The sequence below is a fragment of the Rhodococcus sp. AD45-ID genome, assembly GCF_003023755.1.
GTDB lineage: Bacteria > Actinomycetota > Actinomycetes > Mycobacteriales > Mycobacteriaceae > Rhodococcus_F > Rhodococcus_F globerula.
Genome location: NZ_PYHL01000003.1, coordinates 457,551 through 911,816 on the forward strand (window position 1 = coordinate 457,551; position 454,266 = coordinate 911,816).

The 454,266-nt window shown below is 61.9% G+C and carries 447 protein-coding genes, 6 tRNA genes, 2 pseudogenes and 3 riboswitches (2 of these 458 running past the window's edge); of the genes and pseudogenes, 239 read left to right on the top strand and 216 right to left on the bottom strand.

The window, feature by feature from the left end:
• From C7T36_RS26205 to C7T36_RS26215, 3 genes are all read left to right on the top strand, one after another.
• Positions 1 to 275 carry the 3' portion of a glutathione peroxidase gene (locus C7T36_RS26205; protein ID WP_033234327.1) on the top strand. The gene continues 223 nt to the left of window position 1, outside the view, so only the last 275 of its 498 coding nucleotides appear in the window; its start codon lies beyond the left edge, outside the window; it ends in the stop codon at positions 273 to 275.
• A gap of 70 nt (positions 276 to 345) precedes the next feature.
• Positions 346 to 1,050 carry a DUF2334 domain-containing protein gene (locus C7T36_RS26210; protein ID WP_033233929.1) on the top strand — a complete coding sequence of 235 codons (705 nt, stop codon included), beginning with the start codon at positions 346 to 348 and terminating at the stop codon, positions 1,048 to 1,050.
• A gap of 229 nt (positions 1,051 to 1,279) precedes the next feature.
• A complete protein-coding gene (locus tag C7T36_RS26215; RefSeq protein ID WP_045068775.1) occupies positions 1,280 to 2,647 on the top strand; it encodes an Ig-like domain-containing protein in 1,368 nt (455 codons plus the stop codon).
• Positions 2,648 to 2,673: 26 nt separating this feature from the next.
• Here C7T36_RS26215 and C7T36_RS26220 read toward each other — a convergent pair whose 3' ends face one another.
• Entirely contained in the window at positions 2,674 to 3,321 is a 648-nt protein-coding gene (locus tag C7T36_RS26220; RefSeq protein WP_033233931.1) for an MBL fold metallo-hydrolase, read from the bottom strand.
• A 139-nt stretch (positions 3,322 to 3,460) separates the two neighbouring features.
• On the opposite strand from C7T36_RS26220, the gene purS reads away from it, so the two are divergent.
• Together purS and purQ are read left to right on the top strand one after the other, a co-directional pair.
• Complete coding sequence (gene purS, locus C7T36_RS26225; RefSeq protein ID WP_003945817.1) at positions 3,461 to 3,700, top strand: phosphoribosylformylglycinamidine synthase subunit PurS; 240 nt, start codon at positions 3,461 to 3,463, stop codon at positions 3,698 to 3,700.
• The gene (gene purQ, locus C7T36_RS26230; RefSeq protein WP_033233932.1) at positions 3,697 to 4,374 is read left to right on the top strand and encodes a phosphoribosylformylglycinamidine synthase subunit PurQ; all 678 of its coding nucleotides are present in this window, start codon (positions 3,697 to 3,699) and stop codon (positions 4,372 to 4,374) included. Before purS ends, purQ begins: the two co-directional genes overlap by 4 nt.
• Before the next feature lie 56 nt (positions 4,375 to 4,430).
• Here the strand turns inward: purQ and C7T36_RS26235 are convergent, their stop codons facing one another.
• Positions 4,431 to 5,519 (bottom strand): cell wall metabolism sensor histidine kinase WalK, encoded by a 1,089-nt coding sequence (locus C7T36_RS26235; RefSeq protein WP_045068779.1) that lies wholly within the window; start codon positions 5,517 to 5,519, stop codon positions 4,431 to 4,433.
• Complete coding sequence (locus tag C7T36_RS26240; RefSeq protein ID WP_033233934.1) at positions 5,516 to 6,235, bottom strand: response regulator transcription factor; 720 nt, start codon at positions 6,233 to 6,235, stop codon at positions 5,516 to 5,518. The genes C7T36_RS26235 and C7T36_RS26240 overlap by 4 nt, the downstream gene beginning before the upstream one ends.
• A gap of 212 nt (positions 6,236 to 6,447) precedes the next feature.
• Between C7T36_RS26240 and C7T36_RS26245 the strand changes: the two genes are divergently transcribed.
• Positions 6,448 to 7,086 carry a DUF305 domain-containing protein gene (locus C7T36_RS26245; protein WP_045069717.1) on the top strand — a complete coding sequence of 213 codons (639 nt, stop codon included), beginning with the start codon at positions 6,448 to 6,450 and terminating at the stop codon, positions 7,084 to 7,086.
• Positions 7,087 to 7,450: 364 nt separating this feature from the next.
• A pseudogene (locus C7T36_RS26255) lies at positions 7,451 to 7,819 on the top strand (heavy metal translocating P-type ATPase); the annotation flags it as partial.
• Here C7T36_RS26255 and C7T36_RS26260 read toward each other — a convergent pair.
• Positions 7,803 to 8,093 carry a YiaA/YiaB family inner membrane protein gene (locus tag C7T36_RS26260; RefSeq protein WP_033233936.1) on the bottom strand — a complete coding sequence of 97 codons (291 nt, stop codon included), beginning with the start codon at positions 8,091 to 8,093 and terminating at the stop codon, positions 7,803 to 7,805. The pseudogene C7T36_RS26255 and the gene C7T36_RS26260 overlap by 17 nt on opposite strands.
• A gap of 320 nt (positions 8,094 to 8,413) precedes the next feature.
• Between C7T36_RS26260 and C7T36_RS26265 the strand changes: the two genes are divergently transcribed.
• A complete protein-coding gene (locus C7T36_RS26265; RefSeq protein ID WP_146153469.1) occupies positions 8,414 to 8,836 on the top strand; it encodes a hypothetical protein in 423 nt (140 codons plus the stop codon).
• 10 nt (positions 8,837 to 8,846) lie between these two features.
• Here C7T36_RS26265 and C7T36_RS26270 read toward each other — a convergent pair whose 3' ends face one another.
• From C7T36_RS26270 to C7T36_RS26285, 4 genes are all read right to left on the bottom strand, one after another.
• A complete protein-coding gene (locus C7T36_RS26270) occupies positions 8,847 to 9,257 on the bottom strand; it encodes an arsenate reductase ArsC (protein WP_033233938.1) in 411 nt (136 codons plus the stop codon).
• Between the two features lie 29 nt (positions 9,258 to 9,286).
• On the bottom strand, positions 9,287 to 10,396 hold the full coding sequence (arsB, locus tag C7T36_RS26275; RefSeq protein ID WP_033233939.1) for an ACR3 family arsenite efflux transporter: 1,110 nt from the start codon (positions 10,394 to 10,396) through the stop codon (positions 9,287 to 9,289).
• Positions 10,393 to 10,770, bottom strand: coding sequence for a helix-turn-helix transcriptional regulator (locus tag C7T36_RS26280; RefSeq protein ID WP_033233940.1), 378 nt, complete (start codon positions 10,768 to 10,770; stop codon positions 10,393 to 10,395). The genes arsB and C7T36_RS26280 overlap by 4 nt, the downstream gene beginning before the upstream one ends.
• 67 nt (positions 10,771 to 10,837) lie before the next feature.
• Entirely contained in the window at positions 10,838 to 11,722 is an 885-nt protein-coding gene (locus tag C7T36_RS26285) for a metalloregulator ArsR/SmtB family transcription factor (RefSeq protein ID WP_033234329.1), read from the bottom strand.
• A gap of 99 nt (positions 11,723 to 11,821) precedes the next feature.
• Between C7T36_RS26285 and C7T36_RS26290 the strand changes: the two genes are divergently transcribed.
• From C7T36_RS26290 to C7T36_RS26305, 4 genes are read left to right on the top strand one after another with little or no spacing between them, the layout of a single operon-like run.
• Complete coding sequence (locus C7T36_RS26290) at positions 11,822 to 13,168, top strand: NAD(P)-binding domain-containing protein (RefSeq protein WP_033234330.1); 1,347 nt, start codon at positions 11,822 to 11,824, stop codon at positions 13,166 to 13,168.
• A gap of 10 nt (positions 13,169 to 13,178) precedes the next feature.
• The gene (locus C7T36_RS26295) at positions 13,179 to 14,390 is read left to right on the top strand and encodes an MFS transporter (RefSeq protein ID WP_045068787.1); all 1,212 of its coding nucleotides are present in this window, start codon (positions 13,179 to 13,181) and stop codon (positions 14,388 to 14,390) included.
• A 44-nt stretch (positions 14,391 to 14,434) separates the two neighbouring features.
• A complete protein-coding gene (locus C7T36_RS26300; RefSeq protein WP_045068789.1) occupies positions 14,435 to 14,788 on the top strand; it encodes a VOC family protein in 354 nt (117 codons plus the stop codon).
• A 29-nt stretch (positions 14,789 to 14,817) separates the two neighbouring features.
• Positions 14,818 to 16,110 (top strand): M18 family aminopeptidase, encoded by a 1,293-nt coding sequence (locus C7T36_RS26305; RefSeq protein WP_033234332.1) that lies wholly within the window; start codon positions 14,818 to 14,820, stop codon positions 16,108 to 16,110.
• Here C7T36_RS26305 and C7T36_RS26310 read toward each other — a convergent pair.
• Complete coding sequence (locus C7T36_RS26310) at positions 16,094 to 17,083, bottom strand: Dyp-type peroxidase (protein ID WP_045069719.1); 990 nt, start codon at positions 17,081 to 17,083, stop codon at positions 16,094 to 16,096. The two genes, C7T36_RS26305 and C7T36_RS26310, sit on opposite strands and share 17 nt — an antisense overlap.
• A 252-nt stretch (positions 17,084 to 17,335) precedes the next feature.
• Here C7T36_RS26310 and purL point away from each other — a divergent pair, with 252 nt between their 5' ends.
• The 9 genes from purL (at position 17,336) to purM (ending at position 27,844) form a co-directional block, all read left to right on the top strand.
• Positions 17,336 to 19,615 (top strand): phosphoribosylformylglycinamidine synthase subunit PurL, encoded by a 2,280-nt coding sequence (purL, locus tag C7T36_RS26315; protein WP_033233942.1) that lies wholly within the window; start codon positions 17,336 to 17,338, stop codon positions 19,613 to 19,615.
• 3 nt (positions 19,616 to 19,618) lie between these two features.
• Complete coding sequence (locus C7T36_RS26320; protein ID WP_033233943.1) at positions 19,619 to 21,403, top strand: alpha/beta-hydrolase family protein; 1,785 nt, start codon at positions 19,619 to 19,621, stop codon at positions 21,401 to 21,403.
• Complete coding sequence (locus tag C7T36_RS26325) at positions 21,400 to 22,056, top strand: CPBP family intramembrane glutamic endopeptidase (protein WP_033233944.1); 657 nt, start codon at positions 21,400 to 21,402, stop codon at positions 22,054 to 22,056. Before C7T36_RS26320 ends, C7T36_RS26325 begins: the two co-directional genes overlap by 4 nt.
• Positions 22,056 to 22,442, top strand: a complete 387-nt coding sequence (locus C7T36_RS26330) for a sterol carrier family protein (RefSeq protein ID WP_045068792.1) — start codon at positions 22,056 to 22,058, stop codon at positions 22,440 to 22,442. Before C7T36_RS26325 ends, C7T36_RS26330 begins: the two co-directional genes overlap by 1 nt.
• Before the next feature lie 386 nt (positions 22,443 to 22,828).
• Positions 22,829 to 24,406 carry an amidophosphoribosyltransferase gene (gene purF / locus C7T36_RS26335; protein WP_033233946.1) on the top strand — a complete coding sequence of 526 codons (1,578 nt, stop codon included), beginning with the start codon at positions 22,829 to 22,831 and terminating at the stop codon, positions 24,404 to 24,406.
• Positions 24,407 to 24,522: 116 nt separating this feature from the next.
• A complete protein-coding gene (locus C7T36_RS26340) occupies positions 24,523 to 25,131 on the top strand; it encodes an AIM24 family protein (RefSeq protein ID WP_033234334.1) in 609 nt (202 codons plus the stop codon).
• 3 nt (positions 25,132 to 25,134) lie between these two features.
• Complete coding sequence (locus C7T36_RS26345; RefSeq protein ID WP_033233947.1) at positions 25,135 to 25,812, top strand: AIM24 family protein; 678 nt, start codon at positions 25,135 to 25,137, stop codon at positions 25,810 to 25,812.
• 12 nt (positions 25,813 to 25,824) lie between these two features.
• On the top strand, positions 25,825 to 26,571 hold the full coding sequence (locus tag C7T36_RS26350; RefSeq protein ID WP_033233948.1) for an AIM24 family protein: 747 nt from the start codon (positions 25,825 to 25,827) through the stop codon (positions 26,569 to 26,571).
• A gap of 193 nt (positions 26,572 to 26,764) precedes the next feature.
• Complete coding sequence (purM, locus tag C7T36_RS26355) at positions 26,765 to 27,844, top strand: phosphoribosylformylglycinamidine cyclo-ligase (protein WP_033233949.1); 1,080 nt, start codon at positions 26,765 to 26,767, stop codon at positions 27,842 to 27,844.
• 148 nt (positions 27,845 to 27,992) lie between these two features.
• On the opposite strand, the gene C7T36_RS26360 is transcribed toward purM, so the two are convergent.
• The 4 genes from C7T36_RS26360 to C7T36_RS26375 all read right to left on the bottom strand — a co-directional run bounded on the left by C7T36_RS26360 (position 27,993) and on the right by C7T36_RS26375 (position 31,121).
• Positions 27,993 to 28,196, bottom strand: coding sequence for a DUF3073 domain-containing protein (locus C7T36_RS26360; RefSeq protein WP_033233950.1), 204 nt, complete (start codon positions 28,194 to 28,196; stop codon positions 27,993 to 27,995).
• A 224-nt stretch (positions 28,197 to 28,420) separates the two neighbouring features.
• Positions 28,421 to 29,374 (bottom strand): asparaginase, encoded by a 954-nt coding sequence (locus C7T36_RS26365; protein WP_033233951.1) that lies wholly within the window; start codon positions 29,372 to 29,374, stop codon positions 28,421 to 28,423.
• Entirely contained in the window at positions 29,371 to 30,039 is a 669-nt protein-coding gene (locus tag C7T36_RS26370; protein ID WP_045068795.1) for an MOSC domain-containing protein, read from the bottom strand. Before C7T36_RS26370 ends, C7T36_RS26365 begins: the two co-directional genes overlap by 4 nt.
• Entirely contained in the window at positions 30,036 to 31,121 is a 1,086-nt protein-coding gene (locus C7T36_RS26375; RefSeq protein WP_092806874.1) for a folate-binding protein YgfZ, read from the bottom strand. The genes C7T36_RS26370 and C7T36_RS26375 overlap by 4 nt, the downstream gene beginning before the upstream one ends.
• A gap of 116 nt (positions 31,122 to 31,237) precedes the next feature.
• Here C7T36_RS26375 and C7T36_RS26380 point away from each other — a divergent pair, with 116 nt between their 5' ends.
• The 5 genes from C7T36_RS26380 to cydC all read left to right on the top strand — a co-directional run bounded on the left by C7T36_RS26380 (position 31,238) and on the right by cydC (position 38,217).
• On the top strand, positions 31,238 to 32,083 hold the full coding sequence (locus tag C7T36_RS26380) for an aminodeoxychorismate lyase (RefSeq protein WP_045068801.1): 846 nt from the start codon (positions 31,238 to 31,240) through the stop codon (positions 32,081 to 32,083).
• Between the two features lie 172 nt (positions 32,084 to 32,255).
• Positions 32,256 to 33,755 (top strand): cytochrome ubiquinol oxidase subunit I, encoded by a 1,500-nt coding sequence (locus C7T36_RS26385; RefSeq protein WP_033233955.1) that lies wholly within the window; start codon positions 32,256 to 32,258, stop codon positions 33,753 to 33,755.
• 9 nt (positions 33,756 to 33,764) lie between these two features.
• A complete protein-coding gene (gene cydB, locus C7T36_RS26390) occupies positions 33,765 to 34,808 on the top strand; it encodes a cytochrome d ubiquinol oxidase subunit II (protein WP_033233956.1) in 1,044 nt (347 codons plus the stop codon).
• Between the two features lie 42 nt (positions 34,809 to 34,850).
• Positions 34,851 to 36,539, top strand: coding sequence for a thiol reductant ABC exporter subunit CydD (gene cydD / locus C7T36_RS26395; protein WP_045068804.1), 1,689 nt, complete (start codon positions 34,851 to 34,853; stop codon positions 36,537 to 36,539).
• Entirely contained in the window at positions 36,529 to 38,217 is a 1,689-nt protein-coding gene (gene cydC / locus C7T36_RS26400) for a thiol reductant ABC exporter subunit CydC (protein WP_045068807.1), read from the top strand. Before cydD ends, cydC begins: the two co-directional genes overlap by 11 nt.
• A 233-nt stretch (positions 38,218 to 38,450) precedes the next feature.
• Here cydC and C7T36_RS26405 read toward each other — a convergent pair whose 3' ends face one another.
• From C7T36_RS26405 to C7T36_RS26430, 7 genes are all read right to left on the bottom strand, one after another.
• Positions 38,451 to 39,092, bottom strand: coding sequence for an FABP family protein (locus tag C7T36_RS26405; protein WP_181317518.1), 642 nt, complete (start codon positions 39,090 to 39,092; stop codon positions 38,451 to 38,453).
• Positions 39,093 to 39,369: 277 nt separating this feature from the next.
• Positions 39,370 to 39,675 carry a DUF1416 domain-containing protein gene (locus C7T36_RS26410; RefSeq protein ID WP_033233959.1) on the bottom strand — a complete coding sequence of 102 codons (306 nt, stop codon included), beginning with the start codon at positions 39,673 to 39,675 and terminating at the stop codon, positions 39,370 to 39,372.
• A gap of 3 nt (positions 39,676 to 39,678) precedes the next feature.
• Positions 39,679 to 40,512 (bottom strand): sulfurtransferase, encoded by an 834-nt coding sequence (locus C7T36_RS26415; protein WP_045068818.1) that lies wholly within the window; start codon positions 40,510 to 40,512, stop codon positions 39,679 to 39,681.
• Positions 40,513 to 40,590: 78 nt separating this feature from the next.
• Positions 40,591 to 41,061 (bottom strand): DUF4395 domain-containing protein, encoded by a 471-nt coding sequence (locus tag C7T36_RS26420; RefSeq protein ID WP_045068819.1) that lies wholly within the window; start codon positions 41,059 to 41,061, stop codon positions 40,591 to 40,593.
• Positions 41,062 to 41,215: 154 nt separating this feature from the next.
• Positions 41,216 to 41,302, bottom strand: coding sequence for a putative leader peptide (locus C7T36_RS30835; protein WP_353805918.1), 87 nt, complete (start codon positions 41,300 to 41,302; stop codon positions 41,216 to 41,218).
• Positions 41,303 to 41,312: 10 nt separating this feature from the next.
• Entirely contained in the window at positions 41,313 to 41,786 is a 474-nt protein-coding gene (locus tag C7T36_RS26425) for a thioredoxin family protein (protein ID WP_033233962.1), read from the bottom strand.
• Positions 41,783 to 42,562 carry an LmeA family phospholipid-binding protein gene (locus tag C7T36_RS26430; protein WP_045068822.1) on the bottom strand — a complete coding sequence of 260 codons (780 nt, stop codon included), beginning with the start codon at positions 42,560 to 42,562 and terminating at the stop codon, positions 41,783 to 41,785. Before C7T36_RS26430 ends, C7T36_RS26425 begins: the two co-directional genes overlap by 4 nt.
• Before the next feature lie 142 nt (positions 42,563 to 42,704).
• On the opposite strand from C7T36_RS26430, the gene C7T36_RS26435 reads away from it, so the two are divergent.
• From C7T36_RS26435 to C7T36_RS26495, 13 genes are all read left to right on the top strand, one after another.
• Positions 42,705 to 43,454, top strand: coding sequence for a response regulator transcription factor (locus tag C7T36_RS26435; protein WP_033233964.1), 750 nt, complete (start codon positions 42,705 to 42,707; stop codon positions 43,452 to 43,454).
• Position 43,455: 1 nt separating this feature from the next.
• Entirely contained in the window at positions 43,456 to 44,355 is a 900-nt protein-coding gene (mshD, locus tag C7T36_RS26440) for a mycothiol synthase (protein ID WP_033233965.1), read from the top strand.
• A 189-nt stretch (positions 44,356 to 44,544) separates the two neighbouring features.
• Positions 44,545 to 45,663 (top strand): phosphate ABC transporter substrate-binding protein PstS, encoded by a 1,119-nt coding sequence (gene pstS / locus C7T36_RS26445; RefSeq protein ID WP_033233966.1) that lies wholly within the window; start codon positions 44,545 to 44,547, stop codon positions 45,661 to 45,663.
• 67 nt (positions 45,664 to 45,730) lie between these two features.
• Positions 45,731 to 46,822, top strand: a complete 1,092-nt coding sequence (gene pstC, locus C7T36_RS26450; RefSeq protein ID WP_045068825.1) for a phosphate ABC transporter permease subunit PstC — start codon at positions 45,731 to 45,733, stop codon at positions 46,820 to 46,822.
• Between the two features lie 3 nt (positions 46,823 to 46,825).
• Positions 46,826 to 47,734, top strand: a complete 909-nt coding sequence (gene pstA, locus C7T36_RS26455) for a phosphate ABC transporter permease PstA (RefSeq protein WP_033233968.1) — start codon at positions 46,826 to 46,828, stop codon at positions 47,732 to 47,734.
• 58 nt (positions 47,735 to 47,792) lie between these two features.
• Positions 47,793 to 48,569 carry a phosphate ABC transporter ATP-binding protein PstB gene (gene pstB / locus C7T36_RS26460; protein ID WP_033233969.1) on the top strand — a complete coding sequence of 259 codons (777 nt, stop codon included), beginning with the start codon at positions 47,793 to 47,795 and terminating at the stop codon, positions 48,567 to 48,569.
• A 308-nt stretch (positions 48,570 to 48,877) separates the two neighbouring features.
• A complete protein-coding gene (locus tag C7T36_RS26465; protein WP_033233970.1) occupies positions 48,878 to 49,180 on the top strand; it encodes an urease subunit gamma in 303 nt (100 codons plus the stop codon).
• A complete protein-coding gene (ureB, locus tag C7T36_RS30725) occupies positions 49,177 to 49,659 on the top strand; it encodes an urease subunit beta (RefSeq protein ID WP_045068827.1) in 483 nt (160 codons plus the stop codon). Before C7T36_RS26465 ends, ureB begins: the two co-directional genes overlap by 4 nt.
• Positions 49,659 to 51,368, top strand: a complete 1,710-nt coding sequence (locus C7T36_RS26475) for an urease subunit alpha (protein WP_033233971.1) — start codon at positions 49,659 to 49,661, stop codon at positions 51,366 to 51,368. The genes ureB and C7T36_RS26475 overlap by 1 nt, the downstream gene beginning before the upstream one ends.
• A 6-nt stretch (positions 51,369 to 51,374) precedes the next feature.
• Entirely contained in the window at positions 51,375 to 52,064 is a 690-nt protein-coding gene (locus C7T36_RS26480) for an urease accessory protein UreF (RefSeq protein ID WP_084702919.1), read from the top strand.
• The gene (gene ureG, locus C7T36_RS26485) at positions 52,057 to 52,821 is read left to right on the top strand and encodes an urease accessory protein UreG (protein WP_045068829.1); all 765 of its coding nucleotides are present in this window, start codon (positions 52,057 to 52,059) and stop codon (positions 52,819 to 52,821) included. The genes C7T36_RS26480 and ureG overlap by 8 nt, the downstream gene beginning before the upstream one ends.
• A complete protein-coding gene (locus C7T36_RS26490) occupies positions 52,821 to 53,561 on the top strand; it encodes an urease accessory protein UreD (protein WP_045068830.1) in 741 nt (246 codons plus the stop codon). Before ureG ends, C7T36_RS26490 begins: the two co-directional genes overlap by 1 nt.
• A 93-nt stretch (positions 53,562 to 53,654) precedes the next feature.
• Positions 53,655 to 54,401, top strand: a complete 747-nt coding sequence (locus tag C7T36_RS26495) for an SDR family oxidoreductase (protein ID WP_045068832.1) — start codon at positions 53,655 to 53,657, stop codon at positions 54,399 to 54,401.
• A gap of 64 nt (positions 54,402 to 54,465) precedes the next feature.
• On the opposite strand, the gene phoU is transcribed toward C7T36_RS26495, so the two are convergent.
• The 5 genes from phoU to C7T36_RS26520 all read right to left on the bottom strand — a co-directional run bounded on the left by phoU (position 54,466) and on the right by C7T36_RS26520 (position 60,740).
• Positions 54,466 to 55,161 (bottom strand): phosphate signaling complex protein PhoU, encoded by a 696-nt coding sequence (gene phoU, locus C7T36_RS26500; RefSeq protein WP_033233978.1) that lies wholly within the window; start codon positions 55,159 to 55,161, stop codon positions 54,466 to 54,468.
• Between the two features lie 125 nt (positions 55,162 to 55,286).
• Entirely contained in the window at positions 55,287 to 57,308 is a 2,022-nt protein-coding gene (locus tag C7T36_RS26505; protein ID WP_045068833.1) for an LCP family protein, read from the bottom strand.
• 157 nt (positions 57,309 to 57,465) lie between these two features.
• Positions 57,466 to 58,608, bottom strand: coding sequence for a tRNA dihydrouridine synthase DusB (gene dusB, locus C7T36_RS26510; RefSeq protein WP_033233980.1), 1,143 nt, complete (start codon positions 58,606 to 58,608; stop codon positions 57,466 to 57,468).
• A gap of 81 nt (positions 58,609 to 58,689) precedes the next feature.
• Entirely contained in the window at positions 58,690 to 59,649 is a 960-nt protein-coding gene (locus C7T36_RS26515) for an acyl-ACP desaturase (protein ID WP_033233981.1), read from the bottom strand.
• A 215-nt stretch (positions 59,650 to 59,864) separates the two neighbouring features.
• Positions 59,865 to 60,740: a LysR family transcriptional regulator gene (locus C7T36_RS26520; RefSeq protein ID WP_045068835.1), complete on the bottom strand. Its 876-nt coding sequence runs from the start codon at positions 60,738 to 60,740 to the stop codon at positions 59,865 to 59,867.
• A 103-nt stretch (positions 60,741 to 60,843) separates the two neighbouring features.
• Between C7T36_RS26520 and C7T36_RS26525 the strand changes: the two genes are divergently transcribed.
• On the top strand, positions 60,844 to 62,079 hold the full coding sequence (locus tag C7T36_RS26525) for an MFS transporter (protein ID WP_162487756.1): 1,236 nt from the start codon (positions 60,844 to 60,846) through the stop codon (positions 62,077 to 62,079).
• Between the two features lie 45 nt (positions 62,080 to 62,124).
• Here the strand turns inward: C7T36_RS26525 and C7T36_RS26530 are convergent, their stop codons facing one another.
• On the bottom strand, positions 62,125 to 62,706 hold the full coding sequence (locus C7T36_RS26530; RefSeq protein WP_045068838.1) for a DUF937 domain-containing protein: 582 nt from the start codon (positions 62,704 to 62,706) through the stop codon (positions 62,125 to 62,127).
• A 100-nt stretch (positions 62,707 to 62,806) separates the two neighbouring features.
• Complete coding sequence (locus tag C7T36_RS26535) at positions 62,807 to 63,253, bottom strand: hypothetical protein (protein ID WP_045068840.1); 447 nt, start codon at positions 63,251 to 63,253, stop codon at positions 62,807 to 62,809.
• A 120-nt stretch (positions 63,254 to 63,373) separates the two neighbouring features.
• Between C7T36_RS26535 and C7T36_RS26540 the strand changes: the two genes are divergently transcribed.
• Complete coding sequence (locus C7T36_RS26540; protein ID WP_045069738.1) at positions 63,374 to 63,766, top strand: MmcQ/YjbR family DNA-binding protein; 393 nt, start codon at positions 63,374 to 63,376, stop codon at positions 63,764 to 63,766.
• A gap of 32 nt (positions 63,767 to 63,798) precedes the next feature.
• Positions 63,799 to 64,383 (top strand): hypothetical protein, encoded by a 585-nt coding sequence (locus tag C7T36_RS26545; protein ID WP_045068842.1) that lies wholly within the window; start codon positions 63,799 to 63,801, stop codon positions 64,381 to 64,383.
• 1 nt (position 64,384) lies between these two features.
• On the opposite strand, the gene C7T36_RS26550 is transcribed toward C7T36_RS26545, so the two are convergent.
• The gene (locus tag C7T36_RS26550) at positions 64,385 to 65,482 is read right to left on the bottom strand and encodes an NAD(P)-dependent alcohol dehydrogenase (RefSeq protein ID WP_045069740.1); all 1,098 of its coding nucleotides are present in this window, start codon (positions 65,480 to 65,482) and stop codon (positions 64,385 to 64,387) included.
• 20 nt (positions 65,483 to 65,502) lie between these two features.
• The gene (locus C7T36_RS26555) at positions 65,503 to 65,976 is read right to left on the bottom strand and encodes a DUF4334 domain-containing protein (RefSeq protein WP_045068844.1); all 474 of its coding nucleotides are present in this window, start codon (positions 65,974 to 65,976) and stop codon (positions 65,503 to 65,505) included.
• A gap of 117 nt (positions 65,977 to 66,093) precedes the next feature.
• Here C7T36_RS26555 and C7T36_RS26560 point away from each other — a divergent pair, with 117 nt between their 5' ends.
• The gene (locus tag C7T36_RS26560) at positions 66,094 to 66,666 is read left to right on the top strand and encodes a TetR/AcrR family transcriptional regulator (RefSeq protein WP_045068846.1); all 573 of its coding nucleotides are present in this window, start codon (positions 66,094 to 66,096) and stop codon (positions 66,664 to 66,666) included.
• Between the two features lie 11 nt (positions 66,667 to 66,677).
• Here the strand turns inward: C7T36_RS26560 and C7T36_RS26565 are convergent, their stop codons facing one another.
• From C7T36_RS26565 to C7T36_RS26580, 4 genes are all read right to left on the bottom strand, one after another.
• Positions 66,678 to 67,865 carry a PrsW family intramembrane metalloprotease gene (locus tag C7T36_RS26565; RefSeq protein ID WP_045069743.1) on the bottom strand — a complete coding sequence of 396 codons (1,188 nt, stop codon included), beginning with the start codon at positions 67,863 to 67,865 and terminating at the stop codon, positions 66,678 to 66,680.
• Positions 67,866 to 67,870: 5 nt separating this feature from the next.
• Positions 67,871 to 68,542: a hypothetical protein gene (locus C7T36_RS26570; protein WP_045068848.1), complete on the bottom strand. Its 672-nt coding sequence runs from the start codon at positions 68,540 to 68,542 to the stop codon at positions 67,871 to 67,873.
• A gap of 235 nt (positions 68,543 to 68,777) precedes the next feature.
• Positions 68,778 to 68,853 (bottom strand) — tRNA-Lys (locus tag C7T36_RS26575).
• Positions 68,854 to 69,003: 150 nt separating this feature from the next.
• Entirely contained in the window at positions 69,004 to 69,438 is a 435-nt protein-coding gene (locus tag C7T36_RS26580) for a MarR family winged helix-turn-helix transcriptional regulator (protein WP_045068850.1), read from the bottom strand.
• 432 nt (positions 69,439 to 69,870) lie between these two features.
• Here C7T36_RS26580 and C7T36_RS26585 point away from each other — a divergent pair, with 432 nt between their 5' ends.
• From C7T36_RS26585 to C7T36_RS26625, 9 genes are all read left to right on the top strand, one after another.
• Positions 69,871 to 70,524, top strand: coding sequence for a TetR/AcrR family transcriptional regulator (locus C7T36_RS26585; RefSeq protein ID WP_045068852.1), 654 nt, complete (start codon positions 69,871 to 69,873; stop codon positions 70,522 to 70,524).
• 113 nt (positions 70,525 to 70,637) lie between these two features.
• Positions 70,638 to 70,710: transfer RNA gene (locus C7T36_RS26590), tRNA-Glu, on the top strand.
• Between the two features lie 135 nt (positions 70,711 to 70,845).
• Positions 70,846 to 70,919 (top strand) — tRNA-Asp (locus C7T36_RS26595).
• Between the two features lie 70 nt (positions 70,920 to 70,989).
• Positions 70,990 to 71,066, top strand: a tRNA-Phe gene (locus C7T36_RS26600).
• 134 nt (positions 71,067 to 71,200) lie between these two features.
• Positions 71,201 to 72,955, top strand: a complete 1,755-nt coding sequence (locus C7T36_RS26605) for an ABC transporter substrate-binding protein (protein ID WP_239654766.1) — start codon at positions 71,201 to 71,203, stop codon at positions 72,953 to 72,955.
• Between the two features lie 321 nt (positions 72,956 to 73,276).
• Positions 73,277 to 74,641 carry an 8-oxoguanine deaminase gene (locus tag C7T36_RS26610; RefSeq protein ID WP_045068856.1) on the top strand — a complete coding sequence of 455 codons (1,365 nt, stop codon included), beginning with the start codon at positions 73,277 to 73,279 and terminating at the stop codon, positions 74,639 to 74,641.
• A 65-nt stretch (positions 74,642 to 74,706) separates the two neighbouring features.
• A complete protein-coding gene (locus C7T36_RS26615) occupies positions 74,707 to 76,077 on the top strand; it encodes a uracil-xanthine permease family protein (RefSeq protein WP_045068858.1) in 1,371 nt (456 codons plus the stop codon).
• Positions 76,078 to 76,235: 158 nt separating this feature from the next.
• Entirely contained in the window at positions 76,236 to 77,654 is a 1,419-nt protein-coding gene (ftsW, locus tag C7T36_RS26620; protein WP_033233995.1) for a putative lipid II flippase FtsW, read from the top strand.
• A gap of 75 nt (positions 77,655 to 77,729) precedes the next feature.
• Positions 77,730 to 78,362: a TetR family transcriptional regulator gene (locus C7T36_RS26625; RefSeq protein ID WP_033233996.1), complete on the top strand. Its 633-nt coding sequence runs from the start codon at positions 77,730 to 77,732 to the stop codon at positions 78,360 to 78,362.
• A 4-nt stretch (positions 78,363 to 78,366) separates the two neighbouring features.
• Here C7T36_RS26625 and C7T36_RS26630 read toward each other — a convergent pair whose 3' ends face one another.
• Positions 78,367 to 79,125 (bottom strand): SDR family NAD(P)-dependent oxidoreductase, encoded by a 759-nt coding sequence (locus C7T36_RS26630; protein WP_033233997.1) that lies wholly within the window; start codon positions 79,123 to 79,125, stop codon positions 78,367 to 78,369.
• A 123-nt stretch (positions 79,126 to 79,248) separates the two neighbouring features.
• Between C7T36_RS26630 and C7T36_RS26635 the strand changes: the two genes are divergently transcribed.
• The gene (locus tag C7T36_RS26635; protein WP_045068861.1) at positions 79,249 to 79,986 is read left to right on the top strand and encodes a VIT family protein; all 738 of its coding nucleotides are present in this window, start codon (positions 79,249 to 79,251) and stop codon (positions 79,984 to 79,986) included.
• A gap of 48 nt (positions 79,987 to 80,034) precedes the next feature.
• On the opposite strand, the gene C7T36_RS26640 is transcribed toward C7T36_RS26635, so the two are convergent.
• The 3 genes from C7T36_RS26640 to C7T36_RS26650 all read right to left on the bottom strand — a co-directional run bounded on the left by C7T36_RS26640 (position 80,035) and on the right by C7T36_RS26650 (position 83,486).
• Positions 80,035 to 80,925, bottom strand: coding sequence for a universal stress protein (locus C7T36_RS26640; RefSeq protein ID WP_045068863.1), 891 nt, complete (start codon positions 80,923 to 80,925; stop codon positions 80,035 to 80,037).
• A 49-nt stretch (positions 80,926 to 80,974) separates the two neighbouring features.
• A complete protein-coding gene (locus C7T36_RS26645; protein ID WP_045068866.1) occupies positions 80,975 to 82,510 on the bottom strand; it encodes a CYTH and CHAD domain-containing protein in 1,536 nt (511 codons plus the stop codon).
• A 76-nt stretch (positions 82,511 to 82,586) separates the two neighbouring features.
• Positions 82,587 to 83,486, bottom strand: coding sequence for a pseudouridine synthase (locus tag C7T36_RS26650; protein WP_106939840.1), 900 nt, complete (start codon positions 83,484 to 83,486; stop codon positions 82,587 to 82,589).
• 197 nt (positions 83,487 to 83,683) lie between these two features.
• Between C7T36_RS26650 and C7T36_RS26655 the strand changes: the two genes are divergently transcribed.
• Genes C7T36_RS26655 through puuE form a run of 3 tightly spaced genes read left to right on the top strand, consistent with a single transcriptional unit; the run spans position 83,684 to position 86,850 of the window.
• On the top strand, positions 83,684 to 84,928 hold the full coding sequence (locus C7T36_RS26655; protein WP_033234000.1) for a DUF6986 family protein: 1,245 nt from the start codon (positions 83,684 to 83,686) through the stop codon (positions 84,926 to 84,928).
• A 4-nt stretch (positions 84,929 to 84,932) separates the two neighbouring features.
• Positions 84,933 to 85,919 (top strand): allantoicase, encoded by a 987-nt coding sequence (gene alc / locus C7T36_RS26660; RefSeq protein WP_045068870.1) that lies wholly within the window; start codon positions 84,933 to 84,935, stop codon positions 85,917 to 85,919.
• Between the two features lie 16 nt (positions 85,920 to 85,935).
• Entirely contained in the window at positions 85,936 to 86,850 is a 915-nt protein-coding gene (gene puuE / locus C7T36_RS26665; protein WP_045068872.1) for an allantoinase PuuE, read from the top strand.
• Between the two features lie 18 nt (positions 86,851 to 86,868).
• Here the strand turns inward: puuE and C7T36_RS26670 are convergent, their stop codons facing one another.
• The 3 genes from C7T36_RS26670 to C7T36_RS26680 all read right to left on the bottom strand — a co-directional run bounded on the left by C7T36_RS26670 (position 86,869) and on the right by C7T36_RS26680 (position 90,005).
• The gene (locus C7T36_RS26670; RefSeq protein ID WP_045068874.1) at positions 86,869 to 87,597 is read right to left on the bottom strand and encodes an aspartate/glutamate racemase family protein; all 729 of its coding nucleotides are present in this window, start codon (positions 87,595 to 87,597) and stop codon (positions 86,869 to 86,871) included.
• A gap of 5 nt (positions 87,598 to 87,602) precedes the next feature.
• Positions 87,603 to 89,174, bottom strand: coding sequence for an NCS1 family nucleobase:cation symporter-1 (locus tag C7T36_RS26675; protein ID WP_033234004.1), 1,572 nt, complete (start codon positions 89,172 to 89,174; stop codon positions 87,603 to 87,605).
• A gap of 105 nt (positions 89,175 to 89,279) precedes the next feature.
• Positions 89,280 to 90,005, bottom strand: coding sequence for a GntR family transcriptional regulator (locus C7T36_RS26680; RefSeq protein ID WP_033234005.1), 726 nt, complete (start codon positions 90,003 to 90,005; stop codon positions 89,280 to 89,282).
• Between the two features lie 361 nt (positions 90,006 to 90,366).
• On the opposite strand from C7T36_RS26680, the gene C7T36_RS26685 reads away from it, so the two are divergent.
• The 5 genes from C7T36_RS26685 (at position 90,367) to C7T36_RS26705 (ending at position 95,847) form a co-directional block, all read left to right on the top strand.
• Complete coding sequence (locus C7T36_RS26685; RefSeq protein ID WP_239654768.1) at positions 90,367 to 92,529, top strand: LuxR C-terminal-related transcriptional regulator; 2,163 nt, start codon at positions 90,367 to 90,369, stop codon at positions 92,527 to 92,529.
• Positions 92,530 to 92,697: 168 nt separating this feature from the next.
• Complete coding sequence (locus tag C7T36_RS26690) at positions 92,698 to 93,546, top strand: alpha/beta fold hydrolase (protein ID WP_084702970.1); 849 nt, start codon at positions 92,698 to 92,700, stop codon at positions 93,544 to 93,546.
• A gap of 28 nt (positions 93,547 to 93,574) precedes the next feature.
• Positions 93,575 to 93,874: a DUF6412 domain-containing protein gene (locus C7T36_RS26695; protein ID WP_033234006.1), complete on the top strand. Its 300-nt coding sequence runs from the start codon at positions 93,575 to 93,577 to the stop codon at positions 93,872 to 93,874.
• A 115-nt stretch (positions 93,875 to 93,989) separates the two neighbouring features.
• Positions 93,990 to 94,922, top strand: a complete 933-nt coding sequence (gene yidC / locus C7T36_RS26700) for a membrane protein insertase YidC (protein ID WP_045068877.1) — start codon at positions 93,990 to 93,992, stop codon at positions 94,920 to 94,922.
• Positions 94,923 to 94,971: 49 nt separating this feature from the next.
• Positions 94,972 to 95,847 (top strand): oxidoreductase, encoded by an 876-nt coding sequence (locus tag C7T36_RS26705; protein WP_045068879.1) that lies wholly within the window; start codon positions 94,972 to 94,974, stop codon positions 95,845 to 95,847.
• Positions 95,848 to 95,918: 71 nt separating this feature from the next.
• On the opposite strand, the gene C7T36_RS26710 is transcribed toward C7T36_RS26705, so the two are convergent.
• Genes C7T36_RS26710 through C7T36_RS26720 form a run of 3 tightly spaced genes read right to left on the bottom strand, consistent with a single transcriptional unit; the run spans position 95,919 to position 97,809 of the window.
• The gene (locus C7T36_RS26710) at positions 95,919 to 96,929 is read right to left on the bottom strand and encodes an NADP-dependent oxidoreductase (protein WP_045068881.1); all 1,011 of its coding nucleotides are present in this window, start codon (positions 96,927 to 96,929) and stop codon (positions 95,919 to 95,921) included.
• A complete protein-coding gene (locus tag C7T36_RS26715) occupies positions 96,929 to 97,354 on the bottom strand; it encodes an organic hydroperoxide resistance protein (RefSeq protein ID WP_033234010.1) in 426 nt (141 codons plus the stop codon). The genes C7T36_RS26710 and C7T36_RS26715 overlap by 1 nt, the downstream gene beginning before the upstream one ends.
• Positions 97,351 to 97,809, bottom strand: coding sequence for a MarR family winged helix-turn-helix transcriptional regulator (locus C7T36_RS26720; RefSeq protein ID WP_045068883.1), 459 nt, complete (start codon positions 97,807 to 97,809; stop codon positions 97,351 to 97,353). The genes C7T36_RS26715 and C7T36_RS26720 overlap by 4 nt, the downstream gene beginning before the upstream one ends.
• A gap of 134 nt (positions 97,810 to 97,943) precedes the next feature.
• Here C7T36_RS26720 and sthA point away from each other — a divergent pair, with 134 nt between their 5' ends.
• Positions 97,944 to 99,356, top strand: a complete 1,413-nt coding sequence (gene sthA, locus C7T36_RS26725; RefSeq protein ID WP_045068884.1) for a Si-specific NAD(P)(+) transhydrogenase — start codon at positions 97,944 to 97,946, stop codon at positions 99,354 to 99,356.
• On the opposite strand, the gene C7T36_RS26730 is transcribed toward sthA, so the two are convergent.
• Positions 99,340 to 100,359, bottom strand: a complete 1,020-nt coding sequence (locus C7T36_RS26730; RefSeq protein WP_045068886.1) for a helix-turn-helix domain-containing protein — start codon at positions 100,357 to 100,359, stop codon at positions 99,340 to 99,342. The two genes, sthA and C7T36_RS26730, sit on opposite strands and share 17 nt — an antisense overlap.
• Before the next feature lie 242 nt (positions 100,360 to 100,601).
• Between C7T36_RS26730 and C7T36_RS26735 the strand changes: the two genes are divergently transcribed.
• Positions 100,602 to 103,247 (top strand): LuxR C-terminal-related transcriptional regulator, encoded by a 2,646-nt coding sequence (locus C7T36_RS26735; RefSeq protein ID WP_052683585.1) that lies wholly within the window; start codon positions 100,602 to 100,604, stop codon positions 103,245 to 103,247.
• Here the strand turns inward: C7T36_RS26735 and C7T36_RS26740 are convergent.
• Complete coding sequence (locus C7T36_RS26740; RefSeq protein ID WP_033234014.1) at positions 103,239 to 103,994, bottom strand: MerR family transcriptional regulator; 756 nt, start codon at positions 103,992 to 103,994, stop codon at positions 103,239 to 103,241. The genes C7T36_RS26735 and C7T36_RS26740 overlap by 9 nt on opposite strands.
• A gap of 267 nt (positions 103,995 to 104,261) precedes the next feature.
• Between C7T36_RS26740 and C7T36_RS26745 the strand changes: the two genes are divergently transcribed.
• The 3 genes from C7T36_RS26745 to C7T36_RS26755 all read left to right on the top strand — a co-directional run bounded on the left by C7T36_RS26745 (position 104,262) and on the right by C7T36_RS26755 (position 109,206).
• Positions 104,262 to 107,717 (top strand): indolepyruvate ferredoxin oxidoreductase family protein, encoded by a 3,456-nt coding sequence (locus tag C7T36_RS26745; RefSeq protein ID WP_045069751.1) that lies wholly within the window; start codon positions 104,262 to 104,264, stop codon positions 107,715 to 107,717.
• 116 nt (positions 107,718 to 107,833) lie between these two features.
• Entirely contained in the window at positions 107,834 to 108,637 is an 804-nt protein-coding gene (locus C7T36_RS26750) for a MerR family transcriptional regulator (RefSeq protein ID WP_239654769.1), read from the top strand.
• Entirely contained in the window at positions 108,634 to 109,206 is a 573-nt protein-coding gene (locus C7T36_RS26755; RefSeq protein ID WP_052683586.1) for a hypothetical protein, read from the top strand. Before C7T36_RS26750 ends, C7T36_RS26755 begins: the two co-directional genes overlap by 4 nt.
• A gap of 11 nt (positions 109,207 to 109,217) precedes the next feature.
• Here the strand turns inward: C7T36_RS26755 and C7T36_RS26760 are convergent, their stop codons facing one another.
• Positions 109,218 to 110,858: an amidohydrolase gene (locus C7T36_RS26760; RefSeq protein ID WP_045068891.1), complete on the bottom strand. Its 1,641-nt coding sequence runs from the start codon at positions 110,856 to 110,858 to the stop codon at positions 109,218 to 109,220.
• Between the two features lie 258 nt (positions 110,859 to 111,116).
• Here C7T36_RS26760 and C7T36_RS26765 point away from each other — a divergent pair, with 258 nt between their 5' ends.
• The 3 genes from C7T36_RS26765 (at position 111,117) to C7T36_RS26775 (ending at position 115,202) form a co-directional block, all read left to right on the top strand.
• Positions 111,117 to 111,728 carry a TMEM175 family protein gene (locus tag C7T36_RS26765; protein ID WP_033234016.1) on the top strand — a complete coding sequence of 204 codons (612 nt, stop codon included), beginning with the start codon at positions 111,117 to 111,119 and terminating at the stop codon, positions 111,726 to 111,728.
• A gap of 10 nt (positions 111,729 to 111,738) precedes the next feature.
• Positions 111,739 to 112,563, top strand: a complete 825-nt coding sequence (locus C7T36_RS26770; RefSeq protein ID WP_106939826.1) for a transglutaminase-like domain-containing protein — start codon at positions 111,739 to 111,741, stop codon at positions 112,561 to 112,563.
• Positions 112,564 to 112,775: 212 nt separating this feature from the next.
• Positions 112,776 to 115,202 carry an ATP-dependent Clp protease ATP-binding subunit gene (locus C7T36_RS26775; RefSeq protein WP_045068893.1) on the top strand — a complete coding sequence of 809 codons (2,427 nt, stop codon included), beginning with the start codon at positions 112,776 to 112,778 and terminating at the stop codon, positions 115,200 to 115,202.
• Here C7T36_RS26775 and C7T36_RS26780 read toward each other — a convergent pair.
• Both C7T36_RS26780 and C7T36_RS26785 read right to left on the bottom strand, forming a co-directional pair.
• Entirely contained in the window at positions 115,195 to 117,117 is a 1,923-nt protein-coding gene (locus C7T36_RS26780; RefSeq protein ID WP_045069756.1) for an FAD/NAD(P)-binding domain-containing protein, read from the bottom strand. The two genes, C7T36_RS26775 and C7T36_RS26780, sit on opposite strands and share 8 nt — an antisense overlap.
• Before the next feature lie 205 nt (positions 117,118 to 117,322).
• The gene (locus C7T36_RS26785; protein WP_045068895.1) at positions 117,323 to 118,744 is read right to left on the bottom strand and encodes a short-chain fatty acyl-CoA regulator family protein; all 1,422 of its coding nucleotides are present in this window, start codon (positions 118,742 to 118,744) and stop codon (positions 117,323 to 117,325) included.
• A 167-nt stretch (positions 118,745 to 118,911) separates the two neighbouring features.
• Between C7T36_RS26785 and prpD the strand changes: the two genes are divergently transcribed.
• The 4 genes from prpD to C7T36_RS26805 all read left to right on the top strand — a co-directional run bounded on the left by prpD (position 118,912) and on the right by C7T36_RS26805 (position 125,986).
• On the top strand, positions 118,912 to 120,414 hold the full coding sequence (gene prpD, locus C7T36_RS26790; protein ID WP_045068897.1) for a 2-methylcitrate dehydratase PrpD: 1,503 nt from the start codon (positions 118,912 to 118,914) through the stop codon (positions 120,412 to 120,414).
• Positions 120,414 to 121,331, top strand: a complete 918-nt coding sequence (gene prpB / locus C7T36_RS26795; protein ID WP_045068899.1) for a methylisocitrate lyase — start codon at positions 120,414 to 120,416, stop codon at positions 121,329 to 121,331. The genes prpD and prpB overlap by 1 nt, the downstream gene beginning before the upstream one ends.
• Entirely contained in the window at positions 121,328 to 122,449 is a 1,122-nt protein-coding gene (locus C7T36_RS26800; protein ID WP_033234020.1) for a bifunctional 2-methylcitrate synthase/citrate synthase, read from the top strand. Before prpB ends, C7T36_RS26800 begins: the two co-directional genes overlap by 4 nt.
• Positions 122,450 to 122,599: 150 nt before the next feature.
• Positions 122,600 to 125,986, top strand: coding sequence for a pyruvate carboxylase (locus C7T36_RS26805; RefSeq protein ID WP_045069758.1), 3,387 nt, complete (start codon positions 122,600 to 122,602; stop codon positions 125,984 to 125,986).
• 31 nt (positions 125,987 to 126,017) lie between these two features.
• Here the strand turns inward: C7T36_RS26805 and C7T36_RS26810 are convergent, their stop codons facing one another.
• The 13 genes from C7T36_RS26810 to C7T36_RS26870 form a co-directional block, all read right to left on the bottom strand.
• A complete protein-coding gene (locus C7T36_RS26810) occupies positions 126,018 to 127,052 on the bottom strand; it encodes a polysaccharide deacetylase family protein (RefSeq protein ID WP_239654770.1) in 1,035 nt (344 codons plus the stop codon).
• Positions 127,039 to 127,842, bottom strand: coding sequence for a methyltransferase domain-containing protein (locus C7T36_RS26815; RefSeq protein ID WP_239654771.1), 804 nt, complete (start codon positions 127,840 to 127,842; stop codon positions 127,039 to 127,041). Before C7T36_RS26815 ends, C7T36_RS26810 begins: the two co-directional genes overlap by 14 nt.
• Positions 127,843 to 128,063: 221 nt before the next feature.
• A complete protein-coding gene (gene fahA, locus C7T36_RS26820) occupies positions 128,064 to 129,248 on the bottom strand; it encodes a fumarylacetoacetase (RefSeq protein ID WP_045069765.1) in 1,185 nt (394 codons plus the stop codon).
• Positions 129,249 to 129,250: 2 nt separating this feature from the next.
• Entirely contained in the window at positions 129,251 to 130,111 is an 861-nt protein-coding gene (locus C7T36_RS26825; protein WP_045068901.1) for a hypothetical protein, read from the bottom strand.
• A complete protein-coding gene (locus C7T36_RS26830) occupies positions 130,108 to 131,307 on the bottom strand; it encodes a homogentisate 1,2-dioxygenase (protein ID WP_045068903.1) in 1,200 nt (399 codons plus the stop codon). The genes C7T36_RS26825 and C7T36_RS26830 overlap by 4 nt, the downstream gene beginning before the upstream one ends.
• A 111-nt stretch (positions 131,308 to 131,418) precedes the next feature.
• Entirely contained in the window at positions 131,419 to 131,970 is a 552-nt protein-coding gene (locus C7T36_RS26835) for a MarR family winged helix-turn-helix transcriptional regulator (protein ID WP_033234025.1), read from the bottom strand.
• A gap of 123 nt (positions 131,971 to 132,093) precedes the next feature.
• Positions 132,094 to 134,358 (bottom strand): 5-methyltetrahydropteroyltriglutamate--homocysteine S-methyltransferase, encoded by a 2,265-nt coding sequence (gene metE, locus C7T36_RS26840; protein WP_045069768.1) that lies wholly within the window; start codon positions 134,356 to 134,358, stop codon positions 132,094 to 132,096.
• Positions 134,359 to 134,493: 135 nt separating this feature from the next.
• A riboswitch (cobalamin riboswitch) is annotated at positions 134,494 to 134,695 on the bottom strand.
• Positions 134,696 to 134,811: 116 nt separating this feature from the next.
• Positions 134,812 to 135,243 carry a helix-turn-helix domain-containing protein gene (locus tag C7T36_RS26845; protein ID WP_045068905.1) on the bottom strand — a complete coding sequence of 144 codons (432 nt, stop codon included), beginning with the start codon at positions 135,241 to 135,243 and terminating at the stop codon, positions 134,812 to 134,814.
• A 216-nt stretch (positions 135,244 to 135,459) separates the two neighbouring features.
• Positions 135,460 to 136,068, bottom strand: a complete 609-nt coding sequence (locus tag C7T36_RS26850; protein WP_045068907.1) for a response regulator transcription factor — start codon at positions 136,066 to 136,068, stop codon at positions 135,460 to 135,462.
• Positions 136,065 to 137,153: a sensor histidine kinase gene (locus C7T36_RS26855; RefSeq protein ID WP_045069770.1), complete on the bottom strand. Its 1,089-nt coding sequence runs from the start codon at positions 137,151 to 137,153 to the stop codon at positions 136,065 to 136,067. The genes C7T36_RS26850 and C7T36_RS26855 overlap by 4 nt, the downstream gene beginning before the upstream one ends.
• Positions 137,154 to 137,189: 36 nt before the next feature.
• Positions 137,190 to 137,963 carry an ABC transporter permease gene (locus C7T36_RS26860; protein ID WP_045068908.1) on the bottom strand — a complete coding sequence of 258 codons (774 nt, stop codon included), beginning with the start codon at positions 137,961 to 137,963 and terminating at the stop codon, positions 137,190 to 137,192.
• Positions 137,963 to 138,901 carry an ABC transporter ATP-binding protein gene (locus C7T36_RS26865; protein WP_045068910.1) on the bottom strand — a complete coding sequence of 313 codons (939 nt, stop codon included), beginning with the start codon at positions 138,899 to 138,901 and terminating at the stop codon, positions 137,963 to 137,965. Before C7T36_RS26865 ends, C7T36_RS26860 begins: the two co-directional genes overlap by 1 nt.
• A 45-nt stretch (positions 138,902 to 138,946) precedes the next feature.
• The gene (locus C7T36_RS26870) at positions 138,947 to 139,894 is read right to left on the bottom strand and encodes a DMT family transporter (protein WP_033234031.1); all 948 of its coding nucleotides are present in this window, start codon (positions 139,892 to 139,894) and stop codon (positions 138,947 to 138,949) included.
• Between the two features lie 68 nt (positions 139,895 to 139,962).
• Between C7T36_RS26870 and C7T36_RS26875 the strand changes: the two genes are divergently transcribed.
• Positions 139,963 to 140,508 carry a CGNR zinc finger domain-containing protein gene (locus C7T36_RS26875; RefSeq protein ID WP_045068912.1) on the top strand — a complete coding sequence of 182 codons (546 nt, stop codon included), beginning with the start codon at positions 139,963 to 139,965 and terminating at the stop codon, positions 140,506 to 140,508.
• Positions 140,509 to 140,555: 47 nt separating this feature from the next.
• A complete protein-coding gene (locus tag C7T36_RS26880) occupies positions 140,556 to 141,644 on the top strand; it encodes an FAD-dependent oxidoreductase (RefSeq protein ID WP_045068914.1) in 1,089 nt (362 codons plus the stop codon).
• A gap of 190 nt (positions 141,645 to 141,834) precedes the next feature.
• On the opposite strand, the gene C7T36_RS26885 is transcribed toward C7T36_RS26880, so the two are convergent.
• A complete protein-coding gene (locus C7T36_RS26885) occupies positions 141,835 to 142,452 on the bottom strand; it encodes a helix-turn-helix domain-containing protein (RefSeq protein ID WP_033234034.1) in 618 nt (205 codons plus the stop codon).
• Positions 142,453 to 142,557: 105 nt separating this feature from the next.
• Here C7T36_RS26885 and C7T36_RS26890 point away from each other — a divergent pair, with 105 nt between their 5' ends.
• From C7T36_RS26890 to C7T36_RS26910, 5 genes are all read left to right on the top strand, one after another.
• Positions 142,558 to 144,000 carry a cytosine permease gene (locus C7T36_RS26890; protein WP_045068916.1) on the top strand — a complete coding sequence of 481 codons (1,443 nt, stop codon included), beginning with the start codon at positions 142,558 to 142,560 and terminating at the stop codon, positions 143,998 to 144,000.
• Entirely contained in the window at positions 143,997 to 144,959 is a 963-nt protein-coding gene (locus tag C7T36_RS26895) for an isopenicillin N synthase family oxygenase (protein ID WP_033234036.1), read from the top strand. Before C7T36_RS26890 ends, C7T36_RS26895 begins: the two co-directional genes overlap by 4 nt.
• Positions 144,960 to 145,000: 41 nt before the next feature.
• Positions 145,001 to 146,053, top strand: a complete 1,053-nt coding sequence (locus tag C7T36_RS26900; RefSeq protein ID WP_033234037.1) for an isopenicillin N synthase family oxygenase — start codon at positions 145,001 to 145,003, stop codon at positions 146,051 to 146,053.
• On the top strand, positions 146,050 to 147,033 hold the full coding sequence (locus tag C7T36_RS26905; protein ID WP_045068918.1) for a hypothetical protein: 984 nt from the start codon (positions 146,050 to 146,052) through the stop codon (positions 147,031 to 147,033). The genes C7T36_RS26900 and C7T36_RS26905 overlap by 4 nt, the downstream gene beginning before the upstream one ends.
• A 104-nt stretch (positions 147,034 to 147,137) precedes the next feature.
• Positions 147,138 to 148,253, top strand: a complete 1,116-nt coding sequence (locus tag C7T36_RS26910; protein WP_045068920.1) for a DNA alkylation repair protein — start codon at positions 147,138 to 147,140, stop codon at positions 148,251 to 148,253.
• Here the strand turns inward: C7T36_RS26910 and C7T36_RS26915 are convergent.
• From C7T36_RS26915 to C7T36_RS26925, 3 genes are read right to left on the bottom strand one after another with little or no spacing between them, the layout of a single operon-like run.
• On the bottom strand, positions 148,201 to 148,998 hold the full coding sequence (locus C7T36_RS26915) for an ABC transporter ATP-binding protein (RefSeq protein ID WP_033234040.1): 798 nt from the start codon (positions 148,996 to 148,998) through the stop codon (positions 148,201 to 148,203). The genes C7T36_RS26910 and C7T36_RS26915 overlap by 53 nt on opposite strands.
• Positions 148,995 to 150,035 carry an iron ABC transporter permease gene (locus C7T36_RS26920; RefSeq protein ID WP_033234041.1) on the bottom strand — a complete coding sequence of 347 codons (1,041 nt, stop codon included), beginning with the start codon at positions 150,033 to 150,035 and terminating at the stop codon, positions 148,995 to 148,997. Before C7T36_RS26920 ends, C7T36_RS26915 begins: the two co-directional genes overlap by 4 nt.
• Positions 150,032 to 151,078: an ABC transporter substrate-binding protein gene (locus tag C7T36_RS26925; protein ID WP_033234042.1), complete on the bottom strand. Its 1,047-nt coding sequence runs from the start codon at positions 151,076 to 151,078 to the stop codon at positions 150,032 to 150,034. The genes C7T36_RS26920 and C7T36_RS26925 overlap by 4 nt, the downstream gene beginning before the upstream one ends.
• Positions 151,079 to 151,120: 42 nt before the next feature.
• Positions 151,121 to 151,257, bottom strand: a riboswitch (cobalamin riboswitch).
• Between the two features lie 230 nt (positions 151,258 to 151,487).
• Between C7T36_RS26925 and C7T36_RS26930 the strand changes: the two genes are divergently transcribed.
• Positions 151,488 to 152,576 carry a 3-deoxy-7-phosphoheptulonate synthase gene (locus C7T36_RS26930; protein ID WP_033234043.1) on the top strand — a complete coding sequence of 363 codons (1,089 nt, stop codon included), beginning with the start codon at positions 151,488 to 151,490 and terminating at the stop codon, positions 152,574 to 152,576.
• Positions 152,577 to 152,630: 54 nt separating this feature from the next.
• On the opposite strand, the gene C7T36_RS26935 is transcribed toward C7T36_RS26930, so the two are convergent.
• The 8 genes from C7T36_RS26935 to C7T36_RS26970 all read right to left on the bottom strand — a co-directional run bounded on the left by C7T36_RS26935 (position 152,631) and on the right by C7T36_RS26970 (position 162,449).
• On the bottom strand, positions 152,631 to 153,434 hold the full coding sequence (locus C7T36_RS26935; protein ID WP_020970535.1) for a sugar phosphate isomerase/epimerase: 804 nt from the start codon (positions 153,432 to 153,434) through the stop codon (positions 152,631 to 152,633).
• A complete protein-coding gene (locus tag C7T36_RS26940; RefSeq protein WP_045068924.1) occupies positions 153,431 to 155,158 on the bottom strand; it encodes an FAD-dependent oxidoreductase in 1,728 nt (575 codons plus the stop codon). The genes C7T36_RS26935 and C7T36_RS26940 overlap by 4 nt, the downstream gene beginning before the upstream one ends.
• Positions 155,155 to 156,249, bottom strand: a complete 1,095-nt coding sequence (locus tag C7T36_RS26945; RefSeq protein ID WP_045068926.1) for a Gfo/Idh/MocA family protein — start codon at positions 156,247 to 156,249, stop codon at positions 155,155 to 155,157. Before C7T36_RS26945 ends, C7T36_RS26940 begins: the two co-directional genes overlap by 4 nt.
• Positions 156,249 to 157,073 carry an aldo/keto reductase gene (locus C7T36_RS26950; RefSeq protein ID WP_045068929.1) on the bottom strand — a complete coding sequence of 275 codons (825 nt, stop codon included), beginning with the start codon at positions 157,071 to 157,073 and terminating at the stop codon, positions 156,249 to 156,251. Before C7T36_RS26950 ends, C7T36_RS26945 begins: the two co-directional genes overlap by 1 nt.
• A complete protein-coding gene (locus tag C7T36_RS26955; protein ID WP_045069773.1) occupies positions 157,070 to 159,022 on the bottom strand; it encodes an FAD-dependent oxidoreductase in 1,953 nt (650 codons plus the stop codon). Before C7T36_RS26955 ends, C7T36_RS26950 begins: the two co-directional genes overlap by 4 nt.
• Positions 159,023 to 159,066: 44 nt before the next feature.
• Complete coding sequence (locus C7T36_RS26960) at positions 159,067 to 159,948, bottom strand: shikimate dehydrogenase (RefSeq protein WP_045068932.1); 882 nt, start codon at positions 159,946 to 159,948, stop codon at positions 159,067 to 159,069.
• Positions 159,949 to 160,015: 67 nt separating this feature from the next.
• Positions 160,016 to 161,392, bottom strand: coding sequence for an MFS transporter (locus tag C7T36_RS26965; protein WP_033234049.1), 1,377 nt, complete (start codon positions 161,390 to 161,392; stop codon positions 160,016 to 160,018).
• Between the two features lie 154 nt (positions 161,393 to 161,546).
• Complete coding sequence (locus C7T36_RS26970) at positions 161,547 to 162,449, bottom strand: LysR family transcriptional regulator (RefSeq protein ID WP_033234050.1); 903 nt, start codon at positions 162,447 to 162,449, stop codon at positions 161,547 to 161,549.
• A gap of 149 nt (positions 162,450 to 162,598) precedes the next feature.
• Here C7T36_RS26970 and C7T36_RS26975 point away from each other — a divergent pair, with 149 nt between their 5' ends.
• The 4 genes from C7T36_RS26975 (at position 162,599) to C7T36_RS26990 (ending at position 166,750) form a co-directional block, all read left to right on the top strand.
• Entirely contained in the window at positions 162,599 to 163,291 is a 693-nt protein-coding gene (locus tag C7T36_RS26975) for an SDR family NAD(P)-dependent oxidoreductase (RefSeq protein ID WP_033234051.1), read from the top strand.
• 44 nt (positions 163,292 to 163,335) lie between these two features.
• Positions 163,336 to 164,187, top strand: coding sequence for a hypothetical protein (locus C7T36_RS26980; protein ID WP_045068935.1), 852 nt, complete (start codon positions 163,336 to 163,338; stop codon positions 164,185 to 164,187).
• A 138-nt stretch (positions 164,188 to 164,325) separates the two neighbouring features.
• Positions 164,326 to 165,696 (top strand): HNH endonuclease signature motif containing protein, encoded by a 1,371-nt coding sequence (locus C7T36_RS26985; RefSeq protein WP_045068938.1) that lies wholly within the window; start codon positions 164,326 to 164,328, stop codon positions 165,694 to 165,696.
• Between the two features lie 229 nt (positions 165,697 to 165,925).
• On the top strand, positions 165,926 to 166,750 hold the full coding sequence (locus C7T36_RS26990; protein ID WP_045068940.1) for a crotonase/enoyl-CoA hydratase family protein: 825 nt from the start codon (positions 165,926 to 165,928) through the stop codon (positions 166,748 to 166,750).
• A 14-nt stretch (positions 166,751 to 166,764) separates the two neighbouring features.
• Here C7T36_RS26990 and C7T36_RS26995 read toward each other — a convergent pair whose 3' ends face one another.
• Genes C7T36_RS26995 through pcaH form a run of 6 tightly spaced genes read right to left on the bottom strand, consistent with a single transcriptional unit; the run spans position 166,765 to position 172,725 of the window.
• On the bottom strand, positions 166,765 to 167,976 hold the full coding sequence (locus C7T36_RS26995; protein WP_045068942.1) for an acetyl-CoA C-acetyltransferase: 1,212 nt from the start codon (positions 167,974 to 167,976) through the stop codon (positions 166,765 to 166,767).
• 25 nt (positions 167,977 to 168,001) lie between these two features.
• On the bottom strand, positions 168,002 to 168,826 hold the full coding sequence (locus tag C7T36_RS27000) for an IclR family transcriptional regulator C-terminal domain-containing protein (protein ID WP_045068945.1): 825 nt from the start codon (positions 168,824 to 168,826) through the stop codon (positions 168,002 to 168,004).
• On the bottom strand, positions 168,823 to 170,004 hold the full coding sequence (pcaD, locus tag C7T36_RS27005) for a 3-oxoadipate enol-lactonase (protein WP_045068948.1): 1,182 nt from the start codon (positions 170,002 to 170,004) through the stop codon (positions 168,823 to 168,825). The genes C7T36_RS27000 and pcaD overlap by 4 nt, the downstream gene beginning before the upstream one ends.
• A complete protein-coding gene (gene pcaB, locus C7T36_RS27010; protein ID WP_045068951.1) occupies positions 170,001 to 171,329 on the bottom strand; it encodes a 3-carboxy-cis,cis-muconate cycloisomerase in 1,329 nt (442 codons plus the stop codon). The genes pcaD and pcaB overlap by 4 nt, the downstream gene beginning before the upstream one ends.
• A 12-nt stretch (positions 171,330 to 171,341) precedes the next feature.
• Complete coding sequence (pcaG, locus tag C7T36_RS27015; protein WP_045068953.1) at positions 171,342 to 172,013, bottom strand: protocatechuate 3,4-dioxygenase subunit alpha; 672 nt, start codon at positions 172,011 to 172,013, stop codon at positions 171,342 to 171,344.
• A complete protein-coding gene (pcaH, locus tag C7T36_RS27020) occupies positions 172,006 to 172,725 on the bottom strand; it encodes a protocatechuate 3,4-dioxygenase subunit beta (RefSeq protein ID WP_045068955.1) in 720 nt (239 codons plus the stop codon). The genes pcaG and pcaH overlap by 8 nt, the downstream gene beginning before the upstream one ends.
• Before the next feature lie 165 nt (positions 172,726 to 172,890).
• On the opposite strand from pcaH, the gene C7T36_RS27025 reads away from it, so the two are divergent.
• Positions 172,891 to 173,637, top strand: coding sequence for a CoA transferase subunit A (locus C7T36_RS27025; protein ID WP_033234061.1), 747 nt, complete (start codon positions 172,891 to 172,893; stop codon positions 173,635 to 173,637).
• Positions 173,634 to 174,296 (top strand): CoA transferase subunit B, encoded by a 663-nt coding sequence (locus C7T36_RS27030; RefSeq protein WP_033234062.1) that lies wholly within the window; start codon positions 173,634 to 173,636, stop codon positions 174,294 to 174,296. Before C7T36_RS27025 ends, C7T36_RS27030 begins: the two co-directional genes overlap by 4 nt.
• A gap of 4 nt (positions 174,297 to 174,300) precedes the next feature.
• On the opposite strand, the gene C7T36_RS27035 is transcribed toward C7T36_RS27030, so the two are convergent.
• From C7T36_RS27035 to C7T36_RS27050, 4 genes are all read right to left on the bottom strand, one after another.
• Positions 174,301 to 174,933 carry an alpha-ketoglutarate-dependent dioxygenase AlkB gene (locus C7T36_RS27035; protein ID WP_045068958.1) on the bottom strand — a complete coding sequence of 211 codons (633 nt, stop codon included), beginning with the start codon at positions 174,931 to 174,933 and terminating at the stop codon, positions 174,301 to 174,303.
• 186 nt (positions 174,934 to 175,119) lie between these two features.
• Positions 175,120 to 176,250, bottom strand: a complete 1,131-nt coding sequence (locus tag C7T36_RS27040; protein WP_033234064.1) for a HoxN/HupN/NixA family nickel/cobalt transporter — start codon at positions 176,248 to 176,250, stop codon at positions 175,120 to 175,122.
• 153 nt (positions 176,251 to 176,403) lie between these two features.
• Positions 176,404 to 176,733 carry a branched-chain amino acid transporter permease gene (locus tag C7T36_RS27045; protein ID WP_045068960.1) on the bottom strand — a complete coding sequence of 110 codons (330 nt, stop codon included), beginning with the start codon at positions 176,731 to 176,733 and terminating at the stop codon, positions 176,404 to 176,406.
• On the bottom strand, positions 176,726 to 177,466 hold the full coding sequence (locus tag C7T36_RS27050) for an AzlC family ABC transporter permease (RefSeq protein WP_045068963.1): 741 nt from the start codon (positions 177,464 to 177,466) through the stop codon (positions 176,726 to 176,728). The genes C7T36_RS27045 and C7T36_RS27050 overlap by 8 nt, the downstream gene beginning before the upstream one ends.
• Before the next feature lie 76 nt (positions 177,467 to 177,542).
• On the opposite strand from C7T36_RS27050, the gene C7T36_RS27055 reads away from it, so the two are divergent.
• Positions 177,543 to 177,983, top strand: coding sequence for an Lrp/AsnC family transcriptional regulator (locus tag C7T36_RS27055; RefSeq protein ID WP_033234066.1), 441 nt, complete (start codon positions 177,543 to 177,545; stop codon positions 177,981 to 177,983).
• Between the two features lie 34 nt (positions 177,984 to 178,017).
• Positions 178,018 to 178,443 (top strand): VOC family protein, encoded by a 426-nt coding sequence (locus tag C7T36_RS27060; protein ID WP_033234067.1) that lies wholly within the window; start codon positions 178,018 to 178,020, stop codon positions 178,441 to 178,443.
• Here C7T36_RS27060 and C7T36_RS27065 read toward each other — a convergent pair.
• The gene (locus C7T36_RS27065) at positions 178,440 to 179,450 is read right to left on the bottom strand and encodes an AraC family transcriptional regulator (protein ID WP_045068965.1); all 1,011 of its coding nucleotides are present in this window, start codon (positions 179,448 to 179,450) and stop codon (positions 178,440 to 178,442) included. The genes C7T36_RS27060 and C7T36_RS27065 overlap by 4 nt on opposite strands.
• On the bottom strand, positions 179,447 to 180,637 hold the full coding sequence (locus tag C7T36_RS27070) for a pyridoxal phosphate-dependent aminotransferase (RefSeq protein WP_045068967.1): 1,191 nt from the start codon (positions 180,635 to 180,637) through the stop codon (positions 179,447 to 179,449). Before C7T36_RS27070 ends, C7T36_RS27065 begins: the two co-directional genes overlap by 4 nt.
• A 133-nt stretch (positions 180,638 to 180,770) precedes the next feature.
• Here C7T36_RS27070 and C7T36_RS27075 point away from each other — a divergent pair, with 133 nt between their 5' ends.
• From C7T36_RS27075 to C7T36_RS27100, 6 genes are all read left to right on the top strand, one after another.
• The gene (locus tag C7T36_RS27075; protein ID WP_045068969.1) at positions 180,771 to 181,349 is read left to right on the top strand and encodes a carboxymuconolactone decarboxylase family protein; all 579 of its coding nucleotides are present in this window, start codon (positions 180,771 to 180,773) and stop codon (positions 181,347 to 181,349) included.
• 92 nt (positions 181,350 to 181,441) lie between these two features.
• Complete coding sequence (locus tag C7T36_RS27080; RefSeq protein ID WP_045068972.1) at positions 181,442 to 181,855, top strand: molybdopterin-binding protein; 414 nt, start codon at positions 181,442 to 181,444, stop codon at positions 181,853 to 181,855.
• Complete coding sequence (modA, locus tag C7T36_RS27085; RefSeq protein WP_045068974.1) at positions 181,852 to 182,664, top strand: molybdate ABC transporter substrate-binding protein; 813 nt, start codon at positions 181,852 to 181,854, stop codon at positions 182,662 to 182,664. The genes C7T36_RS27080 and modA overlap by 4 nt, the downstream gene beginning before the upstream one ends.
• Positions 182,664 to 183,470 (top strand): ABC transporter permease, encoded by an 807-nt coding sequence (locus C7T36_RS27090; protein WP_045068977.1) that lies wholly within the window; start codon positions 182,664 to 182,666, stop codon positions 183,468 to 183,470. The genes modA and C7T36_RS27090 overlap by 1 nt, the downstream gene beginning before the upstream one ends.
• On the top strand, positions 183,467 to 184,540 hold the full coding sequence (locus C7T36_RS27095; RefSeq protein WP_045068979.1) for a sulfate/molybdate ABC transporter ATP-binding protein: 1,074 nt from the start codon (positions 183,467 to 183,469) through the stop codon (positions 184,538 to 184,540). Before C7T36_RS27090 ends, C7T36_RS27095 begins: the two co-directional genes overlap by 4 nt.
• A gap of 34 nt (positions 184,541 to 184,574) precedes the next feature.
• Complete coding sequence (locus tag C7T36_RS27100) at positions 184,575 to 186,254, top strand: FUSC family protein (RefSeq protein WP_045068982.1); 1,680 nt, start codon at positions 184,575 to 184,577, stop codon at positions 186,252 to 186,254.
• A gap of 18 nt (positions 186,255 to 186,272) precedes the next feature.
• On the opposite strand, the gene C7T36_RS27105 is transcribed toward C7T36_RS27100, so the two are convergent.
• The gene (locus tag C7T36_RS27105; RefSeq protein WP_045068985.1) at positions 186,273 to 186,761 is read right to left on the bottom strand and encodes a DUF1269 domain-containing protein; all 489 of its coding nucleotides are present in this window, start codon (positions 186,759 to 186,761) and stop codon (positions 186,273 to 186,275) included.
• On the bottom strand, positions 186,758 to 188,050 hold the full coding sequence (locus C7T36_RS27110) for an AI-2E family transporter (RefSeq protein WP_084702974.1): 1,293 nt from the start codon (positions 188,048 to 188,050) through the stop codon (positions 186,758 to 186,760). The genes C7T36_RS27105 and C7T36_RS27110 overlap by 4 nt, the downstream gene beginning before the upstream one ends.
• A gap of 906 nt (positions 188,051 to 188,956) precedes the next feature.
• Here C7T36_RS27110 and C7T36_RS27120 point away from each other — a divergent pair.
• Genes C7T36_RS27120 through C7T36_RS27145 form a run of 6 tightly spaced genes read left to right on the top strand, consistent with a single transcriptional unit; the run spans position 188,957 to position 195,332 of the window.
• Complete coding sequence (locus C7T36_RS27120) at positions 188,957 to 190,036, top strand: ABC transporter substrate-binding protein (protein ID WP_045068991.1); 1,080 nt, start codon at positions 188,957 to 188,959, stop codon at positions 190,034 to 190,036.
• Positions 190,033 to 190,854 carry an ABC transporter ATP-binding protein gene (locus tag C7T36_RS27125; RefSeq protein WP_045068993.1) on the top strand — a complete coding sequence of 274 codons (822 nt, stop codon included), beginning with the start codon at positions 190,033 to 190,035 and terminating at the stop codon, positions 190,852 to 190,854. The genes C7T36_RS27120 and C7T36_RS27125 overlap by 4 nt, the downstream gene beginning before the upstream one ends.
• On the top strand, positions 190,847 to 191,725 hold the full coding sequence (locus C7T36_RS27130; protein WP_045068996.1) for an ABC transporter permease: 879 nt from the start codon (positions 190,847 to 190,849) through the stop codon (positions 191,723 to 191,725). The genes C7T36_RS27125 and C7T36_RS27130 overlap by 8 nt, the downstream gene beginning before the upstream one ends.
• Before the next feature lie 32 nt (positions 191,726 to 191,757).
• A complete protein-coding gene (locus tag C7T36_RS27135; protein ID WP_045068998.1) occupies positions 191,758 to 193,104 on the top strand; it encodes an LLM class flavin-dependent oxidoreductase in 1,347 nt (448 codons plus the stop codon).
• Positions 193,101 to 194,336 carry an MFS transporter gene (locus tag C7T36_RS27140; RefSeq protein WP_045069002.1) on the top strand — a complete coding sequence of 412 codons (1,236 nt, stop codon included), beginning with the start codon at positions 193,101 to 193,103 and terminating at the stop codon, positions 194,334 to 194,336. The genes C7T36_RS27135 and C7T36_RS27140 overlap by 4 nt, the downstream gene beginning before the upstream one ends.
• A gap of 9 nt (positions 194,337 to 194,345) precedes the next feature.
• On the top strand, positions 194,346 to 195,332 hold the full coding sequence (locus C7T36_RS27145) for an LLM class F420-dependent oxidoreductase (protein WP_045069780.1): 987 nt from the start codon (positions 194,346 to 194,348) through the stop codon (positions 195,330 to 195,332).
• Between the two features lie 23 nt (positions 195,333 to 195,355).
• On the opposite strand, the gene C7T36_RS27150 is transcribed toward C7T36_RS27145, so the two are convergent.
• The 6 genes from C7T36_RS27150 to C7T36_RS27170 all read right to left on the bottom strand — a co-directional run bounded on the left by C7T36_RS27150 (position 195,356) and on the right by C7T36_RS27170 (position 203,100).
• Complete coding sequence (locus C7T36_RS27150) at positions 195,356 to 196,018, bottom strand: DUF3239 domain-containing protein (protein WP_033234082.1); 663 nt, start codon at positions 196,016 to 196,018, stop codon at positions 195,356 to 195,358.
• Between the two features lie 82 nt (positions 196,019 to 196,100).
• Complete coding sequence (locus C7T36_RS27155; RefSeq protein ID WP_045069782.1) at positions 196,101 to 198,188, bottom strand: peptidase; 2,088 nt, start codon at positions 198,186 to 198,188, stop codon at positions 196,101 to 196,103.
• 100 nt (positions 198,189 to 198,288) lie between these two features.
• On the bottom strand, positions 198,289 to 199,947 hold the full coding sequence (locus C7T36_RS27160; protein WP_033234083.1) for a DNA repair helicase XPB: 1,659 nt from the start codon (positions 199,945 to 199,947) through the stop codon (positions 198,289 to 198,291).
• A gap of 216 nt (positions 199,948 to 200,163) precedes the next feature.
• Positions 200,164 to 200,328, bottom strand: coding sequence for a hypothetical protein (locus tag C7T36_RS30305; RefSeq protein WP_165826323.1), 165 nt, complete (start codon positions 200,326 to 200,328; stop codon positions 200,164 to 200,166).
• A gap of 234 nt (positions 200,329 to 200,562) precedes the next feature.
• Positions 200,563 to 200,688 (bottom strand): hypothetical protein, encoded by a 126-nt coding sequence (locus tag C7T36_RS30680; RefSeq protein ID WP_254922770.1) that lies wholly within the window; start codon positions 200,686 to 200,688, stop codon positions 200,563 to 200,565.
• 87 nt (positions 200,689 to 200,775) lie between these two features.
• On the bottom strand, positions 200,776 to 203,100 hold the full coding sequence (locus C7T36_RS27170; protein WP_045069007.1) for a helicase-associated domain-containing protein: 2,325 nt from the start codon (positions 203,098 to 203,100) through the stop codon (positions 200,776 to 200,778).
• Between the two features lie 60 nt (positions 203,101 to 203,160).
• Between C7T36_RS27170 and C7T36_RS27175 the strand changes: the two genes are divergently transcribed.
• Positions 203,161 to 203,349 (top strand): hypothetical protein, encoded by a 189-nt coding sequence (locus C7T36_RS27175; protein ID WP_033234086.1) that lies wholly within the window; start codon positions 203,161 to 203,163, stop codon positions 203,347 to 203,349.
• Positions 203,350 to 203,437: 88 nt separating this feature from the next.
• Here the strand turns inward: C7T36_RS27175 and C7T36_RS27180 are convergent, their stop codons facing one another.
• The 3 genes from C7T36_RS27180 to C7T36_RS27195 form a co-directional block, all read right to left on the bottom strand.
• Positions 203,438 to 203,998, bottom strand: a complete 561-nt coding sequence (locus C7T36_RS27180; RefSeq protein WP_033234087.1) for a transglycosylase family protein — start codon at positions 203,996 to 203,998, stop codon at positions 203,438 to 203,440.
• A gap of 8 nt (positions 203,999 to 204,006) precedes the next feature.
• Positions 204,007 to 204,225, bottom strand: a riboswitch (cyclic di-AMP (ydaO/yuaA leader).
• A 255-nt stretch (positions 204,226 to 204,480) separates the two neighbouring features.
• Positions 204,481 to 204,870, bottom strand: coding sequence for a YccF domain-containing protein (locus tag C7T36_RS27190; protein WP_045069009.1), 390 nt, complete (start codon positions 204,868 to 204,870; stop codon positions 204,481 to 204,483).
• Positions 204,871 to 204,903: 33 nt separating this feature from the next.
• The gene (locus C7T36_RS27195) at positions 204,904 to 205,131 is read right to left on the bottom strand and encodes a membrane protein (protein ID WP_033234089.1); all 228 of its coding nucleotides are present in this window, start codon (positions 205,129 to 205,131) and stop codon (positions 204,904 to 204,906) included.
• A 234-nt stretch (positions 205,132 to 205,365) separates the two neighbouring features.
• Here C7T36_RS27195 and C7T36_RS27200 point away from each other — a divergent pair, with 234 nt between their 5' ends.
• Positions 205,366 to 205,779: a cold-shock protein gene (locus C7T36_RS27200; RefSeq protein WP_165826321.1), complete on the top strand. Its 414-nt coding sequence runs from the start codon at positions 205,366 to 205,368 to the stop codon at positions 205,777 to 205,779.
• Positions 205,780 to 205,846: 67 nt separating this feature from the next.
• Here the strand turns inward: C7T36_RS27200 and C7T36_RS27205 are convergent, their stop codons facing one another.
• The 3 genes from C7T36_RS27205 to C7T36_RS27215 form a co-directional block, all read right to left on the bottom strand.
• Positions 205,847 to 206,332, bottom strand: a complete 486-nt coding sequence (locus tag C7T36_RS27205) for a DUF2771 domain-containing protein (protein WP_033234362.1) — start codon at positions 206,330 to 206,332, stop codon at positions 205,847 to 205,849.
• A gap of 2 nt (positions 206,333 to 206,334) precedes the next feature.
• The gene (locus C7T36_RS27210; protein ID WP_179300846.1) at positions 206,335 to 208,011 is read right to left on the bottom strand and encodes an MFS transporter; all 1,677 of its coding nucleotides are present in this window, start codon (positions 208,009 to 208,011) and stop codon (positions 206,335 to 206,337) included.
• A 71-nt stretch (positions 208,012 to 208,082) separates the two neighbouring features.
• The gene (locus C7T36_RS27215) at positions 208,083 to 208,919 is read right to left on the bottom strand and encodes a glutaminyl-peptide cyclotransferase (RefSeq protein ID WP_052683589.1); all 837 of its coding nucleotides are present in this window, start codon (positions 208,917 to 208,919) and stop codon (positions 208,083 to 208,085) included.
• Between the two features lie 38 nt (positions 208,920 to 208,957).
• On the opposite strand from C7T36_RS27215, the gene C7T36_RS27220 reads away from it, so the two are divergent.
• The 3 genes from C7T36_RS27220 to C7T36_RS27230 all read left to right on the top strand — a co-directional run bounded on the left by C7T36_RS27220 (position 208,958) and on the right by C7T36_RS27230 (position 213,076).
• Positions 208,958 to 209,770 (top strand): DUF3027 domain-containing protein, encoded by an 813-nt coding sequence (locus C7T36_RS27220; protein WP_033234092.1) that lies wholly within the window; start codon positions 208,958 to 208,960, stop codon positions 209,768 to 209,770.
• A 68-nt stretch (positions 209,771 to 209,838) separates the two neighbouring features.
• Positions 209,839 to 212,511, top strand: coding sequence for a sacsin N-terminal ATP-binding-like domain-containing protein (locus tag C7T36_RS27225; RefSeq protein ID WP_052683590.1), 2,673 nt, complete (start codon positions 209,839 to 209,841; stop codon positions 212,509 to 212,511).
• Between the two features lie 10 nt (positions 212,512 to 212,521).
• Positions 212,522 to 213,076, top strand: a complete 555-nt coding sequence (locus tag C7T36_RS27230) for a phosphatase PAP2 family protein (RefSeq protein WP_033234094.1) — start codon at positions 212,522 to 212,524, stop codon at positions 213,074 to 213,076.
• 7 nt (positions 213,077 to 213,083) lie between these two features.
• Here C7T36_RS27230 and C7T36_RS27235 read toward each other — a convergent pair whose 3' ends face one another.
• Positions 213,084 to 213,338, bottom strand: a complete 255-nt coding sequence (locus C7T36_RS27235) for a DUF2530 domain-containing protein (RefSeq protein WP_045069014.1) — start codon at positions 213,336 to 213,338, stop codon at positions 213,084 to 213,086.
• A 115-nt stretch (positions 213,339 to 213,453) separates the two neighbouring features.
• Here C7T36_RS27235 and C7T36_RS27240 point away from each other — a divergent pair, with 115 nt between their 5' ends.
• The 3 genes from C7T36_RS27240 to C7T36_RS27250 all read left to right on the top strand — a co-directional run bounded on the left by C7T36_RS27240 (position 213,454) and on the right by C7T36_RS27250 (position 216,801).
• The gene (locus C7T36_RS27240; RefSeq protein WP_045069015.1) at positions 213,454 to 214,908 is read left to right on the top strand and encodes an NCS2 family permease; all 1,455 of its coding nucleotides are present in this window, start codon (positions 213,454 to 213,456) and stop codon (positions 214,906 to 214,908) included.
• Positions 214,909 to 214,971: 63 nt separating this feature from the next.
• Entirely contained in the window at positions 214,972 to 215,403 is a 432-nt protein-coding gene (locus C7T36_RS27245; protein WP_033234097.1) for a MarR family winged helix-turn-helix transcriptional regulator, read from the top strand.
• A gap of 90 nt (positions 215,404 to 215,493) precedes the next feature.
• Positions 215,494 to 216,801: an MFS transporter gene (locus C7T36_RS27250; protein ID WP_033234364.1), complete on the top strand. Its 1,308-nt coding sequence runs from the start codon at positions 215,494 to 215,496 to the stop codon at positions 216,799 to 216,801.
• Here C7T36_RS27250 and C7T36_RS27255 read toward each other — a convergent pair.
• The gene (locus C7T36_RS27255; RefSeq protein ID WP_033234098.1) at positions 216,785 to 217,333 is read right to left on the bottom strand and encodes a hypothetical protein; all 549 of its coding nucleotides are present in this window, start codon (positions 217,331 to 217,333) and stop codon (positions 216,785 to 216,787) included. The genes C7T36_RS27250 and C7T36_RS27255 overlap by 17 nt on opposite strands.
• A gap of 67 nt (positions 217,334 to 217,400) precedes the next feature.
• On the opposite strand from C7T36_RS27255, the gene C7T36_RS27260 reads away from it, so the two are divergent.
• The 3 genes from C7T36_RS27260 to C7T36_RS27270 are packed head-to-tail and all read left to right on the top strand — an operon-like array spanning position 217,401 to position 219,101.
• Positions 217,401 to 218,009, top strand: a complete 609-nt coding sequence (locus C7T36_RS27260) for a TetR/AcrR family transcriptional regulator (RefSeq protein ID WP_033234099.1) — start codon at positions 217,401 to 217,403, stop codon at positions 218,007 to 218,009.
• A 31-nt stretch (positions 218,010 to 218,040) separates the two neighbouring features.
• Positions 218,041 to 218,847 (top strand): RNA methyltransferase, encoded by an 807-nt coding sequence (locus tag C7T36_RS27265; protein WP_045069787.1) that lies wholly within the window; start codon positions 218,041 to 218,043, stop codon positions 218,845 to 218,847.
• Complete coding sequence (locus C7T36_RS27270) at positions 218,847 to 219,101, top strand: DUF2537 domain-containing protein (RefSeq protein ID WP_033234100.1); 255 nt, start codon at positions 218,847 to 218,849, stop codon at positions 219,099 to 219,101. Before C7T36_RS27265 ends, C7T36_RS27270 begins: the two co-directional genes overlap by 1 nt.
• Before the next feature lie 3 nt (positions 219,102 to 219,104).
• Here C7T36_RS27270 and C7T36_RS27275 read toward each other — a convergent pair whose 3' ends face one another.
• The 6 genes and pseudogenes from C7T36_RS27275 to C7T36_RS30685 all read right to left on the bottom strand — a co-directional run.
• Entirely contained in the window at positions 219,105 to 220,097 is a 993-nt protein-coding gene (locus C7T36_RS27275; RefSeq protein WP_072782607.1) for a DUF6928 family protein, read from the bottom strand.
• Between the two features lie 90 nt (positions 220,098 to 220,187).
• Positions 220,188 to 221,162, bottom strand: a complete 975-nt coding sequence (gene sepH, locus C7T36_RS27280; protein WP_045069018.1) for a septation protein SepH — start codon at positions 221,160 to 221,162, stop codon at positions 220,188 to 220,190.
• Between the two features lie 190 nt (positions 221,163 to 221,352).
• Positions 221,353 to 222,480 (bottom strand): phosphoserine transaminase, encoded by a 1,128-nt coding sequence (serC, locus tag C7T36_RS27285; protein ID WP_033234102.1) that lies wholly within the window; start codon positions 222,478 to 222,480, stop codon positions 221,353 to 221,355.
• A gap of 297 nt (positions 222,481 to 222,777) precedes the next feature.
• The gene (locus C7T36_RS27290; protein WP_045069020.1) at positions 222,778 to 223,290 is read right to left on the bottom strand and encodes a VOC family protein; all 513 of its coding nucleotides are present in this window, start codon (positions 223,288 to 223,290) and stop codon (positions 222,778 to 222,780) included.
• The gene (locus C7T36_RS27295; protein WP_045069022.1) at positions 223,287 to 223,757 is read right to left on the bottom strand and encodes a nuclear transport factor 2 family protein; all 471 of its coding nucleotides are present in this window, start codon (positions 223,755 to 223,757) and stop codon (positions 223,287 to 223,289) included. The genes C7T36_RS27290 and C7T36_RS27295 overlap by 4 nt, the downstream gene beginning before the upstream one ends.
• Positions 223,758 to 223,795: 38 nt before the next feature.
• Positions 223,796 to 223,962, bottom strand: a pseudogene (locus tag C7T36_RS30685) (SDR family mycofactocin-dependent oxidoreductase); the annotation flags it as partial.
• A gap of 312 nt (positions 223,963 to 224,274) precedes the next feature.
• Here C7T36_RS30685 and C7T36_RS27305 point away from each other — a divergent pair.
• Positions 224,275 to 225,051, top strand: a complete 777-nt coding sequence (locus C7T36_RS27305; RefSeq protein ID WP_045069028.1) for an SDR family NAD(P)-dependent oxidoreductase — start codon at positions 224,275 to 224,277, stop codon at positions 225,049 to 225,051.
• A gap of 47 nt (positions 225,052 to 225,098) precedes the next feature.
• Positions 225,099 to 225,851, top strand: a complete 753-nt coding sequence (locus C7T36_RS27310; RefSeq protein WP_052683591.1) for an amino acid ABC transporter ATP-binding protein — start codon at positions 225,099 to 225,101, stop codon at positions 225,849 to 225,851.
• Positions 225,852 to 226,029: 178 nt separating this feature from the next.
• Here C7T36_RS27310 and C7T36_RS27315 read toward each other — a convergent pair whose 3' ends face one another.
• Complete coding sequence (locus C7T36_RS27315) at positions 226,030 to 227,157, bottom strand: citrate synthase 2 (RefSeq protein ID WP_033234104.1); 1,128 nt, start codon at positions 227,155 to 227,157, stop codon at positions 226,030 to 226,032.
• Between the two features lie 245 nt (positions 227,158 to 227,402).
• On the opposite strand from C7T36_RS27315, the gene pdxH reads away from it, so the two are divergent.
• The 5 genes from pdxH to C7T36_RS27340 all read left to right on the top strand — a co-directional run bounded on the left by pdxH (position 227,403) and on the right by C7T36_RS27340 (position 232,470).
• Positions 227,403 to 228,116 (top strand): pyridoxamine 5'-phosphate oxidase, encoded by a 714-nt coding sequence (gene pdxH / locus C7T36_RS27320; protein WP_045069790.1) that lies wholly within the window; start codon positions 227,403 to 227,405, stop codon positions 228,114 to 228,116.
• Entirely contained in the window at positions 228,113 to 229,378 is a 1,266-nt protein-coding gene (locus C7T36_RS27325) for an MFS transporter (protein WP_045069031.1), read from the top strand. The genes pdxH and C7T36_RS27325 overlap by 4 nt, the downstream gene beginning before the upstream one ends.
• Positions 229,379 to 229,418: 40 nt before the next feature.
• Positions 229,419 to 230,366: an aldose 1-epimerase family protein gene (locus tag C7T36_RS27330; protein WP_045069034.1), complete on the top strand. Its 948-nt coding sequence runs from the start codon at positions 229,419 to 229,421 to the stop codon at positions 230,364 to 230,366.
• Between the two features lie 405 nt (positions 230,367 to 230,771).
• Positions 230,772 to 232,070: a citrate synthase gene (locus C7T36_RS27335; protein ID WP_033234107.1), complete on the top strand. Its 1,299-nt coding sequence runs from the start codon at positions 230,772 to 230,774 to the stop codon at positions 232,068 to 232,070.
• 37 nt (positions 232,071 to 232,107) lie between these two features.
• Positions 232,108 to 232,470: an FKBP-type peptidyl-prolyl cis-trans isomerase gene (locus C7T36_RS27340; RefSeq protein WP_003940440.1), complete on the top strand. Its 363-nt coding sequence runs from the start codon at positions 232,108 to 232,110 to the stop codon at positions 232,468 to 232,470.
• 91 nt (positions 232,471 to 232,561) lie between these two features.
• Here the strand turns inward: C7T36_RS27340 and C7T36_RS27345 are convergent, their stop codons facing one another.
• Both C7T36_RS27345 and C7T36_RS27350 read right to left on the bottom strand, forming a co-directional pair.
• Positions 232,562 to 233,323 (bottom strand): ABC transporter permease, encoded by a 762-nt coding sequence (locus C7T36_RS27345; protein WP_045069042.1) that lies wholly within the window; start codon positions 233,321 to 233,323, stop codon positions 232,562 to 232,564.
• On the bottom strand, positions 233,320 to 234,273 hold the full coding sequence (locus C7T36_RS27350; RefSeq protein WP_045069044.1) for an ATP-binding cassette domain-containing protein: 954 nt from the start codon (positions 234,271 to 234,273) through the stop codon (positions 233,320 to 233,322). Before C7T36_RS27350 ends, C7T36_RS27345 begins: the two co-directional genes overlap by 4 nt.
• Before the next feature lie 94 nt (positions 234,274 to 234,367).
• Between C7T36_RS27350 and C7T36_RS27355 the strand changes: the two genes are divergently transcribed.
• On the top strand, positions 234,368 to 235,171 hold the full coding sequence (locus C7T36_RS27355; RefSeq protein ID WP_045069048.1) for a TetR/AcrR family transcriptional regulator: 804 nt from the start codon (positions 234,368 to 234,370) through the stop codon (positions 235,169 to 235,171).
• Here the strand turns inward: C7T36_RS27355 and C7T36_RS27360 are convergent.
• Positions 235,106 to 236,089: a sugar-binding transcriptional regulator gene (locus C7T36_RS27360; protein ID WP_045069050.1), complete on the bottom strand. Its 984-nt coding sequence runs from the start codon at positions 236,087 to 236,089 to the stop codon at positions 235,106 to 235,108. The genes C7T36_RS27355 and C7T36_RS27360 overlap by 66 nt on opposite strands.
• Before the next feature lie 238 nt (positions 236,090 to 236,327).
• Here C7T36_RS27360 and C7T36_RS27365 point away from each other — a divergent pair, with 238 nt between their 5' ends.
• The 3 genes from C7T36_RS27365 to C7T36_RS27375 all read left to right on the top strand — a co-directional run bounded on the left by C7T36_RS27365 (position 236,328) and on the right by C7T36_RS27375 (position 240,488).
• Positions 236,328 to 237,158, top strand: a complete 831-nt coding sequence (locus tag C7T36_RS27365) for an MIP/aquaporin family protein (protein WP_045069052.1) — start codon at positions 236,328 to 236,330, stop codon at positions 237,156 to 237,158.
• 63 nt (positions 237,159 to 237,221) lie between these two features.
• Entirely contained in the window at positions 237,222 to 238,730 is a 1,509-nt protein-coding gene (gene glpK, locus C7T36_RS27370; RefSeq protein ID WP_033234112.1) for a glycerol kinase GlpK, read from the top strand.
• A 48-nt stretch (positions 238,731 to 238,778) separates the two neighbouring features.
• Positions 238,779 to 240,488, top strand: a complete 1,710-nt coding sequence (locus tag C7T36_RS27375) for a glycerol-3-phosphate dehydrogenase/oxidase (RefSeq protein ID WP_106939828.1) — start codon at positions 238,779 to 238,781, stop codon at positions 240,486 to 240,488.
• A 34-nt stretch (positions 240,489 to 240,522) separates the two neighbouring features.
• Here the strand turns inward: C7T36_RS27375 and C7T36_RS27380 are convergent, their stop codons facing one another.
• Positions 240,523 to 241,734 carry a low temperature requirement protein A gene (locus C7T36_RS27380; RefSeq protein ID WP_045069057.1) on the bottom strand — a complete coding sequence of 404 codons (1,212 nt, stop codon included), beginning with the start codon at positions 241,732 to 241,734 and terminating at the stop codon, positions 240,523 to 240,525.
• A 124-nt stretch (positions 241,735 to 241,858) separates the two neighbouring features.
• On the opposite strand from C7T36_RS27380, the gene C7T36_RS27385 reads away from it, so the two are divergent.
• From C7T36_RS27385 to C7T36_RS27395, 3 genes are all read left to right on the top strand, one after another.
• On the top strand, positions 241,859 to 242,629 hold the full coding sequence (locus tag C7T36_RS27385; RefSeq protein WP_230590122.1) for a response regulator transcription factor: 771 nt from the start codon (positions 241,859 to 241,861) through the stop codon (positions 242,627 to 242,629).
• Positions 242,630 to 242,723: 94 nt separating this feature from the next.
• The gene (locus tag C7T36_RS27390; protein WP_045069061.1) at positions 242,724 to 243,890 is read left to right on the top strand and encodes an LLM class flavin-dependent oxidoreductase; all 1,167 of its coding nucleotides are present in this window, start codon (positions 242,724 to 242,726) and stop codon (positions 243,888 to 243,890) included.
• 1 nt (position 243,891) lies between these two features.
• Positions 243,892 to 244,170 (top strand): hypothetical protein, encoded by a 279-nt coding sequence (locus tag C7T36_RS27395; protein WP_045069063.1) that lies wholly within the window; start codon positions 243,892 to 243,894, stop codon positions 244,168 to 244,170.
• A gap of 9 nt (positions 244,171 to 244,179) precedes the next feature.
• Here the strand turns inward: C7T36_RS27395 and C7T36_RS27400 are convergent, their stop codons facing one another.
• A complete protein-coding gene (locus C7T36_RS27400) occupies positions 244,180 to 246,612 on the bottom strand; it encodes a lysylphosphatidylglycerol synthase transmembrane domain-containing protein (RefSeq protein ID WP_033234118.1) in 2,433 nt (810 codons plus the stop codon).
• Between the two features lie 225 nt (positions 246,613 to 246,837).
• Between C7T36_RS27400 and ppk2 the strand changes: the two genes are divergently transcribed.
• Positions 246,838 to 247,806, top strand: a complete 969-nt coding sequence (ppk2, locus tag C7T36_RS27405; RefSeq protein WP_162487757.1) for a polyphosphate kinase 2 — start codon at positions 246,838 to 246,840, stop codon at positions 247,804 to 247,806.
• 10 nt (positions 247,807 to 247,816) lie between these two features.
• Here ppk2 and mgrA read toward each other — a convergent pair whose 3' ends face one another.
• The 4 genes from mgrA to C7T36_RS27425 are packed head-to-tail and all read right to left on the bottom strand — an operon-like array spanning position 247,817 to position 251,522.
• Entirely contained in the window at positions 247,817 to 248,848 is a 1,032-nt protein-coding gene (gene mgrA / locus C7T36_RS27410) for an L-glyceraldehyde 3-phosphate reductase (protein WP_045069067.1), read from the bottom strand.
• Positions 248,849 to 248,864: 16 nt separating this feature from the next.
• A complete protein-coding gene (locus C7T36_RS27415) occupies positions 248,865 to 250,208 on the bottom strand; it encodes a sensor histidine kinase KdpD (RefSeq protein ID WP_045069069.1) in 1,344 nt (447 codons plus the stop codon).
• Positions 250,205 to 250,909 (bottom strand): response regulator transcription factor, encoded by a 705-nt coding sequence (locus C7T36_RS27420; protein WP_033234120.1) that lies wholly within the window; start codon positions 250,907 to 250,909, stop codon positions 250,205 to 250,207. The genes C7T36_RS27415 and C7T36_RS27420 overlap by 4 nt, the downstream gene beginning before the upstream one ends.
• Positions 250,910 to 250,946: 37 nt before the next feature.
• Complete coding sequence (locus tag C7T36_RS27425; protein WP_033234121.1) at positions 250,947 to 251,522, bottom strand: TetR/AcrR family transcriptional regulator; 576 nt, start codon at positions 251,520 to 251,522, stop codon at positions 250,947 to 250,949.
• A gap of 89 nt (positions 251,523 to 251,611) precedes the next feature.
• Here C7T36_RS27425 and C7T36_RS27430 point away from each other — a divergent pair, with 89 nt between their 5' ends.
• Positions 251,612 to 252,607 carry a hypothetical protein gene (locus C7T36_RS27430; RefSeq protein WP_045069791.1) on the top strand — a complete coding sequence of 332 codons (996 nt, stop codon included), beginning with the start codon at positions 251,612 to 251,614 and terminating at the stop codon, positions 252,605 to 252,607.
• Here the strand turns inward: C7T36_RS27430 and C7T36_RS27435 are convergent.
• The gene (locus tag C7T36_RS27435; protein WP_033234122.1) at positions 252,604 to 252,981 is read right to left on the bottom strand and encodes a DUF952 domain-containing protein; all 378 of its coding nucleotides are present in this window, start codon (positions 252,979 to 252,981) and stop codon (positions 252,604 to 252,606) included. The genes C7T36_RS27430 and C7T36_RS27435 overlap by 4 nt on opposite strands.
• A gap of 76 nt (positions 252,982 to 253,057) precedes the next feature.
• Here C7T36_RS27435 and C7T36_RS27440 point away from each other — a divergent pair, with 76 nt between their 5' ends.
• Positions 253,058 to 253,645, top strand: coding sequence for a TetR/AcrR family transcriptional regulator (locus tag C7T36_RS27440; protein WP_045069792.1), 588 nt, complete (start codon positions 253,058 to 253,060; stop codon positions 253,643 to 253,645).
• A 10-nt stretch (positions 253,646 to 253,655) separates the two neighbouring features.
• Positions 253,656 to 255,005: a deoxyribodipyrimidine photo-lyase gene (locus C7T36_RS27445; protein WP_045069793.1), complete on the top strand. Its 1,350-nt coding sequence runs from the start codon at positions 253,656 to 253,658 to the stop codon at positions 255,003 to 255,005.
• Positions 255,006 to 255,049: 44 nt separating this feature from the next.
• Here the strand turns inward: C7T36_RS27445 and C7T36_RS27450 are convergent, their stop codons facing one another.
• Positions 255,050 to 256,288 (bottom strand): MFS transporter, encoded by a 1,239-nt coding sequence (locus C7T36_RS27450; protein ID WP_045069073.1) that lies wholly within the window; start codon positions 256,286 to 256,288, stop codon positions 255,050 to 255,052.
• Positions 256,289 to 256,399: 111 nt separating this feature from the next.
• Here C7T36_RS27450 and C7T36_RS27455 point away from each other — a divergent pair, with 111 nt between their 5' ends.
• Positions 256,400 to 256,987: a TetR/AcrR family transcriptional regulator gene (locus tag C7T36_RS27455; RefSeq protein WP_045069076.1), complete on the top strand. Its 588-nt coding sequence runs from the start codon at positions 256,400 to 256,402 to the stop codon at positions 256,985 to 256,987.
• Between the two features lie 28 nt (positions 256,988 to 257,015).
• On the opposite strand, the gene C7T36_RS27460 is transcribed toward C7T36_RS27455, so the two are convergent.
• Complete coding sequence (locus C7T36_RS27460; RefSeq protein ID WP_045069079.1) at positions 257,016 to 257,597, bottom strand: TetR/AcrR family transcriptional regulator; 582 nt, start codon at positions 257,595 to 257,597, stop codon at positions 257,016 to 257,018.
• An 85-nt stretch (positions 257,598 to 257,682) separates the two neighbouring features.
• On the opposite strand from C7T36_RS27460, the gene C7T36_RS27465 reads away from it, so the two are divergent.
• Positions 257,683 to 258,069 carry a DUF1304 domain-containing protein gene (locus C7T36_RS27465; RefSeq protein WP_033234126.1) on the top strand — a complete coding sequence of 129 codons (387 nt, stop codon included), beginning with the start codon at positions 257,683 to 257,685 and terminating at the stop codon, positions 258,067 to 258,069.
• Positions 258,070 to 258,392: 323 nt separating this feature from the next.
• Here C7T36_RS27465 and C7T36_RS27470 read toward each other — a convergent pair whose 3' ends face one another.
• The 8 genes from C7T36_RS27470 to C7T36_RS27505 all read right to left on the bottom strand — a co-directional run bounded on the left by C7T36_RS27470 (position 258,393) and on the right by C7T36_RS27505 (position 266,960).
• Positions 258,393 to 259,238, bottom strand: a complete 846-nt coding sequence (locus C7T36_RS27470; RefSeq protein WP_033234127.1) for a mycofactocin-coupled SDR family oxidoreductase — start codon at positions 259,236 to 259,238, stop codon at positions 258,393 to 258,395.
• Positions 259,239 to 259,330: 92 nt separating this feature from the next.
• Positions 259,331 to 261,247, bottom strand: coding sequence for a propionyl-CoA synthetase (locus C7T36_RS27475; RefSeq protein WP_045069082.1), 1,917 nt, complete (start codon positions 261,245 to 261,247; stop codon positions 259,331 to 259,333).
• Positions 261,248 to 261,373: 126 nt separating this feature from the next.
• Positions 261,374 to 262,438, bottom strand: coding sequence for a hypothetical protein (locus tag C7T36_RS27480; RefSeq protein ID WP_045069085.1), 1,065 nt, complete (start codon positions 262,436 to 262,438; stop codon positions 261,374 to 261,376).
• Positions 262,435 to 263,922: a carboxyl transferase domain-containing protein gene (locus tag C7T36_RS27485; RefSeq protein ID WP_033234129.1), complete on the bottom strand. Its 1,488-nt coding sequence runs from the start codon at positions 263,920 to 263,922 to the stop codon at positions 262,435 to 262,437. Before C7T36_RS27485 ends, C7T36_RS27480 begins: the two co-directional genes overlap by 4 nt.
• A gap of 75 nt (positions 263,923 to 263,997) precedes the next feature.
• On the bottom strand, positions 263,998 to 265,191 hold the full coding sequence (locus C7T36_RS27490; protein WP_045069088.1) for an ABC transporter permease: 1,194 nt from the start codon (positions 265,189 to 265,191) through the stop codon (positions 263,998 to 264,000).
• A complete protein-coding gene (locus C7T36_RS27495; protein ID WP_033234131.1) occupies positions 265,188 to 266,084 on the bottom strand; it encodes an ABC transporter ATP-binding protein in 897 nt (298 codons plus the stop codon). Before C7T36_RS27495 ends, C7T36_RS27490 begins: the two co-directional genes overlap by 4 nt.
• Before the next feature lie 35 nt (positions 266,085 to 266,119).
• Positions 266,120 to 266,656: a hypothetical protein gene (locus tag C7T36_RS27500; protein ID WP_033234373.1), complete on the bottom strand. Its 537-nt coding sequence runs from the start codon at positions 266,654 to 266,656 to the stop codon at positions 266,120 to 266,122.
• Positions 266,649 to 266,960 carry a helix-turn-helix transcriptional regulator gene (locus C7T36_RS27505; RefSeq protein ID WP_033234132.1) on the bottom strand — a complete coding sequence of 104 codons (312 nt, stop codon included), beginning with the start codon at positions 266,958 to 266,960 and terminating at the stop codon, positions 266,649 to 266,651. The genes C7T36_RS27500 and C7T36_RS27505 overlap by 8 nt, the downstream gene beginning before the upstream one ends.
• 92 nt (positions 266,961 to 267,052) lie before the next feature.
• Between C7T36_RS27505 and C7T36_RS27510 the strand changes: the two genes are divergently transcribed.
• Genes C7T36_RS27510 through C7T36_RS27520 form a run of 3 tightly spaced genes read left to right on the top strand, consistent with a single transcriptional unit; the run spans position 267,053 to position 268,496 of the window.
• On the top strand, positions 267,053 to 267,472 hold the full coding sequence (locus tag C7T36_RS27510) for a hypothetical protein (protein WP_045069090.1): 420 nt from the start codon (positions 267,053 to 267,055) through the stop codon (positions 267,470 to 267,472).
• A gap of 34 nt (positions 267,473 to 267,506) precedes the next feature.
• Entirely contained in the window at positions 267,507 to 267,920 is a 414-nt protein-coding gene (locus tag C7T36_RS27515) for a VOC family protein (protein WP_033234134.1), read from the top strand.
• Positions 267,921 to 268,496: a TetR/AcrR family transcriptional regulator gene (locus C7T36_RS27520; RefSeq protein ID WP_045069093.1), complete on the top strand. Its 576-nt coding sequence runs from the start codon at positions 267,921 to 267,923 to the stop codon at positions 268,494 to 268,496.
• Between the two features lie 13 nt (positions 268,497 to 268,509).
• Here C7T36_RS27520 and C7T36_RS27525 read toward each other — a convergent pair whose 3' ends face one another.
• The 3 genes from C7T36_RS27525 to C7T36_RS27535 form a co-directional block, all read right to left on the bottom strand.
• Positions 268,510 to 269,349 carry an aldo/keto reductase gene (locus C7T36_RS27525; RefSeq protein WP_045069096.1) on the bottom strand — a complete coding sequence of 280 codons (840 nt, stop codon included), beginning with the start codon at positions 269,347 to 269,349 and terminating at the stop codon, positions 268,510 to 268,512.
• Positions 269,350 to 269,481: 132 nt separating this feature from the next.
• Positions 269,482 to 271,113, bottom strand: a complete 1,632-nt coding sequence (locus C7T36_RS27530) for an ABC-F family ATP-binding cassette domain-containing protein (RefSeq protein WP_045069099.1) — start codon at positions 271,111 to 271,113, stop codon at positions 269,482 to 269,484.
• Positions 271,114 to 271,144: 31 nt separating this feature from the next.
• Positions 271,145 to 271,741 (bottom strand): class I SAM-dependent methyltransferase, encoded by a 597-nt coding sequence (locus tag C7T36_RS27535; RefSeq protein WP_045069101.1) that lies wholly within the window; start codon positions 271,739 to 271,741, stop codon positions 271,145 to 271,147.
• A 118-nt stretch (positions 271,742 to 271,859) separates the two neighbouring features.
• On the opposite strand from C7T36_RS27535, the gene C7T36_RS27540 reads away from it, so the two are divergent.
• Complete coding sequence (locus C7T36_RS27540) at positions 271,860 to 272,708, top strand: aldo/keto reductase (protein WP_033234139.1); 849 nt, start codon at positions 271,860 to 271,862, stop codon at positions 272,706 to 272,708.
• A 69-nt stretch (positions 272,709 to 272,777) separates the two neighbouring features.
• Here C7T36_RS27540 and C7T36_RS27545 read toward each other — a convergent pair whose 3' ends face one another.
• A complete protein-coding gene (locus tag C7T36_RS27545; protein WP_045069104.1) occupies positions 272,778 to 273,929 on the bottom strand; it encodes an NADH:flavin oxidoreductase in 1,152 nt (383 codons plus the stop codon).
• Between the two features lie 106 nt (positions 273,930 to 274,035).
• Between C7T36_RS27545 and C7T36_RS27550 the strand changes: the two genes are divergently transcribed.
• Positions 274,036 to 274,500 carry a MarR family winged helix-turn-helix transcriptional regulator gene (locus C7T36_RS27550; RefSeq protein ID WP_033234140.1) on the top strand — a complete coding sequence of 155 codons (465 nt, stop codon included), beginning with the start codon at positions 274,036 to 274,038 and terminating at the stop codon, positions 274,498 to 274,500.
• 20 nt (positions 274,501 to 274,520) lie between these two features.
• On the top strand, positions 274,521 to 274,910 hold the full coding sequence (locus tag C7T36_RS27555; RefSeq protein ID WP_371851324.1) for a DUF5313 family protein: 390 nt from the start codon (positions 274,521 to 274,523) through the stop codon (positions 274,908 to 274,910).
• A gap of 17 nt (positions 274,911 to 274,927) precedes the next feature.
• On the opposite strand, the gene C7T36_RS27560 is transcribed toward C7T36_RS27555, so the two are convergent.
• The 6 genes from C7T36_RS27560 to C7T36_RS27585 all read right to left on the bottom strand — a co-directional run bounded on the left by C7T36_RS27560 (position 274,928) and on the right by C7T36_RS27585 (position 281,280).
• The gene (locus tag C7T36_RS27560) at positions 274,928 to 275,722 is read right to left on the bottom strand and encodes an MHYT domain-containing protein (RefSeq protein WP_033234141.1); all 795 of its coding nucleotides are present in this window, start codon (positions 275,720 to 275,722) and stop codon (positions 274,928 to 274,930) included.
• 33 nt (positions 275,723 to 275,755) lie between these two features.
• The gene (locus tag C7T36_RS27565; RefSeq protein ID WP_033234142.1) at positions 275,756 to 276,343 is read right to left on the bottom strand and encodes an ATP/GTP-binding protein; all 588 of its coding nucleotides are present in this window, start codon (positions 276,341 to 276,343) and stop codon (positions 275,756 to 275,758) included.
• Positions 276,324 to 276,695, bottom strand: a complete 372-nt coding sequence (locus tag C7T36_RS27570; protein ID WP_033234143.1) for a DUF742 domain-containing protein — start codon at positions 276,693 to 276,695, stop codon at positions 276,324 to 276,326. Before C7T36_RS27570 ends, C7T36_RS27565 begins: the two co-directional genes overlap by 20 nt.
• Positions 276,696 to 276,700: 5 nt before the next feature.
• Positions 276,701 to 277,117, bottom strand: a complete 417-nt coding sequence (locus C7T36_RS27575) for a roadblock/LC7 domain-containing protein (RefSeq protein ID WP_033234144.1) — start codon at positions 277,115 to 277,117, stop codon at positions 276,701 to 276,703.
• Complete coding sequence (locus C7T36_RS27580; protein ID WP_045069108.1) at positions 277,114 to 279,951, bottom strand: ATP-binding protein; 2,838 nt, start codon at positions 279,949 to 279,951, stop codon at positions 277,114 to 277,116. Before C7T36_RS27580 ends, C7T36_RS27575 begins: the two co-directional genes overlap by 4 nt.
• 222 nt (positions 279,952 to 280,173) lie before the next feature.
• Positions 280,174 to 281,280 (bottom strand): NAD(P)-binding domain-containing protein, encoded by a 1,107-nt coding sequence (locus tag C7T36_RS27585; protein ID WP_045069796.1) that lies wholly within the window; start codon positions 281,278 to 281,280, stop codon positions 280,174 to 280,176.
• Between the two features lie 115 nt (positions 281,281 to 281,395).
• Here C7T36_RS27585 and C7T36_RS27590 point away from each other — a divergent pair, with 115 nt between their 5' ends.
• From C7T36_RS27590 to C7T36_RS27655, 14 genes are all read left to right on the top strand, one after another.
• Entirely contained in the window at positions 281,396 to 282,127 is a 732-nt protein-coding gene (locus tag C7T36_RS27590) for an enoyl-CoA hydratase (RefSeq protein ID WP_045069110.1), read from the top strand.
• A gap of 43 nt (positions 282,128 to 282,170) precedes the next feature.
• Entirely contained in the window at positions 282,171 to 283,286 is a 1,116-nt protein-coding gene (locus C7T36_RS27595; protein ID WP_045069113.1) for an MBL fold metallo-hydrolase, read from the top strand.
• A gap of 68 nt (positions 283,287 to 283,354) precedes the next feature.
• Complete coding sequence (locus tag C7T36_RS27600) at positions 283,355 to 285,853, top strand: HAD-IC family P-type ATPase (RefSeq protein WP_239654774.1); 2,499 nt, start codon at positions 283,355 to 283,357, stop codon at positions 285,851 to 285,853.
• 115 nt (positions 285,854 to 285,968) lie between these two features.
• A complete protein-coding gene (locus C7T36_RS27605; RefSeq protein ID WP_033234149.1) occupies positions 285,969 to 286,160 on the top strand; it encodes an antitoxin in 192 nt (63 codons plus the stop codon).
• A 94-nt stretch (positions 286,161 to 286,254) separates the two neighbouring features.
• Complete coding sequence (locus C7T36_RS27610; protein WP_033234150.1) at positions 286,255 to 287,916, top strand: Na+/H+ antiporter; 1,662 nt, start codon at positions 286,255 to 286,257, stop codon at positions 287,914 to 287,916.
• A complete protein-coding gene (locus C7T36_RS27615; protein WP_045069116.1) occupies positions 287,913 to 289,127 on the top strand; it encodes a lipase family protein in 1,215 nt (404 codons plus the stop codon). Before C7T36_RS27610 ends, C7T36_RS27615 begins: the two co-directional genes overlap by 4 nt.
• Positions 289,128 to 290,345, top strand: coding sequence for a histidine kinase (locus C7T36_RS27620; RefSeq protein WP_033234152.1), 1,218 nt, complete (start codon positions 289,128 to 289,130; stop codon positions 290,343 to 290,345).
• A gap of 51 nt (positions 290,346 to 290,396) precedes the next feature.
• Positions 290,397 to 291,188 (top strand): LytTR family DNA-binding domain-containing protein, encoded by a 792-nt coding sequence (locus tag C7T36_RS27625; protein WP_045069117.1) that lies wholly within the window; start codon positions 290,397 to 290,399, stop codon positions 291,186 to 291,188.
• A complete protein-coding gene (locus C7T36_RS27630) occupies positions 291,185 to 291,556 on the top strand; it encodes a hypothetical protein (RefSeq protein ID WP_033234377.1) in 372 nt (123 codons plus the stop codon). The genes C7T36_RS27625 and C7T36_RS27630 overlap by 4 nt, the downstream gene beginning before the upstream one ends.
• Before the next feature lie 11 nt (positions 291,557 to 291,567).
• Positions 291,568 to 293,319, top strand: a complete 1,752-nt coding sequence (locus C7T36_RS27635) for a cation acetate symporter (RefSeq protein WP_045069119.1) — start codon at positions 291,568 to 291,570, stop codon at positions 293,317 to 293,319.
• Positions 293,320 to 293,469: 150 nt separating this feature from the next.
• A complete protein-coding gene (locus tag C7T36_RS27640; RefSeq protein WP_033234155.1) occupies positions 293,470 to 293,832 on the top strand; it encodes a DUF485 domain-containing protein in 363 nt (120 codons plus the stop codon).
• Positions 293,829 to 295,466 carry a cation acetate symporter gene (locus C7T36_RS27645; RefSeq protein WP_033234156.1) on the top strand — a complete coding sequence of 546 codons (1,638 nt, stop codon included), beginning with the start codon at positions 293,829 to 293,831 and terminating at the stop codon, positions 295,464 to 295,466. The genes C7T36_RS27640 and C7T36_RS27645 overlap by 4 nt, the downstream gene beginning before the upstream one ends.
• Positions 295,467 to 295,536: 70 nt before the next feature.
• The gene (locus C7T36_RS27650) at positions 295,537 to 295,968 is read left to right on the top strand and encodes an SRPBCC family protein (RefSeq protein ID WP_033234157.1); all 432 of its coding nucleotides are present in this window, start codon (positions 295,537 to 295,539) and stop codon (positions 295,966 to 295,968) included.
• A 166-nt stretch (positions 295,969 to 296,134) separates the two neighbouring features.
• Positions 296,135 to 297,730: a substrate-binding domain-containing protein gene (locus C7T36_RS27655; RefSeq protein ID WP_239654775.1), complete on the top strand. Its 1,596-nt coding sequence runs from the start codon at positions 296,135 to 296,137 to the stop codon at positions 297,728 to 297,730.
• Between the two features lie 6 nt (positions 297,731 to 297,736).
• Here C7T36_RS27655 and C7T36_RS27660 read toward each other — a convergent pair whose 3' ends face one another.
• The gene (locus tag C7T36_RS27660; protein ID WP_045069124.1) at positions 297,737 to 298,645 is read right to left on the bottom strand and encodes a transporter substrate-binding domain-containing protein; all 909 of its coding nucleotides are present in this window, start codon (positions 298,643 to 298,645) and stop codon (positions 297,737 to 297,739) included.
• Positions 298,646 to 298,712: 67 nt separating this feature from the next.
• Positions 298,713 to 298,985, bottom strand: a complete 273-nt coding sequence (locus tag C7T36_RS27665; protein WP_045069126.1) for a WhiB family transcriptional regulator — start codon at positions 298,983 to 298,985, stop codon at positions 298,713 to 298,715.
• 116 nt (positions 298,986 to 299,101) lie between these two features.
• Between C7T36_RS27665 and C7T36_RS27670 the strand changes: the two genes are divergently transcribed.
• Positions 299,102 to 301,372, top strand: coding sequence for an ATP-dependent DNA ligase (locus C7T36_RS27670; protein WP_045069128.1), 2,271 nt, complete (start codon positions 299,102 to 299,104; stop codon positions 301,370 to 301,372).
• A 9-nt stretch (positions 301,373 to 301,381) separates the two neighbouring features.
• Here the strand turns inward: C7T36_RS27670 and C7T36_RS27675 are convergent, their stop codons facing one another.
• The 4 genes from C7T36_RS27675 to C7T36_RS27690 form a co-directional block, all read right to left on the bottom strand.
• On the bottom strand, positions 301,382 to 301,843 hold the full coding sequence (locus C7T36_RS27675; protein WP_345770112.1) for a flavin reductase family protein: 462 nt from the start codon (positions 301,841 to 301,843) through the stop codon (positions 301,382 to 301,384).
• A 74-nt stretch (positions 301,844 to 301,917) separates the two neighbouring features.
• Positions 301,918 to 302,211 (bottom strand): hypothetical protein, encoded by a 294-nt coding sequence (locus C7T36_RS27680; RefSeq protein WP_033234161.1) that lies wholly within the window; start codon positions 302,209 to 302,211, stop codon positions 301,918 to 301,920.
• 63 nt (positions 302,212 to 302,274) lie between these two features.
• Positions 302,275 to 302,457 (bottom strand): hypothetical protein, encoded by a 183-nt coding sequence (locus C7T36_RS27685; protein WP_033234380.1) that lies wholly within the window; start codon positions 302,455 to 302,457, stop codon positions 302,275 to 302,277.
• A gap of 131 nt (positions 302,458 to 302,588) precedes the next feature.
• A complete protein-coding gene (locus C7T36_RS27690; protein WP_045069130.1) occupies positions 302,589 to 303,671 on the bottom strand; it encodes an iron-containing redox enzyme family protein in 1,083 nt (360 codons plus the stop codon).
• On the opposite strand from C7T36_RS27690, the gene C7T36_RS27695 reads away from it, so the two are divergent.
• Positions 303,672 to 303,893, top strand: coding sequence for a CDGSH iron-sulfur domain-containing protein (locus C7T36_RS27695; RefSeq protein ID WP_033234163.1), 222 nt, complete (start codon positions 303,672 to 303,674; stop codon positions 303,891 to 303,893).
• Between the two features lie 95 nt (positions 303,894 to 303,988).
• Here C7T36_RS27695 and C7T36_RS30310 read toward each other — a convergent pair whose 3' ends face one another.
• From C7T36_RS30310 to C7T36_RS30315, 5 genes are all read right to left on the bottom strand, one after another.
• Positions 303,989 to 304,144, bottom strand: a complete 156-nt coding sequence (locus C7T36_RS30310; protein ID WP_092806704.1) for a DUF6131 family protein — start codon at positions 304,142 to 304,144, stop codon at positions 303,989 to 303,991.
• 89 nt (positions 304,145 to 304,233) lie between these two features.
• Positions 304,234 to 304,431, bottom strand: a complete 198-nt coding sequence (locus tag C7T36_RS27700) for a CsbD family protein (RefSeq protein ID WP_033234164.1) — start codon at positions 304,429 to 304,431, stop codon at positions 304,234 to 304,236.
• 57 nt (positions 304,432 to 304,488) lie between these two features.
• A complete protein-coding gene (locus C7T36_RS27705; RefSeq protein ID WP_045069132.1) occupies positions 304,489 to 304,752 on the bottom strand; it encodes a GlsB/YeaQ/YmgE family stress response membrane protein in 264 nt (87 codons plus the stop codon).
• Positions 304,753 to 304,960: 208 nt separating this feature from the next.
• Entirely contained in the window at positions 304,961 to 305,506 is a 546-nt protein-coding gene (locus tag C7T36_RS27710) for a Dps family protein (protein WP_045069134.1), read from the bottom strand.
• An 85-nt stretch (positions 305,507 to 305,591) separates the two neighbouring features.
• Positions 305,592 to 305,735 (bottom strand): hypothetical protein, encoded by a 144-nt coding sequence (locus tag C7T36_RS30315; RefSeq protein ID WP_165826319.1) that lies wholly within the window; start codon positions 305,733 to 305,735, stop codon positions 305,592 to 305,594.
• A gap of 367 nt (positions 305,736 to 306,102) precedes the next feature.
• Between C7T36_RS30315 and C7T36_RS27715 the strand changes: the two genes are divergently transcribed.
• A complete protein-coding gene (locus C7T36_RS27715; RefSeq protein ID WP_033234167.1) occupies positions 306,103 to 306,414 on the top strand; it encodes a MerR family transcriptional regulator in 312 nt (103 codons plus the stop codon).
• Here the strand turns inward: C7T36_RS27715 and C7T36_RS27720 are convergent.
• Positions 306,405 to 306,824, bottom strand: coding sequence for a hypothetical protein (locus C7T36_RS27720; RefSeq protein ID WP_230590124.1), 420 nt, complete (start codon positions 306,822 to 306,824; stop codon positions 306,405 to 306,407). The genes C7T36_RS27715 and C7T36_RS27720 overlap by 10 nt on opposite strands.
• 173 nt (positions 306,825 to 306,997) lie before the next feature.
• On the bottom strand, positions 306,998 to 308,077 hold the full coding sequence (locus C7T36_RS27725; protein ID WP_045069135.1) for a serine hydrolase: 1,080 nt from the start codon (positions 308,075 to 308,077) through the stop codon (positions 306,998 to 307,000).
• 265 nt (positions 308,078 to 308,342) lie between these two features.
• Here C7T36_RS27725 and C7T36_RS27730 point away from each other — a divergent pair, with 265 nt between their 5' ends.
• The 4 genes from C7T36_RS27730 (at position 308,343) to C7T36_RS27745 (ending at position 312,133) form a co-directional block, all read left to right on the top strand.
• On the top strand, positions 308,343 to 308,867 hold the full coding sequence (locus C7T36_RS27730) for an NlpC/P60 family protein (RefSeq protein WP_052683592.1): 525 nt from the start codon (positions 308,343 to 308,345) through the stop codon (positions 308,865 to 308,867).
• 63 nt (positions 308,868 to 308,930) lie between these two features.
• On the top strand, positions 308,931 to 309,608 hold the full coding sequence (locus C7T36_RS27735; protein WP_033234170.1) for a response regulator transcription factor: 678 nt from the start codon (positions 308,931 to 308,933) through the stop codon (positions 309,606 to 309,608).
• Positions 309,605 to 310,600, top strand: a complete 996-nt coding sequence (locus tag C7T36_RS27740) for a HAMP domain-containing sensor histidine kinase (RefSeq protein WP_045069805.1) — start codon at positions 309,605 to 309,607, stop codon at positions 310,598 to 310,600. Before C7T36_RS27735 ends, C7T36_RS27740 begins: the two co-directional genes overlap by 4 nt.
• A gap of 75 nt (positions 310,601 to 310,675) precedes the next feature.
• Positions 310,676 to 312,133: a DUF4153 domain-containing protein gene (locus tag C7T36_RS27745; protein ID WP_045069137.1), complete on the top strand. Its 1,458-nt coding sequence runs from the start codon at positions 310,676 to 310,678 to the stop codon at positions 312,131 to 312,133.
• A gap of 63 nt (positions 312,134 to 312,196) precedes the next feature.
• On the opposite strand, the gene C7T36_RS27750 is transcribed toward C7T36_RS27745, so the two are convergent.
• Entirely contained in the window at positions 312,197 to 314,533 is a 2,337-nt protein-coding gene (locus C7T36_RS27750) for an arylsulfatase (RefSeq protein ID WP_045069139.1), read from the bottom strand.
• 204 nt (positions 314,534 to 314,737) lie between these two features.
• Here C7T36_RS27750 and C7T36_RS27755 point away from each other — a divergent pair, with 204 nt between their 5' ends.
• Both C7T36_RS27755 and C7T36_RS27760 read left to right on the top strand, forming a co-directional pair.
• Positions 314,738 to 315,415 (top strand): TetR family transcriptional regulator, encoded by a 678-nt coding sequence (locus tag C7T36_RS27755; protein ID WP_033234383.1) that lies wholly within the window; start codon positions 314,738 to 314,740, stop codon positions 315,413 to 315,415.
• Between the two features lie 20 nt (positions 315,416 to 315,435).
• Entirely contained in the window at positions 315,436 to 316,353 is a 918-nt protein-coding gene (locus C7T36_RS27760) for a TauD/TfdA family dioxygenase (protein WP_033234173.1), read from the top strand.
• Position 316,354: 1 nt separating this feature from the next.
• Here the strand turns inward: C7T36_RS27760 and C7T36_RS27765 are convergent, their stop codons facing one another.
• The 4 genes from C7T36_RS27765 to C7T36_RS27780 all read right to left on the bottom strand — a co-directional run bounded on the left by C7T36_RS27765 (position 316,355) and on the right by C7T36_RS27780 (position 320,139).
• Positions 316,355 to 317,317 (bottom strand): formylglycine-generating enzyme family protein, encoded by a 963-nt coding sequence (locus C7T36_RS27765; RefSeq protein ID WP_045069808.1) that lies wholly within the window; start codon positions 317,315 to 317,317, stop codon positions 316,355 to 316,357.
• 197 nt (positions 317,318 to 317,514) lie between these two features.
• Complete coding sequence (locus tag C7T36_RS27770; RefSeq protein WP_233364313.1) at positions 317,515 to 318,330, bottom strand: CPBP family intramembrane glutamic endopeptidase; 816 nt, start codon at positions 318,328 to 318,330, stop codon at positions 317,515 to 317,517.
• 354 nt (positions 318,331 to 318,684) lie between these two features.
• Positions 318,685 to 318,757: transfer RNA gene (locus C7T36_RS27775), tRNA-Arg, on the bottom strand.
• Between the two features lie 197 nt (positions 318,758 to 318,954).
• Positions 318,955 to 320,139, bottom strand: a complete 1,185-nt coding sequence (locus tag C7T36_RS27780) for an ROK family protein (RefSeq protein ID WP_045069142.1) — start codon at positions 320,137 to 320,139, stop codon at positions 318,955 to 318,957.
• 194 nt (positions 320,140 to 320,333) lie between these two features.
• Here C7T36_RS27780 and C7T36_RS27785 point away from each other — a divergent pair, with 194 nt between their 5' ends.
• From C7T36_RS27785 to C7T36_RS27800, 4 genes are all read left to right on the top strand, one after another.
• Positions 320,334 to 320,576: a DUF3263 domain-containing protein gene (locus C7T36_RS27785; protein WP_045069145.1), complete on the top strand. Its 243-nt coding sequence runs from the start codon at positions 320,334 to 320,336 to the stop codon at positions 320,574 to 320,576.
• 63 nt (positions 320,577 to 320,639) lie between these two features.
• Positions 320,640 to 320,957: a WhiB family transcriptional regulator gene (locus C7T36_RS27790; protein WP_033234177.1), complete on the top strand. Its 318-nt coding sequence runs from the start codon at positions 320,640 to 320,642 to the stop codon at positions 320,955 to 320,957.
• A 23-nt stretch (positions 320,958 to 320,980) separates the two neighbouring features.
• Positions 320,981 to 322,378 (top strand): xylulokinase, encoded by a 1,398-nt coding sequence (gene xylB, locus C7T36_RS27795; protein ID WP_045069149.1) that lies wholly within the window; start codon positions 320,981 to 320,983, stop codon positions 322,376 to 322,378.
• A 25-nt stretch (positions 322,379 to 322,403) separates the two neighbouring features.
• Positions 322,404 to 323,885: an FGGY-family carbohydrate kinase gene (locus C7T36_RS27800; protein WP_045069151.1), complete on the top strand. Its 1,482-nt coding sequence runs from the start codon at positions 322,404 to 322,406 to the stop codon at positions 323,883 to 323,885.
• 4 nt (positions 323,886 to 323,889) lie between these two features.
• Here the strand turns inward: C7T36_RS27800 and C7T36_RS27805 are convergent, their stop codons facing one another.
• Positions 323,890 to 324,606 carry an HAD family hydrolase gene (locus tag C7T36_RS27805; protein ID WP_033234180.1) on the bottom strand — a complete coding sequence of 239 codons (717 nt, stop codon included), beginning with the start codon at positions 324,604 to 324,606 and terminating at the stop codon, positions 323,890 to 323,892.
• Positions 324,607 to 324,750: 144 nt separating this feature from the next.
• Here C7T36_RS27805 and cycA point away from each other — a divergent pair, with 144 nt between their 5' ends.
• The 7 genes from cycA (at position 324,751) to C7T36_RS27840 (ending at position 332,781) form a co-directional block, all read left to right on the top strand.
• A complete protein-coding gene (cycA, locus tag C7T36_RS27810; RefSeq protein ID WP_033234181.1) occupies positions 324,751 to 326,214 on the top strand; it encodes a D-serine/D-alanine/glycine transporter in 1,464 nt (487 codons plus the stop codon).
• A gap of 122 nt (positions 326,215 to 326,336) precedes the next feature.
• A complete protein-coding gene (locus C7T36_RS27815; protein WP_033234182.1) occupies positions 326,337 to 327,125 on the top strand; it encodes a M23 family metallopeptidase in 789 nt (262 codons plus the stop codon).
• A 151-nt stretch (positions 327,126 to 327,276) separates the two neighbouring features.
• Entirely contained in the window at positions 327,277 to 328,782 is a 1,506-nt protein-coding gene (locus tag C7T36_RS27820; protein WP_045069155.1) for a glutamate-cysteine ligase family protein, read from the top strand.
• 144 nt (positions 328,783 to 328,926) lie between these two features.
• On the top strand, positions 328,927 to 329,820 hold the full coding sequence (locus C7T36_RS27825; RefSeq protein WP_033234184.1) for a universal stress protein: 894 nt from the start codon (positions 328,927 to 328,929) through the stop codon (positions 329,818 to 329,820).
• 151 nt (positions 329,821 to 329,971) lie between these two features.
• Positions 329,972 to 331,012: an LLM class F420-dependent oxidoreductase gene (locus tag C7T36_RS27830; protein ID WP_033234185.1), complete on the top strand. Its 1,041-nt coding sequence runs from the start codon at positions 329,972 to 329,974 to the stop codon at positions 331,010 to 331,012.
• Between the two features lie 167 nt (positions 331,013 to 331,179).
• The gene (locus tag C7T36_RS27835) at positions 331,180 to 332,073 is read left to right on the top strand and encodes a universal stress protein (RefSeq protein WP_033234186.1); all 894 of its coding nucleotides are present in this window, start codon (positions 331,180 to 331,182) and stop codon (positions 332,071 to 332,073) included.
• A gap of 75 nt (positions 332,074 to 332,148) precedes the next feature.
• Positions 332,149 to 332,781 (top strand): response regulator transcription factor, encoded by a 633-nt coding sequence (locus C7T36_RS27840; protein WP_033234187.1) that lies wholly within the window; start codon positions 332,149 to 332,151, stop codon positions 332,779 to 332,781.
• Between the two features lies 1 nt (position 332,782).
• Here the strand turns inward: C7T36_RS27840 and C7T36_RS27845 are convergent, their stop codons facing one another.
• From C7T36_RS27845 to C7T36_RS27865, 5 genes are all read right to left on the bottom strand, one after another.
• Complete coding sequence (locus tag C7T36_RS27845) at positions 332,783 to 334,450, bottom strand: GAF domain-containing protein (protein WP_045069158.1); 1,668 nt, start codon at positions 334,448 to 334,450, stop codon at positions 332,783 to 332,785.
• A gap of 27 nt (positions 334,451 to 334,477) precedes the next feature.
• Positions 334,478 to 335,173, bottom strand: a complete 696-nt coding sequence (locus C7T36_RS27850) for an SRPBCC domain-containing protein (RefSeq protein ID WP_033234385.1) — start codon at positions 335,171 to 335,173, stop codon at positions 334,478 to 334,480.
• Between the two features lie 30 nt (positions 335,174 to 335,203).
• Complete coding sequence (locus C7T36_RS27855) at positions 335,204 to 335,536, bottom strand: cupin domain-containing protein (protein WP_033234188.1); 333 nt, start codon at positions 335,534 to 335,536, stop codon at positions 335,204 to 335,206.
• An 86-nt stretch (positions 335,537 to 335,622) separates the two neighbouring features.
• Positions 335,623 to 336,114, bottom strand: coding sequence for a dihydrofolate reductase (locus tag C7T36_RS27860; RefSeq protein ID WP_045069161.1), 492 nt, complete (start codon positions 336,112 to 336,114; stop codon positions 335,623 to 335,625).
• A gap of 2 nt (positions 336,115 to 336,116) precedes the next feature.
• On the bottom strand, positions 336,117 to 336,917 hold the full coding sequence (locus C7T36_RS27865) for a thymidylate synthase (protein WP_045069164.1): 801 nt from the start codon (positions 336,915 to 336,917) through the stop codon (positions 336,117 to 336,119).
• 37 nt (positions 336,918 to 336,954) lie between these two features.
• On the opposite strand from C7T36_RS27865, the gene cobF reads away from it, so the two are divergent.
• The 4 genes from cobF (at position 336,955) to C7T36_RS27885 (ending at position 341,057) form a co-directional block, all read left to right on the top strand.
• A complete protein-coding gene (gene cobF, locus C7T36_RS27870) occupies positions 336,955 to 337,695 on the top strand; it encodes a precorrin-6A synthase (deacetylating) (RefSeq protein ID WP_045069166.1) in 741 nt (246 codons plus the stop codon).
• Between the two features lie 77 nt (positions 337,696 to 337,772).
• Positions 337,773 to 338,939 (top strand): diguanylate cyclase, encoded by a 1,167-nt coding sequence (locus C7T36_RS27875; protein ID WP_052683593.1) that lies wholly within the window; start codon positions 337,773 to 337,775, stop codon positions 338,937 to 338,939.
• A 44-nt stretch (positions 338,940 to 338,983) separates the two neighbouring features.
• Complete coding sequence (locus tag C7T36_RS27880) at positions 338,984 to 340,159, top strand: diguanylate cyclase (RefSeq protein ID WP_033234193.1); 1,176 nt, start codon at positions 338,984 to 338,986, stop codon at positions 340,157 to 340,159.
• Positions 340,160 to 340,190: 31 nt separating this feature from the next.
• Complete coding sequence (locus C7T36_RS27885; protein ID WP_045069169.1) at positions 340,191 to 341,057, top strand: Fpg/Nei family DNA glycosylase; 867 nt, start codon at positions 340,191 to 340,193, stop codon at positions 341,055 to 341,057.
• On the opposite strand, the gene C7T36_RS27890 is transcribed toward C7T36_RS27885, so the two are convergent.
• Positions 341,050 to 341,925 carry a LysR family transcriptional regulator gene (locus C7T36_RS27890; protein ID WP_045069171.1) on the bottom strand — a complete coding sequence of 292 codons (876 nt, stop codon included), beginning with the start codon at positions 341,923 to 341,925 and terminating at the stop codon, positions 341,050 to 341,052. The genes C7T36_RS27885 and C7T36_RS27890 overlap by 8 nt on opposite strands.
• Before the next feature lie 82 nt (positions 341,926 to 342,007).
• On the opposite strand from C7T36_RS27890, the gene C7T36_RS27895 reads away from it, so the two are divergent.
• Entirely contained in the window at positions 342,008 to 343,246 is a 1,239-nt protein-coding gene (locus tag C7T36_RS27895; RefSeq protein WP_045069173.1) for an MFS transporter, read from the top strand.
• Here C7T36_RS27895 and C7T36_RS27900 read toward each other — a convergent pair.
• The 6 genes from C7T36_RS27900 to C7T36_RS27925 form a co-directional block, all read right to left on the bottom strand.
• Positions 343,243 to 343,581 carry a YciI family protein gene (locus C7T36_RS27900; protein ID WP_033234195.1) on the bottom strand — a complete coding sequence of 113 codons (339 nt, stop codon included), beginning with the start codon at positions 343,579 to 343,581 and terminating at the stop codon, positions 343,243 to 343,245. The two genes, C7T36_RS27895 and C7T36_RS27900, sit on opposite strands and share 4 nt — an antisense overlap.
• A 63-nt stretch (positions 343,582 to 343,644) precedes the next feature.
• Positions 343,645 to 345,390, bottom strand: coding sequence for a DEAD/DEAH box helicase family protein (locus C7T36_RS27905; protein WP_045069176.1), 1,746 nt, complete (start codon positions 345,388 to 345,390; stop codon positions 343,645 to 343,647).
• Positions 345,390 to 346,280, bottom strand: a complete 891-nt coding sequence (locus tag C7T36_RS27910) for an SDR family oxidoreductase (RefSeq protein WP_045069178.1) — start codon at positions 346,278 to 346,280, stop codon at positions 345,390 to 345,392. The genes C7T36_RS27905 and C7T36_RS27910 overlap by 1 nt, the downstream gene beginning before the upstream one ends.
• 44 nt (positions 346,281 to 346,324) lie before the next feature.
• Entirely contained in the window at positions 346,325 to 347,809 is a 1,485-nt protein-coding gene (locus C7T36_RS27915) for a carboxylesterase/lipase family protein (protein ID WP_045069181.1), read from the bottom strand.
• Entirely contained in the window at positions 347,806 to 349,350 is a 1,545-nt protein-coding gene (locus C7T36_RS27920; RefSeq protein ID WP_045069184.1) for a carboxylesterase/lipase family protein, read from the bottom strand. The genes C7T36_RS27915 and C7T36_RS27920 overlap by 4 nt, the downstream gene beginning before the upstream one ends.
• Before the next feature lie 31 nt (positions 349,351 to 349,381).
• Positions 349,382 to 350,791, bottom strand: coding sequence for an NAD(P)/FAD-dependent oxidoreductase (locus C7T36_RS27925; RefSeq protein ID WP_045069187.1), 1,410 nt, complete (start codon positions 350,789 to 350,791; stop codon positions 349,382 to 349,384).
• Between the two features lie 98 nt (positions 350,792 to 350,889).
• On the opposite strand from C7T36_RS27925, the gene C7T36_RS27930 reads away from it, so the two are divergent.
• Positions 350,890 to 351,642, top strand: a complete 753-nt coding sequence (locus C7T36_RS27930; RefSeq protein WP_045069189.1) for an SDR family oxidoreductase — start codon at positions 350,890 to 350,892, stop codon at positions 351,640 to 351,642.
• A complete protein-coding gene (locus tag C7T36_RS27935) occupies positions 351,642 to 352,964 on the top strand; it encodes an NAD(P)/FAD-dependent oxidoreductase (RefSeq protein WP_033234200.1) in 1,323 nt (440 codons plus the stop codon). The genes C7T36_RS27930 and C7T36_RS27935 overlap by 1 nt, the downstream gene beginning before the upstream one ends.
• Positions 352,965 to 352,985: 21 nt before the next feature.
• On the opposite strand, the gene C7T36_RS27940 is transcribed toward C7T36_RS27935, so the two are convergent.
• From C7T36_RS27940 to C7T36_RS27950, 3 genes are all read right to left on the bottom strand, one after another.
• Positions 352,986 to 353,489 carry a lipoprotein gene (locus C7T36_RS27940; RefSeq protein ID WP_033234201.1) on the bottom strand — a complete coding sequence of 168 codons (504 nt, stop codon included), beginning with the start codon at positions 353,487 to 353,489 and terminating at the stop codon, positions 352,986 to 352,988.
• Between the two features lie 190 nt (positions 353,490 to 353,679).
• The gene (locus C7T36_RS27945) at positions 353,680 to 354,123 is read right to left on the bottom strand and encodes a helix-turn-helix domain-containing protein (protein WP_033234389.1); all 444 of its coding nucleotides are present in this window, start codon (positions 354,121 to 354,123) and stop codon (positions 353,680 to 353,682) included.
• 381 nt (positions 354,124 to 354,504) lie between these two features.
• Positions 354,505 to 355,773, bottom strand: coding sequence for a hypothetical protein (locus tag C7T36_RS27950; protein ID WP_239654776.1), 1,269 nt, complete (start codon positions 355,771 to 355,773; stop codon positions 354,505 to 354,507).
• A gap of 107 nt (positions 355,774 to 355,880) precedes the next feature.
• Between C7T36_RS27950 and C7T36_RS27955 the strand changes: the two genes are divergently transcribed.
• The gene (locus C7T36_RS27955) at positions 355,881 to 356,693 is read left to right on the top strand and encodes an FAD:protein FMN transferase (protein ID WP_045069192.1); all 813 of its coding nucleotides are present in this window, start codon (positions 355,881 to 355,883) and stop codon (positions 356,691 to 356,693) included.
• Between the two features lie 17 nt (positions 356,694 to 356,710).
• Here C7T36_RS27955 and pgi read toward each other — a convergent pair whose 3' ends face one another.
• Together pgi and C7T36_RS27965 are read right to left on the bottom strand one after the other, a co-directional pair.
• The gene (gene pgi, locus C7T36_RS27960; protein ID WP_181317513.1) at positions 356,711 to 358,366 is read right to left on the bottom strand and encodes a glucose-6-phosphate isomerase; all 1,656 of its coding nucleotides are present in this window, start codon (positions 358,364 to 358,366) and stop codon (positions 356,711 to 356,713) included.
• Between the two features lie 109 nt (positions 358,367 to 358,475).
• Positions 358,476 to 358,784 (bottom strand): chorismate mutase, encoded by a 309-nt coding sequence (locus C7T36_RS27965; protein WP_033234204.1) that lies wholly within the window; start codon positions 358,782 to 358,784, stop codon positions 358,476 to 358,478.
• A gap of 315 nt (positions 358,785 to 359,099) precedes the next feature.
• Here C7T36_RS27965 and pcrA point away from each other — a divergent pair, with 315 nt between their 5' ends.
• Positions 359,100 to 361,703: a DNA helicase PcrA gene (gene pcrA, locus C7T36_RS27970; protein WP_239654777.1), complete on the top strand. Its 2,604-nt coding sequence runs from the start codon at positions 359,100 to 359,102 to the stop codon at positions 361,701 to 361,703.
• A gap of 76 nt (positions 361,704 to 361,779) precedes the next feature.
• On the opposite strand, the gene C7T36_RS27975 is transcribed toward pcrA, so the two are convergent.
• A complete protein-coding gene (locus C7T36_RS27975) occupies positions 361,780 to 362,817 on the bottom strand; it encodes a M23 family metallopeptidase (RefSeq protein WP_033234205.1) in 1,038 nt (345 codons plus the stop codon).
• A gap of 233 nt (positions 362,818 to 363,050) precedes the next feature.
• Between C7T36_RS27975 and C7T36_RS27980 the strand changes: the two genes are divergently transcribed.
• The 3 genes from C7T36_RS27980 (at position 363,051) to sucD (ending at position 367,216) form a co-directional block, all read left to right on the top strand.
• Entirely contained in the window at positions 363,051 to 364,937 is a 1,887-nt protein-coding gene (locus C7T36_RS27980) for a hypothetical protein (RefSeq protein ID WP_239654778.1), read from the top strand.
• Positions 364,938 to 365,128: 191 nt separating this feature from the next.
• Positions 365,129 to 366,298 (top strand): ADP-forming succinate--CoA ligase subunit beta, encoded by a 1,170-nt coding sequence (gene sucC, locus C7T36_RS27985; protein WP_045069199.1) that lies wholly within the window; start codon positions 365,129 to 365,131, stop codon positions 366,296 to 366,298.
• A 15-nt stretch (positions 366,299 to 366,313) separates the two neighbouring features.
• Positions 366,314 to 367,216, top strand: a complete 903-nt coding sequence (gene sucD / locus C7T36_RS27990) for a succinate--CoA ligase subunit alpha (protein ID WP_033234208.1) — start codon at positions 366,314 to 366,316, stop codon at positions 367,214 to 367,216.
• A gap of 139 nt (positions 367,217 to 367,355) precedes the next feature.
• On the opposite strand, the gene C7T36_RS27995 is transcribed toward sucD, so the two are convergent.
• Entirely contained in the window at positions 367,356 to 367,979 is a 624-nt protein-coding gene (locus tag C7T36_RS27995; RefSeq protein WP_045069201.1) for a YigZ family protein, read from the bottom strand.
• A gap of 86 nt (positions 367,980 to 368,065) precedes the next feature.
• Between C7T36_RS27995 and C7T36_RS28000 the strand changes: the two genes are divergently transcribed.
• From C7T36_RS28000 to purH, 4 genes are all read left to right on the top strand, one after another.
• The gene (locus tag C7T36_RS28000; RefSeq protein ID WP_045069202.1) at positions 368,066 to 369,043 is read left to right on the top strand and encodes a DUF5336 domain-containing protein; all 978 of its coding nucleotides are present in this window, start codon (positions 368,066 to 368,068) and stop codon (positions 369,041 to 369,043) included.
• 71 nt (positions 369,044 to 369,114) lie between these two features.
• The gene (locus tag C7T36_RS28005; protein WP_045069820.1) at positions 369,115 to 370,668 is read left to right on the top strand and encodes a DUF6350 family protein; all 1,554 of its coding nucleotides are present in this window, start codon (positions 369,115 to 369,117) and stop codon (positions 370,666 to 370,668) included.
• 57 nt (positions 370,669 to 370,725) lie between these two features.
• Complete coding sequence (gene purN / locus C7T36_RS28010; RefSeq protein ID WP_045069204.1) at positions 370,726 to 371,367, top strand: phosphoribosylglycinamide formyltransferase; 642 nt, start codon at positions 370,726 to 370,728, stop codon at positions 371,365 to 371,367.
• Positions 371,360 to 372,919 (top strand): bifunctional phosphoribosylaminoimidazolecarboxamide formyltransferase/IMP cyclohydrolase, encoded by a 1,560-nt coding sequence (gene purH, locus C7T36_RS28015; protein WP_033234212.1) that lies wholly within the window; start codon positions 371,360 to 371,362, stop codon positions 372,917 to 372,919. Before purN ends, purH begins: the two co-directional genes overlap by 8 nt.
• Positions 372,920 to 373,003: 84 nt before the next feature.
• Here purH and C7T36_RS28020 read toward each other — a convergent pair whose 3' ends face one another.
• Together C7T36_RS28020 and C7T36_RS28030 are read right to left on the bottom strand one after the other, a co-directional pair.
• Positions 373,004 to 373,225, bottom strand: coding sequence for a hypothetical protein (locus C7T36_RS28020; protein WP_045069206.1), 222 nt, complete (start codon positions 373,223 to 373,225; stop codon positions 373,004 to 373,006).
• 496 nt (positions 373,226 to 373,721) lie between these two features.
• Positions 373,722 to 374,531 carry an alpha/beta hydrolase gene (locus C7T36_RS28030; RefSeq protein ID WP_375129672.1) on the bottom strand — a complete coding sequence of 270 codons (810 nt, stop codon included), beginning with the start codon at positions 374,529 to 374,531 and terminating at the stop codon, positions 373,722 to 373,724.
• A 14-nt stretch (positions 374,532 to 374,545) separates the two neighbouring features.
• Here C7T36_RS28030 and C7T36_RS30840 point away from each other — a divergent pair, with 14 nt between their 5' ends.
• On the top strand, positions 374,546 to 374,593 hold the full coding sequence (locus C7T36_RS30840) for a hypothetical protein (protein WP_353805916.1): 48 nt from the start codon (positions 374,546 to 374,548) through the stop codon (positions 374,591 to 374,593).
• 124 nt (positions 374,594 to 374,717) lie between these two features.
• On the opposite strand, the gene C7T36_RS28035 is transcribed toward C7T36_RS30840, so the two are convergent.
• On the bottom strand, positions 374,718 to 375,290 hold the full coding sequence (locus C7T36_RS28035; protein ID WP_033234215.1) for a DUF4126 domain-containing protein: 573 nt from the start codon (positions 375,288 to 375,290) through the stop codon (positions 374,718 to 374,720).
• Between the two features lie 74 nt (positions 375,291 to 375,364).
• Here C7T36_RS28035 and C7T36_RS28040 point away from each other — a divergent pair, with 74 nt between their 5' ends.
• From C7T36_RS28040 to C7T36_RS28050, 3 genes are read left to right on the top strand one after another with little or no spacing between them, the layout of a single operon-like run.
• Complete coding sequence (locus tag C7T36_RS28040; protein WP_033234216.1) at positions 375,365 to 375,769, top strand: VOC family protein; 405 nt, start codon at positions 375,365 to 375,367, stop codon at positions 375,767 to 375,769.
• A 53-nt stretch (positions 375,770 to 375,822) separates the two neighbouring features.
• On the top strand, positions 375,823 to 377,199 hold the full coding sequence (locus C7T36_RS28045) for an ATP-binding protein (protein WP_106939832.1): 1,377 nt from the start codon (positions 375,823 to 375,825) through the stop codon (positions 377,197 to 377,199).
• A gap of 10 nt (positions 377,200 to 377,209) precedes the next feature.
• Complete coding sequence (locus C7T36_RS28050) at positions 377,210 to 379,147, top strand: VWA domain-containing protein (RefSeq protein WP_045069211.1); 1,938 nt, start codon at positions 377,210 to 377,212, stop codon at positions 379,145 to 379,147.
• Here the strand turns inward: C7T36_RS28050 and C7T36_RS28055 are convergent.
• Together C7T36_RS28055 and C7T36_RS28060 are read right to left on the bottom strand one after the other, a co-directional pair.
• Entirely contained in the window at positions 379,144 to 380,169 is a 1,026-nt protein-coding gene (locus C7T36_RS28055; RefSeq protein ID WP_045069214.1) for an agmatine/peptidylarginine deiminase, read from the bottom strand. The genes C7T36_RS28050 and C7T36_RS28055 overlap by 4 nt on opposite strands.
• Positions 380,169 to 381,113: a nitrilase-related carbon-nitrogen hydrolase gene (locus tag C7T36_RS28060; protein ID WP_045069216.1), complete on the bottom strand. Its 945-nt coding sequence runs from the start codon at positions 381,111 to 381,113 to the stop codon at positions 380,169 to 380,171. The genes C7T36_RS28055 and C7T36_RS28060 overlap by 1 nt, the downstream gene beginning before the upstream one ends.
• Positions 381,114 to 381,262: 149 nt before the next feature.
• Between C7T36_RS28060 and C7T36_RS28065 the strand changes: the two genes are divergently transcribed.
• Entirely contained in the window at positions 381,263 to 381,874 is a 612-nt protein-coding gene (locus tag C7T36_RS28065) for a TetR/AcrR family transcriptional regulator C-terminal domain-containing protein (protein ID WP_033234220.1), read from the top strand.
• Here the strand turns inward: C7T36_RS28065 and C7T36_RS28070 are convergent.
• The 3 genes from C7T36_RS28070 to C7T36_RS28080 form a co-directional block, all read right to left on the bottom strand.
• Positions 381,861 to 383,414 (bottom strand): APC family permease, encoded by a 1,554-nt coding sequence (locus tag C7T36_RS28070; RefSeq protein ID WP_033234221.1) that lies wholly within the window; start codon positions 383,412 to 383,414, stop codon positions 381,861 to 381,863. The genes C7T36_RS28065 and C7T36_RS28070 overlap by 14 nt on opposite strands.
• Positions 383,411 to 384,310, bottom strand: a complete 900-nt coding sequence (locus tag C7T36_RS28075; RefSeq protein WP_033234222.1) for a universal stress protein — start codon at positions 384,308 to 384,310, stop codon at positions 383,411 to 383,413. Before C7T36_RS28075 ends, C7T36_RS28070 begins: the two co-directional genes overlap by 4 nt.
• 91 nt (positions 384,311 to 384,401) lie before the next feature.
• Positions 384,402 to 385,832, bottom strand: coding sequence for a gamma-aminobutyraldehyde dehydrogenase (locus tag C7T36_RS28080; RefSeq protein WP_045069219.1), 1,431 nt, complete (start codon positions 385,830 to 385,832; stop codon positions 384,402 to 384,404).
• 169 nt (positions 385,833 to 386,001) lie between these two features.
• Here C7T36_RS28080 and C7T36_RS28085 point away from each other — a divergent pair, with 169 nt between their 5' ends.
• Positions 386,002 to 387,519, top strand: a complete 1,518-nt coding sequence (locus tag C7T36_RS28085) for a PucR family transcriptional regulator (protein WP_045069222.1) — start codon at positions 386,002 to 386,004, stop codon at positions 387,517 to 387,519.
• Between the two features lie 33 nt (positions 387,520 to 387,552).
• Here the strand turns inward: C7T36_RS28085 and C7T36_RS28090 are convergent, their stop codons facing one another.
• From C7T36_RS28090 to rpmB, 7 genes are all read right to left on the bottom strand, one after another.
• Positions 387,553 to 388,914 carry an NAD(P)/FAD-dependent oxidoreductase gene (locus C7T36_RS28090; protein ID WP_045069224.1) on the bottom strand — a complete coding sequence of 454 codons (1,362 nt, stop codon included), beginning with the start codon at positions 388,912 to 388,914 and terminating at the stop codon, positions 387,553 to 387,555.
• A 159-nt stretch (positions 388,915 to 389,073) separates the two neighbouring features.
• Positions 389,074 to 389,538, bottom strand: coding sequence for a hypothetical protein (locus tag C7T36_RS28095; protein ID WP_033234225.1), 465 nt, complete (start codon positions 389,536 to 389,538; stop codon positions 389,074 to 389,076).
• Between the two features lie 19 nt (positions 389,539 to 389,557).
• Positions 389,558 to 390,493, bottom strand: coding sequence for an AEC family transporter (locus tag C7T36_RS28100; RefSeq protein WP_045069227.1), 936 nt, complete (start codon positions 390,491 to 390,493; stop codon positions 389,558 to 389,560).
• A gap of 110 nt (positions 390,494 to 390,603) precedes the next feature.
• Positions 390,604 to 390,861: a 30S ribosomal protein S18 gene (gene rpsR, locus C7T36_RS28105; protein WP_003946414.1), complete on the bottom strand. Its 258-nt coding sequence runs from the start codon at positions 390,859 to 390,861 to the stop codon at positions 390,604 to 390,606.
• Positions 390,862 to 390,870: 9 nt separating this feature from the next.
• Positions 390,871 to 391,176, bottom strand: coding sequence for a 30S ribosomal protein S14 (gene rpsN / locus C7T36_RS28110; RefSeq protein ID WP_045069230.1), 306 nt, complete (start codon positions 391,174 to 391,176; stop codon positions 390,871 to 390,873).
• 2 nt (positions 391,177 to 391,178) lie between these two features.
• The gene (gene rpmG / locus C7T36_RS28115) at positions 391,179 to 391,343 is read right to left on the bottom strand and encodes a 50S ribosomal protein L33 (RefSeq protein ID WP_003946358.1); all 165 of its coding nucleotides are present in this window, start codon (positions 391,341 to 391,343) and stop codon (positions 391,179 to 391,181) included.
• 4 nt (positions 391,344 to 391,347) lie between these two features.
• On the bottom strand, positions 391,348 to 391,584 hold the full coding sequence (rpmB, locus tag C7T36_RS28120; RefSeq protein ID WP_033234228.1) for a 50S ribosomal protein L28: 237 nt from the start codon (positions 391,582 to 391,584) through the stop codon (positions 391,348 to 391,350).
• Positions 391,585 to 391,689: 105 nt separating this feature from the next.
• On the opposite strand from rpmB, the gene mrf reads away from it, so the two are divergent.
• The 9 genes from mrf to C7T36_RS30320 all read left to right on the top strand — a co-directional run bounded on the left by mrf (position 391,690) and on the right by C7T36_RS30320 (position 398,632).
• Positions 391,690 to 392,943 carry a ribosome hibernation factor-recruiting GTPase MRF gene (gene mrf / locus C7T36_RS28125; RefSeq protein ID WP_375129562.1) on the top strand — a complete coding sequence of 418 codons (1,254 nt, stop codon included), beginning with the start codon at positions 391,690 to 391,692 and terminating at the stop codon, positions 392,941 to 392,943.
• Entirely contained in the window at positions 392,940 to 393,194 is a 255-nt protein-coding gene (locus tag C7T36_RS28130; protein WP_045069232.1) for a type B 50S ribosomal protein L31, read from the top strand. Before mrf ends, C7T36_RS28130 begins: the two co-directional genes overlap by 4 nt.
• Complete coding sequence (gene rpmF / locus C7T36_RS28135) at positions 393,194 to 393,367, top strand: 50S ribosomal protein L32 (RefSeq protein WP_033234230.1); 174 nt, start codon at positions 393,194 to 393,196, stop codon at positions 393,365 to 393,367. The genes C7T36_RS28130 and rpmF overlap by 1 nt, the downstream gene beginning before the upstream one ends.
• Before the next feature lie 18 nt (positions 393,368 to 393,385).
• Positions 393,386 to 393,997: a trimeric intracellular cation channel family protein gene (locus tag C7T36_RS28140; protein WP_033234231.1), complete on the top strand. Its 612-nt coding sequence runs from the start codon at positions 393,386 to 393,388 to the stop codon at positions 393,995 to 393,997.
• A gap of 71 nt (positions 393,998 to 394,068) precedes the next feature.
• Positions 394,069 to 394,755: a response regulator transcription factor gene (locus C7T36_RS28145; RefSeq protein WP_033234232.1), complete on the top strand. Its 687-nt coding sequence runs from the start codon at positions 394,069 to 394,071 to the stop codon at positions 394,753 to 394,755.
• Between the two features lie 68 nt (positions 394,756 to 394,823).
• Positions 394,824 to 396,203 carry a HAMP domain-containing sensor histidine kinase gene (locus C7T36_RS28150; RefSeq protein WP_202025801.1) on the top strand — a complete coding sequence of 460 codons (1,380 nt, stop codon included), beginning with the start codon at positions 394,824 to 394,826 and terminating at the stop codon, positions 396,201 to 396,203.
• A gap of 191 nt (positions 396,204 to 396,394) precedes the next feature.
• Positions 396,395 to 397,873, top strand: a complete 1,479-nt coding sequence (locus C7T36_RS28155; RefSeq protein WP_084702939.1) for a S1C family serine protease — start codon at positions 396,395 to 396,397, stop codon at positions 397,871 to 397,873.
• Between the two features lie 80 nt (positions 397,874 to 397,953).
• Positions 397,954 to 398,451 (top strand): molybdenum cofactor biosynthesis protein B, encoded by a 498-nt coding sequence (locus C7T36_RS28160; protein WP_179300869.1) that lies wholly within the window; start codon positions 397,954 to 397,956, stop codon positions 398,449 to 398,451.
• Between the two features lie 7 nt (positions 398,452 to 398,458).
• The gene (locus C7T36_RS30320; protein ID WP_181317514.1) at positions 398,459 to 398,632 is read left to right on the top strand and encodes a hypothetical protein; all 174 of its coding nucleotides are present in this window, start codon (positions 398,459 to 398,461) and stop codon (positions 398,630 to 398,632) included.
• Positions 398,633 to 398,695: 63 nt separating this feature from the next.
• Here C7T36_RS30320 and mscL read toward each other — a convergent pair whose 3' ends face one another.
• From mscL to C7T36_RS28180, 4 genes are all read right to left on the bottom strand, one after another.
• Entirely contained in the window at positions 398,696 to 399,118 is a 423-nt protein-coding gene (gene mscL / locus C7T36_RS28165; RefSeq protein WP_033234234.1) for a large conductance mechanosensitive channel protein MscL, read from the bottom strand.
• A gap of 97 nt (positions 399,119 to 399,215) precedes the next feature.
• A complete protein-coding gene (locus tag C7T36_RS28170) occupies positions 399,216 to 399,959 on the bottom strand; it encodes an SAF domain-containing protein (RefSeq protein WP_045069233.1) in 744 nt (247 codons plus the stop codon).
• 91 nt (positions 399,960 to 400,050) lie between these two features.
• A complete protein-coding gene (locus C7T36_RS28175; protein WP_033234236.1) occupies positions 400,051 to 400,359 on the bottom strand; it encodes an FmdB family zinc ribbon protein in 309 nt (102 codons plus the stop codon).
• Positions 400,360 to 400,517: 158 nt separating this feature from the next.
• A complete protein-coding gene (locus C7T36_RS28180) occupies positions 400,518 to 401,093 on the bottom strand; it encodes a 5-formyltetrahydrofolate cyclo-ligase (RefSeq protein WP_045069234.1) in 576 nt (191 codons plus the stop codon).
• Between the two features lie 59 nt (positions 401,094 to 401,152).
• Here C7T36_RS28180 and C7T36_RS28185 point away from each other — a divergent pair, with 59 nt between their 5' ends.
• The 5 genes from C7T36_RS28185 (at position 401,153) to C7T36_RS28205 (ending at position 405,287) form a co-directional block, all read left to right on the top strand.
• A complete protein-coding gene (locus C7T36_RS28185; RefSeq protein WP_033234238.1) occupies positions 401,153 to 402,064 on the top strand; it encodes a UTP--glucose-1-phosphate uridylyltransferase in 912 nt (303 codons plus the stop codon).
• A gap of 125 nt (positions 402,065 to 402,189) precedes the next feature.
• A complete protein-coding gene (gene glp, locus C7T36_RS28190) occupies positions 402,190 to 403,449 on the top strand; it encodes a gephyrin-like molybdotransferase Glp (protein ID WP_033234239.1) in 1,260 nt (419 codons plus the stop codon).
• A gap of 57 nt (positions 403,450 to 403,506) precedes the next feature.
• Entirely contained in the window at positions 403,507 to 404,142 is a 636-nt protein-coding gene (locus C7T36_RS28195) for a GNAT family N-acetyltransferase (protein ID WP_033234240.1), read from the top strand.
• Positions 404,143 to 404,385: 243 nt separating this feature from the next.
• Positions 404,386 to 405,123 carry a gephyrin-like molybdotransferase receptor GlpR gene (gene glpR, locus C7T36_RS28200; protein WP_033234241.1) on the top strand — a complete coding sequence of 246 codons (738 nt, stop codon included), beginning with the start codon at positions 404,386 to 404,388 and terminating at the stop codon, positions 405,121 to 405,123.
• 88 nt (positions 405,124 to 405,211) lie between these two features.
• Positions 405,212 to 405,287: transfer RNA gene (locus tag C7T36_RS28205), tRNA-Ala, on the top strand.
• A 335-nt stretch (positions 405,288 to 405,622) separates the two neighbouring features.
• Here the strand turns inward: C7T36_RS28205 and C7T36_RS30325 are convergent.
• Positions 405,623 to 405,919 (bottom strand): hypothetical protein, encoded by a 297-nt coding sequence (locus C7T36_RS30325; protein WP_162487758.1) that lies wholly within the window; start codon positions 405,917 to 405,919, stop codon positions 405,623 to 405,625.
• A 156-nt stretch (positions 405,920 to 406,075) separates the two neighbouring features.
• On the opposite strand from C7T36_RS30325, the gene C7T36_RS30330 reads away from it, so the two are divergent.
• From C7T36_RS30330 to C7T36_RS28220, 3 genes are read left to right on the top strand one after another with little or no spacing between them, the layout of a single operon-like run.
• On the top strand, positions 406,076 to 406,762 hold the full coding sequence (locus tag C7T36_RS30330; protein ID WP_181317515.1) for a hypothetical protein: 687 nt from the start codon (positions 406,076 to 406,078) through the stop codon (positions 406,760 to 406,762).
• 46 nt (positions 406,763 to 406,808) lie between these two features.
• Positions 406,809 to 407,270 (top strand): ImmA/IrrE family metallo-endopeptidase, encoded by a 462-nt coding sequence (locus C7T36_RS28215; RefSeq protein WP_045069236.1) that lies wholly within the window; start codon positions 406,809 to 406,811, stop codon positions 407,268 to 407,270.
• Complete coding sequence (locus C7T36_RS28220) at positions 407,267 to 408,280, top strand: hypothetical protein (protein WP_033234243.1); 1,014 nt, start codon at positions 407,267 to 407,269, stop codon at positions 408,278 to 408,280. The genes C7T36_RS28215 and C7T36_RS28220 overlap by 4 nt, the downstream gene beginning before the upstream one ends.
• A gap of 49 nt (positions 408,281 to 408,329) precedes the next feature.
• Here C7T36_RS28220 and C7T36_RS28225 read toward each other — a convergent pair whose 3' ends face one another.
• Positions 408,330 to 408,746 carry a helix-turn-helix domain-containing protein gene (locus C7T36_RS28225; protein WP_033234244.1) on the bottom strand — a complete coding sequence of 139 codons (417 nt, stop codon included), beginning with the start codon at positions 408,744 to 408,746 and terminating at the stop codon, positions 408,330 to 408,332.
• A 501-nt stretch (positions 408,747 to 409,247) separates the two neighbouring features.
• On the opposite strand from C7T36_RS28225, the gene C7T36_RS30335 reads away from it, so the two are divergent.
• The 3 genes from C7T36_RS30335 to C7T36_RS28235 all read left to right on the top strand — a co-directional run bounded on the left by C7T36_RS30335 (position 409,248) and on the right by C7T36_RS28235 (position 410,913).
• Positions 409,248 to 409,403 (top strand): hypothetical protein, encoded by a 156-nt coding sequence (locus tag C7T36_RS30335; protein ID WP_165826315.1) that lies wholly within the window; start codon positions 409,248 to 409,250, stop codon positions 409,401 to 409,403.
• A gap of 117 nt (positions 409,404 to 409,520) precedes the next feature.
• Entirely contained in the window at positions 409,521 to 410,369 is an 849-nt protein-coding gene (locus C7T36_RS28230; RefSeq protein WP_033234245.1) for an SDR family oxidoreductase, read from the top strand.
• Positions 410,370 to 410,421: 52 nt separating this feature from the next.
• Complete coding sequence (locus tag C7T36_RS28235) at positions 410,422 to 410,913, top strand: DUF2505 domain-containing protein (protein ID WP_045069240.1); 492 nt, start codon at positions 410,422 to 410,424, stop codon at positions 410,911 to 410,913.
• A 7-nt stretch (positions 410,914 to 410,920) separates the two neighbouring features.
• Here C7T36_RS28235 and C7T36_RS28240 read toward each other — a convergent pair whose 3' ends face one another.
• Positions 410,921 to 411,406, bottom strand: coding sequence for an FABP family protein (locus tag C7T36_RS28240; protein WP_045069243.1), 486 nt, complete (start codon positions 411,404 to 411,406; stop codon positions 410,921 to 410,923).
• 61 nt (positions 411,407 to 411,467) lie between these two features.
• Here C7T36_RS28240 and arcA point away from each other — a divergent pair, with 61 nt between their 5' ends.
• Positions 411,468 to 412,685, top strand: a complete 1,218-nt coding sequence (arcA, locus tag C7T36_RS28245) for an arginine deiminase (protein ID WP_033234247.1) — start codon at positions 411,468 to 411,470, stop codon at positions 412,683 to 412,685.
• Between the two features lie 3 nt (positions 412,686 to 412,688).
• Here arcA and arsC read toward each other — a convergent pair whose 3' ends face one another.
• Positions 412,689 to 413,042 carry an arsenate reductase (glutaredoxin) gene (arsC, locus tag C7T36_RS28250; protein WP_033234248.1) on the bottom strand — a complete coding sequence of 118 codons (354 nt, stop codon included), beginning with the start codon at positions 413,040 to 413,042 and terminating at the stop codon, positions 412,689 to 412,691.
• A gap of 95 nt (positions 413,043 to 413,137) precedes the next feature.
• Between arsC and C7T36_RS28255 the strand changes: the two genes are divergently transcribed.
• The 4 genes from C7T36_RS28255 to C7T36_RS28270 all read left to right on the top strand — a co-directional run bounded on the left by C7T36_RS28255 (position 413,138) and on the right by C7T36_RS28270 (position 416,387).
• Complete coding sequence (locus tag C7T36_RS28255) at positions 413,138 to 413,821, top strand: SDR family oxidoreductase (RefSeq protein ID WP_045069827.1); 684 nt, start codon at positions 413,138 to 413,140, stop codon at positions 413,819 to 413,821.
• Positions 413,821 to 414,183 (top strand): GntR family transcriptional regulator, encoded by a 363-nt coding sequence (locus tag C7T36_RS28260; protein ID WP_033234249.1) that lies wholly within the window; start codon positions 413,821 to 413,823, stop codon positions 414,181 to 414,183. The genes C7T36_RS28255 and C7T36_RS28260 overlap by 1 nt, the downstream gene beginning before the upstream one ends.
• A gap of 47 nt (positions 414,184 to 414,230) precedes the next feature.
• Positions 414,231 to 414,662 carry a DoxX family protein gene (locus C7T36_RS28265; RefSeq protein WP_033234250.1) on the top strand — a complete coding sequence of 144 codons (432 nt, stop codon included), beginning with the start codon at positions 414,231 to 414,233 and terminating at the stop codon, positions 414,660 to 414,662.
• A gap of 84 nt (positions 414,663 to 414,746) precedes the next feature.
• Positions 414,747 to 416,387, top strand: coding sequence for a BCCT family transporter (locus C7T36_RS28270; protein WP_045069245.1), 1,641 nt, complete (start codon positions 414,747 to 414,749; stop codon positions 416,385 to 416,387).
• A 1-nt stretch (position 416,388) separates the two neighbouring features.
• Here the strand turns inward: C7T36_RS28270 and C7T36_RS28275 are convergent, their stop codons facing one another.
• Positions 416,389 to 417,948, bottom strand: coding sequence for a dolichyl-phosphate-mannose--protein mannosyltransferase (locus C7T36_RS28275; RefSeq protein ID WP_033234252.1), 1,560 nt, complete (start codon positions 417,946 to 417,948; stop codon positions 416,389 to 416,391).
• A gap of 23 nt (positions 417,949 to 417,971) precedes the next feature.
• On the opposite strand from C7T36_RS28275, the gene rsmI reads away from it, so the two are divergent.
• The gene (gene rsmI, locus C7T36_RS28280; RefSeq protein ID WP_033234253.1) at positions 417,972 to 418,802 is read left to right on the top strand and encodes a 16S rRNA (cytidine(1402)-2'-O)-methyltransferase; all 831 of its coding nucleotides are present in this window, start codon (positions 417,972 to 417,974) and stop codon (positions 418,800 to 418,802) included.
• A gap of 7 nt (positions 418,803 to 418,809) precedes the next feature.
• Here rsmI and C7T36_RS28285 read toward each other — a convergent pair whose 3' ends face one another.
• Complete coding sequence (locus C7T36_RS28285) at positions 418,810 to 419,979, bottom strand: DUF2786 domain-containing protein (RefSeq protein WP_106939841.1); 1,170 nt, start codon at positions 419,977 to 419,979, stop codon at positions 418,810 to 418,812.
• A gap of 151 nt (positions 419,980 to 420,130) precedes the next feature.
• Complete coding sequence (gene metG, locus C7T36_RS28290) at positions 420,131 to 421,729, bottom strand: methionine--tRNA ligase (protein WP_033234255.1); 1,599 nt, start codon at positions 421,727 to 421,729, stop codon at positions 420,131 to 420,133.
• A 21-nt stretch (positions 421,730 to 421,750) separates the two neighbouring features.
• Here metG and C7T36_RS28295 point away from each other — a divergent pair, with 21 nt between their 5' ends.
• The 3 genes from C7T36_RS28295 (at position 421,751) to C7T36_RS28305 (ending at position 423,500) form a co-directional block, all read left to right on the top strand.
• Entirely contained in the window at positions 421,751 to 422,578 is an 828-nt protein-coding gene (locus C7T36_RS28295) for a TatD family hydrolase (protein ID WP_033234256.1), read from the top strand.
• Positions 422,579 to 422,655: 77 nt separating this feature from the next.
• Positions 422,656 to 423,078 (top strand): DUF6578 domain-containing protein, encoded by a 423-nt coding sequence (locus tag C7T36_RS28300; RefSeq protein WP_045069247.1) that lies wholly within the window; start codon positions 422,656 to 422,658, stop codon positions 423,076 to 423,078.
• Complete coding sequence (locus C7T36_RS28305; protein ID WP_045069250.1) at positions 423,075 to 423,500, top strand: DUF6578 domain-containing protein; 426 nt, start codon at positions 423,075 to 423,077, stop codon at positions 423,498 to 423,500. The genes C7T36_RS28300 and C7T36_RS28305 overlap by 4 nt, the downstream gene beginning before the upstream one ends.
• A gap of 37 nt (positions 423,501 to 423,537) precedes the next feature.
• On the opposite strand, the gene C7T36_RS28310 is transcribed toward C7T36_RS28305, so the two are convergent.
• Both C7T36_RS28310 and C7T36_RS28315 read right to left on the bottom strand, forming a co-directional pair.
• Entirely contained in the window at positions 423,538 to 424,305 is a 768-nt protein-coding gene (locus C7T36_RS28310) for an amino acid ABC transporter ATP-binding protein (protein ID WP_080711718.1), read from the bottom strand.
• The gene (locus C7T36_RS28315) at positions 424,302 to 425,750 is read right to left on the bottom strand and encodes an amino acid ABC transporter substrate-binding protein/permease (protein WP_051730475.1); all 1,449 of its coding nucleotides are present in this window, start codon (positions 425,748 to 425,750) and stop codon (positions 424,302 to 424,304) included. The genes C7T36_RS28310 and C7T36_RS28315 overlap by 4 nt, the downstream gene beginning before the upstream one ends.
• A 236-nt stretch (positions 425,751 to 425,986) precedes the next feature.
• Between C7T36_RS28315 and C7T36_RS28320 the strand changes: the two genes are divergently transcribed.
• From C7T36_RS28320 to rsmA, 3 genes are read left to right on the top strand one after another with little or no spacing between them, the layout of a single operon-like run.
• Positions 425,987 to 427,111 (top strand): resuscitation-promoting factor, encoded by a 1,125-nt coding sequence (locus C7T36_RS28320; RefSeq protein WP_045069253.1) that lies wholly within the window; start codon positions 425,987 to 425,989, stop codon positions 427,109 to 427,111.
• Between the two features lie 35 nt (positions 427,112 to 427,146).
• Positions 427,147 to 428,274 carry a resuscitation-promoting factor gene (locus tag C7T36_RS28325; protein ID WP_033234260.1) on the top strand — a complete coding sequence of 376 codons (1,128 nt, stop codon included), beginning with the start codon at positions 427,147 to 427,149 and terminating at the stop codon, positions 428,272 to 428,274.
• A gap of 10 nt (positions 428,275 to 428,284) precedes the next feature.
• A complete protein-coding gene (rsmA, locus tag C7T36_RS28330; RefSeq protein ID WP_033234261.1) occupies positions 428,285 to 429,181 on the top strand; it encodes a 16S rRNA (adenine(1518)-N(6)/adenine(1519)-N(6))-dimethyltransferase RsmA in 897 nt (298 codons plus the stop codon).
• A gap of 60 nt (positions 429,182 to 429,241) precedes the next feature.
• On the opposite strand, the gene C7T36_RS28335 is transcribed toward rsmA, so the two are convergent.
• Genes C7T36_RS28335 through C7T36_RS28340 form a run of 3 tightly spaced genes read right to left on the bottom strand, consistent with a single transcriptional unit; the run spans position 429,242 to position 431,858 of the window.
• Complete coding sequence (locus C7T36_RS28335; RefSeq protein WP_045069257.1) at positions 429,242 to 431,479, bottom strand: cation-translocating P-type ATPase; 2,238 nt, start codon at positions 431,477 to 431,479, stop codon at positions 429,242 to 429,244.
• Complete coding sequence (locus tag C7T36_RS30340; RefSeq protein ID WP_155276682.1) at positions 431,476 to 431,643, bottom strand: hypothetical protein; 168 nt, start codon at positions 431,641 to 431,643, stop codon at positions 431,476 to 431,478. Before C7T36_RS30340 ends, C7T36_RS28335 begins: the two co-directional genes overlap by 4 nt.
• Before the next feature lie 5 nt (positions 431,644 to 431,648).
• Positions 431,649 to 431,858 (bottom strand): heavy-metal-associated domain-containing protein, encoded by a 210-nt coding sequence (locus tag C7T36_RS28340; RefSeq protein WP_033234263.1) that lies wholly within the window; start codon positions 431,856 to 431,858, stop codon positions 431,649 to 431,651.
• Between the two features lie 313 nt (positions 431,859 to 432,171).
• On the opposite strand from C7T36_RS28340, the gene C7T36_RS28345 reads away from it, so the two are divergent.
• Positions 432,172 to 432,375, top strand: a complete 204-nt coding sequence (locus C7T36_RS28345) for a cold-shock protein (RefSeq protein ID WP_033234264.1) — start codon at positions 432,172 to 432,174, stop codon at positions 432,373 to 432,375.
• 98 nt (positions 432,376 to 432,473) lie between these two features.
• Here the strand turns inward: C7T36_RS28345 and C7T36_RS28350 are convergent, their stop codons facing one another.
• Positions 432,474 to 433,442: a YafY family protein gene (locus C7T36_RS28350; RefSeq protein WP_045069260.1), complete on the bottom strand. Its 969-nt coding sequence runs from the start codon at positions 433,440 to 433,442 to the stop codon at positions 432,474 to 432,476.
• A 98-nt stretch (positions 433,443 to 433,540) separates the two neighbouring features.
• Between C7T36_RS28350 and C7T36_RS28355 the strand changes: the two genes are divergently transcribed.
• The 4 genes from C7T36_RS28355 to C7T36_RS28370 are packed head-to-tail and all read left to right on the top strand — an operon-like array spanning position 433,541 to position 438,132.
• On the top strand, positions 433,541 to 434,527 hold the full coding sequence (locus C7T36_RS28355) for an ABC transporter ATP-binding protein (protein ID WP_233363407.1): 987 nt from the start codon (positions 433,541 to 433,543) through the stop codon (positions 434,525 to 434,527).
• A gap of 26 nt (positions 434,528 to 434,553) precedes the next feature.
• Positions 434,554 to 435,330 (top strand): ABC transporter permease, encoded by a 777-nt coding sequence (locus C7T36_RS28360; protein WP_045069262.1) that lies wholly within the window; start codon positions 434,554 to 434,556, stop codon positions 435,328 to 435,330.
• Positions 435,331 to 435,388: 58 nt separating this feature from the next.
• Positions 435,389 to 436,324: a 4-(cytidine 5'-diphospho)-2-C-methyl-D-erythritol kinase gene (locus C7T36_RS28365; protein ID WP_033234267.1), complete on the top strand. Its 936-nt coding sequence runs from the start codon at positions 435,389 to 435,391 to the stop codon at positions 436,322 to 436,324.
• Complete coding sequence (locus tag C7T36_RS28370) at positions 436,324 to 438,132, top strand: ABC-F family ATP-binding cassette domain-containing protein (protein WP_045069263.1); 1,809 nt, start codon at positions 436,324 to 436,326, stop codon at positions 438,130 to 438,132. Before C7T36_RS28365 ends, C7T36_RS28370 begins: the two co-directional genes overlap by 1 nt.
• A gap of 193 nt (positions 438,133 to 438,325) precedes the next feature.
• On the opposite strand, the gene C7T36_RS28375 is transcribed toward C7T36_RS28370, so the two are convergent.
• Positions 438,326 to 439,714: an HNH endonuclease signature motif containing protein gene (locus C7T36_RS28375; RefSeq protein WP_045069265.1), complete on the bottom strand. Its 1,389-nt coding sequence runs from the start codon at positions 439,712 to 439,714 to the stop codon at positions 438,326 to 438,328.
• A 209-nt stretch (positions 439,715 to 439,923) separates the two neighbouring features.
• Positions 439,924 to 441,411 (bottom strand): acetyl-CoA acetyltransferase, encoded by a 1,488-nt coding sequence (locus C7T36_RS28380; protein ID WP_045069267.1) that lies wholly within the window; start codon positions 441,409 to 441,411, stop codon positions 439,924 to 439,926.
• A gap of 152 nt (positions 441,412 to 441,563) precedes the next feature.
• Here C7T36_RS28380 and C7T36_RS28385 point away from each other — a divergent pair, with 152 nt between their 5' ends.
• Positions 441,564 to 442,388: an AraC family transcriptional regulator gene (locus tag C7T36_RS28385; protein WP_033234271.1), complete on the top strand. Its 825-nt coding sequence runs from the start codon at positions 441,564 to 441,566 to the stop codon at positions 442,386 to 442,388.
• 24 nt (positions 442,389 to 442,412) lie between these two features.
• Here C7T36_RS28385 and C7T36_RS28390 read toward each other — a convergent pair whose 3' ends face one another.
• From C7T36_RS28390 to C7T36_RS28400, 3 genes are read right to left on the bottom strand one after another with little or no spacing between them, the layout of a single operon-like run.
• Positions 442,413 to 442,880: an SRPBCC family protein gene (locus tag C7T36_RS28390; protein ID WP_045069269.1), complete on the bottom strand. Its 468-nt coding sequence runs from the start codon at positions 442,878 to 442,880 to the stop codon at positions 442,413 to 442,415.
• Between the two features lie 25 nt (positions 442,881 to 442,905).
• On the bottom strand, positions 442,906 to 444,663 hold the full coding sequence (locus C7T36_RS28395; protein ID WP_045069272.1) for an ABC transporter ATP-binding protein: 1,758 nt from the start codon (positions 444,661 to 444,663) through the stop codon (positions 442,906 to 442,908).
• Entirely contained in the window at positions 444,660 to 446,321 is a 1,662-nt protein-coding gene (locus C7T36_RS28400) for an ABC transporter ATP-binding protein (RefSeq protein WP_239654779.1), read from the bottom strand. Before C7T36_RS28400 ends, C7T36_RS28395 begins: the two co-directional genes overlap by 4 nt.
• 224 nt (positions 446,322 to 446,545) lie before the next feature.
• Here C7T36_RS28400 and C7T36_RS28405 point away from each other — a divergent pair, with 224 nt between their 5' ends.
• From C7T36_RS28405 to C7T36_RS28425, 5 genes are read left to right on the top strand one after another with little or no spacing between them, the layout of a single operon-like run.
• Positions 446,546 to 447,433: a siderophore-interacting protein gene (locus tag C7T36_RS28405; protein ID WP_239654780.1), complete on the top strand. Its 888-nt coding sequence runs from the start codon at positions 446,546 to 446,548 to the stop codon at positions 447,431 to 447,433.
• Between the two features lie 2 nt (positions 447,434 to 447,435).
• Positions 447,436 to 448,518, top strand: a complete 1,083-nt coding sequence (locus C7T36_RS28410; protein WP_045069828.1) for a Fe(3+)-siderophore ABC transporter permease — start codon at positions 447,436 to 447,438, stop codon at positions 448,516 to 448,518.
• Positions 448,515 to 449,564 (top strand): iron-enterobactin ABC transporter permease, encoded by a 1,050-nt coding sequence (gene fepG, locus C7T36_RS28415; RefSeq protein WP_033234276.1) that lies wholly within the window; start codon positions 448,515 to 448,517, stop codon positions 449,562 to 449,564. Before C7T36_RS28410 ends, fepG begins: the two co-directional genes overlap by 4 nt.
• A gap of 42 nt (positions 449,565 to 449,606) precedes the next feature.
• On the top strand, positions 449,607 to 450,455 hold the full coding sequence (locus C7T36_RS28420) for an ABC transporter ATP-binding protein (RefSeq protein ID WP_045069280.1): 849 nt from the start codon (positions 449,607 to 449,609) through the stop codon (positions 450,453 to 450,455).
• Positions 450,452 to 451,480, top strand: a complete 1,029-nt coding sequence (locus C7T36_RS28425) for an ABC transporter substrate-binding protein (protein WP_045069283.1) — start codon at positions 450,452 to 450,454, stop codon at positions 451,478 to 451,480. The genes C7T36_RS28420 and C7T36_RS28425 overlap by 4 nt, the downstream gene beginning before the upstream one ends.
• 76 nt (positions 451,481 to 451,556) lie before the next feature.
• Here the strand turns inward: C7T36_RS28425 and C7T36_RS30345 are convergent, their stop codons facing one another.
• Positions 451,557 to 451,724: a hypothetical protein gene (locus tag C7T36_RS30345; RefSeq protein WP_162487760.1), complete on the bottom strand. Its 168-nt coding sequence runs from the start codon at positions 451,722 to 451,724 to the stop codon at positions 451,557 to 451,559.
• A gap of 313 nt (positions 451,725 to 452,037) precedes the next feature.
• Here C7T36_RS30345 and C7T36_RS28430 point away from each other — a divergent pair, with 313 nt between their 5' ends.
• Both C7T36_RS28430 and C7T36_RS28435 read left to right on the top strand, forming a co-directional pair.
• A complete protein-coding gene (locus C7T36_RS28430; protein ID WP_033234278.1) occupies positions 452,038 to 452,541 on the top strand; it encodes a nuclear transport factor 2 family protein in 504 nt (167 codons plus the stop codon).
• On the top strand, positions 452,538 to 453,197 hold the full coding sequence (locus tag C7T36_RS28435) for a pyridoxal 5'-phosphate synthase (protein WP_045069285.1): 660 nt from the start codon (positions 452,538 to 452,540) through the stop codon (positions 453,195 to 453,197). The genes C7T36_RS28430 and C7T36_RS28435 overlap by 4 nt, the downstream gene beginning before the upstream one ends.
• 9 nt (positions 453,198 to 453,206) lie before the next feature.
• On the opposite strand, the gene C7T36_RS28440 is transcribed toward C7T36_RS28435, so the two are convergent.
• Together C7T36_RS28440 and pnuC are read right to left on the bottom strand one after the other, a co-directional pair.
• Positions 453,207 to 453,797 (bottom strand): hypothetical protein, encoded by a 591-nt coding sequence (locus C7T36_RS28440; protein ID WP_045069288.1) that lies wholly within the window; start codon positions 453,795 to 453,797, stop codon positions 453,207 to 453,209.
• Between the two features lie 268 nt (positions 453,798 to 454,065).
• Positions 454,066 to 454,266, bottom strand: partial view of a nicotinamide riboside transporter PnuC gene (gene pnuC, locus C7T36_RS28445; protein ID WP_045069291.1) — the 3' portion only. 450 nt of this gene lie beyond the right edge of the window; only the last 201 of its 651 coding nucleotides appear in the window; the start codon falls outside the window, past its right edge — the gene reads right to left on this strand; the stop codon is at positions 454,066 to 454,068.

The window sequence follows — 454,266 nt, forward strand, 5'->3', positions numbered from 1 at the left end:
CCGCCGAAGAGATCGAATCCTTCTGCTCCACCACTTACGGAGTCACGTTCCCGATGATGGAGAAGATCGAGGTCAACGGCGAGAACCGTCACCCGCTGTACGCAGAACTCACCAAGACTCCCGATGCAGACGGCGAAGCCGGCGACATTCAGTGGAACTTCGAAAAGTTCCTCATCGCGCCGGACGGAACCGTCGTCAACCGTTTCCGTCCGCGCACCGAGCCGGACGCTCCCGAGGTCATTGCCGCAATCGAAGCGGTTCTGCCGCACAACTGACCACCACCTGCCGCCGGATGATCATCCGGCGGCAGTGTGTTGTTCACCCGGAGCTGCCACCATCAGAGGTATGTCTGCTGAACTGATCGTGTCAGTGTCCGGAATCAGAGACGAGACATGTTATCTCGCTGCGGGATTCGCAGACGAGATGGATGCAAGGGGAGTGCGGCTTTCCCTCCTCGTGGCACCCAGGCTCAAAGACAAATACCGACTCGCCGACGACGCCGTTACCGCGGCCTGGTTGCGTGAACGCCGCGAGCACGGGGATGCCGTCGTATTGCACGGCTACGATCAGGCGGCGACCAAGCGTCGACGCGCGGAGTTCGCGACGCTGTCCAGGCATGAGGCAAAACTCCGTCTGCTGGCAGCAGATCGAGTGTTGGAGCAGGCAGGATTGCGCACCAGAGTGTTCGCTCCGCCCCGCTGGGTGGCCTCCACCGGAGCGATGTCGGTGTTGCCGGAGGCCGGATTTCGCTCGATGGCCGGACTCGGCGCCGTGCACGACCTTGCGCGAGGAACATCGCAGCGTGGTCGTGTGCTCGGAATCGGTGAGGGTTTCAAAGTCGAACCGTGGTGGTGCCGGGCCCTGATCCTCGGGGCCGGCCGCAGCGCAAAGCGCGGCGGCCTTGTCCGACTGTCGATTTCGGCCAAGCAGTTGGGGAACGAAGGGCCGCGTCGGGCGATGCTCGACGCGATCGACCTTGCGCTCTTCCATGAAGCGACATCGAATGTGTACCGGTGGAACTCATCGGCGTCGGAACTGGGCGCAGCGTAGATTGCCTTCATGGCAACTATTGAGTAGCTGGATTGGTCAGTTGAGTTCTCGGCCGCGCGCCGGAATGTACGTTCAATACCTTTTATGTGATCAGCGACGGTATTTTCGGGCTCTCAACAATTTGCGGGCAAAGTGGACAATCATCCTCGGGGGTGTGGTCGACGCCTCGGTTCGGTGCTACGGTGCTTCCAGTTAATTTACCGCTAGTAGATCGGGCTGGGATACAACCATGCGCGCACGAGTGTTCTCGAAGTCGACTAATCGACGTATTGTCGCGGCAGTGGGCGCACTCGCCTGCGCGGCACTGGTACCCACTGTGGCAACTGCGGCACCGGTCGACCTGGGTTCGCTGTCCACTGGCAGCCTGGATGGCGGATCGAGCGAATCGGGCCAGGGCGCCCTCGTTGCAACCGTCGATGATCAGGGCTCGTCCTTGACGTTGCGGTTGGACAAGGTAGATCTGCGCGGCAAGGATTTTCGTATGGCCGTGCAGAAATCCGGTGGCGCCCTTGTTGATTCGGAGTTGCCTGCACCACGTTCGTATCTCGGAAGCGTCGACGGTCATCCAGACGCAGTTGTTGCCGCCATCGTCGACTCCACCGGAACCCTTCGTGGACAGGTGATCTTCGATCGAGGCGCCTCTATCGATTTTGTCGGCTCGTCGGTAGTGGGCCGTACCTCCGCGCCGACCGACGCGGCCCCCACATGGCCAACCGCTGCTATCGCGCCCGCGTCGGCTGCATCAGTGGGAAAAACCATGAAGCAGTTCGACATCGGATTGGATCTGAGCGGGGAGTGGTACTCCGCGCACGGCAACGGCAGTCCTGCAGTTGCATTGGATCGCGTCGAGGAATCCATCGCGCGAACTGCAGTGATCTGGATGAGGGACGTGGGAATTCGGCCGGTCGTCGGTCAAGTCGTGCTGCGGGCCGATGCAGCCAGTGATCCGTACAAGACCTCCTGCGAAAACTTCGATGCTCTCGAGAGCGAGTGGTCCGACAAAGTCGGCACCACCGTCGATCAGGCGACAGTCGTGTGCAAGTCCGGTGGCGGAAACGCCTACTACTCCAAGTTCCTCACCGATCACAGCTACGCGCACGTCGGCGCGGAAGGCGACGGTAACTTCTCCCGGGTACTCCGTCACGAACTGGGACACAATTTTTACGCCGATGACTACCACGGAGGTAGCGCGGAGGGCCGCACGATCATGAACGGCAATGATCTGGCCCGCTTCGACGGAACAGAATTTGCTGCCATCGTCGATGCCGCCGAGGTCGCGTCAGCTCGACTCGATGACCTGGGCCGGTACACCGCGACCGCGTTGCCGCCCTACGCAGCACTCGACACCGCAGAAGTTCGATCCGGTGCTACGGCCACGATCGACGCAGTCGCGAATGATCATGACAGCAACGGAGATTCGATCTCCGTGACCGGTGTCGAGGCAACGTCACTGCTCGGTGGCACCGTGAAGCTCGAAAACGGCAAGGTGGTGTTCAAAGCCGGAACGAAGACGGGCACCGACAAGATTCTCTACACCCTTACCGACGCGAATGGTGGGACAAGCACCGGCTGGATCATCGTCAAGGTGAAGGCATAGAAGAAACTCGCCTCGGAAAACTCCAGCTACGCAATCTCGACGTCGGACTCCTCGTCGAGCACCCGGAACTCGGTGCCGGCGGGGGCCATGTCGGAGTAACGACCGTAGAAGATGCCCGATGCCTCCTCGCGGAGTATGCCCTGATGAATAGGCACCGCGACACGAGGAGCTACCGCTCGGAGATAGTCGACGGCTTCCCAGATCTTCAACCACGGCGCAGCGGCAGGCAAAGCAAGAACATCAACGGACTGCTCGGGCACGACCAACGAGTCACCCGGGTGCATGAACTGTGCCGGATTGACGGCATCGCCGAGTAGGAAAGCAGTGTTGTCGATCATCGGCAGATCGGGATGAATGATCGCGTGCTCGCCGCCTGCGCCGGTCACCTGAACCTCACCGATGCTGAAGTGCTCACCCGCGCGAACGGCATTCCACCGGCCACCGAGCTTGGCCGCAGTTTGCGGATCGCTGTACAAAGCCGCGTCGGGATTCGCGTCGACGAGAGCGGGCAGACGCTCTGGATCCGCGTGATCCGGGTGCTGATGCGTTACGAGAATGGCGTCGAGGCCGGTCACGCCCTCGAAACCGTGCGAGAAATTGCCCGGATCGAAGAGGATTTTCGAACCGTTCAATTCGACAAGTACACAGGAATGGCCAAAATGTGTCAGTCGCATGATTTCGAGTATGCCTTTTACAGGTGGTGGGCGTCACCCCAGCTCTCACTCGATGCGAAGGTTCCAGACTGCGCCCGGTAAACTCGTCGATACCCGGTGTTTCACTCTGGGTTCGCGCACTAGTACCGAGGAGCAGCACGTGGCCCGTGTCGTCGTCGAAGTCATGCCCAAGGCCGAGATTCTCGACCCCCAGGGACAGGCCATTGTCGGGGCACTGTCTCGCCTGGGCTTTGCAGGAGTATCCGATGTCCGTCAGGGCAAGCGGTTCGAGTTGGAAATCGACGGCAGCGTCGAAGATGCCGAGCTCGAGAAGATCGCCGAAGGCCTACTGGCCAACACGGTGATCGAGGATTGGACCGTCAGGCGAGTCGAGGCATGAGCGCACGAATCGGAGTCATCACCTTCCCGGGCACACTCGACGACGTCGACGCAGCTCGCGCGGTGAACTTGGCCGGCGGTGAAGCTGTGGCACTGTGGCACGGCGACGCCGACCTCAAGGGCGTCGACGCAGTCATCGTCCCCGGTGGATTCTCCTACGGCGATTACCTTCGCTGTGGTGCGATCGCACGGTTCGCTCCGGCCATGGGCAAGGTTGTCGAAGCAGCCAAGGGCGGCATGCCCGTCCTCGGCATCTGCAACGGCTTCCAGATCCTCTGCGAAGCTGGTTTGCTCCCCGGAGCCCTCACCCGCAACCAGGGTCTGCACTTCATCTGCCGCGACGAGTGGCTGACCGTCGAAGCCACCAACACGGCCTGGTCTTCACGTTACGAGGCCGGCGCGCAGATCCTCATCCCCCTCAAGTCGGGTGAAGGTCGCTTCCAGGCATCCGAGAACGTTCTCGACGAACTCGAAGGCGAAGGCCGCGTCGTATTCCGTTACTCGGAAGAGAACCCCAACGGCTCACAGCGTCGTATTGCGGGTATTTCCTCCGCCAACGGTCGCGTCGTCGGACTCATGCCGCACCCCGAGCACGCCACCGAGGCTCTTACCGGCCCCAGCGACGACGGACTCGGCTTGTTCTACTCGGCATTGGATTCCATCGTCAACGCCTGATACATCTTTTCGGCAGCGCCCGCCCACCAGTTCACCTGGTTGGCGGGCGCTGTTTTTCATGTGTCTGATGCGAGTTGCCCGGGCAGTGCAAGTTCGAGGATGGTGCCGCCGAGCGGATTCGGCCGAGCCGTCAACGAGCCGCCGTGGGCGCGTGCGAGACTCCGCGCAATGGTAAGCCCCAATCCGGAACCGTCGGAACTCTCGCCGCGATGAAACCTGTCGAACACAGACTCGAGTTGATCCTCCGAGATGCCCTCACCGGTGTCGCTGACAGCTACCGAAACGTGGTCGGGCGATTCTGTGACGGCTACGGCGACGCTTCCCCCGCCTGGCGTGTGCCGCAATGCATTCTCGAGAAGGTTGGACAGAATTTGTTCGATCCGCTGGCGATCGACGCGAACTCTCACCGGGTGCGCAGGTGTTGCCGTAGACAGCGTCACGGCGCGTTCCTCGAACCGTGGTGCGACCGCAGTTGTTGTGCTGCAGACGATATCGCTGAGGTCGTCGGCTGCGAGAATGAGATCCAGGGCGTGCTCGTCGGCCGCCGAAACATCGGAGAGATCATGAGCGAGCCGTCGCAGTCGTTCCAGTTGATCGCGCATCACTGCCCATGACGTGCCATCGGCCTCGAGCACACCATCCTCGAGGCCGTCCACGTAAGCTGCCAAAGTTGATACCGGAGTGCGTAATTCGTGGGCCAGATCCGCCAACAGGCGCTTACGGACGCGATCGGAATGATCCAGTCGCTCGGCCATGTCGGAGAATGCGCCTTCCAGGCGCGTGAAATCCGAGTCGACATCCGATTGCTCGATGTGGACGTCGTACTTGCCTTCGGCGACGCTCTGCGCCGCGACCGCGAGTCGACTGATAGGTGCGGTAATCCGCCGAACGACGTACACCGCAGCGATACTCGCGCCGACGAGTGCAACCGCTATGCCACTCAACAGTGCCACGAATATTGTTTGGCTGAAGGCTTCTTCGGTGTGCAGGCGGACGTTGTCGTCTTCGATCCCGGCCATCGCGAGGTGATTGTGGAACAGAGGAGCCGCAATTGCGACAGCGACCGCAGCGATCGTCACGCAACACACCAGTAGAACGACAATCTGAGCGACCAGCAACCTGCCGCGCAGGCCGAGGCGGTTCATGACGACCTCAATGCATAACCCATACCGCGCACGGTCCGGATGAAACGGGGATCTGCTGCGTCGTCGCCGAGTTTGCGTCGGAGCGCGCGGATGTGGACGTCGACGATGTGCTGATCGCCGAACCACGAGGAACCCCAGACTGCCGTGATGATGTCGCTTCGGCTCAGGGCGGCGTCGGGTCTTGTCGCCAGGGCAGTGAGAAGTTCGAACTCGGTGGGGGTGAGTTCTACGGGCGCTCCGTCGACGCGCACGGTCCGCGCGATGAGGTCGATATCGAGGCCGTCCGGCGTCGGCAACGGTTCGGACATCAGGCTCGACGCCCGGGGTCTACGCAGAAGCGCTTTGACGCGCGCGACAAGTTCGCGCGGTCCGAAGGGTTTGACCACGTAGTCGTCCGCACCGGCTGCGAGTCCCGCGACCTTGTCGGACTCGTCGCCGCGGGCCGACAACATCAGAATGTAGGCATCGGAGAAACTGCGGATTCGTCGGCAGACTTCCATGCCGTCGAATCCGGGAAGCATCAGATCCAGAACGACAAGCGAAGGTTCGAAATCATGGGCAGCCGCGACGGCGGTCGGACCGTCATGCGCGATGCGAACGTGAAAACCTTCGCGTGCAAGGTAATTGGCTACCACCTTGGCGAGTGCCGGTTCGTCCTCGACCACCAGGACGCGGTCGGCTCCCTCGGCGCGTGAGTGTCCGGATTCGGAGTTCATGTTGTCAGGTTAGCCCAGCAGCGAGGCGATATCGGCGCCTTCCGGTGGACTGTGAAGATTCGATGAAGGTGCTCCGTTTCGATCGCTTATCACGGGCTTCGGCGCACTCTCGCCGGTAGGGTGGTGGACGCACGCTTCGAAGATTTCAATTTCGAAGCCGTTGCACAGTAATAAGTTTCGTGTGAAGTCGGATTTTCAGGAGTGTTGTCGTGGTGTTCTCTCTCAAGAGTGGTTATGTGAAGTTTGTTCCCGTCTTGGCAGCAGGTGCGTTGGTGATCGCCGGTTGTTCGGACGGCGGTGATTCGGCGCCCACAACTGCAGCGGAGACATCGATATCCGCCACCCAGACTGCGGTCCCGCAGGGAGTTAACGCAGCGGACATCGAGTTCTTGGAGGGGATGTACCCGCACCACGCCCAGGCGCTCGACATGGCAAAAATGGTTGAGGGGCGGACGGATAACGCTGAACTGATCGCGCTGGCAGCGCAGATCGAAGCTGCTCAGGACCCGGAAATGCAGCAAATGTCGGAAATGCTGACACAGTGGGGGCGCCCCGACCCGGCGTCCAACCCCACAGGCGGCATGGACCATTCCGGTCACGGAGTAGGAATGGCGGACATGCCGGGCATGATGTCGGATGACGACATGGCCGAGATGATGGATGCCCAGGGTGTCGAGTTCGACAAGATGTGGCTGACCATGATGATCGAACATCACACCGGCGCGATCACCATGTCGCAGACCGAACTCGACTCCGGGTTGGATCCAACTGCCGAGAAGCTGGCAGAAGAGATCATCGCTGCTCAGCAGGCCGAGATTGTGCAGATGCAAGCGATGCTGGCCGCCTTGTAGCGGTGCCCGCGATTGTCGAGGTGTTGATTCGGGCATTCGTTCAGGACATGGACGAGTCCATGATCACCGGTGAGTTGAAAACGGTGCGGCGCACAATCGGTGATCAGGTGGTTGCGGGCACTGTGGCCTGCGCATGTTCTCGAGCGCCATGCGGTCGGTAATCAGAATCCCCGCTCGCGCAGCATGTTCCGTGGCAATCGACCCTACCAACGGGATTGCCAGCCCCAGCGCGTGCGGACACGCAATCACCAGCACGGTGATGGTGCGGGTCGGAATCCGTGGCTGAGGTGATTTCAGGTAGCGATCACTGGTTGGGTGAAGGCTCGACGGTGCTGCATGTATTGAGGGACAACGTCGTGATGGGGCGTTGGCCCAGGCCGATGTCGGTATCGCCAGTGGCGCCGGCACTGACGTGGCGATCGCGTCGGCGGGAGTTGTTCTGGCCAGCGATGATCCGCGAGCGGTAGCCTCGGTTATCGAGCTGTCGCACGCAACCTACCGGAAAATGGTTCAGAACTTGTGGTGGGCAGCGGGTTACAACGCGATTTCGGTTCCCTTGGCTGCGGGTGTGCTGGCGCCTGCCGGGTTTGTGCTGCCCATGGAAGTGGGGGCAATCCTGATGTCGGTATCGACCGTGGTGGTTGCGGTCAACGCTCAATTGCTTCGACGGTTGGATCTGCGGCAACCACCCGTCCCCGCGGGGGAGTCGAAAGTCCTCACGCCGCAGCTTTGAATGGATCGTGTTCCGCGATCAGTTTGTCGAGCCTGGCTTCATCCATACGAACCCGGACGGTGGAGGCTTCCTGCTGATCGCGAATCACCTTTGCCAAGGTGAATGTGCTGGTCACCAGAAACAGTAGAGACATGCCGAGGAATCCGCGCTGCCAGGCGTCGATCGGTAGGTAGGCGATGCCCACGAGGGTGCCTACGAAGCTCACGGCAAACGCTATTCCGGCCTGTGCAAAAAATGCGGCGGTGCTCTTCGAGGGTGTTGTCGGTGTGCTCATGACAATAAGTCTGCAGGTCCGAGCGCCTTGGCTGGATGCGTAGTCCTACTCGAGTTCTCACGGTACTTACCCGGCAGGTACCGGGCATAGTTGTATACATACCAACCGGTACTTTGTTGTATGTAGATAGTTCACTACAAAAGAAGTTTTCGGGCGAATGTAACAAAACACTTGCCGTTTCTTTACAGATCTGGGTAACCTGTAACGGTAAGCCTGGTGGACAGGCTGAATGTCTACGGCATCCGATGGCGTATGGATGACCGTTGTGACAAGACCGTTATTGCGAAATCGGTGGAGGTAGCATCATGGAAGGCGTTCCCATGTCTCGTCAGGCAATCAGTCTCGGCAGCTTGAATGGGTTGTCCGACAATGACAATCGGCAATACGGCGGCGGGGGTTTAGCAGATCGCCTTGGTGTCCTGTTCCAATCGGCGGCCGAATCGGGGACGGTACTCACTCGTGGGCACCTTGCGGCAGTGTTGTCCTGCTCGGATGCTCAGTGGGAGATGGCTGGTGGAGTGCTGACCGATGGTCGCGAACTCCTGGGGCAAGACCCCCGGAAGATCGTCCTGGAATGGTTGGGCGAGATGGGTGGCAGCAACGAGGTCGAGGTATCGGACGTCTGGGCGCTGCGATTCATGCGTGTCGCGGAGGGGTTGTCCAGTGAGTCACTTGCACTGTTGGTGCAGGCGTGTGCTCACTTGGCGCAGTCGGAACGCAGCGAGAACCACACTGCAGTTTAGGTAGTAGCAGCTAGACCGGTTGGGCCGTGAGTTCGTCGACAAGTGCCTGTACATGGGCCTTGATCTTGTCCCGGATAGGTCGGACGGCGTCGATGCCCGCTCCAGCCGGATCATCGAGAACCCAGTCTCGGTAGCTTGTACCCGGGAAGACCGGGCAAGTATCACCGCAACCCATCGTGATGACAACGTCCGAATTCTGCACTGCATCGGCGGTGAGAATCTTCGGAGTTTGGTCGGAGATATCGATACCTAGCTCCGCCATCGCTTCGACCGCAGCGGAATTGACGCTCTCGGCCGGCGCGGATCCGGCTGAGCGAACCTCGATGGCATCGGCGGCGAAATGATTCAGGAATCCGGCCGCCATCTGTGACCGGCCGGCATTGTGGACGCACACGAACAGAACGCTGGGCTTGTCGGACATGAGTTTCGGGTTCCTTTCACGAAGCAACTCTAGGACGATGCGTTTGTAGAGTCGGCAGATTCGAGTGAAATATCCTGGGTGGCAAAGCGTTTACGTAGAGCGAGTGAGACGTAGACCAAGCCGACCAGCACCGGTACCTCGATCAGTGGGCCGACAACACCGGCGAGTGCTTGGCCGGACGTGGCGCCGTACGTGGCGATGGCAACGGCGATTGCCAATTCGAAGTTGTTGCCGGCTGCGGTGAACGCGAGTGTTGTGGTGCGTTTGTATCCCAATCCCATTGTGGCACCGAGGATGTAGCCTCCGCCCCACATCAGAGCGAAGTAAGCCAGCAGGGGAAGCGCTATGCGGACGACGTCCCACGGCTGCGAAGTGATCTGCTCGCCTTGCAGCGAAAACAGGACAACGATAGTGAACAGCAGACCGTAGAGCGCCCACGGGCTGATCTTGGGAATGAACGTGTTGTCGTACCAGTCTCGGCCTTTCGACCGCTCACCGAAAAAGCGGGACAGGAAGCCGGCGAGCAACGGGATGCCGAGAAAGATCAGCACGGATTTGGCGATCTGCCACGGTGACGTATCGATCGTTGTCTGCTCGAGGCCGAGCCACCCGGGCAGAACCGAGAGGTAGAACCAGCCGAGCACGGCGAACATGACTACCTGGAACACCGAGTTGATGGCTACCAATACCGCGGCGGCTTCGCGGTCTCCGCAGGCCAGGTCGTTCCAGATGATGACCATTGCGATACAGCGGGCCAGACCGACGATGATCAGACCCGTCCGGTATTCGGGGAGGTCGGGCAGGAAAAGCCAGGCAAGGGCGAACATCAGTGCCGGTCCGAGGATCCAGTTCAGGAACAGCGATCCGGCAAGGAGTTTCTTGTCGCCGGTGACGGTGTCGAGGCGGTCGTATCGGACTTTCGCGAGTACGGGATACATCATGATCAGCAAGCCCAGCGCGATCGGCAGCGAGATACCGTCGATCTGCACCTTTTCGATTGCTGTGTTCAAGCCTGGAACCCAACGGCCCAGGAGCAGTCCGGCAACCATCGCGACACCGATCCACGCCGGAAGAAATCGGTCGAGAGTGGAGAGTTTGCCGACAACGGCTGGATTCTTGGTTGTGGCAGCGTTGCTCATGCCGTGACCTCGGCGCATTCGTCTGCGGCGGATCCTTCGACCAGGAGAACCGCTGAAAGCTGTCGTAGTGCAGCAGGAACAACCCAGTAGTACACCCAGGTGCCACGTCGTTCGCAGTCGAGCAGTCCGGCCTGGCGCAGCACCTTGAGGTGATGCGAGATTGTCGGCTGAGACAGATCGAACGTGTCGGAAATGTCGCAGACGCAGGCTTCTCCACCCTTGTGGCTGGCCACCAGGCTCAACAGGCGCAGTCGCACGGGGTCGCCGAGTGCCTTGAACATCCGGGCCAAGTCACCGGCCCAGTCCTCGGTCAACGGTTCGCGGACAAGTGGGGTGCAGCACGCGTCGGATTCCGGCACGTCTTGATTCGACATTCGTCAATATTGACAGATGTCGAAATAGGGCGCAATTCGGCGATGGCCGAACCGTCGCTCGAAGACCTCAGGCGGACTCGGCCGCTGATCTCCGTTCGAGAAGAACGGTGTCGCGCCAGATGCCGTCGAGTTGGGCGATCTTCTCGCGGATGCCGACGGTGCGGAACCCGGCGGAGTGATGCAGTGAGATCGAAGCGCGGTTTTCGGGGAAGATCGAGGTCTGCAAGGTCCAGAAGCCGTCATCGTCGGCGGACATAACCTGCTTGCGTAGCAGTGCTTTTCCGACGCCTCGGCCACGCATCCCGTCGGCTACATAGACGGAATTCTCGGCAACCCCGCGGTAGCAGTCTCTCCCGGAGGCTTGGCTCAGAGTCGCCCATCCCACGACGAGATCGTCGATGGTCGCGACCCAGCGGTGTTTTGGCAGCCACTGCACATCGAGTTGCTCGCGGGTAGGAACCTCGACGGCGAAGGTGGCGTTGCGGGTGTCGATCCCTTCGCCGTAGATCCGTAGGACCGCGTCCCAGTCTTTGTCGGCCATCGCCCGCACGGTGACGTCGTCGGGCAGATCGGTCGGGCAGCAGGGCCGCGGCGCGAGAACTCCCATGACGATGTCGGCCGGCTGCGGCAAGGCAACGCAGCACGTCGGACTCATCGCAACAACGGTGCTGGTTCCATCCTTGCGCAGATCTACGAATCCCACGTCGGCGAGCTTGCGTAGATGGTGGGAAACGGTTGGTTGTCCGATTCCCAGAGCTTCTGCGAGTGCGCCGACGGTAATCCCGCCGGAAGCGCTCGCGACCCGGTGCAGGAGTCGGACCCGCATCGGCTCGGCCAGGCAAGCGAACCACTGTGCATACGTGTCGGCGTCACTCTGTTCGATCAGGTTCGAACCGATCTGGCCCTGAGCCGAATCGCCGATGCGAACGGCCGGAGTCTGCAGCGATGTCATATTCACACTATATCGATAACGGTCGATGGTTGCATTCATCGACGTTCGTCAATATAGTCGGATTAAATATTGATGACTGTCGATGAAGGAGTGTTGGTGATGGATGAACTACCTGTTGTGGTGATCGGAGCCGGACCGATCGGTCTCGCTGCCGCTGCGCAGTTGCGCGAGCGCGGCCTCGCGCCGCTGGTGTTCGAGCGCGGCGAGGTGGCGGGCGCAGCGATATCCGAATGGAATCACGTGCGGCTGTTTTCGCGTTGGTCCGAACTTGTCGACCCGGCGGCTCGGCGCCTGCTCGAGCAGAAGGGATGGAACTCGCCCGACGCCGATACTTACCCGACTGGGCAACAATGGCGACGGCTCTACCTCGAGCCGCTCGCCAAAGCCCTCGGCGATGTGGTCCAGTTTGGCACCGAGGTGGTCGGCGTTGCCCGGCGCGGCCGCGACCTGGTCGTTGACGACGGCCGGGACTCGGAACCCCTCTCGATTCATATTCGTCGTACCGACGGGACCGAGGATCGAGTCTTCGCTCAAGGTGTTGTCGATGCGTCAGGGACCTGGGGAGAACCCAATCCTCTTGGCGGGGAAGGTTTGCCGGCGCTCGGGGAGAATGCAGCCGGGGATGTGATCACGTACCGTGTCCCCGATCTCGACGACGAGGTCGTGCGCGCACGTTTCGCAGGAAAGCACACCGTCATCGCGGGCAGCGGTCATTCGGCGCTGACGGCGATGGTCGCCCTGGCAGCACTTGAAGCGGAGGGCACCCGAATCACCTGGGTGGTCCGGCGGGGGAATGTCGGTTCCGCGTTCGGCGGCGGCGAGTCTGACGAGCTGCCCGCTCGCGGTGCGCTCGGACTGCGCGCGAAGAAGGCCGTCGACGACGGGCTCCTCACTGTGGTCGCCGGATTCCGCACCGCAAGTGTCGAATCCGCGGGGGACGGCCAGGTGTCGCTGATCTCCGATGGCGGTCACCGGGTCGAGAACGTCGACAATGTCGTCGCATTGACCGGCTTCCGTCCTGATTTGTCCTGGCTCTCGGAAATCCGCCTCGGTCTCGACCCCGTATTGCAGGCACCGACACAGCTCGCGCCGCTGATCGACCCGAACGTCCACTCCTGCGGCACGGTGTATCCCCATGGCGCGAAGGAACTTCGACACCCCGAACCGGGTGTGTACCTGGCGGGGATGAAGAGCTACGGCCGCGCGCCGACGTTCTTGGCCATGACCGGATACGAGCAGGTTCGCAGCATCGCCGCCGAACTTGCCGGTGATCACGAAGCTGCTGCCCGGGTGGAGTTGATTCTCCCGGAAACCGGAGTCTGCGGTGGGGCAGGAGTTTTCGACGAACCCGATACAGCGGAAAGTGAAGGTGGTTGCTGCGCTACACCGGCTCCGCAACTGATTTCACTCTCCGGCCGCGCCGGTAGTGCCAACTCCTGCGGATAGAACCCAACCGATGACCACCGTCGAGGATCCGTCCGTTGCCCTCGCTCCTTCGGGTCTGCGGCGGGTCCTGGCGGCGTTGTGCCTGACAGAAATTACCAGTTGGGGAATCCTGTACTACGCGTTTCCTGTTCTGTCGGTGTCGATCTCACGCGACACCGGATGGTCGATCACGGTGATCGTGGCTGCGTTTTCCGTCAGTCAGCTGATTGCTGCCGCAGTCGGGATTCCGGTCGGGCGAGTCCTTGACCGACACGGGCCCCGCTGGGTCATGACCACGGGTTCGGTGCTTGCGGTCCCTGCGGTTGTCGCCATTGCGACAGCGCCTACGATCCCTGTCTTTTTTGCCGGGTGGGTACTCGCAGGAGTCGCAATGGGGGCGGTGCTGTATCCACCGGCATTCGCCGCGTTGACGCGTTGGTACGGTGACGGCCACGTCAAAGCGCTGATGATTCTCACACTTGCCGCCGGTTTGGCCAGCACGGTATTCGCGCCGATTTCCGCTGCTCTTGACGATCGATTCGATTGGCGCACAACGTACTTGGTTCTCGCGCTCATTTTGGCTGCAGTTACTATCCCCGGGCATATCTGGGGTTTGCGAGGTTCGTGGCCCGAACCGGTCCGCCTTGCCGGGGCGCACCCAGGCGATTTCCGAAACGCCGTCCGCAGTCCTGCCTTTCTGGCACTCGCCATTGCTCTCGCAGCCGGGGCGTTCGCCGCGTCGGCGGGAGTGTTCAATCTTGTGCTGCTGTTGATCGAGCGAGGTTTCAGTCCCGGTCTTGCCGCTCTGACGCTCGGGTTGGGCGGCGCCGGCCAGGTTGTCGGCCGACTCTTCTATCTGCCGTTTGCGGCACGAACGACCGTTCGTATGCGCACCGTATCCGTTATTGCAGTCGCCGGACTGAGCACCGCCGGGCTAGGTCTCACTGGCGTAGCCACCGTATTGATCGGTCTGGCAATCGGCGCGGGATTGGTCCGCGGAATCTTCACCCTCATCCAGGCCACTGCGATTACCGATCGATGGGGAAGAGAGCACTACGGCCGTCTGAGCGGAATCATGTCGGCGCCGATCGTCATTGCCATGGCGCTCGGGCCGTGGGCCGGCAGCGTGCTCTCGATGTGGTCCGGGAGTTATGCCCACGCCTACCTGATTCTCGGAGCGGTCGCCGTCGTTGCCGCCGCGATCGGTGCCGCAAGCATTCCCGCTGCGGTCTCTCCGAAGTGAGAGAATTTTCCTCAATTGTCGGTGCCTTCCTTTACCGTTGGCCCATGACACTGACTCTGGGAATGATCACATTCGACAGCCTTGATCCAGGTCCACTCGCGCGATGGTGGGCTGAGCAGTTGGGCGGCAGCGTCACACAGGAGAACGACGGATGGTTCTACGTCGTCGAGGTTCCCGGCGCCTCCGCCAATTTTGCCTTCCAGAAAGTCCCGGATCCCACGGCCGGAAAGAACCGAATCCACCTCGATCTGTCCAGCGAGGATCTCGACGCTGAAGTGTCGCGGCTGATCGAGGCCGGCGCCTCTGAGCATCACCGCGAGAACATGGACGGATTCCGCTGGGTGACACTGACAGACCCAGACGGCAATCAGTTCTGTGTGTCCGGCGCCCACAGCTGAGTGGTGGCTAGTCGGGCATGATGAAGGACATGACTTCCCACCCTTCTCTGACCGGGGCCGACGCTACTGGCCTGTGCAGTTTCGTTGATTCGTCGCCGTCACCGTTCCACGTGTGTGCAACAGTGGCGTCGCAGCTCACAGCCAGCGGATTTGTGGAACTGCAGGAGACCCAGCCGTGGCCGTCGGAGCCGGGACGGTATTTCCTGGTGCGGGGCGGTTCACTGATCGCGTGGAGTACCGACGGAGTCAGCGATTCCGCGCCGTTCCGCATCGTCGGCGGTCATACCGACAGCCCGAACTTGCGGGTGAAGCAGCATCCGGATCTGACGTCGGCGGGCTGGCAGATGGTAGGCCTCGAGCCGTATGGCGGAGCTTTGCTGAACTCGTGGCTTGACCGCGATCTCGGTATTTCCGGCCGTGTGAGTGTCCGGGTGGGAAACACGGTGGAGCAGAAGCTGGTTCGCATCGACGACCCGATTCTTCGTGTCCCGCAATTGGCGATCCATCTGTCCGAGGACCGCAAGGGCGTCACACTGGATCCGCAGCGGCATGTCAACGGAATCTGGGGTGTGGGCAACAAGCCCAAGTCCTTCATCGGATTTGTCGCCGGTCGGGCCGGAGTTGCCGAATCATCCGTTCTGGGTTGGGAGTTGATGACTCACGACCTGGCGCCGAGCGCTGTCGTTGGCCTGGGCAAAGAACTCGTCAGTGCGCCGCGGCTCGACAACCAGGGCACGTGTTATGCCGGGACACAAGCACTTCTAGCCGCCGCCGAATCCCCGGGGAACCATGTCCCGGTGCTTGCGCTCTTCGATCACGAAGAGGTAGGCAGCATGTCCGACCGCGGTGCGTTCTCGGATCTGCTCAACACGGTCCTCGAACGAATAGTGTTGGGCCGCGGCGGTGGCCGCGGTGAATTCCTTCAGGCAATGGCAGGTTCGGTGTGCGCGTCCGGCGACATGGCGCACGCGACGCATCCCAACTACCCAGAACGTCACGAACCCGCGCACCGCATCGAGATCAACGGTGGGCCGGTGCTCAAGGTCAACCAGAATCTGCGATACGCGACGGACGCTGCCGGTGCCGGTGAGTTCGCACTTGCCTGCGACCAAGCGGGAGTTCCGTTGCAGCGCTACGTGCATCGGGCTGATCTGCCGTGCGGTTCTACCATCGGACCGATCACCGCATCGCGTACCGGGCTGTCCACCGTGGACGTCGGGGCGCCTCAGCTCGCGATGCACTCGGCTCGCGAGCTGATGGGCGCCGCCGACATCACGATGTATGCGGACGCTCTCGGCGCGTTTCTTACACCAAGGAGTTAGAAGCCGAGGAGTTAGAGGCCATAGCGGGGAGTTTCTCGAAGAATTCCGTGGTCGGGGTGAAGAACATCGAACCCGTCACGGCTGTCGAGAAGTCGAGAAGGCGGTCGTAGTTACCGCGCGGTGAGCCGAGGAACATGTTCTCCAACATGCGCTCGGTGATGGCGGGAGTGGCGCAGTACCCGATGAAGAATGTGCCGATCTCGTCATCACCGAGGCGTCCGTAGGGCATGTTGGCGCGCAGAATTTCGAGGGAGTTGCCGTCGTCGTCCTTGATCGCGTTGAGCGCGACGTGTGAGTTGGCCGGCATGACGTCCTTGGACATCTCGATGTCCTCGAGTTTGGTGCGGCCGATGACGCGTTCCTGTTCGTCGACTGTGATCGCTTCCCACTCACGCATGTTGTGGATGTATCGCTGGATATGGACGTAACTGCCGCCCGAGAAATCGGGATCTTCGTCGCCGACGGTCACGGCAGCGATCGCGGCGCGGCCCGACGGGTTCTCGGTTCCGTCCACGAAGCCGATGAGGTCGCGGTTCTCGAAATACTGGAAACCGTGAATCTCGTCGACGACAGTTGCCGCGCCGTGCAGGCGCTTCGTGATCTGACGAGCTACCTCGAAGCACGCGTCCATGCTCATCGCACGAATGTGGAAGAGCAGATCTCCGGGCGTCGACGGCGCGTGATGGACGTCTCCCTGCAGAGCCGTGAACGGTCGTAGCAAGGCGGGCCGTGGACCGGCGAACAAACGATCCCAGACGTCCGAACCGATGCTGGTCACCACGTCCAAACCGGAACCGGGAACGCGCAGACCCACCGACCGCTGCAGGCCGGCCACATCGGCGAGCAATGCGCGCGTTGTGTCCTCGCCGCCAGGATTCACCGTCGCAACCAGGAAAATCGCCGCGGGAGTCAGCGGGGTCGTCACCGACTGGGATTGAGCCGTGACGTCCGACTGACGCACATCCTGTGGCATGGGGAAACCTTCCGTTCGAGTACCAAGCGACACCGGACCGAAAATAAAAACCGACCGGTTACCGAAACCGTAAACGAGTGTGACGGGGACGACTTCGAAGACCCACTGCTCGCGTCGGTGCCGCCGTCTGCGGAAGTCGTCGGCCCACCCCGATAGACTGTCTCCCGGCACGTTCTTTCGTTGGGCACATTTGTGGTGTCCCGCTCCGCGCCGGCTCGCTCTTGACTCCCGTAGGGAAGGGACCCCTCTCCAGTGTCTGCTCATCAGGTCGATACCGTCACGCACGCATCGGCTGATCCCGATGCCGCTCAGCCGTTCAAGGAGCTAGGTCTCAAGGACGACGAATATGCCCGCATCAAGGAGATCCTGGGTCGCCGTCCCACGGACGCCGAACTGGCGATGTACTCGGTGATGTGGAGCGAGCACTGCTCGTACAAGTCCTCCAAGGTCCACCTCGGCTACTTCGGCAAGACCACCACCGACGAGATGCGCGCCAACATGCTGGCCGGTATCGGTGAGAACGCCGGCGTCGTCGACATCGGCGACGGTTGGGCAGTCACGTTCAAGGTCGAGAGCCACAACCACCCGTCCTACGTCGAGCCATACCAGGGTGCGGCAACCGGCGTCGGCGGCATCGTCCGCGACATCATGGCAATGGGTGCCCGGCCGATCGCCGTCATGGATCAGCTGCGTTTCGGCGCTGCTGACGCCCCCGATACCCGTCGCGTCGTCGACGGTGTCGTGCGCGGTGTCGGTGGTTACGGAAACTCCCTCGGCCTCCCCAACATCGGCGGCGAGACCGTCTTCGACGAGTCCTATGCCGGTAACCCACTGGTCAACGCCCTCGCTGCCGGCGTCATGCGCGTCGAGGATCTGCACCTTGCCTTTGCTTCGGGTGCAGGCAACAAGATCATCCTGTTCGGCGCACGAACCGGTCTCGACGGCATCGGCGGCGTCTCGGTTCTCGCGTCGGCAACGTTCGACGGTGACGGTGGCGGTCGTAAGAAGCTCCCTGCGGTTCAGGTGGGCGACCCCTTCACCGAGAAGGTGCTCATCGAGTGCTGCCTCGACCTTTACAAGGCCGGACTCGTTGTCGGTATCCAGGACCTCGGCGGCGCCGGACTGTCCTGCGCCACCTCCGAGCTGGCTGCAGCAGGTGACGGCGGAATGCACATCAACCTCGAAAAGGTTCCGATGCGTGCCACCGGAATGACCCCGGCCGAGGTTCTCTCCAGCGAATCGCAGGAGCGCATGTGCGCCGTGGTGACGCCCGAGAACGTCGACGCGTTCATGGAGGTCTGCAAGAAGTGGGACGTCCTGGCCACCGACATCGGCGAGGTCACCGACGGTGAGCACCTCACCATCTCCTGGCACGGCGAGACCGTCGTCGACGTTCCCCCGCGCACCGTCGCTCACGAGGGCCCGGTCTACCACCGTCCCGTCGAGCGTCCGGCCACCCAGGACGCGTTGATCGCGAACACCACCGCAGGCCTCAAGCGTCCCGAGACGGATGAAGAACTCGAAGCCACCCTGCTGAAGATGATTGCTTCGCCTGCGCTATGCAGCCGCAAGTGGATCACCGAGCAGTACGACCGCTACGTCCGCGGAAACACCGTTCTGGCCGAGAACGCCGACGGCGGCGTCATCCGCATCGACGAGAAGACCGGCCGCGGAATCGCGCTGTCCACCGACGCCTCGGGCCGCTACACCGCGCTCGACCCGTACACCGGTGCGCAGCTCGCTCTCGCAGAGGCATTCCGCAACGTGGCAGTCACGGGCGCAACGCCCAAGGCCGTCTCCAACTGCCTCAACTTCGGTTCCCCCGAAGACCCGGGCGTCATGTGGCAGTTCCAGCAGGCCGTTCGCGGCCTCGCAGATGGTTGCGCCACACTCGGAATCCCGGTCACCGGCGGCAACGTCAGCTTCTACAACCAGACCGGCACCACGCCGATCCTGCCGACACCGGTGGTTGCCGTCCTCGGTGTGATCGACGACGTTCACCGCCGTATCCCGACGGGCCTCGGACTCGAGCCCGGCGAGACGCTGATCCTGCTCGGCGACACCCACGACGAGTTCGACGGTTCCATCTGGTCGCAGGTCGAGCACGGCCATCTCGGTGGCGTGCCGCCGAAGGTCGACCTCGCCCGTGAGCAGCTTCTCGCCGACATCCTGCTCGCGTCGTCGCGTGACGGCCTCGTCACCGCAGCCCACGACCTGTCCGAAGGTGGACTGGCGCAGGCAGTAATCGAAGCAGCACTGGCCGGCGAAACCGGCTGCCGCATCCTGCTTCCCGAAGATGCCGACCCGTTCGTGGCACTCTTCTCCGAGTCCTCGGGTCGCGTCCTGGTGGCGGTTCCGCGCACCGAGGAAACGCGCTTCACCGGAATGTGCACCGCTCGCGGCTTGCCGTGGACGCGTATCGGCGTCGTCGACGAGGGCAGCGACTCCGTGGAGATTCAGGGACACTTCTCCGTCACGATGGCCAAGCTCCGTGAGGCCTTCGAGGGAACGCTGCCTGCCCTGTTCGGGTGATAGATGGTCGATTCCGGAGAACTGACTTCTTCTGACAGCCAGCCGCAGGAACACCACCTGCGGCTGGCTGTTCCCGCATCTCTCGAGAAGCTCGACAATCCCTTCACCGAGTGGGCGTGGGGGCTCCTCAAACTCGACTTCACCGGCATTGCGTTTGCCGCGTTCTTCTTCTGCTGGTCGCTGACTCCTTCGCTGTTGCCGCGTGATTGGCTGTTCCAAGGTTTGATCGGCGGTATCAACTCGGCCATCGGTTACGGCGTCGGAACGGCAATCGGGTGGGCCGTGGAGCGGTATTTGCTCAGTGGCCGTCGCTGGTGGCCTCTTCCCGAACCGGTGCCGAGCGCGATCAAGATCTTTGTTCCGGTCGCGTCGATCGTTGCCTCGATCATCATGCTCGTCTACGCCGCGGGGTGGCAGCGCGAAATCGCCGCGCTGACCGACGCGGAAGGCACCACCACCAGCGGATACATTCGCACTCTCGGCCTGAGCGTGCTCATCGGTGGTTCACTGATCGCGTTGTGGCGGTTGCTTCACGATCTGGTGAAACTCATTGCGCGCGTGCTGATGCGACGCTTCCGCTGGTCGCGGTCGGTTGCCAACGGCGTCGGCGTTGTGGTTGTGACGGTTCTGTTCTTCATGTTGGTCGACGGCGTACTGGTGCGCGGAATCTACGCCGCGACCAACTCGATTTTCAGTCTGCAGAACTCCACCACGCGCGACGGCGTCGTAGAACCACAGGATCCGATGAAATCGGGCAGCCCCGAATCTGCCGCGCCCTGGGACACATTGGGGTTCGAGGGACGGAACTTCGTCTCACGCGGATTGAACGCACAGGAACTCGAAGCGGCCAACGGCAAGCCCGCGACGGACCCCATCCGCGTGTATGCGGGCTTGGAAAGTGCCGAAGATCCGGATGAGCGCATGGATCTGGTCATCAAGGAACTCGAGCGGACCGGCGCTTTCCAGCGCAAGGTGCTCGTTGTCATTCCGACGACCGGTACCGGTTGGGTGAATCCCACCGCTGCGCAAGCGATCGAGTTGGTCGGAAACGGCGATACGGCGCTGGTCGCCAGCCAGTACTCGTATCTGCCGAGCTGGATCTCTTTCCTCGCAGATCAGGAAAAGGCGCAAGCTGCCGGACGCCTCTTGATCGAGCGGGTTCACGAAAGATGGCTCCAGGAACCGGAAGCCACCAGACCCAAGTTCATGGTTTACGGCGAAAGCCTCGGCGTCATGGCCGGCGCTGGAGCTTTCGACACTCTTCAAGCCGCCCGCGAGACCGCTGACGGAATCTTGTGGGTGGGCCCGCCAAACGCCACGTCGCTGTGGCGTTCGATTGTGCAACGACGCGACCCCGGCACAACCGAAGTGGCTCCCGTCTACGCTGACGGTCTGGCCGGGGTCCGGTTTGCGGATCGAGCCGAAGACATTCCGACCGCAGCAATGGTGTGGCCGGACCCCCATGTGTTGTTCATCCAGCACCCATCGGATCCGGTGGTGTGGTGGTCGCCCGACCTCATGTTCAACCGGCCACCGTGGTTGAAGGAGATTCCTGGATTCGACCGGTCACCGTCGATGAAATGGTTCCCGATCGTCACGTTCTGGCAGGTCTCTGCAGATCTCGGTAATGCTGCGGGTGTTCCGGACGGGCACGGCCACAACTACGGAACCACCGTGCTCGACGGCTGGGTCAGCGTCGCTCAGCCCGAAGGCTGGACGGCGGCAGACACCGAGCGAGTGCGAGCGTCACTGGTTGCCGCGTTGCAGTCTCAAGGCCCGGAGAAATGAGGGGAGTAGCGTCGATTGCGCTCTCGGTAGCTGCGATCACGTGGAGCAATGCGGTGCTCCCGGCGTTCGGACTTTCACCCCGCGCGCGGGCAGTGGTCAACACCGTGGTGGGGTGCTCGGCCATCGGAGTCCTTCGGGCGCGCGGTTACAGCCGTGAGGAATTGGGTTTGGCCCACACCGGTATTCGTGGCGGTGCGCAGTTCGGGGGAGCTGCGGCCGGGGCAGTCCTTACCGGTTACAGCGTTGCCTTGGCCGTTCCGTCGTTGCGCGCGACCCTCGCTGCCGACGAGCGGGCGGACGGTCGCGAAGACTTCCTCGAATGGATCATCCTGCATATCCCGTTCGGTACGGTGTTGTCCGAAGAATTGTTGTTCCGCAGCGCTATGTCCGCAGTCTGGAATCGTGAACTGAACCGCCCAACAGCGCAGGCCGTGCATGCTCTCACCTTCGGGTTGTGGCACGTCGCGCCGGCGCGCGGCGCCGGCGACAATGTCCCTGCCGCAGTGGCCTTTACGGGCGCGTCGGCGTTGCTGTTCGAGTGGCTGCACCGCCGAGGTGGCAGCGTCCTCGCGCCGGCGTTACTGCACCTGGCGACCAATGCTGGTGGAGCACTTGCCGTTCGAATCGCCACCAATGGACAGGGAGTGAACTGATGCCACCGCGCCGCGCGGTCGACCCCGCAGAATTTCGTGCCGCGATTCTTGCTGTCGGACCTTGGCTTCGAGATCCGGAGCTTCCGAAGCCTTCTCGTGCTGAACTCGGTGCGGCAGTGAAGATGAGTGCGCGCACTCTCGAACAGATTGCTCCTGGATCGAGCGTTGAGGTGCGGGTCCCACCCTTTGTCGCGGTGCAATGCATCGAAGGTCCGCGTCACACTCGCGGAACCCCACCCAACGTCGTCGAAACAGATACTCGTACATGGTTGTTGATGGTGACCGGCCTGCTCGAGTTCGGTGAAGCTGCCGCTGACGGCCGGGTTGACGCATCCGGCAGTCGGGCTCCCGAAATTGCGCACTGGTTGCCGCTACTGCGATTGTGACATCAAGCTACGAACGGTTAGCTGACGAAACACTCAGTAGGGGGTTGACGTCGTAGTGGGGTCCGAATCTCTCGCGAGCGACTGATGCAGCCCTGACATGGTGCAGGTGGATCGACCGGGCGATCACGACGCTCAATTCGAGAATGAGAACGGTCGGCTCATCAGTGGAGGTCCTTCCAGGCGATATCTTTTTCGGCGAATACGGAGTAGTCGGTTGCGGGGCTCCGAACTGAGTGGCGCGCCGTGAGTCATCGCTGAAATTCGCCGCGGCGACTGCAGAGACTGATCGGTCCGATTCAAGGCAAGGTTGCCCTGGGCAAGGCAAGAGGAGAATTGGCCGTAGACTGTGTATGCCCCCCAACCCCTGCCCACAAAGGGAGCGCCACGTGACTCGTGCCGATCTGTCGGTCAACAGTCCAAATCTCCTCGCTACGAACCCGTCCGACGAGGACGAGAACGAGCCCCGCGAAGAATGCGGTGTATTCGGCGTCTGGGCGCCGGGAGAGGATGTGGCGAAGCTCACGTATTACGGACTGTATGCGCTACAACACCGTGGTCAGGAAGCTGCCGGCATTGCGGTGGCCGACGGCTCCCAGGTGCTGGTGTTCAAGGATCTCGGCCTGGTCAGCCAGGTGTTCGACGAGCAGACCCTCGCAGCGATGCCAGGTCACGTCGCCGTCGGACATTGCCGCTACTCCACGACCGGGTCCACGACGTGGGAGAACGCGCAGCCCATCTTCCGCACCACGACGGCGGGCACGGGCATCGCCCTCGGCCACAACGGCAACCTGGTGAACACCGCTGAACTCGCGAGCCGCACTCGCGCAGCCGGCCTGGTCAACGACAAGCGCCCAAACGCTGCGACTTCCGACTCCGACCTCATCGGTGGTCTGCTGGCACACGCTGCCGGCGACAGCACCATCGAGCAGGCCGCCATGGAACTGCTTCCCACTCTGGAAGGCGCGTTCTGCCTCACCTTCATGGACGAGCACACGCTCTACGCAGCGCGTGATCCACACGGAATTCGTCCGCTCTGCCTCGGTCGCCTGGATCGCGGTTGGGTGGTTGCCAGCGAGACCGCAGCCCTCGACATCGTGGGCGCGTCGTTCGTCCGCGACATCGAACCCGGTGAGCTGCTCGCGATCGACGCCGACGGCGTCCGCTCCTCCCGTTTCGCGAACCCGACGCCCAAGGGTTGCGTCTTCGAATACGTCTACCTCGCCCGTCCCGACAGCGTGATCGGTGGCCGTTCGGTCCACTCGACCCGCGTCGAAATCGGCCGCCTGCTCGCCAGCGAGCATCCTGCCGAGGGTGACTTGGTCATTCCGGTTCCCGAGTCCGGCACTCCCGCAGCAGTCGGGTACGCACAGGGTTCAGGCATCCCCTACGGCCAGGGACTGATGAAGAACGCCTACGTCGGCCGTACCTTCATCCAGCCGTCGCAGACCATTCGTCAGCTCGGCATCAGGCTCAAGCTCAACCCGCTCAAGGAAGTTATCCGCGGCAAACGGCTTGTTGTGGTGGATGATTCGATCGTCCGCGGAAACACGCAGCGTGCGCTCATCCGGATGCTCCGCGAAGCCGGCGCCCTCGAAATTCACGTCCGCATCGCCTCGCCGCCGGTCAAGTGGCCATGCTTCTACGGCATCGACTTCGCCTCACCGGCCGAACTGATCGCCAACGGAGCGGGCGGACAGGATGCCACGTTCGAGGAGATGCTCGACGGTGTGCGTCGTTCCATCGGAGCGGACAGCCTCGGCTACATCTCCACCGAAGGCATGATCGCGGCTACCGAGCAGCCCGCAAGCCGTCTCTGTGCTGCCTGCTTCGACGGCACCTACCCGATTGCGCTCCCGAAGGAGACGTCGATGGGTAAGAACGTCCTCGAAGGCATGCTCGAGAGTGCGGCCGGTTCGGCTGCCACGCGCGACAACGACAACGCGAGCGCACTCAGCCGCCCGTAATCCGTCGAAACGGATAATTTGCCGCCCCGCTTGTCGGGGCGGCAAATTTTTTTATGTTTCCGGTCACGTCAAGTGTCGCGGCTATCTGGCATAGTGCCCTCGTGGCGCAACTGAGAATGGATGGGCATCGAGTCCTGGTCGCGGACTTGATGGGGGACACCATCAAAGCGATCAGCGGATCTATGGTGGCGTACGAGGGTGCGGTCACCTTCAAGAACGCCGGAATGGGCGGAGGCGGCGGAATCCGCGCTGCGCTCAAACAGAAGGCAGCCGGAGAGTCGCTGTCCTTGATGGAAGTCAGTGGTCAAGGCACCGTCTACTTCGCCGTGGACGCCCAGGACATCACGATCATCGAACTCAACAACGACGCTCTCCACGTAGAAGCGTCACAGCTGTTGGCAATCGTGGGACAGCTACGCACCGACGTGAAATTTGCCGGCCTCCGCGGCGCCGGCTCCGGCCAGGGATTGTTCACGACAGTTGTCAGTGGCACCGGTCTGGTGGCCGTGCTGTCGAAGGGCGGGCCGATCATCGCCCTCGAAGTCAGCCCGCAGTACCCGCTTGTTGCCGACCCCGACGCCTTTGTCGCCCATCGCGGACAACTGAACCAGAGCTTCGTCACCGACGTCACCTGGCGATCCGCGATCGGCGGTGGCAGTGGTGAGGCGTTCTCGCTGCGCTTCGACGGATCCGGCGTCGTCTACATCCAGCCCGAGGAGCGCTGAACCATGCCGTTGGAAAAGGTGAACAGCAAGGTCGTCAAGTCGACTCTCGTTCCAGGGCAGAATGTGCTGGCCCGTACCGGATCGATGCTCTACTACACCGGCGACGTCAGATTCGTCCCGCACAGCATGGGCGGCGGTCCTGGTGCGATGCCGAATATGGGCGGCATCGCGGGCATGGCCGGCCGGATGATGTCGGGCGAACATGCACGCATGATGGCGGCAGAAGGACAGGGTGAGGTCCACTACGGTCACGCCGGACTGTACGTCGACGTCATCCATCTGGACGGCTCGTCCATGCTCACCGTGGAAGCAGATCGTCTTCTAGCGCATGACGCCTACCTGCAGAGTTCGATCGTGGCCTTGACGTCGCAAGGTGGTGTTCGCGGCGCCGTCCGCGGTGCGATGACAGGGCAAGGACTGTTCACGACACAACTGCACGGGCAGGGAAGCGTCGCGGTGCTCTCGCACGGTGGGGCAATTCCTCTGCAGGTCGGTCCGAACAATCCTCAAGTTGTGGTGGACCCACAGGCGTACGTGTGCCACCTCGGGCAGATCACCGTCGACATCTCCGCCAACGTCGGCTGGCGTGAAGCCGTCGGCAAGGGCTCGGGGGAGTCCATTCAGCTGAAGATGACCGGTATGGGCACCGTCTGGGTTCAGGCGTCCGAGCAGAAGTTCTGAGGGAGAAATCGAATGAGTATCGAAATTCACACTCCGGCATCTCTGCCTGCGAACGACAACGTCCCGGGGAATGACTACGCCTTCTGCATCGAGCTGACCGGGCAGCCCTGGTTCACGTCCAAAGGCGCAATGATCGCGTACTACGGCATGGTCAATTTCGAGCCGCTCGGACGCACGAGCATGTCGGCGATGGTGGCGGCCAGATTCTCGTCGCCGCTGTACGCGGACGACTGGGTAATCGCCCAGGGCCAAGGCAAGCTGATTCTGGGCGACCGGGGATTCAACATCAATTCCTACGATCTCGACGACGGCAACCTCACGATCCGCGCTGCCAACCTGCTTGCCTTCGAGAACGGGCTCGAACTCAAACAGTCAATCGTGCCAGGCTTTTTGACGTTGCTCGGTACCGGGAAGTTTCTGGCGTCGTCCAACGGTCCGGTCATGTTTGCCGAACCTCCGTTGCGGATCGATCCACAGGCTCTCGTCGGCTGGGCGGACTGCCCGTCGCCGTCCCACCACTTCGATGCCGACTGGATGCAGAGCTTCCTCGGTTCGGTGCGGGGAACCATGTTCGGTGCGAATACGGGTGAAGAGAAACAGTTCGATTTCACCGGCGCCGGAACGGTGCTGATCCAGTCGAGCGAGAAGGTTCTCAACGACGGACACCTCCTGCGGCACATCCAGTCGGAGACTGTTGCACTCGGGCAGAACAGTCTGCGGGCGCTGCACACCTCGATCGGTTCGCAGCTCCAGAACTGAGCGCGAACGGTACGCGAGGTCTCGTCAGCTGCCTGTGTCCGGTAGCGTAAGGGCGTAATCGTCGGTATTTGTGTGCGCTGAGGGTCTTGTTCGCTCGAGTCGACCGCCTCGGCACGTCGCGAGGATTACACAACACATACCTGTGCACGGAGAAAACGTGCGCGAGAAATACTAGGGCTGGAGTAGTAATCCGATGACCGAGGACAGTCACCGCACAGCAGGCGCCTCCTACGCAGCAGCAGGAGTCGATATCGCCGCCGGCGACCGGGCGGTGGAACTCTTCGCCCCCATGGCCAAGAAGGCCAGCCGCCCCGAGGTCATGGGCGGCCTCGGCGGATTCGCCGGATTGTTCTCGCTCAAGGGTGACTACAAGGAGCCTGTCCTCGCTGCTTCCACCGACGGCGTCGGAACCAAGCTGGCCGTCGCTCAGGCGATGGACAAGCACGACACCGTCGGCCTCGACCTCGTCGCGATGGTTGTCGACGACCTCGTCGTCTGTGGCGCCGAGCCGCTCTTCCTTCAGGACTACATCGCCGTCGGACGCGTGATCCCCGAGCGAGTTGCCGAGATCGTGGGCGGCATCGCCGAGGGCTGCATCCAGGCCGGCTGCGCGCTGCTGGGCGGCGAGACCGCCGAGCACCCCGGCATCATGGCCGATGGTGACTACGACCTCTCCGCCACCGGCGTAGGCGTCGTCGAAGCGGAGAAGCTGCTCGGACCGGACCGCGTCCGTCCCGGCGACGTTGTCATCGCCATGGGATCCTCGGGTCTGCACTCCAACGGTTACTCACTGGCCCGCAAGGTGCTTCTCGAGATCGACCGCATGAACCTGAACGCACACGTCGACGAGTTCGGCCGCACCCTCGGTGAGGAGCTCCTCGAGCCCACCAAGATCTACGCCAAGGACTGCCTGGCCCTCGCTGCCGAGACCGACGTCCGCACCTTCTGCCACGTCACCGGTGGCGGCCTCGCGAACAACCTCGGACGCGTCATGCCCAAGGGACTCGTTGCCGAACTCGATCGTGGAACGTGGAGCCCCGCGGCAGTCTTCGCGATGATCGCGCAGCGCGGACGCGTCGAGCGCGCCGAGATGGAGCAGACCTTCAACATGGGTGTCGGCATGGTTGCCGTCGTCGCTCCTGAGGACGTCGATCGTGCGCTGGCCGTGCTCACCGCACGCCACATCGACTGCTGGACGCTGGGAAGCATCAAGAAGGCCTCGGACGCCGCAGCAGAGCGTGCGTTCCTGGCTGGAGATCACCCGCGCTTCTAAGCCGGTAAGACCACAAAGCTGCCCCACCGATTCAGTTCGGTGGGGCAGCTTTTTTGTGCGGATCGAGCACCTGGAAGAAGCACGCAAAAATGAGGAAGAGCGATCAGCTCTTCCTCATTTCACAGTCTGCGCAGATGGCAGTGCGCGGTCAACGCCGCCAGTCGTCGTAGTCGTCCTCTCGCGAATGCCCTTCCCTATCGGAAGTCTGGTCCGATCGGACACTGCTCCGATGCGAGTTGGTCGATCCACCTGCGAGCTCTCGTTGCAGGCTATCGAAATCCGTGGTCGGTACGCTGTACTTCAATTCGCGTGCAACCTTGGTCTGCTTTGCCTTAGCCCGGCCGCGGCCCATGGCTGACCCCCTCGCGCTTTCGCGGGGCGGCCTGGGGAATTTGGCGGCCCCGTTTGAGTGTGTAAGTTTCCTGACACACACTCTAGCCTGGAAAAGTCGCTTCCGCTTCCACGTGGCCCTCGTCGCCGTGTCTGTTTGCTCTCACTATGGCCGCGAGCTGCCAGGATGCTGACAGAACTGCTCAGAACTTTGTTAGAACTGCGCAAAAGTTTTCCCGGAACTACTCAGAAGTTCCCCGGAATCGCTCGAATCGTGCCCACGCGGGCATCCCCGCCGAACACCGGAGCCGACGCCAGAGCGGCCAATTCTTCGGTCCATTCGGTATTCATCCGCTTGAGTAGTGCGGCGGCCAACGGAAGCAGCGCCCGCTCGTGTCCGTCGTCGATCTTGAGAGCAAACGCCGAACCGTCGGGGAGGGCTCCCGCGTAGATACCGTCGTATCCGGTCTTGGTGAACAGGCCGCGCACCGCGGACATCAGACGCTGATCGTTGCGCCCGGTTCCGGAGACGAGGAATGGGTTGGCTCGCACGGCGTCGGCGACAGCGCGTTCCGGGGAATCAGGCGTCGCCGACGGCAGTCGACCGAAAGCTCGAGCCAGATTCGAGAGCGAGAGTGGCACGATCGGCAGGCCGCAGCCGTCGATTCCCAACTCCTGCTCCTCCTCGCCGCTGAGATCGAAGATCGTCTCCGCGATGGCGAGTTGCAGGGGATGTGTCGGTTCCATGTACGTCTCGAGCGGCCAGTCGTTCACCACGCACGTGGCGAGCATCGCGGAGTGCTTGCCCGAACAGGTCATGTAGATCGGGCTGGGGAGCTGGCCTGCGGCAATCAGCTCGGCGCGGGCCAGTTCGTTGCCTGGCAGATCTGCAGGGCACTGCAATTGATCTACGCGGAGGTCGTAACGTTCGAGTAGGCCCTCGACGAGTTCGATGTGGTCGGCTTCACCGGCATGCGACGACGCCGCGACGGCCAGTTCCTCCGGGCTGCTTGGTTCGAAGCCGTTGCGGAGCGCTGCGACGGCCTGCAGCGGCTTGTTTGCCGAGCGGGGATAGATGGGTGTGTGGATTTCGCCCACCCCCACAACCAGGTCGCCGTTGGCGTCGAGGATGACGGCCGATCCGCGGTGTACACACTCGCGGAATCCGGAGCGGACAACTTCGACCAGTTCAATGCTCACGAATGCACCTGTGTTTCCGCTCGTTCGACGAATGTGCTGATCCGCTCGAGGACGTTCGGCGCAAGATCGTGGTGACCGTTCAACAGTTGCCGCAGATGTTCGGGATCTGCGCCTGTGAATACTTGTCGAACCGTGACGCCGTGATCGGGGACGTGCACTCGCGTGACCGTATCGCCGGCTGCGAGTGTGCCCGTTCGGTTCACTCGCAGATACGCGCCGACATCGGCTCGCTGGGTGAACCGCTTGACCCAGCCCTTCTCGCCCGACCAGAGTCCGAAGGTGCCACACGGCACGCGGGGCCCGGTGACTTCGAGTTCCACCACATCGGACGAGTCCGCTCCGGTGATGTGCCAACGTTCGCCGATGACCGCGTCGGTCACGGCGATACCGCTGAGGCGAAGGTTCTCACCGAACCAACCGGGATGGAGAGGTCGGCCCAACTCCGTCGACCAACGCTGCGCTTCGGCATGGTCGTACGCGTAGACGGCTTGATACGCGCCGCCGTGGAATTCGGTGTCGCAGACATAGTCGCCGCCGAGGCCGAGTCGGCCCAAGGGGACCCGGCCGTCGACGGATCGTTTGTCGATTGCGGTTCGAGTCACGCGTTTGACGCCGCTGTCGCGTTCGGCATGTACGACGCACACGGCGTCCACGATGCCGGTCACTTCCCGCGCAATCGGTTGACGGCTTCACGTCCGGCCTGAGGTGCGTTGTCGTCGACTATCGAGTCCGGATCGATCGACGCGGCGCTGGGACCGGCAACTAATTCGGTCCCAGCGGGGACGTTGCGCTTGACCAGTGCGAGCGCGATAGGCCCGAGCTCGTGATGATTGACGACGGTTCCGACGCGGCCCACTGCGCGGCCACCGGCTGTGACGGGGTCGCCCGGTTCGGGGAGGGCTTCGGCGCTTCCGTCGAGGTGCAGGAGAACGAGGTGACGCGGCGGCTTGCCGAGGTTGTGCACGCGCGCGACGGTTTCCTGACCGCGGTAGCAGCCCTTCTCGAGGTGGACCGCGCCGTGTTCGTCTGGGCCGCCGATCCACCGAACCTCATGCGGGATGGTCTTCTCGTCGGTGTCGAGCCCGATTCGGGGGCGGACGGCTTCCACACGAAGGGCCTCGAAGGCCCAGGTTCCGGCGGGTGTGGCGCCGGCGTCGGTGAGCTTGGTCCACCAGGCTGCCAAGTGCTCGCGGGGTACGAGGAGATCGAAGGAGTCTTCGGTCGGCCACGGCATCCGACGGACGAAGCCGCCGCCTGGCAGGGCATGCGCGTCGTACACGTCGACGGGCGCACTCGTGCCGACGGCGTCGAGGACCGAGGCGGCTTTCGGCCCGAGAATGCTGAGAACGGCAAGTTCGTTGCCGTCGCGGGGTTCGGCCTTGGACCAGAACACCATCTTCTTCAGGAAGGCGAGGAGTGCGGGGCCTCGATCGGCCTCGGTGTCGATCCAGGTGACGCCGCCGAGGTCCGTCTGGACAAAGTGGTGCTCGACGCGGCCGTTGATGTCGAGGCTGAGATTCTCGGCGCTCTTCCCGTCGGGGAGCGCGGCAACGTGCTGGCTCGAAATGGTGTGCAGCCAGGTGAGTCGCTCGTCGCCGGGAATGGCGATGACAAATCGGTGGCTGCGATCGACGACGATCGCGTCGCGCTGCGCAGTCCGTTGCTCACCGAGTGGATCGCCGTGATGCCACGCGACACCGATGTCGACCGATCCGTCCGGGGCTGCGACCGCACCGGGGGCAGTCATGAGTGGGCTGTTGGGCACAAGAGCGTTGTCGACCACGTCACCAGTCTAGGAGTGTGGTCCGCGCGTTGGTCGAGTGCGGGGCGTGAGCGGTGTTTTCCGTCGCTAGTGTTGAGGGTATGGCTGATCGCGTATTGGTAACTCTCGACCATGAGGTGCTCGATGCTGACGCACCCTTTCTCCATGCTGACGACTTGGCTGTCGTGCGGGGCGACGGAGTATTCGAGACGTTGTTGGTTCGGGGTGGCCGAGCGCGGGTAGTCGAAGCTCACCTGAGCCGACTGGTTCTCAGCGCCGAGGCATTGGGTTTGCCTGCCCCGATACTGGACGACTGGCGTCTGGCGATCGAGATGGCCGTCGAGGAGTGGGGCAGCGAGAAGGAAGGCGCGTTGCGTCTCGTCCTGACGCGCGGGCGCGAGAGTGGGGACAAGCCGACGGCTTTCGTGATGGTCGGACCGGTGGCGGATCGGGTGCGGCAGGTGCGAGAAGCGGGTTTGTCGGTGATCACGCTCGAACGCGGATTCTCGGTGGATTTGTCGGCACGCGCGCCGTGGCAGTTGCTGGGAGCGAAGACGTTGTCCTACGCAACCAACATGGCTGCACTGCGCTACGCCGGCACTTTGGGGGCCGATGATGTGATCTTCGTCAGTTCGGAGGGCAATGTGTTGGAAGGGCCGCGTTCGACGGTGGTGGTCGTGCGGGACAGGACTTTGATCACACCGCCGCCCGCTCAGGGCATTTTGATGGGCACAACACAGCGTGCTCTGTTCGACGTCGCCAAGGGAGCTGGCTTCGACAGTCGTTACGAAACCCTGCGACCTGCGGACTTGATCGCAGCGGACGGTGTGTGGATGGTTTCGAGCGTCACGCTGGCGGCGCGCGTCACTACACTGGATGGCTTTGCTTTACCAGAGCCTAAAGTCGCTGCCGAATTCACGAAGTTGGTCGAACGGGCCGTCGACTAGAGAGCGGGGCCGAAATGGGCGAATAGGAATCCTCGACGGTCTCTACTACCTTGAGTAGTAGCAAAGTCCTGCGGTCCAAACCGGACAGCAGTACCGTGTCCGCAGGGGCCGAGCGAACGCCCGCGTCTCGAACCCCGAAGCCTGTCCCAGGGCCCTACTCTCGGAGTAGCCAATGGATACTTTGGACGTCTCCAGGTGGCAGTTCGGTATAACTACCGTCTACCACTTCATCTTTGTTCCGCTGACCATCGGATTGGCTCCGATGATCGCGATCATGCAAACCATGTGGGTCGTGACCAAAAAAGATCATTGGTACCGACTCACCAAGTTCTTCGGCAAGCTGTTCCTCATTAACTTTGCCATCGGCGTAGCTACCGGCATCGTGCAGGAATTCCAGTTCGGTATGAACTGGAGTGAGTACTCACGATTTGTCGGCGACGTCTTCGGTGCACCGCTGGCTCTCGAAGGTCTTGTGGCCTTCTTCATGGAGTCCGTATTCATCGGGCTGTGGATTTTCGGTTGGGGCAGGCTACCCAAACTTGTTCACCTGGCATGTATTTGGCTCGTGGCGATCGGCGTCAACGCGTCGGCGTTCTTCATCATCGCAGCCAACTCGTTCATGCAGCACCCTGTCGGAGCGGTGTACAACCCGGAGACGGGTCGTGCTGAGCTCACCAGCATCTGGGAGTTGTTGACCAACAACACCGCTCTTGCCGCATTCCCGCACGCAGTAGCAGGTGCCTTCCTGACTGCGGGAACCTTCGTCGCCGGCATCTGTGGTTGGTGGATGGTGCGAAACATGCGCCGCACCAAGACCGTCGGCCCAGCGGAGGCGACAAAGCTCGAAACCGATGCCAGGACGATGTACCGTCCCGGTGCCCGATTCGCGTTGCTGGTGATCATCATTGCCGGTATCGGCGTCATCTACACCGGCGACGTCCAAGGCAAGCTCATGTTCCAACAACAACCCATGAAGATGGCGTCGGCAGAGTCGCTGTGTGAGACCGAGATGGATCCGGATTTCTCACTCCTGACCATTGGAACTCACAACAACTGCGATAGCGTGACTCACGTAATCAAGGTGCCGTTCGTTCTTCCGTGGCTGGCCGAGGGCAAGTTCACCGGTGTGGAGCTTCAAGGCGTCAACCAGCTGCAGGAGCAGGCCGAGCAGGACTTCGGCCCCGGCAACTACCGTCCGAATCTCTTTGTCACGTACTGGTCATTCCGCGCGATGATCGGCCTCGCCGCCGGTTCCGCAGCCTTGGCACTTGCCGGTCTGTGGGTAACCCGCAGGGGTAGGGTACCGGACCAGAAGTGGTTCGGAATCCTGAGTCTCGTCGCGATTCCCATGCCGTTCCTCGCCAACAGTGCGGGCTGGATCTTCACCGAGATGGGCCGCCAGCCCTGGGTGGTGCATCCCAACCCGACCGGCGTGGACATGATCAGACTCACTGTCGACCAAGGTGTTTCGGACCACGCGTCGGCAACGGTCTGGGTCTCGTTGATCACCTTCACCCTCCTGTACGGCGCTTTGGGTGTCGTCTGGTTCAAGCTGATCGTGCGATACGCGAAGGAAGGCCCGTTGGAACACGACATGCATCCGCCGGGAGATACCGACCACGAAGAGCCGGAAGATCCGGACAAGCCCAAACAACTGTCGTTCGCGTACTAGGAGGCGATCATGGGACTTCAAGAAGTATGGTTCGTGCTCGTCGCAGTACTGTTCGTCGGCTACTTCGTCCTCGAAGGCTTCGATTTCGGTGTCGGAATGCTCATGCCGATTGTCGGCAGAGGCAGTGGCCTACCGGCAGATACGCGTCGACGCGTTGCGCTCAACACCATCGGCCCGGTCTGGGACGGCAACGAAGTGTGGCTCATCACGGCCGGTGGTGCGCTGTTCGCCGCGTTCCCCGAGTGGTACGCGACGTTGTTCTCCGGCTTCTACCTACCGCTGCTGATCATCCTGGTGGCCTTGATCGTTCGCATCGTTGCCATCGAGTGGCGAAGCAAGATCGACGACGACAAATGGCGTCAGCGTTGCGACTGGGGCATCATTTTCGGCTCCTGGGTTCCCGCAGTTCTGTGGGGCGTGGCATTCGCGAACATCGTTCGGGGCGTGGAGATCAATGCCGACAAGCAGGTCGTTTCAGGATTCTTCGATCTGCTCAACCCGTACGCATTGCTCGGCGGCCTGACCACTGCTCTGGTGTTCGCGCTGCACGGCGCAGTGTTCCTGGCACTCAAGAGCGCCGATGAGGTTCGCGAAGATGCGGTGAAAATTGCTGCCCGACTCGCGATTCCGGCGGTTCCGGTGGCCGGCGCATTTGTACTGTGGACCCAGCTTGCATACGGCAAGGGATGGACGTGGATTCTGGTTGCCGCTGCGGCAGCAGCATTGATCGGCGTTATCTTCCTGACCCGCGCTGAAATGGAAGGGTGGGCGTTCGTGCTCACCACGGTGGCCGTCATCGCGACCGTCGTGCTGCTGTTCGGCTCCCTGTTCCCGAATGTCATGCCGTCGACGCTGGATCCGGCGTACAGCTTGACCATCGAGAACGCGTCGTCGAGTCCGTACACGCTTAAGGTGATGACATGGGCCGCGGCGTTCATGACGCCGATCGTGATCATCTACCAGGGCTGGACGTACTGGGTATTCCGTCAACGCATCTCCACCAAGCAGATTCCACCGTCGATCGGGCTGAAGTTCAAAGCCAAGACGTGGTAAATCCGGCATCAGTGCCTCGAAAGAAGTGACGGTCGAATTCAAGTGACAATCGAGGTAGGCGACGTTCCCACCACTCGGGAGCGTCGCCGCGGACCGATCGATCCGCGCCTGTGGCGGCATTCAGCCTCTGCGCGTGGATATCTGATTCTGACAGTCGCCCTGTCGATGATCAACGTCGTGATGGTCATAGTCTCGGCGCTCATGATCGGCCGGGTGCTGGCCGGAGTCATCACCACCCGAACCGTCGATATTTCTTCGTGGACAACCGAACTCGGTGTCCTCGCAGGCGCTGTCGGGATTCGGATACTGGGAACCTGGCTGCAAGCGCGGTTTGCTCACCGCGCGTCGACCCGTGTGGTGGCCGAGATCAAGGAGGGTGTGCTCACGTCGGCGACGGCGATGAGTCCCCGCGATCTCGACCCACGTCGAGATGAAATCGCTACGGTACTCACCCGTGGTGTCGACGGTCTGGCTCCGTATCTGACGGGTTATCTGCCGTCGTTGATCCTGTCGGTGACTCTGACCCCGATCACGCTGATAGTTATTGCCCTGCAAGATATGACGTCGGCAGTGATCATCTTGATCACGTTGCCTTTGATTCCGATCTTCATGATCCTGATCGGATTGCTGACAAAGGGTAAGTCCGAGAAGACCCTGGCTGCGATGACAACCTTGTCGTCGCAATTGCTCGATCTCCTCTCGGGTTTACCCACGTTGCGAGCGCTCGGTCGCCAAGACGGTCCGGCCGAGCGGGTTCGGGAACTGGGCGATTCGCATCGCCGCACCACGATGTCCGCGCTGCGGGTCGCCTTCCTGTCGTCGATGGTGTTGGAATTCCTTGCAACGCTGAGTGTTGCGTTGGTTGCAGTCAGTATCGGCTTGCGGCTCGTGTACGGGGACATGTCGCTGGAGCCGGGCGTCGTTGCGTTGATTCTTGCCCCGGAGGTGTATCTGCCGTTGCGGATGGTGGGAATGCAATTTCACGCGGCCGAGGACGGAATGGCGGCTGCGGACAAAGCTTTCAGTGTCATCGAAGCGGACACCTCTGCACCCGTCGGCGGCGCAGTCGTGGTTGATGCGCGCGGCACGGACATCGTTTTCGACACGCTGAGCGTGAATTCGCGTGGTGGTGTTGCGCCGTACGAGCTTTCGGGAGTGATGCGGCCCGGTGCGATCACGGTGCTCACCGGAGCAAATGGTTCCGGCAAGTCGAGCGCGGCGCAGGCCCTGCTCGGGTTGATCGAACCCAGCGGTGGTTTTGTGAGCGTCGGCGGAACCGACGTTCGACAACTCGACGAGAATACGTGGTGGGCGCAGATCGCTTGGCTGCCGCAACATCCGGTCATGTTGCCGGGAACCGTTCGGGAAAACCTCCATCTCACCGGACCCATCGACTCCGATGCGCTTGCAAATTCTTCTGCGGCCACAGGGTTCGACGGAGTTCTTGCCGAACTGTCGTCAGGTCTCGATACCGTGGTGGGGGCCGGGGGTGTCGGTCTCTCGCTCGGGCAGCGGCAGCGGCTGGCACTGACACGTGTGCTGTCGTCCGATCGGCCCGTCCTTGTGCTGGACGAACCCACCGCCCACCTGGATGCGGATTCGGAAACTACGGTACTGGATGCATTGCGAGCGCGAGCGAAGGGCGGCGACACCGTCATAGTCATCGGACATCGCCCCAGCGTGCTTGCCGTCGCAGATCAGATCATCGAGGTGCACGCACATGAGAACTGACCACCGCGATCCGTTGCTGCGCGCACTGGGTCTCCTCGAACTGCAACCACGACGCGTACTCATCGCTGTCGCGGCCGGAGTGGCGACGCTCGGCAGTGCTCTGGCGTTGGCGGCGCTGTCGGCCTGGTTGATCACCAGGGCCTGGGAAATGCCGCCGGTACTGGATCTCAGCGTTGCTGTTGTCGCCGTGCGTGCTCTGGGTATCTCCCGGGGTGTATTCCGCTACTTGGAGCGTCTCACGACGCACGATGTTGCGCTGCGCGGGACAACGTCCGCGCGGGCCCGGATATACGCGCGTCTTGCAGCGGGTAACCCGGCTGCGGCCGCCGGCCTGCGCCGTGGCGACTTGCTTGCGCGTACCGGAGCCGACGTCGATGCAGTTGGTGATGTGGTGGTGAAAGCACTTGTCCCCATAGCTGTATCGGCTGTTCTTGCCGTTTCCGCCGTGGGCATCTTGATGTTCATCTCCGTGCCGGCGGCAATGGTCTTGGCGATCGCGCTCGCGGTCTCCGGAATCCTGGCTCCCTGGCTATCGGCCCGCGCTGCTCGAATTGCTGAATCCGACAGCTCTTCTGCTGCTGTGCGATTCAGTGCATCAGCGGTCACCGCGCTCGATCATTCTGCCGAGCTTCGAGTGGCGGGACGTTTGGACGCTGCCGTGTCCGACGCGGTGTCGGCCGAAGGCGACGTAGTCGATGCTACCGACCGCGCTGCGGTGCCGAGCGCATTTGCCGCTGCCGCAACACCTCTCGCAGTGGGAGTCAGCGTCCTGGCGTCGCTGCTCATCGGCATCGTGCTCTACGGGAATGCCGACATGACACCGATGGCACTGGGCATCCTGGTATTGCTCCCGCTCTCGGCGTTCGAGGGAACTGCGGCTCTGCCCACTGCTGCAGTGGCATTGACCAAAGCCCGGTTGGCGTCGGCGCGAATCATGGCGGTACTCGACCGCGCAGACGAGGAGATCGCAGAGGGCGACAACGTGTGGCCCGAGTCGGATGTCCTGACAGTCGACGGACTCTGCGCTGGGTGGCCTGGAGGCAACGTCACCGCGCCACTCACGTTCGACGTGCGTCCCGGCGCGCGGATCGCGTTGATCGGCCAAAGCGGATCAGGAAAGACAACGGCCCTGATGACGATGGCGGGGCTCCTCCCACCGGTATCGGGGACAATTTCCGCTGGCGGCGTTCCGATTTCAGAGATCGAACCAGCAGAGCTTCGCCGACACATCGGGTTCTTCGCAGAAGACGCACATCTCTTCGAGACCTCCGTGCTCGAAAATCTGCGAGTAGCGCGCGGCGATCTCACGCCTACCGCCGCGGCGACAGTACTCGGTGACGTCGGCCTGGGGGAGTGGCTCGCTCACCTGCCCGACGGACTCGACACCGTTCTCGTCGGCGGCATGCGAGCAGTCTCAGGCGGCGAGCGTCGGCGTTTGCTGCTGGCCCGGGCAGTCGTCTCACCCGCGCAAATCCTGCTGCTCGACGAACCAACCGAACACATGGATGCCGAAGCCGGCGCGGAGGTGCTGCGTGAACTGCTCGGACGAGACGGCACTCTGCTGGCTCCGCATCGGACCGTCGTGGTCGTCACCCATCAACTTCCGGAACACACTGGAGCTGACCAGGTGATATGCGTCGGAAATATTTCGGCGGAAAATAGATTGCCGTCGCGGTGAAGTGGGCGTACTTTCTCCTGTACACAAGGAAGGAGGTGGTCTGAAATTGAAGTACAGACGGACGCGTGAGGTGGCTGCCAGCTAGCCGCAATCGCTGACGGAATTCACTTACCGCAGGAGCGGCCGGCGAATCCCGGGCAGCCACCCGACCCCCGAGCCCCCGATCAGTCCGACCGGGACCCACGCGAAAGCGTGGGTATGGCTCGGGGGTCGCTTCGTGCGGTGGGCAGCAGTTAGCCGATGTAGCGGGTGAGCCGCGCCGAGTAGCGCGGTTCGAGCGCGCCGTCCGCGAGGATTCGCTCCTCGACGTATGCGAGGTCGCCACCTTCGACGATGCCGTAAAGGCGCTTTGCGCCGCCGTACAGTGCACCGGACTGGCTGCGGATCACGACGTCGGTCGCGAGCTCCCACGAGGACTGGGTGAGCGCGGTTCCGTAGTACATTTCGACGACGCCTGAGCTGTGGGTGAGGAGTAGTTCGACTACTTCCTCGTTCACGCTGCCGGGGATGCCGTCGCCGCCCATGCGCCAGTAGCCGCTTTCGCGCGTGTCTGGCTTGGTGTAGTTGCCCTCGGCGTCGAGAACCCAGGATCGGGATTCCCAGCACAGGTAGGGGCCACCGTCGTGGGAGATGACGATTTGTTGTCCGAAGGGGTAGTCGCCCGTTCCCGGATCATGGCCCTCGCCTTCGCCGCGCCAGACGCCGACAAGCGGCAGCAGGGCCAGAAGGGCGGGATTGATGTCCGGGCCGAGTCGCAGATTTGCGGTGTCCTCGGGGACCGGGAGATCCGGGAGAGTGGGAATGTTGAGTGAAGCTGTCGACTTGGAACGTTCGACAGCTATTGCGACTGCCTCATCCCCGCTTCCGCGCCTGATGGCACCTGAAGCGGTGGAATCGTCAGCTGTCGCGTCAGACCCTGATCCCGGAGCTTGACTCACGATTCGTCGGTGACCAAACGGTAAACGACGTACACGGAGAACCAAGCGATCATGACGGATGCGAGTGCGAGAAGTACCTCGAAGAAGATGACCACGTGCCTATCTTAGACGGCCTCGACCTGCCGGAAAAATCGGGAGGCTGTGACAAATCAAACGACAAGAAAAGGTCCCGCATCCTCCTGGGATGCGGGACCTTTGCCGGTGAGTCCGGAACTTACTTGCTGACCGTGACATCCACGTTGTGGACGCCCGATGTTTCGGGGTTCACGGCGCTTGTGCCGTTGCCGGAGCTGGAGAGTGCGCGCACAGTCCAGGATCCGGGGGCGGCGAAGAAACGGAAGTCGCCGGTAGCGGACGCGACGACCTCGGCGGTGAATTCGTCGGAGCCGTCGAGCAAGCGCACGAATGCGCCGCCGATGGGCTGGCCGTCAGCCGCGAGGACACGGCCGGTGATGACGGTTTCCTTCTCGACGTCGACGCCGGCAGGCAGGGTCTGACCCTGAGTAGGTGCTCCGCACATGTTCTATGCTCCCAATTCGATCGGTGCGCCGACGAGTGAGCCGTATTCGACCCAGCTGCCGTCGTAGTTCTTGACGTTGCTCTTGCCGAGGATTTCCTGCAGTACGAACCAGGTGTGGCTCGAACGCTCACCGATGCGGCAGTAGGCAATGGTGTTCTTGGTGTCGTCGAAGCCCTTGTCCGCGTAGAGCTTTGCAAGGTCGTCGTCGGACTTGAAGGTGCCGTCTTCGTTAGCGGTGGTGCTCCACGGGATGTTGATCGCTGTGGGGACATGGCCACGCTGCTGAGCCTGCTCCTGCGGAAGGTGCGCGGGTGCGAGGATCTTGCCGGAGAACTCGTCGGGGCTGCGGACGTCGACGAGGTTGACGGAGCCGATGGAGGAGATGACCTCGTCGCGGAATGCGCGGATCGAGAAGTCGGGTGCCTCGGCCTTGTACTGCGTTGCGGGACGGGTTACTTCGTCCTTGGACAGCTCGCGCCCGTCGAGTTCCCACTTCTTGCGGCCACCGTCGATGAGCTTGATGTCCTTGTGGCCGTACAGCTTGAAGTACCAGTAGGCGTAAGCGGCGAACCAGTTGTTGTTGCCACCGTAGAGGACAACGGTGTCGTCGTTGGCGATTCCCTTGGCCGAGAGGAGGTCTGAGAACTGCTCCTGGTTCAGGAAGTCACGGCGGACGCTGTCCTGGAGGTCCTTGCGCCAGTCGAGCCGGACTGCACCTTCGATGTGGCCGCCGTCGTATGCACTGGTGTCCTCGTCCACCTCGACAAAAACGGTCTTGGGGGCGTTGAGGTTCTGCTGCGCCCAGTCGGCGGAGACTAGGACGTCGGAGCGAGCCATGGTGTTCCTTTCGATGTGGTCGTGCTCGATATGGTCTTGCGGGGGTATGTGTCCGGTGGGGTCACCGGTGATGCGCTTTCACGCGGTGGTTGCTCTTCCGATTGTGCGGAATCGCGTTACGAGTGGGTAGATCTGGCAGCCGAGGCAGATGCCGAAGGCTGCGTTCAGAAGAGCAGCGAACAGGGCAAATCCTGTGGCGACTGTGCCGACGACGGTGGATCCGGCAAGGAATCCGACGGTCCCGGCGAGCGCGAAGACAAAGCCGACGAACTGTGCGAAGCGCAACGGCGCAACAGGTTCACGTTCGCGCACGGGTGAGATGCGAGGGGCGACGAGTTTGCCGAAGATCAGTCCGTACGGGCTGCGCTTGGGTCCGGTGACGGCGCCGATCGCGAAGACTATTGCCTGCAGTGCCAACAGTGCGGTGGCGGCGGGCAGAGAGAATGTTGAAAGGATCAGTGTCAGAACAAGTATCGCGGTGGTGATCCACGCGGCGAACCGCGGACCGCGCACGTCGACCTGCTCGGATTGCGAAGTGGTGGTGGACATCGGGTGTGCTCCTGCGTTGGTTGCATGGTGCCTGCCTGGGCCGAGAATTTCAGGCTTCAGGCTCGGAGATATGTGGGCTGGAAGGCCCGTTATCGGCGAGAGTGATCACGTGAGCGAAAGGCTCGAATCTCAGCGAAGGCTGAGCGCTGGGTGATCAGCAACAAGAACAGCAACAACCACCGAGGCGGCACAGGTCTACTGCGCGGCGTCGGGTGAGCATGAGCTCGTGGCGGGTTTGCACGGTTGGGAGTTTACCCTGCAGACGGCGAATTTGGGGTACCGGGTGTTGAGAAGGGCGCGAGCGCGCTTGTGAGGTCCGCGGTGGACGGCACCCCGGACACTCGGAATCGTTCCACCAGGTCGCGGTCGAGGATAAAGGTGGTCGGCAACGACAGGACGCTCATCTCACGCGCAAGCGCCGGGTTCTTGTCGATGTCGAGTTCAACGTCGACGGGTGGATGAGGGGCGTTTGCCATTGTGGTCACCACCTGATCGACGACGCGGCGGACGGCGCTGCACGGACCACACCAGTCTGCGGAGAAATGCAGGACGACTGGTCCGGAGCCGGGCGCTATACCTGCTGCGGCGAGGAGTTCGATGCGGCTGCCGACGGCTTCGGAGGTACCCGAGCCGCTGGCTCGAACGGCTCCGCTGCGTGATTTGAGGAGCAGTCCGACCGCGACAACGGCGACGAGGGCGATGAGTAGAACTGTGATACCGGTCATTGGTTCTGCAGATCTGCGAGGTTGATGACTGTGTTTTCCGTGCTGCCTTCGATCACTATGCGACCGCCTTCTGCGTATACGAGGCTCGGCTTCAGATTGAAGGGAAGTGACTGTGGATCGATGGTGTAGCTGAACATGCCGAGGACGATCGGCTCGAGAACCGCCGGGATCGAGAAGTTCGCTTCGCCTTCGGGGCCGAAGTAGAGATTGCTTGCCACGATCTTGACCTGATCTCCCTCGAGCACGAGGTTGGCCTGAACGCTGACCGCGGTGTCGATGGGGCCGACGGGGACCGTTCCGCTCAGAACGATCGCGCCCGCGGTGCTCGCCCCGGTACCGCCGCTGCCGCCCGTACCGTCGGACTTGTCGGCAGGAGGAGAGGAAACCTGCAGGTCAGGTATATCGAGGAGCTTGCCGAGGTCCGTGGCGTTGATGCCCATTCTGCCGTCGAGCTTGTCGACGGGAAGTTCGGTCACCCTGCCGTTGACCAGGTCCGAGAACGGGACGGTGACGCCCCGCAGATCCGCTTCGACGGTGACTTCGCCGACGATGTTGCTCTGGACTCCGGTTGCCCGGATGTAGACGTCTTCGTACTTGCCGCCCAGCGCTTGCGTGAGGAACGGGAAGCCGTTGAACGTGACTTCGGGGTCGGCATCGAGTGATGCGCCGGCTCGTAGCTCGCGGGAAACTCGGTATTCCGCGTACGCGGCGGCACCGAAATCGGCGACCAGTCCGAGGCCGAGGAGGAAGACGATGCCGATGATCAGTTTGCGCACAGCACCATTGTGACGGACTCCGTCGTAGGTTCGGTGCGACGGTCCCAACGGCGCGCACGCTAATGTAGGGACCGACCAAAAGGGTCGAACTACCAGAGCGTCGCCCTGTCCGGGGTGCGCGGGCTACTAGATAGGAGGCCGTGTGGAGCTGCTTCTCCTCACCTCCGACCCCAACCCGGATGCAGTTCTTCCGGCGTTGGCGCTGCTGGCGCACTCGGTTAGGCCTGCTCCCACTGAGGTTTCGTCGCTGCTCGAGGCAAGTTCGGCCGACATCGCGTTGGTCGACGCACGCACCGATCTGGCTGCCGCACGAGGGTTGTGTCGATTGCTGGGAAGTACGGGATCTGCCGTGCCGGTCGTGGCTGTCCTGACCGAGGGCGGGCTTGTTGCCGTCAACGCGGACTGGGGGTTGGACGACATTCTCCTGCCCGGTACGGGACCCGCTGAGGTGGACGCCCGATTGCGGTTGTTGCTCGCCCGCAGTGGCGGCGTTGCCAGTCCCGAAGCGTCAGGAAAGATCACGCTGGGCGAATTGGTTATCGACGAGGGGACGTACACGGCACGACTGCGTGGACGGCCCCTTGATTTGACTTACAAGGAATTCGAACTGCTCAAGTACCTCGCGCAGCATGCGGGACGGGTGTTCACTCGTGCGCAGTTGTTGCAAGAGGTGTGGGGTTACGACTTCTTCGGTGGCACCCGGACCGTGGATGTTCACGTGCGTCGGTTGCGGGCCAAGCTCGGCACCGAATACGAATCCTTGATCGGTACAGTCCGAAATGTCGGATACAAGGCGGTTCGCCCGACGCGTTCCAAGAACGGGGCTGCGGCGCCGATTCGATTCGAGGACGACGATGTCGATTACGAGGCTGCAGACGGATCGGTGTTGTGACATGAGTTGGAGCGATGTGCTGACGCCGGATCAGGCTCGGCAGGTGTCGGGACTTGTCGACCGTGCAACGGAATTCGACGGCAAGGCGCCGGTTTCCGAGCAGGGTCGGCACGCGATTGCCGGCCGTGGTCAGGCTCGGCACCTCGTGATCCTCGACGACGGTGTCGTCGTCGGATACGCCCAACTGCAAGCCGGTTCGGACGAGCACCCGGACATGGCGGAACTCGTCGTGGATCCTGCTCACAGGCGGCAAGGTATCGGAACTGGCCTTGCCGCTTCGGTTTTCGACGAAGGCCGACCGGGAACGCGAGTCTGGGCGCACGGAAACATCGACGCGGCAGTGGAGTTCGCCAAGAGTCTGGATCTGGTCAGTGTTCGTGAACTCCTCCAGTTGCGCAGACCACTCGGTGCTCCGCAGCTTCCGGAAATTGTTGTTCCGGAAGGTGTTTCGCTGAGGACGTACCGCGGCCGCGAAGACGATTCCGAGATCTTGCGGGTCAACAACGCCGCATTCTCGTGGCATCCCGAGCAAGGTGGCTGGACGCAAGCGGAGATCGATGAGCGAACCGCCGAGGGGTGGTTCGATCCCGCCGGGTTGTTTCTGGCGTTTGCGGACACCGATCCGAACACGCTTCTGGGGTTTCACTGGACCAAGGTTCATCCGCCCGAGGGCGACGAACCGGAGCTCGGTGAGGTGTACGTCGTCGGTATCGATCCGGCGGCGCAGGGACGCGGGCTCGGTCGGGTTCTGACGCTCGCCGGCATGCACTACCTGCGTGAGCGGGGTCTCGATACGGTTCTCCTGTACGTCGAGGGAGACAACACGGCAGCCCTCAACACGTACGAGAAACTGGGCTTCGAAAAGTTCCACACCGACATGGCCTATGCCCGAAATTCCTGACTTTCTCGGACGACTCGAATAAATCTCCGGTCTGTTCATGCTCCGTTCACTTTGTGTGGTCCAGCCGGACACCGCGCCCCCCTACTTTTCTCTATGGGCAGCGCCGCGCTGCCTGATGCAGTAATGCGCTGCATCTCATGTCGCCGCCTGATCGTGGGCCCGGCGGTAGCTATTTCCGGAGGACCGAAGGTGAATTTCAAGCGCAGTGGTGCTCTGCTCGGCGTAGTGGCCGTGGGTGCTATGACCTTGGCAGCATGTGGCAGCGACAACAACGCATCGTCGAGTGGTGTGGACACATCCGCTTCGACTGCAACATGTGAAGGCAAGGAAAAGATCTCTGCGGCTGGTTCATCGGCGCAGAAGAACGCGATGGATCAGTTCGTCGCCACGTACATCGCTGTCTGCCAGGAAAAGGGCAAGACGGTCAACGTTGCTTACAACCCCAGTGGTTCGGGTGACGGCCGCACCCAGTTCATCGCCGGCCAGATCGACTTCGCCGGCTCCGACTCGGCGATCAAGGACGAGCAGGCGGACAAGGCCAAGGAGCGTTGCGTCGGCGGCGAAGCCTGGAACCTTCCCCTCGTTTTCGGTCCGATCGCGGTGGCCTTCAACCTCGACGGCGTCGACAACCTCGTGCTCAATGCCGAGGTTCTTGCCAAGATCTTCAACGGCGGCATCACCAACTGGAACGATCCGGCCATCGCTGCCCTCAATCCGGACGCGAAGCTTCCCGATCTGAAGGTCACGCCCGTGATCCGCTCCGATTCCTCGGGAACCACGGACAACTTCCAGAAGTACCTCGAGGCAGCATCGAACGGTGCATGGACCTCGGGTGCCGGTTCTGACTTCACCGGTGGCGTCGGTGAGGGCGCCAAGGGTTCGGCCGGAGTCGCTCAGGCAGTTTCGACGGCACCGGGCTCCATCACCTACGTCGAGAAGTCGTTTGCCGATCAGAACAAGCTGTCGATGGCCGAGATCAACACGGGCACCGAAGCTGTTGCACTGACCAATGACACTGCTGCCGCGTCGATCTCCGGCGCGAAGTTCAAGTCGGACGCTACCGGCGACCTTACGCTCGACCTCGCGTCGATCTTCAAGACCAACGAAGCCGGCGCCTACCCGCTGGTTCTCGCGACGTACTCCATCGTCTGCTCCAAGGGCTACGACGCCGATACGTCTGCCGCTGTGAAGTCGTTCCTGACGAGTGCCGCGAACGAGGGACAGGCCAACCTTGCCGAGCAGGGTTACGTCCCGCTGCCGGCAAACGTGCAGGACCGTCTGAACGCGTCGATCTCAGCCATCGGCTGATTCGACCGCGGACTCGTACGGACAAGCCCATGGATCTACATTCAAACGTGAAGGAATGTGAGCGCACATGAGCGACGCGCCCATCACATCAGCATCTCGTTCCTCCGGCTCCGCAACCAGCGGAGCCGGGGTGGGCGGTCCGAACGGCATCACGGAGGACACGATTACTTCCATCAAGGCTTCAGAAGTCGAGCAGCCACCGAAGGACGACGGTCCGGCCGGCGGTAGCAGCAAGACCGTGACCCGACCGGGTGACCGCATCTTCAGTTCGCTGGCTTCGGGTTCGGCCATCTTCATCACCGTTGTCATCGCGGCGATCGGTGCCTTCCTGATCTGGCGCGCCGTCCCTGCGTTGAGCCGCAACCAGGTCAACTTCCTGACCAGCCGTGAATGGGTCACGCAGGACATCAACGCGATGGCGTTCGGTGTTCTCGACCTCTTCCAGGTCACGGTCCTGGTGTCGCTGTTCGCTCTGGTGCTGGCGATGCCGATCGCGCTCGGTATCGCGATCTTCCTGACGTCGTACTCGCCTAAGTGGCTCACGCGTCCGCTGTCCTACACGATCGACCTGCTCGCGGCAGTCCCGTCCATCGTCTACGGACTCTGGGGCCTGCTCGTGTTCGCTCCGGCGATCACTCCGGTTGCCGTGTGGCTCAACGACACTCTCGGCTGGTTCCCCCTCTTCGCCGACGGCAGCGGTTCCATCACCGGCGGCGGCACCATCTTCACCGCCGGCATCGTGCTGGCCGTCATGATTCTTCCCGTCATCACCGCGGTGACCCGCGAGGTGTTCATCCAGACCCCGCGCTCGCAGATCGAAGCCGCACTCGCGCTCGGTGCGACCCGTTGGGAAGTTGTGCGCACCACCGTCATTCCGTTCGGTAGGTCCGGCTACATCAGCGGATCGATGCTCGGTCTCGGCCGCGCACTCGGTGAGACCATGGCCCTGTACCTGATCCTGCGCACCACCTCGCAGGCATTCGGCTGGTCTCTGTTCGACGGCGGATCGACCATCGCCTCCAAGATTGCCCTCGGTTACGCGGAGTTCAACAACGACATCCAAGCGGGTGCGTACATCGCAGCCGGTCTGGTGCTGTTCGTCCTGACCTTCGTGGTCAACGCTGCTGCCCGCGCCGTGATCGCCGGAAAGAAGGACTGACCCATGAGCACCACTCTGGACCGCCCGGTCAAGGCGCCCACCTTCCAAGGCGTCGGAGCAAAGCGTCGGGCCACGGACGTCACTGCGACGATCCTGGTCAGCCTCGCCGTTCTGGTTGCCCTCATTCCGTTGGTCTGGGTGCTCTACACGGTGATCGCAAAGGGCCTGCCCGCGTTGACGTCTGCGACCTGGTTCACGAACTCGATGAGCGGCCTGACAGCGTCGGCGTCCGGTGGCGGTGTCTATCACGCACTGGTCGGCACCTTGATGCAAGGCGTTGTGTGCGCGGTCTTCTCGATCCCGCTCGGAATCTTTGTTGCCATCTACCTGGTGGAGTACGCGGACCGTAAGTCCAAGCTCGGCAAGCTCACGACCTTCATGGTCGACATCCTCAGCGGTGTTCCGTCCATCGTGGCCGCGCTGTTCATCTACGCACTGTGGATCGCGACGTTCGGATTCCCCAAGTCGGCATTTGCCGTCTCGCTCGCGCTGGTGCTGCTGATGGTCCCGGTCGTCATCCGATCCACCGAGGAAATGCTTCGCATCGTCCCCATGGACCTGCGTGAGGCGTCGTACGCACTCGGTGTTCCCAAGTGGAAGACCATCTCGAAAATCGTTCTGCCGACGGCACTTCCCGGCATCATCACCGGCGTCATGCTGGCCCTGGCCCGCGTACTCGGTGAGACCGCGCCGCTGCTGATCCTCGTCGGCTATGCACCGTTCATCAACTTCGACCTGTTCAACGGCGAAATGGGCACGCTGCCTTCGCTTATGGTCGCCGAGATGAACAACCCGACCGACGCCGGCACCAACCGCATCTGGGGTGCCGCCCTGACTTTGATCCTGCTGATCGCGATTCTCAACATCGTCGCCAAGCTGATCGGTCACTTCTCACAGGTCCGCAGCAAGTGACGCGGCCACAGAACATGTTTGTACTCGACAGCATTAACAACTCAGTAGGGAGCCGGTAATGGCCAAGCGTCTGGATCTCAAGGACGTCAACATCTACTACGGCAAGTTCCACGCCGTTGCCGATGTCGGCCTCTCCGTCCCACCTCGGAGCGTCACCGCGTTCATCGGTCCTTCCGGTTGCGGTAAGTCGACCGTGCTCCGGTCCCTCAATCGCATGCACGAGGTCATTCCCGGTGCGCGCGTCGAAGGTTCCGTGTTGCTCGACGGTGAGGACATCTACGGCTCCAACGTCGATCCGGTCGGCGTTCGCAAGACCATCGGCATGGTGTTCCAGCGACCCAACCCGTTCCCGACCATGTCCATCAAGGACAACGTCGTCGCCGGGTTGAAGTTGCAGGGTGAGCGCAACAAGAAGCGCCTCGACGAGGTTGCCGAGCGGTCCCTGCGTGGAGCCAACCTGTGGAACGAGGTCAAGGATCGCCTCGACAAGCCCGGTGGAGGACTCTCAGGCGGCCAGCAGCAGCGTCTGTGCATCGCGCGGGCCATCGCGGTCTCGCCCGACGTCCTGCTCATGGACGAGCCGTGCTCGGCTCTCGACCCCATCTCGACTTTGGCGATCGAAGACTTGATCACCGAACTCAAGAAGGACTTCACCATCGTCATCGTCACGCACAACATGCAGCAAGCTGCTCGCGTGAGTGATCAGACCGCGTTCTTCAACCTAGAGGCAACCGGCAAGCCGGGTCAGCTCGTCGAGATCGACGACACCGAGAAGATCTTCTCCAACCCGACGCAGAAGGCAACTGAGGACTACATCTCGGGCCGCTTCGGATAAACCGCTTCGGATAGACACTGCACGACCATGTTTCACCCCCGTTTCCAACAGGAGACGGGGGTGAAACTTTTTGGTGGTGGTGATAGTTCCCACTTCGGCCCGCAGCGCTGAGCATCGTTGGGCGCGCGAATAATTCGATGAGCAGCGCAAGTGCGTCCATCGGGCGGCGGAGTGGCCGACAGTGTGAATCTCGTAGATACTGGCGACGCTTCGGGCAATGCTAATCTCGCCCAACAGTGTGCTGTCGAATCTGCGTCGTCAGCACAGTGCCAGATCATTTTTCGTTCCACAACCGGAAGGGCTAGTCAGTGCACCTCACCCCTTCAGATACCGAAAAGCTGCTGTTGAGCGTTGCGGGCATGGTCGCTCGCGATCGACGCGAGCGCGGGGTACTTCTGAATTACCCCGAAGCGATGGCGCTGATCTCGTGTTGGATTCTCGAGCGGGCGCGTGACGGTATGACGGTTGCGGAACTGATGAACGCCGGTCGCCAGGTGCTCACGCGCGACGACGTCATGGAAGGGGTACCCGAAATGATTGCAAATATCCAGGTGGAGGCCACTTTTCCGGATGGTCGCAAGCTGGTCACCGTGACGGAGCCCATCCGATGATTCCCGGCGAAGTGCGGGTGTCTTCCGAACCGCTCGAGTTCGGCGCAGATGCTCACAGGATCACGCTTGTTGTCGTCAACGACGGTGATCGACCTATCCAGATCGGATCGCATCTGCACCTTCCGGCGGCCAACCCGGCGCTGACATTCGATCGCAAAGCGGCCGACGGGTTTCGGCTCGATATTCCGTCCGGGACCTCGGTGCGTTTCGAGCCCGGAGTCTCTCGCACGGTGACGCTGATCGAACTCGGTGGACTCAAGCGAGTTCCCGGCCTGCAGATCGGATCCGGCGACCAACTGCCCACCCATGCGCGCGAACCCAAACCGGTGTTGCCGTTCGGGACACCGGGCGTCGAGGTGGAGGAACCGCTTCGGGCGTCGTCGGTGAATGTTCGCATCAGTGACATCGCGGCCACGGATGGCGCAGTAGCGACAGACGAAGCAGCGCAGAGTGACGACACAGACGAGGTGACCGCGTAGTGAGCACGATGGATCGGCGTGGATACGCGTCGCTGTTCGGCCCCACCGCGGGCGACCAGATCCGGTTGGCAGATACCGACATCTGGATCGAGATCGAACACGACTACACCGCAACCGGCGACGAAATGGTGTTCGGCGGTGGCAAGAGCATCCGTGAATCCATGGGGCAGGGCACAACCACCCGGGATCAGGGCGCACTCGACGTGGTCATCACCAATGCGGTGATTCTCGATCACTGGGGAATTGTCCGGGCAGACGTCGGAATTCGTGACGGCCGCATCGTGGCGATCGGGAAGTCGGGTAACCCCGACATCATGAACGGCGTGCATCCCAAGCTGCTCATCGGGCCCAGCACCGACGTGATCGCCGGGGAGGGAAGGATTCTCACCGCCGGGGCGATCGATACGCACGTTCATATTCTCAGTGAGATCGAGATGCTGGAAGCGCTCGCCACCGGCACGACAACAATTGCCGGCGGTGGCACCGGACCGACCGAGGCCACCAAGGCCACGACGGTCACGCCCGGCGCCTGGTCGCTCACGATGATGCACCGCGCGCTCGACCACATTCCGCTCAACGTGCTGCTCCTGGGCAAGGGCAGCACCGTCAGCCACGAGGCGCTTCGTCAGGAAGCGCTCGCCGGGGCCGGCGGATTCAAGGTGCACGAGGACTGGGGTTCCACCCCCGCCGCGATCGACGCAGCCTTGCGCGCTGCCGACGAATTCGGTCTCCAGGTGGCACTCCATGCCGACAGCCTCAACGAAACCGGCTACGTACAGCACACTTTGGACGCTATCGCCGGTCGAGGCATTCACGTATTCCACGCTGAAGGCGCAGGCGGTGGGCACGCTCCCGACATTATCGTGACGGCCGGTGAAGCGAATGTTCTTCCGGCATCGACCAATCCGACGTTGCCGCACACCGTCAACACGGTTGCCGAGCATCTCGACATGCTCATCGTGTGCCACGCGCTCAACCCCCGGGTGCCGGAGGATCTTGCGTTCGCAGAGTCTCGTATCCGCCCGACAACCATTGCGGCAGAGGATTTCCTGCACGATATCGGCGCAATCTCCATCACGTCGTCCGACGCTCAGGCCATGGGCCGGATCGGTGAGGTAACCCTGCGAACCTGGCAGGTAGCGCACGTGATGAAGGCGCAGCACGGCAAGCTGGGCTCGTCGATGCCCGCCGACAACGAGCGTGCCCGTCGATACGTCGCGAAATACACGATCTGCCCCGCAGTGGCGCACGGTATCGATCACGAAATCGGCTCGGTCGAGGCCGGAAAAATGGCCGACCTGGTCCTGTGGGATCCCGCATTCTTCGGGGTGCGTCCGGCCGCGGTCATCAAGGGTGGCGCGATAGTCGCTGCGCCGCTGGGAGATCCCAATGCCGCGATTCCGACGCCTCAGCCGGTGTTCGTGCGTCCCGCGATGGCGTCCGCACCGGGTTCGGCTCCACACCTGTCCACAACCTTCGTCTCGCCGATGGCAATCGAGGACGGGTTGGCAGGCCGACTCGGGCTCACTCGCACGCTCACCGCGATCCGCCCGACGCGTCATCTCACCAAAGCCGACATGCCGAACAACACGGCACTACCGTCCATCGACGTCGATCCGGAGACCTTTGCCATCAAGGTCGACGGTGATCTGATCCAACCCAATCCCGTCGATGTAGTGCCGATGGCTCAGCGCTACATGCTGTTCTGATGCCCGGTGCGAGTTGAGATGATGTCCGCCGAGATAGCGTCGATGCTCCTGGCCGACGGGCGTCTGCCTACCGGTGGGCACGCGCACTCGTCCGGGCTGGAACCGGCATTGGCGGCCGGGCTGCACCAAAGTCAGGTTCCGGATTTCATTCGAGGTCGACTCGAGACGGTCGGACTGGTCGAAGCCGCTGCAACGGTGATCACGCGGCGCTGGGCCGTAAGTGAGGGTAGTGCAGACGAACTCGAGGCCATCTCGAACGAATTGCTCGCTCGCACGCCCAGCGCGCCGCTGCGTGAGGCGTCCATCCAGCTCGGACGTGGGCTGGCCAGGTTGGCGTCGCGGTTGTGGCCGGGGCACCCCGCGGTGAAACTCCTCATGGCGCTACCGGGACATCCGATGCGGCCGTTGGCATTGGGAGTGTTCACCGCCGTCTCCGGCATGGACGATCTGGCGGCGGCGCGATCTTGCCTGTACGACGACGCGCAAACCGTCGCATCGGCGGCACTGAAACTACTGCCGGTGGATCCGGCAGAACCGGTCGAATGGCTGCTGCGGGCAGCCCCGACCATCGAGACCGTCGCCGCGGCAGCCGTCGCGGTCGAGAGTGCCTCGGCTATACCTGCAACAACAGGACCGTTGGTCGAACAATGGTCACTAGAACACCACGCTCGATCCAGGAGGATTTTCCGTGCTTGACAATCTGAACACAACCACCGATACCGCAACTGCTGCAAGAGGTTTGAGGCTCGGTGTTGCCGGCCCGGTCGGCACTGGCAAAAGCACCCTGATCGCCACCATCTGCCGCGAGCTCGCGTCGGAGTTCGAGATCGCGGTTGTCACCAACGACATCTACACCGATGAGGACGCGCGACTGTTGCGCGCCGCAAACGTCCTGCCGATCGAGCGCATCGTCGCAGTCGAGACCGGGGCGTGCCCGCACACGGCGATCCGTGACGACGTGACACCCAATCTGATTGCGGTGGAAGACCTCGAGCGCGAATTTCATCCCCTCGACATGGTGATCGTGGAGAGCGGCGGCGACAACCTCACTGCGACGTTCAGTCCCGCACTCGTCGATGCGCAGATTTTCTGCATCGATGTTGCCGGCGGCGGCGATGTCGCGCGTAAGGGTGGACCCGGAATCGAGCGCGCAGATCTGTTGGTGGTCAACAAGATCGACCTGGCTCCGTATGTCGACGTCGATGCCGTTCAAATGGTTGCCGATGCAACAGCAGCACGCGACGGACTGCCCGTCCTCGCGCTCAGCCAGAAGGACCACGCCACGATCGATCAGCTCAGCGCGTGGCTGCGCAAGGTCATCGCGGCTCACCGCGAGGGCAATCATGTGCCCCAGGACCCGGGACCGATGGCACCGCACTTCCACGCCGATGAAGAAGACCACGACCACGACCACGGACACGGTCACGGGCACAGTCACTCTCACGCTCACTGATGACTGCGGGAGCTACGCGGGTCGTCGTCGAGCGAGTGGGCGGCACCGCTGTTGCCAAAGAGTTGATCTCCGGGGATTTCCTGGCGCCACGCCTGGTGAGTGCTCACGGGTTGCACGTGCGCGTTGCCCTGGTAGGACACAGCGCGACACTGTTGGCCGGTGACAACCTACGCATCGAGTTCGACGTGGCGCCGGGAGCGTTCCTCGAGGTGCTCGAGCCGTCCGGCACCGTGGCGTACAACGCCCGCGGCGGTCACGCATCGTGGACGGCTTCGGCGACGGTGGGTGCCGGCGGCGCTTTGGTATGGCGAGCGGCGCCCTTCGTGGTAGCCGGCGGCGCGGATGTCGCTCGGCGAATTGACATTTCGCTGCAGCCGGACGCGGTTGCCCTGCTCGACGAGATGGTGGTGTTCGGCCGTACCGGTGAGATCGGTGGTGCACTGCGTTCGGATCAGCGCATCACCGTCGACGGGACACCGCTTCTGGTGGAAACCCTGGACTTGCGTAGTGTTCCCGATCGTTCCCGTCCCGGTGTTCTGGGAGGACATCGGGTTATCGGCACCACCATGTTGCTGGGGATGAAGACCTCGGACGCAGCCGAGGGGCATGTGAGCCCCCTGGCCGGTCCGGGCATGCTGGCCCGGGCTGTTGCAGACCAGGCGCATGAGGTGTCTGCGGCCTTGGACCACATCAGCTCGGATTGGCGTGCACGCGTGGCGAGTCGGTTCACGGAGAACTAGATTCCTGCCGTGACGTAAGACTCCCCGCGACACTCTCACACCTGGAGGCCGTTGTCGTCCAAGATGAGGAGAGGCGAACGTCGAGGAGACATCATGCGGATAGCAGTGCTCGGTGGGACAGGTTTGATGGGCAAGCTCGTAGTTGCGGAAGCCGAGGCGGCAGGCCACGACGTGGTGATCGCGGCCCGCTCGACCGGCGTCGATATCAGCACTGGTGCCGGGCTGGCCGGAGCTCTCGCGGGTGTCGACGCGGTTGTCGATGTCAGTGACCACGTCACCAACAGTGCAAAGAAGGCCGTCGCATTCTTCGAGGCCGCGGCGCAGAACATTGCCGCAGCAGAGAATGCGGCAGGAGTGAAGCACCATGTTGTGCTCTCGATCGTCAACTGTGACGATCCGCGATTGAAGGCATTCGGGTACTACCAGGGTAAGGCTGCGCAGGAACGCGCAGTCAGCGCGTCGGGCATCCCGTTCACGATTCTGCGATCCGCGCAGTGGTTCGAGTTCGGCGAGAAGACGGTGTCGCTCATGGGTTTCGGCCCGTTGGCCCTCGTACCGCGGATGAGATCGAAGCCCGTCGCTGCCAAGACCGTTGCGAAGGCGTTGGTGCAGGCAGCGGAGAAGGGGCCGTCGGGTCGCGCTGCTGATCTCGCCGGTCCGGAAGTCCTCGAGATCCCGGAGATGACGAGGAAAATACTGCGCCGTCGAGGCACGCGGAAGTTGCTGATCCCGGTATCCATGCCAGGAGCAGGCAAGGCAATGCGCAGCGGTGCTCTCCTGCCAGGAGCGGACTCGATCAGCGCCGGGCCGACGTTGGACGAATGGCTGGGTTCTCACTGAAGATGTACAACAGAAAGGCGGCCACGCACATGCGCGGCCGCCTTCTGCTCGTGACGAGGAGTGGTTACAGATCCGGGTAGGCGGTCAGTTTGTCGACCTTTTCGGTGGATTCAGGCTCTTCGGGCAGCTTGCCGGTAACGAGGAAGATCACTCGGCGTCCGACCTCGACAGCGTGGTCTGCAAAGCGCTCGTAGAAGCGGCCGAGCAAGGTGATGTCGACGGCGGCCGCAACCCCGTACTTCCAGTCGCGATCCATGAGGACCGTGAACAGGTGACGGTGCAGGTCGTCCATCGCCTCGTCCTCTTCGCGCAGACGGGCCGCACGCTCGGGATCACGGGTCTCGAGGACTTCCTTTGCCGCGGCACCGATACTGACGGCGATGCGGCCCATCTCGGCGAAGTAGCCGTTGACGACCTCGGGGAGGACGTGGTTGGGATGGCGACGACGCGCAATCTTGGCGACATGCAGGGCAAGGGCGCCCATGCGGTCGATATCGGCGACGATCTGGATTCCGCTGACGACGGAGCGGAGATCGCCGGCAACGGGAGCCTGCAAGGCGAGCAGCGCGAAGGCGCGCTCCTCGCAAAGGGTGCTGAGTTCGGTGATCCGGTCGTGTTCGCCGATCACCTGCTCGGCCAGGGTCAGGTCTGCTTGGAGCAGTGACTGGGTGGCTCGCTCCATGGCGGTGCCTGCCAGTCCTGCCATCTCGCCGAGCAAGTCTGCAAGCTCGGTCATCTGTTCGTTGTAAGCCACGCGCATGAGGTCAGAGCCTACGTGCAGTGAAAGACCAAGTCACAAGCGACAGGTGAACGCAAGGTGAATGATCACCGCAGCGTCGTGCGAAATGATTACCGCAGCGTCAGATGCAGATGATCACCGCAGCGTCAGATGCAGGCTGTGTCTCCGGCGTTGACTGAGGCAATGTCGGAGGGCAGTGACGTCGACACGCTGGTGTCCACCGATGACGGTTCTGCGGACAACGAGGTTCCTGGATCTGCCGGTGCGACCACTGTGCCGGAAAAATCGCTGCCGATGACAAGTTCGACCATGTCGCCCATGCTCGGAGTGAGGACGAGTACGGCTCCGGGAATTGCGGATGCGACGGTGGCGGCCTCGGCTTCGTAACCGGCCGCATACCGCACCACAGTCGCCGAGGCCTGGACATTGGCCAGTCCCGTCGCTGCGCTGAAATTACCGATTGTGGAGATCTGGAATCCGTACGCTGCAAGTTGGTCGGCGGCGGTGGCAGCCTGACCGGAAACGCCTGACGCGTTCGAAACATCGATGTAGATGTTGTACGGACTCATTGCCGACACGAGTGTTGCCTCGGGCACCGGCGTCGTGGCGGTGGATGGCGCTGAGCTGGTCGATGTCTTGTCGGTATCTGTGTCACGCTCTTCGCCCGGGAGCGGCTCGTCGTCGATGATTGCCTGGAACAGCGCTTTGATTTCGTCGGTCCGGGGGATTTCATTGCCCCAGTCGTTGGTGCCGTCGGTGGGCACGGTCAGGAAGGTGACGGCGCCCGCATCGACGTTCTGCAATGATCGACCCAGCGTGACCAGGGATTTTGTATCGATGTTCTCGACAAACGTGTCCTGCGTGAATGCGTTGATGAACCCGTTGAGCTTGCTGGGATTGAGCAGCACATTGTTGGACAGTGCCGAGCGCAGCAGCGCGGACAGGAACTTCTGTTGCCGCGTGATGCGCCCGTAGTCGCCGTTGCCCTCGGCTTCGACGTGCCTGGCGCGGACGTAGTTCAGCGCGGTCCGGCCGTCGAGTACCTGGTTTCCGCTGTTTGCGAGGACAGTGCCCAGAATGCCGTCTTCGATCGGAACCGGGGTGCAGATGTTGACCCCGCCAACTGTGTCGACCATGCTCTCGAATCCGGCGAAGTCCATGCCGACGAAGTGGCCGATCTTGAGTCCGGACATTTTCTGGATGACCTTGACCAGACACTTCGGGCCACCCAGGGCGTAGGTCGCGTTGAGTTTGTCGCCAGAGGCGGCGGGGAAGGACTCGCTGGTGTACGTCCCGGAACTGTTGTCCCAGCCCTGGCAGACCGGCCGGTCGACGTCGAGGTCGCGGGGAAACGAGACGGCGACGACGCGGCTGCGGTCGGCGGGGATGTTGACCAGCATCACGGTGTCGGCCCGGGCGCCTTCGGCGTCCTCGACGGTGCCGGCGCCGATCTCACCACTTGCGCCGGCCCTGGTATCGGTGCCGACGATCAGATAGGTTTCGTCGCCGAGCTGGCCGCCCGCGTCGACGATGTCGTCGGAGTTGGTGTCGAGCGCAGCGATCTGCTCGAACTTTCCTTCGGTGGTGCGAAGGTAGCCCCAGACGACACCGGTCATGGTCAGTGACATCACGGCAAGAAATGCGACCGCGGATCGGCTGATCGTCTTCATACGCTGGCGGCGTCGAATCTTGTTCAGCGCAAGCCGACTACCACCGGTTTCGCTGACGACACGCGGAGAAGCGGAGGATGGCGGGTCGCTGCTGATCCATTCGGCCGCGGCCGGTGCGATCGGTGGGGGAGGTAGCGGCTTTTCGGGGGGCAGCGGTTTGTCGGGGGGCCTGACGGGAGGCCTCGAGTCAACAGGTGGCGCTGCCGGGCTGCTCTTTTTCGGGGCCGGCGGTTCGACTACACGCTGGCCGGCTGTATCGCCGACTCGCTGGACGAGTTCTGCGACGGAGATGCTGTCGCTCGGTGGTGCGTCACGTCGACCGAATCGGCCGAAGCGTTCACTGCCCCGACGCTCTGACGGCGGGGCGTCGGACTGTGTCGCGCCAGTGGGTTCGGGTTTAGACGAACGACGATTGCGGTATCGCTGATCTGCGAGGGGGCGCTCCCACGGGGCGCGGCTTTCGGGCGAAGGCGGGCCCGAGTCGTGATCATCACCCACCGATGCAACCTGTCTCGTCGTTGACTGCCGATACGGACAGTGCGTCTCTTGTCGTGCGCCGTCCAACTGCTGTTGACGAAGCTGGAGCCATATTACTGGTGGATCCTGAGTTATTCACTCAGAAACTTGGCGAATTGCCCGAATTCACAGCAATGCGTTATCCGCCCGAATGCATGATGTCCGCTCCGACCGGCACCAGATCGTCCTCGGGATCGTCGAGCCAGCCCTCGGGCAGGGCAACCTGACCGGGGGAACCCTGCCGGCCGCGGGGACCTTCGGCGTCCTTCGGAAATGGAACGGAGCTGTCCAGCTGGGCCAGCAGTTCGTCGAGTTCGGTCAGGGTGCTGACCAGTGCCATCGACACGCGCAGGTCCGACCCGACCGGGAATCCGCGCAGATACCAGGACACGTGCTTGCGGAGTTCGCGTAAGCCCTTCATCTCACCGTGGTGTGCGGCGAGGAGCTGGGCGTGGCGGGCGATGATCGTGGTGACCTCGCCGAGCGTCGGAGGCGTCGCGATGGGCTGACCGTTGAGAGCCGCGCTGAGCTCTGCAAACAGCCACGGGCGGCCCAGGCATCCGCGCCCGACGACAACGCCGTCACAGCCGGTCTCGTCCATCATGCGGGCGGCGTCGGACGCGTCGAAGATGTCGCCGTTTCCGAGAATCGGAACGTCGGGAACGTGTTCCTTCAGGCGGGCGATCTCGTTCCAGTCCGCCGTTCCGGAGTAGCGCTGCGACGCGGTGCGCGCGTGCAAGGCAATTGCGGCGGCGCCCTCGGCAGCGGCGATGCGTCCGGCGTCGAGGTGCGTGTGATGGTCCGCGTCGATACCGACGCGCATCTTCACCGTGACAGGAATGTCGGTGCCCTCAGTGGCGCGAACGGCAGCTGCGACGATCTGTCCGAACAGTCGACGCTTGTAGGGGAGCGCGGAGCCGCCACCTTTTCGAGTGACTTTCGGCACTGGGCAGCCGAAGTTCATGTCGATGTGGTCGGCCATGTTCTCGTCGACGATCATTTTGGCCGCAGCGTAGGTCGTGTCCGGGTCGACGGTGTAGAGCTGCAGGGACCGTGGAGTCTCGGTGGGTCCGAAGGTGGTCATGTGCATGGTGGCCGGCTGGCGCTCTACGAGCGCGCGGGCAGTGACCATCTCGCACACGTAGAGCCCGGAGGTGCTGCCTGCACGTTCGAGTTCGAGTTCACGACAGAGCGTGCGGAAAGCGACATTGGTGACGCCGGCCATGGGCGCGAGGACCACGGGGCTGTGCAGCTCGAGTGAACCGATACGAAGGGAAGACATGACTACCTCTGAACAAATATTTCTGACAAGTGAAAGTGCCCGGTACCGAATCCGGTACCGGGCACAGAATAGCTGGTGAAACTAAGAGGCCTGCTGTTCACGCTTGGCGGCTTCGCGGGCGAGCATGCGATCCCGCTGCTCCTCGAACTTTGTCGCCTGGGCGGCAAGTGTCTCGAGGAAGGCAGCCAGTTCTTCGCGAGTGTTCTCGCCTTCGGCGCTGAAGTCGTTGCGCTCGAAGATGTTCCACTTGCGCAGAACGGGCCAGATGACCTCGTCGAGGTGCTGACGGAGATCGTAGATTCCGTGCTTGGCCATCAAAACGCCGTTGCGACGGAAGTTGGGCATCCCAGCACCGGGCATCTGGAAATTCTGCACGATGTTCGACACGGATTTCAGTGTCTGATCAGGTGCAAGATCGAGAGCGGCGGCACAGATGTTGCGGTAGAAGATCATGTGCAGGTTCTCGTCGGCGGCGATGCGCTGAAGCATCTTGTCGGCGATCGGCTCGTTGCAGGCCTTGCCGGTGTTGCGGTGGCTGACGCGAGTCGCGAGTTCCTGGAAGGTGACGTACGCGACAGAGTGGAGAACGCCGGCTCCGTCGTCCGGGATGGGCGGGTTGTAGCCGGTGATCATGTGTTCCATGCGGTAGCGCTCGAGCTCGACGGGATCGACGGCGCGCGTGACAACCAGGTAGTCGCGCATCACGATTCCGTGGCGATTCTCCTCGGCGGTCCAGCGGCCGACCCAGGTGCCCCAGGCTCCGTCCTGCGAGAAGTTCTCGGCGATCTCGCGGTGGTACGACGGCAGGTTGTCCTCGGTGAGGAGATTGGTGATCATCGCAGCTCGGGCGACCTCGCCGAGCCGGGATTGTTCGAGACTCCAGTCTTCGCCGCCCATGGCTGCGAAGTTGCGACCCTCGTCCCACGGGACGTAGTCGTGCGGGTGCCATTCCTTTGCCATGGAGATGTGCCGGTTGACGTTCTCTTCGGCAACCGGCTGCAGTTCTGTCAGCAGTTCGAGCTGCGTCAGAATCCTCGTCATTTATTTGCCTCCGTGTTGAGTGAATGCCCGACTTCGCTCCAGCCTACGGTACCGTAGGTTTGGCCTGATCGACATGAACTGATCCCCCTGCGCGAATGTTACCGAGTCGTAGCCAGCGTACGTGGACGGAAGATGGACGCAGTCTGAATTGTCCGATGCGTTCCATTCGCTTGTTGCCGAGATCATACCTGCCGGTTTGGCTGTACGTGTGAGTTTCAGGACCACATATTTTCGCGGACAAAATCACGGAAATCGCGCGCTGGCCTCGACAATTCCCGATTCTCGGTCCAGACAAGCCCGATCTTGCGTGTTGCGCCGGCAAGGGGAACGAACACGATTCCCTCTGCCCAGATGGGCGGATCCTGAATCGGCATGACGGCCACGCCCAGGGATGCGGACACCAACCCGCCCACAGTTGCCAGCTCACTGCTCTCGAAGACGAAATCCGGGGTGAATCCGGCCGCGGCACACATCTCGTCGAGAATTCGCCGCATGCCGAAGTCCAGCTGCATTCCGATGAATTGCTCGCCCGCAGCGTCGGCCAAATCGACCTCGGGCAGGTCCGCGAAACGATGTCCGAGCGGAACGGCGAGGGCAAGTTTTTGCTGCGCTATCTGAGTCCATGCGAGTCGAGGGTTGTCCGGCTGCGGCGACACAAGTGCCAAATCGGCGTCGCCGGTGATAACGCGATCACTCAGGAACTGCGCTCGATCCTGATGGAGTTCGAAGCGAACACCCGGATGTTCGGTTCGATATGCCCGAATCATGCGCGGAATCAACCAGGTTCCGAACGAATGGAGGAAGTCGAGTCGCACCGTTCCGGTGTCTGGCCCGGCCAGGGCGTCGATCTGGCGCAACGCGGAATGGAGTGTGTTCAGGGCGCTGGTTGCATGTTCGTAGAGGATGCGGCCGTACCGATTGAGTGTGAGCCGACGGCCGTGTCGGTCGAAGAGCGGCACACCAACGGATCGTTCGAGCCGTGCGAGTTTGCGAGAGAGCGTGGGCTGCGACAGGTGAGTGATATGCGCCGTCGCCGTGACCTGTTGGGTTTCAGCCAGCACGACAAACCACTCGAGATCGTCCGACAACATCACAGGTGGAAGCCTATATGTCTCGGAGGTATGTAGAACAGCAAATTAATGCATTTTCTTTTGTTGTCATGGGCGCGGAAGATTCTTGCCGGAGGTCGTGTCGATGAGCATGTCGGTAGAAATCAGCGCAGGAACAGAAGTCGGCGCAGGAATCGCGTCGTACCGCCGGGGATCCGCCGGATACCGCGCGGTGACGCTTGCATTGTTTGCAGCGGGATTGACGACGTTTGTGTCGATGTACTCGGCTCAGGCACTGCTGCCTGCGTTTTCGCACTCTTTCGGAGTCTCGCCCGCGGTTTCGGCCCTGTCCGTATCGGTGACGACGGGCATGGTGGCATTGGCGATCATTCCGGCGAGTGCATTGTCCGAACGCTTCGGCCGGACCCGCGTCATGATCTTCTCGGCAATCACGTCGTGCGTGATCGGTCTCCTGCTGCCGCTGAGTCCGACAATCGAGATTCTGCTGGTGGGTCGAGCGTTCCAAGGCGCTGCGCTGGCGGGAATTCCGGCGGTTGCCATGGCGTATCTCGCGGAGGAGATCGACCCGAAGGATTTAGGCGCAGCGATGGGGCGCTACGTTGCGGGCACAACCGTCGGCGGATTGATCGGACGGTTGATCCCGGCTGCAGTGGTTGACGTAAGTTCTTGGCACTGGGCGCTTTTTGCGGTCGCACTGCTCTCGACGGTCTTTGCGATCGTCATGACCAGGACCCTGCCGGAGTCGCAATTCTTCCAGCCACAACCGGTATCTGTGCGACGGCTAATGTCGAATCTGCGCGTTCACCTTGCGAACTCGGCGCTGCGGACGCTTTTCGCGCTGGGTTTCATTGTCATGGGCGCATTTGTTTCCGTCTACAACTTCCTCGGGTTTCGTCTCGCTGCAGCACCTTTCGGCCTATCCGAGGCGGTGGTGGGGCTGGTATTTCTGTTCTATCTCGCGGGAACCGTGACATCGACTGCGGCCGGCGCTGCCGCGGACAGAGTTGGGCAGCGGTGGGTGTTGCTTGGCTCCGTATCGGTGACAGCGCTAGGTCTCGCGTTGACCGTCCCCGACAACCTCGCGCTGACGTTGGTGGGGATGTTGCTCTTCACCGGAGGGTTCTTTGCCGCGCATTCCGTAGCCAGTGGGTGGGTCGGCCGACTTGCCCGAGTCCATCGGGCGGAAGCGTCGGCGCTCTACCTGTTTGCCTACTACGCCGGTTCATCCGTTGCCGGCGTTCTGGCAGGTTCAGCCTTTGCGGTGGGCGGCTGGAATGGCGTCAGCATCTTTGTCGCCTGTTTGCTTGTGGTGGCAATGGGATTGTCACTGAAGATGTTTCGGTCAACCCGGGTTGACTGATTCCAGTTGCGGCGGCACTTCGGCCGCCGCAACTGGCGTTATCGCCTACTTCTTGCCGCCGCCGAGGAGTCCGCCCAGCAGATCGCCGATGCCGCCGCCACCGGAGCCGCCGAGGAGACCGCCGAGTGCTCCGCCGATGCCGCCGCCGGAGTTTCCGCCGCCGAGGAGTCCGCCCAGTAGATCTCCGATGCCGCCACCGCCGGCAGTCTGCGTCTGCGCTGCCGCTCCGCCGCCCGTGAACTGCTTGGCGAGGTACGCCAGCACGATCGGCGCGAGAATCGGGAGTAGCTGCTTCACCAGATCGTTTCCGCCGCCGACGCTACCCAGCGTGCTGGCCACCTGATCGGTGTTGTTGCCGAAGATGTTTGCCACGATCTTCTGACCGTCAGCGGTGTCGACCTTGCTGATGTCGATGCCGTCGTCGAGGATCGTGGTGTTGGCGTGCGACTGCAACGCGCTTTCGAGCGACGCCGCGCCGGCCTCGCTGTCGGCATTGGCGCCGAGACCGCTGACCAGCGTGGGAAGTGCCGATTTCACAGCAGTTTCCGCGGTTGCCTGATCTACGCCGAGTTGCTGCGCGATCTGGTCGATCGGGATCTGTGAGAGAAGGTCGTCAAGCGAAGCCATTCGATGCCCTACTTTTCTGGGGTCCTACTTGTCAGCACCCGGTTGATGCAGACACTAGTGAATGTTCGAGACCGTCGGTAGCTCGGATGTTGCGGAGGTGTCATCGTTGGGTTTTTTCTCGGGGGACCAGACATGCGAGAAGCGCAAGTGCGAGGCCGCCGACGGTCAGAATGAATCCTGTCTGATTCGTCAGGATTGTGGAGTAGTTTTCCCTGATGATGTTGTCGAATTGCTCATTGACGCGGTAATAGAAGGTGCCAAGACTGGCGAGTCCGACAATCACTCCGATCCACGCCGCGAGGCGTGAACCGAACACTGCCGCAATCAAGATCGCAACGCCGGACCCGAGAAGAAGAATCATCATGGATCGGTAGAACGGTACGGACTGATCGGAGATCTGCTCGATAGCCCAGCCGGCCGGAAAGCCATCTCGTAAGTCTTCGAGACGGACATCTCCGGGTTTCACTCCGGCCAATATCGACATGAACGAGCCGACTGTCACGGCGATACCGCAGATCAGCAGAACCACATGTACAAACGTGCGCATATCACTCTCCCGAAGGATCGGTGAACGTCTAACGCGGTCGAGTTACGAGCCTAGCGACGACGCGCGTGCTTTCGACAGGCTTTTCCTGGACGGCCTGAGTTGACCATGCACAATGTCACCATGGCGGACAATATGCGTCGACTCGAAGAGATCTCGCTGAGCCTTCCCGAAGCGCAGCGCGTCGACATCGAAGCGTGGGACGGGCATCCCACCTTTCGAGTGCGTGGCAAGAACTTCGTGTTCTGCAACGCCGATGCCACGTCGCTGACGATCAAGCTGAGCAAACCGGAAGCCGAGGCGGTGGTCGCGACCGAATCACGAGCAACCGCGGCAGGGTACGGGTTGGGTCGGCACGGTTGGGTTGCTCTCGATCTCAGTGGCAAGATCGAGGGAGAGTACTGGGATCAGCTCGAGGAATGGATCTACACCTCGTACACCCTGGTTGCGCCGAAGAAGCTGGCCCGAATAGTGCTCGACGGGGATGCTGCGGGCGGCAACCCGATAGATTCGTGACGACACGTACGCCGATTAGACGAGGATTGGTCATGACGACACAGCAAGCACCATCGGCTACCACCACATCGGGCATGCCGCCATGGGCGAAAAAGGCCATCATGATCGGCGTGGCGGCCGTTGTTCTGGTCATCACCTACTTCATTCTCGCCGCGTACCTCCCACGCTGGTGGTCTCAGCGGATTGCGTCGCTCGCCGACGGCAGTTTCAGTGGCGGCATTGCGTGGGGCGTGATGTTCGGACTCGTGTGTACGTTGGTCCCACTGCTCTTCTTCCGCGCAATCTGGCAGGTGCGGAAACGGAAACATGCGCGGCCGATGCAGATCGGTGCTTTGGTGCTCGGTGTGATTTTTGCTTTGCCCAACTTGCTGACGCTGAGCATCGTTCTCGGAAACAGCAATGCTGCGCACGCCGGCGAACGCGTCCTCGACGTCGACGGTCCTGGATTCCGCGGCGCCTCGGTACTCGGCGCGATCATCGGTGTCGCGCTGTTCGCCGGCATCGTGTTCCTGGGCTACAGGTACAAGAAGCGTGGCAAAGAAATCGACAAGATGCGCGGCGACCTGAAGCAGCACGAACCGCAGAGCAAGGGCGAAGCTCCGGCTCCCGAAATGTGACCTACCAGAACAGAACAGGCTTGATTACTTTTCCAGCTGCCTGATCTGTGACGGCTCTGTTGATGTCTGCGAACGCATAGGGCGTCACCAGTCGGTCGATCGGAAATTGTCCGGCGGTGTAGAGATCGACAAGCCGGGGAATGAACGTAGCTATGTCGGAATCACCCTCGACGCATCCTCGAATAGTCTTCCCGTTCAACATGATGTCGGCCATGTTCACGGTGAGGTCGTGGGCTCCGAGCCCAACCACGACCAGTGTTCCGCGGCCGCGAAGTGATGTCACGCCCTGATTGACAACCGCACCGATTCCGGTGGTGTCGAGGGAATGAGTCGATCCGCCGTCGGTGGCGTCGCGCACCGCTGCCACAACGTCGTCGGAGCCGGGATCGACAACAACTGCGCCGAACTCTTCGGCCAGCTTCCTACGTTCGGGTACCGGGTCGACGGCAACCAGCGTGGAAACCCCCACTGCTCGCGCCGCGAGGAGAGCTGCGAATCCGACGCTGCCAGCTCCGAAGACCACAAACGTCGAGTCGGGTTCGGGGCGAAGAGTATTCAGAACTGCGCCGCCGCCGGTTTGAAACCCGCAGCCGAGCGGAGCTACGACGGTCAGATCAACCGCAGGATCAACGACGACGGTGTTGTCGGCTGTGGTGATGGCGTATTGCGCGAAACTCGACTGACCGAAGAACGCGGACCTGATCGGAGTGCCGTTCTGCGTGATCGGCGCCGAACCGTCGGTGCGCGCACCTGAGCTGTTGAGTCGATGTGAGCGTTCGCAATACGCCCGATACCCACTTCGGCATTGGCGGCACGCTCCGCAGCTTCGATAGCTCAGCAGCACGTGATCGCCTTCGAAGATATGGGTGATCGACGAGCCGACGGCCTCGACGATCCCCGCGCCCTCGTGGCCGAACACGCAGGGGCCGAGTTTTTTCGGTAGCGCTGACTTGGTGAACAGATCCGTGTGGCACAGACCTGTTGCGACTATCCGCACGAGGATCTCGTCGGCGCGGGGTTCCTCGATCTCGACGGTCTCGAGGGCAAAAGGGGAGTCGGGGCCGTGCGAGAGCGCGGCGCTCATTTTCCGAGTGGACATCGAATTCTTCTCCGGGCGAATCACACTCGCTCGAGGAGGAAGTAATAGTGCTGGCCGTTGTCGAGGACCAGCTTCGATTTTCCGTTCATGATTCCCATGAGCGTTGTGTCGTCGACCTTCTTGAAATGGTCGAAGATCGGTGCGCCGTCGTAGACCATCGTTGCGGTGACTTCGCCGCGGAACTCGATGTTCCAGAGGCTCGCTTCTCCGTTGCCGCCCTTGATGTCAGAGTAGAGGTTCCCGTTCTCGTCTCGGCAGATCAGTGGTTTTGCGTCCTCGACCGAGTTGAAGGTTTTTCCGAACCAGCGGCTTGCCACGAGTTTGTCGTGGAGACGGTGGCCGGTAGCGAAGTCGTCACCTTTCCATTCGCCGAGGATGTCCGCTGCGTCGACGGTCTCCAAAGCAGCCCACACTTCATCGAGTTCGGTGGGGGAGACATCGTTTTCCTGCTCGCGGAGCTTTGCGAAAGCGCTACGGGCGTCGTCGAGGTTCATGGTTCTCCTTGTGGAACGGCGTTGAGAGTTTTTTCCCGAACCAATTTGTTCGTGAACTCTGGACGCTACGCCGAACCGGGTGGTTCGGCAACGGTGGAATCGATCTAGGATGTGCGCATGCGTTCAGCCGGGGAAGCGACCAGGGACCGCATTCTTGCATCCGCCAAGGAAGAATTTGCCCGATACGGGTTTGCGGGCGCTCGTATCAACCGCATCGCCAAGGACGCGCGAGCGAGCAAAGACCGCCTGTACGCGTACTTCGCGAGCAAGGAAGATCTTTTCTCCGCGGTCATGGCGCAGTGGACCGTCGAGACCACGGCCGAGACCGCCTTACGTGGAGACGACTTACCTGCGTACACCGGTCGACTGTTCGACAACTACCTCGCGCACCCCGAGAATGCCCGGTTGCAGGAATGGGCGGATCTCGAAGCACCTGAAACTGTGAGTTACCACGACATTCGACGCAACACGTTGCGCCCGAAAATTGCGGAGATTCGCCAGGGCCAAGCCGACGGGCATATCGATCCCAGCTGGAACCCGACGGAGTTGCTGATCGTGATCACCGAAATTGCCAGAACCCTGGCGCTTCCGCATAGCGGCGGTGACGTGAGACCTGGATCGTCGCGAGCGGCGGCCCTGCGAAGGCAGACTGCCGTTGACGCAGTCCGGCGCTTGATTCGCAGTTCCTGACGGTGCGTAGGTCAGGCCTTGATCGACGGCCGACCGCTTCTGATCCGGGCTACTTCGGATCGTGCAAATTCGACCCGGTCAGTGTTGTTTCCGCGGGAATAGGCCAGAGCATCGGCGAGATCTGCCGTTGCTTCGAGCACATATCCATTTCGTTTGCGATCGGCGCGGGTTCCTGCGGATCTGCGGAAAGCCTTGCGAGCCTTGTGGTTGCCGCACACTGCTGTGAGCTCGTCACCGGTGATCACGCCGTGTTCGGCTTCCGGTGCCAGGATGTCGTGCAAGAACTGACGTTCACGCGGAACGGTCAACCGAAACACCCGCAACACCAAGACAAGTGCGACGACGATGAGTACGAAGAGCAGTGGGAACATGAGTGCGCTGCCCTGTGCAAGAGCGGCGGCAGAATCCCAGAGGCCGTGCAGAAGCATCGCCGTTGCCATCAGTGCGATGCCTCGGCCGAGTCGCCGCGGCTCGGCAGGTCGGCCGAGAAGGTAGACGAGCCCGGCGCAGAAGATTGCGCTGTACAACGTGTGTGCGGCAACTCCGACAACCATCCGCATCACAATGGTCGTCATCGCTGCGTCGATCTGGTTGGCACCGAATTGTGAACCTGCCGAATTCAAGGCGTAGACAACATCTTCGAAGAGCTGGAAACCGAGTCCGATGAACGCACCGAGAATGAACCCGTCAAACGCGGTGCGCACGAAGCGGGAGGCCAGGGCGATCAACAGCACGAGTCCCAGACCCTTGGCGGTCTCTTCGGTAAACGGCGCCGCCAGGCCTGCTCCCCAGTCTGCCGCCCAGGCTTGCCCGAAGATCTTGGCGTACAACGCGAGAATGGCGTCGTTTGCATGCGCGGCCATTCCCCAGGTAGCAGCAAAGCTTCCCCACAGAAAGGCCACGACAATCAGTTTTGCCGGTTGGCGTGCATACCGGTCGATGTGGTGCGTGAACCACCAGAACGCCGCACCGTACGCGCTGAACAGCACGACGGAGAGTCCGATGGCCTCGCCGTAGGCGCCGGCACTGGAGGCCAGCATCGAGAAGAACTGGAAGACTCCGGTGGTCACCAACAGCAGGTACACCCAGAACGCGGCATTGCGCGGTTGGTAGAAGGTGAACGATCGTCCCCATCCGGAGTTTTCGATTGCCGAGACACGGGTGGCGTTCGAATCGCCTGTCGACGGCACGGTGGACATGGTCATCATGAGCCCTCTCCGGGTCGTTGGCTGATGCTGACGATCATGCGAGCAATAGCTTCGGTGGTCGAGGGGTCGATGTTGCTCGGGCCGACGGCAATCGCGCTGACACCCACTCCGTCGATCACAAAGGCAGCGATGACGCCGTCAGCGGTGGAATTCGAGTACCCAGCCATGACGCCGCGATGGCCGCTTTCGGTGATGATCACGGTGGGTTCACCGTTGACTCTGAACGACTCCCCAGACGCAAGCGCATCGGTGGTCGTCTTGATCTGCTCGAGCAGTTCGCGCGCGTCGCCGGTGAACGGTGCTGTTTTGACGGTGAAGGAGACGGCCCCGTTGGTCACCCTCGCGGCATCCGGGTAGGTGCCGGTTATCGGGGTATCGGTGTCGCGAACTCCTGCGGTGATGCCCCAGCCGGGGACGGGAACGAAGGTTATTCCACCGTCGAGTTCCATGACATCTCCGGCCACGACTTCGTCGTCGTAGGACACCGAATCGTTGATTGTGGGTAGGACAAACGCCATGACGAGTGCAAACGCGATCACGACTGCGGCGGGAATCAGAGTGGCACGGTCGAGGCCCAACCATCGCCGGTCTACTGGAACCCATCGGTCGTCGGGTTCGTAGTGCAGAGGTTGTGGATCTACCCGATTTTTCGTATCGGTGTCAGACATCTGTGCGCCGGCTCCCTGCGGTGTTTGCGTCGAGTCATTCGCGCACAACAGTTTCCGCTGCGAGGGGCAGGGCTGCGGTGCTTGTCGAGAGCGAATCCGAGGGGTTGGACCTCACGAGGTAAAAGTATCAAACGGGATGTTTCCGAAAATCTCGAGCGAATGTAGTACCGCACTCCGTCGTGCGGGCAAACAAAAAACAGCCCGACATTCTCCGAAGAGGTGCCGGACTGTTGTTTGGTGCCCCCAGTAGGACTCGAACCTACGACCTGCGGATTAAAAGTCCGTAGCTCTACCAACTGAGCTATAGGGGCGCGGCGCAGAGTCTAACCAGACCGCGAAGCAGGTGAAAACACCGCCCCCGTCAAATGGGTGATTCCGGGATCCTGATGACAGATTCACAAACGTGTGATTGCCGCGGAGAGCTGCTGTGGCCGAGCCTGTCTGAGCGCTATTGAATCGTGTCAGGGCGGTGCGAGAGGTGAGTTTCCGACGCGTCGCAGGATTCTGCCGGCGATCCAAAGGAGATCACGTTCGGCGTCGGTGCACTCGGCGTGGATCGCTTCGGTAAGCCATCGATTCCTCAGACGTCGATCATCGTGGAGTGCGGACGCGCCGGCGTCGGTCAGATCGATGAGGTGCGCGCGGCCGTCGGATGGATCGGATCGCCGGGTTACCAGGCCCCGAGCTTGGAGCGTTGCAATCGCTTTGGCGACCGATTGAGGCGTGACGCGCTCGAGTTGCGCGAGGGATTTGGCCGTCATGGGTCCGTGGCGGTCGAGATGTCCGAGAGCATGGACGTGGGTGGCACTGAGGTGGGGCCCAATCCGTTCGCTATACAGGCGTCGTGCGAAAACGCCGAGGTCCTCCGCTAGAGCGTCGATCTCGTGCTGGGTCATTGCCGCTCCTCGGTCGCCAATGAATATTAGGCAACCTAACTGTGTAGTTGACCGGCCAATGTCCGATTTTAGTCCATATATTGTGAACAAATAGTAACTGTGGTTGTTTAATCTTCTTAGGCTTGACAGCGAAGTCTCGGTGTTGTGGGTGCTTCGGCATCGGTTCGAACATGGGCTCGAAACAGAGAAGCTCGGATGCGCACCCCCTGTGCCGCACCCGAGCGGCCAGAACGATACCACCCGGTGTGTTCCGGGGGTGTGCTTGCTTTTTCGGTGTCATCTGATCGAATGACACCACTAGTACTTTTGGTGGGTGTCGCGGTAAGGCTTACGTGGCGAATCCGGAGGGGATATTGTGAGCTTCCGGGGGATTGTGGGTGTCGCAGGCGGCACCTTTGGGATATCGACTCGGCGAGAGGCATAACACCGCATATGGCACGTCAACAAGAGCGTGCGCGGCGTACCCGCGCCGCCCTGGTCGAAGCGGCTGCAATCGAGTTCGCCAAGCGCGGTTACGCCGCAGCGTCGGTGAATACGATCCTTGAAGGCTCCCGTGCCACCAAAGGCGCGATGTACTTCCATTTTCAATCGAAAGAAGAGTTGGCAAGAGCGATCTTGACCGCTGCGATGGAGATGTTCACGGACGTCACCGATCAGTGGTTGAAACGGACGGACCTTGATCCGTTTCAGCTTCTTCATGGCCTCGTGCTCGACATTGCCACGCTGTTTCGAACCAACGTGATCGTGCAGGCGGAGTTCAGGCTGATTATCGAGCCGGAGTTCTATGCCGACGTGAAGTCGGGTGCCGGTCAGGTATGGGGACGCTCGGCATTCGAGTTCGCGACGCGAGCGAAGGCCGAAGGTTTGTTGCGTGAAGGCGTCGAGCCTGAGAAGTTCACGCGTGTCCTGGCCGCAAGCCTTGCCGGTCAGCGCTACATGGCGGATCTGACGTCGCAGAGTGGTGACCTTGCGCTCTGGTTCGAGGAAGCGCTCGAAGTAGTCCTCGAAGGGATGGCCAGCTCGGATTGGATCGAGAATTTTCATCGCGAAGGTTGGGTCACGGTCGAGTCCTACCTGCGGGAATAGGGTCATTTTTACTCGCTGACCTGGCGATTTGAGTTTTTCCCGTGGTGTGTCCTAAGCTATCCAAGCTCCCAACGGAATGCCGGAGGGGGTACTTGCTCGGAGTGATCCGGCGCGCCCCCTTCGTCTAGCGGCCTAGGACGCCGCCCTTTCAAGGCGGTAGCGCGGGTTCGAATCCCGTAGGGGGTACGTTTTGCGAAAGCGAAACGATGCAGTATGGTTTGACCCGCACGACACGCTTTGAGTTGCAGAAATACCCAGCTAGGACAGTGGTTTGGGAGCAGCGAGAAGATGTAGTACGGTTTCACAGCAAGGAAAAAGCAAGGCCCTGTGGCGCAGTTGGTTAGCGCGCCGCCCTGTCACGGCGGAGGTCGCGGGTTCGAGTCCCGTCAGGGTCGCAAAGCATTGTTCTCAGTCAATCGGTTGAGAACAATGCAGTGCGATAGGCATTCGGTTCGGGTGCCGTCCGGCCAGGTAGCTCAGTTGGTACGAGCGTCCGCCTGAAAAGCGGAAGGTCGCCGGTTCGATCCCGGCCCTGGCCACCACAACTCGATACATTAAGCTCCAGATTCTCGTTTCTCGAAACGATGAAGCTGGAGCTTTTTCTATTGCCCGTTCCGATTCTTCAACCGGTCGGTCGGATTACGTCGAATTTGGTACCGGTCAGCGGGAACGTGCCGTGCGTCACTACTTGTCGAGCATCACTATTAGCCGCAGCGCCCATTCCAGGGCCGCGGGCGGTCCGGCATTCTTCGCGAAGTCCGGACCTCCTTCTCTGCGCAAGAAGGAAGTGATGGTCGACGTGACTCACTCGAGGTCCCGACGCGTCGGGAAATTCAGCCGCACAGCGGTTGCATTGTTCGGAGCCGGCATTCTGCTCGCCGGCTGTGCAAGCAACAACGACGACGGCGGCACTACCGACGGTGACACCGGATCGGCGTCGATCGTCACCGGAATGATCAATGAACAAGGCGATGCGGGCACGCCGGTTGCAGGCGGCACACTGACGTACGGTGTCCAGGTCCTCGCATCGTCGCTGGACCCGACCAAGGTTGCAGCACGCGGCGGTTCCGGCGGCGAAGCCCTGGCGGCGGTGTACGACGTTCTGGTGAGCTACGACACGGCGACCGGCGAATTCGAACCGAAGTTGGCCAAGTCACTCGAAACCAACGACGACGGCAAGACCTGGACCTTGAAGCTGCGCGACGGCGTGAAGTTCAGCGACGGAACCGCACTCGACGCCAACGCTGTCATTGCGAGCATTGATCGGTACAACGCAGGTAAGGGCAACGGCGCAGAGCTGTGGGTCGCATCGGTCACCTCGATGGAAGCCTCAGACGCGGCTACCGTTGTATTCAACCTGAACACGCCGTGGATGCGTTTTCCCTCGATGCTGGCACTCGGCCATGGAATGATCGTCGCCCCCAGCTCACAACAGGGTGACAAGTTCACCGCCGTTGGCGCCGGACCGTTCACCGAAGGCGTGTTCAGCCCGAGCGTCGAACGAATCTTCAAGGCCAACCCCGCCTACTACGGTGGTGCTCCCAAGCTCGAGCAGCTTCGCATGGTTGCGCTGAACGGCCCGCAGGCCAATCTCGAATCGCTGAACAGTGGTCAGCTGGACGTTGCTTACATTCGCGGTCTGACGTCGGCGATCAACTCCGCCAAGTCCGCCGGCTACCCCGGTTACATCGATGTCCTCAATGCCGGCAGTGCTGAGATCATCAACAACCGCGAGGGCCGGCCGGGTTCGGATGTTCGCGTCCGCCAGGCTATCGGTTACGCACTGGATCCAGAGCTGATCGATCAGCGCGCGGAGAACGGTGAAGGGCTTCCGGGTTCGGAGCTGTTCGGAACGACGTCACAGTGGCACGTCGACACCCCGGGTATCGCGTACGACCCCGCAAAGGCCAAGGAACTTCTGAGCCAAGCCAAGGCCGACGGATACAACGGCACGCTCAACTACATCGTGCTCAGCGAGCCGAAGGACCATGCGATCGGTTTGGCTGTGCAGTCTCTGCTTCAGGCCGTCGGGTTCGAGGTGAACCTGATTCTTGCGAACAATGCCGGCGACATCGTTCAGAACGTCTACGTCAAGAACGATTTCGACCTCGCTCACGCCGGTATCGGTCTGTACGAGTCGATTCCCGATCTCGGTCTGTACTCGACTACCAACAGCACCTCGAAGTCCAACACTGCGGGTTACGCCAATCCCGCTATGGATCAGTTGATCGCGGATCTGCAGCAGGCGAAGGACAACGCGTCGGCGCTTGCCGTGATCAGCAAGATTCAGACCCTGTGGAACGAGACGGTTCCGTCGGCACCGGTCGGTGGATTGGCTTCTTTCTGGGCTTGGCAGAAGAACGTGCACGGTGTGGTTCCGACTGCAACCGGCATCATGCTGTTCGATCAGGCATGGATGGGCGCGAAGTAGCGTTCCAGCGCACACCGAGAGCCCCGTCCGACGTGAGTCGGGCGGGGCTCTTTTTGGGTCGCACCCCAAGTTTCGCATCAGGGTTTTCTGCGTAGGTGAAGGAGTAACGCCGGTTTTACACGAGAGCAATGCCGCCGACCAATTCGATCTGGAAACTGTGTGTAGTCGCAGACGCTGATCTGCGGCCGGCCCGCCCGCTCAGGTTCTGACGCGGTGACGATCCTGTGGTTCGCAGCCGCAGGAACAGGGTGACGCCCCGCGCAACTGTTGCGCGGTTCGTTGCGCCCTGTCTACGTCCCGAGAGAAGAGCGGTGCGAATCGATGTCGCCACACATTCATGTAGATCTTCTGATCACTCACGCGTATCTGTACATTGACCGCAATACCGAACTGGCAGACGGCTGGTTGGCGGTTGTGGATGGACGCGTTCATTCCTTCGGTCCTACTGGATCAGCCGAGCCCAGCGCAGATCGGAAGATAAATGCCGCAGGACGTTTGGTCACACCAGGCTTGGTCAACGCACACCACCACATGTATCAGAACCTCACGAGGTCCTTCGCGCCTGCGGTAAACGGCACTCTGTTCGAGTGGCTGACAACTCTGTATCCCATCTGGTCGAAACTCGAACCGGAAGCAGTACACGCGTCGACTTATGTGGCGATGGCGGAGCTTCTCCTGGGAGGCTGCACGACGTCGATGGATCACATGTATGTCCATCCGAGACCAGAGTTGATCGACGCACAAATTCAGGCGGCCACCCAACTCGGATTCAGGTTCCTTGCAACGCGAGGTTCGATGACACGCTCTACTGTGGACGGCGGACTTCCTCCGAAATCTGTTGTTCAGGACAAAGATACGATTCTCGCCGACAGTGTGAGACTGATCGAGAAGTATCACGATCCCAATCCAGGTGCGCTGACTCGCGTAGCTCTAGCTCCCTGCTCACCATTTTCGGTGACAGAAGAACTGATGCGTGAGAGCGCAGAACTGGCCGAGGCGTACGACGTCCGGCTGCACAGTCATCTCGCCGAGGACATGGACGAGCATGCGTATTGCCTTCAGACATACGGGTGTACTCCGGTCGAATATCTCGAACGAACAGGATGGGCCGGATCACGTACGTGGGTGGCGCATTTCATCTATCCGAGTTCATCCGAGCAGCTTCGTCTGGCTGCAGCCGGAGTCAGCGCGGTCCAGTGCCCCAGTTCCAACATGATGATCGGTGGTGGCAGTGCCGATGCGTCGTTGTTGCGCGGCATCGGTATGCCGGTCGGACTCGGATGTGATGGATCGGCATCCACTGATCACGGGTCGATGTGGCTCGAATCGCGAACTGCGTTGTTGCTCGGTCGGTTCAGGAATGGGCCGGCATCGATGACTGCGCGCGATGTCCTGGACATGGCAACCCGCGGTAGCGCCACCTGTCTGGGGTGGGATGACGAGATCGGCCACTTGCGCGTCGGCGCCTGTGCGGATCTTGTTGTGTGGGAAGCAGAGCCGTTGGCTTTGGCGGGCGCGCTGACAGATCCGGTCGAAGCCTGGCTTCGGTGTGGACCTGCGCGGGCCGGTACGACGGTCGTCGCAGGCAAGGTCCTGGTCGATGGTGGGCAATTGTGTGATTCCGCTGTGGCCGGTGTTCTACGAACGCACGACACTCATGCACGCCGGATGCAGTCGCTTCTCTGAAACGAGAGCTTTTCCTTCACTTTTCAGTCCTCCGCAACGAAACCTGACTCGAATCGAGATCACCCATGCCTTTGTCACATGAAAGTACGGACGGCAACCTGTCAGTCGAGGGTGCCGATCAGAATCTCACGATCGATACCGAACAATCGATTCCCTTGCCGAGGAAGGTCGCTTTAGGTGCGCAACAGTTGCTCGTCTCGAACGTGTGGCTTGATCCGCTGTTCATCGGTAGTGCAGCAGGTCTCGGAGCTGCCCTGTCCACCAATCTCCTGACGGCGACGCTCCTGGCGGCTGGAGTTGCAACGCTCCTGCAGACCACCAAGCTGGTCAAGCTACCTGTGGTGGAGGGCCCGTCGTCGGCTTTCTCTCCGTTGGCGATCGCATATGCGAAGGCGGGTTCCCTCGCCGCCGCGGGTACCGGTTTGTTGATCGGCGCCGCAATTGTTCTGTTGGCTGCTGCTACAGGCGTTCTCGGGAAGATTCGCAGAGTATTGAGTTCCGCTGTCACGGGGACAATCATTCTGCTGGTAGGGCTGTCGTTGGCCGGGTTCACTATCCAGGAATTCTTCGGTATGCCGGGCACCGAGAACTTTGCTACGCCCTCGACGATTCTCATCGCAACCGTGACTACCGCTGTTGTTGTTCTCGGCGGAATGTTTACCGGTAAATTTCGCTCATTCTGCTTTCTGATCGCACTTGTCGTGGGAAACCTCCTCGCGTTCGCGTTGGGGCGTCTCGACTTCTCCGGTGTGTCGGCGGCACCGTGGCTTCGATTCCCGACGCTACTCCCGTACGGATCGTTGACCTTTGATCTCGGCATCACCGTGACCATGTGCATCGTGTTCTTCGTGGCCGTAGTCGAGGCGATAGGGATCTACGAAGCAACAGCGCGTCTGACGCGACTCCCTCTGACGGAGCGACAGATCAACGCGGGTGTGGCGGGCGAGGCAGGAGGCTCGATGTTGTCGGCTCTGTTCGGCGGGTTCGGTACGACCGCGTACGCCCAGAATCTTGGTGTCGTTCGGATTACCGGCATCGGAAGCAGATTTGTGGTCCGTGTTGCCGCGTTGATGATGATCGCACTCGCGATGTTTCCCAAAGTCGCGGCAGTTCTGGTCACGACGCCGGCGCCGGTCATCGGTGGACTCTTCCTACCCGCGGCCGCGACGGTCGTCATTACCGGGGCGCAGGCAGCGTTTCGTGATCGTGGTAACTCGACGCACAATCTGATTGCCCCGCTCGCGCTGATGGCAGGACTCGGAGTGCCGGCGCTCACCGGGTCGCTTGTCGGGGTGTGGCCGGAACTCGTAGTGCAGTTAGCGACTCAGGGCATCGTTGTCGGCGCCGTCGTTGCAATCGTGCTCGAATGTCTCTTTGTCGTCATTCCGAATGCGCTAGCTCGACGAGGTAACCGGAAAAGTAAGAGCACACTGTGATAACGGTGTGGCCTGTGAGACCAGTGTTACCCACGAGTTAGAAGTCGTGGGACGATACTGGTGTGGTGACCGATCGGAGCGATGGCAAAGGGAAGCGTCGTGGGAGCAGCGAATCAGCTAACTCGCGCAGCTCCTCGGACAAAACTGGCCGCGAGTCCATGAAGTTCCGCGCCCGCGCCACGACGTGGACCAGTCGGCCGTTGTCCGACTTCCACATGATCGTCGGCTTGGTCGTCCTGATCGTGGCTTTCGGTTTGCTGATGGTGCTGTCGTCGTCGAGCGTCGAATCGTATGTCCTGTCCGGTACGTCGTACGCGCGGTTCTGGCCGCAGTGCATGTTCGCCGCCATCGGTCTGGTCCTGTTTGTGGCCGTCGTGCGAGTTCCGACCGAGCTGATGCGCAAATATTCGCCCTGGCTTCTGATCTTCTGCCTGATACTGCTTGTGCTGGTCCTTATTCCGGGAATCGGTTCGGAACAAATGGGTGCGCGTAGCTGGTTTGTTGTCGCTGGAATTTCATTCCAGCCGTCGGAACTTGCGAAGCTGGCCCTTGCAATTTGGTCGGCAGCGACGGTGGCGTCGTTCCTCAACGCACGTATCGACGTCAACCGGGCTCTGCCGGTCATCGGTGGCACGACGCTTCTCGTCCTGATTCTTGTCGTGTTGGAGAAGGACCTCGGCACCACGATCACCATCGGCATCATCTTCATGTCGGTGCTGTGGTTCGGGCTGTTCCGGTTGCGAACGTTTGTCATGTTGACCGTGGGGTCCGGGGTGGCGTTCCTTGTCCTAGCGCTTACTGCCGGCTACCGCTCGGATCGAATCAAGGCCTATCTCAATCCGGACTTGGATCCGCAGGGACTGAATTTTCAGAGCACTCAGGCAAAATATGCGTTGGCGAACGGCGGTATCTTCGGTCGTGGACTCGGGCAGTCCGACGCGAAGTGGAGTTATCTTCCGCAGGCACACAACGACTTCATCTTCGCGGTTATCGGGGAAGAACTCGGCCTGATCGGTGCGCTCATCGTGGTGGCGCTCTTTGCTGCTGTCCTCGTTGTCGGGCTGAGGATCGCCAAGCGGTCCACAGATCCCTTCCTCAAGGTCATGACGGCAACTGCGACGACGTTGATCGTGATGCAGGCCTTCATCAACATCGCGTACGTGGTCGGGCTCATTCCCGTCACCGGGTTGCAGCTGCCGCTCATTTCGGCCGGCGGTACGTCGATGATCACGACACTGCTGATGTTCGGGCTGATCGCGCACGCTGCGTTCCGTGAGCCGGAGGCGGTCGCGTCGCTCGAAAGCGCAAGCCGTGGCTGGGTGCCCTTCGTGTTCGGCAAACCTCGATTCGGTGAAGCCAAGAAGCCGAAGAAGGCGCCGCAGGGTCGAGTGCGCGAACGCCCGCAGCAGCAACGTCGAGGAGAGCAAGCGCGCCGATCCCCACAGCAAGAACGCAGGCGGCCGGCGCAGCCGGAACCACGCCGGAGCAGTCAACCCGATCGACGACGTTCCGTCCGACGTGACGGCGACGACGACCGTCAGTATCGCGGCGGCACCCGTCCCCGGCGCGCTTCCTGATTACCGTCGGGCGTCGAGATCCCCGGTAGGCGACTACATTGGAATCTGAAATCGGCGTCGGAGAAGGTTGTGGGCATGGCAGGTGGCGATAAGCTGGATCAGTCTGTGGTGGAACGAAGCTCGGTGATCGGGCGTCGTACGACGCCGTCGCAGCGAGCACGTTTCCATCGGATTGTCGACGCTGCAATGGAATCCGCGTCCGAGGGTGGGTATGACGCGGTCCAGATGAGGTCGGTTGCCGAGCGGGCCGGCGTGGCGATCGGGACGGTGTATCGGTACTTCCCGTCGAAGAATCACATGCTGGTCGTGGCGTTGGTATGGATGTTCGAGGGTCTGCGCGACAGGTTTCACGACTACGAAATCCCGGGGGAAACTCCGTCGGATCGAATTCTGTTCGTGTTGAGGAAGAACACGGAAATCCTCGAGACCGATCATCCTCGTTACGAGGCGCTGGTTCGCGCGTACATGTTTGCGGACGCGTCGGCGACCCCGGAACTCAACGCACTGGGTGACGTCGTGACGGAGATGTTCGCGAAGTCGATCGGTGTCGAGGAGATTTCCGAGCAACAGATGGATGCGGTGAAGGTCATCAACGACGTCTGGATGTCTTCTCTCGTGTCGTGGGTCGCCGGCCGGATGACCAGCGATCAGGTGATGGCGCACTTGGAACTTGCCGTGCGCTTGGTGTTTCGTAAGTTGGGCGGGTAGCCCGTCAGACGGAGTATCCGCCGTCGACGTTGAGTTTCTGGCCGCTGATGAAACCGGCGGCATCGCTCGCGAGGAAATGTACGGCTTCGGCGATGTCGGTCGCGGACCCGAATCGCTTCAGCGGAATTCGACTCATGGTGATGTCGAGAGCGGCTGGATCGAGATCGGCTGACGCGATGAGTCTTTCGGCCATGCCGTCGGTCAGCATGCCGGGGCCGACGGCGTTGAAGCGAACGCCGTAGCGCCCTTCTTCGGCGGCAAAGCCGCGGACCAGTTGTTCCACAGCGCCTTTGGTACCAGCCGAGAGCCCGTCGCGGACCGGGAAGCGGTCGGTTGCTGCTGTGGTGACTGCCACGACGGATCCCGACGATGCGCGCAGCGCCGGTAAGGCCGTGTGTACAAGGGTAAAGAATGCTGCGGCTTCTTGATTCAACTGCTCGGCGAACGTGGTGGGGGAGACTCGCGACAGGTGGGTCATCGGAACGTGTGGTCCCGCTGCGTGCACAAGAGTTGTCAATGATCCGAGATCGTCGATCGCGGACCGCGCCGCCGCGGCAATGGACGATTCGCTATCGAGATCCATCGGGTAGGAAAGTGCGCGGACTCCGAGTGATCGGATTTCTGTGCACAGCTGTTCGGCGGCATCCGCATTGCTGCGATAGGTGAAGGCGACGTCGTGTCCGCGGGCGGCGAGTGTGCGGGCGATTGCAGAGCCGATACCGCCGGTTCCGCCGCTGATCAAAACGGTGCGCACTGCATTCATGGTTGTCTCCCGGGTTCCGCGGTTGATGGTCTTCGCATTCAACCTAGCAAGTGCTTGGTTGGCGCGGGTAGGACAGGCTCAGATTGCTATCGCAGACGGGAGTGGAACCCTAATCTCAGTGTTATGTCCGATAGCGTGCAGGTGGCCGGAGAAGTGCCGAGTGACGGATCCGAACCGCAGATCCCCAGCCTCAACAACCGTTTGAACTGGCTTCGCGCCGGGGTTCTCGGAGCAAACGACGGCATCGTGTCCACTGCGGGATTGGTGATCGGTGTCGCAGCCGCGACAACCGAACGTTCCGCGATCTTCACCGCAGGCTTTGCGGGCTTGGTCGCCGGAGCGGTGTCGATGGCTCTCGGTGAATACGTCTCTGTCAGCGCGCAACGCGATACCGAGCGCGCGCTGCTGAAGAAAGAGAAACGAGAACTGCAGGAAATGCCCGAGCAGGAGTTCGCGGAACTTGTCTCGAACTACGAGGCAAAGGGTTTGAGCGCCGAGACCGCCACCAAGGTAGCCGAGGAACTCACCGCACACGACGCATTCGCGGCGCACGTCGAAGTCGAGTTGAAGATTGATCCGAACGACCTGACGAACCCCTGGCATGCAGCAATCTCGTCGGCGGTGTCCTTCACCATTGGTGCAGCCATTCCGTTGATCGCGATTCTCTTGCCGCCAACGGGAACCCGGGTTCCCATAGCGTTTTTCGCGGTGCTTGTCGCGCTGGCGTTGACCGGCACGATCAGCGCGACGCTCGGCGGCGCCCGTAAGACCCGAGCGATCTTGCGGGTGGTTCTCGGCGGCGCTCTGGCGATGGCCGTGACGTACGGCGTCGGCCAGTTGGTGGGTACCGGGCTCGATTGAGCTGTGCGCCTTTGTTAACCGCGGGCGGTTGACAAAGGCGCACAGCAGTCAGGCGCGAGCGACCATCACCGGGCACGGCGCATGGTGCAGCAGGTTCTGGCTCGTCGATCCCATTACTGCGCCGGCCATTGCGCTTCGGCCGTGGCTGCCGACCACCAGAAGTTGGGCGTCGTCGGCGTATTTCAGCATGACCGGGGCGGCTGCGCCGGGTTCGCTGATTCGAGTGACCGGCACGTCAGGGTACTGCTCGGCCATTCCGGCAAGGTTTTCGGCCAACAATGCGGACTCCTCTTGTTCGACGGCTTCCCAGTCGATGAGGATTCCGGCGCCACCTTCACGGAAGGTCGACGCACCTTGCCACGTGTGCACCGCAATGAGGGGTGCTTCGAACTCGTCGGCAAACCAGAAGGCATGCTCGACGGCCTTCTTGCTCAACGGACTTCCGTCGATACCGACCACGACGGGTCTCTGATCAGGCCCGGGGTTTTCGACGGTTCCCCGCCAGACGGTAACCGGGGAGGTTGCATGGTTGGCGACCTTGAGGGCGGTCGATCCGAGTAGACGTGAGCGCAGCGCGCCGGCTCCGGTGGAACCCATGACGATCAACCGAGCTGTGCCGGCCGATTCGAGGATATGTGTTGTCGGAGGACCTGGCGCGATGTTGGACTCGATATCCAGCGAAGGGAATTTCTCTGCCACAGCGCTGGACGCCGCCGCGATGATCGCTTCGCCGTCCTCGCGGATCTGATTGAGGAACTGCGACTGCAACATCACGGCGGCGGGGCTGTAGATCGGGCCTTCCTGAGGCAGCGCATGCGCCAGGATCAGCCGTGCATTGACCACCTGAGCAACGGCCGCGGCCCATTTCGCGGCACCGATCGATGCCTCGGAACCGTCGACGCCGACAACGATGTCCTGGTGTCCGGCAAGTGTGTCCATGCTTACTCCCTCAGGTGGTTCGAGATCCGTCAACTGTTCCGATGATGTCTCATCGCCACAGCGTTGCTGATGATTTTGCTGCTTCCTTCCATGTCTTCTCGAGTAGTGCGGCTTGCTCGTCGGCGATGTCGAGTTCGCGTCGGTACACCATTCCCAAGCTGAAACTGGTGAGTGAGGTGTGCTCGTGCTCCGACGCCATTTCCAGCAGATGGTGACCGGCGACAACGGAATCCTGGTGCTCGCCGAGAACATCCTGGAAGTGGTTGAAATGCTTGAGCGCTCGTTTGGCGCGATGCTTGTTCGACGGTTTCATCACTTCGATCGCGTACTTCATCCGCTTGGCGCCCTTGCGCGCTCGATGGATTTTCTCGTCGCGGTCCGCGCGTGACGTCGCTTCGGCGACTTTGTCGACTCGTTTGCCGACCTTGTGCGAGAGATGCTGCAGGGTGTTCGCCAGTTCCTTGGAGGAGATCTTCTTGTCGGTGCGTCGACCGATCGCGTCGAATTCCAGATCGACGACGTACGCGTCGAGGTTCTCGAGCAAGGTCAGATAACGTTCGGAATTCAGTGTGTCGAGTGCAATTCCCTGGGCGGTTTCTGCTCGGGCAGAGAAGTATTCGTCGATCCGGGCCCGTACGGCTTCCTGCTCGGGCATGTCGATTTCGCCGAGGCGGTCGACCAGTCGCTGCCACTGCACCTCGACGTCGCGGGCATCACCGAACTTGCCGCCCAACCACCGTAGGTCGTCGACAAGTGCATCGGTCCGCGGTGACTGTCCGGCGTACGACTGCAGTGCGCTGCGAATCCGACGCGCGGCGACGCGAAAGTCGTGAACGGCTTCCTCGCTGCGCCTACGGGTTCCGAGATCCGCGTCGGTGAGTGCGCGGATCTGTTCGATCAGGTAGTTGCGCAGCAGTATCCGAGGGGTGGGTGACTTCGTGGTGGTGGCTTCGGGTGCGGAGTGCGGTGTCACGGAGGTGCCAAGCGCACGTTTCAGCTTGGACGGGCTTTCCGAGCGCTCGAGGCCGGCGCCGAACAGCAGGGTTTCGATGGCATCGGCCAGTGGTTGCCCGCCCGCTCCTTGCTCGACCTCGACTTCTTGCCACGTGGACTCTCCGGATCCGTCTGCTTTGCAGGCAATTACGGTGTCCGAAACAACTTCGGCGAGAAGCGTGCCGTCGGCGTCGTTGAGCCTGGTGCGCTCGCGGTCGGTGATGATCAGGGCGACGGGTACCAGGTCGTTGCCACGAATGATCGCTCGGACCAGCGTTGACAATGCTTCGGGTACGACAGTTCCGTCGTCGGGCGGCAGTTGGATTTCGGTTCGGGCATCACCGGCGCCAGGAAGTTTCATATGCCAGCCGGCGTCGTCGCCACCCTCACGTTTGCGCAGTGTGATCTTCTCGGCGAGCAACCGATAGTCGGCGGTGTCGAAGTACGTTGCGGAGAGTTGGATCGAGTCGTGGACCGGTGCGCCGGCTACCCCGGGCAGGTTGTCCAGTGCCGGAACTTCCTGCTCTGCAGGTGCTTCGTACTTGCGCTCGACTTCCTGGACAGCTCCGGGTACTGCATCGGTCTTGCTCATCTGATCTCCTTGTGCGGTGCGATGTAACTGCGTCCATCCTTGTCGGTAACGATGGCGCAGGGAAGGGCGAGCGCTTTCAGGTTGGCCATGCGAGCGTCAGGCGGCTTTCGAATCGGCGGGTTTCGCCGCTGACGGGGTCGTCGAACTCGAGCACACGGGACAGCAGGCGGAGTGGGTTCGAATAGTCTTCTGCAGCAACGTCGTAAAAATCCGGGTAGAAGTTGTCGCCGTGGATGGGTAGTCCCACCGATGTCATGTGCAGACGGAGTTGGTGCGTCTTGCCGGTATGGGGAATCAGTCGATAGCGCGCAAACTCGCCGTGAGTTTCGATCAGTTCGATACGCGATTCGCTGTTGGGATCGCCGTCGATCTCGCGGGCTTTGAGTACTCCGCGTTCCTTCACGATGCGGCTTCGCACGACGGTAGGCGTCGCGACGTCGGCGTCGTAGCGTGCGATTGCTTCGTATTCCTTGGAGACGAGGCGATCGGCGAACATCGTCTGGTAGCCGCGCCTGGCCTGCTGGTGCACGGTGAAGAGGAGCAGCCCGGCAGTTACGCGATCGAGTCGATGCGCCGGACTGAGCTCGGGGAGGTCGAGGTCTCGGCGAAGTCGAACCAACGCGGATTCCGCGATGTAGCGTCCGCGCGGAGTGCTGGCCAGAAAATGAGGCTTGTCGACAACGAGGATGTTGTCGTCGCGGTACAGGATGTCGATCTCGAAAGGAACTCGTGCTTCGATTGGCGGGTCGCGGTACAGATAGACGAAGCGGCGGGGCGCAAACGCGGTTTTTTCGTCGATTCCGACGCCTTTCTCGTCAACAACCTCGCGGGCGGCCACTTTCTCCCGCAGTCGCACAGCGTCCTGCGGGAACCGCTCGAGTAGATAGTCGAGCGTGGTTTCCCACGTTCCCGTGTCGGGTTGACGGATGCGGCTGGGGTTGAGGCCGTCGCGGACGGGGAGCGGAGATCGAGACACATCTTCGACGGTAGCGCTCTGGCCGGGTATTCGAGCCATCCACGACAGATCGGGTGTGGGTAATCGAGAATCAAGCTTGTGACGTCGAACACCGCACAGTGCTGACCTGCGTATTCGGGCGTTGATGTTACGGATAAGCGTGCCGACGTAACCTGAACGAAACTGCGAGCTAACCCACAGTCTGCGACTATTGGTCGATGACCGAGCCTCGCCTTCCCACAGCTGTTCACGACAGATTGGCACAGTTGCTCGACCCCGTCGATTCGAGACTCGCAAGCCAGTACCCCGGCAACCGCGACGAGATTCAACCGGTGCACACCGTGTACGTCAGTGCTGCCGACGCAGGTGTCGATACTCCGCGGTCGTGGGGTGAGCAGGCAATCGAACTGCTTGATGCCCATGTTGATGTTTTTGCCGATCTCGACACCGAGAATGCACTCGACGATGTCCGTGTTCTGTTGGGTCGCACACCCGTCCAGGACTTACGGATCGATTTCGAAGACGGATACGGGCGACGCGAGGACCAGGAAGAGGATGCCGCCGCGCGGAACGCAGGTCGGACCCTGGCAGCGATCAGTGCGGACCCGTACGGTCCGAGTTGGTGCGGCATCAGGTTCAAAGGAATGCCGGCGAGTGAGCGTCGGCGATCCATTCGCACTCTCGAATTGGTTCTGGACGCCGCCGGTGGAGTGCCAGCTGGATTTGTATTCACCGTTCCCAAACTTCGTGCGGTAGAGCAGGTTACCGCGACGGTGCTGTTGTGCGAGGAGTTGGAGAAGGCCCACGGGTTGGCGACGGGATCCCTGCGATTCGAGCTGCAGATCGAAAGTCCGCAGGCTGTGATTGCTGCGGACGGAACCATTGCGGTTGCGCCGGCTATTCATCGCAGTGAGGGTCGACTGACCGGATTGCACTACGGTACTTACGATTACAGTGCCGCATGCGGAATCGCATCGCGCTTTCAATCGCTCGAGCATCCCGTTGCAGATCATGCCAAGGCGGTGATGCTCGCCGCAGCCGCTCAGACCGGGGTGTGGGTGTGCGACGGTTCCACGCAGATTGCCCCGGTGGGAACCCCCGAAATGATTCACGACGCCATTACACGGCATCATCGGCTTGTCATGCGATCGCTCGAGCGTGGCTACTACCAGGGCTGGGACATGCATCCCGGGCATCTGGTGACGCGATGGCTCGCCACGACAAACTTCTACCGCGGAGCCTTGACCGCCGCAGCGCCGCGAATTCAGGCCTACCTCGATCGTCAGGGTGGGAGTGTGATGGACGAGCCGGCAACAGCGCAGGCATTGGCTGCCGTTGTCCTGCGCGGGCTGGACGCGGGTGCCTTTGCCGAGGCCGGCGTTCTTGCTCTTGCGCCCTCTGCCGATACAGCCTCGCTACGAAGCTTGGTGGGACGAACCACTGTCAACACAGGAGTGAACTGAATCTATGACAACCACTGATTTCACCGCTTATCCGGACTTGGCGTTGCGGACGCTTGGCGGCGCTGTGATCTGGGCGAATGACGAGGCATTTGCCGAGCGTGAAGCGTTGATCCGACCGGGTAAGGCGGGATACCAACCCGCGACATTCGGCCATAAAGGGCAGGTCTACGACGGTTGGGAAACCCGTCGACGTCGCGTCGCCGGCCACGACGAAGCGATTGTTCGACTCGGTGTTCCGGGCGTCGTCCACGGCGTTGTGGTTGATACAGCGTGGTTCAAGGGCAATTACCCGCCCGAGATTTCGGTGGAAGCGATCAGTGTCGACGGGTATCCGGATCCGGCAGAGTTGGCGCTCTCGGCCGACTGGCAGACGATTGTCGAGCGCTCCGCGGTCGCCGGTGACTCGGAGAATCCGTTCGACGTGAGCTCGGATCAGCGCTGGACCCACGTCAAGCTCACCATCTACCCGGACGGCGGCGTTGCCCGCTTCCGCGTGCACGGTGAAGCACGCCCGGATCCACGGTTCCTCGATGCCGGGCCGCTCGATCTTGCAGCACTCGAGAACGGTGGACGAGTAACCGACTGTTCCAACATGTTCTACAGCTCACCGCAGAACATTCTGTTCCCCGGTCGAGCAGCATCGATGGGTGACGGCTGGGAGACTGCGCGCCGCCGCGACGACGGAAACGATTGGGTGCAAGTGCAACTTGCCGGCGAAGGTTCGTTGAGTTTTGTCGAGATCGACACGTCGTACTTCCTCGGCAACGCTCCAGGTGCCGGCGCGCTGACCGGACGCACGCCGAGCGGCGAATGGATCGAATTGTTGCCGCGCACCACGTTCCGGCCGGATACGCGTCATCGCTTCCTGATCGAGAGCGACGTCCCGGTGACCGATGTACGGTTGGATGTCTTCCCGGACGGTGGGCTCGCTCGACTGCGTGTTTTCGGAACTCTGACACCGGCAGCTCGAGCTGTGCTCGACAGGCAATGACGGTAAAGTTGTTGCCATGAACAACTATCCGCGTGACATGGTGGGGTACGGCAAGAATCCTCCCCACCCGCATTGGCCCGGCGACGCGCGGATTGCGGTCCAGTTCGTGCTCAACTACGAGGAGGGCGGCGAGCGTAACGTCCTCGACGGTGATGACGTCTCGGAGACGTTTCTGTCGGAAATGACTCCGGCAGAGGCGTTTCCGAACCGCCACATGAGCATGGAATCGCTGTACGAGTACGGATCTCGCGCCGGATTGTGGCGAGTTCTCGGGATCTTCGAGCGACGCAATCTCCCGCTGACAATTTTTGCGGTGGCGCGTGCCATGCAGCGTAACCCTGAGGCGGTCAGCGCTTTTGGTGAACTCGGTCACGAGATAGCGTGCCACGGACTGCGGTGGTTGTCATATCAGTCGGCGGACGTCGAGCGTGAGCGCGCGGATATGGCCGAAGCCGTCGATATCCTTCGGGATCTGACGGGGTCCGCCCCGCTCGGGTGGTACACCGGACGTGATTCACCGAACACCCGTGAGCTGGTTGTAGAGCATGGCGGATTTGTCTACGACTCGGATTCGTACGCCGACGACCTGCCGTACTGGGTCGACGTGCCTCGAGGCGAGGAGTCGGTGAAGCATCTGGTGGTTCCGTACACACTCGACACCAATGACATGCGATTCGCCTCTCCGGCAGGCTTTCCCAGTGGCGATCAGTTTTTTGCGCATCTGCGTGACGCCTTCGACGTGCTCTACGCCGAGGGGGCCGCCGGGGCACCGAAAATGCTGTCGGTCGGATTGCACTGCCGCATAGTCGGCCGCCCCGCCCGCGCTGCGGCCCTCGAGCGATTCCTCGACCACGTGCAGTCACATGAGAAGGTGTGGATTTCGCGTCGGATCGACATTGCTGAGCATTGGAAGGCTGTACATCCCGCCTAGGGAGGGCGTCCTGCGCAGCTAGAGTCCGTACGGCGCCAGTATGCCGGTGTACGGCTTCGGTATCGGGCGGGCAAATTCGTTCCGCGCACTTGTGGACAGGCCGAGGGTGACAAGAGACTGGACCATCGTCACCGCGGCTGTGACCCCGTCGACTACGGGCACCCCGAGTTCGTCGGACAGGGAGCGGCACAGATCTGCCATGCCCGCGCAGCCCAGAACTATCGCGTCCGAGCCATCACGATCCAGAGCGTCGAAACATGCTTCCAGGATGACCTTTCGGGAATCCGGATTGTAGTCCAAGTCGAGGACCGGGATTTCGCAAGAGTGAATGCCGAGACAATGCCGACCCATGCCATAGCGTTCCACCAGATCAGCTGCACGGCCACGGGTTCGGCCCAACGTGGTCACGACGGAGAATCCGCGGCCGAGGAAACTGGCGTAATGCATGGCGGCTTCGGCGATCGCAACAACTGGGCCGGTGGCTAATTCTCGGGCGGCGTCCAATCCCGGATCTCCGAAGCACGCGATGACGTAGCCGTCGACGCCGTCCATCTCGCCAGTTGCGATTTCGGTGAGAATTCCTGGAACGCTGAGTGCCTCGTCGTAGTGACTTTCGATGGACGCCGGACCCGTTGCGGGGCTGACCGCGTCGACGAACGTGCCCGGGCCTGCGACGGCCCGGGCACATTCCTCGATCTTGGCGGTCATCGCCCACGTGGTGTTGGGGTTGATCACCTTGATCTTCACGATGGTCAGCTGACCTCTGCAGGTTCGGGAGCGGGGACGTTCTTGACCGCGAGTGACGTGCGGGTGGCGAGTAAGTAGTAGACGGCAAATCCGAGCCCACAGCCGATGAACCAGCTGTACTGCGCTGCGGTGTACATCCCGGTGAGATCCTTGCCGAGCACCGGGGCCATCGCGACAACGGCACCCACCACGGTGGCAATGACGGCTGCCGGGTTGTAACCCTTGCTGTACCAGTAGGTTCCGGTGGGCGACATGCTGAACAGTTCGTCCACGATCACCTTCTGCTTGCGCACGAGGTAGTAGTCGGCGATTAGGATTCCGAACAGGGGTCCGATGAACGCTCCCAGGGTTTCCAGTGTGTAGTGGATGACGTCGGGGTTGTTGTACAGGTTCCACGGCGTGATGAGGATGGATCCGATTGCCGCGATCATTCCGCCGGCCCGCCAGCTGATCTTCTGTGGGCTGACGTTGGAGAAGTCGAATGCCGGTGAAATGAAGTTGGCGACGATGTTGATGCCGATGGTGGCGATGGTGAAGGTCAGGGCGCCGAGAACAATCGCAAACGTGCTGTCGATACGAGCGACTGTGGCAACGGGATCGGTGATCAGTTCGCCGTAAACCGGGAGGGTCAGCGAGGCGGTGACGACAACCAGCACGGAGAACACGAGGAAGTTAACCGGTAGGCCCAGAAAGTTGCCCTTCTTGACTGCCGCAAAGGACTTACCGTAACGGGAGAAGTCACCGAAGTTGAGCATCGGCCCGGAGAAGTACGAGACCACGAGAGCGATAGCGCCGAGCATGACCGGCACCGCGTCGAAGCCGTCGTACTTGACGTCACCGAGAGTGAGATCTATTGCGCTCCAACCGGCTTTGTAGATGAGATAGCCGCACAGCATGAACATGACGACGTACACGGCCGGTCCGCAGAAGTCGATGAACTTGCGGATCGACTCCATGCCTCGCCAGAACACGCATGCCTGCAGTACCCACAGGAGCATGAAACTGCCCCAGCCAAGGGCCGATAGGCCGGCAAATCCGTAGTCCTCGACCACGGCGTATGGCGCGAGGGAGGGAAAGAGCTTGATGAGCACGACATCGAGGGCCGCTGAGGCGAGAAACGTTTGAATTCCGTACCAGGCCACAGCAATCAGGCCGCGGATGATCGCCGGGATATTCGCTCCGAGGACGCCGAACACACTACGGCAGATCACGGGATACGGAACGCCGGTTGCCTGACTGGGTTTGGCGACAAGGTTGCAGAAGAAGTACACGATGGTGATGCCGACCAGTAGTGCAACCAGTACTTGCCAGCTGGCTAGCCCCAGCGCGAAAAGGCTTCCGGCCGTGACATACCCGCCTACGCTGTGCACGTCGGACATCCAGAACGCGAAGATGTTGTACGACGTCCACGTCTGCTTACGTAGCGGTGCCAGATCCTCGTTGGTCAATCGCGGGTCGTAGTCGGGTTTGATCAAGCCGCTACCGACAGGATGCCCGGCGGCCTCGACGAGGTCCCCGTGGCCGGGTCCGGTCGGCGGCGCGGCGCTTGCGGTTGTGGTCGGAAGGATATCGGTCATGACAGCTCCTGTGCATCGGGCAGAAGGCAGGGGAAGGTGCACACGCTCTCAGCGCCAGTGGTGAAAACTGTGTTGAGAGAAAGATATCCAGCTTGTGTTGCACAACTATTGCGAGATCGGTATATCTTTTTCGGCGAGCAGTCCGGTGTCGGTCGGCAGTGTTGCGATCACAGAGTTGAGTCGGTTGTGGTGAATCTCGGATGCGGCCAGCAGTGCTTCCGTATCGCGTCTCAAGAACGCATCGAGCATCGCGGTGTGATCGGAATGGAGGACGGTTCGATCGACGCCGGCAACGTGAACCATCGGCTGGACCGGTTCGGTGATGTTCCAGGCCGCCTCGAACATGTGTAGAAGGCGATGCATGTTCGACGGCCGTGTCAGCGCCAAGTGGAAGTTACGGCTTTCGCAGTGATACGAGTGTGAGTCGTCGTAGCGCAGAGCGATTTCGAGTCTCGAGTTCACCTCGACGGCGTGAGCGTGGTCCTCCTTGGTTGCTTGTTCGACGGCAACGCTGAGCGCAGCAGATTCCAAGGTCTCGCGGACTATGTACATTTCACGCAGTTCGGCGGGTGTCAGTTGCGCGACGGTGTATCCGAATTGGTGTCGGTGATCGACCAGCGATTCACCGACCAGCGTCTTGAGTGACTCCCGGACGGGTATTCGGCTGACCCCGAAGCGCTCGGCGACTTCGGCCAGCGGAATGGGTGTGCCCGGAGGCGCCGATCCGGAAAGAATGACTCGACGCAGTTCGTCGAGGATTGCTTGCTGGGGACTTCCGGGAGTATCGATCACCAATTGCGTCAGCAGCACTGATCTACGGCGCGGTGCCATGGCGAACTCCCTTCTCGTCTGTTATGCGTAGAAACAGAGTAGAAACTCGATGTTGCGTGTGCGTGACAACTACGTAGCTGCCACGAATCGAACGAGCCGATGATTCTCCCTGTGCGAACGGCGCAGACGTGGACGAACGGGGTAGCGTTGAAAAGGTTCGAGAAGGAAGTGAGACGGTCGATGGTACCCGCGGCGCGGGGCGCGACCGATCAGCGCGTGATCGGGAATCTGCCCCATGAGCTGAGCAGTTTTGTCGGACGTCGACGCGAGTTATCCGAGGCCAGAAGGTTGTTCGAGGAATCGCGTCTACTGACCTTGACTGGTAGGTAAGACACGACTTGCCATCCGTCTGGCGAGCACGGTGCAGCGAGCATTCCGCGACGGGGTCTGGTTGGTGGAACTGGGCGAGCAGACTGATCCGAAATTACTCGATGACTACGTCGCGGTGAGGCTCGGTGTGCGGCCGGTCTCGTCGGATCCGCTGCACGCGATCATCGACTACTGCGCCGATCGGAGTCTGCTGTTGGTGCTCGACAACTGTGAACACCTGGTGGATTCGGTTGCGCGGTTTGCCGGTGAGATTCTGCGTCGGTGCGCCGGGGTGAAGATTCTGGCGACGAGTCGAGAATCGCTGGGAATGGGCGGTGAGGTGACGATGCGAGTTCCCTCGCTCACGACGCCACAGCAACAGTCGCGCGAATTCGAGGGCCTTGCCCAGTACGAATCCGTGTCGCTGTTCACCGAGCGCGCGGCGTCCGTTGTTCCGGGCTTTGTGCTGACCGACGAGAACAAGGATGCTGTTGCTCGGATTTGCCAGGATCTGGACGGATTGCCGTTGCCGATCGAGTTGGCGGCCGCCCGTCTGCGGGGTATGTCTGTGGAGCAGATCATGAATCGGCTCTCGGATCGTTACCGTTTCCTCACCTTGGGTGGACGTGGCGCACCGAGTCGTCAGCAGACGCTTCGTTTGTCGATTGATTGGAGCTATGACCTGTGCTCGCCGCTGGAACAACGGTTGTGGGGAAGGCTGAGCGTGTTCTCGGGTGGGTTCGACCTCGATGCTGCCGAAGGTGTGTGCGGGCAGGACATGAGTTCGACGGAAGTGCTCGATATCGTCACCGGCTTGGTCGAGAAGTCCATCCTCATTCGTGAGGAATCCGACGGTGTCGTTCGCTACCGTCTTCTCGATCTTCTCCGGGAGTACGGGAGTGAAAAGTTGGAGGCCACCGGGGAGCAGTTCGACGTGCATCGCCGCCATCGCGATTGGTTCGAAGATCTTGCTGTCCGAGCGGATTCCGACTGGATCAGCAGCAGGCAGGCCGAATGGATCGCATGGTTGAGGCGTGAACAGCGCAATGTCGACGACGCGCTGGAGTTTTCGATTTCGACGCCAGGACAGGTGCGGTCTGCGACTCGAATAGTTGCCGCCTTGTACCAACTGTGGGTGGCTGACGGCCTGATCGGCCCGCTGCGGTACTGGGCTGATCGAACCCTTGACGCCACAGCCGCCGAGACGGACATGTATCGCGCGGACGTCTTGTGCGGAGGCGCAGCGGCGCATGCGATGCAGGGCGATTACTTGCGTGCACGCGAATTGGTCGACGAGGGTTGGCGCCTTGCCGAGGTCGTGGGAGACGTGCGTTCGCGAGCCCTGGCAGCGTGGGCGGACGGGTACGTCAATGCATCTGCGGGTGAATTCGACACTGCTACAGCGAAGTTGGAATCTGCTCTGGCGATGTCTCGCTTCGACGAAAATCTGCAGTACGTGGTGATCGGTTTGGGCGTCCTCGGTCTCGCATATATTCTTGCCGGTTCTCTGGAGCGCGCGGTGGAGTGTTTCGACGAGTGTCTCGAGATCACCGTGCCCCTGCACGAAGTGACGTATCAGGCCCAGACACTGGGGTTTCTCGGACTCGTTGCGTGGCTTCGGGGTGACTTCGCGCGTGCGAGTGACTATTCGACACGTAGTTTGCGAACTGACAATTCTTCGATGAACGCCGCATGGTGTGTTGAATCGTTGGCGTGGACTGCTGTAGCGCAACGTGATTGGAAGCATGCAGCGATTCTGCTCGGCGCCGCGGAGATGTGCTGGCAGAAGATCGGGCGGCCGCTCACCGGGCTCTCGAGGTTGTCGGGTTTCCGCGACAAGGCGATGAAGAGTGCTCGAAAGGCTCTGGGGGAGAGTGCTTTCGACAGGGAGTTTCACAGAGGGATTGTGATGTCCGAAATGGAAGCCGTTGCGTATGCACTCGACGAGCGTCGCAGTGCCCAGGCTGCATCGTCGAGCGAGGCAATTCGACTCACACGCCGCGAGCAGCAAGTTGCGGAACTCGTGGCTCAGGGCCTCACGAACCGCGCTATCGCAGAGCGCCTCTTCATCTCGGTGCGCACCGCTCAGGGGCACGTGGAGCATGTGCTGACAAAACTGGGATTCAATTCCCGGGCGCAGATCGCGGCGTGGGCAGTTTCTCACGCACACGAAGAGGAATCGCAAGGCGCTGCGCGATCCGTAGATCGGCCGTGAGGGCTTCTACTGCAAAACACCAGGTCGTCACCGCAGTGCCCGAAACGCAGGTACAAATCCAGGTACCGATCCAGGTAGTTCGGCCGTCGCTCAGAGGTCGGATGCACGGCAGTGTCGAGGTCGACCGAGTGCCAACCGCACTTTCCGACCGAGAAACTGGATCCGATCATGCCCGTCAACACCGCCGACCCCGATGCGTCCATCGAATGGGACACAGCCGTGGTCGACTCGCGAAGCGTGGACTTCGCGGCAGGCGGGGACGGCGAGTTGGTTGTTTTTCTGCATGGGTGGGGCTTGTCGCCGCGTGCGTATCGTTCGTCGCTTGCATCGCTGGTCAATAGGGGTTTTCGCGTGATCGCGCCCACACTTCCCGGACTCGGCGGCAGCGCAGAACTCGAGCCGAGCGATCGCACTTTTGACGGCTACGCGAAGTGGGTGGGTCGATTTCTCGACGCGATCGGGGTGAACAGTCCGGTAACCGTCGTGGGACATTCGTTCGGTGGTGGAGTGGCGGCAGCGGTGGCACATGATCGCCCGACCCTGGTTTCCCAGCTGGTGTTGGTGAACTCGGTCGGTGGTGGTGCGTGGTCACATTCGTCCGGGCGCGAGTACCCGATCCGTCAGCGACCGCTGTTGAATTGGTGCGGCTCGGCGATAGCTGAAGCCATTGCGACCTTCCCGGCCCGTGGACCTATGCAGTTGCTGTTGGACGAGGTAGTTCCCAATGCGGTCCGCAATGCCGGTTCGTTGTGGCGCACGGCGAACCTGGCCAGGAACGCCGATCTCATCGCACTGTTCGAAACGATGGCAGAACGTGCGATGCCGGTGTCGATGCTGTGGAGCGTCGGCGATCAGGTGATCCCACGCGCAAGCTTCGACGCGATTCGTGCCGCCCTCGTAGATCCTCGAGTTCACGAAGTTCGTGGCAACCACAACTGGCTGATCGACGACGCCGAACTGTTCGGGCAGTTATTGACGCACGTGCTTTCCGATTCGGCCACAGAACTCGTCGGTTGACCGCCAACTACCGTGTATCTTCGAATCCATGAACAGGCAGGGAACGGCGACGCGATCGTTGTTGCTGCTTCTGCTGCCGTTCATCGCGATGCTCGCTACTCCACCGCTCGGTTCATCAGGCAGTGCCGCGGTTCTGGGAACCGCGATTGCTGTGTTTGTTGTTGCCGCATTGGCGACGTCGCCCCGCAGCGAGCTTCTGCAACTGTTTGCGCGCTCGTCGAGTGGGCCGGCCCGTGACGAGCGTTGTCTGCGTGGGTCTTTCCGCAGGCAGAGCAGCCCGGACGCCCCAGGTCGTCCGCAGCCCCGAGCTCCGGGAATCGGTCTGTAGTCTGACGCTGCGCGGGTGAGAAACCCGTCGTAGGTCGGTCAGCGAAGCTCAGCCCACGACCATTCCCCGCGCTCGCATTCTGCTCGAGCGTGCCTCTTGGTGAGGTTCATTCATCATGCTTGATTTCATCTATTACCCGGTATCCGGAATCTTGTGGTTCTGGCACAAGGTTTTCTCCCTGGTTTCGGGAGCACCCGACAGCGGTGTCGTCTGGGCACTGTCCGTGGTGTTTCTCGTCTTCACGCTCCGAGCGATTCTTTTCAAACCGTTTGTCAAACAGGTCCGCACGCAGCTGGTGATGCAGAAACTACAACCGCAGATCAAGGCATTGCAGAAGAAGTACGCCGGCGACAATCAGAAGCTTGCCGCGGAGATGGCGAAGCTCCAGAAAGAACACGACTACAGCCCGCTGCTCGGATGTTTGCCGATGCTCATTCAGGCACCGGTCTTCATCGGCTTGTATCACGTTCTGCGGTCGTTCAATCGGACGGGAGCGGCTACCCACGTCCCGTTCCTCAGCCCTACCGAACCCATGTCCATCGCCGACAACGCGAACACTGCCAACTACTTTTTCAGTGCCTCGGATGTGCAGTCGTTTCTCGATGCGAAGCTGTTCGGGGCGCCGCTGTCGGCGATGATTTCGAGTCCGGCCGCGCAATTGGAGGCGTTTGGCGATGTGACCCGGCTGTCCATAGTTCTGGTCGCAGTTCCGCTGATGATCTTTGCCGCGGTGGCGACGCACTTCACGTCGCGGGCATCCATCGCGAGGCAGGTGGACACCGGGACCGTCAACCCGCAAACGGCGATCATGAACAAACTCGCGTTGTGGGTGTTTCCGGTCGGAGTGGTTGCCTTCGGTGCGTTTGTGCCAGTCGCGATCCTGATCTATTTTGTGAGCAACAACTGCTGGACATTCGCGCAACAGCATTTTGTGTACGGCCGGATTGCGGCGGAGCAGCGCGAGGCAGATGTGCAGATCCCGCCAGGCTCCGCGTCCACAGCGCCTCTTCCTGGTGCCAAGCAGACCAAGGCAAAACGGAAATCGTGACGAAAATCAGCACTCCCTACCGGCTGGTAACACACGTACGCTGGATTTCATGACCAAGTGGACTGCAGAAGACGTTGTCGATCAGACCGGCCGCACGTTTGTGGTGACCGGGGCCAACAGTGGGTTGGGGGAGGTAGTTGCACGAGCATTGGGCAAAGCGGGCGCAACCGTCGTACTTGCGTGCCGCGACACATCGAAGGCTGAACCCATTGCGGCGGAGATCGGTTCCAACGCAGTGGTACGGCAACTCGATCTTGCGGATCTGGCGTCGGTGCGGGCATTTGCCGACGCCACCGACGCCGTCGACGTTCTGGTAAACAACGCCGGTGTCATGGCGATACCCTTCCGCCGGACGGTCGACGGTTTCGAAATGCAGATCGGCACAAACCATCTGGGGCATTTTGCGCTCACCGGCTTGCTGAAGGACAAGCTGACGGATCGTGTCGTGACGATGTCGAGCGCACTGCACCAACTGGGAACCGTCGATCTCGATGATCTCAACTTCGAGCATCGCAAATACAACCGGTGGCTGGCGTACGGGCAGTCCAAACTCGCCAATCTGCTGTTCACGTACGAACTTCAACGCAAACTGGCTGCGTCGGGTTCGCCGCTCAAGGCATTGGCGTCGCATCCGGGGTATGCGTCGACAAACCTGCAGGGCCACACCGAGTCCGTCTTCGACAAGCTCATGGGCATCGGCAACCGGATCATCGCGCAGTCTGCGGAGATGGGCGCATTGCCGGAGCTGTATGCGGCAACCGTTCCTGATGCATTCGGCGGCAGCTATATCGGCCCGGACGGTCCGTTCGAGCAGCGTGGATACCCGAAAGTGGTTGGCTCGAACAAGAAATCGCACGATACCGAGACCGCAGCGGGCCTGTGGACGCTTTCCGAAAAGTTGACCGGAGTGTCGTTCGGACTGTGACGCCGATGGCCGCGAACCCCAGTGGGATTCGCGGCCATCGCAGCAGTTGCACTGTTACAGCAGTTCCGCTCTTACAGCGTGACAACCATCTTGCCGGTGTTCGCGCCGCGCATCAGATCGATGAACGCCTGCGGGGCATTGTCGAGACCTTCGACTATGGTCTCGTCCCACGCAATCTTGTTGTCGGCGAGCCACCCCGCCATGTGGGTGCGGAACTCGGGGCCGAGATGGCGGTATCCGCCAACCAGGAATCCGCGCAATGTGAGCTGCTTGCCGATCGCTGCCGCCAAGTTGCTGGGGGCGGTGGGCTTTTCGGTGGTGTTGTACTGAGCGATGGCTCCGCACATCGCGATTCGGCCGCCAGAATTCATGGCGTCGATAGCAGCCTCGAGATGTTCACCGCCGACATTGTCGAAGTAGACATCGATTCCGTCGGGTGCGGCAGCAGCGAGAAGTTCGGTGACCGGTCCGTCGTGGTAGTCGAACGCGGCATCGAAGCCGAGTTCGAGGAGACGAGCGACCTTCGCCGGAGAACCCGCGCTGCCGATCACACGCTTGGCACCCAGGAGCTTTGCGATCTGGCCGACCAGTGATCCGACGGCTCCTGCTGCGCCGGAGACGAATACGGTGTCACCTTCTTTGAACTCGGCAACAGCTGTCAGTCCCGCGTACGCGGTGAGGCCCGTCATGCCGAGCGCACCGAGGTAGGCCGTGGCCGGGGCAATGGACGTATCAGCGGGAGTGACGGCTGTCCCGTCGAGAATCGCGTACTCGCGCCACCCGAGGCCGTGGACAACAACGTCTCCGACAGTGCGATCGGCGGACTTCGAGGCGATAACCTCTCCGACTGCGCCACCGTCGAGAGCTGCGCCGATCTGGAAGGGCGGCAGGTACGACTTCACGTCGTTCATGCGTCCACGCATGTACGGATCGACCGAGATCGCGATGTTGCGCACCAGGATCTGGCCGTCTTCGAGTTCGGGAAGCTCGACCTCGACTGTGGAGAAGTTCTCGGGGGTCGGCCAACCGTTCGGCCGGGATGCAAGGTGGATCTCGCGGCTGATTGTGGGGGTGGAACTCATTAATCGTCCTTACTTACTTCGAGGGTGACCTCGATGTTGCCGCGAGTTGCGTTGGAGTACGGGCACACCTGGTGCGCCTTCTCCGTCAGCTCGACGGCCTGTTCATGGGGCAAATGGGGAAGTGAAACTTCAAGCGTCACAGCAAGTCCGAAACCGCCGGCGTCGTTCGGGCCGATGCCGACGCGAGCGCCTACCGCAGAGTCCGCAACATTGGCTTTCTCCGCTCGGGCGACCATCTGCAGTGCAGAGTGGAAGCACGCCGCATATCCGGCGGCAAAGAGCTGCTCGGGATTGGTGCCGTCGCCGCTGCCGCCCATTTCCTTCGGGATGGCCAGGCCGAGATCGAGGCGTCCGTCGGAGGTGCGGGCGTGGCCGTTGCGACCTTCGCCGGTGGCCAGTGCTTCTGCGGTGTACACGATGTTCATGGCTTCTTCTTTCCGTCGACAGCGTTGGATGTTTGAAGGTGCTTGCCTAGCCGGACCAGGACTTCCCGGAGTTTCACCAGTTCGTCGAGATCAAGTCCCGTTGCCTCGGCGAGCGTGCGGGGTATGTCTTCTGCCTTGCTGCGCAGTGCCAAACCGCTCTCGGTCAGGTGAATCTCGACGCGGCGCTCGTCACTGGTCAGGCGTCGGCGCTCGATGAGCTCTTGGCTTTCCAGTCGCTTGAGGAGCGGCGAGAGAGTGCCGGTGTCGAGATCAAGGGCGTCGCAGATATCCCGAACGCCGCGGCCGTCGCGTTCCCACAGTGTCAGCAGGACCAGATACTGGGGATACGTAATTCCCAGGTCCTCCAGCATGGTTCGGTAGGCGGCCGTGGTTGCTCGCGACGCCGAGTAGAGGGCGAAGCAGAGTTGGTGTTCGAGGGCGAGCGGGTTGGTCACAAAAAACACTGTAGCGCACAGTTTAGTTGTGCACAACCTAGCTGTGCAAAATCTATCTTGGACGCCTGCGGTCGTTCACGGAGTATTGACACGCCTGCCACCTGTCCGACGCGTGTGGACGGTACTTCTGAACGATGAGCGATTCGACGGAATATGACCTGGTTGTCATCGGCTCCGGCCCGGGCGGGCAGAAGGCGGCAATCGCGGCCGCCAAGCTGGGCAAACGAGTGGCCATGGTCGAGAAGGGCAACATGCTCGGGGGAGTGTGCGTCAATACCGGCACCATTCCGTCGAAAACGTTGAGGGAGGCGGTTCTCTATCTGACCGGCATGAATCAGCGCGAACTGTACGGCGCGAGCTACCGGGTGAAGGGGAACATCACACCGGCGGATCTGTTGGCTCGAACGCAGCATGTCATCACCAAGGAGATCGAGGTGGTGAGATCACAACTCTTGCGTAACCGCGTCGAACTGCTGGTCGGAGTCGGATCATTTGTCGACGCGCACACCATCCTCGTCGAGGATGCTTCGCGCGGCGACAAGATGACGATTACCGCGAAGTTCGTCGTGATCGCCACGGGCACACTGCCTGCGCGTCCGGCGGGCGTCTCGTTCGACAGCCACCGAGTTCTCGATTCCGACGGAATCCTGAATCTGACGTCCATTCCCGGCACCATGGTCGTGGTCGGCGCTGGTGTTATCGGAATCGAATACGCGTCGATGTTCGCAGCGCTCGGCACCAAGGTCACCGTCGTGGAGAAACGAACCTCGATGCTGGACTTCTGCGACCCTGAGATCATCGAATCGCTTCGGTATCACTTGCGGGATCTGGCGGTGACGTTTCGATTCGGTGAGGAGGTGACTGCCGTCGACGTCGGCGCCAACGGAACTCTCACCACGTTGGGTAGCGGCAAGCAGATTCCAGCCGAAACCGTCATGTATTCGGCTGGGCGTCAAGGTCTTACCGCGCCTCTGGCATTGGAGAATGCCGGACTCGAGGCCGACGACCGCGGCCGAATTTACGTGGACGAGAATTTCCGCACCAAGGTCGAGCACATTTACGCCGTCGGCGATGTCATCGGATTCCCGGCTCTTGCAGCCACTTCCATGGATCAGGGTCGACTGGCGGCGTATCACGCGTTCGAAGAACCTGGCGCGAAGTTGATGGATTTGCAGCCTATCGGCATCTACTCGATTCCCGAGGTGTCATACGTCGGCGCAACCGAGGTCGACTTGACCGAGGAATCGGTGCCGTACGAGGTCGGGGTGTCGCGCTACCGCGAACTTGCCCGCGGTCAGATCGCCGGCGACTCATACGGAATGCTGAAAATTCTGGTATCCACGGACGACCTCAAGTTACTCGGGGTTCACATCTTCGGTTCGGGAGCAACAGATCTCGTCCACATCGGACAGGCGGTCATGGGGTGCGGCGGTACCGTGGAATACCTTGTGGATGCGGTCTTCAACTACCCGACGCTGTCTGAGGCGTACAAGGTTGCTGCACTCGACGTGATGAACAAGATCAGGGCTCTCAAGCAGTTCCAGTAGACAATGATGTCAGGTGGCGGTGAAGGCGGTTGATCGACGGATTCCCGATCGTGCGCCGGCCTTCGAGCCGCACTCTGCTCGGAGTAGTGCCGTAGTAAGCCTCGAAGGCTCGTACGAAGTGCGGTTTTGACGTGAATCCCCAACGGCGAGAGATATCTTCCACGGACGCGTCGGCGGAATCCGGTGTCGTCAGTTCGCGGTACGCATGTTCTAGTCGCTTACGGCGGATCACCTGCGCAATCCCACCCTCGTCGTTGAACGCACGGTAGAGCTGCGCCCGGGAGACTGCCAGTGCAACGCAGATTGTCGTAGGGCTGAGCCAACTCTCGCCGAGATGATCGAGAATGTACACCAGGGCGCACGCTCGAAGACCCTCCGGAGGTGCTCGAAGTTGTTGCTCGGGTGCAACGTGCCCCACACTGGCTTTCAGCAGCGATTCGACAACGTTTTCGTACTGCGCCGCGCCAGCGAAGTCGAGGTGTGGGAGTGCGTCCGAGATCGACTGCAGGCACTGCGAGAAAACTACCGCGGGCATTCCCGTCAGGACGGTGCCGTGCAAGGAGCGACCGTGCGACGAGGCCTCGACGAGTGCACGCGGCACAACCAGACTGATCGTGCGGGCAGTGCGCTCCGAGTGTGTTCGGACGCTCGCGCGAAGCGGTTTGCCTAAATCGACAAACGAGACCTCGTTCGTCCGGACGAGGAAGTCGACACCGTCGGCGTCGCCGCTCATCGCGCCGGCTGTCCACGCCTGGACCACGTAGTGATCGTCCAGTTCGCTTTCCGTGATCAGTCGACGGTTTCGCACGTAGTTCTGACTGTTGACGGTGGTCTCGCCGATCAGTGACGTCCCGGTGGCAGTACCCGAGATCGTCCCGTGAAGTGGGACATCTCGGCCGGCGCGTTCGGTGACGTAGAAGGGCCGAGTCGCTGCTCGCCAGTAGTCGTCACGGTCCGCCGCGTCCACAAATCCCGTGGATATGTCAATCCGGGGCTCAATCATGGGCACGCGGGGGATGTTATGTGAAATAGGCCAGGTCAGGGGCGCTTTCCGGAAAATAGCAGAGATAAGTGATCGGCGCCACAATGTGAGACAAAACGGGCATGAAGTGGAGACGCTTCGCATTCACACTGCGGTGGACATGGGCCTATGGTCGATACTGTGCGCGGATCTGTGTGGAATTTCTGCTCGGGCCGGGGGTTTGCCTCCCGGTTTCGGGGCGTGCCCGCAGTAGGGCTCGCGTAGTGCCCGGATCGAAGTCGGATCCGATCGACCGCAAGCCCAGAAGTCGTGTCTCCGTGCGCCGCAGGCTGCTGGGGGCCGCGTCGTCGACGCCCCGTGCTCGACTCGTCAAGCTGATGCAATCGCCGTCGGGATTGACTGTTCTCGACGCTCCCCGCGGGTTTGGTAAAACCGCACTCGCCGGATTGTGGTTGTCGGCCCCGGCTCCATTGCCGAATCGGCCGGTGGTGTGGGTGCCTGCGCCTGATGCGCCCACAAATCACATCGACTACTGGGACAAGGCACTGACCGTCATTCAGGATTCCTGCGAGGCAGTTCCGAGGCTCGCGGATAATCACGCGCACCCCGAACGCGAGATGCGCGAGTATCTTGCGGCATCGACTGTGCCGTTCGTGGTGGTGTTCAACCGGGTGGATCTGATCGAGGGGCATGGCCTCGGTGAGCGGCTCACTGCCCTGATCGACGACGTGCCGGGATTGAAAATAATTGTCACACTGCAAGATCGAGCATCCGTGGAGGTCCTGGACAACGTCCGCATCGAGGAGAGCCTGACCGTAGACGATTTGCGATACACACCGGACGAAGCAGTGGCACTGTTTTCCGGAGCCGGTATTGCCGTGCCTGCCGATGTTGTTCACTCGATCTGCGGGCGGTTGGCGGGTGTACCCGCGCTGATGAAGGTGGCTGTGGATGTCGTGAACGGGCTTCCGGAGCGCTCCCGTAGCCGCGAGATAATTATGCAGCGCATCGATCTGGCGCTCTACGGCTACACAAAGCGCCAGGTGCCTCCGAAGGCTGCGCGTACCGAGTTGTCGAATTTTACGCTTCGAATCGCTGCGGCGCGGACTGTTACCGTGGCAACAGCGCAGTTGTTGGTCCCGGGGGTCGACGTTGTCCCGCTGATGAATCGGCTCGAATCGTCCGCCTTGTTGTTCCGCGACCGGCATCGGGAGAATTGGTATTTTCCTCCTGCCGTTCGTGAAGCGCTGATGAGGATCGACGACGAAACCGGCGGTGCTTCCAGGGAGCGGTTGCTCCTACTGTCGCGGTATTGCCTCGACCACGGTGATATCGCCGATGCGGTCCACTACGCAATCGACGCGCAGGACTGGTCGGAGGTTGCTGCCATTCTCAGCCGGCACTGGGCGGATCTCCTGGTAGCGCATTCCGGGTTGCTCCGAAAAGCTATGTGGTCCATGCCGGAAGAGATCATGTCGGCAAGTCGTTCCATGCAGGTCGGGCGCGACATGCTGGAGTTCCGGTTGCGTACACCCTCCATGGATCTCGACACCTACAACACGGAGTCCTCGGAACTTGCGGACGTCGCTGCGATGACCGACGTGCTCGCCCAACTGAACAGCGGAACGGTTCAAGTTATCGTGTTGCGCGCATCGGGAGAGCACGGACGATCAGCCGACGTCGCACGCACTCTCGTCGATATCGCGGACTATCTGGATGTCGGCCGGATCGACGAGTTCAGAAGTCAGCTACCAGCTCTGCGTCTGATCTGGGGTGTCGCATTTCAACTTGTCGGCAATGTCGACGACGCAGCCACACAATTGGCGATCGCATACCAGGATGCGCTTCACAGCGGTCCACGTTTTGTTGCGCGACATTCAGCCGGCAATGCGGCGCTCAATGAGGTTCTGCGCGGCAGACTTTCGGAGGCGTCGCAATGGCTTCTCGCGGAAGGGGTAGAACCCGACGTTCCCGGGTGGCTGGGACCGCCGTCCCATATCGGCGGCGCAATCGCCCGGCTCTTGATTGCGTTGGATACGTTGGATCTTTCCGCGGCTGCTGCGGCGATCGAGATTCTCGACGGTATCTCGCCGGCTGGCGACGTGTGGGCCTTCGAAGCGTATGCCCGGACGCGGTGGGCATTGGCTCGGCGCGATCCTTTCGCGGGGCTGGTCACTCTTCAACGCGCCGGCGCCGCAAACGAACCGCCCGTCAACTGTGGCGTCTCGAGCGGTGCTGCAATGCTGAGCGCCGCGCGCATCGATTTGCTCCTGGCCGCCGGTGAAGGCGCCAAGGCAATTGGCGAGGCTGCGGTTCTCGGGAACCACTTGCCGATAGTGCAGGTCTCGGCGGCGCGTGCCTACTTTCTGACGGGGAACCCTGAGCGAGCCCTGCAACTATGCCGGGCAATCGACTGGAGCGCAGATTTCTATCCCAGGGTGCATACCGAGGCGAAACTGGTAGAAACCGCGGCATATCACAGTTTGGACGAGTGGTCGGATGCCGGCGATTCCTGGTCCAGGGCTTGTGAATTGGTCGAGCGCACCGGTGCTCTTTCCGCGTTCTCGACAATTCCGCGACGAGTGATCGAGGATCTCGAAATGCGCGCACCATCACGTAGCAGCTCTGTTGTCGCTTTTCTCGAATCCGAAGCGGTAGAGATGTATCCCCCGACAATCGAACGTCTGGTCCTCAGCAGGCGTGAGGCAGAAGTGCTCCGCGGATTGTCGGACGGACTTCCCATCGCCGATATCGCCCGGAAGCTCTTTGTCACCCAGAACACGATGAAAAGTCACATTCGGCGGTTGTACCGAAAGCTCGGTGTCCATTCGCGTGACGAGGCGGTGGCCGCGGCACACCGGCTCTCCTTGCTCGGCGCAGATCCGGTGCGCCAACGGTTCTCACCGTAGGTTGGTCTCCGCGTACACGGTCATCGCGTCGCGGATCAGCTCTGCCGTACCCGGACCGTGGACGTCGTAGTTGGCGCGGAATCGTGGATCGTCGACGTACATCTGTCCCAGTCCGATAAATGCGTCGGCGCTGGGAGTCTTTCCCTGCCAACCGGTTTTGACCCAGGTGAACTGGCGGTGGGTGATGGCCTGGACGGTGTCGGATTCGGGTCCGAGCCCGTCTGCTGCGGCTTTGCCGAACGCCGCGGCGATGTCTTTGTGCGCGTTCAGGTGAGACGTCTTCTCCTGCTCGGACATCGAGCGCCACCACTTGTCGCTGCTGGTGTATACGTCGCTACCCCACCGTTCGATCACCTCGTCTTTGTATTGAGCGTGGTCGAAGCCGTCGAATACTTCTTCAGGCATGAGTGGTAGTCCTTTCTCGGTTTTTCTCAATGTTGTTGTCACCGAATCGATCTGGCGACAAATCCGGGCGCGTTCTTGTTCGAGCAGTTCGAGGTGAGTGTGCAGTGCGGTTGTTGTGTCTCGTTCGCCGCCCAGAATCTCCGCTATGACCGGCAGTCCTAGGCCGAGTTCACGCAGTAGCAGGATTCGCTGAAGCCGAACCAGTGCTGTGTCGTCGTAGAAGCGGTATCCACCTGCTCCCGTTCGATGGGGTTTCAGTAGTCCCAGGTCGCCGTAGTGGCGCAGGGTTCTGCTGGTGGTTCCCGCAGCTTTGGCAAGCTCTTGGATGGACCATTCGGTCACTGTTTTCCACTCCCTTCCTCTATCGGTGCGCTGTATCCATTGTGTAAGTTGACGTAACGTCAAGGTCAAGGGGAATTTTGCACCTGATTTCCGCGGTCGTCACGAACGCGTCTCCAGCTGACCGATTCGATGAACTAACCAGGGTGATCCAGCTCACTTGATGATCGTATTGAATAGTTCAAGCGCCCTCTGTTGACGCTTTCTCATACCTCGATAACGATCACCTGAACAGAACGAAATGTGCTGAAGACAGGAACGGTGGTCACGATGACTGAACTGGTGTCGGGCGTAGCCCAGGCCAAGCCCTATGACCTCGACGATCGGTACCGGTCGGGATCGGGTCCGGTGTTGCTGACCGGTGTTCAGGCAATCGCTCGCGGATTCGTCGAACAGCATGTCCGCGACATCCGCGCAGGCAAGCGGATTGCCACCTTTGTCTCCGGGTACCAGGGCAGTCCCCTCGGCGGAGTGGACAAGATGCTCCACGGGATGCCCAAGGTGCTCGCCGAGCACGACATCACCTTCATACCGGGCTTCAACGAGGAACTTGCGGCCACCGCGGTGTGGGGTAGCCAAACAGACCTTCCTGCAGGAACCGCGACCCACGACGGCGTGACCGGCATCTGGTACGGCAAGGGGCCCGGCGTCGACCGCGCTACCGATACCATCCGCCACGCGAACATGTACGGCGTCAACCCCAGGGGCGGCGTCGTCCTTCTGGTGGGCGACGATCCTGCATCCAAATCGTCGACCGTACCCGCAGTGAGTGAGCGCTCCCTCGCAGCGATGGGCGTACCGGTTCTGTTCCCCCGCAACGCCGAAGAAATCATCACGATGGGCATGCACGCTGTTGCGCTGTCCCGCGCATCCGGTTGTGTTGTGGCGCTGAAGATCGTTGCCGACGTGGCGGACGGCGCGTGGACGGTTGACGGCAGCATCGCCGACTTCGACATCGTGGTGCCCGAGGTGCAGTTCGAGGGCAAGCCGTTTGTCTACAAGCAGCGCCAGATGGCGGCGCCGCCGGACAGCGTCATCGCAGAAGCCGACCTGTACGGACCCCGGTGGGATCTGGTGCAGGCCTACGGCGCCGCGAACAATCTTGATGTGATCGAGGTTGATCCGTCAGGTGCCAAGATCGGAATTGCCGCTACCGGAACCACATTCGACTCCGTACGTCAGGCTCTGACAGACCTGGGTGTCGACGACGCAGCCCTGCATCGTGCGGGAATTCGGCTGCTCCGTATCGGTATGCCGTACCCGGTGGTGGGGGAGTCGGTGCGAGAGTTCGCAACCGGACTCGAGCAGATCATCGTGGTCGAGGACAAGACGGCATTCATCGAGGCTCAGATTCGAGAGATCCTCTACGGAATCGATGATGCGCCTCGCATCATCGGTAAGCGCGACGGCCAGGGCCGTCTGCTCATGCCCGCGAGTGGTGAGCTCACCGCAGGCCGGTTGCTCGCCCCGTTGCGCCGCGTACTCAAGCCGCACGTCGAGCTCAAGCGCACCCTCCCTGCTCCGCTGTCGCTGAACGTGCTCTCCGCCAAGCGCACCGCGTACTTCTGCAGTGGGTGCCCCCACAACCGTTCCACCGCAATCCCCGAGGGTTCCATCGGCGGCGGCGGAATCGGTTGCCACACACTCGTCACCATGTCCGGCCGTGAGGACAGCGCTGTCACCGGTTTGACGCAGATGGGCGGCGAGGGCAGCCAGTGGATCGGGCAGGCACCGTTCACCGACGTGCCTCACCTGTTCCAGAACATCGGCGACGGCACCTTCTTCCATTCCGGTCAATTGGCTGTTCAGGCGTGCATCGCTGCAGGCGTGAACATCACCTACAAGTTGCTCTACAACGAGGTAGTGGCGATGACCGGTGCGCAGGACGCAGAAGGTGCCCTCTCCGTTGCTCAACTCAGCCACAAGCTGACCACCGAGGGCGTCAAGCAGATCATCATCTGTGCGGACGATCCGGGCCGGCACAGCAAGCGTGCCCTGGCCAAGGGCACCAAACTCTGGCACCGCGATCGTCTCGACGAAGCTCAGAAGGAACTTCGCGAGATCAAGGGCGTCACGGTCCTGATCTACGACCAGCACTGTGCGGCCGACGCGCGGCGTCAGCGCAAGCGTGGCACGTTGCCCACCCGCAACACTCGCGTCGTCATCAACGAAGCGGTGTGCGAAGGCTGTGGCGACTGCGGAGTGAAGTCGAATTGCCTGTCTGTTCAGCCGGTGGACACCGAGTACGGTCGCAAGACGAAGATCGACCAGACCTCGTGCAACACCGACTACACCTGCATGGACGGCGATTGCCCTTCGTTCGTGACCGTCGAACTGGTTCCCGGAAAGAAGGCTCCCAAGGCCGCTCGTCCGGTCCCGCCAGTGGTCGCAGATCCTGATCTGGGCCCGCTCACCACAACCCAGAATGTTTTCCTCGCAGGTATCGGCGGCACCGGCATCGTCACCGTCAACCAGGTGCTGGCAACAGCAGCGCTGCGCGCCGGCCTCGAGGTCGAGAGCCTTGACCAGATCGGTCTCAGTCAGAAAGCCGGACCCGTTGTCTCCCACTTGCGTTTCAGTTCCGGAGCGCTCGAGCCGTCCAATCGGCTCACCCCGCGCAGTGCGGATTGCATCGTTGCCTTCGACCTGCTGACCGCGACCGACAACAAGAACCTCGACTACGGCAACCACGAGTCGACCATCTCCATCGCCTCGACGTCGCAGACGCCGACCGGAGACATGGTCTACGACAAGGATGTTCGCTACCCGGAGGAGTCCTCCCTCTTGGCTCGCCTTGACAAGGTCTCGCGGACGCTGCGTTCGTTCGATGCACTTGCCGCGGCCCAGGAGTTGTTCGGTAACACGGCAGCAGCCAACTTCCTGCTCATCGGTGCGGCTTACCAAAGCGGGGGACTTCGTCTTCCGGCTGAGGCCATCGAAGAGGCGATCGGCATCAACGGTGTTGCCGTGGAAGCAAATATCGCCGCATTCCGCTGGGGCCGCGCGGCAATTGCCGACACGATTGCGTTCGAGGCCGTCACGACGCCTGCCAAGTCCGTCCGCACACCGGTCGTCGCACCGGCACACATGTTCGCCGGGACAACCTTGGCTGGTGAAACCCTGCGACTGGTGGAACTGCGTGCGGCGCAGCTCATCGAGTTCCAGTCCGTCAAGGTCGCTGCGCGGTACATCGATCAGGTTCAGGCAGTCTGGACCGCCGAGCGGGCCGCAACCGAGCGCACCGACTTCAGTGAAGCGGTCGCCCGCGGCCTGTTCAAGTTCACCGCATACAAGGACGAGTACGAAGTTGCTCGCATGCTGGTCGATCCCGCCTTCATCGACGAGGTCAAGTCCCAGGTGCCTGCAGGGGAGAACCTGACATACAAACTGCACCCGCCGATTCTCAAGGTGATGGGTCGCAAGAAGAAGATCGGGTTCGGGCCGAAGTCGCATGTCGCGCTGAAGGTTCTGGCGAAGGGCAAGAAGCTCCGCGGCACCAAGCTCGATCCGTTCGGCTACATGCACGTTCGCAAGGTCGAGCGTGAACTGCTCGACCAGTACGAGACCATCGTCGCGGATCTGTCCCGCGCCTTGGGCGCCGAAGGTTACGACCGCGCCGTCGACATCGCGGCTCTCCCGGACATGGTTCGTGGTTACGAGGACGTCAAGCTCGGCAACGTCGAACTGTACAAGGCGCGCCTGCGTGAGTTGGGTGTCAACGGCTAACTCGGTACGAGGGATGACTGTGCCCCAGCGACATTGTCGCTGGGGCACAGTTGTGTTCCAGCGATATTGCCAATGAATCTTGACCTTGACGCTACGTCATGGTTGACACTGTGTTCATGCGAATAGGACAGCTAGCGGAGGCTGCTCAGACCACACCGAGGACTGTGCGGCACTACCATCGGCTCGGATTGCTCGCGGAACCCGTCCGGCGGGCAAACGGGTACCGCGAGTACACGATGGATGACGTCGTACGGTTGGTCCGCATTCGCTGGTTGGCCGAGCGGGGTGTTCCGTTGGGTTCGATAGCGGCGTTGTTCGCCGCAGACACCTCGGGAGAAGGGGTGAGCGATACCGTTGCCGATCTCCGAGCGTTGATCGGGGCAGTGGAAGTCGAACAGGCAAAACTGGCGCGTCGGCATGTCGGACTGACGTCGATGCTCGCGGACGCCGAGAGCGGCCGCACTGTGTCTGCCTTGCCTACGGACGTTGCGTCAGCTCTGACCGAGGCCGTCGATACCGCGTCGTCGCCGGGAGTGCAGCGCGCGCTCGAGCGTGAACGAGATCTTCTCGAGGTGCTGGCAATGACGGGAAGTGCTCCCGAGCAGTTTTTACACTCCTATGCGTCGGTGATCGCGGATGACGAGAAGCGTTCCCGTTACCTCGCGTCGCTGTCGGACTGGTCGAGTATCGAAGGGAAGGAGCCGGTTTCGATCGAGAGCGCGATTGGGCAGCTCGCATGCAGCATCCTGGCCCAATTCGACGAGCAGACAATTGCGGACCTGAGGGCCCAGTCAGACGTCGGGCTAGGCATGCCCGTCTCGCTCGACGATGTTGTTCCGGACCCGGCGCAACGTGAGGTAGTACTGCGGGTTCAGCGCGCGCTCGTGGCGCGAATAGTCGACGAAGGTGAGGGGCGATGACATTCTCGAACACAAAACTTGGGGCGTTGTGGCTCTGGATTCGTGGCCGTGACGCAGTTGTGGAGCAAGGCGCCGTCGTTGTTCGATCCAGCGGTGGATCATTGGTTCTTCCTGTCGCTTTCGGCGTTGCCACCGTCATCGAAATGGCGGTGCTGCACATTCTTGTGCCATGGATGTGGCTCAGTGTGATTCTTGCAGTGGCGTCCGTGTGGTCGTTGGTGGTGCTGTTCGGCTACCTGGCTCTGCATCGGGTTCATCCACATTTCGTGACGGACACACGGTTCGTGGTGCGACAATCCGGAACAGTTGTCGCTTCGATCGACCGAGAGTCTATGGCGTCGGCGGCGTGTGTGCGTCGATTCGACACAACAACACCGGAGTTAGAAGGCAGTCGGTTGACGTTGCCGAATCTCGACGGAACCAACGTCGATGTGGTTCTGCGACAACCGATCCACGTCGAACTTCCGGCGTTGATCCCGCGATACCGCCGGAGCGGATTTGTCGACAGGATCAGTCTGTACGTCGACGAACCCGCTGATCTGGTGGGCAATTTGTTGAAGGTGTCGTGAATGTAGTTGGGCTACTGCGGGTTTTGTACGCAGTTGGCGTACCGAACTGACCCGGCAACAACAGTCATCGCGATCTCGGTGGTGAGGAGTGAGTCGACACCTTCTGTGAACGGATCTTGTTTCAATACGACAAAATCGGCAGCTTTGCCCCGAACCAGTTGGCCGGTCACGTTTTCCCACCGACACGAGTAGGCCGCGTCCCGAGTGGCGTGTGCGAGAGCTTCCGCGAGAGGAAGTGCGTACTGCGGGAGGTTGGGTGGCAGTGACGGGTCGATGGCAGACATGCGAGTGGTGGCGATGAACATGTTAGGCAGCGGTGGGTGAGGCGCAGTCGGCGCGTCCGATCCCAAGGCGAGAACCGCACCGGCCTCGGTGAATTCGGGCCACGGGTAGGCACGATTCACACGGTAGTCGCCGAGCATTGCACGCCAGTTTTCTTGAATAGCAGGATCCGCATGAACTGGTTGCATGGAGGCGACCACACCGAGTCGGGCAAGGCGCTCGACGTTGTCTCGGGTGATCGACTCCAGGTGTTCCATCCGATGCCGCCGGGGAATATCCCCGTTGGTGGCTATCGCGTATTCGAGTGCAGTCAAACCGATCTCGGACGCCTCGTCGCCGATAGCATGCATGGCGATTTGCAGGCCTGCGGCGTCGGCGGCGGTCACGACAGGTATCAATGACTCCAGGTCCCAGATGGGCTCGGCGTTGGTGCCGTCCGAATACGGCTCTTTCATTGCAGCAGTGCAGCTGTCGATCACACCGTCGATGATGATCTTGATGCCCGCGACGGCGAGCCACGGACCTTGGACGCGATTGTGCAGCTCGATCACGTCATGAACTTGCCTGACATTATCGGCGTCGTTGTCCTCACGCGTCATCAGCCAATGTGCAGCGACCCGCAACGGCAGCGTTCCGTTCCCTGCGTCCAATGCTCTTTCCAGACAAGCTAATTCGTCCGGGCCAAGTGCCATGTCCACTGCGCCGGTTACGCCGTCTTCGAGATAACGGCGGAACGCGAGCGCCAGGGCAATGTCCCGGTCCTCGTCGGTTGCGAGTTCAGCCAGCTTCGGCCACACGTAGAGCATCACCGCGGTCTCGTACAGCATTCCGGTTGCTTCTCCGGTGCTCGGGTCTCGATCGATGCGACCACCGATCGGGTCGGGCGTGTCGGCATCGATGCCAAGTTCTCGTAGCGCCGCGCTGTTCACCCAGACAGAATGTAGATCGTTGGCATCGAGGTACACCGGACGGTCGGGCACGACGGCGTCGATCATTTCCCGCGTCGGGTGTTGCCCACCGAGTGCCGAGAACAGCCAACTGCGTCCAAGCAGACGAGGTGCATCGGGGTTCGATTCCGAGAAGGTGCGGATGCTGGTCTGGATATCGGCAATACTGGTGGCGTCGAGCAAATCGAGCTTCTGCAGTGAGAATCCCATCATGATCAAATGGGTATGCGCGTCGACAAAACCGGGAAGTACAACGGCGCCTTGGAGATCGACCACTTCGGCGTCAGGGGCAAGGATTTCCGCGAACTCGGACTCTCCCGAGAAAATGAGCTGCTGATCCTTGACGACCAGCGATTCGGCCCAGCCGCCCTCGGCGGCAGTGAAAATCTTCCCGTTGCGGTAGTGAGTGATGCGCTCATTCATGACTTTTCGTGATCCTTACGCGATGACGGCGGTGGTGACAGCGGCGCTGTGGTGACGATACGCACCCTCGGTGCGCGCGGACAGGCGAGATACCAAGGCGAGCGGGACCAGCAGAAGGAAGTTGATGGAGGCGATTCGTCGAGTATGGGGAGCGGCGCGTCGACCACTAAGTCTAGCGAATTTGATTCGTTAAATGTGTGTTTTGCGTGAATTTGGCGTCGCCGGTCTGTTTCTTGTTGTGAGGCATATGCTTCCGCAATGGCTGAGCTTGCCGAACGAACCCGCTACTTCGAGCGCTACGTCACTTTTATCGACGCGATCGTTGCCATCGCGATCACGCTGCTCGTTCTACCGTTGGTCGAACTAACCACCGACCACCATGGCACCACGTCCGAATTACTGCACGAGAACGCTGCACAGTTCTACTCCTTCGCGCTGAGCTTTCTGGTGATCTTCCGGCTGTGGTGGTCGCAGCATCGGCTGCTTCGTTTTGTGATCGACGCAGACAAGGTGGTTGTGCGCGGATTGGGGCTGTGGGTGCTGACCATCGTGTTCTTGCCCTTCCCGACGGCGTTGGTGGCGGCGCCGTCGCAGGATCTGGGAACCAGGGCTCTCTACATCGGGACGATGGCCGCCAGCGCTGCGTTCCTGGCAGTGGTCGCGTGGGGTCTGGTCCGCAAGCCGTCGTTGAGTGAGGAGGGTGCCAAACCGAATTTCACGGCCGAGATTGTCACTTTCCTGATACTGGTGGTGGCACTGCTCGTCAGTGTGCTCGTTCCGGCGACGTCGTATTTCCCGTTGTTCCTTCTCCTGCTCTCGTCGCCGATCGAGAAGCTGTGGGATCGAGTACAAACGAGAAACCCCGCTTAGGCTCGCCCTCGTGGAACCAGACCTTGACTACACGATGCCCGGACCGTTAACCGGACTCGACGGGGTGGATGTGCCGTCGCTCGAGCTGCTCGCCGTCGATCCCGTGGACATTTGCCGAGTAGTTCCCTACCTGGTCGTCCAACCCACCGATGCGCAGTCGCTGAATCTGTCCGCGGACAGATTCGACGAAAACCAGATCCGACCGGCAAACGTTCTGTTTCAACGGCTACTCGCACTGGATGCAGCTCCGTTGACCACTGCCCGGGAACCAGGCAAACGGGTCGTCGGAACCTGTCGGCACTTTGCTGTGATGAGTTGTGCGCTGCTGCGTCACCGCGGTATTGCCGCTCGTGTCCGCTGTGGCTTTGCCACTTACTTCCAGCCCGGGCAGGGCGTCGACCATTGGATCACCGAGTATCGGGACGATGACCGCGGACGTTGGATCCGCATCGACTCGGAGATCCTGGGGCAGAACATACTTCCTCACGCACATGACCTGCAGCCAGCAGAGTTCCTCAGCGGCGGCGAGGCATGGGTTGCGTATCGGCGCGGCGAGATCGACGCATCCCAATTCGGGGTGTACGGAACCGAGAACTGGGGGCCGGCCGAGATCCGTGGCAACGCTGTGAAGGATCTGGCCGCAGTGAACAAGGTCGAAACCCTGCCTTGGGACGAGTGGGGCCGCATGACCGACGCCTACGACGGAAAGACCGGTGCGGAGTACGACCTGCTGCTCGACGAGATCGCCGGAGTCTGCGCTTCCGACGATCCCATCGCCATGCGGGCACTTTACGACCACAAGGATTTGCGGGTACCGGACAGTCTGATTTGTTAATCATCTCGCTCGAGCGGTCCCGCGCGCCGAATGTGCGCCCGCGCGGATGATCGAGCGCGCGTCCGCACAATCGCCCTGCGGCGTCGTCGGTCCAGCGGGAATCTCGAGTTTGCTTCCGATGTTGAAAGAAATCCACGCCTTCGGGAATTGATCGGCCTCCGAGCACGTTACTTGAGTCAAGAACGCTCAACTTACTATTAGGAGGCTTCGGAATGCCAGCATTCTTCGGGCCCGAGGGTCCCGGTCGCATCGACCTTTCCCGGCTCATGAGCAGGGCCACCCAGCAACTCATGGCTGAGGCTGCTCGCGCAGCGTCTGCTCGCGGTGATTCGGATCTCGATGCACTGCACGTTCTCCGCGTCATGGCGGAGCAGGACCCGGTCCGCACGCTCATGCAGCGCGCCGGGGCCGACCCGAAAGCCGTGGTCGAGGCAATCGACCAGCGGCTCCCACAAGGTCGTGAGCAGGGTGGCTTCACTGCGCCCGTGCTCAGTAGCGCCGTAAAGACAGCACTACTCGAGGCACATCAGTTGGCTCGGGCACTGGGATCGACCTACATCGACCCCGAACACCTCTTCATCGCGTTGGCCGGCGACATGGATCACGTTACCGGTCGTCTGCTCGCTTCCGCCGGTGTGACGCCGGAGAAGTTGCAGAACGCCGTTCGGAATCCCAATGCGCCTGCCGAGGAAAGTGACTCCGACACTCCGATGCTCGACAAGTTCGGGGTGGACCTCACCGATCGCGCCCGAAACGGCGGCGTCGATCCGGTGATCGGCCGCGCCGACGAGATCGAACAGACCATCGAGATTCTCTCGCGTCGCACCAAGAACAACCCTGTTCTGGTGGGCGAAGCCGGTGTCGGTAAGACCGCCATCGTGGAGGGTCTGGCTCAGCGCATCGTCGACGGTGAAGTGCCGGACTCGTTGGTGGGCAAGAGAATTGTCCAGCTCGAACTGTCCAGCATGGTCTCGGGCACTCGGTACCGCGGTGACTTCGAGGAACGCCTCACCAAGGTCATCGACGAGATCACCGCCAACAAGGACGAGCTGATCGTGTTCATCGACGAGATGCACACCATTGCAGGTGCCGGCGGCGGCGCCGAAGGTGCGATGGATGCCGGAAACATCCTCAAGCCCAAGCTCGCTCGCGGTGAATTGCACATCGTCGGTGCCACCACGCTCGACGAATACCGCAAGCACATCGAGAAGGATCCGGCTCTCGAGCGTCGCTTCCAGCCTGTTCAGGTGGGGGAGCCGTCGATCGAGGACGCTATCGCGATCTTGAGTGGCTTGCGTAGTCGCTACGAGGATCACCACAAGGTGCACTACACCGACGAGGCGATCACGGCTGCGGTGGAACTGTCGGCTCGCTACATCGGCGACAGATTCTTGCCGGACAAGGCAATCGACTTGATCGACCAGGCCGGCGCCCGGCTTCGTTTGAAGACGGCCACCGTGGACACCGCTGCTCTGCAGCAACGTCTCGAGCAGCTCGAGAGCGACAAGGAGAAAGCCGTCGCCGACGAATTGTACGAGAAGGCGTCGCAGCTGCGTGACGAGATCAACAATGTCACACAGCGTCTCGAAAAGGCGGGGACCCAGGCTCCCGTTGCGGAGGAAACACCGGACGTGACTGCGGAGCAGATTGCCGAAGTTGTCGCTCGCGCAACGGGTATCCCGGCCAGCCAGATGACTCAGGCAGAGAAGGATCGCCTGCGTCGGCTGGAAGAGGAACTGCACAGCCGGGTGGTCGGTCAGGACGATGCTGTGCGCGCAATTGCACGCGCCGTACGTCGCAGCCGTACCGGTATGAGCGACCCGAATCGCCCCGTCGGTAGCTTCCTGTTCCTCGGACCCACCGGTGTCGGTAAGACAGAGCTCGCAAAAGCTTTGGCTGCCACACTCTTCGGTGACGAGAACAAGATGCTGCGCTTCGACATGAGTGAGTTCGGCGAGAGGCACACGGTCAGCAGGTTGGTCGGTGCACCTCCCGGATACGTCGGCTACGGCGAGGCCGGACAGCTCACGGAACAGGTGCGTCGTAACCCGTACTCGGTGATCCTGCTCGACGAGATCGAGAAGGCGCACCCGGACGTATTCAACACCTTGCTCCAAGTGCTCGACGACGGACGTCTGACCGACGGCCAGGGTCGCACGGTGGACTTCAAGAACACCGTCGTGATCATGACCAGCAACCTCGGCTCGGACATCATCTCGAGCAAGTCCGGTGGACTCGGCTTCATCACCGGTGACGCAGAGTCGGCTGAGAAGCCGCTGCGTGATCGTGTGATGGCTCGGCTGCGCGAGTCGATGCGACCTGAGTTCCTCAATCGTATCGACGAGATCGTGATCTTCCGCAAGCTCGACACCGAGCAATTGCACCGGATCACGGACCTGCTGCTCGAGGACAGTCGTAAGCGGTTGCAGTCCAAGGGTATCGAGATCGAGTTCACAGCTGACGCGGTGGACTGGATTGCCGAACACGGTCACCAGCCGGAGTTCGGGGCCCGGCCGCTTCGCCGCTCGATCCAGCGGGTTGTCGACGACAAGATCGCCGACATGCTGCTCGACGATCTTCTCGTAGAGGGCGGCAGCATCACCGTCGCGGTTGACGAGGGTGAGTTGGTGTTCAGCTAGGGGCTTCGCCCCCGTGCGCCTTTCTGGTAGTAGACGCTACCGGAAAGGCGCACAGGCGCGCTGCGCCCAAGATCTCCGCTGCCAGCGCGTCGTTGTGCCGGAAGAACCCCGCATTGGTGCGCGGACGGGGGAAGGCCGCAGACCAGTTGTGGCCGGCAACCCAAGGCCCGACAGCGAATCGACGGGGATGGACTGTGTTGTCGGCGCGGCAGATTCGCGACGTCCCGTCCACGGCCAGCTTTGCTGCGCTGTCAACGGTGGCCCGTAGTTCAACTGCCTCGCCGCGCCGGTGCAGGGAACGCAGCAGTGCGTCGCCGCTTGCACTGATGGAGGCAACGGGCAAGCGCGCTTCGATGAGGGTGCGCGTAGCCACGATGTCGGTATGGGACGCGCTGCGCGCGACGAACAATCCGTCTCCGGTCGACGGATCTATCTCGGTGGAGAAAACGGTATCGGGGCCCAGGAACTGCACTACGCCTGCTTCATTGAGCGCCAGCAGTTGCTCGAGTCGCTCCGGCGGCGGACCACTGGCGATGAAGCTGAAGAAGGAATGCAGCCAGCCCTCGACGTCCTTGGCGACAGATTCGGCCGGAATTCGGCCACGGCGCAACAACTCTCCGACGGTCATGTACGAGGACAGCAGTGCCGAGAAGACAGCGGCATCGGCGCTGAAATACGGATCCGATCTGCGCGAGATATCGGCGGCAATGTACTCACCGATCCGTTTCTGAACTGCGTCCAATCCGTCGTAACGTTCGCCGCCGAGCGGACGGTTGAGCTGCTCCAGGTCGATTCGGTCTTCCGCTTTCGGCACGGCGTTCTCGATCAATTCGTCCAGGCGCGGCGATCCCCAACTCAGTGAGGCAAATTCGGAGTCGAACTCTTCCCACGTGCCCACGGTCCGTTCCGGATGTGCAGCAAAAAGTTCGTAATAGTGCGCGCCCGCCAGTTCCTTCGAGGCCAACGGCCAGATATCTTCGTGGAAGTTCAGTGGGCCATCGCCAGGCACCAGATCTGCGGTGAAGAACCTCGGTAGCGGCGGTCGAGCGTCTTCAATCGAGTACGAGATCTTGGAGTGGTAGGGAACTCCTCGACGCGATCCCGCATACAGAAGTGGTTCCCTCCCTGACGGCGAGTACACGAGGTTGCCGTTGTCGGCTCGTTCGAAGACACCACCGCGACTCTCCGCGAGGAGCACCATCCAGTCGATGAACGCCAGTCCCAGGCCTGCGATCAGCACCGGCTCACCTTCGGCAATGACATCGGCGTCGAGGTCTGCGGTGTATCCGGGACCGACGTAGGTCAACCCGTGCTCGGCGGAGAAGTCGCTCAGTTGAATCTCCCTTGGGGCAGCTAAGGAGTCCGGATGTCCCTGGGCCAGGAGAACACTCGTTGCTTCTATCACGTCACCGTTGTCGAGACGGACGAATTGCGAACCGTGTACGTCGTCGATTTCGATCACCGATCGGCGATGAATTCGAACGACGACGTGCGGCGGTGCAGAGTCGACAGCCGACTGGAACACCCAATGCAAATAGCGGCTTTGCAAGGATCTCGACGCAAACGACGCCGGTGTGACGGTCGGAATCTCGTCGGCAATGTCGGGAAATGAACCAAGTTCTTCAGTGTTCTCGGCGACCCATTCGGCCAGAGTTGGACCCGGCACGATCGGACCGTCGACGATTGTGGTGCTGTCGGTGAACATCGTGACGTCGGCGGTGGTGGAGTTCATCCACAGCAGAGGGGCCTGGCTGCCACGCCAGATACGCCCGGCGCCAGGTGGATACGGGTCGACCACGTGAATCTCGAGTGGCGTCGGGTCTGCGTTTACCGCTTCTTGCGCGAGGATGCGTTCGAGAACGCCGGTACCGCGCGGGCCGCCGCCGACGATCACGATGACTGCAGCATCGCTCACAGACGTACGGGGTCGGTCGGCGTCCACAAATCCTCCATCGGACCTGGCAGAAAGCACCCACACCTCGGTAAAGGGGGTTGCTGCGACGTCAGGGAGCCAGGACTCTCGATCGCTCGAAGATGGTGAGCCCTATTTTTATCCGTTAAGGATGATGTGGCAAGGAATTTCGGACATCGGATCAGCGTGAATCAAACTGTTGTGACGATCATTCCTGCGGATAGGGTAGATGGCTACTGCTGTTCTGGCTCACCGATACCGGCCGGCCCAACTGAGGGAACGCGCGTTGAGCGCACGACGGTCGGTCGCACACCTTGCATCCTGCTCCGATCGGAACGATCGTGGCCGGGTCGTCCGTCTGAATGCCGCGTGAATAGACCATGCGGTCGGCGTAAGTGATGTCGCAACCAAGTCCGATGGCAAAATTACGTTCGGGGGCAAGATATCCCAACCCGCCGCTGTGAGTCGTGCGCGCAATCCACAGATACGTTCGCCCGTCCGGCATCGTTGCGACCTGAGTCAGGATGCGGCCCGGGCTGGCAAATGCTTCGTGTACCACCCACAGTGGGCAGCTACCGCCTACCCGTGAGAAGTGGAATGCTGTGGCGGACTGACGCTTCGATATATTTCCGGCGCGGTCGGTGCGGACGAAGAAGAACGGGATACCTCGCTGGCCGTGTCGCTGCAGAGTGGACAGGCGATGGCAGATCGTCTCGAACCCGACTTCGAACTTCAGGCTCAGAAGTTCGATATCGTATCGCAAGGTCTCGGCGGAGTTCAGGAATACGCTGTAGGGGAGTAGCAGCGCACCGGCAAAGTAGTGGGCCAGCCCGACGCGCGCGAGAGCAGCGGACTCCGCGGTTAGCGACTCATCTTCTGCCGCAATGGAATCAATGAGTTCTGCCTGTGTGAAGAAGGCCAACTGCATCGCGATCTGGAATGCGCGTTGCCCGGCGGAGAGGCGGCGGGCCAGGGTGAGAATTGATTTGTCGGCGTCGTAGAACCGTTTGGGCCCCAACTTGTCCGGCTCGTCAGTGCGGATGCGGACTGTGACGCCATGCTGATCGCGCAACAGTCGAGCCAGCTGAAGATCGAGTGCTCCGATGGTCAATTTGTTGTCGACAAACAGCTTTTCCGCGGCATCGTCGAGGGCTGCGATGTGATTGCGGCGATCGTAGAAGAAGTCGCGAACCTCTTCGTACGGCATGGGCATCAGGGCGGTCTCGGGTACTGCATCACCGGACAATTGTGTCGAGAATTGATCGAGTTGCTCCGTAGCGGCATGCAATCGTCTGTGCAGCATCACCAACGTACGTCCGACGGCCGGCATCCGGGCTACCAACTCGTCCACTTCGGCCAGGGATACCTCACCGGATTCCGATGTCTCGGCGAGAGCTTCGTGGACATCGGCAACCAGACGCGCATCGGAGTCCGACGCGAAGAACTGGACATCGAGGTCGAATTCGGAATTGAGTTTCAACAGAACCGGGACGGTCAGCGGGCGTTGATCGTTCTCGAGTTGATTGACGTAGCTCGGGGAGAGTTCGAGCACCTTGGCGAGTGCGGACTGTGACAGGTTGCGTTCGTCGCGCAGGCGTCGTAGACGGGCACCCGCATACATCTTTTTCATCGAATCTCCTCGGTACTGATGAAAGATCACACTACCGAGGCGAAGTTCGCAACGTTCGCAACTTTGCAAGGTCGCTGTTGCACAAATCGGCATATGCAAGCCCTTTTGTGGGGTCCTCCGCGCTGCGTAGCGTGCAAATAGATACCGAAACACGTGGAAAGAGGATCATGAAGACGCATCTCGTACGCACTCGCCGCTCGGCCGAAGAGTTCCCCAAGGATGAGCATCTGGCGTGGAAGATCGCGGAAGTTGCGACAGATTCCGTCGAGGTTGCCGATGCGACTGCCGACATGATCGTCAACAGAATCATCGACAATGCATCCGTCGCCGCGGCCTCCCTGGTGCGCCGTCCGGTCGTCAATGCCCGTGCGCAGGCACAGGCTCGTCCCTATACCCCCGGCGCTACGGTCTTCGGTGTCAGTGGCACCTTCTCACCGGAATGGGCAGCGTGGGCCAATGGCGTCGCAGTTCGTGAACTCGACTTCCACGACACCTTCCTCGCCGCTGAGTACTCGCATCCCGGTGACAACATTCCACCGATCCTCGCGGTGGCCCAGCACACGGGGCGCGACGGCAAGGACCTGATCCGCGGACTTGCAACGGGATACGAAATCCAGATCGACCTGGTTAAGGCAATCTGCCTGCACGAGCACAAGATCGACCATGTCGCTCACCTCGGCCCCTCGGCCGCCGCCGGTATCGGAACCCTGCTCGGCCTCGACACCGAGACGGTCTACCAGGCGATCGGTCAGGCACTGCACCTGACGACGGCCACCCGTCAGTCCCGCAAGGGCGAAATTTCCAGCTGGAAGGCATACGCCCCGGCGTTGGCCGGCAAGGTTGCCGTCGAAGCTGTTGACCGTGCGATGCGCGGGGAAGGTGCCCCCTCGCCGATCTGGGAAGGCGAAGACGGCGTCATTGCGTGGATGCTCGGCGGACCCGAGAAGGAATACCACGTTCCGCTGCCCGGTACCGGTGAGTCGAAGCGTGCGATCCTCGATTCCTACACCAAGGAACATTCCGCGGAGTACCAGAGCCAGGCTCCGATCGACCTCGCACGTCGGATGCGTTCCCGTGTAGGCGATCTCGATCAGATCGCGTCGATCGTCCTGCACACCAGTCACCACACGCACGTCGTGATCGGCACGGGTTCCGGTGATCCGCAGAAGTTCGATCCCACTGCTTCGCGTGAGACACTTGACCACTCGGTGATGTACATCTTCGCTGTGGCCTTGCAAGACGGTACATGGCATCACGAGCATTCCTATGCTCGCGAGCGTGCACAGCGCCCGGACACGATCGAGTTGTGGAACAAGATCTCCACGCGCGAAGACCCCGAATGGACCCGCCGCTACCACTCGATCGATCCGGACGAGAAGGCATTTGGTGCCCGCGCCGAGATCACTCTCGAGAGCGGTGAGGTCATCATCGACGAACTCGCCGTGGCCGACGCACATCCGTTGGGCGCGCGTCCGTTCGCTCGCGATCAGTACATCGCAAAGTTCCGCACCCTCGCCGAGGGCGTCATCGAGCCGGGCGAGCAGGACCGCTTCCTCGACGCTGCGCAGCGCACTGCAGAGCTGAAGGCGGGTGAGCTGAACCAGCTCACCTTCACTGTCTCCGACGACGTACTCGCTCGGGCACCCAAGGTCACCAAGGGGATCTTCTGATGACGGGCCTCATCGCAGCCTCGACGTCCGCCGCGGACAAGCGCATCGCTTTCCGGGCAGGCTTGACGTCCGGTAAGATTCAGCGACTACCTGGTGCCATCAATCCGTTGACGGCCAAGCTCATTCAGGAAATCGGGTTCGAAGGGGTCTACGTTTCCGGCGGGGCCTATTCTGCCGGACTGGCGCTTCCCGACATCGGGTTGACCACGCTCACCGAGGTGGCCGGCCACAGCAAGCAAATTGCCCGCGTCATCGATCTTCCGACGCTCATCGACGCGGACACCGGATTCGGTGAACCCATGAGTGCGGCCCGCACGGTCACGATCTTCGAGGATGACGGCATAGCCGGTTTGCACCTCGAAGACCAGATCAACCCCAAGCGCTGCGGGCACCTCGACGGCAAGGCAATTGTGTCTACCGAGGACATGGTGCGACGTATTCGGGCGGCCGTGTCTGCGCGCCGCGATCCGAACTTCGTGATCTGCGCCCGAACCGACGCCGCGGGAATCGACGGTATCGATGCCGCGATCGAGCGTGCCAAGGCCTACACCGATGCCGGCGCCGATCTGATCTTCACGGAGGCTCTCGCCACCGAGGCCGACTTCGAGAAGTTTCGCGCGGCAGTCGACGTTCCGCTGCTCGCCAACATGACCGAGTTCGGAAAGTCGAATCTCATCTCGGCAAAGACGTTGGAAGAGATCGGCTTCAACGCCGTCATCTACCCCGTGACCACCCTCCGGCTGGCGATGTTCGCCATCGAAAAGGGACTTCGCGAGATTCATGCAGAAGGCACTCAGGAAGGCCTGCTCGGTGAGATGCAGCACCGCAGCCGTCTCTACGAGCTTCTCGAGTACGAACGTTACAACGAATTCGACAGTGGCATTTTCAATTTCAGTTTGGAGGGGAGTAGGACATGACCGAACAGATTCCGACGATCTACAAGGGTTTGGCGGGAGTTGTCGTTGACACGACGGCGATCTCCAAGGTGGTGCCCGAGACGAATTCGTTGACGTATCGCGGTTATGCGGTGCAGGATCTTGCCGCCAACTGCAGCTTCGAAGAAGTTGCGTACCTGCTCTGGTATGGCGAACTGCCAACTCCGGAGCAACTCGAATTGCTGTGTCTACGTGAGCGTGCGGCCCGTCGCGCTGATCGGTCACTTCTGTCACTGCTGACGAAGATGCCGGACAACTGTCATCCGATGGACGTGGTCCGCACTGCCATCAGCTATCTCGGGGCCGAAGATCCAGCGGAGGACGACAATTCGGCGCCAGAGAATCTTGCGAAGGCACTTCGAATGACGGCAGTTCTGCCGACGATTGTCGCAGCCGACTTCCGTCGTCGTCGTGGCCAGGATCCCACCCCGCCGCAGTCCGAACTGGGTTTCGCCGAGAACTTCCTCAACATGTGCTTCGGCGCGGTACCGGACGAGGCAATCGTCAAGGCTTTCGAAGTATCCCTGATTCTGTACGCAGAGCACAGCTTTAACGCCTCGACGTTTGCGGCTCGTGTCGTGACCTCGACGCTGTCCGACATCTACAGCGCTGTCACGGCGGCCATCGGTGCTCTCAAGGGCTCGTTGCATGGCGGTGCAAACGAAGCCGTCATGCACGACATGCTCGAGATCGACGATCCCGATCGTGCGGAGGCATGGATGTCGGCCAAGTTGGCCGCCAAGGACAAGGTGATGGGCTTCGGACACCGTGTCTACAAGAACGGTGACTCGCGGGTTCCGACCATGAAGGACGCCCTCATCGAGGTCGCTGCGGTCACCGATGGCGAGAAGTGGGTGCAGATGTACGACATCCTCGAGAAGACGATGGTCAGCGCCACCGGAATCAAGCCGAACCTCGACTTCCCCACGGGTCCCGCTTATTACCTCATGGGCTTCGACGTCGAGATGTTCACTCCCATCTTCGTGATGAGTCGAATCACCGGGTGGACGGCGCACATTATCGAGCAGGGGCAGTCCAACGCCCTGATCAGGCCGCTGAGCCAGTACTCCGGCGTGCCGCAGCGAACGGTCGTGGCCTGACACCTTCAGACTGCGTCGGTGAGGTTCGGTTCTGGCATCACCGTCTCCTGGCCTCGTCGACGCTTCTCCACGCATGGCCCGCACATTTCCGTGCGGGCTATGCGCATTTCGCGGTACCGAACCACACTCGACAGCGAGGTTTTCTTCTTCATGTTCTCCAAAGTGCTTGTCGCCAACCGAGGCGAAATTGCCATTCGCGCGTTCCGCGCTGCCTACGAACTAGGTGCCGGAACGGTGGCTGTGTTCCCGTACGAGGATCGGAACTCGATCCACCGGTCCAAAGCCGATGAGAGCTATCAGATCGGGGAGAAGGGGCATCCTGTTCGTGCGTACCTGTCAGTGTCGGAAGTGGTTGCAGCAGCGAAGAAGGCGGGCGCCGACGCCGTCTATCCGGGTTATGGATTTCTTTCGGAGAACCCTGAACTCGCGGCAGCATGTGCCGAGGCGGGTCTTACGTTCGTGGGGCCGTCGGCCGAGGTGTTGGAGTTGACGGGAAACAAGGCCCGCGCAATCGCAGCAGCGCGAACAGCGGGACTGCCGGTTCTCGAGTCTTCCGAACCGTCCACCGACATCGACGCGCTGATGAAAGCTGCGGAGTCGATGGAGTTCCCGATTTTCGTGAAAGCAGTCGCTGGCGGCGGCGGGCGGGGGATGCGCCGCGTTGCCGAACGCTCACAGTTGCGGGAATCGATCGAAGCTGCTGCCCGAGAAGCTGAGTCGGCGTTTGGTGACGCTACGGTATTTCTCGAGCAGGCAGTGGTCGACCCTCGCCATATCGAGGTGCAGATCCTCGCTGACGGCGAGGGCAACGTTATCCACCTGTTCGAGCGCGACTGCAGTGTGCAACGACGCCATCAGAAGGTCGTGGAAATTGCGCCTGCTCCAAACCTTCCGGCCGGACTGCGCGAGAAGATCTGTGCCGATGCCGTGGCCTTTGCGAAAGCCATCAACTACTCGTGTGCCGGCACTGTCGAGTTCCTGCTCGACACTCGTGGCAACCACGTGTTCATCGAGATGAACCCGCGAATCCAGGTGGAGCACACTGTCACCGAAGAAGTCACGGACGTCGATCTGGTTCAGGCTCAGCTCCGAATCGCTTCGGGTGAGACCCTCGCCGATCTGGGACTTCGGCAGGAGTCGATCGTTCTGCGCGGCGCCGCACTTCAATTGCGCATCACTACCGAGGACCCGGCAAACGGCTTTCGGCCGGACACCGGGCGCATCACCGCTTACCGCACACCGGGTGGTGCCGGGGTCCGCCTCGACGGCGGCACGACACTCGGTGCGGAAGTCGGCGCTCATTTCGATTCCATGTTGGTGAAGCTGACCTGCCGCGGACGCGATCTCCCCACAGCCATCTCGCGGGCCAGGCGCGCAGTCACCGAATTCCGCATTCGTGGAGTTTCCACCAATATCCCCTTCCTGCAAGCAGTTCTAGACGACGCGGACTTCCGTGCGGGCGAGGTGACAACATCGTTCATCGAGGAACGTCCCCGGCTTCTCACGTCGCGGGTATCGGCAGACCGGGGAACGAAGATCCTCACCTATCTCGCCGACGTGACGGTGAACCAGCCGAACGGAAAGCGGCCGTCGCAGGGCTATCCGCACGACAAACTCCCGAAAATCGACCTGACCACGACACCGAAAGACGGTTCCAAGCAGCGACTTGTGGAGTTGGGTCCGGCCGGTTTTGCTGCTGCCTTGCGTCAGCAGAATGCCGTGGCCGTCACGGATACCACATTCCGTGACGCGCATCAGTCACTTCTCGCGACCAGGGTTCGTACCAGCGGTCTCCTCGCGGTGGCCGGCCATGTGTCTCGGATGACTCCGGAACTGTTGTCCATCGAGGCTTGGGGTGGTGCAACTTATGATGTGGCGCTCCGCTTCTTGAAGGAAGATCCATGGGAGAGGCTCGCGGCGTTGCGTGAAGCAGTTCCGAATATCTGCTTACAGATGTTGCTGCGTGGCCGTAACACCGTCGGGTACACGCCGTATCCGGAAAAGGTGACCACCGCGTTCGTGGAGGAAGCTGCCCGTACCGGCGTCGATATCTTCCGAATCTTCGACGCTCTCAACAACATAGATCAGATGCGACCGGCCATCGACGCAGTCCGCGAGACCGGCACGACAGTCGCGGAGGTGGCGCTCAGTTACACCGGTGACCTGTCGAATCCCGCGGAGAAGCTCTACACGCTCGACTACTACCTCCGCCTCGCGGAGGAGATCGTGGAAGCGGGAGCTCACGTTCTCGCGATCAAGGACATGGCAGGATTGCTTCGGGCACCTGCCGCCGCGACTCTCGTTTCCGCACTGCGGAGCAACTTCGACCTTCCGGTGCACGTCCACACCCACGACACTCCGGGCGGACAGCTCGCGACTTACCTGGCGGCGTGGCAGGCCGGCGCCGACGCGGTGGACGGCGCCTCTGCTCCGATGGCCGGAACCACCAGTCAGCCGGCGTTGTCGGCGATCGTGGCTGCCGCGGCTCACTCCGAGTACGACACTGGAATTGATCTTGCGGCCGTGTGCAACCTGGAACCCTACTGGGAGTCATTGCGAAAGGTGTACTCACCGTTCGAGTCCGGTGTTCCGGCGCCGACCGGCCGGGTCTACACACACGAGATTCCCGGTGGCCAGCTGTCCAATCTACGCACCCAGGCAACGGCATTGGGTCTAGGTGATCGTTTCGAGGATGTCGAGTCGAAGTATGCGGCGGCAGACCGGATGCTGGGGCGTCTCGTCAAGGTGACGCCGTCATCGAAGGTGGTCGGCGACTTGGCTCTTCACCTGGTGGGTGCGGGAGTGAGCGCCGATGAGTTTGCTGCAGATCCTGCGAAGTTCGATATCCCCGAATCGGTGATCGGCTTTCTGCGTGGCGAATTGGGTACTCCGCCGGCAGGTTGGCCGGAGCCGTTCCGTACCAGGGCATTGGAAGGCCGTGGTCCGGCAAAGCCCGAGGTGAAGCTGTCCGTCGAGGATACGAAAGCGCTTGACGGAGAATCCGGGGAAGTCCGGTCGACGTTGAATCGGTTGTTGTTCCCCGGTCCGACACGGGACTACCTGGAACACCTCGAGCATTACGGCGACACCTCGAGGCTTTCCGCAAATCAGTTCTTCTACGGTTTGCGCCGCGGCGAGGAACATCGCGTGAAACTCGAACCTGGCGTGGAACTGATCATCGGACTCGAAGCGATCTCCGAGCCGGACGAGCGCGGGTTCCGGACGGTGATGTGCATCCTCAACGGTCAACTGAGGCCGGTTTCGGTGCGAGACCGGAGCATCGCCGACACCGTTCCGGCTGCAGAGAAGGCTGACCGGAGCGTTCCTGGACACGTTCCCGCACCATTTGCCGGAGTGGTGACATTGACTGTCGAACCGGGGCAGAAGGTCTCGGCTGGTGACACGGTTGCCACGATCGAGGCGATGAAGATGGAGGCCTCGATCACCGTGCCATGCGCCGGTTTCGTGGGCAGGCTCGCCATTGCCCCGTTGGCACAGGTGGAGGGTGGTGACTTGCTGGTGGTGATCGAGCCGTAAGTACTTCCGATCGACGCCGGGCATCGTGTTACTAGAGCAGTTGCCCTCGGATAAGTCCGTAGTCTTCGCGCAGCCATCGGGTGAACTGGTCGCCGTCCATCTCGGTGGCCTGTACCCGCGGTAAGGCGCAGGGGTCGTCACTGCCGATCGCTGGCATGGGCACGCTGGTGCACGCGACGTCGATGCCGAGTTCGCGGACCGCAGCCCGGGCAGTGTCGTCGAAACGCCCGTACGGGTACGAGAATCGAGTGATCGGACGGCCGGACAGCTCCTCGATCTTGCGGTGTCCGGCGCTGATCTGCGTGCGCTGCCGCTCGGCCGGAAGGTCTGTCAACGAGACGTGGTCGAGCGTGTGACTGCCGAGGGTGATCAGCGGGTGATCTGCGAGTTGCGCGAACTGTTCCGCGTCGAGGGCCACTCGCGACGTTGGCGTCGTCGCCATTCGACCTCCCCAGGCCAGCACATGATCGATCGCGTCGTCCTGCTCGGTCGGCTCCAGCACGACGATTGCGTCCCAGAGCGCGCGAAACAACGCTTGACGGGAGGTTGTGATCTCGCCGCTGTCGGCACGCCAGCGCGCATTCGTCGCGCTGTCGCCGGGGCGCTCGTTCAGCGTGAAGGTCCGCCGGCCGTTCCCGAACGGAAAATCCAGCCGATCCGGTAGTGGTTCACCGCTCGGCACGGCGCGTTGCAAACCGTCCCACCAGAATTCGCGGGTGCGACCGACGGCGTTTCCGATGACAAAGATGGTCGCCGGAATCTCGTAACGCTCGAGTACCGGCAATGCGGCGACAAGATTGTCGACGTAACCGTCGTCGAATGTCACGGCCAACTGGGAACCGGTGCGCGTATAGGCATCGCTGCCCGCAAAGTTCGCGAGGTCGACGGCGGCACGCGCCTGGGCGAGTACTGCCATCTGGTCGTCGAATGCGTTCGGGGAGATGCAGATTGCCCAGGGGTCGTAGGTCTCCTCGCTGATGCAGTGGTACATCAGGATGCCGCCGCGGCGCCGTTGTTTCCGGGCGCGTAGTCGGAGCATCCGGGCGAGGGCGTCACGCCTCGACATCGTCGCCCTTGCGTGCCGCGACCGTCACGATGACGGGGTACTCGGGGTCGAAGACGTTCAGTTCCTGCCTCTTCAACTCGCGGTCGGCCATGCCGTGCAGGAACGCTGTAGCCGACAGCACATTGCCGAACGCCCGCACGTCGACGCTCTCGCGGGGGAAGGGGCCGCCGAACAGTCGATTCACGGCCAATTCCGTGAACGACCAGTACCAGGTCGAGTTCCACACCGGGTCGGCGATCTGACTGATGCCGGGCACGGTGCACAGCACCACTCCGCCGGGCTTGAGAATGCGATGGAGCGTCGCCACTGCGGCGTTCGTGTCGAAGATCATCTGCAGCGTCTGCGTCAGGATGATGCAGTCGTAGGTGTTGCTCGGCACGTTCGGTGCGTCGGTGAGATCGGCGACGTAGGTTGCGTCTTCCACGTCTGCGACGTGCAGCATGTCCGAACGGGTGACACCCTCGCCGAAAGCCTCGGTGTAGGTCCGCTCGCCGATCTCCAGCACGGATCCGGTGATCAGGTGGCTGTTCGTGTCGAGAAAGCCCTCGATGTAGAAGCGATCGATCGGACGTCCACGCTCGAAACCGTATTCACGGCAGATCGGCTCGATCCTTCGGAGGTCGCCGAAACGCACCTTGCCGACGCGCGGCTTCTGTCGCCGATCATTGATTACTCGGAGCACACGGCGGTAGTTGTCTTCACCCAGAACCGTGCGGGCAAGTGAAGTCCTACTGCGCTGGAGAAGCGTCATCGTCAATCCGTTCTCGGTGTCGGCCAACGGAGTCGGCACAGCAGGCGCAGTCGTCCGAGACCTGGGAACCAGCTGTGTACTCCCTGTGAGTTAGGCGAACCTTACCTAAGGTGGATGCGGCAGCTGTCAGGGGGTCCCGCTGGAATCTCCCAGGGGCGAACGAAGAGCTCGGTGCGACCGGAACGACGACGACGCCGCACAGGAGTCCCACCGAAATAGCGGGGACCTGTGCGGCGTCGAGTCGAGCTATGTGGTTGTGCTTATCGATCTGCCTGCGTGGCCGGGAGGATACGTGCGCTGACCTCACCGAACCCGATGCGTGAACCGCCGGCTGCTGGTGCGGTGGCCGAGATGGAGATGACATCTCCGTCTTCGAGGAAGGTGCGAGTCTCGTCGCCGACAGCGACGGGTTCTTTTCCGCCCCAGGTCAGTTCGATGAAGGCGCCGCGCTGGTTCTTCTCGGGGCCCGAGATGGTTCCGGACGCAAAGAGATCGCCGGTACTCGCGACCGCTCCGTTGATGGTGGTGTGGGCCAACATCTGCGCGGGTGACCAGTACATCTGCGCGTACGGCGGACGGGAGACGACGTGACCGTTCCATTCGACAGCGAGGTCGATGTCGAGTCCCCACTTTTCCTCGCCGCGCAGGTAGGGGAGGGGTTCGGGATCCTGGACGGGAGTGTCGATGCGGGCAGCTTCGAGAGCCAGAAGCGGGACGACCCACGGGGAGATGGACGTGGCAAAGCTCTTGCCCAGGTTGGGGCCGAGCGGGACGTATTCCCACGCCTGAATGTCGCGGGCAGACCAGTCGTTCACGACAACGGCGCCGAAGACGTGGTCGGCAAATTCGTCAGGCGTGATGGAATCGCCCATCTTCGAAGGGGTTCCGACGATGAATCCCATCTCGGCCTCGATGTCGAGGCGGCGCGACGGTCCGAAATCCGGGTTCGCCTGGTCAGGGCTCTTGCGCTGGCCACAGGGACGAATGATGTCTGTGCCGGATACGACGACGGTGCTCGAACGCCCGTGGTAGCCCACGGGAAGGTGCTTCCAGTTGGGCATCAGGGGAGCGGAATCCGGGCGGAAGAGACGGCCGAGGTTGGTGGCGTGATTCTCCGACGCGTAGAAGTCGACGTAGTCGGCCACTGTGATCGGCAGATGCATCTCGACGGAGTCGATGGAAAAGACTGCGTCGGAGGGGATTTCTCCGGTTGCAAGTTCGGTGATCTGGTTGCGCACGGATACCCAGCGATCGCGGCCTTGTGCCATGAACGCGTTCAACGTCGGTTCCGAGAAGACGGAATCGCTCAGTGCCACTGCAAGGTCGATGACAGAGTCACCCACTCGAACGCCGACACGCGGAGCGCCGCCTGCGGGGGAGAACACACCGTATGGCAGATTGTCGAGCCCGAAGAGCGAGTCGGCGGGAATGTTGATGGTCGTCATGGTCATGCGAGTGTTCCTTCTGTCTTCTCGGACCGGTTGATCAGTCCCAGGTCTTCGAGTTCGGTCAGTGGGTCCGAGATGCTGCAGGTGCCGAACGAGAGGAAGCGTCGACGCACGTCCTGGTCATCGAGTTCGGACACGCTGTGTGCGATAGTGGTTCCGTCACGTTCTGCCAGTGCGGCAACTACATCGGACCGATCTGCGCCGGTCGCCGCAGCGCCGACTGCCGACAGGATGTTGAGGAAGCCGTGCTGCTCGAAACCCGTGTCGGGATCTGTGTTCCGTACGGCATGATGCAGCCCTGCGGTGGCCTTGAACGGAATACCAGCGCGGACAACGGAAATGATGGCGTCAGCGAGTTCGTTCTCGTCGGGATACGCCTCGGCCTGAACGCCGCCGGTGCGGAACTTCGCGCTGTAACCGGCCTTTTCCAGCGCGGCAATGTAGCTGTCGCGTCGATCGTCGCGGGGAACCTCGACAAAGATGTCGATGTAGGGATACGCGGCGTGAATGCGCGCCAGCTCGTCGAAAGCATGATCGGCCGCTACGCCGGAAGGTGTTCCAACCTCCACCGCTACGACGTCGACGCCGGGGATGGCCAAGGCCTTTGCCACTGCGGCCGCGACGGCGTCCGGGCCGGCAGGAACCGTGAGACTCAGTGCCAGAGGATGATCGGTAGAAACGTGAGCGGAGAGTTCGTCCAATCGCGGCGCGGGGAAGACGAACGGGCCGACCAATGCTGAGTAGCCGGCTTCGAGGTAGGACTGATGCGATGGAACTGCTTCGGCGAGAGGAGCATTGCCGGGTGGGAACAGGGCGGCGTCGTCGCACAGACCGCGCAGAAGTGGGGAGATGACGGTCATTGTGCAGGCCCCCGTCCGGCCCAACTCCAGGCGTAGTTGTCATCTTCGCAGGCCAATGCGCCTTCGCCGAGTTCGAGCGGCCGGAACGTGTCGACCATGACGGCCAGCTCGTCGAAGAACTCTGCACCGATGCTGCGCTCGTACGCTCCTGGCTGCGGGCCGTGTGCGTGTCCGCCGGGATGAACCGAGATGGAACCCTGGCCGATGCCGGAACCCTTGCGTGCTTCGTAGTCGCCGCCGCAATAGAACATGATCTCGTCGGAGTCGACATTGGAGTGGTAGTACGGCACGGGAATCGACAGCGGGTGGTAGTCGACCTTGCGTGGCACGAAGTTACAGATCACGAAGTTGTTGCCCTCGAACGCCTGATGCGCCGGCGGCGGCTGGTGAACGCGGCCGGTGATGGGTTCGTAGTCGGAGATGTTGAACGTGTACGGGTACAGGCAACCGTCCCAGCCGACCACGTCGAAGGGATGCGTCGGGTAGACCATGCGGGTTCCCACGATGCCGGCCGACGTCCGGTGCTTGACCAAGACCTCCACATCGGTACCTTCGGCGATCAGGGGAGCCGTGGGTCCGTGTAGGTCGCGCTCGCAGAACGGTGCGTTCTCGAGCAACTGGCCGAATCGTGAGAGGTAACGCTTGGGCGGAACGATGTGGCTGTTCGCTTCGATCGCGTAGGCGCGTAGTGGCTTGTCGCCCTTGGGGATCCAGCGATGCGTCGTGGACATCGGGATGAGGACGTAGTCGCCTTCGCGTGCTTCGAGTGCGCCGAATACCGTTTCGACAGTGGCTTCACCGGATTCGATGTAGACCATCTCGTCGCCGATTGCGTTGCGGTACAGGGGCGATGCCGCGCCGGCAATGACGTAGGACAGGCGGACGTCGGCATTGCCGAGGATCAGGCGCCGTCCGGTCACCACATCCGTTTCGGCCCAGATGCTTTCCGGGAACAGGTCGTGCAGCTTCAGATGCCGCGGTTTGAGTGGGTGATTGGGCGTGGTGCTCTGGTCACGCAGTTCCCAGACCGTGGCGTCGACGATCGCCGACGGAATCTCGCGGTGGTACAGGAGTGACGAGTCGGAGGAGAATCCTTCTTCGCCCATCAACTCCTCGTAATAGAGGTTTCCTGCTTCGTCACGGTGCTGAGTGTGACGCTTCGGGGGGACATTGCCGAGTTGTCGGTAGAACGCCATGTCCGGCCTCCTTCTGTGCTGTTTCCGTCTGACTCACGTTGACCAGATAGTAAACACATTAACTAAAATGATGTGACAGGTGCAACCCTTCAGGGGGTGCGGGGTGTGTTGTTAGTTCCGTCCGCGCACGTCGAACTGGCTGCGATTGCTGATCAGTTTGTCCAGGAGCATCACAAGAATCCGCTGCTCAGCTTCGCTGAGGACGCTGACCCACGCGTGTTCGCGCTCGTTCTGCTCGCGAAACGCCTCGACCATCGCGTCTCTGCCCATCTCGGTCAGGTAGAGCTGCACCGAACGGCCGTCGTTCTCGGTAGGGCGACGATCGATCAGGCCGTCGGCCAGCAGTGATTTGGACAGGTTCGACACGGCCGCCCGACTCATTCCAGTGAGCTCGGCAGCGGCTTTCGGCTCGATCGGCCCGGCCAGCCAGGTCACGAACATCAGGCGGAAGGATGACCACGACCAGCCGCGTGGTCGGTGTATCGACGACTCGAGGTCATACGTGACCACGTTGGATGCGCGGTTGAGTGTCAGGAGAACCTCGGTGGCGAGGTGGTGGCGAAAGCCGTGCTCGTCGGACAGTCTTTTGTTCGCCAACTCGATGAACGACCAAAAATTGAGCTCTCCGGCCGTTCCCTGAGTTTCTTCTGCTGCGGCTTCCATGGCGTCACTCTAGCGCGATCAAGAGGCACGTTTGTATATGAATGTACTAAAAAGGCGCGAAGCGCCTGTGCGCCTTTCCGGTAGTGCCGACTACCAAAAAGGCGCACAGGGGGGCGGAGCCCCCTACAACTCCGCTCGCACCAGCTTTGCCGCCTCGACGAGGTTACGCAGCGACGCTTCTACCTCGACCGGACCTCGTGTCTTCAAGCCGCAGTCAGGATTGACCCACAACCGTTCCACCGGGACAGCCTCGAGTGCTTCACGCAGCGAGCCGGCAATCTCGTCGACGCTCGGCACCCGCGGAGAGTGAATGTCGTACACACCGGGGCCGACGCCAAGGTCGAACCCGACGGCGCTGAGGTCGTCCAAAACCTCCATGTGCGAGCGGGCCGCCTCGATCGAGGTGACATCGGCATCCAGTCCCGCGATCGCGCCGATCACGGCACCGAACTCCGAGTAGCAGAGATGGGTGTGGATCGCCGTGGAATCCGCGACGCCCGACGTTGCCAGTCGGAACGACCCGACCGACCAGTCCAGGTATGCCGACTGATCGGCGGCCCGCAACGGGAGCAGCTCACGAAGTGCGGGCTCGTCTACCTGGATGATGCCGATGCCGGCAGCCTGTAGGTCGACGGTTTCGTCCCGAATCGCCAGTGCAACCTGATTGGCGGAGTCGGCAAGTGGCTGATCGTCACGCACGAACGACCACGCCAGAATCGTGACCGGTCCCGTGAGCATCCCCTTGACCGGTTTGTCGGTCAGTGACTGCGCGTAGGTGATCCAGTCGACTGTCATCGGCTTCGGCCGGGAGACATCGCCGTAAAGGATCGGCGGACGTACACAGCGTGTTCCGTACGACTGCACCCAACCGTTCGCGGTCGCGAAGAATCCCTCGAGCTGTTCGGCGAAGTACTGGACCATGTCGTTGCGTTCGGGTTCTCCGTGCACGAGCACGTCCAGGTGCAACTTCTCTTGGAGCGCAACCACATCCGCGATCTCGGCGCGCATGCGCGAGATGTATTCGCCTCCGTCGATCTCGCCCTTGCGCAATGCCGCACGAGCCACCCGAATCTTGGATGTCTGCGGGTACGAACCGATAGTGGTGGTCGGAAGGGGAGGAAGCGACAGCAATTCGGCCTGAGCTTTACGGCGCTCTGCTGCCGGTGCGCGGTTGGTCGCCGAATTCAGCACGGCTTCAAGACGCCCACGCACGCGTGCGTCGTTGAGTCGCTTGTCGTCCCTGCGAGTCGACGCGGCGGCGCGAGCGAGGCCGAATTCGTCCTCGACGGATTCGCGACCCTGGGTCAGTGCGGTCGCAAGTGTTGCCACTTCCCGCACCTTTTCGGCGCCGAATGCAAGCCACGAGCGAAGGGCTTTGTCGAGATCAGGTTCCTGCGAGAGTGAGTACGGAACGTGCAGGAGTGAGCACGACGTGGAGACGGCAAGCCTCTCGACGCTGCCGAGCAGCCCGCCAAGCGTGGACAGCGCCGAATCCAGGTCCGTTCGCCAGATGTTACGGCCGTCGACAACTCCGGCGACTACCAATTTTCGGGCGAGGTCTGTGACGGAACCTATCGAATCATGTCCTGCGACAAGGTCGATCGCAAAACCGTCGACTGCGGTGGACGCCAGGGCGGGCAGTGCATCGCCCAACGAGCCGAAGTATGACGCCAGCAAAATTGCCGGTCGGTTCGACAACAACGAAAGCTGTTCGTAGAGCGACCGCGCGGCCTCGATCTCCTCGTCGGTGCGGTCGCCGACGAGCGCCGGTTCGTCGATCTGTACCCACGTGGCCCCGGCTTCGGCAAGCTTGCCGAGAAGGTCCGCGTACAGCGGAACCAGTTCATCGGTCCGCGTCAGAAGAGGTTCTTCGGTTCCGACAGCCTTCGAGAGGAGAAGGAACGTGACGGGTCCGATAACAACCGGGCGAGCGGGAATTCCGTCGGCGAGTGCTTCCGCCAGTTCGCCGAGCACCTTGGAGGCGTCGAGCGCGAAAGTCGTCGACGGTGAAATCTCGGGGACCAGATAGTGGTAATTGGTATCGAACCACTTCGTCATCTCGAGCGGTGCGATGGTGTCGGTGCCGCGTGCGGCCGCAAAATAGCGGTCCAACGGATCGGCGACGGAGGCGACCCGCTCGGGCAACGCCCCGAGAAGCACTGCCGTGTCGAGCATCTGGTCGTAGAAGGAAAAAGTGTTGACCGGGATGGAGTCGAGACCCTGGTCACGAAGGTCGGCCAAGCCCTGCCGACGGAGGTCACGAGCTACTCGCGCCAAGGCGTCGGCGTCGATACGCCCCGCCCAGTAGCTTTCGATGGCCCGCTTGAGTTCGCGATGAGGACCGATGCGCGGAGAGCCCAGCACGGTCGCGGTGAATGTTGTTGTCACGGAGTTTCTCCAGATTGCCATTGCACTGATGGCCACTGCCGGCAGACGGGTACACCTCATGAGGCCGCGATCAAACATGCGACCACTTCTCGAGATCTACGCGCCCATTCCACGAGGCGGTGGACCGTCGGGCACGGCGTGCCCGACACAGTCGGCAGGTCTTCGGACTCGCGGGCTCTCGATCGTGGTGATCGAACCTACTGGCCGTCGCTTCCCAGGCAAGATGCCCAGTGCATGTAGACGGCGGTCGTTCCTGCTTACCGCTGCGGGACAGTCCCGGATTTTCACCGGGTTCCCTCTCGCTCCGTCAGCCTGGGCTGACGGAGCTTCGACGCCAGGAACGGTCTTCGGGGCTCCTCATGACCGCGCCGGGCGAACCAGCTGCGTTGCCCAGCATAGGGCCACGAGCGTCGGAGCAGGAAAAGGAGTGCCTGTATGCCTTCTGTCGACGGGCTAGGCGCGCCACGAGTACGAGTTGGAGTCGGGAGGGACGCGGGGAAGATTTTCCGATGATCGGAGATTTTCTGCCATTTCGACAAGCAGGGCCTGTGATGCCGGAGAAAGGTCGACGACCCGGGACGTGAGATTGCGTAGGCGATCATTGTGAAGCTGTGCGAGCAGAATATGGTCGGAATCGCCGCTTGCAAGAAATGGCACTTCTTGGTCGGGGTTGAAAAAATAGTCCGGAGTCACTTCGAAGAATCGGGCGAGGGCGGAGACAACTTCGGGTGAGGGATTGGTTCGGACACCCGTGCGGAGTTGCGACAAGTAGGGAGTCGAGATGCGACAACCGTCTTCGGTCATGCTGCGCACAACCATGGCGTTGGTGACGTGATTGGGGGCGGACTCGAACAGCGCATTCAATCGTTGGCTGAATCTCGCCATGAGCCTTCCCCCTGTGTTGTCCGCTCAACCATCTGATAACTGGTAGGTAACCAAAGGTGGGTCGGTACTCCGCTACTTGGTTCCGCAACGTGTTGCTGTGGAACCAGGTAACAGGATACGTGAAGATTTGGGTCAGAACTGCAGGCGGGAGAGGGATTGGCATTAATTGCGACGGAATTGCCGGATACGGGACTCTATGTGGGGACCCTGCTCTTCTTATAACCAACCGTTGGATTCGGCGATTCGGGCAGATTCTCCGCGCGTTGCACCACCGGTCTTCCCCATCGCGGACGACAGGTGATTGCGAACGGTGCCGGCTGACAGGAATAGCTCGGCGGCGATAGCTGCAACGGGTGCGCCGGCCTTCGCGGCGCGCAGTACTTCGGTTTCGCGGTCGGTCAGCGGAGATTCGCCGCTGACAAGGCTGTCTGCCGCCAATGTGGGATCTACGACGCGCAACCCCGCATGAACGCGTCGCACCGCGTCGGCGAGTTGCCGCGCCGGGGTGTCCTTGACGACAAAACCGGTGGCCCCGGCGTGCATTGCCTTGCGAAGAAATCCTGGCCGCCCGAAGGTTGTCACGATCAGCACGCGTGTCTGTGGGAGCGCTTCCAGCAACGCCGACGTGGCAGCGATCCCGTCCATCCCCGGCATCTCCACGTCCAGTAGCGCAACGTCGGGGCGGTGTTCCATAGCTGTCGCAACAACCTCGTCGCCTCGACCAACTTCCGCGACCACGGTCAGATCGGTTTCGAGATCGAGGAGCGCCGCCAGGGCGCCGCGAACCAATGCCTGGTCGTCGGCGAGTAGTAGCCGAATGCTCACGTGTTCTCCTGTTCATGGACCTGCAGTGAAAAGCCCTGGTGCGCGGCGCTGTTGATGGTCAGTCGGGCTCCCGCCGCTGCGGCGCGTTCACGCAGTCCGGTCAACCCGTTGCCGATCGTCGTATTCTCACCGGAGATCCCGTCGTCGACAATTTCGACGCTCTTCTCGTCGATGGTGATGGTGCATTGTGTTGCGGCGCTGTGACGTACGACGTTGGTGACACCTTCCCGAACTGTCCAGGCAAACAACTCCCGCAAGTGTCGCGGGACCATTTCGGTACTGTTCGGGGAATGATCTTCGATGCCGGCGGCACGGAGAGCCTCCCGGGCACGGGCGATCTCGACGGGAAGTGAGATGGTTCGAAAGCCGTCCACGGCCGAGCGCACATCAGCCAAAGCGTCTCGGGAAAGCCGTTCGAGATCGTCGAGTTCACTGCGAGCTCGCTCGACGTCGACGTCCAACAATCGGTTGGCCAGTTCGGCTTTGACGGTGATGACGGTGAGCGAATGTCCGAGGATGTCATGGAGATCGCGCGCCATTCGAGCGCGTTCTTCCATGACGGCACGCAGTTCCTGTTCTTCTCGTTCGTGGACCATCGCAATATTGCGTCTGATGAGGGACATGACGCCCCACGTGGCAAACGCGGCGGCGCACACTCCGAGTGACAGGCCCGAATAGTTTCCCCATCCGGCGCTGACACTGACGATTTCCACCGAAGCGGCAATGGCCAAGGTGAGAATGCCGCCGGCCACGGTCGGAAGCATTGTGACGGCCGTGACCGCGAGGTAGGGCGCAGTTGCGAGACCGGTTGGCCCGACACTGACGATGATCACAGCAGCGAGTGCAGTCAGACCGGCCAACGTGAGTACCGCGCGGCGAACTGTCGGTTCCCCGCTGAGGGTGAGACGGCGCTGCTGTACCCGGGCAAAGGTGTAGAGGTAGAGAGCGCCGAAGGTAAGCGTCGCAAGAATCCCTGCCCAGCCGCGTAATTCGTCGCGAAGGTTCCATCCCTCGATGAGGGGACCACCGAGAAAAATCATCCACACGGCGGCAAACAGAATGCCGAAACGATTCCGTCGCGGCATCGCGGCGGAATCGATTGGGCGAGTGGTCTCCGACAACTACACACGCTCCGTATCTTGTTGGAACCGCCAGATCGCTCCGGCAGCGAAGACGGCGAACCACACCAGAATATTGACGATCCACGTCCAGTGGACGCTATTGCCGGTCAGCGGCGCGTGCGCCAGCGCGTTGATGCCGAACATCGGAGTGAATTGAGCGATGGTCGCCCACACCGAACCATCCTGGAGCGGAACAAACAGGCCGCCGCCGAATGCCAGCAGTGCGAGCCCGGGACCGAGCAGTTGCATGACGTTCTCACTCGGCAGCAGGTATCCCATGAACAGGCCGAAGGCCGCGAAGATCGACGATCCGAGCCAAGCGATCAATGCCGTTGTGAACCACAATGATCCGTCCATCTGAGCAGAGGTGAACGAGCCGACAACATAGACAACGAGGATCGACGCGAGACCGAGCAGCATGGCCATGATCAATTTGACGGCGATGTAGGCGACCGGAGTCAACGGTGTCAGCCGAAGTTGCCTGCTCCACCCGGATGCCCGCTCGATCGACACCATCGCGCCGCCGCTGGTGGTTGCGAGCATCGCGCCGTACAACGCCATGCTGATCATGATGTACGCCGCGACGTTGCCATGCCCGATGTCATGAGCGTCGTCGCTTTCCCCCAACCCGAAGACCAGGTAGAAGACCACCGGCATGACAAGTGTGAAGAGCATCGTGCGCCGATTACGGGTCAGGCGACGCAGTTCCAAACGCAGCAAGGTCGTGTTGAACCCGCCCAGTGGTACGACGGTTCGTTCTGTTGCAGTGGTCATCACTTCTGTCCTTCGGAGTTGTTCGACGTGAGTGCGATGAAGGCGTCTTCGAGTCCGCGCGAGACGATTTCGAGATCGCGGGCCGCTGTGTTGTTCAGGAGGAACCGTGCGACAGCATCGGTGTTGCCTGAGTGCACCGTCAGTGCCTCGCCGCGCAGTTCGACGGCATCCGAGTGCGGTATCGCGCGTAGAAGTTCGTCGGTCAGGCCAGGAACCCGCGCGTGCAGGGTTCGTCCGGACGCCATGGCTTTGACCTCGGCGGTGGTTCCGTCGGCCACGATAGTTCCTTGCCGGACCAGAATGATGCGGTCGGCGTAGACGTCTGCTTCTTCGAGGTAGTGCGTCGCAAACAGAACGGTGCGTCCTTGATCCGCGTCGGCTCGGATGGCCGACCAGAAGTCCCGGCGCCCTTCGACATCCATGCCGGTGGTCGGTTCGTCGAGGATGAGAAGTCTCGGGTCCGACAGGAGGGCCATCGCAAATCTCAGGCGCTGCTGTTGCCCGCCGGAGCACTTGCTGACGAGTCGGCCGGCGATGTCGAGGATTCCGGCGCGGCGCAGGACTTCGTCGACGGGGCGAGGGTGTGCGTACAGACTCGCCGTCAGTTGCACCGTCTCGGCAACTGTCAGTTCTTTGAGTAGTCCGCCGCTCTGCATGACCGCGGAGACCAGTCCGCGGGCTATCGCTGCGCGCGGCGCCATCCCGAAGACGCTCACGTCACCGGATGTCGGCTTCGACAGGCCGAGAATCAAGTCGATGGTGGTGGTTTTTCCGGCGCCGTTCGGGCCGAGAAACGCCACTATTTCACCGGGGCGAATACTCAGGTCGATGCCGTTGACTGCGCCCACATCGCCGAAGCGCTTGTGAAGTCCGGTCAATCGAATGGCGTCGTGTGCTCGTCCGTCAACGGGTGGATGCAGTGCCTGTGCTGAGGTCATACCTCGAATCTGCCGGTTTTCGGCAGGGGAGCCCTCGTCGATCCGTCATTCTTCGGCCATGACATTTGTCATTGGTTTGGCAGTCGCGGGTTTCGGTGGCTGCTGGCCGAGGCGGGCGAGTACCAGGCCGACGATAATCGCTGCGCCGCCGATGCCTTGGATGACGGTGATGGATTCGCCGACAAGTATCCAGGCTGCGATCACTGCGCACAGGACCTCGGTGAGGGCTACGAGCGACCCGATTGTGGGTCCCAACAACGTGATCGCGGCGATGCCGGTGAGATAGGCGATGACGGTACTGACGACGACCAGAATCACTATCGGCAGCCACACTCCCACAGAATGGCCTGCCACGACGGTGTTCGACGACGAGAATGCAAGGGGGAGTGCGCCGATCACTCCGAGTAGTCCGATGAGCACTGCGCTGACAGTCAGCCCGGACGCTGCGAGCACAACAGGGTGCAGATCGCCGTCGGCCCGTTCGGAAATTACGAAATACACTGCGAGACAGGCAGCTGCTGCCAGTCCCCAAGCGACGCCGACGGCACTGATCTCTGCCGAGCCGAAGACATCGATGACCACGGCCGCGCCTACCAGGGCGATCGCTGCTCCCAGAAGTGTCTGCACGCTCGGCCGTGCGCCCTTGGTGATCCACACCCATCCGATGACGATGATGGGGGCCAGGTACTCGAGAAGAAGCGCAACGCCGACCGAAAGATGTTGCACCGCATTGAAGAAACACAACTGCACTCCGGATATTGCGAACACTCCGTACAGTAATACCGTTCGCGTGTGGGCCGTCACTTGCCGCATACGACGCCACTGGGTTCCCAGTGCAATCACCATCATCACGAGTGCGCCGCCGGCAACGCGCGCGAACACCGCGCCTCCCGGCGACCAACCGGATTCGATGAGAGATTTGGCGAAGGGGCCGGAGACGCCGAAGGTCGCAGCGGACAGTAGAGCGAAGATCAAGCCGTTGCGAGAGTTCACGTCGTCACCCGTCAGGAGTAAAAGCGATTACGATGATGACACTAGGTTGACAATGCTCAGGAGTCAAAGTGAATTTTGCTGATGACACGGAATCGGCGCTCGTCTTCGCTGCGTCGTTGGTGAACACTGCTCGAGGAGGCGGCGAACTTCTGCCTGATCAGGAAGAACTGACTCGATTTCTCGATACGGACAAGTGGACCGGGCGACGCGACGGCACGCAGAGCGAACTCGATGCGGTGCGGACGCTACGTCCACGTCTGCGACAGTTCTGGGAAGTGACCGAAGTAGACGACGCCGTCGCGGTGGTGAACACGCTGCTGGCCGAATCGGGAGCGCAGCCGAGACTCGCCCGGCACGACGATCTCGGGTGGCATCTGCACGTCACGGCGGACGATGCGCCCCTCGTCGATCGGATGGCCGCCGAAGCGGCGATGGGTGTGCTCGATCTGATCCGCACTGGGGAGTTCTCGCGTCTGCAGTGGTGTACCGCTCCTGATTGTGACGCAGTATTCGTGGATCTGTCGCGCAATCGCTCGAAGCGATACTGCGACACCGGAAACTGTGGGAACAGGGCTAATGTCGCGGCATATCGTGCGCGAAAATCCGTTGGCTGACAGGTATATCCGGACAACCGTGCTAATCGAATCTGAAGGGATCGACGATGCATACAGCGGGAATTATCGGAGGCGGTATCGGAGGCTTGGCAACGGCGCTGGCGCTTGCGAATGCGGGCTGGTCGGTCACGGTGTTCGAGCAAACGCCGGTTCTTGCCGAGGTTGGCGCCGGAATCACGTTGTGGCCGAACGCACTTGCCGCACTCGATCACCTTGGAGTGGGCGATGAGATCCGGAGCAGAGCCGCCCCAGGTTGGGTGGGCGGAATACGCAATCGCCAGGGTCGGTGGTTGATGCGGACGAGTGAGGAGAGATTCCGTGCGCTGCACGGCAGTTTTGTCGCCATGCACCGCGGCGATCTGGTCGATGTTCTCCGCACAGCGCTTCCGGAACCGGTGACCTTACGGCTCGGCGGTGCAGTCACAGGGATCGATGTGGGTGGAGCGATTCGTTGTGGTGATCGCCTCGAAGAGTTCGATCTGATCGTCGGCGCCGACGGAATCGACAGCCTGACGCGGCGAACGATGTTCCCTGAGTATCCGGTGCCGCAGTCGCTGGGGGTTCGCGCGTGGAGGTGGATCGTTGATGACTTCGGCAGTGTTGACGTGGGTGGGATCCTCGGCGCAGGAGGAGAATTCGGCATCGTTCCGCTGGGGAACGGGCGGTTGTACGTCTTTGCTGCAGCACGGCTGTCCAAGGGCGCCCCGGACCCGTCGTTGGATGATTTTCTTCACTGGCCGTCACCTGTCCCCGAGCTCATCTCTGCAGTTGTGCCGGAGCGGATTCTTCGCCACGACATCAGAGATCTTCCAGCGCTACCGTCCTTTGTTCGAGACAGCGTTGTGCTCGTGGGTGATGCCGCGCACGCGATGGGGCCGCATCTCGGTCAGGGTGCATGCCAGGCTCTCGAGGATGCTGTCGCGCTCAGTGCTCATGCTCATGACTTGGCGACCTACGACTATCTGCGCACCAAGAGAACGCATCGCCTTCAAAAGCGTTCGCGTCAATCCGCCCGAACAATCCTCACTCGCGGCGTCGGCGCTACGCTCGCTCGCGACCTGGTACTGCGAGCTCTTCCCACCGAGGTGTTTCTTCGCGGTCTGGGATCGAACTTCAGCACTCGACACATGATGTAAAACACCATTGTCGGACCCCAGCTGTGCCCTTTGCTCATGCCGCAGCTGATGAACTGCCCGGATCCTGCGTGGTCGCAGACGGGGCTTTGTGCGGTGACGGATCGTCCCCGTAGGTGTACTCCGTGTTGGTTTGGCCGTTCGCCTTCTGGATGGTCAGTGGCTTGGCGAATTCTCGTGTCCGGACCGGCAATTAACCACCAAAGCGTTGTTGAGTGCCCGGCGCAACGGCGTGGTTGAGGATGAGAAGTGCATGTGCGGGCTTTTTGTCGACGAGTAACCAGCGATGCCGAAGGTCGGCGTCATGCCGTATGAAGTCGCCCGCCTCGAGCTGCCACGAACCTTCGCCTTCGACCTCCACTTCAAGGCTTCCGCTGATCAGGTAGACCGCCGCGAGCCCGCTCGACTGGAACCATTCAGAGATGTGAACCTCGGGTTCGAGTCTGTACTCGGTAACTTCCAAACTCGTGTTGCGGTCGAACAACAACGCGTGGCCGATGGCCGCATCGGGCCTGCTCGACACCGGCACGGGGCTACCGCTTCCGGCGCGGACGATCGCTACTCGGCTCGGTGAGCCCAAGGGGCTGGGCATGAGCTCTCCGGGGGCGACGTTAAGGACTGTGGCAAGACGGTAGATCGTGACCATCGAGGGCATGCTCAACCCGCGCTCCACATGGCTCAGGAACGGTTGGCTGATGCCGGCGCTAGAGGCCAGTGCCCTCATCGAGAGCCCCGCGGCCTCTCGCCGAGTCCGCACCGCGGCACCGATCGCCACAGCCAACTCGGTCTCATCGTCGGTGGTCTGCGTCATTAACAACTCCGTAACACCCAGTATAGCTGCAGGAAATACTCATGGCCCATTTTGATAGTTGTCAGCTATCGCTTCGTCACTTCCACTTCAGTATGGAGTCTAAAGATGTCCGTTCACTCCACCGATCAACCCGTTAGTAGTGAGTCTCCATCGGAAGCCGGATCTTCGCGATTCACGATCGAGCAACGAGGCATCGACCATGTGCCGGCGAGTGAACGCCATGGCTCGGTGCGATCGGTGGCGCTGATGTGGAGCGGCGCGATGATGAACGTCACCGGCATCGTCTTCGGCGCCCTCCTCGTATTACTCGGTCTGAACCTCTGGCAAGCAGTCGCAGCGGTTCTGATCGGTAACGCGACATGGATCATCACCGGTTTGTGTTCGCTGCCCGGGCCGGCTGCCGGCACCACCACGTTCGCCGCGAGCCGCGCTCCCTTCGGGCGCAACGGAAATCGACCGATTGCATTCTGCAACTGGATAATGCAGATCGGTTACGAGTCACTCGATCTGGTGTTGATGTTTCTGGCTACGTCGGTTCTCCTCGGTCAGGCCGGGATCGATTTGGGCACTCCGCTCGAGGTCGTCGTCATCTTGGGCTTGGCGGTTACGCAGAGCATTCTGCCTATCTTCGGCCTGTCGGTGATCATGAAGGCGATTCGAATCCTGTTGATCCCGTTCACTGTGCTGTTCGCGGTGCTGGTTGTGCTCGTGTTCGACTCCGTGGATGTCCAGACGGGCACGGCCTCCGGTGGCACCGCCTTGTTCTTCGCCGGTGTCGCGGTGGCGGCGTCAGGAAGCGGTCTGGGATGGACACCGAACGCCGCCGACTATGCCCGATATCTGCCCGAGTCAACCAGTCGCGTTCGCCTGGTGGTGGGCACCGCGATCGGAGGCGCTCTGCCGCAAACCCTGCTGATGCTGCTGGGTGCGGCCGTCGCCACTGCAGTCCCAGACGCCGTCGATCCCATCAGCGGACTACCGTCGGCTCTGCCGTCGTGGTTCCTGACTCCCTATCTTCTTGTGGTCCTGCTACAGCTCACCGCGCTCAATGCGATCAACCTCTATTCCTCGGGAATGACACTGCAGGCGATGGGTATTCGAATCAGTCGTTGGCAAGCCGTCGTCGTCGATGCCGTTGTCTGCGCGATCGTCGCGATCGTCGTGACGTTCTCCGGCGACTTCAACACATTGCTTGGGAACTTCCTGCTCTTCATGATCGTCTGGTTCGCACCGTGGGCGGCGATCATGGTCGTCGACTATTTCCTGCGCTCGGGCCGGTACGACATAGCGTCACTATCCGATGACGGCGGCCGGTATCGCCGGGTTCTCGGCTTCAATCCGGCCGGCGTCACTGCCCAGGTCGCCGGCATGATCGCGGCATTGCTCTGCATCAACACCACGGTCTTCACCGGCCCCATCTCCAAGGCATTCGACGGCGCCGACCTCAGTGTGCCAGCCGGCCTGGTGGTCGGGGCGCTGACCTACTGGGCGCTGGCACGCACATCAACCCGTAACGAGAGCACAGTCACCGAAAGGCTCAGCGCATGAACACCATTCCCCTCGTCGATCTCGAACAGTGGCGCACCGGATCCTCCTTGCAGCGTGCGAAGCTGAGCGAACGTGTCGACCAGGCCCTGCAAGGGTCCGGATTCCTGTTGATCTCGGGCCATGGAATCGATCCTGAACTCCGCGCGCAGATTCGGGCCGCCGGATCGGCGTTCTTCACCAGCGGCCCGGCGACCAAACATCGATACCGGACCCACGTCGGTGGGCGGGGGTGGATCCCCTCGGGTGCCGAAGCCAACGCTTTCGTCGAAGAGACTCCGGGTCCAGCCGACCTCAAGGAGACCTACACGAACGGCTGGGACGACTACTCCACCGGTGACCCCGTGGTCGATAACGAATGGTTCGCGCCCAATGTCTGGCCGACCGAAGTGCCGGAGTTCGAGCGGCTGTGTGCGACGTACACCGAGCAGATGCGTTCCCTGGCAGCAGAATTGCTGACCGTCTTCGCTTCGGCACTGAATCTCGATCCCGACTGGTTCACCTCTCGGACCGACCGCGCACCACATTCGTTCAACCTCAATCGATACCCGGCGATGGCCGAGACCGGGATTGCAATCGACGGCCAATACCGGATCGCGCCGCATACCGATTTCGGGGTCATCACCATACTCGACCGTCAAGCAGGCTACGGCGGGCTCCAGGTCGATACCGGTGACGGCAGCTGGGTGAATGCACCGTTCGTCGATGATGCCTTCACCATCAACATCGGTGATCTGATGGCTCGTTGGACGGGCGATCGGTGGCGCTCGACCAGGCACCGGGTATTGCCTCCGTCCGCGCACGACCCCAACGAGGAGTTGATCTCGTTGATCTTCTTCTTCGAAGCCAATCACGATGCGGTGATCGAGTCTTTCGGTCCGCCGATCGGACGAGCGCACGCCTACCAGCCCGTCACGACTGCGGACTACCTTCGCGCCCGGTATTCCGCGATCACCATCTGACGAACGCCCAGACCACCCAACACGCGAGGACGACATCCATCATGGCATTTGCCCGCAACGCCGGAACCGACTTCCAGGTCCCGATCATCGATATCTCGACGTTCACAGGCGGGGCGGATATCGATCGGCAATCAATCGCCCGCCAGGTCGATCTGGCTGCATCCACCGTCGGATTCATGCAGGTGGTCGGGCATGGCATCCAACCGAAAGTGCTCGATCGGTTCACCGCGGCCACCGACGAATTCTTCGCGTTGCCGGAGTCCACCAAACGCAAATACTCCACACCGCCGCACATCAACCGCGGGTACACCCCACCGAGAGCCGAGGCGTTGGCAAACTCTCTCGGGATCATCACCGCCGCAGATCTTTTCGAGGCGTTCAACATCGGCGTCGACCCTGCCGACCACGCCTCACCGGACCTCGATCCCGTCGACTACGCGCCCACCATCTTCCCCAGCGAGACAACCGACTTCGAATCTGCCGTTACCGCTTGGTTCGGCGAGGCCCGACGCGTGGCGCACACCATGGCCGACATCTTCGCCCTGGCTCTGCATCTACCGATCGACTACTTTCGGCAGTTCACCACGCACTCTCTGGATGTACTGCGTATCAACAACTATCAACTGCCCCACCCCGACGTCACCTTGGAGTCCGAGCAGATGGGCATGGGAGCGCACACCGACTACGGTATCGTGACGGTCTTGTGGGCAGATCAGGTGCCAGGACTGGAAATACTTGACAGTCAGCGGGTTTGGCACCCCGTACAGCCCGCCGACGGGGCACTGTTGGTCAACCTGGGCGATGCGCTGGCCCGCTGGACCAACGATCGCTGGATCTCCACCATGCACCGGGTAGCGCCGCCACGCGTCGACGGCCGGCTCGTGCCGCGACGCTCGGCGGCCTTCTTCCACGACGGCAACCCCGAGACGGTCATCGCGTGCCTGCCGGGTTGCACCGGTCCCGGCAATCCACCGCGATATGAGCCGGTGACGGTCAAAGAGCACATAACCGCCAAGCTCCGCGGGTCCCGGGGGCGGGAACCGAATCCCCATGCGATCCGGGAGGCCGCTCGCCTCACTGGCAGTACATCATGAGTAGCACATTCACCGTTGCCACCCTTCCGAAGATCGAATTGCACTGTCACCTCGAAGCCGCCCTGCCGATCAGCCTCGTCTACCTTCTTGCGCAGCGGAACTCACTGAACCACTTGCTTGCGCCGGCGCTGGGTGCCTACCAGAGCGTCGCCGACATCGACGACTACCTGAAGGGCTACGACGCCACCGCCCATCTCCTGCGCACAGCAGGCGACTTTGCCGAAGCCGTCGACACGTACTTGCATTCGGTGGCTCAGCAGGCCGTCCGATACGTCGAAATCTTCTGGAGCCCCATGGTCCATCTCGACGACGCGGTGCCCTACCGCACCCAACTCGCCGGCATCATCGACGGCATCGAACACTCCACCTCCGGCGTCAACTGTCGCCTGATCCCGGCCATCGACCGCTCCCGCTCACCCGCCGAAGCCGCCCAAGTGGTCGATTACATCATTGAGTGCAACAACGACCTCGTGGTCGGAGTCGGCCTGGACTACGATGAAACCCTGGGCCCCGCAGATACTTTCATCGAGCCATTCGCTCGCATACGACGCGCAGGACTACGCGCCACAAGTCATGCCGGCGAAACCGCCGGGTCCGACAGCATCCTGGACAGCATCGACCTGCTTGGCTGCAGCCGCATCGACCACGGATACGCAATACTGAGCAACGACGACGACCTACAGCGATGCCTCGATGCCGGTGTCACTTTCACCGTCAGCACTCGCGCGGCCGAACTCTTGAAGACCTGGGGTCTCGAGGTCGCGGGCGCTCCAGCAGACATGTGGCGCCGTGGACTCCGCATCTCACCGGCCACCGACGCGCCCGCACACTTCGGAACAACACTCACCTCCGAGCACTCCATGCTCGAGGCCGCCGGATTGACGGTCGCCGACCTTCACGACATCCAGTTGGCATCGGTCGCCGGTACCTTCCTTGACGAGACCGACCGCCGTACCCTGACTGCCGAACTCAGGACCTGATCCGAGTACGTCGACACGGGACCGTCTGTAACTGGACCGATGCGCACAGCACTAACCGGCGCCGACGCTACGGTCGTGTCGGACCCCGGTTGTACCCTTCGCGCATGCCCACCGCTGATGAACTGCTCGGAGCCTCCGTAGTCGCCGATCTTGCCCTGTGCCTTGAACAAGCGTCGGGACGCACGCGATTGGCCGCTGTTCGCGAGAGCTCATCCGGCTTTGACGGCCTCAGTCTCGGTGAGCGCACTCGTGTGGTGCGAGACGCGATGATGTCCGACCTAGCCGAGGAGTTTCCGCGCTTTGCCGAGGTAATCCGGCTGGCGTTGCGCGACGAGGCCTTTGCGGGCTGGATGATCTGGCCGGTCACGGAAGCTGTTGCAGTGATCGCCACGCGCAGTGGCCGAAATACAGATTTCGACGACGGTATGGCGCTACTCGCCGAACTGACCTCGCGTCTGACGAGCGAATTTGCGATCCGGACCTTTCTCGACGCGAATCCCGCGCGAGCGCTGGAGATCGCTCTCGGATGGACCGATCACCAGGACGAGCATGTTCGACGCCTCGCCAGTGAGGGCACCCGGATGCGTCTGCCCTGGGGTAGGCGGGTGAAGGCGTTGACGGAGCACCCGGAGTCCACGGTCTCGATTCTCGACGCGCTGTACCGCGACGACTCGGAATACGTGCGGAGATCTGTCGCCAATCATCTCAACGACCTCAGTCGCGCGGACGCTGCAATGGCGGTATCGATCGCCAAGCGTTGGCTCGGTGATCCCGACGCGGCTACGCCCAAAGTGGTTCGCCATGCACTGCGCAGCCTGGTGAAAGCCGGCGACGTCGATGCGTTGGCTCTGCTGGGCTTTGCGGCACCCACGGATATCGTGATCTCGGACTTTGTGATCGATCGCGACGCTGTCGATCTGGGCGGAGACATCGCATTCGGTTTTGCGGTGAGTAACAACGGCGGTGAGTCCGTGACTGTGGCAATCGACTACATAGTCCATCACGTCAAGGCCAACGGACTCACCAGTCCGAAGGTGTTCAAGCTGACCACGCGCTCTCTCGAGCCCGGTGCCAGCGCGAAGGTAGCCAAGCGGCATTCCTTCAAGCCGATCAGCACGCGGCGGTATTACGCCGGTACTCATTCCGTCGAGTTACAGATCAACGGAGTTACACAGGGTCTGAGATCTTTTCAGCTCCAAGTCGCTGCGGACGATAACTGACCGAGGGATAGCCGTCGTCGGGGTCGATCGTGACTTTTGCCCGGACTCGGTAGACCTGTTCGACCAGTTCCTCGGTCAGCACTTCGGTCGGTGTACCAGACGCAACCACCCGTCCGCGTTCGAGCACCACAAGACGGTCGCAGAACATCGCCGCCACGTTGAGGTCATGCAGCGCAATGTAACTGGTCACCGGAAGCGTCGACACCAGTGACAGGATGTCGAGTTGGTGTGAGATGTCGAGGTGGTTGGTCGGCTCGTCGAGCAGCAGCACGTCCGGTTGCTGAGCCAGTGCGCGGGCGATCTGCGCGCGTTGGCGTTCCCCGCCGGACAGCGTGTGCCACAAGCGTCGTCGCATCGACGTCATGCCGGTATCGGCGAGTGCCTGGTCTATTGCGTCGTCGTCGGCTTCCTCGCCGGAACCGAACAGTGTGCGGTGTGGAATGCGGCCGAGCCTCACGACGTCGAGCACGCTGATGTCGACCTCGGTGTGGGCGTGCTGATCGACCACCGCGATCTTCCGGGCAACGGTGCGTCGGCGAACGTTGCTGATGCTGGTGCCGCCCAGCGTGACATCGCCCGAGTCAGGAGACGTGACTCCAGCCAGGATGCTGATGAGTGAGGACTTCCCGGACCCGTTGGGGCCGAGGATCCCGATGGTGTCACCCGGTTGCGCGGCGACGCTCACCCGATCGAGGATCAGGTTCTTTCCGCGGTGCCACACGATGTCGTGTGCTGCGAGGCTCATGCGCTTCTCCTCATGCGGAACAGGATGACCGCAAATGCGGGGACGCCGATCAAGGCCGTCACAACACCGACCGGAATCTCCTGGGGCGCAAACGCAGTACGCGCGATGGCATCCACCCACACCATGAAAATCGCACCGATCAGCGCCGTGGCAGGGAGTAAACGGCTGTGTCTCGAACCGACCAGAAACCGGGCCGCATGCGGAAGCACCAGTCCCACAAAACCTATCGCCCCGGCAGCGCTGACCAATGCGGCCGTGATCAGCGCGGTGATGGTGAGAAGGAGCAGCCGAACGCGCTGCACCGGGATTCCGAGCGTCGCGGCGGCGTTGTTGCCGAAAGTGAAGGCGTCCAACGCCGGTGCCTGGGCGAGACACACAAGGATTCCGACGGCTACCACTGCGCCACACAGAACTACGTCCGTCCAGCCGGCACCGGCCAACGAACCGAGAAGCCAGAACAAGACGCCTCGGGTCTGCTCGGCGTCGGCGGAGGAAATGACGATGAACGACGTGAGTGCCGAGAACAATTGTGTGCCTGCAACACCTGCCAAGACCACGCGGGACGTGCCACCGCCTGCGCCCGCAGCAAGCAGCATCACCAGGCCGAACGAGACGACGGCCCCGGCAAATGCACCGGCGGACAGCGAGATAACGCCGCCGCCGATGCCGAGCACCGCGATCATCACCGCACCGGTCGAAGCCCCGGACGAAATTCCGAGAACAAAAGGATCGGCCAGTGGATTACGGAGCAGCGACTGCATGATGACGCCGCACAATGCGAGCCCAGCACCGCACACTGCAGCCAAGAGTGTTCGGGGAAGCCGCAATTCCCAGACTATGCCGTCCTTGATGCGGCTGACGCCGGACGATCCGACACCCCAATGCTCGAGCACTACGGCGTAGACGTCGCGAACCGACAGATTAGCCGGGCCGATCGTGATCGCCAGCGCGATCGAGAATCCGAGAACCACCAAACCGATCAGGAACAGCACTCCCAGAGTTGACCGGGATTCGAGACGCGCAGTGCGCGTGCTCAATTGGCCAAGCCCCAGTCACGCAGCGCGGTAGCGGTCTTCTCGACACCGTCGATCGTGCGGATCGAGGGGTTGAGATCGGCGCCGTTCACAACGATGTACTTCTTGTCCTGCACAGCTTGCAGACGCGAGGTGACAGGGTTGGATTCGAGGAAGGCGATCTTGCTGGCCAGAGCGTCACCGTCGATACTGCGCCGACTCAGGTCCGCGAGCACCAAGGCCGTTGGGTTGCGATCGAGGATGGTTTCCCAACTGACCTGGGGCCATTCGTCCGTCGTATCGGCGAAGATGTTCTCCGCGCCAACAGATTCCGTGATAATTCCGGACGAGCCACAGCAACCAGCCATGTACGGAGTCATGGTGTCGGCAAACCAGAATGCGAGTGAGACCCCGGACGCATCGACGGAATCGGACGCTTTCGCGAATCGATCCTGTAGTTCGGTGACAAACTGCTCACCTCGATCACGCACGTCGAAAATTGCTGCCAAGTCCCGGATTTCCTGGTAGACAGTCTCGATCTTCAACGGTTCGGTGCGAGCGCCGTCCGCATTCGACGCCGAGGACACCTTGCCGTCGCAGCCGTTGTCGGTGGGCGAGAGGTACGTCGGTACGCCGAGCGCGGCGAACTGATCTCGGCTCGCGACGCCGCCCTCGGCAATCGTGGAGGCAAACGAGGCCGATACGAAATCGGGTTCCGTGTCGAGGACAACCTCGAACGACGGTTTGTTGTCGGCAAGGCGCGGGACTCGATTGTTGTCGGCTGCGAGGTTCTCACGAACGGGATCGGTCCACGTCGCGGTGCCGACCATCCGGTCTGCGAGACCGAGGGACAGCAGAATCTCGGTGGAGCCTTGGTTGAGGGAGACCGCACGTGTCGGTGGTGCGTCGATCGTGACTTGTCGACCACAATTGTCGATGGTCAGGGGGTAGTTGGACGAGCTGGCGTCACTCGCGGTGACGGAGTCGTCGGAGGCGCCGCAGCCGGCCAGACCAAACGCGAGAGCCGAGGTGGCAACAACTGCTGATGTGAAGCGCATAAAACGCATGAAGAGGGAACTCCTTGCTCAGGGCTCGATCGCGGAGCCGAGAATTCGCCGTGCTCGATCAGCGAGTATCCGGACTTCGATCCCTCGAGAAGGTTCGTCACCGTTGCGCGTCAGCCCTGGACTTGCACCAGGTTCCCTCGCCGATCGTGGCCGCACGAACGGCCACGTCAACCATAACGAGGTGCTGGTTTCTCCTCGCAAACACAGGGGCGGAATTGACCTCGTCAGCACTCGAGGTATCGTGGCCGACATGCAGCGCGTCTATTTCTGGTTTAGCAGGCCGGCCCCGGGTGGGCCTGCCGGCGTAACCACGCGCTGACAACCTCCACCCAAGAGCCGGATTACAGACCGGCTCGCTGGAGTTCACTTCATCTCTGGGGTCGGCCTGAGAACAGGAAACCGAAACCCCATGACTGTCACCATCGACACCACAGCCACATCGGACAGCCTCGACGATCAGCGCACTGTCAGTATCAGTCCGCTGGTTTCGCCGGCGACCGTCCGAGCTCAGCACGCACCCGACGAGGTCGCGGCCGCAACCGTGCGGACCGGCCGTGCCGACACGATCAACATCCTCAACGGTGACGACGACCGTTTGATCGTTGTTGTCGGACCGTGCTCGGTACACGATCCGGAAGCTGCGATGGACTACGCCCGCCGGTTGGCTGCCAAGGCCGAAGAACTGCGGGACGACCTGCACATCGTCATGCGGGTCTACTTCGAAAAGCCGCGCACCACGCTGGGTTGGAAGGGCCTGCTCAACGATCCCCACCTCGACGGCACCTACGACGTGAACACCGGTCTTGGTATCGGCCGCAAGTTGCTGCTCGACGTGTCGAGCCTCGGTCTGCCCGTCGGCTGTGAGTTCCTCGACCCGATCATGCCGCAGTACATCGCGGACCTGGTCAGCTACGGCGCGATCGGTGCCCGGACCGCTGCGAGCCAGGTGCATCGCCAGCTGTGCAGCGCACTGTCCATGCCCGTCGGAATCAAGAACTCCACCGAAGGCGACGTGCAGGTAGCCGTCGACGGTACCCGCGCTGCGGCAGCGAGCCATGTGTTCCCCGGCACCGACCTCGACGGTCAGGCTGCCTTGATCCGTACGGCTGGTAACCCCGACTGCCACGTCATCCTGCGCGGTGGCAGCGATGGACCGAACTACGACGCTGAGACCGTCGCGGATACCCTTGCCCGCCTGCGCAAGTCGAACCTGCCCGAGCGTGTGGTCATCGACGCGAGCCACGGCAACAGCAGCAAGGATCACGAGCGTCAGGTCATCGTCCTCGACGACATCGCAGCTCGTCTCGCCGGCGGTGAGCAGGGAATCGCGGGTGTCATGTTGGAGAGCTTCATCGAGGCCGGTCGTCAGGACCTGACCTTGGGCAAGGCGGACGAACTCACCTACGGTCAGTCCATCACCGACGCGTGCATCGACTGGTCCACCACGGCAGCGCAGTTGGACCGTCTGGCGCAGGCCGTTGCCAGCCGTAGGGGCTGATGCCCCCGTGCGCCTTTCTGGTAGCGCCAACTACCAAAAAGGCGCACAGGGCCGCTAGGCCAAAACTTCTCGCGTGGCCGTGACCAGGCGTTCCAGCCAGGCGTCTGTGCCGACGGCCTGACGCAGTGGCTCGTTGGGCAGTTCGATGCTGACCGGCAGTCCGGCAGGCAATGTCGACCAGATGTCGGCCAGGGCGATGCCGCCGGTGCCGGGCACCAGACGCTCTTCGCGGGCGTGACGGATCAGTTCTGCGTCATCGGTGGGAGCGGGGGTCGAACCGTCGCACATCTGGGCGTAGTGCAGCCACTCGCGCGGGATGGACGCAAGATCCTCCAGCGTTGTCGCCGAGCGGTCGGTGTGCAATGCGTCGACGAGAACGCTCCGAGCCGGACCATCTGCCGCCGAGACGATCTCGATGGCAGCGCGCGCATCGGGCACCGCAGTCCACGGCATGAATTCGAGCGAGGCGACGATGCCGTAGTTCGCGCACAGTTCCGCGAGGCGGGCATAGGAGTCCGTGAGCCGAGCGCGGTCGCGGTCGTCGCCGCCCACCAGAACGGCCTTGGCTCCGAGCTGTGCACCCGCTTCGAGAAGCGGAACATAGTCGGCGGGGTCGAAGTCGGCTGCAAGGCGGATGATTTCGAGGTCGAATACCTCAACGGGTGAATCATCCAGTCGACGCACCAGTTCGTCCAACGACTGCTTGTCCTCGTGCAGCGGGTAGGCCGTCGTACCTGGTGCCGCGGGCATCAGGCGGATGCCGATGGTGTCGAAGCCGTGTTTTTCCGCCAAGTCGACGTGCTGCATCGGTGCGGTATCGAGCACTGTGAGGGCTGCCAGTCCGAGTGAGAGTGTCATGCGTGCGCTCCAACTGTCTTGGCTCCGGCCAGTTCCCGACCTGCCAGGTAACCGAACGTCATAGCCGGGCCGAGGTTGATGCCGCCGGACGGGTAGTGCCCGCCCATCACGCTGGCCTGATCGACGCCGACGGCGAGCAATCCCTCGATGCGGCGGTCGTTGTCGTCGAGCACCTGCGACGACGAGTCGGTGACAAGCCCGGCGAAGGTACCGAAACTGCCCGGCACCACCTTCACCGCGTAGTACGGACCCTTCTGTAAGGGTGCGAGCGACGGGTTCGGCCAGGGGTTGGCGGTATCGCCGGATCCCCGGTTGAACGGCGTTGTGCCGCGACCGAACTCGGGGTCTTCACCGGCCACGGCCCCGACATTGAATGCCTCGATTGTCTTTTCCAACTGCGTCGGATCAACGCCGATCTTCTCCGCCAGTTCGCGAACAGTGTGACCCCGTGTCAGGTATCCCGAGCGCAGGTACGGCTGGATCGGGATCGGCAGGGGCTTGGCCATGCCCAGCGGGAGGTAGCGCACGTACTGCTGATCCGCGATCAACCATGAGCACACCTCGTCTCCCTCGGGAACCTGCTCGACCATCGCGAGGGTGTAGTCGTGGTAGCCGAGTGCTTCGTTGACAAAACGCTTGCCGTTCGCGAGAACTCCGATGACACCGGGCTTTCCGCGGTCGAGGATGTGCGGGAACACACCTTCCTTGCCGTTGCGGTAGCGAACGATGGAGACGGGGCAGTACGCGACGGGGGAGGCAAGAGTGCGGTCTAGGCGACCACCCACGGATTCGCCGAGGGTGATGCCGTCGCCGGTGGTTGTCTTCGGAGTGAGTGACCAGTGCTCGTTTCCGGTGGGGGTACGGGGGAACATTTCACGTCTGCGGTCGATGTCCTGGGCGAAGCCGCCGGTGGCCAGTACGACGCCGCGCGTGGCAGTTACCGAGTACGCACCATCCGGGCCTTCGAGGCGGACGCCGACAACGCGACCGTCGTCGTCAGTCTGCAGCGATGTTGCCGACGTTTTCACCCGAATCTCGACGCCGAGATCGAGCGCTGAGCGAAGCATCATGCCGACAAGCGCAGTGCCGTTGACGAGTTGCTGGCCACGACGCTTGGTGGCGAGATCGAACATGTGCTTTGTCACGCGAACACCACAGTGCACAAATGCTTTCGGCGATCGAGTCGAGTGCAAGAATGCCTGCAGGTCGGGGCCGGCCATGATGCCCATACCGAGGAATGACGTCTCGTACAACTGTCGACGTAGCAGCGCCGCGACGTCGGGTCCGAGCTTTCGCAAGCTCACCGGTTTCGGTCCGACGGAACGATGACCCGTGCCGGCTCCCGGTGTGTCGCCGTGAATGTCGGCGATCTTGGCTCCGGGAACAAACTTCAGCGCAGTCTTGCGTTCGAAGAACTCGACCATCTCCGGTGCACCGTCGAGGAGTGCATCCACCTTGGCGGCGTCGAAGTTGTCGCCGAGTCGGTTCTCCAGATATGCCCGCGGCGCCGAACGATCCTCGACAACCCCGTCGGCGATGGCAAACATGTTGCGCGGGGTCCACATCCACCCGCCTGACCAGGCCGTTGCGCCGCCGCAGGTGTCGGCCTTCTCGACAACGAGTACCGACGCGCCGCCATGTGCTGCGGCAATTGCTGTGGAAAGCCCGCCTGCGCCGGAGCCCACGACAACCACGTCGTAGGTGAGGGGGGTACTGCTACTCATTTCTGCTCCTTGGCAGTTGTTGCGAGGGTCGGTGTCGATGTCAGCTCGACAACCTTGCCCGTTCGTGACGATTCGTAGATTGCGGCGATGATGGCAAGTGACGCGCGGGCGTCTCGTCCGGTGACGGCGGGTTCGCGCCCGGTCAGGACGGCGTCGGCGAAGTCCTGAACCTGCAAGGTGTGGAAGTCAGTGAGTGCCGCATTGACCGCTCCCACATCGAGATTGGCGTCGATATCGGCGGAGTACCGCGACTGGAACTCCACTTCGCCCGGCACGGTCCAGATTTCGTTGACACCCTCGTGCCCTTCAGGGAACTCGAGGACGCTGGCGATGGCACCGGTGCGCCCGATCACCGAGACGCGGTTGCCCAGGTTGTGATTGGCACCGGTAGTCGCGGTGACGGTGGCGGTGCCGCCCGAGGCAAAGGAGATCACAGCTGACGCACTGTCCTCGGTCTCGATGTGCTCACCGTGGGTGTGGGTGCGGATGAAGCCGCTGACCGAGACAGCCTCGCCCATGAACCAGGCCAGCATGTCGATCTGGTGCACGGCCTGCGTCATGAGCACGCCACCGCCGTCGGTGTCCCAGCGTCCGCGCCACGCGTCGGCCGAGTAGTAACTCGATGGGCGGTGCAGGATCACCGACGCCTCGCCGAGCGTGGGCAGTCCGATCCGGCCGTCGTCGATGGCGTCCCGGATACGACGCACGGCCGGCCAGAAGCGGCGTTGGAAGAGGACGCCGAAGGTGATACCGGCGCGGTCGGCGGCCTCGATCATGCGGTCGGCGGCAGCAACATCGACCGCGATGGGCTTCTCGCACAACACATGTACACCCGCTTCGGCAGCGGCCACGACTACCTCTTCATGTACCGGGTGCGGCGTGCAAACGGTGCAGGCGTCGAGTCCGAGGGCGAGAAGTTGCTCCACTGAACTCACGGCTGCGGGAATGCCGTGCGCTGCCGCGAACTCCTGGGCGCGTCCGAGATCGGGATCGCAGCAGCCGATTACCTCGACGCCGGGGACTTGTTGCAGGGCTCGGGCATGGTTGCCGGCGATCTTGCCGCAGCCGACGATTCCGACTTTCAACGTCATCAGAAATGTTCCTCTGCTTCGACGTCCCGCGCCGCAGACTCGCCGCGGTCGAGACTGTTCAGTGCTTCGATGTCCTCGCCGGAGAGGGTCACGTCGAGTGCTGCCAGGTTCTCGGCCTGACGCGTCGGGTTCGCTGATCGCGCGACCGGAACCACACCCTGCGCGACGTGCCAAGCGAGGACCACTTGAGCTGGTGTGCAACCGATTCGACCGGCGATCTCCCCGACCACGGCGTTGTCGAGCACATCGCCGCGGCCGAGCGGGCTCCACGACTGCGTGAAGATTCCGAGTTCGTCGTTGGCGCGGCGCACCGGAATTCGCGCGAGCGACGGGTCCATCTGAATCTGGTTGACTGCCGGTGCCTCGCCGGTTTCGGCGACGACGCGGCGCAGGTGGTGCTCGAGGAAGTTCGACACACCCACGTACCGAACCAGTCCGGCGTCGCGGCAGGCCAGCATCGCCTCGAATGACGCAACGTAACGATCGATTCGCGGGAGCGGCCAGTGGATCAGGAACAGATCGAGTTGATCCAGTCCCAGTCGTTCCAGGCTCTGCTCGAGCGCTCCGCGGATGTCACCGGAAACCTGTTCGTTTCCACGAAGTTTGGTGGTGACAAACAGTTCTTCTCGCGGTAGAGCAGACTCCGCCAACGCTACGCCGACGGCGTCCTCGTTGCCGTAGATCGCGGCGGTGTCGATGAGGCGGTACCCGGCCTCGATTCCGGAGAGTACCGACTTCGTGGCGTCGGCACCGACCAGTGGCCAGGTTCCGAGTCCGATGGGTGGCAACGCAGTTGCCACCGGTGCGGCTGTGTGTGCGCTCATGCGTGAACCTCCTGACGGGCCGCAGCGGCGGCGGTGATGGCGACGGCAACGTCGGCTGCGGTCACGAGTGCGGCATGGATGGATCCGCCGTCACCGCTCGCGTCGCCGACGGTATGGACCCCGAGTCGTGGTGCCAGTGAACGTAGTTCGGCCAGAAGCTCCGAGCGCGGCTCGACACCCTGTGAGATCAGCAGCTCGCCGGGGGCGTCGACTTCGCTCAGTGCACCGCCTGTCGAGATCGTGACCCGATCGGCGTCGACTTTGGTGACGATCGAGCTCAGGTAGGTCGTGAGGTTCTCACTTGCGGCCAGGCGCGGCAGCAGCACGATCTTGCCGCGTCGGCCGACGTCGTGCGCGATGGTTTCCTGCGGCCCGATCATGACGACCTGGGTGCCCTTCTGGAGCAGATCGTCTGCGACGGCAGCAGCCTCGCGGTCGGCGCCGAAAATGGTGATTGCCTCGGGGACCGGATCTCCGGAAACCAGGAACTCGCGAACGTCACGGACGGTTCGGGTCTGCGCGCCGGGGAGGTCAGTCACGGGACCGTGCCCACCGGCAGCAAGGACGATCGCGTCGAAGTCACTGTTTGCGAGCAATGCTGCGTCAGCTCTGGTCGAGGTGTGGCACTGCACCCCGAGTTCGGCCAGTTCCGCGAGGTACCAGTCCACGATCCGCCCGTATTCGGGATATTCGTGCAGCTTCGATGCCAGAGCGAAGTCGCCACCGAGGCTGGGGCGTTCGTCGTACAGGTCGACGCGATGACCGGCAAGTGCCAGGTCGCGGGCAGCGGCCATTCCGGACGGACCGGCACCGATGACGGCGACGCGTACGGTGGCATCAGCCGGCTTCGTGGGCTGATCCAGTTCACGTCCGACCCACGGGTTGACGGAACAGGGAATGGGGCCGGCGGCCAGGCTGTCGATGCAGTAGTTGCAGGCGATGCAGGGGCGGTACCGGCCACCGTCGATAGCGCGATTCGGAAAGTCCGGGTCGGCGTGCAACGTACGGGCCATGCTGACGAAGTTCGCCTGGCCGGATTCGATGATCTGCGCGGCGATCTCCGGCGACGTGATGCGTCCGGCTACACCCACCGGGATGTCGAAGTCGCGCTGGTACTGCTCGGAGTACGGTGCGAGGAGTCCGCGGGACCATTCACCGGGCTGGATGATCCACTGTCCCGCTTCGTAGTTGCCGGCCGAGACGTCGAGGAAATCGAGTCGGTCAGTGTCGATGGCGTCGATGCGCGCGCGGGTTGTCTCGGCGTCGAGCCCGCCGTCAATGCCTTCGAAGGCTGAGAATCGAAGTCCCAGAGTGATTCCCGGAGCATGCTCGTGGACGGAGGCGATGACCTTGTTGACGAACAAGGTGGGGTCGGCCCACTCGTCGTCGCGGTGATTGTAAGCAGGGGAGAGGAACTGGTGGATCAGATACCCGTGGCCACCGTGCAGGGAGATGACGTCGACGCCCGCCTGCTGGCAGCGCGCTGCGGCTTCACCGAAACATTCGATGATGTGCTCGATGTCGTCGGCGTCGAGTTGTTCTGGCATCTCGCCGCCGACCACCAAACACGGAATCGGTGTCGGGGCAACAGGAACAAACCCGCTGACAGAACCTTGCGCCGTACGTCCACCGTGGTTGAGTTCGACTCCGACGAGGGCGCCGTGAGCGTGGATCGCGTCGGCCATCTTCTTGATACCGGGAATCCGTTCGTCGACGTCGACGCCCATCTGCCGGATGCGGCCTTTGCCGTCGGCGCGCACGTAGCTCGCCTCGGTGAAGATCAGTGCCGCACCACCTTCGGCGCGGCGAGCGAGATATGCGATGTACTCGTCCGTCATGGTGCCGTCGACTTCGCAGTAATTGCGTTCCATCGGAGCAGATACGAATCGGTTCCGAAGGCGGACGCTGCCCATGTCGAGGGGTTCGGCAAATGGTTGGGTTGCGTTCATCGGTGCTCCTGGAGCATTTTGCGAGAGTGAGTGTTCGACTGTGCTCATGCGCTGGCCATCTCGGAGATCATGTCGCTCAGGTGGGTGCGCATCCGATCCGTGTCAGCTTCGATGCCCGTCAGAAGTGTGAAGGTGTCAGAGGCTTGAGCCACCAGCATCTGGCCGCCGTCGAGCACCTGGCACCCGAGAGCGATTGCAGCGTCGAGTAATTCGGTGCGCATCGGCCGATAGACGATGTCCGCGACCCACAAGCCGGAGTGGAGCGCAGCGGGGTCGAACGGAGTTCCGGGATGGCCGACCATACCGATCGGAGACGCATTGACGACGCCGTCGCTTGTCGCCAGGTTATCGGCGATCTCACCAATCGCCAAAGCCGTTGTGCGCGTGTCAGGGAAAGCCGAGGCAACGCGTGAACATACATCGGCAGCGCGTTCTGAGTCGACGTCGGCGATGCGGAGATCCGTCGTACCGGCTGCCGCCAGCGCGTAGGCAACTGCCGAACCTGCCCCGCCGGCGCCGGCGAGGACCACTCGATCCAAGGTGGCGTCAGGTAGCCCGCGTTGAAGTGCGGTGAGGAATCCACTGTGATCGGTGTTGTGGCCGATCAGACGGCCGTTGTCGACCACAACCGTGTTGACGGCGCCGAGCAGTCGGGCGTTGTCGGACAGTTCGTCGAGGGCGTCCACGACAACTTGCTTGCACGGGTGCGTGATGTTCAGCCCGGTGAAACCACCGGTGACGGCGGCGCGAACCAACTCGCCGGTCTTCTCGACCGAGACGTTCCTTGCCTCGAGGTCGATCAGTTCGTAGCTGTAGGCGGCGAGACCGAGTGCTGCCGCTTCGTGGGAGTGCAGCGCCGGCGAGAGTGAGGTGGTGATTCCCGCGCCGACAAGGCCGATCCGGTGACGGGTGGATTCGGTAGGCATGACATTTCTCCTGCATAAGTGGGGACGGCCCCTCGCGGCGCGAAGTCAGCGCGAGGGGCCGGTCCGGTCAAGCGTTGTTGCTGGTGAGCTCTGGGTCTTGCTTCGTGAGCGTGACTGATTTCGGTTCGCCGAGTTCTGCGGTCGGCGTCCGATAGGTTTCCGGACCGCACATCGCGGCGATGGCGGAGACGACCGCAAAGCCGAGGCACATCCACGCGACCGGTGTCCAGTTGCTCTTGTCGCCTGCGGAAATCGCCTGGGCGATTGCCGGTGTGAAGCCGGCGACGAGAAGTCCGAGCATGAGGCTCACGGCCATACCGGTGTAGCGAACCTTGGCGGGGAACTGCTCCGGGAAGTACGCCGGGTAGGTGCCATTGGGCATCGCGTAGAAGATGCCGATCATGACGATTCCCGAAGCGAAAACCATGGGAACGCTTTGGGTTCCGATCGAGTGGAAGAAAACGAAGACCATCAGGCCGGCGCCGATTGCGCCGATGACGAAGATGGGCTTGCGGCCGTAGCGATCGGACAGAATGCCGAACAGCGGCTGGGTAAGTACGGCAACGAAGTTGGCCGTGGCAATTGCCCAGAGCATCGTCGAGCGTTCGAAGCCGGATTCGACGGCGTAGGCCAGGGCAAAGACGTTGACGATGGTGTTGATCATCGCGAAGGTCGAACTCATGCTGATGCGAATCACGGTGCGCCAGTGCGAGCGGAACATCTCGACGACGGGAATTCCTGCCGTGTTGTCCTGTTCCTTGAGCTCTTCGAATACCTCAGGCTCGTCGAGTGCGCGTCGCAGCCAGAGTGCAACGACGGTCACGATGATGCTGAGCCAGAAGGGAACTCGCCAGCCCCAGGAGTAAAGGTCTTCGTCGGGCAGGCTTGCTACCGGGATGAATACCAGGCTCGAGATGACGATGCCGAACATGATGCCGCTCATGGTGAACGACGTGAAGAACGAACGGCGGTGATCCGGTGAGTGTTCGAGTGTCAGTGCCGAGGAGCCGGGTGATTCTCCACCCGCAGACAGGCCTTGGAGGAGGCGAAGTAAGACGAGGATGATCGGCGCTGCAATGCCGATCTGCTCGTACGTCGGCAGGCAGCCGACGACGACGGTCGCGACTCCCATGAGCAGAAGGCACGCGAGGAGTGCGTTCTTGCGACCGTAGCGGTCACCGAGGTGTCCCCACAGCACTGCGCCGAGCGGGCGGGCGACGTAGGCCACGCCCAGGGTGCTGATGGAGAGCAGCGTGGCGGTGGAGCCTCCGCCGGGAAAGAAGATCGTGGGAAACACCAGTGCGGCGGCGGAGCCGTAGATGAAGAAGTCGTAGTACTCGAGGGTGCTTCCGAGGAAGCCCGACACTGCGGCACGCCGAGCGTTGGAGTTCGGCTTTTCGTCGGTCCCGGTCGTGGAAACTGCGGGGGTAGGCGGAGGCGCCATGGGTAGTCCTTTCGTCCCGATTGGCCGACGGTGGTGGCACGTGTCGTGATGCGTCACGCTGCGGTGACGTCCCTCACCTTTCGGCGGCTGAGACGACCTTGCCATGAAGGACTATGGCGCGTCCAACACTAAATGAGTCTCAGATAATGTCGAATTACGTCTCAATCTCGGGAGTGGGGAGGATTTCCTCCGAGGTTGCGAGTGCAACTGCGAGCGCGTCGGTCATGTGACGCGGTGACCAGGCGATTCCGTGGTTCATGTACGTCGGTTCGCCGGTGAGGGGAACGAAGACGCTGCCGGGAGGGGTAATGCCGGCCATGCCAGACGGCATCAAGGCGACGCCGACTCCCGCCGCAACGAGCATCAGGATCATGTAGGGGTCGGTGATTTCCTGGACCACGCGCGGGCGGAAGTTCGCATTCATGCAGGCCCGCATTGCCGTCTCCTGCAGGGCGGAACCGGCCGACATGGGTGTGGTGACAAATCCGTCGTCGGCCAATTCGCGTAGGTCGATTTCGCTCTCGGCGGCCAACCGGTGATCGATCGGCAGTACGACGCCAAAGGCTTCGCGGCGAATCAGGCGGGTGGACAACGGCGCCGCCGCCACCGGCAACCCGACAAACGCCAGGTCCAATGCGCCGCTCTCGAGTTGTGTCACGGCGTCTCGGGTCATGATGCGGCCCAGGAGGGTCAATTCGACCTCGGGGTACCGCTGGCGCAATGCGCGCGTCAACGGCGGCAACGCCTGGTGGTTGAGCACGCCGGTGAATCCGATCGCGACACGGCCGTACACGCCGCCGGTGGACGCGCGGGTGGCTTGACGGGCGGTTTCCATGTTCTCGAGAACGCGATAGGCGTGTGGCAGAAAAGCGTGCCCACCGGAGGTGAGCGCGACGGTACGAGTACTGCGCTCGAACAGTTGCACGCCGATGTTCTTCTCGAGCTTGCGAATCATCTGGCTCAGAGGCGACTGAGCCATTTGCAGCCGTGACGCCGCGCGGCCGAAATGTAGCTCTTCCGCGACCGCGACAAACGCGTGCAACCAGCGAATTTCCATCGATGTGTCCTTCGTTGATGTCGACTGTTGATTTTGACGACTCTGCCCGACGTCATATATTCGAAATCGTACACAGTGTGACGCAGATTATATCTATTTGTATCTTAAATTAAGCGCTGAGCGCACATGATCTCCGGGAGATGAGACTGATGCAGAGCTATCCAGAAGGTGCAGTTGCGCTGATTACCGGCGGTGCCAGCGGAATTGGTGCCGCATGTTCGAAACTATTGTCCGACAACGGTGTTCGGACAATTACCGCTGACATCGCGGAGGGAGCCGACGAACGTCTCGACGTGACCGATCCGGCTGCAGTTGGCGAGTTGCGTGCGCGCATCGGCAAGGTCGACATCTTGATCAACAGTGCCGGCATCGTGGGTCCGTCGGCGCCGCTGGTCGATGTCTCGCTCGCCGACTGGCAGCGCACATTCCGAATCAACGTGGAAGGAACCTTCCTCATGTGCCGCGCCTTTGTGCCCGGCATGGCCGCATCAGGTTGGGGGCGCATTGTGAATCTGGCGAGCATTGCCGCAAAAGACGGTAATCCCAACCAGAGTGCGTACTCCGCGTCGAAAGCTGCCGTCATTGCTCTGACAAAGTCACTGGGCAAGGAGATCGCGACAACCGGAGTCCTGGTCAACGCCGTGGCTCCGGCCGCCGTCGAAAGTCCGATGAACGCGGGCACCGACCCCGCAATTCTCGCTCGGTCGCAGAGTCTGACGCCGATGTCGCGGATGGGGAAGTCGGACGAAATTGCCGAGCTGATCGGCTGGTTGTCCTCGACGGCGGTGAGTTACTCGACCGGTGCGGTGTACGACGCCAGCGGAGGTCGTGCAACGTACTAGTGTCCAGGTGGAGATGACCGGGCACCAAGGCGAGGGGGACGTCGATGGCGGGTGAACGTCTGTGGCCTGTTGCAGATCGCGCGACGCGTGTGTTCTGGCGTGTAGTCGGCCGCAAAATCGACCTGTCCGAAGATACGTGGTTGCAAGCGCCGACAGCGGTGCGCGGTCCGGTGGAAGACAGTTGGATTCACGCCGAAGCGTTGCGTATCGGTGGCACGGTTGGTGTGGGGGCAGCGGTCGAGGGTCTCCTACCACGCATGGATGCATTGGCGGGGCCGGATTTTGATCCGTCGCGGTTGACGCCGTCCATCCGTGATTTCTACGAGCGAACCTCGACGTGGCGAATGCAGGCGTGGACACAATGGGCGCCGGGATTTGCGCCGTGGGGGTCGCTGGTCGAGCGGTTCTACGGTCGGCGCGTGCAGCAACTTGCGCTGCCCGTAAACCCGATGTCAGTTGCGTATGGTGTCGACAGTTCGATTACACGCGTAGCGGATGCCGACGGCAGGCATGCGGGTTCGGCCTGGCTGCGGACACTGCGAAAGTCAGGTGACTATCTCTTCAGTGGGTACTACCGAATCACGTTTCTGCCGAACAGTTCTCAACCCTGTGTCCATGTCTCGTTCCCGCTGGAGTCTGGGAATGTTCAGGTGTTCCTGCACCCCGAAGTCTGCGACGACGGTTCCCTGCTACTCACCTCGGGGCAAGGAGAATTCGGGGACATAGGGGCATACGTCACTGTCGTGGAGAATGGAAAGGTCTATGCGGCAAGGATTCCGATCCATGAGCGATTCCACGTGTTCGAAGACTCGGAAGGTGTTCTGCGAACCGATCACGAATTGCGTCTGTGGCGCGCCCGGGCCATGGCGTTGCATTATCGGATGGATCCTCGATAGGCGGTGGGGGAGTAGGGTGCCATCTCTCGTTTGATCAATACTCCTGGCTACAAGCAATATTCGGCCGAATGTGCCCGAAATATCCCTTGAATCGAAAAGGTGTTCGAGTATACTTGAGTCAAGGGTGGGGAGGCTCTGATGACTACGGTGAACGATTTTGTTTCGGTGGGGGATGTTGTCGCTGGTTCCGCGACGGGGGTGCGGGGCAGGTTGTGGCGGTTGCGTCCGGCTGAGGTTCGGGACGTTGCCGTTAGTGTGTCTGCGGAAATTCTTCGGTTGGAAGCGATTCGGGTTGCCGCAGTAGATGCGTTGGCGCTCAATCCGGATGAGCAGGTGCTGTGTTATCGAGGTTTGGGTCGGTGGTTGGCGGCGAATACGATGTTGCAGAATGCGGCCGGTAACAAGATCGCCGCCCTCGGTGCCGCACTGCGGGCATTCCCGGACATTACTGCCCAATTCGAGGCCGGTGACCTTTCGCTCGACCATGCGGCAATGATCGCCGCGTTCTGCGAATCCCCACCAAAAGGAATGCCCGACAGGGCGTTACCGTCCTGTATGAAGACTCTTCTCGCTGCGGCATCCGGCGTGGAGGCGACCACCATCAAACTCCGCTATGCGATTGCAGTTCTGGAGCGGATATTCGAATCCGACGACACCCCGCCCGGTGAGGACGACGATCTCAACGTCTTGCGGATTTCGCCGACGTTGAACGGTCGGGTCGCGATCAAGGGCGATTTCGACGCGTTGACCGGTGAAATGTTGTTATCGGCTCTCTCGGGTTTGTCGATGCCGAAACCGGCTGCCGACGGAACCCCGGATCAGCGATCGGCAGCCAAACGCACCGCCGACGCCTTCACCGAACTGATCCGCCGCTACCTCGACAACGCCATGACCGGTATCGACGGCGGTCAGCGTCCGCACGTGAACGTGCACATCACTGCGAAAGATCTTGCCGAGCATCGCGAATGCGCGACCATGCGCAGCAATACCGCATCGGATGATGGCGAGTTCTACGGCAGTGCCTTCGATGACGATGAGCCTGATGTCGAGGATCTCGATGTGGGATACATGCCGTGGATGGGACCACTCAGTGTGAGCCTGACCCGGATGCTCGCCTGCGACTGCATGCTCTCGACCGTCCTGATGGACGGCAACGGGGCACCGCTCGATGCAACGCCGCACAAACGCCTCGTCACACCGGAACAACGCACCGCACTGATTGCCCGGGACAAAGGCTGCGCCTTCCCCAACTGTGATGCCGTACCCGCTTGGTGCGACGCCCACCATATAAAACCCTGGTCGGTCGGTGGTCTGACGGTGATGGACAATCTCACCCTCCTCTGCCGAAATCACCATCGGTTGATCCACAGCACCAGTGGGTTTCGCGGTATCTGGGAAGTCAAGATGGGCGATGATCATAAACCGTGGTTCATCCCACCAGCTGCGATCGACCCGAAACAACGACGCCGACGCTCCACCACCCGTCAGGGACCAGTTCACCGAGACTGAATCCGGTTCCACCGGAAGTGAATACCGTGTGAGAGCTTCGCATCACCAGCTAGCCGGTGCGAAGCCCACACGCATGCGCGGGTTCGGGTATCTGTTTCTTGGTTCTCGGGTTCTTGATCGCGCGAACGGCTGACGATTCATTTTCCTGCGTGGCAGTGTGGACAGTGGCAGTGTGGACAGTGGCAGTGTGGACATAGGGATACTGTCCGCCGATAGTGAGGAAAGCACAGTGACCGACTCGGATCGCCCACACGGCGATGTTTATGTAGCGCGCGAGGGTGGCGTCACCACCATCGTCATGAATCGTCCCGACCGAAAGAATGCCGTCGACGGGCCGATGGCCGCGCAGCTGCGTGACGCATTTCTGGACTTCGAAGCCGATGATACTGCGCACGTCGCAATACTCTGGGGTGCCGGTGGAACTTTCTGCGCCGGAGCAGATCTGACGGCAGTGAATGATCCGTCGCGCTTGCATGAACTCGACCCGGAGGGCGGCGGTACGGGGCCGATGGGTCCGAGTCGGCTGGCGCTGTCGAAACCGCTGATCGCCGCTGTCAGTGGGTATGCGGTAGCCGGTGGCCTGGAATTGTCCTTGCTGGCCGATCTGCGAGTCTGTGAGGAAAACTCGGTCTTCGGTGTTTTCTGTCGGCGCTGGGGAGTGCCCTTGATCGACGGCGGAACCGTTCGATTGCCACGCATAGTGGGACAGGGCCGCGCACTCGACATGATCCTGACAGGGCGGCCCGTCGACGCCCAGGAAGCACTTTCGTTCGGGCTGGTGAATCGTGTTGTTCCGGTAGGTGACTCCTTGGCGGCAGCGCAAGAACTGGCGCAGCAGCTCACTGCGTTTCCGCAGCTGTGTATGCTGGCGGACCGGGTGTCGGCGTACCGGTCATTCGACCTTCCGCTCGCGGAAGCGCTGCGAGCGGAAGGTGCTGCTGGTAGTCCGATTGTCGCTGCCGAAGGTGCGCGCGGAGCGGCGGCCTTTGCTGCCGGGGCGGGACGGCACGGACGGTTCGAGAACGACGCTCAGCAAAACGACGCTAAACAATAAGTGCCGCGCGATTCTCAGCTGAGGCGTTCGAACACGGCAGCCAGTCCCTGGCCGCCGCCGATGCACATGGTTTCGAGGCCGTAGCGGGCTTCCCGTCGATCCATTTCGCGCAGCAGCGTGGCGAGGATTCGTCCGCCGGTCGCACCTACGGGGTGACCGAGTGAGATGCCGGAGCCGTTGGGGTTGATGCGGGGGTCGTCGGCTTCGAGTTTCCAGGTGCGCAGAACTGCAAGTGCCTGTGCGGCAAAGGCTTCGTTGAGTTCGATGACGTCCATGTCTGCCAAGGTGAGGCCGAGGCGGCCGAGTGCCTTCTCGGACGCCGGAACGGGGCCGATGCCCATGGTGCGGGGTGGAACACCGGCAACACTCCAACTGGCAAGGCGGGCAAGGGGACGCAGACCGAGTGAGCGTGCCTTCTCGGCGGTGGTGACGATGGCGAGTGCCGCGCCGTCGTTCTGACCGCTCGCGTTGCCGGCCGTGACGGTGGAGTCAGGGTCGATCTTGCCGCGCATGGGGCGAAGGCGGGCAAGGGATTCCATCGAGGTGTCGGCGCGCGGATGCTCGTCGGTGTCGACGAGGAGCGCGTCGCCCTTGCGCTGGGGTACGGAGACCGGAACGATTTCCTGGGCGAAGATGCCATTCTTCTGGGCGGCGACTGCGCGCTGATGAGACTGCACGGCTAATGCGTCCTGATCCTTGCGACTGATGGAGAACTCTGCCCGCAAGTTCTCTGCGGTTTCGATCATGCCTCCGGGAACCGGGAAATCGCGGCCGCCGGCAGTGACACGGGCGCGGGCCAGACGATCACTGAGCGCCACGGCTTCACCCTTGACGCCCCAACGCATTCCGGTGGCGTAGAACTCGGCCGCACTCATAGACTCGGCGCCGCCGGCGAGAACCAGATCGCTGCCGCCGGACTGAACCTGCATGACTGCCGCGATGATCGCCTGCAAACCGGATCCGCAGCGCCGATCCACCTGCATACCGGGGACATCGATGCCGAGTCCGGCATTGAGCGCAGCAATGCGGCCGATGGCCGGAGCCTCACCGCTCGGGGACGCCTGCCCCAAGATCACGTCGTCCACATCGGAACCGGAAATTCCGGTGCGCGAGACGAGTTCGGTGATCAAGGTGGAAGCGAGGTCTTCCGGTGCGGTGTCGCGGAAGACACCGCCGAAGCGGCCTACCGGTGTGCGGAGCGGTTCACAGATGACAACGTCAGGCATGAGTTCTTCCTTGGAGTGGGCTCGATCAGCGCGTAGCAGCCGAGTGATTGTTCGAGGATTGAGTACGGCCGAGATCGGCGGAGATCGCGTCGGCGGTGGCTATCGCAGCCGGAACAAGTTCAGCGAGAACCGCTTCGGTGCTGTAGCGGGCAGCCTGGGTGGAAATATTCACCGCGGCAACCACGGCGCCGTTGGCATCGCGAATCGGTGCTGCGAGCGATCGCAACCCCTCTTCGAGCTCCTGATCGACCACTGAGAAACCGTCGGCGCGAATCTTGTCGAGTTCGGCCCGCAGTTCTTCGGGAGTCGAGATGGTCTTGCCCGTGAGACGTGTGAACGAGACTCGGGACAGGTACTGCTCGAGTGCATCGTCTGGCAGACCGGCGAGCAGCACTCGCCCCATGGACGTTGCGTACGCCGGAAAGCGAGTGCCGATGGTGATGGAAACCGTCATGATGCGGCTGACCGGTACGCGGGCGACGTACACGACGTCGTCGCCGTCGAGGATGGAGACCGAGGTGGATTCCCGGACCTTGGCGGACAGCGCCTCCAGATGCGGTCCCGCGAGCTCGGGCAGCGACAGGCTGGACAGGTAGCTGTACCCGAGTTCGAGAACGCGTGGAGTCAGCCAGAACACCGAACCATCCGTACGTACGTATTGGAGCTCCACCAGAGTGAGCAGAAACCGACGCGCTGTGGCACGCGTGAGATCGGTGGTCCGGGCGACTTCACTGAGCGTGCGCCGGGGGTGCTCGCCATCAAACGCCTTGATGACGGACAGTCCGCGGGCCAGCGACTGCACGTAGTCGGGTGACGGCCCCGGCGACTGGTCGCTGTTGGTTTCGCTCATGGTGTCGTGTTCTCCTCGGGCTTCGGCGTGAGGTCCGCGAGTGCCTGCTTACCCAGCGCAAAAGCCTGATTGCTGTTCGGCACACCCGCATAGACCGCGGTATGGAGAAATACTTCCACGAGTTGATCCGGATCCATTCCGCTGCGCAGTGCGGCGCGGATATGCATGTCTAGTTCGTGCTCGTTGCCGACTGCGGTGAGTATCGCGAGAGTCAGCAGCCTGCGTGTGTGGTGATCGAGTCCGGGACGCGACCAAACGTCGCCCCAGGCGGTGCGAGTGATGAAATCCTGGAACGGCGCGGTGAACTCGGTGGTGCCGGCGATGGACCGATCGACGTGGGCGTCACCGAGAACCTGGCGCCGGACGGTCATCCCGGCCGCGACCGCGGCGCTGCGTTGAGCAACCGCGGGTGTATGCGAGGAAATATGCGCCGCAAGGAGTTTGGTGACGCGTCCGGCCTGCTCGACATTGGCGAGGTGCGCTCCGGGATCGACGACGTGCATCACGGAGTCGGCAATACCGTCGGCAATCGCTGCCAGGGTGGCCGGGGGAGTCGACGGATCCTGCTCACCCGCGATGAGGAGGGTCGGAGCCACGATTCGGGCGAGGTCGCCGCGGCCGTCCCAGACGGAGAGTGCTTCGCAGCAGGCAGCGTATCCCTCGTCGGGTGTTGCCTCGACCATCGCCACATGCCGCGCGACAAGTTCCGGATCGCTTTCGGCAAGTCCGGGTGTGAACCAGCGGCCGACAACAGCTGCGGCAATGGACGCGATGCCGTCGGTGCGGACGGTCTGCGCTCGATCGATCCACGGCTGGGCCGGGGCAAACTGCGAGGACGTGCACAGCAATGTCAAGGTGTCGACGCGAGTGGGATGGTGCGCGGCGATCCACTGGCTGACTGCACCGCCGAGGGAGAGTCCGACCAGGTGAACCGACTCGAGTTCGAGCGAATCGATCAGTGCGATGACATCTCCGGCAAGGTCCGCGACGGTGTACGGGCCGGCGGGTACCGGGGACTTACCGTGACCACGATGATCGACGGCGATGACGCGGTAGCGGTTCGACAGCGCATGGATCTGCGGCGCCCACATGGAGAGATCGGATCCGAGCGAGCCGAGGAACACAACTGCGGGAGCGTCGGGATTGCCGGTCTGGTGAAAGTTGAGCGCGACGCTCATCGGGGTCCTCCTGTGGGGCGTGCGGCGAGGGCTCGGTCGACCAGGTCGGTGGCGTGGCCCAGATACTGTGCTGGATCAAGAAGTTCGGTAAGTTCGGCAGCGGTCAGGTGTTCCGTGATTGCCGGGTCGCGGTCCAAACGCGTGCCGGAAGCGGCTGCGGCGGTGACGATGTCACGAGCACGATCGGTATGCGCCGAGAGTGCCTTCGTGACCCGTTCGGCAAGAATCAAACCACCGGTGATGTCGAGGTTGCGTGCCATCGAATCGGTATGCACCTGCAAGCCGGCAAGACTGACGGACAGTTGATGTGCCGCTCCGCCGGTCAGACGCAGGAGATCTGTGACGGTTTCCCACTCCGCATGCCACGGACCGGCCGCCCGCGCGAACTCGTGATCCATGTTGGACAGCGCTGTGGCGACGAGTGCGGGAACACGCCGCGCCGCCGCACGGGCGGTAACGGCGGCAACCGGATTCTGCTTGTGCGGCATGGCGGATGAGCCGCCTGGAGTTTTCTCGGCAACTTCGGAAAGCTCCGTCGATGCCATGACTGTGATGTCTGTAGCCGGCTTGGACACGGCCCCAGCGACGATGCCGAGGGTGGTTGCCAGTTCGGCGATGGTCACGCGATCGGTATGCCACGGAACAAGCTGCCGAGCCAAGCCGAGTTCGTCGGCAAAAGCGTCGGCGAGTGCGAGACCGTTCGGATACGACGCGGCGAGTGTGCCTGCGGCACCGCCGAATTGAACGGGCAATGTCGACAGCACGGTCTCGAGTCGATTGGCAGCGGCGTCGAGTGCGGTGAACCAGCTTGTTGCCAGTAGCCCGAAGGTGGTCGGAAGTGCTTGTTGCCCCAGGGTTCTCGCCACCATCGGCGTCGAGCGATGGAGTCGGGCGAGGTGAGCTGCAGAGTCGGCAGCCCAGGTCAGATCTGCGAGTACAACAGAGCCTGCGCGGCGCGTCAGCAGCATGAGTGCGGAATCCATGATGTCCTGGCTGGTGGCGCCCGGGTGAACAACATTGCCAGGTATACCGTCCTGAGCAACACGTTCACGCAGAATCTTCACGAGCGGGATCACCGGATTACCACCCGAGGCAGAGGCGCGACCCAGTGCGACGATGTCGAGCCCACCGGGTTTGGACAGCTCTGCGGCAGCAGCCGCCACAGCGGCGCACTGGTTACCGTCGGCCAACCCGATCGTGGCCGCCGCACAGCTCAGTGCGGCTTCCACGTCGAGCAACGCGGTCACCCACGCCTGGTCTGACAGATGCTCGGATACCAGGGTGGCACCGAACACCGGATCGAACAGTGCGCCGCGAGTGGACATGTGTACTCCTCTTTACAGCTCGAAGAAGGGCGTCTCGACGCCGTCGGCGTTGTCGTCCTGAACATAGACCGTCCAGGAGTACCCACCGTCGACCTTTGTTGCAACCAACTTGGCGCGTTCGGTTTCGGTCAGCGAACTCAGCACCGGATCGGTCGCGTGCGCGTCTGCGTCTTCCGGGAAGTACAACCGAGTGACCAGGCGATCGAGCATGCCGCGGGCAAAAATCGAGACGTTGACGTGGGGAGCTTCGTCAACCTCGGTTTCGGTGGGCAGCGCGCCGGGCTTGACGGTGTGGACCAGGGCAGTTCCGGTGGGATCGGCTGCGCTGCGGGCGAACCCACGGAAGCCTGCCGGGGTGAGCTCGACTGCGCCGCGGGGATCGTCGGGATGGTTGAAGCGCCCGAGCGTATCTGCCTGCCACGTCTCGATCATCGCGTCAGCCACTGGTGTGCGGTTGCCGTCGATCACTGTGATGGCGAGCGTGATTCGGCCAGGAGCGTCGGAAGGGGCCGCGTCGGGTCCGTCCGTCCAGGGGAGGCCGATATGCCAGTACGGGCCGACAGTCTGCGACGGCGTGACTCCGAAAGGTGCCGTGGTGAAATCGCCGGGGACGACAGGGTATGTCGGGGCGAGCGAAGCGACGGGGAATGTGGCTGGTGCAGGCTTCGCAGTTTTGTCAGTCATCGTGGTCTTCCTCGTTCTCGAATACGGAAGCGTTACGTCCGCGCAGGACGATGTCGAAGCGGAACCCGAGAGCCCAGTTGGGTGCTGTGGCGGTGTAGTCGAAGACGCTGACCATGCGATGACGCGCTTCTTCAGGTACGGCGTTGTAGATCGGGTCCTGGAAGAACAACGGGTCGTCGGGGAAGTACATCTGCGTCACCAGGCGCTGCGTGAATGCCGTACCGAAGAGCGAGAAGTGAATGTGGGCCGGGCGCCACGCGTTGTCGTGGTTCATCCACGGGTAGGCGCCTGGCTTGATGGTGGTGAACGAATAGTGGCCGTCGGCGTCCGTCACACAACGGCCGAGACCGTTGAAGAACGGATCGAGTGGAGCCGGCCAGTTGTCACCCGTGTGGCGGTAGCGTCCGCCGGCGTTGGCCTGCCACACCTCCAGAAGGGTGTGGGGGACTGGCTTGCCGTCACCGTCGAGGACACGGCCGTGAACCACGATGCGCTGCCCTTGTGCTTCGCCTCCGTTGGCGATGGTCAGATCGTTTTCACCAGCGCTGACGCGGTCCTCACCGAAAACCGGCCCGGTCAATTCCGTGAGGCGCTGCGGGAGCAGCTTCAGCGGTTGCTTGGGGTGGCGGAGGGAGGTGGTCTTGTAGTCCGCGAAATCAGCCGGGGCGTTGACGCCGGTCGGCCGCTGGTACCTCGGCGGTAAATGCAGCATGGGGAACCTCGTCGTTCGATTACGTGTTCGCAATGTGTACAGGTGATGCGCTCTGCGAACAGACTAGTTCGTTGTTGTGACCCAGGCAATGCCGGGGGCGAGAAATGTTCGTGATCCGCACAGGGGTTCACAATACGTACGGCGCGCGCTACTGTGATCGACATGATGGACAAAGTCATTCCCACTGCAGCCGAGGCCGTCGCGGACGTGCCGGACGGCGTCACGATCGCTGTCGGAGGATTCGGGCTCGTCGGAGTGCCCGAGATCCTCATCAACGCTCTGCTCGAGCAAGGCGCAACGTCACTCGAGACCGTGAGTAACAACTGCGGCACTGATGGATTCGGCCTCGGGGTGCTCCTCGAGAAGGGGCGGATTCGCCGGACCGTCAGCTCGTACGTGGGCTCCAACAAGGAGTTCGCTCGCCAGTATCTCGCCGGTGAACTGGAAGTGGAGCTCACTCCGCAGGGCACCCTCGCTGAGCGCATGCGCGCCGGTGGCGCAGGTATCCCCGCGTTCTTCACGCCCGCTGGTGTCGGCACCCAGGTCGCCGACGGCGGCTTGCCGCTCCGCTACGACGGAAGCGGCGGCATCGCAGTTGCTAGCCCGCCCAAGGAAACTCGTGACTTCGACGGCGTCACCTATGTGATGGAACGAGGTATCGTCGCCGACTACGCCCTGGTTCACGCCTGGAAAGGTGACCGGCACGGCAATCTCGTCTACCGAGCAAGCACTCAGAACTTCAACCCGGCCGCGGCAACATCCGGTCGGATCACCATCGCTCAGGTGGAACACCTCGTGGAACCCGGCGAACTCGACCCCGCCGAGATCCACACACCAGGCATCCATGTCCAGCGAGTTGTCCACGTCGGCCCCGTGACGGTCGGCATCGAGAATCGGACGGTACGAGCATGACACTGACAAACGAGGCGGGCCAAGCTCCCACCAAACTCACCCGTGAAGAGATGGCTGCGCGGGTCGCTCGCGAACTCGAAGACGGCCAGTACGTGAACCTCGGCATCGGCATGCCGACGCTGGTTCCGAACTATCTGCCCACCGACATCACCGTTGTATTGCATTCGGAGAACGGCGTTTTGGGTGTCGGGCCGTATCCGACCGAGGATGAACTCGATCCCGAACTGATCAATGCCGGTAAGGAAACCATCACGGTGCTGCCAGGCGCGTCGTTCTTCGACTCGTCCGCGTCGTTCGGCATGATTCGCGGTGGCCAGGTGGACGTTGCTGTCCTCGGGGCCATGCAGGTCAGCGCCACCGGTGATCTCGCGAACTGGATGATTCCCGGTCACATGGTCAAGGGAATGGGCGGCGCGATGGACCTGGTCCACGGCGCCAAGCGCGTCATCGTGATGATGGAGCACGTGTCGAAGAAGGGTGAGCACAAGATTGTCGAAGAATGCTCCCTTCCACTCACGGGCAAGGGTTGTGTGCAGCGGATCATCACCGACATGGCGGTCATCGACGTGACCGCCGACGGTCTTCGCCTGGTCGAAACGGCGCCGGGAGTGAGCGTCGACGACGTTGTTGCCGCCACCGGAGCAAAACTGCTCGTCTGACGGTTCAGCGGACTCCGCGAGTGCGGAACTGCACGCTGATCCGCGGGCCGAGGGCGCGAGCGCTCTTGGGTACAGCGTGCTCCCACGTCCGTTGGCACGAACCTCCCATGACCAGCAGGTCGCCGTGCCCGAGGTTGAAGCGGATGGACTCACCGCCGCCGCGGGGACGAAGAAGTAGCGGGCGGGCAGCACCGAGCGACAGGATGGCTACCATCGTGTCCTCGGTGCGGCTTCGCCCGGTGTCGTCGCCGTGCCACGCGACGCTGTCGCTGCCGTCGCGGTAGAAGCACAGGCCGGACGTGGTGAACGGTTCGCCCAGTTCGCTGCGATAGTGGCTGCTCAGAGCGTCCTTCGCCTCGGTGAGCAGGGGATCCGGTAGTGGCTCGTTCTCGTTGTAGAAACACACCAGTCGCGGAACGTCGACCACGCGGTCGTACATCTGCCGCCGTTCGGCACGCCAGGGCACCGATCGTTCGAGGGTATCGAACACGGCCTCCGATCCAGTGAGCCAAGCCGGCCTGTGGTCGACCCACGCGCCCGCGGTGAGTGTCCGTCGTTGCAGGGTGTTGTCGAGGTCAGCCAAGGAAACACCCAGGTCGACATTGTCGAACAGTGACGGTTGCATGGCGCTGGACATGAAGATCAGACTACACCCAAAGCTAGAACATATGTTCGAATTCTCGAATGACGTGTGGCCATCAAATTAGGCGGCCCACCTCCCGGCGAGTGACAGCCGGGCGGCAGGCCTGTTGCGGCTGACCCCTCGCTCCGAAATCTCCGCCGCAATCGGTCAATACCCCGGAAGGCTGCTCGCGAAACACGCCTACGTCGCTTCTTGCCCCGCCGCCGCGGCAGATTGCGCCTGCCACCGCTCTTCGACGCGTCCCAGCTTCCATACGGCAATCGCAACAAGCCAGGTGATCGCAAACAGCCCCACGATGATGAAGCCCATCGCGCCCCAGTCCAGGCTGCCGATCGTGCCCAGGATTCCGGTGTGAATCTCGAGCTTCTCGGTGAAGATCGAGATGATCTCCTGCACTCCGATGATGAGGGCGACGGCAACAGACAAGCCGGTAATCACCATGTTGTAGTAGATCTTTCGGACCGGCTGCGCAAACGCCCAACCGTAGGCAAAATTCATGAACGAACCGTCGATGGAGTCGAAGAGGCACATCCCGGCGCAGAACAGAATCGGCAGAACGAGAATCGAATACCATGGTAATCCCGTCACAGCTGCGCCGCCGGCGATGACGAGCAAGCCGACCTCGGTTACGGTGTCGAACCCCAGGCCGAACAGTAATCCGACTGGATACATGTGCCATGGCTTGCGGACCGTTTTCATGACCGGCCCCAGAATCTTGTTCAACGCGCCGCGGCTGTCGAGTTCCTTCTCGAGTTGTTCTTCGTCGAACGTTCCGGCCTTGTATTTTGTATAGACCCGGTGAATTCCGATGAGGGACACAAGGTTCAGGAGGCCGATCAGGATCAGGAATGTGCCCGAGACAGTGGTTCCGAACAATCCGGCCCATTTCCCCAGGTCGGAATTCTCGTCAGAGAGGGTGGACGCTAGCCGTCGTACGCCCAGCGCGAGCAGTGCAACCATGACAAATACGATGGTCGAATGGCCGAGTGAGAACCAAAACCCCACGGACATGGGCTTTTTGCCATCGGCAACAAGCTTGCGTGTTGTGTTGTCGATGGCGGCGATGTGGTCGGCGTCGAAGGCATGTCGCATTCCGAGCGTGTAGGCGGTGACGCCCAGTCCGACGCCGAACGCGCTGCCCTCGACGGTGTAGTGCCCGGGAACGACCAGGCCGAGCAGCACTGCCCAGCCGACGACGTTGAGCGTGACGACCGTGGCCGTCATTCCGATGATGCTGCGTCGCTGGGAGCGGTCCAGGCTCGTCCACGCTGCGACGAGTTTGTTTCCGGTCGAGTGTGTATCCGTCGTCATCGAACGTCACCGATTTCGTGTGGAGGGTCGGCGGGCCTGACACGGAAAAATGTCATAGATAAATCGTATAAGTGTTCAACTGTTCAGATAAGGGCGTTCTTGTTACAGATTGCCCATCAGGGAGTAAAGGTGCTTTGCTGCCTGATGGGAAAGTCAGGCGAAGATCGTGTTCATCAATGCGACATACATCGCGGTCCCGACGACGATGCTCAGCACTGCGTTCTTTCGCCACAGATGGATTGCGGCGGTGGCCGAGACGGCGATCAGTTCGGGTAATCCGTGTGAGGGCCCGGTGACGGAGACGTTCTTCAGTGAGTACATCACCAGGATCAGCATCACTCCCGCCGGCATGTAGATGCCGAGGTACGCGACGAGGGCCGACGAGCGCAGTGGCTTCAGGACGGCAAAGGGTATGGCGCGCAACGCAAAAGTGACGACGGCCATGATGGCAACGGCGCTGAAGATGTACGTGGTGTCAGGCATCTACTGCTGCTTTTCGGGAGGTGGCGAAGTATCGGATGATCAGGAAGGTGACAAACCCGCCCATGGCGATCGGTAGGACATGTTCGGGTGCGATGAGGCGGGCCACCAGTGCGCAGGTGACCGCTGCCGCTGGGACGGTGTAGCCGCTTTGAGCTCGCATCGATTCGATCGACAGGACGACGAACAGGGCTGTGAGCGCAAAGTCCATTCCGACGATCGAATCGGGAATCCATTGTCCCGCAGTAGCTCCGAGAATTGCTCCGCCAACCCAGTAGCCGTGCAGGAACAGTTGCGAGAAGACGATGACCCGGCCGGAGAGGGCTTTGGGATCGGTTGTCACCGACATGGCATACGCCTCGTCGGTGAGAGCGAACATGCTGTAGAAGCGTGCAAACGGATTCTGCACCTTGTTCAGTGGGAAGCTCAGCGCATAAAAGACGTGCCGAAAGTTGACCAGCAACGCGGTGAGTGCGACGTAAGGCAGGGGAGTCATCGCGGCGACCATGCCGACGGCAATGAACTCGAGCGATCCGGCATAGATCAACGAAGTGAAAACCAGTGCCCACCAAGGGTTCAGGCCTTGCTGCACAACAAGCACCCCGAGGGCGATGCCGAGTGGCAGGAGTCCGATGCCGACCGGCAATGACAATGCAAAGGCGCGTCGCCACGCCGGGCTCTGGCGCGCGGCATCGACGGCAGTTGCATCCGCTGATGTTGAAGATTCGATCACCACAGAAATGTAGTACAAAGTCCGCGGTTGACGATTGCCCAGAATGCGCGGAATTCAGACTTTGCGCAATAATATCCGCATGGATGCCATGGATGACGCAATTTTATTCCACCTCCGTCAGGACTCCAGTCTGACCAACACCGAATTGGCTGATCTGGTGGGGCTGACGCCGTCGCCGTGCCTGCGCCGGGTCAAGAAACTCGAGGCCGACGGAGTCATCACCGGTTACCGGGCAATCGTCAGCCCCGAGGCGCTCGACCGCGGATTTCAGGTGATCGTGACCGCCGAGATCGGCGTCAACGACCAGGCGACCATCGAGGACTTCGAATCACGCGTCGCGGCTTTCGACGAAGTGATCGAATGTCGACGGCTCTTCGGGATCCCCGATTACTTCATTCGCGTCGCGGTGAAGGATCTCGCGACATACGAACAATTCATGGCCACCAAACTCAGTGGCCTCCCCGCTGTGTCACGGGTGACCTCGCTCATCACGATGAAAACCATCAAGAGTGTGGACTGAGATTTTTGTCGGTAGGTGGCGTTAACGTCGGAACATGGGATACGAATTTCAAGTCACCGTGGACTCCGCGCAACCACATGAACAGGCAAAATGGTGGGCGGCCGCACTCGGCTGGGCTGTCGAGCCGAGCGATGAGGATTTCATCAGAGGTCTCGTCGCAGCTGGGCACGCGCAAGAATCCGACACAACCACTTTTGAAGGCGTGCTCGTCTGGAGGGAAGGTGCAGCCATCAGCGACCCGGAACATCCGGAGCGTCCGCGAGTTCTGTTTCAGCTGGTACCCGAGAAGAAAACGGTGAAAAACCGACTTCACCTGGATATCAGAGTGGGAGACAACCGTGAGGACGTAGCCGCTCATCTCGAGGCGGTCGGCGCGACGATACTTCACCGAGGTCAGCAAGGCCCGAGCGTGTGGATCACGATGTCCGACCCGGAGGGCAACGAATTCTGTGTCAGTTAGCGGTACGAGCTGGGAGTATCTCCGGTCCAGCGTTTGAACGCGCGGCGGAACGCGCTGGGCTCGGAGAACCCGAGGCGAGCCGACAGGACGTCTACCGACTCGCCCCGGCCAAGGCCGGCGATCGCGACGTCGCGGAGCACCTCTTCGCGTAGCTGATTCAGTGACGTGCCCTCGCGGCGAAGCAACCGTCGCAAGTGCGGCACGCTGATCGAGAGCATTTCGGCAATCTCTTCCGCTGTCGAGGTGCGCCCCTTCACGCCTAACTCCACAACTCGGCGTACCTGGGCTGACGCGGTGCTGTCGTAATCGCGCTCGGACATCAGCTGGATAGGCGACGCGCGCAAGTACTCCTCGAGGGATTCCTCGGTCTGGATGATCGGCGCTCGCATCGCAGAATTGTCGAAATCCAAAGCGGCGCAGGGCGCATCGAACGTAACCGGGACGCCGAAGATGTAGTCGTAGTCTTGGGCCAACCGCGCATCCGGCGCCGAGTACGGGAACTCGACGGCCCGAAGCCGGACCCGCTTGCCGATCAACCACGCGGCAAATCGGTGTAGGAGGATCAGCATGAAGTCCGTTGTCACGCGTGCCGCGATATCGGGTTCGGAGATTCCTTCCCGCGGGTGACCCGAGAAACTGATGCGTGTGCTCTCCTCGCCCGCTTCAATCGTCAATGGGGCCAAACTCGGCAGTGCACGGATCACATCTGCCATCCGAGCGAAAGCGCTACCGAGGTCGGGGCAGTGAATCAACGTCAGGCAGATCAGCCGAAAGGTGCCGCGGGGGACAGGGGCGCGCCCGAGACCGAACAATTCGTCGTTCGTGATCTGCCAGGTGGTTTGGATGAAGGTAGTCACCTGTGTGGGGGTGAGCCGGGCACGTGGGTCCGCGAGCGTGGTGAGATCGATTCCCGCTGCCCGCAAGGCACCCGACAAGTCCACATTGTTGTCCGGCGAGAACATGAGATAACGCTGAATAAATGCAGTGGGGATGGTGCGAGCATTCATGGGTGAGCGGCTCCCCGGAGCAGATGGAGGCGTCTCGCTGCTTCGGCAAGTACGTGGTCCTGTTTGCAGAATGCAAACCGCACCAAGTGCTTCCAGCTGTCACGGTTGTCGGCGAATACGTCGACGGGGACGGCTGCGACTCCGATGCGTTCCGGCAACGCGCGGCAGAAATCTCCCGCGTCGGATTCGCCCAGTGGCCGGATGTCCGCAAGCAGAAAGTAGGTGCCACCGCCCGAATGCACGTGGAGTCCCGCGTCGGTCAACGCGTCGGCAAGCACATCTCGCTTGGACTGCAGACTCGATCGCAGATCCGCGACCCACGCTTGCTCATTGGTCAGGGCGTACGCAACAGCCGGCTGGAACGGCGCGCCGGCAACGAAGGACATGAACTGTTTGGCCGCGCGCACGCCGTCGATGAGCTCGCGCGGGCCGATCGCCCAGCCGGTCTTCCAGCCGGTGACATTGAAAGTTTTTGCGGCGCTGGACACTGTGACGGTGCGTTCACGCATTCCGGGCAGCGACGCCATCGGTGTATGCGTGAGGCCGTCGAACACCAAGTGCTCGTAGACTTCGTCGCTCAGCACGATCAGGTCGCGTTCGCACGCAATTTCTGCAAGTGCGCGCAATTCGTCATCGGTGAACACCGTCCCGGTGGGGTTGTGTGGACTGTTGACCACCAGCATCTTCGTCTTGGGGGTAATCGCTGCCTTGACTGCATCGATGTCGACAACAAATTTGTCACCCGACGCGACCAACGGGACGGTACGACGGATCGCGCCGGCCAGAGCGACGGAAGCCGCGTACGAGTCGTAGTACGGCTCGATAAGTACTACTTCCTCACCGGGTTCGACCAAACCCAGAATTGCAGCGCTGATCGCTTCGGTGGCTCCGACGGTCACCAGTACTTCGGAATCAGGATCGAATTCCAAGCCGTACCGTGCTATCCGGTCGGCGGCAACGGCCTGGCGTAGAACTGGCATACCCGGGCCCGGCGGATACTGGTTGACTCCGTCGGCGATGGCTTGGCGCGCGACGTCGAGCATCGCGGCGGGTCCGTCGGTGTCGGGAAATCCTTGGCCGAGATTGACGGCGTTGTGAAGAGTTGCCAGTGCCGTCATCTCCGCGAAGATCGTGGACGCAAAAGGCTGCAGGCGCGAAACGGTGCGATTGCGGGGCGTCGAAGGCATCTTTGCAGCTTAGTCGGCGGCAGATGCATCTTCACATTGCTGTCAAGGCTCGGTTCAGCACGTTTAGAACCCCGCGTTCGTTCCACTCTGTAAGTGGCACCGATTGTGGTGCCGCAGACTTACGGAGGTTGTCATGCCCCGCATACCCGCAGTGGCGCCCGGTGACGGCGGACCACTGATCAAAGTGGCGTACAAGTTCGCCGCCCGGCAGTTCGACGAGGTCCCTGAACCGTTTGCCGTGCTCGCGAACCACAAGAAGCTGTTTCTGGCGGCCGCCGGGCATGAAATGGCAGTGCAGAAAGCGTCCAAAGTTCTGCCGGTGAGTGTCCGGGAGTTGGCGGTCTACCGAGTCGCCTCTGCCGTGGGCTGTTCGTGGTGCGTCGACTTCGGCACGATGCTCGCGCGTCTGGACGGCCTTGACGTCGAGCGTTTGAAAGCGATTGAGCATTATCGAGACTCGCCGCTCTACAGCGAGGATGAGCGAGCAGCCATCGCGTACGCGGACGCGATGACAGGCGACCCACACGGTGAGCACGGAGTGACAGACGAACAGGTTGCCGACCTCGAGCGTCGGTTCGGTAGGGCAGGCGTGGTGGAGCTGACCTATCAGATCGGGCTGGAGAACATGCGCTCGCGAATGTATTCAGCGTTGGGAATCACGGAACAGGGATTCGGTACCGACTCCTGCCGAGTTCCGTGGTCTCAGGAGTAGAACTCCGCAAGAGCGGATGAATTGATCTATTTTTAACGCACTTGCGGACATTTTGTCTTGTTTAGGGCTGCTGCGAGCCCTACGATCATCAGGTGCCCAACATACGAATACGCGAAGCGGCCGGGCTACTGGGTGTCAGTGACGACACCGTGCGTCGGTGGATCGACAGCGGGCAGCTGAGCGCGGCAACAGACGAGTCGGGTCGCAAGGTGATCGACGGCGCCGAACTGGCTGCGTTTGCGCGATCCAACGCGGCTCCCGCTCCCGTAGACCCGCTGAGTACCGGGACGTCGGCCCGCAACCGGTTTGCCGGCCTCGTGACAAAGGTTGTCACCGACACGGTGATGGCGCAGGTTGAAATGCAGTGCGGTCCGTTCACCGTGGTCTCGCTGATGAGCACCGACGCCGTTCGTGAATTGGGATTGGAAGTCGGCAGCATCGCGGTTGCCGTAGTCAAAGCCACAACCGTGATCGTGGAAACCCCGTCAACGTTGAAAACGCAGTGAGGAAATCAGTGAAAAAAGCGCTCGGAATAGTTGCCTCAGGTGTTCTCTCGCTTGCTCTGGTGAGCGGTTGCAGTAGCTCGGACAGCTCGTCACCCTCGACGTCGACGGCGGCTGCCAGTACTTCGGCAACCGTGACCGGCGACATCACCGTTTTTGCGGCGGCATCGCTGAAGAACACATTTACCGAACTCGGCAAGGAATTCGAGTCCGAAAACCCCGGAACTACAGTTACTTTCAGTTTCGCTGGTTCGTCGGATCTGGTTGCGCAGATTATCCAGGGCGCTCCCGCGGACGTGTTTGCGTCGGCTGATGCGGCAAACGTGAAGAAGGCCACCGACGCTGGAGTTGTTGCAGGTACGCCCTCCGACTTTGCGAGCAATACTCTCACGATCGTGGTGCCGCCAGGTAACCCGAAGGGAATCACCTCGTTCGCCGATTTGGCCAAGGAGGGAACACAATTGGTGATCTGTGCTCCCCAGGTTCCCTGCGGGGCTGCCACAAAGAAGGTCGAAGAAGCGAGCGGTGAAAGCCTGAAGCCGGTCAGTGAGGAGTCCTCGGTAACCGACGTGCTGAACAAAGTCACCTCAAGTCAGGCAGATGCCGGCATCGTGTACGTAACAGACGCGAAGTCGGCGGGCGACAAGGTCGAGACCATCGCCTTCCCTGAGGCCGCTTCCGTTGTCAACCTGTACCAGGTTGCAGCACTGAAGGATTCGAAGAACCTTGCCACCGCCACCAAGTTCGTTGATCTCGTGAGTGGCCCGAAGGGTCTGGCTGTGCTGACGAATGCAGGATTTGCCGCTCCGTGATGCGAATCAGACCGGCAGTCCGTGCTCCGCTCGGGCTGCCGGTATGGATTTATCTCCCTGCCGTGATCGGCGGGGCCTTCGTGATAGTTCCGTTGCTCGCGATGCTGCAGACGGTGCAATGGTCGCAGTTCTGGCAACTCGTGACCTCGGAGTCGTCGATAGCGGCTTTGAAGCTGAGTCTGAAGACCGCGGCGATGAGCACAGTGCTCTGCATTCTCTTCGGGGTACCGATGGCTGTGGTGCTGGCGCGCAGCAGTTTCCGTGGACTGTCGGTACTGCGGTCACTGATCTTGCTGCCGCTGGTCCTGCCTCCGGTCGTGGGCGGAATCGCGCTGCTCTACACGTTCGGCCGTAAAGGGCTGATCGGGGAGCAGTTGGAAGTGCTCGGAATTCAGATCGCATTCTCCACGACCGCCGTTGTTCTGGCACAAACGTTTGTCGCACTGCCGTTTCTGGTGGTCAGTCTCGAAGGGGCACTGCGGACGGCAGGCACTCGTTACGAGGCCGTGGCATCAACGCTCGGAGCCAGGCCGACCACGGTGCTACGACGCGTCACTCTGCCTCTGGTGATTCCCGGCCTGGTTTCGGGAGCCGTACTCGCCTTTGCGCGCGCGTTGGGGGAGTTCGGTGCGACGCTGACCTTTGCCGGCAGCCTACAAGGAGTCACCCGCACCTTGCCGCTGGAGATCTACCTGCAACGTGAGAGCGATCCCGATGCTGCCGTGGCACTTTCGCTGGTTCTGGTTGTTGTTGCCGTGGTCATCGTCGTCGCCGTCCGTGGGCGCGGATCGGCAGGATCACTGTGAGCGGCTTGCACGTGGATGTCGAAATCCCCGAACGCGACGTGATCGCCTCGTTCGACGTTGCCGCCGGTGAGGTGACAGCGATACTCGGTCCGAACGGCGCCGGAAAATCGACGGTGCTGGCTGCTGTTGCGGGACTGCATCATCCGAATCGTGGGCGAATCGAACTCAATGGACGGGTGCTGACCGATACCGCTGCCGGAGTCTGCGTGTCTCCGCATAAACGTGGGACGGTCCTGCTCGCTCAGGACGCACTGCTCTTTCCTCATCTCAGTGCCATGGACAACGTCGCGTTTGCACCGCGCAGTGCCGGGCGGTCTCGTCGTGAATCCGCGCAGGCGGCCCGCCACTGGCTCGGCGCCGTCGACGCCGGCGAGTTGGCGGATCGGAAACCGTCGCAGCTGTCCGGGGGACAGGCACAACGTGTTGCAGTGGCGCGAGCACTGGCGGCTGAGCCTGAACTACTGCTCCTCGACGAACCGATGTCAGCACTCGACGTATCGTCGGCCCCGGCGCTGCGTTCCTTGCTGCGACGAGTGCTGCGAACCGGTAACCGCACAGCCGTTCTGGTGACTCATGATGCGCTTGATGCCTTGGCGCTCGCGGATAGCGTCGTGGTTATGGATGGTGGACGCGTCGTCGAACGTGGAGATGTCCGGACGGTTCTGACGCGTCCTCGTAGTACGTTTGCCGCCAGGATTGCCGGAATCAATCTGCGTAGTGGCGTCATGATCGAGGACTGCGCGATCCGAACTCCTGGTGGTACCGCCATCGCCGGCCTTGCCGAAGTGGCTGTGCCAGTTGGTAGCCCAGCAGTTTCGATGTTCGAACCCAGTGCTGTGTCGGTGTATCTCCATCCGCCGCACGGAAGCCCTCGCAACGCGTTCGACGTCACTGTTGCCGAGATCGAGAATCGAGGCTCGACGGTTCGGGTACGCGCCGAGGACGACGAGGGACAGCCGGGACTTTCGGCCGACATCACGACAGCAGCGGCGGCCGAGCTCGATCTCGTTCCGGGCGCGACGGTGACCTTCGTTGTCAAAGCGACAGAGACGCTGATCTACGCTCAGTAACGTCTCACATGTTATTCGGCTCGAAGGATGGGTAGTGAACCCCGAAGACGCACCACCAGGGGAGCCTGCCGTTGTTCCCGCACCACGGCCTGCGCGGAGTGTGTTGTTCGGATTGCCGCCGGTGGGAAACCGATTTCCAGGAGCCGTTCGGGTGGCGCTCGCCCTCGCGATTCCGGCGACAGTCGCGACGCTTCTCGGATACGGCTCTGCGTCACTTCTCGTCGGGCTGGGAGCCTTCGCCTCGATTTACGGTGAAGGCCGGCCATACCGGAGCCGGTGGAAAGTCGTCGGCATTGCCGCGTTGGCCTTGACGGTTCTCTCCTTCATCGGCGCATCGGTGGGCGAACCGATCCACCGGGCTATTTCCGAAGGCGCCCCCGAGGCTCTCCTGATACTCGTCATTCTGGTCATGGCAGTCGTGGTGTCGACCTGTGCGTTCACCGTTGACGCGTTGCGATTGGGGCCACCAGGAGCGTTCTTCCTCTTGTTGACGACAGAGATCAGTTCGGTGATCGCCAACCCGGGACAACCGCCGACAGAGGTTGCTCTGTGGACGGCCGTAGGCGGAGCGAGCGCACTACTCGTATCCATGACGGGGATACTGTGGGCGCCGAGAGCGGTGGAACACGCTGCCGTCGACGCGGCCGTGTCGGCCGTCGACGAATACGTGGCGGCGACAGATCAAGCGAACCGTCACGCTGCCGCGCTGCGACTTCAGGATGCATGGCAATGCCTGTACCGCGGAAAGATTGTCGGTACCGATCATCCGCTCACTCGTGAGCTGGAGCGCGCGCAGATGCGGATGGCGCGAGCACTGGCCGACGATCACGACCCGGAGTTGATGGCGGACGCAGCTTTCGACATCGACGAGGTAGGTGTGTATCCGCCTTTGCCCGACCCGACGATCCGGTACAGATTTCTGCGGGCCTGCAATCCGTCCAGTCGAGCGACGATCACTGCAATCCGGCTACTTCTGGCCTGCATCGCAGCGGGAAGCCTGACGGTTCTTCTCGGAATTGACCGACCGGATTGGGCAGTGATCGCAGCCGCGATGGTTCTCCACCAGGGGCCGGATCGAATTCTGGGAACCTATCGGGGGATTCACCGGATCGGCGGGACCGTTCTCGGGTTACTGGTGCTCGGCGGGGTGTATCTGTGGAGCCCGACCGGCCTTGCCATGGTGGCGGTACTTGCTGTGCTGCAGTTGGGAATCGAGCTGTTCCTGGTGCGCAATTACGGAGTCGCCGTCATCTTCATCACGCCGATGGCGATCCTTCTGGGTGCCGCCGGTGGCGCACACGGCACCGTGCAGCATCTGGTCCTGAGTCGAATGATCGAAACAGCAGTCGGCGTTGTGGTCGCACTGATCGTGCTGTGGACTGTGGGCCGCCGTGCTCATCGCCGAACTTTGGAGTGGGTCGACGGGCGCATGGCGCGACTGCTCGGCGTGCTGCTCACCGACATTCGGGTGGCACAGCGTGCGCCGAGTGCAGAATTGTGTCGCGATCTGGAGTTCGAACTTCGCGGCGCCGCCATGGCAGGAATCGATGCAGCGCACAACGAACCGGACTGGGCGACACTGAAGTGGGCAGCGCACACCGAGTTGCATCACCTTGGATCCGATGTGCTGCACCGGTTGTCGTTCGGCACCACGGTGTCGCGCTCGCACCTCGAGAATTGGGAACGACGCTACGCGGCGTGCCGATCGAGCTGACCGAATCCACTGTTAGCACTACTCGGCGAACACGTTCCGTAGCTGCTGTTCCTGCTCGTGGCTGAGGTTCGTCGACACCAGTTCACCGGACTGACCGTCGAATGCCTCATGTACCCGGTCGATGATGGCGTCTGAAGTCAGTACGAACAGTGCCGAAGTTCCGGGGGTGACGTTCTTGCGGACACCGGCTATGAATTCGTCGTCGATTCCCACATCTGTCAAAGAACCGGCGAGCGCGCCGATCCCGGCCCCGAGCGCAGCTCCGAGTAGCGGGATGAAGAAGAGCAACCCGAATAGCAGTCCCCAGAATGCGCCTCCGAGTGCGCCGGCACCGGTGACGTTGTTGAGCTGGCGAGTCTTGGGCTTATTTGCCCCTTCGGGCCACGACACAAGCGCTGCGTCGCGAATCTTGATGAGTTCCTGTCTCTGAAGGTCTTCGAGTGTGGTGATCGCGGTATCCGCGCCCGAGGGCGTCGGGAACTTCCACACCGTCAAGGTTGCACTCATTCATTTACTCCTTTACCTGCCGAGATTTTCCCCGAAGTTGACGGTAGAGATGGGGTTCCGGTGAGCGGTGTCCTGCGTTTCGATACCGATCCATCCTCGATTTCGACTCTCCCGAACACATCACCCGGCACGGATGATCCGGTGCCCAGTGAGGAATCAGGATCGCAGCGGCACACTCCAGTACCTGGCTCGGTTTCCGATGCGACTGTTGTACTGGTGGGGTCAGATTCGTTCAGCAGAACGTCGGCCCAGCGGGTCGAGGGGTCGATGTCGACCAGGAACGCTTTGGCCATCAATGTCAACGGGATTGCGAGAATTGCGCCCAGTGGGCCGAGGACCCATGACCAGAAGACCAGCGACAGGAATGTCAACGTGACCGAGAGTCCGACTGCGTCGCCGACGAATTTGGGTTGGATCACCGATTGGATGATCACGTTCACCACACTGTAGAGAACGATGACCGTCAGCATCGGACCGACACCGCCGTCGAGGAGGGCAAGTAGCGCGGGTGGGACGAGGCCGAGGACAAATCCGATGTTCGGGATGTAGTTCGTGATGAAGGAGAGCACGCCCCACAGGATGGGGAGTGGTATCCCGAGCGCCCACAGAAGCCCAGTATCGAGTACGGCGACAATAGCGCCGAAAACTGTTGATACGACAAGATATTTTCGTGTTCCCGACGAGAACGACATGAACGCTCCGGCGATGTCCGGGCGCGATCTCACGAGCACCTGCATCCGCTGCGAGTAACCGCTGCCGTCGATCGCCATGAACAGTAGCAACACGACAAGGAACACAAGATTCGACAGCAGTCCGAGCGTATCTTCCAAAAGCCCTGTCAGCACACGGGTGATAGTTCCCGAATCTACCGAGGACAGCATGTTGTGAATCTGATCCGACCCGATCCCCAGATTGCCGAGCCGGCTTTTGGCGTCCGTGAGAAGTTGATCGAACTGCTCCTCGTAGGCAGGGAGCAGTGTCCCCAATCTCGCGACGGAATAGATGAGAAAGAAGACCAGAGTGTTGAGAATGGTGTACACCGCAACCAGAGCAGTAAGGGTCGCAAGCCATCGGGGTAATCCCTTCCGCTGCAGCCAATCAGGTACGGGATGAACGGCGACGGTCAGCATCAGGGCCAGAAAGACCGGCCCGAGGATACTGGAGAATGCTTTTGTACCTGCGACAGTGACAACCAGTCCGGTCAGCCCGAGCAACACGATGAGGCCGCGCGGCAACAACCACTGTGATGGGACTGGCGCACCTTCGGCCGATTCGAGTTCTTGCGTCATGGTCTCCTCCGAACGAATCGCGATGGTGTCCGGAAAAGAATTGCACCGGAGGTTGTTTGCTGTCATCACCCGGAATAGATGAGCGCTCATCCTTTCGGGGTGATGCCAGAAGACCGGATACTTCCGATACTGATCGCACGACGATGTTGCGCAGAAGGAGACATCATGACAAGTGCAGAGACATCTCCAGCCAACCACGCTGTCCGGCAAGGCTTTGCAATCGTTACTACGGCGGCAACTTCACTTTTGTTCGTTGCGGCCATCGGCGAAGCGATCTAGAACGATCTCGGCATTTTCGGGTGGAAACCGTGAGCGAAGAATCCTCGAACACCGAAGACTTTGACGATGATTCAGACTTTGACGATGATTCAGCGGAACGTAGGTACGAACTAGGCGAACCAGCACTTATCCTCGACGGCCGAGTATTTTACTCGGTAATCTTTGTTGCCGCCCTGGCAACACTTGCGGCTGTCGGAATGCTCGGTGGATTCAGTGTTTGAGAATGATGCAGCCCGATAGCTACTTGCAGTGCCGATCGAGCTGACCGAACAGCGGACTACATGTCCCGTTTCGGTGGTCTTCACACATTAAAATCCGGTGTGAATAAATCGTTGACCCACGTAGGGGGCGCCGACATATGGTGTCGGCACTGCCTACAAAGGTACTGCCTTCGACGGTATTACCAGCCAAGGTACTGCCTTCCACGTTTGGAGTCCCACGTGTTCTCGTCCTGTCGCTGTTGTCGCTGAACCGACAACCACCCGCATCTGCCTCCGCAGAGCACATCGTACGACGCTGCGTGAACTTCACCCGTCGAGCGCTCTCTGCAGGACATGACGTTTCGGTATAGCCGAGGGCCGATGTAGCCGATCACGGCACAAATCATCTTCTACAGGAAGCACCTTCATGATTCGCCCCCGTTTCGCGCGCTCTGTCGCCGCGGCCCTCGCACTTGTCTCTCTAGCCGGCCTCGCCGTCGCATGCTCAGGTTCCTCCGACGAAGTGGTCAAGACCGCTGACGGTAAGACCGTCCTTCGCTACGAGGGGAGTGCAGGTCAGGTATTGTTCCCGGAACTTGCCGCCGACCTCGGGTATTTCAACGACGTGCAACTCGACTGGATCGGCGACACCACCAGTGGTCCGCAGAGTATCCAGAATGCAGCCACCGGTCAGACCGACTTCGGCGGAGCCTTCAACGGAGCCATCGTGAAGTTGGCTGCTGCCGGATCTCCGATCACTTCGGTCATCGGTTACTACGGCTCGGACAAGCAGAGTTTCAATGGGTACTACGTACTTGACGGTAGTCCGATCACATCGGCAAAGGACCTGATCGGCAAGAAGGTCGGAATGAACACCCTCGGGGCGCACCACGAGTTTGTCGTCCGTGAATGGCTTGCGCGGGAAGGTCTTACGCCGGACGAGATCAACCAGGTGGAACTGATCGTTGTTCCGCCGGTCAACACGGAACAGGCACTACGCCAGGGTCAGATCGACGTCGCAACCCTCGGATCGGTCTTCCGAGATTCGGCTCTCGAACGTGGAGGTCTGCGTGAGCTTTTCACGGACGAATCGCTGTTCGGATCGTTCACCTACGGCACGTTGGTATTCCGCGACGACTACATCGCGCAGAACAAAGATGCAGTCGCTGACTTCGTGCAGGGAACAGCACGCGCCATTCGTTGGACGCAGACGCACTCGCGCGATGAAGTAGTCGCCAAATTTACCTCGATCATCAACTCTCGGGGACGCAACGAAGACACGAAGCTGATCAGCTACTGGAAGAGCCCGGGAGTCGCCGGACCCGGTGGAGTGATTGAGGACGTCGAGATCAGTACCTGGATCGACTGGTTGACCCGCAACGGTGAATTGGAGGAAGGGAAACTGACTCCGGCGGACATCTATACCAACACATTCAACCCGTACGCCAACGGGACGTACACACCCGAAAGTGGCGCTGACGGACAGGCATTGGAGGTCGGAAAATGAGCACTCAACCGAAACTTCGGCTAGAGGACGTCACCAAGGAATTCGACATTCGCGGGACGAGTGAAAAATTCACGGCGGTCGAGGGCATCAACATCGACGTGGCACCGGGCGAGTTTCTGGTCCTCGTCGGCCCCAGCGGCTGCGGCAAGTCCACTCTGCTCGATCTGCTCGGCGGGCTCAGTTCTCCGACATCAGGCCGAATCCTTTTGGACGGCAAGCAGATCGCCGGTCCGGGGCTGGATCGCGGAATTGTCTTCCAACAGTATGCTCTGCTGCCGTGGCGCACTGCTCGTCACAACATCGAGTTCGGATTGGAGGCCAAGGGCGTCAAGAAGAGCACACGACGCGAACTTGCCGATCATTACCTCGAGTTGGTCGGCTTGGAGGGATTCGCCGATCGGTACCCCCACGAGCTGTCCGGCGGTATGAAGCAGCGGGTCGCCATCGCTCGCAGCCTTGCCTTCGACCCGGAAGTGTTGCTGATGGACGAGCCGTTTGCGGCATTGGACGCACAGACGAGGGAATCGTTGCAGGGCGAGTTGCTCCGGATCTGGAAAGCGACAGGCAAGACGATTCTGTTCATCACTCACGGTATCGACGAGGCCATCTATCTCGGACAACGCGTGGCCGTCTTGACGTCCCGGCCTGGACGGGTGAAGACGATCGTCGATATCGACATCGATCGGACCGCCGCGGATGTGCGCTCCGGTGAGCAATTCCGCGATTACCGGCACCAGATCTGGACCCTTCTGCACGGTGAAGTGGAACGTGCGCGGACCGATGAGCTCGATCCGACGAAGGAGACCGCGAATGTCTAGCGCACTGGCAATCCCGGAATTGGTTACCGCGCCGGAACCGACATCAGAGCGGCGGGTCGGCTCTGTGACCCGAAAGTCGGCCGATCAGGTCGGCGCCGCAGCACGTTACGTGCGATCGACGGCATGGCGCATCGCAAAGCCGTCGATCGCCATCGCTGTGCTACTCGGAATCTGGGAATTGGCACCACGCTTCGGGTTGGTGGACAAGGTTTTCCTCCCACCGTTCAGTGAAGTGGTGTCGGCGTTCTTCACTCTGGTCGGCAACGGCCAACTGCAAGAACACGTCACCGCAAGCTTGTCTCGTGCCTTGACCGGATTTTTTGTGGCAGTAGTGATCGCGGTTCCGTTGGGCATCGCGATTGCGTGGTACCGCCCCGTCTCGGATTTCCTCAATCCGATCCTCGAACTGTTCCGCAACACAGCGGCTTTGGCGCTACTGCCCGTATTCGTGCTGATACTCGGAATCGGTGAAGAGTCGAAGATCGCGCTGGTGATCTATGCCTGCACCTTCCCGATCCTGCTCAATACGATCTCCGGAGTGCGCAGCGTTGATCCTTTGCTCGTCAAATCCGCTGTATCACTCGGATTTTCTCCGATCAGGCTGTTTCAGAAGGTTGTCCTCCCGGCCGCGGTACCTACGATCTTCACCGGGATTCGGATGTCGGCCGCGTCGTCGATCCTCGTGCTGATTGCAGCCGAGATGGTCGGAGCCAAAGCTGGTCTCGGATATCTGATTACTGCATCCCAGTTGAATTTCCAGATTCCCAACATGTATGCGGGCATCATCGCAATCTCTTTGCTCGGTCTTAGTCTCAACGGTGTCCTGGTGCTGATCGAACGCCGGCTCTCACGCTGGCGTCCCGCCACCTGATACTCACTCATCGGAAGGAACGTTCTTTTATCATGTCCGAACGACAGTTTCACCTGAACGCATTTCTCATGGGCGTCGGCCACCACGAAGCAGCGTGGCGTCATCCGAATACTGATGCGGCTAACTTGTTGGATGTCAAGCATTTCCAGAATCTGGGCCGCATCGCGGAACGCGGGAAGCTCGACTCGGTGTTCTTTGCCGACGGTTTGGCCGTCGGTCCGCGCGTCAAGCACAATACCCAGGCGATTTTCGAGCCGGTCACCTTGCTGTCGGCGATAGCGGCAGCGACAGACAAGGTTGGCCTGATCGCCACGGCTTCGACCAGTTACGGCGATCCGTACACTCTCGCGCGGAAGTTCGCTTCGCTCGATCACATCAGCGGTGGCCGCGGCGGGTGGAACATCGTGACGTCGGCCGGCGCCGATGAAGCCGCAAACTTCGGACTGGGTGCAGTGCCGGCGCACAGTGACCGTTACGAGCGGGCCGAAGAGTTTGTCGATGTGACGCTTGACCTCTGGGACAGCTGGGAAGAGGGCGCAATCCTCCTGGACGAGGAGACCGGCGTGTTTGCCGACCCGGACCGAGTACACCGCATCGACCACGACGGTCCACGATTCTCGGTGGCCGGGCCGCTCAATTCGCCGCGATCGCCGCAGGGCCGGCCACTACTGGTGCAAGCTGGATCCTCCGAAAGTGGTAAAGATTTCGCGGCGCGATATGCCGAAGCCGTCTTCACTGCGCAGCGAACACTCGAACAGGGCCAAGACTTCTACTCCGACCTCAAATCCCGATTGATCAGGTACGGCCGCAACCCGGACGACCTCAAAGTGCTGCCGGGAATCGTTCCCTTCATCGCAGACACGGAAGACGAAGCAAAAGCGCTCGAGCAGTCGTTCACCGATCTGATCTCGCCGGAGTACTCGTTGCGTCAACTCTCGAACATGGTGGGCGTCGACCTCACGGAACACTCGCTCGACGCACCTCTTCCGCCGTTGCCCGATCTTGATCACATCCAGGGCAACAAGAGCCGATACCAATTGGTCAAGGACTTGGCTGAGACCGAAAAGCTCACGGTCCGTGAGCTGATCGGCAAACTTGGCGGTGGGCGGGGACACCGCACCTTTGCCGGGACGGCGGAGCAGGTTGCCGACGAGCTGACCGAATGGTTCGACAAAGGTGCAGCCGACGGTTTCAATATCATGCCGCCGTACCTGCCGGGTGGGCTCGAGATATTTGTCGATCGGGTTGTGCCGATTCTGCAGTCCCGGGGGCTTTTCCGTACGGAGTACACCGAATCCACGTTGCGTGGCCACTACGGGCTTGCAGAGTCGGTCGGTAAGCGCTCGCGGGCTACGGTGGCCGTAGAAGTGAGCGCGTGACGGAAACAGTTCCCCGAGCGCAGCCAGGAGTAGGCGCGCTGAAGCCGTTGGTGACAACGGTTTTTGTCCCGGCTGCGATTTTCGGAATCGGCCAGGGCGCGGCGGCGCCGATCATGGCTGTGACCGCCCGGGACCTCGGGGCGTCGATCACCGTTGCGGGACTGATCGTTGCGCTCGGCGGATTGGGCGCTGTTCTCGGTGATCTACCGGCCGGCCGGATAGTCTCGCGTTTCGGCGAGCGTCGGTCCATCATCGGCGGAAGTGCTCTCGGTGCAACAGGAGTGGTGATCTGCCTGTTCGCCGCGACTCCCTGGGTACTGGGAATCGGAGCCCTGCTGACCGGACTGGCAAATGCGGTGTGGGGCCTGGCTCGGCAGAGTTACCTCGCTGAGACGGTTCCGCTGAGCTTGCGAGCCCGGGCGATGTCGTCGTTCGCGGCGATGTGGCGTCTGGGATTCTTTCTCGGACCACTGATCGGCGCCGGGGTGATTCTGATGATGGGCACCCGCGGCGGATTCCTGGTTCAGTTGGTCGGTGTTGTACTCGCCGGGGCTCTGATGGCACGCGTTTCCGATCCACCGCGCACGGTCGACGCGAGCGGCGGCGCACACCGACTCGTCACGTTGACCGACATTCTCGGTCGACATCGCGCACCGCTGTCGACACTGGGCATCGGATCTGTCCTGATGGGCGCCGCTCGGGCGTCGAGGGAAGCGGTACTTCCACTGTGGGCATTGCATCTCGGGTTGGACGCTGCCCAGGTCAGTGTGATCTTCGGTGTGGGCGCGGCAGTGGATCTCCTGTGCTCGTATCCGGCCGGACACATCATGGACCGCTACGGCAGAAGATTGGTGGCGGTCCCGTCGCTCACTGTGATCGGAGTGTCGTATCTTCTGCTGCCGCTGTCGACAGGAGCATTGGGATTGACCGCGGTTGCCGTTGTCATGGGCATTGGCAACGGGTTGGGCAACGGAGTCATCATGACGTTGGGTGCGGATATCGCTCCACCGGACGAGCGGGCCGAGTTTCTCGCAGCCTGGCGCCTGACCCATGACACGGGGATGTTCGGTGGACCTCTTGCGATTGGTGTGCTTGCTGCTGCAGTTCCACTCGGTTGGGCCTTTGCGGTTCTGGGAGCGACGTCCTTTGCCGGCGCAGCGGTGATGCATCGATATATTCCGTGCTATTCGCCGTCCGTGGCGGCGCAGGCGGATCGCGGACGGTCTGGGTAGGCTCGCATGATGCGATTCGGACTCTTTGTTCCTCAAGGCTGGCGCCTGGACCTGGTTGGCATCGACCCTGCACAGCAGTGGGAGGTGATGCGTGACTTCACGTTGCGGGCGGAAGCGGGACCGTGGGAGTCGGCGTGGGTGTACGACCACTTTCATACGGTTCCTGCGCCGACGGAGGAAGCAACGCACGAGGCATGGACCCTCATGTCGGCCCTTGCCGCGTCGACGTCGAGTATCCGGTTGGGCCAGATGTGTACCGCCATCAGCTACCGCAACCCGGCCTATCTCGCAAAAATTGCGGCCACCACCGACCTGATCAGTGGAGGTCGTGTCGAAATGGGTATCGGCGCCGGCTGGTACGAGCAGGAATGGCGCGCCTACGGTTACGGTTTCCCTTCTGCCGGTGAGCGACTCGGCCGTCTCGACGAGGGAATCCAGATCATGCGACAGTCGTGGTCGACCGGCAGCGCGACGCTGGATGGCAAGTACTACCAGGTCGACGGCGCTATCTGTCGACCACTTCCACTTCAGGACAAGGGAATCCCGTTGTGGATCGCGGGCGGCGGCGAGAAGGTCACCCTGAAGATTGCGGCAAAATACGCGCAGTACACCAACTTCGACGGCACACCCGAAGGATTCGAGCGCAAGTCCGAGATCTTGAAGAAGCACTGCGATACGGTGGGCACCGACTTCGACGCCATCGTCCGCTCCGCAAACTACAACGTTGCCATCGGATCGACGGAAGCCGAAGTGGCCGAGCGGCTTCGGGTAGTCAAAGACCGGCTGACGCCTTTGGTGGGCGAAGCTGCTGCCGAAGCGTCGCTGGACGCGTTCCGCGGTATGCCCGCAGTCGGAACTCCGGAACAGATCATCGAAAACCTGTCAGCGCTCAAGGCACAGGGGCTTGAATACGGGATCTTCTACTTCCCCGAAGCTGCGTACGACACCTCGGGCATCGAGTTGTTCGAACGTGAGGTATTGCCGGCACTGCGCTAGAGAAGTTTCTTCAGCGGCAGTCGCTAGCGCAGGTTGTCGGGCAGGTCAGCCGGCTCGATCATGACGCGGCGTTCCGGGTGGGTGCGAACTTCCTTCGAGTCAGCGAGTCGACTCTGAAGGAAGTTCCACTCACTTGCACTGATCGCTGCGGTGGCGCGAGCCAGGACTCGGGCGTCCTTGGTGCCCCATTCGATGGGCATCGGGTTGACCATCTGCCAGACGTCGTCCTTGCTGCGCGTGGAGCGGTCCGACCGCAGGGCGACCGACGGAACACGATCGCCGACCTTCCAATGAGGGTTGAGTCGGACGTTTCGGCTGACCAACGCGTATCGCGGTCCTTGCGTCGACGGCTTCGCGACGTCGATCAGCGCGGTCAGTGTCGCGGCGCGAGGGTGAATCTCGGAGACGATCGTGGGGACCAACGGGTTTTCGCTGTACAACTTTTCGATGCTTCCCACCTTGCGCGGCGCCCATACGGCCACACCCAGCGAGCTGATCGCACCGACAGCGAGAACAGCGCCGGCGATGGTGGACCACACCGCACCCATGCTGATGAGCCAGGCGGCAAGCGCAGCGAGGATGAGGGCGAAGATCACGGCAGAAACCTGCAGACGACGGACATCGGCCAACGTGTCGTTGACGGACTTCGCGTGAGCCTTGTCGACGGTGAACTGGAAATCAGCCACTGGTGTGTTCCTTCGCAGGTGGCGGGCGGGTGTACTCGGTCGAGGGCTCCTGAAAACTCCAGGAGCCACTCCACCAGGGTAGCTACTTCCGCGCGCGCTCCCACATCTGCAGGTAGGCCTCCGCGCCGCGGCTCATGTCGTCGATAATCTGATCTCCATCCGGCCCTGCGGCAATACGCATGTCCGCAATCCAATCGGGGATCATTCCGTACTGAGCCACACCGTCGACGTTGATGTCGAAGACGCGGTCACCGGCGCGCTGCTTGTCCATGACTGTGCCGTCGAAGGCGGTGTACGGGTACTGCAAAGGTTTGGCGTCGGCATCACTGCGCGGCGCGGCCTGGGGACCGAATCCGTTGGTGTCGGCGCCGTAGCCGAATCCGAAGTAGTAGTTTTCGCTTCGCATCTCCCTGGCTTCGCGCCACTGGTCGATGAATCCGGTCTCGCCGTGCTTACCGTCGGAAGCATCGAGTGTGCCCGCGTACAGCGCAACAAAACCACCGAGTGCATAGATCCGCCGGTAGAAGCTTTCGTCGCTCCAACTGTGGCTCGACACAACGCCGGAGTACTGGGCGGTTTCGAGGATACCGAGTGTTGCGTCCGCTGCCTTGACGCTCATGTGGTCGATGTCGATGATCATGCCTCGCTCCATCAACCCGCGGATGGTGTGCTCACCGAGAGCACTCAATCCACGTGAATTACATTGCGCACCGGCCGGATACACCGGAAGCGTCACGCCGGGTGGGAGTACGGCGAGGAGATTCTGGGCACCGTCGACCTTGGTGGGCAGCTCGTTGTCCTCGGCGACGCCGGTGCACGGTTCGGACTGCCAGAACTCACCGGTACCCAGGTAGTTACCGATGTTGACGGCCACCCCGGTGATGCCGCCGTCGAAACGCGTGCCACCTAAGGCATTGTCGAACTTGTGCGTGACGATCATTTGCCGGACACCCAGATCGTAGAGTTCGTCCAGACCGCGATCGATATCTTCGGTCGTGCACTGCGGCACATCGTTTCGCAGTGTGCACCCGAAGGGTTCCGACACCTCGATACCCAGCGTGACGGCCAGTTTTCCGTCGGCCGCCACCTGCCGGGCTTCGGCCGGTGAGCTTACGATCCGGAACCAGCCACGGCCGGGGCCGCCGTACTGTGCGTCGACGTAATCCTGGATCTCACGAGTCTGCTTGGCCTGGATCCGGATCGTCTCCATTTCGTCGCACGGATTGCGTTTGGTCGGATACAGCTCGCACAGAACACGATTGGCAACAAGAAGGTTGGTGAAGATGCGCAAACCGCCGCGCCACGCGCGTTCCACCCACGTGTAGTAGGTCTGCTCGTGAGTCAGGGAATCGTGAGCCGGCCAATCGGGGAAAGTGGGCCACCCGGCGGTGTTGTGGGTTGCGAATGGATCGCCGAAGGAGAGAACGTTTTCGAGTAGCGCCGGCATGCCGTTGGGTTGATGGTCCGGGCAGTCGACCAGCGCGGCAGTGACGCCTTGGGGATCAAAAGGCTTACCGCAGTGCAGATTTCCTCCCATGAACTCGGACGCATTCATATGGACATGCGTATCGATGAATCCGGTGACCTCGCCGCCCGGGCCTATCTCCGACGGCGTACCAGTAGCGTTCACTTCGGCTTCCGGGAAATCGGCGCATCCGGTGCGGGGGATCAGGGCAAACGAGGCGGCATCCGGTGCGCCGCCGGGTTCGTCCAGCGACAGGGTGGAATCGTGGCTGACCAGTGTTCGACCGTTTGTGGTGGCGGTGAGAACAAACTTCTCGCCGCTCGACATCACTGTCCAGTCCGTCGACGGGGTCGCGATTGGCGTTGCCACGACGCCGCCGGCGCCGTCATGGGCAAGCATCGATCCGTCGGTGCCGTAGAACATGAACCGGCCGAGTTGCGCCGCATGGAGCCTGAATGATTCGGCGTCGTCGACGGTTGTTCCGCCGCTGCGGTAGCCGCTGCCGTCCCGGTTCACGAACGCACCGCCGGCACCCTGTAGTGCGTAGCAGCCGTTCGCAAGCTGATACACCGTTGTACCTGGGGCGACCGGAGTCGCCGAACTGACGCCGGTGGTGGCAACCACTCCGATTGCCGACAGCAGCGACGCTGTCAGAAGCGCAACTGCGGCGCCGAGACGACCGCGTGAACGTGTAACCGAGCGCAACATGCGCGACTCCCCGATAGGCACAAGTGTGACAGGGAGCACGCTATCGCGATATGGACGTCCGTCCAGCTAATTAGTGAAACTTGTTATAGAAATGTGTTCAACCGATGGCTGGGCCCAACAGGTCGTCCGCGTCGGTGATTCGATACGCGTACCCCTGTTCTGCGAGGAACCGCTGACGGTGTGCCGCGTACTCGGCATCGAGCGTGTCGCGGGAAACCACCGAATAGAAGTGCGCCTGACCGCCGTCGTGCTTGGGTCGCAGGAGGCGCCCGAGTCGCTGAGCTTCTTCCTGCCTCGATCCGAAGGTTCCCGAAACCTGAACGGCAACAGAGGCTTCCGGAAGGTCGATTGAGAAGTTGGCTACCTTGCTCACCACCAGCGTCTGGATCTCGCCGTTGCGGAACTGATCGAACAGGATCTCGCGTTCCTTGTTCTTGGTCGATCCCTTGATCACCGGAGCGTTCAGGGCTTCACCGAGTTCGTCGAGCTGATCGAGATACGCACCGATCACCAAGGTCGGCGAATTCGGATGTTTGGCCAGAATCGACTTCACGACAGCAATTTTGGTGTGCGCCGTCGAGCATAGTTTGTAGCGCTCCTCCGGTTCCGCCACCGCGTAGGACATGCGTTCGGCGTCCGTCATCGTCACTCGCACCTCGACGCAATCGGCCGGCGCGATCCAACCCTGCGCCTCGATGTCCTTCCACGGAGCGTCGTAACGCTTGGGTCCGATGAGCGAGAAGACGTCGCCCTCGCGGCCGTCCTCACGAACCAGTGTTGCGGTGAGGCCGAGGCGTCGACGCGACTGAAGATCGGCAGTCATACGGAAGACCGGCGCGGGCAACAGATGAACCTCGTCGTAGATCACCAAGCCCCAGTCGCGGGAGTCGAATAGTTCGAGGTGCTTGTACTCACCCTTGGTACGACGCGTGATCACCTGATACGTCGCGATCGTGACGGGTCGAATTTCCTTGCGCTCACCGGAATATTCGCCGATTTCTTCCTCGGTCAACGACGTGCGGGCGATGAGCTCACGCTTCCACTGACGACCGGCAACGGTATTGGTGACGAGGATGAGTGTGGTGGCCTTGGCCTTTGCCATGGCCGCCGCGCCTACCATCGTCTTACCGGCACCACACGGCAGCACGACGACGCCCGAGCCGCCGGCCCAGAAAGAATCCGCCGCCATCTGCTGGTAGTCACGCAGTTCCCAGTGGCCCTCTTCGAAAGCGAGATCGATCGGGTGCGCTTCGCCGTCCACGTAACCGGCGAGATCCTCGGCCGGCCAGCCGATCTTGAGCAGCATCTGCTTGAGGCGACCGCGCTCACTCGGGTGCACGATCACGGTGTCGTCGTCGACCTTCTCGCCGAGCATCGGTGAGATCTTCTTGTGCCGCATCACCTCGGTGAGCACTGCGCGGTCGAGGCTGACCAGGATGAGGCCGTGGACCGGGCTCTTGACCAACTGCAAGCGTCCGTACCTGGCCATGGTGTCGACGATGTCGACCAGTAGGGGCTGCGGGACGGCGAACCGCGAGAACGAGACCAGTGCGTCGACTACCTGCTCGGCGTCGTGTCCGGCGGCACGGGCATTCCACAAGGCCAGGGGCGTGATGCGATACGTGTGGACGTGTTCGGGGGCCCGTTCGAGCTCTGCAAAGGGTGCGATTGCCTGTCTGGCATCGCCGGCGCGCTCGTGATCGACCTCCAACAGCAGCGTTTTGTCGGATTGGACGATCAACGGTCCGTCGGTCACGAAGTCCTCCTGGTGTAGCGAATGCGATGGTGCAGCCGTGTAGCGAATGCAGCAGTGTCGCGGCAACCCTGCCATTGTCCTGCTATCGCGGTGAATACGCCAAGTGACGGGCAATACACAACGCAAACAGGGGTGCCCACACTTGGGCACCCCTACGTCAACGTGGCACAGTTGACGGCTATTCCTGACCCCGTATTTCGGAGACGCGGAAACTTTCTATTTCTGCGCCACCGCAGACTTTCGCATTTCCATGACATGAGTTATCGCTTCGGAAATTCCGGAGCGATAGCCGATATTCTTTTCGCTGTCACCGGGAGTTGAATCCAGTTCTGATTCAAGTCGGGTTTGAATGCGATCAAGCGCATGGATTGTTCTTTTCACGGTGGGTCCTTTGTTTTACGAACGACCCGATAATAAAATTCCGGGTCGACGAGCGTGTTCGTCGAGGACGCAGACCGCGGCCAGTGTCATCCCGGCAACATATCCGCGGGACCGTGGATCTGTGCCTCTGCTACTGGACCTGAACTGGTCGAACGTCTCGTGAAGGTAGTCGAGCGCATCGGTCTCGGCTTGCATGATGAAGGTTTCTCGAGAGAAGAACGAAAGTATTTTCCGTCAGCTCCGCTTTCTCTTGCGGATCAATTCCGAAGAATCCGCAGCTTTTTCGCGCTTTTCTGCGCGGCGTTCCTTGATCGACTGGGCGGGCTTTTTCATATTCTTGCCCGGTGCCTTGTCAGCCATTGTCGCTCCTCATTTTTCGAAGTGGCAATCACAAACTGACCTCGACCATACTTCATTTACAGAAAAAAGCCAGTTGCCTTTTTCCGATCACTTTTTTCCGGAGTCGACAGGGCTGACGGAGGTGATGCGGTGCAAGGTGAATCGGCGCACTGCGCCACTCGCCGGATCGAATGCGTCCAACTGCCCGCCGCCCACACTGACCGGATCGACGATGCGATGCGTGGCCACCCCCTGAGCGTCGACGTAGCCGATGTTGACGCTCTTTCCCTCGCGGGCCGCGGACGAGAGCAGCGCGATGGCGGCGGCATTGCTTTCCCGCGATCCGTCGGCGCGAACCCCGCCCCGGCCGGGTGTGGCAGCGCGGTCGCCGGCTCGCATCGTTCGCACCAGTGCGTCGAGCTGTTCCGGCGACGGACTCGACGGCGTTCGGGTGGCGTGCCGCAAGCGACGGTTCGGGATTCGAGCCCCGCGCGGGCGCAGATCGACGAGGGCACCCGACGAATCCTCGCCTGCGGGCGCAAAGCCGGCAGCGCGAAGTTCGGCCAGAACTTCCCGCAGCGGTGCCTGGGACACCGCCACCGTGGGGGCGAGGGCGCGCAAGGCCAAGGGCTCCGCGACGGGGGAAGCGAGAACCTCGGCCAAGAGGGATGCATCCTCGCATCGGATGAACGACGCGGCCACGCCCGCCCGCAACCGGCCGTGCCGGCGTGCAACGTCGTCGATGAGGTACGAAAGCGATTGTGGTACCGGAGTTTTGGACTTCGTGCTGAACATCGTCTGCAGTTCCGTCGCCGTCAATCCGGCATCAAGTGCTCGGCGGATACTGCTCTCGCTTATGCGGTACATCGACGCCGCACCGGCCGATTCGATATCGGCTACCAAGGTCACCTGCTCGAGCAGGTCAGGTACCAGCGGGCCGGGTGCGACCAACGTCAGGTCGGCCTGAACCAGGATGTAGTCGATCGGCTTCGGCAGCGCCGCCGCCATTTCGGCTTCGGCGTCGCCGCCGTGCAGCATCGCCCGCCCAGGTGAACTCAGTGCGCCCCGCGCCACCAATCCGAGAGCCGACGCCTCCGCAAGTGTGTTTTCGACTGCAAATGTCCGAAGCCGGCCGCTCCGTCGGGGATGACGCCACGCAAGTGAACGGCTCACCTCGGCGGGCGAGGCGCTCTGCCCACTGTCGAGTTCGGCCAAGAGTCCGAGAATCGACGCCCGGTCTCTCGGTGCAGACGGTGCGCGGCCCTCCTCCGCCAGCGCGGCGATCGGCTTGTCGGACGGATCGCGCATTCCGATCATCCAGGGGACTCGGGGGACATCGATCCACGCCGACGCCAAGACCTCCCATTTGCGGGCCGTGGTCGCGTTGAGCCAACCGTCGACCGTTATCGTCGGGGTCCAGTAGTCATCCGCGGTGTCGGACGCCGGGGCGGGGTCGGGGGTGCCGCTGGCAATCAATCCGGCGGCGGCGAGGAGTTCGACCACAAGATTGAGCCGACTCTCGTCGAGGTCCGCGGCCTTCGCGATACGTCGTAGTTCACGCACTCCGAGTCCACCGGCGCGCAACGCCGGGGCAGGTGCGGCCCCGAGAACGGCGATCACGTTTTCGCTCTGGCGAACCAACTCGAGGGCTTCGCCCGCGGCCGCCGCATTGACGTCGGCAGGTTTGAGTTTGTCGCCGGTGATCACCGGCGCGGTGAGCGTTGTCGGATCGAAGACTGGTTCGCCGCGGATAACCTGACGTACCGTCGCCGGCAACTCCACCGTCTGCTCGTCCAACCACCGGAGCAGGCCGGCCGCCAAGAGTTTCTGCACAGGACGATCTGCTGGCGTTTCCGGAGCCGCGTCGCGGGTTCGGCCGATGGGGCTCGAGTTGGCCAGCGTCTCGAGCAGACCGCGTTCACGTTCGCCGAGCGAATTGAGCGCCGCGGTGATCTCGGCTTCCGACATGGACTCGGCGGGCTCGAGGGCGCGGCCCAGTCGCCAAGGGATGGTGTCGATGGCAGCGGGGACGATGCTGATCGGATCCGTGCCCCAGATGAGCGCATAGGCCCGCATCTTCGCAAGCGAGGCATCGACTGCCTTCTTGGTGACCTTGCCCTTACCGGTGAGGGCGCGGGCAGCGAGCGCGTCGTTCAATTCCGCGCGCGTCATGGGGGTTTCCTCGGCGCCGGCGAGCGCCAGCAGTTCGAGAAGTCCGAAGTCCAGTGTGTCCAGCTCGTCGGCTGCTCTACCGACCGACGCGCGTTGCTGTGCGCGTCCACTGAGCACCACCATCGTGCTCGGCGGCGGCACAGCGAGATCCGGCCGCAAACGCAGTAGTTCCGTCAGCTCGGCGTCAGTGCGCGCCGACAGCCATTCGGTCAAACTGTCGGCTCCGGAAGTGCCCGCCTGGGTGCCACGTATTTCGGTCATCAGGTATCAGATTAGAGACCTGGTATGTACGGCGTAACGGAGTCCTGTCAAAATGGCTTCGTGGCCAACAATTCGAAGCAGCACTATGTAGATCCAGGATGGCCGGAAACTGCAGACGGAGATCACGCAGTGACCGAATTGTCATCGACCCGCTCCGGTGGACTTTCACCGTTCGGCGAGGACACCACCTTCCCGTTACCGGTGGAGTCACTTCCTTACATCCATCCGTACACCGTCATCAATCGCTAGATCCACTACGCGAAGAAGGCCCGCACCGAATCGGTGCGGGCCTTCTTCGTAGCTGGGTGCGTTCGAGCGGAACGCGCAGTTCGCAGTCCTACTTCAGGAAAGACTTCGCGGTGTCTGCTGCTGCAAGGATCTGGGGATCGACGACGATGCCGTTGGCCTCGGCGAATGCAATGGCCTGATCGATTGCGTCGGAGACCGGATGTGCGACGGTCTGAGCGACCTGCTGTGCCGGTGCGGCGGGTGCGGCCGGCGTCGTGGCCGGAGCGGAACGCTGCGTTGCGCCGCTGCTCAGGCCGAGGCTCGAGGAGCAGGACGGCCAAGCGCCCCATCCCTGGTTGGCCAGGACGCGCTCGGCAACAACGATCTGCTGCTCGCGAGTGGCGTTGTTTGCGGTGGCTGCGTACTCGCCGCCGCCGTGTGCGTTCCACGTGCTGGGGGAGAACTGCAATCCGCCCTGGTAGCCGTTGCCGGTGTTGATGGCCCAGTTGCCGCCCGCTTCGCACTGTGCGAGGCGATCCCAGTCGGAATCGGGGGCAGCGCTGGCGGTACCTGTGGCTGCGATTCCTGCTACACCCATGATGGCGCCGGTGACGGCGACCTTGGCGACAGTGCGGCCTGCGGTGGTGGGCTTGCGATGGCGTCCGCTCATGATCGTGAATTTCCTCTCCACACGCGCCTGCGAGGTCAGCTGTCGGGTTCGGGCTGAGAGGTTGCCCGGCCTCGCCTTTCCTGGCTGGAAAGGGTCTGGCTTCACCCCAAGGTTCGAATGTGTTGCTTGTCGAACCGGTGTCAGGTGGAGAACATTTCTGCTCTCACAGAGGACTTTGGGTCCCCCGTCCTTGTCCCTGGAATGCTCGAAAGTGGGAAGTTCCGGTACCCGCGGGACAAGGTTTGGCGCGGCGGGCCGGAGGTGGCCGGAGTTTCCCGGCCGGAATTCACGGTAACGGCTCTCACCGCTCATGTCACCATTTGATAACGCGGCGCGCCGAATGGGATACAAACCCGCCGCGAAAGCGCAGGGGACTCTTCCCAGGTAGTGAAGGATTCCGCAGCGAAGGTTCTCTTGTGGCTATTCCGTTATCCACCCGTAATGTGATGAAGGTCACACCGTTATCGGTGGGGGATTGGAAGCTATGCGTAGTTCACGCGATTGACGTCGACGATCTCCTTGCCCAAAGGCATCAGTGAGATCGGAATCATCTTCAGGTTCGCGACGGCCAAGGGGATGCCGATGATCGTGATTGCCATTGCCACCGCCGTGACAATGTGGCCGATCGCCAGCCAGATACCGGCGATGATCACCCAGATGACGTTGCCGACCATTGAACCGACACCAGCAGTCGGCTTGTCGACGACGGTCTTACCGAACGGCCAGAGGGCATAGATGCCGATTCGGAATGCGGCGATACCGAAGGGGATCGTGATGATCAGAATGCAGCAGATGATGCCTGCCGCGAAGTAACCCAAGGCCAACCAGAATCCACCGAAGACCAGCCAGATTACGTTCAGGAGAAGTCTCATGGTCGGTGACCTTTCGGTTGGGGTGACGGGAGATCAGCGGGCGCGACGACCCGCCCTCAAGGTGTAGACGATGGCCAGCAGAAAACCGACCGGACACGCCAAGGAGATCAAGTACAGCGCCAACCCCGGCGGTGTGTCGCTGAAGATGTTGATCGCGAAGATGGCGACGAGTGCGAGGAGTCCGATGAAAAACAACCCCATCGCGACTCGAAACAAGCCGTTTCCGGTGCCGGAAGTGCTCGGGTTCGGTTGAGTGTCCACATCTACAAGGGTAGTGCCCAGCAAACGTGGGTGCCGAGACCGGTTCGTCACAGGTAGACTGTGAGGCGACTGCGCGTCCCGTCAAGCAAGTTCGGGGCGCGTTCTTTTGCATTCTTCGACCGGAGTCGTTTACTTCGTCCGGGGTGATGCGAGCAGGACCATCGAGGCTCGTACGCGAGCCTTCCGAAAGTAGTGGGACGCCAGTCCCAGACGAGTGATGAGCGGGTGAACGCGGTGCCAACCGGCAAGGTGAAGTGGTACGACGTCGAAAAGGGTTTCGGCTTTCTGTCGCAGGAGGAGGGGGAGGATGTCTATGTACGTGCGTCTGCCCTTCCCGAAGGTGTGGAGGGTCTGAAAGCAGGCCAGAAAGTCGAATTCGGTATGGCTGCCGGTCGACGCGGTCCGCAGGCGCTGAGCCTGAAGGTGCTCGAGCCTGCCCCGTCGCTGCGCGGCGCATCGGCGCAGCGACGTGAGCCGGTTGTCCGCAAGCACACACCGGACGAACTGCACGGCATGGTCGAAGACATGATCACGCTGCTCGAGGCCAAGGTTCAGCCTGACCTGCGCAACGGCAAGTACCCCGACCGCAAGACCGCGCAGCGGATCTCCGAGGTTGTCCGCGCCGTGGCGCGTGAGCTCGACAGCTGATCAGTACGAGACAAGAAAATGCCCTGCACTCCTCTCGGGATGTGCAGGGCATTTTGTATGTCAGCGGTCAGGCTGTCTTGATCGACCAGATCAGTAGCCCCTGCTCGCTACCTTCGCCGACAGCAAGGTGGATCTCCACTCCCACCAGTTGCTTCTCGGGTTCGGCTTCGACGGTGACTGCCAACGATTCACCGGCTCCGAAGAAGCGAGGCTCACCGGTCTGATTGCCGTCGGCGTCTTCGTAGACTGCCAGCATCGCCCACTCGGCGTCCGAGACTTCCTTCGACAACGACAACTGCAACGGGTATCCCTCGGGCACGTCGAGTTCGTACACATCGCCGATCTGCGCGCACTGTGACAGGTCGATCGTGCAGAACCCGGCAGGCTGAGTCTCGATGGTGCGACCGTGCGCGTACGCGGTGATCTGCGGGAGCCCATCGGGCTCGTCGTTGATGTTCTTGATGATCACGACCAGAACCGAGACGTAGGCAACCAGCGCCACCACCATCAGGACACTGACCGCTGCCACGATCTTCTTTGTTCTTGCGCGCATGATCACTGCGGAGTACTTCCTTGTCCTCGATCGGATTTGCCGGTGTAGATCACTTCGGTCACTTCTTGCTCGGCCAGATCAGGCCGCTTGCCACCGAGCCCGGGCAGAAGTGAGCTGCCTCGGTAACTCAGGAACGTCTGCAGCAGACCGATCGTCAAGAACACCGAGACAACAGTGAACCCGATCCAGTATTCAGTAGGCAGCAGAACGCCCAACGCCCCGCCCAGCACCCAACTGAGCTGGAGGACGGTTTCGGATCTACCGAAACCGGACGCAATAGATTCCTCGGGCAGATCGTGCTGCAGCGACGCGTCCAGGGAGACCTTGGCCAACGCGCTCGCCGCGGATGCGATCAGTGTCGCGAGCGCGGCCGTCAGCAAGTTGTCGGTCAAAGCCGCGATGACGGCGATGATCCACACCGACGCGGTGCACCGAAGGACGACGAGGGCCGGTCGCCCCAGTTTGAGTCGCGCACCGGCAGCATTGCCACCGAAGTTGCCCAGCCCTGCGGCAGCGCCGACCAGGCCGAGCATCATTGCTTGCTGCAACGGCTCGTGGTCCGTTTTGGATTTGGCGACAAACGCTATGTACAACGTGAGGAAGCCGGTGAGAACGCGAATGGTGCCGTTGCCCCACAGCCCGATGATGACCGCGCGTCCGAGCGGCTGACGCACTTTTGCGCTCTTGATGCCCGAAGCGCGTCCGCCGCCTGCTGTGTGTTGTTCGTCCGGGTGATAGGTGATGGTGGCGGGAACTTCGCCTTCGGTCACCTCGACCCACGACGGAATGCGCATGCTCAGGTAGGCGCCGAACACCGTCACGACCACGGCGAACCAGAGGGCACCAGGCGATTTGAAGGCGAGTGCGAGTGCGCCGGCCACAGCGCCCGCACCGATGGTTCCACCGATCAACCCGAACACGGTGAGCCGCGAATTGACCCTGACCAGGTCTATTTCCGGTGGCAGTACACGTGGAGTCACCGCACTCTTGAGTACCGAGAACGATTTACTGAGCACCATCATGCCGAGGGCAGCCGGATACAGAATCCAACTGTCGAAGTTGAACACGAGGATCAGCGCCAGCACGGTACGAAGTCCGAACGACGCCGCCAGTGCGATTCGGCGGCCCCGCTGCAATCGGTCGAGCATCGGTCCGATGAGGGGAGCGATAACCGCAAACGGAGCGATGGTGATCAGGAGATAGAGCGCGACCTTCGTTTTGTCCTCGCCAGTGGCAGCGGAAAAGAACAGGGTATTTGCCAAGGCCACCGCGAGTGCCGCGTCGGTCGCGTTGTTGGTCATCACCGCGTACGTCAACGCGGTAAGGCCGGACTTGTCCGCGCCGTCGGCTTTTGCGGCGCGCTGGAACGTAGCGATGCCCTTGTTCGTCAGTTCCCGGCTGCGCATCGCGGCCACTCGCGTGACCGTGAGCTTGCGGGGCATCGGCGGGGCTTTGGGCGCGTCGGAACTGCTCTTCGAGCCCGAATTTCTGGCCTCGTCGCCATCGCCTGCGTCGTCACGGGAGCCGGGGATCGGGTGAAGCGGAGGTAACGGCGCACGACGCGCCGACGGCCGCGTCGCCGGTGGGTAATTGTCGTAACCGGGATGCAAAGTCTGCCCTGCGGATTCGTCGGGAATTCGCCGGGTATCGGGGTCGTAGGGTTCGCGCGGTCCGGTCACCACTCAATTCTGTCCTAGTCCGTGATCTGCGACCACGCACACCCCTGACGAGTCGAGGGGAAAGTTGGAAATCACTCGACAAATCGAACTTCGAAGATCTGTGGCCAATACTTTCCGGTCAGGAGAAAACGGTCGGTTCCGGGTATCTGGGCGATTCCGTTGAGGACGTCGACCGGGTTGGCGGATCCGTTGGTATCAAGGCGGCTGCGCAGCGGTGATGCATCGATCACGCCGCTCACGTGCCCGTCAGCTGGATCGATCGCAACGATTGTGTCGGTCTGCCAGACGTTTGCGTAGATGGTTCCGTCGTCGGCGCATTCCAGTTCGTTCAGATCTGCGACCGGCTGACCGCCGCGAGTGACCTCCACCGAATCGGTGACCGCAAATGTGTCCGGATCGCGGAACATCAGCGTCGACGTGCCGTCGCTGGTGACCAACTGATTCTCGAATGCACAGATCCCCCAGCCCTCGGTGGTGAGCGGAAATCGGCCGCGCTCGGTGAGAGTGTCCTTGTCGCGGACAATCGCGACGCCGTTCTTCCACGTCAATTGCCACAGGTCGTCACCGATCACGGTGATGCCCTCACCGAAGAGTGGAGGCGGCAACTCGGCGCGGGCAATATCGGGTCCGGAGACCGGGGTGCCGTCGAACTGCGTCGAGCGCACCCACGATTCCCCGACGCGCCCGGTGCTTTCGTACAGTCTGTCTCCGTCGATCTCGAGCCCCTGGGTGAAGGCCCCGCCGTCGTGGTCGTGGACCTCGATCACCTCGGCGGAGAGCTGTCGAGGAAAGTTGTCGGCCCCGGAATCGGGCGTTTCCTCATCCGTTGTCGAGCACCCCGCAACACCCGATGTGATCACTGCGAGCGCTGAGGCGATGCTGATGAAACCGGCGCGTGACCTACTCATCCGTCCAGCATCGCAGCCCTGTGCGTTGCGTACTTGTGGTGGTGCGGCAAACTGGAGGAGTGAGTGTTGCTACTTCTCCTGAGCGTGCAGTGCCGCGCCCCGTACTGGCCGATGCCGTCGATCTTGCCCGAGCAGCTGTAGTAGAGCTGCGCGAAGGCGGAGTCGGTGCATACCTCGGCGTGACGTCGGAGGATGAATTCGCCGCTACCCATCGTTTTGCAGCAGACCTTCCCGGCTACCGCGGGTGGCAGTGGGCTGTTGTTGTTGCCGCAGGTCCAGACGATACTCGCGCCACCATCAGCGAGCTGGCGTTGCTGCCCGGACCGGACGCACTGGTTGCGCCCGAGTGGCTTCCATGGGATCAGCGGATTCGTCCCGGAGACCTGTCGCCAGGCGACCTGCTGGCTCCGCCGGCGCAGGATCCGCGACTGGTTCCCGGCTACGTCGCGAACGGCGACCCGGAGGTCGACGACGTCGCCTTGGAACTGGGTTTAGGACGCAAGAAGGTCATGAGCCTCGAGGGCCGGCTCGACGCGGCTACGCGATGGTCCGAGGGAGAGTTCGGACCAGACTCCGACATGGCGAAGGCAGCGCCGTCGACCTGTGGGCTGTGCGGCTTCTATCTTCCGCTGGCAGGTTCGTTGCACGCCGCGTTCGGCGTGTGTGGCAACGAACTGTCCGCTGACGGCCGCGTCGTCCACGCGAGTTACGGCTGCGGCGCGCATTCCGACACCAGCCTTCCGCTCGGCGCCGGCTCTCCGGCTTTCGACGCCTACGACGACGGAGCCGTCGAGATGTCGAGCACGTCTGCCGCGGGCACCGAAGATTCGGGTTCGGTATCCACCGAGTAGGGGATCCGTTCGGGACCGGCGCGCTCCGCGACGCCACGCTGCGCGCGTGGGCGGAATCGCCGACGCGTCTGCGCGAGGACGCGGCCACCGAATCGGATTTGGCTGCAGCGGGTTACCGCGACAGGTTGCTCACAGAACTGGCACAGAACGCTGCCGACGCGGCGCTGCGGGCCGGGGCGCCTGGTTCCTTGTGGGTTGATCTCGACGGTTCGGTGCTGACTGTTGCCAATACCGGTCGACCGCTCGACGAGGACGGTGTTCATGCACTGACTGCTCTTCGTGCTTCGGGCAAGATCGATTCCACCGATGGTGTTGTCGGGCGCTACGGCGTCGGATTTTCCGCCGTTCGTTCGGTCAGTGACGAGCTCGAGCTGCGGTCGACTTCGGGTTCGATTCGATTCTCCGCCAAGGAAACTCGAAGCGAGATCGAGAAGGCCGGTCTGAAGGTTCCGGAGTCGGGAGTGCCGGCCCTGCGTCTGGTGTGGCCGTCGGAGGCGTCGCCACGCGCCGGTGCCGATTCGGAGGTAGTGCTCACGCTCCGCGACGACGTCGACGGCGGCGCCCTGTTGTCTCGGATGGCACGTGAAGCCGTGGATCTGCTCCTCGAGCTACCGGGTTTGACGTCTATTCGGCTGGGCGACAAAAGCTTTGAGCGTACCGAGCGTCTACTGGACTCCGGGCTGACCGAAATCTCGATCGGCACTGCGGTGTGGTGGCAATACCAGAGCGCCAAGGCCCGCTGGATAGTTCCGGTGAAAAACGGAGTAGTCGCACCGGTCACCGAAGACGTACTGCGGGCGCCGACGCGATCCGACGAAGAATTGTCTGTCCCGGCGCTTGTAGTCGCGGACATCGCGATGCAACCGGATCGGCGACGGATATTGCCCGGCGCGTCGATTGCCGCGCTGGCTGGGGGCTACGCGGATTTTGTCGGTGCGTTGCCTGCCGATCAGCGCACATCGCTTGTGCCCGTTCCGGCTTTTGCGCGAAGTGAAGTGGATTCCCTTCTGCGGGAAGCGCTTCTGAAGGAACTTCAGGAAAATGCCTGGCTTCCGGTTGTGGGGGAACCTGACCGGGCGCCGCAGCGGGCATCGGTAGTTCCTGGTCTCACCGACGATTTGGCGGAATTGCTCACCGACGTCATCGGCGGATTGGTTGTTCCCGAACTTTCCGGACCTCGCCATGAGCGGGCTTTGGCGGCGGTGTCGACACATCGGATCGGGTTGGCGCGCATCGCGGAACTGCTCAGCGGACTCGATCAGGAGCCGTCGTGGTGGTACCGGCTGTATGCGGCGCTCGAGCCGTTGGTCGTCGATGCTCTGGCGGTGGAAGAGCTTGGTACGCTACCGGTTCCGCTGTCGGACGGACGAATTGTCACCGGTCCGCGAACGGTGGTTCTCGGTACCGAACTCGGCGATTCGGTGCCGCCGGTGCCCTGGACCCGGCTTGTGCACCCGCAGGCATCGCACCCCCTGCTCTCGCGTTTGGGCGCAACGAGCGCGACGGCGACGGATCTGTTGTCCGACCCGGCGTTGCGCGCGCTGATCGAGGATGCTGCCGACCAAGATGATTCCGTAGCAACGGAATTGGCGTCGACTGTTCTTTCGCTGGCCGCGCATGTCGCGCCCGGCGCCGCGCCGTCATGGATCGGCGAAGTGCTGCTACCGGATTCGGACGGAGAGCTGTGCTCCGCGGACCAGTTGCTCCTGCCCGGCGCACCACTGGCGACTGTCCTGGTCGACGACTCACCTTTTGGCACGGTGCAGCCGAGCTTTGTCGAACAGGTGGGGGAGCAGGCCCTGCGCGTCGTCGGAGTCGGCTGGGGTTTCACCGTCGTGCGTGAGGAGTTGCCGTCCGGACCCGATCACGATCTCGATTCCGAGAGTCAGTGGTGGGACACGTTGGGGGAGGACCCCGAGTACATCGAGGCGGTCCGTGACCTCGACCTGGTCGACGAGAACCGATGGGCAGATGCGCTGACCCTGCTGCTGGAGTCACCGGCAACGAGAACCCTGCTCGAGGACCGTCGCGGATACACGGCGTGGTGGCTGCGCTCGCACGCCGAATTGGGCGGCGAGATACTGGGTTTGCTGCGCGCACCACACGATCGAACGTTCGAGGATCTCCTCGATGTCGCCGACCATCCTGGCAGCGAGTATCTGAGCTCCGTATTGGCGTCCGATACCGTCGACGATCCGGAACTGGCTCAGCTGTTGCTCGATCGGCTCGCGGATCCACTGCGTATGCCCGCACCGGCCGTCATCGCCCGAACCCACCACTTGCTGGCCGACGCTTCGCGGCGGCGCGTCCTCGATCTGGACGAGTTGAGCTTGCCGAGCTTCGTTCGTGGGCTGTCCGGTGAACTTGTCGACCCCGGTGATGCATTGGTTCTCGATCGGCCGTGGCTCGGTCCGGCATTGCCGACACAACGAATTGTTCTGGGTAGCTTCGAGACGGCGGAAGCATTGGCGGATTTGCTCGATGTCGCGACGGCATCGTCTGTCGTAGGCGGTCAGGTCGTGAGCACGGGCGTGCGAAGCTCATGGGCGGCGCAGCCGCACGCGGTCCTGATGTTTGCGGCGCTCGGACGGGAAGTACCCGGCGGCGAGGTAGTGATTCATCACGAACTCTCCGTCCGGTTGACCGGCGCCGTGGAGGCCACGGTGAGTGTGCCGTGGTGGGTGGACGGTGACGGTATCCATCACGTGATGCGTGTGTGGGCAGCTGCGCAGGGGATATGAGGGGGGAACAGTGTCGTTCGATCAGTGGGTACTTGATTCTGCAGTCGACCAACGGACGCCGTGGCTTGTGGATGTGGTGGATGTCATCACCGACAGCGGTGGAACCTTGGCCGCCTGGATCATCTCGACGGTCCTGACGATCACCTTGTTGATGCGCGGTCGGCGCATCGACGCTCTCCTCGTGGCGGGCTCCATGCTGACCGGACTGCTGGTGATGAGTGGGTTGAAGCGTATTTTCACGCGAACCCGTCCACCGGTTCCGGAGCGCCTGATCGAGATCGACTCGTACTCTTTCCCGTCCGGGCACGCCATGATGACGGCAATTCTTGCGACGGTGGTGGCTGCTGTGATCGTTCGGCTGACGTTGCCGTCGCTCGTTCGAGTCACGATGCTTGTTTCGCTCGCGCTGTACACCGTCGCTGTCGGGTTTTCCCGCGTCTACCTCGCGGCGCACTGGATGACGGACGTCCTGGCAGGGTGGGCGTTCGGTGTCATCTGGGCGGGTGTGTGGATCCTGGGAACCTCTCGCTCGCGACAGCGCCGCCGCGAACCACAGCCGGTCTGATCGCTTCTCAGAGCAGTCCGGCGCCCTGTTGGGCACCTCGACGGCCTCGGCGGGCAGCGCGGCGTTGGAGCCAGAAGAGGCTGTAGCCGAGGAATCCGACGCCGATCCCGGCGTAACAGATGGGCAGTGCTCCCGACCAGCGATCACCGCTGAGGAGGACCACGGCTGTCACGATCACCCATGCCAGCGTGCCGACGACGAGAGCCGGCGCCGGTGCGGACAAACGGTCGATAACGGTTGTTGTGTTGGGCGTCTCGTTCACAAAATTAACGCTACCCGTACCCCTGTGCCCTACTCTCCCTTATGCGACCGGCCTTCGTACGCCGGCACACGGCGGCGCAAGAACACCGGCGACCTATGACAGCGATGGGAAAAAGATGGCGGCACCCGGGAAAATTCTCGATACGTATTTCAAGATCAGTGAACGCGGATCAACGATCTCCACGGAGGTTCGCGGCGGTGTTGTCTCGTTTGTCGCGATGGCGTACATCGTGGTTCTCAACCCGCTGATCCTCGGTAGCTTCTCGGCGGATGACGCCGTCGCAAAGACCGACGTCATCGGAAACATTCTGCCGGTCAACCAGGTGGCTGCGGTCACCGCCCTGGTTGCCGGTCTGATGAGCATCGCGTTCGGCATCATCGCGAACTATCCGTTTGCGATCGCGGCCGGCCTCGGTATCAACAGCCTGCTCGCCGTCACGATCGCCCCGCAGGTCACGTGGCCGGAAGCCATGGGCCTGGTGGTCATCGACGGCATCATCATCGTCGTGTTGGCGCTCACCGGTTTCCGGACCGCCGTGTTCAACGCGATTCCCAATGCACTCAAATCGGCCATTGCCGCCGGTATCGGCATGTTCATCGCGTTCATCGGTCTGGTCGACGCCGGATTCGTCCGTCGGATCCCCGACGCCGCAGGTACGACGGTCCCCGTCGGGCTCGGTATCAACGGTTCCATCGCGTCGTGGCCGACTGCGGTCTTCATCTTCGGTGTTCTCATCATGGGTGTGCTCGTGGTGCGCAAGGTTCGTGGTGGCCTGCTCATCGGCATCATCGCCACGACCATCCTGGCTGCGATCATCGAAGCGGTTGCAGAGGTCGGACCGTCGCTCGGAACCAACCCCAAGGGCTGGAACCTCAGCGTTCCCGCGATCCCCGACATGTTCGGTGGCATGCCCGACCTGAGCCTGGTCGGGGACTTCAGTCTCTTCGGCGCGTTCACCCGAATCGGTGTTCTGGCAGCCAGCCTGCTCGTGTTCACACTCGTTCTCGCGAACTTCTTCGACGCCATGGGCACGATGACGGGACTCGGCAAGGAAGCCGGATTGACGGACAAGGACGGCAACCTCCCCAATGTGGGTAAGGCGCTCGTCGTGGAAGGCGCCGGTGCCATCGTCGGTGGTGGCGCGTCTGCGTCGTCGAACACGGTGTTCGTGGAGTCGGCGTCCGGTATCGCGGAAGGCGCTCGGACCGGCCTGGCAAATGTTGTGACGGGTCTACTGTTCCTGGTCGCGATGTTCCTGACACCGCTGTATTCGGTGGTGCCGATCGAAGCCGCAGCGCCGGCCCTCGTCATCGTCGGCGCACTGATGATCGGTCAGGTCCGAGACATCGACTTCACGCAGTTCTCGGTTGCGCTTCCCGCGTTCCTGACGATGATCGTGATGCCGTTCACCTACTCGATCGCCAACGGCATCGGCGTCGGATTCATCTCCTGGGTGGTTCTGCACGCTGCTACCGGCGGTGCCAAGAAGATCCACCCGTTGCTGTGGATCGTTGCGGCACTGTTCGTCGCGTACTTCACTGTCGGGCCGATTACCGACGCACTGACGTAAACCTGCAACTGGCTGGTAACCGATAACCCGGCTACCGGCCAGTTGTTGACGTATTGTTCTCGCGTGACCACCGAAACTCGAGCGCTCGCCAGTGATCTGTCATTGGCGGTTGTGCGTCTGAGCAGGCATCTGCGAGGACGACGGGCCGACGCGCAGGTATCCCTGACACAGCTCTCGGCTGTGGCGACACTCTCGCAAGAGGGACCAATGACCCCAGGTGCACTCGCGGCGCGTGAGAAGGTGCAGCCGCCGTCGATGACCAGGGTGGTGGCGTCCCTCGCAGAACTGGGGTTGGTGCAGCGTTCACCCCATCCCACGGACGGTCGTCAGATCATCGTGAGCTTGTCCGACGCAGGTAATGCGCTACTCGCTGACGAGACCCACGCGCGTGAGGCTTGGATGAACGAGCGACTTTCCGACTTGAGCGCCGAAGATCTGGCAACACTTCGCGGTGCTGTCGAGATCATCACAAAGATCGTCAGCGCCTCCGAATAACCGCTTTCCATGGTGTCGCGGTGAGGTAGTTGCTCACGCGAATGATCGCAGGAGCAAGATGGGGTAGTGCCCCGTGACCCCGAATCCGGCATGTTTGCCGCACTCCGCAACCGAAACTACCGTCTCTGGGCGTCCGGGCAGATCGTGTCCCTGGTCGGAACGTGGATGCAACGCATCGCTCAGGACTGGCTGGTTCTGACGCTGTCCGACGGTAATGCACTGGCAGTCGGCATCGTCATGGCATTGCAGTTCGGGCCGACGCTGTTCTTGTCCGTGTGGGGCGGTGTCCTTGCCGATCGGTACGACAAGCGGCGCATTCTCATCTTCACACAGTGGGCGAGCGCGTTGTGCGCCCTGGTGATGGGCGTCCTGGACGTCGGCGGGTTCGTTGCTCTGTGGCACGTGTATCTGATCGCGTTTGCCCTTGGCTGTGTATCGGCGGTGGATGCGCCGGTGCGCCAGTCGTTCACCATCGAAATGGTGGGCAAAGAGCATCTGTCCAACGCAATTGCGTTGAACTCCATGACTTTCAACACAGCACGCATTATCGGTCCGGCCATTTCCGGGGTGCTGATCAATCTGATCGGTACGGGTTGGGTCTTCCTGCTCAACGTCGCCACCTTCGGTGGTGTGCTTGTCGCATTAGCACTGATGAATGCGAAGGAATTGATCCCGTCGGAACCGACGCCGCGCGCCAAGGGACAGGTGCGTGACGGATTCCGATATGTGTGGGGCCGTAAGGACCTGCGGGTCATCATGGTGTCGGTTTTCATGGTCTCGACGTTCGGCCTGAACTTTCCGATCAGCCTCGCGGTGATGGCGCGCACTACGTTCGATCGCGGCGCCGACGCCTACGGATTGCTCTCCACCACACTCGCTGTGGGTACCTTGGCCGGCGCCGCGTATGCCGCCAGACGCAAGGACGCTCCGCGCCTGCGAACGTTCCTCAGCGCGGCAGCGGCGTTCGGTCTCTTCGAAATCGCTGTCGGGTTGATGCCCACGTACCCCCTGGTGGCGTTGATGCTGATTCCCACCGGCGCACTGACGCTGACCTTCACGACGTCGGCGATGAACATCCTGCAGATGTCGGTGCCGTCGGAGATGCGGGGGCGGGTGATGGGTATCTACATGCTCAGCTTCCTCGGTGGCACCCCACTTGGCAGTCCGATGCTGGGTTGGTTGGCCGACGCCGTGGATCCGCGGGCACCGTTGATCATCGGTGGCGCGATCTCGCTGGTGTCCGCCTCCCTGGCCGGGATATATCTCCTACGCAGCGAAGGCCTCAAACTGCGATTGAAAATGCCCGACGACGGCGGACGCCTGCCGGTGTTCGACCTGCGTCCTGCCGTCGTCTGTGATGCGACCGAGCAAGCGGTGGAAGCTAACCGCGCACCGTGAGCTTTTCTCTCTTCGGAAAAACGGTGTAGCTGAGGGCGATTGCGCCCCACACTGCGAGAACCACGGTGAGTGTGCGGACCCAACTGCTCAGTGCGTCGGTGCGAGAGGCGTCGCCGACAAGGACGATCGCGGCGGTGAGCAGGGCGCACGAGATGGCCCAGGCCAATGCTGCTTTCCCGAATTCACGCCACTCTCGGATCGCTCGCGGCGTCCCGTATTTCGGAGGCGCGACGGGCTTCGGTCCACCGGCAAATCGGTAGGCGAATCGCGCGTCGGCCCACGAGATGAGGCTGTGCCCGAACGCAATGGATACACCGATGTAGGCGGCCGCCAGTCCGTGGCTGGCGTTTGCCTGCCCGCCGCCGCGCAGATCGAGGGCTGTGGCGACCAGAAGTACGACGTCGACCAGGGGAGCGCAGATCAAGAGGCCAGCGCCGACGCCGGGTTTCCGGAACAGGTAGCGAGCAGTCAATCCTGCGGCGATGAAAACCCAGAACATGATCTCGCAGGCAACGATGAGTGTGACGATCATGGGAACTCGTTTCTAGTACGACTGTGTTAGTAATTGGAAACTAGCACAGCTGTGTTAATTTTGTGAAGTGGTGAAACGACCCAGTTCCGAAGAGCGCCGTGAACAGATCGCGGAAGCTGTCTGGCGTGTGATCAGACGCGACGGAATGGCCGCCGCCAGTGTCCGTACCGTCGCCGACGAGGCGGGCATGTCCACGGGCTCCCTGCGCCACTTCTTCGCGACTCAATCCGAGCTCTTGCTCTTTGCCATGGAATTGGTTTCCGTCCGCGTCGAGAATCGAATCGCAGGCATCGAGTTCGATCCCGACATCAGGCGGGCGATACGGCAATTTGCCGAACAATTTGTTCCCCTCGACGCCGACCGCCGCGAAGAGATGCAGGTCTGGGAGGCATTCGCCGCGGCATCGCGAACAGAACCGGACTTGGCGGTGGTCCGGGAGCGGACGGATCGAACCCTGTTCGGGCACTTCCGTCAGTTCGTCGAGGCGTTGAGTGATTCAGGTTTTCTTCGGTCCGGCAGTTCCATCGACAGCGAAGCAATGCGCCTGCACGCGCTGGTCGACGGGCTTGCCGCGCACGGTGTCAACAATCCGGAGAGGGTGAACCCGGCCGCAATCACCGAAGTGCTCGACGCCCATTTCGATTCGCTGATCACCGCAGCCGGGAGCAGTGACTGAGGACGGCATCCGATACGGCACCATAGAAGCCGTGGTTCACGTCATCGATATCTCAGATCCAGCCGATTCCCGGTTGGATGACTTTCGCGATCTCAACTCCTCCGATCGCCGACCCGACCTCCCCGAAGGAAAGGGTTTGGTCATCGCGGAGGGGGTATTTGTCACCCAGCGACTGCTGACCTCGCGTTTCGAGCCGATCAGTCTCCTCGGAGTCGATCGCCGACTGCAGGAACTTGCCGAGGACCTCGACGGTGTTGATGTTCCCTTCTATCGAACCAGCGCGGAGGTGATGGCAGAAGTGGTCGGATTCCATCTCAACCGTGGAGTGCTTGCCGCGGCTGCCAGGCCGACGCCGCTGGCTGTCTCGGACATCCTGCAGGACGCCCGAACAATTGCCATTCTCGAAGGCGTCAACGATCACGAAAACCTCGGCTCGATGTTTCGCAACGCCGCGGGGCTCGGAGTCGACGCCGTACTTTTCGGAAAGGGCTGTGCCGATCCGCTGTACCGCCGCTCGGTCCGAGTGTCCATGGGGCACGTACTGCGAGTTCCGTTTGCCCATGTCGAGAAGTGGCCGTACGACCTGGAAGAGCTGCGCAGCAACGGTTTTCAGCTCATCTCGCTAACGCCCAATCCGGAGGCCGTGACGCTGGCCGAAGCGATGACCGGAGACAAGGTAGCCCTGTTGCTCGGCGCCGAAGGTCCTGGCCTGACCGAACATGCCATGCGTGCGACGGATATTCGCGCCAAAATCCCCATGGCGCCGGGTACGGATTCACTCAACGTCGCCACCGCCGCCGCAATGGCCTTCTATGAACGAGTCAGGACCCGGCAGTAATGCCGACCGGAACTCCCTGGTTTACCGGTGTCGCGGTATCGATTTTTGCCGCAATGCTGTCCACTGCCGCGGTAGGCGCGTTCAGCCAGGGCCTGGCACACGTCAACGTGTTTCTTGCCGTTGCGGTCAACGTCATCGCAGTGGCGGGCCTGGCTCCCACCGTGTGGCGGTGGCGGGCCGTCCCCATCTGGCGATGGGTGGTTTACGGTGCGGTAGCGGGTATTCCGTTGGGGTGGATAGCCGCGATCGCCTGAATCTCAGTGGAAGCCGAAGTATCGGGCCAGTCGGCTTCGCTTCTTCGGCTCGGGAGTTGGAGCCTCAGCAGTTGGAGCCTCAGGAATTTGAGCCCGGGGGACTTCCGGCGCGTCGGTGAAATCAGGTTGAGGGGGCTCAGCTGCGACGGGTGTCGGGGGCTTCGGTTCCCTTGCCTTCGGTTCTGTTATCGGTGGATCTGGTTCGGGCGCAACAGCAACCGGTTTTGCCGGCGGAACGGGTGTCGGAGCTGATTGTGGGATCTCAACTGGCTCTGGTGCTGGAGGCTTGGGCTTTGCCTGCTGCGCCTGCTCAGCCTGCTCAGGCTGCTCGGTTGTCGGCACCGTCGCCTTCGGGGCTTCCGACTTCTGGTGAATCTTGAATCCCCACAACAGGATTTGAGTCTTGTCGAGATCGCCCTCGTGCGGCGCACCCGTGTATCGGAATCCCAGCCACTCCGCGTTGGCGGCCTCGGCGAACTGCTGGGGGTGGAACGGCAGTGCTTGCGGATCGGGCAAAATGCCTGGGGGATAACGCAAGGGGTGCTTGCCCGACCAGTAGGGCAACTCCCAAGTCTGTGGGATGCCGATGTTCTCGACGATGTCGATCGGGAGTGCGCTGAACGAGCGTCGCAGCTGGCCGTTTTCCCAGATGGCAAAGGACCCTTGCGCGCGGTCGGGTGACGAGCTGACCAGGAAGGTGAGCGGCGCGTGCGGCGAAAGTAGCCAGGACTCAGGAAGTTCCGACGGAAGGCACGCGCTCAACTCTGCGCTGGCGACGACGCTGATGTTCTCGTAGGTGCCGATGAAGAGATAGCCGGGTTGTACGGTCGCAGCGATCGACAGCGGGTGTGGGCCGAGAGACTCGAACTCTTTGCCGGGGTGTAGTCGCTGCGCGATCGCGAGTGCCGCGGCCTGGTCGGGCTGCGGGTACAAACTCAGTTCAGCGCGAACGTCATTGTTGTCGACAAACCAAATTGTTGATACACGTGCAGCCACCGATCGCCCTCTCTCCTGAACCCTCGCTGCTTAGAAGAATACGACGAATCGGCCGGTAATCTTGCCTCCGGTCCGCTCCGGGCGGGAGCGTCAGCGGCCGCTGCTACGCACACCGAGGAGAACGTCGTCCCATGACGGAAGGGCGGGCTTTCCGCGCTTGTCCTTGGTCGACGATTGTTGCGGCGCTGCCTTGGGCGTGACGTCTTCGGCAGGTTCCGGGGTTTCTTCTTCTATCTGCGGCTCGGGCTCGGCTTCGACCTCTGCCTCGACCGTCGGAGCCTCCATGCGAGCCGGAGTCTCCACGCGAACCGGAGTGTCTACCCGAGCCGGGATTTCCGCGACGGGGGGTATTTCGGTGACAACCGTGACAGCGTCGTGAGTCTCGGCTTCAGGGTTGACTTCTTCGTCCGGTTCGAAGTTGTTATCGATCCGTGACAGTTCGGGACGCTCGAAGACCACCGGTGCCAGACCGCGCAATGGGCGGCCGAAATCCGGATCGATCAAGTCGAATGCAGTGTCGTCGAGCGCGACGATGGTTCCACCGTGCGCGTCCGGCTGATAGCGCCAATGTGCGGCGTTGGTGCTGCGCCCGGCCTGCCATTGCAGCTGAGCCACCCAGTGATTGTCCTCGTCGCGCCAGGCATCCCACGTGGCGTCGTCGATGGTGTGGCCGCGGGCACGAAATGCGTGAGTCACGATTTCCGCGAGCGTCGGCACGGTGGGTCCGTTGTCACGGATCGGGTGCCCACCCTGCGCCATTTCTGCTGCTCGGGAGCGTTCGAGAAGGACGGGGTATGCGTAGCGCTCGACCTTGCTGACCGGGATGCCGGCTTCCTTGGCGACCTGCTGGACGGAAGCGCCGGATCGGATACGGGCCTGGATTTCGCGGGGGCGGAGCTGGCTTTCGTTTTCGATCTCGATCTGGCCGAGTCGAGCTACATCACCCCGGCACGCTGCGCGCAGTTTGTCGTCGGCAGGGAGTCGAAATTTTTGGCCGGTTTCGGCGTCGGCGCACACCACATGCGATCCATCGGGTTCAAGTCCGATCACTCGAAGCTCTCGCACATTGACCTCCCTTATCGCGCCGGCTCGCGACTTTGCGCCGCAGTCAACTGTAATTCATTTGTGATGACCAGCCCGGCAGGACACTCCCGGCAGACCGGTCGCGTACGGATATCGACGCAATCACGCCGCCGACCTCGACTCGCGGATGGAGTCGAGGCCGGCGGCGTGATACGAGAACTACAGGCGTGGCTCAGCCGAGCTGCGAGACGACCCAGTCGATGCTCTTGGTGAGAGCGGTGACATCTTCGGGGTCGATGGCCGGGAACATGCCGACGCGCAACTGGTTGCGGCCGAGCTTGCGGTACGGCTCGGTGTCGACAATTCCGTTGGCGCGCAGGATCTTTGCAACCTCGGCTGCGTCGACGTCGTCGTTGAAGTCGATGGTGCCGACAACCTGCGAGCGGTGTGCCGGATCAGCGACGAACGGCGTTGCGAACTCGCTGGCCTCGGCCCAGTTGTACAGGCGTGAGGACGAGTCGGCGGTGCGTGCGGTGGCCCAGTCGAGGCCTCCGTTGCTGTTCATCCACTCGATCTGGTTGGCGAAGAGCAGCAGCGTTGCCAGTGCCGGAGTGTTGTACGTCTGATCCTTGGAGCTGTTGTCCACGGCGATGGGCAAGGACAGGAAGTCGGGGGTCCAGCGTCCCGAATCCTTGATCTCTGCGACACGCTCGAGGGCGGCCGGGCTCATCAGTGCGATCCACAGTCCACCGTCCGAAGCAAAGCACTTCTGCGGAGCGAAGTAGTAGATGTCCGAATCGGCGACGTTGACGGGCAGTCCGCCGGCGCCCGAGGTGGCGTCGATGGCGATCAGGGCGTTCTCCGAACCGGCGGGGCGGGAGACGGGGATCGCAACACCGGTCGAGGTCTCGTTGTGTGCCCAGCCGATGAGGTCGACAGACGGGTCGGAGACCGGTGCCGGTGCGCTGCCCGGATCAGCGGAGACGACGATCGGGTCACCGATGAACGGGTTGGCCTTGGCGACCGAAGCGAACTTGGAGCTGAACTCGCCGTTGGTCAGGTGCAGCGACTTCTCGCGGATGAGGCCGAATGCAGCGGCATCCCAGAACGCGGTGGTTCCGCCGTTGCCGAGGACAACCTCGTATCCCTCGGGGAGGGAGAACAGGTCGGCGAGACCGGAACGAACGCTGGCGACAACGTTCTTGACCGGCTTCTGGCGGTGGCTGGTGCCGAAGACCGAAGCGCCCACGTCGACCAGGGACTGCAGCTGCTCGGGGCGAACCTTGGAAGGACCGCAGCCGAAGCGTCCGTCAGCGGGCTTGAGATCGGCGGGGATGATCGGGGCGGTAGCGTCAGCCATTGGTCAGTGCGTCCTAAACGTCGAGGAACCTTTGCCGGGTTAGTTTAGACGGCTGCGGTGTCGTAGTGGACGGTCGAGGTGCTGCGGCGAGTGTCGAAACGCTTCGTGGGTCCGCAAAATGAGACCCCACCACGCATGAAACAAAAGCTCGAGTACAAGCCGGATGGCGAAAACTTGTTCCTTTGCTATGCGATCTGGAATGTCAACGGCATCTGAATTTTCAGATGCCGTTGACACGCAGAGAGCATCGCGCTCCCAATAAATGAGAACCGTCGTCCAGGGGAAGTGTTCCTACATTCAGCGAATCAGATTGAGGCCATTCCAGTTTCGAGTGAACTCCACGCCCTCGGCCAGCATCGCCGGCATGCTCGGATTCTTGATGTACTCGATGATCGTGCCCGGCATAGCCGCGGACTCGATGTAGGCCACGCTCGTGGATGACGTAGCCCCGGTGAAAACCACGGACAATCCACGCTCGGTGGCTTGGGCCAACTCCGCATCCAAGTCGTCGGTCAATCGCGCAACATGATGCAAGCCGATAAATTTCGTACCGTCGGCATTGTGGTAGGGCGAGGGACCTTCGCTGAGTACCTCGATCAACTCGACCTGAGTGCTTCCCGAGTACGCGAAGGCCGCGTTGATGACGATGTCGATATCTTGACCGCGATGGTTGCCTGCCATGTCGAGGTTGCGATAGATCTGCCATGGTCCGACACCGCTCTCTTCGAACCAGGCGTGTACCGCTTCGTCCAGGTTCGACACGAGATACCCAATTTGCATGAACGGTTCGATCGCCTTGTTTTGTGTCATAGCGAGCCACCTTCGTGCCCTTCCGGGTTTGCCGGTGCGGTCATGAGATGGCCGCTGAAATCGCCGACCAAATCGAGCAGCGAGTAGTCGCGGGACGTGAAACGCCATATCCCGCCTGTGCGCTCGAACTCGTCGTGGTACCGCCCGGCGGCGACTACCTGCAGCGGCAGTGCCGAAGTTGCTTGCAGCACAGTGTAATAGGAACGGCACGTCGCACGCCCGGCCTCGTCGTCGATCTCGAGGATGGGATTGGTGATGACATGTTTGGTGCGCGGCGTACCGTCGGCATGGATCTTTATGTTGGTACGCCACAGGTTCAGCAGGCCGGACTCGTCGAGTGCGTCGCCGCTACGGGTACGTATGGTCGCGTGCCGGAATAGCGCCGCGGCTTCTTCGAGTCGACCCCGGTCGATGTTCTCGGCGTATCGGTACAAGAGGTTCGTTATCTCAGTGGCGGAGTTACTCAATTTCCAGCCAGCTCTCTGGTGCAGGGTTGATGGTGTCAGTCGAGGTCCTCGACTGTTGCCATCGGGTACGTGACGGTCTCAGGGTTTTCGCACCGATCGACAATGATGATGTCGGCACCTCTTCGGCAAAAGACACTGCGTGAGGCCGTCCTTGGTCTCGTGTGGCTCCGGCGATCAGTGCAACTTTGCCTTCGAATTCGTCCATGAAGGTCCCTCTTTGTCGTGTGTGGCAGTGAGCCGTACTCGAATCAGTAAGCCAAAGGCTGTGGTTGGAGAGTCGGTGCATCTCGACTAGCGAGATGGAGCAGGGCAGAGGGGCGTTGACCCGTACGTGGGGCACGGGTCAAGGCCCATCGGGACCGTTGCCACGGGTTTAACCCGTTTGGGCAGACGCAGTGCAGGCGCACATGTTGATGCGAGTCCCTGATGCGATATCTCGTTCTTCGAGATGGCGCGTCTGGTCGTTCAGTTGCGGGACGAGTATGTCGTAATCAGCTGACCCGACCGAGAGGACATTATGGACCTGAGTGTGGAGCAATTTCGACTCGATGGGCGCACTGCTTTGGTGACCGGTTCGGGCCGAGGGGTAGGAGAAGGTATCGCCCGTGTTCTCGGAGCCTGCGGAGCAACAGTCATAGTGAACGATTTACACGCCGACAGGGCTCAGTCGGTCGCCGATGCCATCATCGCCAGCGGAGGATCGGCATTTTCGTCGGTGTTTGACGTGACAGACGCCGCCGCAGTGGAGCAGGCGATAACTGCGCTGGCCGACGACGGGGCCTCCGTCGATATTCTTGTTCACAATGCGGGCATCCCTGACATTGGCGCACGCCCGAATCAATTTGTCGACATGCCGGAGGCGGATTGGCAGCGGCAGATCGACCTCAACCTGTCTGCGATGATGCGAGTCGTCCAGGCGGTACTCCCTGGTCAACTCGCGAACGAGTGGGGCCGCATCATTCAGATATCCTCGGGTGCATCAACGCGAGGTCTTTCCATCGGGGTCTCGGCGTACGGTGCCGCCAAAGCAGGTTCGGAAGCGTTGATTCGACACCTCAGTGTCGAGTGTGGTTCGCGCGGAGTAACCGCGAATGCGTTGGCGTTGGGGATGATGGAGGGCCTCGGTGATGTTGACGACCCTGCGCTGGAGAGGATGATCCGTCAGATTCCGATCGGCAGGCTCGGTCGTGGCGCCGATGTCGGTGCAGCGATCCTCTGGCTTTGCAGCGAGGCAGGGGGCCTGGTCAACGGGCAGGTTATCCATCTTAACGGTGGAACGGTATTTGGACGCTAAACATTTCGGCTGATAACCAGCCGAAATTCTCGGATGTAACCCTCTCGGTGAGCCGGGGCGAAATTCTTGGACTCATCGGTCCGAGTGAAACCGGCAAGAGCACCCTTCTGAGGTGCATGAACCTACTCGAGATCCCTTCCTCGGGCGAAGTTCAGCTTGCCGGCCAAACGCTCTTCAAAGAGCGCACGCTGTTGAACGCGCGTGAGCTCATTGTGCTTCGCAGGTCACTGGGGATGGTGTTTCAGCACTTCAATCTCTTCCCGAATATGAATGCGCTCGAAAACGTGGTGCTCGCCCAAGTACGGGGGCTCGAGCGTAGCCGCGCCGAGGCAGAGGCTCGAGCAGTGGACCTGCTGACGCGAGTCGGACTAAAGGACGCGATGCGCCGAATGCCGTCCGAACTCTCAGGAGGCATGCAACAGCGCGTCGCGATCGCCCGCGCACTCGCACTCGATCCGAAAGTCCTTCTCCTTGACGAGCCCACCTCGGCCATCGACCCGGAGCTGCGCATCGAAGTGGGGTCGGTGGTTTCGGAGCTGGCAGAGAGCGGCGTGACGATGGTGCTCGTGACCCACGAGCTCGATTTCGTCAGGAAAGTCGCTACGAAGGTTGCCGTTGCAGGCGTCTTGAGTGCTGGTCTGATTGCGACATTGTCGGCGTGTGCATCTGATGGGGGCATGAAACTCGTGGTCTTAGTCAAGGACGTGCCCGACACCTCCGGGGAGCGGACGCCGCGCGAAGAAAGTCGGCGAATTCTGGGGGTCGCAGAGGCCGCCGATGAGGGGCGGCACCACGGGTAACTCCCGTGTTCGTTGCCGATCTACATGGCGACCACGGACGTGGAACAACGTTCTGTTCCAGCAGATTCCGGCCGTGAAGGATGGACGTTCATTGTCCTAGGCAGCAACTCGACATAATTCAACCGGCCGGGTACCTCGTAGCGAGGTACCCGGCCGGTTGATTGTGCTGCGGAGAAACTTACGAGTGGCTGATCTGATCCCAGCCCTCGACGGACTCGGGAGTACGCGGTGCCGGGCCGGTGTAGATGGCTGCCGGGCGAACCAGTTTGCCGAGGCGCTTCTGCTCGAGGATGTGCGCACACCAACCAGCGGTGCGGCCACACGTGAACATGGCAGGCATCATGTGCGCGGGAACCTCGGCGAAGTCCAGGATGACGGCAGCCCAGAACTCGACGTTGGTCTCGATCGCGCGATCGGGACGACGCTCACGCAGTTCTGCCAGCGCTGCCTGCTCGAGAGCTGCGGCAGCTTCGTAGCGGGGAGCATTGAGGCGCTTCGCGGTAGCGCGGAGCACGCGGGCGCGGGGATCTTCGGCGCGGTAGACGCGGTGCCCGAAGCCCATCAGCTTTTCCTTGCGGTCGAGGATTCCCTTGACCAGTGCGCGGGCGTCGCCGGTCTTCTCGGTCTCTTCGATCATCGGGAGCACGCGGGCCGGTGCGCCGCCGTGCAGCGGGCCGGACATCGCGCCGATGGCGCCGGACAGTGAAGCGGCGACGTCGGCGCCGGTGGACGCGATGACGCGGGCCGTAAAGGTGGACGCGTTCATGCCGTGCTCGGCTGCCGAAACCCAGTACGCGTCGATTGCCTCGACGTGCGCGGGATCGGGCTCACCCTTCCATCGGACCATGAAGCGTTCGGTGACCGTCTTGGCCTCGTCGATGCGCTTCTGCGGAACTGCCGGCTGGTAGATGCCGCGAGCGGACTGCGCGACGTAAGACAGGGCCATGACGGACGCGCGGGCGAGCTGATCGCGAGCGGTGTCGTCGTCGATGTCGAGGAGCGGCTCGTAACCCCAGATGGGGGCCAGCATCGCAAGTCCGGCCTGGACGTCGACACGGACGTCACCGGTGTGGATGGGGAGGGGGAACGGCTCGGCCGGCGGCAGGCCGGGGCCGAAACGGCCGTCGACGAGCAGTGCCCAGACGTTGCCGAAGGTCACCTTCTGGCCGACCAGGTCTTCGATGTCGACGCCGCGGTAACGCAGTGCGCCGCCGTCCTTGTCAGGTTCGGCGATATCGCTGGTGAAGGCTACGACGCCTTCGAGTCCGCTCACAAAATCGTCCGGTATTGCTGCGCTCGCTGCCATTCTCGTGGACTCTCCTCGTTCGAGTGCGCCAGGTCTTCAGTCGCACTGCCTCAGCTTCCGTGACTGCGCCTAGGTGCTCGCAGGGATGAGCACGCACCGTGTTTCGTACTGCGCAATCGTCTGGTCCCGATTCGGCTGCTGTCGCTGGTGCGGCTCGCGGTTCGGATCGGGTCTAGCCACGGCAAACTTTAGCGCGTCCCGAGTAGTCGGTGGCCGGTTGGTACCCGGGAGTAGCGTTCTGGGCTGTGTCGAAGGAACGTCAGGACCCGGTGGTGGTGAACAGTGAACTCGCTGCGATGCGTGTGGGGTACCCGCAACCAGGCAGTGAATCGGAGGCCGTGCACGATCGGATGCGCGTCGAGTTGGACGTGAGTCAGGTTGCCGACGGTTGGTTGCCGCTGATGCGTCAGTGGCTGTTGGATGCCGTCGAGGCGGATGCGCCGGAACCGAATGCGATGACGCTTTCGACTCTCGGCGAGGACGGTCACCCCGCGTCGCGGACCGTGTTGTGCAAGGGGCTCTCCGAGGAGGGGGTCCTCTTCTTCACCAATTACGGTTCGGACAAGGCCAGGCAACTCGACGCCCATCCGTATGCGTCGGCCAATTTCACCTGGCTGACCCTGGCTCGCCAGGTCACTGTTCGAGGTGCAGTCGAGCATGTGAGTCCGCAAGTGACGCAGGAGTATTGGCGAACCCGTCCGCGAGGATCGCAGCTCGGAGCGTGGGCGTCCCATCAGTCGCAGCCCGTCGAATCACGCGCCGTCTTGGACGAACAACTCCGTGAGGTGGCCGCACGCTTCGGCATCGACGGAGAGATTCCCGTGCCGCCGCACTGGGGCGGGATTCTGATCCGGCCGGAGTCCGTCGAGTTCTGGCAGGGCCGCGCCAACCGTATGCACAATCGGGTCCGCACCACCGTCGTCGACGGTCAGTGGTCCGCAGTTCGTCTCCAACCGTGAGGCGGGTTCTCGCGGACACGACTCCGCTCGAAAATCTCGACTACCGCCGCCTGTGGACCGCCGGCATCGTCACCGTTATCGGCGCCCAGCTCAGTGTTGTGGCTGTTCCGCAACAGGTGTACGAGATCACGCGCAGTTCGGCCTATGTCGGTCTGACCGGAATCTTCGGTCTCGTCCCGCTGATCGTTTTCGGGTTGTGGGGCGGTGCCCTCGCCGACGTGATGGATCGGCGACGGCTCCTGATGATCACGTCGATCGGACTCGGCGTCACGTCGGTGCTGCTGTGGATACAGGCGGCGCTCGGTGTGAACAACGTGTGGCTCGTGCTTGTGCTTTTCTCCGTGCAGCAAGCGTTTTTTGCGGTCAATCAGCCGACACGGGCGGCAATCATTCCGAGGTTGATACCGGGTAGGCAACTGCCTGCCGCGAACTCGCTGAACATGACGGTTGTGCAGTTCGGCGCGATCGCTGGTCCGATGCTGGCCGGTGTGCTCATTCCGAGCGCCGGGCTGCAACTGCTGTATCTGCTCGACTCGATCTTCCTGCTCGCCACACTGTGGGCGGTGTGGAAGCTGCCGGCGATTCCGCCGACAGGCACGTCGCGACGGGCCGGTCTGAGCGAGGTCCTTGGCGGCTTTGCCTATCTGGCCACGCAGAAGGTGCTGCTCGCTTCGTTTGTCGTCGACATCATCGCGATGGTGTTCGGGATGTCGCGGGCACTGTTCCCGGAAATCGCGCACGAATCGTTCGGTGATCCCGTCACCGGCGGCTTTGCCCTCGGACTGTTGTTCGCCGCGATGTCGGCGGGAGCCGTTCTGGGCGGCGTGTTCTCGGGCTGGCTACCGCGGGTGGAGTACCAGGGGCGTGCTGTCTTGATCTGCATCGCGTTGTGGGGACTGTCGATGGTCGGTTTCGGTGTGGCCGTGTACTACGCCAGTCCCGGATCCAGCGTGCTTCTGCTCTGGGTGGCCGTCGCGTTCCTCGCGGTCGGTGGCGCCGTCGACATGATTTCAGCGGCGTTCCGCAGCACGATGCTCCAGCAGGTCGCGACGGACGACATGCGTGGTCGACTCCAAGGCGTCTTCATCGTGGTTGTCGCGGGTGGTCCGCGTATCGGCGACGTGGTGCACGGCGCTGCTGCCTTCCTGTTCGGAACGGGGGTGGCGGCGGCCGGCGGTGGCGTTTTGGTGGTAATCGGCGTTGTCGTGTCGGCGATCATGTTCCCGACATTCGTCGCTTACAGGGTGGGACGCGCCGTCTGACGTCCTAGTATGTGGGCGGTTTGTGGGGGAAACTGATTCCATGACGCAACCGCACAGCACGGGCAAGGGCGGCTTCGAGATCCGTGGTGGGGGTTATCGCGCCGAAATCGCGGCAGCCGGTGCAGGTTTGCGATTGCTTGATCACGAGGGGCCGTCCGGCAAACGTGCGCTCACCGAAACCTGGGAACTCGGATCGAAGCCGCCGCTGTCGGCCGGTTTGGTCCTGGCGCCATGGCCCAATCGGATTCGGGACGGGCACTTCATGTTCGACGGTATCGAGCATCAACTCGAGATCACCGAACCTGCCCTGAACAACGCCAGTCACGGGTTTGTGCGTCGTCGCAATTGGAGCCTCGTAGATCACACCTTCGATCGCGTCGAACTGTCGGTCGACGTGGGCCTGCACAAGGGCTGGCCGTATCCGCTTGCGCTGTCGATCGTCTACGCAGTGGACGAAACAGGATTGACGGTCACCCACACCGCGACCAACAAGGGCGCCACTCCGTCGCCCTTCGGACTTGGCACGCACCCGTTCATCCGCGTCGGTGATGTCCCACTCGACGAGTGCTCACTGCACCTGGCAGCGGGAACACGATTGCCGATCGATCCGGAGCGGATGCTGCCGAACGCGTATTCGCAGGCCGTCGAGGGCACGGATTTCGATTTCCGAACCCCGCGCCCACTCGAAGGTGTGCAGCTGGACACGCCGTTCAGTGCATTGGACGTGGTCGACGGTAGTGGCCGCACACAGCACGAATTGCTTGCGCCGGACGGGACCGGGACCGCACTGTGGACGACGCGCGAGTTTCCGTGGATTCAGGCCTTCATCGCTGATCCCGCAAACGGTAAGGGCTATCCCGACCGTGGTCGGGCCTTGGCGCTCGAACCGATGACATGCCCGCCGGACGCCTTCAACTCGGGAATCGACATGTTGATTCTCGGCCCAGGCGAAACGTGGTCCGGCGTATGGGGGATCCGTGCAATTTAATCCAGAGGATCGTGCTCTGTGATCTTGGGATCGAGCACTGGGTACTGTGATCCGTATCCCAGATAGTGGGAGGCTGTAACAAACGGCTGCGAAGTCTCGATAGTCGCGATTTGCCGAACACCGTTCGATTCGGCGGCACATTTTGCGCGGTGGGGCTGGATCTGTGAGGCGTTGCGCGAGAAGGAAAGTCCAGATCAAGGCCATGTGCGAATCGTGAAATGCGAGCTGGAGCACAGTACTTCGGCGCTCTGAAACCTGTTGCAGTTTCGGGGTATATGTCCGACACTGATCGACGTGCAAAACCCCCGTGGAGCGACCCTCCCTGGGCGCGTTGTGTTCGGTGCGACTAGTTTCTAGTTGATCGTATGTAGTTACTCGTTGGTTTGAGCTTGAGAGGGATCCTTCGTGCCCGCTGACAATGACACAAAGCCCACGCTTACTTACCCCGGTGGTGAGCACACGATGTCCATTGCCAGGGCAACCGAGGGCAATGACGGCATCGAACTGGGAAAGCTGCTGGCCGATACGGGGTACACCACCCTCGACCCCGGCTTTGTGAACACCGCATCCACCAGTTCCGCAATTACCTACATCGACGGCGAGAAGGGAATCCTGCGCTACCGCGGATACCCCATCGAGCAGTTGGCAGGTAAGTCCACCTTCATCGAAGTCAGCTACCTGCTGATCTACGGTGAACTCCCGACCGATGCACAACTCGAGTCCTTCACGGACCGCATCCGTCGCCACACTCTTCTGCACGAAGACCTCAAGCGGTTCTTCGACGGATTCCCGCGCAACGCACACCCGATGCCGGTTCTTTCCTCCGCAGTCAACGCGCTCTCCGCGTACTACCAGGATTCCCTGGATCCCGAGGATCCGGAACAGGTGGAACTCTCCACCATTCGTCTTCTCGCGAAGCTGCCGACCATCGCGGCCTACGCATACAAGAAGTCCGTCGGACAGCCGTTCCTGTACCCGGACAACTCGCTGAACCTGGTCGAGAACTTCATGCGCATGACGTTCGGTTTCCCGGCGGAGCCGTACCAGGGTGATCCCGAGATCGCCAAGGCACTCGACATGCTGCTCATCCTGCACGCAGACCACGAGCAGAACTGCTCCACGTCCACCGTGCGCATGGTCGGCTCTTCCGACGCGAACCTCTTCACCTCGGTGTCCGCCGGCATCAACGCACTGTGGGGCCCGCTGCACGGCGGCGCCAACCAGGCCGTGCTCGAGATGCTCGACGACATCAAGGCAAACGGCAGCACCGCAGCCGAGTTCGTCCGCAAGGTCAAGAACAAGGAAGACGGCGTGAAGCTCATGGGCTTCGGGCACCGCGTCTACCGCAACTACGACCCGCGCGCCGCGCTGGTCCGCGAGACCGCGCACAACATCCTCGGCAAGCTCGGCGGCGACGATGAACTGCTCAATATCGCCATGCAGCTCGAAGAGGCCGCCCTCACGGACGATTACTTCATCGAGCGCAAGCTGTACCCGAACGTCGACTTCTACACGGGTCTGATCTACCGCGCGATGGGCTTCCCGCCCCGCATGTTCACCGTGCTCTTCGCCATGGGCCGTCTGCCCGGCTGGATTGCGCACTGGCGTGAAATGCACGAGGATCCGGCTACGAAGATCGGCCGCCCGCGCCAGATTTACACCGGCTACACCGAGCGTGACTATCGGGATATAACCACCCGCTAGCCCCTGCCCACAATTTTCGCCTCAACGAGGAGGACCCATGAGTAGCAAGCCCGTAATCGAGTTCCAGGAAGGCCCCGCGCCGACCGATCTGGTCATCAAGGATCTGGTTGTCGGAGAAGGCGCCGAAGCCGTTCCCGGTGGCACCGTCGACGTTCACTACGTCGGTGTCGAGTTCGAGTCCGGTGAAGAGTTCGACTCTTCCTGGAGCCGTGGCGAGTCCATTCAGTTCCCGCTTCGTGGCCTGATCAAGGGTTGGCAGGACGGCATCCCGGGCATGAAGGTCGGCGGACGTCGCCAGCTCACCATTCCGCCGGAGCTGGCATACGGCCCGGCCGGTGCAGGACACCAGCTTTCCGGCAAGACCTTGGTCTTCGTGATCGATCTGCTGGACGCCAAGTAATTTACTGTGCGCCTTTATTAACCCCCCGCGGTTAATAAAGGCGCACAGCACAAGAGCCCCGCACCGTCAGGTGTGGGGCTTTCTTGTGTGGTCAGTGCGCCGTCTTTCGTCGGTAAAGCCAGTTCGACCACACAAATCCCACGGCGGCGATGCCCACGCACCACGCGAGCGCGATCACGGCACTGTTCCCGATCGGCGTGCCCATCAGGAGTCCGCGCACCGTCTCGATGATCGGCGTGACCGGCTGGTGACGGGCGAACCCCTGCAGCCACGACGGCATGGTCTCGGCCGGCACGAAGGCGGTGCTGACGTAAGGCAGGAACATGATGGCGAAGGTGAATCCGCTTGCTGCCTCCGGGTTCTGGGCCAGGAGCCCCAATGCCGTCGAGAGGTACGACATGGCGAATACGAAGGCGACGATCACGGCGGCGACGCCGAGCCAGCGCAACGGATCGCCGGTGGGCCGAAATCCCATGATCAGAGCGACGACGATCACGATCGCCGTCGTCAGGACGTTGCGGACGACGCTGGCCAGTACGTGCCCGGTCAAGACGGACGACGGAGAGATCGCCAGCGTCCGGAAACGGTCGATGATCCCGTCCTTCATGTCGCTCGAGACGCTGACGGCGGTGGTGGAGGCACCGAAACCGGCACACAGCAGAATGATGCCTGGCACGACATAGTCGATGTACTCGGTGCCGGTATTGATAGCGCCGCCGAAGACGTAGACGAACAGCAGCATGAGCATGACCGGCAGGGCTATCGCGGTGATCATCGAATCAGGGCTGCGGAGAACGTGTTTGAGATTTCGGCGAAGCATCACCGAGGAGTCGATTGTCATGGTGGAGGTCATCGAACGCTCGCAATCTCGGGTTGGCCCGATCCGGTGAGTGCGAAGAACACGTCGTCCAGATCCGGAGTGTGAACGGAGAACTTCTCGACGGTGATCGACGGGTCGTCAATCGAGTCGAGGATGGCTTTGATCGACGGCACCGTCCCGTCGGAAGGGATGTGCAGGGTCAGAATCTCGGCATTCGAATGTGCCTGCGGAAGTGACGCCGCGGCGAGATCGAGTTGAGCGAGGTTCTCGAATTGCAGCGCGACATGGCCGCCCGGAACCAGACGTTTGAGTTCGTCCGGTGTTCCCTCGGCGACCAGACGACCACCACTGAGCACACCGACGGTGTCGGCCAATTCGTCTGCCTCGTCGAGGTATTGGGTGGTGAGGAAGATCGTGACACCTGAAGCGGTGAGACCCCGAACTATCGACCACATTTCGTGGCGGCTTCTCGGGTCCAGGCCGGTGGTGGGTTCGTCGAGAAAAACGACGTCCGGTTTCGCAACGAGGCTCATCGCGATGTCGAGTCGTCTGAGCATACCGCCCGAGTAGTCGCCCGCTCGCTTGTCACCGAAGTCCGTCAGGTTGAACTGGTGGAGCAGTTCGTCGGCACGTCTTCGAGAGTTCTTCCGGCCCAGGTGATTCAGCTCGCCCAGGAGGGTCAGGTTCTCGGAGCCGGTCAACAGTGTGTCGACGGCCGCGTACTGCCCGGTGACGCTGATGCGTCGGCGAACGTTCCGTGGATCGCCGGGAAGCGAATGACCGGCCACAGTGACCTCGCCGGCGTCGAAGGGTATGAGGGTGGTGAGAATTCTTACGGCCGTTGTCTTTCCGGCGCCGTTCGCGCCGAGGAGCGCGTACACCGATCCGGCCGGGACCGACAGGTCGAGTCCGCCCAGAACCTGTTGATCGCCGTAGCGCTTGCGAAGTCCGCGGACCGAGATTGCGGGGATCGTTCCTGACATCGAGACCTCCAAGTGAGAACTGTGTATGGCATAAACTCGTGTTTATAGCGTACACAGTTCTAGGATGAGGGCAAGAGCAAAGAGTGGGAGCTGTATGGATGGCGGCGCGCTACCGAGGGCGGTCGAACTGGCCTGGGGACTGGATCAGCCTGGAACGCGGGGTCCCAAGAAAGGGCTCAGTCTCGAGCAGATTCTCGACACCGCGATAGAGCTTGCCGACGCTGAAGGTGTCACCGCGCTGTCGATGGGCCGGGTGGCCAAATCCCTCGGATTCACGACCATGTCGCTCTATCGCTACGTAGCGAGCAAAGACGAACTGATCGAACTGATTTCGGATCGAGTGATCGGCCCACCGCCGGTAATTCCCGACGGAGTGTCCTGGCGCGCCAAGCTCGAAGTGTGGGCGAACCACGAGTACGCCACGATGCTGAGTCGATCCTGGTGGCTCAAGCTACCCATCACTGCCCCGCCGACCGGCCCCAACAACATGGCGTGGCTCGACGCGGGCCTGAGCGCCCTCGACGGGGTCGCTCTGAGTGCTGCGTCGAAGTTTCAGGTGGTGACCAACGTGTCGTTGTTCGTCATCGGCCGCGCCCGATTCTCGGCCGACCTGGCCTCGCGGTCGGCACAATCGGCAGACGACGACGTCGCATACGGTGCTCTCATTGCTCGTGTCATCAATCGCGAGGACTTTCCCTACCTCAGTGCCGCAATCGAGGAGGGTGGTTTCGAGGACGGCAGCCCGGAGGGTGAAGCAGCCGGCGATGACGCTTTCGATTTCGGTTTCTCGCTTGGCCTACTTCTCGACGGAATCGAGAAGCTGGTGCAGCGGTCAGGACACCAGCGCGGTGGCACTGACGTCGTCGATGATCAGGTCGGTGATCAGCCCACCTCGTAGTGCGCCCTCCAGCGCGGGCAGTTTTGCTGTTCCGGCGACGATGCACACGCGCCTGGCGACCTTCTCGAAAAGGTCCAGTCGTGGGCCGCTCGCGCGCTCGTTGAGTTCGATTCCGCGGTAGCTCCCGTCTGACCGGAAGAACACGGTTGCGATGTCGCCGACTACTCCGTCGCGTCGAAGTGCTTCTGCTTCATCGGGTTCGAGGTATCCGGCGGTGTAGACGTGACTCGGGACGTTGCCGCCCGGTACGCCGATGCTGAAGACTGCCAGGTCCATTCGCTTTTGCATGTCCAGTACGCGTTTGATACTTCGTTCGCGCCACAACTGCTCCCGGGTCTCCGGGTAGTCGAAGAATGCGGGGACCGGAAATCCTTGGGGGAGAGCGCCGTAGGCGTCGGCGATGGTTCTGATGATGTCGCTGGCGTACGAGATTCCGGTGGTGCGAGTATTCGCGGCGCCGTTGAGTTGCACGACGTACGAGTTGTACGTGCGTTTGGGGGCAAGGTGCTTGCTGACTTCACTGAGAGTGGTTCCCCAGGCGATCCCCATCACCATGTCGCTGTCGAAGAACGACGCCAGTAGCCTGCCGGCAAAAGTCGCGACCTTCTCGAGGCGCTCGAGATCTCCCACCAGTTCCGGGACTGTCACCACGTGGGCACGTACCCCGTATCGCTCCGAGAACTCACGCTCGATGCGGGGTGCTTGGCCGTGTGGGGTGCTGATCTTGATCTCGACGAGTCCGGACGTGCGCGCATAGGTGATCAGTCGCGAGACCGTGGATCTGGATACGCCCATGTCGCGGCCGATGGCGGCCATCGTCTGATCTTGGAAGTAGTAGAGGCGCGCGGCCTGGACGGCGTCGGAGATGCGAGGGTCCGCGGGGTCGGAGGTCGGGAAGTCGGAGGTCGGGGATTCCATGGCATTGTCCTGTCTGCACGTTCGTGCACGAGCGCTGAACCGAATCTTATCGGAGTAGCACCTGGCCGCCGCACTCCCGCGCGACAATTCCCTGAAACGTATCTGTTACCCGCATTACGGTGCGGAAATGCCCGGTTTGCACGTATGTGCACTGGCTATGCATGAATGTGCAACTGGCCTTAGGCTACGGATGCAGCAATCCAAACTATGACATGCATCACAATTGAGTGAGGGTGGGATGGAGAAAGCCAAGCGATTAGGGCTCCCCGGCGAGTTGGCAGCCGAGTTCGCAGGAACGATGATCTTGATCTTGTTCGGCGTCGGAGTTGTGGCGCAGGTGGTGTCCGGCGGGAGCGGCGGAGGGCTCGGTGGGCATGACAGCATCGCGTGGGCCTGGGGCCTGGGTGTCATGTTCGGAATCTATGTCGCCGGCCGGGTGACGGGTGCTCATCTGAACCCTGCCGTCACGTTCGCCTTCGCGATCTTCCGGGGATTCTCCTGGCGCAAGGTACTGCCGTACACCCTGGCGCAGACCGCTGGAGCCTTCGTCGCCGCGTTGATCGTCCGCTGGAATTACAACGACATGCTCAATGCAATTGATCCCGGACACACGACCGCCACTCAGACGATCTTCTCGACCATGCCCGGAAACGGAACGCTCCCGGTCAGCCTCGGCTCGGCGCTGATCGATCAGATCATCGGCACCGCCATCCTGTTGTTCCTCATCGTTGCAGTCACCGATTCTCGGGGAACTCCGCCGCTCGCGAATCTCGCGCCGTTTGTCGTCGGATTGATCGTGGTGGGAATCGGATTCGCCTGGGCGACCAACGCGGGCTACGCCATCAACCCGGCGCGCGACTTCGGCCCGCGACTGGCGTCGTATCTCACCGGCTACGGAAGTGCGTGGCGGGATCAGTACGGGAGCTTGTATTTCTGGGTGCCCATCGTGGGACCTCTGATCGGCGCTCCGATCGGAGTGTTCCTCTACGACAAGCTGGTTGGACGATTCCTGCCTGACGACGAGTCTGCAGAGAAGGCGATCGAGGAGCCGGCGACGATACCGGCGTGATCGCGAATCAACATCTCTGAGTAAATCTCTCGCACTTTCTCTCGATACCAAAGGGGTAGCACGATGGCGCAGTTCGTAGCCGCGATAGACCAGGGGACCACCTCCACACGTTGCATGATCTTCGATCACAGTGGGCACGTGGTTGCCGTCGAACAGCACGAGCACACACAGATCTTTCCGCAGGCAGGGTGGGTCGAGCACGATCCGATCGAGATCTGGGACAACGTCCGCAACGTCACCGCGGGCGCGTTGGCCAATGCGGACCTGACCGCGGCCGATATCGCATCCGTCGGAATCACCAATCAGCGAGAGACGGCGGTGGTGTGGGAACGCGCGACCGGAAAACCCGTCTACAACGCAATCGTCTGGCAGGACACGCGTACCGATCGGATCTGCACGGCTCTTGCCGGCGATGACGGACCCAAAAAGTACACGACGGTCACTGGATTGCCACTCGCAACGTACTTCTCGGGTCCGAAGGTCAAGTGGATACTCGACAATGTCGAGGGTGCTCGCGAGAAGGCCGAAGCAGGCGAGTTGTGCTTCGGCACGATGGACACCTGGGTGCTGTGGAACATGACCGGTGGTGTCGAAGGCGGAGTGCACGCCACCGACCCCACCAACGCGTCGCGCACTCTGTTGATGGATCTCGACACTCTCGCATGGGATTCGGCGATCTGCGCCGACATGGGTATTCCCGAATCCATGCTTCCCGAGATCCGTAGCTCGTCCGAGATCTTCGGATTCGTTCGTGAGCGTGGCACGCTGTCCGGAGTGCCGATTGCAGGAATTCTCGGCGATCAGCAAGCAGCGACCTTCGGTCAGGCCTGCCTCTCACCGGGCGAAGCGAAGAACACTTACGGAACCGGCAACTTCGTGCTCCTCAACACCGGCACCGAAAAGGTGATGAGCAAGAACGGATTGCTGACGACGGTCTGCTACAAGATCGGTGACCAACCGACGATCTACGCGTTGGAAGGATCGATCGCCGTGACCGGTTCGCTGGTTCAGTGGTTGCGGGACAACCTCGGAATGATCAGCAGTGCAGCAGATATCGAGGTGGATGCGCGTTCGGTGGACGACAACGGCGGAGCGTACTTCGTGCCCGCATTCTCGGGTCTTTTTGCTCCCCACTGGCGTGCGGATGCCCGCGGCGCCATCGTCGGCCTGACTCGGTTCGTGAACAAGGGCCACCTTGCCCGTGCGGTGCTCGAAGCGACCGCGTATCAGAGCCGTGAGGTCATCGATGCGATGAACCTCGACTCGGGCGTCGATCTGAAGGTTCTCAAGGTAGACGGCGGAATGGTCGCGAACGAACTGCTCATGCAGTTCCAGGCCGATCTGCTCGATGTCGAGGTGATCCGTCCGGTGGTTGCAGAGACCACGGCATTGGGCGCGGCGTATGCAGCCGGTCTCGCAGTCGGGTACTGGGACAGCGAGGACGATATCCGCAGCAACTGGGCGAAGGACAAGAGTTGGACGCCTTCGATGGATTCGGCCGAGCGTGACCGGTTGTACGCAGGATGGCAGAAGGCCGTCACACGGACCCTGGACTGGGTCGACGCGGACTGATCCTGCGTCCCCAATTTCTACCTATTTTCAAGTGAAGGAACCCTTTTCATGAGCACAGCACAAGCATTGAGTCCGTCCTCGCGGGCGGAGTCGCTGAAGAAGTTGGAAGAAACCGAACTCGATGTCCTGGTCATCGGCGGTGGCGTGGTCGGCGCGGGCAGCGCACTCGACGCCGCAACTCGAGGACTGAAGGTGGGCTTGGTGGAGGCACGTGACTTCGCGTCCGGAACCTCGAGCCGGTCCAGTAAGTTGTTCCACGGTGGACTGCGCTACCTCGAGCAGTTCAATTTTGCGCTCGTGTTCGAGGCACTGCGTGAGCGGTCCCTGGTACTGAACTCGCTGTGTCCGCACCTTGCGAAGCCGGTGCCGTTCATCTACCCGCTCGAGAAGCTGATCGACCGGCCGTACGTCGGTCTGGGCATCGGCGTTTACGACGTGATGGGCGCAGGCCGTGGGGTTCCCTCACACCACAAGCATGTGGGAAAGAAGAAGACCCTCGAATCGTTCCCTTCCGGAAAGCGTTCTGCCATCCGCGGTTCGGTCAAGTTCTACGAGGGACAGGTAGATGATGCCCGGCACACGATGATGCTGGCGCGCACGGCAGCCGAGTACGGCGCGCTGTGCGTCAACAGCACGCGCGTCGTCGGTTTCCTCCGCGAGGAGGACCGGGTTGTCGGTGTGAAGGCAGTGGATCTGGAAACCGGTCGCGCGTTCGAGATCCGGGCTCGCCAGGTCATCAACGCAGCAGGCGTGTGGACTGACGAGATTCAGGAAATGGTCGGTGGGCGAGGACAATTCCAGGTCCGCGCGTCCAAGGGCGTTCACCTGGTCGTCCCGCGCAACCGCATCAACTCGTCAACCGGAATCATCACGCGGACCGAGAAGAGCCTGCTGTTCGTGATCCCGTGGGGAAGCCACTGGATCATCGGTACGACGGACACGGACTGGAACCTCGACCTCGCGCATCCGGCAGCGAGCCGAAGCGACATCGACTACATCCTCGGTCATGTCAACAAGCTCCTCCAGGACGAGCTGACGCACGAGGATGTCGTCGGTGTGTACGCGGGACTGCGTCCGTTGCTGTTCGGCGAATCGGATTCGACCAGCACTCTCTCCCGTGAGCACGCGGTGTCGAGTCCGGTTCGGGGTTTGACGGTGGTGGCCGGTGGCAAGTACACCACCTATCGCGTGATGGCCAAGGACGCAGTCGATTCCGCGGTGCACGGACTCGAGCAGAAGGTGCCGAAGTCGTGCACCGAGCGTATTCAGTTGGGGGGCGCCGACGGTTACTTTGCCGCGTACAACAACCGGCACCTCACCGCTGAGCGCACCGGACTGCACGTTTCGACTATCGAACACCTGCTGGGTCGCTACGGCACGCTTGCGGACGAGTTGTTCGAACTCATCGAAGCGAGGCCGGAACTGGGACGGCCGTTGGACTCTGCCCCCGAGTACCTCGAGGCGGAGATTCACTACGCCGCGAGTCACGAGGGTGCGCAGCATCTCGACGACATCCTGACCCGCCGTACTCGTATATCGATCGAGGTCACGGACCGCGGCGACGCGGCAGCCGCGGAAGTAGCCGAACTGGTTGCGCCGGTGTTGGGTTGGACCCCCGAGCACATTGCCGAGGAGATCGAGCACTACCGGTTGCGCGTTGCAGCCGAGCGGGAATCTCAGGAGCAGCCCGACGATCTGACGGCTGATGCGGCGCGCCTGGGTGCACCGGACGTTCGCACGGGCGTCACCGTAGGGTGACTTCCGCTGTGCGCCTTTATTAACCGCGCGGGGGTTAATAAAGGCGCACAGCAGAGCGGCGCGAACGCCGTACCTGCGCGTACTCGTAGGCGTTCTGCCAGGCGACGGTGGCCACCAGCACCCAGATGATCCATGTCGCGCTCATATGTGTGCCGACGACGCCCATGACGATGGGGATCGCGGTGCAGGGGATCGCCCAGCCGAGCAGCCACCGTCGGTCCGACCGCGCAAACAGCCCTGCCACCGTGCTGATTCCGAAATAGACTGCGATGCTTCCGCACAACAGCCACCGCAGATTCGCGGGCGTATGCTCCGCACCGTGTTCGGTTGCCGCTCCGAGTCCTGCGACCAGAACCGCGATTGCGCCGGTGGTGAAACAGTGCATGGCCATGTCGATGCGAGCGGGAAACTTCTCGGACTGCAGGTGCGGAACGCCGGCGTGACCGTAGAGAAGCGAGAGCGCCCACATACCCGAGAGCAGGACAAACGACCCGACGGCGAGGCTGACCACCGTTGAGTCCCAGGTGAGCTTCGAGGCCGCGGAGATCACGAGGATCACACCCTCGCCCAGCACGATGATGACGTACAGGCCTAGCCGCTCTGCAAGGTGAGCCCGTTCGGAGTGCAGGGCTTCGAGTTCGGGCATCCGATCGTCCTTGAACCCACGGATCTTGATGATGCGGTCGAGCTTTTCCTGCGCGTCTGCCATGATCGCGGTGCCGGAGACGATGAACATGATCAGCAGATCGATGGTCACACCGGCGGTCCAGAGCCAGAACCGAGTTTCGCCCTCGAACCAGAACGAGACGATCCACGGAATCACGCCGAGAGACATCTGGGCGATCGGCCAGTCCACGACTATCTGGCCGTTGTGCCACACCCGACTCGCGAGCAGACGTACGGCCACGTAGGCGACAGCGAAGGCCAGCGCATGGTTGTCGTGGATGCCGGCCACGGCCGCCATCATGACGGCCAGTCCGAACATGGCGATCAGCATGCTCGGGATTCGGACGCGGTCGCCGGCAATGTTGCCGTACATCGTGAACGTCGCCCACGCGGTCCAGAACGCGAGATAGAGCAATGCGTAGAGCGCGACATCCGACCACGACGGCGAACCGTGGAGCAGGTGAGCCAACTGACCGATACCGGCAACCACGACCAGGTCGAAGAACAATTCGATCCATGACGCGTGTCGCTCGAGCACCGCCTTCTGCTTCGAGTCCGGTTCATTTCCGAGTTCCGACATAAAGCTCAGTATCGGTTATCGGCATCAACCGTGCTGGTAGGCAGCGAACTTGTCCGTTTTCTCGAAGTTGTGCTTATGCTGTCCGTTGAGTGATCTGGATCATAGTTCGGGTGAGGTGGTCGACGTGCACGGTAGCGGTAACCTCGCGCTGTCCGCTGCGGACTACGACCGTGTCTTTGCGATCCTCGACTACTGTTCGGCCGCGAGAACGCTCGATCAGCTCAAGAACCTCCTCATGGTCGCGTTGCACGATCACTACCGCTGCCCCAACACCACCTTCCTCGTCGGTCCCACATTCACATCGGCATTCGCTGACCCGAATCCGGTGACCACGGGTCGGATTACTCCGATTCTCGACGAGTATCAAGCGCGGTGGTATCCCGATGACGTGTTCGCGACAGCGCAATCTCGGGCGACATTGATGTCATCCCCGGCCATCACCCACACTCAATTATTGGATGTGCCATCGGAATCGGCGACGTACCTCAGCGATTTTCTTTATCGCAAGCGTTTGCACAGCGCAGCGGTCATGCACCTCCAACTGGCTCATGGCGTTCACGGATTGGTCGGGATTTTCGATTCGGAGGGCAAGGATCTGTCCGCGACCGACGTGGCGGGTTTGGGGATAGTGGGTCGGCAACTATCACTGTTGTGTCAGACCTTGCCCGGTCAGTCGAGTCCGAGTTGGCAGGAAAAGTTGACGCGGCGGCAGCGTGATCTTGCCGAACTGTTGGCCGACGGCCATACCAACGACGAGATCGCGGTGATCTTGTCGTTGAGTCCCGACACGGTGAAGAAATACGTCAGCCGGATCCTCGCTGTGCTGCACGTGCGCAATCGGGCGGAGTTCGTGAAGTTGGTCTACCAGCACAAATTGGCCGACCAGCAGGCCTGAAATTATCCACTTTCGTGCACTGTGACTGGCGTCACTCGATGGATAGCCTTTGTGTGCACGGCCAAGAATTGGACCACGGCACAAGGAGAAACTCATGAGCAGGCTTCGCTTCGGGTATTTCATGGCACCGTTCCACGTCCCCGGACGTAATCCGACGGCAGCGTTGCAGCGCGATCTCGAACTGGTCGAACATCTCGACCGGTTGGGCTACGACGAGGCGTGGTTCGGTGAACATCACTCCGCCGGAAGCGAAATCATTGCATCACCGGAAATTATGATTGCCGCGGCATCGCAGCGGGCACCGCGAATCCGGTTCGGAACCGGCGTGACGTCGCTGTCGTATCACAATCCCCTGTGGGCAGCTGATCGAATCATGCAGTTGGACCATCTGACTCACGGTCGCACGATCTTCGGCGTCGGGCCCGGATCGTTGCCCACCGACTCGGCGATGATCGGACTCAATCCGACAGACACGCGAGAGTTGTTGCAGGAGAATCTCGACATCGTCGTTCGGCTGCTCCGCGGCGAGACGGTATCGGCAAAGACCCGCACTCACGAGTTGTTCGACGCGAAGCTGCAACTCGCCCCGTATTCGGAGAACGGTATCGAAATAACCGTTGCCGCAGTCGCTTCCCCGACCGGGCCACGCCTGGCCGGCACACATGGTCTGGGTTTGCTGTCCATCGGTGCGACCCTGTCCGCCGACGGTTTCGATGCGCTGGCACATCATTGGAACGTGATGGAGGAGCGCGCAGAAGCCAACGGCACCACGGTGGACCGTCGCAGGTGGTCTCTGGCGGGGCCGTTCCACATCGCGGAAACCGAGGCGGAAGCGCGCAAGCAGGTGGAGTACGGAATCGAGGAGTGGTTCGACTACTTCCAGCACGTCGCGGCCTTCCCTCAGATGGCGGTCTCGGGGTCTCGTTTGAACGAGATGATCGACTTCGTCAACGAGGCGGGAATCGGCGTTATCGGCACGCCGGAGCAGGCTCGGCGTCAAGTGCAACGACTGTGGGATCAGTCCGGTGGATTCGGATGCATGCTGCAGATGGGACATGACTGGGCGAATCCGCAGGACACGCGTCGTTCGGCAGAGTTGTTCGCGCAGGAGGTCTTTCCCCATTTCCAGGGGCAGGCGCAGGCTACGTTGGATGCAGCGCAGCATGCACGGGCCGTCCGGGAGGGACATGCCAAGGCACAACTCGACGCGGTGGATCATATGACGAAGAAGTACGCCCAAGAGGTCGCAGACAAGGCCTGACGTGTACATCAGGGTCGAGGAAGGCCGGGTCAGCGTCGAGGATGCCGGGAACCTACGGGACTTCCATGTCGAGGTGCCGTCGGACATGACCGAGCGTGAACTCGACGAGGTGCTGCGCGCCCGGGATTTCGGTTATGCGCGCGGTGCAAGCGCTTTCATTCTCACGAAGCGAATCGAGAACGCTGCGGCAGGCGTAGCGGAGATGATCGACTACGCCAGGAGTAAGGGCTGGATAGACGAGGACGGAAAAGCCTTGCAAGCCCACGTTGTTCGCACGTAGCGGCTTCTTTCAGACCATGTCTTTCTTCTGTAGCCATCGCAAGATGGGCCAACCGCAGAAGACGGGCAGCCAGCAGGTCAGCACGCGGTAGAGGAGGACCGACGGGACCGCAATGCTCGCGGGGAGTCCGAATGCCGTCAGGCCGCCGATGAGGGCGGCCTCGACGGCGCCGACGCCGCCGGGTGTCGGGGCGGCAGATGCAAGCGTTCCGCCGATCATGGTCACGATCGTGACGGTGATGAACGTTGTTCCGCCGCCGAACGCTTCGACGCTGGCCCACAGTGCCAATGCTGCGCCGAGAGTTGTTGCCGCACTTCCGCCGACGATGATGAGGAAGCGTGTGGGGTTACGTGCCAGCTGACTCAGTTCGCCGAGAACCTCGGTGATCTGTGGCTTGAGATCCTCGTTGAGCCAGCGCCGCAGTTTGGGGATGAACATGAATGCGCCCAGAATTCCCAGGGCGATGCCGCCGATGAGGGACAGCACTGTCGTTCCGGGGATGAAGTGCGACAGGTTGGCATCTCGGCCGGCCACGACGGAAAAGAAGATCAGCAGACCCACGTGGGTCACTACTTGAACCGTCTGTTGCAACGCAACTGCAGCTGTGGCTCGGACGGTTCCGAGTCCACCCTTCTGGAGGAAGCGCACACTCAGCGCCAGGCCGCCGACACCGGCCGGCGTGGTGGTGGCCGCAAACGTGTTGGCCACCTGCATGATCAGCAGATGTCGATAGCTGACCATCGACGACGCGCAGGCCCACAGCGCTGCGGCGGCACCGACATACGTCAGTGCTGAGACTCCGAGTCCTAGCAGTGCCCACCACCAGTTGGCGGTCTCGAGTTCGGACAGGAATGTCGGCACCTGAACCACGAACGGGTAAGCGACGTAGACCAAGCCGATGAGGAGCACCAGCTGGATGATCTGATTGCGACTGAATCGTGTGACCTGTGCCGGGGCGACTTTCTCGATGCCGTTCTTGGCGCCGACTTCGTCGCGGATCTCGGTCATCAGCGGGGTGGAATCGGGGATTCCCTTGCGGATTCGGTTCGGCATAGCTGAGGCGGTCAATCGTCCGGAAGCGGCAAGAATTGTTTCCGCGCCCTGGGTGCGGATAGCCGCGTCCACAGCCGACTCGACGCCGAACAGTGCTGCCGTGGTGAGGAGCAGCTGTGCGTTGTCCGATTGCATCTGCACGTCGGTAGCGCCGAATTCGGAGTAGGCGTAACCGCCGAACAGGACTCCGCCGCCGTCGATGTGGATCTCGGATGCGCGGAGGTCGCCGTGTGCCATCTGGTGGACGTGTGTCGTGTGCAGTGTCTGCCACAGTGTGTCGACAAGCTTGGTGGACGGACCGTCCGCGTCGAGATCCTCGGTTTTCTGATCCCGGGCAGCGACGGTGAGCGGGATCCCACGGGGAGTGGGGCGAGCGTACATTTCCCAGCCACGATCGAGTGGTGCGGTTGCCACTGCCTTGGAGCTTGCGAGTCCGATGTCGGCAAACGCGATTCCCATCAACGCACGATGTTCGACGGCTCGGCGGAGCGACGCATGACGCGGCGGAGTCTCGCGATTGCGCAGGGAAATCCAGCGGAAAGTCTGCCGGATCACGCCGCTGCTGCGCTGATTCTGTCCGTACAGTTCGACGGTCAGATCCTCGCAGAGTTCGTCGTCGGGGACTTCGTCGACGGCTGCGGACAGTACGAGTGGACCGAGACCTGAGGGGCTGACCACTCGGAACGCCGTGACCCGGTAGCCGCGTTTCGACAGCACACGCACTGCGGAATCGAGCGGAACTTCGAGAGCGGGTGTGCCGACCAGCAGGACGATGACGGCACCGATGAGATAACCGACGGCCAATCCGAGCATCGACCGGGCGGGCACGATCGCACTGACGACGAGGTGGATCGGCGCGAACAGCAGAAGCAAGGTCCACCAGACACGTCGCCACTTCTTTGCCAGCCACGGTCCGGACACGGTCAGAACGGCGGCCAGCATCGCGATCCAGCGGGGATCGTCGAGGAACTGGGACAGGAAGGTGGCGTCGAGGCGGTCGGGCACGTCGAGGTGCCATTTCGGGGCGGAGAGCCCGGTTCCGGTGAATGACAGCGCCACCAGCGCGCACATCGCCGCCGCGGCATACCCGGCAAACAGTTTCCAGCGTCTGCCGACGATCAGTTCGATGAGAATCGCGAACGGCAGAGCCAGGATAGAGAGGCCGTACAGCAGGTACACCGTGTCGGACAGGCTGGGCGAGAGAACACCGACGATGTTGGACACGGAGGTCTCGAGGGCGTCCCACTGACTACGGGTGATCAGCGAACCGGCGATCACACCGCCAAGGACTACCGCAGCAAATACGACGCGCATGATGTCGCTGGTTCTGCGTTGCAGCGGCGGCAGCAGACTTCCCGTTACCGGGATGTCCCGTCCGTCAACACGCATATCCTCAGAACTCTTCTCATGCAGGTATCGGCAGCCGTTGTGGTTACCTCGACTCAAAGTACCGTGCCGGCGTCAGTGCGCCGCAAGGCAGCGACGTGTTGTCCATCCGCGAGCAAGCACGTGTTGCCGCGCGTTCGCGGTAAATGCAGCAGAGATCGTACGTGGCCGGACATCAGAGCGTAAAATTCACATTCCGGATGCTCGACGGTAAGGAGCGCACCACTTATGAGTCCTGAGTCGAACGGTGTCGACGGTCGGGTTCCAGACTTGTCCGTCAAAGGCGCCAGAATCTCCGTGACCGAGGACTACGCGCACGAGATCGACGAGATTGCGAACCTGACGGACAAACTCGGTGGGCTGGAGCCTGCCGAATACGCGGATGCCTGGAAACAGGGGTACCCGTACGAGAAGAAGATGTCGCGGCGGGAGTACGAGCGTAAGAAGCGCCGCCTCCAGATCGAATTGCTCAAGCTGCAGTTGTGGGCCAAGGAGACCGGTCAGAAGATTCTGATCATCTTCGAAGGGCGAGACGCGGCGGGCAAGGGTGGTTCCATCAAGCGGTTCACAGAACATCTCAATCCGCGTGGCGCGCGCGTCGTTGCCCTGGAGAAGCCGACCGATATCGAGCGCACACAGTGGTATTTCCAGCGGTACGTCGCGCATCTTCCGAGTGGCGGCGAAATCGTGATGATGGACAGGTCGTGGTACAACCGCGCCGGCGTCGAACGTGTGATGGGGTACTGCACGCCGACGCAGTATCTCGAATTCATGCGGGAAGCACCGGACTTCGAGCGGATGCTCGTCAACTCCGGGATTCACCTGCACAAGCTGTGGTTCTCGGTGAGCCGTGAGGAGCAGTTGGCGCGGTTCGCCGCCCGTCGAACCGACCCGGTGCGTCAGTGGAAGCTATCACCGACCGACCTTGCCTCCCTGGACAAGTGGGACGACTACACCCAGGCCAAGGAGGCGATGTTCTTCTACACGGACACCGGCGACGCTCCGTGGACGGTGATCAAGAGCAACGACAAGAAACGCGCTCGGCTCGAGGCGATGCGTCACGTGCTCGCCTCCTTCGAATACCCCAACAAGGATCACCGGGTTGTGGGAATCCCGGATCCCCTGATCGTCGGACCGGCGTCAGCCGTCTTCGAAGAGGGCGAGCACGTCAACGTCGAGTTGCCGACCCTGGCCTAGGTCCGCCTGTTCAGATCGAACTGGCCTCCGCCCACAGATTGATGCCGCTCTCACGCGCGTGTCGATCGATGGAGGCGAGTTCGTCGGCGCTGAACTCGAGATTGTCGAGTGCTCCGACGTTGGCTTCGAGCTGCGGCACACTGGATGCTCCGATCAGCACCGAGGTGACGCGCGAATCGCGGAGCGCCCAGCTGAGCGCGAGTTGCGCCAATGACTGGCCACGACCACTGGCGATGGCGTCGAGGGCCCGGATGTGGGTCAGAGCATCGTCGGTGAGCCACGACGGGTCGAGTGATTTGCCTTGTGCCGCACGTGAATTCTCGGGGACGCCGTCGAGGTAGCGGTCGGTGAGCATTCCCTGGGCCAAGGGGGAGAACGCAATCACGCCGACGCCGAGTTCGTCGACAGTGGCGAGTAGATCCTGTTCGATCCAGCGGTTCAGCATCGAGTAACTCGGCTGGTGGATCAACAGCGGAACACCGGCTGCTTCGAGTAGTGCGGCGATCGCGCCGGTGCGCTCGGGGGAGTACGAACTGATCCCCGCATACAACGCCTTGCCCTGCTGGACGGCGCTGATGAGAGCTCCGGCAGTCTCCTCGATCGGGGTCTCCGCGTCGGGGCGGTGACTGTAGAAGATGTCGACGTAGTCGATACCGAGGCGGCTCAGCGACTGGTCGAGTGAAGCCAGCAGGTACTTGCGTGAACCGCCGAAACCGTAAGGGCCCGGCCACATGTCCCACCCGGCTTTCGACGAGATAATCAACTCGTCGCGATGGGATGCAAAGTCCTCCCGCAAGATCCGTCCGAAATTGGTTTCGGCACTGCCGTACGGCGGGCCGTAGTTGTTGGCCAGATCGAAGTGGGTGATGCCGAGGTCGAATGCGCGTCGTAGCACGGCCCGTTGGCGGTCGATGGGGACGTCGTCGCCGAAGTTGTGCCACAGGCCCAGTGAAATGGCGGGAAGCTTCAACCCGCTCTTGCCGGTACGACGGTAGGGCATGGTGTTGTAGCGATCGGGCTGCGCGACATACGGTTCGGACATTGTTCCTGCCTTCGATTCAGTGGTGCGTTGACAGATCCTTGAGTTCGATCAGCAGTCGTGCACCGCCCAACGGGCTGTCGTGGAACCATGTGCTGCCGCCGTGTATGGAGGCTTGCTGCGCTACCAGTGCAAGCCCCAACCCGGAACCGGTCTGACTCGCAGTGGACCCGCGGGTGAATCGCCCGAACACTGCTTCGCGCTCGTCTACCGGGATACCTGCCCCGTTGTCGTCGACGGTGATGGTGAACTCGGCGGGTGCGGCGGCCCGATAACTCAGCGTGATACGCACTTCGGTGGCACGGCCGTGCCGCACGGCATTGGTGATGGCATTGTCGAGAATCAGACGAATTCCACCTGGGAGTGCGTGAATGCGATACGGCACAGGCGAATCGGCGGCGTCGACGCTCACGCGCAGATCCGGATACAGGCGCATCGCCTCCTCGGCGGCGATATCGCACACTTCGATCAGATCGGTGTCCTTGAAGTCCTCGGACGTGGACAGTTCGCCCTTCGCAAGTCGCTCGAGGTCTCGCAGGGTCGATTCCACCCGGCCTTGAGCGCGGGCGAGATCAACCAGAATCTCTTGTCTCTGAGACTGGTTCAGATCAAGGGTGGACAGCACTTCGATATCTGTGCGCATTGCTGTCAGCGGAGTGCGTAGCTCGTGTGCGGCAGCGGAGGCAAAGTCGCGGGCAGTTGCCAACGCCGACGTCGTGGCAGCTTGTGCGCTGGCGACGTCCTTGAGCATCGACTCTGCTGCTGCCGCAAGCTCGTCCGCCTCTCGGATGCCGGAAACCTGCGTCGCGAGGTCCGGGTCGCGTCGGGCGATCCGGCGGGTCAATTCCACCAGCGGACGCACAGCGGGGCCGCCGAACAACCACCCAAGGGCGGCGGCAGCGGCCACGGCGCCCAGTCCGAAGAAGGCAACCTGACGTTGCTGTTCGACCGTGATGTCGCGAGCTTCTGCATACGGAACTGCCAGTGAGACAAGAGCGTTGATGCCTTCGGCTTTCGAGGTGTATGCGCGGTACTTGGTTCCGTCGACTTCGACGGTTTCCGAACCCGGCGGCAGTTCCGGCAACCGGGTGGGTGTGCTCGACATGACCGTTCCGTCGGTGGCGGTGCGGATCGTCACCGAGAACGCGCCGGCGTCCCCGAACGCTCCGAGGAACGGGCCGGCCGTCGCAGCGTTGGCCACGAGTACCGTCGACGCGGTTTCGAGGCGACGGTCCAACTGTGCCAGGTTGTTTCGTGCGATGGCCAACGCCACGACAGCCCCGAGTGCGAGGACGATGAACGTGGCCCCCAACGCGGCAGCGGCAGCTACTCGGATTCGGAGTGAGTATTGCCGAGGCTTCACGGATTTTCCCGCAGGACAAAACCGACACCGCGCACGGTGTGCAGCAGTCGCGGCGAGCCGCCCGACTCGAACTTGCGGCGAAGATATCCGATGAACACGTCAACGACGTTGGTGTCCGCGACGAAGTCGTACCCCCACACAAGTTCGAGGAGGCGTTCGCGGGTGAGAACGATGCCGGAATTGTGTGCGAGCACTTCGAGCAACTCGAATTCGCGTTTGGTCAACGGGACCTCACTGCCGTCGACGCGAACGCGTCGTCCGGACAGGTCGATGTCGAGATTGCCGACGCGCAAGGTGTTGGCGCCTTCGCCGCGGTCACTGGCCGGGGCATTGCTCCGCCTCAGCATTGCCCGGATCCGAGCGATCAGTTCGGCGAGGACAAAGGGTTTGACCATGTAGTCGTCGGCTCCGGATTCGAGTCCGGCAATCCTGTCGTCGACAGAATTTCGGGCACTCAGCACACAGATGGGGATTTCGTTGCCTGCAGCGCGTAGCGCGGTGACGACTCCGGTGCCGTCGAGTACCGGCATGTTGATGTCGAGAACCACCGCGTCAGGATGCTTGTTCGCGATCACACGGAGGGCGTCGGCGCCGTCGACCGCCGTCAGGACGGTGAATCCCGTAAGCCTCAATCCGCGTTCGAGGGAAGAGCGGACGTCGGCGTCGTCGTCGACCACGAGGATGAGCGGAGTGTCGGTCACCGCCCTATTGTGCCCGCGGGATTGTCAGATTTGGGGATCAGACCGGTAAATCGGTGCCGTCCGGTCGTAGACCGGCCATGAACACCGCGACCAACCTCGGGACCAGGTTCGGCATGGCCTCGTCGGACAGTTCGATTTGTGGGCGGGTCAGTTTGGCCAGGGCCATGACAAATTCGAGGGGTTGAAGATCGGCGCGGACCAGTCCGGCGCTCTGAGCGGCGCCGATTGTCGCGGTCATCTTCGCTTTCGTCACCTCGCGCACTGCCAGAACTTCGGGGGCCAACTCGGTGAAACTATGTTCCACCAGGGCAGGAATGAGCGCACCCAGGCGCAGTTCCACGAGCCGATCCACCAACGTGTGCCACGCGTTTGTCGGATCGGTTGGCATCGCTGTGAGGGCGATGTCCGCAGCCTCTCGGACGTCGGTCAGCGTCGCGACGGCGACCGCGGTCACCAGGTCCTCGCGCGTCGGAAAATTGCGATAGAGCGTGGCTATCCCCACTTTCGCTAGTTCTGCGACCGCGTCGAGGGGGGCGTCGTGCCCACGCTCGGTGAACACCGCTCGTGCGGCGTCGACTATTGCGTTCCTGCGTTCGCGTGCATCGGCTCGCACATTCACCTCCGGTATTGACAGTTCATCATAACCGGAGGAATATCTTCCACAAATAGTGGAGAAAAAACTTCCACTTAGGGAAGGTGATCATGAACGTCGAAGCTGAAGCACGGGATCGCAAGAAGCTGGTGGCCGTGGTGTTGGGCTTGTCCGCCGTGATCGGGCTGATGCTGCTCGCTTTCGTGCTGCCCTCGGTAAACAGTGGCCCGCACGAACTGAAGTTGGGCATCACCGGTCCAGTCCAGGCAACCACGCAGATCAGCGCCTCGCTCGAGGCGACCAAGCCGGGTGCCTTCGACACCCAGAACTTCGCCGATGTCGACTCCCTTCGCGACGCGATTCGCAATCGAGACGTGGTCGGCGGAATCGCCGTCGACGCGACCGGCCCTCACGTGCTGATCGCGACCGCCGGCGGTACGCCGATCGCTCAAACCCTGACCGGGGTGGCCAACGGCCTCTCGGAGGCTTCGGGGGCACAGGTGCCCGTCGAAGACGTTGTGCCGCTGACGGCGGACGATCCGACTGGTGCTGGGCTCACGGCATTGGCCCTGCCGCTGGTGTTCGGAGGAATCATGCCTGCTGTTGTTCTCGTGCAACTGTTTCCGCGCAGTATCGTCAAGCGAGTGCTGGGCGCCGTCGGCGTCGCGGTTGTCGCTGGTTTTGCACTGACTGCCATTCTGCAGTTCGGCACCAATAGCCTTGACGGAAACTACCTGCTCACCGCCCTAACGCTCACCGTGGGTATTTCGGCTATTTCGCTCCCCATTCTGGGGCTCGAATCGCTGCTCGGGATGAAGGGGTTCGCGTTAGGCGCCGTCACGATGATGTTCGTCGGCAATCCGCTCTCGGGGATGGCGACAACGGCGGCGTGGTTGCCTGCGGGTTGGGGTGCGTTGGGGCAACTGCTCCCGCCGGGCGCCGCAGGGGCATCAGTCCGCTCGATGGCCTTCTTCGACGGCAATGGAGCAGGCACACCACTACTGGTGCTGTTGTGCTGGATTGCTGCGGGGATTGCGCTGTGCGTTGCCGCCGGCCGGAAGAAGTCGTCGATGCCGGTAGCCGAACCAGAGGCTGTGCTGGTCTAGCGGGCGTGGGTTGCGTACGGGGTCAGGTCGGGAATCGGCCAGGCCCCGTCAACGCGTTCCACGGCGAGTTCGGCGACCACGGTGTCCTCGTCCATCGGTAGAGGTCGGAGAATTCGAGGCTTTCCGGCCTCCCGTTCGACGTCGATGCCCGCGGAGGTCAGAGCGTCCTCGTCGATGACGGCGACGATCAGCGGCAGGGTCAGGTCGCCGAACACCAGATCGAGCACCGAAGCGAGTGCGTCCGGGGTGGTTGCGCGGATGAATCCCGCCTCGTCGTAACTGATTCCGCGAGTGGAGACCTCATATTCACCGAAGCGCTTGCACGCTTCCCAATCGTCTGCGATTGCGACGTGGACGAGTCGTTGTCCGGTCATGGGGTGCTCCTGTAAGGTTCTAGTTAATGAAACGTCAACGTAGCATTAATTGCGTGGCACCGTAATGGGGGACTTGATGGAGCAACCTCGCCGACGAGGGAGAACCAGTGACGCCGAGCGCGCTGACCGGCGTAACGAAATCCTCGACGTCGCGGTCGACTCGTTTCGGGAAGTCGGCTTTGCGCGAACGACCATCGATGCGATTGCCACGGCGGCCGGCGTCGCCAAGCGCACCGTGTACAGCTACTTCGGCGACAAGTCTGCGGTGTTTGCAGCTGCCGTCGCACGTCAGCACTCGTACGTCGAGAATGCAGGCAGTGGCCAGTCCGACCTTCTCTCAGCAGCAGTGGATATCGTCGTCGCCTTGCACAGCGAAAATTCGATTGCACTGCACCGCATGATGATTGGTGAGGCATTGCAGTTCCCTGACCTGGCGGCAGCTTTCTACGAATCCGGCCCAGCCAAGTCGATTGCCTTCCTGGAAAAGATATTGCTGGATCAGCACGGTGAGGAGGCTGCGCTGTGCGCGGATCAGCTGTACACCTTGCTGCTCGGTGAGGAACACCGTCGGCGATTGCTCGGGGTCGCCTCCGAACCGACACCCGAGAAAGCTGGGCAACTTGCTGCTCGGGCGATGGGGTGCGTTCTGGGATCTGATCGGTAGGCTCGACGGGGTGAGCAACTCTGTGGTCTGGTTTCGACGCGATCTGCGGGTAGGTGACCTTCCTACCCTGAGTGCGGCGTCGGATGCCGGCGGTGAGGTGTTGGGGCTGTTCGTTCTCGACGAGAAACTGCTCGGACCGGCAGGGTCACCCCGCCAGGATCAACTGTTCGCCAACTTGACGGCGCTCGATCAGCAACTCGACGGACGATTGATGGTTGTTCGAGGTGATCCGGCGGACGTGGTGCCCCGTGTAGCGGAATCCGTTGGCGCCGAAGAAGTTCACATCAGTGCCGACTACGGACCGTACGGCCGACGGCGCGACGCTGCAGTGGCGGAGCAGGTGGAGTTGATCGCGACCGGTTCTCCGTACGCCGTAGCGCCCGGACGCGTCACCAAGGCCGACGGTGATCCGTACAAGGTGTTCACGCCGTACTTCCGTCAGTGGATGGAACACGGTTGGCGGGGCCCCGCGTCGACCGATACGCAGACCGTTCGTTGGTTCGATCCGAGCGGCAAGGACGGTGGCCCGCGCCGGGTGAAGATTCCCGTGCCATCCGGCTCCGTCAGTGATTTCGTCGGTGAGGCCGGTGCGCTCGAGCAGTGGAAAGAATACTGCGAGAACGATCTTGACCGGTACGACGACGAACGCAATCGGCCCGATCTCGACACCACCAGCCGGATGTCGATTCCGCTCAAGTACGGCACGATCCATCCGCGAACCATGTTGGCAGATCTTTCCAAGCGACTCGGCGACGGCGCTCAGGCTTATCGTCGCCAGCTGGCCTGGCGAGACTTCTACGCAGACATCCTGTTTCAACGCCCCGACAGTGCACGGAAGAACTACGACAACAAGTTCGACCGCTTACGTCACGACGGTGGAGCCGACACAGACGCCGTCTTCACCGCCTGGTGTGAGGGCAAGACAGGTTTCCCGATCGTCGATGCGGGCATGCGGCAACTCGCGGCCGAGAACTGGATGCACAATCGGGTGCGAATGATCGTCGCGTCCTTCCTGGTGAAGGACCTGCACATTCCGTGGTGGCGTGGCGCGCGATTCTTCATGTCGCATCTGGTGGACGGTGACTTGGCGTCCAACCAGCACGGGTGGCAGTGGACAGCGGGGTCGGGAACCGACGCGTCACCGTTCTTCCGGGTATTCAACCCGATTACCCAGGGCGAGAAATTCGACCCAGACGGGAGCTATGTCCGTCGGTGGGTGCCTGAACTCCGGGATGTGCCTGGCAAGGCAGTTCACTCGTTGAAAGCCATGCGGCCGGTGGACTATCCGGATCCGATTGTCGACCACGCGCTCGAACGTGAAGAAGCCCTGCGGCGTTACGGCGAGATCAAGGTGGAGTGAAACCGTCGATCGATCGCTGCCGAAAGAACCAGCAGGGAGAAAATCTACTCGTGAATGGATGGCTTCGAGACTTTGCGTTCTCCGGTCATCAACAGTCCGACCAGCGCGGCGGCCGCGAGAATCATGACAAGTGCCCCATAGCCGCGCGTCGTATCCACCAAGCCCACCTTGCCGACCAGATAGCCGGCCAGCAATGCCGGAAGGCTGTTGGCCAGGTATGCGATGACGTACACGGTGGACAACAGACCCGCGCGTTCGTGGTTCTCGGCGAGCGGCATGACAGTGAGGATGGTTCCCTGGAACCCCGCTCCGAAGCCGATGCCCGCAACGGCCGTACCGGCCAGAATCAGTACCGCAGAGGATGTTTCAGCGCCGACGAGTGTGACGGCCACCCCGAGCACCAGTGCTGTGGTTCCGATCAGCATCACAGTCCGGCCACCGAGTGTGCGGAAGGTGAGCACTGCGGCCGCTCCGAATCCCGTCAGCGTTGCGACCATGATGGCGCCGATGAGAGAGCTGTGAACGTCGAGTGCGTTGCGCGCCAACGCCGGTCCGAGTGAGAGGTAGAACCCGCCCAACGCCCAGACCGCGATCAGGCACGGTGCGGTCAACGCGATCATCGTGCGTGCTTGGCGGGGAACGGCAAGGGTGGGGCGTAGTGACTCCCAGGCTCCAGGCCGTCCACCCGAGGTTTCCGGCGCGGCCCACACTCCGAGGATTTCGAGAACGACCAGTACGAGGAGAACCAGGTAGACAGTGCTGGTGGGCCGAGGGAGGTGCTCGCTGATGAGACTCGAACCCACCGCGCCGACGGCAAGGCCCACCGTCGGGGCGACGCTGTTGATGATGGACCCGCGGCCGGGAGTGCGTTCGAGGTCGATCAACGCAGAACCCAAAGCGCTGATTGCTGCGCCGGTGGCAACACCCTGTACGACGCGGGCGATCAGCAGGATCGCCAAGCCGTCGGCCGAGGCGAACAACACGAGCGAGACTGCCTCGAGAGCGAGCGCTCCGAGCAGGACCGGACGTCGGCCGATGTGATCCGACAAGGACCCGGCGGTCAGGAGTGTGGCGAGTAGTGCGAGGGCGTAGATGCCGAAGACGAGCGTCGACGCGAGCGAGGAGAATCCCCACATCTGTTGGTAGTGCTCGTACAGGGGCGTCGGGGTCGCGGATGCGCCCAGGAACGTGGCGATGATGACGGCGATGAGTGTGAAAGCTGCTCCTCGACCGAGGCGCAGGCGTGAGGTGCTCTCGGTCGGTGATGAAACGGTCGTTGTCATTGTCGTGGCGCTCCCGTGCGGGTGGTGAAGACATAAACGCAAATACTTTGCGTTTGGGACGCTACGCTGGGCGATGTCCTAATGCAACATCTTTGCGTTAGGATTGGATTCATGAGTCCGTCCGCAGGTCCGCGCCCCGGTGGCCGCAGCGCGCGCATCCAACAGGCTGTGCACGCGTCGGCGCGCAAGTTGTTGGAACAGCGCGATCGAACCGAGATCACGGTGCCGATGATCGCGACTGACGCGGGCGTGACCCCGTCGACCATCTATCGACGGTGGGGCGACATCAACGAAGTCTTTGCGGACGTTTCGATCGAGAGGCTGCGCCCCGATGCCGATCCGCGTGAAACGGGTTCGCTCCGAGGGGATCTGACAGTCTGGGCGCAGGAGTACCTCGAGGAGATGTCCGCGCCGGTCGGTCGTGCGTCGCTGCGAGATGTGCTCATGAGCGACGATCAAACGCACGCACCAGATGGCACCAAGAAATTCAAGTGCGCCTTCTTCTGTCGTACGCAGATCGATGTGATACTCGCGCGTTGGCCGGAAGCTGTTGCAGTGGATGGCGATTCGGTGGTAGATCATGTAGTGGCGCCGATCATCTACCGAATTCTGTTCGACCTCGAACCGGTCTCGCCGCAACGAGTTGCGGAATTGGTAGACCAGGCGCTTGCCCTCGAGGCGCGGGTCGCTACGGAGTGACGCGCGTGAGTGATTTTCGAAGAATCTGCTAACCCCAACCGAGAAGCAAGCGGCGTGCAGATTCCAGTGTTGCTGTCGCCTGGGCTGTATCAACCCGCGCCAGTACGAGCGCGCTTACGGTGCAGGACAGAAGAATTCGGGTTCGGTCCTCGAGGGTGGCGGCCGTAGCGCTCGGGAATGAGGCGTGTAACCCACTGCCGATCGCGTCGGAGAGTTCTTGCCGGTAGCTACGAATCACAGCCGCGACTGCATCGTCGTGCGCGCCGATTCCCGCTGCTGCGTTGAGTAGCAGGCACCCGCGTCTGGGTGAATCAGGTGTCATGGTTGTGATGGCGCCGCGCAGGGAGATGAGGTAGCTGTCAACGGCGTCGGGCGTCGGATTGTCGGTCAAGCCGCGCAGACGCGGGCGGATGACATGTTCGAGATACATCTGCACCGCCGCGTCGAATACGCCGTGCTTGTTGCCGAACGAGTTGTAGAGGCTCGACCGACTCAAGCCGGTTGCCGTTTCGAGGTCGGTGAGCGACGTTCCTTCGTATCCGCGAGCCCAGAACACATCCAACGCTGCGGCAATCGCGCTGGTGGTATCGAACTCCTGTGACCGGGCCATCAAAAGCCACCCCTTTCTGTATCGTTCGGTCCAGTATATATTGGACCGAACGATACAGAATTCACCGAAACTCAGGAGTCCACCGATGAACGTCGCCGGCTACATCTTCGCGGCACTGGCCGCAGTTGTGCACGTCTACATTTTTGTCCTCGAATCGATCCTCTGGACGGCGCCGAAGACCCGCGCCACATTCGGTGTGAAGTCGGAGGAAGAAGCGCTGACAACAAAGCCGCTGGCGTTCAACCAGGGCTTCTACAACCTTTTCCTGGCGATCGTCTCGGTGATCGGCATCGTCGTCGCAGCAACAGGTTCGGCGTCAGTGGGAATCGCGCTTGTTCTCGCGGGAACCGGGTCGATGGTTGCGGCGGGTCTTGTCCTGATCCTGTCTTCGCCGGACAAAGCGCGCGCCGCGGTCGTTCAGATGCTGTTCCCGGCTATCGCAGTGATCTTGTTGGTGATCCACCTGCTGTAAGGATGGGACGGTCGGGATGGGTAAAAGATCCGATCCGGTTCGATAATAGGTGGTGAGAGGCTTGCCGCGTTTGTCCGAATCTGAAAAAATACCGCCGATTGGCGCGCACTTTTCCGAGAATGCTTCTATCCTGGTCTTGGGTTTGTTGCGCATCCCACACAAGAGTTTCCTACTTCAGACGAGGAGCGCCTATGAGGTTGCCGACTACTTGTTCTGTTGCTACGAAGGCTTGATCAAGCCGAGAATTGCCCCTGCCGGATGGTGCTCGAGACCCATCCGGCAGGGGCAATTTTGTGTGCCTAGCCGCCTAGCCGCCTAGCCGCCTACCCGCCGGCGAACTTTTCCGACGTGCCCAGGTCGATGGGCAACGCGATACCGGTGATTCCGCGTCCGGCAGGTCCCACCAGATAGAACACCGCGTCGGCGATCACCTCGGGATCCACCCACGGATGCGGCAGGAGATTCAGCTTCGACATGATGGGCGCGGTGTCCTCGAGAACCGGGTTTTCCAGATCCGGCCGGAATGCTCGAACCATGGGTTCGTTGTCGATCATCGTGGTGCGCACGTTGCCCGGGTGCACTGAATTGACCCGGATGTCGGCCCAGCCGAGCTCGTTGGCCAATGACTTCGCCAATCCGCGGACGGCATGTTTGGACGCCGAGTAGTGGGCGATGCCCGGCACGCCCCGCAGGCCCGCCATGGAACTGATCAGCACAATTGATCCGCCTCGGTTGCCACTCATGATGTGGGGGATTGCGACCTTTGTGGTCAACCAGACGCCGGTGACGTTGATGTCCATCAATTCACGGAATTCTTCCGGGCTCAGATCCCACGACAACTTCGCTGATGCGGCAATACCGGCATTGGCGATGACGATGTCGAGTCGGCCGAACTTCTCGACACCGGCATCGACCGCTGCTTTGAGCGCGTCATGATCACGGGTATCGGCGACGGAGGCGGAGATGCGTCGGCCCTGCGCCTCTACCAATTTGACGGTCTGAGCCAGGTCCGCCTCGGTAGCCATGTCGTATCCGGCTGTCGCGACCGGTGAGCACAGATCCACCGCGATGATGTCTGCGCCCTCGGACGCGAGGCGCACGGCGTGTGCGCGGCCCTGACCGCGGGCCGCTCCGGTGATGAATGCGACCTGTCCGTCCAATGTGCCCATGTTGATTCCCCTGCCCGTGTGACTACCTGAAACCTAGAACATGTTCATCTTGCGGGTTCTGGCGGTGCCGGGCAGGGGAACCGGAAAATTTGTTATCCGCGAAGGAGTTTCGTCAGATCTTCGAGGACGGTCGCGTCCTCGATGGTGGATGGCACTGTGTACTCCTCGTTGTCGGCGATCTGGCGCATGGTCTTGCGTAGAATCTTGCCGGAACGAGTCTTCGGTAGGGCGCCCACCACCGTTACGTCGCGGAACGTGGCGACGGCACCGATCTGATCGCGGACCCGGGCGACCAGTTCTTTGCGCAGCGTCTCTGGATCGATGTCGACGCCGGACTTGAGTACGACGTAGCCGCTGGGACGCTGTCCCTTGAGTTCGTCGTGGATGCCGATGACGGCGCATTCCGCGACTGCGGGATGGCCTGCGACAACAGCTTCCATGCTGCCGGTCGAGAGGCGATGGCCCGCAACGTTGATCACGTCGTCACTGCGGCCGAGGACAAATACGTAGTTGTCCTCGTCGATGTAGCCGGAATCGCCGGTGAGGTAGTAACCGTCGAAGGTGGAGAGATAGGACTTGACGTAGCGATCGTCGTCGCGCCACAGTCCGGCGAGTGTGCCGGGAGGCAGGGGGAGACCGATCACGATGTTGCCCTCGGTGCCCGCCTCGACGAGTTCGCCCTTGCCGTCGACGATTTCGACGCGATAGCCGGGGCACGCGACGGTGGGGGAACCGGCCTTGATCGCCATGGGTTCGAGGCCACGAAGGTTTGCGCAGATCGCCCACCCGGTTTCGGTCTGCCACCAGTGATCGATGACCGGACGGTCGAGAACGCGGGTCGCCCATTCGTACGTGTCGGGGTCGAGGCGCTCACCGGCGGCGAACAGGGTATCGAGCGACGAGATGTCGTACTTGGCAATCTCTTTCGCGTCGGGATCGGCTTTGCGGACAGCGCGGATTGCTGTCGGCGCGGTGAACAGCGCCGAGACCTTGTACTCGGAAATGATGCGCCAGAACGCGCCGGCATCCGGCGTTCCGACGGGCTTGCCCTCGTACATGACCGTCGTGGCTCCCGCGAGAAGCGGGCCGTAGACGATGTACGAGTGGCCGACCACCCAGCCGACGTCGGACGCGGTCCACCACACCTGGCCAGGGGAGATGTTGTAGAGATTCTTCATCGTCCAGGTCAAGGCAACAGCGTGTCCGCCGTTGTCGCGCACAACGCCCTTGGGCTTACCCGTGGTGCCCGAGGTGTAGAGGATGTAGAGCGGATCGGTAGCGGCGACAGAGACCGGAGCAGCCGGCGTCGTGTCGGAGATCAGCTCGTCCCAGTCGAACCACGCTGCGCCACTGGACTTGTAATCGGCCGCCGAACCCGGAATCTGCTCACGATTTTTCACGATGACGGTGTGCGCCGGTGTCGCGGAAAGCTGCAGAGCCTTCTCCACCATCGGCAGATATTCGATGGTGCGGCCCGGCTCGAGGCCACCAGACGCGGTCACCAGGACAACCGGGCCGGCGTCGTCGATACGAGTTGCGAGTTCCTTCGCGGCAAAACCGCCGAACACCACCGAGTGCACTGCGCCGATCCGCGCACAGGCCAGCATCGCAATTGCTGCTTCGGGGATCATCGGCATGTAGATGATTACGCGATCGCCCGCCACAACACCTTGGTCGCGAAGCACACCGGCAAACAGTGACACCTGCTCGAGCAGTTCCGAGTACGTGTACGTGGCCTTGGTGGGGACCATCGCGGAGTCGAAGATCAGTGCGGTCTGATCGCCGCGGCCGTCACGGACGTGGCGATCGAGAGCGTTGAAGCTCGTGTTCAGCGATGCGCCCGGAAACCAGCGGTAGACGGGCGCCGTGGAGTCGTCGAGAGCTGAAGTGGGAGCCACATCCCAGTCGACTGCCTGCGCAGCGTCGAGCCAGAACTTTTCCGGCTGGTCCATGCTCTCGCGGTACGCGTCGGCATAGGTGGTGTGGGACGCCGGCTGGCTCTCGCTCATCGATGTGGGTCCTTTCCTCAACTTCGGACATCTGTGACGGGAAACACCTTAGGCCAGGTAGGGGACAGATTGGGGCTGAGGATGGCCGGGAAGGTTCCTTTGCGCTGGACGGGCTCGATTTGTCGGTCAGTGGCGGGTTTCGAGCGCGGGGTCAGGAGCCGGCGCGAGTTCTGCCTCCTCGCGTCGAATCGTGACGCGGAGTACGGCGAGCAGGAACAGTGAGAGAACAAATCCGGTGAGGGCGCCGAACTGATCTTGGGCAAACAGGAACACCTGCGTCACGAGAAGGTTGACGACGATGGAAGCCCGCAGCAGTCGCAACGCGCGTAGGTAGCGTCCGCGGAACAGGAACCACACACCGAGAATGACCAGGATTCCGGCGGTAATACTCGACAGCAGAACCACAAGATCGGAGATGTCCTGCGCGATGATCTCTTCGTCGGTCACAAACGCGACGACGACGCTGATCACTGCGCTGAGTGCGTCCAGGACAAAGATTGCCAGCACGACGCGACGGACTATTCGATGACCGACAAAGGCGTCGAGGCGGGCCGAGACCGAGTTGCGCCACTGTGTGATCCGCGATTCGATACCGTCGCCGGTGGGGGTGTGTGAGTGCAGACCAGCCCTGATCGAACCGGCCAAGTCGGCAAGCGTGGGGTCGCGGACTCCGTCGAGAACGCGCAGTGCATGGTTGTAATGAACGGTATCCAGTTGTCCGAGAGCAAGATCCGACAGCGCTCGCGCGCCGATGGACAGTCGATGGCGGTCGTTCATGCCGCGCCGGATCACCACTTCACGCGCTACCAGGTAGAACAGAACAAAGACGACGTACATGATGGCAATGGCGGGTTGGTAGAAGTAGTTGACGTCGGACGTGACGAACTTGCCGATCTCGTCGATGAACAACCCGAATCCGATGCCGCCGATCAGCGATGCGCGGTCGCGGATTCGACTGCCTTCCGTGATGGCTGTCATGACGATCGCGACCGCCATCAGTAGTCCGCCCCACAGAACATGCGCGATATGCAGTGCACCGCCGCCAATCTGGGGATATCCCATGGCAGCGAGGTAGGCACGGGTGATGAGCACCGTGGCAATCGAGGCGAAGAGGAACACTTCGAAGCGCGCCAGCGCGGCGCGGTCGTAGCTGTGCGTCAGTACGCTCGGATCGGTCGCCTTCGGATTCACCGGGGTACCCCCAAATTACGATAGCGAGAGATCCGCGCAGAGGTTCTGTCGACGGTGGATTCAGTTGCCAGCAGGGCGAGTTCGTGCGAGATTGCCGCCCCGACGCGTTTGGAGAACTCGACGGGTTCGTCTGCCGCATCGGGCCGTTCGGGGATGATGGCGTCGACGATGCCGTCACGTAGAAGGTCCGACGATCGAATTCCCTGGGCCGCGGCCATCTGCGGAGCGTGGGTGATGTCGCGATGCACGATCGCACTGGCGCCTTCGGGTGGCAGTGGGGCGAGCCAACCGTTCTGTGCGGCCAACACCCGATCGGCCGGCAGAAGCGCCAATGCGCCGCCGCCAGTGCCCTGACCGAGAAGCACCGAAACCGTGGGCGTCTTCAGCATCACGAGATCTGCTATGCAGCGGGCGATTTCGGGAGCCAGTCCGCGTTCTTCAGCCTCCTTGGACAGCGATGCTCCGAGCGTGTCGATCACGAGAACCAAGGGAAGTTGTAGTTCTTCCGCCAGTTTCATGCCGCGTCTCGCCTCACGCAGCGCCGCAGGCCCCATGGTGTTCTGGGTTGACTGCCCACTGCGATCCTGCCCGAGCAGGATGCAGGGGTAACCTCGGAACCTGGCGAGCGAGAGCAGGATCGTCTTGTCGGTCTCACCTTGGCCCGTGCCACTGAGCGGTACCTGTTCGGTGGCAGCATGGCGCAGTAGTTGCCGGATACCCGGACGGTCTGCGCGGCGGGACAGCATCACCGACTGCCAGGCCGGAACGTCGGGGATCTCGGGAACATCTGCGGATTCGGGTGCTGACGGCGCCGGGGGATCGCTGAGAACACACAGTGCTCGATTGACCAGCAGGCGAAGACGTTCGACGGGCACCACACCGTCGATGACGCCGTTGCGGTACAAGTTTTCCGACGTTTGAATGCCCTCGGGGAACTTTTCGCCGTACAGCGACTCGTAGACACGTGGTCCGAGAAAGCCCACCAGTGCGCCGGGTTCGGCAATGGTGATGTGACCAAGCGATCCCCAAGAGGCAAATACGCCACCGGTGGTGGGGTTGCGCAGGTAAACCAGATACGGCAGATGTGCCCCCTTGTGGAGTGCAACAGCCGCAGCGATCTTGACCATCTGCACGAAGGCAACGGTGCCCTCCTGCATCCTGGTTCCGCCGGACGTGGGGGAGGCCAGGAGCGGAAGTTGTTCTGCCGTGGCACGTTCGACGGCCGCCGTGATTCGTTCCGCTGCGGCGACACCGATCGAGCCCGCGAGAAAGCTGAAATCGCAGGCGATTACCGCGACCCGACGCCCACGAACGGTGCCGACGCCGGTAGTTACCGACTCGTCGGCACCGCTCTTTTCCCGAGCTTTGGCAAGGTCTGCGGCGTACTCCGGGCCGGGATGGACGTCGAGCGGCGCCACGTCCCAGGAGGCGAAGCTCCCTGGATCGAGTACCTGCGCCAGTAATTCCTCGGCCGAGATTCGCACAACACCCTCCGTATCAGGTAAGCACCTTCGCTGCGGACGAACCTACGGGGCGAAGTGCGTGAGTGTGAAACCGGATCAGCGGCCGAAGGCTTCCTTCCACGAGACGACCTTGCCGATGCGAAGGATGGAGCGCTGGTAGATCTTTGCCGCGATCATCGAGAAGATGACGGTCACAGTCACCATCAGCACGATGGTGCCCACGATCTGGAATGGCGTTGCCACACCCGCAGCGATCCGTAGCGGCATGAGGATGGCGGAGAACGGCGGAATCCAACTGAGAACGTTGCTCAGAGTTCCGTCCGGATTTCCGACGGTGGAGAACGCGATACCGAACATCGCCACGATGAGTATCACCAGTGGTGCGGCTGTGGCATTGACGTCTTCCTGCCGTGACACCATGGAACCCGCGGCGGCATAGAGAACGGCAAAGAATGCGAACCCGAGAATGAACCAGCCGATGGTGCCGATCAGCACGCCGATCGCGGTTCCGGTCACAGTCAGAAGCCCGGTTGCCAGGCCCGTGCCAACTCCGGCTATCGCGTACGCGGCCAGCTGGAGTAGTCCCACCGCACCGATTCCGAGTACCTTGCCCCACAGCAACTGCAACGGCCGAAGCGTCGAAAGTAGCAGTTCGACAACACGACTCGACTTTTCCTCCACGACACCCATTGCCACGTAGGTGCCGAACAACATGATCTGCATGTACAGCAGCGCCACCGCTGCAACGGACAGCGCGATGCGCTGACCCTGCTCGGGGTCTGGCGGATCGAGAGTATCGACGGTGACCGTGGCGGCTGCCGTGGCGTTGGCAAGCTGCGCCGGATCGACTCCCGCCTCGGTCAGCGCGGTCGATTGCGCTTGCTGGGCAACGGAACTCTCGACAACCACTCGCAGGTTGGTGTCGATTTCCTTGTTCGTGACGACGGTGACGCTACCGCCGTCGCGCGGTACGACTGCGAGGTCGAGGTTTCCGTCCTTCACGTCGGTGCGGGCTGCTTGCTCGTCGCTGTACTCCTTCACCTCTACCGGAGTTCCGATCGCGTCGCCGGTGGTGACAAGAGTCTGCGAGAGCGACTGATCGCCCACCACACCGATCGTGGACTTGCTGTCGTCACCGCCGGAGAACAGTGAGATGCCGATGATGCCACCGACAATCGCGATCAGAATGATGATGTTGCTGATCAGGAAACTCTTTTTGGCTATCTGCGTGGTGAATTCGCGCCGCGCGACCAACCCCACAGCGCGGGCCCCACTCAACTGTGTACTCACGCTGCAACCACCTCGCGGAACAGATCGGTCAAGGACGGGCGTCGACGGGTGAATTCGTGAACCGGGCCCGTTTTCAGAGCAGCGTGCAGGATCTGCTGATCGTCAGCGGTGGCATCGACGCTCAGGAGCGTCCGTCCACCGCCGTGGCTGATTGCCGAGACGCCGATGAGGTGATCGGCCCAGCCGGCGGGAGCGTCGGGCGCATGCACTTCGAGCTGGGCATTTCCCTTACCGCGCAACTCGTTCACTGTTCCGATCTCGCGCATACTGCCCCGGCTGATGATGCCCACACGATCACACAGGCGCTCCACCAGTTCGAGTTGGTGGCTGGAGAATATGACGGGCACGCCCGTGCGCGCCTTTTCGACCAGGACTTCACTCATGACGTCGACAGCTACCGGGTCCAAACCCGAAAAGGGTTCGTCCAGCACCAGTACCGCGGGATCGTGAACCAGTGCGGCGGCGAGTTGCACACGTTGCTGATTGCCCAGCGACAACGAGTCGACGGTGTCCTTGACTCGACCGGCGATGTCCAAGCGTTCCGTCCAGCGCTCTGTTGCCGCCCGTGCGTCAGCCTTGGACAGGCCGTGTAATTCTGCGAGGTAGGACAATTGGGTGCCCACCTTCATTTTCGGATACAGTCCACGTTCTTCCGGCATGTACCCGATGGTTCGGCGGACATCGAGGTCGACAGGTTTGCCGCCGAGCCGGACCTCCCCGGAGTCGGCCGCAAGCACACCGAGGGCGATGCGCATGGTCGTCGTCTTTCCGGCGCCGTTACTGCCGACAAACCCGAAGATCTCCCCTGGATGCACCTCGAAGCTGAGGTTGTCGAGCGCAACGACGTCGCCGTAGCGTTTCGAAATGCCGTCGATCGTGAGGGTGGCTGGCATGGTTCCTTCCCATCGGTCGAAATGTTCTACTGCGGTCAGTCTGTGTCGCCAGGTTCCGGATCGGGTTGCGTCCAGGCAATGATCATCGCCGGTGTACATGCGCCGATCAGCATCGCGGTGATTGCCATCCCACCTCCCGAGTACGCCAGTCTCTCTACATTCCACCCCACTGTCGAGGTGAAAATCAGGAATATCGCGACAATGAAGACCAACGTTTGGGTTACGGTCAGCGCGATCGAGCGGGCACTGTTGCGCTGCTGGATCTCCCATTCGTCCAGCGCATCACGTGGCGCGTCGCCCTGACGCCCTGAGACCACTTGCACAGATGTCCACAGGGGCAGAAATATGAATGTAAGCGGCACCCAGAGCAGGGGAGCCACCGTGGTGTTGAAAAGAAAAGCGACTGCCAAGACGATCATCGCGGTGAATACGACGCCGAGCGCGGTCACGAGCACCCGTCGGCGCCGACGGGTGCGCCACTTCGGCAACCAATGCCGGAAAGTTTCCTCTTGCTGCAGGAACTGTCTGGTGCGGCGCGCCTGGTAGCGGTCGATCAGATTTAGTTCAATCAGATTCGTTTGGGACACTGGTCTTTTCGCTCCCTTCGGTGATCCGGCCCGGTCGGTAGACCTCGGTGGACAGGGGGCCGAACTCCGCGCGGGAGAACACCGCTTCCACCGGGAGGTCGAACACGTCGCAGATGCGGAACGCGAGATCCAGGCTGGGGTAGTGGTCGCCGCGCTCGAGCGCGCCGACGGTCTGGGGATTTACATCGACAAGGTGTGCCAGCTGCGCCCGAGTCATCTTTCGCTCGGCACGAAGTACACCGATGCGATTGAAGATGGGGAGCGAGGCTCCCCGCCGGACTGGGCTCATGCATCAAAGTGTTGTAAAAACCCAACGTTTTGTCAAGGATTCTGCATCCCGAAGTCATGCCGGCATGTGCCGATCGGATTAGGGTTTGCGATATGGCTACGGATGAATTGGTGCTCGAGAAGTCCCACGTTGTGATTCAGGTGCTCGAGGACGGCAGCTACAGCGTGGGGTCGCAAGGCCGGGACGAGGTCTGGCACGCGCCGATGGAAAAAGGTGCCGTCGTCGGCATCGGGCAGCACACGCCCGGCGACGTCGAGGGTGAATCGTGGTGGGTGGTGTACGGGCAATCCGATGCGCAGGCCGACGTGACGGTTCGCCTCGAGGACGGTTCCCACGTTCCGGTACTGCGCATCGGCGACATCTTCGTTTGTGAATGGGTGAGTGTGCCGCAGCGGGCGTTGCTCTATCGATCAGATCGTCCGGTGGAGTCTCAGCCGACCAACTTGTCGGTGCTCTTTGCTCGTCCGCGGTTCATGCCCAACGCGCCGTTCCCGGAGAACGATCGCCTGTAGAGGGTGTTACGGTACGTACTGTACCGTTTAGAATATGACGTCCTGGCCCGCAGAACTTCCCGTTGTTCAACTGCGCATTGCGCGCCCCACCGATCGGCTTGCCGAGGTAATTGCCTTCTATCGCGATTGTGTGGGCTTTGCCGAGTTGTATCGATTTGCCGGGCATGCGGGATACGACGGCATCATGCTCGGGCTGCCGGATGCGAGTTATCACCTCGAATTCACTACCCACGAGGATGGCAGCCCATGTCCGGCGCCGACCCGCGACAATCTGCTGGTTCTGTACTTCACCGGAGAGTCTGCGATGTACGAGGTGGTGCAGCGGTTGGGTGAGGCCGGGCATGAACCGGTCGAGTCCGAGAACCCGTACTGGATCGAGAACGGCGGCATGACCTTCGAGGATCCCGACGGATGGCGCCTGGTCCTCATGCCGCGGCCGGTGCTCTAAATGGTGCGCACGCGTGACGACCGTATCGACGACGCTGTCATTGCCGCAGCTTTGGAGTTGTTGGCAGAGAAGGGTTATGCCGAGCTGTCGATCGGATCAGTCGCATCGAGAGCTGGTATTCACAGGCCTGCGATTTACCGGCGATGGCCGTCCAAGCGGCATCTGATAGTCGATGTTGTTGTCGGACAGATCGGTATCCATCCGACGCCGGATACCGGCGATCTTCGCGCCGATCTGATCGCCGGCATCACGACTGTGGTTGTGGGACTGCGGGACACCGTTGTCGGCTCCGTGCTTCCAGCGCTGGTTGCGGACCTGGCGGCAGACCCGGAACTGGCCAGCACTTTCCGTGAGTCCTTTTTCGAGTCGCGACGCAATTCCACTGCGGCAGTGCTGGAATCGGCGCGCGTCCGGGGCGAGATTCGTGGGGACTTCGACCTGGGTTTTGTGCTCGACGCACTCGCAGCACCAGTCTATTATCGGGCGCTGTTCCGGCACTTGCCCCTGGACGTGCACCTTGCGGAGCAGGCGGTCGATACGGTCCTGCTCACATTGGCACCGCGCGAAGAATCGTGATTTCTTTTTCGGCTCAGTTCAATTCGAGCGGATCTGGACCGACACGAGTGTTTGTGTTCAGCGCGTCGATTGCTGCCGACTGATCGGCGCTCAGAGCAAAGTCGAAGATATCGGCGTTGTCGCGCATGCGCTGCGGTGTCACTGTCTTCGACAGTACGGTGTGACCCTGTTCGATGTGCCAGCGCAAAATGACCTGCGCCGGCGATTTGTCCAGTGCCGCAGCGATGTCGACGATCGTCGGATCATCGAGGATGGTGCCCTGGCCGAGCGGGCTCCACGCCTCGATCTCGATACCGCGGTCTTGTGCGTATTTCCTCGATGCGTGCTGTGCCAGCCTGGGGTGCAGCTCGATCTGGTTGACGGCGGGTGTGATCGAACTGTGCTCTGCCAGTAGATCGAGGTGCTCGGGGAGGAAGTTGGAGACGCCGATTGCTCGGGTACGTCCGGAGGCGAGGATCTCCTCGAACGCCGCCCAGGTCTGCGCGATCAGGCCTTTGCCCGGCGCCGGCCAGTGGATCAGGTACAGGTCGACGTAGTCCAGGCCGAGCTTGCTCAAACTGGTGTCGAACGCTGCCAATGTGCGGTCGCGGCCCTGATCGTCGTTCCACAATTTGGTGGTGACAAACAGTTCGTGTCGGGGGATGTCCGAGGCCGCGATTGCGCGGCCGACGCCGGCTTCGTTTCCGTAGATCGACGCGGTGTCGATGTGGCGATATCCCAGGTCGAGGGCGGTAGCGGTGACATCCTCGGTCTGCTCGTCCGGAACTTGGAACACGCCGTATCCGAGTTGCGGAATGGTGATCGGTTCGCCGGTGGTTCCGTGGGTCAGTGTGCGGTCGGGTATCGACAACATCGTGGGTGCCTTTCGAGACTCGAGGTGCAGCGACGGCCTTCTAGGCCGCAGCGACCTATGCCGCGCATGCAACTATTGCGTGCGCCGGATAAATAGTTGCACACGCATGTTGTCTGCGCAAGCGCGGGACTGCTACTCCTCGAAAAGTTGCCCGTCGTCCATACGCCACTTCCGGGTGCTGCGAGTGGAACTGAGCATCCGGCGATCGTGAGTGACAAGAAGCAACGTGCCCTCGAAGGATTCCATTGCCTGCTCGAGCTGCTCGATCGCCGGCAGGTCGAGGTGGTTGGTGGGCTCGTCGAGCACGAGCAGGTTGACCCCGCGGGCCTGGAGCAAAGCCAGTGCCGCCCTGGTTCTTTCGCCGGGGGAGAGGGACGCTGCCGACCGCAGCACGTGATGCCCGCGTAGACCGAATTTGGCGAGGAGAGTACGGACGTCGGCGTCGGGCCACTCCGGAACCTGGGCACCGAAAGCCTCGACCACCGGCTGATCACCCTCGAACAGCCCTCTGGCCTGATCGATTTCGCCGATAGCGACACCGGATCCGAGGGAAGCGATTCCCTCGTCCGGAGTGAGTTTGCCGAGCAGGACATTCAATAGGGTGGTCTTACCGGCGCCGTTGGCGCCGGTGATGAGAATGCGGTCACCCCAATCGATTTGCGTCGTGACGGGTCCGAAGGTGAACTGGCCGCGGGTTACCTTGGCGCCGTTGGTGGTTGCGACCACAGATCCGGATCGGGGAGCGGCCGCGATTTCCATGCGCAACTCCCATTCCTTGCGAGGCTCCTCCACCACGTCGAGGCGCTCGATGCGGCGCTGAGTCTGACGGGCTTTGGCCGCTTGCTTTTCCGTCGACTCGGTACGCAATCCGCGGCCGATCTTGTCGTTGTCCTTGGCCTTACGGCGCGCATTGCGTACGCCGTGTTCCATCCAGTTGCGCTGCATCTGGGCGCGATCTTCGAGTTCGGACCTGGTGCCCGCATATTCTTCGAACGCCTCGCGGGCGTGCTGGCGAGCAATCTCACGCTCAGCAAGGTACGACTCGTACCCGCCGTCGTAGACGGCGATATTCTGTTGTGCCAGATCAAGTTCCACGATTCCGGTGACGGTGCGCGAAAGGAACTCGCGGTCGTGGCTCACCACAACAAGGGCCGCTCGCGTTTCTGCGACAAAGCGTTCGAGTTGCTCGAGGCCACGCAGATCGAGATCGTTGGTGGGCTCGTCGAGCAGCAGGATGTCGTAGCGAGAAAGCAGCAGCGACGCGAGGCCGGCGCGAGCCGCCTGACCACCGGACAGTGCCGTCATGTGTGCATCGAGGGGAACTCCGAGGCCCAGTTCGTCGACAACTTTCTCCGCGCGTTCCACCAGGTCTGCGCCGCCGAGTGTGAGCCAGCGCTCGAGCGCCGGCGAGTACAGGTCTTCCGCGGAATCCGCGAGGGTTTCCGCAGCGGCATTCATGACGTCTTCGGCGTGCGTGACTCCGGTGCGTCGGCCCAAGAATTCGAGAACGGTCTCACCTGCGATGCGGTCGGGTTCCTGCGCCAGGTAGCCAACAGCGGCGTCGGGTGGGCTGAGGGTGATCGACCCCTCCACAACAGCGGTTCCGGTTCCGGCCAGCGCTGTCAGGAGCGTCGACTTGCCCGCGCCGTTGGCGCCGACAAGTCCGATGACGTCGCCGGGGGCGACGGTGAGATCGAGATCGGAGAACAGGGTGCGTTCTCCCCGGGAAGCTGAGAGTCCGCTGATGCGCAGTGTTGCAGTCACAGGTGAAGTATCCCCTGTGCTGCGCACAGCGTCAGCGTCGCACCAGGTGATACCAGCACGGATGGGCCGCACGGGCAGGCAACGGCGCATCGGCCATATCGGCCGGATCACTCGACACCATGGTCCAGCCGTCGAAAGCTCGGGCGACGTCGTCCTTCGACACGCCATGCGGCATCGGCCATCGATGGCCTGGACTGAAGGCGAACATGATCAACGACGCTTCCGGTGCCGTGACGGCATTGACGGACTCCGCGTATTCACCGCGCTCGTGATCGTTCAGGCCGTGGAAGCATCCGATGTCCAGGACCAGCATGTGACCCGGGTCGACTGCGATGTGCAGATCGGTTGCGTCCTCATGCAGGAACCGAATGTTCGAGTGGGCCTCGCGGGCCCGGATCCGTGCTTTGTCCAGAGCTTCCTGCTCGTTGTCGACTCCGGTGACCTGCCAGCCACGCTTTGCCATGTCGATGGAGTGCTTTCCGGTTCCGCATCCGATGTCGAGGGCGCGCCCGTTGTCGGGGACGGGGATAAAGTCGAGTAGAGTGGACAGTTGGGTGTCAAAACCTCGCCGGGTGTGCTCCCACGGAGTCACTCCCACTTTGTAGGCGAGATGGTAGGGAAGATTCATCGCCGTCCCTTTCCCTCGAGGAGATTTCAAGGCGTGTCTTCCAAGGTAGACGGGGTTTTCGGGCAGGACAAGGGGGCACGCGCGGGAACACTCCACCGGTTTGCCGCGTTGACTGGGTATGACCGAACCACAAGACGTGACCACTGTTCCGAGCATTGTGTTGGCCGACGGCAAGGCCATGCCCGCTTTGGGATTCGGTGTCTTCCAAGTGCCGGACGACCAAACTCGAGACGCCGTATCAACCGCCTTGCAGGCTGGTTATCGAAGTATCGACACCGCCAAGATCTACGGAAACGAGGCCGGTGTCGGGCAGGCGATTGCCGAGTCCGGTATCAACCGCGAAGACCTCTACATCACTACCAAACTGTGGAATGACGATCAGGGATACGAGTCGACGCTGGCGGCATTCGACGCGAGCCTCGAGCGACTCGGCCTCGATTACCTCGACCTCTACCTGATCCACTGGCCGGTGCCGTCGCAGGACCTTTACGTCGACACGTTCAAGGCATTCCAGAAGCTCAAGGCCGATGGTCGGGTGCGGTCGATCGGTGTTTCGAACTTCACCGTCGACAACCTCGAACGGGTGATCGGGGAGACGGGTGAGGTGCCGGTCCTCAACCAGATCGAATTACACCCCAAGTTCAACCAGTCCGAACTTCGCGCCTTCCATACCGGCAAGGGAATTGCCACCGAGGCGTGGAGTCCGCTGGGGCAAGGCACTCTGCTCACGGATCCCGTTATCACCGCGATCGCCGACGCCCATGGCGTGACCGCCGCTCAGGTTGTCATTCGTTGGCATCTGCAGATCGGCAACGTCGTGATCCCCAAGTCGGTGACACCGTCGCGTATCAAGGAGAACTTCGACGTCTTCGGATTTGCATTGACGCCGGACGAGATCAATGCCATTGGATCACTTGATGATCCGGCCGGTCGAATCGGTCCGAACCCGGCGGTGTTCGGGAGCTAGATCAACGAATACCTGCAATAAGGCAACGGCACTCCCACTATCGAGTGGGAGTGCCGTTGCCGTGTCGGATCAGTTCAGATGTGTGCGGTGCTCTGCGGTGAAAGCGATGTGTTCTTCGGTGCGTCCGGTGCGGAGTTTCTCCACCCACTCGGGGTCGGCGAGAAGTGCGCGCCCGATGGCGACCATGTCGAATTCGCCGTCCTCGTACTGAGCTTCGAGACGCTCCAGTCCGGTGACATCGGATGCCGCGTCGGCGGTGAAGGCCGTGGTGAACACAGAATCGAGCCCGATGGATCCGACTGTGATGGTCGGCAGGCCGGTCAGCTTCTTCGTCCAGCCGGCGAGTCCAAGTTTGCTGTCGTCACCGCCCAGTTCGGCGAACGCCGGCTCCCAGTGTCGCCTCGTCGACGGGTGCAACACATCGACTCCCGCATCGACCAGCGGAGCGAGGATGCGCCCCAGTTCCGCCGGACTCTGGGCGATCCGAGCGTCGTACTGACCGGACTTCCACTGCGAGAAACGGTAGACGATCGCGAACTCGTTTCCGACAGCCTCTCGGATGGCAGCGACAACCTCAGCCGGGAAGCGAGTTCTGGCTTCGAGCGATCCGCCATATGTATCTGTGCGGACATTTGTTCCAGCCCAAAGGAATTCGTCCAGTAGGTAGCCGTGCGCGCCGTGTAGTTCCAGGCCGTCGAATCCGGTGCTCTGTGCGTTGAGGGCGGCATCTACCCAGGCCTGCTTCAGTGTTTCGAGATCAGACGTGGTGAATTCTCGTCCCAAGCGCGTGCCGTCGAGCGCCAAACCGGACGGGCTGACGGTCTCGGCCTCGGGATTGAGGCGGGAGTTCTCGCCGCGCTCGACACCCAGATGCCAGAGTTGCGGAATGATGGATCCGCCCTCGGCGTGGACGGCGTCGACAACCGAGCGCCAGCCGTCCAGGCTCGAGTCGCCGTAGATGCGCGGAACTCGGGTATGCGGGCCGGCGGCGGGGTCTGGGATGTACGTGCCTTCGGTGATGATCAGGCCGACACCACCGGCTGCCCGACGACGGTAATACTCGGCTACGTCGGCTCCGGGAATTCCGTCGGGCGAGAACGCGCGGGTCATCGGGGCCATGGCAAAGCGGTTACGCAACGAGAGTGATTTCACCTCGAAGGGCTGGAAGAGGCCGCGCAACGCGGAGGCCTCGGGGGCGTTCGAAGTGGGGGAAAGAGTCACAGGTCTGTTCAACGTGGCGGCCTCGACGACTATTCCGGGTTATGGCAGTCGATATTAGTTAGTGCAGTATTAGTTATCGCACTAACTAATCTGTTACGGTGTACTCATGACCACGCAGGAGTCGCTCACCGATCCGCTGGCACTCGACCGCCAGGTGTGTTTTGCGCTCGCCGTTGCGAACCGGGCCGTGCTGTCCGTATACCGTCCGTTGCTCGAGCCGATGGGCCTCACGCATCCCCAGTATCTCGTGATGCTGGCGTTGTGGGGGAAGGCCCCGATGGCGGTCAAGGAAATCGGGCAAGCATTGCAACTCGATTCGCCGACGCTGTCACCGCTGCTCAAGCGTCTCGAGGCGTCCGGGCTGATCACGCGAACGCGGAGCCGGGCTGACGAGCGCCAACTCGACGTCGATCTCACCGAAGCTGGTGCAGCTTTGCGGAGCGAGGCGGAGAAGATTCCGCCGGCAGTGGTGGAGAAGCTTGGTGTGGGACTAGCTGAACTCGAAGAACTTCACACGGTGCTCACGCGTGTCAATGAAGCCGCGTTGCGTGCTGGAGCACTAGACCAATGAAAGGCAAGGATATGTCTACCGTGCCCGCAGGAAAACAGCGCACGTCACCGAATCCTCTTCAGTGGCTTGGCTATTCGTTCGGTCGCAAGTTGCCGGATTCCATGCAGGAATGGGTGCGCAACGATCTGATCGGCGATTGGGCGGTGCCACGTCACCTCGTCCGCAGCATGGTGCCGTTCCTGCCGGTTTTTGCGGTTTTCATGCTGTTCCCGGGTCCGTGGGCGCTGCGAGCGTCCATGGTGCTTCTCGGAGTATTGCTGGCGTTGTTCTATTCCGTTTCCTACATGGCGCAGAACAGGTCTCGTCGACTCGAACGCCACGGCCTGCCCGCGGATCTGGAAAACCCGAAAAAGGTCACTCGTCACGACGCCGAGAAGGCCGCATACGACAAGCTGTACGGCCACAGTTAGTCGGGGCCGTACGAACTTCAGTCCCTAGTTGCGAATTCGCGTGCCTCGAATGCCAGATCGTCTGCAGCGGAATCCATGCGGGCGATCTCGCGATCAGGCACCGTCAGGACGGCGACGATCGGCACTGCCATCGCAAGAAGTCCGATGACAAAGACGGGGAAGAGGAACGCGAACACCTCGAGCCCGACGGGTGCGGGGGCGGACGTGTCGTGGACAACCTGCACCGCTGCCATACCGGTGTAGTGCATGCCGACCACGGCGACACCCATGATCACACCGGCGATCAATCGCATGACGGTGGATTCCATCACCATCGTGAACCACAACGCGGCGGTGCCGGCCACAACGGCGATCACCAGTGACAGTGCGACGAAGTACATGTTGTAGTTGATCTCACCCTGAAATCGCAAGGCCCGCATACCCGTGTAGTGCATGATGTTGACCGCGATGCCGACGAGGAAGCCGGCGGCCAGGAGCCGAGACCAGCGGAATTCTGTGCCGACGATCAACAAGCCGACAAATACTGCGGTCACGGACATCAGCGCCGAAATGATCGTCCAGGTCAGACTGTAGCGAATGGGACTGCCGGGCACGGCAAACCCGAGCATTGCGATGAAGTGCATCAACCAGATACCGACACCGCCGATGGACAGTGCGCCCATGAACAACCAGCGCAAGCGAGCTGCCGGGTGGGTGGCCGCCGCGCCGTGTCGGGTGCATGCCAATCCGATGACCGATCCCGAGACTGCAACGGCGAACGCCAGTCCGAGCAGCCAGATTCCCATCGAGAAATGGTGCATTTCATCCGACATGCCAGTTCCTTAGGTTTGTTGTTGTCAGAGGTGTCAGTACAGTGCTGCGGCCGCGATACGTTCGAGCGCGTACTCGGTGATCGTGATCAAGGCCTGCTTCGCAGATTCCCGGTTACGCGCGTCGATTTCGATCATCGGGACGCGGTTGGGCAGCGCGAGAGCCTGACGAAGATCACTCGCGGCGTGGATCGGAGCTCCGTCAAAACGGTTGACTGCCACGATGAACGGCAATCCGCGTGCTTCGAAGAAGTCGACAGCGGCAAAGCTGTCTTCGAGGCGACGTGTGTCGACGAGGATGACCGCTCCGATGGCGCCGGTGATGAGGTCGTCCCACATGAACCAGAACCGTCGTTGACCCGGTGTGCCGAACAGGTACAGGACCAAATCGTCGGCCAGCGTAATGCGGCCGAAATCCATTGCAACTGTTGTGGTGTCTTTGTTCGGTGTCGCGCCGAGGTGGTCGATGCCGTCACTGGCGTCTGTCACCAATGCTTCGGTGCGCAGCGGCACGATCTCGGAGACCGTCCCGACAAGGGTGGTCTTTCCGACACCGAAGCCGCCGGCGATCACGATTTTCGTCGAGGTGACGCGAGATGATGCGTCAGAGTGCCCGAAGTCCACTGAGGGTCCTTTCGATCAATTCGCGGCGCTCGACCGCAGTCGCATCGCTTCGCAGAGTGGCTTGTACTTCCAATGCCCCGGCGACGATCAGATCCGCCACCAGGACTCGGGCCACCCCGATCGGAACACCAAGGTGTGCACCGATTTCCGCGATGGAGATCCGCTGCTCGCAGAGGGAGACGATCGAGGTGCGAATGTCTTCAGGTGCAAGGCGCCCAGCGACGGCATCCTCCATCGTCGCGACAATCGCTTCGATGGGGAGGTCGATGGACGGCTGAGTCCGACCTTCGGTGAGCGCGTATGGACGAACCAGACTCGGTTCGGGGTCAACGCGTTCGGGGTGATTGGACATGAGTATCAAGAATCCCGACCCGAACGAGCGGCAATGTCCATCGTCGGGCCGACTCGGTCGACCAGAGTTGCCATTTCGTACCCGATCTGACCGATATCGCATCCCGCAACGGCCAGCGCGGCCAGGTAGGCGCCGCTGCCGACGCCCATCAGCAGTAGATAACCGTTCTCCATCTCGACAACTGATTGCAGTACCGCTCCGCCGTCGAACAACCGTGACGCACCGGCGGAGAGGCTGGCGAGTCCCGAAGTCACAGCGGCCAATTGGTCAGCTCGATCGAGCGGAAGGTGGGTGCTCGCAGCACTCAACAGTCCGTCGGCCGAGACGATGATCGCGTGGCTCACTCCCGGTACGTCGCGGGCGAAACCCGAAACCAACCAGTCGAGTGAGCGAGGAGTCTCTTGGGCTCCGGCTGAATTCACTGTTCTCCTTCATCGTTGCGCACATTCGCACCACTGGGCGTGGTCGACCCGACAGTATTCTCGGTGCTACGACGCCGTCCGCGACTGACGCCGGACTGGTAGTCGCTCCACCCGCGTCTGACGTTCTCCGGATCCGTGCTCTGGCGGTGAGTGCCCGAGCGCAATGGTGCATTGGTGCCGCCGACAGTGCCGGGAACCAACCTCGCACCACGATCACGGATGGGTAGACCGGAGTCGGCGATTCTGGTGACAGGCAATTCGAACGACGCCCGGGCCGCAAGCCACCCCTGGTCGGCTTCTGTTGTCCAGGCGACTTCACCTGTGGCAGAAGCTGTCCCCGCTGTCGGGTCGACCAGCCACTCGGACACCATGCGGGCGTAGATCGGTGATGCTGCCGGGGGAGCGGAGACGGGCGCATCGGAAGGTTCCGTTGCGCGTGCGCCCGTACGTGGTGGGAAACCGTCGCGCGCACGAGAGGAGAAGAACGCCGCGGTGTTGGTCGGGGCGGTGGAGTTGAGTCGGTGCCTCGGTGCCGGTTCGGTGATTGGCTCCGGGGCAACAGTTTCCGCCGGAGCGACGAAATGCTCGGCAGGTGATGCACTCGGTTCGGGCGTCGGCGCCGCCGTGACGGGATCGCCGATTCCGGCTGCCCCGCTGGCACCTGGTGTGCGACGCGGCAGCCCGATCGACTCGACAGGGGCGCTGGCGCCGAGTTGCGCGGTCACAGTTGTGGGAGCGCCGCCGACGGGCGTCGGCAGGACGGCCCTTACGGTGTTACCAGGCTGACGCTGCGGAAGTCCCGCAGCGGACGTGGTGGGTGCTTGCGCGCCCATCGAATATGTCTCGGCCACTGTGGGTTCGGGAGCGCGCACGGGCTGAGCCGATAGCGGCGGAGTCTGGACGGGGGCAGCATTCCTGGCCGGAGCACCCTGGTGGGCCGGACTAGTGAACGGTGCAGTCACTGTGTCAGACGGATGCGCTTCGAGCAGTGCCGCTGGCAGGAGGATCGAGGCGGTGATGCCGGCGCGGTCGGGTGCATTGCCGGTGGGCCGCAGTCGAACGGAAATGTTGTGTCGCATACTGATCCGGCTGATGACGAACAGTCCCATGTGCCGGGCAGTGTCCGGCGTCATCTCGCCGCCCGACGCCAGGCGCCCGTTGGCGTCGACAAGATCCGCGGTGGACATTCCCAGTCCCAGGTCGGCGACCTCCACGAGCATGGAACCGTCGTTGGTGCGGGCCGCGTTGATGGTCACGGTCGACTCGGGCGGTGAGTATCGCAGCGCGTTGTCGAGGAGTTCGGCGACAATGTGTACGACGTCTGCGCTGGCTTGCCCGCTGATGACGGCGGACGGAATCTGACCGAGCCCGACGCGAAGGTAGTCCTCGACTCCGGAGACGGAGCCGCGCAGAGCGTCGGCAAGCTGGATCGGCGCGGTTCGACCGCGTCGACTTTCGGTGCCGGACAGGATGAGAAGGTTCTCGCCGTTGCGTCGCATTCGGGCCGCGATGTGGTCGAGGCGGAATAGGTTTTCGAGGCGCTTCGGGTCGTCTTCGTCCTGCTCGAGTTGCTCGATCAGGCCGAGTTGCTGTTCGACGAGGGACTTGTTGCGCCGTGACAGCGTTTCGAACATGTCGTTGACCTGGCGTCGCAGGGTTGCCTGTTCGCCTGCCAGGCTGATGGCCTGCCCGTGCATGTCGTCGACTGCGCGGGCAAGCTGTCCGATTTCCTCGTGAGTGTGGACGGGTACACGGGGGATTTCGAGGTCGCTGATCTTTTCGCCGGAGCGGATTCGTTCGATGGCCTCGGGCAGTCCGCGTCGTGATGCTTGCAGTGCCGCGAACCGGAGACGTCGGATGGGATCGACCAACGAGCGACTGATGATCAACGCGACCACGAGTGCGGCGAGGACAGCGGCGAGAACCAGGGCAGTGTCGCGCAGCGCTGCAGTTCGGGCAGTGTTGGATTCGGCGGTCACGCTGGTGCCGAACTGTTCGACGGCTGCGTCGGTGACCTCGTCGTACTGGTCGCTACTGGTTTGCAGTCCGATATCGACCTGACTGCTGAGCGGGGACGACGACGAGGTGGCGCCGATTTCGGCGATGCGGCTCTGTGCGGACGAACGCAGCGCGTTGACGGCCACTGCGGTCGGTGAGCTGTCCGATTCGTCTGGTGGTAGCACCTTGTCGAGTGCCGCTAGCTCCACGCCGGCGGTGGTGGCAAGCGCGGTGCGTGTTTGTTGATCGAGGCGGCCGGAGCCGAACAGAACGCGCTGATCGGACAATGCCCGACGTGCTTCCCACAGGGACGAGAACTCGCCGCCGCGCTGACGCAGAATGGGGCGCTGGGATGTATTGATGACGTCGGTGAATGCGCTCGAGATGTTGCTGGACACTTCATTGACGAGTGTGACGAGCCGTGCCGGTGCAACTGCGCCCGCTGCCACTTCGTCGACGATGGATGTGCTGTCCTCCAAAGCTCGGGTGACTTTGTCGTTGAGCACGTCGTCGGCCTGGAACGAGCGGCCGGCGGTGACAAGTTCCTGCATCGAATCGTTCACTGCCGTTGTGGCAGTCGTTGTTTCAGTGCCGGAAGAGGATGCGACTGCGAGGTCGTACAGAGCTTCCTCGAGGTGGAGGGCTGCGGGTACTGCGAGCACTCGTTCGGATGAGGAACTGAGCCTGGAGGCCTCGGCCAGTTCGGCCTGGATCCGGAAGGCGCCGAGTACGACGGCGATGAGCATCGGAACGGCAAGGACCGCGACGACCTTCCAACCGAGGCGCCACTCGCCGATCGACCACCAGGAGGTTGCTGTGTGTGCATCGTGTTTCATGCGGACCGCTTCCCCTTCATATTTGCCCCCTCGCCCAGTCCCCCGGATGGGTCACTGCGCGCACTCCTTCGAGCGCACGCAATCGAAGAAAGGTTAGCTGAACGGTAACAGACCGATCCGTGACAGGCTAGGCGTATGCCGGATTCCGGACCTTGGGCCGAAAATGTCCTGTCTGATCAGCTAAAGGACGAATCGGGCAAACGTAGCCAAATGGAAGCTGGATCAGCGAAGTTCGAGAAAGGACGTCAACTCGGCTGCAGCTGCCTGGCCGGCGCGGTTCGCGCCGATCGTCGACGAGGAGGGCCCGTAGCCAACCAGATGCACACGAGGATCGGAAGCCACCTGAGTTGCGAGGCGACCGCTCATCTCGATTCCGCCGCCGGTCCCACGCAGTCGAAGCGGCGCCAGGTGGTCGAGCGAACTCCGAAACCCAGTGCACCACAAGATGACATCGGCATACACGGTTGTGCCGTCGGCCCATCGCACCCCGTCCGGAAGGATCTCCGAGAACATCGGTCGTCGCGTCATCACACCACGTTCGCGTGCCGCACGAATGGCAGGCGTCACCGGAAGGCCGGTGACCGACACGACCGACCCTGGCGGCAAACCGCGTCGTACTCGGTCCTCGACCATGGCGACGGCATCCCGACCGATCTCCGGGGAAAACGGTTCGTCGCGGAACTCCGGTTCGCGACGCGTCACCCACGTGGTGGTCGTTACCTGTGAAATCTCGTCGAGCAATTGCACCGCGGAGATGCCACCACCGACAACAACAACATGTTTGCCCGCGAACTCGTTGGCCGAGTAGTAGTCCTTGGTGTGTAATTGGCGCCCACGGAACGACGCGGCACCACGGTAGTAAGGAATGAACGGGCGCTCCCAGGTTCCGGTCGCATTGATCAGCCCGCGGGCCGCGTAGACGCCGTGGTCGGTCTCGATCCGTAGACGTTCCTGCCTCGGACACACCACTCGCGTATGGACGGGTCGGTGGACGGGCAGTTCGAATTGCTTCTCGTACAACTCGAAGTAATGGGGTACCGCAACCGACGCCGGTACCTGCTCGGCGTCGGTTCCCGTTGTTTCCGCGAACGACATACCCGGGAGATCGTGAACTCCGTTGACGGTGCTCAAGGTCAGGCTCGGCCACCGAAACTGCCAGGCACCGCCGGGACCGGCTGCGTGATCGAGCACGACAAATCCCGATTCGGGTAGAACAGAGAACTTGCGGAGGTAGTACGCCGCGGACAATCCGGCCTGGCCGGCGCCGATCACCACGATGTCGACATCGACGCTCTCGCTGCGTCCCTCGTCACTATCGTTCGTACTCATCGGTAATCTAACCTCCTGATGCGCAGAACTCTGCGGTGAGAGAACTACGTGGTCGGCAAACTGCATTCGGATCAACCCTTGCGCACGAGCCTTCCAGAAAAGAAAGTGAGCGGACATGATCGGGACTTCCCGTGACGGCAATGTCGTGACCATCGAATTGCAGCGTCACGAGCGTCGCAACGCGCTCAGTGCGGAACTCTGCATCGCGATCAAGGACGCAGTGAATGCCGCCGTCGCCGATCGCGCTCACGTCATCGTGATCACCGGACAGGGGTCCGCATTCTGCGCCGGTGCCGACCTGTCCGGTGACGTGTACATGGAAGGCTTCACCGACCGACTTTTCGAGATGCTCCGCTCGATCGACACGGCGCCGATCCCGGTGATCGCCGCGGTCAACGGTCCGGCGATCGGTGCAGGCACGCAGCTGGCCATTGCCTCCGACCTGCGCGTTGTCGCCCCAGCCGCGCGGTTCGGCATTCCAGCGGCGACGCTGGGTGTGTCTGTCGACAAATGGACGATGCGACGGTTGGCGTCACTCGTCGGCGGTGGCCCCGCTCGCACCGTTCTCCTCGGCATCGAGCAGATCGGCGCCGAAGAAGCATTCAACCGCGGACTTGCCAACAAGATCGGCACCCTCGACGACGCCCAGGAATGGGCGCACCGCATCGCCAACCTCGCACCACTGTCCTTGCGTCATATGAAGATGGTCCTCAACGACGACGGAACGATGGAAGAACAGTCGCCCGAGCAACTCGACGCACTGCACGCCGCGTGGCTCAGTGACGACGTGCAGGAAGCCCGCGCCGCCCGCATCGAAAACCGCCCACCGGTCTTCAAGGGCAAATAGTCGCGTCCCGCTCCGAAGGCAAATAGTCGCTAGTCTGGGCCCAATGAAGACGACGACGCTTCTCGGTGCTGCCGCGATCACCGCGGCAGCAGGATGGATAGCCCGCGCCGCATGGGGAATCCCGACGCAGATCGGGGCGTCGCGCAATGCGGTGCAACCCTATGCGGCGATGTCACCTCGATATCGGAATCGTCAGTTCCACAATTCGGACCCCAGCAGCGTGCTCGTGCCGGGCACCGATGCCGGGATGGCAAAGTCGTTGCTCACCCGCGGTTCGACGGGTCGGCCTCGCGCGCCCATCCCGTTGGCGACGCCGCTCGCACCGGCTCAAGCCGGGGGAGCAGCTGTCACCTGGTACGGGCATTCGAGTGTCCTCGTCGAGGTCGATGGCTACCGGGTGCTAGCCGATCCCGTGTGGAGTGAGCGTGTATCACCTTCTGTCACAGTCGGTCCCGCGCGTATGCATGCCGCTCCGGTGGCGTTGGCGGACCTCCCGAGCGTGGATGCGATTGTCATCTCCCACGATCATTACGACCACCTCGACATGGAGACGGTCAAGACTTTGACCCGCACCCAGACGGCGCCCTTTGTGGTGCCGATCGGGATCGGCGCGCATCTGCGGCATTGGAAGGTGCCGGAGAACCGCATCGTCGAATTGGACTGGGACGAGTCGACGACTATCGGTGACCTGGTGCTTACCTGCACCGAAGCTCGACACTTTTCCGGGCGAGGTCTTGTCCGCAACGCGACCCAGTGGGCATCGTGGGTGTTTGCCGGGCCGAAGCATCGGGTGTTCTTCGGAGGGGACAGCGGATACACACCGCGGTTCGTGGAACTCGGCACCACGTACGGGCCTTTCGACCTGACCCTCCTTCCTGTCGGCGCGTACGACGTGCGGTGGCCGGATATCCACATGAACCCGGAAGAAGCGGTTCAGACCCACGCGGATCTCAACTGCGGCGACCCCACGCGCGGGGTGTTTGTTCCGATTCACTGGGCTACGTTCAATCTGGCGTTCCACTCGTGGTCCGAGCCGATCATCCGGTTGACCGAAGCTGCCGCCGATGTCGGCACGACGGTGGCGGTGCCGATGCCGGGTGGACGGATCGATGCGCTGTCCGCGCAACCGCCGACAAAATGGTGGATTCCCCTGGGGTAACCGATCGACTCGAGGCGGCGATCGGAGTCGGACCCGGTTTTGTCTCGGCGAGTGCGTAATCTTTGACCATGGCTCACGAGCACATCGGTTCAGAAGGCACGGCGACCTCGATCGCGACGGACGGTGACGGGGATGCCGTCGACGTTGTCCGGGGCCTGACCGCAGATCAAGTTGCGTCGCGGATCGCGTCGGGGCAGACCAACGACGTACCCGATCGGGCGTCTCGTTCGGTCAAGGACATCGTTCGTGGCAATGTGTTCACGAGGATCAACGCGATCCTGCTGGTGCTGCTGGTGATTGTTCTGGCAACCGGCTCCGTGATCGACGGAATGTTCGGACTGTTGATCATCGCGAACAGCGGTATCGGCATCATTCAGGAGATCCGCGCCAAGAAAACGCTGGACGCCTTGGCGATCGTCAGTCAAGCGAAGCCCATGGTCCGGCGTGACGGTATTGCTGTTGCGTTGGCCCCCAAAGATGTTGTGCTCGATGACATTATCGAATTGGGTTCGGGCGATCAGATTGTCGTCGACGGCGAAGTGGTGTCGTCGTCGGCGCTCGAAGTGGACGAGTCGTTGCTCACCGGCGAAGCCGATCCGGTACACAAGATCGTCGGTGAGTCGATACTCTCGGGCAGTTTTGTCGCCGCGGGCAGCGGCGCGTATCGCGCCACCAAGGTCGGGGGCGACGCGTATGCCGCGAAGCTCGCGGAAGAGGCCAGCAAGTTCACGCTCGTTCATTCGGAACTGCGCAGCGGCATCGACCGCATTCTGAAATTCATCACGTACCTGATGATCCCGGCTGGTGCGCTGATCATCTACAACCAGCTGTTCTCGAGCGGTGAGTCCCTCGGTCCGGCTCTGAACGGCATGGTCGCGGCCCTCGTTCCGATGGTCCCCGAGGGCCTGGTGCTCATGACGTCCATCGCTTTTGCCGTCGGCGTCATTCGATTGGGCAAGCGGCAGTGCCTCGTTCAGGAATTGCCCGCGATCGAGGGGCTCGCTCGCGTCGACGTCGTGTGTGCGGACAAGACGGGAACCCTGACCGAGAACGGTATGCGGCTATCGGAGTTGAAACTCGCCGACGGGTCTGCCGACGAGTCGGTGATCAAGGCCGCGCTCGCCGCGATGGCTGCGTCCGACCCTCGGCCGAACGCCAGTGTTCTGGCGATCCGTGAGTCCCTGACCGACGACGCAGGCTGGGGTGAAGCTACATCGGTGGCACCGTTCTCGTCTGCGAAGAAGTGGAGCGGGCAGTCGTACGGCGTCCACGGCAACTGGGTGCTCGGTGCTCCGGACGTGCTGCTCGATCCGTCGTCGGAGATGGCGCGTCTGGCAGAAGAAGTCGGTTCAAGCGGACTTCGTGTTCTCATGTTGGGCAGCAGCAACCTGCCGGTCGACGACAGCGACGCTCCGGGCGTCGTGACACCGGAAGCCTTGGTTGTCCTGGAGCAGAAAGTTCGCCCGGACGCGCAGGAAACGTTGGAGTACTTCGCAAGTCAACGGGTAGCCGTCAAGGTCATCTCCGGTGACAATGCCGTGTCCGTCGGTGCAGTGGCAGGTTCGCTCGGACTCGAAGGCGGCGATCGACCGATCGATGCGCGTGAGCTTCCGAGCGATCAGGAGAAACTGGCCGACGTACTTGACGGCGCAACCACCTTCGGACGCGTTCGCCCGGATCAGAAGCGAGAGATGGTTGCGGCCTTGCAGTCTCGCGGCCACACCGTCGCGATGACCGGCGACGGGGTCAACGACGTCCTGGCCCTCAAGGACGCCGACATCGGAGTCTCGATGGGATCCGGCAGTCCCGCGACGCGCGCTGTCGCTCAGATCGTGCTGTTGGACAACAAGTTCGCGACGTTGCCGTACGTGGTGGCCGAAGGCCGTCGAGTGATCGGCAATATCGAACGTGTCTCCAACCTGTTCCTGACCAAGACCGTGTACTCGGTGGTTCTCGCTTTCCTGATCGGAATCACCGGTGTGCTGTCGAAGATGCTCGACTTCGAACCGCTGTCGTACCCGTTCCTGCCGCGCCACGTCACCATCGCGGCCTGGTTCACGATCGGTATCCCCGCGTTCATTCTTTCGCTGGCACCGAACAACGAACGGGCCCGTTCCGGCTTCGTGCCACGCGTGATGCGACTGGCTTTGCCGTCGGGAATCATCATCGGCGTCACCACCTTCATCGCGTACGTGCTCGCGCACCGTAATCACGATCTGACACCTGAGCAGGAAGGCACCACTGCTCTGATCACGTTGATCATGATCGCGCTGTGGGTACTGGCCGTCGTTGCGCGACCGTACGTGTGGTGGAAGTTGGTGCTGATCGGTGGTTCAGTCGCCGGCTACCTGATCTTGTTCGCGTTGCCGTTCACCCGTGAGTTCTTCAAGTTGGATCCGAGCAATGTGGCAGCAACTACACTCGCGATCACTCTCGGTGCGGTAGGCGTCGTATTGGTGGAGGTGTCCTGGTGGGTCAGTGCCCGGTTGCACGGTGAGAAGCGAAAGCTGTTCACCACGCCGGACGATCTGCCCGGGGAACACCATCACGCGGAGGCGCAGAAGTAGTTTCCAGCCCCCCACCTTGATGGCGCCACATCGTTCGACCTGTGAGAATCTATGTGTGTGCGGAGGTTCTACTTTCCGCAGCAGGATGTGCATGAGCACCGGGAGAGGACACAAAATGGGTTTCTTGGACAACGTCAAGGGTCTGGTCGAGAAGGGCCAGGAACTTGCCTCGGAGAACTCCGACAAGGTTCACGACGCAATCGACAAGGTCGCCGACATCGCCGATAACAAGACCGGCGGAAAGTACGGCGATCAGATCGACAAGGCAGCCGAGGCTGCCAAGAAGGCTGTTCCCGAAAAGGAGTAGCCCGCCAGCAATCAGGAGCCCACACCTCGACGAGGTTGTGGGCTCCTGTGCGTCCGCTGGGTGACTTGTCAGTCTGGGCGGGCACAATGAACGGGTGAACTTCACCTGGATTCTGCTGGTCGTCATCGCCGCCATCGCAGTGACAGGGCTGGCGAACCGCCGAAATCTTCAGGCGCCTCTGGTTCTGGTAGCTGTGGGTTCGGTCGCGTCGTTCATCCCGGGAATGCCTCGGCCCGAACTCGATCCACACGTCATTCTGGGTGTAGTACTTCCGCCGTTGCTCTATTCGGCTGCGCTGAAATTCTCGGTGGCGACGTTCAAACGCAACCTCGCGGCGATCTTGCGTCTGGGTGTCGGGATGGTCCTCGTGACGGCCTTCGTGGTCGCCTTCTTCGCCGAATGGCTGGTTCCGGAATTCACGATCGGTGCGGCACTGGTGCTCGGCGCGGTGATCGCACCCACCGACGCGGTCAGCGCCGTGGCAGTGGGACAGAAACTCGGATTGCCCAAGCGCGTCATCGCAATTCTCACCGGTGAGGGTCTGGTCAACGACGCTACTGCGTTGACGTTGTTCACCGTCGCCGTCGCCGCGGTGACAGGTACTCGGATCGCCACGGATTCGCCGTTGTTGTTCTTCGCCTACGAAGTGGTCGGCGGAGTAGCAATCGGCCTGGTTCTTGCATTCATCGTGAAATTCGTGCGCGCTCGGATGTACGATTCGCCGCTCGAAACGGGTTTGGGCCTGGTACTTCCGTTTGCCGCGTATCTAGCCGCGGAAGAACTCCATGCGTCGGGTGTTCTCGCGGTTGTGGTCGCGGGCTTGGTGATCGGGCACTATTCGACGGATGCCTCGATCATGACGAGGCTGCAGGAACGGTCCGTCTGGTCGAGCCTCGACACGCTACTCGAGATGTTCGTCTTCGCCTATATGGGCCTGCAGTTGAGCTTCGTGATCGACGATGTCGTCAACGACGGTCTTCCGGCGGTCAACGTAATCCTGTACGGGCTCGCGGTGTTGGCGGTGGTCATCGTGATCCGGCCGCTGTGGTTGTTCCTGAGCTACTCCCGGGTGCGATTCGGAATAACGTTGCGCCGTGGGCAGCGTCAGAAACAGTTGACGTGGAAACAGAACGTAGTCGTGTCCTGGGCCGGGATGCGCGGCGTGGTCACACTTGCCGCGGCCGGCGGTATTCCGTTTGCACTCTCCTCCGGTGAACCGTTTCCCGGCCGCGGTGTCATCCAGGCGATCGCCTTCATCGTTGCGGTGGGAACGCTGCTCCTGCAAGGTTCCACACTGCCGTTCCTGATCCGCAGACTGGACGTTGCCGATCCCTACGAACAGTTGCGCACGCAGGAGCAAATGGAGTTGGCGCGCACCATCTCTCGTCAAGCCGGTGAGAAAGCGCTGGCCGACGTGGTGGCCAGTCCACCGCCAGGCGTCGCCGGCGCCGAACTTCAGGCAATCATCGAACGCGTGCGACGCTCGATGCAGGCCAGACTCCAAGTGCAGGAGACGGACGAGAACAACGATCGCGATACGGCAATGTGGAATGCGGGTGCATTGTTCGACAAGTTTCGGCATCAGTCGTTGCGTACACAGCGCATGGCGTTGATTGCCGCGAGGGACGACGGCGATCTCGACGACGAGGTATTGCGTACCGTGTTGGAGAGTCTTGATCTCGAAGAGGCTGCAGCTGAGGAACGGGTACGGCGCCGCCGCGCTCGCGCGGCGGCCGGAGGGGATGGCACAGCATGAGTGCACGACTGCGGCACGTGATCTGGGGGACGCTCGCGGCGAGTGCCCTTGTGGTGAGTTCGGCCTGTGGATCTGCAGAAACCGAGGAGACAGCGGGAACGCAGACGCAGTCCACCACATCTGTCGCGCAGGCTCTGCCCGCCCCGGTGAGCGCAGCACGCGGCGTTGTCTTCGAGGACCAACCGTTTGCGACAACCGCTGCCGCCGGAGCGAGCGCCCGGAAGATTCTGTACGGCTCCACATCCGGCGTCGACGGTCGCGAAACACAGGTGTCGGGAACGGTATTCATCCCACCGGGAACTCCGCCCGAAGGCGGCTGGCCCATTGTCTCGGTCGGCCACGGCACGACGGGAATCTCGGACGATTGTGCACCGTCAACGTCGCCGACGCTCCTCGGGGCGATGGGGTTGGTGGAGCCGCTGCTGAACGCGGGTTACGTTGTTGCCGTCTCGGATTTCGAGGGGCTCGGGACTCCTGATCCGCACCCGTACCTGCAACCGGATACCGCCGCCTACAACGTGATCGACGCGGTGCGCGCGGCACGCAACATCGTGCCGGACACGTCGGACAGGTGGGCCACGTTGGGACTCTCGCAAGGTGGTCAGGCGTCGTGGGCAGCTGCGGAGAAGGCAGGCGAATACGGGGACGGGCTCGAATTTGTCGGTGCGGCAAATCTTTCGCCCGCGGCCGACATCTCGCCGATCATCACCAGTGGGGCGGATGTGAATCTGTCACTGCCCCAACAATTGTTGCTGCCGTACGTTCTCGAGGGTCTGTCGCTGTCCCATCCGGATCTCGAGCGTGACGACTACGTACACGGAGCGTTTGCGGAGAATTACGAACTGCTGTCGTCGTGCCTCACGGCCAGGGCGCCCGAGAAGTTGTCGTTGGTGGGGAAGGTGACGCCGGCCGATACGCGCCCGGCTACTGACGCCGATGCCGATCGAATTCACGGCTGGCTGAGCGACATCGCCCTGCCGCGTGGGCAAGCGAGCGGCCCGATGTATGTGGTGGTCGGGGCAAACGACAACCTGATTCTCCCCGAGTGGACCGAGACAGCGGTGGCCCGGGCTTGTTCGGACGGCGACGTGATCGAGTTCGTGTCGCGGCCGGGGGAGGGGCATGCTGACGGCCGGGCCGTTCCCGGGGCCGTTCAATGGATTCAGGATCGTTTCAGCGGCGTACCTGCGCCCACTACCTGCGGGGCCTAGATGAGTCCGACGGTCGCGGTCCTGTTTGCCTGCGTGGTTGCCCTTCTCAGCGCGGCTCTGGCGGCGGTCTGGATGCGGACCAGACGCGAGGTCACCTCACCCACCGAACGAGCGGTGCACACGGCGCTGCATACGGCTTCCCTTGCCGCGCGGCCACTTCGGCGCGGACTCGACAGTGAATCGGCTGCCGAAGCGGCACCCCACTTGCGTGAATTGACCGGCGCTCGAGGTTTGGGCATCACCGACGCGGCGGGAGTTGTGCTGGCGTGGAACGGGCCGCACGAATCGATGGCCGAACAATTCCACGATGCGGCACTGCGGGCGATCGAAGGTGAGCGCCGAGTACTCGTGACCCATTCGGACCTGGTGCGGGGCAGTGACGATCACGCGGTGCGTGCCTTGATCGCCCAGCCGCTTCTCATCGAGGACAGCGGCGTTGTCGGGGTATTGGGGATCGTGACGACGGAGGACCCATGGCCCGGCATGCTCGGCGCGATCACGGAGGTCGCGCGCTACGCGTGCAGCCAAATCGAACTTGCGGATCTCGATGCGTCGCGGGCGCGTCTCGACCGAGCGGAAGTGCGGGCACTGCGCGCGCAGATCAGCCCCCATTTCATCTACAACGCACTCAATACCGTGGCGTCGTTCGTTCGTACCGATCCGGCGCGGGCGCGTGAGCTGATCCTCGAGTTCGCCGATTTCACGCGCTACTCGTTCCGCTCGGCGGGCGAGTTCACCCTGCTTGCCGACGAACTGCGCAATATCGATCGCTACCTGACTCTCGAGCGGGCCAGGTTCGGTGATGCGCTCGACGTGCGCCTGCAGGTGGCGCCCGAAGTGCTCAACGTGGTCCTGCCGTTCCTGGCGCTGCAACCACTGGTGGAGAATGCCGTCCGGCACGGTATCTCCGGCAAACCGGAGGGCGGCACCATCAGCATCGTGGCGGCAGACGAAGGCCCGGACTGCGTCATCAGCGTCGAGGACGACGGCGTCGGTATGGACCCGGACATGCTGCGGTTCGGTTCCCTCGACGCCATCGAATCCGGGGCCGGCCGCCCCAGCGCCCGGGAGGCCGCGCACGTGGGTCTGGCCAACGTCGACGATCGCCTGCGTGCGGCGTTCGGCAACGATTACGGCCTGGTGGTGGAGACCGCGCCGGGAGCCGGAACCAAGGTCAGCATGCGCGTGCCCAAGTTCAAGCAGGGCATTCGGGTGTGATCGGCGGCTTTGTGGGTTCAGTGCGGGTAACCGTGGGAATATGGGTGTGCTGTGAATGAGACTGACATAGGTGCCCAACTGACCGTGCTTGCCGTCGACGACGAGAAACCGGCGCTCGACGAGCTGGCTTTCCTGCTGCGCGCGCAAGAATCGGTGGCGCACGTCCACACCGCGTCGGATGCAACGACGGCGCTGCGGATCCTTCGTGACGGTGGCATCGACGGCGTTTTTCTCGACATCAACATGCCAGGACTGGACGGTTTGGAACTGGCCGGGATTCTTTCCAATTTTGCGACACCGCCGCCGGTTGTGTTTGTGACCGCACACGACGATCGGGCAGTGGCCGCCTTCGATCTCGGTGCGGTCGACTACCTTCTCAAGCCGCTGCGCGAAGAGCGGCTGGCGCAGGCGGTGAGCCGAATCGTGGGTCGCGCGGGGCGTAATCAGGCGGGCGCACAAGCCGATGCCGCACCCAGCGACGAAGTGATTCCGGTGGAACTCGGCGGCGTCACGACGCTGGTGCAGCGCTCGGCGGTGGAATGGGTCGAAGCCGACGGAGACTACGCGCGGTTGCATACGGCGGGTAAGTCGCATCTGGTGCGGATCCCGATTTCCACCCTCGAATCCCGATGGGCCGATGCGGGTTTCCTGAGGGTTCACCGTTCGTACCTGGTGTCCCTTGCCTTGGTGACCGGAATTCGCACCGTCGGGAGTGGTTTGGTGGTGACTCTTCGCCCACACAGCGGTAAGCCGCCGGTGGAGTTGCCGGTGAGCCGTCGGCATACCCGCGAGTTGAAGGATCGGTTGGTGCGCACCCCCAAGCAGAGTTGGTTGGCGCGGTGAGTGGGCACACCGATCCGCCTGCGCGTCAGCGGGTGGTGCTGGCGCAGCGTCACGGCGCCCGCATCGTGCGTACCCGGGTAGAGGTGCAGGAACAGACCGAGGTCGGCGACGCCATGATCCGGGGTCTGGTTCGTGCTCAGTTGGGCCTGGCGATCCGGCTGGCTGTGGTCGTAGCCGGATCATTGTGCGCGATACCGCTGTCGACCATGCTTTTTCCGGCGCTGTCGGATTACTCGGTGTGGGGGATCAGGCTTCCGTGGTTGGTGATGGGCGGCGCCGTGTTGCCCTTGCTGCTGATCACCGGGTGGGTGTTCGTGCGTCGGGCTGAACGCAACGAGCAGGACTTCACCAATCTCGTGGACGACTGAGCGCGGGCGCTGTGGGTGGGCAATCGATTCCGGTGTTGACGGTGTTGGGCATCGTGGCGGCAGCAGTGGCGACGGTTGCGATCGGAATCTACGGAGTGCGGCTTTCTCGCACCACGTCCGACTTTCTGGTTGCCTCCCGCACGGTGGGGCCGCAGTGGAATGCCACGGCGATCTCAGGTGAATACCTTTCTGCTGCGTCCTTTCTCGGTGTTGCCGGTCTGGTGGCCAAGTACGGGGCGGACGCGTTGTGGTACCCGATCGGGTTCACTGCGGGCTATCTGGCGCTACTGCTTTTCGTAGCAGCACCACTCCGTAGATCGGGTGCGTACACCGTTCCGGACTTCGCTGAATTCCGTTTGGGTTCACCGCGTTTACGTAAACTGGCAATGCTCGTGGTTGCGATGGTGTGCATTCTCTATCTGATTCCGCAGTTCCAAGGGGCCGGTCTGACCCTCAATATCCTTCTCGGCGTGCCGAGTTGGATCGGTGGGGTTGTGGTCGGGGTGATCGTCATCGCCAACGTCGTCGGTGGCGGCATGCGATCGATCACGTTCGTTCAGGCATTCCAATACTGGCTCAAACTGTCTGCGGTGGCGATTCCGGCTGTGGCACTGGCCTTCTACTTCTTTGCTGACGAACATGACGTAGGTGCTCCGGCGCCGCCGACGGTCAGCGAGCAGACCACCGTGGACATCACCACCGATGTTGTGGTGCAGGTGGCCGAACCGGTGACAGTGCAGGGAGGAACGGTGGATGGTCGCTCGGCCACGGGCAGTGTTGTCCTCGAGCCGGGTGAGCACACCCTCGGCGAGGGAATGTCGATGGTTCTGGAAGCCGGTGCAGCCGTTCCGGTGGTAGCCGGGGCGCCGGCGCACAATTCGGATTGGATCACGCCCGGTTGGGGATTCGGCGGTCCGCACCCGACGTATCAGGTGTATTCGCTGATGCTCGCGACCTTTCTCGGGACGCTCGGATTGCCGCACGTACTGGTGCGGTTCTACACCAATCCGGACGGGCGGACGGCGCGACTGACATCGCTGGCCGTCGTTGGTCTTGTTGGCGTCTTCTACTTTTTTCCGGTCCTGCTCGGAGTGTTCGCTCGGTTGTACGTTCCGCAGTTGCTGATCACCGGAACCTCCGACGCTGCAGTGCTGCTGTTGCCAGGTTCGGTGTTCTCGGGGTGGGGCGGGCAGTTGTTGGCAGCACTGGTGGCGTCGGGCGCGATTGCCGCGTTCCTCTCCACGTCGTCTGGTCTGCTCGTGAGCATCGCCGGTGTGATCAGCACCGACGTCCTACGAGGGCGGATACGCGATTTCCGGATCGCCGCCCTTCTGGCCGGTGCGATTCCATTGGCCATGTCACTTGCCGTGGTGTCGGTCGATCTCTCGATCACCGTCGGGTTGGTATTTGCCGTTGCCGCGTCGACGCTCTGCCCGTTGCTCCTGCTCGGCGTCTGGTGGCGCGGATTGACCGCGGTCGGCGCCGGCGCAGGCATGGTGGTGGGCGGCTTTGTAGCCGGGACGGCAGCAACGGTCGCGATCCTCGGCGGATTGTCGGAAACGGTGTTGAGCGGGTGGCCCGCTGCGATCTTCGCGTTTCCGGCCGCCGTCAGCGTGCCGCTCGCGTTCGCCACGATGGTTGTTGTCAGTAAGGCATCGAGCAAGCAGATACCTGCGGAGATAGCGCGGATCTTCACTCGTATGCATGCTCCCGAGCGTCTGGACATGGGTTCCGACCGCGAGGACGAGCTGCGCCAGCCCTGATTTCGGCGTGCCGCTGGTCGCGCTTGGGCGACCGTTCAGCGCACGACTCGACAGCTCACCGTGTGAGCGCCACCACAGCCATTTTATGTGACTCCGATCTCACTAACGTCTGGACGTAGTTCACTTCACACGCGAGGCGAGGAGCCGGCAGTGTCCACAGCAGAAGTCAGTGAGGGGTCGCCGCAAGAGCGGCGGACCCCGGATGCCCAGGCATTCATAGACATGCAAGCAAGTCCCGAGTTCCAGGAACTCCGGACGCGCCTGCGCAAGTTCGTTTTCCCCATCACTGCATTCTTTCTGCTCTGGTATGCGGTGTACGTCCTTCTGGCGACCTACGCCCACGACTTCATGGCGACCAAGGTCATCGGCAACATCAACCTCGGCATCATTCTCGGCCTCGGACAGTTCGTGACGACGTTCGCGATCACTGCCTGGTACGTGAAGTTCGCCGGCCGCGAACTCGATCCGCGTTCTGCTGCTATCCGTGACGAGCTGGAAGGCCCCGTATCGTGATCACCACACTCGCCGCGTCCGGGACGGATGTGGGAAACCCCGTCTTCAACATCGCGATCTTCCTCGCGTTTGTCGTCGGCACGATGACACTCGTCATTCGCGCCAGCCGCACCACGAAGAAGGCATCCGACTTCTACACCGGTGGCGGGCAGTTCACCGGTCCGCAGAACGGTTTTGCCATCGCCGGTGACTACCTTTCGGCTGCCTCCTTCCTCGGGATCGCCGGGGCCATCGCCGTTTACGGTTACGACGGCTTCCTCTACTCTATCGGCTTCCTCGTCGCGTGGCTCGTGGCCTTGCTTCTGGTCGCCGAATTGCTGCGCAACACCGGCAGATTCACGATGGCTGACGTATTGAGCTTCCGCCTCAAGCAGCGCCCGGTGCGTATGGCCGCGGCGATCTCCACACTTGCTGTCTCGCTCTTCTACCTGTTGGCCCAGATGGCCGGTGCCGGTGGACTTGTCGCGCTGTTGCTCAACATCGAAGGTAAGACCGGTCAGGCAGTCGTGGTCGCGATCGTCGGCGTGCTGATGATCGTCTACGTCTTGGTCGGCGGTATGAAGGGCACCACCTACGTGCAGATGGTCAAGGCCGTTCTACTGGTTGCCGGCGCCGGAATCATGTTCGTGCTCGTGCTCTTCGCGGTCCGGGGTAACTTCTCCCAGCTCCTCGCGGATGCGCAGAACGTGGTCAGTAACTCCTCCAACGAAGCTGTTGCCGGTCGCGACATTCTTGCGCCGGGCGCAAAGTACGGGCTGACCGGGATGACGCAGCTCGACTTCATTTCTCTCGGAATCGCTTTGGTGCTCGGCACTGCAGGCCTGCCGCACGTGCTGATGCGCTTCTACACCGTCCCCACCGCCAAGGAAGCTCGCCGTTCCGTCACTTGGGCGATCGCACTGATCGGCGCCTTCTACCTGTTCACGCTGGTGCTCGGCTACGGCGCAGCCAAGATGGTCGGACCCGACGTGATCCTGGCTGCTCCCGGCAAGGAGAACTCTGCGGCACCGCTGCTGGCCTTCGAGCTCGGCGGCACGATCTTCCTCGGCATCATCTCGGCCGTGGCTTTTGCCACCATCCTCGCGGTGGTCGCCGGTCTCGCGATCACGGCATCTGCGTCGTTTGCTCACGACATCTACGCCAGTGTCATCAAGCGCGGCAACGCAACCGAAGAACAGCAGGTTCGGGTTTCACGCATCACCGTTGTCGTGATCGGTGTCATCTCCATCGTTCTCGGTATCGGCGCCATGGGCCAGAACATCGCCTTCCTGGTGGCTCTCGCCTTTGCTGTTGCGGCCTCGGCGAACCTGCCGACCCTGCTGTACTCGCTCTTCTGGAAGAAGTTCAACACCACGGGTGCGCTGTTCAGCATCTACGGCGGTCTGATCAGCTGCTTGACGCTGATCGTGTTCTCCCCGGCCATCTCGGGCAAGCCGTCGTCGATGCTCCCGAACTCGGACTTCGCGTGGTTCCCGCTCTCCAACCCCGGCATCGTCTCGATCCCGCTGGCATTTGCCCTCGGCATCATCGGTACCTACATCGGGCGCAACAAGCCCGAGGATCCGGCCAAGCAGGCCGAGATGGAAGTTCGTTCCCTCACTGGCGTCGGCGTCGAGAAGGCAGTCGATCACTAGGGGCGCAGCCCCTGTGCGCCTTTCTGGTACCTCCGGTAACCAGAAAGGCGCACAGCGCTATTGTCCCACCATGGCAAAACTCACAGTGAAGATCGACGTCCCCCTTCCGCCGCAGGAAGTGTGGGACAAGGCATCAGATCTCAGTGGCTACGAGAATTGGCTTGTCGTCCACGACGGTTGGCGAGGGGAACTTCCCGAACAGTTGGGGGTGGGAACCGAGATCAGCTCAGTTGTCACGGTGAAAGGCCTGCGTAATCGTGTGCGCTGGACCATCAAGAAGTACGACGTGCCCTCGGCGCTATCGCTCAAGGGTGACGGCAAGGGTGGGGTCAAGCTGGGGCTCGAACTCGACGTCAAGGCCAAGGGGACGGGTTCGGAGTTGGCGTTGACCGTCGAACTCGGTGGCGCCCCGCTTTTCGGACCCATCGGTTCCGGCGTTGCTCGGGCTCTCAAAGGGGATATCGAGCAGTCGTTGGCGCAGTTCGTTCGAATCTACGCTTGAAACTTTGCAAGTAGTTACTTTGCGGCAAACATGAGTTAGGATTCTTTTCGGCGGGATAAACCGGGCATAGGTTTGTTATGAACCTGGTGCTCCGCCGGAGAGGATTCCGCATATGTCTGGTCGTCACGGCTCGTCCGGGGTACCAACAGCGTCTATGCCACGATCGGTGAAAGTACTGGTTGGAGTGCTGTCGGTGGTTGCCGTCGCAGGTTCCGCGGCGTTTGCCGTCACCTTCAGCAATCTGGGGGAGGATGCTCCGACGGTCACGCCTACCGCCGCGACATCGGAGTGCACACAGACCGACAATCTGGTGGTAGCAGTTGATCCGTCCATTGCCACCGGCGTCGAGGCGGTAGTGGCGACGATTGATCCGGAAAAGCTCGGTTGCGCATCGTTCACCGTGGTGTCCCAGGACTCGGCTCGAACCTACGGGGATCTTGCGCTCGGCGGTTCCGGCCCGGCGATCTGGATACCCGATTCGTCAGAATGGCTCGACAAGGCCGGGGCGGCTGGTCGTTCCGTCTCGAAGGTCAGTGAGTCGGTAGCGTCCACACCGGTGGTCACGGTGTCGAAATCCGGTGAAACTACCAGTCCGGCAAGCTGGCTCGACGTCCTGGCAGTTCCAGGACTGCATATCGGTGATCCGCTTTCCAGCGCTGTGTCCAGCGCACCCATCGTTGCCGCGTTTGCCGAAACTCAGGCGCGCGGCGGCGATACCGCGTCCATCTCGGCCGCATTGGTTCCCGTGGCACAAGCTCAACTCGGGAATGTGAAGGAAGCCGGTTCGACCATCCGCATAGAAAAGGTTGCCGCGGACAGCGGAACCGCGGTCACCACCGAACAGACGTTCATCGCGTACATGGCCGCTCATCCCGACGCTCGGTTGACCGCCGCAGTGCCGACGTCCGGCACGGTGTTCATGAATTACCCGATGGCGCTGACCGGAGAATCGACTGCACTGCCGGCCGCGCAGGTTCTCGCCGACGCACTCACGTCTGCTAGCGGCCGCACAGCCTTGTCCGGTCTGGGTTTTCGTGCAGCGGGCAACGAACCGTTGCCGAGCGGCGGCGTCGGGATTATCACGCCGTTGGTTCCGAGCGATCCGTCTGTGGTGGCCACAGCGCTGGCGCGCTACGAGATTCTGTCCCGGCCCTCCCGCGCATTGGCGGTTGTCGACGTCTCCGGCTCGATGGACTACATGGAGGGCGGCGTGACCCGAATGGCCGCTACGGCGCAGGCCGGCGACATCGCGATCCGAATGTTCCCCGCCAATGCGCAATTGGGTCTGTGGGCCTTCTCGATCGACCTCGGCGACGGCACCGATTACCGCGAACTCGAGCCTGTTGCGCGCATGGATGCGCCCGAGGGCGACACCGATCATCGGACCAAACTTCTGTCTCACGTCGACGAGCTACCGTCACTTGTCGGTGGCGGAACTGGGTTGTACGACAGTGTTCTGGCGGCATTTCGTCAGATCCAGAGCACGTATGACCCGTCGTCGATCAACTCGGTCATTCTCCTGACCGACGGGGCCAACGACGATCCGTCCGGTATTTCGCGGGAGGAGTTGCTCGACACTCTTGCACGCGAGCGCGATGCCGCCCGTCCGGTACCGATCATCACCATCGGCGTCACCGGCGATGCCGATACCGAAGTATTGAAACAGATTTCAGCAGTCACCGGCGGAAACAGTCACTTCGCACCCATGCCCGCCGATATTCCCAAGGTGTTTGTCGGCGCGATCAGCGGCCGTGGCAACTGATCGGATCTAGTCGAGGATCTTTGCGTCCGCAGTATCGGTGATCCATTCGGTGGCAAGAGCTTCGAGGGTTCCGTCGGCATACAGTGAGTCGACTGCGGCCGACACACACGCGGTAAGTGGACTGTTCTTCTCGAGGACGGCACCGAAGAACTCGGTGACGGCGTTCGGCCGCGGAAACTGTCCGACGATCACGGACTGTGGCAGTTCGGTCTCCGTGATGTGGAATCCGGTGGGAATGTCGACAACCAGGGCGTCGATCTCGCCGGCCGCCAATGCGGCCTTGGCTTCGTCGGTGTTGGCGTAACTGCGCGGCGGGGTTGACGGACTGATGGTCTCGGTGATGGCAAGCAGGCTGGTCGACCCGGCCTGTGCGCCAAGTCGGTACTGCGTCAGTGAATTCAGATCCGTGGCCTGTGCAGCGCCGTTGTTCTGCAAGGCAATGACCGACTGCGCCACCGCGTAGTACGGCGAGCTGAAATCGACGGACTCGCGGCGATCTCCGGAAATCGTGAACTGGTCGAGCGCGAAGTCGAAGTCTTTGCTGCCAGGCTTCAGCGCGTCGTTGAATGCGACGCTCGTGAACGTGACCTGATCGGGGTTGTAACCAAGTTTCTCGGTCACAGCGCGGGCCACTGCACCCTCGAATCCTTGCCCGTTCGACGGATCGCCGTTGTGAAACCAGGGCTCGTACGACGGCGAACCGGTGGCGATGGTGAGTGTGCCGTCGTTGGTGGTCGTGCCACTGCCCGGGCCGCATTCCGTCACGGCTGCAGTGGACGGAAGCTTGGTGAAGGCCTCGGGAATGCTGGTGGTGGTTTCCGGGACTGCAGCGGCGCTCTCAGGCTGAGTGGAGCATGAACTCAAGAGGATCGCGGAGGCGAAGATTGCAGTTACGGCAACGCAACGTCGTGGCATAGGCACGTTGCCATCTTGCCTGTATGTCCGGTATCGATGTGATCGGGGTCTTGTACCCGGCCAATTTTCAGGCTGCTGAGCGACGGAGAACGAGGCGTTCCGTTGGTGTCGTTCCTCCCCAGACGCCGTGTGGTTCACCGGTCTCCAGTGCAAAGTTCAGGCAGTCGTCGATCACCGGGCAGCGGAAGCACACCTGCTTGGCCGTTTGTTCGCGCGCAAGCCGATTGCGCCCGCGTTCCTCGCCGGGTGAATAGAAAACCGCTGGATCAACGGACTTGCAGGTTGCGAGCATGCGCCAGTTGTTGTCCACACACAGTTCCGACATGTGCTGCGTTGTCATCGTGGTTGTCCTTTCGGCTCGAGCCTCAGTGTGGCCGGTGAGGGTTGCGCGAGGACAGGGTTCCGATCGCAGCGATTTCTACTGCCGGATCACGGGCGCTGCAGCACAATGAAGAGATGGCGACGACTGATCGGGGCCAGATCACACTCGATGGCATAACCGTGCCCGTGACCAATCTCGGGAAGGTGCTCTATCCCGAGAGTGGAACCACCAAAGCCGACGTCATCGACTACTACACTCGAATTTCCGCAGTCATGATTCCCCATGTCGTCGGTAGGCCGGGAACGAGGAAACGTTGGCCGAACGGGGTGGACGGTCAATCATTTTTCGAGAAGAACCTTGCATCGTCGGCGCCGGATTGGCTGACCCGCGCGTCATTACAGCATTCCGACCGAGTGGTCACGTATCCCATTTTCGATTCAGTTGCTTCGCTTGCCTGGCTCGGTCAGCAAGCAGCCCTCGAATTACATGTTCCGCAATGGCGATTCGACGGTTCCGAGCGCGGGCCCGCAACCCGATTGGTGTTCGATCTCGACCCGGGTGATGGTGTCGGGCTGGCCGAATGCGCCGAGGTGGCCCGTTCCATCCGGGATCTTGTGGGGACGCTGGGATGGACAGCGTATCCCGTTACCAGCGGAAGCAAGGGTATTCATCTCTATGTGCCGCTCGATCGGCCGCTGGACGGCAGTGGTGCGTCGACCGTCGCCAAGCAGATCGCGGTGGGACTCGAGAAGATCCATCCGGATCTGGTGACAGCGACAATGGCTCGAAATGTTCGAGCCGGCAAGATATTTGTCGACTGGAGTCAGAACAACGCGGCCAAAACCACAATCGCTCCGTACTCGATGCGCGGGCGTGCCCAGCCTTATGTTGCCGCGCCGCGCAGTTGGGACGAACTCGACGACCCGAAGTTGCGTCACTTGCTGTTCGACGAGGTGCTCGAACGCGTTGATTCCGGCGGTGACTTGTTGGCTGCTCTCGATCCTCCCGTGGTGCAGCAGGATTCGTTGACACGATATCGAAACAAGCGTGCGGCAGACCGGACGCCGGAGCCGGTACCGGATTCGATTTCCCCCGGCGCGCTCGGCAATTCCTTTGTGATTCAGGAACATCACGCGCGACGCCTGCACTACGACGTTCGGCTCGAACGTGACGGTGTGCTGGTGTCGTGGGCAGTTCCGAAAGGGGTACCCACCACCGCGGGGGAGAACCGGTTGGCTGTCCACACCGAGGACCATCCGCTCGAGTACGCCACCTTCTCCGGCACGATCCCCAAGGGCGAGTACGGCGGCGGATCGATGACGATCTGGGATTCCGGCACGTACGAGACGGAGAAGTGGCGCGACGACGAGGTGATCGTGCGGTTGGACGGGAACCGAGTGCAGGGCAGATTCGCGCTGATTCGGACCAAAGGTGACCAGTGGCTGATGCATCTGATGAAGGATCAGAAATCCAGCTTCGGAATCGAGTTTCCGAAAGGGATCGAACCGATGCTCGCGACGCCCGGATCGCTCGAGGGTCTGGATGAGGACGAGTGGGCATTCGAGGGTAAATGGGATGGGATACGGGTGATTCTCGAATTTCATTCGGGCACACTGTCGCTCCGCAGCCGAGCCGGTAACGACAAGACCGGCGACTATCCCGCGCTGGCTGGACTTGCTTCGGTTCTCGACGGCCACGAGGTGGTTCTCGACGGTGAAGTGGTGTCGTACAACGCGGAAGGTGTCACCGATTTCGGTGCTTTGCAGCGCGGCGGCGAACCCGAGTTTCTGGCTTTCGATCTCCTGTATCTCGACGGAGTTTCCCTGCTGCGCAAGTCGTACACCGATCGTCGGACTGTGCTGAATGCGTTGGCCACGAAGGTCGGTGATCTTACCGTGCCGCCAGAGATCGACGGAACTGCGGCGGAAGCACTGGAGGGGAGCCGCGAATCCGGCTGGGAGGGGATCGTCGCAAAGCGTCGTGCCTCGGTCTACCTTCCGGGACGGAGGGGGTCGAGTTGGATCAAGGTCAAGAACTGGCGTACGCAGGAGGTAGTGATCGGCGGGTGGCGCACGGGTCAAGGCAATCGGGCCCGGGGGATAGGCGCACTTCTCATGGGAATTCCGGGCGAAGACGGGTTGAGTTACGTCGGCCGGGTGGGGACCGGCTTCACCGACCGCGACCTGGAAACATTGCTGGCGGTACTGGAACCCTTGCAGCAGAAGGAAAGCCCGTTCGAAGATGATGTTCCGACGGAGGATCGCAAGGGAGCGGTATGGATCCGCCCTGAACTGGTCGGTGAAGTGCGGTTCATGGATTGGACCGCGAGTGGTCGCCTGCGGCACCCCAGTTGGCGGGGGATGCGGGAGGACAAGTCGCCGACGGACGTGCGGCGGGATACGTAGGGGGAAACGCTATTCGTGTCCGGGCTCGAGGTCGCGGACGTCGGTGTAGGTGACAACCGTACCGAGATCGCCAGGTGCAGAGCCTGATTCGGGATCCAGTAGGAAACCTACGTGGTCTCCGAGAGGGATGCGGTCGATAATGCGTCCGCTGAACCATGCGGAGGACTCATCGAGTATCGGGAGTTCATGGGGGCCAGGATGCCAGGCGCAACGCGCGAACTTGTCGATATCGTCGCCGGTGGATCCCCCGAACAACGTTGCCAATTCGATGTGATCCCTCGGGATGACGTGGACAGCAAGAAATTCCGTCGTCAATGCTGTGTGGAACGTGTGATTCTTGTTCGACAGTCCAACGAGAAAACGCGGAGGAGCGATACTGACCTGAGATGCAAAACCGACCAGACATCCGGACCGCTGGTTGCCCTCGCCGGTGGTGACGACAAACATCGGGTAGTCGAGTTTGCCGACCAGTGTGTCGAATGCGCTTGTGCCGTTGTCGTCAGAGTTGCCGGGTGCTCCTCGAGTCCCGTTGGGGCGTTTGCCGATCAATGACCTTCCTGATCCGTGAGGTTATGGCCTTCGAGGCGCTTGACGCGTCGTCGCTCGAGAAGGACGGCGGCTACGCCCAGCACGAGGGACACAGCGCACACTGCGCCGGCGATCAATGCCCATCCCTGAAAACCGTAACCTAGTGCCACCAAGGTTAATCCGAGCGTGGCGAGCGCAAGCCCGATGAGAAGGTACCCGGGGTAGTTCCGTCCGTCGGCGATCCCTTCGCCTACGTGAGATCGATTGGTATGTGCGTCGTCGACGGGTAGGTCGCCGTTTGTTTCAGCCACTGTGTTCTCCGTTCTCGGAAGTCAACCCCGAAGGCATTTCGGTGTGTATATCTGTGTTGCGCTCTACCCGTTGTGCGGATCGGTCGCTGGTCCGTGTGTTGTTGCGCCGCCTTCGCCGGACCAGGGTTGGTCGCCTGACGGATCGGATTGGACGTCGCTGTCCGCATTTTCGGAACCTGAATCGGTTGTGACGGTTTCGACATCATCAGGTGAAACGTCGCCTGAGTTTTCTTGTTTGCCGGTCATCATGCCTCCTGGGTTCATCTCGACGGGAAGTCGAGGGAGCGACCTACCGATCGCACCAGAAAAAGCTAATCTGCATCCGTGGAAACAGATAATATCATGTAAGCGTTCAAATTCTGAGGTTGCCGGGCCGCTTACCGGGGTGAACTGCGCAGTGAAGTCTCACCCCGGTCCCAGCAACCGGTGATGTGTTCGGCCAGCAGGTCGTCGAACGCCAAACATGAAGCGGCGCCGAACAGAATGTCGCTCCCCATGGTGGGGTCTTGCTCCGCTAGCTTGCCGGCGAGATCGCGGACTGCGATCTGTTCGTGAACGGAGTCGGCTTCTACATGCTCGTCGTAGAACAGTGTTGCCCGCGAGCTGAAACCTAGGCGACGCAGCCCGGTGCTGTAGTTCTTGCTGGGAAGCGACGACGTGGTTTCCACTGCGCACAGATGGCCGATCAACGCCCCGAGCAGCCGACGATGAAATCCGAAGAGCGAGAGCACATTGAGGCTCGCAAGGGTCACTGCCGGAACGGCGTCGAGATAGTGTGCGTACTGATCCGACAGTCCGAGTTCGCGCATGGTGTTGGCAAAGAGGGTGGAGTGCATCCTCTCCAATCGCCCGCCGCCGTACTCGTCGGCTTGGACTTCCACCAGCGCGGCTTTCGGGGCTCCGGCCAGACGCGGAATTCCCAATGTGTGAACATCGGATTCTCGTAGCTGGTTGAGCGAACGGTGGATGAGTACCTCTTCGAACTGTTCGGCACTGGCGTCTGTCGCCATGAACTTGGACATGCTCGGCCCGGTCGACGGCGCGGTCATCGCCCACAATTGTGAGACGACGTCCGCGGCGTCGAGAGGTTGGGCTTCAAGATTTCGGGATGCGACGATCGAACGGACTGCTGCCTCGAACGACGACTCCAGCGCGGCCCGTCCTGCGAGAAGATCGAGGTTCCATTCCCATTCGTCAGACACTCCGGCGAGTCCCTGAAGGTGTAGTTCGTACAGCAGCGTCAGCGACAGTTGTGCGTCGTCGTCGAACACGATCGATGTACCATCGTGCTCTCCGGCCGCACTCCGAGCGGCGGCGGTGAAGGCAGCAGGGTTAGCGTCGGATCCAGACAACAGTGCAATCAGCAGTTCGCTGACCTGTCCTCGCGCGGAGGGGATCGGCATGCGAGTGCCGGTTGCCAGTGCTTGCGATGGTGTTAGATCAATCCGTGTGGAGGACATATGAACTCCGATTCCGATCCTGGGGGCGACGATTCCGCTGTCACGATCACTGTATGCCCAGACGGGCCACTACTGGTTCGAGGTCCGGCGACGCTGGTCGACGCCGACGGCAACCCGATCAGCCGTGAACGTGCAACGGTGGCGCTGTGTCGTTGCGGTGGCACAGCGATACCTCCCTTCTGCGACGGTACCCACAAAAAGAGAAAAGTTCGACGTTCCTGAGTGGCTGAACCCGGTTTTACGGCAAACGCCCGGCGGGGCGTTTGCCGATCGGGAGTGATCGGCAAACGCGCCACCGGGCAGGTTAACGGGGTGGATCAATACCAGACTTTCCGGCCGCCCACCGCGCGACCCGTAGCGCCGAGGAGCGACAAGACTGCGCCGACGACCACCAAAATGATGCCGACCGTAGTCAGAATGCTGATTGACGTGAAGTAGCCGACCAGTGCCAAGATAATGCCGAGAACAATCATGGTGAATCCTCATCTCCGATGCGTAGGAAGTTGCCGTGATTTACGGACTTCCGCTATCTGTTCACTGGCGGCGGCACCAGTGCATCCGCTCAGTTGGTGAACTTGTTCTTGATATCGCTTGCAGCATCCGAGATATCGTCACCGACCTGTTTGGTCTTGCCTGAGACCTGATCCTTGGCGCCCTCGGCGGCAAGATCGTCGTTGTCGGTCTTGTGTCCGACCTTCTCCTTTGCCTCGCCGATGAGTTCCTCGGCCTTGTGCTTTGCCTTGTCGATGAAATCAGCCATGGTTATCGTGATCCTTTCGGGTAGAGATTGATTCGAGTCGTTCTGGATCTGGGAAATTCACCGTCGGCCGGTGACGGCCTTGACCAGGAAGAGCAAGATCACCGCGCCGAGTACACACGTGAAGAAGCTGAATATCAGGCCACCACCGTTGACGTCGACACCGAACAATTTGAGAAGGAATCCGCCGATCAGACCGCCGATAATGCCGACGACGATGTTCAGCACGATTCCCATGGAGGCATCGGTTTTCATGATCTTGCTGCCGATCCAGCCGGCGAGTCCGCCGATGATGATCCAACCGATGATGCCGAGTCCGAGCACAGTGAGTCTCCTTGTGACAAGTGGATTCCAAGTGACAGTGGGATTCCGAGATTGGGGATTCCACGATTGAGGTCATCTTGGACCTTTAAAAAAACTGAGGTCAGAGGGAAGTGATAGCTACAGCCCCGAGCAGTGTTCCCACTACTATCGATCCGGCCAACAGTCGTTGCTGCAGTTGGAATATCCGAAGTTCGCGTTTTGTCACGGTTCAGGCTTTACGGGCCTTGTCGGCGGCGTCGAGTTCCGTCGAACTTCCCTCGTGCACAAGGTTTCCGCCTGAGTTCTCCAGATGAGCTCGGACGAACCATTGGAACTTCTCCAGCTGCGCTGTTTGACCGATCAGCATGTCTTCGGTGATGGGATCGATCTTTCCGACCGAGTCGATAGCGGCCCGGGAATCGGTGATGATGCCGGTGTAGACGAGGTCCAACGCCGCGAGGTGTGCGCGAGCGTCGTCACGTCCGACTGAATAGTCGTCCCACGAACGGTCGGCTTCGATGGCGCCGGCGGTTCCCTTCGGGGAGTTGCCGAGTGCTGCGATGCGTTCGGCGACGTCATCTGCGTAACCACGCACCAAATCGACTTGGGGGTCGATCATTTCGTGTACGCCGATGAAATTAGGGCCTACGACATTCCAGTGAATGTGCTTGAGGGTCAAGTGTAGATCGTTGTACGCGCTCAGGCGTTCCTGCAGAACTGCGGCTACGCGCGCGCCGTCGTCGGTGCTCAGTCCCGGGATCGTGAATGTAGACATGTATCTTCCTCTCGTCAGAGTGTCGAGCTGTGTGCACTGGTGTGTGCTGCTGCGGCACAAATACTTTCGGATCGTGTCTGTCGATTCAGTTGATGCTTCCGGCCAGGTCCTCTGTTATCGGATCCCCGAACATCATGGCGATTCGCAGTTTGAGTTCCGGCGTGGCCAAGGTCGAGCTACCGGAGTTGATCTCGCCGCTCGGTGCGGACGGGATGTCGATCGTCGTCATCTTGCTCCTGCGGTCTAGGGGTGTAAGTAGTGAGAATCGGGCGATCCGCTTCTCGTCAGCGCCGTGTTCTGCGCCTCTCAACACCCAAATCTGTCTGCAATTTGATACGCATGTTCTCGTCAGGACGTACTAAAATCTATACCAGCCGACGCAGATAATTAGCAACCCCAGAACGAGCGGATCGACTCCAGTCTGAATCAGTCAGGTGATGAAATGGCCGCCCTGTACAGGCGAAATGCCGAAAGTCCTGAATTTGAAAAAATCTTCGGCCTCGATCGCCGATATGAAATCTATGCTCCCGCGAACAGATTCGTTGCCTGGAAGTGCTAAAGTCGTGGAATCGCCGATTGGGTCGAGGAGGCTTGCAGTGACATTAGAGCCACACACGCGCTCACGGCGTGGCGTTTACGGCATCTCGGTGATGTCGGAGTTATCCGGAGTCGGGCCACAGACGTTGAGACTGTACGAGCGACGAGGACTCCTGACCCCCACACGCACGGGTGGTGGAACTCGCCGGTACAGCGAATCAGATCTGGAGACATTGCGTCGCATCACCGCGTTGATCGACGACGGCGTCAATTTGGTCGGAGTGAGATTGATTCTCTCGCTCGAGGCCGAAAATTCAACTCTTGCGGCGAGGATCGCTCAGTTGAGTGAATCTGCTGACGGTCAGGCCTGATCGCCGCGTGAGTCGGCGTCGGTCGCTTCAGTGCGGTTGTTATCGACGTCAGTCGCTTCAGTGCGGCTGATATCCCCGAAGTCTGCATCGGCAACGATCTTGTTTCCGCCGGCTTCGAGGGACGCGAGGGCGGAATCGAAGGCGTCGATGAGCCACTGGTTTGTTGCTTCGGTGAGCAATTCATCCGGCGCGCCGTCGATATCGGCCTGGAAGAAGCGAACCAACCAGGTTCCACTGATACCGGGTTCGTTCGACAAACCGTGAGGAGTGTTTGTGGCAACGACGTAGCGGTTGTACTCGAGATCTACCCGAATGGCGTACGCGTCGTCCAGATGCACGATGTTCGCCGGTCGCTGCGTGGCTGCTGCCAGCGCGATCAGCGCATCGTTGTAAATTTCCGCGTACTTCACAGTGAGTGGAATGGTCGGCCTATCTGTTCGACGTAGCCATGCAGCACAGCATGGCAAGGATAAAGACGGTTCAACGCCCATACCAGGCACGGAACTGAAATTCATCCTATCCCAGACGCCTGTCGGCAGATTCCGGCGGTATCGGGCGCGCCCAACGACCGGCCGGCAGCTGTTCAGGGGCACAGCGCGTGAGAGAGCATGGCCACTATGTCCGGTTGTTCCTTCGGCGTCGAGGTCAGCGTCACGGTGTATGCGCGATCTTCCGTTGCACCGGACAGTGTGTAGTAGCCGTAGATTCCACCGCTGTGTCCGATGTAGGTAACCCCGCAGGGCAGTTCGGTGGATCCGACTCCCAAGCCGTAGCCCAGGCCTTCGGCTTCGGTGGCACCGGCGTGTGGGGTGGTCATCTCGGTGAGTTCGTTCTCCGGCACGATTCTGCCGCTCAACAAGGCCCGCCAGAAGGTGTTGAGATCCTTGCCGGTAGACACCAGGGCACCTGCTGACCAGGGGATGGACGGTTCGATCCGGGAGACATCGGTGCGCCCGCCGGGTAGATCGGCATATCCGGTCATGTGCTCACCTCGGATGTCTCGTTCACCCGGTGGTGGGAGATAGGTGTCCTCGAGTTCCAGTGGTTCCAGAATCCGAGTGCGCAGCTCGTCCGCGTAGCTTCGGCCGGTCACAGCTTCTACGAGCATCCCGAGAACTATGTAGTTGGTGTTGGTGTAGCGAAAAGCTGATCCGGGCTCGAACTGCGCGGGCTTGCTCAAAGCGATGGCCACAGCGTCGGCTGGCGTGAGCGTGCGATTTTCGCTCGCAGCCACCCATTCGTCGGCGTTGGGTTCGCCGGCGAACTCGGCTAACCCGCTGCGATGTTGCAGTAGGTGACGGACGGTGATGGTGTCGCCCGGCACAAGTCCTGGGAGGTAGCGCTGGACCGGTGCATCGAGGCCTACCTTGTCCTGCGCAACCAGTTGCAGCACGAGTGCTGCGGTGAATGTTTTTGTCACGCCGGCGATCCGGACTCGGTAGCGAGGGCCGATCGAATCGCCATTCGTCTGGTGAGGGACACCGCTGGTCAGAACCGTAGTGGTCGAGTTGTCGTCGAGCGTGGCAATCGAGCCGACTGCGCCCGATTTCGTGAGCGAATCCAGATCCGATTGAACCTCGACGGTTCGTTGGAGCGTCGCGCATCCGACAAGTGCCATCGAGGTCGCAACTACGGCAATGGTGGCCAAGACGTGTGAGCGCATGAGTCGAATCTAAGGATCTTTCGGCTCTCGGGAATCCAGGAAATCCCGGATCTTTCCCCTGATCTTTCTCGGGCGCCAAGGACTGGGCTGTCTGGGACTGGGCGGGGACAAAGGGCCTCATTCTGCATAGGGTTGCCGATTCTTGTCCGAATTGCCCGAGATGATCGTTAGCATCCGAAGGCCACATGCTCATTTCAGATCCGACCAGTTCAACGCTATTTCGGTGCGATGGCCGCACCGCAGTACCTCAACGAAGGACGGTTGCATGAGGAAGTCGACACTGCGCAGGGGAACGGTTGCAGCCCTGCTGACCGGAAGCGTTCTGGTCCTGACTGCAGCGCCCGCTCTCGCGGAACCGGGAAGCGCCGGTAGTACCGGCAGTACCGGGTCACTGGGCAGTATGGGCAGTATCAGCAGCGGATCTGCGGCCCTTCCGATCCCCAGTCCCGCAGGTTTGATCGCTTTGGCGGCGGCCACCACCCAAACCGGAAAGCCATACCAATGGGGTGGCGTCGGACCGAACTCGTGGGATTGCTCCGGGCTGGTGCAATGGGCGTTCCGGCAGGCCGGCGTGAATCTACCGCGGACCAGCCAAGAGCAAGCCCGTGTGGGACAAGCGGTTCCGCGGTGGGCACTAGTTCCCGGCGACGTCATCACGTTCTATCCCGGCGCAACGCACGTCGGAATCTACGCGGGCTTCGGAATGGTCTTCAACGCGTACGGCGTCGGAGTTCCCACGGGTCTGACCCCCTTGGCTGATCTCCCGATCAACAACATTCGACGGTTCTAATCTGCACAAAACCTTCACAAGTCCTCCCAGGTTCATCCACGTCGGGCTAATACAGTCAGTTCCATGAGTCAGCGAAAAGTGCTCGTGGTCGACGACGAAGTCAGCATCTGCGAATCGATTGCCGCGCGTCTGCGCGCCGAGGGATTCGACGTGGAGATGGCATTCGACGGACCCAGTGCTGTCGCGCGGTGCGCCGAGATCAATCCGGACCTGGTGGTTCTCGACGTGATGATGCCTGGATTCGACGGCCTCGAAGTGTGTCGTCGAATCCAGGCCGTACGAGCTGTGCCCGTGCTGATGCTCACGGCGCGCGCCGACGAAACCGACATGGTGATCGGTTTGGGTGTCGGTGCTGATGACTACCTCAGCAAGCCGTTCAGCATGCGGGTGCTGGTTGCGCGGGTACAGGCGCTGCTCCGGCGCGCTGGTCGTCCCTCGCAGCCGCTATCCGATCTCTTGGAGTTCGGTGACGTCGTGATTGACCTGACCGAGCGTCGGGTGCGCCGCGACGCGCAAGAAATACACCTGACTCGGACCGAATTCGATTTGATCGTGTATCTGGCAGAGCGACCAAGAGCCGCGATTCCCCGCGAGTCGCTGCTCGAGGAGATCTGGGGATGGGGCGAGGGGGCGGGTAGTCGCACCGTCGACTCTCACGTCAAGGCGCTACGACGCAAACTGGGGTCCTCGGTGATCCGAACCGTTCATGGCGTCGGCTACGCGTGGGACGTGCCGCGATGAGCGTCGTCGACCGGCTATTTGCGCGGTGGCCACGACCGCTCGACCCGATGCGGTCCTTCAAGGTGAAGGTCGGGTTGTTGGTTGTCGCCGCATTGTTGTTCGCTTCCGGTGGTTTCTGGCTGACATCGCAACAACCGTTTCGATTCGCGCTGTTGACGGCATTGTTTGTCGCCCTGGGTGTTACGCAGGTGCTCGCACACGGAATGACGTCACCACTTCGCGAGATGACGGCAGCGGCCAAGGCTATGGCGCGTGGCGACTATTCCCGTCGAGTGCGGGCGACATCGCGCGACGAAGTGGGCGAACTTGCAACGGCATTCAATCGAATGGCCGAGGATTTGGGTGCCGACGACAGGTATCGCCGCGAGCTGATCGGCAACGTGTCGCATGAGTTACGCACGCCGATCACCGCTTTGCAGGCGATGCTCGAGAACATTGTCGACGGTGTGCAGGATCCGAATCCGGAGACGATGCGTTCGGCTCTCGCTCAAACAGAACGTCTCGGTGCTCTGGTGGACGATCTGCTTGATCTCTCGAAACTCGAGGGTGGTGCAATGCCGTTGAATCCCAAGATGTTCGAGATGAAGCCGTTCCTGGACGAATTGATGTCGCAGCGTAGGGGAGGCGTCGTCATCGATGTGAGCCCTGCTTCGCTGAGCATCTCGGCCGATCCGGATCGCCTGCATCAGGTCGTGACCAACCTGCTGGACAACGCAGTTCGCCACGGCGGCAACGACGTACACGCAGTGATTCGCGTGCGCAGAGATACTGCGCACGCCGTCGTGATCGATGTCCATGACGACGGCCCGGGGATCGAGCCGGCTGCACGCTCCGAGGTCTTCGACCGATTCATCCGAGGGGGTTCCACGGACGGTGGCACCGGCCTTGGGCTTGCCATCGCGAAGTGGGCCGTCGAATTACATGGCGGCACCATTGCCGTTGTTGATGCGCACTCTGGGTGCTGTATTCGAGTGGTACTGCCGCAGAACTGAATTAACCGATTATCGACGGCCGCGCCCCAAACGGGGTCCGCGCCTGATTTGCCGATCCTGAAAGTAGGTCTGATAATGACTGCTCCGGTTGCTGTTGCACCAAAACCCAGTGCGCCGACCCCGCTGGTGCCACGCGTATGGCGTCGAGATCGGACGTCCATTCCTACGCGTCCGATGCTGATCGGATCGGCAGTGGTGGGTGTTCTTGCCGCTCTGATCCTCGATGTCGACACCATCGGGGTTGCCTACGCGATCGTGTTTGTCGGTGTCACGGTAGTTGTCGGGCTCCTCACACCGCCACGGTTGACTCCGATTCAATGGGGAGCCTGCGCCGGCGCACTTGCGCTGTTCGGTGTGGCTGCGGTCCGCGGTGCGGGATGGCTTGTCTTTGTGTGCCTGGTGGCAGCGTGGGTTGTGTTCACCTGGGTGTTGATCGGTGGCCGGACGTGGACAGGCATCGCGTTGGGAACGATCATGCCGTGGCGCGCTCCACTACGGGTGATGCGCTTTGCCCGGCGGAGAAACGCGAGACCCGGCGCAGCGCTGCGAGTGCCGGCCGTTCGTGTGGTGGCCGTAGGTGCCGTCAGCGTCGCAATGCTCCTGATCTTCGGATCTCTTTTTGCCAGTGCGGATCCGGAATTCGCGAAGTTCTTCGACGGCGCCGCTCCCTCGATTCGGGTCGATGAAACAATCGCTCACCTGTTGATCGGGGTATTGGTGGCTTTCGGGACGCTCACGGCTGTGTATCTACGGCGCCGAACGCCTGACGTCGACGCGCTTGCTCCCATGCCGGCGTCGCCGCTGCCACTGTGGGAGTGGGTGGTGCCGCTCGCGATGCTGAACGTGCTGTTCTTGGGATTTGTTGCGGTGCAACTCAAGACGCTGTTCGGCGGCGACAAACACGTCCAGGTCACGGACGGTCTGACGTATGCTGACTATGCGCGTCAAGGATTCTGGCAGCTGATGATGGTGACGGTGCTGACGTTGTTGGTGATCGCGGTTGCGGTTCGGCGTGTAGATCGCGATGATCGCCGATCGAGGGCACTGGCCCGGGGGCTGCTTGGCGCGCTGTGCACGTTCAGCCTTGTCATTGTGGCGTCGGCCGTTCATCGAATGTGGTTGTACGAGAACCAGTACGGATTCACGAGGTTGCGAGTGAGTGTCTTTGCCGTCGAACTGCTGCTCGGGCTGGTCTTTGTCTTGCTGATCATCGCGGGAGTGCGGATGTCGGGCGCGTGGCTGCCGACGGCTGTACTCGCCATGGCCACTGTGGGCTTGCTGGGCTTTGCGTTCTTCAACCCTGATGCGTACATCGCGGAGAAGAACGTCGAGCGCTTCGAGCAGGGGAAGAGCATCGACGTGAACTATCTGAGCACGCTTTCGGTCGATGCCGTTCCTGCACTTGATCGACTGCCGGAGCCGCAGCGCAGTGATTCGCTGTGGTACCTGAAACAGGAACTGCGCGGATCCGAAGATTCGTGGTGGGAGTTCAACAGTGCGCGCAAGCAGGCCAGGGAGATCCTGTTCGGATAGCCGCGCGCCGATTGTGCAGCCGCAGAGGTAGTTACCCCTGCGGCTGCACAATTGCCCTGCGGCCTAGTGCACGGCCAGCGAAATCTTCTCGCGCTCCTGCGCGGACACAACATCACGCGTCGGAAGCAAGTCGATGGTCACGCTGTTGAGTTTGCCGCCGTAGCGGAACGTGCCCTTCTCCGCGAATTCCTCGGAAACCGGGCTGCCACGGTTGATTCCGATATCCAGCTGCTCGTTCATGCTGAAGATCGCCCGGGTGGTCTTGTCGACCCTGCCCTCCGCGACAACCTCGCCGTCGACGCGCACCGTCGCGAGACCGCCTTTGCCGATACCACCGCCGTCGTAGTCGAAATTGACCGAAACTTCCTTGACGTCGGGGGACAGGGGCTTCTCGGCGCGCACGAAGGTACGGCCACCACCGCTGAAGTTGTAGCAGTACACGGGGACGGAATCGATGATGTACAGAGCGAATCCGCCGAACCGGCCACCGAGGCTGACCAGCATGCCGTCGGCGACGCTGCCCAGGTTGGCGGTCAATGCGTACGAGCGGTTGAAGAAGTTGGGTGCTGCCTTCTCGACCAGCCCGTTCATGTGCGGGTACAGCGTCAGCGATTTGCGGCCCATCATGGGATGCGGCGGACGTGATTCCGGTGTCGAATGCCGTCCGACGGTACGGTCGTCGAGAGGCAGCACCTGGTACTTGGCGGCCTCGACCAGGAACTTTTCCTTGAGTCGCGCGAGGATCTCGGGATGTTCGTCCGCGAGGTCACGGGCCTGCGACCAATCGACCGTCGTGTCGTACAACTCCCACTTGTCGTCGCTCAGCGACGTCAGTTCCAGTCCGTGCGTTGCCATCAGCCACGGGGCACGGTGCGCGGTGACTGCGGTCCAACCGTGATCGTAGATGCCGCGGTTTCCGAAGATCTCGAAATACTGTGTGGTGTGCCGCTCGTCGGCCGCTGGATCATCGAAGGTGTAGTTCATCGCTACACCTTCCATCGGTTTCTGCGTTACACCGTCGACGCTTGTCGGGGCCGGGATGCCGGCAGCTTCGAGGATCGTCGGGGTGATGTCGACGCAATGGTGCCACTGTTCACGGATTCCGGGATTCTCGATTCCCTTGGGCCAGTGCGCGATCAAGCCGTTGCGGGTTCCACCGTAGTGAGAGGCAACCTGCTTGGCCCACTGGTACGGGGTGTCGAGCGCTAGTGCCCAGGCAGCCGGGTAGTGCGGATAGCTGGTTTCGGTACCCAGTTCGTCGTACCGGGCGAGCACGTCTGCGGTCGCGGTCTTGTAGCCGTTGAGCCCGGCGAGGTAGTTGAACGAACCCTCCATGCCGCCTTCGGCCGAGGCTCCGTTGTCACCCATCATGTAGAGGACGAGGGTGTTGTCCAGAACGCCCATGTCCTGCAGGCGATCCACCAGTCGCCCGACCTCGTCGTCGGTGTGCTCGAGGAACGCGGCGTACAACTCCATGAGCCGGGCCGAGACCTTCTTCTGGTCATCGTCGAGCTCATCCCAGTGTGGAACGCCCGGTGCCCACGGAGCCAGGACGGTATCTGGCCCGACGACGCCCAGTTCCTTCTGCTTTTCGAGAGTGATCTCTCGCTGGCGATCCCATCCGTGATCGAATTCGCCGACGTACTTGTTCAGGTAACTGTCCGGAACCTGAAGGGGCGCATGGCACGCGCCGAATGGGAGGTAGCAGAACCACGGCTTGTCCGGGTCCATGGTGTTGACGCCCTCGACCCACTCGATTGCGTGATCGACCAGATCCTCGGAGAGGTGATAGCCCTCCTGCGGTGTCTTGGGCAGGTCCACCATCGTGAAGTCCTCGTAGAGAACCGGTGTGAACTGGTCGGACTCGGCGCCCAGAAAGCCGTAGAATTTGTCGAACCCTTCGCGTACCGGCCAACGATCGAACGGCCCCGCCGCTGTGGTCTCCCAGGTCGGAGTCTGGTGCATCTTGCCGAAAGCGCCCGTAGCGTAACCATTTCCCTGCAAAATGCGAGCAACGGTGGCCGCCGAGGCCGGCCGGGTTCCGTTGTATCCGGGTGCGGCGTTTGCCATCTCGGAGATGACACCCATGCCGACGCTGTGATGATTGCGGCCTGTCAGAGTGGCAGCTCGGGTTGGTGAACACAGTGCGGCCGTGTGGAATCGGCTGTACTTGACGCCGGTGTCTGCCAGGCGTTCAGCCGTTGGGGTACGGCACGGGCCACCAAAAGCTGAGGGGGCGCCGAATCCGACATCGTCGATCATGACGAGCAGAACGTTGGGTGCCCCGACCGGCGGGCGAATCGGCTCTGGCCGGGTGAATGGCACCTTCTGGTCTCGGTAGTCGACGGATGCGGCGACGTTCGGCGTCTCGGGGATGATCGGGATGGAATGACGATTCACAAGCGGGCTCCTGGCTGTATCGAGGCCGAGAATTAAGTAGATGACTTAATCTGCAGCGTAACTCCCGATGTCGCATTCAATGGCAAGTTCTCGTTGAGTGGGATTCGATCCCCGCTGTACGCCTTTGTTAACCCCCGGCGGTTAATAAAGGCGGACGGCAATTGGGGTTGCAGTTTTAAGGCACTGACTTATATGCTCCATCTCATGCCCAGCTCGTCAGATGCCAAGAGTGCAATGATCGCCGTCGCAGAACGCATGTTTGCCGAACGTGGCATTCACGAGGTGTCGATGCGCGATGTCGCGGCAGCAGCGGGGCAACGCAACAACTCTGCGGTTCAGTATCACTTCGGTGGTCGGGACGGCTTGGTGCTGGCCGTGTTCCGGTATCGGATGGGCCAGATCAACATTGCGCGTCTGACGTACCTCGACGACATCGACTCGAGTGGGCGTACGGATACGGTTCGAGCTTTGGTCGAGGCGTTCATTTACCCTCTTGCAGATTTCCTTGCCACTGCCGACGGATCGAACTATGCGCGGTTCATCGCCAGGGTCTCGCCCTCGGTCGATACACAAAGTGTCGAGTTCCGTGAGGTCAGCGAGGCGAACAACGAAGTTGTCTCGCGGCTGACACGGGCACTGAACCACCTCTCGCGTCGTGTCGCTGTCGAGCGGATCGACCTGATGTCCAACATGACCGTCGCCGCGCTTGCTGTTTTCGAGCAGCGGCGTGAAGAGGGAAATCCCGTGGTGAAGGCGGATTTCGACACAACTGTCGACCATCTGGTCGACCTCATGGTGGCGGCACTGCTGGCTCCGCAGAGTGAGCACACACGAACCCGAAGCAAGATCGCGCAGTCCACTGATGCGCGAGTCAACACGTAAATCGAAACGGAGCTATTTCCATGGCTGCACTCACGTCGTCTCGTACAGTTCAAATCGGCAATCACACAATCGAATTCGGTCCTCGCGGGATGCGTCGTAATCCCGAAGGTGTCGAGTCGATGCCGTACGAGCGTTTCACTCTCACCCCGGTCACACCGTTCATCGGCGCTGAGATCAGCAACATCGATCTGCGTGATCCGTCGGCCGAGCAGATCGACGACGTTCGTCGTGCATTGCTCGAATGGAAGGTTGTGTTCTTCCGCGACCAGAACATCTCGAGTCTCAATCACCGTGACTTTGCCAGCAATTGGGGCGAACTCGAAGTTCACCCACTGCTCCCACAGGGTGAAGTTCCGGCCGTGGTTCGATTCGAACGCGGCGAGGACAGCCCAGGCACCGAAAACATCTGGCACGTCGACGTGACCTGGACGAAGACACCGCCGCTAGGCTCTGTCCTGCGTGCGATCGATGTTCCGCCGGCCGGTGGCGACACCCTGTGGGCCGACATGGGCAACGCGTTCGATTGCCTTCCTGACGAGGTCAAGGAGCTGATCGACGGACGCGAGGCGGTCCACGACTTCGTTCCGTCCTTCGGCCGCAGCATGTCGCCCGAAAAGCTCGAGAAGATGAAGGAGCAGTACCCGCCGGTCCTGCATCCGATGGTGCGCAAGCACCCCGAGACGGGCCGCAAAACGCTGTTTGTGAACAGCCTCTTCACCACGCATATTCCGGACATGGATCCGCAGGAAGGCAACGACCTGCTCAACCTGCTGTTCGCGCAGGTCAAGGTTCCGGATTTCCAGTGCCGTTTCAAGTGGGCAGCCAATTCCATTGCGTTCTGGGATAACCGGGCAACGCAGCACTACGCGGCCAGTGACTACTTCCCGCATCGACGGATCATGGAGCGCGTCGCGATTCTCGGCGACGCACCCTTCTGATCTACTCCTGCGGAATTCGCACGACGCACCGGAAGCCGACGTGGCAGGTCGAGGACTCTTCGGACTCGCTCTGCCGCGCGGCCGGCCGGTAGCGCAGGCAGTAGTTGGGTGCACACAGATGTGACCCACCTTTGATAACTCGCAGCGGATAGGATTCTCCCGCAGCGGTTTCCGTTGCAAGCTCGGCGCGCGGATTGCGAGGGATACAGCACGAGGTCGCCGGTGCCAGATTCTTGGTGCTGTGGGCGTGGTCGGACGTGTAGTGATCCGCTGTCCATTCCCAGACGTTGCCGGCCATATCGAGGAGGCCGTAGCCGTTTGGGCGGAATTTTCCAACGGGAGCGGTGCGTTCGTAGCCGTCTTCGAGCAGGTTCTCCCACGGGAACTGGCCTTGCCACACGTTGCCACCGGGCTTTCCGCCAGGAGAGTCCTCGTCGCCCCACACGTAAGCCTTGCGGTCGAGCCCACCGCGCGCCGCGTACTCCCACTCCGCTTCGGTGGGGAGTTCCTTGCCGGCCCACTGGGCGAAGGCCTGCGCGTCGAAGTACGACACGTGTGTCACGGGATGTTTCTCGCGACCACCGACATTGCTGCTCGGGCCTTCCGGGTGCCGCCAATCCGCGCCGGGTGTGAAGGTCCACCACTGGGTGTAGTCGTCCAAGGAGACCGGTCCTGGCGGTGAGTGGAAGACCAGAGAACCAGGCACCAGCAGTGCCGGGTCGGCATCGGGGTAGTCGGCAGGATCGGGCGCGCTCTCCGCAGTCGTGACATGTCCTGTTGCTTTGACGAATCGTCGGAACTCGGCCACGGTGACGGCCGTCGTATCCATCCAGAAGCTGTCGACGCTCACCTGGTGAACGGGGCGTTCTTCCGGGTAGAAGTCCTCGGAACCCATCCAGAAGGTTCCGCCCGGGATCAAAGACATGTTCTTCGGGGGAGTGCTCATGGCGGCTGAGGGCGTCATGGTTTCAGCATGACATGCGGCCTGGATTGGGTGAAACGAGAATCCCACCTGGTGCCCTCGGCAGGATTCGAACCTGCGACCCTTCCTGTCGCGGGTTCAAAATTGAATGCAGGCAGTTTAGGCGGCGAGGGAGACGGACAACTCGCGCTGGAGCGAATCGGTATGGATCCGGTGCGCCGCGTCAGGGAAGGATCTGTCTAGGTGCTGGATGCGATCGTCTGATTGTCGGTGGGTTGTGAAGGTTCGATCTTGTGCCGTTTGACGAGTAGGACAATGGCGATGATGGGGTAGGCCAGGATTGGCGCGAAGGCGCCCACGTACGACGTTTGGTCCAACAGGATGATGCTGCCGCTGATGAGAGCAAAGTCGAAAAGTCCGTGGAGTACGGAGTTCAGGGCGTTACTGCCCGAAACTCGGCGTGTGAGGTAGAAGAAGTATCCAGCGAGGCTGACAATGATTGCTTGTGGGACAGCGGAAGCGCCGTGTCCGAAGACGTTGGAGAGGTGGACGGCGCCGAAGATGAGACTGGACCACAGGGCTACCTGGCCTTCGCGGAGTCCGTGGTTGCGCAGCATGGTCACTCCGATGCCGCGGAACATTCCTTCTTCGCCCCAGCCGACGAATTGCGTGGCAATTAGTAGGACAAGGACAAACAGCCAGCCTTTCTCTGCGAGTGCGCTGTAGTCGATGCCCACGAGGATCGCGACGAGCAGGATGGCAGGAACGACCCACACCCAGCGGTTCACCGGTCGGTCATCCTTGAGCACTGGACGCCACCAACCCAGAGCTGCGATGACGCCGTAGGTAAAGATGAGGGCGAGTCCCAAGGGGATCACCATCGTGAAGATGACTCCACGGGTGGTTAGTGTGTCGTCCTCGTTGCTCCAACCCGCGATGAGGCGGCCGCCGAACTGAATAATTGCCAGGTACGCGATGACGATCACTGCGAAGGCGACGTACGAGAGTTGACGCCCGGAGATGCGAGGCTGACCCTCGTGCTTGTGTATATCCACTGCCCAATGTTAGAGCGCAGATTGATTTGACGCGGGCTGACCCGCTCGGCAGGTCACGCCAGATTCGCCCCTTGTTGATCCGCCCAGAATTGCTCGTTATGCCGCGCCGGTAAGGCTGCCACGACCGAAAAGCCCCATCTCTCTGGCGCGGGATGGGGCTTTTTGTCGTGCAGTCCGAACTACTCGTCCACTCTGGCGACCGCAGGGAGGAACGCTCGAATGATCCCGTAGTTTGCCCGGAATTTCGATCCATCGCGAATGATCAGTTCGCGTCGTTTCAACTCGTTGAGATCTCGGGTTAGGCGGAGTTGCAGGTCGCGCACATGTTATGACCTGGATGAAAGGGCATAAATGTGCCCTCGGCAGGATTCGAACCTGCGACCCTTCCTTTAGGAGAGGAATGCTCTATCCCCTGAGCTACGAGGGCGGGGAGCTCATCCGTAAAGCATGAAAACCCTGTTGTACTGCGGTTTTCGCTTGCCGGTTGGGCTGGTGCCGCTACTTGACCGGTTGGCGCGGGGCCTTGGGCGTCGTAGCTGCGGTAGTCAGTGTAGCGGCACAACCCATACCGTGCGAAGCCGACAGGTGCCTGAAGTATTGGACCTGCTCGGGCGGCGCTGAACCTCAGCGGGCGGCGTCGGCAATCCTCAGGTCGATTTCCCGCGGACTGAGGAGATTGTCGAGTACCAGGACTGCGCAGCCGAGGATTCCCGATTGTGCTCCGTGGCTGACGGACACGATGTGCAGTGAGCGTGTGGCGAGTGCAGTTGCGTTGCCGTAGACCGATTCTCGAAGTCCGGCTAGGAAGAGTTCGTCGGCTTCGGCCATGTCGCCGCCGATGACAAGCACTTCCGGGTTGAGGAGATTGACGGCGCCGGAGATCACGTCGCCGATGAGGCGGCCGCTGGTACGGATCAACCGGCGTGCTTCGCCGTCGCCGTCGAGGGCCAGCCGAACGACGTCGCGGACGTGGCCGACGTCCCGGCCCTGGGCTTCGAGTGCATGTACGAGAGCCCAACCGCTGGCGACGGTTTCGACGCAACCCACGTCACCGCAGCGGCATTGGATGTCCTTGGCGGCAGCGGTTTTGGTGTGCCCGATCTCGCCGGCGGCGCCGAGTGAACCCCGTTGCAGTACACCGCCGAGAACGATGCCTGCGCCAAGGCCGGTTGAGGCTTTGATCATGAGTAGATTCGGTGCGCTTTCACGCCTTTCGCTGAGTTCCGCGAGTGCCATGACGTTGGCGTCGTTGTCGGCGAACAACGGCGCGTCTGTGACCGATGCAAGGTAGGGAGCAAGGGCAACACCGTCCCAGCCCGACATCATCGGTGAATCGAGACTGGCTCCGGCTGCGACGTCGACCGTCCCGGGGATGCTGAGCCCGACTCCGATGACTTCGGAAGGCGGGCGGCCGATTCGGGCCAGCAATGACGTCAGATGGTCGGCGATCTCAGGCATCAGTTCGTCGGGCCCGACGCCCACCGATTTGTCGATGTCTTCCGCGGTGAGGATGGCGCCGGACAGGTCTGTGACGGCCAATTGCGCACGCGAGCGGCCGATCGCGACAACCAGCACCAATCCAGCGGACTTGTCGAACGTCAAGGTGGCAGGCGGACGGCCACCTGTCGATGGGCCTTCGTCGTCGTCCGCGATCAGGCCGATCGACTGCAGCGCGCTTACCCGGGCAGACACCGCGGTCCGGGAAAGTCCCGTGAGTTTCCCGATTTCGCTTCGTGTGGTCGCGGAACCTGCGCGGATCAGCGAGAACACCTCGCCGGCTGTGGCGGGAGTGATGGGCGGTCGGGTCATACCTTCTATTCAAGCATTCTCTCAGCGTTACTTCAGGATGCAAAAGATTTATTACTTTAGTCTTTTGAAGACGTAAGTAGGTATTGTGAAAAAGCAGAAGTGGGCATAGGCTGTGTCTTGACTCACTGGGCACCGCGTTCTCGGGTGGGTCGCAGTACGAGGTCAGAGGGCGCACGAACCTAGGGGAGAACCCGATGAGTCGCACCGACACGCAGAACGAGATTGTCGACTTCGCGCGTAAATGGCAGAAGTTCGACGGCGGACCGGACGAGGACATCTTTGTCACCTTCGGTCTGGAGCCCCACGAGTACTTCCGGAGATTGAAGAACATCCTCGACAACGGCAACGCCGCACTGGATCCCCCTGCGGCGAGCGAACTCGCCACGGTGTGTGCGCACCGGTTGCGTCAGCGAGACGTCGAGTTGATCGGCCAGTAGGCCACCCACATTCTTCTTCATCGCTGAATCAAGTCCACAGAATCAAGAATTGAGGTCGCCATCATGCACAAGCACCTTCCGATGCCGAATCCGACAACTGAAGTGTGGGACTGGCAGATGCAAGGAGCGTGCCGCGGGCACGACTCGGCCGTGTACTTCCACCCCGACGGTGAGCGTGGGCATGCCCGCGAGAACCGCGAACTCAACGCAAAGAAGATCTGCTCCAGCTGCCCGGTTCTTCAGCAGTGCCGCGAACATGCGCTGGCTGTTCACGAGCCTTACGGCATCTGGGGTGGAATGACGGAGACCGAACGCGCAGAATATGTGCGATCGCTGCGTAAGCGCAGCAACCGAATGCCCGCGGTCGCAGTCGCGAGCTGAAGGTCCTTCAGAGAGGACGCGCTGTGACGCTCGTAGCCGGTATCGATTCCTCGACTCAGTCGTGCAAGGTCATTGTCCGTGATGCCGATTCGGGTGAATTGGTCCGGGAGGGACGCGCGACGCATCCTGCAGGCACCGAGATCGACCCGGCGCGGTGGTTGGAGGCCATGGACAGTGCGATTGCTGCTGCGGGTGGACTGAACGACGTCGCCGCGGTGTCTGTGGGCGCGCAGCAACACGGCATGGTGTGTCTGGACGGCGACGGCGATGTAGTGCGACCGGCGTTGCTGTGGAACGACACTCGTTCCGCGCAGGCTGCGAGCGAACTTGTCGACGAGCTGGGCGGTCCACAGGCGTGGGCCGACGCCGTGGGCGTTGTGCCGGTAGCCGCAATCACCGCGAGCAAGCTGCGCTGGCTGGCGGATCACGAACCCGGCAATGCGGATCGTACTGCAGCAGTGTGTCTTCCACACGATTGGCTGTCTTGGAAATTGGGCGGCGCCGTCTCGCTCGACGCGCTTGCCACCGACGCTGGTGACGCGAGCGGAACGGGGTACTTCGCGGCCGCGACGCGCGAGTACCGGATGGACCTGCTGTCGCTGGCTTTCCGAGATCGAACACCACAGGTTCCCCGGGTTGCGGCGCCGAACGAGAAGATCGGTATCACTCGATCCGGCGCGGTCATCGGACCCGGAACTGGTGACAATGCCGCAGCCGCACTGGGTTTGGGGGCGATTCCCGGTGACGTTGTCATCTCGATCGGAACGTCCGGTGTCGTGTCTGGTGTTTCGGCCGCGCCGACGCACGATTCGAGTGGCAATGTTGCCGGTTTTGCCGACGCCACCGGACTGCACCTGCCGCTTGTGTGCACACTCAACGGCGCCCGGATTCTCGACGCGACCGCGTCCATTCTCGGCGTCGATCACGACGAACTGTCTCGTTTGGCATTGTCCGCCCTGCTCGGGAGTGACGGCCTGGTGATGATTCCGTACTTCGAGGGTGAACGAACCCCCAACCGTCCCGACGCGACCGGGGCTGTGCACGGGTTTCGGCTCCAGAATTCGACGCCGGCGCATTTCGCGCGCGCCGCAGTCGAAGGGCTCCTGTGCGGCTTGGCCGACGGCGTCGACGATTTGGTTCGTCAAGGCGTCGAGGTGAAGCGCGTTCTCCTCGTAGGAGGCGGAGCGAAGTCTCGCGCTCTCTGTGAGATTGCGCCGGCAATTCTCGGAGTCCCGGTTGTGATACCCGATCCTGGTGAATATGTTGCGGAAGGCGCATGCAGGCAAGCTGCCTGGACGCTGCTCGGCGGCGAGCGTCCACCGGTATGGACAAAACCGGAGGAGATGCGCTTCGAGGCTGCACCGGCGCCGCAGGTTCGGGAACGTTACGCATCGCTGCGCGAACTCACCGAGGGTGTGTAGAGGCCAACTCAGCTAGGGTTCTTTCGTGGACTTGTTGGTAGGCATGGACATGGGAACGGCCAGCAGCAAAGGGGTTTTGGTCACCCCGGACGGCGTGGTCCTGGCAACCGAGCAGATCGACCATCAGATCTCGATGCCCAGGCCCGGGTGGGCCGAGGTGGACGCCGAGAAGATGTGGTGGTCCGAAGTGTGTTCGATCTCCAAACGTCTTGTGGCACAAGTTCCCAGATCTGCCAACGTTGCAGGTGTCTGTGTCAGCGGTGTCGGCCCGGCACTTGTGTTGTGCGACAGGGAACTTCGACCCCTTCGTCCGGCCATTCTGTATGGAATCGACAGTCGAGCATCCGCAGAAGTGGCCTCGCTGACCGAATTATTCGGCGAAAAGGCAATACTCGATTGTGGTGGCAAACTTCTCTCGAGTCAGGCCGTCGGGCCGAAGATCGAGTGGGTGCGCATCCATGAACCGGAGATTTTTGCCGCGGCGACTCGGTGGTACGGGTCGAATTCGTACATCGCCGCAAAGCTGACCGGTGAGTATATCCAGGATCATCACACGGCCAGTCAGTGTGATCCGCTCTATTCGGTCCGAGACTTCAGCTGGAAATCCGATTGGCTGGATCGTGTTCTCGGCCATCTCGAGTGCCCTCGATTGGTGTGGCCGAGCGATGTTGTCGGATTGGTACATGCTGACGCGTCCGAGCAGACCGGACTGCCCGTCGGGACGCCCGTTGTCGCGGGAACGGTCGACGCATTCTCCGAGGGATTCAGTGTGGGCGCCCGTCATCCCGGTGATCTCATGTTGATGTACGGATCAACGATGTTCCTGGTTCAGATACTCGAGAAGTTTCAGAGCAATCCGGCACTGTGGACAACCGCGGGCGTTCAGAAGGACACCTTGGCACTTGCTGCCGGAACATCCACTGCCGGAAGTCTGATCGAGTGGCTTCACAAGCTCACCGGCGATGCACCATTCGAGCAGTTGCTCGCCGAGGCCGCGGCCGTGCCCGCCGGCGCCGAAGGGCTGTTGATCCTGCCGTACTTCGCCGGCGAACGTACTCCCGTGTTCGACCCCAAAGCCAGAGGCGTCGTTGCCGGACTGTCATTGCGACACGGCCGGGGGCATCTGTTTCGGGCCACCTATGAAGGTATTGCCTTCGGAATCCGCCAGATACTCGAAATGTTCGGTGACACAGATGAACCCGTCCGGCGCACGATCGCGGTGGGAGGTGGCGTCAAGAGTCGCGTCTGGACACAGGCGATCAGCGACATCACCGGACACACGCAGTTGGTTCCGACTCAGACCATCGGCGCCAGCTACGGCGACGCTCTGTTGGCTGCGATCGGGACCGGACTTGTTGCGCCGGATACCGATTGGACGACTCTGTCGCACGAAGTAGTGCCGAACGCAGCCAACCGGGCGATGTACGAGGATTTGTATCAAACGTGGTTGACGCTGTATCCGTCGACGCGGGAACAGATCCACGCTCTCGCCCAGTTCGACTGCTGATCGCTCAGATCAGCCCGAACTTCCGCACCGCGTCGAGTAGCGCGTGCGGACGTTCGGACGTCGGCAGTGGATCGACGAGAGCGAACTGGCACCCGATATCGCGTGCGGCACCGTCGGCGACATCACTGTCTCCGATCATCAAGGTCTGGGCTGCGTCCACGTCGAGTTGCGCAAGTGCGTGCTCGAATATGGCAGGTTCGGGCTTGACCGCACCCACCTCGAAGGACAACACGAACTCGTCGACCCACACGTCCCAGCCGCGGTCGACAAACGCCGGGCGGATGTCGAAGGCGATGTTGCTCAAGACTGCGGTGCGAATGCCCTTCTCCGACAGTGACTTCAGTACCTCGCCGGTATCCGGGTACGGAGTCCATCGATCCGGGTCCACGAGCAACCCGTACAGCGCTTCGGCGCGACCGAGATCTGGCATACCGGACTTGCTCAACACGTCGAGGTAAGCCTGACGGTGCAGCTTCGGATCCCGGTCACGGTTCTCCCACGCGTACAGTCCCGCTTCGTCCATCTCGACGGTTCGCCCGACCGGAGCGGTCATCCGGCGCATCAGCTCGGTTTGAGCGTGCACGTCCATCGGCTCGCCGGCGTGATCGACAAAATGTTCGGCCCAGTCGGAATCTTCCTCGAGCCGGAAGAGCGTCCCCGAGAAGTCGAACAATGTTGCGGCGATATGCCCGTTTCGGGAGTCGGTGCTGTCAGTGTTCACCGACCAAGGTTATCGGCGCAGGGTTTCCGATGCGCATTATGCGGCGGGGCGCGCGTACTTTGGGAGGGCACATTTTCCGAAGTTCGTGTCGAAGGGCAGTGTTCGTCGCTCTCGGCCCGCGCCGAATGACCAGGGGGATTCTCCGTGTCCGACCACGTGAACCACGTTGACCGAAGCAAATCGGCGGGTGACGACCCCCACTTGTCGCGTCAGCTGTCCAATCGTCACATCCAGCTGATCGCGATCGGCGGCGCCATCGGCACCGGCCTGTTCATGGGTTCGGGCAAGACGATCTCGCTGGCCGGGCCGTCGGTGATCTTCGTGTACATGATCATCGGCTTCATGCTCTTCTTCGTCATGCGGGCGATGGGGGAGTTGCTGCTCTCCAATATGTCGTACAAGTCGTTCTCCGACTTCGCTGCTGATCTCCTGGGGCCGTGGGCGGGATTCTTCACCGGCTGGACGTATTGGTTCTGCTGGATCGTCACTGGCATCGCGGACGTGATCGCGATCTCGGGCTACTTCAAGTACTGGTGGCCTGGGTTGGCCGCGTGGATTCCGGCGCTGCTGACCATCGCTGCACTGCTCCTTCTCAATCTGCCGACGGTGAAGGCGTTCGGTGAAACCGAGTTCTGGTTCGCGCTGATCAAGATCATCGCCATCGTCAGCTTGATCATCGTCGGCATCGTGATGGTCGTCTCCGGGTTCACCGCGCCCAACGGCGCCACCTCCGGCGTCGACAATCTCTGGAACGACGGCGGCATGTTCCCGACCGGCTTCATGGGGTTTGTCGCGGGCTTCCAGATCGCAGTGTTTGCGTTTGTGGGTATCGAACTGGTGGGTACGACGGCGGCCGAGGCCAAGGATCCGGAGAAGAACCTCCCGAAGGCCATCAACTCCATCCCGATTCGTGTGCTGCTGTTCTACGTGGTCGCACTGACCGTCATCATCTGTGTGACGCCGTGGCGTGAGATCCAAGCGGACAAGAGTCCATTCGTCGCGATGTTCACGCTCGCCGGCTTGGGTATCGCCGCGTCGGTCATCAACTTCGTGGTGCTGACGTCGGCGGCATCGTCGGCGAACTCGGGCATCTACTCGACCTCACGCATGGTGTTCGGCCTGGCTCAGGAGGGCGACGCACCGAAGGCCCTCGGCAAGCTGAACTCGCGCAAGGTCCCCGCGAATGCCCTGATGTTCTCGTGCATCTTCCTGCTCGCGTCGTTGATCCTGCTGTTCTCCGGTGACTCGGTGATCGAGGCATTCACCGTTGTGACCACAATCTCCGCGCTGCTCTTCATGTTCGTGTGGACGATCATCCTGGCGAGCTACTTGGTGTACCGGAAGCGTCGCCCGCACCTGCACGAGGCGTCGAAGTTCAAGATGCCAGGCGGCATCGTGATGTGCTGGGTTGTGCTGGCTTTCTTCGTGTTCATCTTGTGGGCGCTGACCACCAAGGACGACACGCTGCAGGCGCTGCTCGTCACCCCGATCTGGTTTGTCGCACTCGGAATCGCGTGGGCGATTATTCGTCGCCGGCCCGCGCACCGCGCGCGGTACGAGGCATTCCGGGCAGAACTGGATGCGAGTCGACAGACGGACGAAAAATAGTTTGGTCAAGAACGTGTAACGGTGGCGGTTTCCTTGATCAAACTGTTACATTCGTCGGCAAGACAGAGGAGCGGGCTTCGTTCGAGGACTGCTGCAAGCCGACGACTGACAGGGTAAAAACTGTGGGAGACCACCACCGCACGGACAATTCCATTGCTGCATTCGAGATCGATCCAGACGCAGCGAGTGGACGTCACCGCGTTCCGTCGGCTGGCCCGGGCGCAGGCGTCAAGGCTGGTGTTGTAGCTGCAGCCACGGGCGCACTGCTCGTTGGCGCAGGTCAGATGGGTGCAGGCACCGCAGCGGCAGCCCCGGCCACCCAGAACATCGCCGGATTCGAGATTCCGCAGGGATTGCTTCCCGAGGGCATCGAGATCCCAGCCGAGCTGTCGAATCTTGGGCTCCCGCCGGCGGCGGGCATCGAGGTTCCCGAACTTCCCGACCTCGTGGCACAGGTGAACGCACAGGTGCAGCAGTTCACCGGCTCGTTCAACCCGGTTTCGTCGAACAGCGGCACCGTTCAGCCTGTTTCCGGAACGCTCACCTCCACGTTCGGTAACCGTTGGGGCGCACACCACGGCGGTCTGGACATCGCCGCCCCGATCGGAACTCCGGTTCTCGCGGCAGCATCCGGTCAGGTCATCGACGCCGGTCCGGCCTCGGGCTTCGGTCTCTGGGTGCGCATCCAGCACGACGACGGCGCAGTCACCACATACGGACACGTCAACGACTACCAGGTTGCAGTGGGCCAGCGCGTAGCCGCCGGCCAGCAGATCGCTACCGTCGGTAACCGCGGCCAGTCCACCGGCCCGCACCTGCACTTCGAGGTTGCGGAAAACGGCGCCAAGGTTGATCCGGCCATCTGGCTGAAGGCGCGCGGCGTGGCAGTGACCTGGGTGGACAACTCGTAGGGAAAATCTTTTGCGGACCGGCAGGGCATCGGAGTTAAATCCGGTGCCCTGCAGTCTTTTCATGCTCGGTTCGGGTTGTGGTCGGGAGTCGGCCGGTTAGCCTTGCGGAAGACGACCTTCGGTGGTTGATCGCGAAGGAGGGGGATCGGATATGGGCGCAGAAGTTCAAGCACGAATGTTCACGAGGGCCGACCGGCGGGTGTTCCGCAAGAAGGTGCGATTGTGCGTCGACGCCATGAAGCAGATGCTCGATCGCGGCGACTTCCGGGACGCAGTCGAGAAACCCGACCCGCTGCTGGGAATGGAGATCGAGTTCAACCTCGTAGCCGGCGACATGCTGCCGGCGATGTCCAACCTTGCAGTGCTCGACGCCATCGACGACGATGCGGTGTTTCAAACAGAACTCGGGCAGTTCAACGTCGAGATGAATGTCGAACCTGGCCCACTGACCGGCGACAACACATTCGAGCTCGAAGAAAAACTGCGCAGTTCACTCGCGATCGCGGACGCTCGCATCCATGAGCACGACGCCGAGATGGTGATGATCGGGATGCTGCCGACGCTCCAGCTCGAGCACCTCGACCGCGAGTGGATTACCGCGAATCCGCGCTACGAATTACTCAACGAGCAGATCTTCGCAGCGCGTGGTGAAGACATCGAACTCGACGTAGAGGGTGTCGCACTTTCCGGTGGGCCAGTGGAAGTGCTACGCGCCGATACCAATTCGGTGGTTCCCGAGGCGGCCTGCACGTCGATGCAGTTGCACCTTCGGGTTTCTCCCGAAGAGTTTGCGCCGCACTGGAACGCGGCACAGTGCCTGGCCGGGCCGCAGGTGGCGCTGGCCGCCAACTCGCCATTCCTGGCAGGCAAGGCGCTGTGGCATGAATCTCGGATACCGATATTCGAACAGGCCACGGACACCAGAACACTCGAACTCAAGAATCAGGGAGTGCGACCACGCGTCTGGTTCGGGGAACGCTGGATACATTCGGTTCTCGATCTCTTCGAGGAGAATTCGCGATACTTCCCGGCGCTGCTACCAGACGTCTCCGATGCGGATCCCCTGGAGGTTCTTGCGGCAGGCGGAATTCCGGAGTTGAAAGAACTCCAGATGCACAACGGAACCGTCTACCGCTGGAATCGTCCGGTGTACGACTGCTCGGATGGCAAGCCGCACTTGCGGATCGAGAATCGAGTGCTGCCGGCCGGGCCCACCGTACTCGACATCATGGCAAACGCCGCGTTCTACTACGGAACAGTGCGGGCGCTCGTCAACGCGGATCGCCCCCTGTGGTCGCAGATGTCTTTCCATGCCGCAGAAGAGAACCTGCACATCGGCGCCAAGCACGGGCTGGACGCAATGCTGTACTGGCCGGGCCTGGGCTGGGTCGGTGCGGACGAATTGATCCTGCGACGGCTACTTCCCCTCGCGGACGAAGGCTTGGCCGACTTCGGGTTGTCGAGTGCAGCGCGTGAGAAGTACCTCGGCGTCATCGAAGGCCGGTGTCTCAACCGACAAACCGGTGCGGCGTGGCAGCGGGGACGCGTCGTCGCCGGTGAGGCCGCAGGACTCGATCGAACTGCCGCTCTTGCCGAGATGATGCGGGCATATATCGAAAACATGCGCAGTGGTAATCCAGTTCACTTGTGGGACTGATTCGGGCTCGCTAATTCAACTCCCCATCAACAGTTTCGGGGACCTTGGTCATCGAAACAGGGATGGATTCGACCCGGAAACCATGTCGTAATTGCGATGGTTAGAGTGGAAGTGGCTCGATTACTTCTTACGGAAGGTGGGCACATGAGTTCACGCGAACACAACAATGTCGTCGTCGGAATCGACGGATCGGACACCGCGTCGACCGCGCTCCGGGAAGCTGCGAAAATTGCCGCGCAGCGAGAATTGCGTCTCGATATCATTCACGCGCTCGACTTTGCGCCGTACGGATTCGGCGGCCCGTACATCGACGCGGGTGGCGTGTACGAGTGGGTGGAAGAGGCCGGAAAAGCCGTACTCGGCGACGCCGAGAAGTTTGCCGCCGAGGTCGCCCCGACGGTCACCGTCCACACCGAGATGGCCATCGGTAGCCCGACGCAGTGGCTTCTGGAGAGCTCCGCGAAAGCCCGTCTGGTCGTCGTGGGAGCATCGTCGTCCGGAAAGGCTGCCACCGCGGTACTCGGCAACACCGCAGTCGGTGTCGCGAGCCACGGTAAGTGCCCCGTCATCGTTGTGCGCGAACGTGACGGCGTCGTACCGTCCGATGGTCCCGTCGTCGTGGGCGTAGACGGCAGTGCGCTGAGCGCGCAGGCTGTGGGTGCGGCATTCGAGGAAGCGGCGTTCCGCGGCGCAGAACTGGTAGCCGTCCACGTCTGGAGTGACCTCGGAACAGCAGCGTTCGAAGATCCCCGCGCTGCCGCGCTGGCACCGGCATCGCTCGAGGAAGAAGAGCATGCGGTATTGAGCGAGAATCTTGCCGGATGGTCCGAGAAGTACCCGGACGTCGTGGTTCGCCGTGAGATCTACCTCGACAACCCGCGTGGCCGCCTGCTCGAGTGGTCGGCTCGGGCGCAGCTTGTCGTCGTCGGTAGCCGAGGCCGCGGCGGATTCCGCGGAATGCTCCTTGGATCCACAAGCAACACACTGATCGCTTCCGCGCAGTGCCCGGTGATGGTGGTTCGTCCCGAAGATTCCTGATTTCTCGATGCGCCTGTGAGAACCTGCCCCGTTCATTTCGGTCACCGAATATGAACGGGGCAGTCACATGAATACGGCCTCATGTTCCGTAGTGTTCAGGGGGAGGTGTGCCTGGCGCACACATGGCAATCGTGAGGATTGGGGTTAGAACGTGCGCATCGGAATGGGTTTGAACTACAGCGGCGGATTCGCCGAGACTGTCGAAGAAGTCGGTGACCTCGAAAAGGCCGGTCTGGACATTGCGTTTGTCCCGGAGGCCTACTCGTTCGACGCGGTCAGCCAACTCGGATACCTGGCCGCGAAGACGACAACCATCGAACTTGCCTCCGGCATCTTCCAGATCTACACCCGCACGCCGTCGCTTACCGCGATGACTGCCGCCGGCCTCGACTTCGTCTCCAACGGACGATTTGTCATGGGCCTTGGCGCGTCCGGCCCACAGGTGATCGAAGGTTTCCACGGCGTCAAGTACGACGCCCCTCTCGGCCGTACTCGCGAGGTCGTCGAAATCTGCCGCCAGGTATGGCGTCGGGAAAAGGTCGAGTACCAGGGCAAGTACTACCAGGTGCCGCTGCCCGCCGAGAAGGGCACCGGCCTGGGCAAGCCGCTCAAGCTCATCAACCATCCCGTTCGCGAGCGCATCCCGATCCTCATCGCTTCCCTCGGCCCGAAGAACGTCGAACTCACCGCCGAGATCGCGGAAGGGTGGGAGCCGATTTTCTACCACCCTGAGAAAGCGGCAAGCGTGTGGGGCGAGCCCCTCGCCAAGGGCAAGGCGAAGCGCGACCCCAGCCTCGGTGAACTGCAGGTATATGCCTCCCCGGCGCTGGCCATCGGCGACGACGTCGACCACATGCTCGACTGGGTGCGTCCCAGCATCGCCCTCTACATCGGCGGCATGGGAGCCAAGGGAAAGAACTTCTACAACGATCTTGCCGTCCGCTACGGCTACGCCGAAGCCGCCGAGAAGATCCAAGATCTCTACCTTGCAGGCAAGAAAGAAGAAGCCGCGGCAGCAGTGCCGGACGACCTCGTCCGTGCAGTCTCGCTCATCGGTCCCGAAAGCTACGTCCGTGAACGTGTCGCCGCATTTGCAGAATCCGGCGTCACCACCCTCAACGTCACCCCGTTGGCGGCTGATCGCGCCGGACGTGTCGGCCTGATCGAGAAGTTCCGGAACATTTGTGATTAACCGCTGTGCGCCTTTATTGACCCCCGCGGTTAATAAAGGCGCACAGCAGATGTCCGATTCGGGACCTGTCGTAGCGGATAAAACGTATTTATCGCACTTGGGCAATAGTGTGGGAGCAATAGTGTGGAGGCAGATAGAGTTCTGTAGTCGATCCTGAAGGGACGAAAATGAGTGCAATCCAACCAGTTGTCGTAGCTGTGGACGGTTCCGAGGCGGCGTCGTCGGCCGTTGTGTGGGCCGCACGCACCGCCGCTGTGTTGGGGCGTCCGCTGCATATTGCAACGGTGGTGCACATTCCGGCCTTCTATTATTCCGAGCCGTATCTGGCCGAGAGTTTCAAGGACGAACTGCGACGCACTGCTCGTGCCAGACTCGACAGCGCCAAGATCCTGGCCCACCAGAGTGTCGACGGTGATCTCGAAGTAGTCACCGAACAACTCGACGGCAGTGTCTCCGATTCATTGATCGAATTGTCCAAACGCGCATACATGGTTGCCGTAGGTCCGCGTGGGCACGGCGAATTCACCGGACTTGTCGTCGGTTCGGTGACGGTATCGATTGTCTCGCACGGTGAATCGCCCGTGGCAGTCGTGCGCGGGCGGACACTGGACGGTCAGCCGCCCACTCAGGGACCGGTTGTTGTCGGTGTCGACGGCTCCGAAAACAGCATCGAGGCCATCGAGCACGCATTCGAGCAGGCGTCGGCGCGCGGCGCCACGCTGATCGCCGTCAACGTGTGGAGCGACGTGAGTGTGCAGCCTTCACTGGGCGCCACTCCGGACGACCCGTTGTGGAGCAGCATCCAGACCGGCGAAGAAGTAGTTCTGGCAGAGCAGTTGGCCGGATTCACCGAGCGATACCCAGACGTTGTGGTCGAGCGTGTAGTAGCGCGCGATCGCCCGGTGCGGGTTTTGAGCGAGTATGCCGAGACTGCGCAGTTGGTGGTGGTCGGTAGCCGCGGACGTGGTGGCTTCACCGGAATGCTTCTGGGCTCGACCAGTCGCGCACTTCTGCACACCGCAGATTGCCCCGTGTTGATCGTGCGCCACAGCAAGAACTGACACGGCTGGAACTGACACTCGTCAACTGACACCACAGTTGTTTCGATCGGCAATAGATTCTTGAAAGAGGCTTAGATGACTACGCGCGTGTTCCTGGTCGACGATCACGAGATCGTCCGACGCGGACTGTTCGATCTGCTCGGCGGCGTCGAGGATTTCGAGGTGGTCGGGGAAGCGTCGTCGGTAGGGGAGGCGATGGCCGTTATCCCCAAGAGCAATGTCGATGTCGCGGTTCTGGACGTGCGACTGGCCGACGGCAACGGCGTTGAATTGTGTCGCGACCTTCGCTCGATGCTGCCGAACCTGCGGTGCCTGATGTTGACGTCGTATGCGGACGACGAAGCGCTGCTCGACGCCATCATGGCGGGCGCGTCCGGCTTTGTGCTGAAGCAGATTCTGGGCACGGATCTTGTTGCGGCGGTACGCACCGTCGGCTTGGGTGGATCGCTGCTCGACAGCCGCGCCACCGAAGCGTTGATGGCGCGAATCCGCAGCGAACGCACCGCAGATCCGCTGGCGGAACTCTCCGATCAGGAACGCGCGGTATTCGACCTCATCGGTGAGGGCCTGACCAATCGAGAGATCGGCGCGAGGCTGTTCCTCGCCGAGAAGACGGTCAAGAACTACGTGACCCGTTTGCTCTCGAAGCTGGGTATGCAGCGCAGGACTCAGGCTGCCGTGCTGGCAACCGAGCTGCGCAACAAGTAGTTCAGGGCTTCCGCCGCCTCAGCGGTACCCGCCACACCAGGCGGGTGCCGTTCGGGCTGCGGTTGCCGATTGTGCATGTGCCACCACAATGTTCAGCGCGGCGCTCGAGATTGTGCAAGCCGCTCTTGTGGACGCCGACGGGGATACCTTTGCCGTCGTCGTCGATGGTGATGGCAAATTCGAGGTCGGCGGTCACGGAGATGGTGATCGTGTCTGCCTGGGCATGTCGCAGAACGTTGCTCAAACCTTCACGGAGCACGGCTTCGGCATGGGGGTGGATGCCGGCTTTCACGAGTGTGTCGATCGCTCCCGAGAACTGAACGCTCGGGGTGACTGCTGATTGTGCTGTGGCGTCACCGATTACGTCGAGGAGGCGTCGGCGCAGGCTGGTCGAGTCCGCGGTCGCGGGTGTCTGGAGATCGAAGATGGTGGTGCGGATTTCGCGGACGGTTTGGTCCAACTGCTCCAGCGACCGGGTGACGATGGCACGCGCTGAGTCGGGAAGATCGGAATCGGGCAAGGTGCTCTGCAGGCTCATGCCGCTGGCAAACAGACGCTGAATGACGTTGTCATGCAGGTCACGGGCAATGCGGTCACGATCTGCCAGGACCGACAGGAGACGCTGTCCACGCTGTTTCTCGTCGAATTCGATAGCTACAGAGCCTAATTCGGCCATCGACTCGATCCGGGTGAGTTCGTCCGAATCCCAGTGAGTGCTGGCGGAATCCGACGTGAGGAGGAGTGCGCCCACCACGCCGGATGCAACCGTCATCGGTGCCAGCACCGCGCTACCCGCTGTCGGGACCAAGTCGAGCAGAGAGCCCAATTCGGTGAATACGTGCAACCGTCGAGTCTGCCGTATGACGTCGAATGGATAGAGGCTCGCCGGGACTCGGACTCCCCGCGACGTCGGCCGGGCGCTGACCGCGGTGTGTACCTGCGCGTAGCCGTTCTCGCAGATCAGCACGATGACATCGTCGATGCCGGTCAACTCGCGCACACGGGTGGCGAGCAGTTGCAGACTGTCGTCGAGCGAATCGCCCGCCAGCAATCGTGACCGGATGGCAGACATTGCGGTGAGCCATCTTTCACGGGTCCGAGACTGCTCGAACAACCTGACGTTCTCGGCTGCGATACCGGCGGCGATGGCAAGCGCTTCGAGGATGACCTCGTCCTCCTCGGTGAACTCTGCCGCACCACGTTTCTCGGTGAGATAGATGCTGCCGAAAACCTCACCGCGCATCATGATCGGCGCGCCCAGGAAGCTGTCCATCGGCGGATGATTGGCGGGAAATCCGACAGATGCGGGGTGGGCGCCCAGATGCGGAACACGCAGAGTCTTGGGATCGTTCATGAGGACGCCGAGTACGCCGTGGCCTTCTGGGAAGTGTCCCATCGTCTGCCGCAGCGGCTCGTCGATGCCCTCGTACACGAATTCGGCCAGCCCACCGCCCGGTGCCCGCACGCCCAATGCCCCGTAGTTGCAATCCAATACAGTGGTTGCCGCAATAATGATGCGCTGCAGCGTGAGATCGAGATCAAGCCCGGAACCGACAACAAGCACTGCTTCGAGAAGTCGGTGGAGCGTCGGGATGTCAGCCTTGGAGTCGGCCAGACGCTCGAGTACTTCGGCGAAATTGCGTGTCGGGTTGCCCGAAGAGTCGATCATGCTCGAAGCATATCGCTCCCAGTGTGGTCACTCTTGGCGAGATCGGCCGTCCCACCACTGCTTCCAGTGATGTTCGATCTCGTCGAACTCGTCCGCGCTGAGATCGTAAGTGGCCAGAATGATCTGGAGTTCCTGCTGGGCGCGGTACGGAACCGTCGGCTTTGCCGCGACGACCAACAGTCCGGGACCAAGGTCTTCGATTGTCACTCCTGTTTGCAGCGAGCTGACGAAGTCGACAATGCCGTCGGCGTAGTCGCCGGGAGCAAGCGTGGCGGTGTAACGCCCGCCGGCTTCCACAGGAAGGGACGAGGCTCCGAGGATCGAGGCTGCGGATTCACCCGGAATCAGTGGGCCGTCGAGGTAAATCGTTCTGCGCTCGGCCAATCCGTGATGTTCGACGCCGAACTTCAAGAAGTGCAGAAATGTGGTCCAGCCCTCCGTGATGTCCTCGTACCATTCGTCGTCGGGCACCTGCGGCGGACGCGTCATCCGGACAATGGTTCTGCCGCCCTGGTCGATCAAGGCGAAGCGATCACCGTTACCCAGTTCGAGGGTGTGTGCGTCAGGGTCTGCGACCGCGGTGCCGTAGATCTGGGTGATTTCGTCGTCGAGTCCGTCGTAGTCCCACCCGAACCAGCGCCGAATGAGCGAAGGGTCGCGCAGCGCCGGCCACAGCACGGACGGCGCTGCTGCGATGGACACTTCGATCACCGTTTCGTTCACGGAGAACACGCTACCGGGGTCAACCGTCTGTCAGCCCTTCATAGCGACTGTCAGCAGAAAAGCAACGTCCTCGAGCGCTTCGACACTGTGCCGGTGGGCCGGAATGGTGAGGAAATCGCCAGTCGACCCTTTCCATTCGTCGCTACCGCACACGAGATTGAGTTTCCCACTCAGGACCAACAGCGTTGCTTCGCCGGGACTGTCGTGTTCAGCGAGGCTCTTGCCGGCGCTCAGCGCGATCACGGTCTGTCGCAGGCTGCGTTGGTGGCCACCATAGACGGTTTGTGAACTACGACCGCTGGTTGCCGACGCAGCCAGTTTCAATTGTTGACGGGCGAGGGCTGTCAGTGACTTCTTGTCCATCGAAGACCTCTCGGGTAGCGCGATCATCTCGGTGTCTCGAGTATGACCGACAGGCTGGTGAGGTGCCTCGTTATTGGCGGAAGTGGTCAGCGAGTGTATTCGAGCCAGCGGAAGCGCAACCCGGTCTTCTCCGACGTGTGCCAGGGCTCGTCGGACGTGAGGTTCCAATCGGGGCCGATCTCGGGAGCAACGGCTTCGCCGGTGATATCGAGATCGATCTCGGTCACCAAGAGACGCGTCGCGAATGGCAGTGCAGCCGAATATATTTGCCCTCCGCCGACAACAAAGAGGTCGCCGTCAGGCAATGCCAACGCCTCGTCGAGGCTGTGTGCGGCTTCGGCTCCGTCCGCTGCCCACTCCGAATCGCGGGTGACAACGATATTGCGGCGCCCACTGAACGGCCGGAACTTGGGTGGAATGGAATCCCAGGTCAACCGGCCCATGATCACCGGATGCCCCATGGTGACTCGCTTGAAGTAGGCCATGTCCTCCGGCAGTCGCCACGGAATCGTGTTGCCTGCACCGATGACACCATTGTTCGCCTGAGCCCAGATGAGGGTGACTGCGCGATCATTCATGATCAGACCGCGACCGGAGCCTTGATAGCAGGATGGTGCTGGTAACCGACTATTTCGACATCCTCGAAGGTGTAATCGAAGATGGAATCGCGCTTGTTCAGTTTCAGAATCGGAAGGTCGAGCGGGGTCCGGCTGAGTTGTTCGGTGACCTGATCGACGTGGTTGTCGTAGATATGGCAGTCGCCGCCGGTCCAGATGAATTCGCCGACGTCGAGACCGGCCTGCTGCGCCATCATGTGTGTGAGCAGGGCGTAACTGGCGATGTTGAAGGGAACACCCAGGAACATGTCGGCACTGCGCTGATACAACTGGCACGAGAGTTTGCCGTCGGCGACGTAGAACTGGAAAAACGCGTGGCACGGTGCGAGCGCCATCTGCGGAATGTCGGCGACGTTCCACGCGGAGACGATGATCCGACGCGAATCAGGGTTGGATCGCAAGGTTTCGAGAGTTTGCGTGATCTGGTCGATGTGCTCACCCGACGGGGTGGGCCAACTGCGCCACTGGACGCCGTAGACCGGGCCCAGTTCACCGTTCTCGTCGGCCCACTCGTCCCAGATGGAGACGCCGTGTTCATGTAGCCACGCCACGTTGGAGTCGCCGCGCAAGAACCACAACAGTTCGTTGACAATCGACTTGAGGTGCACCTTCTTGGTGGTGACCAGGGGGAAACCGTCGGCAAGATCGAATCGCATCTGGTGACCGAAGATGCTGCGAGTGCCGGTGCCGGTGCGATCGGCTTTGGGGGTGCCGGTCTCCATCACGAGTTTCAACAGGTCTTCATATGCGGTGGAGACAGTCACGGGACACAGTCTAGGGCACGCACGATAGCCTCGTTCAATGCGTGAACTCCTCGTGATCGGCGTCGGCGCCGGTGACCCCGACCAAGTGACGATCCAAGCTGTCAAGGCCATGAACAGGGCCGATACGTTCTTTGTGATCGGTAAGGGGAGTGAGAAGCAGGATCTCGTCGACTTGAGAACCGGGATTCTCGAAGAACATGTGACCGGTGAATACCGCGTCGTCGAGATTACCGATCCCCCGAGAGATCGGACACCTTCGGACTACGAAGGTGTTGTCGACGACTGGCATGACCGTCGAGCGTCGATCTTCGAGGAAGAGTTTGCGGCCGAAGCCGGAGTCGGCGCGATTTTGGTGTGGGGTGACCCGTCGCTCTACGACAGCACCTTGCGCATCGTCGAACGAGTGCTCGCGCGCGGCAACGTCACATTCGACTACACGGTAATTCCCGGTGTCACGAGTGTGCAGTCTTTGGCGGCGCAGCACCGCATCGTGCTCAACCGCATCGGCGAATCGATACACATCACCACTGGGCGCAAGCTCGCCGAAGGATTGCCGGACGGCATCGACAACGCCGTCGTGATGCTTGACGCGCACTGCACGTTTACCGAGGTTGCCGGGGATGACGTGGAAATCTGGTGGGGCGCGTACCTGGGCACACCGGACGAAGTGTTGATTGCCGGGAACCTGCGTGAGGTAGAAGACGACATCGTGCGTGTGCGGGCGGAATTGCGTGAGAAGCACGGCTGGATCATGGATACGTATCTCGTTCGTCGCTAGACCGCCGCGCTGCAGGCGGTAAGTATTTACCCAGGTGAAGTGCAACTGTCGGCGGACCGGCACCCTATGATTTGCCCATGACATCGTTCGGGGCGGATCGGTCGCATGAGATCCTGCCTGCCCCGCGCGAACGCGATCAGTCAGCACTGCGGTCGGCAATCGCTCTTCTGGTGCAGTGGTTTCGACGGCCGGATCAGTTCGACAGTTTCACCCGATACCTCGCGTCCAAGGGGCTGGAGGTGGCGGTGCGCCTGATCGTGATCGCGTCGTGTGTGTCGGTGGCGGTTGCCATGTTGTTGCTGCGTTTCAGCGAAGCGGGCGTCCACAACCAAGTCACGAGTGTCATCAACGCGGGGATCATCGCCGGGACCGTCGCGATGATTGTGCTGTTCAGTCTGCTGCCGGCACTGACCCGTAAGTGGTCGTACCTGTTTGTCGCGTACGCGGAGCTCGGCGTAGTGATCGGTGTATTTCTGAACCGCGATCCGTTTATCGGTTTGATCCAATGCATCGTCTTCGTTTTGGTGGGCGGCTATATCGCGTATTTTCACAATGCGCGACTACAGGCCGCGCACATGGTTCTGTCCGGTGTGGTTCTGGTGCTTGTCGCTCGTCAGGTGGCCGTTTACGAGGATCCGGCGTTGGCGATCGCGTTGTCGTTGGTTGTCGCCACGAGCATCGTGGTCATTCCATTTGCCTGCCAGTTCGTGCTGTCGATCCTGGGTTCGGACGCCGAGAGTTCGGATGTGGATCCGCTGACCGGCCTGCTGAACCGGCGCGGACTACAGCGGTCGGTCGAAGAATGGGGGGTCACCGAAGCGAACTCCCGCGGATTGTCTTGTGTCGTGGTGATCGTCGATGTCGACAATTTCAAGACTGTCAACGATTCGTACGGACACGAACAGGGCGATATTGTCCTTCGCGAGTTCGCGGTGAGGCTACGTCGATGTGGAAGTAATCACGCTCTGTTCTCGAGATTCGGCGGTGACGAGTTCGTGTTGGTCGACATGATCGGCAAGCGCGCCGAACTCGAACTCGAGGAGAATCTGCGTCGGCACATGCGGTTGCCCGACAACGTTCCGGTGGTCACGACCAGCATCGGAATCGCAATTCCGTCGACTTCGACGTCCAGCTATGTCTCGGAAGTGGAACTCGCGGGATTGTTCCGACTCGCTGACGCTGCGATGTATCAGGCAAAGGCGTCCGGGGGTGACCGGGTCATCGTCACCCACACGCAATTGTGATGATTGTCGGATAGCGGAAGGTCGTGCAGGCTTATCCTGTTCGGGTGGGTGCAGCGGTCGATGACGGACATTCGGGTAGCAAAGCTACCGAACGGCCGTTTTCGTCTGCCGCGTTGCACCGAGTCGCGCCTCTGCTCGTCGACTGGTATCGACGCCCTGACCAATTCGAGTCCTTCACACGTTATCTCGCAGACAAAGGGCTGACCGGCGCATCGAGAACATTGGTTGTCAGCTCGTTGCTTCTGGTAATCGTCGTGATGTTCTTGACCAGATTCAGTCCTGCGGGTCCCACTACTCACGGGGAGCGCACCGCCAACCTCGTGATCATCGTCCTGACGGCGCTGATGGCCGCGATTCTCGCGACCAGAGGCAGGTTGGAGCGATCCTGGTCCTACGTGTTCGTGATTTATTCGGAAATTGGGATTGCCGCAGCGCTGGTGCTGTACTCGAATCCGCTAGCAGCATTGGCGCACAGTGTGATGTTCTCCGTGATCGGCGGATACATCGCCTTCTTCCACAACGCGCGCATGCAGACTCTGCATCTGTTGTGGGCGTCCGTCGTGGTTATCGGAGTTGTCGCGCGCATCGCCTATATCGAAAAGTACACCGATGTTCCGTCGTTGATCGCCATGGTCCTGTTGGTCGGCGCGGCCATCTACGCGATCCCGTTTGCGTGTCAGTTCGTGTTCTCGATTCTCGGAACCGATGCCTTGAAAGCGCAACATGACCCGCTGAGCGGACTCTTGAACAGACGAGGGTTGGCCGACGAGGTCGGATTGATGTTGCATCGGCCATTCGAGAGTTCCACCAATTTGGTTGTCGCAGCGGTGGATATCAATCGATTCAAGACGATCAACGACGAGTACGGGCACGACGTCGGTGATGTTGTGATCGAGAAGGTTGCCGCGAGACTGACACAGTCCGCCGGTCCGTCTGCGTTGATCGCGCGCATTGGCGGTGACGAGTTCGTCCTCGTGGATCGGTGCGACGATCAGGAAATCGACAGTCTCGCAGAGTCCCTGCGAAACATAACCGTCACCGGTCCCGAGCATCCTGTTGTCGAGTTGAGCGTCGGAATTGTCGCAGCGGCCGGTCCGTTCGGATCCCCGGATCGTGCGATTGCCGTCTACGGAACACTCCTCCGAAGCGCGGATCAAGCCATGTACACAGCAAAAGCACGACAGGAACACGCCGTCGTCGTACTGCGAAATCTGCAGTGAGTTTGTCGGTGTTCGGCGCTAGGGTGATGCCATGCCTGAACTGCCCGAGGTAGAAGCGCTGGCGGGATTTCTCCGCGAACACGCAGTGGGCGCTGTAGTCGGCCGCATCGACATTGCCGCATTGAGCGTGCTCAAGACCTTCGATCCGCCGATTGCTGCATTGCAGGGCCGAGACGTGACGGGCGCAGCCAGATTCGGTAAACATCTTGGGCTGGACTGCGATGGGCTCTGGCTCATCACCCATCTGTCGCGTGCGGGATGGATGCGTTGGCAGGACAATCCGTCGTTGACGCCACCAAAACCTGGCAAAGGTCCGTTGGCGCTTCGAGTTCATTTCTTCACGCCGGAGGGGCTCACTCCTGCTTGCGATCTCACCGAAGCCGGCACGAAAAAACGCCTGGCAGTGTGGATAGTGGCGGACCCGCTGGAGGTGCCGGGGATCGCTCGTCTTGGACCCGACGCCATGGCCGTCACCGAAGCGGAATTTGCCGAGATACTTGGTGGTACCTCCGCCCGGATCAAGAATGCGATAGTCGACCAGTCTCTCCTCGCCGGCGTCGGGAATGCCTACTCCGACGAAATCCTGCACACGGCACGGCTTTCCCCGTTCGCGACGTCTTCTCGTCTTACCGCAGAACAGATAACAACGCTGTACGACGCCATGCGAACCGTGCTGGCCGATGCCGTCGAGCGATCGGTTGGGCAGGACGCGGCACGGCTGAAGGGTGAGAAGCGATCGGGAATGCGGGTCCACGCCCGCACCGGTTTGCCCTGCCCCGTGTGTGGTGATGTGGTGCGCGAAGTGTCTTTTGCCGAGCGTTCCTTCCAGTACTGCGCAACCTGCCAGACCGGCGGAAAACCATTGGCAGACAGGCGAATGTCGCGACTGCTCAAGTAGTGAACTGATCGGAGAGGAGTGTGACGAACTCCCGGGCCAGTGACGATGAGTGGGCCGGGTCGGTAATGGCATGGACCACCCGGTGCGGAGCATCGGCGATCGGCACACAGACCAATTCGGGATGCGGGGCGCTCATCGACTCCGGCAGCAAGCCGACGCCCAGGCCGTTGACTGTCAGGGAACAGATGAGGTCGACGGAATTCGCTTCGTACGTGCGTCCCCGTGGAACCCGCGATTCCGCAAATGCCTGATCGGTTTGGACCCGGGCCTCGCTGCCCGACGCGAAGTCCACGAGCGGGACGTCTCGCAGATCGTCGAGTCGGATGGACGGCAGTGTGCTGAAAGGGTGACCGTCCGGCACAAACGCGGCAGTCGACTCGCTCCACAACGGGGTGGCCGAGAACGTCTTGGGTAGTCGCCCAGGCGCCAAGCCGACAATTCCTACGTCGATAGCCCCCGATCGAACGCCGTCGATCACTACCTCGCTGCCGTAGGGGCGCACCGTCACATCGATGCCGGGGTGGCGCTGCGTCAGAGCTGCCAGTGCCTGTCCGACGTCGACGCGGCCCGCTGAGGAAATGACGCCGACAGTGAGTCGAACCTGCTCGACGTTGCTTCCCGAAACGTCGCTGACCAGTCGCGACACGGCACCGAGTACGTCTCGGGCTCGGGAGACGAACACTTCGCCCGACTCGGTCAGCCCGACATTGCGGCTGTTTCTTTGGAAGAGTTCGACACCGAGCTCGCGTTCGAGATCCCGTATCTGAGTGCTCAACGCCGACTGTGACACGTGGAGTCGAAGTGCCGCTCGACTGAAGTGCCTGTCCTCCGCAACAGCGAGTGCGTAGCGGATGTGCCGAAGTTCCATGACACCAATCTATCTGTTTTGAGGATTGATTCTGCAGATCTATCTATTGGACTGCAATCGGATGGCGGTTCATGCTTGAGCAATGATTTCTCACGACACGCGTCCACGGCTTGGACTACCGATAGTGCTGCTCATGGCGGCAGCAACGGGTCTGTGCGCGGGTGGCAACTACTTCAACCAGCCGCTTCTCGATTCCATCGCGGAACATTTGAATGTGTCGCCGTCAACGGCGGCTGCCACGGTGACTATCGCCCAGGTGTCGTACGCGCTCGGTTTGGTGCTTCTGGTGCCGGTAGGTGACATGGTCGACCGACGCAAGCTGACGGTTGGTCTGATGCTTCTGGCAGCACTCGGTCAAGCGATCAGTGGATTTGCTCCGAACTTCGCCACCCTGGCCGTGGGAATCGCTGTTGCCGGTGTCTTTTCGGTTGCCGCGCAGGTTCTCATTCCGTTTGCCGCATCGCTCGCCGAACCGCAGCGGTCCGGCCAGGTGGTCGGCACGATCATGAGTGGCCTGCTGATCGGAATTCTGTTGGCACGCAGCGTTGCCGGACTGCTTTCCGGACTGGGCGGATGGTCGACGGTGTACAAGGTGGCGGCGGTGTTGATGGTGATCATGGCTGTTGCCCTGTGGCGATCCCTGCCCACGGACGCCGGCCCACGGCCGAAGGTCAGCTACCTCGCGACCCTGCGTTCGCTCGGGAGCCTGGCAAAAACCCTGCCGCGGTTGCGTACTCGCGCCGCCATGGGCGGGCTCGCCTTTGCTGCGGTCAGCACGGTCTTCACCACCATGGCATTTCTCCTGGCCGGCGAATTCGGGTACAACGACACGCAGATCGGCCTGGTGGGATTACTCGGCGTGGCGGGAGCGTCGATGGCCACTGTCGCCGGGCGGTTGGCTGATCGTGGCAAGGCCCAACTTGCCACCGGTGGCGCCCTGGCCGTCCTTCTGTTGTGCTGGTTGCCTTTTGCCGTGGGTGGCACCCACCTCGTGTGGTTCCTGATCGCCTTCCTGCTCGCCGATCTTGCGCTGCAAGGAGTGCATGTCAGCAACCAGAACATCATCTACGCACTCGTCCCGGAGGCGCGGTCGCGCGTCAATTCCGTCTACATGACGACTTACTTCGTCGGCGCTGCCGTCGGGTCGGCCGTGGGATCTGTTGTCTGGAACGGGTACGGATGGTCCGGCGTGTGCGTCGCCGGCCTGGCATTCTCCGTCGCCACGGTAGCGGTGTGGATGGTCGACCGGCGGTTGGATGACCCTGTGCGCCTTTCCGGTAGCGCCCACTACCAGAAAGGCGCACAGGGCCGGAGGCTCTAGCTGGCCGGGTCGTACCCGAACTCGCGGAGCTCCTGCGAGCAACGGCAGGCCACTGCGATTTTCCTCGCCCACTCGACCGCGTCCTCGCGCGTCGGCAGCTCCAGCACGGTGAACCCGCCCGTGAGTTCGCTGCCCGGATAGATCTCGGTGCTCACCGACCCGTCGGCGGATACCAGCACGGGATCGACTTCCCCGTCGATTCCGCCGCCGAATACGTAGACGCCGGCAGCCTTCGCCTCCTCGATCACAGCGTGGGATTCGGCGGAGACGATCGGGAACTCCTCGTCGGTGAGCACCAGCGCTTCGCTCGGGAAGGAGATGAGGTATTTGGTCATGTCTCGATGGTGCCCCGCGGACGGGGCGGACATCAAGGGTTGCATCAACGGCACCGAGTGCGTCTAGCGCTCGGCAGTAAGGACATCAGGCTCGAGCCATTCAACGCCGAGGAGTTCGGCGAGACTGCGAAGGCCCGACTGGTCTCCACCCTTCAAACCGGTTACCGACTGAAGATTACGCAACATCGTTGTTGCAACATCCTCTTCCTTGGTGCCGACGCCAAAAGGGATGAGCCACGGGCACGTTTGGTAGTCGCGGTGTGATCGACCAAAAGTCTGCTCGGCGGCAATACCGGAGTACCGGGGTTGATGGAAGATCCCGGTGCGAGGCAGCGGTGACGCGTGAGTGCCGTCCGGCAATGCCTCGTTGGCATGCAGTGAGATGGACGTCGTGACGTTGAAAACGACAACGGGCGCCTCGCCGCGTTGGAAGCGAAGGCGTTGGTGCTCCTTGTCGGTGACCGCGCCAAAAATCTTGGCAACGGAAATCCCCGAGTCTTCGATCATCTCGACCAGCGGATCGCCCGCTGTTGACACGAATTCGACGGCCACCAGCACCTGCTTTCCTGCCTTGACCTGAGCCTGCGCCCACTGAGCGGTGGATTCGGCGCGGATCATGCCGGCCTTCTGCCGGTATCGCAGAACCAGCGCGCGGCCGCGAGCAATGTTGCGGCTTTTACGTGCCAATCCCATTTCGTACGCGTACTCGGCCCACTCCGTCTCGTACTGCGCGCGTTGAGAGGGCGTGAGGTCGATAGGCATACCGTCGAGTGGGACCGGCCCCCACGGAGTTCGGCGATGAATCATCAACGGAGGCTTACTGTTCGACAACCATCCTCGGACGGTTTCCAGAGCGCTCGCCTGTAGAGTCGGTGATTCCTTGGCTTCGGCGCTCCACGTCCACTTGCCGTACGACTTATCCAGTGGGAGGCCGGATTCGAGTAGCCTGGCGCCTAAGTCCGACCAGTACTCCGACGGCTCGTCGTGTAGCTGCGCGAAAAGTGGTGCGAGATAACGCTGATCGGCAGGAGTGTGACCAGGCGTTGCGGTCACCGACAGGACAAATGGCGACTGATCGTGACTGTTGGGGAAGCGGGCAACCTTCTCGAACGCCGCTGTGCGCTGAGTGTCGTTGCTGTACAGCTGGGCTTCGTCGGCAATGACAACCCCGAATGTGTACTTGGGGCGGCCGTTGCGGGCAATGAGCTTCTTCAGTTGATCGGGAGACATGATCAGCCAACGGAATCCGCCGTCGCCGACGGAAGCGATGGAGTACCGCCAATGCGGGATGGTGATCTGAGCGGGTCGGTCGACGAGGACCAGGATGCTGGACTCGCCACGTTCTTCGGCAATTGTCTTGGCCGCCATGATCGCAATGAGTGTCTTGCCCAGACCTGCGTTGTCGGCCAACAAGAAACCGCGTCGGCCGGCGCGGGCGGCGTCGACTACCGCAGCGGCCCCCGAAACCTGAACAGGTCTCGGTATTTTAGGGGCCGACGTCGGACGTTCTCCGGCGCCGCCATTGATGTCGTCCTCGACCCACTGCTGGTAGGAGAAGGGGAGTGCTTTGAACGGCAGTAGTTCGGTAGGAAGTTCGCTGCCCACCCAGGCATAGCTCTTCCATTTCTTCACGAACTGTGCGCCCGGCGCCGCAGTCCGGAACGGGACGTCGAGGAGCCAGACACGTTCACCCGGGCCTGCGGTGGGAACGTCCGGAGTTATGGCTGTCTTTCGTGTGGGCGTCTTTCGTGTAGCTGTCTTTCGGGTGGCTGGCTTACGTGTTGTTGCAGTTCGCTTGCGGGGTGGCATCAGGCGTCGGTACCGGTTTCGTCAGTGTTGAGATCATTGCCGAGATCACTGGTGAGGAGTTCGCGCAGCGTCAACGGGGGGCGTCCGGTGATGTCTTCCACCGCAGTGCTGATGACAGCGAGTTCTCCGTTTGCGATGGCGGTGTAGGTGGACACCCAGGCGTCAACTTCCCAGTCCGGTGCGTTGTACGACGCGCGGGATGCATAGGCCTCCTCGACGGTTTCTTCGTGGTAAACCGTCTCACGCCCGGTGACGTCGGTGATGATCGCTGCCACCTCGGCGAGGGTGAGCGCTTCCCGACCGGTGAGGTCGTAGGTTCGGCCGACATGCGCGTCGGGATCGGTCAGTACCGACGCGGCGACGCGGGCGATGTCCGATCGAGCAACCGCGCCGACCGCGCCATTGCCGGCCGGGCCCCGGATGACACCGTCAGCGCCGGCCATAGCGGGAAGGAAGTCGAGGTAAGCGCTGTCGCGAAGAAAGGTGAAAGACATTGCGGTGGAACGGATATGTTGCTCAGTGGCCCAGTGATCGCGGGCCAACGTGAAGGTGGCGTCCGGTGCTGCGCCGAGGTACGAGGTGTAGACGATGTGGCGCACGCCTGCGGAGACGGCAGCGTCGATGAAGGTGCGGTGCTGATCGAGACGGTCGGCACTCTCTGCTGCCGAGACCATGAACAAGATGTCGATGCCGTGCAGGGCCGCGGCGGCGCGATCGTGATCGGAGAAGGTGGCCTCAGCGCTCTCCGTACCGGGTAACTGGGGGAGTCGGCTGATCGAACGCGCGATCAGCCTCAGCGGCATACCGGACTCGGTGAGGATGCGAGCGACCTCCCCGCCGATATGGCCAGTGGCGCCGGTGACGGCGATGGTGCGTGAACGCTCGGACATGGGGAACCCCTTCGTTCTTGGTGTGTGTACATCTTGCCCTGTTGTCAGCGTCGGTGCTCGTATCCGATCCAGGCTCGTCGACGGTCGCCGAGTGGATCGCTCTCCACTCGGCTGATGCGGTCGAAAATCATGGTTCTCCGCTGGGCGCTCGTGTACACGGGCCACTCGGTACCCGGGCTACCGGTTCTCGCGAAGTTGATCCAATGTTCTTGCATCGCTTCGGTGACCGTCGCCAGGGACCGACGCCCACCGATCGCGGTCAGCGCACCGGTGAGGGCGTCCGATCGCCCGAACACGGCAAACAGTTCTGTGGCGTGGGTGGCGCCCAGTCCGACCAGGGTGAGGATGCGCGGCGCAAAATCGTAGCGGTAGCTGTACGTGGGGGCCACGTCGCAATGTCCTTGTGCGCACAGGACCATCGGTTCCCAGAATGTGATGTCGCCGCCGATGTCTGCGGCGGCGTAGCGGTGCGGATACGTCGGATAGGCGGCGAGTGCGCGGGCCTTCACGTCGGCCGAAACGTGCGAGAACATTTTCTCGATGCGGGCGGGATCGGTGGGAAGAATGTTGAGGAAACGTGGAAAGATTCTGCCCTCGTGGAGATTTGACCCGAGCATCAGTGGAACGGGATGAGATTTTCCGGCGGCAAAGACGTCCAGCGGATGTTCGGGGAGGACGTCGTCGCCCACAACAGGCGCGAAAGCACGGGTACCAGGTTCCTCGTCAGCGCCGCGACGCACAAGTTCGTCGCCGACCTCGACGAGCCGGCGAACCGGTACATTTCGTAGCCAGGCCGCGGGTGTCTTGGTCGGGGCTCCGGCAATGTCGAGGAATTCGCGTGCCCACCCGTGCGCGCGTTCTTTTCCGTATGCCGAAGCTGCCGGCGGGCTTTGAGCGATGGCGCGGGCAAACAACCCTCGCGTAGACGGTGTTGTCATCACAGTGGTGACGGCATTTGCGCCGGAGGATTCACCGAAGATTGTGACGTTGTCAGGGTCACCGCCGAACGCCGCGGCGTTTCGCTGGACCCATTCGAGTGCCGCAATTTGGTCACGTAGCCCGATATTCGAGTCGAATGAGTGCTCCGCAGTGGAGAATTCACTGAAATCGAGGTAGCCGAGCGCGCCGAGGCGGTACTGGACGGAGACGTAGATGACATCGCCACGTTCCACCAACGACGTTCCCCAGTACATCGGCGTTGACGGATTTCCGCCGTTGTACGCGCCGCCGTGAATGAACACCATCACGGGACGTGGGGTAACACGGGCCGACTCGGGCGCAAGAACATTCACGAACAGACACGACTCGTTTTCGGTGCTCTTACGCTGTGGTGCCGGTGAATCGAACTCGGTGGCCGAGCGGGTTCCCGCCCACGCGGCAACTGGTTGCGGTGCGAGAAACCGCGCCGACCCGATCGGCGGAGCAGCGTAGGGAATGCCGCGCCAGGTGCGGAGTCGACCAGTGCGGGTCTCGAGGTAGCGGCCCCGGATCTTTCCCGAATCGAGTACTACGTCAAGGTTGTCGGTCACGAAGAAACCTGATTCGGTGCGTAGTTGCGGTAGCCCGCATATCCGGACCAGGCGCGTCGTTGCTCGGCGCGCGGATCGGTGTCCACGCGAGAGATCGCGTCGAAGATCATCGTGTGACGCTGCGCGGCGTAACTCGGCCAGTCACTTCGAGGTTCCGCATGCTGTGCGAAGTGCAGCCAATGTCCCTGCATCGCCTCGGTGACGGCGCTGAGGCCTCGCCTGCCACCAGGAACTGTGAGGCCACGGCCGACGGCGCTGTCACCGATACCGAATACCGCAAACATTTCGAAACCGTGAGTGGCGTCGAGACCGACCCATCGCATCAGTGGTGGCGCAAAGTCGAAGCGGTAGGCGTACGTGGGTGCGTACTGCGCGTGTGCCTGCGCCAACTCCACCGACGGATGCCAGAAAGTCACGTCGCCGCCGATGTCGATTGCAGTGTCAGTGCTCGGGTATCCCGGATATGTTGCAAGGATTCGATTTCCGGCTGCGGGATCGGTGAGGGCGAACATCCTCTCGATTCGCGCGGGTGTTGTCGGGAGCCCGTCGAGGAACTTCGGGAAGAGCGTGCCCTCACGCTTGTTGGTGCCGATGATCAGCGGAACCCGATGTGCCAGGCCGCGACTGCACGCCTCCACCGGCGGGTGGGGAAGAAAATCTCCGTCGACACTGGGCCCGAACGGATGGAGCCCTGGTGTAGCAGCAAGAGCTTCGGCTCCCAGGCGGGCTCCGGCGCGGCCCAATTCACGAGCCGACGTAAGACGCAGAGCCTGGTCCGGGGTGGCGTCGGAGCCCAGAATGTCGATGAACCGTCGACCCCATTCGCGTGAGAGTGACTGGTTGGCAACAAGATCCGGTGCTGGGCTCTCCGCTATGGCGGCCGCGAACAATCCTTTGGCCGCCGGCGTCGCCAGCAGAGTGGTGACGGCAGTGCCGCCGGCCGATTCGCCGAAGACCGTCACTCGATCGGGGTCGCCGCCGAATGCTGCAATGTTCCGCTGCACCCATTGCAATGCGGCCACTTGATCACGAAGCCCGAGGTTGGCGTCGAAATGATGCCGAGGAGTGGAGAATTCGGTGAAATCCAAGAAACCCAGAGCGCCCAGTCGGTAATTGATCGATACGTACACGATGTTGCCGCGGGTGACGAGCGAGCGCCCGGAATAGATGCCCGTCGCCGAGGTGCCAATGGTATTGGCGCCCCCGTGGATGAACACCATTACCGGAAGGGGCTCGCGGCTGGGGTATTCGGGGGCAAGAACATTGAGTGTGAGGCAGTCTTCGCTGCTGGGCTGATACTTCCCGGGAGCCAGCGCCAAGCCCTTCTTGTTCTGGACCGACGCATCGCCGAATGCCGACGCGTTCCGCTCACCTCGCCAAGGCCGCACTGGTCGTGGCGCTTGCAGCCGCAAAGCTCCGACCGGGGGACGCGCGTAAGGAATGCCTCGCCACGCACGGAGTTTGCCCACCCGCGTGCCGCGCAATGTTCCGTCAGCTGTGCGTACGAGTAGACCTGGATTCGTCGGTGCGTCTGCCGCCATAGTCGCGACTATACGTAACTTCTGCCCCCGATTACCGCCGTGCCTCCAACAACCTGAGCCATACTTCGCTGACCGTCGGATACGACGGCACCGCATGCCATAACGTGTCGAGCGGGACCGCACCGACGACGGCAATTGTTGCTGCGTGGAGCAATTCCGAGACATCCGGACCGACGAAGGTTGCCCCGACGATTACGTCGGCACCACGGTCGATCACCAGTTTCGCGCGGCCTTCGTAATTGTCACGGAGCAGCGAGGATCCCGCGACGGCAATGTCGATCTCCACGACCTCGACGTCGATACCGTCTGCCCTGGCCTGCTTTTCGGTGCGCCCCACCCACGCTGCTTCGGGCGAGGTGAATACCACCTGTGGAACACGGCCGCTGTCAGCGGAGGCGATGAACCGTGGGTCGACCAGCGCGCGTCCCGCTGCTCGTGCGGCGATCACATCGCCGCACACTCGGGCCTGGTACTTACCCATATGGGTCAGCGGTGACCGGCCGTTGATATCGCCGACGGCATAAAGCCATTCGCCCTGTGCACACAGGTGATCGTCCGTCGGAACGTACGCACCATCGGTCAAACCGACGGACGACAACCCCAACTGCGCCGACGTCGGCGCACGGCCTGCGGCAACAATCAGTTCGTCTACCTCGATCACACCGGATGAGGTGTCGATGGCGACTGGCCCACCGTGAATGTTCCCCTCGCCCGTATCCCGGGCATCGGGGCGCGATACGGAATGGACGGTAGTCCCGAAACGCACGTCGGCTCCCCGTGCGGTGAGATGACGCGCAACCATGTCTCCGGCAAACGGTTCGGCAGATTTCAGCACTGCGTTGCCGCGTACCAGCAACGTCACCTCGGCGCCGAATGACAACAACCACGTTGCGCACTCCGATGCGACGACGCCGCCGCCGATGACGGCAACACGCCGCGGAACTTCGTGGAGATTGGTGGCGTCGCGTGACGTCCAAGGGAGCGCAGCCCGCAGTCCGGGTGTGTCCGGGACCGACGCGGTGGTTCCGGTGGCAAGTACGACGGCCTGGCGGGCGAAGAGCGTGCGGGTGCCGTCGACAACAACGGTCCGCTCGCCGTCCAGAACGCCGTGGCCTTTGATCACGTCGATACCGGCGGACTCGGCCCACTCGACCTGCGAGGAATCGTCGTGGTTGTGGGTGAAGGAGTCACGTCTGGCCAAGATCGCGTCGATGTCCGGCGGCGCGGCGGATACACCTGGCAACGCGCCCGCGTCGTCGAGCACCTGCCCTGGCCTCAGCAGCGCCTTACTCGGCATACACGCCCAGTACGAGCATTCACCACCGACAAGTTGGTGCTCCACGATGGCAGCGGTGCGGGTGCTTCCGGCTATTGCGTAGGCCGCGGCGTTCTCGCCCGCCGGTCCGCCGCCGATGACTATGACATCGAATTCTTCGGTCATCGCTCTACGGTATGCCGATCGGGTGGTGATGTGCAGGGTAACCGGTTTGTCGACTGACAGTCCGGTGTATCGACGCAGTGGTGGTTACAGTGACAGCCATGACGCGGCAGAAGATTCTGATCACCGGCGCAAGTTCGGGTCTCGGCGAAGAAATGGCACGAAGGTTCGCAGCGCAGGGACGCGATCTGGCTCTATGCGCCAGGAGAACCGAGCGGCTCGACGCTCTCCGGAAGCAATTGCTCGCCGAGCATCCAAGGATCACAGTTGCGGTGGCAGGGCTCGATGTCACAGAACATGATTCCGTTGTCCGAGTGTTCGGCGAACTTCGCGACCAACTCGGTGGGCTCGATCGGGTGATCGTCAATGCCGGTCTGGGTAAGGGCGCCAAGATCGGTACCGGCAAGGCATACGCGAATCTTGCGACAGCGCAGACGAACTTCGTAGGCGCACTGTCACAGTGCGAGGCCGCGCTCGAGATCTTCCGCACGCAGAACGCCGGACACCTTGTACTGGTGTCCTCGATCAGTGCAGATCGTGGACTTCCCGGCACCAAAGCCGCATATTCAGCGAGCAAAGCCGGGGTGGCCGCGCTCGGTGAGGCTCTCAGTATCGAATTGGCGCGCACGCCAATTCGAGTAACCACCCTGCTGCCAGGTTTCATCAAGACGGACATGTCGGCGAGTGCCGGCGACGATTCTTCCTTGATGGCTGAGCTCGACGAGGGCGTCGATGCGATGGTTGCGGCCATCGAAAAGGAAGTGACACGAGCGGCGCTTCCCGGACTGAAATGGCAGGGAATCGATGCTGCACTGCGGTTTCTGCCCAACTCGGTGACGGCGAGGTTCGTCTGATGAGTATCCACAAGTCGAACGGCAAGCCGCGCGTTGTCATTGTCGGCGGCGGATTCGGCGGCCTCTACGCAGCCAAGAAGTTGAAGAAAGCCGACGTCGAAGTAGTTCTGATCGATCGCGGAACCAGTCACGTGTTTCAGCCGTTGCTCTACCAGTGTGCAACCGGGCTCCTCTCCGAAGGCCAGATCGCCAGCCCACTTCGGCACCTTCTGGAAGACCAGAAGAATACGAATGTAGTGCTGGGCGAAGCAAAATCCCTCGATGCCGAAGCTCGGCTGCTGACCGCAAGCAGATTCGACGGTTCGACATTCGACCTACCGTACGACTATCTGATCGTGGCGGCCGGCATGCGGCAGTCGTACCACGGCCAGGACGACTTCATCAAATGGGCGCCCGGAATGAAAACGCTGGACGACGCGCTGGCCATCCGCCGCAGTCTCATTGCCGCGTTCGAAATGGCCGAATCTCTCCCCACTGCCGAGGAACGGCGTCCGTGGTTGACGTTCGCCGTTGCCGGCGGCGGACCGACCGGGGTCGAGATCGCGGGGCAGATACGCGAATTGGCGATGCACGCGCTCACCAACGAATTCAGGTCCATCGACCCGGACGAGGCGCGAGTGCTCCTCTTCCACGGTGACGATCGAGTGTTGCCGTCGTTCAACAGATCGCTGTCCGCAGCTGCCGCACGCACTCTCGCGAAGATCGGCGTCGAAACGCATCTCGGCGTGCATGTCACCGACGTCGGTGAAACCGAGATCGAGACCACCGACAAGAAGACAAAAGCGAAGCAGCGCTACGAGACCCGCACCATTCTGTGGACCGCCGGTGTCGAAGCCGTGCCGTTTGTCGAAGCGCTCGCCACGGCGCTCGGCGTCAAGCAGGTCGGCGGCGGCCGCATCGACGTCGAGGCCGACCTGACCGTGCCAGGCCACCCGAACATCTGGGTCGTCGGCGACATCATGTCCCGGGACAAGTTGCCCGGTGTCGCCGAAGTGGCTATGCAGGGTGGACGCTACGCGGGGGCGCAGATCGCTGCCCGCGTCGAAAACGGTCGACCGAACGGAAAGCCCTTCAAGTACCGCGATCTCGGTACTGCCGCCTACATTTCGCGTCGCCACGCACTCCTGCAGGCCGGACCGATCCGGATGTCGGGCTTCATCGGCTGGGTGTCCTGGGGAGTCATTCACATCGCGTTCCTCGCGGGTTTCCGCAACCGCGTCAGCACGGCACTGAACTGGGGCGTCACCCTTGCGTCGAAAACGCGCCGGGAACGCGCAATCACATTCGGCGACCCGGAAACCGCACGGCAACCGTACAACTGAGCGAACTGTCGCGGGATCCGACTACTCCGTGGTGAAGACGGGATTCCCGAATTCGTCGATCATGAACCACAGACTACCGACGGCCTGCCCCAACATGTCGCCGGGCACTTCATCGTCCAAGTATCGGTAGACCGGCTTGCCGTTGACCGTCACCTGGAACGAACCGTCAGGTCCCGGTACGGTACCGAGCGCCGCGTTGATCCCCTCGGTCACCGGAGAATCGGTGACAGACGTGACGGCAGGCCAATGCCGGAGGCAGCTCTCGTCGCACGAATCCCCGGTCGGGTGCTCCTCGTCCGGGTCGTAGATGTAGACGGTCATACCTTCGCCGTCGACGGCAATTGTTCCCAGTGGAGAGTCGGCAGTCTTCAGTAGCACCGCGTCGGCTGCGGCCGGCGGCGACAACGATGTCGGCATCACGGTGACGTTGTCCGCATCGGTGCCGGAGTCGGTGGCGTCGTACGAACAGCCGGACGCGGCAAGTGCGGCACTGGCCACAATCGCGAACAACCACTGTCTGCGCATGATCGCTCCATTCGAAGGTGGGCGCTACTGGCAGTGGGGGATACCCGCGAAGGGGCCACGGGAAACGTAGATCTTCCCGCATACTGTCACCGGATGTTCGACGTTGGTCGCGGCATTCACGGGGATGCCAGTTGCAGTTGTACTGCAACAACTTTCGGTATAGATGCAGCGCTGCCGCGTCGAATGGTGATCAGGCGCGTGGCTGTGGCGCAGTGTAGGTAATGCAGTCCGGCGGGACGGATGGCAGGCCTTCGGAGGACCTGAGCTTCTCGGCAATCGAGGAAAGCAGGCTCTGTGACTCGGGGGACAGATCTACGGCTTTACGTGTGAGGGAACGTAATTCGTTGTCATAGAATTCTTCCGCAACCGAACGGTCCTCATCGGGGATCAGTTCCGGATCATGGCGAGGGGTAGGTGCAAAGAAGTACTCGGCGTCGACTCCGAAGAAGTCGGCGAGTGCCAGCACTACCTGCTCAGACGGGTTGGTTCGAACGCCACTGCGCAGCTGCGAGAGATACGGTGTGGAAATTCGGCAGCCACGTTGGGAAAGTGCGTCTACAACTTGCGCATTGGTCAATCGGGGAGGTGTTACGGGGTACAGGGCGTTCAATCGTTCTCGGAACGAATCTGCCACGGTTCCTCCCATTTCCACGGTTCCTCCCTTCGCTTGTGACGTGTGCGCCACAATGTGCTGCATATTTCTGCGATTGCATAGTTATGCGAAGCAGATGTCACATAGTAGACGACTCAAAATTGGATGTTTAGAAATGAGAGTGCTTTTACCTGGGGATATTTGGGTTTTCCGGCTCTGAAAGCGTTTGTGGACAGTGTGATTTGCGACGCGAACTGACCGTTCGTTATCAGAATATTAAATCAGTACCTTCCGGGCGGTTTGTACTGATTTACGCTCTTATGCAGCTGATTTGGCTAAGTTACCGGCCAGTCTCTTGTGCGAGCATACCTTTCGGCTCTGCCAAGGCCTCGACTGGCGAGTTCGCTTGGAGGGAAATGAGCGCTACCAGGGGCGAGCGAAGATGCCGAATTTTTCGAGCGTGTTGCAGGCCAGCGTGCGCAGTGCCTGATTGTCGGCCGATACGAAGCTCACCAGCGACAAGGTGTACGTGGCGTGGTTGCGACTGAGGTATCCGGAGACTCGAGTTGATGTGTTGTCCAGTTGAGCGGCGCTCGCTCCAGGATGCACCGCGCGGAGGGCAAGCCCCGTAGTCCGGTGCCCCTCGAACTGGTCGATGTCGACCGTACCGATATTGGAGCACAAGGCATCTCGCTGACCAGGTCCGTCGGCAAGTCGATGAGCGACTCGGTCCGGGACGACCTGCAGGAGTTCGGCCGGGAAGCCTGCCGGACTCGACATCGGAGGAGCCTCGAACGCGTCACGGCACAATGTGCGAATCTGCGCGAGAGTGGTGGAGGGGGTCAACGGGATCGCGACCATCGCGACCGAATTGTCGACGGAATTGTCTCCCTGGTCAGTGGTACGCACGTTCATCGGAACGCTGAGCGTGACTGCGGCGGTTTTGTTCTCGGCTCGCGCTAGCTCGCCGACACATGCCAGGAACAAGCTGTTGGCGGTACCTCCGGAAGACGTTGCGACGTCATCCCATTGGTCCCGGTCGATTTCCAGAACCGCGGACGTTACCGAGTGTCGTTGGAAGCGCCGAGTGGCGGCGGCCGGTGCGGTGAAGCCGCGGAGTTCGGCTCTGCGCGCCGGACTGACGATCAATCCGCCCACCGCACGGGTGGTTCCGCGCAGAACGCGGCCAACGGTCGAGCGCGCGTCGGTGATATCCGAGTGGCCGGTGCGATCGATCGGCGGTGACGGTTTCCGCTGCATCGCGTCGCTGAGGGCGCCGATCAATCCGCGGGCGTCGGCAAGGACATGGGAACACGTCACGGAGACGACGGTTCCGCCGTCTGAATCGTAGGTCGCGGCGATGCGCCACCCCGGACCTCGTTCCGGGTCAACCGAGAGGAGGGCCGCAGCGTCGGCCCACTCGATCACCGAGTCGGCGGCGATGGGCTCCGAACGAAAACTGAGAGGGTAATGACGCGGGTCGGCGATGAATTCGGGCCGGGCGCCCGGAATTCGCGGCCTGCGCACGCGTCGGCCGAGCGGCCCGGACGCCACCCGTACACACAACTGCTCGAGCTCACTCGGATCGACGATGCTGTCGGTGCGCCATACGCCCTGCATCAGGATCGGCAAGCCGAGACCTCGGTGGGTCCACAGAAACATCTCGTCGACGACACTCAAGCGAACTCCCACCCCAGCAGTGTAGGCGTGGCACGTAGAGGACCTGCGGTTTCTGGCGGCGTACCCGCGATTCGGCGCATACTGGTTGTTACGCCGCGTGGTACGAAGGGCAGGCTGACATGGTCAGTGTCGAGAAGTGGGCTATGTGGGATTCCGCTATCGAAGTGGATGTCACGGAGGGTGCTGCACTGCCCACAGCACACGCGCTGATCGCTGCCGCCATCGAGGACACCGAAGCGCTGTGCGATCTCGGGCGCGGCGACGCCGAAATTCATGCCGTCAATCTGGCTCAGGGGACGCCGGTGAAAGTGACCCGGCGAATGTCGTCACTGTTGCGTTCGGCGCTGTGGGCGGCCCGTATGACGGCCGGTGAGGTGAACCCGCTTGCCGACAACTTCTCGGAGGACGACTCGATTCCGCCGGTCCACCCGACCCCTACATTCGAGGACGTGCAACTCGACGGCGACGTCGTGTACGCGCCGTGGGGAGCTTCGTTCGACATCACGGGAGTGGCAAAGGCGGACACCGTCGATCGAGCCGCGCAAACTGTTGCGGCAGAGCTGCAATGTGGTGTTGCGGTGCGGATCGGCGACGTACTTGCCACTGCGGGGCACGCTCCGGCCGGTGGTTGGCAGATTCCCGTTCCGGGCGGCGAGGACGTCGAACTGGCCAACGGGACGGCGATTGCCACTGCGCACGCCGCCGAACCGCCTTCATGGCAACCGCACCAGGATCGTCCGTCAACAGAATGGGCGCAGGTGTCGGTGATTGCCGACGACGCAGTGTGGGCGTACGCCGCCAGCCGTGCGGCGCTCGTGCGGGGGATAAGCGCCATCAAATGGGTTGAGCAGCAAGAACTTCGAGCTCGATTGGTGGATCAGTCCGGGCGTGTGTACACCACCGAGAATTGGTTCGGTCCGGACGCCGCCTGAGCGTTCGAGCCAGTTGCTCAGGCCCGGCCGCGCTGCTTCCGGTACCAGTTCACCAGGGCGTCGGTCGAGGAATCGCCGAGATCGCTCGGAGCCTCGGCCGACGAGAGTGCAGGCCCCAGTTCCAAAGCTTGGGTCTTGCCGAGTTCGACCCCCCACTGATCGAACGGATTGAGCCCCCACACAGCACCTTCGACAAAAACCTGATGCTCGTAGAGTGCGATCAACTGCCCGACCACCGACGGTGTGAGCTCCTTGGCCAGGATGGTGCTGGTGGGTCGGTTACCCGGCATCACCTTGTGCGGCACCAACTCCGGGGGTGTTCCCTCTGCCGCAATCTCCTCAGCGCTCTTGCCGAACGCCAACACCTTGGTCTGCGCAAAGAAGTTACTCATCAGGAGGTCGTGCATCGAACCTGTGCCGTCAGCCGTGGGCAGATCGTCGGTGGACTCGGCAAAACCGATGAAATCGGCAGGCACCAACCAGGTGCCCTGATGGAGTAGTTGGTAGAAGGCGTGCTGGCCGTTGGTTCCTGGTTCGCCCCAGAATATCTCGCCTGTCGAGGTTGTCACCGGGGTGCCGTCGGAGCGGACGGATTTGCCGTTCGACTCCATGGTCAGCTGCTGCAGGTAGGCCGGAAAGCGCAACAGGTCATTGGAATACGGCAACACGGCGCGGGACTGTGCACCGAAGAAGTTGGAGTACCAGAGGCCGATCAAGCCGAGAATCGCCGGCGCATTCTCCTCCAGCGGTCGGGTGCGGAAATGCGTGTCGATCTGGTGGAAGCCGTCGAGGAACTCGGCAAAGCGAACGGGGCCGACCGCACACATGACGGAGAGGCCGATGGCGGAGTCGACCGAGTAGCGGCCACCCACCCAATCCCAGAATCCGAACATGTTTACGGTGTCGATCCCGAACGCGGAGACTCGCTCGGCGTCGGTGGACACCGCGACAAAATGCTTGGCGACGGCGGCGACGTCTTCGTTACCCAGACCGGCGAACAGCCAGCGCTTTGCCGCCGTTGCGTTGGTCAGGGTCTCGAGTGTGGAGAACGTCTTTGATGCCACGATGAACAAGGTGGTCTCGGCATCCAGGTCGGCCAGCTGCCCCACCAGATCCACGGGATCGATGTTGGAGACAAATCGGAGGCTGATGCCCGCGTCGGCGTAATGCCGCAGTGCTCGGTACACCATGACCGGCCCGAGATCCGATCCGCCGATACCGATGTTGACGATGGTGCGGATGCGCTTTCCCGTGAATCCGGTCCACTCGCCGCTGCGAACACGATCGGCAAAGGCGCCCATCGACGTCAGAACCTCGTGAACATCGGCGACGACGTCCTGGCCGTCGACAGTGAGGGATGCATCAGCAGGGAGGCGCAGTGCGGTGTGTAGCACCGCCCGATCCTCGGAGGTGTTGATGTGATCACCCGCGAACATTGCGTCGCGACGCTCCTCGACGCCGGCCTCTCGAGCCAGCGCGATCAGCAGGTCGAGAGTCTCACGACTGACACGGTGCTTGCTGTAGTCGATGTGGAGATCACCGGCGTCCACCGTCAACTCGGTTCCGCGAGCCGGATCCTCGTCGAAGAGTTCCCGAAGGTGAACGGCGTGGAAATCGGCGTGATGAGCGCGCAGTTTCTGCCAGGCTGATGTTCCGGTGATGTCAATGCTCACAGTCATCGACTTTAACGGCCCGGTCTGGAAACTTCTGGATGAGTCTCGGCGGCACCCTGGCCTGCTCCGATCAGCCGGTCTGCGAGCAGGGCGGTGCGAGCTGCGGGGCTTAGTGTCCCAGGCGTCCGCGGCCGAGACGCAGGAGCAGCATTGCGAGCGTGTGACCTTCCTGGCCCAGCTCGTTGAAACGCTCGAGCACCTTCATCTCACGACTGTGAACCAGGCGCGGCCCCCCTGATGCCATCCGGGTACGACCGATGATCTGTGAGACCTCGGAGCGGCGCTTGATTGCTGCCAGGATCTCGGCGTCGAGACGATCGATCTCCTTACGAAGTTCGTTGATCTCAGCTTCGCTGCGCGGAACGTCGACGTCGGTCGGAGTGGAGTTTCCCTCGGGTGCCGTTGCCTGCGTGCTCATATGTATTCGTCTCCTCTTTCTACTGCGTGGATCGTGTTCTCAGCTCGGGTCGTTACCGATCCAGCGCCCTGACGAAAAATGCCCCGGATCCGAGTCGGACCAGAGGCAGGTGAGCTGTTCGAAGACTTCACGAGCACCGCGGTCCGGCGCTCGTAAAGTAGTGCCACCGCGCACCGACACTGCGGCAATCGCAGGTGGTTGCGGTGTTGCACAGGCTCAACATAGCGTCCAGTTTGCCATGTTCGGCATCCCAGTTCCAAGTGCCGCCACCGCACTCACACTCTTGTCGGTGGACGCCGGTAGCGTGGACAGACGATGAACATGTATCCAGCAGTCGGTGAGCAGGGCAGTCTTGACGGGCGAGACGGTCTTGACGGGCAGGGCAGTCTTTACGCGCAGGGCGGTCTCTTCGAGCACGATCACGATGGGCCCCAGCACGGTCATTCTGCCCAGCACGGTCATTCTGCCCAGCCGGGTGGCCGAGGTTCCGACGAGCTTCTCGAGGGTCTCAACCCGCAGCAGCGCGAAGCCGTGGTCCATGCCGGTTCACCGCTGCTGATCGTTGCCGGCGCAGGCTCGGGCAAAACCGCAGTGCTGACGCGCCGCATCGCATATCTGTTGGCCGAGCGCGGTGCCACTCCGGGGCAGATCCTTGCCATCACGTTCACTAACAAGGCTGCAGCCGAGATGCGTGAGCGCGTCGCGGCATTGGTCGGGCCGCGGGCCAACAGTATGTGGGTGTCGACGTTCCACTCGAGTTGTGTTCGCATTCTGCGCGCTCAGGCGGCGTTGCTTCCTGGGCTCAACTCCAACTTCTCCATCTACGACTCGGATGATTCGCGCCGGCTCCTGACGATGATCTCCAAGGATCTCGAGCTCGACACCAAGCGTTTCACGGCCAGATTGCTTGCGACGCACATCTCGAACCTCAAGAACGAGTTGATCGACCCAGAGGAAGCAGTCGCGGCCGCGGACAAGGATCCCGCGGAACTGCCCCGCCTGGTTGCGAAGGTGTACGGGATTTATCAGCAGCGCCTGCGCTCGGCCAACGCGCTCGATTTCGACGATCTCATCGGCGAGACTGTGGCTCTGCTTCAGAACTTCCCGCAGATCACGGAGTACTACCGTCGGCGCTTCCGTCACGTCCTCGTCGACGAATACCAGGACACCAACCATGCGCAGTACATGCTGGTGCGTGAATTGGTCGGCGGCGCAGGCGAATCCGACCATGCGGTGGCGCCGGCTGAACTGTGTGTTGTGGGCGACGCCGATCAGTCCATCTACGCGTTCCGCGGTGCCACCATCCGCAACATCGTGGAGTTCGAACGCGATTACCCGGACGCCCGCACGATTCTGCTCGAGCAGAACTACCGTTCGACGCAGAACATCCTCTCGGCTGCCAACGCCGTCATCTCCAAGAACACGGGGCGACGCGAGAAGCGGTTGTGGACCGATTCCGGTGAAGGCGAATTGATCGTCGGATACGTTGCGGACAACGAGCACGACGAAGCATCCTTTGTCGCCTCCGAGATCGACCGGCTGGTCGAGAACGGTGACGCAAAATTCTCGGACGTCGCAGTGTTCTACCGCACCAACAACTCGTCGCGTGCGCTCGAGGAAATCTTCATCCGCCTCGGTGTGCCGTACAAGATCGTGGGCGGCGTCAGGTTCTACGAGCGCAAAGAGGTTCGCGACATCGTCGCTTACCTGCGGGTACTCGCCAACGAGGACGACACGGTGAGCTTGCGTCGAATCCTCAACACACCGCGCCGCGGAATCGGCGACCGCGCAGAGGCCTGTGTCGCAGTGCATTCGGAGCATCGCAACATCAGCTTTGCTGCCGCGTTGCGGGATGCGGCGGAAGGCAAGGTTGCACTGCTCAATACGCGTTCGCAGAAGGCGATCGTTGCCTTCCTCGACATGATGGACGGGCTGCGCACTTTATTGCCGGCCGAATCTTCCGACGGCAGTGAGTCTTCCGAGCTCGGCGATATCGGTGAAATGGCCGAGGCCGTGCTCGAACGTAGCGGCTACCGCGGCGAACTGGCTGCCAGCAGTGATCCTCAGGACGGCGCCAGGCTTGACAACCTCAACGAACTTGTCAGTGTGGCAAGAGAATTCAGTTCTGATGCTCGAAATGCTGCCGGACTGATCGACCCGGACGACGAAGAAACCGCAGCGATGCGCGAAGGTGAACCCGATCCAGGTTCGCTGGCAGCGTTCCTCGAACGAGTGTCGTTGGTGGCCGACGCAGATCAGCTGCCCGACTCAGACGAAGGTGTTGTCACCATGATGACACTGCACACCGCCAAGGGCCTCGAATTCCCCGTCGTCTTCGTAACCGGTTGGGAAGACGGTCAATTCCCGCACATGCGGGCCCTCGGCGATCCGGCAGAGCTCTCCGAGGAACGACGCCTCGCCTACGTCGGGATCACCCGCGCGCGGCAACGGTTGTATTTGACACGTGCGATCATGCGCTCCGCGTGGGGTCAGCCGATTCAGAACCCCGCATCACGGTTCATCAGCGAAATTCCCGAGGATCTGATCAACTGGCGCCGCGAAGACCCGGGCACCGGCGGCGGGTTCGGAAGCGGTCGACCCGGTTACGGGGGCGGTCAGGGCTATGCCGGCGGTCAGGGTTATGGCGGTGGCTACGGCAATCAGGGTGGCCAAGGTGGCCGCGGGTACGGCAACACCTCTCGAAACGACTCTCCCGCACCAAGTTTCGGTGCTGCGCGAGGACGGAACAACAACCTGGTTCTTGCCGTCGGCGATCGGGTCAGTCACGACAAGTACGGACTGGGCACAGTCCTCGAGACCAAGGGCACTGGCCCGACCGCAACAGTCACCATCGACTTCGGCAGCGCAGGCAAGGTGCGTCTGATGCTCATCGGCGGTGTTCCGATGGTGAAGCTGTAGGGGCAAGAAGCTCTGGAAAGACTTTCGGCCCGCACCAGAGAAAAGGTGCGGGCCGAAAGTTTCGGTTGTGGTGAGCTCAGTCCTGCTCGATACCCAGGCTGATACCGCGCGAGGCGAGCCAGGGGAGGGGATCGATCTTGTTCTCGCCGGCGAGATGAACCTCGAAGTGCAGGTGCGGGCCGGTGGAGAAGCCGCGGTTGCCGACGGTGGCGATCTGATCGCCGGCCATGACCTGCTGGCCGACGGTCACTACCGAGGTGTCGATGTGTCCGTACACGGTGATGGTGCCGTCGGCGTGCTGCAGGCGAACCCACATACCGAACCCGGAAGCCGGGCCGGAGTCGATGACGGTGCCGTCGGCGACTGCGACGATGGGCGTTCCGATGGGTGCTGCGATATCGACACCGGCATGCAGGGTGCCCCAGCGGCTACCGAAGTTCGAGGTGAAAGTTCCGACAGCGGGGAGGACGAACAGGGGGCGTCGGGCAGCGGCTTCGCGGGCTGCGCGCTCTTCGCTGAAACGCTGTCCCTTGGCGAGGAGGTTACTGAACTGCGACAGGTCGGTCGGGGCGGCGACGTTGAGCACCTGGGGTGCGTCGGCTGCCGTGGTGGAGGACGCTGCGGCGGTGGGCGCGAACTGGGCTGCCTGTGGCTGTGCGGTGGTTCCGATGGTGGAGGACTGGTCGGCAAGTGCGACGTCCGAGTGCCCGACTGCATTGCCCGAGCCGTTGTCGACTACTGCCTGTCCCGCTGCGACTACCGCGCCGGCTGCGACTGCAAGAACTGCGGCGCGGCCTTTGAGTGCGGAGGGCGGGGTGGGGATGCGGTGAGCGCCGGTGCGACGAGCCGGGGAGGAGACATCTGCAGATGCCGGTGGCGTGAAGGTCGAGATGCTGTTCACGTCGGACTCGACGGTCTCGAAGTCTGCCGGGTAGGCGTCTACCGAGTCGGAATCTGACGACGTGGAGGATGCGGAGCGAGTGAACATAAGGGAAGAAATCTCAGAACTTTTGGTCTCGGTGTAACGCCGGGCCGAGTGCGTTGGATAAGAGGGCGTGACCTCGTCCGGTTCTGATTCTGTGAACCTGCTGGGCGTGAACTGGCTGTGTCGCATATGCCTGTTCGCTCCTTGGGGTTCGTGATCAGCCTGTGACTTAGCTGGAGTAACGGTAACGAAATGGTTGCGACACGTGCAACCTATACAGCAAACGAGTCGTAGTTTGTGACGTGGCTCACATCCTGACCAGGCAATATGTCGCTTCGGACAAATCGGACCAAGTATCTCGATTGATATCGGGGTGTGTCACAACCAGATCACCGACCTGCGCAGGCGCTACCGTCGAGCAGGTGTCGTCAACACTCCGAAGCTCGTCGGTCCACGCGCCCGGCGATGTTCGCACCGCTCGTCCATTCCCACCGCCGCTCGCCCTGGCCCTAGTTCTGGGGCTGCTCGGCGCGGTCGCGGTGTCGGCTGCGCCGATTGTCGACGTGGGGAGTGGACTCGGCGCGTCCGGTTCGATCGTGACCGCCTCGATATTTGCCGCGCTGTGCGCGCTCGTGATCCCGGCCGCTGCGATTGTGGTGGCGGGTCGTCACCCCGCTCTCTCGGGCGCGCTCTTGGCCGGTGCAGGCGCGCTGTCCTTCGGGGTCGCGATCCTCGATCTGCAGTTGTTCGTCGACGCGATCGACGCAAACCGCTTGGAACTTTTCCGTCCGATTTCCGCCGGAGTGATCACCGCCGGTGTCGGGTCGTACGTTGCACTCCTCGGGCACGCACTGTTGGTTGTTGCCGGAATTCTGGGGCTCGTGGTGATTCATCGTGAGTCCGAGCGTGACGGATACGGCAGCGCACATGCTGCCGAGTACGACGGCAGATCCGTAGGCGGACGCATCGGTGCCTGGCCGACGTCCGTATTGATTCTTGCTGCAGGCGCTTACGTGCTGTCGCTGTTCGCGCCCGCCTTCGATTCGCAGGATCCGATCTTTCTCGCCCGCTCCCTCGTGGACAGTCCCGCTGCCAGTGCTGTCGGAACCGCGTTGGTTGCCGTGGCCGTCTTGATCGTCACGGCATCGGCTCTGACGTCGATTTCGCCGTGGGTGGGCGCAGGCGGTGTTGTCGGCGCCGGCGTCGGCGCGCTGGGTGTCAGTGGCACTCGGGTTGTTGCCGGTCTGGCGTCCGGTGACCGGATCGGTGTCGGCGCTGGATCGATCGTGGGTGCTATCGCGGCGGTGGTCATCGTGGGAGTGGGTGCGGTGATACCGATTCTGTCGGCGCGGCGCGAGGCTGCAGCGGCAGAAGAAGCGCGGCCGGTGAAATCCGAAAATCAGGCGCCGTCCGGCGGCTCCAAGAAAGCGCGCCGAGCCGCGATGATCGAGCAGGCCCGCGAAGCGCAGGCTCACGTCACGAAGATGCACCGCATCGCCGGGGCGCTCGGAATTGGCGCCGCTGTGTCGGCCGCACTTGGCGCGTCGTTGCCCATTCTGTCCTTGCCCGGTGGACTCGCCGAACCGTCGATACTCGCGACCCGCATCGTCTTCGTCGCGGCGATCGTTCTCTTCATTGCGTCGCTCGGGCTGTGGATTCCTGGCCGCGCCGTTGCCATTCGGCCGGCCGTGGGAACGCTGTGGACCACCGTCGTCATGGGCATTGCGGCTGTCGTGCAACCAGCTGTCATCGCAACAGATGTTTCGGGTGTCGACCTTGGGGCCGGGGTGTACGTGATGGGCGTCGCCTGCGCGCTCGCGGCCGCGGCCGGCCTGGCGTTGTGGTTCGCCGGAACAGCGGAACGCGAGGAAATCGACACATCCGTGGAGATCGAGGCGAACTCCGTGGTCCGTCTCCTTGCCGGACTCGGCGGCGTACTTGCACTCGTCGGCACCGCTCTGCCGCTCTATCGCGGCGCAAATCACACCGCGGCGTCGATCACGCAATGGCCATGGGGCAGTGACGCGTGGGGGATCGACACCTGGGGTCAACTCCTCGTCGGAGTGTCTGTCCTGCTCGCGTCCGTCGTCGCCACCCGTTCCCGGCCACCGCGTGCTGTTGCGCTCCTCGTCGGATCGGCGGTCTCGGTGTCGATATATCTCGCCGCGGGACCACTGACGTCTTCACGCATACCGGACGCAACAGTGGGGGCGGGTGCGATCGCAGCGGCGACGGGCCTACTCTTGCTAGTCGTTGCTGCTTTCTTCAGTGCGCGAACAACGCTGTCGATGCATGCCGAGCGGCGGTGAGACCCGCGCTTGACAAATGGTGCGAAGTTGCGTTGCCGATCGGTGACGCCTGCCGCACCTGGCGATGTCGCGTGACATGGGCCACATAGCATGTATGCGGGCGCAAACCGAACGCAGCAACTGGTTAAAGTCCAGAACAGACCCGCTCCTACCCCTCGAGCGGGTGTCAACGCAGACGAGACGGTGAGCAGATGGATCTCTTCGAATACCAGGCGAAGGAACTCTTCGCCAAGCACGGAGTGCCGACTTCGGCTGGGCGTGTTACGGACACGGTCGCAGGAGCACGCGAGATTGCCGAAGAAATCGGCAAGCCCGTAATGATCAAGGCGCAGGTCAAGGTCGGTGGCCGCGGCAAGGCCGGTGGCGTGAAGTACTCGCCCGACGTGGATGCCGCAGTGGCAAACGCAGAAGCAATCCTCGGCCTGGACATCAAGGGCCATGTTGTCAAGAAGCTGCTGGTCGCAGAGGCAAGTGACATTGCCGAGGAGTACTACATCTCCTTCCTGCTCGACCGCACCAACCGCACCTACCTGGCCATGTGCTCGGTAGAGGGTGGCGTCGAGATCGAGGTCACCGCCGAGGAGAACCCCGACGCTCTCGCGAAGATCCCCGTCGACGCAGTCAAGGGCGTCGACCTCGCGTTCGCGCGCAGCATCGCCGAGGCAGGAAAGCTGCCCGCTGAGGTGCTCGACGCAGCGGCCGTCACGATCCAGAAGCTGTGGGAGGTCTTCATCAACGAGGACGCACTCCTCGTCGAGGTCAACCCCCTCGTTCGCACGCCTGACGATCAGATCCTCGCCCTCGACGGCAAGGTCACCCTCGACGAGAACGCAGCGTTCCGTCAGCCCGGCCACGAGGCATTCGAGGATCGCGACGCAACCGATCCCCTCGAGCTCAAGGCCAAGGAAAACGACCTCAACTACGTCAAGCTCGACGGTGAGGTCGGAATCATCGGCAACGGCGCAGGCCTGGTCATGTCCACCCTGGACGTCGTCGCATACGCAGGCGAGAACCACGGTGGCGTCAAGCCCGCCAACTTCCTCGACATCGGCGGCGGAGCTTCCGCTGCAGTCATGGCTGCCGGCCTGGATGTCATCCTGAACGACGCACAGGTCAAGAGCGTGTTCGTCAACGTCTTCGGCGGCATCACCGCTTGTGACGCAGTTGCCAACGGCATCGTCGGCGCACTGAAGACCCTGGGCGACGAGGCCAACAAGCCGCTCGTCGTTCGCCTGGACGGAAACAACGTCGAAGAGGGTCGTCGTATCCTCGCCGAGGCCAACCACCCGCTGGTCACGGTCGTCGCAACCATGGACGAGGCCGCCGACAAGGCCGCCGAACTCGCTCACGCAGCGAAGTAAGGGACTCACAGAACAATGGCAATCTTCCTCACCAAGGATTCAAAGGTCATCGTCCAGGGCATCACCGGCGGCGAGGGCACCAAGCACACCGCTCTGATGCTCAAGGCCGGCACCCAGGTCGTCGGCGGCGTCAACGCTCGCAAGGCCGGCACCACGGTCTCGCACGTTGCTGCTGACGGTTCCGCTGTCGAGCTCCCCGTCTTCGCGACGGTCGAAGAAGCAATCAAGGAGACCGGCGCAGACGTTTCCATCGCGTTTGTTCCCCCGGCCTTCTCGAAGGACGCCATCGTCGAGGCCATCGACGCGGAGATCCCGCTCCTCGTGGTCATCACCGAGGGCATCCCGGTCCAGGACTCCGCTTACGCTTGGGCGTACAACGAGTCCAAGGGCAAGAAGACGCGCATCATCGGACCGAACTGCCCCGGCATCATCACCCCGGGTGAGGCTCTCGTCGGCATCACGCCCGCCAACATTGCGGGCACCGGCCCCATCGGCCTGGTCTCCAAGTCGGGCACCCTGACCTACCAGATGATGTACGAACTCCGTGACTTCGGCTTCTCCACCGCCATCGGCATCGGCGGCGACCCGGTCATCGGTACGACGCACATCGATGCCATCGAGGCATTCGAGAACGATCCCGACACCAAGGTCATCGTGATGATCGGTGAAATCGGTGGCGATGCAGAAGAGCGCGCAGCCGATTACATCAAGGCTCACGTCACCAAGCCGGTTGTCGGCTACGTGGCAGGCTTCACCGCTCCCGAAGGCAAGACAATGGGCCACGCAGGCGCCATCGTCTCCGGTTCCTCGGGAACGGCTCAGGCTAAGCAGGAAGCTCTCGAAGCTGCCGGCGTGAAGGTCGGCAAGACGCCGTCCGCCACCGCTGCTCTCGCACGCGAGATCCTTCAGAGCCTCTAAGTTCGTTTCGCGGAGCGTAGTGCTTCGTGTTGAACTGCAGCTTGTCTGAACACAGCTTGTCTGAACTACAGTGCCCGCAATCAGGTTTTCCTGGTTGCGGGCGTTGTTCGTCACTGTGACATGTCTGTCGCCGGGCGGCTCAGACGTCGACCCACGTATCGCCTGCGGTTTCGAGTTGGCCGGCGCCTGAGGTGATCGATGCCACCGTCGACGCAAGGTGTTCGGGGTCGTGAGTGGCAAGTGTCAGAACAGCTTTCGATCCGTAGTCGGTCCCAAGGACCACAACTCCGCGGGCGCGCAGTTCGGCCTCGACGCGTCCGGCCTCCCCATGCCGAATTGCCAAGGTGTGCAACGTTCGTCGCTCGCGGCCGACCAGCGTGGCAGAATCCACCGCAACCGACACTGCGCCGGAATATGCGCGTACCAAACCGCCTGCGCCCAGTTTGATGCCTCCGAAATATCGTGTCACGACCACGATTACGTCCACGAGGTCACGCGCCTTGAGTACCTGCAACATCGGAATCCCGGCTGTGCCGCCGGGCTCACCGTCGTCGTCGGCGCGTTCGGACCGCGACGATGCGTCGTAGCCCACCACGAATGCCGAACAATGATGGCGCGCATCCGGATACAGTGATTTCTGTTCGGCCAGGAACTGTTTTGCGCCCTCGGTGTCGTCGATTCTGCGGAGGGAGGCGATGAACCGCGAGTGCTTCACTTCCGTCTCGACAGTGTGATCCGCGCCGGGAGCAAGAGTGAAGGGCATCTGCCCATTGTCTCCTGTCGGTGTTGGCGTGAGAAGACAAGGCACATAGGCTGGAATCGACAACCGTCCGTCCACGAGGGGAAGCCATGACGTTCACACCGCAAGGGTCAAATTTCGGAGGATCCTCGTACGGATCGCCGACGCCCCCGAACGCAGGCGGTGGGGCCAAGATCGGTTTCTTCTTGACCATCGCGGTAGCCGCGTTGGGAATCGTCAACTTTCTGCTCGGGTTCGCTCCCTTCACCTCGATCACGAGTTCCGGTGTCGGTTCCGACGTGAGCACCACGTCCAGCTTCTTCGAAACCAGTGTCTACGGACTCGGATTCCTTTTTGCCGGCGGTGTTCTGGCTGCGGTGTCATTGCTGCCGCAGCAACGCTACGCAGGGATATTTGCCGCGTTGTCCCTGGTCGGATATGTCTCGTTGGTGTTCACCGCGTTCAGCCTCGGTTCGACGGATTACCTCGACATCGGCTTCGGATGGGGATTGATCGTCGTCCTCGTCCTCGGCTTTGTGCAGACCGTCGTCGCAGTGGCCGCGTTCCTCTTCGACATCGGAATCCTCAAGGCCCCCGCGCCCAGGCCGGTAGCTCCCCAGGCCTTCGGTCAGGGCTACCAGCAGTACGGCCAGCCGCAGCAGCAGATGTACCAGCAAGGCCAGCCGGGGCAGCCGCAGCAGGGCCAGGCGCAGCAGTACGGGGCCCAGAGCCAGCCCTACGGACAGCAGTACGGTCAAACGCCGCAGCCCGGTTCGCAGCAGCAGGGATACGCGAGCGGCTACGGCGCGACACCCGCAGAAACTACCGACACGTCGGGCCAACAAGCCCAGCAGTACGGCGGGTACGCGCAGCCGACGCCCCAGTACCCCTCCGGGCAGCAGCCTCCGGCCGGGTACCCGTCTACCCAGCCCGCCCCTGCCCAGCACCAAGCGGGGCCGTACCAGCCCACCCCAGCCCAGCCCACCGGCTTCGAAGCTCCCGCAGCCCCCGAAACCGGCGAGAGCACAGACCCAGCGGCCGAGACTCGAGCTTTCGATTCTCGGAACCCCGACGAGCGTCAGCAGTAAGGGGTTTTCGGATTCGTCCCGGGCGGCGCGCCTGAGTGCGCGCCGCGATGTCGGGTGAAATCCTCGAGGGGATGAATTCTTTGACTGATCGAACACGACCACGCCCTTCCGCCGGTCAGCAAACACGAGGCCGCACGTCGCTGCGCACACCCACGCCGGAAGCAGACCAGACCAGAACACTGCTCACCGTGGCCTTCCGGTCATCGGGAATGGCGATCCTGCTGATCTCGGCCGTCGTAGTCGTGACGCTGGTATCGGCGAGTAGTGATCTGACCGGAACATTCGGCGCCATCGCAACGACGTGGCTGGCTATTCATCAAGTTCCCGTTGTCATCGACGACGTTCAACTCGGTGTGCTGCCGTTGCTCCCGACCGCACTCATGATGTGGGTGGTGGCGCGGCGATGTGCGTCGGCGGCAACACTCGCCGATACGCGGATAGCAGTAGCGCGACTGGTGGGCGCAGCCGTGGCGGGGCCTCTCACGGTGACCGCGATCTGCCTGGTCGTTGTTGCCGACGCGTCCGCTGCAATCCCGCTGTCGAGTCCCAATGCGTTGAGCGCGTTCGGTTGGGTCGCCGGAATTCACCTGGTAGCCGCGACGGTCGGCGTTGTTGTCGCGCACTGGCAGATCATCGAACTTGAGCTTCCGCGGTGGGCATCCGCCGCCGTTCGCCCCGGTGCCTGGACGACAACAGCGCTGCTGGCAGCGGGATCTATTGCCGTTCTGTGTGCGCTGCTCATCTCCTGGTCCACCGTCGGGGATCTTCTTGCCCGTGGCGGCGGTTTTGTCGGCGTGCTGGGTCTGACCGTGCTGTCGCTGCTGTACCTGCCCAACCTTGTTGTCGGTGCGGTCGCCGTCATGACGGGCGCAAGCGCCGATATCGGTGAGGTGTCCACCAGTGTGTTCGGCAACATAGGCGGCGACCTTCCACCGCTTCCGGTTCTCGGAGCCGTCCCGGCCGGCACGGGCGGAGGGTTCTGGCCAGTACTCCTCGTTGTTCCGGTCGTGATCGGGATTTATCTGGGACGAGACTGCGCACGCCGCGTCGGCGGGCAGGACGGAATCCTCACCGCCGTTGCCGCCGCGTTCATGAGCGGAACAGTGATCGCGCTCCTCGCCCTCGCCAGCGGAGGGGAGCTGGGGTACTTCGGTGCCGTCGAGGTGACCTGGTGGGCCGTCGGGTTCTTGACCTTCGGCTGGTTGGCGCTGTTCGGATCGATCAGTGCACTGATCACGACGTGGTTGCAGCATCGGGCGGTTCCTGCACCGGAGCCCACGGTGACGGCACCGCCGGCCCAGCAGGCTGAAACAGCTGAGTCCGAAGGCGACGACACGGACTCGGACACGGACACGGACTCGGACTCGGATTCTACGGATGAATCGGTGGACGAAACTGGTTCGGTGCAAGAGTCGGAGACCGAGGAGACCGAGGAGACCGAGGAGACCGAGGAGCCTGCCGAGTCTGCGGTGTCTGCGGAGTCTGCGGAGATCGAGGCGCCGGAACTCGCGGCTGAAGAAAGCCAGGCTGCAGAGGTCGAGGTCGACGCTGTAACCGTCGTCGAGGATTCTGCCGAAGAGTCTGCGACCGACCTGCCCTCACCGGTGAAAGACCCCAGCGACTAAGCTGTCGTCTGGCCGATTATCCGGCCACACCATCTTCTAGATCTCAGGAGTAGAGCGCTGACTGCCTCGGCCCACGACCTGCAGCAGACGACGCCTACTCGCGTCGTGGTTCTCGCGTCCGGAGCGGGAACCCTCCTGAAGTCGCTCATCGAAGCGTCGTACACCGAAAACTACCCCGCGCAGATCGTTGCCGTCGGTGTCGATCGTGACTGCGCTGCCACCGAACATGCCGGAGCCGCGGAGATTCCCGCGTTCAAGGTATCGATCAAGGATTTTGCCGACCGCGCCGCCTGGGACATGGCACTGACCTCCGCTGTTGCGCAGCACAAGCCGGATCTGGTGGTGAGCGCCGGCTTCATGAAGATCCTCGGACCCAGTTTCCTGGCGAAATTCGGTGGACGGATCATCAACACCCACCCCGCGTTGCTGCCCGCCTTCCCCGGCGCGCACGCGGTTCCCGACGCGATGGCGTACGGCGTCAAGGTCACCGGATCGACGGTGCATCTGGTCGACGACGGCGTGGACACCGGGCCGATTCTGGCCCAAGAACCTGTGGCAGTGCTTCCGGGCGACACCGAGTCGTCTTTGCACGAGCGCATCAAAGTTGTAGAGCGGCGGTTGTTGGCGGACGTTATCGCCGCTGTCGCTACACACGGAGTAGTTTCCGATGGACGAAAGGCCGTGATCCCCAGTGAGTGAACGCAAGGCTGTGCGCCGCGCTCTTGTCAGTGTTTACGACAAGAGCGGTCTGATCGAGCTGGCAACGGGTCTGCACGAGGCCGGTGTCGAGTTGGTGTCGACCGGCTCGACCGCGTCGAAGATCGCCGACGCCGGCATCCCCGTGACCCCGGTGGAGGCTCTGACCGGATTCCCCGAATGCCTCGAAGGTCGAGTGAAGACGCTGCATCCGCGCGTCCACGCCGGCGTTCTGGCCGACACCCGCAAGCCGGATCACCTCGCTCAGCTCGAGGAACTCGGCATCGCGACTTTCGAACTCGTTGTAGTCAACCTGTACCCGTTCACGGCGACGGTTGCTTCGGGCGCGACGCCGGACGAGTGCGTCGAGCAGATCGACATCGGCGGTCCGTCGATGGTGCGCGCGGCTGCGAAGAACCACCCGTCGGTTGCTGTTGTGGTCGATCCGGCCCGTTACGCCGACGTTCTGACGGCCGTTGCCGGCGGCGGATTCACGCTGCGTGAGCGCACTGTCCTTGCCGCGCAGGCGTTTCAGCACACCGCGTCGTACGACGTGGCTGTCGCGAGCTGGATGACCAGCACCATTGCTGCAGACGAAGACGGCTCGCAGTTCCCAGCCTGGGTCGGTGCCACCTGGAACCGCAGCGCCGTTCTGCGTTACGGCGAGAACCCGCATCAGGATGCCGCTCTGTACGAAAACCCGGCTGCTCCGGCAGGTTTGGCTCAGGCCGAGCAGGTGCACGGCAAGGAAATGTCGTACAACAACTACACGGACTCCGACGCCGCCTGGCGCGCAGCCTACGACTTCGCCGATCCGGCAGTCGCAATCATCAAGCACGCCAACCCTTGTGGCATTGCGGTCGGCGCCGATATCGCCGAGGCCCACCGCAAGGCGCATGCGTGCGACCCGGTCAGTGCTTTTGGTGGCGTCATCGCAGCCAACCGTGAGGTCACCGTCGAACTGGCCGAGCAGATCGCCGACATCTTCACCGAGGTTGTCATCGCGCCGTCCTATGCAGACGGAGCAGTCGAGGTTCTGCAGCGTAAGAAGAACATTCGTGTTCTCAAAGCTGCCGCACCGACCGCTACCGGCATCGAGCTTCGCCCCATCTCCGGTGGCACCTTGCTGCAGCAGCGTGACGTCCTCGACGCCGATGGTGACAACCCGGCTAACTGGACTCTCGCCAACGGCGAAGCGGCAGATGCGGAAACGCTCAAGGATCTGGAATTCGCTTGGCGCGCAAGCCGCTCCGTGAAGTCCAACGCAATCCTGCTGGCTAAGGGCGGCGCCTCGGTTGGCGTCGGCATGGGCCAGGTCAACCGTGTGGATGCTGCGCATCTTGCGGTCCAGCGCGCCGGCGATCGTGTTGTCGGTTCGGTGGCCGCGTCCGACGCGTTCTTCCCGTTCCCCGACGGACTCCAGGTTCTCTTGACCGCAGGCGTCAAGGCTGTTGTTCAGCCCGGCGGTTCCGTTCGTGACAACGAGGTGATCGAGGCTGCCAAGGAAGCCGGCGTCACTCTCTACCTGACAGGTGCGCGCCACTTCGCGCACTGATCAACTTCGTGTGAAGCGGGCCTCGACGTGAATGTCGGGGCCCGTTTTCTTTCGTCTCTTGCTTCTCGAGGTTTGTGTATCGGGTCAGGCAGCGTGGGTGTGTGTTCCCTGGAGTTCACGCGGAGTTCCGGTGATCACGACGCGGGAAGCGCCGCGGGCGCGGATCTCGCTGATCAAATCGCCAAGAGTCGCTTCGTGGGCCGCGTCGGAGTGCGAGAGGTCCAGTGTGACGGCGTAACCGCTCAGGTCGGAGGGCAGATCGGCATACGGGGGCGCGGTGGACAGTTGGTTGACTCGAAGTTTCATGTTGTTCTCCTGCATGTGAAAGGTAAAAGAAAAGGCACCCGAGGCTTTTGCCCTGGGTGCCCGAAAACGGATCCGATCAATCGGTGGATCATTCTCGGGGGACACCGCGCTTATGGCTGATGTGCTTGTGATTCATCGCCTTACCGGCCATACGATCTGCCGATGTGCCGGCGGAAAAAATCTGTACGGGGGCGGTGCAACTGCGCCACGAAAGCGCGGATGCAAAGTTCGGGTGAAGCGTCATCTGATCCGTGCCTTTCTCGTTCGGCGTAGCTGGTTAATGGATGACCGTACAGGACGCTGCCAGGGATTGCACCAATAAAAACCAACACAAACGTAAACTCCGTGTGACTTTTGTCCCGGCGTTCTGCGTCGCGCAGCTGCTCTTTGTGCAGGTCCAGTACCAAAAATGAAAGTCCCCTCGCGATGATTCGCAAGGGGACTTTCATATCGAAAAACAAGGCCGTCCGGTCTGTATGCAGCCCGGGGTGGCGGCTCAGCGGAGTGAGCGAACCCAGGCAGCAAACGGCTCGGCAAACTCGCTCGAGTACGGCAGGGGTGCGACGTAATCGGGGCCCGTCGAGTGCTCGTCACCGAGATCCTTGAGTACGAAACTCGCGTTCTTCATCCGTACCGAGGTGAGCGCGGTATGAGCGAGAGCCTCGTCGAGTGCCGCGACCTCGGCCGGAACGATCTGGATGTCCTTGGCCGAGCAACTGGTGAGGACCGGCATGCCGGCTGGAAGCGACGCCACCAGTGCAACCGGGTCCAGTGCATCTTCCTCGGCGAGAGCCTTGGCATTTGCGTACACCAGTCCGGCATTGCGGAGAGGTTCGGGAAGATCGTCGGGAACCGTGCCGTCACTGCGCAACGATTCGACTGCGCCGGCGAGCGCCACTCGAAGCTCGTCAGCCAATTCGACCGGCAACTGCCCGGCCCCGACAACCGCGTCGAGTTGCCCGTGAATCTGGTTGGTCAGAAGGTCGAGGAGCCTGATGCTCAGCGGTTCGACCAGAGCGAGTGCATGGACGCGGGAACCGCCGTGACCGGTGGCCACGGCAAGAGCCACCACCGCGCCGTCGCTGTGACCGATGATGATCAGTCGCTCGGCGTCGACGCCGGGTTGCGCTGTCAGGAAGTCGAGACCGGAAGAGGCCGCGTCGACGTACGTGTTGAAACCGAGATCTGCGATGTCGTCGACCTCGTACGGTCCCAAGCCGGTTTCGCCGCTGCCGATCTTGTCGTAACGCAGACTCGAAATACCCTGTTCTTCAAGGAGATCCGCGATGAACCGAAGCGTACCGATATCGCCTTCGAGGAGTGCGCTGTCGCCGTTGCGATCGGTGGGACCGCTACCCGCCAGGATGAGCGCGGCAGGTGCTTGTACGTCTGGAGTCGTGGCGAGGCGCAGGCTCCCGAAGAGGGTGACGTCGCCGGATTGAAACGTGATCTCGGTGTCGGACATGACGACCTGTCTACCAGGTTCGGATGTTCAGGCGGTACGCGCACCGCGGAGGCGGCGCAGGCCCCGCCAACTGAACCACAAGAGGGCGGCAAGCAGCGGAATGATCAGGAGCGGAAGGATCATCGCAATCAACGACGTGAAGAACGTCAGCACGTCCTCGACGACCGAGAGCACAGGGTTGGCGAGCCCACCGGTGGTTGCCGTACTGACCGCTCGCGCGCCGGTCTGCGCGGAGCTGAAGGTCAGTGCCGTTGGTGCCCCGACGATGATGGCGGCTATCCCCGCCACCGCAGGATCAAGATGACTGAACGCGGCCCAGGCCGCGATCACCCCGGCGATGGGACCGGTGACATTGCCGACTACGGATAGCGCGTTGTCGACAAAGGGAATGAGGTCGGCACCCAATTCGACGACCGCGGCGATCGCCAGCGCCACCAGAGCGCCGGTCGATCCGATCCACTGCATCGACTCGCCGACAGTGATCCCGAACAGCTCGAAATGGACGGCAGCGCTCAGCATCAGCAGCGGCAGGAACGTTCGCATCCCCGAAGCTGCGGCAAGGCCGAGGCCGAGCATGGCGGGTAAGACCCAGGTATCCATGGGTGGAGTTTAGGTCTGGATTTCATCGCGTACGGGTATAAAGGCACACACCAAACCATCGGAAAGGAACTTTCATGCCGACCATGTTCTTCCTCAACCTGCCCGTCAAGGACCTGGGCAAGGCCACAGCCTTCTACGAGGGGCTCGGGTACGCCAAGAACCCACAGTTCTCCGACGACAACGCGTCGTCGATCGTCATCAGCGACGAAATTGTCGTGATGTTGCTGGCAGAGCCATTTTTCAAGACCTTCACGTCGAAGGAAATTGCCGACACGTCTACGTCGACGGAAGCGCTGTTGGGTCTGTCGGCGGAGACTCGCGAGGCAGTGGACACCATCGTCGACAAGGCTCTGGCAACAGGTGGCAGCGCTGGAAATGCCACTCAGGACCACGGATTCATGTACTCCCGCAGCTTCCAGGATCCCGACGGCCACATCTGGGAAATCATCTGGATGGACCAGTCTCAGGTGCAGGGCTGACCTCGAATCTTTCTCGGCGCGCGGCGCAATCGCGCAAATGCTCGTAACTTGGTGTGGTGACTGTCGCCAAGACCCTCGGTGAGCTACGCGCCGCCGGACACGTGCAACGAAGTGTCAAAGAAGAAATTCGGGAGAACCTTCTCGCCGCGTTGCGGGACGGCCGCGATCCTTGGCCCGGCATAGTCGGGTTCGAGGACACTGTCGCTCCGCAACTCGAGCGGGCCCTGATCGCCGGCCACGACGTCGTCCTACTCGGCGAACGTGGGCAGGGCAAGACAAGAGTGCTTCGAACGCTCAGCTTGCTGCTCGACGAATGGACGCCCGTCATCGAAGGATCGGAGCTGGGGGAGCATCCCTACGAGCCGATCACGCCGGCTTCGATTCGTCGAGCCGAGGAACTGGGCGACGATCTGCCGGTGGTGTGGCGTCACCGCAGCGAGCGGTACTCCGAGAAACTTGCGACCCCTGATACCTCGGTCGCGGACCTGATCGGTGACGTCGATCCGGTCAAGGTCGCGGAGGGGCGCAGCCTCGGTGACCCAGAGACCATTCACTTCGGCCTCGTTCCCCGAGCGCACCGCGGAATTGTGGCGATCAACGAACTTCCGGACCTCGCCGAGCGCATCCAGGTGTCGCTTCTCAACGTGATGGAAGAGCGGGACATCCAGGTTCGTGGATACACGTTGCGGCTCCCGCTCGACGTACTGTTGGTGGCGAGCGCCAACCCCGAGGACTACACCAACCGCGGGCGCATCATCACCCCGCTCAAAGACCGTTTCGGTGCTGAGATCCGTACCCACTATCCGGTCGAGTTGATGGACGAAATCGCTGTGATCGAGCAGGAAGCGCATCTCGCAGCGGAGGTTCCCGACTACCTGCTCGAGATCCTTGCCCGCTTCACCCGACTGCTCCGTGAATCCACGTCTGTCGACCAGCGTTCGGGTGTGTCGGCACGGTTTGCCGTGGCCGGTGCCGAGACGGTCAGTGCCGCAGCAGTACGACGCGCCGCGGTCCTCGGTGAGGCGGATGCTGTTGCGAGACCGGTAGATCTGGACTCGGTCGTGGAAGTTCTGCGCGGCAAGGTGGAGTTCGAATCCGGCGAAGAGGGCCGCGAACTGGAAGTGCTCGAGCACCTGTTGCGTCGAGCGACGGCAGACACCGTTCGGGTGCGCCTCGGTGGAATCGACCTGGGAATGTTGGTTGCCGCCGTGGAGATGGGCAATACCGTCGTCACGGGTGAATCCGTCACGGCCAAGGCGCTTCTCGAAGAACTGCCCGAGATCGAGGTTCTGGACGAGATCGCCGAACGTCTTGGTGCCCAATCCGACGGTGAGCGTGCCGCTGGTGCCGAGTTGGCGCTCGAAGGGCTCTACCTCGCGCGCCGGATCTCCAAAGATCAAGGCCCGGGCGGCCGCTCGGTGTACTCGTAAGGAGCGGGCGATGATTCACAATCCGCGCTATGGACCATACGACGGCGGCCCCGATCCGCTGGCACCGCCGGTGGACCTGCGCGATGCGTTGGCGGCGATCGGTGACGACGTGCTGTCCGGGACGTCGCCTCGCCACGCGCTGCGCGAGCTTCTGCGGCGCGGCAACCGGGACATGCGTGGGCTCGACGACCTTGCCGCCCAGGCCAATCGGCGTCGACGTGAACTGCTGCGCCGCAACAACCTCGGCGGAACTCTCGACGAGGCCCGGAAATTGCTGGACAAGGCGGTGCTCGAAGAGCGCAAGGAGTTGGCGCGCGCTCTCGACGACGATGCCAGGTTCAACGAAATGCGCATCGAGGAGTTGCCGCCGTCGACGGCTCAGGCGGTTCAGGAACTGGCCGATTACAACTGGCGCAGCGAGCAGGCGAGAGCCGACTACGAGAAGATTCGTGATCTTCTCGGACGCGAGGTTCTCGATCAGCGTTTTTCGGGAATGAAGCAGGCACTCGAGGGCGCTACCGACGAGGATCGTGAGCAGATTCGCCAGATGCTGGCCGATCTGAATCAACTGCTCGACGCTCATGCACGTGGGGTTGACACTCCGGAGCAGTTCACGGAGTTCATGGACAAATACGGAGAGTATTTTCCCGACAACCCCAGCAATGTCGAGGAACTTCTCGACTCCCTCGCGCAACGCGCCGCTGCCGCGCAGCGCCTACGAAACTCGCTGTCTCAAGAGCAACGTGACGAGTTGGATGCTTTGGCGCAGCAGGCTTTCGGTGATCCGAGCCTGATCGACGAACTCGGCAAGTTGGATCAGCATCTGCAGGCCGCCCGGCCGGGGGAGGACTGGGAAGGTTCGCAGCAGTTCCGCGGGGACAACGGAATGGGCTTGGGTGAGGGGACTGGCGCACTGTCCGATATCGCCGAGCTGGAATCGTTGGCCGATCAACTCTCGCAACAGTATGCGGGCGCAGGGCTCGACGACATCGACCCCGAACTGCTCGCGAGGCAACTCGGTGACGAAGCCGCAGCTGACGCTCGCACCCTGGCCGACCTCGAAAAGGCCTTGCAGGAACAGGGTTTCTTCGATCGGGCACCCGACGGCCAATGGCGCTTGTCGCCCAAGGCGATGCGCCAACTCGGACAGACGGCACTGCGCGACGTTGCCGGTCAGTTGTCATCCAGAAACGGACAACGAGATACGCGTCGGGCCGGCTCGATGGGTGAACCCACCGGGGCGAGCCGGGAATGGGAATTCGGGGACACAGAACCCTGGGACGTCACGAGAACGATCACCAACGCTGTGCTGCGTGACCCGGGCCGAATGCCGGTGCGGCTGAGCGTCGTCGACGTCGAAGTTGCCGAAACGGAGCAGCGCAGTCAGGCTGCCGTCGCATTGTTGGTGGACACGTCGTTCTCCATGGTGATGGAAGATCGGTGGGTACCGATGAAGCGCACCGCGCTGGCGCTCAATCATCTGGTGAGCACCCGTTTCCGCAGTGACGAACTGCAACTCATCGCCTTCGGACGCCACGCGCATGTGTTGAACCCGTCGGAGTTGGCGGGACTGGACGGCGCGTGGGATCAGGGAACCAACCTCCACCATGCACTCTTGTTGGCGGCCAGGCACCTTCGACGCCATTCCAACGCGCAGCCGGTGGTGCTGATCGTCACCGACGGTGAGCCGACGGCTCATCTCGAAGCGGACGGAGAAGCACGGTTCGACTACCCGCCGAGTGCGCGAACCCTGGGACTTACGGTTCGTGCACTCGACGCGGTGGCCAGGCTAGGCGCCAAGGTCACGTTCTTCCGGCTCGGTGAGGATCCCGGTCTGGCCAGGGTGGTCGACCGAATGGCGCACCGGGTGGGCGGACGCGTCATAGCTCCTGATGTCGACGGCCTCGGCGCAGCCGTGGTCAGCGACTACATGCGGGGCCGTCACTAGTTTTGCTCGGCCGGCTGATGTTGGGTGATGCAATGGATGCCGCCGCCGCGTTCGAACAGAGGCCTCGCGTCGACGGTGACGACGGTGCGTCCTGGATAGGCGGCTGCAAGAATCTCGACCGCTTCCGCGTCGGCGGGATCGTCGAAGCTGCAGGCGATCACTCCGCGGTTGACCACGAGGTGGTTGATGTAGCTGTAGTCGACGAATCCCTCGTCGTCGCGCAGGATCTCGGGAGCGGGAACACGGATGACCTTCCACGGCCGTCCGCCGACATCGGTCGAGCGTTCGAACAACTCGATGATGGTCTTGCTGACGGCGTAGTCGGGGTGCATGGGGTTGCGCTGGTCGTGGACCAGTACCACTCCGGGGGACGAGATGGCAGCGACGATGTCGACGTGTCCGCGGGTTCCGTAGGTCTCCTGATCGCGAGTCAAGCCGCGCGGCAGCCAGATCACGTGCTTGGCGCCGATGGTGCGGGCGAGTTCGGCCTCGATGTCCGCCTTTGTCAGATCGGGATTGCGTCCCGGATCGAGTTGGACGGTTTCGGTGACCAACACGGTGCCGAGGCCGTCGACCGCAATGCCGCCGCCCTCGTTGACGAGTGGTGAGTCGATCAACTGGGCACCGGATTGTTCGACGACAAACGCGCCGATTTTCGAGTCCTTGTCCCACTGCGCCCAATCCTGTGCGCCCCAGCCGTTGAACACCCAGTCGACTCCGCCGAGGCGGCCCTCGTCGGACAAGACGAACGTCGGCCCGATGTCGCGCATCCAGGCGTCGTTGAGCGGCGCTACGACGATATCGATCTTCTCGGACAGGTACTTTCGTGCTTCTTCGACCTCCGCCGGGTCGACGACGACGGTGACCGGCTCGAATTCTGCGATGGCGTGGGCAACTGCAGCCCACGTCGACCGCGCTTCGTGCTGCTGCTCCGCAGTGTCCCCAAGGGAGTATCCGGCGCTGGGGTAGGCCATCCAGGTACGTTCGTGCGGTTCACTTTCCGCGGGCATACGCCAGGTCATCAGTTGGCTCCCGCGGTGTTCACCGGTGCGGTCAGGGCCGCGTAGGTGTCGGGTCGGCGAGTGGCCAGGAACGGGAACAGTGCAAGCCAGTCCTCGCGCTGCTGAAGATCGAGATCGGCTACCAGCACAGCGGATTCGTCACGGGGAGCCTGAACGAGGATGCGTCCGTACGGGTCCGAGATGAAGGACGAACCGTAGAAGGTGATGAGACCTTCGCTGCCGTGGCGGTTGGGGACAACCATGAAGGTGCCGTTCGCGATACCGTTTCCGACGATCACCTGCTGCCACAGCGGTTGGGTGTCGAAGTTCGGGTGATCGGGCTCCGAGCCGATCGCCGTGGGGTACACCAGGACCTGTGCACCGGCGAGTGAGTAAGCGCGCGCGACCTCGGGGAACCACTCGTCCCAGCACGTCGGGAGTCCGAACTTGGCGCCGAGTGCCTCGTGAACGGGGTACGCGTCCTGCGCCGGGCCTCCTCGGAAGTACGTGTCCTCGTAGTACCCGGCGGTCACCGGAATGTGGAGCTTGCGGGTTCTCCCGAGAAGTTCACCGGCGGGCGAGACGAGGATCGCGGTGTTGAAGCCCAGTCCGTCCTCGGCCTCGCTGCGCTCGTACAGCGACGCATGAACGAGTACTTGGTTCTCGGCGGCAGCCTTGGCTGCGAAGGCGAGCGTGGGTCCGGTGAGCAGGTCTTCCGCTTGGCGTCCGGGATTGTCGGCGGCGGGGGTGGAGGCCGGGTAGCGGCTGAGCGTCAGCTCCGGGAGGAAGACCACGCAAGCGCCCAGCTTCGCTGCGGCCGCGATGCCTTCGCTCAGTTCGGTATGGAGGTCGCTGCGGTCCTCGTGCCAGCGATGTTGGACGAGGCCGACGCGCAGTGGGGCAGACGTGGACTGCGCTGTCGCGGCCGGCGACTCGGGCGGAGTGAGGGCGGTGATCGTCAGCATGGGGTTTCCTCAGTACTCGGATGTTCGACGTTCAACGTAAAACGAATGTGATTCGTTAAGTATGGTGGGTGAGCGCTGATTGATCAAGGACTTTCGAGGAATTGTTTTTTGCGGCGCACCGAACGGTGTGGATCACTACAGGAGGACATATGCCGCGGCCATCGCAACGACTGCTCTCGCCCGAAATCATCACCGAGGCGGCAATCGAATCGGTGGACGAAACCGGCGACTTCACCATGCCGGGACTCGCGGGAAGACTGAAGGTGCGACCGTCCTCGTTGTACAACCATGTGTCCGGGCGGGCCGAGATCGTCGAACTGATGAGAGCTCAATTGATGGCGGGCATCGACCTCCGATCGGTTGACGGTTCGTGGACCGACACCGTAGCGGCGTTGGCGTCCGAATATCGGCGCAGCTATGCCGAGCATCCTCGCTTGATCCCGCTCTTCACTGCCCAGACGGTGCAAGCCGGTGTTGCCTTCGGTCTGTACAACGCACTGGCGCAGGCATTTTCGGACGGTGGGTTCGATCCGTCGGCGACGCTCCACGCGATCACGACGGTAGACAGTTTTGTTCTCGGTTCCGCGCTCGATCTGGCAGCGCCGGAGGTCCAATGGGCCGCCGGGCCGGAAGTGAACGACGCGATGAAGGCGGCATTGGCAACGTCCGGGAAAAATCCCGAACGTGCCGATGCCGCCTTCGAATTCGGTTTGCGCGTGCTGATGGCTGGGTTGGTTGCCCAGTCTCCTAAGTCGAGCTGAGATCGCTTTCGTCGCGCAACGCGACCGTGTCGCGGTTGAGGGTCTTGCCCTCGAAGAACTCCGGGTTGCGCACGCGCATCACCATCATCAGTACGGCGCCGAGGATCAGGATTCCGAAGCCCAGGAAGAACACCAGGCCGATTCCGCCGATCGAAGCGCCACTCGCATTCTCGGGATCCATGCTCTCTTGGATCGAGATGACGAACACCGCGAGCAGCATCAGGCCACCCAGTAGCGGGAACGCCAGTCGGAAGACGAAGTTGCGCATGCTGTCGAACACCGTCCGGCGGAAGTACCAGACACACGCAAATGCCGTGATGCCGTAGTACCAGCAGATCATGATGCCCAGCGCAGCGATCGTGTCGAGGAGAGCGCTTTCGGAGAGGAACGTGACAACGGTGTAGAACACCGCCGTCACAACGCCGGCAACCACGGTCGCGTAAGACGGCACCAGGAACCGCGGGGATACCTCGGCAAGCTTCTTGGGAAAGGCTCCGTAGGCTCCCATCGCGAGCATGGTTCGTGCGGCCGGGAGGAACGTGGTCTGGAGGCTGGCGACCGAGGATACGAAGACGGCAAGGAAGAGGAGCATTCCGCCCCAGTCGCCCAGCACGGGGTCTGCCAATGCGCCGAAGACGTTCTCCGAATTCTCGGGATTACCGAGTCCGAGGCCTTCCTCGCCGACACCGGCGTACATCATCGCGGCAACGGCAACCAGCAGATAGGTCAGGAGAATGGTTGCAACACACAGTAGTCCGGCGCGGCCCGGGGTCTTCTTGGGGTTCTTCGACTCCTCACCCAACGTCAGGCACGTGTCCCAGCCCCAGAAGGCGAAGATCGATCCGGTCAGTCCGATGACAAAAGCGCCGATGGCGAGTCCGCTGAACGGGTTGAACCAGCTGAGGTCGAACGACAATCCGGCCGGGGCGTCTCCGGCACCGACGTGAACGAGCGCGACGACGGCAAAGACGACGAGCAGCACCATCTGGAAGCCGACGAGTGCGAACTGCACACGCTCGCTCGTGGTGATTCCTCGACTCGCTATCCAGGTGGCCAGGGCGATGAACACCAGCGTCGTGCCGACGTTGACAAGTTTGTTACCCGGTAGATCCGCGATCGACGGATTGTCGACCACCCGCGCGATGAACAGATAGAAGAAGTCGACGGCAATGGCGGCGAGATTCGAGAGCACGATGATGGTGGCGATCACCATGCCCCAACCGCACATCCAGCCGACGTACGGGCCGAATGCCTTGGTGGACCACGTGAATGACGCCCCGCAGTCTGGAGTATCGGAGTTCAGTTCGCGATATGCGTACGCGGTGAGGAACATCGGAATGAAGCCGGCGATGAAGATGGCGGGCATCTTGAGGCCGACGGCGGCGACGATCAATCCGATACTGGCGGTCAGGGTGTAACCCGGTGCCACGGAAGAGATTCCGAGAACTGCGCCGGAGATCATCCCGATCTTGCCGGTGGCGAGACCTTTGGAACTCAGTTCGTTGCCTGCAGGTGGCTGCGAAGTTTCGTTGCTCGTCATGACAGTGCCTCCGGCTGGGTGAATTCGTGCTTGGGCACTACGACCATGGGAACGGGCAACACGCGCAGCATCTTGGCGGCGGTGGAGCCCAGAAAAAGTTTGCGCGGCTGCGCGAGGCGACTGGAACCGACCATCACGAGATCGCCGTCCTGCCAGTCGAGTTGACGCACTGCCGATTCCACAGTGGAACCGTCGGCGATGATGACCTCGATCGGAACATCCTCGGGGAGCGCAGCCCTTGCGACGTCGAGTGTGTCCTGAGCGTGACTTCGCGCGCGCTCTCTCGCCGACTCGGCAGTGTCGCGGTGATCGCGGAGATCGTTCTGCGGGTCCAACGCCACCAGTGAGACCAGGCGCAGCGGAACGTGCATTTGTTCGCTGGTGCGCACAGCCGTGTTCAAGACGATATCGGCGCCGACACGGGTACCGAGTGCACACGTGATCTCGCGGATCGCCGACGCCGACGAGTGTCGGGTTCCGCGCGGTGCCAGTGCAACCGGGACGTGGGCCGAGTGCAACAGTTCGGTGGACACCGAACCTATCGAGTGGCGGCCGAGCAGACCGTCGCCGGACGCACCCACCACAATCGCCAGCGCGCCCAGTCGGTCCACTTCGTCGAGTAGTCCCTGAGCAAACGACTCGTGGAAGCTCAGATGTACTTCGACCGGGATGTCCTCGGGCACCGACGCTCGAGCCTCGGCAAGCCACTCGTGCGCGCGGGCGGCGAGGATGTCGTCGTAGCCGGGTTCCGAGGGAATCTTGGCCGGGAGGGTTCGGTCCGGAGGGAGCACCATGCAGATGTCGAGTTGCGCGCCGAGACTGCGCGCGAGCTGCGTCCCGAGGACCAGCCCGTCTTTACCGCTGGGTGTGGCGAGGTATCCGACGATAAGGCGCATGGTGGCTCTTTTCCGGATTGGAGGAATCTGCTGTGCGCCTTTGTTAACCGCGGGCGGTTAACAAAGGCGCACAGCAGGAAGGGGCGGCGACTCAGTCGTGCGAACTCATGACGTGCTTGAGGCGGGTGTAATCCTCGACTCCGTAGGCGGAGAGATCCTTGCCGTAGCCGGAGTACTTGAAGCCGCCGTGCGGCATCTCGGCGACGAGCGGGATGTGGCAGTTGATCCACACCGCTCCGAAGTCGAGGGCCGCGGAGAGCCGTTGGGTGACACCGTGATCCTTGGTCCAGATGCTCGAGGCAAGGCCGAACCGAACGTCGTTGGCGAGGGCGATCGCCTCCTCTTCGTCGGAGAAGCTCTGGACCGTGAGGATGGGACCGAAGGTTTCTTCCTGCACGATGTCGTCGGACTGCGCGACACCGGTGATGATCGTCGGCTCGAAGAAGAATCCGGTTTCGCCTGAACGCTTTCCACCGGTCACGATCGTGGCCGACGCCGGCAGGTTCGCGATCTTGTCGCTCACGGTGTTGAAGTGGTTGATGTTGTTGAGCGGACCGTAGAACGCATCAGGGTCGGAAGGCGCGCCGGGGCGCAGCTTTTCGGCGTTACGCACCAGTGCGTCGACAAGCTGATCGTGAATGGATTCGTGGACGATCACGCGGGTGGCTGCGGTGCAGTCCTGGCCGCCGTTGAAGAACGCGGCCTCGGCGATGCCGGTTGCGGTCTTTTCGATGTCGACGTCGTCGAACACGATGGCCGGTGCCTTGCCGCCCAGTTCGAGGTGGGCGCGCTTGAGTTGCTGCGCTGCGGATACGGCGACCGCGATGCCTGCACGTACCGAACCGGTGATGGAGACAAGACCGAGGGCCGGATTCTCCACCAACGTCGCGCCGGTACTGCCGTTGCCGAGCACGACGTTGAACACGCCGTCCGGCAGGATTCCCTTGGACAGCTTGGCCAGTACCAGCGTGCTGCCCGGTGTGGTGTCGCTCGGCTTGAGGACGATCGTGTTGCCGGCAGCGAGTGCGGGCCCGATCTTCCACAGCGCCATCATGAACGGGTAGTTCCACGGCGTGACCTGACCGACGACGCCGATGGGCTCACGACGGACGTAGGAGGTGAAACCCTCCATGTATTCCCCGGCGGCCTTACCTTCGAGGAGGCGGGCAGCGCCGGCGAAGAAACGCATCTGATCGGCCCCGACCTTGACTTCCTCGTCGGCGATCATCTGGTGAGCCTGGCCGGTATTTGCGCTCTCGGCGGCGACGATTTCGTCGCTGTGCGCTTCGATCGCGTCGGCGAGTTTGAGAAGCGCGGCCTGACGGACACTCGGCGTTGTCTTGCCCCACGTCTCGAATGCGCGTTGTGCGGCTTCAACGGCGGCGTCCACATCGGCTTTGGTCGAGATCGGAGCACGCCCGACGATGCTTTCATCCACCGGGCTGATCAGGTCGAGCGTTTCCGTCGCGGACGAGGCGACAAATTCACCGTTGATGTAGTTCTCGAGTACGACGATCGACATCGGTACCGGTTCCTCTCGCGGTCGAACGAGTTCGCAGTCCAGACGAAGCGCCACGAACCCGCACTGTGTGGGGCTGTGTCAGCAAGTGTGCGCTGACTCACAGATTTCGACAGCTGCCAAAAAGTCGAAATCTTTTGGGATCGACGCGCCGAGTTGTACAGTCCAGCGCATGACGATCCCCGTGCGGTGGATGTTGGCGCAGGAAGACCTTGCTTTGGAACTCAAAGGCGGGGCAGAAGGCGTCGGTCGAGAAATCACGTTTGCGCACGCCACGGAACTGCTTGACCCGTTCCGTTGGCTGACCGGAGGTGAATTCATCCTCACGACCGGCATCAGATTGCCGTCGACTGCGCAGAAACGTGGGCGGTATCTCCGCATGCTCGACGCGGCCGGCGTGGCCGCGGTCGGATTCGGCACCGGGCTCTCGTACCCCGAGGTGCCGGCCGACCTTGTTACCGTCGCTGACGAAATCGGCCTGCCGTTGATCGAGGTGCCGTTGCCGACTCCCTTTGCCGCTGTGGTGAAACGAGTGATGAGCCGGTTGGCCGAACAGGAATACGAAGCGGTTCTGCGGGCATCGCGGGCACAGCCGAAGATGACGCGCGCCGTTATCGCCGGTGGAACCGCCTCGACGGTGCGTGAACTCGCCATCGCGACGTCGGCGACCGTCCTGTTGCTCGACGTGGCCGGTCGGGTGCTCGAGAGTTACCCCGAACTGCCGGCCGACGACGTGATCGAGGAACTGCGGGGGACTCTGGGCGGCGGCGCGTCCAGCAGCGTCACCCTCGCGAGTTCGGGGGCGTCCATCGCGGCGCAACGGATATCCGTCGGCCGAACACTTCACGGATACCTGGCGGTGATCAGCGCGTCGTCGCTGAGCTACGTCGACCAGATCCTACTCGGTCACGCAAACTCGTTGCTGGCGTTGGACTTCGAGAAGCCGGCTAGGTTGCAGGCAACGCAGAATCAACTGAACTCGCACGCGCTTGGCCTGCTGTTGACCGAGGATCGCGATCCCGCGCCGGCGTGGCAGCAGATTCGGGCGGCGGCAGACGGGGACGGCATGATCCGTGGTCTCACGGTGCTGGCCGACACGCCCGACATTGCGACGCGCGTCGCGGGAGAAATTGCGTCGTTCCTGAACAAGGCCGGCCGGCAACTCTTCTCACGTATCCACGATGCCCGGGTCACGGTTGTTCTGCGTGGAACCGACGACGTCGACTTCGTTCGAGCGCTGCTGCGAGATGTGTCGACCGGTGACCGCCGTTCGTTGCGGGTGGGACTGAGTGGCAAACGTGAGGTTCTGGCACTAGCGGCCACGGTCGAGCAATCACAGCTCTGCGCGTCGGCGGCGGAAACCGGTGGGGAGCCTTTGGAATTCGCAGCTCTCACAGGGAGCGTGCTACTCGCGTTCAGTTCAACCCGAGAAGTGCTGAACACGTTGGCGGAAACGATGATCGCCCCGCTCGATCGCTACGACCGCGACAACGGCACCGAACTGCTGGCGTCGTTGCGGGCTTTCCTCGAGGCCAACGGGCATTGGGAAGCAGCGGCTATCGCCATGGGCGTTCATCGGCATACTCTGCGCAGCCGAATTGCCAAGGTGGAGACGCTGATCGACTGCAGTCTGGACGTGGCACGGGTGCGAGCGGAGTTGCTACTCGCGATCATTGCCCGGCAGTCGTGACCGCTGAAACGAGCGGTCACGACTGCGATCGGGTTATCCCTTGACTCGGGAGGCGATGTCGGCCGCCGTCCGTTGTCCCATCCGCACAGCGCCGTCCACGTGCTGGTAGCCTTCGGCCGCAATGTCGGAGCAGGAGAAGTGAATCGGGCCGACCGGTGTCCGTGAATCGGCGCCGTACCGGTGCAGACCACCGAGATCGAAGCTCGCGGCGTACGCGCCTCGGGTCCATTCCTCCGAACCCCAGTCGGATTCGTAGTACACGACCGGCTCTTCTGCCTTCGGGCCGAGGAAGCGAGCGATCGACCCGAGAATCGTGGCCTTACGCTCTTCGGCGGAAAGCTCGAACATCGCGTCCGCCTTCTCGTCGGAGACGAAGGCGACCAGGGTGCCTCGAGTGTCCTCGTGGTTGGTGTTGTCGTACACCTCCTGAACGACCTCGGACGCGCCGAAACCGGTGCCGGACAAGCCGTCTTCACGCCAGAAGGGCGTCTCGTACACGGCGTGCACCTTGATGACCAGACCAAGGGACTGGTGCTGGTGCATCTGGTGCTGACGGCGCGGCAGCGGGGGATCGTAGGAGATCCGAGAGTAGAGATTGGGCGGGACAGCCAGGATGACCTTTTTTGCCTCGACGCGAACGTCACCGTCCGCCAACACAACTGCACCGTCTTCGGTCCACTGCACGGTACGCACGGGAGCGTTGAGGAAGACATCGTCGCCCAGGGCGGCGGCCATGCGGATGGATACCTGCTGCATTCCGCCGACCACACGCTTGTCGAGAATGAAGTCCTCGTCCACCAGGTTCGAGAACGAACCGGCGGAGGCGGCCATGAGAACGGCCTGCAGCGCGGAGAACGCGTGGGCAGGCTTGGTGAGCATGCCACCTGCAATGAAAAGTCCGATGTTGTCGCGAGCTTCGGCGTCGTCGGACTGATTGATCAGCCACTGCTTGAACGAGACGGTGTCGAGGTCACGGGCAAGTGGATGAGCCCACGGCTCCTCCGCGCCGATCTGTGCGGCGAGATCGTCCATCTCGTCGATGAGGCGGTCCATCTCTTTTTTGGTGGTGTCGTTCGTGGGGAAGGAGTCGCCGGTGTAGCGGGTGCGTTCGCCTGCGGTGGAGATGTAGACGGATTCGCCCTCGCGGTATCGGTCGAACGTAGTGAGGCCGAGTTCGTCGAGAAGCTCGATCAGCGCGGTCTGGTCGGGGGAGACCCACTGGCCGCCGATTTCCAGGACCGCGCCGTCGACGGTGTCGGTCCAGGTGCGGCCGCCGACGCGGTCGCGTGCCTCGAGAACAGCGACGGACAAGCCGGCTTTGCGCAGCGCGGTTGCGGCTGCCAGGCCGGAGGGGCCGGCGCCGACGATTGCGACATCTCTCTGAAGAGTAGGCACTTGCGAGCTCCTTCGTAGTTGAGCACCGCTCGAGTCGAATAGAAGCCGACGCGTGAACAGTGAACGGGTGACTGCTCACAGTCTGCCGCGAAGAGACCCACGCCACACCTGACAAAACGGAGTGTTAACCCGCAGAAGTTGTGACGAAAAGGCGTGCGACTATCCGTTGACCACGACGCGATCGCCGAGCGGTCTACTCAAATGCACATCGAGGGATCCGAACACGGCCACAAGAACGCACATCCTGTCCGCAGCTTCGGGCAGAGAACCGGTGTGGAGCGTGATGACCACCGCGTCGTCCGTCTCGTCGAGAGTTGTATACGCGCCGTAACATTCCGGCGTTCCGGTCACGAAATGAACGGCAACGGTATTCTCGTCCACTTCCGACCACGACTCGAACATGGTCTCCCCGGCGCCGACGATGTCCGGCCGATCCTCGAACATCGTGCCGATATCGGTGTCGTCGACCTCCGTGGGGACAGGCGATTCTCGTGCCCAATCGGCGGGAACAGCACCCTGCGCTGCAAGCACTTTCGGGGTCCCGACGCCGGCATTGGTACTCGTGCCGATGGCACATCCCGCCAATGCCAGGGCGGCCAGAACGGCGAGGGTGATTACGCGCATGCATCCACCGTAACCCTGGTCATGCGAGTAGCGCCGTGACCAGCGCGATTGCCGGAATTGATGCCAAAGTGGTGACAAATGCGCTGTCTCGGGCCAACACCATTCCGCGACGGTAACGGCTCGCGTAGATGAAAACGTTCTGGGCCGTCGGCAAGGTGGACACGACGACGATCGCAAACAATTGATGACCGTCGATGCCGAGCAGGTAATGCGCCATCAGATAGGCGAGCACCGGTTGGACGACGATCTTGAGCGTCGAAGCCAGCGCCACGTCCCGGCGGGGACTCGAGCCCTTCTCGAGCACACGCACGCCGTACAAGGACAGGCCGAACGCAAGCAAGGCGCCGGGTACCGAGGTTGCCCCGATCAATTCGAACGGCTGCATCAGCGGTCTCGGCGGCACCCAGCCGATCAACGCGACGATCAAGCCCGCCGCACCTGCGAGCACGATCGGGTTCTTGAACGGAGCGGTGACAGTGTCGATCAGTGACAGTTTTTCGGCTTCGCCCCGCAATGCCGTGAGATCGAGGATCGTCAACGCGATGGGGGAGTACACGACAATCTGGAACAGCAGAAGTGGCGCCACGAACGTTGCGTCACCGAGGACGAACACTGCGATCGGGATACCGAGGTTCGCCGAGTTCACGTACGACGCGGACAGCGCGCCGATGGTCAGTTCGGGAAGCGGTCGACCGAGCCAGAGTTTTGCGATCACCACGTACAAGGCGCCGACGGCAAAGGCAGTGGCCGACGCGACCGCCAACGTAGGCGAGAAGATCACCGACAGATCGGACGACGCGAGGGTCGTGAACAGCAGCGCGGGGGTTGCGACGAAGAAGACGAGGCGGCCGAGAACAAATTGGCCTTGGCTGCCCAACGTGCCGAGGCGACCGAGGAGAAAGCCGACCGCGATGACAACAAAAATAACGGTGAAACCCGCAATAACTCCCGACACGCTGCGGGCACCTCTCAGCTGGACCGAATAACTTCAGGAATCTTAGTCCGGGCAACAAAAAGGCCGCGCAGTCGAGTGACTGCGCGGCCTTTCCGGTCTTCTACGTGTGACTACCGTGCGGCGGTGAAGGGAAGCAACGCCATTTCGCGTGCGTTCTTCACTGCAACGGCGACCTGACGCTGCTGCTGCGGGGTCAGGCCCGTGACGCGGCGGCTACGGATCTTGCCGCGGTCCGAGATGAACGTGCGAAGCAAGTTGATGTCCTTGTAATCGACATGCGTGATCTTCGCTGCGAACAACGGGTTCTTCTTGGGCTTACGTCCCTCTACGGGGCGTGGCTTCTTCGACGGTGAACGCTTGACTGCCATCCGACTTCCTTACCAGCTCGACTTGTGTACGCCAGGCAGTTCCCCACGGTGCGCCATTTCTCGCACGCGAATCCGGGATAGCCCGAACTTCCGCAGGTGGCCGCGCGGACGTCCATCCGCAGCGTCTCGATTGCGCAATCGTACCGGACTCGCGTCGCGTGGTAGACGTTGCAGGGTCGCTTGGGCCTGTGCGCGTTCCTCGGGGGAGCTTTTCGGGGAGCGAATCGTCTCCTTCAGGGCGGACCGCTGCTCGCGGTATCGCTCGACGATGACCCGTCGTTGGTTGTTCTTGGCGATCTTCGACTTCTTGGCCACGGCTATTTCTCTTCTCGGAAATCGACATGCTTTCGGAGCACCGGGTCGTACTTCTTCAGCACGAGTCGATCGGGGTCGTTGCGACGGTTCTTGCGGGTCACGTAGGTGTAGCCGGTGCCTGCGGTGGACTTCAGTTTCACGATCGGCCGGATCTCGTTGCGGGCCATCAGCTCAGATCTTCTCGCCGCGTGCGCGGATTCGGGCGACGACGGATTCGATGCCGTCGCGGTCGATCGTCTTGATGCCCTTCGTGGACAGAGTGAGGGTGACGCGACGCCCTTCGCTCGGCAATACATACGTCTTGCGCTGGATGTTCGGATTCCAGCGGCGATTCGAACGCTTGTGGGAGTGCGAGACGGATTTTCCGAATCCCGGCACACGTCCGGTCACTTGGCAGCGAGACGACATGGGTGTTCCTTTCTAATTGCAGATGACAATCGTTTTCGACAATGGAGTGAGATCAATGTAGCGTCCAGTCTCGGTAATGACAATCATTCCCAGAAAGGGCGCGCTGTGAACACGATCCTGGACGGCAGGACTCCGCTGGTCCTGGTTGCCGGCATGAGCGAAACCACCACACCGACCGCGCGCGCACTACTGCGGGCCGGAACAGTGCTGGTGCATCACGACCTGAGTCACGTCCGCGAGGGAGTTGTGCGACGGACAATCACGACAGTGACCGGGACGACAGTGGCCCGCAACACGGTCTCGGAACGGGAGACCATCCTCGAACTCGCGCACGGCTGCGTGTCCTGCACGCTCAGCCAGGATTTGCTACCGCTGCTGCGTCGGTTACACGCTCGCAGTTCGGTTGCGCGCATCGTCGTGCTGCTGGACCCGCAACTCGAACCCGAAGCGCTGTGCTGGGCGATCGAGCACGTCGTGGTGGCCGGAGTCGTCGGCCAACTGGACGGTCCGGCCGAGCGAGATGTCCGCGTCGACGCCGTTGTGACGTGCATCGACGCCGAAAGCTGGCTTTCGGACGCCCTCAGTGACGAAGCCCTCGACGACGATCGAACACTGGCTCAGGTTGTTGTCGGCCAGGTCGAGTTCGCCGACGCACTTGTCGTGCAGGGGATGGCGGATATCGACAGTTGGCAACACACGCGTCTGCGGGCTGTCCTGGCTCGGCTTGCGCCCCGGGCTCCCGTCGTCGATGCAGGCGACGACATCGAGAAGGTGCTCCTTTCGGTTCCCGAGGATGCCAGGCGCGGTGAACTTGCCGACGCTCACTCACCGCTGCTGCGTTTCCAGCCACCGCTTGAGGAAGACAGCGGCGTGATGCTCGTGGAGTTCACCGCCAATCGCCCGTTCCATCCCGGACGTCTACATGACGCGATCGACGTCCTGCTTGACGGCGTCGTGTGCTCGCGCGGGCGAGTGTGGGTCGCGACGCAACCCGGGGAGGCGCTCTGGCTGGAATCCGCAGGCGGCGGCCTACGGGTTGCGAGCGCAGACACGTGGCTGGCGGCCATGACTCCCGAGGAACTGGAGGGCGTGCCGGTCGAGCGACGCGCACTGGCCGCATTGAAATGGGACTACCGTTTCGGCGACCGCGACACCTCGATGGTGGTGCTGGTGTGCGACGCCAACCCCCTCGAGATCGACCGAACGCTGCAACATGCGCTGGTCACCGACGAGGAACTGGCCGACGAAAAATCGTGGTCCGACTGGGACGACCCGTTCGGCGAGTTCCACGAGGACCCATGCGACGAATCCCAATCACCCTACGCAGAAACCGAATCGATCCGAGAGGCAAACGAATGAAAAAGCAACTGCACCCCGACTACCACCCCGTGGTGTTCCAGGACGCCGGCACCGGCAAGAGCTTCCTCACCCGTTCCACCGTGACGAGTGACCGAACCATCCAATGGGAAGACGGCAACACCTACCCGCTGCTGGTTGTCGACGTCACGAGCGACTCGCACCCGTTCTGGACGGGAGCGCAACGCGTCATGGATACCGCTGGCCGCGTCGAGAAGTTCGAGCGTCGCTACGGAAAGCGCACGGCGCGCTGATGGCTGTTCCCAAGCGGAAGATGTCCCGCTCCAACACACGTAGTCGACGGTCCCAGTGGAAAGCGACGCCGCCCGATCTGGTCGAGGTCACCGCCTTCGGTCACACCCACAAGGTTCCCCGACGGTTGGTCAAAGCAGTTCGACTCGGGGTGATCGACCCTCAGCGGCTCTGACCGTGCGATCCTTGGCCGGTGCTGCTGTCGATCCTCGAACTGGTGGGCATCGTGGCGTTTGCCGCTTCCGGTGCTCTGGTGGGCGTCACCAAGCGTCTCGACATCTTCGGGGTGTGCTCGGTGGGCGTATTCACCGGCATCGGCGGCGGTATCGTCCGCGACGTCCTACTCGGCGTCCACCCACCCAGTTCGCTGAGTAGCTGGCCGTACTTCGGAACGGCCGCGCTCACGTCCCTTGCGGTGTTCTACCTGCACGAGCCGCTCAACCGACTGCGCCGTGAAATCCTGGCGCTCGACGCACTGGGCATGGGCCTGTTTGCCAGCACCGGAACCGTCATCGCCCTCGAGAACAACGCCAGCGGACTGGCTGCCACGCTGATCGGTGCCACCGCGGCGATCGGCGGCGGCGTGATCCGAGACGTCCTCGTCAACGAGGTGCCCTTGCTGCTCCACAAGGACCTCTATGCCGTCCCGGCGCTCCTCGGCGCTGCGTTGGTGGTCACAGTCTCGGCGTGGGGGTTGTCCACGAACGGGGCGCTTGTGGTCGGCACCGCGTTTGCCGCCGTCTTCAGATTGCTTGCGCTGTGGCGTCATTGGAGCCTGCCGGGACCACGCCGCACTGAAGACTGACCGCGACACGCCGAACCTCCCGAACGGGACCCTCTCAGCCCTATCTCAGCACTTCAGTCCAAACTGTCGGTATGCGTATTTTGGTGGTCGACGACGACCGGGCGGTTCGCGAGTCGCTCCGGCGCTCGCTCAGCTTCAACGGCTACACGGTAGAACTGGCGGTGGACGGACTCGACGCGCTCGAGAAGATCCTCGCGAACCGGCCGGACGCCGTGGTTCTCGACGTCATGATGCCGCGCCTCGACGGACTCGAAGTGTGCCGCCGGCTGCGCAGCGCCGGCGACGATCTCCCGATCCTGGTGCTCACCGCCCGCGATTCCGTCAGCGAACGCGTCGCCGGTCTCGACGCGGGTGCCGACGACTACCTTCCCAAGCCTTTTGCACTGGAAGAGCTGCTTGCCCGATTGCGCGCGCTCCTCCGGCGAACCGCACCGGATCCTGACGCAGACTCCGAGATGATGACCTTCGAGGATCTCACCCTCGACCCGGTGACCCGTGAGGTTCGGCGAGGCGAGCGATCCATCAGTCTCACCCGAACCGAGTTCTCGCTTCTCGAAATGCTGATGGCCAACCCGCGTCGCGTCCTCACCCGTGGACGCATTCTCGAGGAGGTGTGGGGATATGATTTCCCGACCTCCGGCAACGCTCTCGAGGTTTACGTCGGCTACCTTCGTCGTAAAACCGAGGCCGACGGCGAACCGAGGCTGATTCACACCGTGCGCGGTGTCGGCTACGTCCTGCGGGAGACACCACCGTGATCGCTGCACCCTTCGGCAAGAACGCGGAGCCGAAGACCTCTCCCACATCGAACGGCTCGGCGGCCGGGATGCGCCCGCCCATGCCGTTGACCCGATCGGTGTCGCTGCGATGGCGAGTCACATTGCTGGCCGCGTCCGTCGTTGCGGTAGCCGTCGCCGTCATGGCCATCGCTGCCTATGCGGTGGTCTCACGTGCGCTGTACGCCGACGTTGATCACCAGTTACGCACTCGCGCATCGGTTCTCATTGACAGCAACATCGTGCGTTTCGATCCCCGGTACATCACCGGTGCCACCCTGTACACCACCGATATCAGTGTGGCCCTCGTCTTTTCGAACCTCGATACGTATCAGCCGCCCGGTTCCGACGTGCCGATCGGCGAACCCGAACTCGCCGTCGCGCGGGGCACCGCAGAGTCGTCACTGCGGACCGTCGAAGGCCAGCGCGTGCTGGCGCAACGAACCCACGACGGAAGCACGTTGGTGATCGCGCAGCGGTTGGAGCCGACCGTCGCAGTGCTCGATCGACTTGCCTGGGTGCTGTTTGTCGTCGGTGGCTGCGGCGTCATACTTGCCGCGGTAGCCGGTACGACGGTGGGGCGCACAGGTTTACGACCTATCGCCCGGTTGACGGATGCCACCGAACGCGTTGCCCGCACCGACGATCTGACGCAGATCCCCGTATCCGGCAGCGACGAACTGGCGCGCCTCACCGAGAGCTTCAACACCATGCTCCGGGCACTTGCCGAATCCCGGGAACGACAGAGTCGCCTCGTCGCCGACGCCGGTCACGAACTGCGCACACCGCTGACGTCGCTCCGCACCAATATGGAGCTGCTGATCGCGTCGAGCCGGCCAGGGGCACCACAAATTCCGGACGAGGACATGGCGGAACTGCGAGCCGACGTCGTGGCACAGATCGAAGAGCTGTCGACTCTTGTCGGTGACCTCGTCGATCTCGCGCGAGAAGACGCACCCGAAACGGTGTACGAGCGCGTTGATGTCAGTGACGTCGTCGAACGATCACTCGAACGTGCGCGTCGACGCCGCAACGAAATTGAATTCGAGGCCGTGACAACGCCGTGGTTCGTCTACGGCGATCAAGCGGGACTCTCGCGTGCCGTACTCAACGTCCTCGACAACGCTGCGAAATGGAGTCCCAAGGGCGAGCAGGTGCGCGTCGAGATGCGCCCAGTCGGTCAAGGACTGTTGGAATTGACCGTCAGTGATGCGGGACCGGGCATTCCGGAGGAAGATCGGGAGTTGGTGTTCGATCGTTTCTACCGGTCCACCGCTGCGCGTTCCATGCCGGGATCCGGTCTGGGACTTGCGATAGTGCGCCAGGTGGTGATCAAGCACGGTGGCACCATTGCGATCGAGGAATCCGATCGTGGTGGGGCACTGGTTCGGATCGTGCTTCCCGGGGAGCCGGGTCCGATCGCCGAATAACTGGACACCGTGGGTAATGTGTTCAGCGAGAGTGCTTTTCGAAAAGTGAGCAGGGTGCACAGAATTATCGGTGCAAACTCTGGGCAAAGTGACAGGTGAGTCTCAGCGGCTTCTCAGCAGCGCAAGGCAGTCTTGTAGTCAACAGAGTTGTGACCAACCAATACGGTGGTCACCGAGACGAAAGCGAGCCGATGACCGAGGACCGTAACACTGGGCCTGACCGGCCCGAGCAGCCAAGCAACGAGCCCCAGCCGACGCAGGCTTACCCGACCCAGCAGAATCCTGCCCAGCATAATCCTGCCCAGCAGAACCCCACACAGGCTTACCCGACGCAGCAGCAGCCTTACCCGACCCAGCAGCATCAGGCGCCGGGCTACGGGCAGCAGCCCACGCAGTCGTTCGGGCAGCACTACGGCGCACATGAGGCTGCTCACCAGCAGCAGTCGCCCTATCAGAGTGCAGCGAGCCCGGCCGGCCCCGCCGGACCAGGTGGCGCTGCCGGACCCGGCGGACCCGGCGGACCGATCCCCGCTGCGCTGCGCGGACCCAACGCTGATCCCGAACCGGCCAAGCCGAAGTCGAAGCGCATGGCACTGGTAGCCGGCGCGCTTGCACTGGTGCTCGTCAGCGGCGGTGTCGGCGGTGCGGTCGGCGCGATTGTGGCGGACAACAACGGTGGCAGCGGAACCGTCACCAATTCGCTCAACGCTGCCAAGCCGACAGCAACCAACACGTCCAACGCACCGGCCGGTTCGGTGCAGGCCGTGGCTCAGAAGGTCGTGCCCAGTGTGGTCCAGATCGAGGTGGCCACAGCTCAGGGTTCCGGTGGGGAAGGATCCGGCGTGATTCTGTCCTCCGACGGTCTCATCCTGACCAACAATCACGTTGCCGGCGCCTCCGGTGCGCAGTTGAGTGTGTCGTTCTCCGACGGAAGCAAGGCATCGGCAACCCTGGTCGGTGCCGATCCGGTTTCAGATATCGCCGTCATCAAGGTCGAGGGTCGCAATGATCTGACGCCGATCGACCTGGGCAATTCGGCCGAGGTAGTGGTCGGTCAGCAGGTTGTTGCAGTCGGTTCACCGTTGGGGCTGGCCGGAACGGTCACCGAGGGCATCATCTCGGCGCTCAATCGACCGGTGTCCACCAGCGGCGAGTCGGGCAACCAGAACACGGTTATCGATGCCCTGCAGACCGACGCGGCCATCAACCCGGGTAACTCGGGTGGCGCACTGGTCAACATGGACGGACAGTTGATCGGTATCAACACGGCCATCGCGTCACTGGGAGCCTCGTCGGGCACGCAGGGTGGGTCGATCGGACTCGGCTTTGCCATCCCGATCGATCAGGCCAGGCGTGTTGCCAACGAGTTGATCGAAACCGGCAAGGCCACTCAGGCCATGATCGGTGTGACGGTGCCCTCGCAGGACAACGCGGATGGTGCGACGGTTATGGACGTCACCGCTGACGGTCCGGCAGCCAAGGCCGGAATCCCGAAGGGTGCCGTCATCACGAAGGTCGACGATCGTGTTGTCGCAGACGGTGATTCGCTCATCGCGGCAGTTCGGTCGCATGCTCCCGGCGACACCGTGTCGATCACGTACACCGACGGTGGCCAGCAGAAGACCGTCGACGTCACGCTGGGAACCGCCCCGGCGCAAGGTGGGCGGTGACAGTTGGCGACCGGCCGACGATCACCCCGATCTTCGGCCGGACCGCAACTGATTCGGGGCGCGGCACTACGGTAGGAGTCATGGAACTCGAAGCCACATCGGCCGGCCGCGCCCTGGTTGTCATCGTCGACGATCGCACCGCTCACGGTGATACCACCGACTCCATCGGTCCGTTGGTTACGGAACTGCTGAACGAAGCAGGTTTTCACGTCGACGCGACGGTTGCAGTTGCCGCCGACGAGGTGGAAATCCGGAACGCTCTCAATACCGCGGTGATCGGTGGTGTCGACTTGGTGATCTCGGTCGGCGGTACCGGAGTGTCACCGCGCGACGTGACACCGGACGTGACGGCTGAGGTGCTCGATCGGGAGATCCCGGGAATCGCCGAGGCGCTGCGGGCGTCCGGGTTGTCCGCAGGATCGCTCGAAGCGGGCTTGTCCCGCGGCTTGGTCGGTGTCTCGGGCAGCACCGTCGTCGCCAACCTGGCGTCGACGCGCCCCGCGATCCGTGACGGCATGGCAACGTTGACGGCTTTGGCGGGCCATGTGATCGCCGAACTGTCCAGCCTCGAGGGCTGAGTAGAAGTTGTCCGACGAACAGAGCGCAGAAAAGAAGCCTGTCGACAAAGAGGCTTTGGCGCGCATTTTCGGGGATGTGTTCCCGGAGACGACGTCCGACGAGCGTGATCCGCAAGGATCCTCCCGTTCGTCGGATGACGAGTGGTTACGCAGCCAGGTTCCGCCGCATCACGGCGGTTGACGCATCAGACAGATCAGGCCCGTCCCGGAATGTCCGGGGCGGGCCTGATCTGTCAGGTGGACGCTAGTCGAAGCTCTTGGCGTGGGCGCCGGAGTCGGGGTCGGTTACACCGGAAGCGAGGATGTCGCGGATCTGGATGAGCAGATCGGTTTCGCTGGCTTCCTTGTCCTCGGGTTCGGTGACGAACTTCTTCTTGGCCGCGTTCGCGGGAACGATCAGCACGAAGTAGACAACTGCCGCGATGATGACGAAGTTGATGATCGCGGTGACCACGGCACCGATGTTGACGAAGGTTTCGGGATTGCCGGCAATGATCTCCTTTCCCCAGCCCAATTCGTCGGATCCACCAATGGCGGCGATGAGTGGGTTGATGATGTTCGACGTGAAGGCCGTGACGATCGCGGTGAACGCTGCGCCCACGACCACTGCAACGGCCAGGTCGAGCACGTTTCCGCGGAGCAGGAAGTCTTTGAATCCCTTGAGCATTTCGGTGTCCCCCGAATTGTGTGTGAGATGAACGTGTCGGTTCTCTGGAGAGAGCCGAATGCAAAAATCCTAAAGGAGCAAGCATCAATGTGTTTGCTTACTTGAACGTCACGGTGATGGCGTTGACCAGTGATGCGGCCGCGACGCGAGTAGCCGCCTCGGTGGGCAATGCCAGCATGATCACCTGTTCTTGCTGGTTACGTGTACTTTCCGCAGCGGTGACCATGACAACAACGGCGCCCGACGCAAGAATCGTGGGGTTGTTGTCGTTTGTCTGCTCGTTCGGAGTGTCGGCCTCAACTGTGAGTACATCGACAATGTCTCCGCTACGGACAATGTCAGAAACTGCGGCATCCGCGAGTCGGACCGGGACAATTCGCGCGTCGTCGGTTCCCGTGGACTCACGGGCCAGACGCGACCCGAGAACTCGGACGTCTGTGACGATTTCTCCGCGGCGAACGGGCCCGGCGACGGTGCTGCCCACAACGTCGGCGAAATCGGTAAGCGTCCCGTCGGGAAGGTGATCGGCAGAGAACTCGCTGATTCCGAGATCGTCGTCGGTGACAAGTTGTCCGGGAGCGACATCGCGGGCCGCGGTGACAACCTGGACGGTATCGGAGTCCGGATCGCCGCGAAACAGCAGCGCAATCCCGAGCACGGCAAGAGTGAGTGCGGCGATTTTTCGAACTGCCGAGCCTCGTGCGCGGTTGGGCTTTGCAATCGCAACCAGGCGGTCGACGACGCTGGGCGTGAGGTCGACTTCACCGAAATTCTGCGGTCTGGATCGGCCGTGACTCCGAGATCGTGCGCGGAACAGCCCGGACGGTGATGGTGGTGGCATAGACGAACGGTAGGGCCGAAAGCGTGCTTTTCGGCCCTACCGTTATCTGCCTGTGGACAACCTCGCGGTTGTGGAGAAAGTCGTGCTCGAACTAGCTGGCTGCAGCCTTTGCCGGAGCCGGAGTGCTGGTCGACGAAGAGGACGACTCGGACTTGGTCGACGACTCGGACTTTGCGGCCGGAGCGGAATCGCTCTTGGCGGGTTCGCTGGCCGTGCTGGAGCCACCTCGGCTGTCGGTGCGGTAGAAACCGCTGCCCTTAAACACGATGCCCACCGAGTTGAACAGCTTGCGGAGCTTGCCGGAGCAGGCTGGGCAGACCGTCAGCGAATCTTCGCTGAACGACTGGACGATGTCGAAACGGTTGTCACATTCCGTACATGCGTATGAGTAGGTAGGCACCGGGCTTCCTCCGCATTGTGATCTAAGTGCTTCATCAGGGCTGGCGAGTGCTGTCGAGCCAGTTCTGACACCGCAGCCCTTAGCACTCTACAAGTGACAGTGCCAACAGCGCTAATTACGTGTCTATTCCCACTGCGCGAGAAATGGTGGCGGCCGCCTCATCGGTCCAGTCGGGTCCAACCCGCAGTCGGGGTCAGCGCCCAGCCCATCGGAATGTCGTGCGGATCTGCGGGGAGCTGTTCGACGAGCTCCGAGTCGCGAACTACCGCGACGAGCCTGGCAGTCGGCGACGCCAATCCCAGCGTGCGGTCGTAGTACCCGGCGCCGCGTCCCAGCCGAGTGCCTCGCCGATCCACGGCGAGGGCCGGGACGAAGACAGTGTGGGCGAGCGCGATCGTTTCCGGTGGTAGTACCGGTCCGACGGGTTCCCGTAGCCCGTACGCAGCGGGGCGAAGTGCGTCGACACCCGTGTACTCGACCCAGGACAGCGGGCCGGGTGCGCCGGTGATCGGCAGGAGAACGCGATCTACGACGGCTGCCAGCGCGTCCAGCAGGTCAGTGGTTCCAGGTTCGGTCCTGGTCGGAACGTAGGCGCAGACAGTCGTCCCCGGGATTGTCAGATCAAGCGAGTGCGCCGTGAGTGCCGACGATTCGGTGCTCCGAGTTTGCTCCGATATCGCACGCCGCTCGGCCAGCACTGTTTGTCGCCATTGCTCTTTTTCTCGAGGTTCCACCACTTCACGATATGCATCGTGCTGACCATCGGGTAACAAGCTGCCGTTAGGGTGTTGGCATGACAGACGTGGTCGCTAGCAACAAGAAGGCCTTTCGTACGGCCGTGGTTCCTGCTGCCGGATTGGGTACTCGCTTCCTGCCGGCCACCAAGACCGTTCCCAAGGAATTGCTGCCGGTCGTCGACACACCGGGTATCGAACTGGTTGCCGGGGAGGCCGCCGATTCCGGCGCTGAGCGCCTGGTCATCGTGACCTCGCCCGGCAAAGACGGGGTTGTCGCGCATTTTGTCGAGGATCTTGTCCTCGAAAGCAAGCTGGAAGCGAGTGGAAAGCTCGCTCTACTGGCCAAGGTGCGTAAGGCACCCGGACTCCTCGAAGTCGACTCCGTGATCCAGGATCAGCCACTCGGTTTGGGGCACGCGGTCGGTTGCGCCGAGGCTGTCCTCGACGACGACGAGGATGCGATCGCGGTTCTTCTGCCCGACGATCTCGTGTTGCCTAGAGGTGTGCTCGAAACCATGGCCAAGGTACGCGCCAAGCGCGGCGGTTCGGTTTTGTGCGCCATCGAAGTTCCCAAGGACAAAGTCAGCGCATACGGCGTCTTCGACGTCGAAATCGTGCCGGACGCCACCAACCCCGACGTGCTCAAGGTCATCGGGATGGTCGAGAAGCCGGCTATGGAGGATGCGCCGTCCACGTTTGCTGCCGCTGGTCGATACCTGCTCGATCGCGCCATTTTCGACGCACTGCGACGCATCAAGCCCGGAACCGGTGGTGAATTGCAGCTGACCGACGCCATCGCGCTTCTCATCTCCGAAGGCCATCCCGTGCATGTCGTCGTTCATCGCGGTACTCGACACGACCTCGGAAATCCCGGCGGTTACCTCCGCGCTGCGGTTGACTTCGCACTGGACATGGATGACTACGGCCCGTCGTTGCGAGAGTGGTTGGTTGCTCGTCTCGAACGATAGGGATAGTTCGGACATCTCCGCACAGCAGTTGACGCAGGATCGAGATGACCGGCCAATCGTGTGGCAAGGCATCATGGGCTGCGGGTAACACGAGTTTCGCGACAAAGTAGGAGGACGCAGTCCATATGCGGTCGGTTGAGGAGCAGCAGACCAGGGTCACAGCCGCTGCAGTTGCGCCCCGGCCGGTTCGTGTCGCCATTTCGGAGGCACAGGGGTTGCTCTGTGCCGAGGAAGTGGTCACCGAGCGGCCGCTGCCAGGGTTCGATCAGGCTGCCATCGACGGATACGCAGTCCGTAGCGTCGATGTTGCGGGTGCCGGCACGGATCTGCGTGGCGAGGACGGCGAGCCGATCGACTTGAGCCTGCCTGTCGTCGGTGAGGTCACGGCCGGTTCGCGTCAGCCGATCCGGCTACAGCCACGGCAAGCTGTGCGCGTCGACACCGGCGCGCCGCTGCCCACGTTGGCCGATGCGGTTCTCCCGCTGGAGCAGACCGACGGTGGCCGCGCCCGCGTGCGAGTCTTTGCGCCGGTGCGCTCAGGAGACTACGTACGACGCGCGGGTGACGACGTGCAACCGGGCGATGTCGCTGTTCGGGCGGGAACCATCATCGGCGCTGCCCAGGTCGGACTTCTCGCGGCAGTGGGCCGTGACAAAGTTCTGGTGCATCCGCGTCCACGGCTATCGGTCATCAGCGTCGGGGGCGAGCTGGTCGACATCGACCGAACTCCGGGACCCGGCCAGGTTTACGACGTGAATTCGTATGCTCTGGCTGCGGCTGCTCGTGACGCCGGAGCCGACGTCAACCGGGTTGGCATTTCCGGATCGGATGCTCGCCGGTTGCGTGAGGTTGTCGAGGGGCAATTGATCCGATCCGAGATCGTGGTCATCGCGGGAGCTGTCGGCGGTGGAGCGTCCGACGAGGTCCGCGATGCGCTGTCCGAACTGGGAACGCTCGAGGTCGAGCGGGTCGCGATGCATCCGGGATCAGTTCAAGGGTTCGGTCAGCTCGGGCGTGACGAGGTACCGACCTTCCTGCTCCCATCGAATCCGGTCAGTGCGCTCGTGGTGTTCGAGGTCATGGTCAGGCCGCTCATCCGGATCGCGCTCGGTCGTCGCCAGCCGATGCGTCGCATCGTGAAGGCCCGAACGGTGGGAACGATTACGTCGATCGCGGACCGTAAAGGATTCCTTCGTGGGCAGTTGATGCGCGACGAGGCAACGGGGGAGTACCTGGTCCAGGCTCTCGGTGGCGCCGCGGGCGCGTCGTCCCACCTGTTGGCGACGTTGGCCGAAGCAAATTGCCTGGTACTCGTCGACCGGGATGTCACCGAAGTGCAGATCGGTGAAGAAGTCGACGTCGCATTTCTCGCCCAACGTGGCTGAGTCACGGCTGGCTCACTTCCGGTGCGCCGCTTCGACTTTCCAACCGAATGAGGTGTGATGTCAGTCCATCCCGGATGGCCCGAGAAGCTGGGCCCGATTCGTGTGGCTGCCGGTGTGGTCACCGTCCGGCCGATTCGGTTGCGCGACGCGTCCGCGTGGAGCAGATTGCGCATTCGGGATAGAGAGCATCTCGAGCCGTGGGAACCGACCGGTGAATCGCCGTGGGATGCCCGGCATCACATCACCGTGTGGCCGTCGTTGTGCGGAAGTCTTCGATCCGAGGCGCGCAAAGGCCGGATACTTCCGTGGGTGATCGAGCTGGACGGCAATTACTGCGGGCAGATCACCATCGGCAACATCGTTCGCGGCGCGTTGCGTTCCGCTTGGGTGGGTTATTGGGTTGCGTCGGATGTCACGGGTGGTGGTGTGGCGACAGCTGCGGTGGCGCTCACGTTGGACCATGCCTTCTCGCAGGTGGGATTGCATCGTGTCGAGGCAACTGTTCGTCCGGAGAATTCGTCCTCGCGCGCCGTGCTCCACAACGTCGGCTTCCGTGAAGAGGGACTCCTACGCCGGTACCTCGACGTCGACGGGCAGTGGCGCGATCATGTGCTTGTGGGGATGACGATTGAAGAGATTCCCACCACAGTTGTGGATCGGCTTGTGCGCTCCGGTCGTGCGTCTTGGGTATGAAGTCCCTAGTTAAAAGGTAGTTACCGACCGAATTGTCATCAAAATTGCTAGGCCGGGTCATTGCGAGTTCAACTTTTCCTCCGACAAATTCCGGCGGATCGGTCAGTTCGGTTCGGTACGCGTGTGACACATGAGTAAGGTGGGGTTCGGCGCGTCGGCAACGATGCGAGCCGGTCGGCCGTTAACCTTGATTCATCAACGGCTGGCATAGGTGCTGGTAGGTGATCGGGAGGAGGTCGCGGCATGCCTAGTTCATTCGTGTGGATCGGGCTCGTGGCCGTCTGGTTGTTCGTGCTCGTGCCCATGCTCGTGAACAAGCGCCCCCGGATCCGTCAGACCAGCGAAGCGGCTCTTGCGACTCGCGTACTTCACCGCGGCGACAGCAATCCTGTGCGACGCGGACCGGCAGCCGGACATCGAAGCGATCCGAACTGGCAACCAGAACCAGTGCGCAGCAGCTACGACGCGGAGGACCAGATGGACACTCACGCAGAAGACAGCGACTACAGCGGTGGCCGTGCCCCGGTCAGGGAGTTCGTGCCTGTCCGACGCGGCCGCGGTGGATTCGATCCCGAAGCCGATGCCGTCGCCCGAGAAGCGCGCTACACGTTTCGCCAGCGCACCCTTCTCGGACTTGCCTTCGTCTCGATCATGGCCGGTGCACTCGCGCTGATCGTCTCGCCCCTGGTGTGGTGGCTCTGTGCCTTGTCGTTTGCCGGTCTCGTCGGCTACTTGGCATATCTGCGCCGGCAAGTGCGCATCGAGCAGGAAATTCGCCGCCGTCGCACTGAACGGCTCAACCGTTCACGTCTGGGCGTCGAATCACACACAGACGAGGAATTGCGCCTGATTCCTTCTCGTCTGCGCCGACCGGGCGCAGTAGTCCTGGAAGTTGACGACGGAGACCCGGCGTTCGACCACCTCGATCACTACGAGGAAGTGCCGATGCAGTCGGAAATGCGACGCGCATCGGGTCAGTAAAACGTTCATCGTTTCGGAGGCGGGTAACTCGAGGCTCGGACTTCGGTCCTGCTAGAGTTGCCGAGCACACGCTTTCGGGCGGTGGCAAGGGGCTGTGGCGCAGTTGGTAGCGCGCTTCGTTCGCATCGAAGAGGTCAGGGGTTCGATTCCCCTCAGCTCCACCACGTAATCAGCTCCACCACGTAATCAGCTCCACCCAGTAATCAGTTACCGATCAGGTCCTTCAGCTAGCGCTGAGGGACCTGTTTTGTTACAGACCGGTCGGTCGACAAATCGCCTCGACTCGCGAAGAATGTGCGGGTGTGTGCAGTTTCATACAGCCGCTGGGGCCCACCGAACCCGGTTTCGAACCGGTTGAGGCATGATCCTTGGTGGGCCAGTTATTTTCTGGACATGTAACGACCATGACGTCGCGACGATAATCTCACTGTGTCGCTGCGCCTGTGCATGCAGCTAGAACGTTTTTGTCGGGAGGAATTTGATGAGCCAGCCACGACGGCTAGTCATGGCACTTGTAGCTGTCTTGTGCCTGACGGGTGTGGGGTTCCTCGCTATTTCTGTATTTCCGACTGTCGTTTCGGCTCAACCCGGTGCAGGTGAAAACAGCGATGACAGCGCTGACACCACCGTCACCGACATTCCCAGTGCTGATGCCTTGGGTAAACACGGCAATAACGGCAACGGCAATAACGGCAACGGCAATAACGGCTGCGGCAATAACGGCAACGGGTGCGGCAACGGGTGCGGCAACAACGGCAACGGCAATGGTTGGGGCAACGGATGCGGTGGTTGCCACCACCACTGCACGACGACGAGTCCAGTCGTAACCACAACGACCGATCCCGTTGTGACGACGACCACTGATCCGGAAGTGACGACGACGGACCCGACTGAACCAGAGGTCCCGACCACGACTACTGATCCGGTCGTAACGACGACTACTGATCCGGAAGTGACGACCACGACCACGGATCCGGAAGTGACGACCACGACGACGGATCCGGAAGTGACGACCACGACCACTGATCCGGAAGTGACGACGACTACTGATCCGGAAGTGACGACCACGACTACCGATCCGGTCGTAACGACGACTACTGATCCGGAAGTGACGACCACGACTACCGATCCGGTCGTGACGACGACAGACTCGACGGAACCCGGGGAGCCGAGCAATTCGACTGAGGTGTCGACAAGTGCTGAGGCAACTACAAGTTCAGAAGAGTCCAGCGAAACTTCGGTGGCGGCGGCTCCGGCCGGACCGGAATATCCGCAGGGCCCGTCCGCCGAAACTGGGTCGCCGGCGTCCGGGCCGTCCGGCGGCGTAGGCGGCGCCGCCACACCGGCAGCACCTCAAATCTTGGCTGCACCGGCACCGATCGCTGCTGCGGTGCAAACGGATGGCCCGAATTCCTCGGCTTCGGCACAAAGTGACGACCCGCAAGCTTTCCCGGTGGTCTTCACCTCAGGATTGCCACCAATTCAGAATGCTGCTGCGGTGGTAGGTGGCCTCGCGGGAATGACGTTGGTTGCGGCGGGTGCAGGCGCATTGACGTTCAGGGGCGCTTCGATGCAGAAGGCTCGATTGGCAGCGGCGCGGGCTGAGTTCCTGGCACCCCGATCAGGAAGAGGTGTGTAGGACAGTGCCGACAAACAGGCGTTCGCATCGTCGAGTTCTTGCTGCGGTGGACGCGGTGTGTGATGCTGCTGCGTCGTCGGAGGCGGTGAATTTGTTGACGGTGGTGGAGGCTGTGGCGCTCGAGCGTGAGCGGCCGATCGAGATCGATCTGCAGACTCCGTTGGCGACGGGTGTGTGCGGTCAACGGCGCGCGTTCGACGATCATGACGTTATCGTTCTGGCACCGGGCTTACCCAATGTCGAGCGAACTCTTGCACATGAGTTGGGGCACATCGTGTTTCGGCATGAAGGGGCGGAGATCGCGGAGGCGACGTTGGAAGCCAGCGATGATCTGATCGCGTACATGCTCAGCCAGCGATCGCTGCGCCGCAACGAGCCGGTGCCGATGGATGACCTTGCAGAGTGGGAAGCGGAGACCTTTGCGTCGATGCTGTTGATGAGGTTGAAGACGATGAGCGGTCGTGGGACGCCGTTGTCGGTGCTGCGGTACGACGAGGCGATCGGATGATCGCTTGGGCAATTGCCTTGGTGGTGTGGATCGCAGCAGGTGCAAGGCTTGGGCGCGTGGTGGCGCGAGTTGCCACGCCGCTGCGTACGGCCATGGTTATCGCCGGATTCGGTGTTGCGTTGATGGCTACGGTGCTTGTCCCCGGGGTGTGGGACATCGTGGACAGAATTGCGCCTGATCAGCACTTTTCAGCGATGGTTGTTGTCGTGTTGTGGGTGTTCTTGTCGGCAGCAAGCGCGGTTGGCGCGGTGTCTGCGTGGCCTGTGATGACGCGTTCTGCGATGCGCGTCGTGGCGATCGTGTTGTATACGGTCGGCTTGCTTGTGTCGATTTCCGTGGGCGTCGGTTATCCGATGCCGGCTTTGCTCTTTGTGGTTGTCGCGCTGGCGTTGGTTATCTCGACCGGACTGCGGCACGTTGCGTGGGCGCCGTTGGGCCGCGGAATCGGACTCATCGTCGTGGGTTCGATGATTCTGCTGATTGTTGTCGTGGTCATGCTGGTCGAGTCGGTGCGTGGGGCGAACGCACTCGAGTCGGGTATCTGGTCCGGCGCCGGCGTGCAATTCGTGTCGGTGGCGGGCTTGCTGATCGCGCTGGGCATCACATGGATGTTGACCGAGACATGGGTGCGAGCGCGCTTGGACCTGAAGCGTTTAGGGGGCATACACGGTCTGCTGGTGAAGCGATTCCCGGAGGTTGTGGATGTCGACAGTGCGGCAACCACAACAGTGCTCAAGGCGTCGGACATGATCGCGCAGATCATGGACGCCATGTACATCCAGGCAGGTGCCGGGTTGTTCGACGTCGGTGGAAGGGAGCCGCCGAGGTCGCTCGCCACGCATTCCGAGATATTGACGGAGTGGATTGTGAATCCACTGGAATCAGATGTTCTCGATACCCGTTGGATTGCGCCTCCTGACGGTATGTCCGCCAGGAGATGGGTCTTGGTTCTGGCTAGGGACTACGAAAAGTTCGAAGCCCAGCCGAATACGACAAAAGCAGGCCGATAGGTGTCGATCGACCTGCTCAGTGTCGTCTAGGGACAGCCCTAGCCTCGCGTCAACGTGACGCGTCTGGTGGGACTTCGGGTAGTCCTTCGCTTGCACGGAGCTTTTCGGCCATAGTCGTGAGAAGGTTCTGCGACTCTTCCGACAGATCGAACGCTCGGCTCGACAGTCGACGCAGACCGTAACCCTGGAGCTGTGCGAGCAGTTCGAGGTCGTGATCGATCTTCGCGGCGTAGATGTCGTTGAAGAAGTAGTCGGGCTTCACCTTGAAGAAGCGCGCAAAAGCAGCGACAGTCTCGTCCGACGGGTTGGTGCGTTGTCCCGAGCGGAGCTGTGAGATGTACGGCTTGGAGATCTGGTGGCCGTCCTCGATCAACGCGGAGGCGACCTCGGCGTTGGTGTGGGGCTTGCGCCCGGGAGGATGGACACTGTCGAACAGTTTGTTCAGTCGTTCTGCAAAGTCAGCCATTGTGAACCGCCCCGTAATCCTCTCTATCAGCGATTGTTCGTTCAGCGAATCCCACGATATCACGCGGATAACCGATTGGTAGCTCGCTGTAGTCCATTCGGTGGGCTTTGGGTGCAGGGTTGAGTTCGGTATTTATGGGAACTCGAGGGATGCTTCCGTCGAGTTCGCGGGTAATTTCGGGCCGCTCGATATCGCAATAGGACCAATTATGTGGGCAGTAGAGACCTACCGCAGTGCTGCATATTGTCACCATAACGAACCGTTTACCCGTTTTGCCTGCAGTAGCTATACGTTAACCCGGTTTTGGTGGTTCTTACTGTGTGAATAATCGCAGTTCAGGCCTCGGTCGACTCCAGTTCACCTCTGGAGTGCGTATTGTCGGGACCTTTGCCCCGATTTGCTCAAATGTGGCACGAAGTTTGTCGGATACGGGGTGTCTGTGGCTCGTCGTAACGACGTTCGCCACTAGCCATGGCCTGATAGTTGGCGCAAGATTGTGACATGAAACACATCATGAGTGACGAAGAGTTACGCCGGGCGATTCGCGCGCTCCAGGATCGTGCCCTCGATGCGCGCAAGCGTGGAGACCGCGACGCGGCAGACGAAATCGAGCGCACCATGCGTGACTACCAGGATCAGATGGCGCAACGCCTGTAGCGCAGCTGGGCCGAGAACTTCGGCTTGGAATGAAGCGGACATAACCCCTGCCGGTAGATGCTGCGTGCGTACACTTCCCTGCATGTCCACAGTGCTACCGCGGGGGAGTGTAAAGCCATGTCGATAAGGTCGCTCGATGGAAAGAAGTGCCTGATCACGGGTGCGGGTAGCGGTATCGGTCGAGCTACAGCGATTGCGGCGGGCGCTGGCGGGGCAGAGTTGTTTCTCACGGATATCAACGGTTCCGGTCTTGATGAGACCGTCGAAATGGTGTCCTCGGCCGGCGGTACCGTCAGTGTGGCGGAGGCATTCGATGTTTCCGATTACGACGCCGTTTCCAAATTCGGCGCAGAAGTGGCCGAGCAGTTCGGATCGATGGATGTCGTGATGAACATTGCAGGCATATCGGCCTGGGGAACAATCGAGAACCTCGAGCATCGTCACTGGCGATCAATGGTGGACGTCAATCTCATGGGTCCCATTCATGTCATGGAGACGTTCATTCCGCCGATGATCCGCGCCGGAAAGGGCGGTCATCTGGTCAATGTCTCGTCGGCCGCCGGCCTGCTGGCTCTGCCCTGGCATGCGGCATACAGCGCCAGCAAGTTCGGGCTACGAGGCGTTTCGGAGGTACTTCGGTTCGATCTGAAGCGTCACGGCATCGGTGTGAGCCTCGTTGTTCCGGGTGGGGTGAAGACTCCATTGGTGGGCACCGTCGACATTGCGGGTATCGATCGGGACGACCCGCGAGTCAAGTCATTGGTGCATCGCTTCGAGAAGCGTGCGGTTTCGCCGGAGAAAGTGGCGGAGTGCATTGTCTCCGGTATCGAGAAGAATCGATATCTGGTCTATACATCCAATGACATCAGGTTCGGTTATTGGTGGGCTCGTAAGTTCTCTCCGCCCTATGAATTTGTTATGCAGAAAGCGAATGACCAGTTCGCCAAGCTGTTACCGCGCTCGTAATTAGCTGCCTTTCAGAACCAGTGCCAACTCGCATAGGGACCAAGGTCACCAAATGTCAAAGAGTTTTCGATTTGGTATCGAATTCAACTTTCCGTCCGAGAAGGTTCATGCGGCATTGACAGATACTCGGTATTGGATGATCAGACTTGGCGACCTGTATTCCAAGGCGGTTATCGAAGACGGAGGCGGAGCGATAGCGGTGTCGCTAACCGACGAGATCGAATCGTCGGCACTGCCGGGGTTGGTTGCAAAGCTGGTTCCGGACCGCCTCGGTGTCGAGCGAGCCGATCGGTGGGGTCCGCTATCCGACGGCCGGGCGGTCGGATCAGTGACCGGGAGAGCGCACGGATTGCCTATTCGTATCGAGGTCGACCTGGAATTGGCCGAAGCAGGCGACGCTCGCTCCGTGCTGAACGTCGACGGCTGGGCAGAGGTGAAGATTCCGGTTCTAGGCGGCCAGATCGAAAGGCTGTTGAAGAATATGGCACAGGATCTGTTGCGCCGCGATCACGACGCCGTCGAAGCGTTCCTACTCAATCCGTGAAAGAGCGTTAATCGTCGACGCGCTGGAGCTCGGCATGCAGATGATGAGTGAGCGGTGTCTGATCGTGTGCCATCCAGATGTCGTACGTCAGTGTGTCTTCGTGAACCCGCACTACGCGTCGCACATCGGTGACGGGCTTGGAATCCGGTGACGCCGCAAGTGTCAACAGTGTGAAGGCAAGAGTGCCCTCGGCGTCGATGCTGCCGCGGTGGATCTCCACAAAACCGGTCGGCTGGGTGATCAGCAATTCGAGCTTGTTTCCGGGGACCGGGCGCAGGTATCCAGATTCCATGTGAAGTGGGCGGCCGTCGGGCAAGCCACGTGTGCGTGAGCTGTACGTCAGGAACGGTTTGGGGGTCGGAGCGAAGACGATTTCCTCGGAGTACTCGAAATCGTCGATCGTCGGAAAGTGTCCGCTACCGGTGCCGGCCCAGCGTCCACGCAACAACTCGACCCCTCGGTGTTCGTTCTCGGGTCGCTGTGGTGCCGTCATGGTGGTTCCTCTCACTGGTGTCGGCCATCAGATTACGCACCGACGGGAATACTGTTTATCCATGAACGGTTCTGGATCCGTCTCGCTCGGTGTCGACTCCGAGGTAGGTAGGTTGCGTTCGGTCATCTTGCATCGTCCCGGCGACGAATTGAAGCGGCTCACCCCGCGAAACAACGATCAACTGCTTTTCGACGGTTTGCCGTGGGTTGATCGGGCGCAGGACGAGCACGATCAGTTCGCGTCGGTGCTGCGTGAGCACGGTGTCGAGGTTCTGTTGCTTGCGGACCTGCTCGCCGAAGCCTTGACGGTCAGTGGTGCGGCCCGGATTCAAGGAATCTCGGCTGCGGTGGACACACGGAAGATCGGGCACTCGCTGGGGCAGCATCTGTCGTCGTACCTACGCAGTGTGCCGCCGGCGGAGTTGTCGTCCATCCTCACCGCCGGTATGACTTTCGACGAACTCCCGATCGACGCGTCGTCGACGTCGCTGGTGCGGCGGATGCACCACGGCGGGGATTTTGTGATCGATCCGCTGCCCAATCTGCTGTTCACGCGTGATTCGTCGTTCTGGATCGGGCCGCGGGTGGTGATTACGTCCTTGGCGTTGTCTGCGCGGGCGCGGGAGTCGTCGATCACCGATCTGGTGTATGCGCATCATCCTCGGTTTCGGGGGGTGCGGCGGGCGTACGAATCGCATACCGCTCCGGTCGAAGGTGGTGATGTGCTGCTACTCGCTCCGGGCGTGATTGCCGTCGGTGTGGGTGAGCGGACGTCGCCGGCGGGGGCGGAAGCATTGGCGCGCAGTGTGTTCGACGACGATTTGGCGCATACGGTGTTGGTGGTGCCGATCGAGCAGCGCCGCGCGTCGATGCATCTCGATACGGTGTGCACGATGGTGGAGGCCGACGCCGTAGTCATGTATCCGGCGATTCAGAACACATTGTCGGCCTTCACTATTCGGCGTGAGGATGACGGCGTCAGCATACGAGGTGCTGACCCGTTCCTCGAGGCTGCCGCCGACGCGATGGGGATCGGGAAGCTGCGGGTCATCGACACCGGATTGGACACGGTGACTGCCGAACGTGAGCAGTGGGACGACGGAAACAACACTCTGGCAATTGAACCCGGTGTGGTGGTCGCATACGAGCGCAATGTCGAGACCAATGCGCGGCTGGAGGCGTCGGGTATCGAGGTGCTTCGGATCGCGGGGTCGGAACTGGGATCCGGCCGGGGTGGCCCCCGGTGCATGTCCTGTCCGATCGCCCGCGATCCGTTGTGATGCCTAGAGGATTTCTTCGACCTTGTCTGCCGGGCGGGCGAGGACAGTGCCCTTGTCAGTGACGACAAAGGGGCGTTCGATGAGAATCGGGTGTTCGATCATGGCGTCGAGGATCTTGGACTCGGATGCGTCGGCGAGCCCGAGTTCCTTGTACTGCGATTCACGCTTACGAACTGCCTGGCTGGGAGTGAGGCCGGCGTCGGAGAGGAGTTTTTCCAGTTCCGAACGGGTAGGCGGTGTATCGAGGTACATGACGACGGTCGGTTCGATGTCGTGTTCACGTAGCCGGGCGAGAACAGTTCGTGAGGTGTTGCACCGTTGATTGTGGAAGATCGTTGCAGAGGCCATGGTCGTCATTGTGCCTGGCGTGATCAGCTGCCCGGTCGGGAAGTGGGAACAAACGGCCCCTTCCGGTGCGCTGGACTGAAGTACCGACGTACGAGGAGTGGATGATGACGGAACATCGAAGTGTCGACGAACGGCGAGTGGCGATTGCCGGAGGTCACGGCAAGATCGCGCAGCACCTCATATTCTTGCTGGCCGGACATGGTGATCGGCCGGTTGCGCTGATCCGCAATCCGGATCACGAGGGTGCGGTCCGAACGTTGGGCGCATTTCCTGTAGTGATCGACCTGGAAACGGCTACCGTCGACGAACTCGCGAAGGTGCTGGCCGGGTGCGATGTTGCAGTTTTTGCGGCGGGAGCCGGTCCGGGGAGTGGAATTGCGCGTAAGGACACAGTCGATCGGGCGGCAGCGGTACGGCTTGCCGACGCGGCGGAAAAAGCGGGTGTTCGTCGTTTCATCCAGATCAGTGCGATGGGCGCCGGCGAACCGGTTGCGGAGGGGACCGACGAGGTTTTTGCCGCGTACCTCGAAGCCAAGACGGCCGCCGAGGACGATCTGCGTTCTCGCACGGGCTTAAAGTGGACGATCATTCGTCCGGGGCTTCTCACCGATGACGATCCGATCGGTGAGGTAACTCTGGCCGAGCCTCCGGTTGCGCGTGGATCGGTCAGTAGGGCTGATGTAGCGGCGGTGATCGAGGCGTTGATCGATGCGCCCGCGAGTGTCGGCAAGACGTTGGTTCTGACGTCCGGCTCCGATCTTGTTCGCGACGCGGTTGATGCCTTGTGATGACCGGTATCGTGATCGACCACGGTTCTTCCGTGGCGCCGTACGACCAACTACGCCAACAGATTATCGAACAGGTACAGACCGGGGGGCTGATAGCGGGGGCCAAGATTCCCACGGTTCGGGCGCTGGCAACGGACCTGGGTTTGGCGGCGAATACCGTCGCAAAAGCGTATCGGGTGCTCGGCGAGCAGGGGGTGATCGAGACCCGCGGGAAGCAGGGCACCTTCATTGCGTCGGGAAGTGATCCGGTACGAGCGCAGGCGGAGCAGGCGGCGACGGCTTTCGTGAAAGATGTGCGTGCGCTCGGATATTCGGATGACGAGATACTGACTATGGTCGAGGCCGCATTGAGAGGCGCGTGATGCAGCCTTAAGTTGACGCTTCAACTTAAAGCTGTCAGGCTTGCACCATGAATTCGTCGATCGTCCGTGACCTCGGACTCCTCATCGCTCGCATCGGCCTTGGCATCATCTTCATCGCCCACGGTTGGCAGAAGTTCTTCACGTACAAGATCGCCGGAACGCAGGCGTCATTCGAAATGATGGGCGCGCCCCTGCCCAAGGTGTCGGCGATTCTTGCAGCCACGATCGAACTCGGCGGCGGAATCCTGCTCATTGCCGGCGTGCTGACTCCGCTTGTCGGTGTGCTGCTGTTCCTCGACATGGTGGGCGCCTTCTTCATCGTCCACTCGGGCAACGGCATTTTTGTCGACGCGGGTGGCTACGAACTGGTACTTGCGCTCGGTGTCGGCTCGCTGCTGATCGCCACGATCGGAGCCGGTCGCATCAGCGTGGACGGATTGATTGGCAAAGGCAACGGTTGGTTGAAAACCGCAGCGTAAGGAGTATTTCGGGGCGGGTCCGGCAGGTGTCGGGCCCGCCTTCGCTATTGCTTTTGTTCGCGCGAGTGACCAACGTATTGTCCTATGGTGACGAAATCTGATCCTTCCGAGCAGAATTCCGGTGCCAACGAGGACCGACCGACGAATGGGTTCACACGAGTAGGTGTGCGAACCGATTACGTGGTTTTTTCCGTAACGGCAGTGGCGGTTTTGGCAATTCTCGTGTGGGGCCTCGTTGCCCCCGACAATCTGAACTCGGTGACGGGGAGCATTCTCGACTGGCTCGTCGTCAACATCGGCTGGCTCTTCGTTCTCGCGGCGTCGGCTTTTGTGCTGTTCTCCATCTACCTCGCCGTCAGTCGGTTCGGAGACATTCCACTCGGCAAGGATGGTGAGAAACCGGAGTTCCGGACCGTCAGTTGGATTGCGATGATGTTCAGCGCCGGAATGGGAATCGGCCTGATGTTCTTCGGTGTCGCCGAACCATTGGCGCACTACGTCAATCCACCACCTGGCACCGACGGCGGTATCGGAACCGCTATGGCAACCACCATGTTCCACTGGGGGCTTCATCCCTGGGCGATGTATGCCGTTGTGGGCCTTGCCATTGCGTACGGATCGTATCGGCGTGGACGCAAGCAGCTTTTCAGCTCGGCTTTCATCCCACTGCTCGGGCGTCGGGCTGAAGGTCCGATCGGCAAGATCATCGATATTCTTGCCATCTTCGCGACTCTCTTCGGCACGGCCGCATCACTGGGACTCGGCGCCCTGCAAATCGGCTCGGGTTTCCAGGTGGTCGGGTGGATGCAAGAAGTGAGTGTCTTCCTCCTCGTTTCCATTGTCGCGGTGTTGACCCTGGCCTTTGTCGCATCGGCAGTCTCGGGCGTTTCCAAGGGAATTCAGTGGTTGTCGAACATCAACATGGTGCTCGCGTTGATCTTGGCGCTCTTCGTGTTCGTACTCGGCCCGACAGTACTGATCCTCAACCTTCTGCCCACCACCATCGGCGCCTACGCGTCGGACCTCGCCCAGATGTCGGCTAGGACCGGAGCGTCGTCGAATCCCGAGACAGGAGAGTGGCTGTCGTCCTGGACCATCTTCTACTGGGCCTGGTGGGTGTCCTGGACACCGTTCGTGGGAATGTTCTTGGCGCGCATCAGTCGTGGGCGCACTATCCGTCAGTTCATCGTGGGTGTCATTGTCGTGCCGACGACGGTGAGTCTGTTGTGGTTCTCGATCTTCGGCGGTGCCGGGATCGGTGAGGAGCGAGACGGAATCGATCTCGCGAGCCGGGGTTCCGAGGAAGCTCAGTTGTTCGGGATGCTCGACAATCTCCCGCTCGCGGGCGTCACGACCGTCCTGGTCATGCTGCTCGTAGCGGTGTTCTTCGTCTCGGGCGCAGACGCCGCGTCGATGGTGATGGGCACTCTCTCGCAGCGGGGAACTCTCGAGCCGAGTCGGTGGGTCGTGGTGTTCTGGGGTGTGTTGACCGGTGGCGCCGCGGCGCTATTGCTGTGGACCGGCGGTTCCGAAGCGCTCGAGGGCTTGCAGACGATGACGATCATCGCGGCCGCGCCATTTGTCGTCGTGATGATCGGCCTGTGCTTCTCGCTCTACCGAGATCTGTCACACGACCCGATCATCGTCGCTGCCCGAGAACAGAAACGAGCGCTTCTCCAAACCCGACGGGTCCGACGAGGCACTCGCGCTCGGCGCGATACCTGAGCTATTTCCAGCTCGGCAACCACAGATGGTTCTGCCACGATTCCGGAGTGATCGGCATCGCGGTCAAGATGGGCCACAGGTAGACGAAGTTCGCGACAACCAGCCCGATGTACAGGCTGACCGCGAGCAATCCCGTGGTGCGTCGCTCGACGGAATCCGTTGCCTTGCCAAGTACGTCACCGAGTGTCAGCGCAAATCCCATGACCATGAACGGTGCGAGCGCAACGCCGTAGAAGAAGTACATCTGACGGTCCATCGTGGCGAACCAGGGGAGGTAGGCGGCGGCGTATCCGGTGAGAACAACGGCATAGCGCCAGTCACGCCGAACGAACGTCTTCCAGATCGCCCACGCCAACATGGGCAGCGCCAGCCACCACATCGCCGGCGTGCCGATCAGCATGATCGCCTTGACGCAGGTGGCCGCCCCACAGCCCGTCACCTGCTCGCCGTCGGCGTAGTAGTAGAGCATCGGACGAAGACCCATGGGCCACGTCCAGGGTTTCGATTCCCACGGGTGGTGGTTGCCCGCGGAGTTCGTCAGGCTCGAGTGGAAGGTGAGCACGTTGCCGCTGTAGTACCAGAGGGAACGCAGCGCCGACGGTATGAAACTCCACGTTCCGCCCTCGCCGATCTCGTTGCCGACGGCATGGCGATCGACGCCCGTCTCGCTCGCAAACCAGGCCCAGTAGCTGGCCAGGTAGACGCCGATCGGGATGACGACCAACGCGTACAGAGCGGGGCCGATGTCGCGGATCGCGGTGCCGAACCATGGCCGCTGCACACGGTAGGCGCGGCGTGCGGACAGGTCGAACGCGACGCTGAGGAGTCCGAAGAACAAGATGAAGTACATCCCGGACCATTTGGTGCCGCAGGCCAATCCGAGCAGGATGCCGGCGCCGAATCGCCACCACCGGAATCCGAGCCGTGGACCCCATTCGGAATCGCCGATCCGACCCTCGGCGTAAGCGGTGGCCATCCGTTGCCGAACCTGGTCACGGTCGACGATCAGGCAGCCAAGCGCGGCGAGAACAAAGAATGCGAGAAAAATGTCGAGCATGCCCAGGCGGGACGAGACGAACGTGACTCCGTCGACGATCAGCAGAATGCCGGCAATCGCGCCGATGAGCGTCGAACGTGTCATCCGTCGAACGATCCGAATGATCAGCAGCACCATCAAGGTTCCGACCAATGCCGACGAGAACCGCCAACCCCAGCCGTTGTAACCGAAGATCGCTTCACCGATTGCGATCATCTGCTTGCCGATCGGCGGGTGCACCACCAATCCGTAACCGGGGTTGTCTTCGATCCCGCCGCCTGTCAGCACCTGCCAGCCTTGCGGCGCATAGTGCTTCTCGTCGAATACGGGAGTGCCGGCGTCCGTGGGATAGGCGAGCATCGTGAACCGGGTGATTGCGGCGATCGTGGTGATGACGGCGGTGACGATCCAGCCACGCAACCGGTCCGTGGGGCCGAAGTCCGGGGCGGGTACGAGCGGCGCTGGACTACGCACTACCCGATCGCCACTGGCGGGCGTTGGCCGCTCGTCCGTCTGCACAGTCACTCGGCAATCGTAGGCTGTCAGGTATGACTGGTCGCTTGGTACTCGCCGCAACACCCATGGGAGACGTCGGTGACGCGTCTCCGCGCCTGCGCGACGCTCTCGCAACCGCCGACGTCGTGGCGGCCGAGGACACCCGACGCACCAAGTCGCTGGCCTCGGCACTTGATGTCACGATCACCGGAAAGGTGGTCAGTTTCTACGATCAGGTGGAGATTGCGCGACTTCCCGCGCTGGTCGCCGACGTTGCCGGCGGCAAAACCGTCCTCCTGGTGACCGACGCCGGTATGCCGTCGGTCAGTGATCCCGGATACCGCCTTGTTGCTGCATGTGTGGCTGAGAACTTGAAGGTCACCTGCCTGCCTGGCCCGTCCGCAGTGACTACTGCCCTCGCGCTGTCAGGGCTGCCCGTCGAGCGCTTCTGCTTCGACGGTTTCCCGCCGCGCAAGGGTGGACAACGCAAGACCTGGTTCGCGGGACTGCTCACCGAGCAGCGCGCGTGTGTGTTCTTCGAGGCGCCGCATCGCCTGGCCGATTGCCTGGCCGACGCCGTCGAGGTGCTCGGCCCGGACCGGCGCGCTGCCGTTTGCCGCGAGTTGACCAAGACCTACGAAGAGGTGAAGCGCGGAACTCTCGGCGAACTCGCCGCGTGGGCTGCCGAAGGTGTGCGCGGCGAAATCACAGTAGTGCTCGAAGGTGCTGTTCTGGTGGCCTCCGATCCGGCCGATCTGGTCGAGGAAGTGGAACGCCTGGTCGAGGGCGGAGCACGTCTGAAAGACGCGTGCGCCCTCGTCGCCACCCCCGGTGTGTCGAAGCGCGAACTGTACGAAACGGTGCTGGCTGCTCGTAAGGACTAGCGCTGGGCTAACGGCGCACTGCCGGTGCTCCCGGCCGGAGGTTGGCGTCGTCGGCAGCCGCTTGGCCGGCGTGCCACCCTTCGGCGTCGACGGACCTTCCCCGAGCCTTGCGGGTTCGCGGGAACAACCGATCGAATTCGGTGTCGACGGCAGCCGACGTGGTAGCGAGAATCGGCAGGAGATCGGCCACATCCATCGACGCGGCGTCGGCGGCTTCTGCGGTGGCTTTGGTGCCGGCGTCGCGGAGACGTTGACCGATTCGATTGGCAAACCCGGTGAGGAAGCCCTTGCGGAACGACGTGGTTCTGGAGCCGCCGCGATTGCTGGTGTCGGCGAATTGCATTGCGCGGGTTGCCTGCACGAGTAGCGACGTGAAGAGCATGTCGACCTGCTGGAGATCGACGGGCGTGCCGATGACGGTCGCGATGGACACCTCGCTGAACCACACGGCGCGCACGCGGTTGGAATCACCGATTGCAGTGAGGAGATGGACTTTCTCTTTCACGTAGGGGTTGTCGAGGTGGATGCGACGCCCGTTGACGGCGGTATCGGTGATGCCGGTGCGATTGTGCAGAAGTGCCGCATCGATGGCGTACCGCGTCATCAACTCCTGCGCCTTCTCGGTGAATGATTCGGCTTCTTCGGCGAAGTTGGTGGCCTCGGCTTTGGCGAGTAATCCACGAATTCGCTTGAGTACCTTGGCGTCAACTTCAGCGCCAGTGCCCGCGTAACTGGTGTCGGTGCGCTGCGGCGGCCAGGTAGACGGCGGCGCGAGCAACAGATTCCACGGCGCGAGTCGCGTCCAGTGCAGCGCTACCTCGGCAATTTGGGAGACGAGGAAATAGGGATCTTCGAACAGGAGTCCGGCCGCGAGGGATCGAAAAACGTCCTCGTCCAGAGTGATTCGTGACGCGATGCGATCGGCATTGGGGAACTGCTCCCGAATAGACGCAAGTTGCCCAACCCATTCGAGGGGTGCGCGGTCGGCGGCCCTGGTTCGGGCGGCGTCGAGTAGGACGGCGGTGGCAACAAGATCGGCGTTCGAGGGATCTTTGCTGCGACGGGCAAGGTGAACAAGATCGGCAGGTTGCCACCCTCGTTCGTAGACGCCGGCAAGTTCGGTGATCAAGGCCTCGGCAGCTGCGACAGATTGAGGACTGACTTCGTGAGAGGACACGCGGGTTCCGTTCCATGGCAGCGTCTGCGAGGAGGCAGCGGCTCGAAAGTATGTTCTATCGGGTGTCATGGACGCAGTGTGCACGTGGGGTCCGACACAACTGGCTCAGGCCAGATGCGGCGGACCCCACGAAAGGCGTCACACGGCTACGTCACTCGTCGACGAAACGAGGGAAAACAGGTGCCGGAGCAGGCAGTTTACGGTTCGCGTCGATGCGTACCGCGATGTCGGTGAATTGACGGCTCTCTTCGCTCTGGCCAAGCAGATCGAGGATCCGCGACGCCGCGTCGGGCATGACCGGCTGAACGAGAATGCCGACGATACGGACCACTTCGATCGTCACGTAGAGGACGGTTGCCATACGCGCCGGATCGGTCTTGCGCAGGACCCACGGTTCCTGCTTGGAGAAGTACCGGTTGGTCTCGCCGAGCACGCCCCAGATGGCTTCCAGCGCGAGGTGCAGAGCTTGCACGTCGAACTCGCTGCGGCACTTGGTGAGCAAGGCGTCCGCCGACGCCAGCATCGCCAGGTCGTCCTCGGTGAACTCACCGGGGGTGGGTACCTGGGCGTCGCAGTTCTTCGCGACCATCGTCAGCGAGCGCTGCGCGAGATTGCCGAGTTCGTTCGAGAGATCAGCGTTCATGCGTGTCACGATCGCCTCGTGGCTGTAACTGCCGTCCTGGCCGTACGAGATCTCACGGAGCAGGAAGAAGCGGACTGCGTCGAGACCGTACTGATCGACCATGGCGATGGGGTCGACGACGTTGCCGACCGACTTCGACATCTTCTCGCCCTTGTTGTACAAGAAGCCGTGAACGAAGACCCGCTCCGGCAGCTCGATGCCCGCGGACATGAGGAACGCCGGCCAGTAGACGGTGTGGAACCGCGTGATGTCCTTGCCGATGATGTGCAGGCTTGCGGGCCAGAACTTCTTGAACTCCTCCGAGTCGGCGTTCGGGTATCCGACGCCCGTCAGGTAGTTGGTGAGGGCGTCTACCCAGACGTACATGACGTGGTCCGGGTCGCCCGGAACCTTGACGCCCCAGTCGAACGTGGTGCGCGAGATCGAGATGTCCTTGAGGCCGCTCTTGACGAAGCTGACGATCTCGTTTCGGCGTGTCGTGGGGGCGATGAACTCGGGGTGCTCTTCGTACAGCGCGAGTAACCGCTCCTCGTACGCCGAGAGGCGGAACGTGTAGTTGGACTCCTCGGTCCACTCCACCGGGGTGCCGGTCTCGGTGGACTGGCGGGTGCCGTCCTCCAGAAGCGTGGTCTCGGCTTCGGTGTAGAAGGCCTCGTCCCGAACCGAGTACCAACCCGAGTACGTGTCGAGGTAGATGTCGCCGGATGCGGCCATCTTCTCCCAGATCGCCTTGCTGGCGACCTGGTGATCAGCGTCCGTGGTGCGAATGAACCGGTCGTACGAGATGTTCAGGACCTTGTCGAGGTTCTGGAACACGTCGGAGTTCCGAGCCGCGAGTTCCCGAACGTCGATACCTTCCTTGATCGCAGTCTGCTGCATCTTCAGACCGTGCTCGTCGGTACCGGTCATGAAGAACACTTCATGTCCGTCCAACCGCTTGAAGCGGGCGAGCGCGTCCGAAGAGATGTACTCGTACGCGTGGCCGATGTGCGGAGCACCGTTGGGATACGCGATCGCTGTCGTGATGTAGAACGGCGATCGTTCCGCGCCTTCCGGGGCGGCGGAGTCCGGGCGCGGGGTCTGGGAGGGTGAGGCAGGCACAGTCATGGTGGGCTTACTCTATCGGGCGTGAGCAAAGACCGTCCCGCCCCCGATGCCCCTGAGCCCTTGTCGCCTCTGATCGACGCCCATACGCACCTCGACGCGTGTGGCGCGCATGACGCTGCGAGCGTGGCCGAAATAGTCGACCGAGCCGAGGCCGTCGGCGTCGGGCGGGTCGTGACGGTGGCCGACGACCTCGACGCCGCCCGCTTTGCCGTCGACGCTGCGAACTGGGATTCCCGCGTGTACGCCGCCGTCGCAATCCACCCGACCAGGGCGAACGTTCTCGACGCCGATACTCGCGCCGAGATCGAGCGGTTGGCGTCGGATCCGCGGGTCGTCGCTGTGGGGGAGACGGGCCTCGACCTTTACTGGCCCGGCAAGCTCGATGGGTGCGCCACCATCGAGGAGCAGGTCGACGGTTTCCGGTGGCACATCGATCTGGCGAAGCGGTTGGGCAAGACGCTGATGATTCACAACCGCGAAGCCGACCAGGACTTGCTGCGCGTGCTGAACGAGGAAGGCGCGCCGGAGACAGTGGTGTTCCACTGCTTCTCCTCGGATTCGGAGATGGCGCGGGCATGCATCGACGCCGGGTACGTGCTCAGTTTTTCGGGAACCGTGAGTTTCAAGAATGCGAAGGCTCTCCGTGAGGCTGCGCTATTGGTGCCGTCGGATCAGCTGATCGTCGAAACGGATGCGCCGTTCCTGACGCCCCATCCGTTCCGTGGCGCCCCCAACGAGTCGTACTGCCTCCCGTACACCGTGCGCGCATTGGCCGATATCCGCGGCGAGGATCCGGAGGCTCTGGCAGCGGCGTCGACGGCGACAGCGGAGCGGGTCTACAAGCTCTGAGCGCTATTCTGAGCTGACAGGTAACTCCGCGCCCGGGACCGTCGTGTCCCGGCCCGTCTACTGCGCGGAGTATTCAGATGAATGACTACATCTATCCCGACGACATCTATCCCTACGACGTCGTCACAGTCCGCATCGAAACGTGGGAATTCGAGTGCTGTGCGCCGCTGCCCGTTGTCGGCGAAGAATCTTCGTGGGCTTTGCGCCCGATGCGTGACTCGCTGTGGTTGGACGGGCAGTGGTTCGACGGGTCGGTCCACGGCGGTATCTATCCAGATTTAGAACGCACGGCAGGGACCGTTCTCTCGATCAGACTCGAGCGTGGCGAATTTCTCGAACAAGGGTCGGGGCATTGGGCGTTGGTGCCGGGGAGCATCGATCACGTTCGCGTCGAGAAAGTCCCGAGCCACTTTCGGGGAATGCCGTCGCTGGTTACTGGTAGTCGCGGATGGATGGAGACGGCCGTCGTCGTCGAGTTGGCTGTTCCTGCGAGGGCGTGAGGGCGCACAGCTACACCGAGCCGACTCCGGTGGAATCCTCGGTCGAGATCCTCACCGTTCACATCGACATGGGTGAAATCGAATGTTGCGGGCCATATCCGGTTGTCGGAGACGAGTGTTCGTGGACGCTGACTCCGCGCGCCGACACCGGCAGGTTCGACGGTTGGGTTCACGGCGGGATGCCGGCGTCAGGAGTTAGGACCGCAGGCGTAGTCCTCGGGATCCTTGTGGTCACGACGACGTACGAGGAAGTCGGAAGTCCACGCGTGTGGTTGCCCGTCGCAGACAGTGAGACCTATCGACGGGTCGATGCGAGTCCTCGGTGGTTCCGGAGGTTCGGTGATTTCGACGTCGGTCCGCAGAACCGGATCGAGACCGGTGTGGTCGTCGAGTTGGCCGCCCCCTGTGCGCCTTTCCGGTAGTCGGCGCTACCAGAAAGGCGCACAGGGGCGGAGCCCCTTAGAGAACCTTCCCCAGGAAATCCTGGGTGCGCTTCTGCTGCGGATTGCCGAACAGGTTTTCCGGCTTCCCTTCCTCGACGATGTAGCCGTCGGCCATGAAGATGACGCGATCGGATACCTCGCGCGCGAATCCCATTTCGTGGGTCACGACGACCATGGTCATGCCCTGCTTCGCGAGATCGCGCAACACCTGCAGAACCTCGCCCACCATTTCGGGGTCGAGGGCGCTGGTGGCCTCGTCGAAGAGCATGATGTCCGGGCTCATGGCGAGTGCGCGGGCGATGGCAACACGCTGCTTCTGACCGCCGGACAGACTCGCGGGCTTGGCGTCGGCCTTCTCGGCGAGACCAACCTGACCTAGCAGTTTCGCCGCGATCTCACGTGCCTGTTCCTTGGTGGAACGGCCCGTCTGGATCGGAGCGAGCATCACGTTTTCGATGACGGTCATGTGGGGGAAGAGATTGAAGTGCTGGAACACCATGCCGATGTGTTGGCGCACTTTGTCGATATCGACGTTCTTGTCCGTCAGGTCGAACTGGTCGACGCGCACGGTGCCTGCGGTGATGTCCTCGAGGCGGTTGAGGCAGCGTAGGAAGGTGGACTTGCCCGATCCGGACGGCCCGATGACGCACACCACTTCGCCGTTCTTGATGTCGACGTCGAGGCCTTTGAGGACCTCGTTGTCGCCGAACGACTTTTTCAGTCCCTTGACTTCGATCTTGATTTCGGTGTCTGGCTTGCTCATGTTGACGGCTGTTTCGGTCACTTGTTGATCCTCTTTTCGAGGCGGTTCGAGAACTTGGTGAGCGCCATGATGATGATGAAGTACATGGCGCCGATGATCAGCCACATGTTGAAGGACTGGAAGTTGCGCGCGATGATGATGCGCCCGGTCTGAGTGAGCTCAGCCAGTCCGATGACCGACAGGATCGACGTGTCCTTGAGGGTGATGACGAACTGGTTGATGTACGACGGGATCATCGTGCGAATTGCCTGCGGCATGATGACTTTCCGCATTGTCTTCATGTAGCTGATGCCGAGGCTGCGTGATGCCTCCATCTGGCCCTTGTCGACGGCCAGGATTCCGCCGCGCACGATTTCGGCCATGTAGGCGCCGGCGTTGAGGGAGAGCGTGATGACACCGGCGGTGAATGCCGACATCTGGAAGTGCAGAGCGGCCGGGATGCCGAAGTAGATGAAGAACGCTTGCACCAGAAGCGGTGTGCCACGGAAGATATCGACGTAGGCGGTACCGATTCCGCGGACGACGATGTTTGTCGATACGCGGCAGAGTCCGAAGATCGCACCCAGGACAAGAGCGATCGCGATCGAGACGACCGACAGAACGATGGTCAGCCACAGACCTTTGAGCAGTTGTGGGTAGGTGCTCTTGATCAGCCCGATGATGGAGTTGTCGGACGAGGTGGCGTCCTGGCCGAGGAACTGCGAGAGGATCTCGTCGTACTCGCCGCTGTCCTGCAGGTTCGCAAGTCCGGCGTTGAACATCTCGAGCAGTTCGGCGTTCTGGCCCTTGTTGACGGCAAAGCCGTAGCTTGCGCCGGCTTCCTTCTCGGTCACGGTTTTGAGTCCGTTGCCCTGGGTGATGCCGTAGGCCAGCACGGGGTAGTCGTCGAACACGGCGACGGAGTTACCCGTGCGGACCTCGTCGTACATGCTGGCGGAGTCGGCGAAGTAGACAGTCGTGAATCCGTATTGATCCTTGATGGATTCGGCGAACGTGGCGCCTTCGGTGCCGTTCTTGACGGCGACGCGTTTGCCCTTCAGGTCCTCGTAGGACTTGACGTCGTTGTTCGATTCGAGCACTGCCATCTGCACGCCCGACTCGAAGTACGGGTCGGAGAAGTCGAAGACCTGCTTGCGGGCGTCGGTGATCGACATGCCGGCGATGACGCCGTCTGCCTGGCCGGCCTGGACTGCTTGCAGGGCTGCGTCGAATCCCAATTGCTTGATCTCGACGTTGAATCCCTGATCCTCGGCGATGGCCCGGATCAGTTCCATGTCGATGCCGGTGAGATTGCCGTTTTCGTCCTCGAATTCGAACGGGGCGAACGTGACGTCGGTGGCGATGATGTACGTCCGGCCCGGCTGCGCCGACGCGATGCCTGGAGCGAACAGCGCTGCGATGAGCGCCAGCAGGATGGCCAGGATCGGCCACCTCGGGTTACGGGGTTTGTCGACTTTTCTTCGCACTCTCGCCCAGCTTTCGTATGTCACGCCCGGGATCGCCGGACTGCTTATGACCAGACGAGAACATACTGCGCGCCGCGCTGAATCGGTACACCCTTAACTGAGGTAAAAAGTTACCGACCTGCGACACGCCGTGTTTATTCCGTGACAAAAGTCGCAATTCGTGACCGTTTGGTTGCCGAAGCGGTGTGTGGCCGTTACCGTATTGTGATCGAACGTCGTCTGCCTTGGGATTTCCTGTGTCGCCTTTTGCCAAGATCAACTCCACGAAGTCACCACTTCTCTATTCGATGGTGGCGGCGCTGCTCCTGACGCTTGTTGTCGGTGGGCTGCTCGTGGTGGTTCAGCACAAGACGATCACGCTCGACGTCGACGGCGAGATGATCTCGCTGTCCACCATGTCGAGCAGCGTCGGTGGCGCTTTGGACAAGGCCGGATACGAGGTGGATCCGAAGGACGCACTTGCGCCCAGTTCCGACGCCTCTCTGGCCGACGGCGACACTGTCGTTCTGCGACGCGCACGCGAGCTGGACTTGACCGTCGACGGCAAGCAGCAGACGGTGTGGACCACCGCGCTGACCGTGGACGAAGCGTTGAAGCAGTTCGACGTGGCCGACGACTTTGCCGTATCGGCGTCACGCTCGCATCGTTTGCCACTCGAACGCACGGAACTCGACGTGATCAGCCCCAAGGTTGTCAACGTTGCGGACGGCGGTGCGCCCGCTACGGAAATCAAGCTTGCCGCCGCTACCGTCGGTGATCTTCTGGCCGCACGCAATGCTCCGCTCGAGCAGGCCGATACCGTTGTTCCGCCCGCCGAGACTCCTGTCACTGACGGGCTCACCGTCGAAATTACCCGGTCGCGCACCGACACCCGTGTCGAGAACCAGCCGATTCCCGCGCCGGAGAACAAGATCGACGATCCGTCGCTCGAGAAGGACTCGACCGTCGTCGAAAATCCGGGAGTTCCCGGTGAGCGCACGGCGACCATCGAGGTCAAGACCGTCAATGGTGTCGAGGCAGCGCGTACTGAGCTTTCTGCGACCGTGGTCAAGGAACCTGTTGCCGCGGTAGTGAAGGTCGGCACCAAAGAACCTGCGGTACCGGCAATTTCCAATGCGGCGACCTGGGATGCGATTGCGCAGTGTGAGGCCACCGGCAACTGGGCGATCAACACCGGCAATGGTTTCTACGGCGGATTGCAATTCACCCAGAGCACCTGGCAGGCATTCGGCGGTGGCGAGTACGCATCGCGTGCCGACCTCGCAACCCGTGAGCAGCAGATCGCGATCGGCGAGAAGGTTCGCGCCGGCCAAGGCTGGGGCGCATGGCCTTCGTGCACAAGCAAATTGGGTCTGCGCTAACCGCGCACTGACCCCGGACCAGAAGTCAGGAACCTATGTCACCGCTTGCGAAGCTCAACTCGACGCGATCACCGCTGTTGTATTCGATGATCGCCGCGTTGCTTCTCACGCTGGTGGCCGGGGGAATTCTGGCTGTGGTCAACCACAAGACCATCACTCTCGACGTCGACGGTGAGCAGATTCGCCTGAGCACCATGGCGAGCAACGTCGACGGCATTCTCGAAGATGCGGGCTATTCGATCGGTGACAAGGACGCTGTTGCACCGGCATCCGACGCGTCCGTGTCCGACGGCGACACCGTCGTGCTGCGTCGTGCCCGCGAGATCACCTTGACGGTCGACGGTCAGCAGAAGTCCGTGTGGACAACAGCTCTCACAGTCGAAGATGCCTTGAAGCAACTCGATGTTGCTGCAGATGTTCATGTTTCGGCTTCACGTTCGCAGCGTCTTCCGTTGGACGGCGCAGCGCTCGATGTCCTCACGCCTGTTGTCGCAAAGCTGACTGACGGAGCACATGCGACGACGGATGTCCGGCTCGCAGCTCCCACTGTCGGTGAGTTCTTGACCGCAAACGGAACTCCGCTCGCAGCTGCGGACACCGTTGTTCCCGCAGCAGATGCGCCGCTCACCGAAGGCCTCGAGATCACGGTGACGCGCAATATCACCGAAAGCCGAGTGGAGACCTTGCCGCTCGATCCGCCGGATCAGCGCATCGAGGATCCGACCATGAATCAGAGCCGAACGATCGTCGAGAACCCGGGAGTGCCCGGCGTTCGTGACGTCACATTTGCGGTCAATCTGGTCAACGGTGTCGAAACCGGTCGCACGCCTGTTGCCGAGACGATCACCACACCCGCGCAACCCAAGGTTGTCCGCGTCGGTACCAAGCCCGGCACCGAGGTGCCGCCGGTCGAGAACGGCAGCACGTGGGATGCGCTCGCTCAGTGTGAGGCCACCGGCAACTGGGCTATCAACACCGGCAACGGTTTCTACGGCGGCGTGCAGTTCGACCAGAACACCTGGGAACGACAGGGCGGGCTCAAGTACGCTGCCCGCGCCGACCTCGCGACCCGCGAGGAGCAGATCGCCATTGCCACGCAGACCCAGCGTACCCAGGGCTGGGGCGCATGGCCGTCGTGCTCGGGTCGTCTCGGACTGGGTTAAGTTCTTACCTGTGTCAGACGCCGAATCGAACCAACCCATCGCCACCCCTCGCGGGCAGGCAGCGCTGCTCGGCCCGGCCGAGGTGCGCGCTCTTGCCGAGGAATTCGGTGTGCGCCCCACAAAGCAGTTGGGGCAGAACTTCGTTCACGACGCCAACACCGTGCGACGCATCGTCACTACCGCCGGCGTCACACGAGACGACGTGGTTCTCGAGGTCGGACCAGGTCTCGGCTCACTGACCATGGCCTTGATGGACGTCGTGGACCGTGTCATCGCGGTGGAGATCGATCCGAATCTGGCGGCTCGTCTGCCCAAGACGGTGTCCGAGCGCGCTCCTGAACTGGCAGATCGTCTGACGGTTGTGGAGGCCGACGCCATGCGCGTGTTGCCGTCGCAGATCCCGGGGGAGCCGACGGCTCTGGTCGCGAACCTTCCGTACAACGTGGCGGTGCCGGTGCTGCTGCACCTGTTCGCGTCGCTGCCGAGCCTGCGTACCGCGCTGGTGATGGTGCAAGCCGAGGTCGCTGATCGCCTGGCTGCTGATCCGGGAAGCAAGATCTACGGCGTCCCGAGCGTCAAGGCCAATTTCTTCGGTGAGGTCCGCCGTGCCGGTGCTGTGGGTCGCAATGTGTTCTGGCCGGCGCCCAAGGTGGAGTCCGGTCTGGTACGGATCGACCGTTACGCCGAGCCGCCGTGGCCGATGGACGAGCAGCACCGCAAGCGTGTTTTTGCCGCGATCGACGCAGCTTTTGCTCAGCGTCGCAAGACCTTGCGAGCAGCACTCAGTGGTTGGGCGGGTTCGCCGGCTGAAGCGGAGCGCAGGCTCCTTGCTGCCGGAATCGAGCCGCAGACGCGTGGCGAGATGCTCGACGCAGCGGCGTTTGTGCGTTTGGCAGGAGTCGAATAACCCTGTGCGCCTTTCTGGTAGCCATCGCTACCAAAAAGGCGCACAGGGGCCGAAGGCCCCTTACTTGAACCGGCGCAGCCTCAGGCTGTTGCTCACCACGAACACGCTGCTGAATGCCATCGCGGCACCGGCCAGCATCGGGTTCAGCAGTCCCGCCGCCGCGAGGGGGATAGCTGCCGTGTTGTAGGCAAAGGCCCAGAACAGGTTGCCCTTGATTGTTTTCAGTGTCTTGCGAGACAACCTGATTGCATCCGCTGCCGAGCGAAGGTCACCGCGAACCAGTGTGATGTCGCTGGCTTCGATTGCGACATCGGTGCCGGTACCCATCGCCAGACCGAGATCGGCCTGAGCCAAAGCCGCCGCGTCGTTGACGCCGTCGCCGACCATGGCCACGACGCGTCCCTCCGCCTGCAGTTTCTTGACGGCGTCGACCTTGTCGGCTGGCATGACCTCGGCAAATACCGTGCTGATGCCCACCTGGTCTGCGACGGTCCGGGCGACGGTCTTGTTGTCGCCTGTCAGTAGGATCGGTTCGAGGCCGAGTGCCTTCAACTGCGCTATCGCCTCGGCGCTGGTGTCCTTGACGGCGTCGGCTATCACGAGGACGCCGCGCGCCGCTCCGTCCCAGCCGACTGCGATGGCGGTGCGGCCCGCCTTTTCTGCTTCGGTCTTTGCAGCCCGCAGGTTCTCGGGCAACGTCATAGCCCAGTCTTCGAGCAATGCCTCACGGCCGGCTACTACAGCGTGGCCGTCGACCATTCCCTGAACGCCTCGTCCGGCGACGTTCACGAAGTCGGAGACCGCGGGAAGTTCGCCCACTGTTTCCTTGGCACCCTTGGCAATTGCCGCAGCAATCGGGTGCTCGGAGCGATGTTCGAGAGCGCCCGCCAAACGCAAGACGTCATCGATACTCGTTCCGTCGGCTGCGATGGTGTCGAGCAGAGTCATCTGGCCGGTGGTGACGGTGCCGGTCTTGTCGAGGACGATGGTGTCCACTGCGCGAGTCGATTCCAGCACCTCGGGGCCCTTGATCAGGATTCCCATCTGGGCGCCTCGACCGGTGCCGACCAACAGCGCGGTGGGTGTTGCCAATCCGAGCGCACAGGGGCAGGCGATGATCAGGACGGCGACGGCCGCGGTGAACGCCATCTCGATTCCGTTGCCGCTACCGAGCCAGTAACCCAGTGTGGCAACGGCAATCGCGATGACAATCGGAACAAAGATGCCTGCAATGCGATCGGCGAGACGCTGAACGTCAGCCTTACCGTTCTGTGCGTCTTCGACAAGTGCTGCCATTTGGGCGAGTTGCGTGTCGCTGCCGACTCGGGTGGCCCGGACGGACAGGGTGCCGCCTACGTTAACGGTGGCTCCGACAACGCTGTCGCCGACGCCTACCTCCTCGGGCACCGATTCGCCGGTCAGCATGCTCAGGTCTACGGCGGAGCGGCCTTCGGTGATGACTCCGTCGGTGGCGATCTTCTCACCTGGGCGGACGATGAAGACGTCGCCGGTGACAAGATCTTCGGCCGGGATTCTGACCTCGGCACCGTCTCGCAGGACTGCAACGTCCTTTGCGCCGAGTTCCATGAGTGCACGCAGCGCCGCACCCGAGGTGCGCTTGGACTTGTGCTCGAAGTAGCGTCCGGCCAACACGAAGGTGATCACACCTGCGGCGACCTCGAGATAAATGTTGGCGGTGCCGTCCATTCGGTCGACGGTGAGCGAAAACGCGTGTTTCATCCCGGCTTCGCCGGCTGTGCCGAAGAACAGCGCGTACAGCGACCACAGGAACGCGGCAATGGTGCCGATGGAGATGAGGGTGTCCATCGTGGCTGCGCCGTGCCGGAGGTTGATCCAGGCGGCGCGATGGAAAGGCAGAGCCGCCCAGACGATGACAGGGGCCGCCAGTGTGAGGGAGAGCCACTGCCAGTTCGTGAACTGAAGTGCGGGGATCATCGCCATCGCGATGACGGGAACCGAGAGTAGGGTCGAGACGATCAGCCGGGTTCGCAGTTCGCGGAGGTCACGATCCTGTGGGGTCTCCACGTCTGCGTCGGCGGTGGTGGCAGGCGGCGTGGGGAGCGCTGCCGAGTAGCCCGCATTTTCTACGGTGGCGAGCAGTTCATCTACCCCGACGGTGTCGGGGTACGAGACCTTGGCCTTCTCCGTGGCGTAGTTGACCGTGGCACTGACGCCGTCGATCTTGTTGAGTTTCTTCTCGATTCGAGCGGCGCACGACGCACAGGTCATTCCCGTGATGGCGAGTTCGACGCTACCGACGGTGGTGGGGGTACTCATCGGTGACCTTCCTCATGGGGTGCGGGCGTGTTCGATGTGCTGGACGCCGGCGCGTGGCTCGGGCTCTCGACGGGGTTTCCGACTGCCGCCCCCACGCCGAAGGCGGCGCCGAATACGACGACAAGGCCTCCGGCGTAGGCGGCAAGTGTTGCCGATGTGCGCATGGCCGTCAGCTGTCTACGACGGCGTAGCCGGCTTCGTCGACTGCCGCGGCGATGTCGGTTGCGGATACGGGTGCGTCACTCGTGACGCTGACGCGGCCGCTGGCCAGATCGACGTCGACGGCGGTCACTCCGGCGATGTTGCCGATCTCTTCCTTGACGGATCCGACGCAGTGTCCGCAGGTCATTCCGGAAACGGTGTATTCGGCGGTGGTCATGGGAGATCCCTTCGGTTGACTGGCTCTATTGTACGGATACCCCGTGTAGGTATCGCTTCGAGATTCAAGGTACCCCCAGGGGGTATGCCTGTCAATGGGCTGGACTGTGATCTGACACTCGAGCGAGACAAAGTCGAGGATCTATGATCTACTTGTGTTGGTCGTAAGTGTTTGTGTTTGTGTTTCCACGCTCGCAAATGGTTAAGTTGCGAGCGTTTGGACATCCTCCACGGATTTGTCTCAGAACGGTCGTAGTAAGTGACCCGGGCGGTCGCAGTGACAGCCTGTAGACACTGTGTTAGAGGAGATTTACATGGCAGAGGGCATCGTGAAGTGGTTCAACTCCGAGAAGGGGTTCGGCTTCATTGCTCCCGAAGACGGCAGCGCTGACGTCTTCGTTCACTACTCCGAGATCCAGAGCGGCGGCTTCCGCACGCTCGAGGAGAACCAGCGTGTTGCGTTCGAGATCGGTCAGGGCAACAAGGGCCCGCAGGCCACCGGCGTTACCGTCGTCTAAGACGTCCATGTGAGCCGGGCAACCGGCGCATGACGTACTCGACAAAACCTCAACTCTTTTTGGGTTGGGGTTTTGTTGTATCCGAATGAAAAGTGTTGTCAGGCATTACGATAGCGGGCGGTGATCACAGCCTGCTCCTCGGCGATTATTCGACATTCCGCGCGTAGCTCGGGTGGATTCAGCACTGTGAAGTCCACCTCGAAGGCCCGCAGCCATTGTGCGACGGAGCGCAGTGAATTTCCGGAAAGTGCTATGACGCAGCGATTTTCGCCGTCGGATTCCACTGATCCCCACTGATTGCTGACCATCGGCGCGATCTGTTCGATGGGCGCATGGAGCAGAACTGTTGCGCGCGTGGACGAAAAGGCGCGGGCGACTCCTCGGGACACGAATTCCGCTGCCCCGCCCTGAGGTAGCTCTCGAGGCGAAAAACGTGGTCCGGTAGGAATTTTGGGTTCCATTCGGTCGACGCGAAATGACCGCCAGTCTTCCCGTGAGAGATCCCACGCCACCAGGTACCACCGCACGCCCGACCGCACGAGGCGGTACGGCTCCACTTCGCGGCGGCTCTGCGTGCCGTCATGGGTGGCGTAGTCGAACCGAAGTCGCTCGTGGTTGTGGCACACCGATGCGATGGCGGACAGGATGGACGCGTCCACTGCGCTTGTGGCCGGTTCACGCGGCACCACATCGATCTGCAGCGATTCCAAGCGATAGCGCAGCCGGGGCGGCATGATCTGGCGGAGCTTGGCAAGAGCACGCATCGAGGCCTCGCCGATACCGACCACCGAGCCGGTGGCGCCGGACTGTAATGACAATGCCACCGCAAGTACTTCTTCGTCGTCGAGTTGAAGGGGAGGCATCTCGGCCCCGGCGCCGAGACGGTATCCACCACCGACACCCACCGTCGCGTCCACCGGATATCCGAGGTCGCGTAGGCGGTCGACGTCGCGGCGAACGGTGCGCGGTGTGATTGCAAGCTTGTCTGCGAGTTCGGCGCCGGACCAGTCTCGACGGGTCTGGAGTAGCGACAGCAACCGCAGTAGACGAGCTGATGTCTCCTTCATGAAATTCAGTGTCGCAGAGATTGAGGACTGTAACGGTCCTCAATTGATTCTAGGTTTATCCGCATCCGGGAAATCGAGAAGAAATGTGGGGCTCAATCATGAATCACAGCAGTCCGATGATCGAGACGAAGTCGCTCACCAAGCACTTCTCGCAGGGTAAGAACCTTGTCGAAGCGGTCAAAGGCGTGACGCTCGATGTTGCGGAGGGGGAGTTGGTAGCCCTGTTGGGGCCGAACGGCGCCGGCAAGTCGACGACGTTGCGCATGTTGACTACTTTGCTCGAACCGACCTCAGGCAGTGCGCGCATCGCTGGCTTTGATGTGTCCGATGCGCGAAGCGAGGTGCGTTCGCGTCTCGGATACGTCGGACAGGGCAATGGCGCCGGCCACAACCAGCGGGTTCGCGACGAATTGGTGACGCAGGGACTGTGTTACGGAATGTCCAAGCCGGATTCACAGGGTCGGGCTGACGAACTTCTCACCGATCTGGAACTCGCGGATCTCGGAACTCGCAAGGTCAGCACGCTGTCAGGAGGTCAGCGCCGACGGCTCGATATTGCACTCGGCCTGGTACATCGGCCACCGCTACTGTTTCTCGACGAGCCCACGACGGGCATGGACCCGCAGAGTCGGGCCAATTTGTGGGATCACATACTCCGGTTGCGGCGCGAGATGGGCACGACAATCGTGTTGACGACGCACTATCTCGAAGAAGCGGATTCGATGGCGGAGCGAGTCATCGTCATCGACGAGGGGACCGTGATCGCCGACAACACGGCCGCCGCGCTGAAGGCGGACCTTGCGGGCGATCATCTGTCGCTGACGTTCGAGACCGAAGAGGCTGCCGCAGTTGCGGCGTCGGTGGCGCAGCAACTTGTCACGGTGCGGGAGACTGCCGTCGACGGACTCATGGTGAGTATCCGTGCGAGCGAGGGAGATTCGACGCTCCCGGTGCTTCTGCGCGAAGCGGATGCGCGGGGTGCCCGCGCTCTGGCCGCCGACATCACCCGCCCGACGCTCGACGACGTCTTCCTCACCCTGACCGGACGCAGCCTGCGCGAGAGCGCTGCCGCAGTCGCTTCCTAGAGCACTCGAGAAAGTAGGACTTTGCCATGACACTCACACTCGATACCCCACGCGCTGTGCGCGGCAACATCGTTCGCGACAGCGCGATAGTGATGGGGCGTGAACTGCGCCCGATGTTGCGTGACCCGGTCAGTGTTGTCTTCAGTCTCATTCAGCCACTGATTCTGCTCGCATTGTTCGGTCCGCTGCTCAAAGGCGTCCCGGGCACCGGCGACGGCGTGTGGAATTGGTTCATCCCCGGCGTGCTGGTGATGATCGCGATCTTCGGCACGACGATGACAGGCTCGAACCTCCTGATCGAAATGCAGCAGGGATCGCACGAGAGAATGTTGGTGACGCCGCTACGACGCTCGTCGTTGTTGATCGGTCGGGCATGCAAGGAGATGGTTCCACTTGCGGCGCAGGCGATTCTGATCATTCTCGTGGCCTTACCACTCGGATTGGACGTGAATGCTGCCGGCGCGGCAGTCGGGATTGTTCTGCTCGGAGTATTCGGCGTCGGGCTCGGGGCCCTGTCCTATGCTTTGGCTTTGGCTGTGCGGGAGCAGGATTGGATGTTCTGGGTGGTGCAGCAAACGCTGATGTTCCCGCTCCTGATTCTCTCGGGGACCATGCTTCCGCTCGACGATGCACCGGGTTGGATGAAGGTACTCGTGAATATCAACCCGCTGGGATATGTCGTGGATGCGGAGCGTGCACTATTTGCCGGGGACTTCGCGTCGGGCAGCGTTCTGGCCGGGGTTGTCGCCGCCGTGAGTGTCGCAGTTGTCGGGCTTGGAGTAGGTGTCCGAGCCGTCAAATGAGGCGTCAGCCGGTTGTAGGTTTTCGCCCAGGTGTTCGCAGCGCCTATTGTTGTACCTTGTGCTCTCCGTCGTTCCACGCCCTGTAGTAGTCCGGGCCCCGTCCAAGGTGAATCTGCATCTGGCTGTCGGGGACCTGCGCGACGACGGCTATCACGATCTGACCACCGTATTCCAGGCATTGTCGCTGGCAGACACGGTGACGGTGTCGGCCGCCGACGGTTTGTCCGTCAGTGTTGTCGGCGATGACGCCGCCGCCGTGCCCACGGACCGGACCAACCTTGTCTGGAAGGCTGCAGAGCTGCTGTCGGCCGAAGCCGGAGTGGAGACGGACGTCGAGATTCTCATCGACAAGGGAATCCCCGTCGCCGGCGGTATGGCTGGTGGCAGCGCGGACGCAGCGGCGACGTTGGTTGCGCTCAATGCGTACTGGAAATTGGATCTCTCGCGGCGTGAACTGGACGGCTTTGCCGCGAAGCTGGGTAGCGATGTCCCGTTCTCGCTGCATGGCGGCACCGCGCTGGGAACCGGGCGCGGCGAGCAGCTTGTTCCCGTGCTGACTCGAAACACTTTTCACTGGGTGCTGGCGCTGGCCAAGGGCGGGCTGAGCACACCGGTCGTCTTCCGCGAACTCGACAAGCTGCGGGCCGAGGGCACCCCAAACCGACTCGGTGACGCGGACGATCTGATCCACGCCCTCACCACCGGCGATCCGCGACAACTGGCACCACTACTCGGAAACGATCTGCAGGCGGCGGCGTTGTCGCTCAATCCGGCGCTGCGCCGGACACTGCGCGCAGGCGTCGACGCCGGCGCTCTGGCCGGCATCGTCTCCGGATCAGGACCGACCTGCGCTTTCCTCTGCAGCGACGCACAGTCTGCCGTGGATGTCAGCGCTGAACTTGCGGGAGCGGGGGTGTGCCGCACCGTTCGCGTGGCGAGCGGACCCGTTCCCGGAGCACGAATACTCGACAAAGCGGCAAAGGGACAGCACTGATGGCTAACTTGATCAATCTGGAAAACGTGTCGAAGTCGTTCGGCGTCAAGCCGTTGCTCGACGGGGTGTCGATGGGCGTCGAGGAGGGCGAGCGTATCGGCGTCGTCGGCCTCAACGGTGGCGGCAAGACAACCATGCTCGAAGTCCTCGCGGGCGTCGAGGAACCTGATTCAGGTCGGGTCAGCCGCGTCGGTGGACTGCGGATGGCGGTCGTGACGCAGCGCGGTGTGCTGCCTCCCGGATCCACTGTCGGCGATATCGTTCTGGGTCCGCTGGGTGTCGCTCAGCATGAATGGGCAGGCAATGCCCGGATCCGCTCCGTTCTCTCCGGAATCGGAATCGACAACCTCGGCGCCGGCGGCGAGCGTTCCGCATTGGACGCGCAGGTCGACGGACTCTCCGGTGGTGAGCGTCGACGCGTCGCACTGGCCGCAGCCCTCGTTCAGGATCTGGACCTGCTCGTACTCGACGAGCCCACCAACCACCTCGACGTCGAGGGCGTGCAGTGGCTGGCCGAGCACCTCGTATCGCGTCGTAGCGCCCTGGTGGTCGTGACCCACGATCGTTGGTTCCTCGACACTGTCGCCACGCGAACCTGGGAAGTTGTCGGCGGCGGCGTCGAAAGCTACGAGGGTGGCTACAACGACTGGGTATTCGCCCGCGCCGAGCGCTCCCGTCAGGCCGACGCTTCCGAGGAGCGTCGACGCAACCTCGCGCGCAAGGAATTGGCGTGGCTGCGCCGCGGTGCGCCGGCCCGAACGTCCAAGCCGAAGTACCGCATCGAGGCCGCCGAAGCGTTGATCGCCGATGTCCCGGCACCTCGCGACGCCGTCGCATTGGCGTCGTTCGCGCAGCGTCGACTCGGCAAGGTTGTCATCGAACTCGAAGACGCTCGGCTCGAGACTCCGGACGGCCGCGTTCTGGTCGAAGATCTGACGTGGCGTCTTGCTCCCGGAGAGCGCGTCGGCCTCGTCGGAGTCAACGGATCCGGCAAGACGACGTTGCTGCGCACGCTCGCCGGTGAGCTGGAACCTGCTGCGGGACGGCGTATTCAGGGCCAGACCGTGCATATCGGGTGGCTCAAGCAGGAACTCGACGATCTGCCCACCGATATGCGGGTGCTCGACGCGGTCAAGGATGTGGCTGAGCGAATCACCTTGGGTGACAAGGAAGTTTCTGCCGGTCAGTTGGCGGAACGTCTGGGCTTCACGCCGGCACGTCAGCGGACACCGGTGGGGGATCTCTCCGGTGGTGAGCGTCGACGCTTGCAGTTGACGCGAGTTCTCATGGCAGAGCCCAACGTGCTGCTCCTCGACGAGCCCACTAACGACCTCGACATCGATACGCTCCAGCAACTCGAGGATCTGCTCGACGGCTGGGCCGGGACGATGGTCGTCATCTCGCACGACCGTTACCTGATCGAACGTATCTGTGACACCACCTGGGCGCTCTTCGGTGACGGCAAGCTCACCAACCTACCCCTCGGTATCGAGGACTACCTGCGTCGACGGGCAGCGATGGGCGACGGCGACAACCCGTCTGTGGCATCAACGGCCAGCGGCGCGACCAAGAGTAAGCAGGCTCGTGACGGGGCAGCGGATCGCGCTGCACGTAAGGAACTTTCGAAGCTCGAGCGTTCCATCGCCAAGCTGGACGATCGGGAGAAGAAGCTGCATGCGTCGCTGGCCGATGCGGCCACTGACCCCGACAAGTTGCAGAGCCTCGGCGCTGAACTCAAGACTGTTCTCGCGGACAAGGAAGCTGCTGAAGAGCAGTGGATGGAGTTGTTCGAGGAACTCGACGGCTAGAGGCATCTGCCATATCGGCGGTGAGTTACCCGCGAACCCGGTGTCGAGAGTTTTCTTGCGATGCCGGGTTTTTGCGTGCATAGGCACTGATCCGGAACGCTGATCTTTGAACCCGCGCATGCGTGTGGGCTTCGCATCGGCTAGCTGGTGATGCGAAGCTCTCACACGGTATTCAGTTCCGGCAGAGCCGGTTTCAGTCTCGGTGCATTGGGCCTTGACGGGTGGTGGAGCGTCGGCGTCGTTGTTTCGGGTCGATCGCAGCTGGTGGGATGAACCAAGGTTTGTGATCGTCGCCCATCTTGATTTCCCAGATGCCGCGGAACCCGCTGGTGCTGTGGATCAATCGGTGGTGGCTACGGCAGAGGAGGGTGAGGTTGTCCATCACCGTCGGACCGCCCACTGACCAGGGTTTTATGTGGTGGGCGTCGCACCAAGCGGGTACGGCATCGCAGTTGGGGAAGGCGCAGCCTTTGTCCCGGGCGATCAGCGCCGTGCGTTGTTCGGGCGTGACGAGGCGTTTGTGCGGCGTCGCATCGAGCGGTGCGCCGTTGCCGTCCATCAGGACGGTGGAGAGCATGCAGTCGCACGCAAGCATCCGCGTCAGGCTCACACGGAGTGGTCCCATCCAGGGCATGTATCCGACATCAAGATCCTCGACATCAGGCTCGTCGTCATCGAATGCACTGCTGTAGAACTCGCCATCGCTGACGTCGGTATCGTTACCTGAGGCTGTCTCGCTGCGCATGGTGGCGCATTCCCGATGCTCGGCAAGATCTTTCGCGGTGATGTGCACATTCACGTGCGGACGCTGCCCACCGTCAACACCGGTGACGGCGTTGTCGAGGTACCGGCGGATCAGTTCCGTGAAGGCGTCGGCGGTTCGTTTGGCAGCTGATCGCTGATCCGGGGTTCCGTCCGCGGCCGGTTTCGGTATCGACAACCCCGAGAGCGCCGACAACAACATTTCACCAGTGAGCGCGTCGAAATCGCCCTTGATCGCGACCCGACCGTTCAACGTCGGAGCGATCCGCAAGACGTTGAGGTCATCGTCCTCGCCGGGCGGGGTGTCGTCGGACTCGAAGATCCGCTCGAGGACCGCAATCGCGTAGCGGAGTTTGATGGTGGTCGCTTCCACCCCGGATGCGGCAGCCAACAGAGTCTTCATGCAGGACGGCAACGCCCTGTCGGGCATGCCTTTTGGTGGTGATTCGCAGAACGCGGCAACTATTGCCGCATGATCGAGCGAGAGGTCACCGGCCTCGAATTGAGCATTAATGTCCGGAAACCCTCGCAGCGCGGCACCGAGAGCGGCGATTTTGTTACCGGCCGCGTTCTGCAGCATCGTGTTCGCTGCCAACCATCGCCCCACACCGCGGTAGCAGAGCACCTGCTCGTCCGGATTGAGCGCCAATTCATCAACGGCGGCAACCCGAATCGCTTCCAGCCGAAGAATTTCCGCCGATGCACAGACTGCAACGTCCCGAACCTCGGCTGGGCGTAACCGCCACAACATCGCGCGCACACCTACTGCCGAACCGGCTACAACATCCCCCACTGCAGTTGAATCACTTACCGTCGTCATCAAGGCCTCCCCACCCGTGACTCCAATTATACTCGAACACCTTTTCGATTCAAGGTATATTTCGGACACATTTTCGACCAAAGTTGGGAGAATGATCGCGATCAACGCGTTGAAAAGTGGCTCTAGTCAAGCGGATCCGTCGGTTCTATGCGATGTTGGCTGGAGATGTAGTTGTCGACTAGGGTGGCGCGAAGGCAATCCGACTGCGGCTAGAACTTCAGGGTGAGTCGACCGTTCTCGTCGCTGATGTGAACGTGACGATCCACCGCTGGGGGATTGGTGCCGCTGAGTTGAGTCAACTCGGCGGCGTTCTCGGGGCCGGTGTGGCCGGCGAGACGTCGGCCGTCCGGCGTCGTAGCGATGACGAACCCGGTTTCCGGTTCGCCCATTCTGTTGTATTCGACTGTGGCGGTGATGATCTTGGCACTTCCGACATAGCCGGTGACCAGGTCGGGTGCATGGGGTGTGAGGGTGCGGGCCTGGGGATCTCCGACATATCCGCGTTCATGTGCGGACGCGGAGAGCAGTACGGCATGTTGGTAAGTGAGAAATCCGCCGTTGCCGTGAACCAAGGCGAGTTGGTCGCCTGATCGGAGTCGGCGTGTCACCTCGGTCAAGGAATGGAGGGTGTAACTGTTGAGCGGTCCGCCGAAGAACGAGTGACCACCGGTGACGCTGGGGACGGTGTCACCCGGCAGTCCGAGTTCGTGAATCAACAGCTTCGGCACGATCGGAAAGCAACTGTAGGCGTCCACGATATCGAGGGCTTCGGCGCTTACTCCGGCGTTGCCGAGTGTGCGGTCCACGGTATCCTGCAAGGCTTCGGATCTGTGAAAGTTATTTCTGTGCAATATGTCCAGCGGATCAACGGCCCCGGCTCCGCCCCACAGATAGACGAGCCTGTCTTGGTCGATGCCGAATTCGAGGGCCCTCGCCAGGGAGCAGATCACCACGGCAGCAGCCTGATTCACGAAGGGCATGGCGTTGAGCATCAAAGGATAGGGTTCGGACACCATCCGGTTGCCCGGCCCGACGGTGCTGATCTCTTCTGCGGTACGTACTTCCGATGTCCACGACGCCGAGTTCTTCGCGGCGATAGTTGAGAACTCGGCATACATCTGCGCTGACCAGTCCAGGGACGCTTGGGCGTCGTGGCCGATCGATGCGCTGAAACTGTTCTCGAACAGTGGGTAGACGCGGGTGGGCACGATGAATCCCGCGCGCTGCATCTCGGCGCCGCCCAGATCGGCGGGATCGAAGCCGGGAGGTCCGCCGGGTTCGGTGGCCCACCCGAGAGAATCGGGAGCGACGCCCGATTTTCGCAGTGCGGTTGTGGTGGCGTGTGATTCACCGCCCACGAGCAGCGCGACGGAGGATGTGCCGTCTGCAATGGCAGCGCCGATTCGATCGAGAAGTGCTGCAGGCCAGTGCCCACCGATCGGTGAGGTGGTGGTGATCGCGGGGGTGGCGCCAAGTCTGGTGGCCAGAAGCTCGGGGAGGTTGTCGTATGCCCAACTGACGGTCTTGATCGCGTAGATCGTGTCGATGTGGCTACTGAACGAGGGCTCTCCACTGTCTGTGAGGGCGGCAATTGTCGCTTTGTAGATCAAGTCGAGCGGTTCGAGGTGCCCGTCATCCGGATTCCATCGCAGATCCCCTACGCCGACGATGACGGGAATCCGTGATGCGTCAACCATCGTGTCCTCTTTCAGCCAGTTCTCGTGTGTGCCCGACGTCGGGAGTTCCGCCACGATAGCGCTGCGATAAGTACGTGTAACCAGGGGGTCACATTCAGAAACCTTCGGATTACTATTTAGGTATGCCTAACGAAAGTCCTATACTCGTTTGCATGACAGCTGTTGCGGAGAGAATGTTGGTGCCCGTGGGGCCTCGGGTCATCGACGATCCGTATTCGATGACCACCGTGACATTGAAGTTGTCGCATCAGCGTCAGTGGGCGGCGCACCGACACCCGGAACATGAGCTGATCTGGGGTAACTCTGGCGGAATGCTCACCGTTGTCGCCGATGGCATCACGTGGGAGGTGCCTCCGTCGGCGGGCCTGTGGTTGCCGGCCGGAGTGCTGCACTCGGTCAAGGCAGGTCCGGGTACCGAGTTTTTCTGCACCTACTTCCGCCCTGAGGCGCACGCTGCGCCCGCCACAGTGCCCGGGCTCTTCGGGGTGAGTGCCTTGTTGCGGGAGGTTCTGCTGCACATGCATCGTCGCAACATGCCGGACGAGGCTCGCAGTCGTGCCGAGCGAGTGGCGTTCGACATGCTGCAACCGCTCGAGGTTGCCGCTGTCGAGGTTCCGATGCCGACGGATCCGCGAGCGTTGTTTGTCGCCCAAGCACTGGTCGCCAATCCAGCGGATCAGCGGTCACTGTCCGAATGGGCACTGACTGCCGGCGGGAGCGTCCGAACGTTGACCCGCGTCTTCACGCAGGGAACGGGAATGACCTTTGCCCAGTGGAGAATTCAGGTGCGCGTACGAGCGGCTCTGACCTATCTCGCAGCCGGGGTTCCGGTTTCCGTGGTCAGTCGACGCGTGGGATACGAAACCCCGAGCGCGTTTGTCGCGGTCTTCCGCAGGGTCACCGGCCGGACCCCGGGCGCCATGATGAAGCACCCGAATCGTGGCTCTCATGCACCGCAGGAGCTTCTGCGCGCCTGATCTACGGATCACAGCCGTTCGGAATCAGCCGCGCCCTTCGACGTACGATGCCAGGTTAGCCAACGAGGAGGCGATCCCCGTCTCGTGTACCGCTTGATCGATGCCGGGTGGCACATCCGTGGCTGTGACGGTCACCTCGGTCCCGTTAACAGCGGCAGCGAGGTGCCAGGTCATCGTCATGGTTCCCGCGTACGACGGGTCGTCGGACTCGAACACCGCCCGCTGCACCACACGTTCCGGCGGCACAAGTTCGGCGAATCCGACATCGACGACATCCGTCGCGGCTGACGTCTTGCCAGGGCTGTCGGCGGAGTCCAGATAGGTGAGAACCATTCGAAACCCGCCACCTGGCCGCGGATCCCACAGCTCGATCCGCCCGCGCATACCGTCCGGTGGCAACCAAGCCTCGAGAGACTCTCGGTCGAGGAGGGCGTCGTAGACGACCGTCGGTGGTGCCTCGATCACCAGGCTGGCGCGGTCGATCCTGTCCATAGTCCGATTCTAGAGCCACAGGCTCTCAACGCCGCGGTGTCGACCACGCCTCCCACAGTTGCGCGTACCGGCCGCCGAGGTTGACCAACTCGTCGTGGGAACCCTGTTCCACGACGCGTCCGCCATCCATGACAAGAATGTTGTCGGCGTCGACAGCCTGTGAGAGCCGGTGGGCCACAGTGATCGAGGTGCGCCCACGGGTCAGCGCGAGAGCGGCGTCGTCGAGTATGCGGGCGCCGGCGCTGCCGGCTTCTGCCGTTGCCTCGTCCAGAATCAGCAGGGGTGGATTCAGGAGTTCGATCCGTGCGAGTGCAAGCTGTTGCGCCTGGGTCGCGGTGAGGCGATGCCCGCCGTCACCGACTACTGTCTCGATGCCTTCGGGCAGTGCTCCGGCCCAGTCCGAGGCGCCGACGGTATCGAGGGCGGAGGCGATGTCGGCGTCGGTTGCTGCCGGGGCGGCCAGACGCAGATCCTCGGCCAACGTGCCTGCAAAGACGTGTACTTCCTGGGTAACCAACGCAACGGCGCTCCGAGCGGTGCTCCGCGAGAGTTGATCTCGGGGAACGGTGCCGATTCGCACGGAGCCCTCGGTGGGCCCGTAGGTGCCGGCGAGAAGTTTTGCCACCGTGGACTTTCCGGCGCCGGTGGCTCCCACGAGCGCGGTGACGGTACCGGCCGGAATGGTGATGTCGATATCGCGCAACACGGGGGCGTCGCCCGGGCGGTAGGAGAAGGTCACGTCCTCGAGCGACGCGGAGCTGTCGACGGGTTCACGGGGATCGGCCGGAAGCGGAGGTACCGGTGCCAGGGTGACGCCGACAAGGCGAGCCAGAGCGATTGTGCCCTCTTGTAGTTCGTCGAAGACACTGAGAACGGCTCCGACGGGGTCGAACAACCGATGGAAGAACAGGGCCGCTGCGGTGGCGGCTCCGATGGTGGCATGCCCGTTCTTCACGAGCCAGAATCCCGTGATCAGAACTGCTGAGAGCCCGATGAACTCGGCGATGTTGAGACGACCGAAAAACCTGGTCCGTAGTCGTGTTGTCTTCAGGCTGAGCTGTACCGCGGTCAGTGAACGGGATTCGATCTGCTCCAGATGTGGCTTCGCCAACCGTAGGGATCCGACGGTGTCGGAATTACTCAGTGAGTCGAGGAGCTGTTGTGCGCGGGCGCCTTCCGCCTCACGTTCTTGTCGGTAGACGGGGGCTGACTGTGTGAGGTACCAGCGCAGGGCGCGTACCTGGATCGGTGCGGCAATCACTGCAGCAACCGCAAATCGCCAATCGAGTGCGCCCAACCCGACAAGAGTCAACGCAATGGTGAGCGCAGCGGTGGCAAACACCGGCAACGCCTGTGACACGGCTTGCGTTACCAGGCGGACGTCACCGGTGATGCGGGAGACGAGGTCGCCCCGCCCGGCGCGCTCGACATCGCTCTGGGGGAGGTCGAGCACTCGGACGACTACTTCTTCGCGAAGGTCCGCTACGACGCGTTCCCCGACCCCGGCCAGAAGATATTCGCTGGCACCGACCAGCAGCGAGGACAGAACGGCAACGGCAACCAAGGCCCCGGTCAATGTTCCGATGCTGGAGACGATGTCGGCTCCACCAGACGTGACGGTGTCTACCATCTCGCCCAGAATCAGCGGGGTGAGAAGGCCGATTGCCGTGGCTGCGGTCAAGGTGACCACCGCGCCGCTCGCGGCGAGGCGGTGCGGACGCAGCAACCGAAGTGCCTCGGTACGAGCCTGTTTGGGAGTTGCGGTGGGGAGTAGGTCGTTCACAGTTCGATCACCCGATCGCAGATATCGAGCAGCGCGGGGCTGCTGGTGAGAAGAATTGTCGCGTGAGCACTGCGAACCTCGGATATCCCGCGGGCAATGCGCGCTTCAGTGACGGAGTCGACGGCAGTGGTCGGATCGTGCAGTACCAGTACCGGCACGTCGCTCGCCAACGCGCGCGCGAGCGCAACTCGTTGACGTTGGCCGCCGGACAGTGAGTTGCCCTGCTCGGTGACGGCGGTGGCAAGGCCCTTCGGGAGAGCATCGATCACTTGATCTGCGGCGGCGGCGGAGATGGCGAAGTCGGTTCGGTGGCCGACCGGAGCCAGGGCATGGATGTTCTCACCGACAGTGCCGATGAAAAGCGCGGAGTCATGCGGTGCAGCAAGGATGTGTGTGCGAAGTTCGTCGATATCCAGTTCGTGGATAGCGTTGTCACCCAGATGAATTGATCCTTCGATGGGATCTGTCCGGCGCGCCAGCACGTCCATGAAAGCATCGACCCAGGCCGTGTTGTCGCAGGTGATACCGACGATCTCGCCGCGCTTGACATCCAGATCGACCGGCGCCGAACCGGCCAGGACAACGTCACGAAGTGTCAGAGACTCCGAATGATTCAGTGCTACCGGATCGCTTGCGGGGGCGACGGCGCGGCTCGTCCCGATAAGCGCCGCAACACGATTCGCGGACGCTCGGGCACGGGCCAGTCCGGCGCCGAAATAGATGATGTCGATCAGCGGTCCGCGAAGGAACTGCGCCAACCCCACCACCGCAATGAACTCGCCGATCGAAATACTGCCGGACGCTGCCATTCTGCCGCCGACGTATGCGATGACGGCAAGGTAAGCGCCCGCGATGGCGACGTTGGCTGCCGAGTACATCGCTTGGTAACGCTGGGCGCGCAAGGTGGCATCAAGCGATGTCCGGCTGGCACCTCGATAGCGCTGCGCCGCAGCGTCTCCGGCACCGATGCCGGAAAGAATGCGTAGACCCGCCAGCAAGTCGGCAGCGAGTGCCCCGGCGCGCGCGCCCTGCCACTGATCCGTTTCGGCTCGACGTTCGAGTGGGCGGCTCACGACCTGCATCAGTGCTAGCACCGGGGGAGTGCTGAGGATGACAAGAAGTCCGAGCGGCACTGAGATGACCAGTAACGAGATTGCTGCGGTCAGCACTCCGCAGGCAGCGCCGAGTTTGGTGCTGAGAGTGTGGGTGAATCCGGCCACGGAACCGGCGTCGGAGGTGGCGATCGAATAGACCTCACCGGGCATCCTGCGCGGATTCATGCCGTGTGGATCGAGGCCGCGTCTGGCGATGTCCATCCGAAGTCGGTGAGCGCCGTACTCGGCGACCGAGTCTGCGATACGAGCGGCAATTCTCCAGCTGAGCAGCAGGCCTGTGAACAGGATGCCGAGAACCAGAATCCACTTGCCGAGCGCCGCAGCGTCGCTGGTTGCCACAGCGCGGTCGATGACCGCACCGATCACGACCGGGACCAGAGCTTCGGCCACCTGGTGCCCGGTGAAGCCTACTGACGCGGCGGCCAGCTTCGGCCCGCGCCCTTCGGCTGCGATGGCACGCGTGATCACCTGACGTGGCCTGATCGCCTGAGGCAGCAGCGGACCGTCGGTATCGTTACTCGGATGAAGCGGCGTTGATGACACTCGGTCCACGCTAGGGATCGACAGCGCTTGTTATGAAGTCACGCCGATGCCAAAACTTGTCGTGAACAGGCCATATAGGGCGCACTGGCCGAATTGCGATACTAGTTGACCCCGTTGTGACGGAGAATTTGTCGACGTGGCCTCGGCTCTGCAATAAATTAAGGTCTGCCTTACCTTTGTGCGGTTGTTGTGCGTTTCGTGTTTCACCGATGTTGGAGATTGTCGTGAGTCTTGTGTTCGGCGAGGTGCTCTTCAAGGAGTACGTGACCCCGGGAATGGTCCGGATCGTGTTCGGTGGGGAGGGCTTGACCACGTTCCGATCAACAGGTGTCGGTGACGAGTATCTCCGCCTCCATTTCCCGGTTCCCGCAACGGGTAAGTTCGTTCTGCCGGAAGAAGATCCGCACGCGCCACGCGGATGGCGATACCCGGAAGGGGAGGAAGCTTCGCCGTGCCAGCCTTACACGGTGCGACGGTTCGATTCCGAAACCAGCCGTATGACTGTCGATTTCGTGGTTCACGACGGTGGGATAGCCAGCGATTGGGCGCAGAACGCCGCGATTGGTGACGCGCTGGCGATCGGCGAGTCCCGCGGTCTGTACGAGCCACCGGTCGGTGCGTCCTGGCAGGTGTTTGTTGCCGACGCAACCGGACTCCCGGCATTGGGCCGCCTGATCGAAGAGTTGCCTGCGGGCATGTCGGCCAAGGCGATAGTCGAGGTGGTGTACGAGTCGCACAAGCAGCAGATCGAGTCGGCCGCGGATGTCGAATTCATCTGGTTAGTGGGCAGTGGCAATGGCATTGCGCCGTCGAAACTACCGGACGCGGTGCGTGCACTGAATCTGCCCACCGACCCCGGATACGTCTGGGTGGCAGGGGAAAGCACGATGCTGCGTGACATCCGCAAGTATCTCCGACATGAACTGAAGTTGCCGGCAGAGCAGTACAAGGTGATCGGCTACTGGACGTACAAGGCCGAAGTATGGAATGCGAAATATGAAGCGCTCGACGAGAGGATTCGGGCGCAGTTGGATGCGGCGTGGCAATCCGATCGTGACGAAGAGGAAATTCGTGACGAAGTCGAGAAGACGCTCGAGAGCGCGGGCTTGTGACTATCGCAGTCAACGAGAGCGAGAAGACTGCGGAACTGATCGACGAATCGCTGGCGGAGAAACAGAAGCAACCGGCCGGACTTGTCGAAACGAATTCGCGTCGAACCTTGGGGCTTGTTGTCTGCCTGGCAGTTCTCGGATGTGTTGTGCTCGTGAGTATCGCTGTCGGATCGAAGACCATTCCGTTCGGGACCGTCGTCGACGCGTTGATCAACTATGACGATTCCAACGATCACGTGATCATTCGTGATCTGCGATTGCCTCGCACACTGCTGGGCCTGCTGGTGGGCATGGCGTTAGGCGTAGCCGGTGCACTGATTCAGGCGATGACTCGAAACCCATTGGCGGACCCTGGAATTCTGGGTGTCAATGCCGGTGCGGGATTTGCGATGGTGGTTGCGGTCGCGGTGTTCGGGTTGACCAGCATCTGGTCGTACATCTGGTTCGCGTTCATCGGCGCGGTGATCGCGACCGTCATCGTGTACACATTGGGCTCGATCGGACGAGGCGGCGCCACTCCGATCCGGCTCACCCTTGCCGGCGTGGCAATCGGATCGGTGCTCGGCGGCATCTCGTCCGGAATCACCTTGCTCAACCCGACGGCATTCGACCAGATGCGTCAGTGGAACGCAGGTTCTCTCAGCGGTCGATCCTTGGACATCGTGCTGGCTGTGACACCGTTCATCCTGATCGGGCTCGTACTGGCGCTGGCTCTCGCGCGGCAACTCAACGCCGTCGCTCTCGGTGACGACCTTGCGCGTTCCCTCGGTGCCAACATCACCCGTACCCGTGTGATCGGGGTTGTTGCCGTGACCCTGTTGTGCGGCGCGGCCACTGCAGCTGCTGGTCCCATCGGGTTTGTCGGACTGATGGTTCCACACGTTGCCCGCTGGTTCGTCGGACCGGATCAACGCTGGATTCTTCCGTACACGATGGTATGCGCGCCGATCCTGCTCCTTGCCTCCGATGTGGTCGGACGAATCGTGCTGCGCCCCGGTGAACTTCAAGTTGGCATCGTCACGGCCTTCATCGGTGCTCCGGTACTGATCCTGCTGGTGCGCCGAAGCAAGGTGAGCGGCCTGTGAGTATCGATTTCGGGCGCCCCACCACGGTGGTGCGCTCACCCAAGGAGGGCTGGTCGGCTCGGGTCGACGTCCGCACCGTCACCGTGTGCGTCGTACTTGTTGTCATCGGGTTGGGGATCGGCGTTATCGCCCTGGGCAGTGGCGACTATCAGGTGCCGATCACCGATGTCCTTGGCGCGTTGTTCGGTGAGGCACCGGCGCGCATCCACATGGTTGTCGTGGAATGGCGTCTGCCACGGGTGTTGTTGGCGTTGATGCTCGGTGCGGCGTTGGGTATGAGCGGTGCGATCTTCCAGTCGCTCACCCGAAATCCGTTGGGCAGCCCCGACATCATCGGCTTCAATTCCGGTGCATACACCGGCGCGCTTGTTGTCATTCTGCTGGTAGGCGGAACGTACTACGAGATCGCGGTGGGCGCGCTGGTCGGCGGAATCGCCACCGCGGCAGTTGTATACCTGCTCGCGTACAAACGCGGTGTGCAAGGTTTCCGTTTGATCATCGTGGGAATCGCGATCAGCGCGATGCTGGGATCGGTCAACACCTGGTTGATTCTCAAGGCCGAACTCGACGACGCGATGGCTGCCGCCGTGTGGGGAGCCGGTTCGTTGAACGGACTGGGATGGACCCAGGTGTGGCCGGTTGTCGTAGTCCTGGTTGTGCTGGTTCCGCTGATCTTGGTGCTGGGCAGGCGGATGCAGATGCTCGAGATGGGTGACGACGCGGCCAAGGCACTCGGGGTTCGAGCCGAACCCACGAGGCTGTCGTTGGTGGTTCTCGGTGTTGCGCTCACTGCGATGGTGACGGCGGCGGCCGGTCCCATCGGGTTTGTCTCCCTTGCCGCACCACAATTGGTGCGGCGACTGACCGGCAGTGCGGGTGTGACGCTCTTGCCTTCTGCCGCAATGGGTGGGGCGCTGCTGATGATCAGTGACTGGGTCGCACAGCGAGCTTTTGCCCCGACACAGTTGCCTGTCGGAGTTGTGACAGTGTCCATCGGCGGTATCTATTTCGTCTGGCTCCTCGCACGTGAGGCCCGCAAGCAGTGAGCCCCGCCCATGCGATCCCCGCAAGCAGTGACCGGCGTAGGAATGAGGAAGAGCGTGAACGAAACCAGCGGGCAGAAGACAAATCGGCTGCGCGCCGAGGGCGTCACGATCGGATACGACAAGCGGGTCATCTCGCAGAACCTCAACGTCGACATCCCCGACGGCGGTTTCACCGTCATCGTCGGGCCGAATGCGTGCGGCAAATCGACGCTCCTGAGGGCGCTGTCTCGTTTGCTCAAGCCCAGCGCCGGCACTGTCCTGCTCGACGGCAAGGCGATCACGTCGTATCCAGCCAAGGAAGTTGCTCGTCGGCTCGGGCTACTGCCGCAGACGTCGATCGCACCCGACGGCATCAAGGTCGCCGATCTTGTTGCGCGCGGCCGGTATCCGCATCAGAAGCTGATTCGGCAGTGGTCGCGCGAGGATGAGGCAGCAGTCATCACTGCTATGGAGGCCACGAAGGTAACGGACTTGTCCGCCCGACTCGTCGACGAACTGTCAGGCGGGCAGCGTCAACGAGTGTGGGTTGCCATGGTTCTCGCGCAGCAGACGCCACTGGTGTTGCTGGACGAGCCGACTACTTTCCTCGATATCGCGCATCAGATCGAATTGTTGGAGCTGTGCCGAGACCTGAACGAGAACGACGGTCACACGTTGGTAGCAGTGCTTCACGATCTGAATCACGCGTGTCGCTACGGAACTCACATCATCGCCATGAAAGACGGCGCGGTTGTAGCCGAAGGCCCACCGGCCGAGATCATCACGGAAGAACTGGTGCAGGAGGTGTTCGGCATGGCGTGCCGCATCATCGACGATCCGGTTTCCCATACGCCACTGGTCATCCCGCTGGGACGGGAGCGGCAACGACGCATCGAAGGAGTGAAGGTATGACACTCGTCCTGGACACGCAGGTCACCGATTTCGAGTGGGCGCAGATAGTCGACCGCATCTCGCGACGTCAATTCTTCGGTGGCGCAGCAGGTGTGGCAGCGGCACTCGCACTGAGCGCCTGCGGAACCTCGGATGCGGAATCCGAGGCGGTCGGGGACACTGTTCCGTACACGTGGGCGGAGTTCAGCGGCGACGTTCCGCGCAGCCCCAAGCGTGTGGTGGTTCTCGACGGCCGGGTCGATCTCGAGTTCGCGATGATGATGGACTACCCGATCGTGGGGTCAGGCAATTTCTGGTTCCCCAATGAAAGCGCCGGGTTTCAATTTCCCGGACGCGCTATCGAGGACGCGAGCTTCGTCAACGTTGCCGGCGATTTCTCGACGAACTTCGAGGCGGTACTCGGCCTCGATCCCGATCTGATCGTGATGACTCATATCGGGTACTCGAGCGACTGGTACGGCAACGAACGCTTGGCGTCCATTGCACCGCTCTTGGTGGTCGGAGACGATATCGAACCGATTGCGGGACACCCGGTTGATTGGCGGGGTGCGTTGCTGGCGCAGGCGCGTCAACTCGATCGTGTTGCCATCGCCGAGGCATCTATCGCCGAGTACGAGCGCAAGCTCGCCGAGTTGCGTCCGTTGTTGCAGGACAAGCTCGGTGGGAAGAACCTGGTCTTCGGCGTCCAGACGCCGACGGGTTTTGTTGTACACCAGCGAAATCTGCGGATCAGCGTGGCACTGGACGCCGGACTCGATGTTCTCTTCCGTGACGACAACAATTCCGAGAACTCGTTCGAGGTGTCGTTCGAGCAACTCGATGTTCTGGCGCCGGCCGACGTGATTATCGCGCAGGCCAGAAACCAGGAAGCGCTTGACGTCATCAAGACGCAGCCGACGTGGCAGCGGTTACCCGTCGTGCAAGCGGGCAATGTGATCACGACGGACGCGCGGTACAACCAGGGATTCGCGCTCACATCGGCGATCTTCCTCGACGTTCTGGCGGATGCTGCCGGACGCTTCTGACCCCGGCGCCCGAGATATGCACAACCACGATCGATCCGTCAGTCGACAACCAGACTCGCTGCCACTAGTTCCGGCCTTATTGCCTCGAGACCGTGAATGACGCCCTGCTCGTGATCGCGCCATGCCATAGGTGGCGAACGCTGATCAGATCGTTGTATCGACGACCGTTGGATCGGTCGTAGAAGTGGGTATCCAACGTCTCACCCGCGGCCCGGTGGTAAGTGCGCGAAAGAATCAACGCCATCGAAACAGGATGGCGGCAGTCGGAAAGGTTGTACGGATCGTATTGTGCGCCTGATGGTGTGGGCGTTTGGCGCTGCAGGCGCGCCAGGACGGTAGGAATGCATCCGATACATCGGCTTGGAGAGAGTTGGCGGCGAATCGACGTGTCGCGGGAAGGCTTGGCTTTACGACAAGATCACGATCATGCTCGACGGCCTCGAAAGGCGTGTGGTCCGGTGACTTATCTACTAACTTAGAAGGTAATGCCCGATTCATTCCGTTGCGGGTTATGGTTCAGATTGATTCGGGTGGTTGCTCCACGAGAGGCGAGGATCATGGATCTCGAAGCGATTGTGCACATCCAACGGCTCAAGTACCGATATGCGCGTTCGTTGGATACTAAATCCTGGGTCGAATTCGCAGACACCCTGACGGTTGACGCCACCGCAATCTACGGTGAGCAACTCAGTTTCGACTCCCGTGATTCTTTTGTGTCTTTCCTCGAGAACACTCTCGGCTCCCATGTCATCACCGAGCATCAGTGTGGCCAACCGGAGATCGACGTCGACGGTGACACAGCCACCGGGGTGTGGTGCCTCGCCGATACCGTCGTGGTGCCGGAGGACGGCATGCTGATGCGCGGTTCGGCTTTTTATCACGACAGGTATGCCCTGTGCAGCGACGGTAAGTGGAGGATCTCGCATACCAGTTACGAGCGGACCTGGGAGTCGGTGATGTCGCTCTCGGACATGCCGAGCTTTCGGCTGACGTCGAACAAGTGGGCCATGTTGCAGCCGAACTCGTACGGTAACTCGATTCCGGCTGTGTCCGCAGGGTGACGGGCGAAGATATCCGGTCCTGGATTCGAGGACTGCCCGCGCTGACCGGGACACCCCCGCAGGCACCGTCGACCTTTCCAGACCGTCCGAACGACCTGTTCGTGAACTGGCTGCGTGAAGCCGTAGCCGCCGGTGTTCGCGAACCACACGTGTGCGCGCTGTCCACCGTCGACGAAAGCGGTGTCCCCGATACCCGCTACTTGATCCTCAAAGATGTGACGGACGCTGGATTTTGGTTTTCCGGCAGCTCGGTTTCCATGAAGGGGATTGAGCTGCAAGCGAATCCGCATGCGTCATTGGCGTTCTACTGGCGCGAGCAAGGGCGTCAGATCCGAATCAGGGGATCAGTGGAAACCGAAACCGGGCCGGTCAGGGACGCTGACTTTGTCGAGCGCTCCGTCACAGCGAGAGCCGTGGCGGCAGCGAGCCGGACAAGTCAGGTACTGACCGACCCGGACGAGTACAACCGAGTTGTCGAAGAAGCCGTGGCGCGCATCGACAAAGATCCAGGCTATGTCTGCGAGAACTGGCGTGCATGGTGCCTGGTTCCCGAAACGGTCGAGTTCTGGCAAGCGGACCAAGGCCGTCGGCACCAGCGGTGGCAGTATCGCCGCACCGAAGACGGCGATTATCTCCGTGAGGTCCTGTGGCCCTGACGGGTCGTGCTACGTCGCGCTGATCTCCGGCGACACGAGGTTGACGACGATGGACTGCCCGCCGAGCTTTGCGTGAATCTCGGGATGCTCGAACCCCGACGAGAGCAGGTAGCTGCCGAGCATGGTCAGTAGCTCGTCCAGATCAATCGTCGGATCCGACGAATGCGAACTGGACGGCGATGCCTGGTTGGCAAGAAGTTCGGTGTGGGTGAGGCGTCCGGCAACACGAACTGCGGCTACACCCATGGCGTCGCGTCGGACAACGGTGCGGCTACGAGTCTCGAGGTTGCGCGACGATTCACGGGAAGGTGTGGGTGTTGCGGCAGGCATGGACGGGTCCTCTCCGCTGCTGTGTGCTGCGGTGCTGTAGGTGGGGAGTGCAGTGTCGTGAGTCGGAAGTGCAGTGCTGTCGGTCGGAAGTGCAAAGCTGAAGGCGTCGGTCGGCTTGCTTGGCGCAGGGTTGGCTGTTGCTGTGGAACTGGCGGAGCCGTTTGTGAGCCCACCATGTGATCCATTTGCGGGTCGATGTGCGGAACCGTTGGTGGCCCCGTTTGTCGACCCGGTGGGGTTACTTGCTCCATGCGAAGTCGTGTCTTCCATCGTGCGCTCCTGATGCTGTGTGCTCCTGGTGCCCGTAGTCGGACAGGCCCGTAAACAGACCATAGGTTTGCACAGTTTCAATAAACATACCAGTAGTCGGTTTTGTCCTGCGTGCCTTCGGCAGTGATCGTTACGCGGGTACCGCAGTGATCGTTACGCGGGTACCGCAGTGATCGTTACGCGGGTACCGCAGTGATCGTTACGCGGGTACCGCAGTGATCGCTACGCGGGTACCGCAGTGATCGTTACGCGGGTACCGCAGTGATCGCTACGCGGGTACCGGAGTGCGCCGTTGAATCTTCAGCCACGCCAGGAATCCCCACACGACAAAGAAGGCGTAAACGAGATAGAGGATCGCCGAAGGGTAGTAGCCGGCGCGGAAGAGTAAGGGAACGCCCACCGCGTCGACGCCGATCCAGATGAGCCAGAACTCGGTCCAGCCGCGGGCCATGCCGTAGGTGGCGAGGAT

Bases quoted from the DNA above. Each gene is read 5' to 3' on its own strand.
- C7T36_RS28145 (WP_033234232.1), top strand. From the start codon at position 394,069: ATGCGTATTTTGGTGGTCGACGACGACCGGGCGGTTCGCGAGTCGCTC.
- pcaH (WP_045068955.1), bottom strand. From the start codon at position 172,725: ATGCTGCATTTACCGCCGAGGTACCAGCGGCCGACCGGCGTCAACGCC.
- C7T36_RS26845 (WP_045068905.1), bottom strand. From the start codon at position 135,243: ATGGCGAGATTCAGCCAACGATTGAATGCGCTGTTCGAGTCCGCCCCC.
- C7T36_RS26555 (WP_045068844.1), bottom strand. From the start codon at position 65,976: ATGAACCTCGACGACGCCCGTAGCGCTTTCGCAAAGCTCCGCGAGCAG.
- C7T36_RS26705 (WP_045068879.1), top strand. From the start codon at position 94,972: ATGACCAAGTGGACTGCAGAAGACGTTGTCGATCAGACCGGCCGCACG.
- C7T36_RS28350 (WP_045069260.1), bottom strand. From the start codon at position 433,442: ATGAAGGAGACATCAGCTCGTCTACTGCGGTTGCTGTCGCTACTCCAG.
- C7T36_RS28390 (WP_045069269.1), bottom strand. From the start codon at position 442,880: ATGGACAGGATCGACCGCGCCAGCCTGGTGATCGAGGCACCACCGACG.
- C7T36_RS26950 (WP_045068929.1), bottom strand. From the start codon at position 157,073: ATGAGCGCACACACAGCCGCACCGGTGGCAACTGCGTTGCCACCCATC.
- C7T36_RS27650 (WP_033234157.1), top strand. From the start codon at position 295,537: ATGGCAAAACTCACAGTGAAGATCGACGTCCCCCTTCCGCCGCAGGAA.
- C7T36_RS26755 (WP_052683586.1), top strand. From the start codon at position 108,634: ATGACATTCTCGAACACAAAACTTGGGGCGTTGTGGCTCTGGATTCGT.
- C7T36_RS27270 (WP_033234100.1), top strand. From the start codon at position 218,847: ATGCCGACCGGAACTCCCTGGTTTACCGGTGTCGCGGTATCGATTTTT.
- C7T36_RS27685 (WP_033234380.1), bottom strand. From the start codon at position 302,457: ATGACCGGCAAACAAGAAAACTCAGGCGACGTTTCACCTGATGATGTC.
- C7T36_RS26980 (WP_045068935.1), top strand. From the start codon at position 163,336: ATGGCGGGTGAACGTCTGTGGCCTGTTGCAGATCGCGCGACGCGTGTG.
- C7T36_RS27670 (WP_045069128.1), top strand. From the start codon at position 299,102: ATGGCGACGACTGATCGGGGCCAGATCACACTCGATGGCATAACCGTG.
- C7T36_RS28155 (WP_084702939.1), top strand. From the start codon at position 396,395: ATGACCGAGGACCGTAACACTGGGCCTGACCGGCCCGAGCAGCCAAGC.
- C7T36_RS27460 (WP_045069079.1), bottom strand. From the start codon at position 257,597: ATGGCCCGGTCACAGGAGTTCGATACCACCAGCGCGATTGCCGCAGCG.
- cobF (WP_045069166.1), top strand. From the start codon at position 336,955: ATGCGTGAACTCCTCGTGATCGGCGTCGGCGCCGGTGACCCCGACCAA.
- C7T36_RS26265 (WP_146153469.1), top strand. From the start codon at position 8,414: ATGTCTCGTCAGGCAATCAGTCTCGGCAGCTTGAATGGGTTGTCCGAC.
- mgrA (WP_045069067.1), bottom strand. From the start codon at position 248,848: ATGTCCGAACCGTATGTCGCGCAGCCCGATCGCTACAACACCATGCCC.
- C7T36_RS27525 (WP_045069096.1), bottom strand. From the start codon at position 269,349: ATGTTGTCGATACCCGACCGCACACTGACCCACGGAACCACCGGCGAA.
- C7T36_RS27605 (WP_033234149.1), top strand. From the start codon at position 285,969: ATGGGTTTCTTGGACAACGTCAAGGGTCTGGTCGAGAAGGGCCAGGAA.
- glpK (WP_033234112.1), top strand. From the start codon at position 237,222: ATGGCGCAGTTCGTAGCCGCGATAGACCAGGGGACCACCTCCACACGT.
- C7T36_RS26350 (WP_033233948.1), top strand. From the start codon at position 25,825: ATGAGTATCGAAATTCACACTCCGGCATCTCTGCCTGCGAACGACAAC.
- C7T36_RS28240 (WP_045069243.1), bottom strand. From the start codon at position 411,406: ATGACGGCACCACAGCGACCCGAGAACGAACACCGAGGGGTCGAGTTG.
- C7T36_RS26340 (WP_033234334.1), top strand. From the start codon at position 24,523: ATGGATGGGCATCGAGTCCTGGTCGCGGACTTGATGGGGGACACCATC.
- C7T36_RS27840 (WP_033234187.1), top strand. From the start codon at position 332,149: ATGACTACGCGCGTGTTCCTGGTCGACGATCACGAGATCGTCCGACGC.
- C7T36_RS26425 (WP_033233962.1), bottom strand. From the start codon at position 41,786: ATGACCGGTATCACAGTTCTACTCATCGCCCTCGTCGCCGTTGTCGCG.
- C7T36_RS27860 (WP_045069161.1), bottom strand. From the start codon at position 336,114: ATGAATGATCGCGCAGTCACCCTCATCTGGGCTCAGGCGAACAATGGT.
- C7T36_RS27255 (WP_033234098.1), bottom strand. From the start codon at position 217,333: ATGATCGTCACACTCATCGTTGCCTGCGAGATCATGTTCTGGGTTTTC.
- C7T36_RS26730 (WP_045068886.1), bottom strand. From the start codon at position 100,359: ATGATTGAGCCCCGGATTGACATATCCACGGGATTTGTGGACGCGGCG.
- C7T36_RS26330 (WP_045068792.1), top strand. From the start codon at position 22,056: ATGCCACCGCGCCGCGCGGTCGACCCCGCAGAATTTCGTGCCGCGATT.
- C7T36_RS28150 (WP_202025801.1), top strand. From the start codon at position 394,824: ATGCGCCCGCCCATGCCGTTGACCCGATCGGTGTCGCTGCGATGGCGA.
- C7T36_RS27765 (WP_045069808.1), bottom strand. From the start codon at position 317,317: ATGACGCCCTCAGCCGCCATGAGCACTCCCCCGAAGAACATGTCTTTG.
- C7T36_RS26240 (WP_033233934.1), bottom strand. From the start codon at position 6,235: ATGAACTCCGAATCCGGACACTCACGCGCCGAGGGAGCCGACCGCGTC.
- C7T36_RS27055 (WP_033234066.1), top strand. From the start codon at position 177,543: ATGGATGCCATGGATGACGCAATTTTATTCCACCTCCGTCAGGACTCC.
- C7T36_RS28070 (WP_033234221.1), bottom strand. From the start codon at position 383,414: ATGACGAGCAACGAAACTTCGCAGCCACCTGCAGGCAACGAACTGAGT.
- C7T36_RS28160 (WP_179300869.1), top strand. From the start codon at position 397,954: ATGGAACTCGAAGCCACATCGGCCGGCCGCGCCCTGGTTGTCATCGTC.
- dusB (WP_033233980.1), bottom strand. From the start codon at position 58,608: ATGTCTTCCCTTCGTATCGGTTCACTCGAGCTGCACAGCCCCGTGGTC.
- C7T36_RS26905 (WP_045068918.1), top strand. From the start codon at position 146,050: ATGAGTAGCACATTCACCGTTGCCACCCTTCCGAAGATCGAATTGCAC.
- C7T36_RS26775 (WP_045068893.1), top strand. From the start codon at position 112,776: ATGCCAGCATTCTTCGGGCCCGAGGGTCCCGGTCGCATCGACCTTTCC.
- C7T36_RS27885 (WP_045069169.1), top strand. From the start codon at position 340,191: ATGCCTGAACTGCCCGAGGTAGAAGCGCTGGCGGGATTTCTCCGCGAA.
- C7T36_RS26645 (WP_045068866.1), bottom strand. From the start codon at position 82,510: ATGAGCAAGACCGATGCAGTACCCGGAGCTGTCCAGGAAGTCGAGCGC.
- C7T36_RS27355 (WP_045069048.1), top strand. From the start codon at position 234,368: ATGGATGGCGGCGCGCTACCGAGGGCGGTCGAACTGGCCTGGGGACTG.
- C7T36_RS27030 (WP_033234062.1), top strand. From the start codon at position 173,634: ATGACACTGACAAACGAGGCGGGCCAAGCTCCCACCAAACTCACCCGT.
- fahA (WP_045069765.1), bottom strand. From the start codon at position 129,248: ATGACGACCATCAACATTCCCGCCGACTCGCTCTTCGGGCTCGACAAT.
- C7T36_RS27180 (WP_033234087.1), bottom strand. From the start codon at position 203,998: ATGAGCGGACGCCATCGCAAGCCCACCACCGCAGGCCGCACTGTCGCC.
- C7T36_RS26565 (WP_045069743.1), bottom strand. From the start codon at position 67,865: ATGTCCACCGTGCCGTCGACAGGCGATTCGAACGCCACCCGTGTCTCG.
- C7T36_RS26325 (WP_033233944.1), top strand. From the start codon at position 21,400: ATGAGGGGAGTAGCGTCGATTGCGCTCTCGGTAGCTGCGATCACGTGG.
- C7T36_RS26865 (WP_045068910.1), bottom strand. From the start codon at position 138,901: ATGACCTCAGCACAGGCACTGCATCCACCCGTTGACGGACGAGCACAC.
- C7T36_RS26935 (WP_020970535.1), bottom strand. From the start codon at position 153,434: ATGACACTCTCACTCGGACTGGCAGCCCTCACAGTGCTCGATACCGCA.
- C7T36_RS27120 (WP_045068991.1), top strand. From the start codon at position 188,957: ATGATTCGCCCCCGTTTCGCGCGCTCTGTCGCCGCGGCCCTCGCACTT.
- C7T36_RS27910 (WP_045069178.1), bottom strand. From the start codon at position 346,280: ATGTCCGAGCGTTCACGCACCATCGCCGTCACCGGCGCCACTGGCCAT.
- C7T36_RS28170 (WP_045069233.1), bottom strand. From the start codon at position 399,959: ATGCCACCACCATCACCGTCCGGGCTGTTCCGCGCACGATCTCGGAGT.
- C7T36_RS27590 (WP_045069110.1), top strand. From the start codon at position 281,396: ATGATCGGGACTTCCCGTGACGGCAATGTCGTGACCATCGAATTGCAG.
- C7T36_RS27845 (WP_045069158.1), bottom strand. From the start codon at position 334,450: ATGATCGACTCTTCGGGCAACCCGACACGCAATTTCGCCGAAGTACTC.
- C7T36_RS28000 (WP_045069202.1), top strand. From the start codon at position 368,066: ATGACGTTCACACCGCAAGGGTCAAATTTCGGAGGATCCTCGTACGGA.
- C7T36_RS27505 (WP_033234132.1), bottom strand. From the start codon at position 266,960: ATGAGCCCAGTCCGGCGGGGAGCCTCGCTCCCCATCTTCAATCGCATC.
- C7T36_RS27560 (WP_033234141.1), bottom strand. From the start codon at position 275,722: ATGTCGGATGAAATGCACCATTTCTCGATGGGAATCTGGCTGCTCGGA.
- C7T36_RS27065 (WP_045068965.1), bottom strand. From the start codon at position 179,450: ATGAATGCTCGCACCATCCCCACTGCATTTATTCAGCGTTATCTCATG.
- C7T36_RS27955 (WP_045069192.1), top strand. From the start codon at position 355,881: ATGGTCAGTGTCGAGAAGTGGGCTATGTGGGATTCCGCTATCGAAGTG.
- alc (WP_045068870.1), top strand. From the start codon at position 84,933: ATGACAACCACTGATTTCACCGCTTATCCGGACTTGGCGTTGCGGACG.
- puuE (WP_045068872.1), top strand. From the start codon at position 85,936: ATGAACAACTATCCGCGTGACATGGTGGGGTACGGCAAGAATCCTCCC.
- C7T36_RS26640 (WP_045068863.1), bottom strand. From the start codon at position 80,925: ATGGACACACTTGCCGGACACCAGGACATCGTTGTCGGCGTCGACGGT.
- C7T36_RS27495 (WP_033234131.1), bottom strand. From the start codon at position 266,084: ATGCCAGCCACCCTCACGATCGACGGCATTTCGAAACGCTACGGCGAC.
- C7T36_RS26210 (WP_033233929.1), top strand. From the start codon at position 346: ATGTCTGCTGAACTGATCGTGTCAGTGTCCGGAATCAGAGACGAGACA.
- C7T36_RS28300 (WP_045069247.1), top strand. From the start codon at position 422,656: ATGAATGACTACATCTATCCCGACGACATCTATCCCTACGACGTCGTC.
- C7T36_RS26965 (WP_033234049.1), bottom strand. From the start codon at position 161,392: ATGGCGCCTCCGCCTACCCCCGCAGTTTCCACGACCGGGACCGACGAA.
- C7T36_RS26895 (WP_033234036.1), top strand. From the start codon at position 143,997: ATGAACACCATTCCCCTCGTCGATCTCGAACAGTGGCGCACCGGATCC.
- C7T36_RS27130 (WP_045068996.1), top strand. From the start codon at position 190,847: ATGTCTAGCGCACTGGCAATCCCGGAATTGGTTACCGCGCCGGAACCG.
- C7T36_RS26285 (WP_033234329.1), bottom strand. From the start codon at position 11,722: ATGACATCGCTGCAGACTCCGGCCGTTCGCATCGGCGATTCGGCTCAG.
- C7T36_RS27780 (WP_045069142.1), bottom strand. From the start codon at position 320,139: ATGACCCGACCGCCCATCACTCCCGCCACAGCCGGCGAGGTGTTCTCG.
- C7T36_RS27540 (WP_033234139.1), top strand. From the start codon at position 271,860: ATGACCGAACCACAAGACGTGACCACTGTTCCGAGCATTGTGTTGGCC.
- C7T36_RS28325 (WP_033234260.1), top strand. From the start codon at position 427,147: ATGTCACCGCTTGCGAAGCTCAACTCGACGCGATCACCGCTGTTGTAT.
- C7T36_RS26830 (WP_045068903.1), bottom strand. From the start codon at position 131,307: ATGGCGTTCTACCGACAACTCGGCAATGTCCCCCCGAAGCGTCACACT.
- C7T36_RS26630 (WP_033233997.1), bottom strand. From the start codon at position 79,125: ATGAATGCAGTGCGCACCGTTTTGATCAGCGGCGGAACCGGCGGTATC.
- C7T36_RS27820 (WP_045069155.1), top strand. From the start codon at position 327,277: ATGGGCGCAGAAGTTCAAGCACGAATGTTCACGAGGGCCGACCGGCGG.
- C7T36_RS27190 (WP_045069009.1), bottom strand. From the start codon at position 204,870: ATGAGACTTCTCCTGAACGTAATCTGGCTGGTCTTCGGTGGATTCTGG.
- C7T36_RS26320 (WP_033233943.1), top strand. From the start codon at position 19,619: ATGGTCGATTCCGGAGAACTGACTTCTTCTGACAGCCAGCCGCAGGAA.
- C7T36_RS26415 (WP_045068818.1), bottom strand. From the start codon at position 40,512: ATGGCTCGCTCCGACGTCCTAGTCTCCGCCGACTGGGCGCAGCAGAAC.
- mshD (WP_033233965.1), top strand. From the start codon at position 43,456: ATGAGTTGGAGCGATGTGCTGACGCCGGATCAGGCTCGGCAGGTGTCG.
- C7T36_RS27660 (WP_045069124.1), bottom strand. From the start codon at position 298,645: ATGCCACGACGTTGCGTTGCCGTAACTGCAATCTTCGCCTCCGCGATC.
- C7T36_RS27330 (WP_045069034.1), top strand. From the start codon at position 229,419: ATGACGCAACCGCACAGCACGGGCAAGGGCGGCTTCGAGATCCGTGGT.
- C7T36_RS27365 (WP_045069052.1), top strand. From the start codon at position 236,328: ATGGAGAAAGCCAAGCGATTAGGGCTCCCCGGCGAGTTGGCAGCCGAG.
- cydC (WP_045068807.1), top strand. From the start codon at position 36,529: ATGAGAACTGACCACCGCGATCCGTTGCTGCGCGCACTGGGTCTCCTC.
- C7T36_RS28035 (WP_033234215.1), bottom strand. From the start codon at position 375,290: ATGGATACCTGGGTCTTACCCGCCATGCTCGGCCTCGGCCTTGCCGCA.
- C7T36_RS27615 (WP_045069116.1), top strand. From the start codon at position 287,913: ATGAGTGCACGACTGCGGCACGTGATCTGGGGGACGCTCGCGGCGAGT.
- ftsW (WP_033233995.1), top strand. From the start codon at position 76,236: ATGAAGTTCCGCGCCCGCGCCACGACGTGGACCAGTCGGCCGTTGTCC.
- C7T36_RS30335 (WP_165826315.1), top strand. From the start codon at position 409,248: ATGAAACACATCATGAGTGACGAAGAGTTACGCCGGGCGATTCGCGCG.
- C7T36_RS27920 (WP_045069184.1), bottom strand. From the start codon at position 349,350: ATGGCGGCAGACGCACCGACGAATCCAGGTCTACTCGTACGCACAGCT.
- purM (WP_033233949.1), top strand. From the start codon at position 26,765: ATGACCGAGGACAGTCACCGCACAGCAGGCGCCTCCTACGCAGCAGCA.
- C7T36_RS26810 (WP_239654770.1), bottom strand. From the start codon at position 127,052: ATGTCGAGGCGTGACGCCCTCGCCCGGATGCTCCGACTACGCGCCCGG.
- C7T36_RS27315 (WP_033234104.1), bottom strand. From the start codon at position 227,157: ATGGCAGCGAGCGCAGCAATACCGGACGATTTTGTGAGCGGACTCGAA.
- C7T36_RS28380 (WP_045069267.1), bottom strand. From the start codon at position 441,411: ATGGTTGACGCATCACGGATTCCCGTCATCGTCGGCGTAGGGGATCTG.
- C7T36_RS27040 (WP_033234064.1), bottom strand. From the start codon at position 176,250: ATGACGACGGATACACACTCGACCGGAAACAAACTCGTCGCAGCGTGG.
- C7T36_RS26270 (WP_033233938.1), bottom strand. From the start codon at position 9,257: ATGTCCGACAAGCCCAGCGTTCTGTTCGTGTGCGTCCACAATGCCGGC.
- C7T36_RS26750 (WP_239654769.1), top strand. From the start codon at position 107,834: ATGCGAATAGGACAGCTAGCGGAGGCTGCTCAGACCACACCGAGGACT.
- C7T36_RS28005 (WP_045069820.1), top strand. From the start codon at position 369,115: ATGAATTCTTTGACTGATCGAACACGACCACGCCCTTCCGCCGGTCAG.
- C7T36_RS26955 (WP_045069773.1), bottom strand. From the start codon at position 159,022: ATGAACGCAACCCAACCATTTGCCGAACCCCTCGACATGGGCAGCGTC.
- pcrA (WP_239654777.1), top strand. From the start codon at position 359,100: ATGAACATGTATCCAGCAGTCGGTGAGCAGGGCAGTCTTGACGGGCGA.
- C7T36_RS28060 (WP_045069216.1), bottom strand. From the start codon at position 381,113: ATGCTGACGATCACCGCCCTCACTCCGCCCGAGTCGCCGGCCGCGACA.
- C7T36_RS27725 (WP_045069135.1), bottom strand. From the start codon at position 308,077: ATGCGCTCACACGTCTTGGCCACCATTGCCGTAGTTGCGACCTCGATG.
- C7T36_RS27740 (WP_045069805.1), top strand. From the start codon at position 309,605: ATGAGCGTCGTCGACCGGCTATTTGCGCGGTGGCCACGACCGCTCGAC.
- C7T36_RS26615 (WP_045068858.1), top strand. From the start codon at position 74,707: ATGCCTTTGTCACATGAAAGTACGGACGGCAACCTGTCAGTCGAGGGT.
- C7T36_RS27105 (WP_045068985.1), bottom strand. From the start codon at position 186,761: ATGAGTGCAACCTTGACGGTGTGGAAGTTCCCGACGCCCTCGGGCGCG.
- C7T36_RS27380 (WP_045069057.1), bottom strand. From the start codon at position 241,734: ATGTCGGAACTCGGAAATGAACCGGACTCGAAGCAGAAGGCGGTGCTC.
- C7T36_RS27570 (WP_033234143.1), bottom strand. From the start codon at position 276,695: ATGTCCAATCACCCCGAACGCGTTGACCCCGAACCGAGTCTGGTTCGT.
- C7T36_RS27170 (WP_045069007.1), bottom strand. From the start codon at position 203,100: ATGACCGAAATACGTGGCACCCAGGCGGGCACTTCCGGAGCCGACAGT.
- C7T36_RS27595 (WP_045069113.1), top strand. From the start codon at position 282,171: ATGAAGACGACGACGCTTCTCGGTGCTGCCGCGATCACCGCGGCAGCA.
- arcA (WP_033234247.1), top strand. From the start codon at position 411,468: ATGAACGGTTCTGGATCCGTCTCGCTCGGTGTCGACTCCGAGGTAGGT.
- C7T36_RS27455 (WP_045069076.1), top strand. From the start codon at position 256,400: ATGAGTCCGTCCGCAGGTCCGCGCCCCGGTGGCCGCAGCGCGCGCATC.
- C7T36_RS27835 (WP_033234186.1), top strand. From the start codon at position 331,180: ATGAGTGCAATCCAACCAGTTGTCGTAGCTGTGGACGGTTCCGAGGCG.
- glp (WP_033234239.1), top strand. From the start codon at position 402,190: ATGCGGTCGGTTGAGGAGCAGCAGACCAGGGTCACAGCCGCTGCAGTT.
- C7T36_RS27710 (WP_045069134.1), bottom strand. From the start codon at position 305,506: ATGTCTACATTCACGATCCCGGGACTGAGCACCGACGACGGCGCGCGC.
- sucC (WP_045069199.1), top strand. From the start codon at position 365,129: ATGGATCTCTTCGAATACCAGGCGAAGGAACTCTTCGCCAAGCACGGA.
- C7T36_RS28225 (WP_033234244.1), bottom strand. From the start codon at position 408,746: ATGGCTGACTTTGCAGAACGACTGAACAAACTGTTCGACAGTGTCCAT.
- rpmB (WP_033234228.1), bottom strand. From the start codon at position 391,584: ATGTCGTCTCGCTGCCAAGTGACCGGACGTGTGCCGGGATTCGGAAAA.
- C7T36_RS26385 (WP_033233955.1), top strand. From the start codon at position 32,256: ATGGATACTTTGGACGTCTCCAGGTGGCAGTTCGGTATAACTACCGTC.
- C7T36_RS28055 (WP_045069214.1), bottom strand. From the start codon at position 380,169: ATGACCTGGCGTATGCCCGCGGAAAGTGAACCGCACGAACGTACCTGG.
- C7T36_RS26580 (WP_045068850.1), bottom strand. From the start codon at position 69,438: ATGACCCAGCACGAGATCGACGCTCTAGCGGAGGACCTCGGCGTTTTC.
- C7T36_RS28080 (WP_045069219.1), bottom strand. From the start codon at position 385,832: ATGTCGATCGTCGTACTCGAGAACTACATCAACGGTGAATTTGTCGCC.
- C7T36_RS27690 (WP_045069130.1), bottom strand. From the start codon at position 303,671: ATGTCCTCCACACGGATTGATCTAACACCATCGCAAGCACTGGCAACC.
- C7T36_RS27930 (WP_045069189.1), top strand. From the start codon at position 350,890: ATGACGCGGCAGAAGATTCTGATCACCGGCGCAAGTTCGGGTCTCGGC.
- C7T36_RS26675 (WP_033234004.1), bottom strand. From the start codon at position 89,174: ATGACCGATATCCTTCCGACCACAACCGCAAGCGCCGCGCCGCCGACC.
- C7T36_RS26610 (WP_045068856.1), top strand. From the start codon at position 73,277: ATGTCGCCACACATTCATGTAGATCTTCTGATCACTCACGCGTATCTG.
- C7T36_RS28355 (WP_233363407.1), top strand. From the start codon at position 433,541: ATGAATCACAGCAGTCCGATGATCGAGACGAAGTCGCTCACCAAGCAC.
- C7T36_RS28235 (WP_045069240.1), top strand. From the start codon at position 410,422: ATGTCAAAGAGTTTTCGATTTGGTATCGAATTCAACTTTCCGTCCGAG.
- C7T36_RS26945 (WP_045068926.1), bottom strand. From the start codon at position 156,249: ATGACGTTGAAAGTCGGAATCGTCGGCTGCGGCAAGATCGCCGGCAAC.
- C7T36_RS28375 (WP_045069265.1), bottom strand. From the start codon at position 439,714: ATGACGACGGTAAGTGATTCAACTGCAGTGGGGGATGTTGTAGCCGGT.
- C7T36_RS26995 (WP_045068942.1), bottom strand. From the start codon at position 167,976: ATGCCTGACGTTGTCATCTGTGAACCGCTCCGCACACCGGTAGGCCGC.
- C7T36_RS27760 (WP_033234173.1), top strand. From the start codon at position 315,436: ATGGCTGCACTCACGTCGTCTCGTACAGTTCAAATCGGCAATCACACA.
- C7T36_RS26885 (WP_033234034.1), bottom strand. From the start codon at position 142,452: ATGACGCAGACCACCGACGATGAGACCGAGTTGGCTGTGGCGATCGGT.
- C7T36_RS26300 (WP_045068789.1), top strand. From the start codon at position 14,435: ATGACACTGACTCTGGGAATGATCACATTCGACAGCCTTGATCCAGGT.
- purQ (WP_033233932.1), top strand. From the start codon at position 3,697: ATGAGCGCACGAATCGGAGTCATCACCTTCCCGGGCACACTCGACGAC.
- pcaD (WP_045068948.1), bottom strand. From the start codon at position 170,004: ATGAGCGTCGCGCTCAACTTTCACCAGACCGGCAATCCCGACGCTCCC.
- C7T36_RS26960 (WP_045068932.1), bottom strand. From the start codon at position 159,948: ATGCCTACCGAATCCACCCGTCACCGGATCGGCCTTGTCGGCGCGGGA.
- C7T36_RS27730 (WP_052683592.1), top strand. From the start codon at position 308,343: ATGAGGAAGTCGACACTGCGCAGGGGAACGGTTGCAGCCCTGCTGACC.
- C7T36_RS27340 (WP_003940440.1), top strand. From the start codon at position 232,108: ATGAGTAGCAAGCCCGTAATCGAGTTCCAGGAAGGCCCCGCGCCGACC.
- C7T36_RS26985 (WP_045068938.1), top strand. From the start codon at position 164,326: ATGACTACGGTGAACGATTTTGTTTCGGTGGGGGATGTTGTCGCTGGT.
- C7T36_RS28430 (WP_033234278.1), top strand. From the start codon at position 452,038: ATGGATCTCGAAGCGATTGTGCACATCCAACGGCTCAAGTACCGATAT.
- C7T36_RS27935 (WP_033234200.1), top strand. From the start codon at position 351,642: ATGAGTATCCACAAGTCGAACGGCAAGCCGCGCGTTGTCATTGTCGGC.
- C7T36_RS28260 (WP_033234249.1), top strand. From the start codon at position 413,821: ATGACCGGTATCGTGATCGACCACGGTTCTTCCGTGGCGCCGTACGAC.
- C7T36_RS28335 (WP_045069257.1), bottom strand. From the start codon at position 431,479: ATGAGTACCCCCACCACCGTCGGTAGCGTCGAACTCGCCATCACGGGA.
- yidC (WP_045068877.1), top strand. From the start codon at position 93,990: ATGCTTGATTTCATCTATTACCCGGTATCCGGAATCTTGTGGTTCTGG.
- C7T36_RS27900 (WP_033234195.1), bottom strand. From the start codon at position 343,581: ATGACCAAATACCTCATCTCCTTCCCGAGCGAAGCGCTGGTGCTCACC.
- C7T36_RS26900 (WP_033234037.1), top strand. From the start codon at position 145,001: ATGGCATTTGCCCGCAACGCCGGAACCGACTTCCAGGTCCCGATCATC.
- C7T36_RS28040 (WP_033234216.1), top strand. From the start codon at position 375,365: ATGCCGACCATGTTCTTCCTCAACCTGCCCGTCAAGGACCTGGGCAAG.
- C7T36_RS27470 (WP_033234127.1), bottom strand. From the start codon at position 259,238: ATGGGCACATTGGACGGACAGGTCGCATTCATCACCGGAGCGGCCCGC.
- C7T36_RS27430 (WP_045069791.1), top strand. From the start codon at position 251,612: ATGAACGTCGAAGCTGAAGCACGGGATCGCAAGAAGCTGGTGGCCGTG.
- C7T36_RS27250 (WP_033234364.1), top strand. From the start codon at position 215,494: ATGTTTGCCGCACTCCGCAACCGAAACTACCGTCTCTGGGCGTCCGGG.
- C7T36_RS26745 (WP_045069751.1), top strand. From the start codon at position 104,262: ATGACTGAACTGGTGTCGGGCGTAGCCCAGGCCAAGCCCTATGACCTC.
- C7T36_RS27975 (WP_033234205.1), bottom strand. From the start codon at position 362,817: ATGCGACACAGCCAGTTCACGCCCAGCAGGTTCACAGAATCAGAACCG.
- C7T36_RS28265 (WP_033234250.1), top strand. From the start codon at position 414,231: ATGAATTCGTCGATCGTCCGTGACCTCGGACTCCTCATCGCTCGCATC.
- C7T36_RS27515 (WP_033234134.1), top strand. From the start codon at position 267,507: ATGACGTCCTGGCCCGCAGAACTTCCCGTTGTTCAACTGCGCATTGCG.
- C7T36_RS28050 (WP_045069211.1), top strand. From the start codon at position 377,210: ATGATTCACAATCCGCGCTATGGACCATACGACGGCGGCCCCGATCCG.
- C7T36_RS26855 (WP_045069770.1), bottom strand. From the start codon at position 137,153: ATGCCGCGACGGAATCGTTTCGGCATTCTGTTTGCCGCCGTGTGGATG.
- C7T36_RS27305 (WP_045069028.1), top strand. From the start codon at position 224,275: ATGGACCTGAGTGTGGAGCAATTTCGACTCGATGGGCGCACTGCTTTG.
- C7T36_RS26970 (WP_033234050.1), bottom strand. From the start codon at position 162,449: ATGGAAATTCGCTGGTTGCACGCGTTTGTCGCGGTCGCGGAAGAGCTA.
- C7T36_RS27145 (WP_045069780.1), top strand. From the start codon at position 194,346: ATGCGATTCGGACTCTTTGTTCCTCAAGGCTGGCGCCTGGACCTGGTT.
- C7T36_RS27520 (WP_045069093.1), top strand. From the start codon at position 267,921: ATGGTGCGCACGCGTGACGACCGTATCGACGACGCTGTCATTGCCGCA.
- C7T36_RS26690 (WP_084702970.1), top strand. From the start codon at position 92,698: ATGCCCGTCAACACCGCCGACCCCGATGCGTCCATCGAATGGGACACA.
- C7T36_RS26280 (WP_033233940.1), bottom strand. From the start codon at position 10,770: ATGTCGAATCAAGACGTGCCGGAATCCGACGCGTGCTGCACCCCACTT.
- C7T36_RS27350 (WP_045069044.1), bottom strand. From the start codon at position 234,273: ATGTCAGGAACGATCCCCGCAATCTCGGTCCGCGGACTTCGCAAGCGC.
- C7T36_RS26880 (WP_045068914.1), top strand. From the start codon at position 140,556: ATGCATACAGCGGGAATTATCGGAGGCGGTATCGGAGGCTTGGCAACG.
- C7T36_RS27045 (WP_045068960.1), bottom strand. From the start codon at position 176,733: ATGCCTGACACCACGTACATCTTCAGCGCCGTTGCCATCATGGCCGTC.
- C7T36_RS26655 (WP_033234000.1), top strand. From the start codon at position 83,684: ATGACCGAGCCTCGCCTTCCCACAGCTGTTCACGACAGATTGGCACAG.
- rpsR (WP_003946414.1), bottom strand. From the start codon at position 390,861: ATGGCAGTCAAGCGTTCACCGTCGAAGAAGCCACGCCCCGTAGAGGGA.
- C7T36_RS30310 (WP_092806704.1), bottom strand. From the start codon at position 304,144: ATGATTGTTCTCGGCATTATCTTGGCACTGGTCGGCTACTTCACGTCA.
- C7T36_RS27435 (WP_033234122.1), bottom strand. From the start codon at position 252,981: ATGACCGGACAACGACTCGTCCACGTCGCAATCGCAGACGATTGGGAA.
- C7T36_RS27925 (WP_045069187.1), bottom strand. From the start codon at position 350,791: ATGACCGAAGAATTCGATGTCATAGTCATCGGCGGCGGACCGGCGGGC.
- C7T36_RS28370 (WP_045069263.1), top strand. From the start codon at position 436,324: ATGGCTAACTTGATCAATCTGGAAAACGTGTCGAAGTCGTTCGGCGTC.
- glpR (WP_033234241.1), top strand. From the start codon at position 404,386: ATGCCTAGTTCATTCGTGTGGATCGGGCTCGTGGCCGTCTGGTTGTTC.
- C7T36_RS27440 (WP_045069792.1), top strand. From the start codon at position 253,058: ATGGAGCAACCTCGCCGACGAGGGAGAACCAGTGACGCCGAGCGCGCT.
- C7T36_RS26680 (WP_033234005.1), bottom strand. From the start codon at position 90,005: ATGGCACCGCGCCGTAGATCAGTGCTGCTGACGCAATTGGTGATCGAT.
- C7T36_RS26915 (WP_033234040.1), bottom strand. From the start codon at position 148,998: ATGAGCCTCGCAGCACACGACATCGTGTGGCACCGCGGAAAGAACCTG.
- C7T36_RS26290 (WP_033234330.1), top strand. From the start codon at position 11,822: ATGGATGAACTACCTGTTGTGGTGATCGGAGCCGGACCGATCGGTCTC.
- C7T36_RS27375 (WP_106939828.1), top strand. From the start codon at position 238,779: ATGAGCACAGCACAAGCATTGAGTCCGTCCTCGCGGGCGGAGTCGCTG.
- ureB (WP_045068827.1), top strand. From the start codon at position 49,177: ATGATTCCCGGCGAAGTGCGGGTGTCTTCCGAACCGCTCGAGTTCGGC.
- C7T36_RS30680 (WP_254922770.1), bottom strand. From the start codon at position 200,688: ATGGCTGACAAGGCACCGGGCAAGAATATGAAAAAGCCCGCCCAGTCG.
- rsmI (WP_033234253.1), top strand. From the start codon at position 417,972: ATGACTGGTCGCTTGGTACTCGCCGCAACACCCATGGGAGACGTCGGT.
- C7T36_RS26635 (WP_045068861.1), top strand. From the start codon at position 79,249: ATGTCCGATAGCGTGCAGGTGGCCGGAGAAGTGCCGAGTGACGGATCC.
- C7T36_RS26695 (WP_033234006.1), top strand. From the start codon at position 93,575: ATGAACAGGCAGGGAACGGCGACGCGATCGTTGTTGCTGCTTCTGCTG.
- C7T36_RS26495 (WP_045068832.1), top strand. From the start codon at position 53,655: ATGCGGATAGCAGTGCTCGGTGGGACAGGTTTGATGGGCAAGCTCGTA.
- C7T36_RS28360 (WP_045069262.1), top strand. From the start codon at position 434,554: ATGACACTCACACTCGATACCCCACGCGCTGTGCGCGGCAACATCGTT.
- prpD (WP_045068897.1), top strand. From the start codon at position 118,912: ATGAAGACGCATCTCGTACGCACTCGCCGCTCGGCCGAAGAGTTCCCC.
- C7T36_RS28085 (WP_045069222.1), top strand. From the start codon at position 386,002: ATGACGATCCCCGTGCGGTGGATGTTGGCGCAGGAAGACCTTGCTTTG.
- C7T36_RS26800 (WP_033234020.1), top strand. From the start codon at position 121,328: ATGACCGAACAGATTCCGACGATCTACAAGGGTTTGGCGGGAGTTGTC.
- C7T36_RS28075 (WP_033234222.1), bottom strand. From the start codon at position 384,310: ATGCGCCTTATCGTCGGATACCTCGCCACACCCAGCGGTAAAGACGGG.
- C7T36_RS26835 (WP_033234025.1), bottom strand. From the start codon at position 131,970: ATGGAAGCCGCAGCAGAAGAAACTCAGGGAACGGCCGGAGAGCTCAAT.
- C7T36_RS26520 (WP_045068835.1), bottom strand. From the start codon at position 60,740: ATGTTGTCGGACGATCTCGAGTGGTTTGTCGTGCTGGCTGAAACCCAA.
- C7T36_RS30345 (WP_162487760.1), bottom strand. From the start codon at position 451,724: ATGGCGTTGATTCTTTCGCGCACTTACCACCGGGCCGCGGGTGAGACG.
- C7T36_RS27090 (WP_045068977.1), top strand. From the start codon at position 182,664: ATGCGAATCAGACCGGCAGTCCGTGCTCCGCTCGGGCTGCCGGTATGG.
- C7T36_RS26305 (WP_033234332.1), top strand. From the start codon at position 14,818: ATGACTTCCCACCCTTCTCTGACCGGGGCCGACGCTACTGGCCTGTGC.
- sucD (WP_033234208.1), top strand. From the start codon at position 366,314: ATGGCAATCTTCCTCACCAAGGATTCAAAGGTCATCGTCCAGGGCATC.
- C7T36_RS26360 (WP_033233950.1), bottom strand. From the start codon at position 28,196: ATGGGCCGCGGCCGGGCTAAGGCAAAGCAGACCAAGGTTGCACGCGAA.
- C7T36_RS27890 (WP_045069171.1), bottom strand. From the start codon at position 341,925: ATGGAACTTCGGCACATCCGCTACGCACTCGCTGTTGCGGAGGACAGG.
- pcaB (WP_045068951.1), bottom strand. From the start codon at position 171,329: ATGTCCACTCGCGGCGCACTGTTCGATCCGGTGTTCGGTGCCACCCTG.
- C7T36_RS28425 (WP_045069283.1), top strand. From the start codon at position 450,452: ATGACACTCGTCCTGGACACGCAGGTCACCGATTTCGAGTGGGCGCAG.
- pstC (WP_045068825.1), top strand. From the start codon at position 45,731: ATGAGCGACGCGCCCATCACATCAGCATCTCGTTCCTCCGGCTCCGCA.
- C7T36_RS26380 (WP_045068801.1), top strand. From the start codon at position 31,238: ATGGCTGATCGCGTATTGGTAACTCTCGACCATGAGGTGCTCGATGCT.
- pstA (WP_033233968.1), top strand. From the start codon at position 46,826: ATGAGCACCACTCTGGACCGCCCGGTCAAGGCGCCCACCTTCCAAGGC.
- C7T36_RS28420 (WP_045069280.1), top strand. From the start codon at position 449,607: ATGAGGAAGAGCGTGAACGAAACCAGCGGGCAGAAGACAAATCGGCTG.
- C7T36_RS26805 (WP_045069758.1), top strand. From the start codon at position 122,600: ATGTTCTCCAAAGTGCTTGTCGCCAACCGAGGCGAAATTGCCATTCGC.
- C7T36_RS28065 (WP_033234220.1), top strand. From the start codon at position 381,263: ATGCCGCGGCCATCGCAACGACTGCTCTCGCCCGAAATCATCACCGAG.
- C7T36_RS27940 (WP_033234201.1), bottom strand. From the start codon at position 353,489: ATGCGCAGACAGTGGTTGTTCGCGATTGTGGCCAGTGCCGCACTTGCC.
- serC (WP_033234102.1), bottom strand. From the start codon at position 222,480: ATGGCTGACGCTACCGCCCCGATCATCCCCGCCGATCTCAAGCCCGCT.
- C7T36_RS28230 (WP_033234245.1), top strand. From the start codon at position 409,521: ATGTCGATAAGGTCGCTCGATGGAAAGAAGTGCCTGATCACGGGTGCG.
- C7T36_RS28345 (WP_033234264.1), top strand. From the start codon at position 432,172: ATGGCAGAGGGCATCGTGAAGTGGTTCAACTCCGAGAAGGGGTTCGGC.
- C7T36_RS26540 (WP_045069738.1), top strand. From the start codon at position 63,374: ATGGCGGACAATATGCGTCGACTCGAAGAGATCTCGCTGAGCCTTCCC.
- C7T36_RS27400 (WP_033234118.1), bottom strand. From the start codon at position 246,612: ATGCGTGTTGACGGACGGGACATCCCGGTAACGGGAAGTCTGCTGCCG.
- C7T36_RS27535 (WP_045069101.1), bottom strand. From the start codon at position 271,741: ATGAATCTTCCCTACCATCTCGCCTACAAAGTGGGAGTGACTCCGTGG.
- C7T36_RS27905 (WP_045069176.1), bottom strand. From the start codon at position 345,390: ATGCCACCCCGCAAGCGAACTGCAACAACACGTAAGCCAGCCACCCGA.
- C7T36_RS26785 (WP_045068895.1), bottom strand. From the start codon at position 118,744: ATGAAAAAGATGTATGCGGGTGCCCGTCTACGACGCCTGCGCGACGAA.
- C7T36_RS27600 (WP_239654774.1), top strand. From the start codon at position 283,355: ATGGCTCACGAGCACATCGGTTCAGAAGGCACGGCGACCTCGATCGCG.
- C7T36_RS27345 (WP_045069042.1), bottom strand. From the start codon at position 233,323: ATGACCTCCACCATGACAATCGACTCCTCGGTGATGCTTCGCCGAAAT.
- C7T36_RS26545 (WP_045068842.1), top strand. From the start codon at position 63,799: ATGACGACACAGCAAGCACCATCGGCTACCACCACATCGGGCATGCCG.
- C7T36_RS26925 (WP_033234042.1), bottom strand. From the start codon at position 151,078: ATGCGTTTTATGCGCTTCACATCAGCAGTTGTTGCCACCTCGGCTCTC.
- C7T36_RS27070 (WP_045068967.1), bottom strand. From the start codon at position 180,637: ATGCCTTCGACGCCCCGCAATCGCACCGTTTCGCGCCTGCAGCCTTTT.
- C7T36_RS27240 (WP_045069015.1), top strand. From the start codon at position 213,454: ATGGCGGCACCCGGGAAAATTCTCGATACGTATTTCAAGATCAGTGAA.
- C7T36_RS27125 (WP_045068993.1), top strand. From the start codon at position 190,033: ATGAGCACTCAACCGAAACTTCGGCTAGAGGACGTCACCAAGGAATTC.
- C7T36_RS27475 (WP_045069082.1), bottom strand. From the start codon at position 261,247: ATGAGCGAGAGCCAGCCGGCGTCCCACACCACCTATGCCGACGCGTAC.
- C7T36_RS26260 (WP_033233936.1), bottom strand. From the start codon at position 8,093: ATGAGCACACCGACAACACCCTCGAAGAGCACCGCCGCATTTTTTGCA.
- C7T36_RS27450 (WP_045069073.1), bottom strand. From the start codon at position 256,288: ATGACAACGACCGTTTCATCACCGACCGAGAGCACCTCACGCCTGCGC.
- C7T36_RS27360 (WP_045069050.1), bottom strand. From the start codon at position 236,089: ATGGAATCCCCGACCTCCGACTTCCCGACCTCCGACCCCGCGGACCCT.
- C7T36_RS26585 (WP_045068852.1), top strand. From the start codon at position 69,871: ATGGCACGTCAACAAGAGCGTGCGCGGCGTACCCGCGCCGCCCTGGTC.
- C7T36_RS27825 (WP_033234184.1), top strand. From the start codon at position 328,927: ATGAGTTCACGCGAACACAACAATGTCGTCGTCGGAATCGACGGATCG.
- C7T36_RS26940 (WP_045068924.1), bottom strand. From the start codon at position 155,158: ATGAGTAGCAGTACCCCCCTCACCTACGACGTGGTTGTCGTGGGCTCC.
- C7T36_RS28130 (WP_045069232.1), top strand. From the start codon at position 392,940: ATGAAAAAGCAACTGCACCCCGACTACCACCCCGTGGTGTTCCAGGAC.
- C7T36_RS26570 (WP_045068848.1), bottom strand. From the start codon at position 68,542: ATGTCTGACACCGATACGAAAAATCGGGTAGATCCACAACCTCTGCAC.
- metG (WP_033234255.1), bottom strand. From the start codon at position 421,729: ATGACTGTGCCTGCCTCACCCTCCCAGACCCCGCGCCCGGACTCCGCC.
- ppk2 (WP_162487757.1), top strand. From the start codon at position 246,838: ATGAGTCCTGAGTCGAACGGTGTCGACGGTCGGGTTCCAGACTTGTCC.
- C7T36_RS26220 (WP_033233931.1), bottom strand. From the start codon at position 3,321: ATGCGACTGACACATTTTGGCCATTCCTGTGTACTTGTCGAATTGAAC.
- C7T36_RS26760 (WP_045068891.1), bottom strand. From the start codon at position 110,858: ATGAATGAGCGCATCACTCACTACCGCAACGGGAAGATTTTCACTGCC.
- C7T36_RS26975 (WP_033234051.1), top strand. From the start codon at position 162,599: ATGCAGAGCTATCCAGAAGGTGCAGTTGCGCTGATTACCGGCGGTGCC.
- C7T36_RS27755 (WP_033234383.1), top strand. From the start codon at position 314,738: ATGCCCAGCTCGTCAGATGCCAAGAGTGCAATGATCGCCGTCGCAGAA.
- C7T36_RS26765 (WP_033234016.1), top strand. From the start codon at position 111,117: ATGGCTGAGCTTGCCGAACGAACCCGCTACTTCGAGCGCTACGTCACT.
- C7T36_RS26550 (WP_045069740.1), bottom strand. From the start codon at position 65,482: ATGTCCACTCGGAAAATGAGCGCCGCGCTCTCGCACGGCCCCGACTCC.
- C7T36_RS26490 (WP_045068830.1), top strand. From the start codon at position 52,821: ATGACTGCGGGAGCTACGCGGGTCGTCGTCGAGCGAGTGGGCGGCACC.
- C7T36_RS27075 (WP_045068969.1), top strand. From the start codon at position 180,771: ATGCCCCGCATACCCGCAGTGGCGCCCGGTGACGGCGGACCACTGATC.
- C7T36_RS27465 (WP_033234126.1), top strand. From the start codon at position 257,683: ATGAACGTCGCCGGCTACATCTTCGCGGCACTGGCCGCAGTTGTGCAC.
- C7T36_RS26345 (WP_033233947.1), top strand. From the start codon at position 25,135: ATGCCGTTGGAAAAGGTGAACAGCAAGGTCGTCAAGTCGACTCTCGTT.
- C7T36_RS28440 (WP_045069288.1), bottom strand. From the start codon at position 453,797: ATGGAAGACACGACTTCGCATGGAGCAAGTAACCCCACCGGGTCGACA.
- pstB (WP_033233969.1), top strand. From the start codon at position 47,793: ATGGCCAAGCGTCTGGATCTCAAGGACGTCAACATCTACTACGGCAAG.
- C7T36_RS26715 (WP_033234010.1), bottom strand. From the start codon at position 97,354: ATGAACATCGTGTACACCGCAGAAGCACTGGCCACCGGCGAAGGTCGC.
- rpmG (WP_003946358.1), bottom strand. From the start codon at position 391,343: ATGGCCCGCAACGAGATCCGGCCGATCGTGAAACTGAAGTCCACCGCA.
- C7T36_RS28020 (WP_045069206.1), bottom strand. From the start codon at position 373,225: ATGAAACTTCGAGTCAACCAACTGTCCACCGCGCCCCCGTATGCCGAT.
- C7T36_RS27025 (WP_033234061.1), top strand. From the start codon at position 172,891: ATGGACAAAGTCATTCCCACTGCAGCCGAGGCCGTCGCGGACGTGCCG.
- C7T36_RS30315 (WP_165826319.1), bottom strand. From the start codon at position 305,735: ATGACGACGATCGACATCCCGTCCGCACCGAGCGGCGAGATCAACTCC.
- C7T36_RS28385 (WP_033234271.1), top strand. From the start codon at position 441,564: ATGACAGCTGTTGCGGAGAGAATGTTGGTGCCCGTGGGGCCTCGGGTC.
- C7T36_RS26890 (WP_045068916.1), top strand. From the start codon at position 142,558: ATGTCCGTTCACTCCACCGATCAACCCGTTAGTAGTGAGTCTCCATCG.
- C7T36_RS28185 (WP_033234238.1), top strand. From the start codon at position 401,153: ATGACAGACGTGGTCGCTAGCAACAAGAAGGCCTTTCGTACGGCCGTG.
- C7T36_RS27735 (WP_033234170.1), top strand. From the start codon at position 308,931: ATGAGTCAGCGAAAAGTGCTCGTGGTCGACGACGAAGTCAGCATCTGC.
- C7T36_RS28195 (WP_033234240.1), top strand. From the start codon at position 403,507: ATGTCAGTCCATCCCGGATGGCCCGAGAAGCTGGGCCCGATTCGTGTG.
- C7T36_RS27135 (WP_045068998.1), top strand. From the start codon at position 191,758: ATGTCCGAACGACAGTTTCACCTGAACGCATTTCTCATGGGCGTCGGC.
- C7T36_RS26235 (WP_045068779.1), bottom strand. From the start codon at position 5,519: ATGAACCGCCTCGGCCTGCGCGGCAGGTTGCTGGTCGCTCAGATTGTC.
- C7T36_RS26530 (WP_045068838.1), bottom strand. From the start codon at position 62,706: ATGGCTTCGCTTGACGACCTTCTCTCACAGATCCCGATCGACCAGATC.
- C7T36_RS28095 (WP_033234225.1), bottom strand. From the start codon at position 389,538: ATGCGCGTAATCACCCTCGCCGTTCTGGCCGCCCTGGCATTGGCGGGA.
- cydB (WP_033233956.1), top strand. From the start codon at position 33,765: ATGGGACTTCAAGAAGTATGGTTCGTGCTCGTCGCAGTACTGTTCGTC.
- C7T36_RS26825 (WP_045068901.1), bottom strand. From the start codon at position 130,111: ATGACCGTCATCTCCCCACTTCTGCGCGGTCTGTGCGACGACGCCGCC.
- C7T36_RS26910 (WP_045068920.1), top strand. From the start codon at position 147,138: ATGCCCACCGCTGATGAACTGCTCGGAGCCTCCGTAGTCGCCGATCTT.
- rpmF (WP_033234230.1), top strand. From the start codon at position 393,194: ATGGCTGTTCCCAAGCGGAAGATGTCCCGCTCCAACACACGTAGTCGA.
- C7T36_RS27745 (WP_045069137.1), top strand. From the start codon at position 310,676: ATGACTGCTCCGGTTGCTGTTGCACCAAAACCCAGTGCGCCGACCCCG.
- C7T36_RS26420 (WP_045068819.1), bottom strand. From the start codon at position 41,061: ATGTCCACCACCACTTCGCAATCCGAGCAGGTCGACGTGCGCGGTCCG.
- C7T36_RS26930 (WP_033234043.1), top strand. From the start codon at position 151,488: ATGACTGTCACCATCGACACCACAGCCACATCGGACAGCCTCGACGAT.
- phoU (WP_033233978.1), bottom strand. From the start codon at position 55,161: ATGCGCGTGGCTTACAACGAACAGATGACCGAGCTTGCAGACTTGCTC.
- C7T36_RS30340 (WP_155276682.1), bottom strand. From the start codon at position 431,643: ATGCGCACATCGGCAACACTTGCCGCCTACGCCGGAGGCCTTGTCGTC.
- C7T36_RS27290 (WP_045069020.1), bottom strand. From the start codon at position 223,290: ATGACACAAAACAAGGCGATCGAACCGTTCATGCAAATTGGGTATCTC.
- C7T36_RS27790 (WP_033234177.1), top strand. From the start codon at position 320,640: ATGCACAAGCACCTTCCGATGCCGAATCCGACAACTGAAGTGTGGGAC.
- C7T36_RS26860 (WP_045068908.1), bottom strand. From the start codon at position 137,963: ATGACCACTGCAACAGAACGAACCGTCGTACCACTGGGCGGGTTCAAC.
- C7T36_RS27995 (WP_045069201.1), bottom strand. From the start codon at position 367,979: ATGCCCTTCACTCTTGCTCCCGGCGCGGATCACACTGTCGAGACGGAA.
- C7T36_RS27580 (WP_045069108.1), bottom strand. From the start codon at position 279,951: ATGAAACACGATGCACACACAGCAACCTCCTGGTGGTCGATCGGCGAG.
- C7T36_RS26525 (WP_162487756.1), top strand. From the start codon at position 60,844: ATGAGCATGTCGGTAGAAATCAGCGCAGGAACAGAAGTCGGCGCAGGA.
- C7T36_RS27875 (WP_052683593.1), top strand. From the start codon at position 337,773: ATGACATCGTTCGGGGCGGATCGGTCGCATGAGATCCTGCCTGCCCCG.
- C7T36_RS27695 (WP_033234163.1), top strand. From the start codon at position 303,672: ATGAACTCCGATTCCGATCCTGGGGGCGACGATTCCGCTGTCACGATC.
- C7T36_RS27510 (WP_045069090.1), top strand. From the start codon at position 267,053: ATGGCTACGGATGAATTGGTGCTCGAGAAGTCCCACGTTGTGATTCAG.
- C7T36_RS27550 (WP_033234140.1), top strand. From the start codon at position 274,036: ATGACCACGCAGGAGTCGCTCACCGATCCGCTGGCACTCGACCGCCAG.
- C7T36_RS28340 (WP_033234263.1), bottom strand. From the start codon at position 431,858: ATGACCACCGCCGAATACACCGTTTCCGGAATGACCTGCGGACACTGC.
- C7T36_RS27390 (WP_045069061.1), top strand. From the start codon at position 242,724: ATGAGCAGGCTTCGCTTCGGGTATTTCATGGCACCGTTCCACGTCCCC.
- pcaG (WP_045068953.1), bottom strand. From the start codon at position 172,013: ATGACTGACAAAACTGCGAAGCCTGCACCAGCCACATTCCCCGTCGCT.
- mscL (WP_033234234.1), bottom strand. From the start codon at position 399,118: ATGCTCAAGGGATTCAAAGACTTCCTGCTCCGCGGAAACGTGCTCGAC.
- C7T36_RS27110 (WP_084702974.1), bottom strand. From the start codon at position 188,050: ATGACGCAAGAACTCGAATCGGCCGAAGGTGCGCCAGTCCCATCACAG.
- C7T36_RS27785 (WP_045069145.1), top strand. From the start codon at position 320,334: ATGAGTCGCACCGACACGCAGAACGAGATTGTCGACTTCGCGCGTAAA.
- C7T36_RS26535 (WP_045068840.1), bottom strand. From the start codon at position 63,253: ATGCGCACGTTTGTACATGTGGTTCTGCTGATCTGCGGTATCGCCGTG.
- C7T36_RS27855 (WP_033234188.1), bottom strand. From the start codon at position 335,536: ATGGACAAGAAGTCACTGACAGCCCTCGCCCGTCAACAATTGAAACTG.
- C7T36_RS27060 (WP_033234067.1), top strand. From the start codon at position 178,018: ATGGGATACGAATTTCAAGTCACCGTGGACTCCGCGCAACCACATGAA.
- C7T36_RS27665 (WP_045069126.1), bottom strand. From the start codon at position 298,985: ATGACAACGCAGCACATGTCGGAACTGTGTGTGGACAACAACTGGCGC.
- C7T36_RS28220 (WP_033234243.1), top strand. From the start codon at position 407,267: ATGATCGCTTGGGCAATTGCCTTGGTGGTGTGGATCGCAGCAGGTGCA.
- C7T36_RS27215 (WP_052683589.1), bottom strand. From the start codon at position 208,919: ATGAGTAGGTCACGCGCCGGTTTCATCAGCATCGCCTCAGCGCTCGCA.
- sthA (WP_045068884.1), top strand. From the start codon at position 97,944: ATGAGCGATTCGACGGAATATGACCTGGTTGTCATCGGCTCCGGCCCG.
- C7T36_RS27585 (WP_045069796.1), bottom strand. From the start codon at position 281,280: ATGAGTACGAACGATAGTGACGAGGGACGCAGCGAGAGCGTCGATGTC.
- C7T36_RS26295 (WP_045068787.1), top strand. From the start codon at position 13,179: ATGACCACCGTCGAGGATCCGTCCGTTGCCCTCGCTCCTTCGGGTCTG.
- arsB (WP_033233939.1), bottom strand. From the start codon at position 10,396: ATGAGCAACGCTGCCACAACCAAGAATCCAGCCGTTGTCGGCAAACTC.
- C7T36_RS26710 (WP_045068881.1), bottom strand. From the start codon at position 96,929: ATGAGTTCCACCCCCACAATCAGCCGCGAGATCCACCTTGCATCCCGG.
- C7T36_RS26410 (WP_033233959.1), bottom strand. From the start codon at position 39,675: ATGTGCGGAGCACCTACTCAGGGTCAGACCCTGCCTGCCGGCGTCGAC.
- arsC (WP_033234248.1), bottom strand. From the start codon at position 413,042: ATGACGACCATGGCCTCTGCAACGATCTTCCACAATCAACGGTGCAAC.
- C7T36_RS27965 (WP_033234204.1), bottom strand. From the start codon at position 358,784: ATGAGCACGCAGGCAACGGCACCCGAGGGAAACTCCACTCCGACCGAC.
- C7T36_RS27035 (WP_045068958.1), bottom strand. From the start codon at position 174,933: ATGTCCAGCGCCATGCAACCGTCACTGTTCGACAATGTCGACCTGGGT.
- C7T36_RS27000 (WP_045068945.1), bottom strand. From the start codon at position 168,826: ATGAGCGAAACCAACAGCGACCAGTCGCCGGGGCCGTCACCCGACTAC.
- C7T36_RS28255 (WP_045069827.1), top strand. From the start codon at position 413,138: ATGACGGAACATCGAAGTGTCGACGAACGGCGAGTGGCGATTGCCGGA.
- C7T36_RS27895 (WP_045069173.1), top strand. From the start codon at position 342,008: ATGATTTCTCACGACACGCGTCCACGGCTTGGACTACCGATAGTGCTG.
- C7T36_RS27620 (WP_033234152.1), top strand. From the start codon at position 289,128: ATGAGTCCGACGGTCGCGGTCCTGTTTGCCTGCGTGGTTGCCCTTCTC.
- C7T36_RS27205 (WP_033234362.1), bottom strand. From the start codon at position 206,332: ATGCGCGCAAGAACAAAGAAGATCGTGGCAGCGGTCAGTGTCCTGATG.
- C7T36_RS26215 (WP_045068775.1), top strand. From the start codon at position 1,280: ATGCGCGCACGAGTGTTCTCGAAGTCGACTAATCGACGTATTGTCGCG.
- C7T36_RS26560 (WP_045068846.1), top strand. From the start codon at position 66,094: ATGCGTTCAGCCGGGGAAGCGACCAGGGACCGCATTCTTGCATCCGCC.
- C7T36_RS27700 (WP_033234164.1), bottom strand. From the start codon at position 304,431: ATGGCTGATTTCATCGACAAGGCAAAGCACAAGGCCGAGGAACTCATC.
- C7T36_RS28270 (WP_045069245.1), top strand. From the start codon at position 414,747: ATGGTGACGAAATCTGATCCTTCCGAGCAGAATTCCGGTGCCAACGAG.
- prpB (WP_045068899.1), top strand. From the start codon at position 120,414: ATGACGGGCCTCATCGCAGCCTCGACGTCCGCCGCGGACAAGCGCATC.
- C7T36_RS26625 (WP_033233996.1), top strand. From the start codon at position 77,730: ATGGCAGGTGGCGATAAGCTGGATCAGTCTGTGGTGGAACGAAGCTCG.
- C7T36_RS26515 (WP_033233981.1), bottom strand. From the start codon at position 59,649: ATGACGAGGATTCTGACGCAGCTCGAACTGCTGACAGAACTGCAGCCG.
- C7T36_RS26375 (WP_092806874.1), bottom strand. From the start codon at position 31,121: ATGACTGCCCCCGGTGCGGTCGCAGCCCCGGACGGATCGGTCGACATC.
- C7T36_RS26310 (WP_045069719.1), bottom strand. From the start codon at position 17,083: ATGCCACAGGATGTGCGTCAGTCGGACGTCACGGCTCAATCCCAGTCG.